Raw genomic sequence first — 426,644 nt, 5'->3', positions numbered from 1 at the left:
AGTACCAGCTGTATCAAAGAAATCAACAAACAAGAATGTTAACACTACTACTAAAAACTTCACGTTAAATAGGGTTTCAATGTCACCAAGGGGTTTTAACGCAACCATAAATGTAGAATCCACACTTGGAATTGCAGAAACAATCGCTGCTGGCGGTTCAATAATACCTGTAATCATTCCAACAACTGCAGTGATTACCATCCCTAAGAAAATACCGATACTGCGTAATTTAATAATAAGAATAACAGAAAGAATAATTCCGAATACTGCTAGTAATGTTGCACCAGTAAACGTTCCTAAAGTAACTAATGTAGCTGGACTATCTACAACAATCCCTGCACCTTGTAAACCTACGAACGTGATAAATAAACCAATACCTGCTGATACTGCATATTTAAGTTGTACTGGAATTGCATTAATAACTGTTTCACGAATTCCTGTTAAAGACAAAATGATAAAGATAATTCCAGAGAAGAAAACTCCAGTTAAACCAGTTTGCCATGGAATGCCATATGCGCCTACTACGGTAAAGGCGAAGAATGCATTTAGGCCCATACCAGGAGCAAGTGAGATTGGGAACTTAGCGAAAATCCCCATAATCAAAGAACCAACTGCTGCTGCTAACGCTGTAGCTACAAAAACTGCACCTTTATCCATCCCTGCATTTTCTAAAATACCTGGGTTAACAGCTAGAATATATGCCATTGCAAGGAAAGTTGTAATACCACCTATTATTTCGCGGCGATAATTAGTTCCCAATTCATCGAACATGAAATATTTTTTCATTTTCAAAAAATCCTCCGTGTGGTCGTCTTCAATATCGAAAACAAAAAAGACACGCTGACTACTCTACTAGTCGCATGTCTACGATAATTTCATCACAAATAGTGTGTGAAATAAATTAGGGTTTATACATCTTTATATAAACTCCAATCGTAGTCAAGTTATTTACGGTAACTTGGTAGAAACTCACGGGCCTTATTCCCGACATTATACGACGACTTATTTAATTTACATTCGTAATATATCATTTCATTTTTTAGATTTCAACCCCATTTCCGAACATTTTCATAAAATAAAATACGAAAGTTCGTGTAAAATTCTTATTTAATGTTCACATTCTAAAAAATCATCGCCAGAAAAGCAAAAGTACTGAACAATTATTAACCGATAGAAAGTAAAAAATCCCCCAGAATTCTTTCGAATTTTAGAGGATGCCCATCTTATGTCTGTCCTAATTCAACACTTTACTTTGCAAGAGCTGAATTCTTTTTTCTAATTTTTCTTTCCAATCTTCCGCTAATGCATCTACTGCTTGTATTTGTTGCATGGCAATAGCATCTTTGTTTTTAAAATATACTTCATTGCAATACAAAACGGATATACATGCAGGGTGCTTTTCTACTAATTCAACTTTTGAGTCTGCACAGATTGTTCCTTCTTCTAGTACGCGCGCAAGGAAGCCTGTATAGCCTGTCTCAATTAAACGTTTAAGTAATATGTTGGCCTCAGTATATCGATCAATCGTGCTACATGGAATACGCCCTTGTGTAATTTGGATGACAGCATCCCCAATTTTATAAATATCACCAATACAAACTTCTGCTTCCAACATATTCGTTACAGTTAAGTTTTCACCAAATGCAGCAGTAGGCAATGTTTTACCAAGTTCCTGTTCCCACTGTATGTAATGCTCCGCTGGATATAAACAAACAGCACGATCAGGGCCACCATGATGTTTTTTATCTGCCACATCATCCCCCTCGAAACCACGAGATGATAAATAAACTTCTTGTACTCGTTGCTTTTCAATCCCTGTAATCATCGAACGCCCTTTACTATCAAGTAATTCTTTCGGCATTCCAACTGCAAGTGTGTGAATCATCGGCATCTTTTGCTTCATTTAAATCACCCCTAATCTAAATAGTATCATTTCTTCCATTCATTTAGTTTACTACATACAGCGCTTTATCAGCAATTATTGCTTTATTTTACACTTTGAAGTTTTTGACTGAAGTTTCACTTTATAAACGAAAAAAACCCTAAAAACCTTTTATCAAGGTCTTTAGGGCATTTGTTTCTATTCCCACTCAATCGTTGCAGGTGGCTTAGATGTAATGTCATACACTACACGGTTAACATGTTTTACTTCGTTTACTAGGCGAACTGAGATTTTCTCTAGCACATCCCATGGAATACGTGCCCAGTCAGAAGTCATACCGTCGATAGATGTAACGGCACGGATACCGATTGCATAGTCATACGTACGAGCATCGCCCATTACGCCAACTGAACGGATATCAGGTAATACCGTGAAGTATTGCCAGATGTCACGATCAAGACCAGCATTTGCAATCTCTTCACGTAGGATATAATCAGATTCGCGAACGATTTCTAATTTTTCTTCTGTTACTTCTCCAAGTACACGGATACCTAATCCAGGACCTGGGAATGGTTGACGCCAAACGATTTTTTCGTCAAGACCAAGTTCTAAACCTAGCGCACGTACTTCATCTTTAAATAAAGTTTTCAGTGGCTCGATTAATTGGAATTGCATATCTTCTGGAAGACCACCAACGTTATGGTGTGATTTGATTGTTTGTGCAGTAGAAGTACCAGATTCAATAATATCCGTGTAAAGAGTTCCTTGTGCTAAGAAATCCATACCTTCAAGTTTTGATGCTTCTTCATCAAATACATAAATGAATTCATTACCGATAATTTTACGTTTTTTCTCAGGATCAGAAACACCAGCAAGTTTGTCCATGAAACGTTTACGTGCATCAATTTTAATAACATTCATGTCGAAGTCTTCTGTGAATGTTTTCATTACCTGTTCAACTTCACCTTTACGGTTTAAGTTATGGTCTACAAACATACATGTTAATTGATCGCCGATTGCTTTATGGATTAACACTGCCACAACTGAAGAGTCTACTCCACCAGAAAGTGCACATAATACTTTTTTATCGCCAACTGTTTCGCGAATTTTAGCGATTTCAATCTCAATGAAGTTTGCCATTGACCAATCGCCTTTTGCTTCACAAATATCGAATACGAATTGTCGTAATAAGTCATTACCATAAACAGAGTGACGTACTTCTGGATGGAATTGTACAGCATATAATTTACGTTCTACATTTGCCATTGCAGCAATTGGGCAAGATGCGCTTGTTGCGATAACTTCAAATCCAGCTGGAACTTCAGTTACATGGTCCCCATGACTCATCCATACGATTTGTTCAGCAGGTAACTCACCAAATAACTTGTTTGAAGTCGTTACTTGAATTTCAGCTTTACCATATTCACGCGTTTCAGCACCTTCAACTTTACCACCGTTTGTATGCGCCATTAGTTGCATACCGTAGCAAATACCTAAGATAGGTAAGCCTAAATCGAAAATAGCTGGATCCACATGGAAAGCATTCTCATCATAAACAGAGTTAGGGCCACCAGAAAAAATAATACCCGTTGCATTCATATCTTTAATTTCTTCCGCAGTTACCGTATGTGGATGTAATTCACTGAAAACACCAAATTCACGGATACGACGCGTAATTAATTGGTTAAATTGGCTACCGAAGTCCAGTACAACGATTTTTTCTTGCTCTTTTAATAAAGGGCTAGCTGTCAAAATTTCCACCTCTTCTACTATTTTTAAAGGATATTTTCATTTGTTCAAAGAAAAACGCGAAGAAAGTAAAATAACTTTCTACGCGTTCAAAAGCTCTAGAATCGTGATAAAGGCGAATGCGTAGCAAAGTAAAGTGATTTACTATACTTTTCACCTAACGAAAACATCCGCCTTCATAGAGAAATCATTTATGGTGATTTCGTAGAAACATCCGAACCCTATTATCGAACTTATATGAAAGCAATCCTTGCATTTAATTTTTTTCATTTTACTCTTTGTCTACGTTAAAATCAACTGATAGTGCGATTGATTAAATATTCCCAACTTTCTTTCAGCTTTATAAAATCAACGTCTTCTTTATCTTTCCCATAAACATGTTGCTCATATACTACTGTTAACTTTTGCATTTCATCTGTCTCAAGTGCTAAATCTACACGCTCTGCGAAAGCACGTAATGTTTCCCCATCTCTCCTGCGCAAGCCAATACGAGATAATTGCTTTAATAACACTTGATAAGAAGAATCAAAGTTTGACCAATCAGCTGCCTTTTTGCGATATGACCTTACATGCATTTTCGGGATCCACGTTTTCCTTTTCAAATATAAGGAAATACCAGTAATGATTAATAAAACAATGATGCCAATCCACACATAAGTATACTTTTTCAACCACGTCCACACAGCATCTAAGCTAAATGTTGCCGGAGACTGTACCTTTTCAGTTACCTCTTTTTGCTGTTTCTTCTGCTCAGGTTTTTGTTCTGGCTGTATTACTTCTTCCTGGTCAGATGTATCTAATGGCACATCATAATCTATGTTCACATTACCGGAAAATCCAATGGTAGGTTCAAATTCCATCCAACCAGCCCCTGGTATATATGCTTCAACCCAAGAGTGTGCATTGTCATTTGTGACTTGATATTCACGTAGTCCGTCTGTCATTGGTCCTGCTGTTCCAGGCGCAAAACCCTTAACCCATCTTGCCGGAATTCCTACAGAACGTAAGAGCACAACCATTGAAGTAGAGAAATTATCACAATACCCTACTTTTGTATCAAATAAAAATTGATCGACATAATCTTGATTTTCAGCAGGAATTGCAGCTTCCTTTTTATCATATCTAAAGCCATTTGTTCTAAAGTAACTTTCTACAGCTTTAATTTGATCGTATACCGAAGCTTTACCTTGCGTTATTTCAGACGCCAAGTCTCTTACACGCTGCGGAAGCTGATTTGGTAATTGTAAAAAACGATTAAACGAAGAATCTAATGTTTCAAGTGTAGAGGGATAGGACAATTGGAGCTGTTCCATACTATAAACTGGTTCACTATAAGATAATGAGTAGTTTGATAATGATTTTGATTCATCTACCTGCTGCTCTATCATCATCTTTTCAGTCTGCTCATCTTGAATAAATAACGTGGAGCCTTGTGCTGAAACAGATATCAAACCATATGTTTGAATTAAAAACGGCATTGGAATAGCAATATCTAGTTGGATGTGGCGTTCATTTTCAGATGGTCCTACTTGTAAAGAGGTTAAAATCGGTGTATCTGTCTCATAGACATTTTTCCCAAAGTTCCCCTCTGAAACAACCCAGCCTTTAGATGTATAGGTATCTTTCGTTTCGATGCGCCAATAATGACGATCACGAGAAGAGGCAGTAAAAATTAATGTATTATCTCCTTGAAAGGGACCACCCAACTGACTATCGTCTTGGCTATAACCAACTGATTTTTCACCAGCTCCATTTCCATCTTGTCCAGTAACTCCCTGGATAAATGGAACAGGATCTGCCCATGTTGGTCCAGTCTTTGGTAAAAAGAATGCAACAGAACTAACAAGTAATACTGACACAAGCATAGGAATAACAATTTTCCACTTCTCTATTGCAGTACTTGTTGTTTCCATTTGAAGCCATAGACGTTTAACAAAAAGTACACCTGTCATGATTAATCCAAGAACAACAACTTTTACAATTGCAGCTTTACCATCGTAGTCACTAAACGTATCTAAAGTGGCAATAAAGAATACTGTCATGGCAAAAAAGTAAAATATATTTTTTCGTACTGATACCCAATGGTGAATTAAATATACGAGCATCCAGATTAAAACAAGAAAGAGCACTGTCCTAAAAGCATCTGAAACTTGTCCAAAATCTCCTGATAGTATCGTTGCCATATTCCCTTTCCATTCAGACAATAAGAATGGTACAGTTTCTCGAGAAAGAACAGGACTTTTGCTATAAACAAAAACGATAAACCAAGTTATATAGCTAAACTTTACGAATCCCGATAACAACGGATGTACACGGAGTAAACTTAGCGCTAAGGACATCCCAATAAAAACAAGGAAGAGATTCATTCCACCAGTATTAGTTAATTGCATAATAGGAATGAGCCATTCTCGTAAAATGAAGAATACAATTATATACGCAATGGCCAATTCTATAAATTCCCCTAACGATTGCTTCACGGTTTTATCACCTCCGTGAATAAATGATAAAAATCTGTTGGGTCTACAAAGACAACTTGAATATGTTTATAACGCATCGTGTGCTCTGATTGCACAGGCGGCTGTTTTGCCACTACAAAACAAATACAGCTTTTTACTATATTCGCAAGAGTATGTAGCAACTCGTCAGAGACATCACTTGTCACATAAAGCAATGTTGCTACTTGCTTAAAGGCTTGTTGATCATAGAATCGGAATTTAACATTCTCAGCAGGTTTGATAGCAGCTAAATGATACATGACCTGATCTAACTGCTTTTCACCCTGTATAACCGGAAAAACTTTCGTCATTTCCCCAGCTGTAATAAAAGATAAATCACCACGCTCTTGTATAATCAGCTGGAGCATCGATGCAACTAATTCCACTTTTTCTTCAAACATTGAAGACCTTTTAGCGTCAAGCACTAACATTAACTCAGATGATTGCCAATCCTCGAATTCCTTAGATTGTAAGGTTTGTGTTCTCGCAAACGATTTCCAATGAATCCATGAAAATCGATCACCCGGAACATACTCTCTTAACCCAACAGCCATAGAAGTGTCCTTTACAATGGAATAAGGAGACATCATTGGACCAACATCATATTTCGTCTGAAGTGCTGCGTATTTCATCTCTCGTATTCTCGGATAAACTAAAATAGTTTGTTCCTTTTCCGCTACGACAACTTTTTTTGCCCAGCCAAAGAAATCATAGAAGATAACTGTAACTCCTAAGTAGCGATGCTCTCCACGAGGAACATTATCCAAATCATAATGCCAGCTAAACTTTTTTCTAAATCCAACAAACTTAATGGCATTTGAATTTTCTTTTTTAGCTTGTACCAACCCTTCACTATCGACAAGTTCCTCCATCATAATATAAGCAAAAGGGAAACTTGTTTTTCGTTCTATCGTAATATGCACCTTTGCTGATTGCCCACGTTCTATATGCGCTGGTTCAATTTTGCGTTCTACTAATAGAATATCTTCTCGAACAACAAAGAACATGAGTGCGTACACTAAAAATGGACTAACTGTAAAAAAAACAAACCAGCTAACAAATCCACCTTGGAACATAGCATAACAAAATGTTACGACCATCAAGAAAGTAATTAATAGGAAATGTTTACTTTTTTCTAATAAAACTTTCCATCGCTTCATTGTTCTGCAAACCTTTTTGTTGGCACTGGTGTTTTAGCAATAATACGATGGATAATTTCATCTGCTGTCACATTATCGTAGCGAGCATCTGGCTTTAGAACTAAACGATGGCTGAAAACAAACGGCACTAGGTATTGAACATCGTCAGGAGTAACATAGCTTCTTCCTTTCATAAATGCGTAAGCTTGAGAAGCTTTCATTAGCGCGATTGTTGCCCGTGGGCTCACCCCTAAATGTACATAGTTATTTTCCCTAGTTTGGGTAGCAAGTTCCACCATATAATTTTTTACTGAGTCTTCTACATACACACCTTGGACGAGCTCCTGTAGTTCTATTAATTGCGCTACGGATAACACCGCTTCAATTTTTTCAATTGGTTTACCATTCTCAGCTCTTCGCAAAATTTCAATTTCCTGTCCCCTAGATGGATAACCCATTTTTATCTTCAATAGAAATCGATCTAATTGCGCTTCTGGCAAAGGATAGGTACCTTCATGTTCAATCGGATTTTGTGTGGCCATAACAAAAAACGGCTGATTTATCATCAATGTTGTTCCGTCAATTGTAACAGAGGCCTCCTCCATACCCTCTAACAAGGCGGACTGTGTTTTTGGCGACGTACGGTTTATTTCATCCGCTAAGACAACATCCCCCATAATTGGTCCAGGACGAAATTCAAACTCCATAGTCTTTGGATTATAAATAGAAACACCAACTACATCTGATGGCAATAAATCTGGCGTAAATTGAATTCGCTTAAATTGTGCATCAAAAGATTTTGCAAGTGCTCGCACCATCATTGTCTTTCCGACCCCAGGAACATCTTCCAATAATACATGGCCCCTCGCTAATAATGCGACAATACCGAGCTCAGCAACCTCTCTTTTACCAATCATTACTTTTTCTATATTTTCCAAAACATCTTGTATTTGAGAATTCATAAATCAAAAAACCTCCCATTCCGTCAGACAATTGCGAGAATTGTACGATAACTTATCTAAGCATATCGAAATTTGGCTAGTAAAACAATTATCTGAAACTTCTACCTATAGCTATTAAAGAAGGCTTGTTTGAATGTCATCAAACAAGCCTAGTTCTTATTATATAACGTTCTTCACAATTAGAATGTTACAATTTTAATCTTTTTAACCATATTTTTCACAATTAGATTACAAAAAAAACTCCCCACATCAGAAAATGTAGGGAGAGCCATTTTTAAATAGATGAGCGGTAACTATTGAGTCTCTTCTTTTGCTTACTTAAACGACTTAGTTTTAAGGCTGTTTCATTTAATTCGTGACGTATTTGCAAATCACACGCACTATCCATATGAATAGGCGCAACATGTTGAAGTTGTCTCTGTTGAGTTGGTGTAGCCATTGTATTGTGCTTCTTCTCTTTATTTCTTTGCAAACTATGTCTAAATTGCTTTTGTGGATTCCCTCCAAAATTGTGGCTTAAATCACCAGCATGTAAATATTGAGTTTCCTGTCGAAAAACACTACTTGTCGTTGCACTTATTCTAGAAGTCCTCATAAAAAGTTACCCTCCTCTACATTTTATTATCCTTATAGGTAATTATATCGACATTATATGCTGTTAATGAACAGTATAGAACCAAATTAAATAAAAAAAGAGAGAAAAGAGCTATTTTTAAAAGTGATAACCACTTTTTCATAACCCTTTTCTCTCATCTTACTTCCAAAAATCATCAAATATCGTAATTGGCATATGACGTTTATGTTGAGAACGTAAATAATAGCCCTCTAATAGCTTGCGCGATTCTTCTGGAATTTCTTTACCCTCTAAATAATCATCAATTTGATCATACGTTACACCAAGCGCCACTTCATCTGGTAATGATGGTCGATTTTCCTCTAAATCTGCTGTTGGTACCTTTTTATAAAGATGCTCTGGACAATTTAGTTCTGCTAACAACTGTTTTCCTTGGCGTTTATTCAATCGAAAGATTGGCATTAAGTCTGCTCCGCCATCACCAAACTTTGTGTAAAAGCCTGTGATAGCTTCGGCAGCATGATCCGTCCCTAAGACAACTGCCCCATTCATTGCAGCAATTGAATACTGCACCTTCATACGTTCACGAGCTTTTTCGTTCCCTTTTACAAAGTCATTTAGCTCAACACCTGCATTTGCTAGGGCGATCACACTTGCATCTACAGCCTCTTTTATATTCACTGTGTACGTTTCCGTTGGTTTTATATAATCAATGGCATCTTGGCAATCTTGTTCATCTGCTTGCACGCCATATGGTAAACGAACGGCAAAAAATGAATACTTCATTTCTCCTGCCTCTGCATTTAATTCATCAATCGCCAACTGCGCTAGCTTCCCAGTTAAAGTTGAGTCTTGACCGCCAGAAATACCAAGAACAAACCCTTTCACAAAGTTATAACGTTTTGCATATTCCTTTAAAAAATCAATGGATTTACGTATTTCCTCCTGAACATTAATAGTAGGTAATACACGCAGCTCCTCAATAATTTTTTGCTGTAAAGTCATCGTACCGTTCACTCCTTCTTTTACATTAGCTTTACCATATTGTGTACTTCTTCAATATTTCGCATCTTATTATCCCAACATTTTTGACTGAGATCGACTGGATATTCTTCAGGATTCATCGCACGTTTATATTCATCCCACAGCAATTCTAAATTTTCAGCAGCATAGTCACGCATTGCCTCTAAAGTAGGATTTTGATAGTGGATTGTCCCATTTTCAATGACATGCTGATGAAGATTTTTCGCTTCAAAATTTGTGACAAACTTTGATACAAATGTATGGATTGGATGGAACATTTTAATGCGTTCCTCTGCTTGAGGATTTTCATCTTGCATCGTGATGTAATCCCCTTCTGCCTTCCCATTCTTTTTATCAATAATTCGGTAAACATTTTTTAGTCCAGGCGTTGATACTTTTTCAGCATTGGCCGAGATTTTAATTGTATCCTCTAGCTGCCCTTCACTATTTTCAATAGCAACCATTTTATAAACCGCACCTAATGCAGGTTGATCGTAAGCTGTAATAAGTTTTGTACCTATTCCCCAAACATCTACTTTTGCACCTTGAGCTTTTAAATTTAAGATTGTATATTCATCTAAATCGTTTGAAACAATGATTTTAGCATCTTGGAAGCCAGCAGCATCCAACATCCGACGAGCTTCTTTTGATAAAAACGCAATATCTCCACTATCTAAACGTATGCCAATAAAATTAATTTTGTCTCCTAGTTCTTTCGCAACTTTTATAGCGGTTGGCACCCCAGATTTCAACGTATTGTAAGTATCTACCAAAAACACACAATCTCGATGACGTTTAGCATAAGCATGGAATGCATCATAGTCATTTTTATAAGCTTGTACTAATGCATGCGCATGTGTACCTGAGACAGGAATATTAAAAAGTTTACCCGCTCGAACATTACTAGTGGAAGCAAAACCTCCGATAAACGCTGCACGCGTTCCCCAAATGGCCGCATCCATTTCCTGTGCACGCCTTGTTCCAAATTCCATAGCCACTTCATTTTTGATAATTTGCTTAATTCGACTCGCCTTTGTTGCAATTAATGTTTGGTAGTTAACAATATTAAGCAATGCTGTTTCAATTAGTTGAGCTTCCACTAACGGAGCTTCAATTCGAACAATTGGTTCATTAGCAAAAACAAGCTCTCCTTCTACCATGGAATACATATCCCCTGTGAATCGAACATTCTTCAAATAGTCAATAAAGTCCTCTTTATAGCCTACTTCCTCACGTAAATACGCAATATCGGATTCACTAAAATGAAAATCACGAAGATAATCAAGCATTCGCTCTAATCCAGCAAATACGGCATAACCATTACCAAAAGGTAATTTCCTAAAATATAATTCAAAAACCGCTTTCTTATTATGTATGCCATCCGCCCAGTAGGATTCTGCCATATTTATTTGATATAAGTCTGTGTGTAGCGCTAAGCTATCATCTGCATAGTTTGATCTCACATAAACCCCTTCTTCCGCTTTGATAATTAGTCCTAGTATACACTATATACCCAAATTCTTGCGCCTTACATTTCTTCTACCCGATGTCAGCTTTCCTAACATAAATAGTCAGAAAATTTAGAACTGTACACATTTTAGACACAAATTTTAGTACCGCTTTCATTCCCTTTATAAAAACCTTTTTTGAAAAATAGTTCGATACCAGAAATATATCATGTTATATAACATTACATGTATTCTAAAAAAACAATTGCACTGTTTTTCATACCGTTTTAACATGTAAATTAAATTTACGCAAGGAGCTGGTAGACATGAAAAAAATTGAAGCAATCATTCGGCCTGAAGTTTTTGGGGCAGTTCGGGACGGACTTGCACAGGAAGGAATTGCTGGTTTAAGTGTTTCTGAAATCGCTGGCTGCGGTCGTCAGCTCGGTAGAACAGGGCTATTTCGCGGCAATACGTATGAAATAGAATTTTCACCTAAATTAAAGTTAGAAATGATTGTAGACGATGGAAAAGTTGATGCCATCGTAGAGATTTTGTTGCATGAGGCAGCAACTGGCAAGGTTGGCGATGGAAAAATTTTCATTTATCCTGTAGAACAAGCAATTCGCATCCGAACAAAAGAAGTCGGTTCGGTTGCAGTAGAATAAAGGGGGCGATTAGATGGATGAAGTACTCTTATCTGTTAATTTAATTTGGGTGATGCTAGGCACAATTTTAGTATTCTTTATGCATGCAGGCTTTGCCATGGTTGAGGCAGGATTTACTCGTTCTAAAAATGCAGTCAATATTATCATGAAGAATTTCCTTACTATTTCAATCGGCGGCATCGTCTATTTTTTATGTGGCTACGCCATAATGTTTGGCGACACATTAGGTGGTATTTTCGGCACTAGCGGCTTCGCCTTAAATGGGGTCGACGATCTTTCTTTCTTTATTTTCCAAACTATGTTTGCCGCAACAGGAGCGACTATATTATCTGGTGCTGTTGCAGAACGTACGAATATTTTCGCTTATATCGGAGTTATTATACTCATGTCTTTATTTGTCTACCCTGTTGTAGGTCACTGGGTTTGGAGTGGTCAAGGCTGGTTAACAGATTTAGGCTTTATTGATTTTGCCGGATCTACGGTTGTTCACTTAACAGGGGCTGTCGCAGCATTTGTCGCAGCCGTTATGGTAGGACCACGACTTGGTAAATATGAAAATGGTCGGGTAAATGTTATTACAGGGCACAGTATTCCTTTAGGCGCTTTAGGCGTATTTCTACTTTGGTTTGGTTGGTTTGGTTTTAATGGGGCATCTACTTTAGCCGCAGATCCTGAACTAGTTCCCAATGTCATTGCCAATACATTCTTTGCCGCAGCAGCTGGCGTAGCTGCTACCGCATTCTATACGAAATTTCGTTACGGACATATTGATGGTTCCCTTACATTAAACGGTGCATTAGCAGGTCTTGTAGGGATTACAGCTGGTGCTGCAAATGTTAGTATTATAGGTTCCCTTATTATTGGCCTTGTAGCAGCTCCATTCCTTGTTGAAGGTGTACGTTTCCTAGAGTGGAAGCTAAAAGTAGATGATCCCGTTGGAGCAATTGCTGTTCATGGGATATGTGGGATTTGGGGAACACTAGCCGTTGGATTATTTGACATCGATGGTCAAGGCCTATTTTATGGTGGTGGATTTGGTCTGCTAGGTATCCAAGCAATCGGTATCATCGCAACCATTGCCTGGGTTAGCGTATCTGTGGCAGTTGGCCTTTTAATTATCAAAGCATTTATTCCATTACGCGTAACGGCTGAAGAAGAAATTGCTGGCTTAGATGTAATGGAACACGGTGCTCCAGCTTACGAATTCCAGGATATATTTAAAAGCTCCGCGGTTCGAGGGGAAACCTTCGCCCACCGTTTAACACACTTTGGTAAAACACAGCAAAACCATGTAAAAGAAGAACAACACGTATAACTAGGGAAATCTGCCGCCTTTTCTTAAAGTAATGGGGGCAGATTTCTATATATATTTGTCTATCGAAAGTTATCTCTTTTTTTGCTCGAGGTAGAGAGATGTGATCATACTTTTGCCGAAAGTGCTCTTAACCACTGTTAAAGTGATCATTTCTTTGCCGAAAGCGCTCCTAACCTCGGTCCAAGTGATCATTTCTTTGCCGAAAGCGCTCCTAACCTCGATCCAAGTGATCATTCCCACTATCGATTCACTTAAGCTTTCTCTAAATCAAGTAAAAACTTCTTCATCTCTAGGCCACTGCGAAAACCAGTTAATTGACCATTTTTGCCAATGACACGATGACACGGAATAATAGCTAGAATTGGATTTGCTCCAATTGCACTGCCTACAGCTCTCACCGCTTTCGGATTACCAATACGCTGTGCGATATTCCCATACGATGTCGTTGTTCCATAGGGTAATTCTTTAAGAGCATCCCAAACCGCTAATTGAAAAGGCGTTCCTTTTACATGAATGGGTAGGTCAAATTCAGTTAGTTCCTTGTTAAAAAAAGCTATTAGTTGTTCTTTATACGGTTGTAATTTTTCTCGGTTCTCTTCAAAATTGTATCCTTTAAATCGTTTTTTTGCCCACTCTTCAACCTCTTCAAATGAAGCATTGGGCGTTCCTATATAAACAATACCTATATCTGAAGCTAAAATATACATTTCTCCTTGTGCATACGTCACTGTATCAAAATACAATATTCCCATTTTCTAATCTCCCCAACTTTCTTTATTTAAACTGCAACTTCAGTCATTTCATGCTACAGTTATTTTACTGACTATAGCAAAGGAGTTTAATTGATGAACACGCTATACGAGCCTGCCATTCATTTTCAACAAGTTCACTTTTCAGTAAATGACAAATTGATATTAAAGTCAATTACTGGGTCTTTTCCTAAAGGCCAAATTACTACCCTTGTCGGTCCCTCTGGGGCGGGTAAAACAACTTTATTAAAATTATGTAATGGCCTTCTTTCTCCAACAAATGGACACATACTAATTGATAATCAGCCCATCTCTACCTATGAGCCTACAACCTTAAGAAGACATGTAGGTATTGCTTTACAGGCAGCTCCTATGATAACGGGCACTGTACTAGAAAATCTTGCAATCCCACGAACATTGCAAGGACAAAAACTATCACAACAGGAGGCCATCCAATTTTTAGAGGATGTCGGTTTAGATGAAAGCTTCCTCCACCAATCAGCCAGCGAATTATCGGGAGGCCAACGTCAAAAGGTCTCGATCGCAAGAACACTAATCAATCAGTCCTCTATTTTGTTATTAGATGAAATAACATCTGCACTGGATCGTCAATCAGTACAGGAAATTGAAAAGCTGATCGCTACAATAAATAAAAAATACAATGTTACGATGATTTGGATTACACATAATTTACAACAAGCATTAACAATTGGGCATTACACATGGGTCATGATGGATGGAGAATTAATCGAAACTGGTAAAAGCGCTTTACTCAAAGCCCCAACAAATCCACGCGTAGCAGAATTTGTACAGGGGGTAAGCAAATGACCTATACAGCTTTATTACTATCTTTGATTTTTGTATGTATCCCCCTTCTATTATCCAAAACATTAAAATTAGGACTTGAAAGAGATACACTTATCGCAACATTTCGCTCTATCGTTCAATTGCTTGCGGTCGGTTATATTTTAAAGTTTATCTTCGAGGCCAACAGCTATATCTATATTTTTCTCATGGTAGCTTTAATGATTATAGTCGCTACGTTAAATGCACGAAAAAAAGGAGCAGGCATTAAGGGGATCACCTGGAAAATAGCACTTACACTAGTGATGATCGAAATAGTGACACAAGGCGTTTTGCTTGGCTTTAAAATTGTTCCGGCAACTGCCCAATATATAATCCCTATTAGTGGCATGTTAATTGGTAATTCAATGGTGCTATCCATTTTATTTTTAAATCGATTCACTGCTGAAATTACTAGTCATAAGGATCAAATGGAATTGATTTTATCATTAGGAGGGTCACCAAAGCAGGCCATACATCGACAGCTGATCAATGCTATTAAGGCTAGTATGATTCCTACTATTGAAAGCCAAAAAACTATCGGTTTAGTACAGTTGCCAGGAATGATGAGCGGTCAAATTATTGGCGGAGCAGATCCAATCCAAGCCGTCCAATTTCAACTTTTAATTATTTTCGCTCTACTAACAACAGCTACATTATCCAGCATCATGATTGGCTTTTTAAGCTATCCTGCGTTATTTAATGAACGAATGCAATTACTTGAAATGAAATAATTGTTAGGCTGAATGTAATATAGTTTAAATAATTTATGTTATACTAAGAAAAAAATGCAGTTAGGAGAATGACCATGTTATTACGCGATTTTTTCATCCATTTATCTGAAAACCAACTATTAAATAGTGCTGCAAAGAAATATGGCCTAAAATTAGGAGCACAAAGTGTAGTAGCTGGTACAAATATTGAAGAAACCATTGCAAGCATCAAAGAACTAAATGCACATCATATTTCTTGTACAGTAGATAACCTAGGTGAATTTGTTGCAAATAAAGAAGAAGCTACTGCTGCAAAAGAAAAAATCCTTGCTGTAATCGAAGCTATTCATGAGAATGGTGTTGATGCACATATTTCATTAAAACCATCCCAATTAGGTTTAGATATTGATGTTGATTTTTGTTATGACAACCTGTATGAAATTGTAGAAAAAGCCGCTTCTTATGATATATTTGTTAACTTTGATATGGAAGACTATGGACGTCTGCAAACATCTTTTGATATGGTAGAAGAATTATCAAAAACATTTAATAATGTTGGAACAGTAATCCAGTCTTACTTTTACCGTGCAAAAGACGATATCGAAAAATTCAAAGACTACCGTTTACGCATTGTAAAAGGAGCTTATAAAGAGCCAGTAGAAGTAGCTTACCAAGATAAATTAGATATTGATTTAAACTTTATTGAGTTGATTGAATACCATTTACTTCATGGTAAATTTACATCTATTGCAACACATGATCATAATATCATTGCTCATGTTAAACGATTTGTTGCGGATCACAATATTCCGCTCGATAAATTTGAATTCCAAATGCTATACGGTTTCCGTACAGATATGCAAAAAGAGCTTGCAAAAGAAGGCTATAACTTCTGTGTATACGTTCCATTCGGCGAAGATTGGTACGGCTACTTTATGCGCCGTTTAGCTGAACGGCCTCAAAACCTTAACCTTGTAACAAAGCAAGTGTTTACGAAAAAAACGAATACAGTTCTTGCTGTAGCAGCAGGTGCATTCGTTCTTGGTCGTTTAACAAAACGCAAAAAATAATATAGAAAAAGAACCTTGCCGCACCATGCGATAAGGTTCCTTTTTTATTTGTTCCATCCTTTTTCTTTAAAGCGTGCAATAGCCTCAATACGATTACCGACATTTAGTTTTTCTAGAATCGTTGAAATATAATTACGAACCGTACCAGCGGATAAAAACAGCTCTGCGGCAATTTCCTTAGTAGTCTTGCCCTCCGCCACAAGTGTCAGTACCTGGCTTTCCCGTTCTGTTAAAGGATTTTCACTATCATCCTCATAGACAAAATCAACAAGTTCTGGCGCATAAATGCGTTTGCCGTCCATGATGGTACGGATTGCAGTAACTAGTTCCTCAATAGGACTATCCTTTAATAAGTAGCCCCTTACGCCCGCCTTTCTAGCACGCTCAAAGTATCCTGGCCTTGCAAATGTAGTTAAAATAATGACTTTACAATTTGATCCAGTGCTATGCATTTCTTCTGCTGCGTCTAGTCCAGTTTTAACTGGCATTTCAATATCCATAATACAAATATCAGGCTGATGCTCTTCCACAAGCATCAATGCTTCCTCACCATTTTTTGCTAAGCCAACGACCTCCATATCCTCCTCCATACTAAGTAAAGAGCGAAGAGCGCCTAATAGCATCCCCTGATCTTCAGCAATTACAATTCGTATCATGTCACATGCCTCTTTTCTATATGTTCTTCAAATTTTCTTTGACATTTTGATGTGTAATCGTCACTGGAATCGTAACCGTTAATGTAGTACCTTCAACACTTTCAATTTTAAAGGACCCATTAATAAACTCTAAGCGTTCCCGCATCCCATTTAATCCATTACCAGTTTTCCATGCTTGTTTTTTCGTTATTCCTTGTCCATTATCTCGGACTACTAAGTAAACTTCCTTAAAGTTTTGATGAAAAGCAATTTCGCATTTGGTTGCTCCACTATGTTTGACAACATTATTGACTGCCTCTTTTAAGCACATAGATAAAACGTTTTCTACAAGCGGTGGAACTTGCAATGCATTTTTATCGCCCTCAAAGATAAACTCCATTTCTGCCGCCTTTAATATTTGGGAAATACGCATGAGCTCATCTTCAAATTTCGCCGTGCGCATGTCCGAAACCAATTCACGTACCTCTTTTAAGGCGATACTAGCCGTCTGGCGTATATCCTTAATCTCAACTAAAGCTTGCTGTGGGTCACGTTCTATCAGCCTAGAGGCAAGATCACTTTTTAAACCAATCATAGACAATTTTTGACCCAGCGTATCATGTAAATCACGAGCTATCCGTTGACGTTCTTCAAAAACAATTAACTCAGCAATACGTTCATTCGCAGTCTCTAATTGACCTTCCAAGTTTTCACGCTTATTTTTGGAATAAATCGTTAATGGCAATAAGACAACAGCTAAAATGGTCAACACTACAAAGGGTAGCTGTGATAAAAATAAGTGGAGCTCAACAAAAAAGCCTGCTCCTGTAGAAATAACTGTAAACCCTATATGTAGACCATACATAATATAAAAGCCGACCGGTCTTCTTATGTTACCAATAAAAAAGGCTGTGAAAATAGATAGATATACATAACCATATAGAATGGTCATGACTATATTAATGACCATCTCGAAGCTAATCCACATATAAACTAAGCCGCTTTTCGAATTCATGGAAAATCGATAGAAAATAAAATAGAGCATTAAAAATGTAATACCTATTGATATTTCAATGTATGATGATTTTCTAAAAATAAAGAAAAACGGTAGGAAACAAAAAATAATCCATAAATATACGCTGAGCATTGGACTATTCGGAATAATACTATGCCATTTCCTCAACATAATCTCACGCTCTTTCCTACTTTTCCCTTATTATAACAAGAAAATTAATTTTATGCCTGTGCTTTGGATAAGACTCTTCCCTTTACATAAAACAGCCATCTCCCTTGCAGAGATGGCTGTTATCAACTAAGCGGCAATGCTGCCTCTTTCTTTGCGTTTTATAATTTCATTTACTTCTTTAAACGTAACAAATTTACCTTGATCTTCATCATATAGCTTGTAACGTAATGATTCTAAGCTTGTAGCTAAAGTAATCGTTGTCGCCATATGTAATGGCGGTGTTTCATTATGTGCTTTTTCAAGATTATAGTTAGGTACACGAGGGGCTAAGTGATGGACATGATGGAATCCGATATTCCCTGTAACCCATTGTAAAATTTTCGGTAATTTATAATACGAGCTACCCTCAACTGCGGCTTTCACATAATCCCACTCTGAGTTATGTTCAAAGTATGAATCTTCATATGTGTGCTGGATATAAAATAACCAAATTCCTAATGATCCGGCAATAAATAATGTAACACCTTGGACTAATAGAAATGCTTGCCAGCCCATAAAGAAAATTAAAGAGGCACACAATCCGACAATGACAATATTCGTTAACACCGTGTTGAAACGTTCCTTTTTCTTTGCATCCTTACGATTAAAGCGATTTAAGACAAGTACCATATATAAAGGCCCTAACCCAAACATAACAAATGGGTTTCGATAAAAACGATACCATAATCGTTGACCTTTTGAAGCTTGTAAATATTCCTCCACTGTCATCATATCAATATCACCAATACCACGCTTGTCTAGATTCGAGCTTGTTGCATGGTGAATTGTATGTTCACGTTTCCACTTTTCATATGGGAATGATGTTAGTACTCCCGTAAAAAATCCAACCCAGTCGTTTGCCTTTTTACTTTTGAAAAATGAACCATGTGTGCAATCGTGAAAGATAATAAAAGTTCTTACGACGAACCCAGCTGAAATGACACTTAAACCGACAGTTAGCCAAGTTGAAACATCCACTAACAAGTAACCTGCTACCCACAATGCAATTAACGGTACAATTGTATTTATCATTTGAAAAACACTTTTACGCGTATCTGATTTAGCAAATGGCGCTACATCTTGGCGTAACTTTTTCGTTTTTTCTTTAATTGTTGCCATCTTTTACTCCCTCGTTTCCTTTTCCTTATGACCTCATCATAAAATAAGAGTACAAGTGAGAACAGATGCAATCATCATAAAAAGGATATGACATTTGTCATACCCTTTATCATTTCGGTCCAACCAAATGGAGTTGATAAAACACAAGGTCTAGCCATTGTTCAAACTTATAACCTGCATTTCTGATTGTTCCTGCATATTCAAAGCCTAATTTTTCATGTGCCTTTATACTACCAATGTTTTCACCATCTATACCTGCTACAAGCGTTTTCACACCATTCTCTTGTGCAAATGCTATGAGCCTGTGCATAAGCTTTGTGGCAATCCCTTTTTGATAATGCTCTTTATGCACGTAAACAGAGTGCTCCATTGTATATTGGTAACCGGGATATGGACGGAATTGACTGTAGGTAGCAAAGCCAGCGATCATCCCATTTTCCTCGAAAACAAGCAAAGGATTTCCTAGTGCCTGCTGCTCCTTAAACCACTGTATTTTTTCATCCAAAGATTGTATTTCATATCGATAGACTGCCTTGCTTGTTAAAATAATATCATTATAGATGTCCAAAACTTCAGGTATATCTTGTTCTTCCATGAATCGAATCATGTTGCTCACTTCCTTAACGAAATTGGTCACACATTCAATGTTTAAAAATAATCATCAGCAGAATGTTATTATATTACACCCTTAAACATTAAAATAGCGAGCATCAGGATGAGCAAAAACAATCGCAGATACAGATGCTTCCGGCTCCATCATAAATCCTTCAGTTAAATGAACACCAATATCTTCAGGCTTTAATAAGCCAAACAGCTTCTCTTGATCTTCCAAGTTAGGGCAGGCAGGGTAACCGAATGAAAAACGTTGCCCTTGATATTTTGCTGCAAACCGATCTCTCATCGTGAAATCTGTCGCGTCAGGGAAGCCCCATTGGTCACGAATTTCTTGATGCATACGTTCAGCAAAGCCCTCTGCTAATTCTAGTGCAGTCGATTGTAGTGCATGGCTTTCGAGGAATTTACCGTCCTCTTTTAACTGGCGTGCTGTAGCCATCACTCCTTTTCCTGCAGTTACTACCATGAGTGCAATATAGTCCATTTCACCGCTTTCTACTGTTTTTAAGAAGTCAGCAAGACATAAAAATGGTTCTACCTGCTGGCGCGGGAAAGTAAAACGTTCAATTTCTGTTTTACTATCAGCAGGATCATAAACAACGACATCATCCCCATCCGCTTGGGCAGGGAAAAATTGATACAAACCTGAAGGCTTTAATAAATCACCTTTCAAATAATCATCTACTAATTCTTTTAGCTCTGTAGCTCTAGAATCTCCCGCTTCAAGCAGTTGATGAACTTGCCCTTTCAAGCCTAAATGATGTCCTAGCAATGTCCGCATATTAACATATGGATATAAATGTGATACAGCATATTCTTTTTTTACATGGCGACGTAAATCTGCTGGTAAATATACAGCTGCTTCTTTGACTGTTCGTGCAGGTTTTATCGTTACCTCTTTTACAGGACGAGCAGCTCGTTTTTCATCTGCCTCTAAACGTTTTTGGCGAGATTCTGCGATTTCAGCTAAGAAATTGGCACGTGTCCCCTCTCCCATTAAAAGATTGGCCTGCTCTAGGCCTTGCATTGCATCTTTTGAATAAATTACAGGACCATCATATTCATCTGCTATTTTTGTTTCAGTAAAGCGTCGAGAAAGTGCCGCTCCACCCACTAAAATAGGTACATCAATACCTGCCTCTTTGAAATCTTGAGCAGTAATGACCATCTGTTGCGCTGATTTTACTAACAAACCCGATAATCCGATAAAGTCTGGTTTTTCCTTGCGAATGGCTTCAATTAATTGGGCAGGGGTTACTTTAATGCCTAGATCTACAACCTTATAGCCATTATTACTTAATATAATATCCACAAGGTTCTTCCCAATATCGTGAACATCTCCTTTGACGGTAGCAAGTACCATTTTCCCTTTCCCAGCACTCTCTTCATTCTTCTCCATGAATTGCTCTAAATGGGCAACGGCAGCCTTCATCACACCCGCTGATTGTAAAACCTCTGCTACAATGAGTTGATTATCATTAAATAATCGACCTACCTCAGCCATACCTTCCATTAAAGGACCATTAATGATATCAAGAGGTGTCTCAAAGATTTCACGGGCTGCATCTAAATCCTCTATTAGTCCTTCCTTCGTACCCTCTAGAATATAGTAAGCTAAACGACCCTCAACCGTTTTTGGTATATCGGCTTCCGTTTTTTCCTTCTTTTTGTCACGATAGAAGTCTGTGAATACGGCTAAGGTTTCATCATTTGTATTAAACAGCAAGTCATTAGCTAGCTTTATTTCCTCTTCAGGAATGGAAGCATATCGCTCTAGCTTCTCTGTATTAACAATAGCGTAATCCAAACCAGCAATTGTACAATGATAGAGATACACAGCATTCAGTACTTCTCGGCCCACTGGCGGTAAGCCAAACGAGATATTACTTACACCTAGAACTGTTAATGTTTGCGGCATTTTTTCTTTGATTAGTCGAATCCCTTCAATGGTTTCGAGAGCAGATCCAATATACTGCTCATCTCCAGTTCCTACTGGGAACATCAATGGGTCAAAAATAATATCTTCTGGTGCAATACCCCATTTTTCAGTTAAAAGTTGATAGGAACGTTCAGCAATTTCAAGCTTACGATGACGATCAACCGCCATACCTTTTTCATCAATTGTACCAACAACTAATGACGCACCGTATTTTTTCACAAGTGGTAATACGGCATCAAATCGCTCCTCGCCATCTTCCAGATTAATAGAGTTAATGATGGCTTTCCCTTGCGAAAATTTTAGCGCCTCCTCGATGACTTTTTCATCTGTTGAGTCAATCACAAGAGGAACCTTCACTTTTTTCACAACCTCCTGCATAAAGCCACGCATATCTTCTAATTCATCACGATCTGGGTTTGCTAAACAAATATCAATAACATGGGCACCATTTTTAACTTGCGCACGTGCAATCTCTGCTGCTTCCTCAAACTTTCCATCAATGATTAAATTTTTAAATTTTCGGGAGCCGATAACATTCGTTCTTTCTCCAATAAATAATGGACGCATGGAATCGTCATACAATAATGGTTCGATACCAGATACCGCATGACCATGCGTTTTTTCTGGTAATTGTCGTGGTTTTTCACCTTTTAAAACTTCACGAATAGCTGCAATATGTGCTGGAGTTGTTCCACAGCAACCACCTACAATATTAAGCCAACCCTTTTCTGCAAAGCCTTTTAATTTTTGCGATAAAGATTCTGGCGATTCATGGTAACAGCCTTCTTCATCAGGTAAGCCAGCATTTGGATAACAACTTATATAGCCTGTTGAAAGCTCTGCTAATGAACGAATATGATCCGTCATAAACTCTGGTCCTGTCGCACAGTTTAAGCCAACTGATAATGGTTTAATATGCTCAATAGATATATAAAAGGCATCAATCGTTTGTCCTGCGAGTGTCGTACCCATCGGTTCAATTGTTCCTGAAATCATAACGGGAAGTTCCTTGCCAGTTGCCGCGAAAGCACGTGTTACCCCTAATGTGCCGGCTTTAACATTCAGCATATCCTGACTTGTTTCCAATAACAGCACATCTGCTCCTGCCTCAATTAAGGCCTTCGCTTGGATAAAGAAATTTTCCTCGAGCTCATCAAATGTAATACCGCCAGTTACGGATAATGTTTTTGTTGTTGGTCCCATAGCTCCAGCTACAAATCGCGGCCAATCCGATGTTGTAAATTTATCCACCGCTTGGCGAGCAATTTCAACTGCACGTTTATTAATCTCTTCCGCTTTTGCACCCAGATCGTATTCATTTAACACAAGAGGAGTTCCACCAAATGTATTCGTACAAATGATATCTGCGCCAGCCTCTAAATATTTAAGATGAATTTTCTCTATAACATCAGGTCTAGTAAGCACAAGATTTTCATTACACCCATCGAGCTCCTCTCCACCAAAATCATCTGCCGATAAGTTTTCATTTTGTAGCATTGTTCCCATTGCGCCATCAAGAATTAAAATACGTTTCTCTAATTGCTCTTCAATCAAGTGCTTAGCCATGTATACTTACTCCTTTTTTTTGTTCATCCAATTGCTCAATATATTTCATCAACTCTAGTGTCACATCATAGCGTAAAAAAGGTGTAATAAGGTAAATACCATTAAAATATTGCGCAGCCACCTCTACTAATTCCCTTGCAATGGCAATACCCTCAGCTGTTGCACGTTCTTTATCTTCACCACAAGCCTTCATTCTTGCTAAGGCATCTTCTGATAATTTGATGCCAGGCACCTCGTGGTGTAAAAACTCTGCACTTTTATAACTCGTAACGGGCATAATCCCAATATATATCGGTGCTTGTAGATGCTTTGTTGCCTCGTAAATTTCCACAATTTTTTCCTTCGTATACACTGGCTGTGAAATAAAATAATCTGCACCATGTTCGATTTTCTTTTCTAAACGTGCCACAGCACGGTCTAACACACGAACGTTTGGATTAAATGCAGCAGCCACTGAAAAATTTGCTTTTTTTCGAAGGGGTTTACCAGAGAAAGAGACCCCTTCATTTAACTGCTTAATTAATTGGATTAGCTCCATCGAGGAGACATCATAAACGCTTGTCGCACCTGGGAAGTCCCCAACTTTTGTTGGATCACCCGTAACAGCTAAGACATCATGAATTCCTAAAGCATTTAATCCCATTAAATGTGATTGCAGACCGATTAAATTACGATCTCGACATGTAATATGTGTTAGAGGACGTACGCCATGTGTATTCTTCAACAATGCTCCCATTGCAATATTGCTAATACGAGGAGAGGCTAGAGAATTGTCTGCCATCATGACTACATCTGCGCCAGCATCATACAATTGTTTTGCTCCTACAAGGAATCCATCAATTTCTAAATGTCTAGGTGTATCCAGTTCTACAATGACAGATCGTTCACGTTTTACTTTTTCATGAAGAGGCTCATACTTAGGAGGCTCTGCTTCTCGAACGACCTCAATCTTTTCAGGTTTCGCATGCTTTTCATGAACGGGTGATAACTCCTCTAAATATTTTTTTGCTGCCGCTATATGCTTTGGTGTCGTACCACAGCAGCCCCCAATCAAGCGTACCCCTTGATCACGTAGTTCTACTGCTGCTCGACCAAAATAATCAGCCTCCGATTCATAAACGACACGCCCATCTTCTAAGTCAAGAAGTGAAGCGTTCGGATAAGCTGACATAAATGCCTTTTCAGGAAGTTCTACGCCTTCAAATGCTTGTATTGTATGATGTGGGCCTAGCCGGCAATTGACACCAACGATATCTGCACCAAGTGTTTCTAGCTCATGCAAAACATTATTTAAAGACATTCCATTTTGTAAAACACCAGGCTCATGCATAGATACTTGTGCAATAATTGGTAACATTGTTTTTGCACGTAACATTTTTAATGTTGCAGTTAATTCTTCAAAATCATAATAGGTTTCAAGTAAGAGGCCATCTGGATTTCCTGCAAGTAAAACACTTGCTTGTTCCTCTACAGTCGCTAATATTTCCTCTAGTGTTGCATCACTTTTTCGGATACCACGAATACCTCCTATTGTCCCTAAAACAAATTGACCTCCATCTGCAGCTGCTCGCTTAGCAATTGTAATAGCTGCTTCATTAAATTGTTGAACGCGTGATTCTAATCCATAGCGAGCTAATTTGATGGCATTTGCACCGTACGTATTCGTTTGAATGATGTCAGCACCAGCCGCAATATATTCTCTATGAATCTTTTCAATTAACTCTGGTCTCTGCACATTCATTTCCTCATGGCAATATTCCAATCCATAGCCATAAAGAACTGTGCCTATTGCACCATCCGCCGTCAATACATGCGTGTTTAACTTCTCAAGCAATCCCATAAAACTAGCCTCTCTTCCTATGTCTCTGTATAATAAAAAGCCTTCTTTCATAAAAAAGAAGGCTTTAACGATTCAGCATTGTTGTTCCTTCTCATCTTCGACTCAACGGTCTTCTGGATTTAGCACCTGACAATAAGTTGGTTGCTGAAGCTTCAATGGGCCAGTCCCTCTGCTTCTCTTGATAAGAATTAAGTATGAATTTTTTAAATAATTAAAAGAATCATATCGTTTACTGACGAATGAGTCAAGAGTATTTCACGTAACAAAGTAATTTTTAACTTAAAATCTTAGAAACTGGATAGTTCCTCTGCAAGCTCCTCACCAATTTTTTTCCCATTTTGAATGCAAGCTCCGATACCTACACCAAAATATGAACAGCCTGCTATAGCTAAATTTGGATAGTTTTTGTTCAGTTCCTGAAGCAACCCTTGTAACGCTTCTCTGTGAGCTAAGTCGTATTTAGGCATTTGATCAATCCATTTTGTTACATTTACTACGGTTGGATCCTCTTCTATTCCCAAGCTCTTTCGAACATCCTCTAAAGCAACGGTTGCCAATTCTTCATCAGTCATGGCACGTAGTTGTTCATACGCTGGGTTAATACTCTTATAGAAGAGTCGTACAAGTAATTTATTGTCTCTCGATGTATGCTTCCATTTACGACTTGTCCAAGTTACTGCATTACAAGTAACGTTAGAATTATGAGAGACAATATAGCCCGTTCCATCTGCTGGCAATTTCGCGTCTGGTACATCGAAGCCTAAGTATATGGTAATGGCTGACGCAGTAGTAAATTGATTAAAATAACAGTTTAATGATTCGTCCTTCATGAGGCTTTGAACAGCTTCATTCGGTAGTGCAAGCACAACATAATCTGCTCCGATATTTTCACCATTTGCTAATGAAATTGTATAGCGGTCTTTCTGTTTTTGAACATGTAAAGTAGCGACACCCTTGATAATTTCAACATTGGTTAATGTTTGCTCAAGTCGATCGATTAAAGAAGTTAAACCATTTTTAAATGATATAAATTTTTTATTGGCAGCTTTAACAAATTGCTCACGGTTCGCATCAAAACCTTTAATGATACTTCCATAATCATTCTTATAATCAATTAAATACGGTAAAGTAGAAGCAATTGAAAGCTGATGTAAATCACCTGAATACACACCTGCTAGAACTGGTGCAATTTGGTTTTTTACTAGTTCCTCTCCTAAATAGTAGGTTAAGAACTCGCCAATTGAACTTTCCTTTGTAAAGCCTTTGTTTGGTAATGTCAAATCCTTTAATGCTTCCTGCTTTCCTTGCTCTGATATTAATGTGCTTTCCTCTAAGGATGCCAAGCTCATTGGAATACCAAATGTAGAATCAGCTGGAATAGCATGTAGTTCATTATTTGTGTAAATATAAGAAATGCCGGTTTCGTTATAAACTAGATTATCTTCAAAATCAAGCTCCTGCACTAGCTCCATAACACCTTTATGGCGAGCGACAATAGAATCAGCACCTGTTTCCATAATAAATCCTTCTTCATATGCCGAATGTAACTTACCACCTAGATATGTATTTTTCTCTACAAGTACTAGACGAACATCTAGATTATTCTCCTTCACTTGACGTTGTAAGTAATGCATTGTGCATAATCCTGTAATTCCGCCACCTAATACAACAACTGTTTTCATATAAACCGCCCCTATTATTAGTTCTTTCTACAGTATAAACCTATTTTCATTGAAAATTGCATTCAACCCTTTACAAATTTAGCAAAAATAGAGCTATCCCTTTAGGAGATAGCTCTAGCCAACATATATATTAATAGGTACTATAGTGTTAATTACGCCTAATACATTGTAGTAAATACTAACCGTCTATACTTTTAAATTTTGCGCAAAGGTCGCTAATTTTTCTGCCGAATTCGTTACTTCTGTAAATGATGTCCCTAACTCACCTAATATACCTACGATTGCTTGTATTTTTGTTGCCATGCAATCATTTTGTTCTTTTGCTTCAGTCATGGCATCTAGTATACTCGTAAACTGGCCTTCTGTTTGCAACATATTTTCCTCACCAGACGCTACTTCTCCTTGAATATTCGTCAAAGAATACTCTAATTTCTCAGTCCGTTCGCTTGTTTTTTTCAATAACAAAGCAACCGCTGTTACCGATTCTTTTGTTTGAATAGATAACTTTCGAACTTCGTCTGCTACTACACTAAATCCTTTTCCCGCCTCTCCAGCTCGAGCCGCTTCAATAGCTGCATTCAAAGCTAACAGATTAGTTTGATTCGCAATAGTAGTAACAACACTCATGATTGTCTCCATTTCTCTAGACATACCTGATAATTGTTCTATATTTTCTTCAATATCATGAAGTGAATGAATAATATTATGCATATTTTGTGATTGATTTTTTAAACGTTCCCGTCCTGCAAGTGCTTCATTTTCAGCTAAAGTCGATACATCAAGCGATTTTTTGGCCAATTTTTTAATCTCATCAGACTGCTTGCTGAGACAGCAAAAAGAATGATTGGTTTCCTGAGAGATTGTGGCAAGCTCTACAGAAGAACGTACAATTTGTTGTTCAATTGCGACTCTCTCATGCTCCATGCTTTCTTTCATTTCTTCAACAGTATTTTCAAAAGCTTCTAAGACGAGCTGTTGCTCAAAGTTACAAATTTTCGATATAGCTCTTATTGTATTGAACTGATCATAAGGATACTCTATATTTTTTTCAACTAAATCAATAAATGAAATAGATAAATCTTGGAATGCGCAAATATACCATTGTGTTCTTAGTCCAATGTGGACATGTACCTTCGCAATTTTTACACGCCTTAGATAGAACTCCTCATCAATTATTCCATTAAACATTTCGATAATATGCTTCTGTAACGTTACTTTAAGCTTTTCTACAGAACTATGTTGACTAATAATATCTACCAAATGATGCTCTGTTCCTATCATGTTATAAAAGCGGTTTACGATGTGATCTACATTGTCCATAACATATGGTTGGAAAGCCTTTAAATATTGTAAGTCTTGCTCCGTTAAGTTCAGCATTTCAATTTGCTTCGCCATTGATTGGCGATTAGACAAATCCATTTTCACTGTGTATTGCTGTAGATCCAATACCTTCGTCTTTCTCTGTTTTTGAAAAATCACACATCTTCCCTCTTTCATTCTGTTTACTTTCAGCAGGCCGAGAAACATCAAATACCTTTTAACATATTGATAGATTAATGAAAAAATACCTATCCATTACGTCTTGGCATAACCATATACATTTTTCCAAGTTTATTGAAAAAAACTTCCCTTTCAAACACTATGAATGACAAACAGTAGATTTTTGCATATGTACCTTTTCAAAATCACTCATATACCTTAATCATTTTATAATTTGCTGTCAATTTTTAACCACCCAATATTTTACATAAAATGTATAAAAAGTCCCTACAGTAAATTCACTTTAAAAAACAATTAAAAAGCTACCACACTATTAATTGGTAGCTTTTTTTACCCGATTTCTTGATTATTATGCTTATTTTTTTAAAATTTCTTCTGGCACCCTATAAATTTCACTATATTAATAATTTTTACCCTTATAACAACTAAAACTATATACTCACTAAAAGGTTTATTCATATACCAAAAGTTTCATGTTAATCAGATGTATAAATAATTCAAAGACACTATATTTTTTAACACAAAATTTACAAACTTTTAAGTTCCTGTAATATTTCCGAAGCTTCTTTAATGCCTGCATCTGCTGCAAGTCCATACCACTTGATGGCCTCTTTCAGATTTCTAGCTATCCCTTCACCTTTATTGTACATATGCCCTAGCTGTAACTTGGCCTCTGCATCCCCTTGAAGGGCAGCCTGTTTAAACCAATGAATGCCTTTTTCAATATTTCGTATACCTGCAAGCCCATTACTCCATATATACCCCAAATCATAAAAAGCATCTACATGATATTGTTCTGCAGCTCGTTCATACCAAAATAGTGCGCGGTTTACCTCCTTCGTTTGGCCTAGGCGTCCCTCTAAATAAATTCCACCAAGAAGATATTGTGCTTCTACATAACCGGCCTCTGCAGATTGTTTATAGGCATTGAATGCTGCCTCCATATCTACAGTCACGCCTAACCCCTGCTCATATATAATCCCTAGCGTAAACATGGCCTCTGGTACATTCTTTTTAGCAGCATAGTCAAACCATTTTTTTGCTAATGTATAATCCTTCGTTACTCCTTCACCATTAAAGTACATATCCGCTAAATTATTGGCAGCATCCGCATGTCCCTGCATTGACGCCTTTTCATAGTATAAAAAGGCCATCGAATGACTTTCTTCTACTCCAATTCCTTCAAAGTAAAAATTACCTAACATATATTGTGCATCGGCATTCCCTTGAGTCGCAGCTAACTCAAACCATTTCAATGATTTTTCGATCTGAAAATGATTACCTTCCCTAGCATTGTAATATTCACCTAGTTGATACTGTGCATCCGCGTCCTGTTCTTCAACCGCCTCTTTATATAGATCAATCATGACCTCATGATCCAAATCCTCTTCCTCTGAAATAGCAACTTGTTCATTATTTTGGTGGTGGAAGTACCATTCTATAATATCAAGCACGTCATCCACTACTTCTATACGATTTGCTAGCTTTTCTAGCGAGGAAATTTGCCAAACAAGTATATAGATTGACTGTGGTATGGCCTCACGCAACACATCGTCATACTCCGCTAACAATGTTAATACATTCTCCTGCACTGATTGGTATTGTTCTGATTGGACAATTTGTAAATGGCGTTGCTGCTGTTCTTTTAATAGCCTCCTCACTATTTGATACAATATTTTTTGCAAGGCTGCTAGGTTAACTTCAGCGAATGTAAGTAATTTTATATTTTGAGCAAACCATGAATTTTCTGTTTGTATCAGATTTTGTAGAGAATCAATTCGTTCTTTGTTTCGCTTAACTAACATTTGCTCGTACATTATTTTCCTCCCTTGCACGCTCTATCAATTACGTCCAAATTTTTTCGAACTTGCTCGAAAAGCTCACCTTCACAACTACCGCTTCACAATCAGAATAAAAATTGCTGAATCAAGCTAAAAAACTGCCTTACCACTATTATATGGAAGACAGTTGAATTTTGGTTACACATACGCTCTCAATAGCAAGCCTACGAATAGGGTGATGATTAAAAAGACTGTAATGTGTGCCCATTTATACATTTCTAATAAGCCAATAAATTCTCTTGTGAATGCGTTTGGAACATAGTAAAAGGCTGTCTTAGAACCAATTCCTTCCGCATCTAATTTTGCCTTTTTCGCATAAATACTTGCACGAAACACATGAAAATTATTCGTAACAAAAATAGAGCGATATTTTTCACCTTGTGCATGATGGTCCATTACCTTTTTCGAAAAGGACATATTTTGTTCTGTATTAGAGGATTGATCCTCTTTTAGAATCTTGTCAGGGGGAATTTGGTGAATATTAATTAAGTATTGTTTCATAGCAAATGCTTCCGATATCCTTTCATCATTCCCTTGCCCACCTGACACAATGATAAAAGGCCTTTCCCCATACTTTTTATATTGCTTCACCGCCTCATCTAAACGACTTGCTAAAAGAGGGGGCACTCTATCACCAATTAACCCTGAGCCCAGAGCAATTATATAGTTAGGTTCATAGCGTATCGGCGTATAATGATACAATATGGCATATGCTAGGACACTTGTGTATAAAAACATTGTATAGCCAAAAATCAAAAATGCATAGAAGAAAAGAATATGCCAAAGGACATTTTCAATTTCAATAAAAATGACGAAAACATACCATATCATCATCATAACAAAACTTAGCCCCAGAATGGCTAACATTAAATTACGTACTTTACGCCCTTCCTTTTCCAATAATACTTTACTATTGAAAAACATGGCGATTGATAAAATAAACATAATGCTAGGAAAGCTTGCTAATATAATAAATATCCCCATTTCTGAAATAATCCCCTGATCATTTGGCAGCAATAACGGATAATGGATCATAAGTAATCGAATAACATATACACCTATCAAACCAAGAGCTACCACATTGAGAAAGCGCCTTTTTTCTGTTAGGTACAACAGGAAAAATATTGAAATTAATATTATGAATGTTAGTAGCATCACTTCACCCCTTCCTATTACTTCATTTTTACAATCATTGTATCTGTCACTACTTGTTCAAATTTTTTGATAGAGCCCAATTATCTGAAGCGTTTGTTTTATTTTTTAATAAAGTTCATGTAATATTACTATATAAGAAATAGTTTATGACCAAACTCAAAATTATATTGGAGGAATGTAAGTAATGAAAAAAATTCTTGCCGCTCTTTTTGCAGCGACACTGATATTTTCAACGGTTGGTGCAACATTATTCATTTCAGATACACCAACGGCAGAAGCTAAATCCTATAAATCAGGTAAAAAAGGCTTCTCTAACAATAATAATAGCTCGAATATCCAGAAATCACAGGATACTTCTAAAGATCAAAACAATGCAACAACAAATAAATCTAATTCAACATCTACTAATAAAGTGGATACTACTAAAAAAGGTGGCTTTTTCTCAGGAGGTCTGATGAAAGGCTTAATGCTTGGGGGACTTGCTGGTTTATTATTCGGTAGTCTATTTAGTGGTATGGGGTTACTCGGAAATATTTTAGGTTTATTAATTAACGTAGCGGCAATTGTCGTTATTGTGATGCTTGTCATAAAAATTGTGAATATGTTTAAAGATAAAAAGCGTAAAGAGGAAGCACAATGGCACAAATAATTAATGAGCAAGATATTATTAATGCGATTTGTTTATCTCAGGCATATTATAAAAACATCCGCCCAGAAGATGTGCTAGTTGAATTAACATACGATGATGATACAGGCTTCGGTGCTGAGGTTGAAGTAAACGGTCAAATTGAGATGCTCAATACGGCAGCCATGATTGGCGCATTACGTGTTTGGATTAAAGACGTTCTACATGGTGACCCTTTCTCAACAGGAATTGAGCTAGTTTTAGACGATGAAGAAGGCATTATTGCCAAATTATCATAATAAAAATAGCAGTACAATGAATCCTTCATAAGATTCATCGTACTGCTATTTTACTTTTTCATCCGTTTCTTCACCTCTTCTTTTTCTTCTTCATTAAGAGAAAAATCGACTATTGAACGGCCAAGCATTAATAGCATGATAAACATGACTCCCGTACCAACAATTAAATAGATCATTGTGAAAACTTTAGAATATGCCGTAGTTGGATAGAGCCCTGTTTCTACGCCTGTTGGAATCAAACTGACAACTGCAAAATACATAGCGTCCAGCCAATACCATCCTTCAGTCCCCTTGTAAAACAATGTTCCTGAAAGAATGATTAAAAACAGTGTAGTAAATAATGAGATAAACTGTGGTCGCTTAAATGACCTCCACAATCCTTTCGCTAATCTTTTAGCAGATAATATAAATGAGAGCATCCCTAACCTCCTTTTTTCTAAACGTTCTATAACATAGTTAGACTATACGTTGTTTTTAACAAAAACGTCAAAAGGTAGAGGCAAATTACCTCTACCTTGTAAACTTTATTTAATCAATACATGACTAAGGTTTGTAAATATTTTCGCTGCTTGACCTCTCGTTGTGGCAGATTCCGGAGAGTATTTCCCCTGATTCCCTGTCACAATCCCTAATTCATATAACATAGAGACTGCACGTTTTGTTTCAGCATTATAGGAGGCTACATCTGAAAATGGCGATTCAGCTTTTGCAATATATGGCTGATTAAATTGTTGCTCATAGGCACGTTGAATCATTAATGCTAATTGGGCACGTGTAACAGACTGTCCAGGATTAAATTTCCCATCCGTTCCCTTTACGAGACCATGTACATATGCTGCTGCAATTTCAGACTGCATTGTAGCATCATAGTTTGCAATGTCCGTAAATGGTGCTTTTTCCGTTGTAGTTAAGCCCAAGCTTCTTACAAGAATAGCAGCAGCTTGAGCACGAGTTAGACTACTCTCAGGTCGAAATGTACCATCGGGATAACCATTCATAATACCGGTTTCTGCTACATTTTGAATATACTCTTTCGCCCAATGATTCTCTGTATCTGTGAAACTTATTGCTCCCCTTGTAGTAAACGTAACTGTAGGGTTTTGAACACTCTCATTTCCAGCTGCATCTATTGCTTTGATTGAAACACTGTAGGCAGTATTTTCTGTTAAATTTTCGAGCGTCATCTTAGTAGTATTCGCATTCAATGTACTGGCTAACTTACCATTCACATAAACATTGTAATTTGTCACACCTACATTATCCATTGCTTCTTGCCAGCTCACCTCTACCGTTGTCTTATCCTTCATATCTATTTGGATTGCCTTCGTTACATCCCATAGAGAACTTGTTTTAATGATTGGTAAAAATGCTTCATTGGCTACCGCAAAGTAACCCGCTTCGCTTAAATGAATGTTTTCTGGATTTGGTAGGTAGTTAGGAACATCCTTTGCCACAACATCATGTGTTGGTACAAAAATGGCCCCTGCTTTTTCAGCTGTTGTTTTGATTGTTGCATTTACTGTAGTCAATAACAGCTTAAATTGCTTTTGTAAGTTCTCACTATAGTAAGGGAAAGAATTATAATAGCCCATCACATATACTTCCGCATGTGGATTTAACTTTTTAATTTCAGCTAGAATCGAAGCTATATTAGATACAGCTTCTTTAGTTGCTTTTACGATAGCTACAGTATCAATCCCTGTAGTTTGCGACTCCTTTAAAAGAGGCAATAAATCATTTGCCCCAGCAGTTAATGTAATAATCTCTGCTTCTTTTATAGAAGCTCTTAATTTTACCTGCTCCTTTGTATAACCAAAACCTGTTACTGTCTTTTCTACATCGTTTTGTAGATCAGCTAAAACATTTTTGGTTGTGTAGCCAGACATAGCAAAGCCTTTATTATATGAAGCAAGAAAGCCATTTTGCTGTAGAGCCTGTGCAATAAAATCTGTGTAACCTAAACCTATTACACCTACCTCATTCATTCCATGTGCTAATGAGTCCCCCAGTGCTAAATAATCAGTCTGTATAACCCAACTCGGGGCTATGTAATCACTTTGTTCTTCTGCATTAGCTACTGCCGGTATGGTTAATTGCAATGCTAGTATACTTGCGGCCACATAACGAAATTTTTTTGATAATCGCATATACGCTCTCCTCCATTTAGAAAATAGTCATTGTTTTCACTATTTTACTAGAGGAGGGTTAAAAAAAGGTTAAAATATAACAATCTTTTTAAATTTTTTCATCTTGTATCTAATCTGTCTGAATCTTTCCATAGACACCACCACCACCAACCTCTATTGCTATTTGGCCTGTTCTTGCTAAATCAATTAAATGAGCAATTTTATGAGGTACTATTCGTTCAAGCTCTTCAATCGTTACATTATGCAGAATATCCATTTCTGTACCAAATGCTTCTATCAAACGTTCCATCATTTTCGGCCCAATACCTGGGATAAAATCAAGGGGAACCTGATGAATATAAGGTGGTCGATATCTTTCTTTCAAAAAATCCTCAGATAGCTCATGTATGCGTGTAGCGACCCCTTTTATGATTTGAGTACTTCCACAGACAGTACAAACCGTTACTTCGTTACTTAGCTGTTCACCACATTTGGCACAGACTGTCTGATGATATTTGCCAAGCAATGGGTTTAGGCCATAATTGGCAATTACTGCTCGACCTTGTTGTTCATGAAGGGCCATTTTTAGTTCTGTAAAATTAGCTTCCTCTAAGCGTAACTTTTGATACTCACGTGCCAATTTCCCAAGAGAATGGGCATCCGAATTACTAACAAACGTGTACGCCTGAAGTTCTTTAATGTGGCTCACCATGTCTGTATCTGAACTTAAGCCTAATTCAATCGCATCTATTAGTTGAGGATCAAAAACTTCCGTTAAACTGCGAAGAACCCCTTTGCCAAACAAACTTTTAAAAGGAGTAAATACATGTGCAGGTATAAAAAGCCCTCCCAATTCATGCACCCTTTGCTGCAAAGTTCGTCCATCACAATATATACGCTGTGAACTTAAGTGAATATTTTTCATATATTGGGACATCCATGTTGAAAAATGCTTCATGAGCTTAAGAGTAGGAAAGTAAGCAAGCACATGAATAGGACCATGGCAATATTGATCATAGATTTCTATTTCCGATCCCGGTATCAAAGTTGTGTCTTGAAAGCGTAATCCTCCTTCCTTCAGTTCCTTTAATTCACCTCGTTCGATCATGTCCATCATTTCTTCAATGACCTCAGGTGAATGACAATCAATAATACCAATCATATCTAATCCTTTTCTTGCACTCGCCATCTCTAAAATCCTAGCTAATGTTAGTGTTTTACTGCCAGTAATTTTCACAGCACGCCCCTTATAAGTACGCCCAATATGAATATGTAAATCTGCATAGAATTCTTTCATTTTCATGACTCCTTTAGCTTTTTTAAAACGAAAATACCTTACATCACTGCAAGGCATTTTCATTTATTATGATGGATGATTGTTGGTCGTGCTATTATTAGTCTCGTAAGCACCAGAACCAGGTGTTGGCATAGAAGAAGAATCATAAGCCACTAATGTCACACCAATCTTTTTTTCAAGTTCATTAATTTTTGCAAGTTGTTGTGGATCTAATTGAGCAAATTTTATATTATCCATTATCATCATCCTTTCAATCATAAAGTTCCCTGAAATCATGATAACTATGCAAATAATAATACATCCACTTGATTGCCATAAATCTTCGCTTTCACGCTAATAAACAATCGTCCCAAACTAATCTTTTAAGCTGACGAGTAGGAATGTTAATCCAAAGACTCATGTCCTGCAACAACTGAAGTCGTATTGTCTTTTTTAAGGTCTAGAGGGAAATGACTGACTATCAGTCATTTTTTGTTGACATTCATTTTCTTCTCCTGTAACATACTAATCAAGTAAGGCAAAAGTGAGGGATTGCATGTCAAAGGAAGAAAAGATTATTCAAGCTGCTATTGAAGTTTTTCGTGAAAAAGGAATTGAAAAAACAAAGGTTTCGGATATCGTCAAAGCTGCAGGGATTGCCCAAGGAACTTTTTATCTCTATTTCCCGTCTCGCCTTTCTGTTATGCCTGCTATTGCAAAACATATGGTTGAAAGAATTATTGTAACCTTAGAAGAAGGTATTTCTATTGATAAACCTTTTGAGCAACAACTAGAAGAGGTTGTTGAGATGATTTTCTTAATTACGAAAGAATATGGCGATATCGTTGCACTCATTTATGCGGGTATTGCTCAAACAGAGCATTTAAAAGAATGGGAAAATATTTACGCCCCTTATTATGCTTGGATGGGTAATTTTTTATTATCTGCTCAGCAACAAGGAATGATTCGTGATTCTATCAATCCATCACGTTCAGCAAAGCTTATTATTGGTCTCATAGAATCTGCTGCAGAACAAATTTATTTGTTTGATGATAGCAAAGATGAAACGATGAAGCTACTAAAGCTTGAGCTTCTAGACTTTTTATATCATGCACTTGGCCTACGTCACACATAAGTGGCGTTCTTCTTTACCTCGAAAATGACTGAATGTCAGTCATTAATATACTATATGGAAGGAAATTTTTTATGCAAAAAGAATGGGTTTATGTTGGACTAACAAGTTTATTTGAGTTGTTTTGGATATTTGGTTTTAATGTAGCTAACTCTTGGTGGCATTGGGTTATTATTGTGTCTATGATTGCTCTTGATTTTCACTTTTTATCAAAAGCATGTGAAAACTTACCTACTGGCACAGTCTACGCTATTTTTGCTGGAGCAGGTGCAATCGGTACTACATTAATGGATATTTTTATTTTCGATGGAGAATTTAATGCCATTAAAGGTATTTTTATGTTGATATTAGTATCAGGCGTTATCGGGTTAAAACTTGCAGATAGCTCATCAGCAGAGCATGAAGAACAGAAAGAGGTGAATGCATAATGGGTTGGATATATATAGTATTAGCAGCAATGTCAGAAATTATAGGTGTTGTAGGTTTACGCTTTTATAGTCAAAATAAAACCGTACGAAATTTATTAATATATATCGGTGGCTTTGGATTATCATTCGCCCTTTTATATGCATCATTCAATTATTTACAGTTAAGCATTGCCTATGTTGTTTGGGTTGGTATTGGTACTGTTGGCGCTGTGCTTGTAAATATCATTTTCTTTGGAGAATCAAAAAACCTAACACGTATTATAAGTATTATTGCTATTATCATTGGTGTTGCAGGTTTAAAAGCAGTCTCTTAATCGGACAATATTACAGGACGCCCCTCAGAGGCGTCCTTTTTAATCCACTTCTTGCTGTATCCAATCTTTTCCTTCTATTGTTCTTGTTACAATCATACTTGCCACAGTATCACCTGTAGCATTTACCATTGTAGCAGGAGGGTCTACTACTACTCCTATAGCAGAGATCATCGGTAAAGCTTGAACTGGTAGACCGTACAATGTGACTATAAGCATTTCTCCAATGAAACCTCCACCTGGAATACCACTCATCACAATACCTGATAGTAAGGCGACGCCAATTGCGGTTACAAAAGTACTGAATCCTGTAAAATCCATATTAAACACACCGAAAACAAACGCTATTTTCAATATGGCGGACAAGCATGAGCCATCCATATGAATGGTAGCACCAAGCGGTAATACGGTTTCACGAATATCCTTTGGCACTCCAATCTGTTTGGCAGCTGTTAGATTAACAGGCAGTGTTGCAAAGCTACTTCCTGTACCTAATGCTGTCACAGCAGGCGTTAAAATATTTTGCCAGAACTTTATAACTCCTACTTTTCCACCTGCAATAAAAGCGTATAAAGTAAAGCCGATTAAAAAATAAAGGATAGCAACAGGATAGTAGAGAATGATGGCTTTAGCATAATCCCCAAGCAATGCCGCTCCAAAATCCCCTATTAATGTTGCAAAATAAGCCATTAATCCAATTGGTGCATAGTACATCACTAGCTTGATGACCTTCATAAATACTTCCGAACCACTTATTAAAAAACGCGCAAACGGCTTACCTGCTTCTCCTGTTAATCCTGTGCCAAGCCCGATTAAGACAGCAAATAAAATAAGTGCTAGCATATTACTTCTGGATAATAAATTCATAAAATCAGGCACAGTGAAGGTGTTAACTAATTGTTCAGCAAAGCTTAAATCCTCTGTTGTTTCAGGGGATACAATCTGAACGGATACCTCAGCCCCAGGGGGATAAATAGTAACAGCAATTAACATGATAATGGCGGCAATAATGCCTGTTGCTATAAATACGAGCATCATTGAGCCCATAATTTTACCTAAACGTTTGAGGCTTTCCATACTAGCAACGGAGGATGCAATGGAGAAAAACACTAATGGCACAACAATCATAAATAATAAATTAATAAAAATATCACCAAAAGGCTTTAACACCGTAGCCTTCTCACCAAAAAGCAAGCCAATAATAACACCTAGAAGAATGGCAATTAATAAAAACATAGAAAACCGATAAGCCCTCAGTTTTCCCATCTTCACATCCCTTCAAGGATCATTTACACTTCAGTGATATTGCTTGTAAATTTTTTAAGCATGCTCCGAAGAACAATGTGACTTGCTAGACGCTATAAAAATTCGTATATCCCCTCTGCAATAAACTCCGCTGGGCCTCGCATCCAAACATGGTCATCGTCAGCCCATCGTATGTTTAAGTCACCTCCACTCAGATGAACAGTTATCTCTTCTCCCCTCTGACAAAAACCATTTAAAATAGCAGCTACTACTGCAGCACAAGCACCTGTTCCACACGCCTCCGTAACACCAGAACCTCGCTCCCAAACTCTAAATTGTAAGGCTTTTGAATGGATGACCTGTACAAATTCAACATTAACACGATTAGGAAATCTCACATCATTTTCTATAATGCCTCCTAGTGTTCTTAACGGCGCTTTTTCTATATCATCGATAAAAAATACCGCGTTTGGATTTCCTAAAAACAACGCTGTTAGGAACAAATTATGTGGAGGCACTGTAAATAATTCATTGATGACGAGCTTATTAGGGGTACCTAACATCGGTATATCTTTACGATACAATAAAGGTTTACCCATATCGACAATCACATCTATGACTGTATTATCCTGAACCACTACCTCTACGTACATAATGCCTGCTTTTGTTTCAATTGTAAAAAACTTTTGTCGCACAATTTGGCGTTCAAAAATATATTTTGCAACACAGCGAAGTCCGTTTCCACAGTTAGATCCCTCTGTACCATCCTTATTAAAAATGCGCATACCACAGTCAGCAATTTTAGAAGGTTGAATAATAATTAATCCATCCGAGCCAATGCCTGTATGGACATTTGCTATCTTTTTAGCTAATTCACAAAAGATATTGTCATTATAATCATACCTGAAAAGATCAAGATAAATATAGCTGTTGCCAATACCATGCATTTTCGTAAAGGCTATTTTCATACATTCACTCCTTGTAAAGGATGGTAGATGTATAGACTTTTAACTTTCTTATGATTGGTTAACCTTTTTGGCAAATTGCTCTGGAACATATGTAAGATAAGGCTTACCAGTTAGTGGATGTATTTGAATATCAGCAAAAACATGAAATACTTCCCGTAACAACGTTGGAGTAAGTACTTCTTCTGGCGTCCCATGACAAACTATTCGTCCATTCTGTAAAACGTAAATTTGATCACAGTACATTGCTGCGATATTTAAGTCATGTAAAGCCGCGACTACAGTTAAATGTAGAGTTTGAATTAAGTCCATAAGCTGGAGTTGATGCTGTATATCTAAATGATTCGTCGGCTCATCTAATATCAATACCTTAGCTTGTTGTGCCAGAGCACGTGCAACCATTACGCGCTTTTTCTCTCCACCGGAAAGAGAGCTAAAGCTTCGTTTCTCCAAATGTGAAATACCAGTTTGTAGAAGAGCATCTGCCACAATTCGGAAATCTTGTTCTTGATCAAGCTCCAATAGTTTTTTATGTGGCGTTCTTCCCATACTGACTAAATCATGTACTGTGAAGTCAAATAAAACAGGTGTTTCTTGACTAACAACGGCTAAATTTTTAGCAATCGATTTACTTGATTGCTTTAAAATATCTTGTTCGTTTAATAATACCGTACCACTTTCCGGTTTTAGCAGACGATACATATTTTTTAGCAATGTGGATTTGCCGCTACCATTAGGGCCAATGAGTCCAACAAGTTGTTTTTCTTTTATTTGAATACTTACTTCATGTAGTATACGCTCATCGTAAATGGAGAATGATAGCTGCTTTGCTTCTAATGTCATATAAGTTAGTCTCCTTCACCGAAAGAATAATTGTTACGACGGAGTAGCCAAATAAAAAATGGTCCTCCACAAAAGGCCGTTATAATACCAATTGGCATTTCTTGAGGTGCGATGATTATTCGGGCAAAAGCATCTGCCCACACTAAAAAGATTCCTCCAATTAAAGCACTAATAGGTATCACATATTTATAGTTTGACCCCACAATTAACCGAACGATATGTGGAATGATTAATCCCACAAATCCAATAGAGCCACTGACTGCGACAAGTACACCAGTTAACAACGAAACAAGTAAAATGAGCTGAATACGAAATTGCTGTAAATTAACCCCTAACGTTACAGCTGCCTCTTCCCCTAGTAATAATAAATTTAAATTTCGATAGTGTAGCCATAGTAGCCCAAATACGAGGAAGAATATGAAAGCCGGGATTACAATATTATTCCACTTGGCTCCAGCTAGACTCCCTAGCATCCAAAACATAACAGCCTTTAAAGCCCCTTCTTGTTTCGACATCATCAAAATGAAATTGGAAACGGCCGTTAAAATAAAGGACACAGCCATCCCCGCCAATAACAAGCGAAAAATTGAGACACGACCACCAACTCGTGATAAGAAAAATACGAGCGCAATGGCAAGTAATGACCCTAAAAATGCAGATACAGAAAGAGCATAGATTCCTAAAAATGAAAAGGCACCTAAAATAATTACTGAGGTCGCTCCAACAGCTGCACCTGACGAAATCCCTAATATATAAGGGTCAGCAATGGAATTTCTCACAAGTGCCTGAATTGCTGCCCCAGCAATAGCTAGACCAGCTCCAACAATAGCTGCGAGTAAAACACGTGGTGCTCTTATTTGCCAAATAATGATTTCCTGTGAGCGACTCCAGTCTTGCTCTATGCCATTTTGTATAATGGGGATTTTAGAAAGAATAACTTTCCATACATAGAAGGGTGTAACTGATACAGACCCAACCATAACGGCTATTGTCATAGAAACGATTAATACGAAGAAAAGTATTAAGGAAAAAAACATAAATTTTTTATTCATCCGTTTAAAGCTCCTACTAAGTATTGATGGATGAAGCAATAAAAAAAGGTATTCCATACGAAAATACGCATAGAAATACCCTAGATTAAACAAAGTCAGAAAATATCCAGCTATTGTCCGTAATTGCTTGCATCCTCGTGGGCATTACAGGTATTACTAATGGCAGGTCTCCTGGCTTCGAATCAGCATCCTATAATGGCCTTCCCATACTAACACAGTGGCAAAAAATATTATAAGACTCCTCGTTACAGTTGCGGGACAGCGTCGGACTTCCACCGACTTCCCTTTTAAGTGACATTCAAAAAATATCACACCAATAGTACTTAAAGTTATAAAATTGTGACGATTCTATCATACATTTTTATAATTAGTTAGTCTACACTATAATTGAGTTAACTTAAAACTATAATAAGGTTGACACAATTATATTCGTTTTTTACACTAGCAGTAAGAAGGTTTATAACGAGGTGAAATTTATGGCTACTGCTACACAACAGAGTCATCATAAATTAAGAACTATTGACATTACCTATATTGGGTTATTCTCAACACTTATGATGATAGGGGCTAATATTACCTCCTTTGCCCCATTTATGATGGTGGGTGGTGTACCGATTACACTACAAACGTTTTTTGCTATTTTAGCAGGACTGGTTCTTGGTAGCAGAAAGGGTGCGCTCGCCTGTACAGTTTATATGTGCATAGGATTAGCAGGAGCGCCTGTTTTTGCTCGTTTTGGTGGGGGAGTTGGACAAATTTTAAGCCCTACCTTTGGGTTTATTATTACATTTATTGGAGCAGCATTTGTTGCAGGACTAATTGTAGAACGAAGTGCAACAAAGAAAAGCTATATTGCGGCAGCGTTAATCGCAACTGCGCTTAATTATTTCCTAGGGACAAATTGGATGTATTTTGCCTACAAACTATGGGCAAGTGCACCAGAGGTCTTTTCATATAAACTAGCTTGGCTCTGGATGATCCCCCCACTACCAAAAGATTTTATCTTAGCGATTTTCGCTGGCATCTTCGCCTATCGATTACAAAAAACATTGAAAATCATGCCCATTCAATAAATAATTCCTCACATCTTTCTTGTTAGATGAAAGATGTGATTTGATTTTTGGTAGTAGATCATGTCCATTATTTCTGCACATTTATTTGCTACAGTATTAGCAAATAGTGAGGAGGATATGACATGATATTCAAACAAAAATGGTCAATGGCACTACTATCAGTATTAGCTTTACTTACTTTATCTGCTTGTACGGAGGATCAAACGAAGCCTGCGTCTACATCTAATCATACGACTGAAGAAATGGATCATTCGACAATGAACCATTCAAGTTCAGGCGAAGTACCAGCTACATTAAAAATTGCTGAAAATCCGAAGTTTCCTGTAGGAAGTACAGCTATTATTACGAACGGGCATATGGACGGTATGAAAGGTGCAGAAGCAGAAATAGTCGGGGCCTATGATACGACTGCTTATGTTATTTCCTATGAACCAACTACAGGTGAAGAACCTGTTAAAAATCATAAGTGGGTCATTCACGAAGAATTAATTGATCCCGAAGAAGCACCTCTGGCTCCTGGTACAGAAGTAAAAACGGATGCAGCGCATATGGAAGGTATGGAAAATGCGCTTGTCCATATTGAAGAGGCTGTACAAACAACTGTTTATATGGTGGATTACACTTCCACTTTAAATGGTGAGGCAGTAAAAAATCATAAATGGGTAACAGAAGAAGAGTTAACTTCAAAATAATTTAAACAACCTCTCCCAGTAGGTATGGTAGAGGTTGTTTTCTAGTTTTTATGTTCAAGTGTTGCGGACTTATGCCATTTATAACCGATACCCCATACTGTTTGTAAATAATCATCCGCAGGGAAGCCGCTTTTTCTTAATTTTTCTCGTAAATTACGCACATGTGAATCAATCGTACGATCTTCAATCATTACATTATATCCCCAAACTGTGTTGATAAGATGTTCTCTGGAAAATACTTTATTTTGATGATTTAAAAATAAGGCTAGCATGGAAAATTCCTTTGGTGTTAATGAGATTGCCTTTTGTTGAAAATAAAGTTCAAACGCTTCCTTATCTAATCGTAGCCCCTCAAAGCATATAACTTTTTCATCTATTTTCGCCCTTCTTAATACCGCATGTATACGCGCTAATAACTCTTCCTCATCAAAAGGCTTTAAAATATAATCATCAGCACCCATGTTTAAGCCTTTTACAATATCAGCATGCTCTCCTTTTGCCGTAAGCATAATAATAGGCACATCCCAAAACTTCCTAATTTCCTGGCAAGCTTGCCACCCATCCATCTCCGGCATCATAATATCCAACAGAACTAAATCCACATGCTCTTCTTCTAAATAATCGAGTCCTTCTAGAACGGACGACATGGCTCTACAATGAAAAGTAGGCTCTAAGTAAAGGGTCAATAAATCTAACATTCTTGGCTCATCGTCTATGCATAAAATAGTCTTCATTCGCTTCTACTCCCTTAAACAATAATTCAAAAGTAGTCCCTTTATTGATTTCACTGCTAACCTTCACTTTCCCCCCATGTGCCTCTACCAATTCCTTAACAATAGCAAGTCCTAGACCAGAGCCACCTAGAGCACGACTACGGGATTTTTCCACTCGATAAAACCGTTCGAAAATATAAGGTACATCCTCCGCTGGAATCCCTTTTCCTGTATCTTTCACAATGATGCTTATCACATCTTTGTTTTTTTTAACAGTGACTGAGGTGGTTTCTCCAGGTGCACAGTAGATTAACGCGTTATTTAATAGATTAAGGAGGATTTGCTCTAGTCTTGCTTCATCTGCCCATAGAAGTAAGCCTTTTTCACAATGTACATCGAAATATATACCTTTCTCTTGAAAAGCAGGATGTAATTTTTCTTCCATGCTTGTAATAAATGAATGTAGCTGGATACATTGTTTTTCAATTACAAATGAGTTTTCATCCATTTTCGCTAAATCAAATAAATCCTTGATGAGTCGAGAAAGTCTATTGGTTTCTTCTATTATAATGGCTAAATACTTTTGACGATCTTGCTCTATCAAATCCCGTTTGGCAAGAATGTCGGTATAGCCTTTAATAAATGTTAGTGGGGTGCGGAGCTCATGTGCAATGCTTGACAAAAACTCCTTACGCTCTTGCCTTAAATGATTTAAGTCATTAGACAACAGTTGGATGGCATTCGCTAAATCACCAAGTTCGTCTTTTGAATTCGTAGAAAGGTCGACTGTAAAATCACCTTTACTCATGTTCAATGTAGCCTCTTTCATCTGGATTAATGGTTTTGCAAGCTTTTTAGATAGCACGATAATCACCGCTATAGTGACAAGACCAGAAACAATGCCAACTATAAGAAAATGCTTATTTAAACGTTTCATTAAGGCGTGGATGGAATCTGTATGTTGAAACATAAAAACGTAGCCAATCGTTGTTTGCTGTTCTTTAATAGGACTGATAGTGGCAATAGCCTTAGCCTCTTGCCAGTTAGCTTGCAATACTCTTCCCTTATAAGGTATTTCCCCGTCTATCTTACTGAACATATCTCTAATTTCTGGATGGGGTTGCGATGAAGCTAGTATTTCTCCCTGATGATTAGTAACCACTACATCCGTACTTTCATCCGATTCCATAAGTACTATATGGGCCAAGGTTTCGTTATTAAAGTTCTGTTCTAATATTGTACGATGGGAGTTTCCCCTTGCTTGTAAGCTTGCTAATTCCTCTTCAACACGAGAATTAGTCAAGGAGGCATGTAAAAAAAACATCATAAATGTTTCGATACAAAATAATGTGATGAAAAAAATGATACCTAACTTCAGTGATAACTTTCTCATCTATAACCACCATTTTTCTTTTTCTTAAAAGTATAACGTGTAAATGTGAAAAATCCATGCAGAAGTAAAAAAAGCCCATAAGTATATTGAATACCTATGGGTCAGAATAATTTAAATGTATTTTTTTGCCCAGTTTAAGAAGTTATCAATGACAACGTCAAGGAATTTCACAGTGCCTTCATCTGTTAAATTGCCTTCTGCATCGAATTTAGTGTGAACAGCACCAATATAAACATCATTGCCACTTAGTAATGGTGAGTTAATACCAGGAGAGAATAAAATATCACGTAAATGTAATTGAGCTTTTACAGTACCTAAGTTCCCCATAGATGCGCCCATAATGATAGATGGCTTACCAATCATTACTTTATCTACACGAGACAACCAGTCAATGGCATTAACCATCACACCTGGAACTGTACCATTATATTCTGGTGTAACCCATAGCACAGCATCTGCTGCTTTTACTTTTGCTTTAAAATCAAGAACTTCTTGTGGTGCTTCATTTTCGATATCTTGATTGTACATTGGTAAATCCTTTAAGCTTAAAACTTCAAGCTCTAATTTTTCTGTATAACGCTTTTGAATAAAGTGAGCTAATTGCATGTTATAAGATTCTTTACGAATACTACCAACGATGGCTACTACTTTCATGATGTTTCCTCCTAAATGTACATTAAACTTAGTATTTGTATAGCTATTGTATTTTATACCACTTTAATAGTAAGTGGCAAATTCTTCAACTGGCTTTCGATAACCACGAAGACGACGACTACTTTCTTTTTCTTTCCCAATTGTGATCATTAGAGCTATTTCATGTGTTTCTGGTACATTAAATAGTTCACGCATTTTTTGATCATCAAAACCAATCATTGGACAAGTGTCCCAGCCGCGATTTTTTGCAGCTAGCATAAATAACATGGCAGACAAAGATGCATTACGAATTGCTTCATCTTTCATAAATGCATCCCCACGTTCTTCATAAAAGTTTGTATTTTCAGCTACTAGCTCATCTAATTCACAAGCTGTAATAATACCTAAATCAACCATACCTTGACTTAATTCAGCAGTATTTTTATACGCCTCTTTATCACCTAATACAAGTATTACCGCTGAAGCTGAATGTACTTTATATTGTCCATAGGCTGCTTCTCGAACCTTTTCTTTCATATCTTCATCCAACACCACTATATAATTAGCATGTTGTAAGTTAAATGCTGATGGAGCGAGCTTAACATCCTCCAAAATAGGACGTATGTCTTCCACAGTCATTTTGACGTCCTTGAGAAAATTATTAGCAGAGCGACGCTTATCAATCAGCTTGGAAAATTCCATTTTTAAACCCCCAATACAGTTATGTATTCATTCAGTAGAGAAACATCTCTCTACTGAATGGAATAGTATTACTCATATTCTTTATCGAACGTAATAGAGCTTCTTACAGTGTCAATTGGACGTACAAGTCCTTCAATCTGTGCGCGTTTAGGTTCTAAAAATGGTGGTAATGATAATTTTTCTCCTAGTGTTTCATATGGCTCGTCTCCCATAAATCCAGGACCGTCAGTAGCTAATTCAAATAAAATTTGCGGTGCAACTCGTGCGTACAATGATTCAAAGAAATGACGATTTACATAGCCAGATGTGTGGAAACCAAAGCTTTCAAAGCGTGCAGTCCATTCATCTAATACCGCACGATCTTCTACACGGAAGGCTGCATGGTGAACTGTGCCAAAACCTTGACGAGCAACTGGTAACACAGTGTTATGCTCAACAATTATTTGAGCGCCATTCCCTCCCTCACCTACTTCAAATAGGTGGAAGTCGCCTTCTTCAGCAATTTCTTTAAAGAGCATTACTTTTTCTAACATATCTTTAAAGTATTTAAAATTGGCCACACGGACGAATACTGGACCTAATCCTGTAATCGCATATTCAAGTGGAATAGGGCCATCTTGCCAAGGCGTACCAGAAGCAACACCTGTATTATGTTCATCAGAAATAAGCTGATAGTGCTGATCGTCAAAATCAACGAACGACAGAGTTTTCGCACCAAATTGTTCCTTAATACCAGTATGTTTTACATTTAAACGATCAAAGCGTTTAACCCAATAATCTAAAGCTGCATCCGTTGGTACACGGAAAGAAGTTTTTGAAATTTCATTTGTACCATGCACTCCTTTTGGAATGTTCGGGAAATCAAAGAATGTCATATCAGTTCCTGCACTACCTTTATCATCCGCAAAGAATAGATGATATGTTTGAATATCATCCTGATTCACTGTTTTCTTCACTAAACGCATTCCTAAAACAAATGTAAAGAATTTGTAATTCTCTTCAGCACTACTTGTGATAGCCGTTACATGGTGTACACCTTTTAAATGATTCATTTTCTATTCCTCCTATTTATCTCGATATCGAGATATATGTGTAAAAATTTTTTTATTGTTTTAAAGCATTTTTGCCAACCTTTTTAAGAGACAAAATCATTGTGTCCAGCTCTTGAGATTCCAATACTTCAAAAATCTCATTTATTTTTTGTTCATGCTTAGGGAAAATCTCTTCCATCAATGTCTGTCCCTCATACGTTAATAATACGTAAGTAACACGACGATCTTTTGGACACGACTTTCGATATACAAAGCCTTTTTGTTCGAGCTTATCAATCACATAGGTAATACTACTACTTGCAATTAATATTTTTTTACCAATTACTTGAATAGGTTGTTCTCCGCGATGGTACAAAAATTCAAGAACCGAAAACTCGGTTTGATTTAAATCATATTGAAGTAAATCTCTTTTAGTTGCATCCTGAATCGTTTGATATGCTCGGAACAAGACCGTAAATGCTTTTAAGTTACGATTGTTATCCTTCATACGACTCCCTCTTTTACTTCGAATTCAATTATCTTTAATTCGAGATAATAATAACACATTCATTTTTAATCGGCAACTATTTTCTTTCTTCATGTTTGTTATCTTCTTGTACGGGTAGAAGGTAGTTGTAACTTATAAAGGAGGATTCTAAATGAAAAAAGATGTAAATCAAAAACAACAGCAGCTAGAAGCATTCCGAGTAAGTGATAAAGGTCAACCTCTCACAACCAATCAAGGCTTGAAAATATCAGAAGATGAACATTCATTAAAAGCAGGTGAACGAGGACCTACTTTAATGGAAGATTTTCATTTTCGTGAAAAGATGACGCATTTTGATCATGAACGAATTCCTGAAAGAGTAGTACACGCACGTGGATCTGCAGCACACGGAATTTTTGAAACATATGAATGTGCAAGTGACATTACAAAGGCACAATTTTTAAACGGAAAAGGAACCAAAACACCTGTCTTTGTTCGTTTTTCTACTGTTGCAGGCTCAAGAGGCTCAGCAGATACTGTCCGTGATGCACGTGGCTTCGCTACAAAATTTTATACACAGGAAGGTAATTACGATTTAGTCGGCAATAATATTCCTGTATTTTTTATTCAGGACGCTATTAAATTCCCCGATTTTGTACACGCAGTAAAGCCTGAACCGAATAACGAAATTCCTCAAGCTCAAAGTGCCCATGATACATTTTGGGATTTCATTGCAAACAATCAGGAATCTGCTCATATGGTGATGTGGCATATGTCGGATAGATCCATTCCACGAAGTTACCGAATGATGGAGGGCTTTGGTGTGAATACCTACCGCTTCGTCAATAAAGAAGGAAAAGCGCATTTTGTTAAATTTCATTGGAAACCTAAACTTGGCGTTAAATCACTTGTCTGGGATGAGGCACAAATCATTGCCGGAAAAGATCCCGATTTCCATCGTAGAGATTTATGGGAATCAATAGAGCGTGGTCATTTTCCAGAGTGGGAGTTGGGTGTGCAGCTAATTCCTGTTGAAGATGAGTTTAAATTTAGTTTTGATATTCTCGATGCCACAAAAATATGGCCAGAAGAGGAAGTTCCAGTACGCATTCTTGGTAAGATGACATTAAATAAAAACGTTGATAATTTCTTTGCTGAAACAGAGCAAGCTGCATTCCATGTCGGACATGTTGTACCTGGTATTGATTTTTCAAACGACCCTTTATTACAAGGTCGCTTATTCTCTTATACAGATACGCAGTTAATAAGACTTGGAGGACCAAACTTCCATGAAATCCCTATTAATAAACCGATCTGTCCTTTCCATAATAATCAGCGTGATGGCTATGGCCGACAAACAATCAATGTTGGGCAAGTTAGCTATCATAAAAATTCCTTAGCTAGTAATACACCAAGCCCTGTCTCTGAAGCAGATGGAGGATACACACATTATCAGGAAAAAGTGGAAGGCCATAAAGTACGTGCACGTAGCGATAGTTTTAAAGACCATTTTTCACAAGCGAGATTATTCTGGCTTAGTATGACAGAAATTGAGAAAAAGCATATCATCAATGCCTTTAGCTTTGAATTAGGAAAAGTAAAGAATAAATCGATTCGAAAACAGGTTGTAGATATGTTTGCTCATGTCAGTTATACACTCGCAGCGTCTATCGCAGATAATATTGGTATTATTCCGCCAGTACAAAAAGAGGTACCCCCTATTACACAAACTTCACCTGCTGTTAGCCAGATCATCAATGCTGTTGAAAGTGCCCAAACTTCTAAAGTAGCGGTAATCGTTTCAGAAAACACGAATGAAAAATTAAATGATCTGATTGCTACTCTATTAAGTGAAAATATAGTAGTTGAACTTGTGAGTACTAAACAGGGCATAATAAATGGTTATGAAGTTCACGAAACATTTTCTACTACTTCTTCAGTGCTCTATGATGGTGTTTATGTTACGGGGACATTCCAAGATTCCTCACTACAAGTAAAATCAGAACAGTTCATTGAAGAGGCCTATCAACATTGTAAAACGATAGGCTTTACAGAAAATATTTCGTTTTTACAGCATATTGCCAATCAAAATGGTGTGACAAACAATCTAAACTCTTTTATTCATTTACTTGCAAAACATCGACATTGGGTACGCTAATCAAAAAGCCAGCTAACGTTTGTTAGCTGGCTCATATTATTTAATTCGTTTAAATTCCTTTTCATTGCCGTCAACAAACTCTACATCCACCTCAATGGATTGAAAGCTATCATCAATATTAAATACTTTGATTACTTGATCAATCACTTTATCATTAGGCGTTGTCGAATCAAAATTCAACTGCTTAAATAACGGCTCTAATTTTGTATAAGCCTCATCACCCTGCAGTTTTTCATTTTTTCGATCATCTTGTAACTTTGCCTCTATCCCTGTTTTCTTATCCTCATACTCTACCTCATAAGACTCCGTTGCAGAGTAATCAACATCTAATGAAAACTCAATAAAATTAAATGTCATTTGGTCTGTAGGTGTTTCACCAGTTTGTTGACTAGCATTCTGATCTGCTGGTGCATTAGCAGGTACATCCTTAACTTCATCCTTATTACAACCATAAAGAATGACAGTTACTAAAGAAACTGCTAATAAAAGTTTACATTTCATATAGACACTCCTTTCTTACATATTCTTCCCCGTTTCCTTTCAAACTAACCTAAAAAAGACATCCCCTTCAATTGAGGAGATGTCTTTGGATTTATTAATAGTAGAAGTTGCGATCACTTGTATTTTCTTGAATTGCTTTTGCTAAACGGACAGTTGAAACAGCAAGGTCTGCATAAGACACATTCTTAGTGGCATTAAAGTTATTTTGCTGTAAATCAATTAGTCCCATACCATTTGCTATGGCAATATGACCTGCATACGCTGGATCAATAGATGCCGCATCAGCAAAGTTTAGTTTGTAAATCTCCTTTAATTTCGCAACATTTTCTAATTGTAAAATTTTAACCGACCAAACTGCTAGCTCTTGGCGTGTTAATGTTTCATCAATTGCGAATTGATTTGCTGGTTGTAAAATTCCCATTCTTACTGCTTGTTCAACAGTTCCATATAATGGATGATTTTTATCGATATTGTTGAACGATTGCTTCTCTCCATCTCCGCCACCGTAATAACCATATGTTAACGATTTCAGTAAAATCTTTAATGCCTCACCCTTTGTTATAGCAGCATCCGCGTTAAAGTTTGCTAAATCTTTAACTTCTAACACATTTTGATTTAAAAGATAATTTAATTCATTGGCTGCTGTAGGGTGTGAAATCGTAGGCTTCTCTTTTGAGCTATCTACCTGATATAACCACTCACCAGTAATTGCATCAATTTGATTAACTACACTACCATTGAAGATAGGAGCATACACTAAATCATACTGTTGTTTATCTTCTGTATTTTGTTTTACATATTGTAGCTGTAATGTAAGTGCATTACTATATGCCTCTTTTGCTTTTTCATTTGGTATTGCTTGGCTAATAGACGGCCAGTTATTTATCTTTTGTTTATTAACATTCAATGAAAGTAGTGAACCATCAGAGTCAATACCTACACTTATTTCATCTCCAACAACTGCAATACCATTCACTATGCGTGGGAAGGAGAAGTAATATGTTTTACTATATTCATCAATTGCGGGCTCATCGATCGGCATTGAATACTCATGTAAATAAGAAGGAGACCATTGCTTTAAGTATTCAATCGCCTTCGATAATGCAGCATCCTTAGAAAGGACATTTGTTTTATCAGAATTTGTAAAGTCTCTCTTTAGATCGTGATACTGTACAATGTCGCCTGTGGCCTTATTAATTTCAAAAGTCGTACCAGAACCACCATTACTGTACATATACATATAATTTATTGAATAAATTGTCTCACCATTTTCATTTTCTCTTTCATCAACCATTTCAATATTGAGCTTCGCCTTGTCATCGTCAACTTTTAAGAAAGTTTTAGCAAATTCTTCAGCGTCTGCTACTGTCATACCACTTTTTCTTGGTGGTAACTGCTGTGAAGATATTTTTATGGCACTCTTCGTTTTTGGAACTTGTGTAGAAAAGCCATTCGTTGTTTGCCATTGCCCCGTTAAAGCATGTACACCATTAAATCCTGAAGCTGGCATATAGACAAGCTTCACATTACGTGTATCTGAAGAATAATCAACATAATAACGAAGTTCAACCGCTAAATTATCACGTACTTGTGAAACCATTTCTTCCTCATTCTTTTTCTCACTTACATTATCAAAAGATGCTTTATTTATAGATTCTGTATTACGATACATTCCTGTTATTTCTCCATTAGCAAGAACATCAATAGTAATACTTTGATCACCAATCAGCACATCATTATAAGTTGGTGAATAAGAGAATGAATACGTAATTGGTTGGGATAATGGTCGATTGAATCCCATGTTAATATAGTTTAATCCATCATTACGAAGTTTATAGTTCTCTGTATTTGCAAATTTTTTCAGGAAATCTTCTGCAATTTTTTTTGCTTCATTCTCTGAATATTTTGCGGGATACATTGCTTCTGTAATATTAGCTGGCTGGTAATAGAAATGCTCTAACTCTAAATCTTCTCCTTTAAATGTAAAGCCACCATAAATATCTTTACCATTCACTGTTTTATGGAAGTTTAAATCATAACGGACAGTTGTATCATCTCTATAGAAATGACCTCCCCCAGAATTAAAGTCGTTATCCGTTACAAAACTGAACTCATTAGGGAATAGTGCACGTAATTTTTTAATCAGCATGCTTTTTGTAACCTTTGTCTCTGATGCTGCAAGCTGAATTTCAATGCGCTCTGATGGTTCCTTCACATTTGCAGATGCTTGGGAAATTGGTGTAAGAACACCAACTGAAAATGCTGTAGCCGTTAAAATAATACCTAACTTTTTAAATTTACCCAAAATATCCCTCCTAAAATACTATTTACCATAATTATAATATACTTTACTATAATTAGAAATGCATTTGACAGTAAATTTCCACAAAGGAAACATATATTGGGTAATCCTTTGACTGTATCATTTCTTCACCACGTCAAAATTAGCACCTATTAATACCCAATTTTGTGGGAATGGTAATCCCAATTTCCAATAGCCAATACCACGAAGATTATACTGTTTGACAAGATTAAATTTAGCTTGAATAGATCTAGCATCCTCAAACCACACCACATGAGCTCTGCCTTGTTCATCATAGTATTCAAAAAATGGTGCTTGGGCACGCCAATCATACTGAATCGCAGCATTGTAACGTTTGGCAATTTCAATAGCTCTTTGCGGACTAAGCGCCTCTGCATTTGGTCCTCCCTGGACAAATGGTAATGTCCAGTCATAGCCATATAAATTTTGCCCTAGCATAATTTTATTTGCAGGCATTTCACTAATTGCATATTTTACAACTTCTTCTACTTCTGGGAGAGGTGAAACAGCCATTGGTGGGCCTGCCGAATATCCCCATTCATAGGTCATTAGTAAAACAAAGTCCACGATTTCTCCATGTGCCTTATAATCATGCGCCTCCGTCCATGGATTGCGCTCACCTGCACTTATTTTTGGTGCTAAGGCTGTAGATACTGTATATCCTTGTGCATGGAATTTTTCTACTGCCCTTCTTAAAAAATCGTTATAGGCTTGTCGTTGGTCACCTGGTAAATTTTCGAAATCAAAGTGAATGTCTTTAACGTCTCCAAGTTGTCTAGCTTCCGCAAGAATATTCTCAAAGAGTAAATCCTGAACAGCAGTACTTTGAAAAATATCTCTTGCTAATTCTCCGCTAAAACTAAAATTTTCCAGATTCGAAACGACCATAGCAAGAGATGCCCCAGTATCATTTGCAATTTTTGTCACACCTTGACTTGGTGGACTTTGTAGAGTACCGTCCCGTCTTGCCTCATAACTAAATAAAGCTAAATATGTTAAATAGGGACCCGCTTCTCTAGCTTGATTCAAGAGTGTTTCACTAACAGACGTTCCTCTTGGCTCTAAGTACGCTAATGTTTCTGCCCTTGTTTTTGGAGGTTGTGGAATATACAATCTCATTCCAACAGTTAATGGCTGATTCGGATTAATACCATTTACTTGAGCTAGTGTTACATAATTAATACCGAAGCGTTGTCCGATTGACCACAAACTATCCCCGGGCTGTACATAATAAAAGCTCCCGATAATCGGTATTACAAGAGCTTGCCCCACAACTAAACGATTTGGCTCTGGAATTTGATTGGCATCTACAATACTCTGTACCGTTGTCCCATATGCTTGCGCTATACCCCATATAGACTCACCAGCTCGTACAACATGTATTTGAATGGTTTTGCCTCCTTCTAGCTTGATAAAATCATACCTATAAAGCTTATGAATTCCGAAAAGAAAAGATGCCTTTCAACGATTTCACAAAAAACCATTGCTTCTTATACAAATGATTTTTAGGAAAATACATTTTGAATGTATATAACTTTAATGACTTTGCTTTATGTATTTCTGATAGGGTATTGGTAAGCTATCGGTTAGTTCGTATTTTATTTCATCATTCATTTTTTAATTTAGCCCATTGTTTCATATATTGAAGATTTCTTTTATGTCATATCTTCTACTTTTTCTTTGTTATTTTTATAATAAAGCGCAAAATGCTACACTCCACCATGTCATTAATCGTACAAATGTTCTATTTTCGATACTTCTTTGACAAAACTTCACCCCACTTTCTACCTTATCAGTACGTCTCTCCCTACTACTTTTCGTTACACTTTTCCCAAAATAATTTATACAACTAGCATCATATGCCTTATTCTTTTCAAGGTTATCACTCTTGTATAATGAAATTATTGTAAGGAGGTGTTAGATTGCGCTTATTTTACCAACAAAAAGTAATCGGTAAGAAATCTCGTAAGCTTCAAAAAATCCCATTCTCCATTGAGGAACCTGTTACAACTTTACAAGAATTACTCGTCCAGCTTGTGACACAGCAGGTACAACAGTATAACGATAAAAAGGTAGATACGCCGCTTCATCTTTATTTAACAGATCAACAAATAGAAGACGCAGCCCAGCATGGAAAAGTACATTTTGGAGAGAAAAAAAATGACACCTTACAGTCAGTTGACCAAGCTATCTCTACAATGCTTCAAGCCTTTCAAGATGAGCTTTTCTTAGTCCTTCATAATGAGGACTCACTCGATTCACTTACAACACCATTAACCTTACAGGAAGATGATGTTTTTACATTTATTAAACTAACAATGCTTGCAGGACGCATTTGGTAAGGAGAGGTTTTCCATGACACTTTCACATGAACAAAAAATGCATTTTCAAAATTTAATCGATTCCGCACCTGCCAGTTTACAGCCACTAGCAGCAGCATTACTAAAGTATATGGATAATAGAGATTATGACATTGAACAGCTTATCGCTACTCAGCAAAATCATACACTTGAAGAGCTATTTAGTGGACCTTTTTTTGAGGTGCTTTCGCTATTATCTTCACCGGAACGTGCACTGAAAATGAAGCAATTAGCTTTACGTTTTGATACTACGATGTTCCAAACTGGTATTTTACGTCGATCTTTCCGTTCTGCTCAACCAGTCCAAGATCATCTTTTTCAATGTTTACAATTAATAGAAGAAATGCTGACATTCGAGGAAATAAGTCTACAGGAGTTATTGGCAAACCATAGTCAATATGAGCATGGTTCCTATCCGAACTATAGCTCCTATGTCTTGAAAAATGACAATGTAAAAGTAATGGGCTTTCTTGTATTTGAGCAATTGCTTGCTGAAGAACTGTCATTAAATAATCCTTTGATTGAAGAGGCAGTCGAGAGTATTTTATTCGATGAGCATCATAGTACCTTTTTTGGCCATCCATTAATCCGTGGCATTTTCAAATCAAGCAATTGTCGTATGCATGAAGCAGTCGGTAAATTATTAGTAGCAGCTGCGCGTCAGGAAGGGCTACGACAAGTGATTGTGGAAAACATAGATCACGGAAACTTGGAAGCACAAGTAGCGATGATGAAACTTATTCAGGAACATCAATTAACTCGTTTCTCCTCAGTAATACGAGCAATCGATACATGGATGGGTCTTGGCTATAATAGCTTTGAAAATCAAAAAATAACAGAGGAAGTTTTGGCCTTAGCCATCCAAGCAATGGAAGAGGACAATTTCGTCGAGCAACTACTAAAAAGTGAACGAACAATCGATATTTATGTCGGGCTATGGGCCATCTCCACAAAGGATTATACAAAGCTAGATAGTATACTAACAGAACTTTTAAAACGCGATAAACATATCCAACTGACAACACTTGCATTCTTGAAAAACTTATCTAAAATCTCCTTTACTGCACCGTATGTTAAGGATTTAATGTTAACAACAAAGGATATTGAGTTATTTGCCTTTGCATGGGGTAATTTCCTTTATGCCAACCATTATATTAATAGCGAGTATGCAAGCGATAATGAATGGGATCAAATCCTTCAAGACTTTATGAATGAAAATACTCAACTACAAGGCATTGAATATCCCTTATTTGAGCAACTTGAATGGGCTAAAAATGAGATCACGAGAGATGGACTAACTATTACAGGTAAACCTTTATCCTTTGTGCAAGTCCATCTGTCCTTAGAGGATTTAATTTCAACACAAATTATTTTAGCCTATCATATCCAAGACGAGGCATTATTCCAGCGAATTATTGCACAAGCAGATTCGTACTCGCCATCAAGTAGAATTGGCTTACTGAATATTTATTGCCTTGACCCTATCACACTAGGTCAACGTGAATTTTTATTTAACTCTTTACGAGATCGAAGCTCCATCAATCGTTCCCTTGCGTTAAAGAAAATACATGCTTTAACACCAACTGAAGATGAAATTATCAGAATCGAAGATCTTTTAGCTAATAAATCAGGGGCTCTTCGCAAAGAGGCTATCTCTCTCTTGAAAGTTCAGCCACAGGACCATTTACTGCAAAGTGCTGAAAGACTAATAAAAGACAGCAAACAATTGAAAAGACTTGGAGGACTTGAATTATTATTAGAAGCCTCTAAGGAATATGACTTAGCAAGCGAACAAATTAGCGCTTTATGCACCTTATTACCAAAAGTAACCAAAAACGAACAAGTGCTATTAGAACAATTAATTACAAAGAATGTACCGGAGTATAACGAGAGCAATGGTTTTGGCTTATATACACCCCATCATCCTATTCAATACGATCGTATTACCGATGGTGCTATTCAGATGAGTGATGAAGAACCTTGGCAGCAGCTAGTTCCTTTCTATGTACAGACACCTAAACCATTTGAAAAGTTCTTACAATATGATATTGAAAACTTATTAACAAAGCTTGAAGAACTTATTGAAATACTTGATGATTACGCTGAATTGGAGTATGAAACATACCAATGGAATGACACGCCAATTGCTACTACATTAGGTCAAAGATATAGTGTCCTAGCATCTAAAACAGATAATAAACGACATGCTAGTCTTGATGTTTACCCTATTCCTGAGAACATTGTTCAATGGATAAAGACATCTATGTTTAGTAAAGAAGACTTAGCCTATTTTAATTTTTACAATGGTCTATCAGTATATCCTGCTGCTCGTGATCTTTCCAATGCAGCTCAAACTCTTATCAAACCTTTCTTCGATTATAAAGAAATCAAAAAACGTGTTGCACAATTTAATTCCTTGAAATATAACTATACACTGCAACAAATTTTTTCAGTTTTGTCACAGGACATTGACACTATTTCAGGAGAGATGGCGCTGCATAAGGAAGCACTCGCATTGCTAGAAAAGCATGCACCTGAATTTAACAGCTTTGAGCAGGCAATAGGTATCATGCTACAGCTATTCAACGAAATTCCTGCAGATCAGTGGCAACTTGATGTTAGAGATAAAGGTTATTATTACTATCGTTCTACATCAACCATTATTGATTTAGATGTTATAGAAGTATTTGTTGATCGATGTTGGTCTGATTACTCAACGTATGGCGAATTTGTCAAAATGTTAGCTATCAATGAAGAGCTAACAAAACGCATGAACAAAGAGAGCTATAGCCCAAATTTATACAATTTATCTATATTCCAATATTTAGAAGCTATGAAGACTGGCTTGTTAACTCGCGACCATTTATTCGAAGCAATCTTTACCAACACGCTCGCATCAGAAATTTTCAATGAACCAACTAAATTACTTGAACGTTATCAACCGTTATTTGAAGACTTAAACGATTTCCTTGCCATTCGTGAACAAGCAATCGATCGTATTTTAGCCATTGAGCTCAAACGTGGTGATACACCTACTGCTGTTACAAAGCTAGCGAGTAGTATTTCGTATTTTGAAGGAATCGATTATTTCTTCAAAATTCTCCAGGCCTTAGATGGAGAAAAACTTGCACGAGGCTATATTTGGCAAGCCGAAACAAAAAAGGATGTATTCTCGCGATTGTTAACTAGCTGCTACCCTAAAAAAGAAGAAACAGCACAGCAATTAAAAGAAGCATGGGAAAAAACAGAAATTTCTATAGAACGTTTAATTGAAGCCATGATGTATAACCAGCATTGGATTGACCTGGTTAGTGAAGTAATTGGTTGGAAAGGACTAAAGGAATCAGCTTGGTATTTTATCGCGCATACAACCGATTCTTTATCGGACTTTGCTAAAGATCAGATTGCCCTCTTCTCCAGCATAACAGCTGAAGATTTTCGTGATGGTGCATTCGATTTAGCCTGGTTCCAAAGTGCCTACCAAACACTCGGTGCAAAAAATTTCAAACTTGTCTATGATGCAGCAAAATATGCTTCAGAAGGAGCTAATCATCGTAGGGCACAGCTTTATGCAGATACTGCCATTGGTAAGCTTAGTCCAAAACCATTAATGCAAGAAATCCAAGACAAGCGTAATAAAGATAAACTACGCGCATTAGGCCTTATCCCACTAAAAAAATCAGATGATAAAGATGCCTTAACACGCTACCAATTTATTCAACAGTTTTTAAAGGAAAGTAAGCAATTTGGCGCTCAACGTCGCGCAAGTGAGGCACGGGCTGCAAGTATAGCAATGGAAAATTTAGCACGTAATGCAGGTGATGGAGAAGCTACTCGCTTCACATGGCGTATGGAGTTATCAGCCTTTGACGATATCAAGCATTTATTTAAAGCACAACAGATTGAGCAAATAACAGCTCATTTGCAAATTGAAGAAGATGCATCTGTTAGCATTATCGTTGAAAAAGATGGCAAACGTCTAAAAAGCATTCCTGCTGCATTAAAGAAGCATGCCGACATTGTAACCTTGCAAGAAGCTCGAAAAAGTTTACAAGAGCAGTATAAACGGGCAAGGCCAGCACTTGAGCAAGCAATGGAATTAGAAACAGTATTTTCAGCTAAGGAGCTCATCAATTTATTAGCCCATCCAATACTGGCTCCATTATTACAAAAGCTAATCTTTATCAGTGATGAGCATGTTGGAATGCTTACAGCTGACGGTTTACATTTAGTATCGAATGATACGATATCGCTTGCCCCAACATCTACTATCAAGATTGCTCACCCACATCATCTTCTTGAAAGTGGTCAATGGAGACAGTGGCAAGCTTATATGTTCGAACACAAAATACAACAACCATTTAAGCAAGTGTTCCGTGAGTTGTACCTTATCAATGCAGATGAAAAAGCACAAAAACAATCATTGCGTTATGCTGGACATCAAGTAAATCCATCCCAAACTGTAGCCTTGTTGAAAACAAGAGGCTGGCAAATTAGTTATGAAACAGGGCCAAGAAAAGTTTATTACAAGGAAAATATTGTAGCATCCTTGTATGCTCAAGCAGATTGGTTTACCCCAGCAGAAATTGAAGCCCCTGCAATTGAAGGGATATATTTCTATGATCGTTTAACTGGTAAAGATATCGTCTTAGATGACATTCCTGCAACGATATTCTCGGAAATCATGCGGGATCTTGACCTCGTTGTTAGCGTCGCTCATGTTGGTGGTGTAGACCCAGAAGCTAGCCATTCTACCGTTGAAATGCGCAGTATCATCGTAGAAGAATTGGCCAAATTATTAAAGCTAAACAACGTGGAAGTGAAAAAACAGCATGCCCTAATCGAAGGTAAACTAGCAAGCTATTCCTTGCATTTAGGTAGTGGCGTGGTACATCAAATAGGTGGATCAATGATACCGATAATTGCAGTACCATCGCAACATCGTGGTCGAATCTTCTTACCAATGGTGGATGACGATCCACGCACAGCTGAAATTATGTCAAAACTATTACTGTTAAGTGAAGATACAAAAATTAAAGATCCTGCCATACTAGCTCATATTCGGAGCTATGAACAAATGCTTTAACAAACATTAATTAAAACAGGTGACGATCTATATCAGTCACCTGTTTTTATTGTCCATTCGTTTTAATCATTTCAAATAGTAACGGTACATTCGTCCCTCGTTGTAATGAATGGCAGCCTTCCATCAAAAATGACCAACTTTTTTTTATTTTTTCCCTATAAGGAAGCTCTGCACTAACTGGGAGGTAAGCACCTAAATAGTCCTCAATTGTGCCAGACAGATTGTCGATAAACTCGTCTGCTTTTTGTATTTTTTCTGTTGGAATTTCATTGCGTTCATCCCATAGGACATGCTCTAAATTCGTAGAAAAATAAAATAATTGATAAGGTACTTTCATTCGATTAATGCTAAAGTGGTCATTGGCTATTAAAATTTTAGCATTCTTTGCTTTCATATCATTGCGTTGTTCAATTTGCTCTTTACGCTTTGCCGTTTTTACTAAAATAGCGTCCTCCGTATAAAACAGACTGTGCTCAATATTCTCATCCACTTTGACACATTCTGGTGCAATAAAGCAGCCATCTGCATCTGTAATATGAACGACAGCAGTTAAGTCATTTGCTAAAAACTTATATTTTTCAAGATAGCTCTGAATCACCCTTACAACACTGTTTTTAATATTCGGTATACGTTTATGAGCATCCCACTTTGTCAAAATATCTTCGCGTTGCACATCAAAACGTATGGTTGAATTAGCAAAATGAGCATCTAAATAATCCTCTAAAATGATTTGCTCTGTCTGTCCTTCCACAATGATCAACAATACCTTTTTAGTCATGCTGAACCCCCGCTTTACGAAAGGCACGTTTTATTTTAAATGTTTTAGTTTCTTTATAAACCTCTTCATCCTGTCCGCCAAGTTGGATAGCACGCAGATAGACGTCTCTAGCATTATTCACTTCTTTAATACCTTTAAGCTGGATATAGCGGTGATGTTCATTTGTCGTTGTGAACCATAAATTTTTAATAGCTAACACCTCTAACACACGTAGATTATGGGATGTAAAAATAAGTTGTCCTTTTCCACCCTCATCTATCACTGTTAACAACTCACCCAACAAATATTCAAAAACACCTGAATCTAACTCATCAATAACGACACAAGCATTCGGATTATTGTATACGGCAATCAAGACACTAAGAACAGAAATGATCTTTAATATCCCCTCTGATTCTGTTCGTAGTGGTAATTCCCGTTCCCCGCGCTGTGATAAAAACTCAAACCGTATTCCCGGCTCTCCATTATCCATCATTTGTTTTGTAATCACATTAATTTTAATGGTCAGTCCAGGAATAATAGCTGTTAAAACACGATTACTTTGCTCAATTACTTCACACAAGGCATAGAATGCATCCTCTGGCAATATAGCTGGTCCATTTAAATCATAAGGAATTAGACCCCTCGTTTTCTCTAAATGTATACTAAATGGCATGATACGTTCTTCAAATAATGGTGCAATATTATGATTATTAACAACATGTAAATCTCTACTAAAATCAACAGCAATATTTTGCATGAGCTCCATTTCTTGCTCTGAAAGTCGTTCCTGTAATAAAGGCTTTAAATCTTTATGGAATAAAAAAGACGTATAACGCTTTCTTGCTATCTGTTGAATAACGAGTAACTGAATACGTGCCTGTTCACTCAAATCTGTTAGTCTTAATTTACGGATTTGTACATCCTTCTCTTTCGCAGCAAATAAAACTTTTGAACGCTTCCCTTTAGCATTTTCTCGATAAGAGAGTCGTTCCAGCGTCGTATATAGTCGATGCTGATCCTCCTGTAGCTCTACATAATAATCCACAAAAAAAGTACCGTATTGGTTTTCAACTAAAAACTCAACATGAATGCTGGCTGTATGCTCCCCTGCTAAAATGAGTCGCTTCTCTTGTGAAGGTAACTTCCCTTCAGTAAACCAACCTGATAACAGTGTTTTCAATATACCGAATGCATCCACAATGGTTGTCTTTCCTGAGCCATTTTGTCCATAAAGCCCTACAACAGTTGCTTGAAAAAATGTCTCAAAATTTACTGCGAGTTTAATTTCCCCATGTCGTACATTACGAAGATTTTGTATGTTCATTTTTTTTATTTTAATGATTGCCATTTGCTAAACATCCTTTTAGCTTTTTTCCCTATTATAATGAAAATTGTTATATTTTATAACAAATTTGATTTAAACAACTTCTGGCCAAAAGCCTATAATAAAAATCGCTCTAGGCATATGTTAGAAAAAATGAAGAAAGGTGTGTTTAATTGGTTTATCCTAGATTAGCTCCAGAAGATTTCAACAGTCAATTTCGCCCTGGTATGAAAATATGGGTGACTCTCCCTACAGGCACTTACTCTGGTACATTAATTCGAACATTTGGAACTGGAGGAAGAACTGCAGAAATCCAACTTGATAATGGTCAAATAGTGACTGTTGATGTTAGTCAAATAACTGCAGCAGGTACAGGAACACCACCTGGAGGCTCCTACCCTCCACCATACCCTTATCCATACCCATCACCTTATCCACCACAACCTTACCCACCACGTCCGTATCCACAGCCATACCCATCACAACCTTATCCACCAATGCCATATCCACCGCAACCATATCCGCCACGTCCTGGGGGCCAATATCCTGGTTTTCCACCACCATTAATACCAGGACTTCCGAATATACTACCAGGTAACTTTGGTAATCCACGACCATAATAACAACTAGAAAGGCTATTTCTTTGTTTGCTGAATAAAGAAATAGCCTTTTTTCATTTTATCCCGATAATAAAAAAATATGGAAAACTATAATATTTCCAAGCACAAGCAATAATCAAATAAGTACAAAAGACCTATAACGAAATTAAAAAAAGGGATTACAGCCAATGTTTTTTATTCAAGTGAAATTGGCTCAGTTTTGAGCATACTTCTTTTTTGTACTAGAAATCACCCTACTTTTCGTAAAAATACATCCTACGATATGAAATAAATAGACAATTGAACTAAAAATTTATATTTATCTTTATTAAACCAACCTTTAAATAGGAAGTTTTCTGGGTTGTGAATCAATTTTTTTGGCAGTATAGTAGTTTAATGTTGGGGGATAAATAGATTATTTTGCATTTATACATATTTTGAGCGTACTTTAGCTTCTACGAATAACATCAGGCTCTAAGTATACAACACATTTACTGAATTATCCATTTATAGTTTTTGCATGAAATATTTGTTATACCATACTAGGAGGAAAAACATGAAAAAACGCAAGAAGCAACATATGTCCATAAGTAAAAAATTAACTGCGATAATGGTAAGTATTTTATTATTATTTGGATTAGTTACTTTAGGTCTTTCTTATTATATAGTACGAAACAGTAATTTAACAGACATGGATCAATCACTATCTGACAAAGGCATGATATTAGCAAAAACCATTGATATCGATACATTACGATCCATATTAGATAATCCATCAAAAAATAACTCTGATGCCCTTCGTTTAACAAGTGAAATGGATGCGATCAATGAAAACTCTGATAGTATTACCAATCTATATTTAATTACAGTTAATGGGGAGAATATTAATGCTCCTGTTCTTTCATCTAGTATATTGGAATTAGGAGCTGAGTATAATCAAGATATGATTGCCATGGGGCTATCTCCAGATTTCCTAGCAAGAATCAAAGAAATTTTTAATACAAAAAAAGCAACGGCTACTGACATTTATAGCGATGAATTTGGTAGTTACAAAACTGGTCTTACACCTATATTAGATGAGGATGGTAACATTTTAGCTGCTTATGCCATTGACTATGATGTATCCAGGGTAACTGCAAAAGCAATGTCTGAAGCACTCTGGACATTATTAGTAACTGTTATTTTCTTAATTGGTTCATCCATTGCTGTATACAGTCTTTTAAGAAAAAAATTAACACCTATTCAACAACTGTCCCTACAGTCTAAAAAAGTAGCAGAAGGTAATTTAGAGCTTGACCCACTACCAGTTACATCAGCGGATGAAATCGGAACACTTACACAAAACTTTAACTCTATGATTGAAACTTTAAAGAATGTTATTAAAAGCACAACAAATGTTTCTGCACGTGTTTCAAACACTGCTAATGTATTATCTGCCAATATGCAGGAAGCAACTGATTCTTACAATAATGTAGCTTCTTCTATGCAAGAAATTGCAAGTGGTGCTGACCTCCAAGTTCAAAAGGCAAAAGAAAGTACGATTACAATTGAAGAAATGAGTATAGGAATTCAACGTATTGCAATGACTTCCAACGAAATTTCGGAGTCCTCGATCTTAGCATCAGAGGAAGCTGAAAGAGGCAATGAATCGACAAATAAATCCGTCTCACAAATGAATGCTATTAGTAAAGCGGTTAATCAGTCTGCTGCTTCTGTCAAATTGCTTGGTGAGCATTCTAATAAGATCGAAGAAATTGTTGGGATTATTACAGGTATTGCTTCTCAGACCAATTTACTTGCATTGAATGCAGCTATTGAAGCAGCACGTGCTGGAGAAGCTGGTAGCGGCTTTGCAGTGGTAGCAGACGAAGTCCGTAAGCTTGCCGAACAATCTGAGGCATCTGCAAGAGAGATTTCTACCCTTATTTCTCATATCCAGCACGATACAAATGAATCGGTCAACATCATGATTCATGCTGTGGAAGAAGTAGATCATGGAATTGTCATGATCAATGATTCAGAAAAATCATTTAGTCAAATATTAACTTCCATTCATCATGTGACAGGTCAAATTCAAGAACTCTCTGCCACAATTGAGGAAATGGCAGCTGGTATGGAAGAAGTGACGTCCGCTGTAAAAGATATGGAAGAGTTCTCAATCAATTCTAAAGATAATACAAGAGCTGTAGCAGCAACGTCTGCTTCTCAGCTGAACACGGTACAGCGAGTTTCTGAAGAAGCTCAAGTCTTATCCGAGTTATCTGACGAATTATTAAATGTTGTTCATACTTTTGTAGTGAAATAAAAAACGAAAGGGCTGCTCTTATAAGGAGGTTGATGTCCATTAGCTCCCGCAGAGAATTCATTCTGTGGAACTAATACATCAAACACTCCTTCATAAGTGTCTGCCCTTTTCTAAAATAGGAGTTGTCATAATTGAATACTAAACATAATTTTGATGTACACCCATCGCATAATCATACGTACTCTTTTGAGCCACAAAGTTTTCCATCCGATCGTATTCAACTTTTAAATGAAGAAGATTTACGAGCATACAAAAAATTGAATCAAACAATAGCTGACTACGATAAAGATGCAACAATACCTGACGTATTTTATCAGGCTGCACAACAGTTTGCTGAACGAATTGCATTATCATATGAGGGTGGCAAATTGACATACCGTCAGCTAAATGAACAATCCAACCAAGTCGCTCATATGTTAGTTGCAAACGGTCTTCAAAAAGGAAATCATGTGGCAATTTTTATGGAGCGTAGTAAAGAAACTGTCATTAGCTTACTCGGTGTCCTAAAAGCAGGTGGAGTGTATGTTCCTATAGATCCAAGCTATCCAAAAGAACGTTGTCAATATCTATTAAACGATACAGGTGCTCCATATATCTTAACGAAAAGCGAATATAGAGCTTTATTGAACGATTTCATACATAGTGATTCTCAAAAACATACCGTGTTAACTGTAAGCCAATCAGAGAACGGCTATTCACAGGAAAATATTCATTGTGAATTACATCCATCTGATTTAGCTTATATCATTTATACATCTGGCTCAACAGGCAAACCAAAAGGTGTTTTGCTTAAGCATGGAGCTGTTATTAATTTAATTACAGATAATCAAAGAATCTACCATTCAACGGAAGATGATGTTTTTTCTCAATTTATCTCTTATAGTTTTGACCCTTCTGTCACAGAAACTTTTACTGCTTTCTTTTCAGGAGCAAGACTTCATATGCTAACAAGTGTAGAGCGTCTATCGATTGAAGCTTTTGCTGAAATGATTAGTCGTGAGCAAGTAACAACTGCCACTATACCAAATGCTTTCTTTACACAACTAGCGACACATTTACCTAAAGAATACCGAACAAAGCTAACTACTCTAAATTATTTATCTGTTGGTGGGGAAGCCCTACTGCCTGCTATTGTTCAAAAATGGCAGGAAAAATTCGGGCTATCTACAGAGATTATTAATGTGTATGGGCCAACTGAATGTACAGTACTGTCTTCCTATTTTAAAGTAAAGAGTCAGATAACAGACATGCAATCTAGCATCCCTATTGGTAGACCTGTCGCTAATTATGAGATGTATGTTGTAAATGCAGAGGAACAGCTTTGCCCTGTTCATGTAACAGGAGAGTTATGTATTGCAGGTGTTGGTTTAGCAGCAGGTTATTTACATCAGCCTGAGAAAACGGCTGAGGTCTTTGTTCCACATCTATTGAAACCAAACAAAAAAATGTATCGAACAGGTGATTTAGTTCGCCTATTGCCTAGCGGTAATATCGAATTTGTCGGACGTAAGGATTCACAAATCAAAGTAAGGGGCTTCCGTATTGAGCTTGGAGAAATTGAAACCGTATTAAGTAATCATCCAAGCATTCAAGAAGTCGTCATTATTGCAAAGAAAATGTCTGATGGTAATAATCATTTATTTGCCTACTATACGGTAGCAAGTGGTATGCAGCTTGACGAAGATATGTTAAGAGATTACTTAGCGAATCTTTTACCTGATTACATGGTGCCTGAGCGTTTTATGGAATTACCTGAAATGCCTCTATCTCCTACAGGAAAAATTGATCGAAAACAATTAGCCTCACTGGAAGTAACCTTATCAAGAAGCACTACATATATTGCACCAGAAAATGATACACAGCGTATGCTAGCTGGCGCATGGGAGTATGTGCTAGGTATCGAACCAATAGGTATTCACGATAATTTCTTCCACATTGGGGGACATTCTTTAAAAGTATTGGAAATTCTTGTACAAGTGAAAAAGCATATACCATTCTTAAAAATCCAGGACTTTTTCCAGTATCAAACAATTGCGGAGCTCGATCAATATATTCGTAGCTATCAGCCTGAAGCTGTTGATGTTCAGGAAAATGCAGCTCCAATTATTTTCAAGGATCTTATGGAACCAAGCCCGTTAGAAGTCTCACAAACTGCGAAACCATTGCCAATGACTTCCGTATTATTAACAGGGGCCACAGGTTATTTAGGTAGCCATGTATTATACGAGCTGTTAACTACAACTGCTGCACATATTTATTGTCTTATTCGACCAAGTGCTCATGTAACAATTGAAGAAAAGCTAATAGACAGTATGCAATTTTATTTTGGCAGTGCTTTTGCTGATCAGATAAAAGGCCGTATTACTGTTATCCAAGGCGACTTAGGAAAGCAACGCCTTCAATTATCTGATGCCGATGAACAAAAGATAATGGAAGAAATCACTACCATCATTCACTGTGGTGCAGATGTACGTCATTTCGGTGCGACTGACCACTTTAATAATGTGAATGTTAACGGTACTCGCTATTTGCTGGAAATAGCCAAAAAGAAACCAGGTGTACATTTCCATTACGTATCAACAATTGGTATTCCAGAGGAGTTAGCTGCCCTTCAATGGGGACCAAATGAAGAAAAAGGGAATTTTAATTACGACGTGAAATTGGATAATGTTTATACACAAAGTAAGCTAGAGGCAGAAAATCTTGTTCGAAATGCGGTTCAAGATGCAATTCCTGTTTCCATCTATCGTGTAGGTAATTTAAGCTGTCATTCTGAAACGGGAAAATTCCAACGTAATATCGATGATAACGCCTTTTACCGTTTGATTAAATCAATGCTTTATTTAGGTAAGACACCTACGGCACAATGGCATGTTGACTTTACCCCAATTAATTATGCAAGTCAGGCCCTCGTTTCTCTGGCAGCACAATCAGCGGTGAATGGTCATGTCTTCCACTTATGTAACCCTGTGTCGATTACTTATTTAGAATTAATCGACACTATTAAGGAACTCGGTTATGACTTAACAATTGTGTCTACTCAGGAATATACAAATTGGTTATTAAATGGTGAGCATTCGAAAGATGTACAGGAATTTTTATCATTAGCTATTGCACAGCTTGAAGGTGATGGAGCAAGTGACTCACCGTTTATCTTCAATTGCAAAAAAACTCTAGAATTTTTAGCTAATACGAAAATTGAATGTGCAGTACCAAATACAGCTTTTATTCAAAGAATGCTTCAATACGGCATTGATACAGGCTACTTCCCTGAACCACAACAAGTCAACATAAGATGACCCAACAGGATATACAACTATTTGCCACGCCTCTAGGGCCTCAGTTAACACCATCAGAATGGGATACTTTCAGCAAAGTACTCCCTTCTGATGTGAAAAAAAAGCTTAATCAATACAAGCATTGGCAGGACCGTCAAAGAGCATTACTAGGTAAGACTCTCATCAGATGGGCTCTTCTTCCATTTTTAGATGATGCCTTATTACACACGGCACAGGATGAACATGGTCGCCCTTATATTGCAGGCCATCCCCATTGGCAAGGTGATTTTAATCTTTCTCATTCTGGTGATTGGATTGTGTTAGCCGTAACACCTAGTGGGCGAGTAGGCATCGACGTTGAAGAAATAAAGCCTGTGAGTAAAGAGCTCATGCACTATGCACTTTCCAAGGCAGAGCAACAATTAGTCTCTCATCAGTCTCACCATGTTTTTTATGAGCTTTGGACTTTAAAAGAAGCATTCTTTAAAACAGGCCTATTGCCGAGTCGTTCACCCCATTTGCTGGATACGGTTGATATTAAAAGAACAAGAAAAGACCTTTCAACACAGTTATTTTATCTCGATCCACTACACCCTGTATCTATATGCTGGAACAACGTATCCTCCACTATAAAAACCACAAAGTTAAATAGAGAGCAGCTTCTACAGAGATAACAAAAAAGCTATCCCATCATGTCCTTTATTCGACTCTCAGGGATAGCTCTTTCAATATTATTTAAATAAGTCAGGATACATTTCCTTAGCTAAGGCTTCCATTCCATCAATTGTGTTATAGCCATAACCGAACATATAATTATAATCTACAATGTACATTTGTTTATTTTTAATAGCCTTCATGCTTGAAAGTTTAGGATTAGCATAAATTTCTTCACGTACTTTTGTTAAATCAGAGCCATCCCAGTTAGGAAGAATTAATACATCTGGATCTGCTGCTATTAGTGTTTCGACACTTACATCACCTGTTTCATCTTTAAAAATATTCTCTAGCTTAACCATTTTGAATGCATCATTAAAGAATGTTTCATCGTGTGCTGGAAAGACAAAAAGCTCTTTTGGATCATTTGTATGCAAATAAGCAAATGTTTTCTCTTCTTTAATGCTTTCTAATTTTGAAGAAATATTTTGTTGTCTCCCTTTTAGTTCTTTAATAAAGCTATCCGCCTTATCTTGCACATTAAAAATTTCACCAATATTTTTGATATCATTGTAAATAGAATCATATGTACCACCTGTTACCGACGACTCTAAAACAAATGTTTTAATGCCCATTTCATTAAGTGAATCTACTGTACCTACTCCCCATTCAGCATTATCAAATAAGCCTCCGCGGCCAAATACTAAATCAGGGTCTGTTCCTAATGTAACCTCTTTGCCAACATATTCATCGCTTAAAATAGTCAGTTTAGCGTATTCCCCTTCCACAGATTTATCTACTGCACCAAAGTTTGCTCCAACACCAACAATTTTATCGCCCAATCCTAAATGTAATAATAATTCTGCAGCTGGACGTGTATTTGCCATAATTCTTTCAGGTGCTTTATCGAATACTTGATCTTTCTTTTCCCATGTTGATCCACCCTCTGTTTTTGAAAAGTTTTCAACTGTCAGCGGATAATGATCTTTAGCCTGTGTTTCCTCAGCTATATTTTTGGATGTGTTACCGCAAGCTGTTAATGTAAATAGCGCCGCTAGTCCGATTCCTATTAGTAGTTTTTTCTTCATCTTACTCCTCCTATAGTCCATAAGCAAAACCTAATCCATTCGTCACTGGATTCGTAAACGTTTTACACTTTATATGATATAAAGCTTCTATTGTTTCTGGTGTTAAAACATCCTCTGGTACGCCATGTGCATAAACTTCGCCATCTTTAACTGCATAAAGATAATCACAGTAATGTGCTGCCATCTCTAAATCATGGAGCGCCGCTAATACACCAATGTTTAAACTTTTCACGCAGGATAGTATTTCAATTTGATAGCGAATATCTAAATGGTTTGTCGGTTCATCTAAAATCATAAATTGAGGCTGCTGAGCAATTGTTCTGGCTAAAATAACACGTTGTTTTTCACCTCCAGATAATGAAAGAAAACTACGTCCCTTATATGCTTGTAAATTCGTGCGTGTTAATGCCTCTTCCACAATGTCAAAATCCTTTTGATTATCTGACTCTAGCATTTTTTTATGAGGTGTTCTGCCTAACATCACCATTTGCTGTACCGTTAAATCAAAGTGCATTTCATTGAATTGCCCAACAACACCCAAGTGCTGTGATATCTTTTTTTCGGGACTTTTCAAAACATCTAAATCATCTAAAAAGACCATTCCTTTTTGTGGCACAAGGCTTTTATAAATACTTTTTAATAAAGTTGACTTTCCACATCCATTTGGTCCGATTAAACCCACAAATTGCTGCTTATTCACGTGAATCGATATGTTTTTTACAATTTCCTTTTTGCCAATCTTTACTTCTATTTCTTTTGCTACTAATTCCATTGCTCTACCCTCCGAAGTTGTAACCTTTTTTTACAATCATATAGATAAATAATGGTGACCCAATGACAGAAGTAATGATGCCAATCGGTAATTCAACATTTTGGATTAATGTACGAGACAGAATATCTGCCCAAATCATGAAAAGGCCTCCTAAGAGTAATGTCCCTAACATTAATCGTTTATGATCTGCTCCGAAAATACCTCTCGTAATATGGGGAATAATTAAGCCGACGAAGCCAATCATACCTGCATAAGCGACCATTGTTCCTGTAATTAAAGAAGTTAGAATCATATATAATTTACGATAAACACTTAAATTGATACCTAATGTAATAGCTGATTCATCCCCAAGTAGCATCGTATTAAGCACTCGATGCTGGAACAGAAATAAGGTAGCCCCGAGTACAATCACAATGGTTAAAATCGGTGTTTTGTCCCAACTGGCAGAAGCTAAACTCCCCATCGACCAAAATGTAACTGTTTTAATGCCCTCAGCATTATTCGCAAAAAAGATGATAAGACTCGAAAATGAACTACATAAGGCACCGATGACAACACCTGATAAAACGAGTTTTACCGATGTGGCTTTACCCCCTATGCTAGATAAGATAAGCACAGCCATAGAAGTTATCATCGCCCCAGCAAACGCACCAAAGGCCACACCAAACTGCGCTAACAATGCACTACTACCAAATCCAACCAAAATGGCAAAAGTTGCTCCCAGCGAAGCGCCTGAAGAAATACCAAGTATGTATGGATCAGCCAGAGGATTTTGCACAACTGCCTGCATAACAGTCCCACATAATGCAAGTCCAATCCCAATCAATAAGGCAAAAATTACTCGTGGCATTCTGACTTGTAAAATAATATTCAAGTAGGATTCACTATCCACATTGTCAAACGAGCCTAGCCTTCCATTGGTTATAGCATGAAGCAAAATATCCATTGATTGCTTAAAAGGAATACTAACCTGTCCTATTGATACAGAATAAACTGCAGAGACTATAATGGAGCCGATTAAAAGTAAAATAATAACATAATAAATAGTACCCATCCCTATTCTGTTAGCTTCCTGTTTATCCAAAATTTCACCTCTATCTATAAAATTAATCATTATTGATAACGATTATCATTATTAATATGTATTGTAAGTGATAATCTATTGAAAAACAACAGGAAAATTATTTTCATAGTTTTCAACATCATTCTTAATCGGTTCAATAGCAACGCTATTATGCTAGTAAAAAACCAGTTCCCAACTGAAGCATTGAGAACTGGTTTTACATCATATTTTGAGATATAATTTCCCACGGAAGAAAAGCAAAAAAATAGAAGCTCCTCAAAAGTTTTCACAACTAATGAGAAGCCTCTACTAATTCACTATGTTTAGCCTTACATACCTAACGAAAGGGGTAAGGTTCTTACATCATTCCCGGCATACCGCCCATACCGCTCATATCTGGCATTGCTGGTGCTGCTTCAGGGATATCAGCAACAACTGCTTCTGTTGTTAAGAATAATGCTGCAACAGATGCTGCGTTTTGTAGCGCTGAGCGAGTTACTTTCGCTGGGTCTACTACGCCTGCCTCTACCATGTTTACCCATTCGCCAGTAGCTGCATTGAAACCAATGCCCACTTCTTCACGTTTTAGGCGATCCACGATGATAGAGCCCTCTAGACCAGCGTTATTAGCAATTTGGCGAACTGGTTCTTCTAAAGCACGTAGAACAATTTTCACACCTGTAGCTACATCGCCTTCTACAGCTTCAGCTGCTTTTTCCACAGCACCATAGACGTTAAGAAGAGCTGTACCACCACCTGATACGATACCTTCTTCAACAGCAGCACGAGTAGAGTTAAGCGCATCTTCAATACGAAGTTTACGTTCTTTTAGCTCTGTTTCAGTTGCAGCACCAACTTTAATGACTGCTACACCACCTGCTAATTTTGCAAGACGTTCTTGTAATTTTTCTTTATCGAATTCTGAAGTTGTTTCAGCAAGTTGTGAACGGATTTGAGTAATACGTGCTTCAATTGCGTCTGCACCGCCTACACCTTCAACAATTGTTGTGTTATCTTTTGTCACAACAACTTTTGCTGCACGACCAAGTGAAGAAATATCAGCTGATTTTAGGTCTAAGCCTAATTCTTCTGTAATCACTTGCCCACCAGTTAAGATAGCGATATCTTCTAGCATTGCTTTACGACGATCACCGAAGCCAGGTGCTTTTACTGCTACAGCATTAAATGTACCACGAAGCTTGTTCACTACAAGTGTTGCAAGAGCTTCACCTTCAACATCTTCAGCAATAATTAACAGTGGACGACCTTGTTGTACCACTTGTTCTAATAATGGTAATACTTCTTGGATGTTTGTGATTTTTTTATCAGTAATTAAAATGTATGGGTTATCAAGAACCGCTTCCATTTTATCTGTGTCTGTTACCATATAGTGTGAAGCATAGCCACGGTCAAATTGCATACCTTCTACTACATCTAATTCTGTTGTGAAGCCTTTAGACTCCTCGATTGTAATAACACCATCGTTACCAACTCGCTCCATTGCTTCAGCAATAAGTTGTCCAACTTCATCATCAGCAGCCGAAATAGCAGCGACTTGTGCAATTTCTTCTTTATTGCTTACAGGACGAGAAATCGCGTGTAATTCTGTAAGTGCAGCAGCAACTGCTTTATCAATACCTTTACGGATACCTACAGGATTTGCACCAGCTGTTACATTTTTCAAGCCTTCACGAATAATTGCTTGTGCTAATACTGTTGCTGTAGTTGTACCATCACCCGCAATTTCGTTTGTTTTAGAAGCAACTTCTGCTACTAATTTTGCTCCCATGTTTTCATATGGGTTTTCTAGCTCGATTTCTTTTGCAATTGTAACACCATCATTTGTAATTAGTGGTGAACCGAATTTTTTTTCTAATACAACATTACGTCCTTTTGGTCCTAATGTTACTTTCACTGCATTCGCTAATTTATCTACACCTTGTAACATTAATGAACGAGCGTCTTCTGAGAATTTAATATCTTTTGCCATGTGAATTTACCCTCCTGAAATGGAATATTCGTTAAGCTTCTTCAATATATTTATATCAATTTCACCTTATTGTCACTTATGTTAAGAAACAATAGGCAATCACCTTACTTAAGGTGCTTTACATGTTCTTATTCAATAATTGCAAGGATATCGCTTTCGCGTAAAATTAGGTATTCATTACCTTCAAATTTAACTTCTGTACCAGAGTACTTAGAGAAAATAATGTGGTCGTCAACTTTAACGTCAAGCTCTACACGTTGTCCGTTCTCTAATACACGACCTGTCCCAACTGCTACTACTTTACCCTCTTGTGGTTTTTCTTTTGCAGAGTCAGGTAGTACAATACCGAATGCAGATTTTTCTTCTACCTCGATTAGTTCAATTACAATACGATCTCCTAGTGGTCTTAACAAGTGAAACAACCTCCTAATAATAAATAATTGTTTAAATTTATTAGCACTCTATCTCAATGAGTGCTAACACAATTATTATGATAATCAATCGCTCTTTTTTTTGCAAGTCAGAACTTCGAAAAATTTTGTTTTCTTTCCATATTCCTCTACAATAGAAAGGAAGCATATAAATGGAAAGGATTTTGATTGTGACTAATTCTCAAAAAATAACGAAACATAAAAAAACAGCGCTGTATGTTTTGCTGATTTATATTCTTATGCAGATTTCAAGCAGATGGCTGCTCTTACCGTTCCATAAGCTCGTTATGAAGATAACTGGTCTAGCTTCTGAACAAGCGGCCCCCATTACGCAAGGCTGGTATATTGCCCTTAGTTTTGCTGTTGCACTCATTTTGAGCTTAATCCTTACATCTCGTGATAAAGCCTTTTGGAATATTTATCAAGGAAAAAAGGAAACGATACCTCTCACGATTGTTTGGGGGATCATCGGCTTCTTCCTGGTGTTCTTTGGTCAAATGATTGGTGCCGCCATTGAAATGGCTGTTTTTGGTATCAAAGGAGGCTCCCAAAATACCGCAGATATCGTTGCTATAGCAAAAGGAGCTCCTATTGCTATATTAGCAATTGTTGTATTTGGGCCCATATTAGAAGAGTTTGTTTTCCGAAGAGTTATATTCGGTTCGCTTGTCCAAACAACAAATTTCTGGGTGGCCGCAATCGTAAGTGCTATATTCTTTGCGATTATCCATTTCGACTTCTCTCATATCTTGCTTTATACTATTTGTGGTTTAATCTTTGCCTTTTTGTATCACAAAACAAAACGTATTTGGACTTCTATTATTGCACACGTCATGCTCAATGGTTTTGTAACACTTGTACAATTCTATGCAGAACCATTGCAAAAGTTTCTTCAAGAACTAGAAAAAATGCAATAATTTTTTGTAAAGCTATGTAAATTTATTGAAAAAAGGAATTGTAACAAAAAAAAGCTCGATGCCTTTATTTTGGCATCGAGCTTTATTTATTACTGTTGATTGAATTCTTCTATTTGTCTTCTTTGCTGTTCAAGTGCCTCTTCAATCTGACGCTTTTGTTCAGCTTCCTGCTCTTCTTTTAATCGGATCTCCTCAGATTTAAGGTATTTTTTATAACCAATCCGAGAAATCATAATACTAATTTCATACAAAATAAACAAAGGTACCGAAACCATTAAATGTGACGCCAGCTCAGGCGGTGCAATGATAGCAGCACAGACGAATAAAGCAAAGTATGAATATTTACGGATACGTATTAACAAGTCAGGATTTAAAAGCCCAATTCGAGAAAAGAATAATACAACAATTGGTAACTGGAAAAGGAAACCAAACGGTATTGTGAGCTTAAACAAAAATGTAAAATACTCATGTATACCAATGGTTTGCTGTATGTCTAAATCATTTGATAAATTCATCATGAATTTTATGACATACGGGAATAGCAAAAAGTATGAAAAGGATAACCCTGCGATAAACAATAAAAATGAATACGGTATATAGCTTAAGGTTGCTCTTCGTTCTACCTCCCTTAGTCCAGGGCTAATAAACGACCATAATTGATACATTAACACAGGCGATGAAAGAATAAATGCTATTAAAAATACAATTTGGATATAAATTGCAAGCGGTGTTACTACGTCAAATGCATGGAGCTCTATATTATATTTTGCTCCAGTAGCTTGAAGGTATTTTACAAGCGGCTTTGCGACGAAAAAACCGCCAGCCATAGCTAGAACAAAGAAAACGGCAACAATGAACAGCCGTTTTCTTAATTCTTCTATATGCTCAATAACAGTTAGATCTTTTGGATTCATTCCTCAAACATCCTAACTTACTTATCTAGTTCTTTCTTTTTCTTATCATCATCATCTTCGTCTGCTAAACCTTTAGTAGCATTTTTGAATTCACGTAGTGTTGAACCAAATGCCTTACCAAGCTCTGGTAACTTTTTAGGACCAAAAATTAGTAACGCGACAACTCCGATAATAATGAGGCTCATAGGACCAATACCACCCATTACAGCCACCTCCTCTTTATATCCATCATTTTAACGCATAATTCGCCATTTTGCTAACTAATTATATGTGAAAGTTTTTCGTCACTCTCACAGTTTTTACCACCTTTTATTTACAATTTCTATTTGACAGAAACGGTGAACTACACTTAAAAAATATGTATAATTTTCACTCTTCCTGATTACGAATTAAATAAATAAGCGCTTGCAATTCTACCGATAAATCAATAGTTAAGAGTTGCATTCTATCAGGTACTGTTAACCGCTCTGGTGTAAAGTTCAAAATGCCCTTTGCATCCATTGCCGCTAAGCGATCTGCCATTTTTTGTGCAGAGCGTGGCGAAACGGTTAAAATGGCAAGCTCTGCGCCATACTCCGCATATTTCTCCTCCAATAAATCTGGATGAAAAACAGGAATATTGCTAATCATTTTGCCATCCTTAGGCGCTTTTGAATCAAAAGCTACGACAATATGGGTATTATGGTTTTTTTGAAAATTATATTTTAATAATGCACTGCCCAAATTCCCCACGCCAATTAACGCTACTTTTGTTGTTTCATGCTGATCAAGCGTTTGGCTAAAAAATTGTAATAGATGCTGCACATCGTAGCCATAGCCTTTCTTCCCTAGAGCACCAAAGTAAGAAAAATCACGGCGAATGGTTGCAGAATCTATTTTCATCGCTTCACTCAGTTCCTTTGACGATATACGTTCCATACCTTCTTGTGCAAAGTTTTGAATAAATCGATAGTACAGAGGAAGTCTTTTTGTAGTGGCTTGTGGAATTTTTAATTCTTGTTTCAAACTTTTTCCTCCTTACAATGTACCTCAGTCCATTTTACTTTATATAACTAATAATTTTAATACATTCATCCTGAACTATAACTAAATTTTTGCTTACCCTCGAGTATTTCTCTTTAGTTAACGGCGCTTTTACGCAGCTAACTAAAAAGAAATCGTTTCAATCTTACATGACTGCTAGGAATAAGTAAAGCACCGACATTGCACGTAGATCGTTCATCCATTAAACTAAGGTAGAATTGAGGTGTCAAGAATGATTGTTTTACAGGTCAATCAACTAACAAAATCCTTTCTTGCAGATGAAATTTTAAGTGGCGTTAAATTAGAAGTTCAACACCGTGATCGCGTTGCCTTAGTAGGGCGAAACGGTGCAGGTAAATCGACATTATTAAAAATAATCGCTGGACAAATGTCCTATGATTCAGGCGATATCATTATTCCAAAGGATATTCAGATTGGTTATTTAGAGCAGCATGCTGGATTAAATTCTACACTAACTATTTGGGATGAAATGATGACAATTTTCGAATCACTTTTAGCCCAAGAGCAAACACTACGCTCGCTCGAACAGCGAATGGCTGATCCTGCAGTATACGAAAATCCAACTGTCTATGCGAAAGTTATGTCTGAATACGATCAATTACAACATAATTTTAAGGATGCTGGTGGTTATCAATATGAGTCAGACATTCGCTCAGTACTTCATGGAATGCAGTTCTATCCAGAAGACTATGATAAACCAATTAGCTCACTATCCGGCGGACAGCGCACACGTTTAGCACTTGCTAAGCTCTTGCTTAGTAAACCTGATCTGTTAATTCTCGATGAGCCTACAAACCATTTAGATATCGAAACATTATCATGGTTGGAATCCTACTTAAAGAGCTATGAAGGCGCTATTTTAATTGTTTCCCATGACCGCTATTTCTTAGACCAAGTTGTTTCTATTGTCTATGAAGTATCCCGCCATCGTGTCACTAAATACACAGGTAATTATAGTGCTTATTTAGATGAAAAAGCTAAAAACTACGAACGAGATGTTAAGCTCTATGAACGTCAGCAAGACGAAAAGGCCAAGCTAGAGGATTTTATTCAAAAGAATATTGCTCGTGCCTCCACAACAAAAATGGCACAGAGTCGACGTAAAATGCTTGAACGAACTGAGTGGATGGATTCACCAGACGGTGATGAAAAATCTGCTAGTTTCGGTTTTACTATTGAAAGACAAAGTGGTAATGATGTTTTATCAGTTGATGATTTAACAATCGGCTATAATCTTCCTATTTCTAATGGCATCAACCTCCGAACTTTTCGCGAAGACCGGATAGCGCTTGTAGGTCCTAACGGGGTTGGTAAATCGACATTATTAAAAACAATTGTGAAAGACTTACCACCTATTTCAGGCGATATTCGCTATGGTACAAATGTACAAATTGGTTATTATGATCAAGAGCAAGCCAAGCTCTCAAGCAATAAAAGTGTCTTGAAAGAGCTATGGGATGAATGGCCGCTCATGAATGAAAAAGATGTTCGCACCGTATTGGGGCGTTTCCTTTTTAGTGGAGAAGATGTAGACAAAGTCGTATCCTCTTTATCTGGTGGAGAAAAAGCACGACTTGCTCTCGTTAAATTAATGTTGCAAAAGGCAAATTTTTTAATCTTGGATGAGCCTACAAACCACCTAGACTTAGATAGTAAAGAAGTGCTGGAAAATGCGTTAATCGATTATCCTGGCACGCTTCTATTTGTCTCACATGACCGCTACTTCATTAATCGGATTGCGACAAAAGTTGTTGAATTATCTGGAACTGGGTCATTTGAATATTTAGGTGACTATGATTATTATGTGGAGAAAAAACAGGAACTATTGGAGCTAGCTCAAATGAAGGCAGCTTCTCAACCACAAGTACAGCAAGACCTTCCTGATAAAACTTCCACCTCTAAAATTGATAAAGAAGCAAAAAAACGTGAACGTCAAATTAAACGTTCTATCGAAGATTTAGAAGGTAAAATGCAAGAAACAACAGCTATTGTTGAAAATCTAGAGGAAGCCCTTTGCAACCCTGCTATTTTCACTGACCATGAAAAAATTTCACAGCTACAAAATGAATTAGCCACTGCTAAAGAACAGCATGAGCTATTGGAATTAGAATGGCTTGAGTTGAATGAGGAATTAGAAAATATTAATATGTAATTTGATTTAAGCCATATGCCTTCACATATGGCTTTTTTCTTTACTCCTCTTTATTTTTCATATATATTGGTCAAGTGCTATTTTTCGACAAAAAATGCCCACAGTTTTATACACACTAAAAATCTAGTAATACCAACATATCAACAGAGTTTTCCACATTGTCCACAACCAAAATTTATTTTATCCACATATATTCACGTAAAAAGAGCTACTATATATTGAATAATCACAAGTTATGCACAAGTTATCAACATTTTGTGCATAAGTACGCGTGTTCGCTATTTAGTTCAGTACTTTACCTGTGGATAATTTTCTGAAAAATTTGTCAATTAAACTTAAATAGTACCTATTCTCTTAGCATCATTCTTATATTATCTACATATTTTCGACAATCAAAAAGAGATATCTAAAAAATAGATACCTCTTTCATCTCTACACCCAGGATTTTAATTCCATTCCTGGACGTCCATTCATCGTTAAATTTCCTCTAACGCCCGCTTCCAACATTGGCATAGCTGCAGCACCAATCATCGCCGCATTATCCGTACACAATTTAAGTGGTGGTACAAAAAACGGAATACCTTCCTTTGAAAATACAGCCTCTAATGAAGCACGCAAGCCTTTATTCGCGGCTACACCGCCTGCTGCAATGACCTGTTTCACTCGATATTGTCGAGCAGCTCGCAACGTTTTAGCAGTTAATACTTCTACAACACTTTCCTGGAAGCCTTTTGCAACAGCTGCGGGTGAAATGTCTTCACCTCTTTGATCCATATTATGTTTATAATTAATGACGGCTGATTTTAAGCCACTAAAACTAAAATCGTAAGAATCCTCTTCTAGCCATACCCTTGGAAATGGAACAGCCTCTTCGCCCTCATGAGCAAGCTGATCAATACGTGGGCCACCTGGGTAAGGTAAATTTAATACACGTGCCACTTTATCATAGGCTTCTCCAGCTGCATCATCTCGCGTTTCACCAATGACCTCGAAAGAACCATGTTCCTTCATATAGACAAGCTCTGTATGACCACCTGATACGACAAGTGCTAATAAGGGAAATTCCATTGGCTGAACGAGTGCATTTGCATAAATATGACCCGCAATATGATGTACACCAACAATCGGCAAGTTGTTTGCAAAAGCAAAAGCCTTAGCCGCATTAATGCCAATCAACAAGGCCCCTACTAGACCAGGACCCTCTGTAACAGCAACCGCATCTAAATCTTCTGGCTTTAACTTAGCTTGTGCTAATGCCTCTTCTATCACCATTGTAATTTGTTCGACATGATGACGTGAGGCAATTTCAGGTACAACGCCACCAAATCGCTTATGACTTTCTATTTGAGAAGCAACCACATTCGATACGATTTCATGTCCATTTCGAATGATTGCTGCTGCTGTTTCATCACAGCTCGATTCTATTGCTAATATCAATCCATTTTTCATTATAAATTCACCCACATGACAAGGGCATCCTCCCCGTTATCAGTATAATAGCCTTTACGTATGCCACCATCTTGGAACTGTAGCTTGCGATAAAGGTTTTGCGCAATGCTATTTGTCACACGTACCTCTAAAGTCATAACTTCCATTCCGTGTAAACGAGCTATTTGCATCGCCTCACGCATTAGCCCCTCGCCTATCCCTCGGCCACGTGCTGCTTCTATAACAGCTACATTTGTAATTTGGGCTGCATCTATAACCATCCACATGCCACAAAAACCAATAATAGTGTCATCTGCATCGATGGCTAATACATAGTGTGCATACTGATTTTCATGTACCTCATAGTAAAATGAATCTAGTGTCCATGGCACAGGAAAAGAAGCCACTTCAATTTCATAGACTGCAGGTACATCATCAGAGACCATTTTACGATAAGTTACAGTACTACTCATGTTCCTTCTCCTTCTGTTCTTTCAGCCAATTTGCCTCTGCTTCCGCAATACGTTTATATTGTGGGACAAAGTGATGGGTAGCTTCAACACTTGGAAGTTCCATTTTAGTCGCAACACGAATTACTTCCGCCGCTCGTGGCAAGTCAAGACTAAATGGTGCACGTACTGCTGTATCACCAAGAACTTCTACAATATTGTCCCAAAAAATATCTACATCTGTTCCCACAAACAAAATAGGTGCCTCTAATGCCTTCAAACGCTCTAATAAATCAGTGATATGTGTATGATAATCCTCGACAATAGCCTCTAATGCTTGGCCTTGATAAACGGCCGTATAGACATTGCCTCTTCTTGCGTCAAAAATTGGGCAAACCAACCCATTATATAAGGCGGCATTTGCAGCTAATGCCTTTAAACTAGATATCCCCACTAAAGGCTTCTGCAATGTCCATGCAAGGGTTTTGGCTAGCGTCACTCCTATACGGACACCTGTATAAGAACCTGGCCCTTCAGATACGGCAATTGCATCCAATTCGTTTGGTTTAATACCTACTCGAGCTAGTATCTCCTCAATAGCTGGCATCGCACCTGCTGAATGGGTTAATTTTATATTTTGTATCATTTCGGCCACCACTTTGCCATCCTTCACAACTGCAACAGAAAGCGGTGTATTCGCTGTTTCTATTCCTAACCAAATCATTTCATTAGCTCCTCACATAGTGCCTCATAGCGTTCCCCACGAGGTAATAATACAAAGCGTCGTTCATTTTCTCCGATTCGGTAAATCTCTATCGCCAAGCGATCCTGTGGCAAATCTTGTTCAATTAAATGTGCCCATTCGATCACTGATACCGCATCTCCATAAAACAATTCATCCCAACCAAGATCCTCATCACTTTCTGCTAACCGATAGACATCTAAATGATTAAAGGGTAACCTTCCCTCATACTGCTTAACAATCGTAAAAGTTGGGCTGTTGACTGTTCTTTTGACTCCAAGTCCCTTCGCTAAAGCTTTTGTAAATGTTGTCTTACCAGCGCCTAGATCCCCCTCTAATGTTATGGTGTCTTGCGCTTCTAGTAAATTTGCTAGCTTCACGGCAAAGCGTTCTGTATCATCAACTGAATTCATGATTATTTCATACATACTCTTTTTCCTCTCATCACTACATTACCTCTAGTTTACCTAAACTAGCGGAAATGTTCAAAGCATCCAATATGAATTATATCTTGCTGAAATGGTTCTAACTAAAGAAGCAATGTGTCTTGGCTTTGATATTGTGCTTGTAAGAAGGGTAACCATTGAATTAAAAAAACACGCCTTCTATTGTGAAGACGTGTCAACTATCTATCTATTGGAATGGCCTTTAACAGCAATAATCTCTTTATCAATTAGTTTATCATTCTTAAATTTCAATAAATAAGCCTGTGTCATCAGGATTTCATCATTCCACCGATATTCATTATTTTTGATCTTTTTACCTGCGCCGCCTACTGTTTCTACTACTTCAATATATGACATATCATTTTTTAATTTCTCAAATTCTGCTTCATTCATATTTTTTTGCCAGTGATACGCATTTGATTCTTCTATCTCTATAATAGGATCTCCACAGCCTACCATCAATATCATGGAACCAATAAGCAAAGGTAAATAAAGACGTTTAAAAGAATAGTCTTTGCTCATATTAACACCTCCGTAGCCAATCCGATTACTTCTAATGTTTACCCCTAATTTTTATTTTAGAAACATATCTAATTTTACCTTATAGAAACGCCATCATTTATCGGTAATTTTTACTATCTTTAGATAATATTAAATATATGCAATAAGTTTTATTTATTACACTTATAAAAAGCTTTTACAGCGATTAGACATCTTTCTAAGAGAATTTGATGAGCTATTTAGGACGTTAGATGTTATTTTTTATAAAATAACGGTAGGTTCGTCATGAGTCCTTCGCCGACTATAAAGCTTTAAGCCCCAATGTTGATACGCTATGAACTAGGTCCTCATGAAGTTTAACATTGACGCTTCCAGCATATTTGAAAAAGTCCACTTTGGAGGTGTATAACTGAATGAATATCCGATTGAACACAATAAAGCCCTTATGACTTTAACAATCATAAGGGCTATATATTTAATTATAAATGGCGGTCCCGACCGGGATCGAACCGGCGATCTCCTGCGTGACAGGCAGGCATGTTAACCGCTACACCACGGGACCTCTTTAAGACATTTATAAATATATCATAAAAAAATTAGATATGCAACAAATATTTTCATATTTTTTATTCAAAAATTATCTACGTATCTATTTTTTGTAGACTCTAAACATGATGCAAAATTTGCAGTATAGTTAACGTAAAGGGGGAAAATTATATGTCAAAATTAAACGAATTACGACAATCTTTACAAGGACAGGATATGGACGCAATTATTATTACAAACGCTCAGAATCGCCGTTATTTAACAGGGTTTACAGGCAGTGCAGGAACAGTTATCGTAACAAACACTCGCGCTCTCTTATTAGTAGACTTCCGCTATACACAACAGGCAAAGGATCAATGTAAAGCTTTTGAGGTTCTAGAAATTGATCGCAACCGTTTATATGAAACCATTCAGGAAATTTTTGAACAGGATTCAATTAAAACAGCAGGTTTTGAGCAACATCATGTTACATATCATAGTTATCAATTAATGAATAATAAATTGACAGCCACATTGAAGCCATTGTCTACTATTGTAGAAGATTTACGAAAGATTAAAACACCCGAAGAAATTGAAATAATAAAAAAAGCAGCATGGATTTCGGATGAGGCATTTAAATATATTTTAACTATCATTGAACCAGGCATTTCTGAACTTGATATTGCCCATGCATTAGAATCTCATATGCGAAAAAATGGTGCCACTGGGGCAGCCTTTGACATGATTATCGCTTCAGGTTATCGTTCAGCATTACCGCATGGTGTAGCGTCCTCTAAAGTAGTTGAGCAAGGTGATATGCTGATAATGGATTTTGGCGCTTATTTTCAAGGCTATCGTTCGGATATGACTAGAACGATTGCAATTGGGGAGCCATCAGACCACTTAAAGGAAGTATACCAAATCGTTTATGACTCTCTCCAACATGCCCTTTCCAAAATGAGAGCAGGTATTACAGGACGAGAGGCAGATAGCTATACTCGTGACTATATTACAGCAAAAGGTTATGGACATAATTATGGACATGGTGCAGGACATGGTATAGGATTAGATATCCATGAAAATATATTTATGTCTACGGTCTGTGAAGATATTCTAGAAGAGAATATGGTATTAACAGTTGAACCAGGTATTTATATACCCAATATAGGCGGCGTACGTATCGAGGATGACGTTATCATTAAGAAAGACGGTGTGGAAGTACTTACCCACTCTCCAAAGGAACTCATTATTTTATAAATAAACAATAACATCAAAGAATAATTACAAATGTAATTATTCTTTGATTTTTTAAATAAAAAAACAGCCAGCTCACAGCTGACTGCTTTCTTGCCTAGCGACGTCCTACTCTCACAGGGGGAAGCCCCCAACTACCATCGGCGCTAAAGAGCTTAACTTCCGTGTTCGGTATGGGAACGGGTGTGACCTCTTTGCCATCATCACTAGACTATGTTCGACCTTCAATACACGGCGTATTACTGCGTCAGCTGCTCTCGCTCAATCAGTCACGTACAGAAGTACGCTCCCTCAATCACTCGGTTGCTTCCTTGTTCTACTTGTGTCTTGAAGCTCTCTTTTTTGAAAGATTATTCTTTCAAAACTGGATAAACGGCGCATTGAATGCTTCAAACAATTTGGTTAAGTCCTCGATCGATTAGTATTCGTCAGCTCCATGTGTCACCACACTTCCACCTCGAACCTATCTACCTCATCGTCTTTGAGGGATCTTACTTACTTGCGTAATGGGAAATCTCATCTTGAGGGGGGCTTCATGCTTAGATGCTTTCAGCACTTATCCCGTCCACACATAGCTACCCAGCGATGCCTTTGGCAAGACAACTGGTACACCAGCGGTGTGTCCATCCCGGTCCTCTCGTACTAAGGACAGCTCCTCTCAAATTTCCTACGCCCACGACGGATAGGGACCGAACTGTCTCACGACGTTCTGAACCCAGCTCGCGTACCGCTTTAATGGGCGAACAGCCCAACCCTTGGGACCGACTACAGCCCCAGGATGCGATGAGCCGACATCGAGGTGCCAAACCTCCCCGTCGATGTGGACTCTTGGGGGAGATAAGCCTGTTATCCCCGGGGTAGCTTTTATCCGTTGAGCGATGGCCCTTCCATGCGGAACCACCGGATCACTAAGCCCGTCTTTCGACCCTGCTCGACTTGTAGGTCTCGCAGTCAAGCTCCCTTGTGCCTTTACACTCTACGAATGATTTCCAACCATTCTGAGGGAACCTTTGGGCGCCTCCGTTACCTTTTAGGAGGCGACCGCCCCAGTCAAACTGTCCGCCTGACACTGTCTCCTGCCCCGCTAAGGGGCATGGGTTAGAATTTCAATACAACCAGGGTAGTATCCCACCGACGCCTCCTTCGAAGCTGGCGCTCCGAGATCTCTGGCTCCTACCTATCCTGTACAAGTTGTACCAAAATTCAATATCAGGCTACAGTAAAGCTCCACGGGGTCTTTCCGTCCTGTCGCGGGTAACCTGCATCTTCACAGGTACTATAATTTCACCGAGTCTCTCGTTGAGACAGTGCCCAGATCGTTACGCCTTTCGTGCGGGTCGGAACTTACCCGACAAGGAATTTCGCTACCTTAGGACCGTTATAGTTACGGCCGCCGTTTACTGGGGCTTCAATTCGCAGCTTCGCTTGCGCTAACCACTCCTCTTAACCTTCCAGCACCGGGCAGGCGTCAGCCCCTATACGTCACCTTACGGTTTTGCAGAGACCTGTGTTTTTGCTAAACAGTCGCCTGGGCCTATTCACTGCGGCTCTCATGCGCTTGCACGCTCAAGAGCACCCCTTCTCCCGAAGTTACGGGGTCATTTTGCCGAGTTCCTTAACGAGAGTTCTCTCGCACACCTTAGGATTCTCTCCTCGACTACCTGTGTCGGTTTGCGGTACGGGCACCTCTCACCTCGATAGAGGCTTTTCTTGGCAGTGTGAAATCAGGAACTTCGTCCATACGGACTCGCCATCACAGCTCAACGTTACAGTGTGCGGATTTGCCTACACACACGCCTTACTGCTTGGACGCGCATAACCAACAGCGCGCTTACCCTATCCTACTGCGTCCCCCCATTTCTCAAACGGTGAGGAGGTGGTACAGGAATATCAACCTGTTGTCCATCGCCTACGCCTGTCGGCCTCGGCTTAGGTCCCGACTAACCCTGAGCGGACGAGCCTTCCTCAGGAAACCTTAGTCATACGGTGGACGGGATTCTCACCCGTCTTTCGCTACTCATACCGGCATTCTCACTTCTAAGCGCTCCACCAGTCCTTCCGGTCTGACTTCAACGCACTTAGAACGCTCTCCTACCACTGACATCGTAGATGTCAATCCACAGCTTCGGTGAATCGTTTAGCCCCGATACATTTTCGGCGCAGCGTCACTCGACCAGTGAGCTATTACGCACTCTTTAAATGATGGCTGCTTCTAAGCCAACATCCTGGTTGTCTGTGCAACGCCACATCCTTTTCCACTTAACGATTACTTTGGGACCTTAGCTGGTGGTCTGGGCTGTTTCCCTTTTGACTACGGATCTTATCACTCGCAGTCTGACTCCCGTGTATAAATATCTGGCATTCGGAGTTTGTCTGAATTCGGTAAACCGGGATGGCCCCCTAGTCCAAACAGTGCTCTACCTCCAGTATTCTCATCACGAGGCTAGCCCTAAAGCTATTTCGGAGAGAACCAGCTATCTCCAAGTTCGATTGGAATTTCTCCGCTACCCACACCTCATCCCCGCACTTTTCAACGTGCGTGGGTTCGGGCCTCCAGTAAGTGTTACCTTACCTTCACCCTGGACATGGGTAGATCACCTGGTTTCGGGTCTACGACCACGTACTATTTCGCCCTATTCAGACTCGCTTTCGCTGCGGCTCCGCCTTCTAAAGCTTAACCTCGCACGTAATCGTAACTCGCCGGTTCATTCTACAAAAGGCACGCTATCACCCATTAACGGGCTCTAACTACTTGTAGGCACACGGTTTCAGGATCTCTTTCACTCCCCTTCCGGGGTGCTTTTCACCTTTCCCTCACGGTACTGGTTCACTATCGGTCACTAGGTAGTATTTAGCCTTGGGAGATGGTCCTCCCGGATTCCGACGGAATTTCACGTGTTCCGCCGTACTCAGGATCCACTCAGGAGAGAACGAACTTTCGACTACAGGGCTTTTACCTGCTCTGGCGGACCTTTCCAAGTCGCTTCATCTAACTCGCTCTTTTGTAACTCCGTATAGAGTGTCCTACAACCCCAAGAGGCAAGCCTCTTGGTTTGGGCTCTTCCCGTTTCGCTCGCCGCTACTCAGGGAATCGATTTTTCTTTCTCTTCCTCCAGGTACTTAGATGTTTCAGTTCCCTGGGTCTGCCTTCAAGACGCTATGTATTCACGTCAAGATACTACGCGATTAAACGTAGTGGGTTCCCCCATTCGGAAATCTCCGGATCAAAGCTCACTTACAGCTCCCCGAAGCATATCGGTGTTAGTGCCGTCCTTCTTCGGCTCCTAGTGCCAAGGCATTCGCCGTGCGCCCTTAATAACTTAACCTACAGCTTTCAATACACATCGCATTTCGTTGTCAGCTTCACTCGTTCAATCAGTCACGTACTGAAGTACGCTCCTTCATTTACTCGATTGCTTCCTAGAACTGCTTGTGTCTTGAAACCTTACTAATGTTATTAAGCCTATAAAAAAACTTAAAAAATAAATGTGTTTGTTACAATTTCAATGTCGTTTTATCCAGTTTTCAAAGAACAAGTTTTGAAGTATTTCATTCGGAAGAATGAACCTTCAAAACTGAACGCAAAACGTAATCTTACAAACCCTAGGTTTGTATTCCGAAATAATCCTTAGAAAGGAGGTGATCCAGCCGCACCTTCCGATACGGCTACCTTGTTACGACTTCACCCCAATCATCTATCCCACCTTCGGCGGCTGGCTCCAAAAGGTTACCTCACCGACTTCGGGTGTTACAAACTCTCGTGGTGTGACGGGCGGTGTGTACAAGGCCCGGGAACGTATTCACCGCGGCATGCTGATCCGCGATTACTAGCGATTCCGGCTTCATGTAGGCGAGTTGCAGCCTACAATCCGAACTGAGAACGACTTTATCGGATTAGCTCCCTCTCGCGAGTTGGCAACCGTTTGTATCGTCCATTGTAGCACGTGTGTAGCCCAGGTCATAAGGGGCATGATGATTTGACGTCATCCCCACCTTCCTCCGGTTTGTCACCGGCAGTCACCTTAGAGTGCCCAACTAAATGATGGCAACTAAGATCAAGGGTTGCGCTCGTTGCGGGACTTAACCCAACATCTCACGACACGAGCTGACGACAACCATGCACCACCTGTCACCGTTGCCCCCGAAGGGGAAACTATATCTCTACAGTGGTCAACGGGATGTCAAGACCTGGTAAGGTTCTTCGCGTTGCTTCGAATTAAACCACATGCTCCACCGCTTGTGCGGGCCCCCGTCAATTCCTTTGAGTTTCAGTCTTGCGACCGTACTCCCCAGGCGGAGTGCTTAATGCGTTAGCTGCAGCACTAAGGGGCGGAAACCCCCTAACACTTAGCACTCATCGTTTACGGCGTGGACTACCAGGGTATCTAATCCTGTTTGCTCCCCACGCTTTCGCGCCTCAGCGTCAGTTACAGACCAGAAAGTCGCCTTCGCCACTGGTGTTCCTCCAAATCTCTACGCATTTCACCGCTACACTTGGAATTCCACTTTCCTCTTCTGCACTCAAGTCCCCCAGTTTCCAATGACCCTCCACGGTTGAGCCGTGGGCTTTCACATCAGACTTAAAGGACCGCCTGCGCGCGCTTTACGCCCAATAATTCCGGACAACGCTTGCCACCTACGTATTACCGCGGCTGCTGGCACGTAGTTAGCCGTGGCTTTCTAATAAGGTACCGTCAAGGTACAGCCAGTTACTACTGTACTTGTTCTTCCCTTACAACAGAGTTTTACGATCCGAAAACCTTCTTCACTCACGCGGCGTTGCTCCATCAGGCTTTCGCCCATTGTGGAAGATTCCCTACTGCTGCCTCCCGTAGGAGTCTGGGCCGTGTCTCAGTCCCAGTGTGGCCGATCACCCTCTCAGGTCGGCTACGCATCGTCGCCTTGGTGAGCCGTTACCTCACCAACTAGCTAATGCGCCGCGGGCCCATCTTATAGCGACAGCCGAAACCGTCTTTCAGTGTTCCACCATGAGGTGGAACAGATTATTCGGTATTAGCCCCGGTTTCCCGGAGTTATCCCAAACTATAAGGTAGGTTGCCCACGTGTTACTCACCCGTCCGCCGCTAACGTCAAAGGAGCAAGCTCCTTCTCTGTTCGCTCGACTTGCATGTATTAGGCACGCCGCCAGCGTTCGTCCTGAGCCAGGATCAAACTCTCCATAAAAGAAATTTGATTAGCTCAAATTGTTTTGCTGGCATCAATTTTGATGTCCAAAATTTTGTTTTGTTCACTAGCCGAAACTAGTTACTTAAAACTTTATTGATTACGTTTTGCTTGTTCAGTTTTCAAGGTTCATAACGTCGTCTTTCAGACAACTTCTTTATGTTATCACACAACCATTTGGTTGTCAACACTTTTTTTGGAGCGGGTGATGAGAATCGAACTCACGACATCAGCTTGGAAGGCTGAGGTTTTACCATTAAACTACACCCGCGTATTTATTGTTTAAAATTGGCGCGCCCGGCAGGAGTCGAACCCACAACCTTCTGATCCGTAGTCAGACGCTCTATCCAATTGAGCTACGGGCGCATATAAAATTAAATGACTTGGTGCGGCCGAGAGGACTTGAACCTCCACGGGGTTGCCCCCACTAGGCCCTCAACCTAGCGCGTCTGCCGTTCCGCCACGACCGCATTCGATTAGTAACTTTCTCATTATACTACGATAACCAAAAAAGTCAACCTTTTTTCTTAAAATAAGATGAGCCATGAAGGACTCGAACCTTCGACCCTCTGATTAAAAGTCAGATGCTCTACCAACTGAGCTAATGGCTCAAATTAAGAAATGAATGGCTGGGGTACTAGGATTCGAACCTAGGCATGACGGAATCAAAATCCGTTGCCTTACCGCTTGGCTATACCCCAATAAGTGGCGGTCCCGACCGGGATCGAACCGGCGATCTCCTGCGTGACAGGCAGGCATGTTAACCGCTACACCACGGGACCAAATTATTGTAATTTAAAATATAAAGAAAATGACCCCTACGGGATTCGAACCCGTGTTACCGCCGTGAAAGGGCGGTGTCTTAACCACTTGACCAAGGGGCCATGGCTCCGAAGGCAGGACTCGAACCTGCGACAACCTGATTAACAGTCAGGTGCTACTACCAACTGAGCTACTTCGGAATAATCATGTAATGTTGTCGTCGTTATCTTGTCGACTTTTACTATTATAGGGACAACTTAATAAAACGTCAACTGTTTTTTTATTTTTTTACTCTAATAGTTTTAATCTCCCCAAACACTTGCTACAACAATACTTTTCAACATTCATTTTTATTTTTCGAACATATAATTGTTGGCAATTGACACAAGTATAAGTATAACGACGACTATATTTGGTAGTTGATGCTTTAGGAGGTTGTAAAACTGAGCAAAATCGAGGTGCATTTACTTTTTTTAATAATGCCCGAAAGTCTTGATCTCGATGTTGATACCCTTTACCTTCTATATGTAAATGATAATGACATAGTTCATGCAGGACTATACCTTCAATTTCCTTAACGCCATATAGCTCAAAGGCTTTAGGATTAATTTCTATATTATGGGATTGTAAAAGATACCGCCCTCCTGTTGAACGTAATCTAGCGTTAAAGTAGGCTTGATGTTGAAATGGCTTTTGAAAACTTTCCAAGGATAAGCGACGAACAAGCTGTTGTAATTCCTCATTGTTCATAATGATCACCTCTAACAACAAGAATACCACACTGCGTAGTATAGACAGTGTGGTAAAAATTTATTACTTATTCTAATGTTTGATTTTTAGGCGGAAGCATTGTTAAAGAAATACGCCCTTTATTTACGTCTATTTGTTCAACCCAAACAGTGACAATATCACCTAAAGCTACAACTTCTAATGGATGTTTAATGCGCTTAGTTTGTAGTTTAGAAATATGCACAAGTCCGTCTTGTTTCACTCCAATATCAACAAATGCACCGAAATCTACTACATTTCGAACTGTCCCTTGGAGCTCCATCCCTATTTTTAAATCTTCCATTTTCAACACATCGGTTTTCAGCAATGGTTGTGGGAAGGCATCACGTGGGTCTCGGCTTGGTTTCATTAAAGTATCCACGATATCTTGAATGGTCACAACGCCTATGCCAAGAACTTCACTTAACTTGTCAATATCTAAAGCTGCAATTGCTGCTTCTGCCTTGGATGTTCCGAGCTCTTTTTTATCTATTTGTGCCTCAGCTAAAATTTGCTCAGCAAGTTTGTAGCTCTCAGGGTGAATTCCCGTCGCATCAAATGGATTTTTTGCTTCAGGAACACGCAAGAATCCAATAGCTTGTTCATAAGTTTTAGCACCAAGCCTTGGAATCTTCTTTAATTGTGCTCGTGTAGTAAATTGACCATTTTCCTCTCGCATCTTCACGATATTCTCAGCAACTGTTTTCGATAAACCAGAAACATATTGTAAGAGTGATGAGGAAGCTGTGTTAACATCAACCCCCACTTGGTTAACAGCTGTTTCTACTATAAATGTTAGCGATTCATTTAATTTTTTTTGAGAAACATCGTGTTGATATTGACCTACCCCTACTGCTTTTGGTTCAATTTTCACCAACTCTGATAAAGGATCCTGCAAACGGCGTGCAATGGAAACAGCACTGCGTTGCTCAACCTGTAAATCAGGAAATTCTGCACGTGCAATATCAGACGCCGAGTAGACAGACGCTCCCGCTTCATTGACAATAACATAAGCCACATCGGTCGTAATTTCACTTAATACGTCCGCAATAAATTGTTCCGTTTCTCTGGATGCTGTTCCGTTACCGATTGCAATTATACTTATTGGATACTTAGCTAAAATACCTTTCACCGTAGCTTTAGATTTTGCCACATCGGGCTTAGGGGGATGTGGATAAATAGCTGTTACCTCTAGCATTTTCCCAGTTTCATCTACAACCGCTAGCTTACAGCCTGTGCGGTAAGCCGGGTCAACTCCCAATACATATTTCCCTTTCATTGGTGGTTGCAGTAATAAATTTCGTAAATTTTCAGAGAAGATGTGAATAGCTTGAGCCTCCGCTTTTTCTGTAAGCTCATTTCGTAATTCCCTTTCAATAGAAGGCTGAATTAAACGCTTGTATGAATCTTCTATAGCTAGTTTAACTTCTGCAATAGCAGGAGATGAACCAGTGGCAGGTATCCATTCCTTCCACATAATCATTAATACTCGATCCACTGGTACATGGATTGAAACCTTTAAAACTTCTTCTTTCTCTCCTCTGTTGATGGCTAAAATACGGTGTGGAACGATACGACTAACAGGCTCTTCGTACTCGTAATACATTTCAAAAACATTTTTTTCATCGATTTCAGCATTTTTTACAGTTGTTACAAGGACTCCATCTTTCCATGAGTACGCACGGATTTTCTCACGAATTGCAGCATCATCAGCAAAACGTTCTGCTAAAATATCTCGAGCTCCCATTAGAGCTTCCTCTGTATTGGCAACTTGTTCATTATCTACAAAATCAACAGCTAATTGCTCTAATGTATCATTACTAAATGCTAATAGAAGGTCTGCCAGTGGTTCTAAGCCTTTTTCTTTCGCAACAGTTGCCTTTGTACGTCGTTTTTGCTTATACGGTCTGTATAAATCCTCCACGCGCTGTAAGACTGTTGCTGAAAGAATCGCCTTTTCTAATTCGGGCGTAAGTTTATCCTGTTCCTGAATTAAACGGATAACCTCCTCTTTCCGTTGTTCAAGTTGCTGTATGTAGTGATAACGATCCTCTACAGCTTTAATCTGCACTTCATCGAGAGATCCTGTTACTTCTTTACGATAACGCGCAATAAATGGTACCGTGTTTCCCTCTTCTAATAATTTTATAACAGCATCTACTTGCCCTGGTTTGACCGCTACATCTTTTGCAATGAGCTGTAACATTTGTTTTTGTTCCACATCATCACTACCCTTTTTCTTTTCATTTTACCATTACACTTTACTAAAAATGCAAAAAAATAGTCTACTCATATCTGTTTGAGTAGACTATTTTTTTGCATATTAACAAACCGATAGATAGATTAGAGCGAAACACTGCCACTCGCTAGAATAGCCTCTTGTAATTTCTTTATTGCTTTTCTTTGTATTCTTGATACATGCATTTGAGAAATTCCTAATCGTTCTCCAGCTTCTTTTTGACTAAGTTGCTCTAAATATGTAAGCTGAATAATCTGTTTTTCTCTCTCATTCAACACAACTAGCGCATCAGCAACGATCATTCGTTTATCAGTTATTTCGTAGCCGTCATCTTCTCTACCCAAAATATCGAATAACGTGACTGTACTACCATCTGAATCTGACTCTATCGAATGATCCATAGAAAGAGCTTGATAACTACGGCTCATTTCCATAGCTTCTAAAACTTCTTCTTCAGCAACCTCTAAGCGTTCTGCAATATCTTTAATAGAAGGAGAGCGCTGTAGTTCAATTGTCAGCGCCTCCACCGTTGATTTGATTCTCGGTCCTAGTTCTTTTATTCGTCTAGGCACGTGAACATCCCATGTTTTATCACGTAAAAATCGCTTAATTTCCCCAACTATCGTTGGCACCGCAAATGCCTCAAAACTACGACCAACATTCGGATCAAAACGTCTGATTGCACCTAATAAACCCAGCATCCCTACTTGAACAATATCATCATAGTAAGATTTACCATTCGAATATTTACGTGCTATTGATTCAACTAGATATCGATAATGAATCACTAAGTTTGTTTGTGCTTCATCATCCTCCGTTGACTGGTACAATTCAATCCACTTTAGTACATCTTCCTTGGATGAAGATTTATGTAGTGATTCTTTCGACATTTTTTTCCACCTGCTCCCTAGTGACATACTTTGTCATAAAGACAGTTACGCCACCATCGTTATTGATCATCACCTCATCCATCAAAGTTTCCATTAAATAAAGTCCTAAACCACCTTCTCTAAGCCCCGCAATACTTTCTTCAGGATGATATGGTCCAATCTTAGACTTGATCTCTTCGAAATTAAAGCTATTGCCATAATCCGCAATCATCATTTCCATTTTATTGTCGTATAGCGCACATCCAATGACAATTTCGCCTTCTTCATCTTCTTTATAAGCATGGTGAACAACATTCGTTACAGCTTCACTTGCTGCAATTTTTAAGTCTTCGATATCATCATAATTAAAACCGATCCTACTAGCTAAGCCCGAGACAGTTAATCGAATGACACTGACAAATTGCGGTTTAGCAGGAACTCTAATTTCAATATAGTCAAATTCCTTCATTATCTTAATTCCACCTTTTTATCAGTTTCGATATCCATCAAATCACTTAGTCCTGTAATTTCAAACAATCTTTTTAATCTATTTGATAAACCAACCAGCTTTACTTTGCCATTTTCACGTAACGCTCTTTTATAAAAGGCAACAAAAATCCCAAGACCTGTACTATCCATGTAATTTACCTTTGATAAATCAAGTTCAATCTCTAACCCTTCAGTTATCTTTACAGCTTCTAATTCCTCTCGTAATCCAGAAGCAGTAAATGTATCAATTTCACCTTCAACAAAACCAAATAATTTATGATCAATTTCTTTAAAATGTATTGTCACGTCCATATAGCACACCTCCACCATATTTGTTAGACTATTTTCTCTTCCCTGTTCAATTAAAACGTAAACCTATTTTTTTAAAATAACTACAGTAAAATCATCAGTTAGTTTAAAATTCTGCACTTTCTCTATTTCCTTATAAAGAATTTGGCACAATTGCTGAGCTGTTAAATGCTTATTCTCCTTAATTAAAGCAGTAATAACCTCTCGTGAATTTAAGCTTTCCTGTGCTCTAAATTCTGTTACTCCATCCGTCATCATAATTACTAAATCATTTTCTTCTAAAACGATTTCATGAAACGAATATGTTGTTTCTGGCAATACACCAAGTAATAAACCTTTAGCATCTAAGGAAATAAATTGATCTTCCTTAGCACTGTAATGCAACGCTGGCTCGTGACCTGCTGAGGCGTAGGCAAAGATATTTTGTTGTACATCTAAGCACCCATAAAACATGGAAACAAACATACTATCATCTACACCTTTTTCTATTACCCTATTAATAACTTCTAAAACATAGGAGGGATCTTTATATGCATATACCAATGTTTCAAGACCATACTTCACCATCGACATACATAAAGCCGCCGGCACTCCCTTTCCAACAACATCTGTTACAGCTACACTTAAATATTCGTCACCGTCATGAAAAAAATGGACATAGTCTCCATTCATTTTACGTATCGGAACCGAAATCATTCCTATATCAAAACTTTGTAGCTGTGGTACATGTGTTTTCAATTGAGTATTTTGAATGTTTGTTGCTATTTTCATTTCCATCTCATATTCTGCTTGTTTTTGCAGTAAGCTTTGGTGCTCTCTATGGGCCATGCCATAATGCACCATTACTTCAATAAGAAAATCATAGGCTGGTTGTGTTTCATTCATTTGATTAGGGAATATTTGTTCAACAGCATTTTTGTGAATACTAACAACATCCTCTGGAGATATATTTTTTTGAATTAACTGACGTGTGAAATTTTGAGCGATATATAAATTTCTTTCAGTTTGATTAACAATAAAATCTGATAATATTTTTCTATACTGTGCTTCTAATTGTTTCAATTTCTTCACGTCCTAACGCAACCATTTTTCCGCCCTTATTGTTGTACCTACCCCAACTACAGATTGAATATCTAAGCTGTCCATCAATCGCTTAACGCCCGGTAAACCAGCGCCTAGCCCTCCAGAAGTAGAATAGCCTTCTCCCATTACTTTTCGAACATCTTCAATACCTGGTCCTTGATCAGTTGCAATAACCACTATTTTCTTTTCAGTTTCCGTCTCAATTCTTTCAATCTCAATTCTACCAATACTCGCATATAAATATATATTTCTTGCTAATTCACTTACTGCTGTGGTGATGCGAGCCTGATCAACAGTGCCAAATCCAAGTGCTTTTGCTTCCTTGCGCCCCAGTTGTCTTGCTGCAACAATATCCCATTCTGTAATAATTTCAACCGAAGACTTACATGTCACTGCTGTCCCTCCATTTCCTTACGGAGTAATACTCTTACACTTTAGTTCGACCTGACTTCATATAAATTTAATAACCTCTATAGAATGGAATATTCTATGTAAAATTTCATATACCTTTTAAGAATTTTTTCAAAAATCTATTTTTATTACAAATCTTGAATATATCTTAAAACTTTTTGTATTATTTATCAATTACACCTTAGCGCTATTACTTCCGGATTTTTTCGAGCTTGATTGAAAAGTCCTACTACAATATTCGTACCTTTAGCTGGAGTATTTTTTAACCTTAGCAGTTCTATTGTTCTGAAAATGAACCATCAGGCACAATTAACTTTCATGTCTGTAGAGAGATAAAAGCAAATTTAAGTAAATTAGTAAGTTGAAATTATGGTAAAAAGGTACTGAGGATGTCGAACAAAAAAAGCATCGAGATTTAATTATCTCGATGCTTCTATACACATATGTATATCAAAATTTAACCAGACCTAAACTAATCATCAACGCCCCATCTACTTTTTCCATCACAGCATGATCAAGTTGCGTAATACGATCCGTCAATCTTGACTTATCAATTGTCCGCACTTGTTCTAGCAAAATAACCGAATCACGTTCAAAACCATACTTTTCAGCATTGATTTCAACGTGTGTCGGTAACTTTGCCTTTTGAATCTGTGCAGTGATAGCTGCGATGATGACAGTCGGACTAAATCGATTGCCAATATCATTTTGAATAATCAGCACCGGTCTAGTGCCTCCTTGCTCAGAACCTATTACCGGTGATAAGTCTGCAAAAAAAACGTCACCACGTTTTACATTCAAAGTGTCATCCCCCGCTAACGAGACGCTCCACCATATGCTGTGCTTCATATTCTGCATGCAAGCATTCACTCGCAATCATTAAATTAATATGAGACATTTCAACATATCCTTTTATCATAGCTTCCCGTATTTGATTTGGTTGCTCCTGCATTAAATTTTTGCGCGCCAAAATACGCACAAAAGATTCACCTTCAATTACTTCCTTTGTTTGTAGAAATAGTCTGTCTTGAACAGCAATTGTAGCTTCTCTTAACTTTTTCTCGTACACAGCAAGCACCTCCAACGGAACCATACACTTTTCATTACTTCCCATTCTATCATTGAAAGATATTGTTGAAAAGACATGAAATGACAAAATATCTGACAATTTGAAGTACAAATTGTAAAAATATGTTGGTTGTCGAAGGTATATGCTGAATAATTATCATTGCAATACGTTTCCAAATATGAGTCACTTAAAGTTTGAAATGAAACAAAGTTCTCCAGTTTGTTTGCTTGCTAAATTCAACTTTTTATGTCGGAACGTTACTCTTTACACTACATTGAAACTATTCAAGAGAATGATTACTATCTATAAGAGACTATTTCTTATGAAGATTAATTAAAAGTATATTCTAGGAACTCTTGCAGTTATAATGCATGGTACTTCATAATTAATTGTATCAAGTTTAGTTGCCCATTCATCAACAGAAATTACACTCTGCCCTTGTTGGCCAATGAGTGTTACCTTCTCACCTATAGCATATGCTTTTGGTAGTGCAACCATACATTGGTCCATACAAATTCGTCCGATAATCGGCATTCTTTGGCCATCAATTAATACCTCTTGTCCGCCCAACTTGCGAATAACACCATCCGCGTAACCAATCGGAATCGTTCCTATCCACATATCTGTTGGAGCAACATATGTAGCTCCATATCCAACCGAATCACCTGATTTGATTTGCTTCACATGAACAAGTTCACTTTCAAGCGCAAATGCAGGATGTAATGGAAATGGTAAATTGCTTTCCACGTAAGATGAAGGTGCTAATCCATACATAGAAATTCCATATCTAACAGCGTCATATTGTAAGTGTGAATCCTTTATAAAGGAGGCTGCTGTATTGGCTGCATGAACAAGTCTAGGCTTAAAAGGCATTTCGGATAAACATCTCTCAAATAACTGTACTTGCTGATTAAAGTAAGTTGTTTCTTCTTCATCTGCTGTTGCAAAATGTGTAAAAATTCCATCAATTTCCACGTTATCTATAGACTGTATTGTTTGATATAGGGCTAATAATTCTTGCTCTGAGCGAATGCCTATTCTCCCCATCCCGCTATCTACTTTTATATGTAGTCGTAAAGGAAGTGATTCGTTTGCTAACAGAGGAGCAGCTTGCTGAATCCAATCTTCTGCAAAGACTGTAAGAATTATACGCTGCTGTGCAGCATATGGCGCAAATGAAACTGGAGATGCTCCTAATACTAGTATGTCTGGTTCTTCAAAATGTGCTCGAATATGTAATGCCTCATCGGGCGTAGCAACCGCAAGAATTGTGGCACCAGCCTCAAGAGCTGCCCTTGCAACAGCTACATCTCCGTGACCGTATGCATTTGCCTTTACTACAGCAATTATTTGAACATTAGGTTGTAAAAACTCTTTTAAATTTTTAACGTTTTGTTGGATTGCTTTCAAATTTATCATTGCTTTGGTTGGTCGAAAATATTGCTGTGTCTTCATAAGAATACCCTCTTTATTTTTAATTAAAACATTATGTATTACATACATTTCATTTTTAGCTTGTCCAATAGTAAGAGAAATTATTTTATTATTTTCACTTTAAACAATGTGACTTAACAATTTCTAAACGGTGAAAACTACTTTCATATTGGCAATAAGCTACAGCCTTCATTTTTGAAAGCTGTAGCTAGAAAGTTACTACTTCATACTACTTATCGTCATGGATGTAGCAACTTCAATCATTTCTTCTCGTGTTAATTTGCTTGAAGCTACAAAGAATTCAACACCATCTTTTTCCCAACTAATCGATGTATCTGTAATAGCACCAATTGTAAAGCCTAGGTCAACAGGATCACCAGGTGATGCAACTGGCAACATTGCGCTTTCCTTCGTAACTGGTTGTTGCATAACTGTAAATGCCTTTTCACCATCGAATGTTAAGATAACTCTTTCCATTCCACCTTCCTGCACAACTTTCTCATTAGCCAACTGTGCCCAACTTAAGACAGGATAATGTGTTTGGAATTCTTGATATTCAACCTCTGCACCAACAGCTTCTTTGTCGTCTTGTTCTTCTTGCCCCTCTTTGTCAGTAGGTGTAGCTTGTTCACCTTTCGTGTTATCTTTATCTGTAAATTGCTCAACTGCATACTCTTTTGCAGCATGTTGTACACCTAGCTTAATTTTCTTAAAGTTAATGCGAATTTGTTCTTCTTTTACATCATTCATAATGACAACAGAAGTTGGCAATAGCGTTTTCTTATCTACTGTAATCACTTGATGAGGCATACTATTCTTATAGCTGTTTCTAGTAGCCGCTTCAAATATATATGCTTTTTCTTCCTCTTTCATGACAAGATTTTTATCTTCCGCTAAATCTTCTGCTAGAGCTCCAATTAAATAGGCTTGACTATTTTTCTTCGGCCAATCGCTTTGGAACTTATACATTTTGTTTAATGTCGGTGTTACAACAAAAACGCCATCAGCATTACGCACAATCATTTGTGAAACATCTTTCCCACTTTCCATTACCTCTACTCGATAGAAATCTGGTTTTGTATGCCATACTGTAACATCATAATTTCTTGGCTCTCCTCCAGATTTAATCTCCATCGTTGCATTTAACTCATAGCCATTAGTCTCTGCCCATTTACCATTCACTTTCTTCAACACTTTTTCCTGTGAGGCTGCACCACATGCCGACAGAAGTAATATCGTACAAAGTAAGACGAGCCATTTAACTATACGGTTGCCCACGCTTTCACCCTTTCTTCTTTCAAATCCACTACGACAATATATGAACCGTATTTGTCAGTTATGTCATTTGAAGAAAGAGCAATATATTTAAATTTCTAAGCCAACCTTTTAGACAAGTTAAACATTATTCTAATAAGATTACTTGAGCGGCTGCATATTGCTTGGAATGTGTAATACTAACAAATCCATTGACAAGCTCCCCTTTAAAATATAAAATCGGATTCCCTGCCTCCCCCTTTAATATCTCCATATCATGGAGCTTACATTGTTCCCCAAGGCCAGTTCCCATCGCTTTCGAAAATGCTTCTTTAGCAGCAAATCGTCCTGCCAAAAATTCTATTTTACGAGTTTCTGAATAGGCTTCAAATAAACTTTTTTCCTTATCGGTTAGAATACGGTCTTTAAATTTATTTGTACGTTTCATCGCTTTTGCAATACGGTCTATTTCTACAATGTCGAGACCAATTCCCTTAATCATATGACCTTCTCCTTTACCAATTTCCAACAAGGCATGTATAATAAATGTAAGTTGAGGTGGAGCCATGTTTAGTAGAACAGAAAATTTTAAGCAATACACAAAGTATTACCCTATTGTTTCAACGTTAATAGCAATTAATCTAATTCTCTATGTATTGTCTCTTTTACCCGGCATAGGAACACTTTTGTGGAATTTCGGAATCCAAGCAAATTTCCTGATTCAAAGTGGTGAATGGTGGCGTGTATTTTCTGCAATGTTTTTACATGCAGGATTTATGCATACGTTTTTTAATATGTTTTCATTATATCTCTTTGGACCAGAGCTAGAAAAAATCGCAGGCAAAGCACGCTTCATTACAATTTATTTAGTTTCAGGCATTGTAGGCAACATGGCAACCTATGTATTCTATGATAGTAGTTATACGAGTCTTGGTGCAAGTGGGGCTATTTTTGGTATTTTTGGTGCTTTTGGGGCATTGGTTTACTATACGCGTCGTACAATGCCAATGCTTCGTAAGCTCATTTTACCAATCATCGTCATCAGTGTCATTATGACTTTTCTTCAACCAAATGTGAATGTCTATGCACATTTAGGCGGTTTAGTAACAGGGTTCATTCTAGGACTTGTCTATTTACATCCGAAAAGAATCTTAAGCTGGCGTAAACAGAAAATGGCGGGTAGACCATAACATCTAAAAAGGAGCAGCTCATAACAGGCAGCTCCTTTTTTGTTACATAACTTCAGCTACAAAACTACTGTAGCTTCATTTGCCATCTTTATTTTTTTCCATTCCGCTGCTGTTATACCATAAACTACTTGATCCACATGATGATCATAAAGCCATTCCGCATCCCTTAGGCGCCCTTCCTCATGGAAGCCTAGCACCTTTGGAATTGTACGACTACGAATATTTCCTACAGCTACACGTACCTCAATACGATTTAACTTTAAATAGTAAAAAGCATAATCAATCAATGCTTTCATGGAATTCGTTACAAGTCCCTTACCCACAAATTCATTCCCTAACCAGTAGCCAATGCTTGTCCATTTATGCTGCCAGTTGATTTGATGATACCCTATCACACCCGCTAGCTTTCCATCATAGTATATCCCCCCGCCTGTATACCATTGTGATCAGCATATTGTTGCATAGCCCTTTTTACAAATCGCTCGGTATCTGTTACTGTTTTGACATCATCTACAAAAGGTAACCATTCACGTAATGTATCCCTTGAACGGTCAGTTAAGGCAAATAATTCATCTACATCACTTAAATCCAATAGCTTCAGATAAGCACTTTCATTAATAACATATTTAAACAAAGTCCCACCCCTTTTGTTTTATTTATTTTATTATAAACGCAGAAATAGTTTTTTGTATCTAAAAAAGCCAATCCTACCATAAAATTGTAAGAATTGGCTTTTTGTTAATTAATGTTCATACCACGTTAAGATCTTTTCCGCATCTTGTTGCTCAAGGCTTGATACACTTCCTTTTGTACCTGTTGCCCCTGACATTACTGTTGCTTTAATAGACATAACATTCTTTCGTTTTTGAAAGAACGATTGTGTACTTTCAATAGACTGTATTCGTTTTTTCTCCATGATCAATGTAATTCGACTAAATACTCGATACTGCATAGCTAGTTGTTTTCCATTAATTTGGAAACCCGCTGTTTTATGTTGCCATATACCAAGTAGTATCGTTAATGGGATTAATAGCAACGACAATAGTCCATATGGATAAAAGAAATAACTACATGCACCTATAACAGGGACTAACCAAATAAAATCAATACGATAAAAGAATGGTCTCGCATTTTTTGGTGATCGAATAAATGTTGGATTCCAATCCATATCTGGGAAAAGCTGATCTAATGTTTGCAAACAATCATGCTTCTTAATAAGTGGAAACAACGTAATTTTTTTATCATTTCCATCTTCACCGTTACCTCCAGCACTTTCTACAACCACCGTAGCAAATCCTGTTAATTGACGTAATGGATTTTCAACAATACGAATGGCTTGAATTCGATTCAATGGCAGCGTTATACGCTTTTTCTCTAAAAGACCTTTTGTGATAATCAGTTTATTATCTTCAATACGAACCGTGTAATCATAATAGTTAATCAATGTTATGACCACCGATACAACCCAAGCTACAATTAAAACCAACATTACCGTTAACGCTATTAAAAATGCACCGACTTTCACAAAGTCAGCTAACTCATGAAAAACTGTTTCATACGGTATAATATCGGAAAACTGTGAGGCAACAGCTGCAAGACCTGACAGTACCACGCCAATTCCACCAGATGTTGTTGCTAATACGAGTAAATCACGCATGGACATATGGTAAATCGTTGGAGTTGATCTAGCTTCCTCCATGATCTGTACTTGCTCTTGATCATCCCGTTGTAGAACTGTTTCATTTTTAGCGCGACGCATTTCTAATTCAATAACATCTGCTGCGGCTTTGCGAATGGCTGTTAGCTCGACCTCAGGTTTACCTCCCTTACTACCAGCCGTTTCTACTTGAACTTTCACTAAACCAAAAAGACGATGAAAAATACCCTCGTTGTAATTTAAGCTTTGAATGCGTTCAAATGGAATATAACGCTTCTTTTTAACAAATAACCCATATGTTACACGTAACTCCCCGTCTTCAAACCAGTAAACAAATGTCCGCCATTTTATAATTCCCCCAATGAGCGCAAGAAGGGCCGCGACTCCCCACACTCCGAAAAGTAAAATCGTATCAAAAAAATGGTCACTACGGAAGTTTAAAGAAAAATTAAAGCCGTTACTTACGATAATAATCACAATTGGTAATATCATACTTTTTAATGCTTTGACGCTCGTAATCACAGCAGATATTGGATGTAAACGATTAATCTCCTTAGACATCATCTTCAGCCACCCTTGCTAAATCAGAGATACGAGCACGAAGTAAATCTGCTTCACCCATTACAAGTGCTGGAATCGTATGTACAGTTGCTGCTGTTGAGATAGAAATATTACCTAAGTCGTATTTTTTTAAAATCGGCCCTTGTGTCGTATCAACATGTTGAACCCGAACCATTGGGATTAAAGTCCGTTTCACTACAAATAAACCATGTTGTACTTCAATTTCATGTTCTCGGACCTCATAACGCCATCGTTCCCATCTTATTTTTGGGAATAAAAATATGGATAATATGGCGCTTAGTATTACTACTGCACCAGCAACGAAATAAATAAATGATGGCCAATCAAAATAATAAGTACCGTAGCTTACTAGCCCCGCTATAATGAATAGCACCAATGTTTGTATGACTCCATATAAACGCCACACAGTTAGCCCTTTTCTGGATATTTGATGAATCGGTTGTGATCTCATAGTCGTTCCCCTCGCTTTCTTCATTAGGTATACGGATTTAGTTACCTTTTTGTTTCAACTATAGCCGAAAAAAACCTTACAGCCAATAAGACTGTAAGGTTTAACATAAAGATTACGTATATTTGATTAAGATTAGTCTTCGTGACGGCGTGGAGAACGAGAACGACCTTGTCCACCTTCACGACGTCCGCCTTCACGGCGACCACCTTCGCGACGGCTGTTGCGGCGATCTCCACTGCGAGCATTGTCACGACGTCCGCCATAGCTACGGTTACTGCGGCCACGGTCACCACCACCACGATTATTGCTAGAACGTTCACGTCGCATTGGTAATGGACGTTCTTCTGTGATTGTTACCGGTGTATCATCTGGCTCTTTCGTTAACGAGCGAAGAGCAGCTGCCACAACATCAATTGCTTCATGATTTTCAAGTAATTCCGCTGCAAATGTGCGGTAATCACCTAAATTATTATTAGCAATAAGACCTTCAAGTGTTTCTACAGCTAAACGTTGTTGACCTTCTAATGCTTCATCAGATGTTGGTGGACGAAGTGGTGTCATACGTTTTTTCGTTGTTTCTTCTACAATACGTAAGTAACCCATTTCACGTGGAGTAACAAATGTTACAGCAAGACCTGATTTACCCGCACGGCCAGTACGTCCGATTCGGTGAACATAAGATTCTGGATCTTGAGGGATATCAAAGTTGTAAACATGTGTTACACCAGAAATATCAAGTCCACGAGCTGCTACATCTGTCGCAACAAGAATATCAATTTTATTTTCTTTAAATTGACGTAATACAGAGATACGCTTCGCTTGACTTAAATCACCATGAATACCTTCAGCTAAATATCCACGAATTGATAGGGCCTGTGCAAGCTCATCTACACGACGTTTTGTACGACCAAAAATAATCGCAAGCTCTGGCTGGTGAACATTTAAAAGACGAGATAAAATATCGAACTTTTCACGTTCAGCTGACTTAACAAAATATTGATCAATATTGTCTACAGTCAATTCTTTCGCTTTAATTTTCACAATTTCTGGATCGCGCATAAATGTTTCTGCAATTTTACGGATTGCTGGTGGCATTGTTGCTGAGAACAATAATGTTTGACGCTCAGCAGGCACGTTTTCTAAGATCGAATTAATATCATCGATAAAGCCCATGTTTAACATTTCATCTGCTTCATCTAATACTAATGTTTGAACATCTTCTAATTTTAACGTACGACGATTAATATGATCAATAATACGTCCTGGCGTACCAACAATGATTTGAGGTCTATTTTTCAGTGCACGAATTTGACGGCCAATTTCTTGACCTCCGTAAACTGATAATAATTTTACGCGTTTGTCATAACCAATTTTATATAGCTCTTCAGAAACTTGAATAGCTAACTCACGAGTTGGTGCGATGACTAACGCTTGAATATTAGGGTTTTTTGGATTGATTTTTTCAATTAGTGGAATCCCGAAAGCGGCAGTTTTACCAGTACCAGTTTGTGCTTGACCTAATACGTCACGGCCTTCAATCGCAAAACGAATAGTACCTTCTTGGATTGGTGTTGCTTCTTCAAATCCCATACGCTTTACTGAGCGTAATGTAGATTCGCTAATATTTAATTCTGAAAAATTTGTCAAACTTCTCAATCTCCTTTTTTTCCTTTTAAGTTGACAAATGGTTACATTTTCAGATGAAGTTGTCGGCAAATTCGAGCCTGTGTAGTGGAACGTTTCCGTTACTTAAAAATTTTCTCTACATGATAGTTCATATAGAGCTCTCTTATATGAAAAGGAAAGCCCGGTCTTTACCGAGCGGTTCGATTCTGTCGTAATTATTCACTTTAGAATAAAACCGTTATGTTTCAAAAAAAAGTACTCTTCAACCAAATATGAAGAGTCTTCGCACAAAATGTATCCATTGCTTACACTAGTCTAACATGGCTTTAAATCGTATGCAACGATAACGCATGAGTCGTAATAATCTGACTACTTTACTCACCCTTTAAAAACATTAAAACTTGAGGAAACCATTCAGAACAATCTTCTTCAAAACATATATGATGCTTACCTTTATCAGAAAAATACAAGTTTTTTTCTTTAGAGGATAATTCATCAAAGAGAAATTGTGCCGTCTGGTAGGGTACTATTCCATCCATTTTCCCTTGCACGATATAAACTGGAATTTGAATATGCTGATAATAAGGTTCCACCATTTTAACCAATTTCATAAATTCTATTGTTGACGCTAATGGTACATTGTTAAACTTATGTTGATAGCGTAAAAAAAGTTCATTATTCGTTAAATTATGATGATAGGCTTCAGAAGCTAACATTTTGAAATCCTTTACCAATTGTTTAGGGCTTACATATTTAGCAGCGGCACTCAGCAATACGAGCTTTTTTACTCTATAGCGCTTGGCCAAATATAACGCGATAATCCCTCCCATCGAAAAACCAACAATTATGACCTCATCAACTTTTTTTGCTAATGACCGGAAGGCGAGTTCAGCATCCATTAACCAATGCCTTGCAGTAAACCCACTCATATGTAATTCTTCTCCATGGCCTGATAATGTAGGCTCTTCAACTAACCAATCTGTATGTGCCCGTAAGTATGCTGTGAATGGCTCCACCTCATAAGGACCACCTGAAAAACCATGTATACTTAGTACACCTACTGACAACATCCTCACCTCGTTTAACAAAGATAAACTATATGAATAAATCGGTGGGTTTGATCCCACCGATTCATTAATACTATAATGCAAATGCTTTTAAAACTGTCTCCAATTTCATACCACGTGAGCCTTTCAGTAAAACGATAGAGGATTCATTTGCTTGCTTTAGCTTTTCAATAATAGCCGAATAATCATCTTCTACATACAGTAACCGTTGTGCATCAAAGCGCTCTTTTAATACTTTATAAAGATGTGCCATACGAGGACCAAATAAACAGATATAATCTATTTCCTGCTCATTTATATGCTCCGCTAGTTCTTCATGAAAACTTTGTTCATTTGGCCCTAGCTCTAACATGTCTCCTAATACAAGCCATTTTTCAGGACGAATAGTTGAAGTAGCCATAAATTGAATAGCGGCTTTCACCGAGGTTGGAGCTGCATTATAGGCATCGTTTATAAAGAGAGCACCATTCGATCCCTGTACTTGTTGCATTCTCATGTCTGTTAACACTACATGCTCTAAGGATGTACGAATTTGTTCATTGCTTAAACCAAGCTTATGAGAAATTAGCATCGCCACTAGTGTATTTTTCACTTGATGCTTGCCAAGAACTGAAATAAAGAAATCACCCTCAATTATACCGTGCGTTGTGAAGTTACTTCCATCTGCATTGGCATGAATATTCTCAGCATATAAAAGATTACTTGGGTCTAATCCAAATGGCACTGACTGTAAGTGTGACTCCTTAGCTACTAACTCCTGTAACAGTGGTTCGTCTCCATCATAGAATAAAAGGCCATCTGGCTGCATTCCTTGAATAATTTCAAACTTCGCTTTCGCAATACCTGCTCGTGATCCTAAATCTTGCATATGGGCTTCACCGATATTTGTTATAACTGTCATATGAGGACGAGCAAGCTTAGATAAAAATTCAATTTCCCCAAAACCACTCATACCCATTTCAAGGACAGCTACATCAGTATCTTCATCGAGCTGTAAAACTGTAATTGGTAAACCTAATTGATTATTAAAGTTCCCAATAGTCTTTTGTACTTTAAAAAATGGAGCAAGTGTCCCTGCTAAAATATCCTTTGTTGATGTTTTACCATTTGACCCTGTTATGCCTATAAATGTTGCTTTATGTTCGTTACGATACGCACGTGCCATTTCCTGCAAAGCTAACTCTGGGTCATCCACAAATAATAAAGGGACCCCTTCTGGTGGATTTGGCTCGTCTTTTTGCCATAGAGAAGCTCCAGCACCTTTCTCAAATGCTTGATTCACAAACTGATGCCCATTTGAATGCTCTCCACGGAATGGTACAAATAAATCGCCCTGTTGAATTGTTCTTGTATCAATGGATATACCTGATACAACTGTGTCACCAAAAACTGACACATCCTCATTTAACCATGCAGCTAATTGTTTTAATGTTTTTTTCACAATAATCCCACTCAGTCTTTTTTATAGTGAAGCTGTTGTTTTTCTTCAAAACGTTCAATCGCTAAGGTAATTAGACGATCAATCAGCTCTGGATAACTCACATTTGTATGTTGCCATAATAAAGGATACATACTGACAGGTGTAAAACCTGGCATTGTATTTACTTCATTGATAAAAATGCTATTATCTGCTGTTACAAAAAAGTCAGCACGAACTAATCCACTACCATCTATTGCTTTAAATGCACGTTTCGCCAGTTCCTTTAAGCTAGATACTGTTTCCATCGGAAGCTCAGCAGGAATAATTAATGCTGTGGAGCCGTCCTTATATTTCGAATCATAATCATAAAATTCAGTAACTGGTTTAATCTCACCTGGAACAGAAACTTCAGGATAATCATTTCCTAACACGGCTAATTCAACCTCTCGAGCAGTGATTCCTTGCTCAACTACAATTTTACGATCATATTGTAAGGCAACGTCAATTGCTTTTACTAATTCTTCACGGTTTATTGCTTTGCTAATTCCAACACTTGATCCTAAGTTTGCTGGCTTTACAAACATCGGCCAATTTAATTTTTCTTCACAGCGTTCAATAATTACCTGTTGCTCATTCTTCCATTCGCTACGAATAAAATACGTATAGGGCACCTGCGGTAACCCAGCAATTTCAAATAATTGCTTCATTACCACTTTATCCATACCAGCAGAAGATGCTAAAACACCATTCCCTACATACGGTAGATTTAGAACCTCAAGTAAACCTTGCACCGTTCCATCTTCACCATTTGTACCGTGTAGTAATGGGAAAATAACATCAAACTGCACCATCTTGCCATGCTTATCAATTAAAAAATCAGTAATATTATTCTCTAAAATTGTGGTATCATCACCAAATTGTAATTCTTCAATTGTACTAACAGGTTTTTCTAAACGTTCACCACGTCGCCATTCCCCATCAGATGTAATGAAAATCGGATATACTTCATACTCCTCGAAATTCAAAGCTCCTGTAACTGCACGAGCTGTCGATAAGGACACCTCATGCTCCGCTGACTTTCCGCCGTATAATAAACCGATTCTTTTTTTCATTTTTGTGCCCTCCACATACTTCTTGAGTACTATTAGTTTATCATGAAACGTCTTGACAAATGACATAAAAATCTCACCGTAATTTTGACGGTGAGATTTGAGTGTACTTTTCAACGTTTATACCTTGGCCTCATTGCGTCTGGATTTTGTCCTGTCTATATCCACACTTCAAAATCTATCACATCTGCCAACAGTTTATCTTCATTTGATTCAGATATAAAAACATCTGCCTTTATTATGAAGATTAAATAATATAAATCAATTCATCATGCTCCGTTTTCAATATGGTATTTAAGTCATCCCAAACTTCATCGGGAAAGGAATATTCTGATAGGTTACGAACTTCTATCCCGTAAGCTGCTTTTGGTTTTTCAATCCTATACAAAGATAATAACGCTCCATCTTTAGCAAAGGATCGATAAGAACGTAAAAAGTCGGGCGATATGGATGGAATACTCGATTTGACCTTTCGACGCCAAAAACCAGTACTCCGCTCCTTTTCACGAATTAAACTATTAAAAACATTTGCAACTAGTAAATCCGAATCACTTAAGTGCCGGAAATAGATTTTAGTCATTTTTTCTAAATCTGAAGAATAATAAACGAATCTATTTTGTAATTTGTTAAAAAATGCAGACGTAATCGGTTCTTTTTTATGACTTATGTAGAGCAGTTCTCCTTGTTCCATCGGTGTTAGATGATCTAGCCTCTTTTCGTCCATAAAATCAACCCAACACAATTCCTTCGATTCTGCTGATTTTTTCACAAAACGAGGAACCTCTTCTTCCAGTACATACTCAAACTGTGTATGCATATTAAAAGAACCGTCTTCATAGGAATGTTTTAATAACAGTAAGTGATGCAGTGGTTCAAGCGCAGCCACAAATTGCGAGAATTTTAACCCGCTAAAAATGACAAATTTATCGACATCGTTCATGTGAACATAAATATGATACATAAAATCATCAGCTGACTTTAATTTTTTAGCCACAACCATCACCCCATTCTTCAATACATTATAAGACTAAACATCATTTTTTTGAAACATTTTATGTTAATTGTCGTCACAACTATATACGCAGGCATAAAAGTGTTTTTTGCGTTATAATAGGAATGTTAAACATGCATTTGCATACAAATTTAAGACTACTCATTGAGTACAAGTATTTGCTTAAAATTCCATTGACAATATTCAAAGCAAATTGCAAGCTTATCAGTAGATGAAGGTTATTTTTTCACCAATACCTAACTCCTATAAATTGCTCTCTTCTTTGAACAATTATAAACGAAATAGGAAGAAACGCATCACATTTACTCATACTGAGATACTATTTTAATTTAGGTGGCTTTTATGGAAAATAAACGAAATTTCGCAAATCGTTTTGACTGGACCCTTGCTTTTATTCTTTTCACTTTTCTAGTCATTAGTTTGTTAGCTATTGCATCTGCACAAACATCAGGTCAGTATGGCATTAATTACGTACCAAAACAAATGCAATGGTATATAATTGGTGCCGTAATTATTGGCATTGTGATGTTTTTTGAACCAGATCAATACAAAAAAATGTCATGGTATATGTATGGAGCAGGGATTGCCTTATTGGTACTGCTTATTTTTATGCCTGAAGGAGAAGGCCAAATCGGTGCACCCGTTAATGGTGCTAAAAGCTGGTATCACACACCGATTGGAAATATTCAGCCTTCTGAGTTTATGAAAACCTTTTACATTTTAGCACTAGCACGATTGATAAGTAAGCATCATGAAGTTTATTCATTAAGATCTTTAAAAACTGATTTTTTACTACTTGGTAAAATCGGTATCACATTAATCGTACCTTTAGGGATTATTTTAAAACAGCCTGACCTTGGTTCAGCTCTTGTATTCTTAGCGATTACTGCAGCTCTCATCATTGTAGCGGGTATCTCTTGGAAAATCATTCTTCCTACATTTTTAGGTGGCGTGCTAGCAGGTGGTTCACTATTGTGGATGGCACTTTACATGCAGGATTTCCTTGAGAAAACATTTGGCTTTAAAGCTTACCAGTTTGCTCGAATTTACTCCTGGCTAGATCCCTATTCCTATTCATCTAGTGATGGCTATCATTTAATTACATCGTTAAATGCCATTGGGTCAGGTGAAATTTTTGGTAAAGGTTTTCGAAATCGAGAAGTATATGTAGCAGAAAACCATACCGATTTTATTTTCACAGTAATTGGTGAGGAATGGGGTTTTATTGGAGCTAGTATTGTTATTTGTATTTTCTTCTTATTAATTTATCACTTAACAAAAACAACACTCTTATTAAAAGATCCATTTTCAACATATGTTTGTGCTGGTATTATTGCTATGATTACCTTCCACGTTTTCGAAAATATAGGAATGACAATTCAATTATTACCTATTACAGGTATTCCGCTTCCGTTTATTAGCTACGGAGGAAGTTCTTTAATGGGAAATGCTTTAGCTATTGGTCTTGTCTTTAGTATGCGGTTCCACTATCGCACATACATGTTTACAACACATGATGAAGATGAATAAACATATAGAAAAAGGGAAGTCTCTTACATGGAGACTTCCCTTTTTCTATTGTAAACGAGTTAAGCTTGAACTTGCGGTGTCTGCGTTGGTGGTGTGAGCACTTTTAAAAGTTCTAGTCGAGACTTTGTTACAGTGGCTGTTACACCCAACTTAGATAAATTCGAAACAATCTTTTTCAAATCTACTTCTTTCGTCATACATTCCACCTCAATCTTTCCTCGATTTTATATAACGTTTTATTTACAAAAAAGTTTCATTTTTCTAAGAGTAGATGTCTGACAAATTTATCATAGCACTTAACTTACATAAAATTTTTTTCAATTTTGTTACATTGTAAATTTTTTATACCCATCACTCTTTACTATCAAACATATTTAAACTGCCCGAAGTGGCTTTATTTTATTCACTGACTTGCTCTTTTGTTTTAAGCGGCACCTCTTTCCTACCGATTCATTACTCATTATCCAAAGATCTCCCTCCACATTCTTGTAATCGCAAGATTAAGAAGGTTAGAATATACATATTGAAATATCGTATGAAAGCAGGGAACTGTATGAAGAAGGCAATTTTATTATTGATGTCTGTTCAATTCCTCGTCTATCTTGGATTTGGCATTATTATTCCTGTCTTACCAGAGGTGATTGTACAGCAAAATTGGCATGATCTCCACGTTGGTGGATTATTAACTGTCTACTCACTTGCAAGTTTTTTCACAGCACCATTTTGGGGCATGCTATCCGATAAGGTAGGGCGTAAACATTTAATTTTAACAGGTCTTGTTGGATTTAGCCTTAGCTTTGTTATTTTTTCATTATTTATTGATAACCTGACTATTTTGTATGTCTCTCGTATTATTGGTGGTTTATTTTCAGGAGCATTATATACAGCAGTAACAGGATTTATCGCAGATATGTCCAGTGAAGAGGATCGTAATAAATATATGGGCTTTATGGGCATGTCCATTGGTCTTGGTTTTATTTTCGGTCCAGCAATCGGCGGTATGCTAGGACATTATAGCTTGCAATTACCGTTTATCGCTTCCGCAATATTAATTGCACTATTATTTATTTATGCAAGTTTCGTCTTAAAAGAACCAGAAAAACGAAAAGATTCGAATAAACGTGCTATTGTGCCAAAAGGCGCTGGTAAAATGCTACAATACCGAGTGCGTTATCTCTTTCTGTTTTCATTTTTAGTAACCTTTATGCTAGCAGGTGTTGAGGCTACATTCCAATTATTCCAAATCGAAAAAATTCACATTACACCATTGCAAATTGGTTATTTATTTATGTTTAGTGGCTTTGTTGATGCTGCAATTCAAGGTGGCGTCGTTCGGCGTATAAAAAACGGTAGCGAGACAACCTGGTTAATCGGCGCACAAATTGTAACAGCTATAGGAATGCTTTTATTCACACTAACTACTAACCTTTTTATGGCTGGCCTAGCCCTTTGTGTCTTTACAGCTGGTAATGCACTTGCTAGAACATGTGTGGTATCGCTCTCCTCTAAAGAATCTGGAGGACAATATGGTACTGCCGCAGGGCTCTCCTATTCAATGGATAACTTAGGTCGTATTCTCGGCCCACTCTTTTTCACTTGGCTATTTACAGTACAAGCTAGTCTTGGTTATTATACTTCGGCAGTGATTGCTATTTTGTCGATAAGTCTTATTTATATATATAAGGCATCAAAAAAATCATTGCGTTATGAATAGTTTTGACTTCTACAGCACATTTCGTATTGCTAAGTCATGATTACAATTCTATGCAAGTGCTTATGTTTAAACAAGATTATCATGCACAATGCTTTCTCCCCTCTCCTGTTCTGATAGGATGAAGAAAATAGCTAGCTGCTCTTATTTTTTAAATGGAGATATCAAGCTACTTCAAGCTAAAATGTGTTATCATTGGAGGTTGGTTTTGGATTAGGACTTGATTAAGGTGTTGGAGTATCTTTGATCAGTTTCCGAGCTACGCCATTTCCATATGATCTAGCCATTTCGTATCTTCTTTCCTCTTTTGAAGTAGGCTATACTAAAGTATGTTGTTAACAATAGTAAAGGCAGGTGTAGGAATGAGCATTTTTACAGATATACAATATTTAGTCCCTTTAACTTTATTTTTTAATATTTTATTAGCTATGACCATCATTTTTTTAGAACGTAAAGATGCTACCTCTACTTGGGCGTGGATTCTCGTACTATTTTTCCTGCCATTAGCTGGATTTATTTTGTACCTATTACTCGGAAGACAGTTACGAAGAAAACATTTATTCCGTTGGGAAGGACGTAAGGATATTGGGATAGACAACCTTATTACTTACCAAATGGAAGCCATTCGTGATGAAACATTTGAATTTCGCATTGCAAATGCCGAAAACTATCAAGAGATGATTTACATGCACCTCAGAACAAATAATGCGGTATTAACCCAGGACAACCATCTAGATATTTTTGACGATGGTGCCGATAAATTTGAACAACTCCTTAAAGATATTGAAGCAGCAAAAGATCATATTCACATTCAATATTATATCTTCCGCCTTGATAACTTAGGTACTCGTATCGTCAATGCACTAACTAAAAAAGCAAAGCAAGGTGTCAAGGTACGTCTTCTCTACGATGAGATGGGGTCACGTAATGTGAAAAAGCGCAATTTTAAGGAATTGCTTAATGCTGGTGGTGAAGTAGAAGTTTTCTTCCCCTCTATTTTGCCACTCCTTAATCCCCGCCTAAATTTTAGAAATCACCGAAAAATAGTTGTCATTGATGGCCGAATTGGCTATATTGGAGGCTTTAATGTAGGTGATGAATACCTAGGGTTACAGAAAAAGTTTGGTTACTGGAGAGACACTCACTTACGCATTGAGGGAAGTGCCGTACATCCTTTGCAAACACGTTTTTTACTTGATTGGAACCAAGCAAGTGCACAACAAAAAATGGGTTACTCTGATCGTTACTTCCCTGCGATTCCTAAAAAAGGAGACGTTGGCTTACAAATTGTTTCAAGCGGACCAGATTCGGACTGGGAACAAATTAAGATCGGTTATTTAAAACTCATTAACATGGCTCAAAAATATATATACATTCAGACACCTTATTTTATTCCCGATGTAAGTTTTTTAGATGCCATTAAAATTGCTACGTTATCTGGCATTGATGTACGTATTATGATTCCTAATAAACCTGACCACATGTTTGTTTATTGGGCGACTTATTCCTATGTAGGACAGTTATTACGTGCTGGAGCGAAAGTATACATTTATGAAAAAGGCTTTATCCATGCAAAAGCCATCATTATTGATGACGAGGCATCCTCTGTCGGAACAGCTAATATCGATGTACGAAGCTTCAGTCTTAATTTTGAAGTCAATGCCTTTATTTATGATGCCAATATATCGCACCAACTTGCAGAGCTGTTTGAAAAGGATATTTTTGATTGTACGGAATTAACATGGGAAATGTACAAAAACCGCTCAGCACTTATTAAATTTAAAGAATCCATTTCTCGTTTATTAACACCTATTTTATAAAATAGAAAAAGGAAGAGAGCTAGTTCTTATAGAACCACTCCTCTCCCTTTTTTTATTTAACGCCCAAATATTCTTCTAACGTAATATTTTGTTTTGCAATCTCTTTTGCAATATCTTTGCCCACATAGCGATAATGCCACGACTCATACATATAACCTGTGATGTTTTCTTTGTTTTGCGGGAATCGAAGAATAAAACCATAGTCTTGGGCATGAGCAAATAGCCATTGTCCTGCCGGTGTTTCTCCAAATTCTTCTGTCAGCCATAAATCTTCTTTTCCGCGCTCGCCTATATCGAACGCTAAACCTGTTTGGTGCTCCGAATAGCCTGGACGGGCACTATATCGATCTGCAGCTGCTTGTCCATCACGTTTAACATAGTTTTCATAAAGCGTTGTTTGATATTCAAATGATCGGTAACCACTAAATGCGACTAAATCAAACCCTTGTTGCTTGGCAGCAGCTAACATCTGATTTAGCGCTTGTCGTGCTTCTGGATTTTCCTCAGGTGCAAAAGTTGAAGGAAGCGGATAAATTTTATTCGCTAGCAGAACGCCCTTTATATAAGTTGGTTCAGTAGGTAATGTTTGATTTGGTAGATAGCCATTTTCATCAGGTTGTTGCTCTGGCTTTGCAGGTGTTTCTGGTTTTTCTTTAACTGGCTTCTCTGTTGCAGTAGAATCTTTCTCTGAATTATTTGTTTCTGTTGTTTTTGGTTGCTCATCCGCTGCATTATTAACTTGATTATTTTTATAGTTATAAACTACAAAAATAGCAACAATTAAAGCGATAGAAATGCAAGCACCAAGGATAAGCGGAAGACGATTGTTTTTCACTATTTATGCCCCTTTAATAATTATCAGGTATCCCAACGGATGATTTTTAAAAGGTTCATCCTGAAATACCGATTTTATTATATTACCTGTTTGATATAATCTCATTTTAGCACTGTTCACATTTTTAAGTGCAATTTTCCCACGCAAATCTTTACAGTTTAGTCTGTTAGAATAATGACAAATACTATTATAGAAGCTATGGCGAAAAAAATTGCCATATACTTCATCCATTTCGACTCTTTTACATAGCCCTGCTCTTCAAAACTCTTTGCTCTAAACCCGTTCGATAAGGTAAACATAATTGTCATTGCCAATACCGCAAAATTAAATTTCCCCATTATTATAAATACTAGTGCCGCAATACTAAAAATTGCAACAAAAATTGATGATAGCCACTTTCTGTTCATCTTGCTGTCCTCCTAAAAAAATCGAGGCAACAGAAGCGCCTCGACAACAATGAATTTATGATTTTGCTTTTTCGGGATGCTCCGAATAATATTTACGTCCAATATATGTTTGAATAATCAACAATGCACCACTGACAGACCAATATAGTGGTAGGGCCGCCATTGAAGACATCGAGATAAAGACAATCATAATTGGTGAAATATAAATAAACATTTTCATTTGAGCCTTTTGTTGTTCAGGTACAGTCCATAATGATACACGAGCTTGAACTAGATAAACAATCCCTGCAATAATGGTCATAACAATATCAGGTGAACCTAAGCTAAACCATAAAAACTCATGTGATTTTACATCTGTAGAATACAAAATCGAGAAATAAAGACCCATAATAATTGGCATTTGAATCAACATCGGTAAGCAACCCATATTGAGCGGATTAATGCCATGCTTTTGATACAGAGCCATCATTTCTTGTTGATATTGTGTTTGCTCTTCTTTCGTTTTAGCTTCTTTCATTTTTTTCTGAACAGCTTCCATTTCAGGTTTAAACGCATCCATTTTCGTTTTCATCAATTGTTGTTGACGATAGTTTTTCAACATAATCGGCATTAAGATTAAACGAATAAGAACTGTTATCGCAATGATTGCTAAACCATAGCTTCCTGAAAAAATATCATTCCCGAAAAATTCCAGTAAAAACTCCATAGGTTTTACAAAGATACTGTAGAAAAAACCTTCTTTGTTTTGCACAGCTTGACAGCCACTAAGAACAAAAACAGCCAGTCCAAGCATTGAAAATAGCTTCCAATTTTTCATTTTTCCACCTACTATTATTTATCAACTACTGTGAAGTATACCTTATAGGGTCTATCTTTATCAAATAGCAAGTGCTACTAATTCTCGTCACCATTCCATAAATTAATTCATAAAAAAGATGCGAGTTTTAGCTATGCTAATACGTTCGCACCTTTTCTTGTTCTATGCTCAATGTTTTAAACATTTAGTAATTCAGTCTCTGCCATTTCAAAACGGTAAAATTCATGATGTAGTTCATCTCTAAAATGCTTAGGCGTTACCCCAGTATATTTTTTGAAAATACGAGTAAAATAACTTTGATTACAAAAATGGAATTGATCGGAGATAGAAGTAATACTCTTGTTGGTATGTCGTAAGTAGTATTGTGATTCTTCTACACGTCGCACGTTTAAATACTCTACTAATGTAATGCCAACGTGTTCTCTAAAAATACGTGATAAGTGACTCGTACTTATATGAAAATTGTTAGCGATACTTTCCACTGTTAAATCATTTTCAAGCTCGTCATTTATATACATGATCACTTTGTTGACAGTTTGATGTCGGAAAGTCGGTTGTTTGCGATCTGCAATAAAGTAGACAAAGAAATCAATTAAATCATCAGCAAATTGTAAAAACTCTGCATCTTTCATTTGATTTTCTATCATATCGTTACAAGCAATATTAAAAGCAAAAGCTTTTTTCGAAGGCACTTGATTGTCCAGCAATTTACGGGCCACAATGGAGGACAAAACGGAAAAATAACTTCGAACAATTTTTATGACCTGCTTGCCAAAACGTATTGAAAGAATATCAATTAATTCATGCAAAGATTTTTTAGCTTTGGCAGATTCTAAATGGTAAATTTCAAAAATTAATTTCGACTCAATATTAAAAAATTCTTCGACACCGATATATTGATTAATATTATCGATTTCTTGGAAGTATCTTTTTGAAATCGTTTCTGACATAGAATGTTGATGTAGTTGCATAATCTTCCCCATCTTTCCTCAGAGTACACGAATTGCATGACAAAATTTGACACCAATCCTTACAAATTAAAAATAAGAAAATAGTATTTGTTAATTCAATATAAGAATTGAGTCCTATTTCACAATTTTTTATAAAAAATAACTCAAATATAACCCAACTAAAACACCAGATCTTAAAAAAATAGACTATACAGTGAATTTTACCATATTCTGCGAGTTCCTTTCAACCACATTTTAATTGCTACTCTAGTGCTAATTAATCACATAGGCATAGTAGAAACCTCGTAAACTTATCTCTAACAATTAAATTTTACCATATACCTATCAAAAAAAATTAGTCATTAAATAAATTAATTTACAAATTATACAAAACTTCTGACGTCATTCTAATGTGTCAATCGACATTTTTCTATTTTATTCCTAAATCTTCTCTATATAATTTATATGAATATGTAGTAAAATAGATGATAATACTATTTTTAAAAGTTTAGACGAGGTGTTTATAGTGGATCCAAAACAAATAGAAGAAATAATGGAGATTATTAAGGAATTCTTCCCTGAGAATACTTCCATTGCTATTTCTGATACCAATGAATATTTATATTACCAGCCAAGCAAAAAAGTTGATTTAAAAATTAAACCTGGTGACCCTATTAAAGAAGGTTCAGCCGCACACAAAGCACTAAGCTATGGTCAAAAAATTAGCTCTTACATCGAACCCGATGTATTCGGTGTCGCTTACTACGGAATGAGTATTCCATTAATGGAGGAAGGCGAAACAAAAGGAGCAATCACTGCTATCTTCCCGCAAAAACCATCAGCATTCTTAACAAACTACATTACAATCAAAATCGATGATTGCTGGTACCCAATTCAACATGATCAAGTTATTTATTTAGAAACACAACTCCGTAAAACATTTGTTAAAACAATGACTCGTGAAGGTTATCACCGTTTAAACCTAAGTGATTTAGAGCTATTTTTAGCACCTGATTCATTTATTCGTTGTCACCGCTCATATATCGTTAATATTGACTACATCGATGAAATTCAACCAGATTCACACTCAACGTTTTTATTAATTATGAAGGACGGTACTCGTATTCCTGTAAGCCAACGCTATGCAAGCTACTTCCGTCGTTCTTTAGGTTTCTAATTTCTATGTACAGCGAACAATTTGTAAATTGTTCGCTGTACTTTTTTACGAAAAAATTTAATTCCTTTTCTTTCCCCTCTTCCCTTTTTTACATCGTTTTTATGTTGATATCCTCTAAATTTATACAGCTCTACAATAAAACGTTTTCTCTGTCGAAAAATCATCTTAATGCTCGATTTTCCTTTTTTTACTCAATTTAATGCTAATTCTAAAGTTTTTGTGACAATTTGGTGATAGTATTATTCAAATGGTTGGAGTCATACTACAACTGAATAAACAGAAAATTCATAAAGGTTTTTTCTAGTTTTGTAATCGGTTTCCATCAAAATTATTTAGGGGAGGATTTTTTATGGATGCAAATGTTCAAAAACGCCTAGGTTTAAAAGAACTTGAGAGTAAAATTGTTACTGCAGAAGAAGCAGCAGCACTTATTTCTAACGGTGATGTAGTTGGTATGAGTGGTTTTACTCGTGCTGGGGACGCAAAAGTTGTGCCAATGGCATTAGTTGAGCGCGCAAAAAATGAAGAATTCAAAATTGATGTATATACAGGTGCATCATTAGGACCAGAAGTAGACAAGTACTTAGCAGAAGCTGGTGCAATTCGTAAACGTGGACCATTCCAAGGTGACGCGGGTATCCGTAATTTAATTAACTCAGGAGATGTGCTTTATGTAGATGCTCATCTTTCACACAATGCTGAGCTAGTGCGCCAAGGAATTATTGGACCAATTAAATATCTAATTCTTGAAGCAGTTGCTATTACTGAAGATGGATTTATCATTCCAACAAACTCTGTAGGTAACTCACCAATCTTCGCAGAATATGCTGAAAATATTATTATCGAGTTAAACATTTCTCATCCAGAAGCGTTAATCGGTATCCACGATATTTATGTACCTGGTGAACAAGGTAACCGTGAAGCTATCCCAATGACAGATGCTATGCAGCGCCTTGGTGATATTGGTATCAAAGTTGATCCAGCAAAAATTAAAGCAATTGTTATTTCTGAAGAGCCAGATGCGCCTTCATTAATCGTACCACCAGATGAAGAAACACAAACAATGGCAAACATTCTATTAGACTTCTTCCGTGATGAAATTAAAGCGGGTCGTTTAACAAAACAATTAATGCCACTACAATCTGGTGTAGGTTCTGTAGCAAATGCCGTATTAGACGGTTTTGCAGATTCAGAATTCGAAGATTTAGTTGTTGCATCTGAAGTACTACAAGATGCTGTATTTAACTTGATTGACGCAGGTAAAGTTAAATTTGCCGCTGCTACTTCAATTACACTTACTGAAGAATTGCAGAAAAAAGTATACGGCAATTTAGAAAAATATGCTGACAAAATCTGCTTACGTCCACAAGAAATTTCTAACCACCCAGAGCTTATCCGTCGTTTGGGATTAATCTCAATCAATACTGCTCTTGAGTTAGATATCTATGGTAACGTAAACTCAACACATGTATCTGGTACTCGTATGATGAACGGTATCGGTGGTTCAGGTGACTTCGCACGTAATGCACGTCTAGGTATTTTTGTCACAAAATCATATGCAAAAGGTGGAGCAATCTCTTCTATCGTGCCTATGGTTTCTCACGTTGACCACACTGAGCATGATGTAGATGTAATCGTAACTGAGCAAGGTATTGCTGACTTACGTGGTCTAGCTCCAAAAGAGCGTGTACCTTTAATTATCGAAAACTGTGCACACCCAGATTACAAAGAACAATTATGGGATTACTACAACCGTGCAGTTGAAGCAACTGGTAACCACCAAACACCTCATATTTTAGAAGAAGCACTTTCTTGGCATGTAAACCTTGCTAAAAACAAAACAATGAAAAAAGAAGTTGCAAAAGCTTAATCACTACTTTTTAGGACGTCTAATAAGTCAAACTTATTGGACGTTCTTTTTTATTGGAAAATGCTATAATAGGACCATATGAAACTACCTTGCTAAACTGCTCGATTTCATTGGAGGAACTATGAAAAAATTTATCTATGTCATTATTTTCTTTTCATTTTTCGATCTTTTTACCCAGTTGCCTGTTATGAGTACATACGCTGAATCTCTAGGTGCCTCTGCATTCCTAACAGGTCTTGCTGTAGGTATGTATTCGCTGTCCAACACTTTTGGTAATATCATTTCCGGATTTTTAACAGATCGTAAAGGACCTTTTATCATCCTTATAACAGGTCTTCTGACAACAGGTTTATCGCTAACACTATATAATTTAATAGAAGAACCAATTGCTCTTTTAATTGTACGTTTTATCCATGGACTTGTTGCAGGCTTTATAGTTCCAGCTGCCTTTACCTTTTTAGCAAACGCTACTGAACAAGAAAAAAGGGGAAAGGGCAGTGCTATTTCCGGCGCATTTGTAGGGATTGCAGCAATTATCGGCCCTGCATTTAGTGGTATATTAGCAAGTCGAACAAGCGTCCCATTCGTTTTCAATATCACGGCAAGCTCTATGCTTATGCTAGGTATTCTAGCGTTCTTTATGTTGAAAACAAAGCAGGTACAAAGAGAAAAAGCAGAACCCAGTACATATATTTCGATCAGTGTATTTTTTAATAACACGGGTACATTAAAAGCCTTTTTAGGCGCATTCTTCTTAATGTTTTCTCAAGGTGTTATTGCCTACCTACTCCCACTAAAAGTTCAATCTTTAGGATTTGACTCGCGTTTAAGTGGAACTTTAATGAGCACCTTTGGTATTATTGCTGTCCTAGTTTTTCTATTACCAACTAACCGTATATTTGATAAGGTCTCACCACTCAAAACATTGTCCTTTGGTATAGGTTTAATGGGAATAAGCCAATTATTAATTAGTCAGGCTGATTCTAGCTCTTTACTATATATGGCGATGGCTTGCTATGGAATCGGATTCGGTTTCCTATTCCCTTCAGTAAATTCCCTACTAATTGACTCCACAACTGCTGAAGTACGTGGAAAAGCATACGGCTATTTCTATGCATTTTTCTCCCTTGGCGTAGTGCTTGGCTCCTCTTTACTAGGTTGGCTGTCACTGGGCATTATTAGCGGCTTTATCTTTACGGGAATAGTATTACTAATCTTCGCGGGAGTCATCCTACTTCCACACAAAAGACCTTCTCACGCATAGATGAGAAGGTTTTTTCGTTATTTTTCTTTTTCTTGAATTTCTTCATTATAGAAATGGACACCTGTATGTCCTCCGCCTTCAGCTACCATTTCATTTGAGGCAATCTTTGTTGGTGAGGTGCCTGCCTCTGTTGCAACCTCTGTTGAAACACGCTCCGCAATATTGTCATGCATTTCAGGACCTGCTGTAAGAAATGACTCTAACTTGGCTTTCAAACCATTAAACATTGTTAAAGCTTTATCACGATTCTCTTTTTTACTAAAATAAGATGCTGCTAATCCTGCTAATCCTGCAATGACAACACCTGTTCCTTTTCGTTTTGCCATGATTTATTACCTCCTAAAAATATAGAAACTAGCTCTGTAGTATAGTTTTTCCCTATTCTTAAAAGAATAAACATTATTTTTTTATAACCTCTAGCATATATATCAATGTACAGCTAAACCTTGCCTTGTTATCTAGTAACCATTTCACTATTTCTATACTCTTCGTCTTGCCATGATGGGAGACAATTACACTTAGATTCTATTTATATCGAGTCTCTTACCATCATTTTTTTCATTCATCATAATTTTGTAACTACTTATGATTATAAAAGGCAAGTAAAGGGAATTAATGAATTAATACTAAAACAGGAGAGTGATTAGGATGAAAGATTTCGACTTAGCGTATGATTGGGTAGATATGGCATCATTAATAGGTGGAGCTGGCTTCTTAACTGTATTAATCTATAGTGTCATCTTACTGTAAGGAGCTGCTAAAATGATTTGCTCAAAAAATTAAAAGGCAATCCGCTTATCTCATAAGCAGATTGCTTTATTTTTTATTGTTTCACATCATTATATGCATCTGATTTTTCAAATGCTGCAACAACATAGGAACAAACAGCTTCCATTTTATAGCCTTTATCACGTGCATAGGATGCAGCCTGATCGAGTAATTGTTTAGCCACACCTTGTCCTCGGAGTTTATCTGATACATATGTGTGATCCATTACCATTACTTGACCATTTTGCTGCCATGTAATTTCTGCTAGTCTTTCCCCATCTTGCTCATTTAAAAATGCAAACTTATTTTCCGCTAGTTGTTGTAATTGGAATTCCATTTCTCACCACTCCTTTTATTCATAGTACCATAGCTTTTTATATTTTCACAAAACTTCCTAACTCTCCTAAACAAAAAAGAATCTGTGCACTCATTCTAGTATGTGAGTATTACAGATTCTTTTACTATTAAATCGTTAGTTAAACCAAGAAGAAATAGTATCTTTTAAATTAGCAAAGAAACTTTTCACACTTTCCCAGAATCCTTTATCTTCCATAAGGGAACCGAATTTTTCTTGAATGGTGTTACTAATATCATTTAATTGTTCGGACCATTTACTAAAATCAATATCTAGCTTACTGATTTTATCCATTAAATCCACTAGCAATTGACGATCCTTTTCACTTAAGTTGATTTCTAGCTTATTTAATTGCTCCTGGACGATTTTTTCAACGTCCTCTCGTGTTGCTGGCTTTAATTCAGCAATTTGCTTTTTAATTTCTGTCAATAATTCTGCAACCTTTGCATCATCTACCCCAGCCGATTCTGCAATGGATGTTGCTACTGATAATTCTTCATTTGCTACATCTGTACGATCAATATCAAGTGTTTCACCTGTTGTAACCTCATAAGCCTTGTAGATACCTACTAACGCTGAATGACCTGTAACAGCTTTCGGTGCAGCTACTTGTACTGTTGCATCTTGAATCCCTGCTGTTAGCATGGCATTCGCGTACATTTCTGAAGTAACTTGCGTTATATTGGATGGTGTTACAATCTCGATCACTAGACCTTTTCCTGCATCCCTACGTGTAATTTTAGCAGAAGAATACATACGAGAACTTGAATTACTATCTTTAATGTATTTAACCAGATCCTGACCTGACACAGTAATTTCTTCGATTTCAGGTTCTTCACTTACTTTTAATGATTTCTTTACTGACTCTTTTTCATCCTCAGATAAATTGGCTCCATACACAACAATAGGTACGCCTAGTTTTTCATCAATTGCTTTCGGAGGCGTATTATCAGATGCAAACCCCGTTGCTGGTGCCATCACTCCGAATACCAACATTGTAGCTGTTAGTATTTTAATCCATGTATTTTTCAAATCGTGTGACCCCTTTCGTTAAAACCTCGTAATTAGCCTGTATAATGTATGTCATTATACAATAATTAGTACGAAAAAAAGACGAGAAGGTTTCAAAGATGTTTCTCGTCGCTTTTCCACTTATATTCACTAAACTTCTTCTGTCCAGCCGTTTTCTTGCTTTACTTTACCTGCCTTCATGAGTGTTCCTAAGGCACGTTTGAATGCACCTTTACTCATGTTAAACATGTCTTGAATCTCTTCAGGAGATGATTTATCACCAAATGGCATTTTACCTCCCACACCTTGTAGATAATTCAATATTTGTTGTGCGTCATTTGAAAGACGCTCATGTTTTCTCGGTAAAAGAGATGCATTCATTGAACCATCTTCTTTTACATCGATAATACGAACAACGACATCTTGTCCTAGTCGAGGCTCTGCATTGCGCTCCGATTCATGAACAAAGATACGGTAAGGAATTTCTACACCTAGCAAAAATGAGCCCACTGGTAACAAGCGGTACGGACGTGCTAGGATATTTTTATTGTGCATATCTTCAAATGCACCTTCGTAAAGCTCCGAAATTTTTTCTTCCGTTGCTAAACGTCCAAATAACTCACCATTACGATCTGTACGCAATGTCATAAATAAATGATCGCCTGGTTCTGGCCATAACTCTTTTATAGCAGGTAGATCCTCTGCCTTTACTAAAACCTCACGTGATGTACCAATATCTACAAATGCGCCTTCACGCTCCACCACTTTCAAGACGCGCGCCCAGCCATATTCACCTTGTGTAAAAGACGGAATAGCAGTAGTAGCAGCTAAATCGCCACGGCGATCCACAAATAAAAATACTTCAAGGCGGTCACCTACAGTAAGTGGCTCTGTTACCTCTGAAGCATTTAAAGGTAGTTCTTCAACTCCATTTGTTAAAATCCATTTCGATGTTTGTTGCTCTAATACCGTTAACGTAACGACTTCACCCGATTTTAATTCGTTCATATTGACTTCCTTTCCTTCACACCATCATTTTAAAGATGGTGCTGTGTCTTAGATGCTTCCAATTTTTTCACGATGTCTGGATTCTCTTCCATTACTTGCACAAGATCTGCAATACGATCGATTGAATTCCAGCTTAAGTGATGCTCAATTCCCTCAACATCATCATAAATACGCTCTTCATCCACACCAATCATCCGTAAAAACTGCTCGAGCAATTCATGGCGCTGCACAAGACGCTTTCCAAGCTTTTCTCCTTTAGGCGTCAATGTCAGTCCACGGTACTTTTCATAAACTAAATAACCATCTTTATCTAATTTTTGAACCATTTTTGTAACAGAAGAAGGAAGAACAGATAATGCTTCAGCGATGTCAGACACACGTGCATATCCTTTGTTGGCAATTAATAAATATATTTGTTCGATATGGTCCTCCATACTTGGTGTTGGCATATCCTTTTCCCTCTCTTTCCTTTTCTTATCTCTAGTTTACTACAAGCTTGGCTTAAAAGTTAACTGAAAATACATATGCCAGAAAAACACTCGCTGTAAAACTTAAATAGAGCCCCTTCTATTAAGAAGTAGGCTCTACTTTGTGTCGAGGATACTTATTTACCACATGTAACGCATGAATAATCTCTTTGTTGATGCGCTCAATACTTTCAGGAGTATTCATTTCTTTAAATGCCTCATCTCTAGCTTCCATAGATGTAACATACTTACTTGGCAATGCGTTGAGTGTAAGTGCCACCGTGTCGAATTCACAGATTGTGCATTTACAAAATGTTTGATATTCTGGTCCTCGTAGTAAAAAGCTTACTAAACCACGCACAATTTCTTCTGTAACATTTACTAAAATAGGATCTGACATATTCAAACTTTCGCCTCATTTATATTTAATTGTTACATTACTCCTGAAACTATAATAGCCTTAATAAAAGTCTTTTTCAAGAATCACTAGTAGCATCTATTTACATATAATGTATAGTGTCAAAGTAAGGTTAATATCCTACTTATTTCTATTGATACATACCTTAATTACTACTTTTTTGCTCTTATTAGTCTTAATGAATTAAAGACCACTAATAACGTAGCACCCATATCAGCAAAAATGGCTATCCATAATGTTAACCATCCTGGGATGACAAGTAGTAACGCTATTAATTTTAAAGCTAGGGCAAATATAATATTCTCTTTAATGATCCGTAATGTTTTTCTGCTTAAGCCAATTGTGTAAGGCAGCTTTGTTAAATCGTCACCCATTAGGGCAATATCAGCTGTCTCAAGGGCAGCATCCGTTCCTGCGCCTCCCATGGCAATTCCTACATTCGCTGTGGCCAATGCTGGTGCATCGTTTACACCATCCCCGACCATTGCTACTGCACCAAACTGTGCACGTAAATCCTTAATCGCCATTAATTTTTCTTCTGGTAATAAACTAGCGCGCACATCTGTCATTTTTAATGTTGTAGCAATAGCTTGTGCAGTAGGCTCTGCATCACCTGTTAACATCACCATATGCTTTACTTTTAAGGCATTTAATTTATGCAAGACATCCTTACTTTCTTGACGCAATTGATCAGCAATTCCAATCAAGCCAATAAGTTGATCATTGGAAACAACTGCTACTACTGTTTTACCCTGATCTTGAAGTTTCTTAACCTTGTTTTCAATATTTTTATCAACAGAAGCTAATGTAGCCACCCATTTCAGGCTACCTACATATATTCTCTGGCTGTCTACAGTAGCATAGGCACCTTTGCCAGTTACTGATTGAAAATCTGTTGGTACTAGCTCTTGTAAGTTTTTATTATGCAAAGTATTTAAAATAGCTTTTGCTAAAGGATGCTGTGATTGTTTTTCTACCGCAGCCACTAATTGCAAAAGATAATCCTCGGACCGTTCATCCGTTGTCAAAATGTCTGTTACTGCAGGCTGCCCTTTAGTTAACGTCCCCGTTTTATCAAAGGCTACCGCTTCAATATGACCTAATTGTTCTAAATAAACACCGCCTTTAATAAGAACACCTTGCCTTGCAGCGTTTCCAATAGCAGTGACAATCGCAACCGGAGTAGAAACAACAAGTGCACATGGACATCCTACAACTAGCACGGCTAATCCTTGGTAAATCCAGTGTTGCCAATCCCCTACAAATAAAGGTGGAATTATAGCTACTAGAAAAGCAATGATCATAATGGCAGGTGTGTAATATTTAGCAAACCGATCAACAAATTGCTGTGAAGGAGCTTTTTCGGCCTGTGCTTCTTCAACAAGATGAATAATTTTAGCAATGGTTGTGTCCTCAACACGCTTTGTTACACGGACTTCTAGTGCACCTTCCTCATTCAATGTACCTGCAAAAACTTCATCATTTACCGTTTTATTAACTGGAATCGATTCGCCTGTAATGGCTGCTTGATTTACTGCCGATAAACCGCTAATGACAATGCCGTCCATCGCAATTTTTTGGCCTGGCTTAACAATTAGAATATCCCCTATTTGAATTTCTTCAGTAGGCAGTTCAATCTCATGGAAATGCTCACCGTGGGCTCTTTTAATAATCGCTGTTGGCGGAGCAATATCCATTAACTGACGGATTGATTGACGTGCTTTATCCATTGAATACGCCTCTAATGCTTCACTGACAGCAAATAAAAACACGACTACTGCCGCTTCTTCCCACTCACCAATAATGGCAGCTCCAATGATAGCGATGGTCATCAGAGTCTTCATATCAAATTCAAAACGTGCTAGATTTCGAAAGCCCGTTTTAAAAATACCCACACCGCCCACAAGGATAGCTAGGATAAACATTGTAATTGGAAGTGGGTTTGTTTCCCCACGCATATTAACTAATAAGTAGCCTAGAATAACAAAGAACAAAGAAATCCCTGCTAATACATTTTCCTTTTTACGGTAAAATGGTGTGGATTTTTCGAGTGTTCTTGCCACTGACTGAGTAACCTTAATGCCATCAAATGCGCCGGCTTCTTCAATTTGATTCACACTAATAGAGCCAACTACAGTTATTTTAGAAGCACCAAAATTGACTTGTGCATCTTGTACCTCAGGAATAGCCTTTACATTTTTCTCAAACTTTGCAGCACAACTCGCGCACGATAAATTTTGTAGCCTGTATTCTTGTTTAGTTGGTGTCGCTGCCATTCGCAATCCCCTCTTTCGCATGTTCATAGGCAATTGTTACGATTTGGTATACATGCTCATCCGCTAAAGAGTAATACACTTGCTTTCCTTTGCGGTGTGATTTTGCTAAATTATTGTCTTTTAGATAACGTAAATGATGTGATGCTGTTGCAACTGATGAACCAATAATAGAAGCAACATCACACACACATAACTCCTCTTCTACCTTTAAAGCATAGGCAATTTTAAGTCTAGTTTCATCAGATAAGGCTTTCAAAAACTTTGCTACACCCGATAAATCTGGCATTTGTTGCTGTACCCTTGTAACCGCTTCTTCGTTTACATGTGTCGTTTCACATATTTCCTTTGGCATTTTATCACCTCATTCAAATATTCGTTTGATTGTATTCAATGTAACATATTAATCCATCATATTCAAATGTGCATTTGAATGATAATGATTTATATCATTGTATTTTCTAGTCAATATAGAAAATTACAGAATCAAGAAAAAAAAGATTAGCGCACTTAATAAGTACGCTAATCTTTTATTACTGTGCCTTTAATTGCAATGTTTTACCTTTTATCTCTTCTTGTTTCACAAATGTTTGATGATATTCCCCTTTCGCCCAATCAAGTACCTGGTCTTGATACCAATCAGACTTTACATGTCCACTTTGACCTGGACCGACAATATGATAGGCGGAGCTTAGATCACCGACATCCACGACAAAGCGCCAAGATGCACCGTGATCCACATTACCAGCTAAATCATTGTCTGCTGCCTGCACCGTAACCTTGGAGCCGCCAATCGGTACCTTTTTAGCATTAAAATAGGCTGCAAGAATTGGGGACGCGCTCCCTAATGTGTGATCAAAAGTAAGCTGATGGAAATCCCCCCACTGCCACTTCGAAGCGTTTTTACCGAATTGATCCTCTAATTGGGCAACTGTGAGCTCGAGTGCCTTGAAAACTGCTTTATCCACGCCACCCTGTTCCTCTATCCAAATGCTTTTCTCCCCTGCATACGCTGTTCGTAAAAGCTGGTCTGTAATATTAAATTTCCCATACATAATGTTGTACATATCTTCTGGCATTTGATCTTTAAACAATACTTCTTGTAGCTTTATCATAAGTGTATGGAAGACGAGAGGTGCACCTGATTCTTTTGCATCCACCATGTCCCAATCCTCTAACATAGCAATAATCTCTGCATAATTACCATCCTGATCTTGAGCTTTTATAGAAGTTAATAAATTGGGTAAGAACTCTCTTGCATAAAGGTTATGTTGATCCATTTGTAAAGCCATCATATCCTCTACGGTGATAGAATCATTTGCCTCTAGCACTTCCTTAATTCTCTCGAAACGATACGGTTGAGCCCAGAAATCTGTGATGTGATATGGATAGTCTTCTCCTATTACTTGGTTATTTGCTGTTGCAATAAAGCCTTCTTTTGGATTCACCACAGTTGGTAGCTCCTCCCAAGGAATAAAGCCCTCCCAACCATATTCGCTAGAATCACCTGGAACAGGTAATTGACCATCCCCTTGCTTACGAATTGGTATTTGACCATTGGCTTTATAGGCTATAGTGCCATCCTTTGATGCAAAAACAAAGTTTTGAGCTGGCGCCTTAAAATCCTCTAGTGCTTTTTCAAAGTCACCCCAAGATTTCGCCTTATTAAAGCCAAGCACCGCTCTCAGTTCTGCTGTAGATTGAAGTGCCGTCCATTGCATTGAGAATTGTGCTGTTGGCTCTGTATCCTTGAATGCTAAATCTGTCATAATGGGCCCGTGACGAGTCACAACGACTTCAAAGTCTACCGTTTCTCCATCCTTCACCTTGATAGATTCATCACGTACCTCTGCTTGCTCCCACTTACCATCATATCGGAACTGTGTTGGATCATCCGGATTTGGTATTTCAATGTATAAGTCCTGAACATCAGGACCCACATTCGTAACACCCCATGCAATTTCATCATTATGGCCTAAAATAATACCTGGAATCCCTGCAAAAATAACACCACTAACATTTTGTTCCGGTGATTGGAGATGCATTTGATACCAAATAGATGGCGTGCTTAATCCTAGATGTGGATCATCTGCTAAAATCGGTGTTCCTGATTTTGTTTTATCACCAGCTACAACCCAGTTATTACTACCGTTAAACTCATTTGGTAACAAGTCTGCATTGAATTGCCCTGCCACTGCAACAGGATTTTTTATGTTAGCCTCGATGATAGATGAGGCATTTTTAGGATATTTGATAAATAATTCTTTCGCCTTTTCCTCTTCAAAGTTTTGTAAAGCCCAATGACGGAAGGCTAATGTATTCCAATTTCCTCCTAAGTCATAAGCCATATACTTACCAATTGTTAAGGAATCAACGACGGTCCACTCCTCTGGCTCATAACCCAACAAAGCAAATTCATAACTTAATGTATTTTTTTCCTTTGCCTGTGCAATAAATGCATTTACCCCTTCAGCATACCATTCGAGTACTTGCTTACTTTCTTCATCATAAGCTGCCAATGATTTTTCAGCTGCATCACGTAAACTAAATGTACGGAAATGTTTGTCCGAATTAACTGTTGCTTCCCCAATAATTTCAGACAATCGACCACTTGCCTGCCTTCTAGCTAAGTCCATTTGAAAAAGTCGATCTTGTGCTTGAACATAGCCTTGCGCACGATATAAGTCAGCATCTGTTTTTGCAAAGATATGCGGAACTCCCTTGTCATCCCTTGTAACTGTCACATCCTGATCAAGAATCTCCACAGCCAACTCACCATCAATTACAGGCTTAGATTTATTCATAAACCATGTAAATCCAATAAAAGCTACAATCACTACAGCTGCCAGTATGCCAGCCATAACAAGCAGCCACTTTTTCCATTTAAACTTTCTCTTCCCCATCTAATACCCCCTCTTTGCACTATATTCTTGTACTACCTTCCCAACCCCTTAAAACATAGCTTGATCAACAATTTTTTTACAAATTTCCGTATGTTATGTATGTAAAATAGTCCATAAATACAAAATTTTATATTTATTCGCTATTAGAATAGTATAAACAATAAGAATTATGAAGGCTACCGTGCAATGATATTTTCATATAGAAGCTATTTTGGGCGAGGGTTTCTATTGATGGGGCGTTGCCATGATCTTTGAGCGGTTTTTCTACCGGTTGAAGTGCTTTCCCTCATTCTTTGAGCGGAGTCTCCCCCGATTGGAGCGCTTTCCCTCATTCTTTGAGCGGTTTCTCCTCTGATTGGAGCACTTTCCCTCATTCTTTGAGCGGAGTCTCCCCCGATTGGAGTGCTTTCCCTCATTCTTTGAGCGGTTTCTCCTCTGATTGGAGCGCCTTCCAACCACCTTTGAGCGGTTTCTCACCCGGTTGGAGCGCCTTCCAACCATCTTTGAGCGGTTTCTCCTCTGATTGGAGCGCCTTCCAACCACCTTTGAGCGGTTTCTCCTCTGATTGGAGCGCCTTCCAACCACCTTTGAGCGGATTCTCCCCCGATTGGAGCGGTTTCTCCACTAGTTGGCGCGCTTTCTGACCACCTTTGAGCGGTTTCTCCACTAGTTGGAGCGCTTTCTGACCACCTTTGAGCGGTTTCTCCCCCGATTGGAGCACCTTCCCTCATTCTTTGACCAGAAGGTTATCCTCATTGGAGTGCTTTTCCATCTTCTTTTGAGCGATTTCCTCTGCATGTGGACCGAACTCTCTCCCTGATGGTAAGCCCCCAGCATATTAAGTCCCATTCTTGAGCGAATTCTTCATTCGAGTGTATGCAATCAAACACTCTTATGGCTTTCTAAAACGGCAAAAAAAAATCGTATTTTCTATAGAAAATACGATTTTTAAAACTAGAAATGTAATTGCAATTCAATTGGACAATGATCACTGCCCATAACATGAGGGTGAATCGTTGCTACGTCGATTTGTTCCTTCAGCTGATCAGACACAATAAAATAATCAATACGCCATCCAATATTACGTTCGCGTACTTTATTCATATAGGACCACCATGTGTAATGGTCAGTTTCTTCAGGATGCTTATATCGGAAGGAGTCGACAAAGCCACTAGCTAATAGCTCTGAGAATTTTTCACGTTCTTCATATGTAAATCCTGAGTTTCCTATGTTCGACTTTGCATTTTTTAAATCAATTTCCGTATGTGCTACATTGAGGTCACCACAATAGACTACGGGCTTCTTGCTATTGAGCTCCTGTAAATAGCAGGCTAAACGTTCTTCCCATTCTAACCGCAGTGGTAATCTTGCTAAGTCTCGTTGTGCATTAGGCGTATAAACATTTACTAAATAGAACGCTTCATATTCCAAGGTAATGATTCTACCTTCATCCTGAGAATCTTCATCTCCTACTCCATACTTAACAGACAATGGTGTGTGCTTGGTGAATATAGCTGTTCCAGAATAGCCTTTTTTCTGTGCATAATTCCAATACTGTTCATAGCCATCGAGAGGCAGTTCCACTTGTCCAGCTTGACATTTAGTTTCTTGAATACAAAAGAAATCCGCTTCTACCTGATTAAAAAACTCCAAAAAGCCTTTTCCTAAGCAAGCTCGTATTCCATTAACATTCCACGATATTAATTTCAATTCATCCTCACTCCTAAGAAAAACGCCCTCCGACTTCAGCGAAGGGCGTCATATTATAGATCATCACCAACAATTTTAACCTCTGTTTCTAACTCAATACCAAATTTCTCTTTCACGACACGTTGCACCATTTGGATTGTCTCAATATAGTCAGAAGCAGTGGCATTCCCTTTATTGACAATAAAGCCGGCATGCTTGGTAGAGACTTCTGCTCCACCTATCCCTTTACCTTGCAAGCCACTATCTTGTATAAGCTTACCTGCAAAATGACCAGGTGGGCGTTTGAAAACACTTCCAGCTGACGGATATTCTAAAGGCTGCTTTGATTCACGCTGGAATGTTAAATCAGCAATCTTCGCATCAATTTCCTCCTGCACTCCTACGGCTAATTGAAATTCAGAGGACAATACATAGTAGCCCTTTTTGGCAATGATGCTTTGACGATAACCAAGCTCTAGCTCATCTTTAGATAATATTAAAATGTCTCCTTCTTTCGTTAACACCTTAGACGAAATAATAATATCTTTAATTTCTCCGCCATATGCACCTGCGTTCATAGCCATTGCTCCTCCAATTGATCCAGGAATACCGCAGGCAAATTCAAAACCTGTTAAAGAAGCTTTTGCAGATAGCTTTGATACATCCTTGATCAGCGCGCCACTTTGTGCATAAACATGCTCACCGTTAATTCGAATTTCATCTAAGCGTGAAAACGTTACAACGATACCTCTATGACCGCCATCGCGAACAACCATATTAGATCCGTTACCTAACATTAATAAAGGAATATTATTTATATATGCATAGCGAATAACTGATGCTGCTTCTTCTTCTGATTCCGGAAGAACAAAAACATCTGCTTTGCCACCTAATTTTGTCATTGTGTATTGCTGTAATGATTCATCTAACTTAATATTGGCAGGATTAATGCTCTTTGCTAAATCCATCGCCCATTGTTCTTTTGACATGAGAGCTAATTCCTTTCTAACGTCCTTCTTACTCTACACCAGTATGGATTTAGAACCCCAATTTGACAAGTAAAATGAAGGGTATTTTTATCTCACATTACAAGACAGGTAAGACCTGTGCAGAGATGATGAATATTATAAAGAAAATTGACCATCATTCCAAGTGTCGTTTTTGGCACAAATATTACATTTCATGTTAAAGCCAACTACTTGCCCATGTTTCTATATTGCGAATCGCACCTTCTAGTGCACGACCTTTATCTGTTAATGAATACTCAACACGAACTGGCACCTCAGAATATACTTTTCGTTCAACAAGCCCCTCTTTTTCAAGCTCCTTTAAACGTTCTGATAACAAGCGTCCACTGACAGGTAATGCAGACTCAATTTCATTAAAACGCTGTGGCCCGTCTAGTAATTGATATAATATTAAACCCGTCCATCGTTTTCCAATTAAATCCATCGCTTTTGCTAAACGAGGACATAAAGTAGTCTCATTCATATTTTTCACCTCTATGTAACTATTGTAACGATTATTGCAGTAAATGTAAATTTGGAGTAACTTATTTACGTAAAATAATTAATTAACTTTTATATATTTAATTACAAAAAGTAACTTTATACATCAATATTGTCATTAATAGGGCAAAAGCGTAATAACACTGCTATTAATAAAATGCACACGTTGACAATTTTATGACTACCTCATATAAATTCATTTCGTATTATGTTCACAGATTACACTTTTTTCAAAGATAACACTTCCACAATTATGAAAAATTTATTGAATAAACCAATTACTTACTTTATCATCGTTGTAGAATGCTGTTTTAGGGGGTTTTTAAATGAAAAAATACACTATTGATTTCAGTCATTCAACAATTAGCTTTTCAGTGCGACATATGATGATTTCCCGAATTCATGGTACGTTTGAATCGTACAACGCTGACATAGTTGCCACCAATATTGAGCAAATGCAAGATACAAACATTTCTTTTACGATTGCTGTGGCTAGTGTCTCTACCAAAAATTATGACCGTGATGTCCATCTCGTGTCTCCTGACTTTTTTGATGCAGACGTCTATCCAAAAATAGTATTTACCTCTACATATATTGATAAACTAAGTGAAAAAAATTTTGCGATTCACGGAGATTTAACAATCAAAAACATAACGAAGCCTATCGTATTTACAACAGTATATACAGGGAAAGGTGTCAATCCATGGGCACAAGAAGTATTTGGCTTCCAAGCAAAAGCACAAATCGATCGTCGTGATTTTAATTTAGTCTACAATACGTTTTTAGAAACTGGCGGAGTATTAATCAGTGACGAAATAGACATTGTCATAGACCTTGAGCTAAACCCTCTTTAATGCTAGTTTCTACCTTAAATGAAAGGAAGAACACATTTGCTATGGTTTGAGCATGGTTTACCATTTGAGTCTGTTTATATTTCTATCATCTTTTTAATTGTTTTTGGCAGTATCGTTGGTCTAAAAATAACCATTCGCTGATTTTAACAGTACCTGCCAAGGTTGTTTCAAAACGTACTAATATACGCGGTGGCTCAAATAATACTGGGGCATATACCTCCTATTACGAATGGAGAGGTCTTGAACTAAAAGTGAACGGCTACGACTATGGTTAACTAGTTGAAGGCGATAGCGGAATGTTAACCTATCAAGGCACACGGTATCAAACTTTATTAGACATAAAAAGGAGAGTAACGAATAATTCGTACTCTCCTTTGCTTTACATTATTTAATTAAATATTTAGCAAAGCCTGATTCTGTATCTCCTAAAAATTCAATACCACTATCTGCAGGAATAAACTTTTGTGCGTCTTTTGCAGTTTGGTATATCACCTTTGTATTTGCCGGGAACGGTACAAATGACCAGTTATTATCCGCAGCAGGATTAATTGTTTTATTAGTCATAATATAATCAACAACAGCTTGACGATTTTCATAAGCATAGTTTGTTACATTGGAGCCGTCAGCATTTTTGAAAGTCGCCCCATATGAGCCACCAACACGGTAATTGTTTGTGATAATAATAAATTCTTGTTTTAAATCAATTGGCTTACCATTATATTGTACATTCTTAATACGATTTGCCTTTTCATCAGTAAGATTACCACGGCGATCATATTTAGCTGGTGATGTCACATCAATTTGATATGTTAAACCATCTAACACATCAAAATTATAAGAGCGTGCTTCTGAATCAATAATATTTTGTTCTTCTGTTTTATTCGGGTCAATTGTTGCAAAAATACCTGCAGCCATCTCTAGCCATTCAATCGCTTGAGCGCCTGTCACTTTAATAGTAGCAACAGTATTGTCATAGTGATAAATGTCGGCCATATTTTTAATAGCAAGTGGCCCTACAGGAATGTTTGTATAATCCAATGGGTTATTTCGAGATCCTGCTTTGAAAGGTGCACCAGCTGAAAGAATTGGTGTCTTTTCATCAGCAGTGCCCTTTAACTCTTGTTCAATAAACCATTTTTGAGCTTGTGTTACGATTTGAATAGAAGGATCATCTTGTACCATTGAGAAATAACTATGGATTGGCGCAGTTGTTTCTCCAACAGGCTGACGGATGTATGTTAATGTGCCTTCATGTGCTTCTTTTATAGCATCCAACACGGTTGTCGATGGTTGTAAGCCTTCTTGCTTGATCGATTGTAATGAACCTTTGCCATCTACCACAACCCACTCTGAGCCTTTTTGTTCCAATTTTAGATCAATGACACCAAGATGGCTACCATAGCTACCTGCCATTACAGTAGGAACACCATGAATTGTACCCTTTTCTTGATTAACATCTTTCAAATCCTTATAGTCACCAGGGAATGTTAAATGAGAGTGCCCTGTAATTAAAGCGTCGATGCCTTCGATTTCTGCAAGTTGGTAACCAACATTTTCAGCACCTTTTACATAAGTGTCCTCTCCAATACCTGAATGTGAAAGAACAACAATGATATCTGCTCCAGCCTTTTGCATTTCTGGTACTACCTCTTTAACTGCTTCGACTGGTTCTTGCATTTCAACTTTACCTGCTAAATGAATGGCATCCCATTCAACAATTTTGGTTGGGACAATGCCTGTTACACCAACTTTAAGCGTATGCTTCTTGCCTGTACTATCAACCACTTCTTTATCTAGAATAACATAAGGTGTATACATGCGTTCTTTTGTTTTTGCATCATAAGTATTAGCATTCACTACAGGATATTTTGCATCATTTAATACTTCATCTAAAAAGTCTAGACCATAGTTAAATTCATGGTTTCCTAATGTTCCACCATCATATTTCAATGCGTTAAGTGCTGCTATAGCTGGATGAATTTCACCCGGCTTTAAGACACTTTCTAATGCTTTATAAGAGCCAAGTGGTGTACCTTGAATTAAATCTCCATTATCGAATAGTAATGTGTTTGGATTTTTAGCGCGTGCTTGTTCAATTAATGTAGCTGTATTCGCTAAACCAACCTCAGATGACGGTGCATCAAGATAGTAATTGTAATTAGCTAAATTGGTATGGATATCTGTCGTTCCTAAAATTTGAAGGTCTACTGACACGCCAGTTGAAGGTGCTTTGTATTCTGCTACAAAGCGCTCTACAATACTCTCCATTTGCTCTTTCGTTACAAAATCGCGAGGGCGAATAGTATTATCCTCAAATGCTTGCAAAATATTTGCAGCGACAGCATTAGCTAAGTCTTGTTTATATGCCTCTGCTATTTGATCTGCATCCTTAAATTGCTCTAAAACAGAGAGGGAAGCGTTTTCACTAACTAGTCCACGAGCGGATATAACAAATGCTTGTTGACGAGTTAATTGATCGTCTGGACCAAATGTAGTAGCTGTTTTACCTTTAATAAGCTTTAATTGTACGGCCTTTTCTACATAGGGTGCTAAATCTTTAGAGACATCGGTAAATGGAAGAGAAGATCCATCTCCTAGCTCTACATCTAAACTTTTTACTAATTCTTTTACATAATCTGCACGTGTTACATCATTGGAAGCAGCATCAGCAGAGAGCCCAAATGGTATAAACGCGAATAGAACTAGTAACATCGCAAAGAAATTAGCTATTAATTTCTTGTTCATACAACAACCTCCTTAATAATCAAGTATTTTCCTACAAATCCTATTATATTAAACTAACTCTATTTTTTACTGAATAAAAAGTCCTAAATATATGTATTTTTAAAAGAATGGGTATTTACTTTTCTCCGAAATAATAGATTACTATCATTTTTATTTTTATAGTCACAATAGGATGTTAGTAAATGTAAATTCTAAATAATGAATTAATATCAATATGTCCGACCTCCATACCACACCATACATCTATTCACAAAATAAAAAAGTCCTCTCTAAAATGAGAGGACTTTTATTAAAAAATATTTTTTATGCATTTACAGTTTGTAGTGATTGCGCTACTTTTTTCACTTCTTCTAGGCCATTTGCAATAATTTCTTGTGCTTTATCTGGTGAAGCATTGTGACCTTCAATTATTACTTCTTCGATAATTTCCATACCGAATACGCCACCGACAACATTTTTAATGTAGTTTACTGACATTTCCATTGGTTGTGCTTCTGGTAATGAATAGTAGCCACCACGAGCGTTTAAAACAATCGCTTTTTTATCAGTCATTAAGCTAATTAATTCACCATTTTCGCCATATTTGAATGTGTATCCAGCTTGATATACATAATCGATAAATGTTTGTAATGGTGCTGGAATTGTTAAGTTCCAAAGTGGGAATGCAAATACAACTAAATCAGCAGCAGTTAATGCATCCATTGCTTTTTGTTTAGCAGCTAAAAGACGCGATTCGATGTCTGTTAACTCTCCACCATTTTGTACTTTACCGAATGCATTGAAAAGGTCTTGTCCAAAATAAGGCATATCCTCTGCAAATACGTCAAAAGTTGTAACGTTTACACCTTGTACATTTTCCATGAATGTATCATACATTTTTGTTGAAATACCGTCTGGACGGTTATTAGCTTTTACTACTAAAACGTTCATTATATAAATTCTCCCCTAAATTTCATGTTTTGATATCTCGAATTCAAGATATGTGTTTATCTTAAAAAATTTCACCTAAAAAGTCAATGTTCCTTCCCTCAGACTTTAGACTGAAATATTATGTTACGATTTTTTCGGTATTATAAGAGGTATTTAAACCCTCTTAAAAATTACAGCTATCATCTGTACATACACCAGTATCCCCTGAACCAGCCATCTTTAGCTTTGGTTGTAAGCCCTCTTCCTCGGCTACTTTACGCAAGGTTTCTTCGAATACCTCCTGTGGCTGTGCCCCTGAAATACCATATTTGCGGTTTAAAACAAAGAATGGTACCCCGCGAACGCCAAGCTGTAGACCCTCTTGAATATCCGCTTCCACTTCATTTTTATAATCATCATTTGCAATAACCTTAGCAACCTCATCACGTTGTAATCCAACCTGCTCAGCAATTTCTAATAAAACAGCTTCTTGACCTATGCGCTTTCCTTCAATAAAGTGACTGTGTAAAAGCGTCTCCACTAGTGCCGTAACATCTCCCTGTTGCTCAGCCCATTTTACAAGTCGATGTGCTTTTAGCGTATTCTCTTCCATCAAATTGCTAAAATCATAGTTTAAGCCTACTTCTTTCGCTCGTTCCGTTACGCCAAGTGTCATTTCTTTAGCCTTCTCTATAGACATTCCGTATTTCTTCGCTAAGGATTCATAAACAGTAGTATTCGAATCCACTGGAGTAGTAGGGTCTAGTTGATAACTTTTATAGACTAGTTCCACTTGCCCGCCATAGCCAGTATCTTCAATTGCCTTTTCTAATTGCTTTTTACCTATATAACAAAATGGACATACATAATCAGACCAAATTTCAATTTTCATTAAACTCACTCCTTTTGCTACATTGTAGCGGCAGAGCAAATCCCAAGGCAATATTTATGCTTCATTGCATAAATTTTCAAGCCTATCTACATACTGAAGTTAAAAACAATGTGAGGTTTATCTATGACACAATCTCTTTGGCTCGCTACTGCCGAGTCAGTATCACTCTCTTCACTTACTTCCTCTGTAACTTGTGATGTCTGTATTATCGGAGGAGGATTGACTGGTTTATATACAGCCTACACCTTAGCAAAAGCTGGTGTCGATGTGGTTCTACTTGAGGCAAATACCCATTTTGGACACGGTACAACTGGCCATTCCACAGGGAAATTAACAGCGCAGCACAGCATCGTGTATGCTAATCTTTTAGAAAAACTATCGGTCGAAGAAGCACAGCTCTACTATCAGCTTAATCAACAAGCCATCGATCAAGCCAGACAAATACTTCCGGAAAATAGTGTGCGGCAAGTAGATTCGCTATTATATTGTCAATCGAAAGAAGGGTATGCACAATTATTAAAAGAGTGGAATGCTTATAAGGTTTTAAATATTAAGTCAAAAATTACTTCTGACACTGAGCTACCCTTCCCTATTACAAAAGCCTTATGTATGTCACAACAGGCACAAATAAATCCTTTAGAGGTTAGTAATTTTCTTGCAAAAGAGGCACAGGCTATGGGCGCAAGACTATATTCAAATACCCGTGTACAGCAATTAAACATACCACAAAATAACTTACATACCGAAAAAAACATCTCGGTTCAATATAACAAGCTTATTTTGTGCTCGCATTATCCAATTGAGGCATTTAGAGGACTACACCTTTTCAAATTGTCTAATAGTCGTTCATACATGGTTGCTAGTAAGGTTTCAGAGACGATGCAAGGACAATATTTATCAGTTGACTTCCCTTCTCGTTCTATCCGAACAGCTACTATTAACAACGAACATTACTTAGTACTTGGCGGAGCGAATCATATTGCTGGGGAGACCGTAAATACAGAGCCTTATTATGAAGCAATATCCAATGAAATGAAGGAGCATTTTGAGCAGCAACCACTCTATCGATGGTCTGCTCAGGATATTGAAACACCAGATATTGTACCTTATGTAGGTAGAATAACAAACTCCTTGCCAAATGTGCTCATTGCCACTGGCTACCGAAAATGGGGTATATCAAATTCCTTTGTCGCTGGGGACATCCTATCCTCCCTTATTACCGGTGCAAGAAGTGAGGATGGAGCCATTGCCCTTTATTCACCATCACGTACAAAATTCGGTGCGCAATTCATGCAGATGCTCAAAGTAGGAGGTTTTGTCGCAAAGGAATATATAGCTGGTTATATGAAGAATGTCACAGCTCCGACCTGCACACATTTAGGTTGTAAAACGAAATGGAATGAAGCGGATGAAACATGGGACTGCCCATGCCACGGTTCTCGTTTTAATGCAAAAGGAGAGGTGCTAGAGGGCCCAGCAGTACAACCATTAAAACTAGATTAAAAAAAGAGGCTGTCTTTATAGACAACCTCTTTTATATTATTTTAAAGCTTCTGTTAATACAGGTACAATTTGTTTTTTACGAGACACAACACCCGGTAATACAACACGATTGTTGATAAGCTCAGCACCGAATCCTTTTGCAGCCACTTCAGCTACTTGTCCAATGGCAACAGCTGTTGAATCGTTATTTAAAATGTCAGTAACAACGAAGAAGAATAGATCTAAGCCGTTTTCTGCAACATTTTTATTTAATAAGATTTCTAACTCCTCTTGGCGATTAAGGACATCGTTAATATCAACTGCATTGACTTGAGCCACAACAGATTTGTACTCGCCAAATTGGAATTCTTTCGCATCTAATGATAATAGGTCTTCTAAAGATTTATCAGATAAATCAGCACCTGCTTTCAGCATCGCTAATCCATATTCTGCAGCATCCACCCCTGCAATTTGAGCTAGTTCCTCACCAGCTTTAACATCTTGTTCTGTGCAAGTTGGTGATTTAAAAAGTAATGTATCAGAAACGATTGCTGATAACATTAAACCAGCGATGTTTGCAGGTATTGCAACACCGTTTTCTTTGAAAATTTTGTTTAGAATTGTAGCCGTACAGCCGACAGGTTCAGCGCGATAATATAATGGATCAGCTGTTTGGAAGTTGGCAATACGGTGATGGTCGATTACTTCTGTAATTTGTACTTCTTCGATACCGTCTGCAGATTGCTGGAACTCATTGTGGTCAACAAGAATTACTTTGTCCGCTTCCCCTACTACAGATGTGATTAAACGAGGTGCCTCAAAACCAAATTTGTCTAATGCAAACTGAGTTTCATTATTAACATCTCCAAGACGCACTGCCTCAGCTTCCTCACCAATTTGTTGTTTTAAATAGGCATATACAATAGCAGATGTGATTGTGTCTGTATCTGGATTTTTATGTCCAAAAACTAATACTTTACTCATTGAATCAATTCCTCCTAAAATAGCACTTACATTTGTATTTTATTTTATCATACTTTATAGCCTTATAAGCGATAAAGTCAAACTTTGAATCCATTAATGACTCTGCAAAATAAGGGTCCAAATTCCCCAAAGCCGGTGTCCTATCTTGGACAGTTGTTTACTATCTGATCTCTCAAAAACTCTCTCAAAACCGGTACAATTTGTCTCAGACTACAATCGTTCTGTCTAAAATTTACTATAGAAAAATAATCCTAAACGTTTAAAAACTTACTTTTCGAATAGGATAGATAGATTATAACCCCCTTGACCTGTAATGTACAATTCAAAGGCGATTAAATCCTCTTATACTATTATCTATTTTTACCAGCCTTTTTTTAACATTCAATAGTAAAAATATATCTTTTTTTTAAAATATATAGTTTACATAGATATTTAGTTGTGTTTTCATATTTAAGTCATCATAATTTTATGCTATCATCAGATAGTCTATATTATTGGATATTCAGGAAATGGGGATTACGATGACAAAGAAGATGGAAAAAAAGTACATTCCTTTAGCAAACTATTTTGAAGTAGCTTTACAACAAGAAATCACTTTATCCTTTAGTGAGTTAGAAAACATTATGGGACAAGCACTACCAAACGCCGCCTACTTAAATAAAAGCTGGTGGAAAAAAACGAAGCCCCCTCTCTCACATTATTTATCATGGACAAATGCAGGTTATTATGTCATTGATGTTAAATTAGGTACTAGTGTCACTTTCTCTCGCACTCAAATGAAGACTACTGAAAACAATACTGCTAACAATGAGGAAAACCCTTCAGCATACATAATTAGAGGGATTGAAGCATCCGATGCTCGTTCATTCATTCATTTACAAGAGGAGATTTTCCAACAAACTGACTTCATGTATAATGTTCAAAATGAGCTAGACCTAACTGTTCAACAACTTCGTAAAAATTTAGCCTATTGGAAGCAACTAAAAAATCGTACAATTCTACTTTGTGTTTTAAATGGGATATTTGCAGGCTATGCTGTCGTACATGGGTATAAACAATCAAAAGTGAGACATGTTGCCTCTATTCGTTTAGCTGTGAAGGAAGAACATCAACAAAAGGGCATTGGCTCAGCACTAATGAAGGCTGTTGAAAATTGGTCTAAACAACGTGATATTTCTCGTTTAGAATTAACGGTTATGGAGCATAACAATGTGGCTCTACATCTTTTTACAAAGCTAGGATTCCAACAAGAAGGCATTCGACAAAATGCTATTAAATTAAATAATACTTATGTTAACGAATATTGCTTAAGTAAAATTCTATAATTCACTTTTCCTAGATGTCTAAATCATATTTGGACATCTTTTTTTAGTTTCTCAAAAAAATACGCATAGACTTGTGTGTTGTTACACACCATCTATGCGTTGTCTCCCTTAAAAAACCTGTTTCTCTCTAACAGCATCTAAAAACAGTACATTATTTTCCACTTGCTCATAGGATTGCTGATATTTTTCATACTGCCCCTTGTCCTGACTTATCATTTCCTCTATCAGTGCATGCAAGAAAGAAAATAACACAGGAGCGATGTCTAGCGAAGAATGATTTTTTGTGCCAAGAGCAAATAATGCACTAGCATATTCCCGAATAGGCGAAAATGCAGAACCTGTAATGGCAATAATCTTCACCTTTTTTATCTTGGCAATTTCAATAATTGTCTTAATATCTTTCATTTGTTTATCAAAAGATAGCACAATTAAAGTCGTATGTTCGCCCATGCTATTCATTTGATTAACTAGCTCCTCCGAGTCCAAACGAAGTTGCTTAATATTTGTACGTAACGTTTTTAATGTGTTTGAAAGCCAATTCGCCACAGATGCATGATGACAGGTACCTAGAATATAAATATTATCTGCTTCATGCATCCATTTTGAACTTTTTTGAATTTGTTGCTCGTTAATTAGCTGAATTGTTTCTTGAATATGTTGGCTATCTCGATGCATAATCTTACCAAAGTTAGAATTGGTCAGCTTTTTAGCAATATATGTAGGCTGTAGGTTAGTTCCTACACTTTGAGACATGATATCATTTCTTATTTCCTCTTGAAGTTCTACATACCCTGATAATTCCATGGCATAACAAAAACGAATCACTGTAGATTCACTTACATTAGCAAGTCTGCCAACCTCTGCAGCCCCATTAGCAATAACAGTAGTGGGATTATCCATTACAAATTGCGCTACTTTGCGTTGACCCTTTGACAGCCTTACAAACCTTTTCTTTATATCCTCATGAATACTCATTCCTAACAACCTTTCTTTCAATGACCTTATCACGAATGGGAGATTGTTTCCTACTGGCTCAAAATTCGATTAAAAATACAGTATCACGATTACAATTTGAATACAATGACTTTTCTGAAAAATCTTTATCGCATTAACCTGCTAATATAGCAATTTAGTTTATAATTTAACTTTTTTATTGATTTGTCATTTTAACAAATAATTTAGTTAAATTAAATAAAAATTAATAAATACTCATTTTTACTTCTTAAACTAGCGAATAAAGACAAAAATGTCCTGGATCCATTATTCAGATCCAGAACATTCAATTTCATGTCTATTCTAATTCAAGTTGCTTCGTTTCTTTCCCAAGGAAGATAACACCCACAACGCCAATAATGATTGCTCCACAGAAGATAGCAAAGATGAAACCTATGTCATACCCTGCTGTTAATAGAAAACCAACAAGCAATGGACCAAAAATACCACCTATTCTCCCTACTGCTGCCGCCATTCCCGCACCTGTTCCACGAATAATAGAAGGATACTGCTCCGGTGTATAAGCGTATAATGCTCCCCAAGCTCCTAAGTTAAAGAAAGATAAAAACATACCCGAAGTTAACAGCATGGCAAGAGTATCTGCATTCCCAAAAATTAATGCACTCACAGCGGTACCAATTAGATAAGAAACAAGGACAAATTTGCGTCCAAATTTTTCTATAAACCAAGCTGCTGTAAAGTATCCTGGTAATTGAGCTAATGTCATGATCAAAACATATTTAAAGCTTGTAATCATATCAAAGCCCTTTCCAACCATTACACTTGGAAGCCATAAAAACATACCATAATAGGAGAATACAACTGTAAACCATAAAATCCACAGCATCAATGTCGATTTAGCATACTTCTTCGACCAAACTTCTTTCATATTTTGGCTAATGCTTCTTTTTTTAGATTCTTCCTTCACAGTAAATTGAGGTGAATCAGGCAGATGCCAACGAAGATAAATAGCATAAAATGCTGGAAGCGCTGTTAGTATCAATGCCACTCGCCACCCCCATGTAGGAATGACAAAATACGAAATAAGCGCTGCAATTAACCATCCTGCTGCCCAAAAACTTTCTAGTAAAACAACTACTCGCCCTCTTTCTTTTGCTGCTACACTTTCAGATACTAATGTAGAGGCAACGGGCAATTCTCCACCTAGACCCATCCCAACTAAAAAGCGCAAAATTAAAAATGCAGTTAATGACGTAGTAAAAGCAGACAAACCACTTGCAACAGAAAAGAGAACAAGTGTCCACATAAAAATTTGTTTCCGTCCTACTTTATCAGCAAATACCCCAAAAAAGAGAGCCCCTACTGCCATCCCGATTGAATTAATACTACCAATCCAGCCAGATTGACTTGGTGTAAGTCCCCAATCTGCTGCTAACGCTGCAATGACGAAAGATAATATACCAACGTCCATTGCATCGAAGAGCCACCCTACCCCTGCAACACCCAAAAGCTTATTTCTTGAAATGGGTTGTTGAGGTCTATTTGTTACGGCTGTATTTATTGTCATCCTAATCACCTGTCTTTACACTTGACTTTACATTACAAGATTACTATACAGTTGTTTCAAGAAAGTGACAAGTAAAATTCAAATTACCGAATTGTTTCGACAATTAACGAAATGCTATTGAAATAATAGTGCAATTTGCGTTAAAATGTCTTTTATACAAAAACAACTGTTCTTTCTATAAGAACAAAAGGAGATCGTAACGTTATGTGGAAAGGCCTTATTGAAGAATATAAACAATTTTTACCCGTAACTGAAAATACACCCGCTTTAACTTTAAACGAAGGCAATACGCCTCTTATACATTTAGTGAATTTATCAAAGAAACTAGGTATTGAGCTTTATGGAAAAATTGAAGGTGCAAACCCGACTGGATCATTTAAAGACCGAGGAATGGTGTTTGCAGTTGCAAAAGCTATTGAGGACGGAAGTCAATGTGTTATTTGCGCTTCTACAGGAAACACTTCGGCTGCTGCCGCTGCATATGCAACACGTGCTGGTATTCAATCAATCGTTGTCATCCCTAAAGGGAAAGTTGCTCTTGGTAAACTAGCACAAGCAACCATGTATGGTGCAAAAATCATTGAAATAGATGGTAACTTTGATGATGCTCTTAATATCGTTCGCCAGGTGAGTGAAACAACTCCTGTTGCACTTGTAAATTCGGTAAATCCATATCGTATTGAGGGTCAAAAAACAGCATCCTTTGAAATTGTAGATGCCTTAGGTTCAGCACCAGATTATTTGTGTATTCCAGTTGGGAACGCAGGGAATATTACAGCATACTGGAAAGGCTTTAAAGAATATCATGCTGCAAAAGATTGTGGTCTACCAAAAATGTATGGCTTTGAGGCTGAAGGTGCCGCAGCAATCGTCAAAGGCGAACCGATTGCAAACCCAGAGACAGTAGCAACAGCCATTCGAATAGGTAATCCGGCTAGTTGGAAATTGGCAGAAGCAGCTCGCGATGAATCTGGTGGTATGATTGATTCGGTTACAGATGAAGAAATTGTAGCTGCCTATAAATTAATTGCAAGTACAGAAGGTATTTTTGTTGAGCCAGGTTCAGCTGCTTCTTTAGCAGGTGTTATTAAGTCCGTAGAAAGTGGAAAAATTCCACTGGGCGCTAAAGTTGTAACGATCTTTACAGGTAACGGGCTAAAAGATCCTGATACTGCAATGAATGTTTCTTCTGTCGAAGTTGTATCCCTCAAAAATGATGAAGAAGAAATTCGTGCATATATTGAGGGTGTACTATGAGTAAAACGTGGCAAATCTCAGTTCCTGGAAGCACAGCCAACTTAGGTCCCGGCTTTGATTCAATAGGACTCGGCTTGTCTCTTTACTTAAAACTTACCGTGACTTTACAAGATCATTGGGATATTATTCATCTTGATGATAATGGTCCTAAAGAGTTTGAGCTAGAAGAACACTTACTATACGTCATTGCTAAAAAAATCGCCCAACAATACGGTCAACAACTACCTGCTTGTCGTGTTGAAATGGCTAGTGAACTCCCGTTAGCACGTGGTCTCGGAAGTAGTGCAGCTGTTATTGTTGCGGGTATTGAGCTTGCTAACCAAGTATGTGAGCTTGATTTAACTACTCAAGATAAACTCAATCTATCCTCACAAATTGAGGGGCATCCAGATAACGCAACCGCTTCTGTTTTAGGGGGATTAACCATATCCTCTATGGACGATAACGGCCTAGTCGATACATTTCATATTAATGATATCGATGCATCCTTTGTTGTATATGTACCAGATGTTGAACTAAAAACGAGTGAGTCCCGTTCTGTTTTACCAGAACAATTGAATCGATCCTATACAGTCCGTGCTTCTGCAAATGCGAATATGTTAGCAGCTTCCTTAATGGCACGGGACTTCGAGCGTGCTGGTCGTTATATGGAAGCAGACTTATTCCATGAACCGTTTCGCGCAAAGCTTATTCCTGCGTATGCAGAAATTCGTACAGCTGCAAAAGCTAATGGTGCCTATGGAACAGCATTAAGCGGAGCGGGTCCAACAATGATTTCAATCATTCCCTCGGCTATTGCCTCTGACTTCGTTCATTTAATGAAAGAGCAATTCCCTGAACATCAGGTTATTTTGACAAAAGCCGATGAACATGGTGTACAAGTTAATAGATAATTGGAAGAAACGTCTACTATAATAGTAGGCGTTTTTTCTTGAAAGGAAGTATGGTTAAAACTAATATTATAGAAGTATAAGGTTAGACATTTATAGATTACTAGGAACTTATGTTTCTAAGGAGGAACTATCTTGCAACCAATAATATTCTGTGATTTCGATGGCACGATAACAGAAACTGATAATATCTTTTCACTTATGACTGAATTTGTACCCGAGGAATCTGAGAAAATTGCCAAAGCTATGATGGAGCAAACAATTTCCTTTAAAGATGGGCTTTCAGCTATGTTTCGTTTACTTTCTACTCAACAAAAGGATGATGTAATACAGTACCTTATGAATTCTGCGGTCATCCGTGAAGGCTTTGGCGAATTTGTTCGCTATGCCCAAGACAACAATATTCCATTTTATATTGTAAGTGGTGGGGTTGATTTTTTCATTAAACCTTTAGTTGAGAAATATGGGCCGTTTTCAGGTATTTACTGTAATAAAGCAGATTTTTCTGGTGATCAGATAGAGCTGATTTATCCAAATAGCTGTGACGAGGCATGTACTAAATTTAGCACGCAAGGTTGCGGCTGCTGCAAGCCTAGCGTTATGCGGAAGGTTGCTACAGAAGATCATTATAAAATTGTGATTGGTGATTCTTTATCTGATTTCGAGGCAGCCAAACTAGCCGATATAGTCCTTGCTAGAGACCACCTTATCCAGCGCTGTGAGGAGCTTCATGTTCCTTATAAACCTTTTACTACTTTCCATGATTGTTTACACATTGTCCAAGAACTTCTGGATTCAACAAACACTGTTCCCACTATTTAATGTGAGAATAAACAAGAGAGCCACTTTTACTAAGATGGCTCTCTTGTTTTCTACTTATTATGCTAATAACACTAAGCTAATGGCCATGACCGCCATTCCCCCTACTAAACCATACATCGACAAATGTGTTTCATCGTATCTTTGCGCTGCGGGTAATAATTCATCTAATGAAATAAAGACCATTATTCCAGCAACACCTGCAAAGACGATACCAAACATTACATCCGTTAAAAATGGCATAAGAAGCAAAAATGCTACTAATGCACCGACAGGCTCTGCTAATCCTGATAAAAAGGATAATTTAAAAGCCTTTCGACGATTACCCGTTGCAAAGAAAATTGGAACGGATACAGCAATGCCCTCTGGAATATTATGAATGGCTACCGCAATGGCAATGGCAATCCCAACATTCGGGTCATTAATAGCTGACATAAATGTGGCGATTCCCTCTGGGAAATTATGAATGCCAATAGCGAGAGCAGTAAATATCCCCATCTTCATCAAATGATCTTCATTGACCTTTGGTTTAATCGCATTCACATCTTCAACTAGCTTTACTTCATGAGGATTAGTCGCTTTAGGAATAAATTTATCGATCAAAGCAATAAATAACATCCCCCCAAAAAAACCGAGGATTGTCATCCAATAGCCATTTGTTGTGCCTAATGCATTGGTTAAAGCATCTTTAGCTTTAACAAAAATCTCTACTAGGGAAACATAGATCATGACCCCTGCTGAAAAACCTAATGCTAATGATAAAAATTTTGTATTTGTACGTGATGTAAAAAATGCTATTAAACTACCTACACCCGTTGCAAGCCCGGCAAAAAGAGTCAATCCCAATGCCAGTAAAACATTTCCGTCCATTCCCTTCTTCCTTTTCTCTTTTTCTTATTGTACTCATCTTAACGTAGAAGTTTCCTATACGCAATTCTTTTTTATAAGGTGAATATCATTCTTTACTAAGGCCCAATAGAACATAAAAAAGCAGTATCAATTCACACAAATATTGAATGATACTGCTTACATGTTTATTTATGATTCAATTGAAAGTTTCGTTTACGACGTTCATACCAAATGACACAGATGACAAACCATGTATAGCCCATACACCACCCAGCAAGCACATCTGTAGCAAAATGCCGGGCTCCAGCAATACGTGATAGTCCGATAAGTATCATAAGTATAATTGCTGCAAGCCATAAAAGGATTTTCCGGCTCTTACTATTATTTTCAGCTAAAAGATAAGCAGTTGTGAACAAGTACAAAATACCTGTCATAGCATGTCCAGATGGAAAGCTAAAGGATGTCAGTTGATCCTCCAGTTCTGGTCGTGGTCGTTGAACCCATTTCTTTAGTAATTGATTTAATACGTTGCCCGCAGCAAACGTTAACACAACAAATAGCATACCTCGATAATTTTTTACCTTCCATGCTAAATAAACGATTAACACTACTGCCACAATCACAACAAATTTGGGCTCCCCTATATAATGAAAGAACTCGATAAACCGATTACCTAAAAAAATATCTGCCACTTTCGCATCAAATGTATTCATAAACGGTTTTTGATAAGTTGCTCTTAAAACAATAAAGATAACTAATGTTAAAATTGCTAATGGATAAGCCCATTTTTTCATACTTTCACCTCTAAAACATTTATGCTATGTTCTTCACATCATAACACAAATACGTTCTTCCTAAGTGAAAATATAGGCTTTCGCATTAAGAAAGGTTTATATTCTTGTATTCTTGATAAATCATGATTGATTCTTCATCTGGTCTGTGAAAATAATCGGAAACTGCTAAGGCAACAATAAATAAAATGGCTACTATAGGTAGTATTTTTCTAAACATCCTAAACACTCCCTTATCCTTTTATTGTTCCAACTTTGGTTACTTGATTAATACCGGATCAAACAGCCAATCTGTAGGACCAAAGTTTGGATCTTTCTCTCCTCTTACTTCTCGAGAAATACCATTTTTTATAATAGCTTCTCTAAATCTTTTACTAAACAATGTCTTTCTATAAAGATATAATCCATCATGACTAAACTCAGCTGAGTAGAACACATCACCTTTTAAATCCTTTAAATCCTCATGATGATAAGTATCAGGGCCAGTGATTACTCCATTTAAACCACAGCTACATGGAGGCTGTTCAGTGGCAAAGTATAATTTCACTCTGTCCTTGCTACTTTCAGGTAGCATTTGTCTAGGAATGATTTGATAAGCTGGTTGTTTTCCTTCTTCAGGTCCTTGATGGATAACTTCCAAAAGCTCGTAGCCTTCTAGATTTTCCTTTTTCATTAATGATACCAGTTCCTCAGAGGCTACCCAATAACCATTTACATGGACCAAATGTCTATCCTTCATCTGCGTTGTATCAATTACTATTGGTGATAACTGCTCTTTATCCATAAGACCGCAACATTTACAATGGGTACTTAAAGAGAAGAGTGTCCCTTTGTCTTCTAAAAACATTTCTGGAGAATTCCCTGTTGAATTTAAAGTAAATAAAGGTGCCCTTTCATATTCGATATCTGAAAATTCAAAATAAAAACGTTCTCCTATTGACACAATACCAAATTCACGTTCTAAAGATTCATACAACGCTGTAACCTTCTCGTATGTTACATCTTCGTTGAGTGTAAAAATGGGATTAAACTTTGTTTTTAAATTTCTTTTTCTAATTTCAGGCGCACCAATAGCAATACCATGACGATTATAAACGTTAATAACTTGATCTTCACTAGTTTCATCTATGGAAAACAAATTTTCAAGTTCTACTTTCACAATACACGCCTACCTTTATAAAGTTTTATGGTGAAGTATATTGACTAGCTAGTAACATTCTACAATCTACTAACGTTACTTTATTCATAGATAGTCAGGCTGCTTTATTAATAAAATCATTTGTATATTACTTACTATAGCAAATCTACTTAACCACGGTTAAATTAAGCGTACCAGTTGTTATACCGTATTTTCAACTTCGGGTTTACGCCAATTTTTTGGCGTGATTCAGGTCAATTTTTGGCGTGATTTGGCGGATATAGAAAAACACCGCCACTTTTTTGGCGGTGTTTTCCTTATACTATAGGCTATTTTACATAGAATTTTGGATTTATTTTACTAAGTTAAGAGTTGGTTATTTATTTTCAATAAGTACCCTCTTTATTGAAAAATATACCAACAGTATAGCATAGTACGAAATTAGAGTAAATTCATTCTTTCAGCAAGATTCACAGCTTCTGTTCGTGAATCTACATTTAACAAAGAAAAAAGTTGAGTTAAATATCTCTCTGTTGTGCGCTGTGGAATATTGAGTTCAATAGCAATGGCTTTATTCGTATGCCCCTCCGCTATTAGTCTTAATATTTTCTTTTCTTTTTCATTTAAATGAATATCTTTAGCATCCTGCAGTTTAAATTTATCATCCAGAAAATCTAAGAAGTTTTTAGGTAAAACAATTTCACCATTTGCAATCGCTCTTACTGTTCTTAAAATTTGCTCCTTAGAGGCAGTTTTAGCTAAAATTCCTTCTATTTTTCTTTCTAAAATGAGTGGATAATAATCCGTGATATCATCTCCTGTATAGAGAATAACGGAAGCATTTGACTGAATGGCTTTAATATTACGAGCTAAGTTAATTCCATTTTCTAAAGGCATATTGATATCGATTAAATAGATATCATATGGCTTATTATTTATTCTTTGAATGACACAGGTAGCATCACTTTCAGTATCAATAATAATATCTTCATTGTCTTGAAATAAATTTTTAGTTCCTTCTAACACTATAGGGTGATCATCCACTATGAGCATCGTAATCATGTGTTTCACTCCCTTCTATCACAATTATTCTAATAGCCATTCCTCTGTTGACGTTTGAGTCAATATAAAATTGTCCATTAAATGCTTTCACACGCTCCTGCATACCTCGAATACCCATCGACTCTGCTACAATTATATCCTCCACGTTACATCCTACACCATCATCTATATATACAATTTCAAAGCCATCATTCTTTTCTTTTAAATGAATCTCAACTGAAGTTGCATAAGAGTGTTTTAAAGCATTATTCAGTAGCTCTTGAAACAATCGATAGATCATTAAATTCATACGCTCATCCTCTAAATAGAGACGATCAATCGTATAAATTAACAAAAAGTTAGCCCTCTCCTGAACTTTTCTTATTAATTTTTCCAATGCTGCGTTTAAACCTAGTGTGTCTAGTAACGGCGGCTTTAGATTTTCACAATAGGTACGTAATTCATGTAGAGAGGTAATCATTTGTTTATGAATCTCTGCCAGCTTTTCTTGCATATTCGTTGTATCTTTTGCATTAACTAGGACATCCACCTCTCGGGCTATATGGAGTTGTTCCTGTAAATTGGTGTCATGCAACTCTTGGGCTAGCAAATACTTTTCTTCTTCGAATCTCATCCATAATAGCTTATTCAGCCATGGTAATTGACCATCGTCAGCTTGCTTCATATGCTTTAGTTCCTCTAATAGTTCTTCTACCATCTTTGTATTTTCAATAAAATTATTTACATACAATAGGAGTAACTCAAGCCATAAAAGCTCTTCATCTTTTAAATGAATCGTATTATTATGCCCTAGCACTAAAGCTCTCTTATATCGTGCATCCTGATGAAGAAAGGCTACATAAACCTTGTCAACCTTTCTTATTTCTCCTAACCTTATTTCTTCCATTGTATCAGGATGGATCGTGAAATTTTCCTCAGCAACTGTCATGAATTCATTTGTTTCATAGTTATATGTTAGGACAAAAACATCTTCCAGCTCAAGGTGCATAGAAACCTCATAAGCAAATTTTTCTAAGAGCTCGTCAATTTTAATGGTCTTACCGATTTTATCCACAGCAGTATATAGTTGATGAATATAATCGCCCTTCGTCGAAAATAGTATCTTCCGTTTTCGATAATCGACCTTTTCTTTTATATAAAAAAGGATAACTAATGAGGAAAATGTAAAGAAAGCAACCCCTGATACAGCAGTCATTGTTAAATACTGACCAGCAATAAAATAAAGTCCCACAGTAAACCATACTGTAAAGATTAAAGAAAAAATAACGTAATAACGTAATCTTGTAATATGGTACTCAATATCAAATAACCTTTCTGCTAATTGTGTAAAGATAAAGCTAAAAGGGATAAGCAATAGAAATAATGAGCTAATCTCAGATGAAAGAATGTACGTATGAAAAAGTACTTTTGGGAGTGCATATAAAAATAGGAACGGTAGAAACGGTATTAAAATACTATTTAAGAAAATTTTCAACTGAGGTGAGCTATATTTGAAATAGCTTATTAATAAAATACTAAGGATAATCACAAGGAGAATTAGAAACATAGCTAATACAATATTTGAAAGAATATCGTTAGCAGTAGGGTAAATAGTGCCCATTAACCCTAGTATAAAAGCGAATATAGGAAGTATATAAAAGAGCCTGATATTATTGGTAAACATCCAATTTGTTTTCACAAATGAATAATAATTTCTTAAAAAATGTAATAAGACGACTAAACATAACAGCATACTACTACGATTTACAATAATTCCAATAGCATCTAACCTGCCAGAGACACCGCTACTTACATATGCTAATGAAACAGATAATACAAAAAGAATAAGTAAGTCTACTAACTTTGAATTCCTTTGTTTAAATTGTAAGTAGAACGCAACAAATAACGTTAGTAAATAATAACAAGCTGGTATGATTAATACATAGATAAACTGCTGAGGGATGTCCAAATGCTTAATATGTATATTAATTAAATCTCCATTGGGCTTCATTATGGTTAAATCATTGGCAGATAGTATTCTAGATTTATACCTTAGCTGATCAAAAGAGTCAATTGGACGCTTATCTACAGTTAAAATGGCATCGCCAATGGATAAATTTTGCCTATTAGCCCAGTCTTTATAATACAGTCTTGTTACTAGCCACTTTCCATCTTCTTTTTCTACCTCTATTTCAATATACGGCGCGCTATAATTCACATAATTTAAATACAGACCTATAATTAAATAGAGAATTATAGCAGGCCAAAACAATTTATTACGCAATGTTTTTAGTTCCAAATTTCACTTTCTGCATTCATATCACCGTTAAACGATTCTAAAATTGCTTTTTGTTCTGTAGATGAGACACCAATTAATGCGGCTTTTTGTTCCTTTAATAGTGCAACTAGGCTAGGATTTTGCTCTAAATACTGGATTACATTAATCATTTTAATCTCTCCTCATCTCAATAGTTTTTCTAGATACTCTCTACCTAGGTTATTTAAAGCTACATTTTCTAGATAATTCAGCGCTTTAAACTTGTAAATATTCTTTATCGTAATGGCATAACGTATTGCCCCACCATTTGTCAACTCGTTTTCTGTTGCTTTATTATCCAAAACTGTAACTATATCATCATTATAATAGCTGGCAACAGAATTTGAAACATCATTTTTCTTTGATAAGAGATAAATAATAGGCAAGGAGTATCTTTTATTTAGCAGGTCATTTTTAGGGCCCCATACTTTCAAACTTTGAATGTCATTTTTAATTTGTTGGATAATACCTATGTATTTCCCGTATTCCTCTACTTCTTTCGTAACTTCCCCCTTTGCAAGCACCTCGCCTATTAAACAACCCATCGCTGTTAAAGAGCCCGATTTCTGAGTAATCATTTGGACATAAGATTCCTCATCACGACAAATATTAAGTAAGTCTAATTGTTGACCACTAATGCTCATTAAGGCGTATTTCTCAAGTAGTCTTATAGCAGCGCTTTTATGCTCAAATGACGTTTCATTTATTGCTTTAGAGGCCATGATCAGCATTGCTAGGGCAACATTTAATGATAGCTCAGGTGTATTGTTCCAAATATAGTCTGAATCCTTATCTTGCAGATCATCGATAATATCAAAAGACAATATTAAAAGTTCAATTGCTGCAGCTACTTTATAGATATCTTCATTTATGCCATCCGAAAATGCTTCATAATGCAAAAAACATAACTTACCAAAAGAAAAACCTACGGCAGTTTTCTCTTCTAGAAAACTTTTTAACAGCAATTTAAGCTCATCACCAAGTAATGTTTCGTTTTCTATAAGAATGTCCAATGATTCATGAATACGTTCATCAAAACCGTTCAATAGTCCTCTCTCCCCTCCCGTTTATTACTAGATATTATATATATTAGTGGCAAATAATACTAGACAAAACAATTTTAAATACATTTAATACCATCAAATCCCACAAAAAGGTTATGTCCGCCAAAAAGTGGCGTTATTTACATAAAGCACGCCATTTTTTTGTTAATTAATGCTAAAAAAATGGCGGTGGAGAACCATGTCCCGCCATTAAAGTGGCGTAAACTCACCATTGAAATGGCGTTCTGATAGATGTTACGCTTATATTAATAAGATTTTGATAGATATAAAGTCAGAATCGATGTGAATAAATTGATACATATAAATTCTTTTGCACTGGGAGTGATTTAAAAATGAAAAATGGATTAAACGAATCGCTTTTAATACTTACGGCTACTTTTTCATGTAATATCTCTGTCTCAGCTGAAGAAATTACAATTAAACAGCCTACAACTGATCAACTACAGATTGAGCAAATAATTATTCAATCTGAGTTAAAAGCTTATCAAGAAACGTTAGCAACCTATAAAAACATTTCAACCTTTTCATGCCTTATTAGTGACACCCCTGGATTTGAGGATTGTTTCCAACAAAAAAGAGATCAGTATATGGAGCAGTACGGCATTATAAGAATATCGGATGAGAGCTTATCTAGTATGCCATCCATTCATCCATTTCCTTTTGGATTAAATATTGAATCTCCTTCTATTTATGTAACGCCACAATACACCATCATTAATGCTAGAGGACTAGAAACGAAGAAGACTATTCAAGAGTTGGATGGGCTCAATAATGCCAACATCTCAGGATTATCCATTAACGAAAGCTCTATTTCCTTTAATTTGGATTCAACATTTAGCGGATGGAGAAAAACATCGATCAAACATTAAAGTACAATTAACTAAGCAGTCATAATAATTGTGCTGACTGCTTTATATATAACAAAAAAGGTGTCTCAATTTACTTGAGACACCTTTAACGTATTAACCTTTTACGTAATAAACTTCTTGTCCGCTTTCAATGACGTATTCAGGTTTCGGTTTACCTGCGTTTGCCTTATGACCCGCAATGTGCTCGGGACTCTTTTCCCAGTTTTTCCATGCTTCTTCTGATTCCCAGCGAACCATAATTAGCACTTCTTCATCACCACGGCGAACTTTTTTTACAAGCACCTGCTTATCAATATAACCAGGTTGTTGTTCAAGTAATGACGGACCATCAGGTTTAGCGCCAAAACGTTCCACAACCTTATCCGAATTCCCTTCCGTTACAACGATACGTTTAATTTGTACAAACATATTAGTTAAACGCCTTTAATACATCATCAATTTTTTGTGTTTCAGATTGTAAGCCGCCACCTGATAGATACCAAATTTCTGGGTCTAGGTAGAATACTTTGCCGTTTTTCACAGCGTTTGTTGCACTAACGATTTCGTTTTCAATCGCAGCTTTTGTACCTGATTCACCATTTTCATTTACAACAGCGTCACGGTCAACTACAAATAAAATATCAGGATTTGTATCACGCACATATTCAAATGATGCGTTTGCACCATGTGTAGAAGCTTCAATTTTTTCATCAGCAGCTTTCACACCAAATACATCATGAATCACACCGAAACGTGAACCAGAGCCATAGGCTGATAAAGCACCTTCACTACCTAAAACAATTAATGCTTTCTCTTCTGAGGCAGTTGCTTTAGCTTTTACTTCTTCTACTTTTGCTTCATATGCAGCAATCGCATCTGCTGCTTCTTTTTCTTTACCAAAGATTTTACCAGCTAATTCTGTATTAGCTTCAAATGATTCTAAGAATTTTTTGTTATCTACACCAATATAGACTGTAGGCGCAATTTTAGATAATTCAGCGTAAGCAGCTGATGCACGACCAGAGATGAAAATAATGTCTGGGTTAATTTCAGATAGTTTTTCATAGTCAGGCTCAAATAAAGTACCAGCATTTACATAAGCGCTATCTTTAAATTTGCTTAAATATGATGGTAATGAATCTTGTACCACCGCAGTAGGCTTAACACCTAAAGCATCTAATGTATCTAGGAAACCATTATCAAAAACAACTACTTTTTCCGGCATCTTATCAAGTGTTACATCTTCAAATGTAGTCTTACCATCTTTTCCTTCAATTGTGCTACCTGGAATTGTTATTGGATATGCAGAAGAATCACTATTTTGCTCCTCTGCTGGTTTATCAGTTGAAGTACCTTTATCTTCTTCTTTTGCTTCGTCTTTTGAACCGCAAGCAGCTAATACTAATAACATCATTGCCATTAATACCGTAAGTAATTTCCATTTTTTCATTATGATATTTCTCCTTTAATTAATTTATTTGATAGTATTTTGATGGTTCGTCCATCTGTAACTATTTTCACGAATTAAAATAAACACAAATTCGACAGCCATTCTGTTCTTGAACAGGGATATCCATATCATAGATTTCCTTTAAAGCATGGGAGTTAATAATATCGTTTGTAGGACCATTTTTAACTACGCGTCCATCTTTTAATGCAACAATATGATCAGAGTATACAGAGGCAAAATTTATATCATGTAAAACAATAACCACCGTTTTCCCTAACTCATCAACAAGCTTTCGTAAAATCTTCATAATCTGTACGGAATGCTTCATATCTAAATTATTTAATGGTTCGTCAAGTAATATATATTCTGTATCCTGTGCAATTACCATTGCGATAAAAGCACGCTGACGTTGACCACCCGAAAGCTCATCTAAATAATTATGTTGAATCTCCTCTAAATTCATATAACGAATAGCTTCGTCAACTTTTTCCTCGTCTTCTGGTTTTAAGTTCCCTTTCGAATAAGGAAAACGGCCAAACGATACAAGTTCACGAATTGTTAGACGAACATTCATAAAGTTTGATTGCTTTAGGATCGATACCCGCTTCGCAAAATCATCTGATTTCCAGCGTCGTACATCTGCTTTATCGAGTAGTACTTCACCAGTATCTGCATTTAGTAAACGGCTCACCATTGAAAGTAGTGTAGACTTCCCTGCGCCATTCGGTCCAATAAATGAAGTGATTTTTCCTGAAACAATATCAACACTTACATCTTGAACGACAGGCTTTTTCCCAAAAAACTTTGTAATTTCTTTGACTTGAATCATCCTGCTGACCTACTTTCTTTTAATAATAAGTAGATGAAGTAGACCCCACCCACAAAATTAATAATGACGCTAAGTGTAGTACTGAAAGTAAATAGTCTTTCAACCATCCACTGTCCACCGACTAAAGCAATAATACTCATCACACAAGAACCAGCAATTAAGATGGAGTGCTTGTATGTTTTGAAATACTGATAAGATAAATTTGCTACGATTAAACCAAAGAATGTAATTGGCCCAACGAGTGCCGTTGATACAGCAATCAGGATGGAAGCTAAGATTAACATACGTTGAACCAACTTATCATAAGGTACGCCTAAGTTAATGGCTGTATCCCTTCCTAATGACATGACATCTAATTGGTTCATATGGCGCCAACCGTAAATAAACGTTAGTAAAATCACGACACCTGCTAGCCAAACTAAATCTGAGTTGACATTATTAAAGCTTGCAAACATTTTACTTTGTAAGCCTAAAAACTCATTTGGATCTATTAATACTTGGAAGAACGTTGTAATACTACCTAAAAACGTTCCGACAATCATACCCACAAGCAGTAAGAAATAAATTGGTCGCTTGCCTTCTTTAAACAATACTCTGTAAAAAATTAAAGCGAATATAATCATTGCTACAATAGCAAGTGAAAAATTGTAGTAAATATTAATTACCAATATCGACGTAGAGCCAAAGAAAAAGTAGATGAATGTTTGAATTAGCATGTATAGTGCATCTAATCCCATGACACTTGGCGTTAAAATACGGTTGTGTGTAATTGTTTGAAAAACGACAGTTGAATAGGCAATAGCTATACCTGTTAACGCCATCGCTACTACTTTTATGACACGACGTGGAAATGCATAATGGTAATTACCGTTTAACTCCCAAAATAAATATAGCAAAACAGCTATGACGGCAATACCTATTAAAATGAACATTCTTGTACGATTACGCATATGCTCTCCCCCTAAACAACATAAATAGGAAGATTGCACTTCCGATGACACCAACAGTCATACTAATTGGTATTTCATAAGGGAAAATCAAGACGCGTCCTAAAATATCGCAGAATAATAAGAATGACATACCAAGTAATGCTGTATGCGGCAATGTCTTTGCCAAATTATCACCTTTAAACAGTGAAATAATATTCGGAATGATCAAACCTAGGAATGGAATGACACCGACTGTTAACACCACTGTTGTAGAGATAAGAGCTACCAATACTAAGCCTAAGTTCACTACAAATTTGTAGGATAGACCAAGATTTTTAGCAAAATCCTCTCCCATTCCAGCCACTGTAAAACGGTTTGCGTAAATGTAAGCTAAAATCAGTACTGGTATACTTATGTATAACAGTTCATAACGGCCTTTCATGATTAATGAGAAATCTCCTTGTAACCATGCAGAAATGTTTTGGATAATATTCGCCTTGTACGCAAAGAACGTTGTAACAGAGGACAAAATATTTCCGTACATTAAGCCAATAAGCGGTATAAAAATCGCATCTTTAAACTTTATTCGATTTAATATTTGCATAAATAGTAATGTGCCGGCTAAAGCAAATATGAAAGCGAAGGAAATTTTTTGAAAATACGTGACGTTCGTAAAGAACATCATGGAAATCAAGACACCCAACCGAGTGGCATCTAACGTACCAGCTGTAGTTGGTGATACGAACTTATTCCTACTTAAGCTTTGCATAATTAAACCAGCAATACTCATACCTGCACCTGCTAGCAAAATTGCAACAAGTCTAGGTACTCGACTAATTAAAAATAGTCTTGTTTCTTCTGATTGGAAGTCTAATAGGTCACTAGGCTTTATATTAACTACTCCTATAAATAGCGACACAATAGACAACACAACAGTTGCTGTTAAAAGATATCTTATTTTCATAGTAATCCCCGGTAGATTTCATTTTTGTGTGTAACGCATTTATTCAATGAAAATGATTATCATTACTCACGATTCCCATTATAAGCATGATTTTATTATCAGTCAACCAACAATTGAGAATTATTCTCGTTTTATTGAGTATTAACTAAAAAACGTGTCTATTTAACGAAATATCAGTTATTTCGCTAATCTTTTCAACTAAAGCATTTCTCTATTTCTACATATTCTTCTCCAAGCAAAAAAGGTAATTGAGAACAAATTTATATCTCAATTACCTTTTTTATTGTAAACAATTTTCTTTGTTCCGCTTTTGAACCATGCTGAAATAATGAAAATAATTAATATTAAACCTACATAACCCATAACTGCATATAGTTTTGCTACCAATGTTGTGAATCCCACAAGACTCGCTAAAAACCCCAAGCCTCCAATAATAATAACGGCTACCCTAAAGCTACCTCTATTGGGCTTGATAAACCTTACCATGAAAGAATATAGCATCCCCACAGCAGTATTATAGATCATGCCTAAAAGAGAGAAAGTCATAAGCAAGCCCACAATAGGATGTATTTCATTAGCCAATGCAAGCATTGGAATATCTAATCCAACAATAATATTCATTTTTGCAAGAAGAGAGAAATTAATAAGTAATATTAAGGCTCCTAACAAGATACCACCTATTATACCTCCCATACCCGCTACCTTATCATTGCGTATAGAGCCACACATCACGGTTAACAATGAAAAACTAACCCCTACGTTAAATGACATATAGAGTAGGGCTGTAACCCACCAACTGTTCCCGCTTATTTGAGCTTGTTGAGCAATAACTGCCTGCTCTACAAAGGTGAGATCCATAGTTGCGATAGCATAAATAGCGATGATGGACACAATTGTTAATAGGTAAGGGGTGGCAAGAGCAATAATATTAATGATGTTTTTCACATCCAGCATAACGGTAGCTACTGTAAGGATAACCATGCAAATACTACCTAACCAAATAGGTAGTCCAAACATTTGCTGAAAGGTTGCACCCGCTCCCGCAAACATAATGACAGCAACTCCAAATAAAAAGAGCGATAATATTAAATCCAATAAAAAGCCAACAAAATTCCCTGAAATTTGATAAATCAAATCCTTATGAGAGGTTGTGTGCAGTCTTGAACTAACTTGTGCCACACACATTCCGACTATAGAGAAGCCAATCATCGCTAACAATGCACCATATATTCCTTTAAAGCCATAACTTGTAAAGTAGAGGACAATTTCCTGCCCTGACGCAAATCCTGCACCAACGATTATTCCTACATAGGCACCGCCGATTTGCAAGCTTTTTTTCAATCAGTTCTCTCCTCGTTTTTTCTTCTATTAGAGCATTGACAATCAAGGTTTACTTATAGACTTCCGTACATATTGTTAACTTATCAATGACAGCCATATTAGGCGCATAACCAATGCCAACTGATTGGGGTATCTCAATATAGCCATCTTTAACTATAACTTCAGGTTCAATTATATCTTCGAACCAATAATGACTAGATCCCGCCGTATCTCCAGGTAATATAAAATGACTTAGTGATGTTAAGGCAATATTGTGTGCTCGTCCGATACCTGCTTCCAACATGCCACCACACCAGACAGGAATGCCGTTTTCCTTACATAAATCATGGATTCGCTTCGCTTCCGTTAAACCACCTACTCGTCCAATTTTGATGTTGATTACACCACAGCTCCCAAGAGTAATCGCCCTTCTTGCATCTTCAAAAGAAGTAATACTTTCATCTAGACAAATAGGCGTTTTTATTTTTCGCTGTAATGTTGCATGATCGACAATATCATCAGGGGCTAGTGGTTGTTCAATCATTAATAATTGATAATCATCTAGTTGCTGCAACATGTTGATATCGTCTAATGTATAGGCAGAATTCGCATCTACCATCAAAGGTAAATCTGGTAGTTCAGCACGGATTGCTTGTACTACCTCGATATCATAACCAGGCTTAATTTTCACCTTCACTCTTTTGTAGCCTTTTTCAATATGGCCTTTTATCAACTTTATTAATTGAGCAGTAGAAGGTTGGATACCTACACTGACGCCGACCTCGATTCGTTGCTTATGACCACCTAATGCCTGTGCAAGTGATTGCTTTGTTTGTTGGGCATAAATGTCCCATACAGCCCCTTCTATCGAAGCCTTAGCCATACAATTACGACGAATAGGGGCAAACAACGACGTTACCTCATCAGGATGCCCAATCTCTTTATTTAACAAGATAGGTATTAAATAATCCTTGAGCATATGCCATGTCGTCTTTAAAGTCTCCTCTGTATACCAAGGTGCTACAAATGCTACCGTTTCTCCCCAACCTGTTATTCCTGATGCATCTTTTGCCTCTATTAATAACAGTTCTTTTTCATCCACTGTTCCAAAACTCGTTGTAAACGGAGCTTTCATTGGCATTTTAATGTGCCTTAAAATAATCTTTTCTAATCTCACAACATTCACTCCTCAGCCTTATTATAAGGCTAATAAGGAGCGTCTGACTAACAGATAGCTATGAACATATTCCTTGTGCTTCTTCACGCGTACAATGGCGTAATCTTGATTAAATAATGTAGTTAAGATTGTCCGTATTTTATAACGCCAGTCCTCAGCAAGTTTTGGACTCTCGACTTTCATCTTCTGTAAAGATTGAGGGATTGCTAATAGATAGGCATCATTGTAAAAAGATTGTTCCATCTGAAATTCATTTTCTATATCAAGTACTGGCAAACCATCTACGGTTAATGTCCACGGCACGATTTCCTGTGCTATTTCTTCTAACTCATCAAGGCTATCTGTCACCTGTTCACGTTCGATCCACCACTCAACGACCAACCTATCCGAAGGTAGTCCTTCATTAAAATCATCTTGGAGCGGGCCATAGTAATCATTTTCATATTGAAAGCTCGTAGCATTCAGTTTAAGAAATGCTAGATTAGCTAAGCCAGCTTCTAACGGCTCAATTAACCAGCGAACAAGCTGAAATCCATTCTCTTTTGCGTATTCTTGTTGTGCGTGCTTCAATAACTCACCTACACCTTGTTCACGATATGCCTTTTCAACACCAATCATGTGCGAATGTAAATACATTTCTCTATCTCGATAGCCAACGAAGCAATAATTAAAACCAATTAATTTTTCATCTAAATATGCCCCTAATACTAATCCGCCATTTTGAACAGCAGCTAATAATTGATGGGAGGGAATTGCTTGGCTGCCCCAAATTTCTGCATTCAATTTCTGTACTTCTGCAATTTCTATAGGTGTCACTACTTTGTGAATACGCACTTTCTCTAACATTATGCTGACGCCTCCTTTATATGCCTAGACTCCAATGCTAGCAAGACCGCTCTCGTCAGAATTTCAACTCCTGTGACAAGTCTTGCTTGTTTAAATTTCATTTTAGGATGATGCAAGCCTGGTGTAAGCCCACAGCCTAAGCCCAGCATCGTTGTTTTTAAATGTGGTCGTTGTACAGCATAGTGATGAAAATCCTCACCACCAGGCGTATGAACAGGCTTTCTTAAATTCGATAAACCAGCTGCTTGTATAATTGCTTGCTCCATAATATATTGAGCACTTGTATCGACCTCAGCAGCTACAATATTGGCAACAGTACGTAATTCAATTTGCACCTTATGCAATATTTTAGAGGAATCAATTACACGTTTAACCCCTTGAGCTAAATCATCCATTACATTGTTTTGTTGCGCGCGGATATCAATAGTGAATGAAGCATTGCCAGGGATAATATTGCCTGACTCTCCTCCAGCATGAAATTTGGTCATTTTAACAGACACAGGTACCATAGGATCTGTATGGATGGTTCGTAAATCTTCAATGATTGTTGCACCTACTTCAATTGCATTGACGCCCAGATGCGGCCTTGCAGCATGGGCATCCTCTCCAATAATCTCACCTTCTAGTAAGCGAGAAGCCCCGTGATATAAGGCAGCACAATAAGTACCATCCTCTAATTCATGAACAGGCCTTAAATGAACACCGAATAAATAATCTAAATCATCTATAACGCCTTCTTCTAAAACGGATAACGCCCCTGTCCCTTTTTCTTCAGCAGGTTGGAAAATAATACGAATTGTACCATTGAATGATTGCTTTAGTTCTTTTAGAAGTAATAACGTACCAATGGCCATCGTCATATGTCCATCATGTCCACAGGAATGATTCGCTCGAAAATGACCATCAACCTCCTGCCATAGTGCATCTATATCTGTTCGTAACCCCACTTTCGGATTTCCGTTGCCCACATCAACATATAGCCCTGTAGAATGCTTAAAGCGTATTGGTGAAAATCCTTCTTGTGTTAATAGCTCCACTATATAATTGGTTGTTTCTACTTCGTGCCAGCTAATTTCAGGATGAGCATGTAAGTATGTAAAAATCTCCATTAGCCTTGGCCTCAAATAATCTAACTCTTCTTTCATGGCTTCCAACCCCTTAAATTTTCTTATTATTAAAATTATTATAACGAAAATAATCATGTTCTACATAGAAACTTATACCCGCATTCAACAAAATAACTACTTATGATAATATATTTCATTCTAAAGCTCATAGATAGACATTTATTTAGACAGCAAAAAAAGATGCAAGCACAGTTACTAACTACTGTACTTACATCTTTTCTTTAGTTAATACCTTTCATCGCCTTTGAAATAACCGGTGAAAGAATTAATATTATAATTCCAATCACTATAGATAGTGATCCTAAGAAACCAAAGTATGTGAATTCGCTTACAACTTCGTAAACTCTTACTAATTGAGCATTAATAGCTTGTGCTGCTGCACTTGTTAAGAACCATAAAGACATTGTTTGTGCTGCAAAGGCTTGTGGTGCCAGTTTCGTTGTAGCTGATAAACCAACTGGTGATAATAATAGTTCACCAACAACTACTAGGAAGAATGACAGAACTAACCATAAAGGACTTACTAACATTTCTCCACCAGATAAGTGTGCTGGAATCATCATTACGATGAATGATAGACCCGCAAAGAACAATGCATATGAGAACTTGCGTGGTGTTGTCGGTTGCTTGTCCCCCCATTTAAGCCATAGCATAGCAAATAATGGAGCTAATGTTATGACAAATAACGGATTCAACGACTGGAACCATGAAGATTGAAGCTGAATACCACCAATACTTAACTGTGTACGCTCATCTGCATAGGTCGCTAAAATCGTTGCTCCTTGTTCTTGAATAGCCCAGAACATTACCGCTGATAAAAATAATGGAATGTAAGCGAGTAGACGAGATTTCTCATCCTTCGACGTCTTTTTACTGCGGTACATATAAATAAAGAACACCGTTGGGATAATCACACCAAGTGCTGTAATAATTAAACTAAATACATTCATTGTTAATGTACCCGTTTTAATACCAATAGCACCTAAAATGATAAGAAGTAATGCTACAATCCCGAATTGTGTAAAGACTTTTTTACGTTCTTCAGGCTTTAATGGATTATTTACTTGTAAGCCAGCTAAGCCTAAATATTTTTTCTCTGTTAATTTGTAGACAATTAAACCAACAAACATCCCAAGACCTGCTAAACCAAAGCCAAGGTGGAAACTATACTTTTGTCCAATTGTTCCGACAATAAATGGTGCAATGAATGCCCCCATGTTAATACCCATATAGAAAATAGAAAAACCTGCATCGCGACGACTATCTGTTTCAGCATAAATGTCCCCAACAATACTTGAAACGTTTGGTTTTAATAAACCTGTCCCCATAACGATAAATGCCATTGAGGCAAATAGCATGCTGACACCACCAGGCAATGCTAGCAGCAAGTGACCGATCATAATTAAGACACCACCATAAAAAATGGTTCTACGTGTCCCTAAAACTCGGTCGGCTATCCAGCCACCAATAATACCAGACATATAAACGAGTGAACCATAGATGGCCATAATTGAGTTCGCTGTTCCGCGGTCTAGACCTAATCCACCCTCATTCAATTCATAATACATAAAGAAGATGAGAATTGCCCGCATACCATAATACGAGAAGCGTTCCCAAAATTCTGTGAAAAATAAAGTAAAGAGCCCTTTAGGGTGTCCAACAAAGCCATTTTGAGGGACAGATTTTACAACTTCATCTTTACTAGACATACAATACCCTCTCCCGATTAAATTATTCTCTAAAAAACATCATTACCCTAATTTAAGGATAAAAAATCTTTGTTTCATCATACTAAAGCGTTTTTTAAACTTTAGCAAGAGTTTTAAAAAATGTTGAAAATTTATCATTTTTCAATAAATTCTGACTGATTGATAAAGAAATTATTAAATCCTTTGATATATCTAAGTTTTCTCACTCTTTAATTGTCGATAAACACCATAATAACATTTAATTATTCTAAAATATCTAAAATTCAGATTTATAACTTTATTTACAAATTTACACTATTGCGTCTAAGATTTTGATTACAGCTTTGTTCTAGATTCTACTATTCCCCCTAATGACAAAAAGCATGCCAAAATTTCTTTTGGCATGCTTGGTTTCATTTTATTTTACATATTGCTGGTACTTTGCATAATCAGATGCTTTTACTTCAAGGGATAATAATGTACCATCCTCTTCATAAGAAGTATTAAAAACAGAGGCATATTCATTTAAATAAGAAACAACATTCCCTTGATCATACGGTATTAACATATCACACGTTACATAGTGGGAGAAGATATGCTGACGAATCAATTGTAATAACTCCTCTAAACCAATCCCTTGTTTCGCTGATATCCAAATATTATCACCACTTACTACAGGGTAAGGAACATTTGCAATATCCGCCTTATTGTATACATAGATAGTTGGAATGTCTTCAACGCCAACTGCCTTCAATGTCTCATTTGTTACATCCATCATAAATGCATGCTCTGCATTTGAAACATCTACAACATGCAATAAAAGATCAGCATCTCGCGCCTCTTCTAATGTAGATCGGAATGCTTTTACCAGATGATGTGGTAATTTACTTACGAAACCTACTGTATCTGTAAGTAAAAACGTCTTTTTATCAGGTAATTCTATCTGACGAACAGAAGTTTCCAATGTAGCAAAAAGCATATCTTTTTCAAATACTTGTTTATGCTCTTCCTGCCCTATTTGTGTAAGTAACTGATTCATGATTGTTGATTTACCAGCATTTGTATATCCAACGATTGATACAACGGGAAGTGCATTTTTACGGCGTTGTTTACGTTGTGTCTCTCGTTGCTCTTTCACGTGTTCGAGATCCTTTTTAATTTTGACAATTTGATCTTCAATTTTCCTTCTATCCAGTTCAAGCTTCGTTTCACCAGCTCCACGGTTTTTAAAGCCGCCTCCAGTGCCACCACCCTGACGACTTAGAGAAGCATGTAGGCCTACTAAGCGAGGTAGCATGTATTGCAACTGAGCTAATTCCACCTGCATCTGTGCTTCTCTTGTTTTTGCTCGTCTTCCGAAAATATCCAAAATAAGCATCGTACGATCAATAACTTTCGTTGCTAAATCACGCTCTAAATTGCGGATTTGTGAAGGAGACAATTCATCATTAAAAATAACAAGATTTGCTTGTGCTTCTTCATAAAAACTTTTGATTTCCTCTATTTTACCTGTACCAACATAGTGTGAAGGTGTAACACGCTCTAAATTTTGTGTAACAATTCCTACCACTTCTACATGCAAAGCCTCGGCTAAATTTTGTAACTCTTCCATTGAATAATCAAAATGCTCGTCATTTCGTAAATTGACGCCAACAAGTATGGCCTTTTCAACTAATACATCAACTTCCTTAATTCTATCCATTAGAAACCTCCCACCAAAGCCTGGTGTCCCTACGACAAATTTTCTTCATCTTACCATAAAATACTCTTTTTCGTATTTGTGGACCATCCGTATTTTTTTAAAAAATGCGCCTCTCTAAAAGGCGCATTTTCATTACTTTCTTTCTTCTTTTAGTAATACTTCTGAGCGAGTAAATTCTTCTTCAATTTCTTTATTCGGCTTATATGTCAGCATACTAACAACAACCGCAACGATTAAACAAACAAAGAAACCAGGAACAATTTCATATAAAGCACTTGATAAAGCATCCACTTTACCCCAAATAAACGCAGTTGCGGCACCTGTTATCATTCCGCTTAGCGCTCCATAATTGGTTAATTTTCTCCAATATAAAGAAAGCAATATAACAGGTCCAAATGCTGCACCAAACCCTGCCCAAGCAAAACCAACTAGGCTTAAGATAGAGCTATCTGGATTCCACGCTAGGATACCGGCAATAATCGCTACTACTAATACCGCCATTCGTCCAACAAAAACATAATGTTTATCATCGGCTGTTTTGTTGAACAACGCTTTATATATATCCTCAACAAGTGCTGAAGAAGTGACGATTAGTTGTGATGAAATAGTACTCATAACAGCTGCCAAAATAGCCGCTAACATAATACCCGCAATAAATGGATGGAATAAAATTTGCCCAAGTACAATGAAAACAGTTTCGGCATCCTTTAACTCACCAGCGTTTTGCTCATAATAGGCAACACCTACTAAAGCTGTCCCAATGGCCCCGAATAAGCTTAACATCATCCAACCAATACCAATACGTCGAGCCTGCTTTGTTTCCTTTACTGAACTAATAGCCATAAAGCGTACAATAATATGTGGCTGTCCAAAATAGCCTAATCCCCAAGCAAGAGAAGAAATAATCCCTGCTGCTGTTGCAGTGGCTGGTAATAAATTTAAAAGATCTGGACTAACGGCTTTAATTGAAGAAATTGTATCCCCTAATCCACCCGTTACAAATAAACCAAATAGCGGTACAGTAATAAGTGCTAAAAACATAATAAGTCCTTGTAAAAAATCTGTATAACTAACCGCTAAAAATCCTCCAAATAGTGTATAGGCAACTACTACTGCCGAAACAATTAGTAATCCTGTGTGATATTCGTAACCAAATGAACTATCGAAGAATTTACCACCTGCTACCATTCCTGATGATACATAAAATGTAAAGAATATTAAGATAATAATACCTGACGCAATTCTTATTAGCTTCGTATTGTCACGTAGGCGGTTATCCAAATAACTTGGAATCGTAATGGAATCATTCGTAACCTGTGTGTAAACACGTAACCGTGGAGCAACAAGTAACCAGTTTAAATAAGCCCCTATTGTCAGTCCTATTGCAATCCAAGCCTCTACAAGTCCTGATACAAATATTGCACCTGGTAAACCCATTAGAAGCCATCCTGACATATCTGCGGCGCCTGCACTTAGCGCAGTTACTGCTGGACCTAAGGAACGACCTCCTAGCATATAGTCTGTTAAATTCGACGTTTTAGCAAATGCATACCAACCAATTGCTAGCATGGCTATCATATAAATAATAATCGCCAATAATTGATACATGTTATCCGTCATATTTTTCCTCCTTTGTTCAATCTTTAATTTTACTATCTATATTAAAGATACCACGATTATACAACACTACATATGATTACTCTAAATTTTCGTGAAATTTTTTCTGAATGCCAAAGTAGTCATTGTACATTATAAAATGTGATAAACTAGTGCCATCTATTACACAATAAAGTAGGCGAAAATGTATGACATTTGAAGAAATGAAAACTCTGCTCACTGAGCAAATTTTGCAGCAACAACTTGTGACTGCTACTATTAGTCAACCACGTATGAAATCGAATGAAATAAAACGTATAAAATTAAAGCCTTTACTATTAAAAAATCACTACCATATACAAATTGAATACCAATATGAACGCATTTTAAAACATGAGAATATTTTATTGGCTGACTTCCCTTCTAAGCTAGAAGCCATTTTTGAAGATTATCGACAAGCTCATATTGATTTCTTAGATGAAAAAGTACAAATCCAATTATCGAAAAAGAATAAAGTACTTTGGAAATCAGATAAATCAGCTTCACCGAAAGAGGTTAATTTAGCCCATAATCGGAAGAAAAACTACTTACTTTCAGATGATCAACCATATCCTTTTTTAATTCGACTAGGAGTTCAAACTGAGGATGGGAAAGTTAAAAAACAAAAATACGATAAGTTTAAACAAATTAACCGCTTCATTGAATTTATTGATGATGCTTTATCTTATTTACCTCAGAATCGACAAGTGCGTATTTTAGATTTTGGTTCAGGAAAATCTTACTTAACCTTTGCTTTGTATCATTATTTAAAAATCGAAAAGGGCTTAGATATTCGTGTTACTGGTTTAGATTTGAAAAAAGAGGTTATTGAAGAATGTTCAAGAATCGCACAGGATTTAGGTTATGACCAGCTTGAATTTCTGGTAGGAGATATTAATGATTATAATGAAGAATCGTCCGTGGATATGGTAGTGACCTTACACGCTTGCGATGTTGCCACAGATATGGCATTAGCACGCGCTGTAAAATGGGGAGCAAGTGTTATATTAAGCGTTCCTTGTTGTCAGCATGAGTTAAATCGTCAATTAAATACACCAGCTCTTGATATTATGTTGCAACATGGACTTGTCCGAGAGCGTTTTGCAGCACTGGCTACAGATGCTATTCGTGCAGAAATTTTAAACCTCGTTGGCTATGAGGCTCAACTTTTAGAATTTATTGACATGGAGAATACACCTAAAAACATTTTAATTAGAGCATATAAAACAGGTAAAAAACCTAGTGAAGAGCAGCGTACTAGCTATAATGCCTTTCTACAATTACTAAATGCCACACCATTTTTAGCAAATGAGCTAAAAGACTACTTATGAAAATCTTCTCAAATAAAAAGGCGCCCCAAACAATATTGGACGCCTTTTTATCTTTGTTTATCATTGAACCCACAGTGGCTGAGGGTGTTTCAAGTGTTTGTACACCCCGCCGATTTGTCGTAGATTAAAGCTCTTGTCGTAAAGCCTGAATAACATCAATCTTTGTAGCTTTCCGTGCTGGACGATAGCCTGAAATCATCGCTACCCCTATACTAATGGCAGCTGCAATAATGACTAGTTGCCACGGAATAAGAGAAAATGTAATATCATTTGTGGCAAAAGCATCCTCTCCTGTTGCTGCTTTAAGAATCAAGGGTAATGCTGCATTTGCCGCAAAGCTAATGGCATACGAGATGGCAACTGCAATAAGCGTCCCCAAAATACCAATAAACGTACTTTCCATTAAAAATAGTCTTTGGATAAGCTTCGGACTTGCACCAATAGCTTTTAACACACCAATTTCTCGAGTACGCTCTGTGACAGCCATTGTCATTGTATTAAAAATACCAATTGAAGCAATCAATACAGCAATTGTCCCTACAAAGATTAAGCCAATTTTTAAGACAAGGAAAAATACATTCATTTGATCTAATTGTTCAGTTACTGAATATACACTATAGCCTTTATCTTTTAATTTCTCTAAAATCGGCTTTACATTTTCTAAAGTATCAGCATAAATATTAAATTCTGAGTAAAACAACTCATCCTCTTTACTAGCACTATCAGTGGATAAATTTTCAACCAATACTGACTTTTGAGCTTTATCCATATGAATGGAATTATCAACCATCCAGTCATAAGAAGGCTTCTCCATCACACCAACAATTGTATAGCTCATTTTTGGCGAGTTTTCATTTGTGCCAGTCTGAGGCACTAAGGACAGCTCAATATTTTTATCAATCAACGACTCTTTATAGCCTTCTTCACTGCCATCATAGTAGGTTCCTTCTGCCTCAGCCTTTTTACTCTTTTCTTCGATAATATCGCGTTCTTTTTCATTCAATAATGTTTGAGCGAAGTGATAACCTACAACGATTTCATTTGGTTTTGTTGGATAACGACCTTCTGCAAGCTTACCATTTACCTGCTCAAAGTCCTGCATATCCGATAAAGTCAAAGTAGAGGCTGTCTCACGATCTCCTAAAAACGACTGTGCAGAAGCATTCACATTAATCGTTTCAAGTACTGTTTCCACATGGTCCAACTTTTTAATTTCTTGAACCTGTTCTTCGGTGAATTGATTATCTCCATATATTTGAATTTTCGTAACGGTTTCATTCGAAAGAATATCATTGCGTAGTGATTCCTGTAAACCAAAGCCAACCGAAGCTAGCACGATAAGGAACGCACAGCCCATTGTTGCTGCTAAAATTGTCATAAACACACGTAATTTATTTTTCTTGATATGCTGTGTTACAAAATCGATTTGGTCCTTAAATAACATTTTAAGCCTCCTCCTTTACGAGTTCGCCATCATACATACGGAGTCGTCTATGTGCGATAGAGGCTACTTCTTCATCGTGTGTAATAATGACAAAGGTTAGCCCCAATTCACGATTTAAACTTTGAATAAGCAATAATATATCTTGCTCTGTTTCTGAATCAAGACTTCCCGTTGGCTCATCAGCAAGCAATATTGGAGGGTTTGTAATAAGCGCTCGGGCAATGCTGACACGCTGTTGTTGCCCACCCGATAGTTCATTTGGATAATGGTCTGCTACTTCAGTCAAACCAACCTTGTCCATCAATTTCTTTACCTTTTCCTTACGTACAGCCTTACGTAAACCTTGTAGTTTTAAAGGCAATTCAATATTTTCGAAAGCAGATAAACCAGGCATCAATTGAAAGTTTTGAAAAATAAAGCCGAATTGGCGTAAACGAAATGCAGCACTTTCTGTTTCAGTCAGATTGGCAGTTTCCTTACCATTCACTCTAATAGATCCTTGTTCAGCTTTCATAAATCCAGCTAATACTTGCAATAAGGTCGATTTACCAGATCCACTTTTTCCCACAATAGCAACAATTTCTCCTTTATTGACCTCGAAGTTCACACCCTTCAATACTGGTACTTGTTTCTCCTTCCCCTTTTTTCCAATTAAAAATGTATGTTGTAAGTTTTCAACTTGAATCATTATAAATAATGCTCCTTTCTCCTTCATTTCCCATTGTAGAGAATAATTCTTAATAAAGAGGAAGGATAAAAATGAAGATATTCTTAAGAATAAGAAGAGAGTCCTTCAAAAATAAAACGTATTTACATTCCCTTTACAATTCAACATGCTAAATCAAATGTTTACACTATTTTTCTCTTATAAATCTGTATTAAACAGAGGAGAACTCTTCAAAAAACCTAGTATTAAAGGTAATTCTCTGTACTACAAAAAACAAATACAGTGGAGTCATCATTATTTTGTGAACGAATTGTATATTACAGCAATGTAAATTTTATTGTCGAATAGTAAATTTTTATGTAGATAAATTAAAGATTTTGTTATGATAGTAAAGTTTAGAGGTCGATTAATTTATTTATATCCAGGAGGATTCGATTTACATGCTTAACTCAAAAAAACAAGACCCTTTCTTTATTGCATTGCATAAAATTGCTGAAAATATGAGAGAGGCTGTACATTACGCAAATGATTTTCGTATTCACAGTGTAGCTGACCTTAAAGAGATTAGCATTACAATGAAAAATTACGAAACTGCTGGCGATAAGCTCATTCACGAACTGATCGTAATGTTAAACAAATCATTTATGACACCTATAGAACGTGAGGATATTTTAGAGTTTGCCATTCGTATGGATGATATTTTAGATGGCACAGAACATTGTATTGCACACTTTGAAATGTTTTCACTTACAGAGATTGATGAATCCATGCGCACTTTCCTAGGATATATCTCTAAGAGTGCTGATGAAATTGTCAAAGCGACTGAAGAGTTAAAGAAAAAGAATCTAATTGGCATGCGTCCACACGCCATTCTTATTAAAGACTATGAACGTGAATGTGATGAGGTACAGCGTACTTCCATCAAAAAACTGTTTTTAAACGAAAAAGATCCGATTCGTCTTATTAAATTTAAAGATATATATGAACAACTTGAAGATATCGCTGATCATTGTCAAAACGTAGCCAATACTATGGAAACAATTATCATGCGTAACGCATAATTAGGAGATGGGCAATTTACAATGAATACAATCATAATACTAACCATACTGGTCGTCATCTTTGCCCTTACATTTGACTTTATCAATGGCTTCCATGATACAGCAAATGCTATCGCAACTTCGGTTTCCACTCGGGCATTGCCACCTCGCACAGCGATCATTATGGCAGCGACTATGAACTTTATCGGTGCCATCACCTTCGTAGGAGTTGCTAAAGCTCTAACTAAAGACATTGTAGACCCGTTCTCTTTAAATGCCTTTGAAGGAGACACAACAGGTTCAGTTGTTATTTTAGCTGCATTAATTTCAGCTATTATTTGGAATTTATTGACTTGGTACTTTGGTATTCCATCTAGTTCTTCACATACGTTAATTGGTTCGATTGCAGGTGCTGCTATCGCATCAGCAGGCTTTAATGTGTTAAACTACGGCGGCTTTACTAAAATTATTATGGCATTAGTGCTATCCCCACTACTTGCCATTTGTGCTGGCTTTATCATGATGACACTTTTTAAATTATGGTTTAAAAATTTAAATTTATATCGAACAAATAAAGGTTTCCGAACAATGCAAATCTTCACCGCAGCCATTCAATCGTTTACTCACGGGACAAACGATGCACAGAAGGCAATGGGGATTATGACAATGGCGCTAATTGCTGGTGGCTTGCATACTGGAGATGAAATACCTTTCTGGGTACGTGCTGCAGCCGCTACAGCAATGGGTCTAGGTACATCTATTGGTGGATATAAAATCATTAAAACAGTTGGCGGTAAGATTATGAAAATTCGTCCAGTTAATGGTGTTGCGGCGGATTTAGCATCCGCTACAGTTATTTTTGGTGCTACGTTAATTCACTTACCAGTATCGACAACACATGTTATTTCTTCCTCTATTATGGGTGTTGGTTCTGCACAGCGCGTACGTGGTGTAAACTGGGGAATGGCTCGAAAAATTGTTACTACGTGGGTAATTACGATGCCAATTTCAGCAGTGATGGCATCCGTTATTTATTTCATATTATCATTATTCTTTTAACGAAAAAGGCTCCTATCCAATGGCTGGATGGGAGCCTTAACTTTGTCACACGACAAAAAGCGACACATCCATTACACTAATTGAAAAGGGGGATACATAAATAACTATGAAAACAATTTCGACATTTATTACAGCACATGCGAAAGCAATCGTAGCTATATGGCTTATTATTTTTCTAGCTATGGCTTATTTTGCTTTACAGCTTCCGGGTAAACTTCAAGGGGATGGCTTTTTTGTTGAAGGCGATCATACCTATGTTACAAATGAGCTAGCAGAAAACTTTGATTTGCCTTCTGATACGATTTTGATTGTCTTTGATCAAGCAAAAGATCAAAAAATTGAAGATACTTTAAAAAAACTCGATCGTATAAATGAAATACATTCAATTCAATCGCCTTTAGAAGATTCCTCTTTACGTAAAGATGACATTGCCTATGCGATGGTTCATTTAAAAAATGATGTTGAGAATCTTCCGGAGATTGTCGAGGAATTCCGTTCATTAATTGAAGGAGACGGCATTAGCATTACTGGAGGACCCGTTATTTCTGCTGACATTAATACAGCCAGCCAAAAAGATTTAGCGTCAGCTGAAGCCATTGGGTTACCAATTGCCATTGTTGTTCTTTTATTGGCTTTTGGTACAGTGATTGCTTCTATCCTACCCATTGTCATTGGTATTGTTACAGTCGTTACTGCCTTCGGAATAATGACATTACTTAGCGGCAGTGTGAATCTATCTATTTTCGTGTTAAATATTGTTCCAATGCTTGGGCTTGCTTTAAGTATTGATTTTGCCCTACTGTTTATCAATCGTTACCGAGAAGAGCGTGCACATACCTCTATTGGACAAGCTATTCAAACTGCTATACAGACAGCAGGACGTTCCATTATTTTCTCCGCAGTTTGTGTCATGATAGGTTTAGGCGCAATGATTGTTATTGATGTAGAGATTTTTCACAATATCGCTCTCGGGGGCACAATCGTCGTCCTATTAGCCGTTCTTTCTGGTCTAACATTACTCCCTGCCACAATGATGCTTTTAGGAGATAGACTTAATAAATGGCGTATATTGCGTGTTAAACCAGGTGGTGCGAACCGTTGGCGTGGCTTCGCTGGTTTTGTCATGAAACATCCAGTTGCGATTGTCATTTCAGCATTATTATTACTTGGTATTGGTATGCTCCCATTAAAGGACATCAAACTAGTGATTCCACAGGTTGACTCCTTACCAACCAAATATGAGGCACGTTCAGCATATGACCAATTAGATAAAACATTTGGACTCGGTGAATCATCTACTTTATATTTGTTAGCTGAACGCAAAGAAGGTTGGGAAGATAGTGAGGCACGAGAGCTTATTTATACTATTCAAGAAAAGCTATTAAAGGATCCGTTAGTCTTAGAGGTCTCTACAATATATACAGCCGCGAATATTCAAACACCTGAAGAATTATCAGCATCTTTAGCTATTCCACAGGTCGCGGAACAATTAAAACCTGTTATTCATACCTTTTCAAAGGATACACAACTATTTATCCCAATTACCATTGATGCAGCAGGTTCTTCCACTACTGCTCAAACGTTTGCACGAACATGGATGGAAAAAGATTTAAATGTAAGTTTTGCTCTTGGGGGGCCAGCTAAATTTAACCAAGAGATTTTCGATGAAATTGCTAGTAAAATTGTTTTGGCTATCGCCATTATCATCGTCTCTACATTCTTTATTTTAATGCTTGCATTCCGCTCAGTCTTAATTCCATTAAAGGCGATTATCATGAACATTATTGGTCTTTCATCTGCATTCGGTATACTCGTTTATATTTTCCAATATGGACATTTTGGTATTGAGGCAGGCTCAATTGTCTTGATTATTCCTGTCATTGTTTTCTGTCTCGTGTTTGGTTTAAGTATGGACTACGAAGTCTTTTTAATTTCTCGTATCCAAGAGGAATATTTAAAAGGGGCAGATAATACACGTGCAACCATTGATGGGCTGACATCTACTAGCCGTATTATTACATCGGCAGCGCTTATCATGATTGTTATCACAGGAGCATTTGCTTTTACGGACGTCATGCCTGTAAAACAAATTGGTGTAGGGATAGCCATTGCTGTTGCTATTGATGCGACAATTATTCGTCTAATGCTTGTACCTAGTCTCATGAAACTATTTGGCGATTGGAACTGGTGGCTACCATTTTCAAAGAAAAGTAAATAAACGAATTAAAATCCGCCTCTCCATAAAAAGAGGCGGATTTTTCAATTAAGCATAGATACTGTTATACCATTCTTTTGCTGCATGTACTTCAGGAATAGTAAGCTGATGTCCAAAATCAAACCATTTTGTCGTAACCTTAGCACCTGCTGAAGTTAACAGTGTTTCTAAATCCTCAGATTCTTGTGCAGTACACATCTGATCATTCGTACCAGCACCGATAAATACAGGAATAGAAGAAAGTTGCGGTAATTCAATTCCACGTCTTGGTACCATTGGATGATGTAAAATAGCTCCCGCTAATGCATCATCATAATGGAATAGCAAGCTTGCCGCAATATTAGCACCATTTGAATAACCTATCGCTACAATTCGTTGCCGATCAAAGCCATATTGCTGTGCTGCCTCCTGTAAAAATTCATATAGCTCCTTTGTACGAAAGATTAAATCCTCTATATCAAAGACACCTTCTGCTAGTCGACGGAAAAATCGCGGCATTCCATGTTCAAGTACATTTCCACGTACACTTAAAATATTAGCTGTTTCATCTATCTCTTTTGCCAGCCCAATTAGACTTTCTTCATTACCTCCCGTGCCATGTAACAACAATAACGTCGGTTTTGTTTCATCTGTCCCTTTATAAAAAATGTGTTGCACTGACAATCACCTCTCAATTATCTTGAATTCGAGATAATTGTAGCCTGTGGCAAAATTAAATTCAAGCTTTTTGACTTATTAATTTCTCGATTCTCTCGATTTGGTTGTTCTTCGTGATTTTTATAAAAATTAGTAATGGTATAAACTGAAAATAAACATGCTGCAATCACCACAACAATAACAATTCCCACTAATTTTTTCCCGTTCATTGATATTTATCCCCCGTATTTTTATTTCTTTGTACGAAAGCCCTCTTCTAGTAAATATTCCTTTGCTGCATCATACGTACCAAATGCCTCTTCAAGATTTTCCCCATGATATACATTCCAAGAACGTTGCTCAAAAGCAAGTTGCAATTGAGCACCTTCTCGGCTATGCCAAATCTCTATAATCGGCTCCTGCTCTTCTACTTCTTCTGATAAGTACTGAATCGAATCTTCAATAATTTCACGAAGCTGTTGCTCATCAAAATCACGAATATTCACTAATCCTTTTTCGTTAGCCACATGCTCATAGCGTAATAAATCCCCAACAAAGACAAATCCATTGCCATTGGGATGTAGCTTTTCAACTACAACTGTCTTTTCATAAAGACTGTCCATATAGTGATAATTTAAGCGTTTTAATGAAATTTCCTTTCTTGTTAGTTCAGTAAACGATTCAATAACCGCTTGTTTTTGTTCAAATGTTAGCATATAAAAAATGCTCCTTTTCTTTACAATCTATCTTACAGTATAACGTATTTTTCGTTTTTTTATCGTGACGTTTCTAAATCATTTTTGCCAATAAAAATAGGACAAGCTTATACTAACAGCCTATCCTATAAAAAATATCATGTCTGATTAAATATTTTTTCGCGTGCAAATTTTATTACTTGTGCAACATATAGTTCTCGATAAGGAACAAATTGTGCGTTACTAACTGGTCGGACAATATTCATGCGTTGACCATCTGGAAAATATTCGTAGCCTTCAATATTTAACGTCGTTGTTTCGCCTAAGAAAAATGCCTCTGCTTCATCAAGTCTTGCTCTCACTACACCAGAGACTTCTTCATACTGTAATACAAAGGAATCCCAATCATGTTGGAAGGGATATATGTAGACATGGCAAAATTCATTGTCGATCATATTTTCAGAAACAATACTACAAGAGGTCATGCCCATTTTCACTACTTCATGGACATCTATATCGAGACCCAGTTCTTCTTTTACTTCACGAATACCTGACTCAACTGTTTCAATAGCTAATAGATGCCCTGCTGCTGTAATATCAAGCAACCCTGGGTAATCCTTTTTCTGCGAGCTACGTACTTGAAAATAAATATAGTCTTCATTGACAAGCCAGCAATGAAATGTCTCATGCCAAAGCCCTTTTTCATGTACTTCTGCCCGTGTCGCTGTGCCAATTTGCTCATGCAGTTCGTTAAACACTTTTACAATTTCTTGTTCCATTTTTTCGGCTCCTATACTGACTTCGTCGCTTTTTTCTTAATCGCATTACGTTGATCATAAATATTAGATAAGATAACCTTTAGTACCGCGTAAAATGGTACAGCAATAATAATACCAATAAAGCCTGCAATATTACCCGCTGCTAAAATAATTGTAATAACGGTTAATGGGTGAATATCGAGTGATTTCCCCATGACATTTGGTGTAATAAAGTTGCTATCAATTTGCTGTGCAACAAGGGTTACAACAGATACCCAAACAACTAGAATAGGATCTTGAATAACTGCCACAATCAATGCTGGAGCAAAGGCTATCCAAGGCCCAATGAATGGGATCATATTCATAAAGAACGCAAAGATCACTAACAGTAACGAATATTCTAGTCCAATAATTAAATAACCGACATACATGATGAGTGCTAATAAAAAGCTAATCTGCAGTTGTCCCTGAATATAACTGCGTAATACATCATCAATTTCACTTAATGTCTTTTTTACCCATTGTTGACGCTCGCCACTGAAATATTTATAGATAGATGGGGCAAATTTTTCATGATCCTTTAGCATAAAAATAAAGAAGAATGGAATTAAAATAGCTAATAACGACACAGAAACAATGGATTGTAAAAAGGACACAAATCCCTTACTCGCTACTACTGCGATATCCTGTACAGAATTCGCCATTTTTTCAATAACATCATTTAATTGCTGTGGGAAATTATCTTTATTTTGCGTTACATAGTCTGTTAGTTGTTGGATGCTCGTACTAATACTCGTACTAATCATAGGGGCATTCTTCACTAATTTATTGACTTGCTCGGCAATCGGATTACCGATAATCCAGCCAAATATCCCCGCAATCGCTATTAACCCAAATACAATTGTCAATATACTTGCCCATCTAGGCATTCTCCGTTTTTCTAAAAATCTCTGAATCGGTTCAGTCACATAATATAGGACACCACCAAGTAATAAAGGCACAAAAATAGCTTTTAATATAATGACTAGTGGTGAAAAAATCCAATGAATCTCTATAAAATATTTAATGATTAGTAGTGTAAGTAATATCCCTACGCCTACTTGAAACCAAACTTTCCTCGTCACTTTCATTCACTTCCTTTTATCACAGTTACTGAAAATACTACTGATATATTAACCATTTCGCAAGTATCCTAGTATTTTTAGACAAAATAAAATTGTATGGAGATGATCAATTAAAAAATTCGCTCACTTCATGGAAGTGGAGCGAATTTATAGATTAATTAAAGTGAGGAGTCATCAACTGAATTTAAGTATGCCTCAATTTCCCCAATAACCGATTCAACACAGCCGTCCTCAAATGGCGAAATTAAGCCTGCCTCTTTTACTAGCTTTGTAAAGGACATAGATCCTCCTAAGCCGCATAAATGTATATAATCTTTCCAAGCAGCCTCAAATTCTTCACGTGAACGCTTCCAGAACTGGAAGGCGCAAATTTGGGCTAGCGTGTAATCAATATAATAGAACGGGCTCGCATAAATGTGACCCTGACGTTGCCAAACGCCCCCTGCTGCAAGATAGCTATTATCGTCATAGTTACGGTGTGGTAAATATGTTTCCTCGATTTTCTTCCATGCTGCCTTACGTTCAGCTGGTGTCATTGTAGGATTTTCATAAATAACATGTTGGAACTCATCTACTGCAACACCATATGGTAAGAATAGAAGACCGCTACTTAAATGTGTAAATTTATATTTCTCTGTATCTTCTTTAAAGAATAGTTCCATCCATGGCCACGTGAAAAACTCCATACTCATTGAGTGAATTTCACAAGATTCGTAGGTTGGCCACAAATATTCTGGTATGCCAATATTACGACTTGAATACACTTGGAAGGCATGTCCAGCCTCATGTGTTAACACATCAATGTCACCTGACGTTCCGTTAAAGTTCGAGAAAATAAATGGGGAATGATAGTTTTCAATAAATGTACAATAACCACCACTCTCTTTACCTTTCTTCGCTACAAGGTCCATTAATTCATGCTCAATCATGAAGTTGAAGAATTCTCCTGTTTCTGGTGATAACTCCTCATACATTTTCTTACCATTTGCTACGATCCACTCTGGATTACCCTTCGGTGTAGCATTGCCTGATAAGAAGTTTAATGCTTCATCATAGAATTTAAAATCTTCAATACCAATACGCTTTGCCTGGCGCTCATATAGCTTCGTTGCAACAGGTACGATTAAATCTCGAACCTGATCACGGAATTTTTTTACCATTTCAGCATTATAATCGATACGATTCATGCGAATATAACCTAGCTCTACATAGTTTTTGTAGCCTAGTTTAACAGCAATTTCATGACGCACCTTTACAAGCTCATCATATAAACGATCAAATTCTTCCTCATGTTCAGCAAAGAAGCCAAAACGAGCATCTGTCGCAGCCTTACGTGTTTCTCGTTCAGTTGATTCCGAAAATGGGCCAAGCTGAGCAAGTGTTAATGTCTCTCCATTAAATTCGATTTGTGCGGAAGCAACAAGCTTATTATATTCAGAAACAAGCTTATTTTCTTTTTGCATTAAATCAATCACTTCTGGGGAGAACCCTTTAATTTGATAGGTTGCTAGATCGAATAATTGCTGACCCCATTTTTCTTCTAATTGCTGACGGAACGGTGAAGCAATTAATGCTTTATAGTATTCTGTAGTTACTTCCTCTAGCTCTGGACCAACTTCATCGAAATAATCACGTTCTGCTTGATAAAATTCATCATTTGTATCAATAGAAGCACGAATATATACTAAGTTAGCCATTGTAGCAAAGTCATTACTAATTGTATTTAACTGTTCAATGATGCCACTTTGCTCGTCCATAGATTGTGCATTTTTAAATTGTTCGATGAGAGCTAATTGTTGCTCTTTCATAACTGCCACATTTGGACGGTTGTATTCATAGTCTTTAAACGTTTTCATTGAAGTCCCCTCTTTCTGGCCTATCCCCGTAATATTTCTATTATATGCCAAATGGAACCTATTAAGAAACAGTTATCTACACTGAGCAATAGTTTTTTACGAGGAAGCACTAGATAATTTTTCAACGAAGGACATAATTATTTAATAGCCTATAATATATGTTTTTAATAATGCGGCTCTTTCTCTTATTCTTAGTTTAGCTTCTACTGACTTAGGTGTTTTGGCCGCTACGACATCCACTTCAAAATTTAATGCTTCAGCTAGATATTTGGCACGTTTCAAATGAAAGTCATTAGAAACGATGGTGATTTTCTTTGTCTCTTTTGGTAATAGTTCTTTAGAAAATACTAAATTTTCATAAGTCGATGTAGATTGATCCTCTATGATAATTCTTGAAGCCTCAATACCTTTCTGTTCCAGATAATCTTTCATGACAGATGCCTCTGTTCGATCTTCATCAGGTCCTTGCCCACCTGACACAATAACCTTAACATGCGGATAGTTTGTTAAGTATTGTACCGCCACCTCTAATCTACTTTTTAACGACAGCGATGGTACACCACCAGGCTTTACTTTTGCTCCAAGTATAATCATATAATCAGCAGAGCCATTGGCATTTGGTTCAACTCCCTGCTCGATTTCTTTTCCCAACCAGATATAAAGAACAATGCCCATACCTACTAGAAGAATACATATACTTATCACCCATTTTTTCACAAATCACCCCTCCTTTACCTTTTATTAACGTGGATAAAGTAAAAAGGATGCTTGGTCAACAAGCATCCTGAAACATCATCTCAATATAAAGCGTTTAATGGACTCCTGTAATGCAGATATTTCATCAGTTAGATCATTAGATGATTCACTAACAAGCTGGATTGCTCGTTGTTGCTCATCTACAGACGCAGTGACCTCTTCAGATGCAGCAGCATTCTTTTCACTAATCAAGGCTATGCTTTCGATCGATTGCATCATATCATTCTTAGAGTTATTTAAATATTCTACACCCTCTGTCATATCTCCTATGAAGGCTATTATCTTTTCAACAGCCAATTTAATTTCTTTAAAGGACGTCTCTGTTACTATGACAGAATCATTTTGCTGACGCACAATCACATGTGTCTTCTGCATCTCATTGTTGACTAAGTTTGTTTCACTTTCAATACCCTTTAACGTCGTGCGTACAAGCTCAGTCGCTACAGCTGTTTGATCAGCAAGCTTTCGTACTTCCTCTGCAACAACTGCAAATCCTTTGCCCTGTTCACCAGCTCTAGCTGCTTCTATTGAAGCATTAAGAGCAAGTAGGTTCGTTTGATCTGAAATTTCGGTTATCGTCCCTACAATACCTTCAATTTCACGCACCTTGACAATTAGACTACTAAAAACAGACTGCATGTTCTGAATCAACGTTGAAGACTCATTGGATTTTACTTTCAAGCTATCTATATTAACAAGACCTTCTTCATTTGATTCCTTCATATGCTGGGATGCATCGAGCATTAATTCATTTTTTTCATGTAATCCTTCTATTAGACGCGCAAATTCTATAGCTGTTCGATTTGTATCTTCCGCATCAGATGCTTGCTGGACTGCGCCTTCCGATACTTCATTAATGGCTTTAACAATCTCATCTCCATACGCATTTGTTTCTTCAGCTACTGCTGATAGGTTCGCTGATGTTGATTGAATTTCTACTATCGCTTCCTCTACATCCGAAATAAGCGTTTTGAGCTGATCAACCATTTCATTAAAGCCTGCATTTAACTGTCCAATTTCATCTGAACGCTTTAAATGTTCAATGTCTACAGTTAAATTCCCCTTAGCTACTTCGAGCACACGCTTCGATAATTTTTGTACGGGCAATGCCAGATGTCTAGATACTAAAATAACAACAATGGTCCCTATAATAATGGCACCAATTAATGTTACAGCAATCACTATCAGTAAGGAATGTGCCCCTTGGTTAAAGTCTTGCATATACGTACCAGATGCAATAATCCATCCCCAATACGGATCTTTCTCAGAATAGATAATTTTATCAGCTAAAACATCCTGACCTGGAAGTTCAAACTCATATTCTGTAAAGCCACCACCATCAAGTGCCTTTTCTGTTACTTCTCGAATAAAATAATTACCACTACTATCTTGGTCATTCCATAGATTGTCTCCTTCTCTAGTAGGGTGTGTTGTTAAAGTACCCTTATCATCTAGCACATAAATATAGCCATATTCACCTAAATTACCAGGATAGTTAATTGGTCGCTTCCCTTCACTATCTTTAGGACCAAGTAAAGCTTCTCGTACTCGCTCTTGTGCTACTTCTAAAGGAATATCGCCCTTTTCAACACTCTCATTTGCGAGTTCAATCAATTGCAAAGCCGATTCAACACTATTGTATAGTACTTGCTCTCCAATCTCCTCCATTCCATTTTTCGCCTTACCGTAACTAACCATTCCAATAATCAAACTTGGAATAGTCAATAGTGCTAATGAAATAATAATTAGTTTCCCCTGTATCGAACGTAAAAATCTCATACTTTAGACCCCCCTATTTTCTTCGTTCAAATATATTAATTTATATTATGTTATGGTTTGATAGTTTTCACAATGGGTAAACGACAAATTATTTTCTAATTTCCCTTAATCTGGTTTAATTCTACATTTAATATGAAAAATGACACATTGATGGTAGTACTGTTTAATTTATGTAACAAAATAAAAAACTATTTTTCTACAAGCTCTACGCTCATAGAAAAATAGTTCAAATTAATCAATAGCTTGTATTTAAGAGCTCTTCAGTGCAGACATCCAAGCCTTTTTTATTTGCCTTATAACTTGTCCTTTTAAAGAAATCGAATTGTGCCCTATTTCAATAATAAAACTAAGATATGATACTTATCCAAATAACTAATCCGACTAAAGTAGCGAACAATGTTGGGATTGTAAGAATAATGCCGATTTTAAAATACTGCCCCCAGCTAATTTTAATGCCCTTTTGAGCCAATATATGAAGCCATAATAATGTCGCGAGTGAGCCAATCGGTGTCATTTTTGGTCCTAAATTGGTGCCAATGACATTTGCATAAATTAGACCTTCTTTCATCATACCTGTTGCGCTTGTTTCGGAAATAGCTAAAGCATCAATCATGACAGTGGGTAAATTGTTCATAATCGCTGATAAAATGGCTGCTACAAATCCCATAGTGATAGTGGCTACTATAAAGCCTTGCTGCACAGCTTGGTCTAGCAAACTTGCCAATAACCCCGTCATACCTACATTTTTCAAGCCATAGACAACCACATACATACCAATTGAGAAGAACACAATATTCCACGGAGCCCCTTTTATAACTCTCTTTGTATCAACAAACGTACTGCGTTGTGCTAACCATAAGAAAATTGCCGCAACACCGCATAAAATAAAGGATACAGGGATGTGCAAAACTTCACCAATCACGAACCCCACTAATAGAATAACAATCACATACCAAGCTATTGCAAATAGTTTCGGGTCTCGAATTGCCTGCTTAGGATGCTCAACTGCCTCCAGAGAATAATCTTGTGGAATGGATCGACGAAAAACAATGTACAGGACTACTATACTTGATATTAAAGAAAAGAAGTTAGGTACAACCATATGAATAGCATAATCTATAAAGCCGATCTCAAAGAAATCAGCTGATACGATATTTGTTAAATTACTAATAACAAAGGGTAAGGATGTGGTATCTGCAATAAAACCACTTGCAATGATAAATGGAAAAATCATTTTTTCCGTTAAGTTCAGCTTTCTCACCATTGCTAAAACAATGGGCGTTAATATTAAAGCTGCACCATCATTAGCAAATAAAGCCGATACAATAGCTCCTAAACAGGCAATATAAACGAATAAACGAATCCCGCTCCCCTTAGCAAGCCGTGCCATATGCAGAGCTGCCCATTCGAAAAAACCAATTTCATCTAATATAAGCGAAATTAAAATAATACCGATAAATGAAAGCGTGGCATTCCAAACAATCCCAGTTACCTCTAATACATCTTGCCAGGTGACTACGCCAATTAATAGCGCAATAGCTGCTCCTATACAGGCTGACCAGCCAATTGATAGTTTACGCGGCTGTACAATAACGAAAAATAATGTAACTAAAAATAAAATAATCGCTAAAGTAGTCTGCATATTTTCCTCCCTAATTAAAAACCAGTAGCCTTATAGCTACTGGTTTACTCATTTAGATTAGCGGTTTATTCACCTAAATCTGCATTGTGGAAGACGTTTTGTACATCTTCTAAATCTTCTAAAGCATCTATTAGTTTTTCAAACTTCACTACATCGTCACCAGTTAATGTTACTTCAGTTTGAGGTAGCATAGATAGTTCTGCTACTGTGAACTCTTCAACACCTGCAGCCTTTAATGCTTCTTGTGTAGCAAAGAATTGATCTGGCTCTGCATAAATAATAACTGCTTCATCTTCTTCTAGAATATCACGAGCATCAATATCTGTTTCCATTAAAATTTCTAGTACTTCATCAGCAGTTTTGCCCTCTAAACCAATTACTGCTGTTGAATCGAACATATAAGCTACAGAACCACTGACACCCATATTCCCATTATTTTTACCAAATGCTGCACGAACATCAGATGCTGTACGATTCACATTGTTTGTTAAAGCATCCACGATAATCATTGTGCCTGCTGGTCCAAAGCCTTCATAACGTAATTCGTCAAAGCTTTCATCACCGCCACCTTTTGCTTTATCGATGGCTTTTTCTATAATATGTTTTGGAACACTATATGTTTTAGCACGTTCAAGAACTACCTTAAGTGCACGGTTTGACTCTGGATCTGGTTCGCCTGATTTAGCTGCCACATAAATTTCTCGACCAAATTTGGCATAGACACGGCTTGTGCTTTGATCTTTAGACGCTTTCTTTTCTTTAATGTTATTCCACTTACGACCCATTGTTTCCACTCTCTTTCAAAAGATAATTTTATAAAAATAATAGATACACATTTGCATATCTGAAAATGGTAATTAAATACTTATCGTATCTTTACTCTGCAAATAATAACACAATGATTCTTACAAAGCTAGATATACCAATGTTTAAGCGAACTTTTTCTAAAGCAATAACTGTTAAAATTTGCGCTATTTAGTATCGCCTTACAACAACTCTTGTTTTATTTTTACGAGTAACGCCTGACATCCCTCACGTACTAAATCGTAGGTTTCTTGAAAATCTCCCGTATAGTAAGGATCAGGGACGTCCTTATGATGCTCTGTTAAATCTAAAAAACGAAATATCTTTGGTGAATGGGGATCACCTAACATCGTACGGATATTGCGAATATTACTTTCATCCATACCTATAATGTAAGCAAATTTTTCAACATCAGCTTGTTGCAATTGTCGACCACGCATTCCTGTAGTAGAAATGCCATACTCTTTAAGCTTATCTTGTGTACCACGATGAGGGGGCTCACCAACATGCCACGAACTCGTAGCAGCAGAATCCACTTCAATTTTATCATTCAAATGCTCTTTCTCTATTAAATCACGCATGACAGCTTCTGCCATTGGAGAGCGACAAATATTGCCTAAGCACACGAAAAGTACTCGAATCATTCTACTATCCTCCCACAATAAAACACTCAAAATCAAGTTGATTCTGAGTGCCACTTTATTTTATTTGACTGCAATTCGTTTCTGTAATTCTTCTGTTAAAGCAATCAGTTCATGTTCAAGGTGTTGTGTAAATTGTTCACGACCTTCTTTACCTTTACCTGTTACATAAAACGGCTCACCATAAATTAAATAGCCTTTGCCACGCTTCATTACATCTCCAGCATTGCGTGCACCAACATAAGCAGCAGGAACAATTTGCACCTTTGCCAGCTGTGCAATTGTAATCGCTCCTTGTTTTAAATCAGAGCCTTCTGCATTTCGAGTTCCAGATGGGAAAATCCCCACGATTTTGCCTTCCTTCAATAACTGTGAAGGAATTTTAATCACGCTTGGACCAGGATTATCACGGTCTACCGGAAAGGCATTTAAACGCTCAATAAGCCATCCAAGGCCTTTCATTTCAAATAATTGCTTCTTTGCCATAAAATGAATTTCCCGTGGATACATGGCTACACCAAGGTTTAAAATATCAACATAGCCTGTATGTGTACAAGCTATAATAAACCCACCGTCTTTTGGTAAGTTTTCTTCTCCATATACACGAGCCTTTGAGCCCATTAATTTCAATATTACTTTGACAACATTTGCTGCTAATTTATACACTGTTACATTCCTACCTTATTCAATAGTTATTCCCATTGTAATCGAAAAGACCAGTATACTGCAATTGCCTGCGACCATCTAAACCTTCCCCACTAGTAGATCTACATCGATTGTAATTGCATTTAATATGAGGTCTTTATCCTCTTTTTTATGCCAGCCCATTGGTGTCATTTCTAATAACGCGGGCACAAGATTCTCATCAAGTGGTAGAGTATAGGTAACACGTTCTTTGGTAACCTCATGAAAGCTATCTTGAAAACGTGCAACAATCTGCTCGTTAGAATAGGTTTCTTTGCTTGAATCTGCATATAATTGAGCACGCAGTTCCTGTAAGTATCCGCTTTGTGGCACAACCTTTACAATACAGCCATCAGGCGCAAGAAGCCGTTTAAACTCCTCATAATTGGCAGGTGATAAAATATTTAAAATTGCATCAAAGCTTGCTTTCGCAAACGGGCTTTTCGCCAAATCACCTACACACCAAATTTGTTGTGGATAATGACGAGCTGCAGCCATTATGCCTTCTTTTGCTATATCAATTCCTATACCTATTCCATACTTTTTGGCCTTCATAATTCGAGCTAAATGTGATCCTTCTCCACATCCAGTATCAAGCACTGTTTTTGCAGGCGCTACAATCTCACTGATTTTAGCTTCCACTACATCATAGATTCCGCTATCAATTACAGCCTTGCGGGATTCAAAAAGACTCTTACTATATTTAGAGGAGACGCTATTCGTTAGCATATTGACATAGCCTTGCTTGGCAATATCAAATGAATGGTTGGCAGAACAAACCAACCTCCCTTGCTCATAAACATACATCGATTGCTGACAAACCGGACAAGCAAAAAGATTAATCTGTTGATCCATTAATGCTGCCCCTATTGCACGTTTAGATAATGCACCCATTGCTATGCCTCCTTCTGTTCGTTAGGTGAAACGAGGGCAAATCGCTCCCATTTACGGCTCTTCCATCTAAAGTATACGATAATTGCCCGCAACCATTCATCTGCTGAAATGGCTAGCCAAATTCCAATCAAGCCCCAATCCAGTACAAAGACAAATAAATAACCCAATGGAAGACTCATGCAAACCATTGACAGAAATCCGATTTTCACAGGGAACCTCGCATCCCCTGAAGCACGTAACGAGTTAATGACAACAATATTCATCGTGCGGCCCGTCTCAAGTAAAATACTTAAAGCTAACACGGATGCTCCAATTGCTATAACGTTAGGGTTATCTGTAAAAACATGCATTAGCTGCTTGCGGAAAATCGTGACAAAAGCGACCATTATAATCGTAAAAACAAATGCCGCACGTACGCTAGTCCAAAGCTGATGATAAGCATCGTCCTTTTTCCCTGCACCTACATGACGACCAATAATGATTGCTGTTCCTGTACCAATAGCAATCGCAAATAAATAGGTAAACATTGAAATATTCATGGCGTATTGTCGTGCCGCTAATGTTTCTGCTCCTAAATATGTTGCATAATACAAGAAGATGATTTGACAAAACTGATAAAGAACCTGCTCAAATGCAGACGGTAGGCCAATGTTCAATATTTTTTTTACATATTCCTTAGAATACTCGAAATAATATTGAATCTTTATACGCACTTCCATGACCTGATATAACAACCAGAAAAATACGAGTACCGCTAAACCTCGACTAATAACAGAAGAAATAGCTGCACCTTTAACACCAAGCTCTGGTAAACCTAAATTCCCAAAAATAAGACCATAATTTAAAACCACGTGCAATATATTCATACCAAGTGATACGTACATTGTTTGCTTCGTCCAACCATGTACGCGGATAATTGCAGCTAAAGCATTGATAATAGCCTGAAGGAAAATAAAACTCCCGATGATTGCTAAATAGCTTTGCGCATAGTGGAGTACTTCTCCCTGTAAATTCATCATTGTCATTAAATGACCAGCAAAGAAGAAAAATAGAATACTCATCAAAAGCCCAACGGCCAAATTCATTGTAACAGCTAAAGCTGATATTTTTGCTGCTTCGAAGAACCGTCTTGAACCTAAGTATTGGGAAACTACAATGGATGCACCATTACCAACCACTTCAAGAATCAAGATAGCTATATGGATATATTGATTGGCTGCACCTACTCCTGATACAGCATTATCTGATAAAGCACTGAGCATAAAAGTATCAGCTAGTCCCATTAACATAAATAAAAATACTTCTAAGAAGATAGGCCACGTTAAATGGAATAGACTTAACTTATTTGTCTCTTTAATTGTGTCTGCCAATACTTTCACTTCTCCTATCTTTTTCTTGAAAATCTATTGTATCTTATCACAAATTTTCAGACTGTAAAGAGGTTTATGATAAGACAGCGCTTCCACACAAAAAATCCCCTTCACATAGCTTTGTGAAAGGGCTTTTCCTTACGTCAAACAGTAAGACTGTAATTGCTTACGTTTTTCAGCTGTTAGTCCAAATTCCTGTTCCATAAAGGCAGTCTTTGAGCCATAGAGATCATCCATAGCATCCAATGCTGCTTGTAAATAATCTTCACGAGCAGACATCAATGCATAAAATTGCTGTAATTCTTGTTCATTATACTGATGCTGAATAGCTTGAGCCATTTTTTCCACCATGGGTTGTAAGTGTATATTAGTGTCTAGGTAGTCTTCCATGATTGTTTCCTCTGGTACATCTAAAGCTAGTAAAATCAGGGCGCCTCCTATACCTGTTCTATCTTTTCCAACTGCACAATGGTGAACAAGACCTAAATTATCAGGATTTTGAATGGTTTTCATTAGCTCCTTAAATGAGGGATTATTAAAAGGCATTTGCGCATAAAAATTTCGGAACATTTCGGGGCTTACTACTTTATAAAAATCTTTACCACCAGCATTTGTGGGCATTTCAAAAGCGTGATTACCCTTTGCTGGTATTTGAATATATCGAGCATGTGAGAACACGGGGTTAGGATTATGCTGTGCTTCCTTGTTGTCACGGTAATCAAAAATAGTTTTAATACCTAACATTTCAAATCGCTCTTTATCTGCTGATGTCATTTTACCAAGTGCTGCAGAGCGGTAGAATAAACCCTTCTTTACAATACGTCCATCCCTTGTCTTATATCCCCCCATATCTCGGAAATTATAGACTGCCTCAAACGGAATAACCTGTGTATCTAACTGTTCCATTCACTACCCTCCCTAAATTATTAAGCATTCTTACCTTTATTCTATAGAACAAATTAAATTAATTCCAATTTTCACGCTAGGTAATAACTAACCATATAAAAATGGCTAGCCGTTAGATCAGCTAGCCTTGAATTGTTATTTAAATAACTCTGGATACACAGCTTTAGCTACTAATTCTACTGCTTCTCCAATACGTGGACCAGGACGATTAGAGATATCAGTATCAAGAGACTGTACAGCTTTATCTTGAATAGCTTTCACAGTATTCCAACCATCACGTGTCAAAATTTCCCCTATAGGATCTTCTGTATAGTTTACTGTTGTTAATATAACCTCTGGATTTTTCGCAATAACCTCTTCCTCAGACACTTGCGCCCAATTGTCTAAATCAGCAAAGACATTCTTAACATTGGCTGCATTTAATATTTCTTGCTGGAAAGTTCCAGCGCCTGCCGTATAAATATCTGGCTTAGGACTAATCTCTAAATAAACATTTTTCGGTGCTTTTACTTCTTTCACCTTTGTTTGTACTTCAGTAATTTTCGCTTTAATCTGTTCGTTTAATTCATTTCCTTTATCTTCAACACCCATTACAGCAGCTAGTTGTTCAATATCCCCATAAACATCATCAAATGATGTGGCAGATTCAATAACAAATACTTTCAGTCCCGCATCTTCTAATGGTTTCAATGCATCCTTAGTGCCAATTGTGTAAGCAATGACCACATCTGGCTTTAAGGCTATAATGCGTTCACTATCGAAATTCTGAGAATCAGATACTCGTTCGATTTTTTGTGCTGCTTCTGGATATGTGTCATACTCTGTTGCTCCTACGATTTTCTCACCAACACCTAGTGCAAATAAAATCTCCGTATTACTTGGTTGTAAGGAAACAATAGTTTTTGGTACTTCTTTAAATTCTACTTCTACACCACGATCATCTGTTACTTTGTAGGTTGTTTGTTCAGTTTGTTGCGTATCCTGTGAAGCCTCTTTATTTTTTGTATCTTCTGAGGTACCACAACCTGCTAAAACTAATATTAGTACTAGCACTGATAGCCATTGGAAATTAAATACTTTCTTCATTCTTACTCTCCCTTTTCTTTTTCATTGGATAGGATTTACTAATAAACGGTATTTCAGCTATACCTGCTTGGTGATTCATATAGACTGCCATGACAAAGCATACATTTGCTAACAAGCCTAAGTAGTCAAAAAGGATAGCTGGTACCTCTCGTTCCTCTGAAACCTTATGTAATGTACGATATGATTTTTTGGCTTCACTGCGGCAAAGATGTAAAGCAGCAGCAGCCTCTGTGCCCTGAGGTAAAACAAAACTTTGTATTTCTTCCTTCACATGACGAACATAAAAGTCATAGCGTTCGCTTAACCAAGAAAGATCTTCTTCTGTTACTGCTAGCTTTCCTCGGACTGAACCATTGACATGGTAAGCCATAGGTAATATAAGCAGCAAATCATCTACGACAACTTGTACATCCTCCTTTTTTACTGCAGCTAATGCAACCCCTAGATGTGTTGTGAGACTATCTGTTCGAATCTCATAATCAACCGTTGAAGCCTTCTCACGCATAAACGGATAACAAGAATAACGTGCATCCTTTTTCACTTGATGTACCCCCTTCCCATTTTGATAAATTCTTACATGAACGATAGCATAAAAAAACGCCGCTCCTTTAAGCAAAGGAACGACGAAAATAACATAATGATTGCCAATTACTATGACATTACCTATGTAATTTACCGTATATCCTCCTAGCTTCCGAAGAGTTGTTATACGTTCAAATAAAGGTCGGTCTCCTGGCTTGTACAGTTCATTAATGAATTTTAATGAGCTATAAAGAACCTTCCCATCTCCTTGGAGACAGTGGTATATCTTTATAATGGCTGTACTTACAGTTGCGGAAACAGCTTCGGTTTTTCACCGAATTCCCGATAGTGCTAGTTAGCACCTTTATTCTGCAAGAATATTTCATTTGTAAAGCAGTTTACCATATATTAATAGGAAAAAACAGTTGTACTCCAAATAGAAACTTTACATCTGTACAAAAAAACACCATCTCGCTACTTTGAACGGATGGCTGCCTTATATTTCTTTTTGTGTTTAACTTCGTGCTCTTCATCAATTAAGCGGTGTGCAATAGCTATTAATTTAGAGTCATTCGTTTGATCATAAAGCTTTTTAAAAGAAATAATAATATCATAGCGAATAAGAGAGGGATGCTTTTCATCCAAACATGTTTGAAATCTCTTAGCTAGATACGAGACAACTAAGTCTCTTTGTACTTGACCTGCTAATCCAATTTTCCAAATAGCTTGTAACGCGTTCCTCGCCGTGGCAAATCGCTCATCATACGTCACAGCCCAAATTTTCAAAAAATCCTCCAATACCCTTTCTTCTGGATCACTTTTTGCGGCTAAGGCACATAAAATTTGTGCAGCACGTGCACGAGCATGTCCATCTTTGTATGTAAGTGCTTGTACAAGCTGTTCCCATACTGCATATGTCCAATCTACGGGCTCCTGCATAATTTTCATTAGTTCCTCGTAAGATTCATATTGAATATCGTGGTCACGCTCTGTTAGATTACTAAAAAGTTGCAAAATCTCTTTTTCCATAATTTATCCCTACCTTTATTGATTCAGAACGTAATAAAATTTGATTTATGGTACACTTAACTTAATTTTTTCGCAAAGAAGGTGAGTTTATGAATAAATTTAATGCTAGGAAATTGATTTTTCGAGTAATTGTGATTCTATCCTTACTTGTAGCTGCCTATTTTATTATCCCTGTGTCCATGCCTTTACTATTTGCAGGTATAAGTGCATTTTTCTTAGAACCAATCGTCATGTTCTTTAAAAGGCGATGGAAGATGTCACGGAAAATAGCAGTTGCTTTTATATACATAGTGAGTGTTATGGTTATATCTATTATTTGCTATCTGTCCATTACACAAATCATGTCGCAAATAATTTTACTATCTAAGCAAGCTCCCTATTATATTTCCAAGCTATCAGATATGTGGCTCCATATGCAAGAAAATATCTCTAAATATACAGAAGACTTTCCACCAGAAGTAAGTGCTTCACTTCAAAAAACCACAATGGATTTCATAAAAAAAGTTGAAGAATTCTTTTTAAGCTTCTTTAATTATAGCAAAGTTTCAGCCTTCTTTTCAGAAATTCCAAGCCTATTTATCAGTCTTCTCGTTTATATGATTGCTCTATTCCTATTTATGCTTGATTTGCCTAAATTAAAGCAAATCACTTATAAATATTTAAAGCCCAACACTGCAAAGAAAATAAAGATTATCCTTAATCGTCTAAAGGATGCAACTTTCGGTTATATGAAGGCACACTTATTTGTAAGCTTTATTATTGGAGGCGTCACACTTATTGGACTTCTATTAATCCAGCCCAAATATGCCATAACAATGACGATTATTATTTGGTTAATAGATATTGTCCCTTTCCTAGGCTCTATCATTATTTTAGCTCCATGGGGACTTTATCATTTACTGATGGGTAACACAGCTATTGCTGTAAAATTATTCATCTTAGCTGCTATTTTACTTATTATTCGTCGAGTAGTCGAGCCTAAATTAATGGGAGACCATATCGGTTTATCTACATTGCCAACATTAATCGCCATGTTCATTGGTCTTCAGTTATTTGGTATTATCGGTTTACTTGTCGGTCCCTTTGTTATAATTTTCTTTATTGCATTGAAAGAGACAGGTGTCATTAAGTTAAACTTTAAAATTTAAAAATTTTTAAGCTAAATAAAAAAAGGTCATCTTTGTATTTTTTCTCTACAAAGATGACCTTTTTCTCATGTCAATCGTCTATTAGATAAAGAGGCTTGCTTATTGAATACGACCGAAGCCTACTAAGTATTGATTCCACCAATCAAGTGATTCAATTACGACACCGTTGTTTTGAGCATCGATCATTGTGTTGTTACCTAAGTAAATACCTACGTGCGCTACCCCAGACCCGTAGCTGAAGAATACTAAGTCACCAACTCGTGCTTCACTTGCTGAAATACGCTGTGTTGCTAAATATTGTTGTGATGCTGTACGAGGTAAAGAAACACCTGCTTGTTTGTAAGACCATTGTACAAGACCTGAGCAGTCAAAGCCTGTTGATGGGTTGCTACCACCCCAAACATAAGGACGACCTAGGAATTGCTTAGCAGTTGAAATAGCATCTCCTGATGATGCTGTACCAGCTCCAGAGCCAACAATAATTTTTTGTGGTTGACCACCACCAGTATTTTGAGTTGCTTGTACTACTGGCGTTGCTGCTTGAAGAGCACGTAAACGAGCTGCTTCTTCTTCAGCTGCTTTACGCTCCGCTTCTAAACGTTCTTCTTCTTGTTTCGTTGCAATTTGAGCTTTTAATGCAAGTGATTTCGCTTCGTTTTCAGCCTTTTTCACTTCCATTTCGCTTTCCTTTTGTTGAAGCTCTTGGAATTGTTTTTGAAGCTCTTTCTGCTTTTCATCTAATGTAGCTTTTTGTTGCACTAAGCTTGCTTTATCTGCTTCCTGTTGATCCACTAATTCTTGGTCAGCATCCATTAATGTTTTAACCGCTACGACACGGTCCATTAAATCTGCAAAGCTTTTTGCTTCAAGAACGACATTTAAATAAACGCCTACAGTGTTATCTTGTGCTTGATATGCAGCCATACGCTCACTTAAGATTTTAGAGCGTTGTTCAATACGTTTTTGTGTTTCAACAATACTAGCATCTACTTCTTTAATTTCAGCTTGTACTTGTTTAAATACTTTAACTTTTGCGTCGATCTCTTGTTGTAGCTTTGTTAATTCTTGCTCTAATTTCTTCACTTGTTTATCTATTTCAGCCTTTTTCTCGATCATTTGTTGAGAAGTTTCTTCGGCATGTACTTCTGTTGGTTGAATTGTATTAAATAATAAGCCGCCTGCTAGTGCCAATGCTAGCACCATCGACTTACGCCATTTATTGCGCTTTCCCACGTTACCTTCATTTCCCTTCATCTATCAATTTCGCTCTCGATATCCTATGTAATCACTTGAACGATTTCTATTTTAATTAATTGTTCTTATATTTATATTAGCCTTTTAAAGTTTAGCATTTCCGGCATAACTTTTATACTATTTCTCATCTATTTAATACATTAGTAAAACTCGAAATATTTCTGTAACATTAGATATAATGCGTATTTATTCTACAAATAACCAATTTAATCTACATAGCGATAAAAATAGCTTATTCGACATTAGACCTACGCATCGTTTTGTAATGTTTTTGTAATATTTCTCTACAATGTTTCAAAAAAAGATAGGGAAAAGATTCCCTATCTACTGTTTCATTGATCTTAGAGCTTGTATCGATAATCTTACTAATAAAATGGCACATAAAAATAAACCTAAATAGGCGGCAGTATTTAAGTAAACCGCATAAGAATCATGAATCAATTGCGAGATAGCTAAAAGCGCCACGGATATAATGCCAAAGGTGATCCCTACTAAAAGCAGCACAAAGCGAGAAAACAAATGTGTAATAAAACGAGCATTATGTTCATCTGAAAAAACATCATGATGTAAAATAATCTTCCCGCTTTCAACGCGTTGAATTAGCTGATCTACTCTTCTTGGCATTTTACGTAAAGTAGGTATAAGCATGGACAGTTCTTCCTGAAGTCGCTCTTTAGTAGCCATTGGTTCTTTAAATGGCTTTAAGAAAGAGGCACGCATATATGTAGCAGAAAAATCCTTTGCCTCGGTAAAAATATCAAAACGGGAATCAATTACTCGTAAAGTGCCATCCAGTGTCACTAAGGAACGAAGAGCCAACCCTACTGCAGGATAGAACGCTAAACCAAAGTCCCTTACTACTGTAAATAATGCATGAATTAATTCTTCAGTCGGTATACGATCAACATAGGAGATTTTTAGTAAAATTTGATCAATTGCTTGCTCCATCCTTGCACGGTCTGCGTGATCAGCATTTTCCACTAATAATGTTAAGCCATCATATAAAACGCTTGAATCATTAAGCTGAATGCCCATCAAGAATAGCTTCAAACCCTCCTGCTGTGTAGCGCCTAATCGCCCAACTGCACCAAAATCAAGCAGAACTGGTGTGCCATCTGTTTCATCGATGTGGATATTTCCTGGATGCGGGTCTGCATGGAAAATTCCAGAGAATAACATTTGTTCAAAAAATGAATATAATACTGTTCTTGCGAATTGCCTACGATCGATAGACAACCGTTTGAATTCAGCTGCCCCATCTGCTACGCTTTGCCCTCGAATATATTCCATCACAATGACATTCTCATTACTGTAGGCTGTGTATATTTTAGGTATTCGAACTTTATAGTCACTTTTCGCTAGAGCATTTTTGACCTGTAAAGTATTACGGACCTCAATATCTAAATGAATCTCCTCACGTAATCCATCCGCAAATCCACCAGCTAGCTCCCGAAAGCCTAATGACTCTGCCCAAGTTGATTTTGTTGAAAGCCAGTTGGCAAACTCCTCTAAAATTTCAAGATCATCACGCATGATTCCTTTTACTTCTGGACGCAAAAGCTTAACTACAACATCTTCATAATTTTTAAGTCGCGCCTTATGCACCTGACCAATAGAGGCAGCCGCAATGGGTTCCATTTGAAAATGGCTAAATATTTCATTCATTGGTTGTGGAAGTGAGCCTTCTAAAATTTGTGTAACTTGCTCCTCTGGTAAAGGCTTCACACGGTGCTGAAGTCTTTCTAGCTCATCTATAAAAATGGGCGAAAATAATTCCTTCCTCGTTGACAGTACTTGTCCAAATTTAATGAAAATCCCACCACATTGCTCTAATGTTGCTCTTAAGGCAATGGCAAGCTCTTTTTCATTTTCACGTTGCCTAGCATATTTAATCGTTTGCACAACACCGTTTGTGACAGCAATTTTTAGTACTTGCCTTAAACGTTTCTGTTGTCGCCAATAGCTACGCAGTCGAAATAACATGGATTTTTGGCCGTTTCGCCGGTCTCCTGTTGCTATACCACTTGGATCAAACAGTTCAAAAACTAAATAGAGTAACATAGAAATGAGTAGCATACTCCCAATCCAAATGAGCGTACTGACTTCTGTCACCGTTTGCATCATCGTTTCTGATAAAAAATCCGTATGGCGCAAATAAGAATACCAGTAAACAAAAGAGGTTAATGTCACACTAATAACAACCGATAGCACTCTACGAACAAAATTGATATTGGAGCCAATTAATCGTCCACTAACAATGTAAATCAAACCAGATACTATGATAATTTGGATCAAAAACTTCAAAAAAATCAACAGTGTCACCTCCTGCACCATTTCCATCTCTTACTACCGCTAGTATAGCAAATTTATGTACTAACTTTCTTTTACAAGGATCATAACTAATATTTTGTTATCTAAAATTGCCCATGAGCCGCTTAACTTAACAAATAGGAAAGGGACGCTGTCAGCCAGCATCCCTTCATTCATTAGTTAGTAGAAAGCACTTTTTCCCAATCAATTGTGCCATTTTTAATTTGTTCTCGTTTTTCTTTATTCATAATGTCATTTGGGCGCCCGCCTTTTGGCCAGTCTTTATCGTGGTTTGCCCATTCTGGTCGATCCTGCGATAAAATAAAAGCGGCTAAATCAGCAGCATCCTGATCTGTTAAAGTACCTGCTGCTCCGACTGGCATATTGTTTTGAATATAACCAGCCATTTTTGATATCCGCGCCATCCCTGCTCCATCATTGAAGGAATTATCTCCCCATAATGCAGGACCTGTATTTGCACCCGTACCAGAACCATCAGCAGCATGACAAGCTATACAGGACTGTCCATAAAGCTCCTCACCATTTGCAACATCTGGAATCGGAACATTCTTCATATCACTTGTACCAGCCCATTCACGTTTTGCTCCTATTGGTACACCTTCAGAAATATAAGCAAAATACGCTACCATGGCCTCCAATTCATCACTATTCATTTCAAATTTTTTACCATTCATACTACGAACCATACAGCCATTAATACGCTCTTCTATCGTCACAACATCACCAGAGCGTCCAATATATTGTGGATAATTTGCCATGACCCCTACTAACGACGATGCTTGCTCATCATAGCCTGCTCCTGCATGACAGCTTGTGCAAGATAATTGATTCCCCACATATTCATCTGCTGCAACATGTGTGTTATTCACTAGCTCATAGCCGTATAATATCGCCTCTTTCATAGGTCCATCCGGCACCTCTTCAATACTTGGTGGAGCATAGACCAACGACTGAGCAGCTGCTGTTGTTGGTATTTGTGTCTGCACTGTCTTTTCATCCTTGCCAGCATTTGACTCTACTGAAATTTTGTCGCTGACAATTGTTCCAACAAAGATTGAGCCTGCTAACAGTACTGTCCCTGCTACTCCTGCTACTATAGGTTTCATCTATAATACCCCCCTTTGTATCTTCCTTTTCATTTTAGCAACATAGCAATTATTTGGATGTGATTTTTCTCACACATACCTAAAACAGAACCATTAAGATGATAAAAATGGTTAAAATATACATTTGTTATTGTCCTACAACAAAGAAAACAAGACTTAATACCTCTTGCAGTATATAGCCATATCTGAATAAAAAAGTGTCGAGCACATCATGTACTCGACACTCATCTAGCCTTTTACAATTTACATACTCCATCGGCACATACAGACTCACCATTTCCCATTATCTTTATTATTGGTTGGATACCCGCTTTTTCCGCCGCTTGATGTAAAGTTTTTACAAAAACCTCATTTGGTTCAGCGCCTTTAATACCATATCTATTTTCAAACACAAAGAATGGTACACTTTGTACCCCCAGTTGTTGGGCATCATAGCGATCCTGTTCTAATGCTTCACTAAAGTCAGCCGATGTTATGATTTTCTTCGCTTCTTCTACATTTAAATTTAATTTCGCAATAACTTTTAATAAAAAATCGTCATCATTTACATCTTTACCCTCTTTAAAATAACCAGCCATTAATGCTTCTGTATAAGCCGTCGCTTTACCAAATTGCTGTGTCCACTTCGCTAAACGATGTGCTTTTTCAGTATGGGAAGTGGACATCTTAGCAAATTCATAATCCAAACCAACCTCCATTGCTCTCATAGCTATGCCCTTGACCATTTCTTTTACTTCTTCTAGCGTGATATCATATTTTTTAGCCATCGCCTCGTAAAAGGTTGGTGCATTCACTTTTGGTATATCTGGGTCTAATTGAAATGCTTTATATTCAATTTCCACTAGTCCTGTATAGCCTGCAATATCAATTGCCCGTTCTAGTTCTCGCTTGCCAATATAACAAAACGGACATGTGAAATCAGAAAAGACTTCAATTTTCAAAGCTATCCCCCCTTATAAAATGTCCATCCAAATTTTTATCGCTGTTGCTAATATAAGAACCGCTAAAATAACTTGTAGGAATTTCGTATTTAACTTCCCCCCTACTTTCGCACCAAGTGGAGCCGATATTAGACTAGATACAATTAAGATGAGCGCTGGAAGATATTCAACTTGTCCTGTCATTAATTTTCCAACGGTACCTCCTATTGAGGAAATAAAAGTAATAGCAAGGCTTGATGCAATGGTCATACGTGTTGGGATTGCTAAGACAACAAGCATTATTGGCACTAATAAAAAGCCACCAGCTGCCCCCACAATCCCTGAACCGATACCAACAATAAATGCTAATATGACTGCAAGTGGTTTATTAAAAGTAATCTCCTGCATCGATTTATCATCAATTTGCTTTTTCGGGATGAACATCATCACAGCTGCAATCAACGCAAGGATACCATAGACAATGTTAATACCGGACTCTGATAAAAATTTTGAACCAAAGCTCCCTACAAAGCTTCCTGTTAATATGGAGCTCCCCATATAGATTATAAGTGATTTATTTAAATATCCCCCTTTGCGATATACCCAAACTCCAGCAAGCGCAGCAAAAAGCACTTGAATCGCACTAATCCCTGACACCTCATGTGCAGAAAAGGCCGCAAAACCTAATAATGGCGGGATATATAGTAGCATCGGGAAATTAATGATAGCACCACCAATCCCCAACATCCCCGATACAAATGAACCAAGAAAACCAATAAGTAAAATGGTTAAGATCCATGCAATATCCATTTGTTTTTCCTTCTTTCTGACTGCAATCAATAAAGAGAAAGGAGGGTTGTTCTACTGTAATAGACAACCCTCAATCCGCTCTATGCTTTCTGAATTAAAAATGTAATGACGCCAGCCTCTTCGGAGTGGTCTAAAATGATATGACCCCCAGCTTTTGCCCAAGCAGGAATATCCGCTAAAGCTCCTTTATCTGTCACCTGAACTTCTAAAACTTCCCCTGCCTTTAAGGTGTCGATTGCTTTTTTTGTCTTCACAATAGGCATTGGACAAGACAGGCCTTTTGCATCTAGTTGTAAATTAGGTTTCATCATAATCTCCTTCGACTCGGCAAAGCTTGTAAGTGATTTTGCCGAGTCTTCTTGTTTTTTATCTTCATGAAGGAAGATCGCCTTCAATCCACGGAATTTACATGCTATAAGCATGCATGCGTACTCATTGCACTTTAGCATGCTCTATCGTACAGCACAGCGATTTGGTCCAATTTCCATTTCTGTTTGTTCATCTGGTGCAGGTGTTATTTTTCCCATATTGACCTGACGAATTTCTTGATAAGCATTCGGCTGTGGAGGCAGTTGATCGGTCACCACATGTCTAAATTCTTCTTCATCTTGTATATTCAAACCATGGTTTTGGGCAAACAAATCTCCTAAGCGTTTTGCCACGGTTCCATCTTCATTCAACTCATCAATAATCATAAAATGCGCTGGTAATACAATAAGTTCATCAGACAATTCGCGATAACGCTTGTAAAGCGTAACACGTAAATCTCCAACCCAATCATCAGCAAGTCCCGCTAAATCAGGACGTCCGATTGAATCAATAAATAAAATATCTCCTGTTAACAGATATTTGTTATCGACCACAAATGAAGTAGAACCAATTGTATGACCTGGAGAATAGATAGCTCCTACATCTATTTTAGATGCTCCGATTTGAACAGTTGTTCCATCAACTAATGGTGTATATTGAAAGACAACCTCTTCCGCATCTTTTGGTGGTAAATAGTAAGCTGCACCAGTTGCTTCTGCTATATGGCGACCACCTGAAATATGGTCTGCATGTAAATGTGTATCAAAAACATGTTTAATTTTAACGTTCTGTTGTTCTGCAAAGCTTGTGAATATATTCGTAAAACGAACAGCATCAATGATAGCAGCTTCTCCTTCAGATATGATCATATAAGAAAGACAGCCCTTTCCTAAACGGACAAACTGATAAAGCTCGCCACCACCTGTTAAATCGCCAACTTTAATCGGCTCTAGGTATTCACTCCAAGATTTCATACCTCCTGCTAAATAAGCAACATCTCGACCTGCTTCAGCTAGCATTTCCGCGATCATCAATGATGACCCCTCTTTTGCACAAACTACTAATACTTCTTTATCTGATGGGATTTCCGGTAAAATCTCCTCAATTCCATCTAACAGTTCAAAATACGGAATATTTAAGTACTCAAAGCGGCGACCATCAATTTTCCAATCTTCAAATGCATCCGCATTACGAACATCTAAAATAAACAATTCTTCATTGTTAATAACCTTTTTAGCAACTTGTGACGCATTCCACTTCTGAATTGACATACAGTTTACCCCCATAGGTATAATTTTAATGTTTTTTATAGCGGAGAGCTTTCTCCGCTCTCCGCCTTGAAGTACAAGTCTTTAGAAAGTTAGAGATGGCGCTGCATCTTTCGCAAATTCAAGGAATGTTACAGCTCCGCCAACCTCAATACCATCAATAAAATCTTCCGTCGATAAACCCATTACATCCATAGTCATTTGACAAGCAATAAATTTCACACCTAATTCCTGTGCCATTTCCACCAATTGAGGAATGGCCGGAACATTTGCTTTTGCAAAACCTTCCGCATAATGCTCTGCCCCAGCAGGCATTGGTAGCGCATGCATACCTTGCTTATGAATAAAATTCAATCCTTCAAATGTGAAGAAGATTGCTACCTCCTTTTCTGAAGCTGCCGCTGCCGTTGCGATATTAAACACCTTATAAGCATCAAATAAACCACCATTACTTGCAATAATTGCTACCTTGTTTGACATAATAAAATTCCTCCAATTTAAATGTTTTTTGTAAGTTCACCCTTCCAGGATGTCATTCCTGGTAAGACATTAAATACCTTTGTAAAACCATGTGAAGCAAGCTTCTGCGCAGCCATATCACTGCGTTTGCCGGTACGACAAATAATATAAATCTCCTGCTCTTTATCAAGCTCTGAAAGACGTGCCTCTAGTTCGCCCATTGGGATAGATTTTGCCCCTTCAATATGGCCAAAAGCGAATTCCGCTTCCTCACGTACATCAAGAATTAATCCTTCACGACTAGTGATTTGTTCTAGATCAATTGTTTGATCAAACGTTATGTCTTCTATTTGATCGTTGGTACATTTACGAATATAATGTTTCAGCACGCCATCCTCTTCTATAGTGCCTATATATTGGTGGCCTACAGTTTCAGCCCATGCCGCAATATCGGCTTTTGACCCTTTATCTGTCGCAGATACTTCTAAAATTTGACCATCCACTAAATCAACCATAGCTTTTTTTGTTTTCACAATCGGCATCGGGCAAGAAAGGCCCTTGGCATCTAGCTGAAAATCCCCCTTCATACTTTTCACAACCTCCATATACCATACCCGGTATTATTTTTAACAAAAAAATATAGATATTATCTATATTTGTACTTTACCCTCCCAAGCTAACATACCACCAGCCATATTCGATGCATCAAAGCCATTATCTTCTAATAGCTGGGTAGCACGACCACTACGGGCACCTGAACGACAAACCATAATATACGACTCATTTTTATTTAATTCATGCAGTCGAAATTCCAATAAACCAAGCGGTATATGCATAACATCTGGTATATGTCCAGCTTGTACCTCATCTACCTCTCGAACATCAATAAGGTTCAGCTTTTTCCCCTGATCTATCAAATGTTGTACTTCATTCGCCGTAATTTCCTTCATTCTATCTCCTCCTAGTAAGCACTCATACCACCTCGAACATTGGTAACACGTTCAAAGCCTTGCTTTTTCAATTGTTTACACGCCTGACTACTTCGCATACCACTTTGACAAATAACGATTACTTCTTTATCCTTTGGCAAATTGTCAAAGCTCGATCCAAGTGGCATGTTTTTAAATTGAGAGATATGCCGACCTTTATATTCAGCAGGTGTGCGTACATCGATAAATATCTTATCCTTATCATTCAGCATATTTTTTAATTGCGCTGTCGAGATTGACTGAACGCCCTTTGTTGGTTTCATTCGCCAAATAAAAAATACAGCGATTAACGCAATAATTATCCATATCTCCAAATGATCATTCCTCCTTCTTTATACGTTAAAGGGTATATAAATTTATCGGCTTTTCACAACTAGATCCATTGCCTCTTGGATGGCTAGATTCATTTTTTCTGCATCACCTTCGGCAGTCGATACACAATCCAATAAATTTTCACTTACAATAACACCGATCGTCCGATCAACCGCAGAACGCACGGCAGATAGCTGTGTGATCACATCCTTACAGCTTTGACCTTCTTCCATCATGCGTAAAATACCACGCAATTGACCTTCCATACGTTTCACACGATTTGCAGTGTTTGAGCCATATGCCATTCTGTTATGCCCCCTTCCAAAACGATTGATTGAACTTACTTACGAGATTCATATTATACCCCTATAGGTATATTGTCAACACGAAAGCTTCAACCTTTTTTCTTTAAGGACTGTAATCCGTCGTTTATATGCCTCTTTCTGGTCTCTTCACTTTTTTATTTCTACCCGTCACTATGCCCACAATAAAAAAACCCTGCTATGAGTTTTTTCTCATAACAGGGAATCCTCTTTTTATTTAGCTAATTGCATGGCTGGTCCGAAGAACTCATAGTGAATTTTCTCATCCTTCACGCCAATTTCCTGTAAATTTTTAATAACAGCTTCCATGAAGCCTACAGGTCCACATACATAAACATCCGCATTATCAGCTACTTTTTCTGCTAATAATTCTTTTGTGATAAGCTTGTCTTCATCAGAATATAAAGCTGTATATGAAGCATTTGGCAACGCATTTACTTTCTCCTTAATGTCATCGCTAAATGCCACAACTTTCTCATTACGAGCACATTGGATAAAGTTAACTTTATTTGTTGCATCTTCTTTTAAAGATTGTAGCATACTGTTTAAAGGTGTTACCCCAATACCACCACTCACAAATGTAATTGGTGCAGCAGTTTCCTCTAGAACAAATAAACCAGCTGGAGCACTTACATCTACTAAATCTCCAACTTGTAAGTTATCGTGAATAAAGTTAGAAACTTTACCATTTGGTGTATGATCGCTTTCGCGTTTTACTGAAATACGATAGCCATCTTCTGCACTTGCCTGTGAAAGTGTGTATTGACGATTCATTAAATACTCTTCGCCCGGCACTTTTACACGAATGCTAATGTATTGGCCTGGTTCATAAGTCGGTAATGGTGAACCATCTTCATTTACAAAATAAACAGATGTAACTAAGTCGCTTTCTACAACTTTTTTCGCCACTTTTAATGGTTTAAATAGGCGCCATCCACCATTATTTTCAGCCTTTTGGTATAACTCTTCTTCCACTTGAACGAAAATATCAGCTATAACGCCATAAGCCTCAGCCCATGCATTAATAATATCATCTGTTGCTGCGTCACCAAGTACTTCTTTAATTGCTTTTAATAGATGTTCTCCAACAATTGGGTAATGTTCAGGTAAAATGCCTAAACTACGGTGTTTATGTGCTATAAGCATTACAGCAGGTAAAATCGCTTCTAAGTTTTCAATATGAACAGCAGCAGCATAAACAGTGTTAGCTAATGCTGTTTGTTGACGGCCTTGTTCTTGATTCGTGTGATTAAAAATGTTCAGTAATTCTGGATGAGCTTGAAACATATTTTTGTAAAACGTCTTTGTAATTTCAACACCATGAACTTCTAATACAGGTACTGTTGCCTTAATAATTTTAATAGTTTCTTGTTTTAACATATCGCTTACCATCCTTTCGTGATTACAATATAACGCTTTCATTTCCTTAAAGCAATATATGAAATACATCTTTAACAAAATGGACATAATTAATGTATTTTAAATACATCTTTAAAAAACGTTTGAAAATATTATACTTCAATGTAAAAATGCTATAATAATTTTGAATTATAGAAAGTAGGGTGTTCTAATGCGCTTAACTTTATACACAGACTACTCTTTGCGTACACTTATTTATCTAGGTGCAAAGGAAGACGGCCAATTATCAACTATTCAAGAGATTTCAGATGCTTATAATATATCGAAAAACCACTTAATGAAGGTGACACATCAGCTTGGATTATTAGGCTATATTGAAACAATCCGTGGTCGTGGTGGCGGTATTCGCCTCGCTATCGATCCAAAAACTATTACTATTGGTGAAATTGTGCGTCATACAGAAGAGGATTTTCACCTTGTAGAATGTTTCGACAAAGAAAATAATCTATGTAAAATAGCCCCAGAATGTCAGCTAAAAGGTGTTCTGTACGAAGCTTTACAAGCCTATTTAAGTGTGCTAGATCGTTACACTTTAGATGATTTCCTACATTCTAAAGAAAAATTAATGGCTCTTCTGCTAGGTAAGTAAAAATACCCGCTCAACACTTGTTGGACGGGTATTTCTTTATGAAGATGCTTATAATTGCTTTGAAAAGAAAATCATATCTAAGGCACGAATGCCGTTTTCATAAATTGGTTCTGGGTATTTACGAAAGAAATCTTTTTCAATAGCCTCCATGCGGAAGCCTGCTTTTTGATAAAAGGCAATATTATCAATACTTGAATTTGCTGTTCCAACTAGAACGGTTTGATAGCCTTCCATCTGGCATATTTCAGTGAGTTGTCGTAATACTTCCTTACCTATTCCCTTCCCTTGATACGTTGGAATAATAGCAATATTCTTCAACTCAATTGTTGTATTAGATTGGGGAATTATTAAGGCTACCCCAGCTAGCACCTCGCCACACTTAATTTTATATAAGGTACCCTGATCTAGGTAGTCACGAACTACCTTTTCACTGTCATCCGCTAGTAAGAGCTGCGGTAAGAAGTCTTCACGTTTACCATCTACTTTCTCTAGCGATGTTCTGTAACGAACAAAATCCTCCCGTTCAAAGACATTTAACACACATGGTTGCTTTTCTTTTACCTCTAACCATGAATGCTCTTCTGGATATTCACTTTCAACTCCTAATCGAATAAAAGATAGCTTTTCCTGTGCCTTTTGTGAACGGATATTAACCTTCCTTGCACCTGCAAAAACACGTAATAAACCAAGTTCAAAAAAAGCAATATCTAAGATAGCTGTTTTGGCTTCAAGATTATAGCCCTTTCCCCAAAATGGGTAGCCAAGCCAAGACCCAATATGACAGCTCTTTTTTTGATGGTCTATAAACATTAATGATGTCACGCCAATTAGTTGCCCTTCCTCATTCAAGACAACACGAGGAACTGTTTTACCTTCTTCTTCATCCACACATTCACGTTTAATAAAATTAATTGTATCCTCTACCTTACCAGCAGGTAACCCAAGCGCATCTCGAACCTGTGGCATAGAAGACAATTCATGCATGGCTTCAGCATATTTAATATCATGCTTCACTAAAGTTACCGCCATCTACTATTCCCCTTTACTAACATTGTATTTTTTAACATTCTTTAAGAATATATTCATATCCCTGACCGTCAATTATATGATAGCTGCCAGGACACACCAAAACGATCCTGAATCCACGCAAACTTTTTAGAAAACCCATAATTATCAAGAGGCATTAATGCAAGTCCACCTTCTAATATGTGCGTAACTAAATAGCTTATTTCTTCCTCCGAATCACACTCTATAAAGATAGACGTGGATGGGGTAAATGTGAAATTGTGCTGGATAACACTATCATTCACCATTAATTTTAATCCCTTTAAATGGAGAACTGCCATCGCCACTTGCTGTGAATTTTCCGTATACGACAGACTGGCAACCTCTAAATCTGTAAACCATTGCTGATACTGTTCAATAGCTTCATTCGCTTGCCCTTGAAACATTAAAAATGTAGTTGCACTTTTCATCTATTTTTTTGCTCCTTCATAGTGAGTGATCCATTGTGCTGGGGTCATTTTTGAAACAAGCTCTCCTATTAAATCAAATGGAATATATTTTGTACTTGTAAAACGAATACAGCTTTTCCCCATGTTTAACTTCGTTGGTACTCTCTTCGCATATTCTTCCTGAAACCAAGAGAGCAATGCTGGATCTGCGTATATCCCCATATGGTATAGCGCAATATGACGTTTTTGGACTGCAAGGCTAATAAAAGGTAATGGGGTATTTGGTGTAACATGATAGCCATCTGGATAGGTTGTTAAAGGAACAACATAGCTAACCACGCCATATTGCATTGTTTGTTCAAATCCATCTGGTATATTCGTTGCAACAACATCTACAAGCTGGCTAAACGCAACACGCCATTTTTCTTCAACTTGCTCCATGTATATATTCTCCATACCTATTGCCTCACTTTATCATTTATTTTAAAATCTTTATTCATTTGCCTCAGCTTTTGCTTTGCGATATAACTCCTTGGTTTTGTAGCCTAATCCAATAATTTCGCGCATCTCTTGTAGGCGGGCTATTTGTGTATCCTGTTTTTTAGCACTATAAATATAACGCGCCCAGTCCTTTTGATAGCCTGGTGTTAGCTCATCATAAAATGCTAAATCATAAGGGTTGTCTGCAAGTGAATCACGTAATTGAGGAATCATGCTTTCATAATCACTTACACATTGACTACTTGCCGTCTTCTTTTTCCCTTTTCCTTTACCATCTCGCTTGATGCTTAAAATTGAAAATGTATCATCTAATGACATTAGGCTAGCAAATTTCAAATCACTACCAACGATGTACTTTTCGTCGTCAACTTGGATTGCTGGAAAAATTTCATCACGATGGATAAACTGTTCATATTTTTTATTCCCCTTTTTAGGATAAACAAAAAATAAGTAACCTTGTTCTTTTAGACGAGTACCTTTTAACACTTTTTGTAAATACGTTACCATCTCCTCCACAGAGAACACAAATGAAATAATGCGATCAAAAGGTGCTTCTCCTACCTGAGAAATCCCTTCTAATGGCAAATCTTGTGGGTGATTGACTATAGCAACTGATAATTCATCATTCAGTTTAAATTTTTTCTGCATAGCTTACATTCCTCTCCTACTGCTTCTTTATTTCAATTTTAGCATTTAACAAACTGCTCATACATTTACATCTTAGTTTTGATAGTATACTGAAATATTCAAAACTTGGGTATAAAAATATTTCAAGTTTTCCTCTAGTTAGAGATGAATGCTGATGCCCCCATAGGTGATATTTTTCGGAAAAAGAAAAAGAATCGAGATGGTACTTCTCGATTCCTTTTACTTACAGTCTAATCACTTGAAATAATCCCAAGGTTTAGTTTGTTACTTTATTTTAGCGGTAGCAATAATCCCTTTAATAATCGGAATAGCCGTCCCTATTATAATGACCGGTAAAAACCACCAGCCTATGGAATTGGCTTCACCAAGACCTATACGAACCATTTGAATCGAAATAAATGCGAATAAAATGAGACACAGGTTTTTTACTTCATTTAGTATTTTTCTGCTATTTAAATAAAATGCTTTTACATTATTTTCATTCAAACGTGCTGGATAATTATGCATATGTGGTACCTTTTCTAGAAGCCCCAATACAATCCATAAAAACAAACCAATGAATGGTAAAATAAATAGCTCTATTTTCGAACCCCAACGATCAACCTCACCTAAACCATTAAAATGACCAGGAATTTCGCTAGGTATTTTACCCCAGAGTAAAATAATATAAAGGATAGATACAATAAATGCACTACCACCAATATAGTCCCATATCTTTTCTGATTTAGTTTTTGGTAGTTTTAAAATTGGCCTATACATTTTTCCCACCTCTGTTCATTTCCTTTATTATTTCTACGTACAATTACGGTTTAAGTTTCAAAATTCACGAAAATTGACTTAGTATTCAATACATGCCATTAATTATCCCTATTATTAGCAGTATTATAGCCGAAAAATCTCCATTTTTTATTACTCTAATCATAATTTAATACTATCTTCAAACTATTAACTACTGTAAAAATACTCATAATACTTTGTAAAATCCATATAATCTGATATAAATGATATATATACATATTTCATTATTTTGTAACATTTCTACTAATTACTGAGAAAGGATATTTCAACTATGCGATTTACTATCTACAAGAAATTATTACTCGGTTTTTTTATAGTTATTTTAGTTCTTGTTACAACAATCGGCTTAAATATAAAACAGCTGGATTCAGTAAACAAAACATATCGATTATTACTGGAGGAGCAAACTACTAAATCTATAAGTATTCAGGAATTACGTGTAATAGCTAAACAAGAAATTGTAAGTATGCGAGGTTATTTACTTCTTGGAGACAAACAAAATTTACAAAGTAATCAAGATTCACGAGAGGAATTTAAGAAAAAATCTGAAGAGTTAATGGCCACTTTGGATTCAGAAGAATCTATTAAATTCCTAGAAGCTATTAACAAAAGCGAGCAAAACGTCCAACAATTTGCGGACCGAATGTTTTCTTTAAAAGCTGAAGGAGAAACAGAAAAGTATGAAAAGCTTGATAGTACTCAAGGTCGATTAATTATCAAACAGTTCGATGAACGTGTTGAAAACCTTTCTAATTATCAAAGTAAATATATTGAAGAAAAGATGGCTGCTACATCAAAACAAATCCAAGATATTAAATTCCAAATGATTCTTCTTGGGGTCTTCGCTGTTGTCATAAGTCTGATAATTGCTATGGTTGTAGGTAGTTTAATGTCTCGTCCTATCAATGGCATGGCTAAGGCAGCGAAAAGAATAGCTGAAGGTGATTTAACAGCCGAACAAATTCGCATTAAAAATCGCGATGAGGTTGGAGATTTAGCACTAGCATTTAATCAAATGGCTACAAACTTAAAGGAGTTAATTAAGAATGTACGTCAGAACACTGTGCAAGTTAGTGGCTCAGCAGCAGAATTAACAGCAAGTGCTGATCAAACTATACAGGCTACCGAACAAATCACTTCTTCTATTCAAGAGGTTGCTAGTGGCTCGGAGGCTCAGGGTAAAAATGCTACAGAAAGCTCTGAAGCAATGAAAAACATGACAAATGGTATACAACAATTAGCTTCTACAACAGCAGCTGTTTCTGAATTAGCAATGGAAACAAACTCAGAAGCTAAAAAAGGTAATGAATCATTACATCGTGTCATTTCCCAAATGACTACAATCAACACAGCCGTCCTAGAGTCTGCAAGTGTTGTTAAAAATTTAGATGGTCATTCTATTGAAATCGGCAATATTATTAGCATTATTACTGACATAGCAGAGCAAACAAATTTATTAGCCCTCAATGCTGCTATCGAAGCAGCCCGTGCAGGTGATCATGGGCGCGGCTTTGCTGTGGTTGCAGACGAAGTGAAAAAATTAGCTGAGCAATCAAAAAAATCTGCAGAGCAAATTGCTACTTTGATCTCCGAAATTCAGCAAGATACAAGCCGTGCTGTAGCTGTGATGGATACAGGTACCCAAGAAGTTCAAATTGGTATGCAAGTAGTAAAAGTGGCTGAAGAAGGCTTCGCCAAAATTGTTGAGCTTATTGAACAAGTATCCATGCAAATTCAAGAGGCCACAACCGTGTCTGAGGAAATGTCATCGAGCGCGGAGCAAATTTATGCTTCCTTTGATGAAATAGCAACGATTGCTCAAATGTCCTCATCCAATTTGCAAAATGTCGCTTCTGCCTCGGAAGAACAATTAGCTACAATTGAAGAGGTAGCAGCTTCTGCATCAACTCTTTCCAATATGGCAGAAGAACTTCATACGCAAGTCTCTCGCTTTAAATTAGATTAAAACAAGAAAAAGACTGCTCATTTTCTTTAGGTGTGTTGCCTATAGAAAATGAGTAGTTTTTTATTTACTTATTTGAATGCTTCTTTTATAAGAGCAATCAAATCCTTTATAGCTTTTTCCTCTTGTATTCTATAATTTTCACTATCAATTCGTAGCATCCCCTTTTCATTGATAGAAATATGATATGAACTGTTTTTGTGATAAATAATAAACATATATCCTTCGGTATAAGAAAAATGTGAGTTAGACCGTTTTACTTTTAAATCTTCTAGTGATTCGGTTAACGAGAGAAATAAAGGATTATCTTTATTAATGTTTATTATCTTGGTCGTTGATTCATTTAAGATACTAATTTTATGAACTTCTTCACCTAAATGATCTGTAGAAAGAAAATCCTTTATAAGGTATTTTGTTTTGTATACATTGTAAAAATTTAATAAGATCATTGCTATTAAAAATAATGCTAGAATACAAATAACTTTTTTCTTTATTGAAAACAGCTCCTTCAAATTATGTAAAACTACTTTTCTTCTATCCATAATGTTAATCCATAAATTTAATTATATACCATTAATTACTATATAAAATAGGCATTTGCACATACCATTGAATATCAAAATTTTATTAAATTGCCACGCCTTTTAGACAGAATTAAAAAAATTTTTAGAAAATTATTGACAGCGCATTAATATCCAAGTAATATTGCTTTCAATAACACATTGCAGGCCAAGATTGGAAATAGTAAAAGTGGTTGTGTACTTGTAGAGAGCCGATGGTTGGTGTAAATCGGTAGACACACATTTTGAACTCGTCCATGAGCTACTCCCTGAACATATTAGTAAGGGATGTCGGTTTCCCCCGTTAACAGGATAGACAGTGATAGCTGTCGATAAGAGGATATTTTCTGTAAAGAAAATGTCAATTAGAGTGGTACCGCGAGCATAAACTCGTCTCTATTTTTATAGAGACGGGTTTTTTTTATTTTTATTAAATCATTGGCCTAAGTGTAGATTTTAAACTGATTACTACAAAAGGAGTGTTTGAAAATGGGAAGAAAAATTTGGGTGTTTGATACAACTTTACGTGATGGCGAACAAGTGCCAGGAGCTAAACTAAATCTGTATGAAAAAGTTGAGATTGCCCAGCAACTAAAAAAATTAGGGGTCGATATTATCGAAGCTGGATTCCCTGCTTCCTCACAAGGTGATTTTGATGCCGTCAGAGCTGTTGCTGAAAAGGTTGGCAATACAAATGACATTATGATTACGGCATTAGCACGTGCTGTAAAGGCGGATATTGATGCCGTCTATAATGCTGTCAAATACGCTGAAAACCCAATGATTCATATGGTACTTGGTACATCTGATATTCATGTGGAGAAAAAATTCAGCAAATCAAAGGATCAAATTCTTCAAATTGGCGTTGATGCTGTGAAATACGCAAAAACACTATTACCACAAGTTCAATATTCAACAGAAGATGCATCTCGTTCAGATTTTGAATATCTATGGAAAACGATCGAAGCTGTTATGAGAGCTGGCGCAACTATGATTAACGTTCCTGATACAGTAGGCTTTGCAGAACCAGAGGAATTTGGAGAAATGATTTTTAAATTAAATGACCGTATGAAAAATTTAGATGACAGCGTTCTTTTAAGTGTTCATTGCCACAATGACCTTGGAATGGCAACGGCTAATACGCTTGCTGCCATTAAAAATGGTGCAGATAAAGTAGAGTGTACAATTAATGGTATTGGCGAACGTGCAGGTAATGCTGCATTAGAAGAAGTTGTCATGGCCCTAAAAACTCGTAGCTCTATTTATAATGCTGAAACACGCATCAATACAAAAGAGATTATCAATACCTCTCGTCTTGTTTCTAGCTTTATGGGCTTAGATGTTCAGGTCAATAAAGCCATTACAGGAGATAATGCATTTGCTCATTCTTCTGGTATCCATCAAGATGGGTTGCTAAAATCTCGTGATGCTTATGAAATTGTCCATCCCGAAGACGTAGGTCTTGATGATATGGAGCTAGTACTAACAGCTCGTTCTGGTCGTCATGCCGTAAAAAATGCTCTTGAAAAATTAGGGTTTTCTAATCTTTCAACAGATGAATTTGAAGGGATTTTTGAAGGCTTCTTAAAGCTAGCCGATGCAAAAAAAGAAGTATACGATCACGATTTATACGTTATTGTTGAAAGCTATTATGAAAAGCATGATGCCAACAATAAGAACGCTACACACTACAGTGACCAATTCTTTGATTTCGAAGATCTACAAGTCGTCAGCAATGCAAGCTTCCCTTCTGCAAGTGTTAAGATCTGTAAAGGTGGCGAGGTGTTTAAAGCAAGTGCAGTGGGCTCTGGCCCAATTGATGCTTTATATTCAGCCATTGCAGAAATTACAAACATTGATGTAAAGCTTGTGGAGTACAATATCAATAGTGTCTCACGAGGCAAAGAAGCTTTAGGTAAAGTAAAAATTACGATTGAGCATGCAGGTGAAAAGTATATTGCTAAAGCAGCAGATACAGATATATTAAAGGCAAGCGCCCTTGCCTATATTAATGCCATCAATAGCATTGTCGTGGCAAAATTAACACCTGTGATGAATTAAATAATAGAAAAGAGCAGTATGGCTTTAAGAGTCATACTGCTTTTTGATGCTAGAGACTGTCCCTCACTAATTTTTGATACTCCTCATCAATTCGCTCTACATCTAGACGTTCAAACAATGGCGTCACATCTTGAATGATTGCAGGCAGTTCCACTTGTTCATGCCACATCATATCATTGATGCCTAACATGTTTCTTATTTTCTCAGCCGAAAACGGTAGAAACGGATGTAGTAGCTGGCCTAGATTAGCAATAATATAGACGCAGGTTGCTAATGTATGATTGCCAGCCTTCACATTTTCTTTTACCTGTAGCCATGGCTGTTGTTCGTCAAAATAGCGATTAGCCCCTCGAATATACTCAAAAATAGTCTCTAACGCCTGTTTGAAATGACCAGCCTCTATAAGAGTACCAGCTTCATTAAATAGCTGAATCGTTTGTTTACGAATGTCGCTATCCACTTCCGCTTGTGGCACCTGACAAGAGAATGATTTCTCAATAAACTTCAATGTACGGTTCACAAAATTACCATAGGCTCCTAGTAGTTCACCGTTATGGCTATAAATAAATTCGCGCCATGAAAAATCAGTATCACGGTTTTCTGGCGCATTTATTGTTAAAAAGTAACGAATAGAATCCGCATCATAGCGACTTAGAATATAAGGTACCCACACAGCCCAATTTTGACTAGTAGATAATTTGCGTTTTTCTAATGTTAAATATTCATTCGATACGATATGTGTTGGTAAAGCCTTAGCTCCGATTCCCATTAAAATTGCAGGCCAAATAACCGTATGGAAAGGAATATTATCTTTACCATGGACATAATACGAAATGGTTTCTTCATTCCATAAGTCTTCTATTGCTATTTGATGCTCTTTTGCCCATTCTAGACTGGCTGTTAAATACCCTGCAACTGCTTCAATCCAAACATATATCTTTTTCCCCTCAAAGCCAGGCACTGGAACATCTATACCATTTGGTAAATCTCTTGTTACCGCTCGGTCAGGGACTCCCTCTGCCAAATAGCGCTCCGTCAATCCTATAGCATTATCCCGCCAACGCTTTTCTGCCTTCGCTTCCGCTAAATAAGACTCGAGCCTTCCTTGAAATTGACTAAAGGTAAAATAAAAATGTTTTGTCTCTCTAATCACTGGCTCATTCCCACAAATTTTGCAGCGCTTATCAATTAAATCTAGCGGATCTAAAATTTCTGAGCAGTTATCACACTGGTCACCTCTTGCCTTCGCACCACAATTCGGGCATATCCCTTCGACAAAACGATCCGGTAAAAATTGCTTATCTGTCTCACAGTAAGCCTGTTCAATTTTTTTCTTGTATAAGAAATTGTTAGCAAGCAGCTGTAAAAATAAAGCCTTAACCGATTCATGATGATGCTCTGCGTCCGTTCTTGTGTATAAATCATAAGTAAATCCTAAGTCATTGAAACATCTTGTAAATTCATCATGATAATGATTGGCAATAGCCTCTGTTGTAGTATTTTCTTGTGCTGCACGAATTGAAATAGGCGTGCCATTACAATCACTGCCCGATACATATAACACCTGCTCGCCTTTTTGTCGGTAATATCTAGCCAAAATATCACCTGGTAATAATGCGGCAACATGACCTAAATGCAAAGAGCCATTTGCATACGGCCAAGCTCCTCCAATAACAATTGTCATTCTAAATTGCTCCCCTCACATAAAAAATAGTAAAAAAAATCGCCCTAATCAAATCTGATTAGGACGAGTATACCCGTGTTACCACCTATATTTACAAATAGCTCACACTATTTGCCTCTATCAGTACGTCTCATTCAATAAATAAAAGATACTGCCGCTGTTGTAACGAGTGCCCATCTCGTCGTAATCTACTTGCTAAAAAGCTTTCGGTACGAAGCTCAAAGGTCATTTTCAAAAGGGGTCATTTACCTCATTTCCACCAACAGAGGCTCTCTACAAAATGCTAGTCCAATTTACTTTTCCTTTTCAATGCTTTTCTTATAGGATTGGCACTATTTTACTCTTTCTTGTGCGAGATTGCAATGATTGTCGTTATAGCAGCCCTTCACCAAAAGTTGAGGGAGGAATGTTTGTAGGTAATTAATCTAGCGTTATGTTTAATAATGCTGTTAAATCCTCTATGACAATATCGGCCTTCGCTAATTCGTTATCTTGCGCAAAGTCAAAACGAACGCCTATCGACAGTAGCTGATTGTCATGTGCAGCCTGAATATCAGAAGATCGATCTCCTACTACTGCTCCGATCTGTACTCCATTTTCAATTATTACCTTTTTGACCAAATCGGATTTATGACCACTTGCAATAGATTGAATGCTATATATTCCCTTTATAAAGCGTCCTAATTGATATGTTTCAACAATTGCCTGTAAATAGTCAACCTGCCCATTACTCGCTATGTATAACGGATAATTCTCTGACAATGCTGCAAGGGCTTGTTCAGCATGTGGATACAATGCCCCTTTACGATTACGTATTTGCTCAATCAACTTTACATGAAATAAGACATTACTCTCTTCACGTATTTCTACCGAATGCATAGGACATAATGTTTCCCAGACAACAGGTAATGGTACACCCATAATTTCTCGATACTTTTCTATCGGCGTTTCTCCCTGCCATAAGCCCTTTGAACGTAGTACATCAAATGTTGCATCAAGTGCAGGCTCTAAAATGAGATTGGTTTGAAATAATGTACCGTCCATATCAAAAATAAACGCTTTATTCATTGAATCACTCCTTGATTAATGATCAAAAAACTCCATATGCAGCTTTTCCTTCTTATAATAACTCAAACGGTCTTGCAAAGTTCCCGTATGAAATTCAAATTTATGGCCATCAGGGTCCGTAAAGTAAATCGATTTTTTATCCTTTTCGTCTCTTTCTCTACCTGCTAAAATATTAACCTTTAATTGCACTAATCTATCATACATTTGATCAAAGTCATCCTCAGAGATCGTAAAGGCAATATGTGTGTAGGAATGCTGGATATCATTGCGCGGTATATCCTTTTCTACATTAAGGGCAAGCCACAGCCCATTTACATCAAAATAGGCTGTAGTCTTCCCCTTTACTAATAGCTTAGCATCGAAAACATTTTCATAAAAAGCGATGGATTCCTCTAAATTAGAAACCGAAAATAGTAAATGATTGATATGTTGAACTGTCATAGAAGTGCTCCTAATGATTATTTATTTCTTTTTTTCAATCCCTTTGTAATTTGCTTCCACTTACGCTGTTCCTCAAGCTTTGCCTGGGCATTTGTTTTACGTTCGATTTAAGCCAATTCTCGTTGTAGCTTAAAGTAGCTCTGCAGACGATATTGGTCCAAATCACCATCTATAATAGCTTGCTGTACTGCACAATAAGGCTCTGTTTGATGGGTGCAATCACGATAGCGGCAAGCTGTTGCTAGTTCTTCAATATCTTGAAAGCTCGACGCCAAGCTATCACCTTGATCCCATAATTGAAGTTCTCGCATTCCTGGCGTATCAATCAAACAGCCTCCAGTAGGTAACATTACTAACTCTCGATGTGTCGTTGTATGACGTCCTTTAGCATCATCCTCACGAATACCCGCTACCTTCATCAGCATTTCTCCACATAATGCATTCGTTAATGTTGATTTACCTGCCCCTGAAGAGCCCAGTAACGCCCCCGTCACTCCTTCTTGAAATAATGCCTGAATCTCCATTAATCCTTCACCAGATAAAGCACTCGTTACAAAAATATCTACGCCAAATGCCACGGTCTCCACTTCTTGAACTAGGCTTGCAACATCCTCACATAAATCCGCTTTTGTCAGTACAATAACAGGCTTTGCACCTGAATCCCATGCGGCCACTAAATAGCGTTCCATACGTCGAATATTAAAATCCGCATTCAAGCTCATAACAAGTAATACAATATCGACATTCGATGCGACAATCTGCTCTTGAATTTCTTGACCTGCCACTTTACGTGAAAAGACAGACTTGCGCTGGAATAATTGATGAATGATCGCTCGTTCCTCACCTGGCATTTTCTCTACTAGTACCCAATCACCAACCGCAGGATAGTCCTCACGAGCTAAAGACGTATAGGCATAATGACCAGCAATTGTCGCTAGCCATTCTCCCTCTTCGGCCAACACACGATAAGAATGTTTATGTTCTAAGGTAACCCTTGCAGGCACACAGTTTTTCAGTTTTGGCTGTTTTTTCATTTCTATCATTTGCTCTTCAAAATAAGTTGTAAAACCTAATGTTGTTAATTTCAATTTAATTTCCTCCTAAACGTACATATCATGATGCCTTTTAGCGTAATTGCAATTGACACTTACACCATAGGCTATATCGCGGTTCAGCAATTTGGGACCACGATAAAAAAACCTTGTATCTGCAATTCGGCAGTTACAAGGTTTCACAGGCACGTTTAAAAGGTACACAAATACTCCGAGCTATAGCACGGTGTCATGTTGTATAGTTTAGGCGTGTGAAATTGAACAAACCGAATTGCAGTTCACTAAAAACAGATCTATTCATCATGTCACATCACCTACTTTCCATTTTGTTGTTATTAATATAGCTAAATTTTCAGAAATTGTCAATTCCAATTTTATAAGCATTTATTCCAATCCTCAACGCATAGAATGAACAAGACCACTAACTGCGAGGAGATGTTGGATTGCCTAAAATCATTTCTATTAGCACACATCAACCGCCCTACACATTACAGCAAGCAAATGCAGAGGAACTAACGAAAGAGCTTTTCTATGCAAAAATCCCAAAACTAGAGCGATATTTAAAGGTTTTTGAAAATGGTGGTATCGACACACGACATTTTTGTGTACCACCAGAATGGCATCGTACGAATCACTCTTTTGAGGAACGTAACGAATTATATATTGAATTAGCTACACAATATAGCGTGAACGTCATCCAAGCGTGTTTAGAAAATAACGCCTTTTTATTTTCCCCAATTTCTCCCGAAGAAATTGATGCCATTATTTTTGTTAGTAGTACGGGCATTTCAACACCTAGCATTGATGCGCGTGTTATGAACAAGCTTACCTTTTCAGATCGACTTAAACGTATTCCACTTTGGGGGCTTGGCTGCGCAGGTGGAGCAGCTGGAATTAGTAGAGCTTATGATTTTTGTAAAGCACATCCCCATGCGAAGGTGCTTGTTGTTTGTGTTGAGTTATGTAGCCTCACTTTTCAGCCAAATGATTATTCTAAAAGTAATTTAATCGGTGCATCACTTTTTGCAGATGGTGCCGCTTGTATTCTCATTTGCGGAGATGAAATAGCAATAGACACAAAAGTTCCGTCCCCTACTATTCTAGCTACAGGCTCTAAATGGATGCCAGATTCAGAAAGTGTCATGGGATGGGATGTTAAAAATAATGGGCTCCATGTCATCTTTCAAAAAAGTATTCCTGCCATTATCACCAATTGGCTAGGACCTTTCATTGAACAATTTTTAATGGAACAAGGAATGTACAGCGAACAACTTACTCATTTCATTGCTCATCCTGGAGGAAAAAAAGTATTACAAGCATATGAGGACACACTTTATCTTTCTTCCCAAAAAACCGACATTTCTCGGGAAATATTACGCCACCATGGCAACATGTCATCACCAACAGTGTTATATGTATTAGAGCAATTTATGCTACATGAAGGACAAGTGGAGGATACAGGTTTACTCGTCGCTCTTGGCCCTGGTTTTTGTGCAGAAGCTGTATTATTAAACTGGAGGGAGTAACATGATCTTCTATCTAATTTTAACTCTTGTCATTCTACAAAGACTGACAGAAGTAGTCATTGCCAAGCGCAATGAGAAGTGGATGCTTTCACAAGGAGCTTATGAAGAAGGTGCTTCTCACTACCCGTATATGGTTACTATGCATATTAGTTTTTTCTTGTTTTTAATTGTGGAAGTCGTTACAAATAACAATGGTCTCTCGCCCTTATTTCCATTATTTTTTATATTATTTATAGCTGTTCAGGCATTACGGATCTGGTGTATTCGCTCCTTAGGGACTTTTTGGAATACAAAAATCCTCATATTACCTGATGCTCAAGTTGTTCGTAAAGGTCCATATGAATATATGCGTCACCCAAATTATGCTGTCGTTTGTTTGGAAATTCTCCTTTTACCGATTATGTTTCAAGCTTACTTTACCGCGTTTTGCTTTACATTACTAAACATTACAATGCTCTCTGTACGAATCCCTATAGAAGAAAAGGCATTGCGAGATGCAACAAATTATAATAACGTATTCCAAAAGAAGATTTCGGAGTCTTAACCGAAATCTTCTTTTCTTATTAATGCCATTCCCAGTTAAACGGATCTTGTAGAAGCTCCCATGGGTTACGAAATTCTTCATCTGTTAATAAGCAGCTGTCTAACTGTTTGATAATCTCCTCTTTATCTAGATCAATACCAATCATAACAAGCTGAGTCAATCGATCTCCGAACTCCTCATCCCAATCCTCCAACACTTCTGGACTTTGTTGGAATACATCCTGTTGCTGAGTACTAGACAAAGCTGCTACCCAATATGAAACAGGTTCAATTTTTGCAGATGATCCTGCTTGTGATAGTAATAACGCAACATCCTGGTGTCTTGCACTCCAAATAATCCCCTTTGCTCGTACGATCGAGTCTGGCATTTGATCACACCACTCAACAAATCGCAAAGGATGGAATGGTCTTTTGCGTTTATAAGTAAACGAAGAAATCCCATATTCCTCTGTCTCTGGCGTATGATTCTCATGGCCCAGTTCTAACTCCTTTAACCAACCAGCTGATTCTGATACACGCTCAAAGTCAAAGCGACCTGTATTTAATATGTCAACTGGATCAAGAACACCGTTTGTTGTACGAATCAGTTTTGCTTCGGGCTGCAGCGCACGCAAAATACGTTCTAATCGTTCAAGCTCTTCCACAGATACTAAATCACACTTATTTACCACAAGGACATCACAAAATTCAATTTGATCAATAAGCAGGTCTGCAACATCACGCTCATCTAATTCGCCAACTGCTTCCTTCCGCTCCAACAAGCTTTCCCCTGACTGAAAATCATGCCAAAAGCGATGTGCATCTACAACCGTAACCATCGTATCCAATTGACAAAATTTCGTTAAATCAATTCCTAGCTCCTCGTCTAAGTAACTAAATGTTTGTGCCACGGGTATTGGCTCACTAATCCCTGTTGATTCGATCAATATATAATCAATATTACCAAGTTTAGCGAGACGTTCCACCTCCTGCAATAAATCCTCTCGTAATGTACAACAAATACAGCCATTGGATAGCTCCACAAATTTTTCTTCCGTTCGTGAAATACCGCTACCATTCGCAATAAGCCCAGCATCAATATTAATTTCACTCATATCATTGACGATAACAGCAACACGTAAATCTTTCTTATTCTGCAATACATGGTTCATCATCGTCGTTTTACCGGATCCTAAATACCCACTTAATACAGTAACAGGAATTCTCTTTGTCATGTTTACAACTCCCTAAATCGTAATTATTACTATTTACAATTTGTAATTTAAACATACAATATTGAAAAATGCAAAGCTTTTTATTACCTTCAAAAATAAACTTGACAATATTTAATCTTAAATACAATAATTAAATCGTAATCATTACTATTTAAAAGGAGGCCTATTTATGCGTGTACAAGTAACATTAGCCTGCACCGAAACAGGTGATAAAAACTATATAACAACTAAAAACAAACGTAATAACCCTGAAAGGTTGGAGCTAAAAAAGTACTCTCCTCGCTTAAAACGCAAGACACTACACAGAGAAACGAAGTAATTTGAAGAAAGTAACCGTTAGGGATTAAGGTTATCCTTCTTTTGAGCAGATTCCTTTAGATGGTTGATGCCTTCTTTGAGCGGGTTCATCTTCTTTTTGAGGGGTTATGACCTTTCTTTGAGCGGGTTCACCATCCTTTTGAGCGGTTATGCCCTACCTTTGAGCGGGTTCACCATCCTTTCGAGCGGTTATGCCCTACCTTTGAGCGGATTCTCCATCCTTTCGAGCGGTTATGGCCTACCTTTGAGCGGGTTCACCATCCTTCTGAGCGGTTATGCCCTACCTTTGAGCGGGTTCACCATCCTTTCGAGCGGTTATGCCCTACCTTTGAGCGGATTCTCCATCCTTTCGAGCGGCTATGACCTTTCTTTGAGCGGGTTCACCATCCTTTCGAGCGGTTATGCCCTACCTTTGAGCGGATTCTCCATACTTTCGAGCGGCTATGACCTTTCTTTGAGCGGGTTCACCATCCTTCTGAGCGGTTATGCCCTACCTTTGAGCGGGTTCACCATCCTTTCGAGCGGCTATGCCCTACCTTTGAGCGGGTTCACCTACCTTCTGAGCGGTTCGAGAACCGCATTGAGAGGATTCCATTCCAGAATAAAAATGACTGTTTCAAAAGTAAACATTTTGAAACAGTCTGTATAAATTCATAGCTATACCCGCTCTCTATTGATTTCTAATGCCAGCTCATTTAATTTTTGATCTAATTCATCGAGTATACGTAATCTGTAATCTATTTGCTCCTCCATATGAATGGACTTTTTCATTTCCTTATTCATATCATTAGTTTGTTTTTCCATTTCATTTGATAATCTTTCAATCTCTGAATTTTTCCTCTCCAACTCTTTTATCAAGTGTTGATGAAGGCTATCTGTTTCTATTTTGTCTCTATATGATTTTTCCAAGACCTCTATCATTTTTTCCATATGACTACCTGCTGCTGATGTAAAGTCGCTTAATTTTTTTTCAAGCCCTCCGACAATCGCTTTATAGTCAATATCAATTGTAGCTTCATTCGAAACTTTTTGGCTTTCCTTTAATAATTTATTTTCAGCCCGCAATTCAGCGATTTCCTTTAATAAAGACTCTATTGATGCAATTTGTTTTTTTCTTTGGACTTCTCGCTTTTGAATCTCTTCATCATATGCCTGCAGCTCCTTATCAAAGTCTCTCTTCAACTTTAAAAGCTCCATCGAAAGTTCTTTTCTAAGCCTTGTTAATTGTACATTCTCTCGTTCAAGTCGTAGTACCAATGCGTAATAATCACTGTCCCTTAGTCTTTTTACTTCATTTTTATACTTAGCTAACTCTGCCCTTAAAAAAATAATCATTTGTTGGAGCTGTATTGGATCATTGTTTTTCACAATATCATTTTCCATCGTCACACCCCTATCCCGAATAACTTTTTAACAAATCAACCACCTCTTCAAACTGTGCTTTACTATCCTCTAGTATTTCATCTAATTGCTTCATCAACTTTGCTTCTAGTTCTGGGATATCATTTTGTCCAGTATTTTTCTTTTCACCTGAGACCAAATAGGCCATTAATTGATGTAATGTACTTTTTTCAAGAAACGCAAAGCTATTATCTTGTTCATTACGCCGATTGAGTTGCTCCTTTAAAAGTTGTTGAGTTACACTACTGTACTCTTGCTTTTGATCATCCTTCATTGTCATCCTCCTGTGCTTGACCGATACCATTAAGGTTAATAGGATTTAAAACAACAACACCATCTGTTAGCTGATCGCAATATGTAAAGCCCATAATAGTGCCAGAATACGATAAATTATGGGACCATTTTATTTGAAAATTAGTAAATGAAATGGTTTCATTGGGCTCAATTGTTGTCTTCCCTACTGGTCTCAGCCAATACTCTTCTTTGCTTAACTTATCATTAAATCGTTCCCAATTAATTTGCCCTTGTGTCTTCAAATTTGGTGTGAAATTTTCATGAACATATCTCCCAGAAAAATAAAATGGAGAATCCTTAGGTACTGTTATGCACAAATAGGGGTTTGTAATGGCTGTACTACCGATGTTGCGAATATGATAGGAGCCTAAACATAAACTCTCTTGCTCAGGATTATAGGAAATATTGAATGAGGTTGTAAAATAACTAATGAGGCTAAACCTGTTTGGAATTGTCAACTCCCCAACCAACTGCTTAATTTCATGAACATAGGCGTTTGTTTGTTCTTTTAGTGCCAGTATCTTGTCTTCTATACGTTTTGTCACTTCGTACCTCCTTGTTGTTATTTACTTACAAAGCATCTCTTCAACTCTTAGAGAACCATATGACTCGCTAACACGACAAAATAAAAAAAGAGAGGATAACCCTCTCTTCATGATATGACTTTCTTCTATTTGTTAGCACCATTAACCCATAGGTGGGAAAATAACAGGGCATTGTTGTGGACGAACCGCAGTTGGACATGAGAATGGTAAGTCTGCTCTTGGTTCGCAGAAAGTTGCTAAGAATTCCACAGTAACTGGGAATGTAGATTGAATACTTTGACAAACAGCAACAGTAATTGTCAACGCAGAGAACGTAATTGCACCTGCAGCAGCTGTAAGTGTTCCAGTTGTACATACGAAGCAATCTAAATCTGTGTATAAGATTTCTACGTCTGTCCCTTTTGGTGCACATAATGTCACTTGTTCACAGCGAGAAACCGGAATATCAGCGCTTGTGAAAACAGCGCCTGTTGGTAAAGTAACGACAATCGTTAGAACAAAGTTCTTTTGAATATTTAAATGTTGCAAACAAACAGTTGATCCATCAATGGAGAATTGACGATTCTCACGGTTCAGGATCACAATTGGATTAGTAGCTGCTGGAATTACTCTACAAGTAACAATAGCACCAGTTAGATCAGTCGCTGCAGTTACGCCTGGGAATGTAATTGGCCCTGTAGGTGAAATATCGAATGACATTTCTTTTACAATCCAGTCATATACCTTGTCAACATTTATACAAATTAGTTCTTGCGCCTGGGATGGCATATGCTCTTGCATCCTTTTGACACCTCCATAAAATTTTTATCTTTCGTTTGTAGCATATGTTTTTCAGCTATAAGTGTATGGGCTAACAAATAGTTACATTGGATATTTATCAAAATCGACTAAGATCATTTTTACATACAGTTTTCTCTTTAATGGTACGAACAAAAATGTTGGAAGGACCGGTATATTTGTAACAGAAAGTCAGTATTTTTAATAAACTAATAATGGATTGAAAGGGGTGAACTACAATGGAAGAGTCAAAATTGTATACCACTCAAGAAATTGAAAATTTAAAGCAAAAAATCGATGCCTATAGAGAATCGTTAACTACATTAAAAAAGGGGACGTCAATTGAAGATTTTCTTTATATGAAGCAAGAGTTTGATGGGCTAAAAATGCAGATGGCTCATTTAGAAGGGATTACAGAAACATTAGATACTAAACAAAATTCGTATATAAAAGGCTATGATGAACAAATAAAGCTTCTATCACTACAGCTTGAGTCTCTGAATCATACGATTGAAGGAATGAATCAAGAGATTTTAGCGGTTTTAAACAAATTAGTAACTGCTGATACAACAACTATTCCTCCCTCCATTGAAATGCCTTCTCACACTTCGGCTGCGCTATTACCAAGACAACCTAGAATGACACAGACAGCAGATCAAACTACGATTACAACAGCACAACCATCTTATAGACTACTACAGAATTTTGCTGGTAAAGCTAAAAAGCACCAACTAAATGTAAATAATGGCGGCCCCTCTCCTCACCATGATATACAGGCAACTAAACCTGAAGAGCGGCATTTTAATCAGCAATATTTTCAATCAATCAATACGCACCCGAGCCAAATATATAATGGTTTATACAGAAACACGACAGTTGAATCCACCTTCCATTTTAAAAATGCCACGGATGCAAAGGAAGTTCCAGTAAGTGTTTATGATCCATTGCAGCAAACTTCTAGTGAAGAAAATATCGAGAATGAACATTTAGAATCTTCTATTGTTCTTGAAGCGGAAAGCACTAAAACGGAAACGTTAGATGCTCCTATCGAGGTTGTGAAAACAGAAAGTGAACATAACCGTCTTGAGATGCCAGAAGTATCTAATGAGTCGTTAGAACAAGCTATATTGGAGCTACCTAGCGAGGATATCAACCAAGTCATTTCAAAAAATGTAGAAATGCCTGTAAACACACATCACTCCCCTTCATTGGAAACAGAAGAATATGTTGAAGTATATCAAGCTGGAACAACGTTTGAGATTCATCCATCCCTCGAAGAAGCGAATAGGCAACCTGAACCTGTAATTAAGCCGATTGAGGAAGAAAATAAGCAACCCGAACCTGTAATTAGGCCGATTGAGGAAGAAAATAAGCAACCCGAACCTGTAAATGAACTGATCGAGGAAGAAAGTAAGCAGTCTGACCTTGTAAATAAGCCGATCGAAGAAGAAAATAAGAAGGGAAAGAACTCATTTTTCAATTTCTTTAAAAGATGGAGTTAAATTTATCCTTCTATAAAACATCCACTACGTATGAAAATTACATGGTGGATGTCTTTATGTTTCAAATAAAAGCTGACTTTCAGAAATCATTGAATTTATAGGTGAAGTAGATATTTGCCCTTACCCTCCTTTCCCATATGAATAGAATAATGAAGAAAGGGGGTGTAACAATGTGTTTAAATAATTCAATGTGTGGTTGCTCTGGTAATTGTCATGGTAATGGTGACTGTACTGCGCTTGGGCCATTTATCGGTATTGATGCGGCATGTATTACTCCACCAGTAGCTACAGGTGCGATTATCCCATTTTCTTCAGGGATAGTTCCTGTTGTTTTAGTATCGCTCGCTACTGGTTTAGTAGATACTGTAAGTCTTGTAGGATTCGGTACATCTGTTCCTGGTGTCTCTCTTGCTGGTGTTAATATTGATTTAACAGCTGCTGGTACTACAGAAGCGTTTACAGTTCCACGCCCAGGTACTATTACATCTATTTCTGCTACACTCGCGACAGTTGGTGCTTTAACTTTAACTGGAACAGCAACAGTCAGAGCACAAATTTACCGTGCAGTTCAAGGAAGTAATGTTTTCAGTCCAACTGCAGCGTTTGTTGATTTGCTACCAACTTTACCAGCTTTAGCAATAGCACCAGGTACAATTGTAAGCGGTAATGCAAACGTATCCGTGCCAGTAAGTACTGGTGATCGTTTACTAATGGTGTTCTCCGTTACTACATCAGGGGTTGTAGCTACTGTTACTGGTAACGCAAGTGCAGGAATCAATATTGTATAAGTGAATGTAAATAATTATTATTATAATCAGCATCCTTAAAAAGTGAAAAATCGTGAAATATTGTATAATAGGCGATTTGCAAAAAAATCGCCTATTTTTTATGCCCCCAAAGCAAACTGAATATGTGCCAAATGATGCTTACCATGCCAAGCATATAAACCGATTGCTTGCTCCAGTGTTGTCAGTCCTGAATCAGGATGATTGAATGCTCGTTGTAATTGCTCATCTTTTAAGTTACTTAGCAAGTAAACCCAACGTTCATGTAAATTTTCTATTAAATTATAAGAAGTTGCTACTGGCATTGCAGAATCTGGTAGCTGTGCCCATTCCGCTTCATTGTATGGTTTAATGGTTGGGACGTCCTCTGTTAGGGCTAGCTTAAAACGGATATAGCTATTCATGTGGCTGTCGGCAATATGATGGACTAGCTGTTTAACTGTCCAACCATTTTCTCGGTAGGTTTTTACCAATGCTTGCTCACTTGCTCCATTCAAGGCCTCTGCAAGCTGCATTGGTAATAAACGAATGTCGTCAATCCATTCTTTTACCTGCTGTGAAGTAACCTCTTTTGGTAATTGAAACTGTCCAATAGGATATTGTAGATCTGTCATATTGTTCTCCTCCGTATCAATTGTGTTTTCTATCCTTTTAACGGTAGTATTATAACTTACAAGAAGTACTTGCCAATTATTGACGATTATCATATATCAACGTATCAAAGTAATTCCCGTTCGTATACAGCAAGAGAGCCCATTCACCAGGCTTAGGGATTTTTACACTAGAGGGTGCATGAGCATCTGCTCCATTTACTGGCCCACCAAGCACAATGCTCCATCCATCTACTAAAATTGGCTGGATGGCCTTTGTTTCTTTATGATAACCTACAACCGTTAACTCTGTACTACCACTGTCATCCATTCCCCATAGATGCCACATCCACTTTTGTGTACTTAAGCTTGGCATATCAGCACCAATGACTCCCGATTTATTAGCATTACCAATGATGCCCCTATCGCCGAACTCAACTGCTTTACGACTCCAATCAATCGAGGAAAAATCACTTTCCTGTACAAAATCAGGTATACCCTCTGGCATTGTTATGTTCTCTTTATCTGCACAGCCTACTACGAGTAACAATAGAACACCTAACAGTACAAATCGTTTCATAACATCCCCCCCATTTCTTATAAACCGTTTTCTTTATTAAATTATTACAGATAATTCAGTAAATTAAAATGCTAAATGCCTAGAGATTTTTTAACAACAGCTACTAATGGCTTTAATGGATGGATAACTGATATAGCTGTTTGCTCTTCAAATTGTTGTGCGGCATCTACCATTGAAAGCTGCGCTACAGAGATCAACCTTTGTTCATCAGTTAATGAAAGCAGAGTCTGTAAAATGGCATCACTGTAGGCTTCCTTTTTTCCCTGCATAATGAGGTCAAATGTATGCTCAATGACTTTTGCCACGACAGTTACTGATTTTTCATGATGCTTAGCATATTGGTGAAGTCTAGCCATTGTTCCTTCAACGGTCATAGGATTTGTAAAAAGAATGGTTATAGGTTGTTGTACGTTACATATGCTTTCAAAATATAGCTCATCAATCTTTATTATGGGAATTGATGGATCGACAGTAGCATCATCCTGTAACAAGGCAATATAATTAGTACATGTTATTAAAATAGCATCCACATCACAGCTAGCTATCCATTCGATTTGTTCCTTAACCTTACGAGCTACATCACCCATTCCTTTTGATACTTGCTGCATGACTCCAGGATCTACAAAATGAAGCAATTCCATATCCTCATCATTTTGGAAAGTACGCTCTATGTACTCTATATTGGAATAATGGGCATGTAAACAGCCAATTCGTTTCTTCAAATACATTCCTCCTCATTGGAAAGCCTCTTTTCCATTGTTACCTTACCAGATTCCCTCCCATTTCTTCTTTTCTTACAGCATATCTTAATAATTGATCTAATGCACTGGAGTAAATTACTCCACCTCAATTCATCATAGAAAGATGACCTATTAAGCATACATATTCATAAAAATAACCGCATTATCAAAAGACAATGCAGTCTACCAATTTGTTTATTTATGCATAAAGCGTATGGCTCTACTCATAACAGTTGGTACAATTGAAGCATGATTTTCGTCTAAAGCCTCGTAAAACTCAACATTCATTATTTTTTCTAGTAACGTTGCCATTTGGCGCGCATCATCCACCATAAAGGTTTCAAGTTCACCTGCACTAATAAACAATGTTTCGTTCATTTCTTGATGCTCATTCAAAAATACTGACGCACATTGTACTAATTCATGCTCATTCCACCAAATTGAAGGGCTAATAGCTAGATAGCGTTGGAAGCTAGATTGATGGTGAAACAGTTGCCAAAGCGTAAAATAACCTCCTAAGGAATGACCAAATAAAGCTTCCTGTGCTTTATTCACAGGATATTGGGCCTCAATTGTCGGCTTCAGCTCTTCCTCTATAAAGCGGCTAAAATACACTGCTCCTCCTAACTTTTCATGACCCTTCCCTTTAAATCGTGCAGGATAAATATATGTCTCTGCTGGCGCCGTAAAATCATAAAATCTTCTTTCACGCATATCATCGCCATGTCCGATGCCTACAACAACAGCTGGTAGGACCCCCGTCTTTGGTGCATTACGACTTTGTAAACGTATCGCTTCCTTTACAAGATTAAAATAAGATGAGCCATCTAGTACATACAACACCGGAAAGCCTTCTTCTGGTGCTTCCTCACTTGGCACATAGATATTAATCGTGTACGTATAATCCGTTAATTTCGATGTTATTTGTTGTGTGGCATGCTCTATTTTAGTTCTCTTCATTTGTCACCCTCCTTTAAAATGTCATAGCCATAGCATACAGGTGTATTCGTTACTGGATCTTCCATAATGCGTGCATCAATATGAAATACTTTACGCATCACTTCTGCACTTACTATTTCCTGCGGCGTTCCGGTTTGTATAATAACACCTTTCTGCATCGCAATAAGATGATCTGAATATCTGGCAGCGTGGTTAATATCATGTAGAACCATGACAATTGTACAGTCGTGCTGCTCATTTAAGCTTTTGACTATATCCAGCACTTCTAGCTGATGTGCCATATCTAAATAGGTAGTAGGCTCGTCCAACAGTAAAATATTTGTTTCTTGTGCTAAAGCCATCGCTAACCAAACGCGCTGACGCTGACCTCCAGAAAGCTGTGCAAGCTCTCGATTACGATATTCCATCGTATTTGTGACAGTTAACGCCCACTCAATCATTTCCTCATCTTTATTTGTTAATCGATTGACATTGTTTCGATGTGGATAACGACCATAGGCAATTAACTCCTGCACCTTTAATTGACCAGGTGCAACAGGTGTTTGAGATAGAATAGCTAGTTTCTTTGCAATATCCTTGGTCGATAAATTTTGCATATTTTGCTCTTGCAAGTATACCGTGCCTTGCTGCTTTTTTAATATACGTCCAATTGTTTTAAGAAGGGTTGATTTACCACACCCATTTGGACCAATAATCGTTGTCACCTTGCCCTCTTCTATCGTTAAATTTAAGCCTTCAAATACACGAACCTGCTCATAACCGGAAGCTAAATTTTCCATTCTAAATGCAGTTTGCACATCATTTCCTCCTATGCCTTAGATTTCACAAGTAAATACAAAAAGTAGGGAATCCCAATAATGGAAACAACAATTCCAACAGCCAGTTCCGATGGTGCAAATACGGTTTTGCCAATAAAATCAGCTAAAATTAACAAGGCTGCACCAATCAATGCACTTACCGGCATGACAAAACGGTGTTGAATACCGACCAGCTGCTTCGCAATATGAGGAGCCATTAAACCTATGAAGCCAATACTTCCTGATACGGATACACAGGCACTAACAAGCCCAACACTAGCTAATAACAGCTTCATTTTCTCTTTTTCAACAGCGATTCCTAAACTTGTGATGCTATCCTCTTCAAGCTGAAAATAATCAAGTAAATGCGATTTTCTATACACATACATTCCTAAAACTAAGAGCCAAGGTAACATCGTTAGGGCAAAAATCCAATTCGCATTATAGATAGACCCTGCCATCCATATAGCTGCAGATTCAAAATCTTGAGCACTCATTTTTAAAGATAAGAATAATGACAAAGCACCAAACCCACTATTAATCGCTATCCCTGTTAAAATTAAACGCTGCATATCTAGATGACCATTTTTTAAAGCAAATGAGAAAATCAATATAGCAGCAATCGCACCACCGATAAAACCGAACAATGGCATCATTAAAATAGACAACCAGCTACTCATATCTGCACTCACTAGTTTTAATTGAAAGAAGAACATAAAAATTACGACCGCTGCACCAGCGCCAGCATTAATTCCTAAAATCCCAGGGTCCGCTAGTCCATTGCGTGTAATCCCCTGTAAGACAACCCCTGCCAAACCTAAGCCAATGCCGACTAGTCCGGCAATAACAATTCGAGGCAAGCGAAATTCAAAAATTACTAGATCAAATTTAGGATTTGGCTCAATCCGCAACAATGTTTTAATGACATCCATGACAGACATATCAAAAACACCATTTGTTATATGTAGATAGCTCGCAAGCAAAATTAATAAAATAAGCATTGATATAGTTAGAACAAAAATATTGGAGGTTTTTTTACGCACGTTTTTCACCTCCGTGCTTGCGAACTAAATATAAGAAGAAGGGTACGCCAACTAATGCTGTTAAGACTCCAATTGGCGTTTCAAATGGATAGTTAACATAGCGACTAAGGACATCACAAAGCGCTAAAAAGAAGGCACCAATAACAGCGGCACAAGGAATGATATAGCGATAATCTACTCCAACTAAGAAACGTGTAATATGTGGGATAACTAGCCCTACAAAGGCGATTTTTCCAACAAGAGCCACCGCTGTTCCAGTCAAGCATACTACTGCTAGCATACTAATAATTCGCACTGCTTTTGTTTTCTGCCCAAGTCCCATAGCTATATCTTCACCTAATGACGTAATAGTAATGGCTTTCGCAGATAATAAAGCCAGGACTAATCCTGTTAAACCAAACGGAATAGAAAGAATAAGCATATCCATGTCCACCATATGTACTTTTGTGTTATACCAAGCACTGACTGTTTGCGAGACTTGGAAATACATCGCAATGGCAGTAGCAATACTGCTTAAAAACGTACCAATGACCGTCCCAATAATCGCTAACCTTACTGGTGATAGGCCATTGCGAATTAATGAACCAAAACCAAAGACAATGCCGGCTCCCAATGCTGAACCAAGCATAGATAATAAAATCATTTGATAGTTTGGAAGTCCGGGGAAAAAGACGATAGCTAATGTTATGACAAAAGCGGAGCCGTCGTTAACGCCCATTAATGACGGTGAAGCTAAATAATTTCGTGTAATCCCCTGCATAACTGCTCCAGCTACTGCCAAAAAAGCTCCTACTAACAATACTGCGGCTACTCGGGGAATACGTCCTGTCCGTATAATTTGATGATCAACATTCGAAGGATCAAAAGCTGCCATCGCCTGCCATACTGTCATTGCACTAATATCCTTCGTGCCATACGTAATAGAAACAAGTGCCACAAGGGCAATAAGGAAAGGAAATACCGCTAATATTGAAAATGACACTATGTTTATTTTTTTCAACTTTTACACCTTTTTCTTTACCATTTTCACACCCAAACTGTTACTGAACAAAAGGCCGGTAATAGCCCGGTGACATCACCAAATCTACTACCAGCCTGCTATACTATTTAAGTAATTTTTCAGCTGCAGCATCTAAGAATTTTACCTTAGACCAAGCCGTACCACCTTGTGCTAATGGCTCAATTGCATTAACGAAAACCTGATTATTTTGCGCTGCCTTCAAGCTCATGAAAATCGGATTCTTTTGTAGATCCTCTAAAGCTTTTGGCGTATCCTTATTCTCTGAATCCTCGAATTGTAAGAAAATCGCATCTGGATTTACTTGAGCTAATGTTTCAAGTGATAGTTCAGCTTGCGCCTTAGCTGTAGTGACCACTTCTGGGACGGGTGCTCCTAAATCTTCATAGAGGACTGGATTTAAATAAACACCTGCTGGATAAATGTACATTACACCACCACGAACACGGATTATTAATACTTGCTTATCTGCTAATTGTTCCTTTGATTTCACTTGTGCATCAGCAACTTTAGCTTCATAGTCAGAGATGATTTTTTTAGCATCCTCTTCTTTACCAGCTAATTGTGCAAGTAATGTTAAATTTTCCTTCCAGTTTGTTGAAATATGTGAGTACGGAATCATTGTTTGAATTTTGTTCAGCTTTTCAGCCGTTTCCTCAGGGAATTTCGAAGTGCCAACGATGACATCAGGATTTAGATTAAGAATGGCTTCCGCATTTGGCTCCATTTTATTTCCTACAAGTGTAGTACCTTCAAAATCCGCTGCTAGATAAGCAGGAACTTTACCACCAACTTCTAGTACACCTACTGGCTTAATGCCGAGCATAGCAGCGTCTTCCATTGATTCTAGACTTGCAGCAACAATATTGTTAACTTGTGCTGGAAGCTCATATTTTTCACCTAAGTATGTAATTGTTTGTGTTTGTGCTTGTTCTGTCTGCGATTCTGTTGCGCTTGTCTCAGCTGTATTAGTTGTTGACGTAGACTCCTCCGCCTTATCTGTCCCACATGCGGCAAGTGACAGTGCTAAAAGTGCCGGAGCACACATTTTAAAATATTTATTCATAAAAATTCTCCCCTAACAATCTTTTATTGATAATGATAATCGTTTTCACAAACAAGTCAATACACAATTGATATTCATTATCATTTACGGATACTATCCTAACAAAGTAAAAAAAGATTGTGAATGGACGATTTCGAAAATGACATGGATTTTTGCCGATTTAAATAATAAAAAAACTGCTTCTTTTTTTATAAGAAACAGCATTTACACATAGTTAGCTTCTTCCATTTTTATCTTTCGATAAGCTGAAGGTGACAAACCAGTACATTTTTTAAAGACTCTACTAAAATAAAAGCAATCTACATACCCTACACATTCAGCAATTTCAGCTATAGGAATTTCAGCATATTCTAGTAAGTCCTTTGCGCGCCGTATACGATATTCCGTTATATAGGTGCTAGGATTCATACCTGTATGCTGCTCAAATAAATACGCAAAGCGACGCCGTTCAATTCCAAATTCTTTAGAAATATTTGACACCAAAATCTGCTCTGCATAATTCTCATGTATATACTCTAAGGCCTGTTCCATCCATTTACTAGCACTATCTAAAACCTTCATTTTTGCCGCTATAAGAATATTTTCTAGCAAATTCAAAAATAAAGTCTTGGACTTAAAAATAGCCATACTTCCTGGAAGTGAGTAGCTTTCTATTATTTGCTGGACGATGTTAATGATTTGCGTGTTAAAGCCTGTATTGATTGAAAAATGTTGCTCTGCTAATGGGAAAAGAGCAGATTCCTCTGTAGGTAGACTATAATGAATAACTGCATATTCCCAACCTTTGTGACTGGTAACCTTTACTTCTATCGGCATCTGGGAACCTGCATGGACAATCATTCCCGGCTCCATAACATAGGGAGTTCCTTTAAAGCTAAAGATGGCACTACCTGCAAGAGGTATAACTAAGCCACATTTTCCTGGCGCTGTTGTTCTTCCTGTATCTTCTTCACCGGGTTCCATTCTTTTAGTAAAAACATCCGTAAATTTTACAGAAGCATGTGCAAAGTAATCAATTAAATATTTGATATCCATATGCTAACTCCTAAACATGTATAACATTCTGAATCTGTGAAAAATGATGTAAATCATGATTGATTAACCCGATAAAATAGTCAACAATGATTATCTCTGATTGACCAATTGTAAATGTCTGCTGCCATTGCTCATCTGTAAATTGCTGAAGAACTTGTAATAGCTGACTCCTTGAGGTAATAAAATCCGTGATTGTTTGATCCATATGCTGTTCCCGACTTTTCTTGGCTGCACTCGTATTTAGCTTTTCAGCATCTGGTCCTTTAGGTAGACGTTCATCAACAAAGAAAAAAGGTATGCGTTGATTTAACACAAATTCATCCCAGGGGTGAAGATGTCCTATCACCTCTGCAACTGACCATTTCCCAGGTTCAATTGGCATACGCCATTGAACTTCAGATAGAGACCTAAAATCGCTTATCCAATCCATTGATTTTTTATAGTGGTTGATAACATAGGTTTTATCTCTTTGCAATAAAGCTCACCTCTTTACTGAAGATTAATTTCTAACTTTGGCCATCTTAAGTGCCACTGTTTAAGATGCATTCTTTGACGATAAATCTCATAATTATTTTCAAGGAAAAATGGCGTCGGCTCTACAATACCTGCTCCTAGATGTCTAACCCCATACGGTGCAGCAATCTCTAGTAAACCTTTTGATAATTTCACGCCAATAGCCGTTGGTATTTCAGGGAAATGAGCAATTCCATCAACAGCAGATTTGTACGGTTTACTTCCATTAAGGACGTGCATTCGTGCTTGATTTTTCACAGACCATGGCTCATTTGGAGATATCTGTTTGAGTTCCTGTTCATAGTGTTTTTCTATTTTTTCCGCTACCTTTTCTTTATCAAAATATATCACATCAATATCAGCAATCGGTGTTCTATCTTCTTTTTCATGAAGGACATCCCATACCTTTGAGCGAATGATCCCTGCACATACCCACCAATCTGGCAGCTGCAATGTTTCCACTGTAGATAAAATTTCCATCATCCAATCATCTGCCACTATTAGATTTTTTAGTTCTTCCTCCGTTTGTAGCAATCTCAAGTCGTCAGCCTCCAATTTAACTTTTACACCAAACTTTTAATCTTGTCGCTACCATTTCAGGTGCATCTCGGAATATATCATGTCCAGCTCCTACAATTGATTCAACATTTAAATGTCCTATTTTCATTTGTAAGTTCTGGATACAATTTTTTCTTATCGTATCTAACTCTGCAGGTACCGTTGCATGTATTAACAATATGGGGCATTTTACATTATTCTTTTATTGATTATCCAAGTGCATTTACATTCATTACTGAGCACCACTCAAATGTTCGTGTATTAACTTCCATTCATCGTCAACGAATGTAAAAATATTTGTTGCTCTACCGCTACCTGTTACAAATTTTCCGTTTAGATAGCCTTCATAGTGATATGTATAAAGACAGGTAGCTGTTTTTTCGTCAACTGTTATCCAGTTTACATCTGATGCCGAATAAACTTCTTCTTTGATTACATTCCACGCATGCTTAAAGTACGCCTCAATTTCTTCTGTAGTAGTGCATGTTTTATCAGAGAACCAATAAATTGCCTGAGGATGCAAGATTGCCTTTACTTGATTAAAATCATGTGTATTTGTTGCTTGTATATACCTTTCCAGTGCTTGTTGATGTGTCATCAGCTCTCCTCCTTTTTAACAATATTATCCTAAATTTTAATGATTGTCGTGTGACATTTTGCTGTTAAAGCCTATAATGAAGATAAAATATATTATGCGTAGTATTTAGGAGGATAGCTATGTTAGCTACTATTAAAAAGCACTCAGATTGTCATGTCGTAACGTACAAAAGACCGCTACCACATTCAATTGACACTGTTTGGAAGGCCATAACTACCAATGAAAACCTACAAAAGTGGATGAATAATCTTGAAATAATTGACCTACGTCAGCACGGTAAAATACATTTTAATATGAACGATGGAACAGATACCTATGAGGAAATTGCCATAACAGATTATGCTGAAAAACAAGTACTCGAATTTGAATGGGGTCAAGATCGCGTTAGATTTGAACTGTCACCTACAGACAATGGCTCATTATTACGATTAATTGAGACCCTACAAGAGCTAACCGACCACACGCCAAAGGATTTAGCAGGATGGCATATATGCCTTGACTTGTTATCAGATTTATTGAATGGTGTAGAACATCAAAGCTTCCCAATGGAAAACTGGCAGCAACGTTTTAACGAATACAAGAAGCTCATAGATGATGTAAGATCTTAAATTGCAAAAAACCTAGAGCAACTACTGCTCTAGGTTTTTATAGTGTTGAAAAACAATCATAGCATTATTACGAAAGGGAAAGTTCGTTTCAAATGGATGTTATCTTTTTAGCAAAGATTTATGTGCTCCCTACTCTTTTAATGTGTGAGCTTCTTACTACGATATGGTTGATTGGCGTTCCAGCGTTACTCCTAGGGGATTAGCGTCACAGATGAGACCCTGGAGCGAACGTTAGGGAGTGAAGCGGCTCATCGGACGCCCCCTGAAAGGGATGCTGGCGGAACAGAAATCAACGCCTCACCTTGCTAAACAATCTTTTTCTATTGATAAAAAGCTGTAGCAATTTCAAGAGCTTTTAACGGCTCTTTGATCGAATCGAGTGTGTAGACAAGCTTTTCATCCTGCCACACAATTAAATTACCAGATTGATATACATCCAGCTGAGCTAAACCATATTGCTTTGGAATAGGTAGCATATGATTTTCTAAATATTTTACTGCCTGCTTAGCAAGCTTAATACCTGCCTCTGGGTCGTCAGTGCGTGTATGTGTGGCGATGGCCCATCTCCCTTCATTCCAACCCGTCCATAACGAGCCAGCACCCGCATCTTGATAACCCGTTATATTGTAGCCAAGATCAACTTCGTGCCCTCCATTTTGACTAAAATTATCGAATGCGATTTGTGTACTAGCCCCTTCAGCACTTTTGTATTGCTTGACGAACAATCTACAGATGGCAGTCGCAGAATTCTTTAATCGAATATCATTAATTGGCATATTTTCTTTACTTTCATAAAAGATAATTTCAACATGGTCCCCTTCAGCACGTGTTGTGGCCGTTAAAAAAGCATCATCTGCAATCGGTAATGTTGTTGGCATTTTTATTGGTATATCCGAATGGATCTGATCCTTTATTTGTTGAAGAGATTCACCTTGTGACACAACTGTATCCCTATTGTCATTATTAGATTGTACGACGGGTTCATCGATCTCATTTTCTTGTGCTTGATGAATTTTTTCATGACCAGCACAAGCACCTATGATACTACTACTCAATAGTAAAATGAGAAATAGCCATCTTTTCATTGTGTTAACCTCCATCTAGTAATACCCTTTTTCGGCATTTTTCCCTGACAACGGTTAACTTAAACTTGTTTATCTATTTAAGCTTATTGATTTGCTGTGTCAGCTCATTAAACTTTTGGTCAAGCATTGCATAGTCTTTATCCTTTGCTGTAAGAAAACTCAATTTTCCTAACACCTCTTGCCTTTCCGTTTCAAGCTTTAAACGAAGAGCTACAAGATCATCCAACTGCTTTGGAGCCTCTTTACTCCATTTTTTCTCCATCTGTTGACCGCGAAGCTCCCAAACACTATTCGTTACTTTCTCTAAAAAATATCGATCATGTGATACGACAAGTATTGTCCCATTATATTGGGCAAGTGTGCGCTCCAATTGCTCACGCGAAGGTAAATCAAGATGATTCGTTGGCTCATCTAAAATCAGAACATTCCTATCCTCTAAAATATAGGCCATCAGTTTACACTTTACACGTTCTCCCATGCTCATTTTTCCTATAGTAGACGTCCAATGTGTCAGTGTAAACCCTAAATTCTTCATTAAATTGCGAACCTTGCCCCGCTCTTCAAATGTTTCTCTGTAAAAATATTGCTCTGGTGTCTGATCAATTGGTAAATCAAAAACTTCCTGCGTCAGATAGCCAATATTGGCAGCAGGAGATAGCCACACTTCACCCTCTGCTTCTAACTTGCCTAAAAGTACTTTTAAAAAGCTTGTTTTTCCACTTCCATTGTTTCCTATAATGGCGATTTTATCTCCAAATTGAGCAGTGATATTAACATCTTTAAATAACATGCGATCACCGAAACATAAAGATAAGTTCTTGGTCTCCAAAAGACGCTTACCGACACGCTGAGATGTTCCTAAAGAAAAACGAATGTCTGTATCTGGCTCCACAGCTTCAACTTTTGCCTTTGCAAGCTCAGCTTCTAATCGTTTTTTCTTAGATTTCACTTGCGAGTCTAGACGTTTTGCTTTCACACGATGATATTCCTTAAAGCCTTCTAGTTTTGTTGACTGTGCATGGCCCTTTTGCGACCATGATGTTAGCTCCTGCATTTGATCCTCAATACGCTCTATGTTTTTTTGCTGCTTTTCGTAGGCACGTTGTTGCGTTAATCTTCTATGCTCTCTTTCAGCCATATAACTTGTATAATTGCCATTATGTTCAATCAGACTCTTTTCCTCAATAGACCAGATTTTTGTAGCAACCTTATCTAAAAAATAACGATCATGTGAGACAACCATTATCGTTCCCTTATAGTTTTGTATTTGCCTTATCAAAAAAGCTGTACTTTGGTCATCTAAATGATTGGTTGGTTCATCAAGCAGTAAGAGTTGGGCATTCTGTGAAAAACCCTCTGCTAGACGCATTTTTAGCTTTTCACCACCACTTAAAGCTGTAAATGACACATTTGGCACCTGCCATTTAGCCAACAAATCTGCCTCTCCTGCTGTTACTTCTAGTTTGTCAAATTGGGCAAGCTCCTGCTCAACAAAGGCAATCTTGATATTCTGTATCCCTTGTATTACTCCCTTAGATGGCAAAACCTTTCCTTGTATTAACTGTAATAATGTTGATTTTCCAGCACCATTTCTACCAATAATTCCGATGACCTCACCTTGCTTCACTGTGCCTGTCATATGCTCAAATAGTAAGGTATCCTTTATTTCATAATGTACATCCTGTAATTTTAAAAGTTCCTTCATACTATCCATCCTCTCCAGTTGGAGGGACAAAAAAATCCCTCCAAGTATTTTGGAAGGATTAGTCTCTACAATATCATACACAAATAAGCTATTGAAATAGCTATGTTTGTCACTCCAGAATCTTTATGAAAAAGTTTTGGAGTAGCTAAATATTAGTATCTACTTACTAATATCAAGCAATTATTATGAAAAATGGGCAGACTAATCCTATTTTTGTTGTTCGCGAAATATAAAATTTCAAATACAAAAAATAAGATTAGTTATTCATTAGCCACCCATCTTCCCTTCTTCATTAGTTACCGTCAATTGTAACATCATTTTTGAAAAATAAAAATTCTTTTACTCTTTATTAATGCTTATCTAAAACATTCATACGAACGGATTTGGTTTCTGGAAATTGTTCGGAAATACCAGCCATATCTTCTACTCCAGCGGAAACCAGCTATAAATTCCCTTCCCACAACTGTTGGGAAAAACCAAAAGCTTCTACCGCTATTCATCCAAATATAAGTATTTCTAAATAAACAGGAACGTATACCACTTGCACCTACACGCGATGTAGGGATTGTTGGTGAAAAGCCTGGTGGGGTACTCATTGGCATTTGCCCTCCCGGAGGTGACCCAAAATTAGAAGGTCCAAATGATGTAGTTTCAAAATGATCATAATCTGCCCAGCCCGGTCTTCTAAAATTATCTTCTCTAAATGGATTATTGTACACACAAAACCCCCTTTTACATTATTCAATATATGTAAAAGGGCGATTAACCGTTGAGCCATTGCCTAACTAAGACAATTCGTTTCCTATTATTGTATAATAAACGGGATATTTTTCTAAAAGGAGTCCCTATGAAAAAAATACTTTTACTCTTCATTGCTATGCTTACAGCAATAAGCATTTGGTTTATGATTACTAAAAATCCTGCTTCATCCTCTTCAACTAGTATTCAAGCAAAACTTGCAGATGTAAAGGATTATAAATATTACTTAGATAAAGGCAATGATACCATTGGCGAGGATATGACTAAGTTAGATTTAGTTATTGTGGAACCCATCGAAATGCAGCAAAAATATATAGATAATGCTCAAAAGAACGGCACTTTAGTTTATGGATATATTAATGCAATGGAAGCAGATCAATGGAATACAGTCCTCTATCGCCAGCTAGAAGAAGATGATTTTTATCGAGACAAGCAAGGTGAAAAAATGTACTTCGCACAGTGGGATTCTTATTTAATGGATATGACTTCTTCGCATTATCAAGACATTTTGCTAACAGAAATAGAGAAGCAAATTGTTCAGAAAGGCTTAGACGGTGTGTTTTTAGATACTGTTGGTAATATCAATTCTTATTTACCTGAAGATGAACAAAAGTGGCAAAATGAAGCCATGTTATCTTTTATCCAACAAATTAAACAACGCCATCCCACTTTATCGGTTGCTCAAAATTGGGGATTTCAAACGCTAATAGATTATACCGCCCCCTATGTCGATTTTATTATGTGGGAAGACTTCTCATATCATGAGGTAGGGAATGATGAATGGTCTCTCGAAATGATGAAAAAACTTGTCCATCTACGAGAGGAATTTGGTACACAGGTTATGGCAATCGGCTTTACAGATGAATTAGAAAGCCGTGCATTGGCGAAGAAGTATAACTTTAAATTTTTTTATAGCCCGGCTGGTTCATACTATAATACCTGGCAATGAGCGTAGCATCCCTCTGAAAACACTTGTTTCGGGGGGATATTTTGTTTAAGAGCTCCTCTCGTGGGTAGACTAAAAGAAATTCAACGTGAGGTGATATGCTTGGGGATGACAGAGATGTATGAGGAAAAAAATCATAAACACGAAAATCGCTTTCACTATAAGCAACGCAATATGTGGACAGGTATACTATTCGGACTTGGGGTTGTTGCATTTATAGATGAGGTTATTTTCCATCAATTATTACATTGGCATCATTTCTATGATAAATCTACAGCTAATATTGGATTAGTGTCAGATGGTTTATTTCATGCCTTCAGCTTTTTTGCTACGATTGGCTCTGCTTTCCTATTGGCCGATTTACATCGAAGACATGGATTTTGGTTAAAAAGATGGCTTGGTGGTATTTTTCTCGGAGCTGGAGTCTTTCAGCTTTACGATGGGATCATTCAGCATAAATTTATGAAACTTCATCAAATTCGCTATCATGTCGATATTCTACCCTATGATCTAGTGTGGAATATATTAGCAGCTATATTAATTGTAATTGGCATCATTTTATTATTCCAAACAACTCAAAAAGCGCGTTAGGAGGGTTGCTCATTTTGCATTCTCATGAAGCTCACATCCAAAATTTTTTCACCTTTGGACAGCAAATATTAGCTTTTCCATTTTTTATAGCACTTATTTTCTATATCGTTGCTGTCATTGTTTCGAATCAACATAAAAAGCAATGGTCACATTATCGTACTAGCTGTTGGATAGTAGGATGTGTAAGTGCCCTTGTTACATTAATTGGCCCATTGGCTTCCCTTATTCATGTCAATTTTGTCGCACACATGATAGGTCATTTATTGCTTGGTATGCTTGCCCCACTACTTATGGTATTAGCAGCACCTATGACATTACTTTTAAGGACCTTACCAGTAAATACGGCACGTACTCTTTCTCGGATAATAAGAAGTCCTTATTTCCGTTTTGTTCGTCACCCGATAATTGCATCTACGCTAAATGTAGGTGGTCTATGGTTACTCTATACAACACCACTTTTCAACATGATGCACGAACATTTACTTTTATATATTTTTATTCATCTTCACATTTTTCTAGCAGGTTATGTGTTTACCATTGCTTTTATTTATATTGATCCCACTCCACATCCACACTCCTATGTCTTTCGATCCATTATATTATTAGTAGCATTAGCAGCTCACTCTATCCTAGCAAAATATATTTATGCGTATCCTCCTCAGCATGTAATAGCTACACAGGCAGAGCTAGGTGCCAAGATCATGTATTACGGTGGCGATGCAATTGAAATGATTATTGTTTATATCCTTTTTTATCATTGGTTTAAAAGCGCAAGAAATTTTAAGGCAGCTATTTCTTCTCATTCGAGCTACTCAAATGAACCTAGGTTTTAGTGATTGCTGAAATTAAGTTAAATAGGATTGGATAATGCGCCAGTCCTCTAGCTTTTCAGCAAAGGATTTTATATTTTTTCCTGGGATTGGACTTGTGGACGGCATTTTTTTGTAAGCTCGTCCTTCAAGCAGTTCTAGGCCAAGATGCTTTTTAAAAACTTCAAATGCCTTCCCTCCATTAAAAAGCACTAATTGGATGTTAGGATACTTTTCAAAAAGTGTTTGAAAATTATTCGGCTTTTCATTACGAATCGCTGCATCAAGACTACCTTCACGTTCACAGGTTTCAATCGTATCCCAAAGACCAATTGAATTGCTTTCTAATAATGCAATTCTTTTATCATATTCATCTGGAATATCTGTTTCCAATACTTCACCAATAATGGGCCAAAAGTGATTGCGTGGATTACCATAGTATTGCTGCTTTTCTAATGATTGCTTTCCAGGCATCGAGCCAACAATAAGCACCTTTGTTGATGAATTTACGACTGGTAATAATACATTTGTTATTTCATTTGACACAACAATCACTCCTTTTCTCTATTGTAGCGGAAAATCTGATCCAGCAAGTATATCTTGGCTTGATATGGATAACGGATGATGAGTAGGATGATTCTTTATATATGTCTGCACGATCTCGTAGCCTATACAGTAGCCTATCCACAAAGGAAGCTTTCCACCATATAAAAATGGCCTATGTTTTTCAACTCCTTGAAGTTTTAAATGAGGCAAAAAATAGGTCTTCCACAAAGCTAAAAGCTCTTCCAATTTGTAGTTCTTTAACCACGGTAATAGCCATTTTTCTCCGTATAATTCTTGCACCGCACATTCTGCTAATCCCTCTAAAATAAGAGAATCCAACAAAGTCATATCTCCAAGAGACTTTTTTAAGTTGTGTAAACGGCATACATGGTTATATTCATGGGCAAACAGCGCTTGAAGTTCTCTTGTTTCTATTTCACCAATAAATAAAAAAAGTGCTTGAGGATATGCAACACCGTTTTTATTGGTCATCGTTTGCTGCTGTGTGATTGGAAAAATATAAATAGGTACTGCTGGACCATTCCATTTTTGTTGTAAATAAATAAATTCCTGTTCCACACAATCCCAAACATTGTTTTTCTTTAATTTCTCTAATTGAACTACCTCATTTGGAAGAAAAAGCCCCTGTTGCTGTAATGAAAATTGTATTTCTTCTGGCAATCCATCTTGAAATATCTCTCCTAAACGCTCACAAAGAATGGAACACTGTAAGCTATTTAGTTCTTTTTTTCTTGCCAATTTCCTTGCACTTATAAATTCCTCCAGCCACTTATCTGTTGACACGACTGCCATGTCATCACCTCTATATAGCATATGTTGGAATAGACAATCGGCTAGTGATAAATGCATCAAACCGCATATATTAGCTTGTAATGACATCGAAAGGAGGGATATGTGTGAATCCATCTGATGCTTATAATCTCTGCTGTAAATATCATGGAAAACGTGTAAGGATTTCGGATTCATCTGGTAGAGTACATGTTGGGGAAATCACAAGGGTAGACAGAAGACAGGTATGGATTCTACCTGATAGAAGATACAGTGGTTATGGTTTAGGATTTTGGGGATTCGGGGGATATAGAGGTGCCGGTTTTGGCTATGGAATAGCTTTAGGAACAATATTAGGTATTGCACTAGCTCCAATTATTTTCTTCTAAATCAAACTATGAAAAATAAGCCATTTCAAACCTAGTTGAGATGGCTTATTTTTCGTTATTGAATTTGCTCTTGTTGCTGTTTACTTTCAATCAACTCGGATATTGTGACAAATGAATAGCCTTGTTTTTTTAATGCGGGTATTATTTCTTCTAGTGCCTTAATCGTTTGCGAACGGTTCCCGCCACCATCATGAAATAAAATGACATCTCCAGGTCTTGTTCCCTTCATCACCTTTTGCACTATTTTCTTGACACCAGGCTCCTTCCAATCTTGAGTATCCTGATGCCAAGACCACATTACGACCTTGTAGCCGTCCTTAACAGCAGCATTTATCATAGCATCCGTATAATTTCCACCAACGGGACGGAATAAAACTGGGGAAAAACCAGTAATACTATAAATCGTGTCATTCGTTTGTTGAAGCTCTTCTTGCAATTTTTTGATGGAAACTTTAAATGGATGTGTATACGTATGATTTGCTAATTCATGCCCTTCTGTATAAGAACGTAAAACAAGCTCTGGATACTTCTCTGCATTTTTTCCAATAATAAAAAAGGTTGCTTTAGCATCATATTTAGCTAGTAAGTCAAGCACTGCAGCCGTGTATTTTGGATGTGGGCCATCGTCAAAGGTAAGGGCAACAATTTTATCTTCTGTATTGATATCCCATACAACTTTACCTGTCTCTTCATAATAAGGGCGCCCCTTATCTGCATAGCCTTTCATTCCTAAAAATCCCGAGATGATTAAAAAGCAAACTGTTAGAAGCAGTACATAATTACGTGTCATAGCATCACCTCCCAAGTCCAACATTCAGAACTCCGTCAACTTACTATTTACGAATTACAGTGAATTATACTTCCAAAAGGACTGACGGTTTTCTCCTTTAATTATTTCAAAAAAACATTATGAACTACATAAAATTTCGAACAATATGTGAAAGGTTATGAATAGACCTTTATTTTTTTATGATCTAATGTAAAATAAAATCATCATTGATATATAACAGATTCACAAATAAATTAAATGTTATGCAACACAATAAAGGAGATGACATATATGTGGGTTATTACGGTTTTTGAAAAAAATACGTATCGCATGTTTGAATACAGTACTAAAAGTGAGGCAACAATTGCTTTAAATAATTTTAAGCAAACCGCTTTACTTTCTTATACAAAATAAAGGTAAAGGAATCTATTCATTACGAGTAGATTTTTTTTGGTTTTTTCCATATAACTAATTGATTAGTTTAGTTGTCACCTTCTTTCACATTTTTTTAATAGAAATGTTGAACACCTTACTCACCATCACCATATGTATATAGAGAAAAGGAGTGATTTTGATGGTGACAATTGAACCTATTATGATTAAAGGGCATTTCTTCACAGCAGTAGTTGTTCAATTACCTAAAACAACGCTACTGACCATTTCCAATAATACGGGCTATATTATGTGTGGAGCATTAGATGTTGGTCTTTTAAATAGTCGCTTAGTTGATCGAAAAATTGTTGCTGGTCGTGCAGTTGGGGTGAAGACAATTGATGAGCTTTTAACAGCTCCATTAGAATCGGTAACATATGAAGCAGAGCAGCTTGGTATTACAGAAGGAATGTCTGGCGTAGAAGCACTTTTAAAAATGATTTAACATACTAAAAGCGTCAGTTCTAGAGTAACTAGACGCTTTTTCTTACTACTTCTTGAATAAGCAATTTCCCCCTTCCCCATACTGTGGGACAAAGGGAGTGTATCATTATGAATAATCGGAAACATTTTAAGATACATGTAACATTACTTGCTATCGTCCTGATTGTCTTCGTCTGGTCTGTCATTAAGCCATCCTCCTACTTAGATTGGCTAGCAGAAGTAAGCCCTGGCATTGTGGCGATTATTGTTGTTGTTTGTATCTATAATAAATTTCGCTTCACAACATTTTCTTACTTTATCATTGCCCTACTTTCAATCCTTACTTTTATAGGTGGGCATTATACCTATTCGGAAGTCCCCCTTTTTAACTGGATAAAAGAAGAGTTTCATTTACAACGTAATCACTATGATCGCTTTGGCCATTTTTTAAAAGGTTTATTAGCTATTGTTATAAGAGAAATACTACTTAGAAAGACTACGCTTACTAAAGGAGCTTGGTTAACAGGCATAACAATTAGTATTTTGCTTGCAATTGCTGCATTTTATGAAATCATCGAATGGTTAAGCACAAGAGTCTCGAAGGGCAGTAAAGGGGCAAAAGACTTTTTAGGAATGCAGGGAGATCGCTGGGATGCTCAATGGGACATGTTTTTAGCCTTGCTAGGAACAATTTTAACCTTATTATTATTTACAAAGCTCCATAATAAATTATTAAAAAAACTAGACAAGTCATAAACTTTTTTGCATAGCTTATACTATAAAGCTCACGAAGGGTGGTATTGTATGTACTATGCACAGGTCAATCAACAAGCAACCCATACATCGCGTGTTATGACTGTAACTGGCAACGGACAGGTAAAGGCTACGCCCACTTCTGCTCAACTACAAATTGAAGTTCAAACACAAGGGGATAATGTCCAGGTGCCACAACAGGAGAATGCGATCATTATGAATCAAGTCATTCAATCACTCGTAGCGCTTGGTATTCCAAGAGAACAAATTCAAACAACAAGTTATACAATTACACCGCTATATCAGTTTGAAGATGGCAAGCAAATTTTTAATGGCTATGAAGTGATTAATGCCGTTACTGTCAACGTAACGAATATAGACGATCTTGGCTTAATCATTGATACTGCCATAGAGCATGGGGCAAATCGTATTGCCAACATTCAGTTCAATATTGACCATACAGATGCTTACTATCAGCAAGCATTAAGAGTAGCCCTTCAAAATGCTCTTTTGAAGGCAAAAACGATTGCGGAAACCATGCATCTTCCTTTACAACCTCTCCCAATTGAAATTGTCGAGGAGCAGGTTAACACACCTATCCTTTATCGTTCTATGGTTGATGCCTCTGGAAATACACCTATCGCACAAGGGCAAGTAGCAATCCAAGCTACTGTTCGCGTAACATATCAATACTAACAAATAGAGCCTTCTGCTTGTGGAGATGAAGGCTCTTTTATTATTTTAAAAAAATATTTTTCTCAATATGAAATTCATTTTGATGTGTTTTAATCACCACATCAAAATACTGACTATACGGATGCATAAATAACTCATATTGAATACGTCGTTCATTATGTGACTGCTTTAAATAATTGAGTTCTGTTCCTCTTTCGTTTACATCACGTCCAGATCTTCTCATTAGTTCTGTAGCTTCATCTGTATAAAAGTAAATTTTTAAGTCAAATAACTCCGGATTTATAAACGCTACACTCATACCTTCAACAATCGTAATTGGCCTTTTGGAAGAAACGAAAGAACTTTTCATATAATGTGTATCGATGGTCCATAAATCTAGTCCTTCTTTTATCATCTGAACATCTCTTTCCAATGAAGGTAGATGATGTGCAGCAGGATGACAAGCAGTCATTTTAAAACGATGATCCTGATGTTGATATGTATAATCAATGATTGCCTGTTTGCGTATATCTGAACTCACAATATACGGATCCGTATTCATATAATTCACTTCATCTCGATTTAAAGCATTTATTAATTTATGGGCAAACGTTGTTTTTCCTGCAGCTCCATGCCCTGAAATGCCAATGATTATCCTTTTATCAGCTAACGTAATCCATGTTAAAATATCTTTTAAAATGGTCTCCATTATACACTCCTTCTTTTATATAGAACAATTTCTCTGAAATCATACTAAAAGGTATGATAAGACACTCCTACCATACCACCTTGTATTTAAAAATCCGGATTCCATACTCGCTCTATTCTGACATTGCTATGCTTTTTACTTAATCGAAAAACATCTGGATTGCTTAAATTTTTCCAGCTTTGAAAATCAACGTCCTTATCATAATACTTCAATAACAATGCAATGATATTGCCATGACTTACGATTACTGTACTCGCAACATTTCGAGCAAATGCTTCTTCTACAACATTTACAATTCGATTCATCGCTTCTTTACTAGATTCGCCACCATCAAATGTTAAATCCAAATCGATAAATGTTGCCTGTAATTTTTCATACCAATCCGGTAAATCTCTAGTACTTAAAAGTCGCTCTGAAAGTCTTTCCTCAATTTCTATCGTAATATTATCCTTCGTACTTAGTGGTTCTATGGATTGAATTGCTCTTAAAAAAGGGCTAGAAAGAATTCGATCAATTTTTATATCCTTGAAAAAATCTACTAAACTTTCCGCCTGCTTTTTTCCCTCCTGCGTTAAAGAGGCATCTTCAGATTGCCCTTCTGCTAGACAATGTCTAATGACGTAAATCTCCCCCATAAAAGCCCCCTTTATTTGTATTTATTTAACATTTATTATACCTGCTTTACTGACTAGTTCCAACTTATTTGACGACTCTCCAATTGTCCCACTCATTGAATTTCCACTCACATCTTTTTTGTTTAAACCTTTTAAATCAACAGTAATGTCTGCTGAATCACTCGAAGCTGAAAGCTTTAATGATTGTGGGTTATTTTTATAAGAAATCGTAATATCTCCTGAGCCAGTTTCGATTAATAATGATTTTTCTTCATCTATCTCTTTCAAAACAACCTCACCGCTAGATGAAGTAATTTTCGTCTTTGTGCTAGAAACGTTAGTAATGTAGCTATCACCATTCGTAGCACTTATTAATAATTCTTCCAAAGAGCTATCTAAAATATTTATTTCCCCATCCTTCGATATAAGTTCTCCTTTATTGGCTGCAAGCCCCTTCATTATAGTTGAGCCTGATTCACTTGATATTGTCATGACCTCAGTTGCTAAATGATTAATACGAAGATCCCCATAACTATTTCTTATTGCAATTAATTTAACTGAATTCTTTGGTATAGCAATGTGAATAGTTCCTTTTTCGCCAATACTAATATTTTTTAGAATACCTACTTCTTTATCTCTTTGAAATACACTTATTTTTTGACCATCTTCTTTTATTTCCACAGGGTCACTTTGTTTCTTTTGCTTATTTCCTTTAATATTAATTTTCAGTTCCTCTGAATCTATATTTTCTAATACAATATTCCACGACTCATTGTCTATTTCTAGTATTTGAATTTGCTGTCCATCAAAAGACTTTTGTTTTTCATAGCTTTGCTCCCCATTTAGTTTCAAGACAACTAATAGTCCACCTACTAGAATAAAAAATAGTAGAGTCGTTACAATGGTTTTTTTCATCAAATCTCCTCATTTCACGTTAGATCCACTTTATCAACTTTGCGGTAGGATAGATAACCTACAAAAAACCCTACTAAACACAACATAATTGGCACAGCAATGATTTGAAATAAACTAGAGGAGGTAGAGCCATCAGAAACTGTTGCGTTAATGACAAATCCAATGAATACAGCTGATGTAATGGTTGAGGCGGTTGATTTTTTTCGCATACCAAAGTACAACGGTATTAAGCTTACGCCAGCTGTCATAAAAGCACTTAGTAGCAGCGAAGGAACTGTCTCAAGCATTTCTTTTAAGTCAGTAGATTCCCCAAAAAGACCCAATGTCGGATTTAAAAAATAAATAAGTAAATTGATAACGATTGTTGCACTTATGATGCTTACAAAACAAAAGCTAAAGACGAGAAGAAGCTTAGCCACTATAATTTTTTTTCTTTTCAATGGATATGAAAATAATAATTGAACTGTTTTATTTTTATATTCATCGATAACTAGACGTGCAAGAATAACACTCGAAAAAATAATAAAGACAATTCTAATTAAAATGTTCGTTAACGACATAAATTCTGTGTAATTCTGAAACTCACTATCCCCCTCAGACCCCATCGCCATTAATGTAACAGCTACAAAAATACCTATTATACTAATGATTAAGCCATTAAAATAACCCGCCATCCGATTCTTTTTCCACTCTAGCCTTAGTAGTTTAAGCATGTTGACTTCCCCCATTAATCAGTTTTAAAAAATACTCTTCTAAATGCTGTTGTTGCTTTTCAATACTATGAACGACGATGCCATTAACAATGAGTTCTTTATTAATTTGAGATGATGAATTATTTTCATCAAATATACGCACCCTCTGTTGACTCGCGATTTCATAGTTTCGAATGTTCAAACTCTCCAGGACATTCGTTGTTTTCTTTAAATCGTCCACCGTGATTTCAAGATATTCCATTGTTTCTTTTCGAATATCATCCATCCTGACTTCTTTTAGTAATTTTCCATGCTGAAGAATGCCTACTGTATCCGCGATAGATTCAATCTCTGATACAATATGACTCGAGATTAAAATTGTGATGCCATACTCTTCTTTTAGTAGCACTAGCAATTCACGCACCTCTTTAATGCCAATCGGGTCAAGACCATTAATCGGTTCATCTAAAATTAAAATCTCTGGCTTGGTAACAATGGCACGCGCAATCCCTAATCTTTGCTTCATTCCCAAGGAAAATTCACTAATCTTTTTATTTTCAACACCTTGCAGGCCAACTATTTTGAGAGCTTCGTCAGCTGCCTTTTTTTCATAAATGCCCATATATTCGCAATGTAGTTCTAAATTCTCCTTTGCTGACAGCCTTTCATAGAATTCGGGGTACTCAATAATGCTTCCTATTTTGCTTAAATATTGATAGGAAGTCCTCGTAACAGGTTGATTAAAAACTTTAATGTCACCAGATGTAGGTTTTATTAAATTTAAAATCATTTTCATAATGGTCGTTTTCCCCGCTCCATTCGGACCTAAGAAACCATAAATCTCTCCTGGCCGAATATTCATATTGACACTAGAGATGGTCTCTACTCCTTTAAAACTTTTATTTAATTGTTTAATTTCAATAACAGATTCCACAGTTTTAGCTCCTCACCATTTTGTTTTCGTTACTTTAAGCTTAATAAAGGAAAGTAAAAATAAAGTAAACACAATGGAAAATGACCGTAATATTTTTACTGAATGAGGATTTCAAAACTAGAAGCTGTTATGATGAAAAGGAAAAGAGGGATAAAAGTGGAAACGGCAAATATCTTAATCGTGGATGATGAATTGGGCATTTTAAAATTATTAGATATTACACTACGGAAAGAGAACTTTATAAATATTGAGACTTCTTCTACGGGTAAAGGAACTCTACAGCTTGTTAAGGACAATGATTACGATGTCATTCTGCTGGATATTATGCTACCTGATATTAGTGGCTTTGAGTTATGTACGGAAATACGTAAGTATACCAACACACCTATAATTTTTGTCAGCGCTCGGTCAACAGATTTTGATAAATTAACTGGTTTAGGTATTGGCGGCGACGATTATATAACAAAACCATTTAATCCTTTAGAGGTTGTAGCTAGAATAAAAGTTATTCTTCGACGTCAAAAAATGTATGAGGCTGCTCAGCAACAACAAAGTATTAAGTACGATTTTGGTTATTTTGCCTTTAATCCGGAGTCGGCGACGCTGAAAGTAGATCATCAAATTGTTGAATGCACCGCTAAAGAACTGGAGCTTCTGCACTTCTTCTGTAAAAACCCAAATCGTATTTATACAACTTCTCAACTTTACGAATTTGTCTGGGGAAATGATGTTTATGGTGAGGAGAAGACTGTTACCATTCATATTTCGAAATTACGAAAAAAACTTGGGGATGATACGCGTAAACCTAAAATAATCGTTAATCTGCGAGGCATTGGCTATAAATTTATCCCACCAAAAGAGGGATTATTATGCGAATAAATACTCGATTTACACTACATCTCGCTTTGGGGATCATACTGTGGATACTTTTTAGCGGCATTTGCATTTTAATCGGGCTTGAAGGTATTCTTCCAATCTTTAAGCACACTGTTAGTGAAGATTATGAGAATTTGCTGGTACTATGGATTTTTTGCTTTAGCACGTTAATTTGCATTGCTGTATTTGGCTGGTATTTTGGAGGTCCGCTCGGTTTTATCATGACTTGGATTCAGCAGCTTTCACAGGAAAACTACATAAAACCAAATGGACTTTCTAAGATTTATAACCGGAAAGGCAAACTTCGTATGCGCTTTATGCTATACCAAGAGGTACTAGAACATCTACAATCCTTATCAGCAAAACTCAAGGCTGCCGAAATAGAAAGAGCCCAAGTGGAACAAGCAAAACAAGAATGGATAGCTGGTATATCTCATGATTTGAAAACACCACTTACCTATATTACAGGCTACTCTACACTATTATTAAACGATCAATATGAATGGTCGAAGGAAGAAGCACATAGTTTTATTCAGGAAATTGCTGATAAAGGAAAACATATGGAGGAGTTAATTCAAGATTTAAGTCTCGTTATTCAGTTAAATAATACAAATGGAAAACTACCCCTTCACAAAACAAAACATGATATTGTTGAATTTACAAAAAGAATTGTTGCTAACATAAGCAATTATCCACAAGCAGAAAAATATATATTGCATTTTCAAGCAGATAAAAATTCTATAAACATTGATTTTGACACTAAATACATGCAGCGGATATTGCAAAATATTTTAATGAACTCGATTATCCACAACCCTCAGAACACTGATATTTATACACATATTTTTGATAGCGATCAATTTGTTGAAATTCACATTGTGGATAACGGAGTTGGTATGTCTCCCGAGATGACAGAGAATATATTCCAACAGTATTATCGTGGGACAACTACAGATACCTCTTCTGAAGGCACTGGATTAGGCATGGCAATTGTTTATAACCTTGTTCAAGCACATAGTGGCACTATTTCTGTAGAAAGCGAGCTTGCTAAAGGGACTACATTCACCATTAGACTTCCGAAAAGATAACATAACACTAGCATTTATTTCTAAAGAACATCATTCATGAAACCTTATTGTAGCTCATATAATTAGACATCATAAATTGGTTCAATAAGGAGGATTCAATGCAATCTGAAAAATTGCGACTAAGGAAGATCCAGCGTCTTGCATATGAAATCATGGATGAGATGCACAAAGAGAAACATCGCACTGAAATGCACAAATTAATTCCGATTATTGATAATTTGTCGCGGGCAATTGGAGATTTAACAGATTCTGTTGGTAAATACTCGTTGGATTATGTAGAAGAAAAAGTAAAAAATGCGCATGCACTTTTATTTAACAAAGAAAAAGTGGATATTTATTAATAAAGACAGGGATAAAGGGTAATCATATTCATGATTACCCTTTAGTCATTAATGCGTTTCAGGTTCGAATGTTTTACAGTCTGTTTCCTCACTGTTGGAAGCATGTTGTCCCTTCTGGCTGACAACATAAATTTTTTCTGCAGTACATTTGTTTCCAGAATCCCAAAATGTACAGTTATTGACTTCACAAAGAATTTCTTGTGCCATCGTTTCACACCTCCTCTTTATTAGCTTTAACAAATTAGAGGTAAACGATACGTTATTAATCAAAGTCAATCACTGGTGAAGCTTGAATAACAAAGCATCAAAATCAATCCATGCTAAAGTCTAAATTAGCTGGTTGTTTAGGTAATCGTTCCTGTGAAAGCATGTTAGTTGAAGGTACCTTGTCGTCGACTTCCTCAAAGCGGAAACCATCTGCCCATACCTTACCCGAGCCAATCAATAACACACCAAAATAAATGGAATCACCTTCTTCAGGCACATCTAACACAATAGAATAGTGATTCCATTCGGTAGTCCCTTTTACAGACCGTTGATCCATATTGTCAAATTGAATCGTATCACCCGTAGCATTGTCAATGCGCATCCATGCACCACATTTGGCAGCATCTACAGTCTTTAAATAGCATGACATTTTCAAGCGCTTGCCTTTAAATTCAGCTGCTTGAAAGCCCTGCATCATCGTAGCGAATTGTCCATTATTCGCTGAAGCGGTTGAAGAATACAATACTCCCGAACGAGTTCCTGAATGAAATACCTTGTCATCTGTATGAAATTGATATAACTCAGGATTCCCACCGCTCAACATCCAACCCTTAACCTGTTCATTTGATACCACTAATTTTTCCTCCTCCGTCATGCTTAATGATTGCATCATTTTTCGATACTTCCCTGGCGGCAAAGCGTAAATTTCTTTAAAAGCTCGTGTAAAAGCTTCTTGTGATTGAAACTGAAGTGTAAATGCAATTGTTAATATCGATGCATTGGAGTACATTAAATAACTTGCCGCCAAAGCTAGTCGGCGTATACGAATATACTCACCAATTGTTAATCCAGTTTCTTGTTTGAAAATGCGACTTAGATGATATTTCGAATAGCCAGCAGTATGAGGAAGGTGCTCAAGTGTCATTTCTTCCGTCAACTGCTCCTCAATAAAGGCAATGGTCCTTTGCGTTGCCTGACTATACTCCATGTTACTCACCTCATCTTCATCATACTGGAGAAGGAAAAAGCTTTTTTGATAAAGGTTGCTAATTTTTTTAATCGATTATTTTGGTTGGCGTTGCTTCTTGTACAACAATAAGACCATCATAAGCTTCAACAGGTGTCATTTTAATGGTATACAGCATTTGTGTTAGCTTATACCATGGACGAAAATCGTCACCGACATTGCCCATTCTTTGGCTTTTAGAAAGAATACTTGCTAATTCCTCTGATTGACTAGCATGTTCAAAATCTACATAAAAAATAGTATCGTTAACCTCACTAAAAGCATCTACTAAAGCATTATGATGTTCAATCGTGTATTCCTTTCGTTCACCAGACCCATTTTGTGCTTGGAATGTATTTTTTACAAAGTCTGTACCAATCGCAAAATATTGATCTTTATATTGCTCGTTTAAATATTGTCCCATCGATTGATATCCTGCCATCGTCGCAGAGGTTTTCTCAATATGACCATTATGTGCTGACATGAATACTTTATCATGCCCTTTCGTGGCTTCATATTCAACAATCCATTGTAAATTTTCAGCTAAATATTCATCTCGTAAATTCATATAGTTTCCATCATTCAAAAATAATTGCGTTCGCTGCTTCATTATTTGAGCATATTGTGCCGCAAAGGAGAAAGCATCCTTCGATGACTTTTTCTCATATGCCTCTCTATTCGATTGTAAATCTTCAATGATTGTATCAATCGTTTTATCCAGTTCTGTTAGCTGATTATTCGATAATTCTCTCATCGTTTTGTTTGAAATATGTTTTAGCTCGGCCTTAAATTTCTCAGCATTCCCCGCATGTACATCTGTATAATAATCTAGCAATCCCTTTTTGCTATAATCATAGCGTTGCATATCATTACCATAGAAATAAATTTTATCTTGTTCTTCGACTGCCAGATTATAGTCGTGCATCCACTGCACTAATTCTACCATTTGTTCGGTTTGGTAGATGCCATAATCTAAAGCTTTTATAGCTTCCTCCGCCGTACCAATACCCTTTAAAATAAATTGGTTAATTTGCTGGGCACCTCCAAAATCCCCTTCTAAAACAAAGACTTGGACATGTTCATTTTTGATCATCGCTTCAAACAGATCTTTTTTTAATGTTTGAAATTCAATATTTCCGTGTGTTGCTTCCCCAAAACCAATAATTTTCACATCATCAGGAATAGAAATATTTTCTATTTCACTAATGTATTGCGAGGCATCTGTTACTGCCTCTCCCTGTCCACACCCTGCTAAAGCAATAAGTAGCAAAGATGCAGTGAATAATCGTAAACTTCGTTTAATCATTGTCATGTCAATACTCCCTTAAGGTTAAATCGCTTTTCGTTGGAAATAGTAATATCCGCCGAGGAAAAATAGGATGAATCCCCCACCTATAACTGTTAGTAATTGCTCCCAAGGCACAAAAAATACATCGTCTGTATTGCCACCTATATACATCATTGAAAATGGTTGTGCCCAAGGATAATATGGACCAATTCGCTCAGAATTTACCGCTAAAATAGAAGGTAACGTAAATATGACATTGACAGCAAAGGGAGCAGCAAAGCTTTTAAACATAATGGACATCCACAATTGTAAGGCTACTAGGGGTAATGTTGCCACCCAGCCTCCTGCAATACTTTTCCACACGATCTCTATTGGAAAGGGATCCGTGTAGCCCTTCAGCATACCTACAGCATAGATAGATCCTAAATACAATAATTGCATAGCCAAAACAAGCAGCATAACCAATACATATTTCGCGACAAATACTTTCCCTCTTGTTACAGGCAGTGCTAAAAGCTGCTTCCATCCACCTGACTGATGCTCATATCTACAAATGATACTTGCAAAAACGCCAGTAATAAGAGGTAAAAATAATAATGCATATGTTAAATTCATTGAGAATAAGGAAATAAACCATTCATTGATTTGAACCCCTGACATAGTATTCTCTAGATTGGCTGATAGTCCAATAAACAAACCTATTATTGGTCCTGCGAAAATAATCGGCACCATTTTTGATTTACGTAACTTAAACCATTCGGCTCGAAGTAGAGCAATCATTATTTCACGTCCCTTCTTGCAAAATCAATCATCCCAACAATATATAGTAAAATACCAATTCCTACGCCTAATAACACATTGATGATTGGCTCATCCCATTGGTTCATTAATGATGGCCATTTCCATATCATCCAATCTGGTAAAACAAATGAAGAATAGGCAAATATCACTCCGAAAATACCTACTGTAATAGGAATCCCTTGATTGTGGCTAACACTCGCAATCCAAAGCTGGAGCGCCAATATAGGCAATGCTGCTAGCGCAGGAAAATAACTAAATTTGGCAACCTCTAAGTAAGGTACAGGTGCTCCTAAGTTTAAAAACAGCCCATAACTAAGCGTAAAAATCATCAGTACTGTGGAAGCCAAAAATAGTAATAGGGCCAACACTGTAAATTTAGATAAATACACGGATAATTTTGAAACAGGTAAGGCAATCAGCTGCTTCCAAGCATTTGTCTCATTTTCAATACTCGCCATGAATGAAGTTAGAATAGCAATGCCCAGCACAATGGCAAGCGGTGTAAAGGAATGGATGTTTAATAAGTAATAGCCCCAATCGTCCTCACTTTGTTGTAATAAATAATCTTTCCTTACTCCGTAATTAACCATTTGTAGGGCGACTACACCCAATGGTCCTAAAAGCGTTAAAAACCATAATCCTTTACGTTTGATCTTCAAGAAATCAGCAGTTAACAATTTACCTATCATATCGCCTGCTCTCCCATCGTCATTTGCAGGAAGATTTCCTCCAATGAGCGTTTCTCTTCCTCTACACGGAATACAGAAATGCCCTCCTGAACAAGGACTTGGACAATATGAGCTACTTTTTCATCCGAGCATTCCTCTAAGAAAATAACGCCATTTTGATAATCTGCCTTAATGCCATTTGCCAGTAAACAGCGCCATCCCTTTTCACTATTATTTACTTTAAATAGTACCTTTGGCTGAGCGAATCTCCGCATCTCCTCAATGGAATCTTGGAATATCAATTTCCCCTTAGATACTATACCTACTTGTGTAGCCATTTGATCGATCTCTGATAATAAATGACTGGAAATTATAATCGTCATGCCGTATTCCTTCGGTAGTCGTTTAATTAAATTACGAATTTCAATAATGCCTGAAGGGTCGAGACCATTAGTAGGTTCATCTAGAATGAGTAATTCAGGATTATGTAGTAGTGAAGCTGCTATTCCAAGACGTTGCTTCATACCTAGCGAAAAGCCCTTAACCTTCTTATTGGCAGCCTCTTTCAAACGAACAATTTCTAGAACCTCATCTATTCGAGATTTAGGCACACCTAAAATTTTTCTTAGCGCCTCCAAATTCTCATAGGCTGTTAAATGTGGATAATACGAAGGATTTTCTACTAACGAGCCGACATTAGCTAAGATTTGGATACGCTCCTTTGTAATATCCTTTTGGAAGATTTTTATTGTCCCTGAGGATGGCTTCATTAAACCAAGAAGCATACGAATCGTTGTTGTTTTTCCTGCCCCATTCGGTCCTAAAAATCCATATATTTCGCCTTTTCGTATTTGCAAGTTCAAATTTGCTACAGCTTGCTCTTTTCCAAAGCGTTTTGATAAGTTTTGTGTTTGTACGATATATTCCATTGTCCTCACCTCTTTCATTATCATAAGAATAGAAGTTTAAAAATAGGTAAGGGCCAAGTTTAAATTTTGTTTAAAAATGTCTACCATCATCAAATGCCAAGCTTTCACTACACTAAAAATAAAAATCTGCGAGCCTTTACTTCCCAAGCTTCGCAGATTGCATAACATTTTTGATTATAATTTTTGTGCCAGATTGACTAGAAGTTATTTCCCACTCTAAATCCATACCCTTTACCATAATATCGACAATAGATAGACCAATCCCTGCTCCTTTTGCATTGGATTCATTTTTCATCCCTTGACCATGATCCTCAATAATAAATGCTTTATAGCTATCCGTGGATTTTGTTTTCACACTTATATATTTACCACTGTAAGCGTGACGTAGCACATTTTGAAAGATATTATCAAATATTCGCCCTAGCCATAATGGATCAACACTCCACTCATTGGATTCAAATGCTTGCAGTTCAATATCGATAGTAAATCCTTCTCGTTCAAAAACTGGGTACCAGGTTGTTAAATGTTCCCGCACAAACCGAATAACATTGATGTTTTTCGGTTCGAATTTATATTTGCTTGCCATTAGCAATGTGTACGACATTAAGTTTTCAATTAAAGCATCAATATTCACAATGGATGCTTCCATTGCTTTTAAAGCCTGTATACCTTCCTCTGACAATGCTTCTTTGCTAATTGTATAAGATTGAGCCCTTACTTTTGTTAAAGGTGTTCGCAAATCATGTGATAAATTGGCGATCAGCTCTCTTCTTAGTTGTTCTTCCTTCTGCTGACGCTGTTTACTATCTCTTAGCTCACAAACCATTCTGTTAAAACTATGCTCTAATTGTCCAATTTCGTCCCGCTTTTTCACCTGTATTTCAATAGGTAAACCGTCAACATCACGAATTTCCATAGCCTCTTGTAGATGTAATAGTCTTTTTCGAATTCCCTTGAAAAATAAAAATGAAACGGCAATAAAAAATAGGATAACGGCTACAACACCAAAAAATAAGAAGCTACCGTAGTTATCATAAATCTTTATAAGTGGGGGCTTAAAGACATCCCTTGAAATCTCTAACACAATAAAGCCATTTGACACATCATCACCTAAGAAAGCAATTACAGTAAATGGATCACTTCCATAGCGCTCTTTAATAAATTTGGTTGTAAATGCAGGTGTCCATATTTTAGGAAGCTCATCCTGAACATTCATGGTAGTCAGTAAATTTCCCTTTTCACTTACCCAGAACATTGAAGCTGTAGGATATTGCTTTTGCCATTTTTGAAAAAGCTGTTCAATGGTAGCTTCTGATGCATTGTTTATACTTTTTGCTTGTGTATGCCATTGTTCCTCAATATCACTTTCCAGAAGAGCTTCACTTGAAAAGTCTCCAGATCCTGTCTTTGAAATGCCTAACATGAAAGTAGCAACACCGAGATAGGAAATTTGAACAATCGATATAGCTAATACAATAATGAGCATATATTTCGCTAATAATGAACGGAAAAATTTCATAGTTTCACCCTATAGCCAATTCCTCTAATTGTTTCGATAATCTGGGGTTTTGCAGGATTAATTTCTATCTTTTCTCTTAAATATCGAATATGAACCATCAATGTTTTATCACCTTCAATGTAACTCTCACCCCAAACACCCTCATAGAGTTGTTCCTTCGTTAAAATTTGATTTAGATGACGAATAAAATACTGCAATAAATAAAATTGTTTGCCAGTGAGAAGAATTTCTTCTTCATTTAATGTATTAATAATTCGCATATCTTTTGTATAAATTTTAAGATGCTGCAATGCCAATACATCATCGTTTTTTTGATATCTTCTTAGTAATACCTCTAATCTTGCTACTAGTTCATCAGGATGGAATGGCTTTGTTAAATAATCATCAGCAAAATTAAGCCCTTCAATTTTATCCTCAACGGCTGTTCGAGCAGATAGCATCAAAATAGGTAAATCTTTATTCTCTCGTTTTATTCTTTTGCCAATCGAAAAACCATCTAACCCGGGTAGCATGACATCCAATATAGCAAGATCTTTTGAAGCAATGTGTTGTTCAAGACCTTCGCCAGACTCTAGCCATGTTACCTCATAGCCTCTTTCCGTTAACTCCTTGCTAACCCATTGTCCTATTTCTTTCTCATCTTCTATGTACAATATATGAATCAATGTTCATCCTCCTTCTTGTTGATAATCAAAAGCTATATTAAAATACCATATTTTGCAATATGAAGTTAACTAGAAATTAAAAACAATATTATTGCATACATGGTTATTATAGGATAAACGCTATTTATTTTCTTAGGAAATTTGAAAAATGTCTATTAATTGAGTAGATATAAAAAAGCGCAACTATTAATAGCTTTGTGTAAGTTGCGTTTTAAAGGTAGATATTATTATCTGTAATTGCTTTCTCATCTGCTCTAAATACAATTAGAAACTTCACACGTAGGTGCTAGAATATGCTAACATGACACTAACTATATGAAAAACATTAAAAAAATTTGTTTTACTTAGGTTTTACGTATAATAAAGGGGTGTGACTTAATTGGATATTCGACAACTAAGATATTTTATAGCGATTGTGGAGGAAAGGAAGATTTCTGCTGCTGCTGAAAGACTGCATATTTCTCAGCCACCATTAAGCCAACATCTAAAAACAATGGAAGAAGAGCTTGGTTCAAAATTGGTAGAGAGAAGCGGCAAGTACTTTGAAGTGACGGAGGCTGGGAAGACCTTATATAAATATGCATTGCAGGTTGCTCAATTAATGGACGAGGCGGAAGCAGAGGTCAAGGATGTAGGGCTAGGCATTCATGGACGATTAACATTAGGCATCAATACATTTTCAGTTGTTGAGTTACCCCAATTATTACATCAATTCCAACAACAATTTCCTAAGGTAACTTATAAAATTCAACAAAATGAATCCTCTTATCTCTGTAAGCTTGTAAGAGATCGTGTAGTAGAACTAGCGATCATTCGTTTGCCCTTAGAATTAGATGATTTCTCTGTCCTTCATATGTACACAGAACCGTTTTATTTTATACAATCCAAGAAGTTTAAGTTGTTAGAACATGAGGTGACTTTGGCCGAAATTCAAAATTGGCCGATTTTATTACCGAGTACAGAAGGGTTAGGAGTTCACTATTCAATTTTAGAAGCATTTTCCCGCTTCCAATTACAGTCCCATATCGTCGGGGAATGTTCAGATACTGCGCTTTTAATGAATTTAATCGAATCAGGTTTTAGCTCCTCCATCGTACCTGAAACCATTCTAAAGCAATTTGAAGACCTACCGCTTCATGCCTACAAAATCCCAACTACAGAGTTATCCACTTCCGTAGGACTTGTATGGATGAAGAATCATTATTTATCTAAAGCTGCACAAAACTTTGTGAATTTAATGAGGGAACATTATTGTTAAGCAGTCAATGCAAAGAGCACACTAACGTTTCTAGTGAGCTCTCTTTTTGAATCATTATTGAATAATTAGCATATCATTTTCATCAAATTTCCACATATCACCATAAGCTACTTCCCAATAGTAACCGTTTGGATCTTGGAAGTAGCCACTATAACCGCCCCAAAATACTGTTTCTGGCTCTTTTACAATAGACGCTCCAGCTTTTTTAGCTAATGCAAATACGCGGTCCACCTCTTCTTTTGATTTACCATTGTAAGCAAGGGTGATACCTCCAAAGCCGGGGCTAAGTTCTGGTGGGTTTGCTTCATTGATATCGTTTACAAGACGTTCAATTGGAAATAGTGATATTTTAGTTCCCCCATTATTAAAGAACATTACATCTGGATTTGTTTCTTCTCCATACACTACTACTTCAAAGCCAAGTCCCTCTCGGTAAAAGGTAAGTGACTCCACCATATTTTTAACGCCTAATGTGATTAAGTTTAAACGATTCATTTTCCAATCCCCTTTTTAAAGTAGTATTACTATTTAAATTCTCTATCCAACAAATTTTTCCTTTTAATTCGGGAAGAAAGTCATTTGGTTGCATCAGCACAGAGATAATCATAATCTATTCATTTTTTTGGATTTCACTATGGATTACCCTTCATTTCTTTATATCCTCCTGATTTCACCTGTAATTTTAAATTGCAAAAAGTACTATTAAAAAACTTTTATCTCTCTAACCATTGGCATCACACAAAAGTTACCTCGACGTTTCTATGAAACAAAAATGTACGTACTTTTTTTTCTTCTTGTGGGGCATCATAATGAAAAAGCAATCAAGCAAACACACAATTGGAGGAATAATAATGATTACTCATTTACAAGATACAATCACATTAAATAACGGCCTACAAATGCCTGGTATGGGTTTAGGCGTTTTTCAAGTAGAAAATGACGCTACTGCAGAAATGGTTAAAAATGCGATCGAGGTTGGCTATCGAAGCATCGATACTGCTGCTATTTATGGAAATGAAGCAGGTGTAGGAGAAGGTATTAAACAAGCTCTAGCATCAACTGGCTTACGTCGTGAAGATTTATTTATTACATCAAAAGTATGGAACGATGGCTTAAGCTATGATGAAACAATTGCAGCATATGAAGAGAGCCTAAAAAAATTAGGATTAGATTATTTAGATCTTTATTTAATTCATTGGCCTGGTAAAGATAAATATGCTGAATCGTGGAAAGCACTTGAAGACCTATATGAACAAGGCAAGATCAAAGCAATCGGTGTATGTAACTTTACTGTGGCACACTTGGAAAACTTATTATCATTTGCTCGTATTAAACCTGTTTTGAACCAAGTGGAATTCCACCCACGCTTACAACAAGTGGAGCTTCGTTCATTCTGTGACAAGCACCAAATTCAACTTGAAGCATGGGCACCTTTAATGCAAGGTGGTCTTCTTGAAGATGAAACGATTTCAAAAATTGCAACAAAATACGGAAAATCAAATGCTCAAGTTATTTTACGCTGGGATGTACAAAATGGAGTGATTACAATTCCAAAATCAGTACGTAGAGAGCGTATGATGCAAAACGCTGATATCTTTGACTTTACTTTAACAGACGAAGAAATGGCATTAATCAATGAGATGAATCGTGAACAACGTGTTGGTCCAAATCCAGATGAATTTGACTTTGCTCTATAAGCATTAAAAAGAGGAAAGAGACTGTCTTGTATGTGACAGTCTCTTTCTCCCTCATTATGATGTTTGCTGCATAGCGATATCTTCATCGCGTTGTTTTAACAGAACATCTTCACCTTTATCCTTTAGTAATTCAACATGCTTTTCGCCCCAAGTGCAAAGCATATTCAAAATAGGCTCCATCCCTTGTCCATAGGAAGTCAATGAATATTCCACTTTAGGCGGTACTTGATTGAAGACCTTGCGATGGATTAAACCAGCTTGCTCTAACTCTCTTAATTGACTTGTAAGCATTTTTTGGGAAATGCCTGGAATCAATCGTCGAAATTCATTTGTTCGAATTTCACCATGGTGGTTCAAATGGCAAAGAATGACCGGTTTCCATTTACCACCAATAACTTCAAGCGTAGCTTCAACACCTATATTATAAATTTTTTGCATTGTAAACCCCCGTAATATTCAAAAGTAACTAAAAGTACTCTACACAACTTTTAGGCATGCATGAATATTACTACACATACTAAAAAAAATCAAAGGAGATATTAGTAAAATGTCACAATCAAAAAAGCCAAATGCAAAATTGACATTGCTAGCACTTGCAATCAGTGCATTTGGTATAGGGTCCACTGAATTTATCAGTGTTGGACTTTTACCATTAATTACAGATGATTTTGGTATATCTTTAAGCACTGCCGGTTTAACCGTTTCTATATACGCACTAGGTGTCACTGTTGGTGCTCCATTATTAACAGCCTTAACATCTCGTCTTAGTCGAAAAACAGTTTTATTGCTTGTTATGACCATTTTTATAGCGGGGAATTTAACTGCAGCTATCGCACCAATTTTTTCTATACTGATAATAGGTCGTATTATTTCAGCATTAGCTCATGGTGTGTTTATGTCGATCGCCTCTGTTATAGCAGCTGATGTAGTTGAACCAAATAAACGAGCAAGCGCGATTGCCTTTATGTTTACAGGCTTAACGCTAGCTACTGTGACCGGTGTTCCACTTGGTACATTTATTGGACAAGTAACAGACTGGCGTATGTCGTTCATTTTTATCGTCATTATAGGCATTATCGGTTTAATTAGTAATGCTTTACTAGTACCTAACCAATTATCAAAAGGTAATCCTATTTCTTTACGTGATATTGGCAAAGTATTAGGCAATATTCGCATGTTATTAATCCTTTTCATTACAGCTATTGGATATGGTGGGGCCTTTGTAGTCTATACGTATGTTTCACCTATTTTAGAGCAATATATGGGCTATTCCCCACATGCAGTAGTAATTATATTAGTTGTCTATGGTATTTGCGTTGCTATTGGTAATACATTAGGAGGCCATTTTGCTAACCAAAATCCGCTACGTTCCATCTTTATAATTTTTGTTGGACTTGCCTTAGCGTTACTTGGTATTGGCTTCACTCTTGAATCACCGATTATCGGTTTAGTCATGGTACTGACAATGGGATTATTTATGTTCATGAATGTCCCAGGATTACAGTTATATGCTGTTCTACTGTCTGAAAAATATGTGCCGTCAGCTATTTCTATGGCTTCAGCATTAAACATTTCTGCTTTTAACATTGGTATATTTTTAGGATCCTATATTGGAGGTTTTATTATTCGCCATCAATCATTAGCACATACGCCTCTTTATGGATTCCTAATGGTTATGCTAGCAGCGATTGTTACATTATTATGGTTGCTTTTCGATAATAAAAAACAATAATATTGTTAGTCCGTTTATCTAGCATTTACTTGATATTTTGGTAATTTAACATCGGTATATATACAATATTGATAAAAAGGAAGCTCCCTGTGGCTTCCTTTTTGTGTTATAAGTAAGACAAGAATGGAGTTACACCTAAATTCGCTTGAATACATAAGATAAGATATCAGCTATAGGATAGGAGGAATTCCATTGTATTACAATCCTTATCCGTATTTCGTTCATCCCTATCATTACTCAGCGCCACCAATTGCCAACCACCTTGCTGTAAGATCCTTTCCCCAACATCTTGCAATGCCGACCAACAATCCCTTTCCACCTGTTGATACACATAAATTAAAATCATCGGTTACACGGATAAAGGCAATTATGCAGCAAGCCCAATTACTGACGGATAAAATTGAAAGCTCCCAGCAATTTGCCCATGATTTAATGAATGCAGCACAACTTTCAAATAAAGCAGAAGTGGAGAAATTAATTTCATCCACAGGTATTACGATGAAATTCGAAACGAACTATACACCTGATAGTTTTAGAATACGTCTAATTGATAATGGCTGTTGTGGTGTCATATTGAATTTAAATTGGTGAAAAAAACCCTAACCTTGTATCCCTATTGAACTTGTAAACTATAGAAAACTATGATAAAGTGTTTGTATTATTATTTCTGAAAATTCTTATATTTTTCTTATCAAGAGAGACGGAGGGATTGGCCCGATGAAGTCTCAGCAACCAGCTCAACAGTATGGTGCTAATTCCAATTGGCCTAATTCCAAAGCCTTGAAGATGAGAAGATGAACTACCGTTGTTTATTCAGGAGTCCTCTTCTATAGGGGGCTCTTTTTTTACTACTATTTTAAGAAAGCAGGGAAAACGATGCCTAATGAATTATTACAAGCATTACAATTATTAAAATCTAAACAATGGGTCGATTTAACACATACATTCGGCCCTAACTCACCCCATTTTTTCATGTTCGAAGATGCAAAATTTGAAACATTATTCTCTCACGATGATGGGTTCTTTGCACAACAGTTCACTTTCCCTGGTCAATATGGTACGCATATCGACCCACCCATTCATTTTGTGCGAGACACACGGTACCTTGAAGAGCTCGATTTAAAAGAGCTTGTTCTTCCCCTTGTTGTCATTGATAAGTCCGAAGAAGCTGCTAGCAATCATGATTTTTCTTTAAGTGTTCAAGATATACTTGAGTTTGAAGCACAGCACGGAAAAATTGAGGCAGGTACCTTTGTAGCGCTACGTACCGATTGGAGTAAACGTTGGCCAGATAAGGAAGCATTCAGCAATAAAGATGCGGAAGGGTATAACCATATTCCAGGTTGGGGCTTAGAGGCTTTACAATTTTTACTGACGGAACGTAAAGTTAGTGCGATTGGTCACGAAACATTCGATACTGATTCAGCAGCTGATTTTCGTAAAAATGGCAAACTAGATGGTGAATACTTTGTGCTCGAACAAGACACTTATCAAATTGAGTTAATGACTAATTTAGACAAGCTACCTGCAACAGGTGCAATTATTTTTAATATTGTACCTAAACCAGAAAAAGCATCTGGATTCCCTGTTCGCTCCTTTGCTATTTTGCCATAACTTAAAAGTCGGTATAGAGATACCGACTTTTATTTTTGTACATTTCTTTTTTTGAATATAAAGTAAACGACGAACATTAATAGAACAAATAATAGGATGAGATACATACTATAATGGGATAAGTAGTAACCAACAAACCGCCATTTCTCTCCAAGCATTTTCCCTAACGTTATAAATGTGAATGTCCAGATAAATGCTCCTGTATAGGCAAAGAACGCAAACTTTTTATATGGATAATTATTAATAGCCGCAATATACGCTGTTATGTGGCGGACACCAGGGATAAAATAGCCTATTAACAATAAGATAGGTCCAATTTTGGCAAACATTTTTTTCGTAAAATCAATTTTTTGTTCAGTTATATGAATTTTTGGCCCATACTTTTGTAGTAATGGTAAGCCAAATCGATAACCAATATAGTAGCTTAAAGTAATACCTCCAACTGCGCCAATCATGGCACTTACTAATGCAGGGATATGTTCAAGGCTTTCCCGATAAACACTATAACCTACATATGTTAAGAAAACCTCATCAGGAAGTGGCAATCCAACTATACCTCCAATTAGGATTACGATAATGCCAAAATACCCGTAATGTTCAATTAGAGATTGCACGTGATGTGCCATAAACTATCCCACCTAAAAATTTTTTAACTATAAAATATACAGGTTTCATTATAATCAAACTGCGGAAAACAGAAGAAGCAACTTGAAGATTGTTTTAAATTATTTGAAGCTGACGCAAAGCAAAGTCAATACCGCCCTCGGTAGATTTCTTTGTAACAAAATCAGCAACGTTTTTCAAAGCTAAGCTGCCATTTCCCATAGCAATTCCTAATCCTACCAGCTCCAGCATATCCATATCATTATCCCCATCTCCAAAAGCAATGGCATTTTTAGAATCAATGTTAAAATAATCTAGTACTGCTTGAACAGCTATTGACTTGGAAACATCCTGCTGTAGTACATTCACAATATAAGGATGCCATCGCTGCCATAATATATTCGGAAATTGACTAACATATCTTTTTTCTCCCTGTTCATCTGTATATAGACACATGAGAAAAACTTCCTCATTCGTAATTTTTTCATTTATAACCGGAAAATCTCCCAAAGACAATGTTTCCTGCATAGCATGTAAAGCAGCTGGACTTTGTATGCTATTCATCGCTAGCTGCTCTGTAAAAAATGTTAAGCTATGCTGTTGTTCCATTGCAAAAGCCTCAACATTTTGGACAATCTCTTTAGCAATAGGCGTTTTATGTAGGACAAGATCATGATGTTTCACATATGCACCATTTGCCGTAATAAAGGTCTCTATCCCCAACTCTTCCAACTCACGGCACATGGATAAAGGTCTTCCTGTAGCTGCTACAAGGTGAATTCCCTTATTCTTTAATAAATCAATTGCCTGCTTTGTACTTTCTTCTACACAGCCATCCTCATAATTGATGAGTGTGCCGTCTACATCAAAAAACACTATTTTATAGTTCAACTTGAATCATCCTCCAAAACAATACTTTTGAACCACACAAAAAAAATCCCTTTAACGATTACTAATAAAATATTTGTACGTATTTCGACAAACTTTCAACCATCTATATAACTTACATTAACAGCACCGATAAATACTATTAAAGGAACAGTTCTAGTGACAATTAATAAATAATGTAATGATTATTTTTATTTTAATAATTCTAAAGGAGTATACCAAAGAACACAGAATTGTTAAAATAAAAGATAATCATTTAAATATATTGAACGATACTTTTTAACGAATAGATAGAACAAAAGAAATAATTTTCTAAAGCAGGCAAAGGAGTTGATTCTTATGGCATTTAACATTTATTACTACGAAAGTAGTGTAGATTGCAAATTTTGCAAAAGGCATTTTACAACATATAAAGTACGCCCTAATCGATATAAAATCATCGAGGAACAAACAGATTTCATGCCTGTTTATGATGGCCTAAATCCTTTGCTGTATGAGGTCGCTGTATGCCCACATTGTGGCTACGCCTACCACAAATCTATGACAAGGACTTATGGACCGTTCATGCAGCTCATTGATGAACTATACATTAAAGAGCTCCAAAAACCCATGGACATCTGCCAGGAACGTACAATCGATGATGCCATAATCAGTTTTAAGCTTGCTTATTTAGTATCCCGTGCTTCAATGGAAGAATCTCTCTTAATGGCGAATTTCGCATTAAAAATAGGTTGGCTATATCGTTTAAAAAACGATGAAGTATCCGAAAAACGCTACCTTTTTGCAGCAAGAGACTTTTATAGTAAATCCTTTGCATCCAATCAGGAGGGTGGAGAGAGAATTCAGTTTTTACATGCTGAACTAAGCCTCCGACTTGGTGATATGGCGGAAGCCCAAAAAGGCTTCTCTCGCTTAATCGCTGATAGAAATGTCTCGCCAAAATATCGAAAGCTTGCCCGTAATCGTTGGGAAAATTATAAATATGACGAACAACCTATAACAGTTAATGAAACTATTAATTAATGGGACGAGGAGAGGACTTGTAATGTTGCTATTTCATAAGAGAATAGATGTGAGAGAAGAGGATATATTTTCAGAGTTGCATCACTTTCTATTAAGGAAAAATAATCGCTACTTAACAAATGATGAGGTTGTCACTTTAACAGGAGTGTCCTCTGAGCTGCTTTTCAAATGGGTAAAAGCAGGAAAGTTAAAAAAATCAATTTTCCCTAATTTAGGTGCACCTTGTGAACGTTGTGGACAAATTACACAGGCTAAAATTTGTGTGAGCTGCTCCTCCTCCATTGTTGGTACGTTAAAACAAGAAGAAAAAGACCGCGCATGGTTCAATCAAATCCAACGTAACCATGTTAGAGCTAGTACGTACCATTATAAATAGCAATCGAACATCTTCATTAATCGAAGATGTTTTTTCTTTTTAACTGACCCTACCAAATTTAAACAAAATTTAAACTAACTCTTCCTAAGCTTTAAACTAAGCTCTCTATAATTAGTATCAACATAAAGAGAAGGACTGATTATCAATGAAGAAGGCTAGGAAGCATAAAGTTTTATTAAGTTTTGCACTGGCAAGTTTAATGACATTGAACGGCGTAGCAAGTGTCTCTGCAGCTGTTCCTGCAAAAGAGCAACAGGTCAATATAGAAAACAAATCTACAGTTAAACAGGCTAGGACCTCTAATGAAACATTACTTGATTGGAAAAAGTGGGTGAACGATCATGCTTACAGTTTGTCATCCATCCAACCTGAAGTATCGAGTGGAACGAAAATCCCTTCTAATCAATTTGAGGATTTGGAGATGCTTAAGCCGTTATTACACGATAAACGTATTGTTTTTCTAGGAGAGAGCTCTCATGGTGTGGCACAATTCAATCATGTTAAAACACGTTTAATACAATTTTTGCATCAGGAAATGGGCTATAATGTTCTTGCCTTTGAAAGTGGTATGGGTAATGTGATGAACGCCCAAGGGCAAATTGACAAACAAGCAGCTCTACAAACAATGAAGAATTCTATTTTTGGAGTTTGGTGGACGAAAGAAACATTGCCTCTGTTTGACTATGCAAAATCAACTCAAGCAACAGAACAACCACTTATACTTACTGGCTTCGATATTCAACAGCAAGGGGCATTTACGAACGGCGATTGGCTCCAGAATCCTAAGTTAGCTCAACAATTTAGTGAAGCTGAGAAACAACTAGCTGAATGGAGCTCCGGGAAAGATTTAAAGGGCTATCAGCAAGTAAAAGCTACAATCATAGATGTGTATAAACAAGTAAAGTCTCAAATTCAATTGAAAGAAAAAGAATTACAAGCGGCTTATCCAAACGAGTCTCATATTGTCAAACTAATGGAACGTACTGTAACAGATCGCATTCGCTTAGCAGACGAATATGTGGAACTAACGATCCAGTCCAATATTGATATTGAACAAAATAATATTGAAACATTTTTAAAAACAATGGAATGGCGTGATCAATCGATGATGGAGAACTTACTTTGGTTAGCTGAGGAGGTTTATCCAACAGAAAAGTTCATCGTATGGGCACATAACGACCATATTCGTAAGGCACAATCGGAAGTAATGGGTTCCCCTTATCCAGTCAAATTAATGGGGGAACGTTTACCAGAAATCTACAAGAAATATAGCTATGTATTAGGTCTATATATGACTAGCGGAGAGACAGCAAATAATATGGGTGAACCGATGGCTGTTTTACCTCCTATCAAGGGATCTATTGAGGATATACTGTCTTCAACTAGTAAACCTTACACATTCATTGATTTGCGCAACCGCCAGAATGAACGAGGCAACTCATGGATGTTCGAGCCCCGCTTATCTTACAGTTGGGGTATGATACAGGAAAGCTTAGTTCCTCGCGATCAATACGATGGTATACTTTTAATTGATAAGGTGAATAAGCCAACTTATGTGAAATAATTTCATATATTAAAATAGCAAACTAGGCTTCCTAGTTTGCTATTCCTTTAAGTATCCATTGATATAGTATCCCATTCTTCATCTTGATAGCCCATCATCCAGAATAAGCCTCTACGTCTTTCCATCACAACACTTTCATTTAACGATAAAGGAGCTACTTGTCCATTTATTCGACTATCTACACAAGCCCAATGTAATCTGTAGATCTTATCTGCTTCATCTAATATCTCTTCCTTACTGCGCAATACTGTTTGCTTATAAAATTGTTCAAATGTTTCACAACGAGAAACGACCTGTATAGCATATTCACAATCACATACGTCGTCAGGGAAATCTAGCTCTTCCACAAGCCCTAATGCCCAAATGAGTGTCCAATAGGCTTCATACTGCCATGAAATATTGACAGCATCTTGAGGACTGGGATGCTGAGTCTCAAGAAAGAATTTTTCATGCTCTGTTAAAGATTCTTGCACCTCATATGTACGTAACATATTAGTGAAGAATTCTCTAGACTCTTCAATATTTCCATTTTGTGCTACATCACAGGCAAATTGAATAACAATCAACAGGGAAACTGCCCTTTTTGCAATTTCTTCTTGGCTCTTAAAGCGGCAACCTTCTAATGGTGGCAGTTGGGGTAGAGAAGTTGCATATGGGATTTCTTTGTCTGTTAAAAAGGCAATCGTTCTGTTTTTTCGTGTTTCCCCCTGCTCTGATGTCACTTCCTGACTTCTTATCTTCCTTGCACAGGCTTGAGGTCTAAAATTTGCAGGACCTGACTCCCCATTAGAATAAACAATAACGCTACCACTCTGATCCAGTAAAGTGCCATCCGGTAGAAAACCTACACCACCTATGCTTGCTAGCAGTCTTGTAAATAGTTGCATATGGTTTTCCGTTATCTCTTTATCCATTTCGATTGCAATGACTGTATTGAATACAGATATTTGTATCATAACCTGTTCTTTTAAATCTTCATCCTGAAAAGGAATTCTATCGTAATACCCCATCATCCCCGGGATGTTTTGAGTGAAATAATCTGGATTAGTATCTTCAAATAAAACGGTAATAGAACATCTGGATTTTTTGAAAAGCCCTTTGGATTTTACTAAATATCCACTATCACCTCGTTCAATGGTAAAGCCTTTTGCAAATACCTCTGCTATTTTGTCTTGAATATCATCCACATCATTTTTAGACGCAAATATTGTAAAATGATTCAAACTACTCTCTCCTTTGTTGCATAAAGCTTGCCAGTTTCCAATTATCCAAATGATTAAGAACTTGGCTAAACAACTGTCTATTTTTACGAAGAACCTCATGCTCATGCCAATAGGTCAGCAATGGCCGCCATTTTCCCTCGTCAACAATTGTCGTTGGGATTTTGCCTTGCTGCATCATATGCCAAATAGCTCTGATTGAGGTAATCCTCTCTGCCTCACTACCACTCAACCATTCAAGTAATATATCAGCACTAGGCTGTGACTCTGCCAACAGCATATCCCAACCATCGATTGGAAATGCCACATATGGCCTCATCCATTCTATGATGGTTGGATTGTGTAAATGATGTAATCGATGTAAGGCAGTATAAGCATTAATCTTATCCTTTTCCATATCAGATAAAATGAATGCTAAGCCTTCATCTGCTGGCAAACAATGTGCCGTTAAATAATCACGCAACCAGTTGGGAATATCGCTTTTCTCTTGCCAAAGCTCTCTTACCCAATTTTCAGCCTCTTTTGAACATACCTTTATTAGCACTTCACTCCATGCCTTTTGATCTGATGGAGATAGCGCCCGCATAATTTTATGTTGGAGAGCCTGATACACCTTCTCTTTATCAAAATGCAAGAAGGCTTCCTGCACTTGAGCTTCCTTTACGCCATGCATGGAAACATAATGAAGTAACGATTCTAGACTAGCTTTAGCCAATTGTAAATTAGAGCTTAAAAATTGCTTTAGCCATGTTAGCCATATTTGTGAGCTTGTCAGATGAATATCCAAACCATTTTCGCTACAAAATTGTCGGTGTTGCCCACAATCTACCCCAATACATCCTAAAGCTGTCATACTGTCAACATATGTATGAAAGCTGTCGGCAAGGAAATCAAATTCATCCTCTTCATGACTCCAATACCAAATCGATTCATCCTCTAGCTTGATAAGAAGCGCATCCCCATTACCTGCAGTAAAAAATTGTACGTATTGTTGTTCAAGATTTTTATCATCCCCGCCAAAGTATGGGAAATCTAAGTCTTTCAAGCTCCAGCCAAACTCACCTGATGGCGTATCAATCAGTTCGTTTGGCAAGATAGCCTCATCTGGCAACGACCAATAGATACTCACTTGTTGTGAGCTGGTTTGCATTGCTTGACGGAACTTCTTAGGAAGTTGTATACCAAGCCTTGACTCTACCTTGCGTAAATCTTGTTCACTAGCGACAGGTTGTACTTCAATTGGATGTACAAAGGCACCTTGTTGCTTCAGCTGTTTCATCAAAAAATTCCAACGCTCAATCCACATTGTTGCTCATCTCCACATCGTGCTCAAATTTCCGTCTTTTTTATTTCTATCGTCAGGAAATCATTTACTAATGAGGTTAATTTTTAATTTAACTACAAAATACTCTTATTTTACTGACATCAAAGCATCCAAGTATGATAAATTACTCAACCAATTTAGTTCGTTCTTCTTAAGCTGTGTTTACTTAATTTTTTTACCTCCATCATAATCTTTGTCACATATTCTTCCTCTCGATTTTTAATAACGGCATCATAAATATATTCCTCATAAACGTATTGACCTAATTCATAGCCCTTTTCATGCATGACATTAAATAATCGTGTATATGTCTCTCCAAGCTTCGCAGAAGGTCCTACATGATAACCAATAACAAATTCACCCTCAATTGCTTTAAAATAAGGATGTCCTTCTCTTGGATTAGGTTGTTCAATATATAGATAGCTATAATTATCGTAATTTCCAGCTAAAACCTGCTCTCTCCTTGTCATTCCACCGATTGGATAACCTGTATCCAATTGAGAACGATCTAACTCCTCGATAAAATCCGATACAGCCTTTACAAACTGCTCTTCTGTAGAATCTTCGATATTTTTACTTAGATATAGTGTTTCTTCAGGAAAATATTCAATTGTAATATCGTCAAAGTTAAGGTGAAGTGCTTCCTCGTTTGTTTTAATTTTGACATCAATGATATTTTCAATCATTTCTAGCTCTCGACGTTTCTTTGCTACGATTTCCTTTTGCTGATGCATTAATTCTAAAAAATTTTCTGGGGATTTCTCCGCCATATATTGCTGAATATCCTTTAATGACATACCAACTGCCTTTAATAATTCAATGACACCAAAAAAATCATATTGTGCAAGTGAATAATAACGATAATCTTTACTATCTTTCATGATGGGAGATAACAAACCAATTTGATCATAATAAATTAATGTTTGTTTATTAACCTTACATATTTTGGCAAATTCACCCGTTGTAAAATATTTTACATTTTTATTAAGCATTTTTTGAGTTTCCTCCCTTGACTATATAGTTACTATATACTTTAAATTGTACCTATTCACAATAAAAATAGAAAGGTTTTGACATTATGTTCACGGAGATTCGTGACATTACAGCTTTTAACAAGCAAGAAATATTAGCATTACGTATCGCTGATAATCAGCAACATTTTATTGAATCAACAGACCAATGCTTAGCAGAGGCAGAATTGGATCAACGCTTTGCCCCCTTAGGTCTGTATAAAGATAACATCGCAATCGGCTTCGCTATGTATGGTCTATTCCCCCACGAAGATCACAGTCAGCGTGTATGGCTAGATCGCTATTTAATTGATGAACGCTATCAACAGCAAGGATTAGGTAAACATTTTTTACAGCAACTTATTCAATACTTAGCGGTAAAGTTCAACTGTCGCCAAATCTATTTAAGTGTGTATGAAAATAACGCTGTAGCCATTCAACTATATAAACAATTTGGTTTTATGTTTAATGGTGAACTAGATGACAAAGGAGAAAAAGTAATGGTGCTGGAGGTATATGGACATGACAACCATTAATCCAATTGAAACAAGACCACTAAAACCATTGTTTTTATCGTACTTATTTCCAGCAATGATTGGTATGCTGTTGATGTCTGTTAATATTTTGGTGGATGGTATTTTCGTTAGTCATGGCGTGGGACCATCAGCATTAGCAGGGGTTAATATTGCCGTCCCCATTTTCTCAATTTTGCTATCGATTTCTCTGTGGATCGGTATGGGAGGAGCTACACTTTACTCGATTTCTCTTGGGGAGGGGAATAAACAACGAGCCCACCAACTCTTTACATTGGCGTTCACTACGATGCTAATGGTCGTGATCACGATTATTGGACTTCTTGCGTTCAATCTAAAGGAGATTTCCTATATATTTGGAGCAAGCGACGTTACATTTCCATATGTGCAACAATACCTACACGTCATTTTACTCTTTGGTGTGTTTTACACGATTGAAAATCTATTAAGTATTTTCATTCGAAACGATGGTAACCCGAGACTTGCTATGCTTGGCTTAATAACGACGTCAGTATTAAATATTATCTTAAATTATGTCTTTATCTTTGTACTAAATTATGGTGTCACAGGCTGTGCCTTAGCAACAGCCATAGCTACTATTATAGGTACGTCTGTACTATGTCTCCATTTTTCCCGCCCACAATCTGAATTAAAGTTTGTCCCTTCATTTTTTAATCTGTCAGATTTAAGAAAAATTTTTGCTATTGGACTACCTAGCTTTATCGTAGAAGCTTCGGTAGCTGTTATCGTTATTTTATATAATGTGACCTTCTTACACTATTTAGGGGCAAATGGCGTTACAGCCTATGCCATGGTCAACTATATCCATACTGTATTATTAACAATTTTCCTTGGGATCGGTATGGCCCTTCAACCATTAGTTAGTTATCATCATGGGGCAAGATTAATAGAAAGATTAGTAGCATTATTAAAAATCGGCTTAGCTACTGCTTTTATTTTAGGGTTAACGACAGCACTTATTGCCATGTTATTCCCTTCGCAGTTAATGGCATTATTCGGAGATAGCTCATTTGAAATTCGTAGCATGGCTGCTCAAGGCTTTATTCACTTTGCCATTGGCTATGTATTTTTAGGTATTAATATGGTGCTCGCAGAATTCTTTCAATCTATAGAGAAAATTCGAATTGCTACAACCATTATGTTACTACGTAGTATTATTTTATTTATACCGACACTTATCCTATTGCCTAAATTCCTTGGCCCACAGGCAATATGGTGGACCTTTCCAGTAGCGGAGGGAATTACAGCCTGCCTTATTTACTGGTACATTAAGAAAAATCCACGGACGATTTCAACTTCCGAAATGCTTTAATAGAAAGAGACCTCACGAGATCTCTTTCTGTTTCTCTTAACAAAATTGCATTTTCAGAGTACCCTTCCCATCTTCCACTACAACTTCACCTACTGCTCCATTAACTAAAATTAATTGGGGTGGTACATGGCCAATATCTACATCAGACTTGTTGATCTTTTATCAATTTAAATCCCCCCTTGAACATTAAATAAGGAACCATCTTGTATATGTGGATGATTCCTTTGTTAGATCTATTCTATTTGTTTCTCATTGGGTACCACTACTGCTTTCTTGTGAGGATCTTCCGAGGATGTTACCCCCAGAATATCAAGAAGGAACATAAATAGTGGAATACCTATAATCAATCCCCATACACCAAGGAAATGCTCTGAGAAGAGAATGACCATGAATGTGTAGAAAATCGGTAAATCAGTCTTTGCGGACATTAGCTTTGGATTTAAAAAATAGGCTTCAATAGCATGTAATACCATGACAATCACTAATATATAGACAATATACATCAAACCACCGATACTATAGGCAATAATACTTAGTGGAATTAATGAAATGATGACACCTGCAACTGGTACTAAGCCTAAAATGAAGAGCATGATACCAAGGGCAATCAAATGTGGGAAGCCCATAATAGAAAGGGCAATTACTGATAGCACACAGTTAACCGCTGCAATAATGAACTGTGCCTCAATTACTTTACCAAATGAGCGAATGAATATTCTTGAGAAATAATGAAGTTCATCATAAAGTGGTCCAACCTTACTATCCTTAAACTTTGCTGTGAACTCAATAATGCGCTTCTTTTCTAACAGAATGAACAAACTCAATATAAGTGAAATCAATATTTGCATAATGATTTTACCAATATTCGTAATATTTTTAAGAGTTAAATCTACACCTTGCTCTAAATATTTCCCAAGTTCAATTTTCTCAAAGGTAGGAGCTAAGTACCTAGCAATTTCATTATCATCTGGATCGAGATTAAAGCTCGCAATTAGATCAAAAAGCTGTGTAATTTGTTGGGTCACAATCGGCAAATATTTGTATATCACTGCAACTATACCTGCAACAAGTAAAAGGTATAACGTTACCGTAACAGCTTTTTCATTCATCGGTACATATTTTTTAATACCCTTCGTCGTCTTCGTAGTAAGCTGATTCATCAAATAGGTAATAATAAACGTTAGCAGAATTAGATTGATCATACTACGCATTAAATATAAGGCAATAGCAATACCAACTAGAATTATAAAACGTTTAAATCCATTACTCCGAAAGAAATTAGTCATTTATTCACTCCTTCTACAAAACGGCCTCGCTGTTTCTGCTACCTAGGGCTACACTATCAACTAAACACAATAAAAAATTGAATTATAACAATACGCATCATTCTTATGTAAAAATTTCCCTCTTATTAATTAAGTATAGCCAGCTACCTTCAAAATAAGACGAAATTTATGTTTCTAAAGAAGTGTCTATATAAAACCTAAGGCGTGGGTGAATTGTATGTCTTGTCAAATTAAAATGTCAATACTTTTATCCTTTGTGAAAGCTTTATCAGCGTATAAGCCTACATTCTATGAATCTATTATAACCCTTTATAACAGCATATCCAATTTGTATGTTCTTTTATAATGGTATTTGTAAGAATCTTTTAATTACCGATACCTTATGTTAACTTGATTAAAAGTACAATTTAGAAAAAGATAGGACTGATTCCATGAAAATTTCAAGAAACCCTGAGAATATTCATCAACCCGTCGCTCCTTATGTCCATCAAATCGAAGTCACTGGTCCACATAGATGGTTAACCTTATCTGGACAAATTGGCATGCAACCAGATGGAACTATACCTGAAGACGCGGTAGCTCAATTGAAGTTAGCGCTAGAAAATATTAGAAAAAATTTAGAAAATGCTAATATGGAGGTTCGTGATATTACAAAGCTCGTATTTTATTTAGTAGGAGATATGGAAGCTAGTCAACGAAAGGAAATAATAGGTGATTTTTTGGGAGATCATCTACCTTGCATGACATTAATTTACGTAGTAGCACTGGCTACTCCTTCCTTAAAGGTTGAGATAGACACATGGGCTTGTAAGGAATTATAAAATCATTCTATGTTAGATTTTAATAAAGTGTGCAGTTTTATGTATTCCCCCAAGTACCCCTTTACCACTCCTAAAGGGGCACCGCTTCTTCTGCCATTCCTTCATACATTGTTTTATTTAAGTAATGTAAGAGTCGTTGCAATTGCATTGTCAACAAATGATCTTTGGGGCTGTGATTTCAGCATGACCGTTAACCCTATTAACGCAACAATTAAAGCTTGTGCTAATGATTTGGCATCTGTGTCAGCATCCAACTCACCAGTCTGGATTCCTCGTTCTATCGTCTCTTGAAAAATGACAGCTAAATAAAGTTGATGCTCTCTAGTCAAGATTTCAAATCTTTCATCATGAGGTGCCAGTTCTACCATTGTATTTATACAAAAACACCCCTTACTAATATCACCTGTATATTCTCCAGCAATTACATCTTCGAAAAAAATAGTAAATGCCTTTTTTACAGATGAATGACTTTGAAGTCTTGCTCGTATATCAGCCGCTCGAGATGTCGTATATTTACGAAGTGCTGCTTCAAATAGCTCCCTTTTATCCCCAAAGGTTGAATAAATACTAGGACGCTGAATCTCCATTCTAGCAGTAAGATCACTTAAAGAAGTCGCTTCATATCCCTTTTCCCAGAATAATTGCATAGCAGCTTCTAATACCTTTTCCTCATCAAATTCACGGGTTCTTGCCATTCAAATTTCACCTCCGTTATTTAAGGATTCGAGAGTAGGTCTTATATTTTTAAATACCAAACAGTATGTATTTATTGTATTACCTATTGTTATTATTGTCAATTTCCACTTTATAAATCAAACCATTTATACATTATTTTTAACAAACCTTGACATGATAAATACAACTAAGATATATTTACCAATAATTATATTATACCGAACGGTATGTTATGATGACAATTCATTATGAAAGGAGAATATACAGCGTGGACTATAATCCAAAACCACAAAAAGATGCACCCTCTTTAAGTCAACAACCTACGATGTCTCAAGCTGTAACATTATTATTTGCAACCGCCTGCGGAATGTCTGTCGCCAATATTTATTTTGCACAGCCGTTGCTTGATCAACTAGCTCTAGAGTTTGCTATTGATCATTCGATTATTGGTTTGATTATTACTATCACGCAAATTTTTTATGGTCTAGGCTTACTACTTCTAGTGCCACTTGGAGATTTACTAAACCAACGACGCTTGATTATTGGTCAAATGCTATTATCCACCGTGGCTTTGTTTATAGTCGGTACTGCCTCCTATATTGTAGTGCTATTCGCTGGTATGGCCCTAGTTGGTTTACTTGCCGTTGTGACACAGACACTGGTGGCATTTGCAGCAACCATGGCTTCTTCTACAAATCGTGGTCGTGTCGTTGGCATTGTCACAAGTGGCATCGTCATAGGTATACTGCTTGCTCGAACCTTTGCTGGTCTATTAACAGATCTTGCAGGCTGGCGTTCTGTCTATCTTGTCTCTGCCACCCTCATGCTTTTAATGGTCAGTCTGTTTCTCAAAGTGTTACCAAGAGTAGAGCGTGAAGTAAAATCACTATCTTATTGGCAGCTAATTAGCTCCGTGTTTACGCTGTTTATTCAAGAAAGAACATTACGTATTCGCTCTGTTGTAGCCATGCTAATTTTTGCTGATTTCAGTATTTTGTGGACGCCACTTGTTCTGCCACTTAGTGCGCCACCATTAGCTCTTTCACACAGTGTCATTGGAGCATTTGGCCTTGTTGGAGTGGCTGGTGCTTTAGCGGCTGCAAAGGCAGGGAAATTAGCAGATCAAGGTTTTGGACAAAAAACGACAGGTATTGCTTTAATGCTTTTACTCATTTCATGGTTGTTTATCAACTATTTAGAACAGTCGTTATGGGCATTAATTGTAGGTATCGTGTTGCTTGATTTGGCTGTACAGGCAGTTCATGTCACAAACCAGGCGATGATTCTTCCATTGCTTAGCGAAGCCCGCAGCCGTCTTACCGCTGGCTATATGGTGTTCTATTCTATCGGAAGCGCTGGCGGTTCAATCGCTTCTACACAGACGTATGCACTCTTCGGCTGGAAAGGCGTTTGCTTGCTTGGAGCTTCTATTAGCACGATCGCCCTCCTTTTTTGGGTAACGACAAAACGATTTACAAATTATTAATTTGATTAGGAGATATACAAAATGGAAATAGGAATTACTTCTTTCGTAGAAACAAAACCAGACATTCACAGTGGTGAAGTAATTAGTCATGCCCAGCGTTTACGTGAAGTAGTAGAAGAGATGATTCTTGCAGATCAAGTAGGATTAGATGTCTTTGGCATTGGCGAGCATCATCGAGAAGATTATGCCGCATCCTCTCCAGCAATGGTGCTATCTGCTGCTGCTTCTCAAACGAAAAACATTCGACTCACAAGTGCCGTAACTGTCCTTTCTTCGGCTGATCCTGTGCGTGTCTTTCAGGATTTTTCCACATTGGATGGACTATCGAATGGACGTGCAGAAATCATGGCAGGTCGTGGTTCCTTTATCGAATCCTTCCCCTTATTTGGCTACGATTTACATGATTACGATGAACTATTTGAGGAACATTTAGACTTACTACTTAACATTCGACAGTCCGAGAAAGTAGTTTGGGAAGGTAGACATCGACCAGCAATCAATAATTTAGGTGTGTATCCTAGACCAGTTCAGGAGTCTCTTCCAATCTGGGTGGCTAGCGGAGGAAATCAACAATCTGCTATGCGTGCTGGCCTTTTAGGATTACCGCTTATGCTAGCCATTATTGGTGGCAGCCCAATGCAGTTTGCACCGATTGTACAGCTGTATAAAAAGGCCGCGCTTCATGCAGGTCATGATTTATCAAAACTTCAAGTAGGTTCTCATTCAATAGGTTTTGTTGGGCCGAATAGGGAATGGGCAGCAGACACATTTTTCCCATCAACAATGGCTGGTATGAATAAATTAGGCAAAGAAAGAGGATGGCCTTATTATGATCGTTCTAGTTATGATGCTGCACGAAGTTTTGACGGAGCATTATATGTCGGAGATCCAGATACTGTTGCTGAAAAAATTATTCACCTTCGTAAACACGTCGGAATTACACGCTTTATGCTATACGTGCCATTAAGTACAATGCCACATGATCAAGTCATGCAAGCTATAGAACTACTTGGAACAGAAGTTGCCCCTCGTGTACGTGAGGAAGTCGCCAAATGGGAAGCTGAAATGGCTCTAGAAGGAGAGCCATTTCTTTAAGACTTCATTATTCAACAGGAGGAGTTTATTTATGACCATTATTAACCGAGTCTTACCAGAATTAAGGCAGGCTTACACAGAATTTCCTGGCTTTCGATTGGAGGAGGATTTAACTTGGAGTCGAAGTCTCCTGTCCCATCCACCTTCGAAAAGATCAGAACATGTACTTACTAGCAACCGGATGATTCCTAGAGATGACGGGAGCGAAATGTTGGTTAAAATCTATGAACCAGCTAAACGGAAGCAGGATAAACTTCCAGCTATGCTTTGGATACACGGTGGTGGCTTTGTCATGGGACACCCTGATATGGATGATGTTTTATGCGAACGCTTTGTTCAAGCAGCTAACTGCGTTGTCGTATCCATCGATTACCGACTGGCACCTGAACATCCTTATCCAGCAGCAATTGAAGATTGTTATGCTGGATTAGTTTGGATGACTAATAAGGAGCAATCACTTGGTATCGATGTCAGACGGGTGGCAATTGCTGGTGCAAGCGGTGGTGGAGGATTAACAGTAGCACTAGCATTAATGGCTCGCGATAAAGGAGGACCATCAATTATATTCCAGATGCCACTGTATCCGATGCTTGATAACCGAAACGAAACACATTCTAGCTATGAGATCATTGATGATCATGCAACATGGAATAGAACAAATAATATGACTGCCTGGCGTATGTATTTAGGAGAGGAAGAGAACATTAATGCCCTTTCTCCGTATGCAGTCCCTTCAAGAGCCGAAAACTTAGCAGGATTACCGCCAACCTATATATGTATTGGTCAACTTGATTTATTTCGTGATGAAACCCTTGATTATGTAACACGTCTTGCACAGGCAGGAGTTGAGGTTGAATTCCACCTCTACCCTGGCAGTTACCATTGTTTTGAGGTCTTTGTGCCAGAAGCGAAAATAAGTCAGCTGGCTATTCAGAACTATTTAGATGCCATGGCACGCGCACTCAATATTTGATTAGTCATTTCGCCTTCTAATCACCCATGAATCAAGAGATATAAAAATGCGAAAATGTTGATAACACAACATTTTCGCATTTATTTGTTCATCTATTGTGGACGTTCTATCGAGAAAATCTCGCCAACTTTAGCATAGTTTGATCCCGCAAGCCTGCTAACAGCATTTAGTTTTCTTGGATCGATTCTTCCTTCATGATAAATTGCTTCATCTATATGAAATTGAACAACTTCTCCAATAAATAAATCTCCTGTCTGTTCCTCCCCATTCATCAAAGGAACGGATTGTACTAGGCGACACTCCATACGAATCTTTGCTTCTCGAATGCCAGGAACGGCAATTTGTTGACTATCGACTAATGTAAAATTTGTTCGTGCAAGTTCGCTTTCTGTAACAGGCAATGAAGCTGCTGTTTCATTCACCTGCTCTACATTATCTTCATCGACAATATGAACTACAAATTGTTGCTGATGATGGATATGTCGAGCTGTGTCCTTTAAACGTCCATTTGGTCTTTGGATCGCTAAAGAAATCATCGGTGGATTGGATGACACGATATTAAAGTAACTAAATGGTGCTCCATTGATAACCCCTTGCTCTGACTTCGTCGTTACAAACGCGATTGGTCTTGGAATAATACTTCCAATCAATAACTTATAGTTTTCGCGCTCTGAATTATTCTTAGGATCAATCAAAATCAAGCGACTCACCCCTCTTAATCAAGCTCACGCACTTTAATCGGGATTAATGTTCTTTCTAATTGCTCTCGATGCTGCTCATACTGAGGTGGCAACATTAATTGGCTACCCATTGTTTCTGGTGTTTCATCATGAGCAAATCCAGGAGGATCTGTAGCGATTTCAAATAAAATTTCGCCAGGTTCACGGAAATAAATCGCATTAAAATAATTACGATCTTTTACTTCCGTTACATGTTGTCCATGATTCATAACATACTCTTGCCATTCTAAATGATCCGTATTATCTTGAGCTCTCCACGCAATATGGTGAACTGTCCCTACACCCATTTGACCACGTTGACCTGCAACTGTTTTTAAATCTACTGTATTGCCGATCTCTGCACTAGATTTATATCGAGTATAGTCACCTTCTGTCGCTACTTTTTCAAAACCCATTACCTCTGTTAAAACTTTTGCCGTTTCTTCAGGGTGGCTTGAATATAGAATAGCTCCACCAAAGCCTTTAATGGCAACTTCAGGTGTGACTTCACTAAATGTCCATTCATTTAATTCACCTTCAGCACGTGCAACGAGTTCAATATGCAGACCATGCGGATCATCGAATTGAATGACTTGCTCACCAAAACGTTCAGCTTTTTGGAAAGGAACAGAGAACTTCGCTAAGCGATTCACCCAAAATGGTAGTGCCCCTTCTGGTACAACATACGTTGTGACACCGACCTGACCGTCACCAATACGTCCTTGATAAGCATTAGCCCAAGGGAAGAATGTAATGATTGTTCCCGGTTTCCCACCTTTATCACCGAAATATAAATGATATGTGCCTGGATCATCAAAGTTTACTGTTTGTTTTACTAAACGTAAGCCTAACACTCCTGCATAAAAATCAATATTTTCTTGCGGATGTCCTACGATCGCTGTGATATGGTGAATACCTGCTGTATGTTTTTTCATGTTAACAAGCCCCTTCATGACTAATTTATCTTACCTTTACTGTGCCCAATTACAACCTACCTCAAACTATATAAGCTTAGCGAATTGTATATAGCGCTTTAGACCAAGGGATTAATTGATCTAACATTTGATTTACTGAATCTGTTTGTACTTCTTTTGGTTTAAAGTCTGTTCCATTTTCAAAATCTGTGAATAATGATAGTGCTGGGTGAACACGTACATCTGCGATTAAAAGCTCGCCCATAATGCCACGTAAATGTTCTGCTGCACGAGCACCGCCAACAGAACCATAAGATACGATTCCAGCTGCTTTGTTATTCCACTCTACACGTAAATAATCTAGTGCATTTTTTAATGCTCCTGTAATAGAGTGATTGTATTCTTGTACGATGAATACAAAACCATCTTGTTTAGCAATAATTTCTGACCAACCTTGTGCTCCTGAAGCATCTTGTCCTGGTTCGCCTAATAAAGGTAATTTATAATCAGCAATATCAATTACTGTATAATTTGCGTCACCGCGTTGATCTGCAATTTCCTTTACCCATTGTGCTACTTGAGGGCTTACTCGCCCCTCACGAGTTGATCCAATAATAATACCAATATTTAATTCTGCCATTGTTTGTTCCTCCTCTTTTTTTGAACTAAATAATTTATTCAAAAAACCCATAATTGTACCTCCTTGCGAGAACTAAAGGTTTGAATTCATTTATCTTGAATTTATATATCTTGAATTCGAGATAATAATAACACGATATTTTATTAAACGTCAACACCTTTCTTTTTTAATTTTAAAAGGCAGAGAAATTTAGCTCTCTGCCTTACTTAAAATCTTATCCACTTGTGATTTTAAATAACTATATTGGTCATCATTCGTATCTTGAAAAGCCTCTGCTCTATTTGAATCGATATCTTGATAGTCAATTATGTATGAAAACTGTTCCTTCGTAAAATCCATTCTTTCCCCATTAATTACATTATAAAAGTGCCAACCTTCATCAAGAAATGTCTTCTTTATGTCGCCACCAAGGATATTCTGTACAACTAAAGAAGTGACTCCACATTGTCCTTTTGCAGGGTTATCTAAACTCCATTTAGAACTAGAATGAATCGACCAAGATTTTCTTAAGACACTTAATAACTCGTTGTTCATGTCAAAGCGCTCCTTACAAATATTTAAAATGGTACTTCATCTATTTTAATGGGTGTAGTTTCTCCTAAAACCCAATCATCTTTAATGGCACCATACAAAATACTATCTGTCACTGTACCATCTTCGTTTTCCCACGCATTTCTCAAATAGCCTTCTTTCACAAAACCAGCTTTACTAAAGCACTTGCGCATGCCAATATTATCAACCCTTGTATAGCCTTCAATACGGACCTTACCTTTTTCGCCAAATAAATAATCTTGTAGCCAACGTAGTGCTTGGACACCGTATCCTTTCCCTCTACATTTTGCATCTAAACGAATATCAAAAAGAGGGATAGTATCGCCTATATCATGAATAATCATAACCCCTATTTTTTCTTCATTTTCAAGTAACCAATATGTTTCACGATCGTCTTTAAAAAAGCCCTTTGCATACGCTGCTCGAACAGACTCTGCTTTTACATGCTGATCCGTGTGATAAAACCATTCATTTTGTGTTAAAAAATGTACTAATGCATCAATTTCATCTACAAATAATTTGATGTCCATCACTATCTCCTTCTTTAATAAATGTCGTCACATATATCAGAAAAGATAAAATTAGTTTTTGTATGTGCATATGGTTGTAATTCATCAATAAATTGTTCTACATCAGAAAAAGATTGAAAATGGGCTTTTAATAAAAAACAAGCTTCACCAGATATTCGATAACAAAAATCCATATTTGTATAAGCCTTAATATAATCTTTAAAATCCGCATAGCGATTATTTTTGATTGTTGCTTCGATTATAGCTTCAATTGGAAAACCTAATGCCTTTTGATTTATATCTAGTGTATACCTCTTAATAACTTCTTGTTCCTCTAATTGCTTTACTCTTTCACGCACAGCTGGTGCAGATAAATGTACCCTTCTCCCTAATTCACTGATGGAAATCCGACTATCCTTTTTCAACTCTTTTAGTATCATTTCGTTAATGAAATCCATTTTGGAAATATCCCTTCTTTTTAAAAGAAAATAATAACATCTTCCTTCGAATGTGTATGTCAACTTCGTTATTCACATTTTACACTAATTAAAGGAGGGATGTTTATGACACTAATTCATTTACACGACAAAGGCTTAACGCCATTTCAACAACTTTTAGGCTATAACGAGGGCATACAGTTGCACTGGCAACAGTTGGGCGAGGTACTCGAAAAGGATGGGCATTTATCTGCTCTATTAAAAGAAGAGGTTCGCAAAACATTGGCTCAAAAAAATGGTTGTCAATATTGTAAGGCAAAGGGAAAACCCGATCCACAGCATTATGATGAGAAAACAGCGATATGTACAGGGTTTGCCGAAGCCTTCCTAGCCTCAAAAGGCCATACAGCTCCTAATGTCACGGCTGTTTTAAAAGACTATTTAACAGAGGCAGAAATTAGTGAGCTGCTAGCATTTATTTGCTTTACAACAGCACAGCAATATTTTGGCGCTCTCATGCAATTAAAATAAAACTGAACTAGGGTATTTCCCTAGTTCCTATCAGTTTATTTTTAGCATTCTATCATAAAAACTCTATTAGTTTGTTCAACTGCCCTAACTGTCACTTTTGCCATTCTATCATTCTGCTGCCATCGCATCTGCCTTTGTTATGTGAACAGTTCCAAATGGATGATTTGGTGGTGCATAAATCGAATAAAGCTTTAGCGGTTTATTGCCTGTATTCGTAAGATTATGCCAAGTTCCTGCAGGTACCATGATAGCCGTATCTTCTGAGACATATCGTTGATCATTTAAGTAATCCTTTGTAGGACCCATTTGTACTACTCCATGTCCCTCCTCAATACATATAAATTGATCGACATGAGGATGAACTTCTAAGCCTATATCTTCACCTATATTGAGACTCATCACCGTTACTTGTAGGTTTTTACCTGTCCACAATGCTGTGCGATAATTTTTGTTTTGCTTTGTTACCTCTTCAATGTCTACAATGAATGGCTCAGGCCCATAGTCAGTTCTTACAATCTTTCTTTCCCCTTGCTCTATTTGATTTGGATAGGTCCAATAAACCGGATGGTAGCCATAATAATACATTTGGTTATTTCCATAATAAGGGTGATACATTCAACTCAATCCTCTCACGCATAATAACATTAGTTTATGCAGTTGAATGAAAGAAGGTACACCTATAAAAAGAGTGGGCGAAGTTGTCATGTATGAGAGACTGGTCAAAAAGCTATCTATCTAGTAGTACTGCGATAAAATGGGTTCCTGAACAAGGAGTTGAAGATGATTGGAAACGAGATGCCGAAGCAGAGCTTGGATTTAGCTTGCACGATCCTACTGCTGGTGTACTATGAGTTCCCGGCTAAAGGCAACTTACGACTCAGACAACTCCTTTTTTAAACGCATCCGAAAGCCCTCATCTGTAAGAAATTTCATTTGAAAACTATTCATACTATTAGATAATTTCAGTTGTTCCATCGTATTTAAGTCGTTAGCAAAAAAGGCGATTTCCGTTTGATTCCCTTTTTTATCTTCCGCGTAGGCAGCTAAAGTTAACACAAAAGCTGTCGATCCCCCCTTTTGGCCTGCATGTTTGAGCCATTCTTGATTTTTGGGGTTAAGCATCAACTGCTCCATTACAGGATCTAAGTACTTATGTACATCTTCACTAAAATAATTTTTACTATTCAATTTTTCTAAAATAGAGATGTAATTGTCTGTGGAAGCCCTTATTAAACGATCAGACCATACCTTTTGAAAATCCATATTGAGCATTTTTAGTGCCTTTGCTTTCTCTTCTTTTGTTAAAGGGTGCTCTACCCAATTCTCGTGAATAGTCAATGCCCTTTCTCGATATTCAGTCATATCCATATCTCTTAAAGCTGTTAATGTTTCTTTTTTCGTTAAACTCTTTTCTTCCATTAATTGAGTGGGAATATAGATAGCACTTACGATTGGATATAAGGGCTCATGCTCTTTTACAGCGAGTTGTGTAAGAACATCATTTACATATTGAAGACCGAGTATATGCATTAAGTAATCCGTATTCGCATTGGAACTATACGCAATCATACCGTTTGCTACCTCGCTCAAAGGGACACTTTCCATACCCTGAAGGTCTAATTGTGCTAACCATGCTTCATGTGCACCGCCATCTGTTTTAGGAATATAAAATGGCTCTAATTCCTTTAGATCGACCTGTTGCTGAGGATTAATACGACCATCTGCTGCCTGTTGCGCATAAGCGATGGCTATGATTATTTTAACCGTACTTGCAAGCGGTAACGGTTCCTTTGTATTGAGCTCCACCCAATGTTGTTGATTGTATTGAATTGCTACAGAAACATTTTTATCCTCTTTATGTTCCTTGATAAATTGCACAATATATTCAGGATCATCCTTCTTAATTTCCTTCTGAAACTTCCAAAAGACAATGCCTAGTACTGATACTGCACAAACTAAAACACTGCCAATCACCCAAATCAATGTTCTCACATTCTCCCCCCATCACTCTGCTTCTTCCAGCAACCATCGCTGTAGACGATTGATTATTTAAGCGTAACGCTATTTTCTGTGCTTATTTCTTCTGGTGGCATCACTCCCACAAGGATACAAATAGAAGCTCTTGTTTGATTCAAGGCAAACTCCATCGCTGTTAGCCGTTGTCATACCCTTCCTCCTCAATGAATTAACGAAGCTCTTAAAGTACTAATTCCATTCTCTACATATCCTTTGAGGCATGTTAACGTATAAACCCAGCCCTCTTTTTGACCCATCATTTTTACCACAATTTCTGGGTCATGTGCATTAAATCCTGACTCCACTACAGTAATAATCGTTTCCTTTTCTGACTCTTCAAGGGTAATGGTAACCATTGTCACTTCTCCTTGCTCTTCGCCCCAAACAAACACAATTTTTTTACTGGCCTCCAATTCCAGTACGGTGATGACACCCTCGAACTGATATTCATCATATTTAAGCGTAATTCTTTTACCCACTCCCCATCTTTCAGAGCTGCTAGAGAACCAATAGTTCCCGATCTCAGTGGGAGAAATAATGGCTTCAAATACTTTATGGGCTGGCTGATTAATTTTTAATTTTGTCGTCACACTCGTATTGATCATCGTCATCATCCCTTTTTATAATGTCTATCTTACACCTTCGCCAAATTTTCCCTTTTACCTCCTTCAAAATAAAAATTCAATAAAAAAGATGCGATTCTCCTAATAGAAGAATCGCACTTTTTATTTAAAATATCTTTTTATTTTCTATTACAAACTGGACATCCGCTACATTTTTGATGAACTTTTTATCATGCGTGACAAAGATGATTGTTCCTTCATAGGCAGCCATAAATTGCTCAAGCGCTTCTAATGCATGAATATCTAAGAAATTAGTCGGCTCATCCAATAGTAAAATATTATAGTTTCCCAAAAATAGCTGACAGAGCTGGAGGCGTATGGCTTCTCCACCACTTAAAAACTTTACGACTTTTTGTATATCGGTTCCTATAAACTGCATGGAATGAAGCACACTTCGTAATAGGCCTTCATCATATTCAGAGCGATTTTCCAAAAATTGCAGAACGGTCTCCTCGCTTTTAAATTGATAGCTCATCTGTAGGAAATGACCTACCTTAGCCTTAGGGGAGATGGTTAATCCTTCACCATTATTAGCGATATGTCGTAGTAAGGTACTTTTACCACAACCGTTACTACCTGTAAGCGCAATTTTTTTACCCAATGGTATTTGAAAGCTTACATTATCCAATAGTACCTTTTCCTGAACGTGTAAACAGAGCTGCTCGGCCATAATCGGAAATTTATTGTGTAGTTTTAAAGGCTTCGGTTGCCGGAAAACTATTTTTCTCTCTCCCTGTACAGCCTCTACTTTCCGGAGCTTTTCTATTCGATGCTCGATGGCTTTAGCTGCACGCTGCACAGATTTTTGACTTGTGCCTTTGGACTTTGTCATAAACATACGATTCGGTTTTGCGTTAGCCTCTCTTTTCGACATACTACCTGCTTGAGCAATTTTTTCAGCTTTTTTCAGCTTTTCATCAACAGCTTTTTCAAGTCTGCTTTTTTCTTTCAAGTATTGGTCATATGCTTGACTTTGCTGATCTCGTTCTAATTGCTTTTGGTAAGCATAATCACTGTAATTGCCCGCATAAATTGTGATCTTACCATTTTCAACTTCCCATATGGTTGTAACCAGATCATCTAGTACAGCACGATCGTGACTTATTAGTATAAGTGCCCCATAATAATAGCGCAATTCATCAAGTAGAAACGAAATACCCTTTTGATCCAAATGTGTTGTTGGCTCATCAATGAGCAAAGCTTCCTCATAAATAGAAAATAATTGTGCTAGCTTTAATCGTGTTTGCTCTCCACCACTAAGCTGGTCAGATTGCTTGGGTACGGCAAGTTTGCCCAATAAGGCTGGATCTGGTTTAGTGGATGTCGGTGCTTCCACTTGTTCAAAATACCCGAAATGAACATGGCTTTTTATCCTCCCGTTTGTTAGTCGAATCTTCCCAGCAAGTAATTTCATTAATGTACTTTTACCAGCACCATTTTTACCAACGATTCCTATTCGGTCAAATTGATGCACAGCTAATTTTTCTATATTCAATATCTCTTGATCTAAATAAGTCACGACTACATTCTCTAATTCAAAGCAAACCTTTTCCATGTTGCTACCTCCCGAAATTTAATTTTCGTATCGATAGCTATGGTATCGATACGAGCTTCTATTAAAAGCTCGTATCAAAAGAATAATAGACTGTACATTACATTTCCCTCCCTATATTCAATAAAAAAACACAGACTTGGTTTTGTCTGTGTTGAAAAGTAAAAGAGATATAGTGTAGATTTATTCTCACTAAAAAAGAAGCCCTTGCTTCCCTTTTCTTATACATATGAAGATGATTAAAAAAGGACAGACTATCCCGTTTACTCTGATTTCACAAACAGAGTTTTTGACCCTATTTAGTTATTGGTTCAACATTGGGAAACGTAGTCTCATAGCATGTGTCATTTTTTAATAATCCTCCTTGAATTGTTACGATTATTATAAATTCTATCTACAATATGTCAAGTTTCAATATTCCCTCTAAAGACAAACTAATTATTGTCGATATATCACAAATGAACATTCTAAAAAGTATATCATTTAGAGAAAACCTGATATAGTATGGAATTTAAGAAAAAAATAAACTTCGATATGGTGGTGTTATGTGAATGAAAAAATACGTTATTGATATTTTTATGATTATGCTTGGAGCTTTGCTTTTTGCCCTAGCGGTTAACTTATTTGTTATTCCGAATGATTTGGGTGAGGGTGGCGTAACAGGCTTAACAATTATAGCTTACTATTTGTTCGGATGGTCGCCAAGTATTGTCAGCTTTGTTATGAACGCAGTTTTACTGATCATCGGCTATAAATTTTTAAATAGGCAAACGACAATCTACACAATTATTGCGGTCTCCTTCCACTCGCTGTTCTTACATTTAACAGAATCTTGGTCTATTTCCTCAGATGAAATTATCGTCAATACGATTTTTGGTGGCGTTTTTGCCGGAGTCGGCATTGGCTTGATTATAAGAGTTGGTGGTACAACGGCAGGCTCTACGATTTTAGCTAGAATTACTAACAAATATCTTGGTTGGAGTATTAGCTATGGACTTCTATTCTTTGATTTAATTGTCGCTTTTTCATCTTACTTTATTATTGGGGCAGAGGCGTTAATGCTAACGATTATTATGCTCTATATCGGCACAAAGGTGATGGAGTTTGTCATTGAGGGGGTTAACCCTAAAAAGGCTGTTACAATTATCTCCAAAAAACCTGAAGAAATTGCTGGACAGGTGACTGCTTATATGAATCGTGGTGTTACAGTTCTTGCAGGCCATGGCTATTATACAAAGGAACAAAAGGAAATCCTGTATATTGTGATTAGTAAGCAAGAAGTTGTAAAGCTCAAAAAAATTGTCAAAGAGGTCGACAAAGACGCCTTTATTGCCATTCATGATGTAAGAGACGTTTTTGGAGAAGGTTTTATTGAATTAGCAAAATCTTAAAAAAGTCAAAAACACCTTTTGTTCGCAAAAACAAAAGGTGTTTTCTCTATTTTATCCATTTCTCTTAATCTGTAAGGAGCTTTCAATAATGCTATCCAATAATGCTGAATAGCTAATTCCAGCAGCCTGTGCACTTTTTGGTAGTAAGCTATTTGGTGTCATTCCAGGGAGTGTATTAACCTCCAGCACATAAGGAACGCCATCCTTAACCAACATATCCACTCTAGCATAAACGCTACATTTTAATGCCTTGTAACTAATCATAGCAGCCTTTGCTACTCGTTCATGAATAGCAGGCGGAAGTTCTATTGGCTCCTCTATCGTGGAAGCATCATCATATTTCGCCTTATAATCAAAAAATACTGCCGTATGTTTGATTGATAGGACAGGTAATAGCTCCTCATTCAGTATCCCGCATGTAATCTCGTCTCCGATCAAATACTCCTCGATAATAATTTCGTTATTCGATTTAAATACGTCCGTAACAGCAGCTAATAAGGCACTCCGATCGTGAACGATGTGAACACCTACACTTGAGCCATCCGCATTCGGTTTAACAACAAGTGGATAGCCCATAAGCTCTATATTCTGTAAAGGAAGCTCCTCGCCCTTAACAAAGTGCAGCCAATTAGGTGTAGCAACCCCTTCATAGCGTAGTATTTTTTTAGTCATATTTTTATCCATACACAAACTACTAGCTAACAGACCGCTCCCGGTATAAGGGATATCCAATGCTTCTAATACACCTTGAATCGTACCGTCCTCTCCAAACTTACCGTGTAGTGCCAGCAACGCCACATCAATGTCACGAACCTTATCTATTACCTCTTTGTTGTCATCCAACGTAATGGCAACAACATCGTATTTGTGCTTATCTAATTGAGCGACCATTTCCTTACCAGTCATAATCGAAACTTGCTTTTCGGAGGAAGTGCCACCCATGATTACGCCAACCTTCATTTTCTCAACCCCTCATGTCATTTTTCAATGTATCACCGATGATTTGAATTCCACGAATTATATCCTCGTCTGATAATCGAGAAAATCCTAAACGAAATGTATTATTACCTCTTCCATTTGTGAAAAATACATCTCCCGGATAAAACACGACACCCTTGTTATAGCATTTCTCCAATAGTATCCGTGCATCTACACCCTCTTCTAGCTCTATAAAAAGATGGAGGCCCCCATCACCTGTTATTCTGCTAAAGGGAATATATTGCATACAAGCTTGACGAGCAAGCTCATATTTTTTCTTATAAACAGACCTTGCCTTCTTTAAATATTTTTCAAAATAGCCATCCTGCAAATATTGGTATAACACCGCCTGATCTAATGTCGATGTATGAATCGTTCGAGCTCTTTTCATGCTCTCTAAATAACTGATTAATTCTTTATCTGCTAAAATCCAGCCAACACGTAGGCCTGGAAATAGGATTTTAGAGAAGCTGCCAATATAGACAATGTTATTACCTGATCCGCTAAAGGCTATCAGTGGTGCCAAATGAGAACCTGTGTACCTTAATTCTTCGTTAAAGCCATCCTCTACAATGGGGATTTGGTATTTTGAAAAGAGCTGGAAAATAGCATTCCTTTTTTCAGAAGAAGTGACGATTCCAGTTGGATTATGATAGGACGGGATGAAATAGGCAAAATCAAATTGCTTTTCCGCTAAGTCTTGTTCCACCTGACCTATATCAACCCCATCATCACTCATATCGATCCCATGAATGTCTAATCCATGCATACGGAAAAGCTTCAATGCTGCATGATGCGTAGGGTTTTCACATAGAACACGCCCTGACTTTTTGGCGAAAGAGGACAATAATATATCTAGCCCCTCCGTAAAACCATTAGTAATCATAATATCTTTATTAGAAATATCTACACCCTTCATTTCCATATAACCAAGAAGGTAATCAATTAAAGGTTTATATCCCTTTGCATAGCCATAATTTAAAACAATATCTCCTTCAATGGACATTCTTGTGAGGAATGCCCTTTTGAAGTTTTCAACATCAAAAAGCTTTTCTTCTGGGGCTATACTAATAAAAGAAATCATGCCCTTTTGCCAGTGTATATCTTGTCTTATTAAATCAATTTCATCTGCTAATAAAGTCGTATCATTTAACCTCTTCTTCCAATCCATTTCAATAATAGACGATGTTTTTAATGTAGTAACCTTTCCAACAAAATGCCCTTTGCCCTTCACTGCATAGATAATGCCATCTTGCTCTAATTCGGCATATGCGTTCAACACTGTATTTCTACTGACTGTTAATAACTTACTAAGTTCACGGGTAGATGGAAGCTTTTGATGTTCCAATAGATGTCCCTTGACAATCATATCTTGAACATATTTCTTTAATTGCACATAAACAGGACCTTCATCTAAAACCTTAAAATCATTAAACAACTTCCTAACCCCCTTGCTTCATTTTTGCATATCCATCGTTTATCTAAAAGGTCCACACATTATGTAATTTCCTGTTAGAGTGGTTGCTCTTCCTTTTATCATATTTCAATTGTATAAAAAGAAAACTCCTATTTTGAGAAATATCTTCAAAACAGGAGTTCCACTTATTATTCCAAAATACTTTTAAACTTCTACACTTTTATTTGCTCTTGCTCTTTATCAGGACATACTAAAGACACGATAACCCCAACAATTAAACAAATAAAGAATGTCGCTGCCTTAGCCGAAACAATGGCCTCCATAGGAGAGAGAGACCATGCAATTGCACTAATGAAACCTACAACAATTGTGGCAATGACCCCAATACCTGAAACACGTTTCCAGAAAAAGATTAAAAGAATGACAACAGAAAATGTATTACCAATCCCTGCCCATGCAAAGGAAACTAAATTATAAATGACTGAGCCTGATTTAAGTGAAATAATAATACCTACAATCCCACTAATCACTGCAACTAGACGAGAAAGGTGAACTAGTTTTTTACTAGAAACATTCCAACGTAATGTCTTGTGGATAATATCCTCACTTATAGACGTTGTAATCACTAATAATTGTGATGATGCTGTGGACATAATTGCTGCTAAAATACCTGCAACAATAATTCCCGCAACCCACGGTGGTAAGATTTCAAATACCATATGAGGTAAAATCATCTCTGGGTCTTCTATAGAGCCTTGTTTATACAAAGTGGATGCGAAAATAGCTGATAAGAAAGCACCTACATATACAATGAGCGTCCAAATGATGGCCATATTACGTCCTGTAATGCGCTCTTTTTCAGTTGTAATAGCCATAAAACGAGAGCTTAATTGAGGTTGTCCGCCTAGCCAACCAAAGAACCATGACAGATTTGTAAATAGCATAGCTCCTAAAGCAAGTCCATTTAAGCCGCCCACCCAGCTATCCGCACCATTGCCCATATTCGCAAGCTCTGTTGAAATGCTTAAACCCTGATGTTGGATTTCCATATAAGCCGCGATAGGGACAATAATAAATGAGATGAGCATTAAAAAACTTTGGATTGTATCTGTCCACACAACAGACATAAATCCTCCCATACATGAATAGGCAATTATTATTGCACCAATAATAATTGTACCCCAAGTAATGTTTAATCCTGAGAAGGAGTAAATCGTTTTGCCCATCCCTGAAAATTGAGCAGCTAAATAACAAACAAAGAATAACACCATAACCGCAGAAGCTAGCCAACGAATAATGTCAGCATGCTTTGGAAATTTGACAGCAATATAGTCTGTTAAACTATTCACCTTATATTTTTGTTGCTCAGTCATAAAACGTTTTGATAAAAATAACCATGAAGCAACTACCCCTAAGAGCATGCCAGATAAAATCCAAATGCCAGAAAGTCCTGCTACATAAATAAAGCCAATTGCCCCTAAAAACATGTAGGCTGACTCCCCAGTAGCTCGTTCTGAAAAGGCTAGCGCCCAGCCAGGTAGTTTATTGCCCCCTAGAAAGTAATCATTATGTGATAAATCTTTTTTGCTAAAGTAAATCCCAACTCCAAGCATTGCGAGTAAATAGATAAATATCTCAACATAAACAATCGTATGCATAATCCAAACGTCCTCCATCTGATTAAAGTAAACAATCCCAATTGGTTTTATCAGATAATAGTTCGGGTTATTTTAATTGTCAATAACTAAATTTGTAAAAAGGATGCAAAGTATTTCGATATTTCTACAAACTTTAAAGCCCCCGGAGAAAGATGAACACTGTGTTTGTATGCAATTCCAACCTGTCGAATATATGCTTGAGAAAATTTTTTTCTAATCAAACTACTTGGCGCATGTAGTAAGAGAGAATTCGGAACAATGGAAATACCTAAATTTTCATTAACCATTGTTAAAATGACCTGATCGACCGATAATTCATATACCACATTCGGGTGGATTTTATGTTTGGCTAAAACCCTTGATACATCTCGGTCAATAGTACGTTTAGGCATAATCCAACGTTCATCCTGTAATTGCTCAATGTTAAGTTCACTCTCTTTTGCTAATGGATGCTCCTTCGCCATGATGCAGACAAGTTCATCATCAAAAATCGCGTCAAATACAAGATGTTTAGAATGTGGTTGTACTAAAAATCCAATATCTACTACCCCATTATGTAACCAATCCTCTATTTGGTCATAATCCCCTTCCAACAAACGAATGTGTAAATCCGGATGATGCTGTTCAAAGTACGCTAAAACCTTTGGCAGTAAGACAAGTGAAACACTTGGTAGAATACCAACGGATAACGTACCACCAATTAGGTTTTTTAATTTAGCGACTGAGGTTTCTAGTTGCTGCTGTTGCTGCAATATCTTTGAGATATGCTCATAAATAATCTTTCCCTCACTCGTTAAAACAATATTGTTACGGTTTCGAATAATTAGTGACAAACCAAATTCTGCCTCTAAATTACTAATCGTGTGACTGATTGAAGACTGTGTAAGATTTAGCTTTAATCCTGTCTCTGTAAAATTCCCCGTATTGATCAGCGTATGGAAAGCAATATATTGTGCCAATGTTGCCATATTACCGCCATCTCCTTTTATGATTTTTTTTCATAATAAATTGTGTAAATATTCATTTGATTTCATTTACTAGCCACCTCTATAATAAAAATAAAATCCAAGTAAATCAATAAGATTTGTATTGAGGGGGCTCATACTAATGGCAGGGGAAAAATTAATGATGAAGGCTTTATCCATGGACGTAATTACGGCAAAAATGTTTACAGAGTTACATCTCTCCATTACAGAGCAATATGGGGAGTATGGTCGTGAATTAATACAAAAAGGTTTAGAGGCATTTGGTTTAAAGGACGCTGAAGCCATGGCTAAGAAGGCAACAGCAGAAGGCGAAAATCATACTTTCTTTGAATATTTACCATCGATCGTGGAAGGTGAAGAGAAATTTGCGGATTTAACAACGTTCGCCCGTTTTTCAAAAATGTTTGCACAAATTGCTAAGCCAGTTGTAGATGAGTTTGGTGAAGCGGGTGAACAGGTCATCATGCGCGCAGTCGAACGTTTCGGCCATAAACGGGGCCAAGGTATTGCTCAACGTGCACGCACAAACGGCCTAGAAAATTCAGTGGATAACTATTTAACAAACTATGATATGGGCCGTAGTGATTTATTTGAAATTGAAACCGTCTATAAAGAAAATGAGGTAGAACAAACATTTACTCACTGCCCACTAGGTCAACAATGGGCTGATGATGGTATGGGCAAATACGGCATTTTATATTGCAAAGTGATCGACCCCTCTATTGCCAAAGGGTACAATAAAAATTTAGAGGTGGTTCATGACCAATTTGTCTTGCGTGAAGGTCAATGCCACTTCCAATTCCAAATGAAAGAGTGATTGTCATGATTAATGGAGATAGACTCTTACAGCATCTTCAAGACTTAAGCCAAATTGGCCGTAATGAAGCAACAGGTGGTATTAATCGTTTCTCGTTCACGCCGGAAGAAAAGCAAGCCATTGAGTTAGTCACAACTTATATGGAACAAGCAGGAATGCGTGTAACAGTCGATGCAGTTGGAAACCTTATTGGAACTTATGGTGAGGGTAATGAAACCATAATGCTAGGCTCTCATATTGATACAGTACCAGAAGGCGGTAAATATGATGGTGCATTAGGTGTGCTAGCGGCAATTGAAGTGGTACATACTATGCACGAGCAACAGTTACTACCTTCAAAAAAAATTCAAGTTGTCGCCTTTAAAGATGAGGAAGGTACGAGATTTGGCTTTGGTCTACTTGGCAGTAGCGCAATGGCTGGCCTATTAACAGAGGAACAATTACAGCATAAAGATGAAGTTGGCATCTCCATTGAAGAGGCAATGAAGGAATTCAACTTGACTCCTTATCCTTTAATAAATGCACAACGTAATGACATTACAGCTTATTTAGAAATGCATATTGAGCAAGGAAAAGTATTAGAGAATGAAGATCTACCCGTCGGTGTTGTAACAGGCATAGCAGCCCCATTATGGCTAGAGGTAACCGTAACAGGTGTCAGCGAACACGCTGGTGCAACACCTATGCCGCTTCGTCAGGATGCGCTAACTGCAGCAAGTGAAATGATTTTAACTATTGAGCAGCTATTAAATGACACAACTGAATCTGTCGCAACTGTCGGCAAGTTGACTGTCTCTCCAAATGGCACAAACGTTATTCCTGGCAAGGTCACATTCTCGATTGATCTACGGGATATTGACGAAAATAAAGTAAGTACATTAGAGGCTGCCATATTGCAACAACTGCAACTGATTGCTAAACGAAGACATGTCACATTGACTTCTAAAGTGTTACAGCGCATTAAACCTGCAAAAACAAATACAGCGCTACAACAACAATTAGCTACAAGCATTGAAAAACAGGGAATACGTCCTTACTCTCTCATCAGTGGTGCTGGGCATGACGCCATGAATATCGCGGAAATTGCACCGATTGGGATGTTATTCGTCCGTTCAAAGGACGGTATTAGTCACAATCCTTTAGAATACAGTTCAGATGAAGATATTATTGTAGCAACTAATATTTTTTATGATACCGTTGTCGAGCTTGCTAGATAGACTATTTATAATAGAAGAAAGCCATTCTCTATATTGTTGAGAATGGCTTTTATAGTAAGTCTTCAACTTTTGCCCTAGCAATAATTTTTTGAATGAACGGCCCTTTTTTCTTGGTATAGGTTTGGCGATCATACTGAAAGTGATTAGCAAGCTGTTCTTTTAACGTTTCATATTCTTTCGCTGCTTGAGGATTTATTCGGAGATAATCTCGGAACAGGCATTTATCATTCCACTCTTTACTGTTATATTCACATACATGTAAATGACATGTTCCTTGGCCCCATAACCCTTTTCTAAAAAATCTTCTATCCATTAGCTCTAGTTTCGGAACGTATTCATAGTCAATATTACTTAGCGCCTCTATTAATTCTGGCACCTCCTCTATACTTTTGACGCCTAGTAGAATATCAATAATGGGCTTGGCCTTCAAACCTTTGATAGATGTGCTACCGATGTGCTCAATCCCTAATAATGCATGTCCAATAACTTTTTGAATTCTTCTTTTCTCATATAAAAATTGTTCTTCCCAATTCAAGTCATACTCTGACAATACCACTTTAATTTTTCTCATCTTTGTTTACCTAGCTATTTCTTTTTTAAATAATCCTACAATAAATCCATCTAATCCGAAATATAGATCATCCGTAGACCTAGATAACATTTTTCTTATTTCTATCTCCTCTAAAAAGTGAAATATTTCTTTTAATTGATTTTGTGTATAGCCAAGTCCTCCCTCTAAACTTCGTTTTAAATATACTTCTTCATCCGTCATGGCAGAACCGCCATATGCACCATTTTCCTCAAACGAGCATAAAGCAAAGTAGCCACCTGGTTTTAATAATTTATCAATCATATCTATATAACTAACACGACGATGTGGCGCTATATGATGAAAACATCCTGAATCATAAATAAAGTCAAAACTATTCTGTTCATAATCCAACTCAAAAATATTAGCGCAGACGAATTCTATATTGACATTTTCTTCATTCATTCTTCTTTGAGCCCATTTCAGTGCGTTATCGGATATGTCCACTCCAACCACGGAACATCCATTTTTAGCTAAATAAATAGCATTTCGTCCAGCACCACAGCCAATTTCCAACACTTTACCAGGATTAATCATATTCTTCTCAAAGTAGTGTACAAGATTTTCGTCAGGCTTATTCACAAAGAAAGGAATATTTTGAAATGTATCATAAAAGTCATTCCAGAAATGTTGGGGCTCACGCAACAAACCGTCTAATAAAACAAGCAAATCTTCATTGGATTTAATTAACATTCCATACCTCCCAATCTTCCCTTTACAACATTAATTATATGGGAATTGCTAAATACAATACCAGCTTCAAAATACCCGAAATATCCCATGTACAATAAGTAGAGAAAATATGATTTTCTCTACTATTTATTAGTATCACCTAATCCTTCTTTCATCCGGATTCAACTTTTCTAATAGCTTATAAATCATATCTTCATAACTGTGGGCTTCTTTATAGGCCCGCTCAACTATCTGCCCCCTCTTAAAACCCAATCAAAATTGAAAACCTTTATTTTTCTTTTTTAAAACGTCCAGACAAATGGTGATGAGCAATTTTATAAAGCCAAGAGAAAAAGAGACCGTATAAGAAAATTGATGAATTAAATTCGGAGAAATTAATTTAGTGGTCACGATTAAAAGATTTTGCCATTTTCATCACAGTAAAATTCAATGGTAAACCTCTTCTCGTATTGTATTGTATTTAGCTCAAATATCCCCTCTATTTGAATACTAAATGTTCGCCCATCGTCAATTAACGCTGTTTTATAGGAGATTTGCTTCCACGTTCCTGATTGCGTTTTTATTAGGCTTGTAGAAACATTTTCAACAGAAGAAAACAGTTGGCGTTTGTGGGATGCATCATATTGCGTTTCAAAATCCCCTGTTACTTCAACAGTTCTTAAAATATCAGGGAAGTACATATAGGTTTTTTTAGTAGTACTACCATCGTCATTGGTAATTACAGGTTCTGGTGTAATCAGGTAGTTATTAATTCTTTCGCGTTCTGTGGCTAAATGTTGTTTTACCCAAGATTGAACATTCTTTTCAAATTCTTCAGGTGAAATCCAATATTCATCTTCGAAATCCTCCATTGGTCCAACAGCAATGTTTAAACCTGATTTCAGCGCCATAGCCTCCTCTATAATTTTTACATATTGCGCATAGTACTGTTTTTTTATTTCTTCTGTTAGAGGTGGAAGTGGCTTTATAGCAGTACTTTCTACTAATTGAGACTCATCACGCGTATCTGTAGTAGCTAAGGGAGAATCTATTGTAGTTTTCTCTACTGTTTGAAGAGTAGGTAAGAGACTAATTCCAATTAGGACAACTGCAAAAATAGAAACCACCAAAGGTTTCCACTGATATTTATAATTAGGAGATTGGTTTATTTTAGCCAAAATATCTGCTCTATCTTTCTTTGTAAATTTAATAGACGTAGGTATTGATTTCTCCAGTTCATTTTTAATACTCATATTCTAAATTACCCTCCTCTATCGTTATTTTTGCTAATTTCCGCCCTCTAGCTAACCTGGTCTTAACTGTGTTGGGAGAGCATTTTAACACTTCAGCCATTTCTGCTATTGATAATTCAACATAATAGTGGAGCCAAATTACTTCTCGATATTTGATGGGTAAAGAATTCACTATTTGCCCTATAGACTGATTTTGCTCTTGGCGTAAAACATCCATTTCAATAGAGTCTCTCTTTAACCAATTTTTCACTCTTTCTGTCACTTCAAATTTTTTATAATGCCAGCTTTTTAAGTAATTTTGACATTCATTCACTGCTATTCGATATAAATATGTTTTAATAGTAGAACGTCCTTCAAAGACATCAAGGCTTTTATAAAATTTAATAAAAACTTCTTGTAAAAGATCCTCCGTCTTCTGAATTTCTTTTACATATGTATAAATTAATCTTTTTAAATAATCCCCATGTTGATCCATTACTTCATAAAGCAATTTTTCTTTGTCATCAGTTGTCATAATAAACCCTCCCTTCTTATAAAGTTAGACAAAGCTGGAAATGAACTGGTTTCATTTTACCAAAAGGAATTTTTCTACTTATAAGTATGCTATAGTGTAGTTATGGTAAAATTTCTAGAAATTAGAAAGGAGCTAGGAAATGGAGGAAATTTTAACGATTACGAATTTAACGAAGAGTTATGGGAACAAGGAAATCTTAAAGGGGATTGACCTTCATGTATCTAGAGGAGAAATTATTGGCTATATTGGCCCAAATGGCGCTGGGAAAAGTACAACTGTAAAATTAATTTTAGGGCTTGAGGGCGATTATGGCGGAGAAATCAAGCTTTTTGGAAAAACCATAGAGCAGGATCAAATTGATTATAAGCGGAAAATCGGGTATGTTCCTGAAATTGCGGATGTTTATGATAACTTAACAGGCTATGAATATCTAACCTTTATTGGGCAGCTGTATGGACTAGAGCTCGGGGAGGCAGCTGACAAATCAAAATTGCTAATGGAACTGTTTGGTGTGGGTGAAGCGTATCATTCTAGAATTTCTTCTTATTCAAAGGGTATGCGACAAAAACTACTAATCATTGCAAGCGTCATACATAATCCAGACCTACTATTTTTAGATGAACCGATTAACGGCTTAGACGCAAACAGTGTCATGATATTTAAAGAAATCTTAACTCAGCTAGCGACCCAGGGAAAAACCATATTCTACTCATCTCATATTATGGATGTCGTTGAAAAAATCAGTAGTCGTATCATCCTGCTGTATGATGGGAAAATTGCTGCGGACGGAACATTTGCCCAATTACAAGCTGATAACATGGAAGGAACGCTGGAAAGAATTTTTAACCAGTTAACTGGATTCCATGAACATCAGGAGATTGGAGAAAAGTTTGTCTCCATCGTACAAGGAGTGCCATTATGACGGATTTTAAAACACTTCAATTGCTTGATATATTTCGATGGCTTTTTGTAAAAATGGGCATTGATTATGACATGATGAGAAAAATTCTACAACTTAAACTAACGATGGATGAGCGTAAAGTACCCACACTATTTCAACAGAATAAAAAGAAAGACGATCAAAAATTTGGATATATTAAGTCTCTATGGATTTATGTCTTATTCGGACTTATACTCATCCCACTTATGGGATTTGGTCAAAACTTTCTTTTTCAAATGAGTATTGCCTTTGCAATGATTATATTTTTAATTATGACTTCTTTAATTTCTGACTTTTCTTCTGTGCTCTTAGATGTGCGAGATAAAAGTATACTTTCGACGAAGCCGATTTCTGCTAGAACTATTAATGCCGCAAAATTTATGCATATTTTTATTTATTTATCCTATTTAACAATGGCCTTAACAGCTATCCCCCTTGTTATCAGCCTCTTTACGCAAGGAATTGTATTTTTTATTTTAACAGGTTTTGAAATCATACTCATTAATTTATTTATCGTGGCGTTAACTGCCATTTTATATATCGTTATCTTACGTTTCTTTGATGGCGAAAAGTTGAAGGATATGATTAACTATGTACAAATTGCACTATCTCTGATGCTCATTATTGGTTATCAAGTGCTGATTCGATCATTTGAATTTGTTAACTTAGATATGGTCGTTTCGTTTCATTGGTGGAGCCTCTTCCTCATCCCGATGTGGTTCGCCGCTCCGTATGAATTAATACTTCATGGTGACACATCCTTATTAACAGTAATCTACAGTATCTTAGCAGTGATTATTCCTATCATCTCTATTTGGTTATATATCAAACTCATCCCAACGTTTGAACGCAATCTTCAAAAACTACTAAGTACAAGTAAATCTAAAAAAGAGAAGAACAATAGACTCAAATCATTGTTATTATCTCTTATTTGTAGAACACATGAAGAACGAGCCTTCTATCGTTTTTCCACTCTGATGATGAGGCAAGAGCGAGAGTTTAAGCTCAAAGTCTATCCTTCTTTAGGTTTTTCATTTATTATCCCATTTATTTTTATCTTTACCTTTAGCAGATCTGAGGAGATTGACTACTCGAGCAGTATGGGCTACTTAACGATTTATTTTAGTATGCTAATTATTCCTTCTGCAGTGCTTTTCCTTGGTCATTCTGCTAAATATAAGGCCGCTTGGATCTATAAAACACTTCCGATTAAAGATTATATAGGTTTACAAAAAGGTAGCTTAAAGGCCTTTTTAATTAAATTGTATATACCTATATATATCGTACTAAGTATTGTATTTTGCTATATTTACGGCGTTCGAATTATCCCAGATTTGTTAGTGGTTTTAGTAACAAGCTGGCTATATACGGTCTTCTGTTTTGTTATGATGAGCAACAAAATACCCTTTACCAGACCCTATGATGAAATTGGAGATGCTCAAGGCTGGAAAACAATGTTGTTGTTTATCCCTTTAGCTATGCTGGCAGGTTTACACTTTTTAATCGCTAGTCAGGTTACTTTCGGATCCACTGTTTATTTCATTATGCTTTTCTTTATCAATATGGTGATATGGAAAGTTGCTTTTAAATCTTCTTTGTAATTAAAAAACGGCTGGATTCCCTTTATTCAATGGGATTAGCCGTTTTTTCTTCTTAAAACTATCCGTTTAGCAAGTTTTTTAGTTCACTTAAAACAGAATCTACTTGAATTTCGTTTGTTACATAAAATTCTTTGTATGCATGTTCTACACTTTTCTTTAGCTGATAATCTTTTTGTGAGTTAAGAACATCCTTAAAAGTTTGAACGGTTCGCAAAATAGAGGTATCACGCCTCGCTTCATTCATTCTAGATTCCAGTATTTCTATAGGTAAATCAAATTTGACAATGATGATGTGAAATCCGCTATTATTAAACCTTTGTATAAGACGGTTTCTATTAAATTCGTTTAAATTAGAATTACATAACACAATATGAAACTTCGTATGATCTACCGCATATTGTACGAGTGTTTCTGTTAATTTATATTTAATCGTATTTTCCCCATTATTCGGGATTAGCTTAGAATAAGAATCATATAAAAATTGTGCTTGTTGATCTTGATCTATCACAATACAATTTTGGCACATCTGCTCTAAACTTCGTGCAAATGTAGATTTACCACTGTGTGTCTTACCAATAGTCAGCACACAAAATCTAGTCATGGTAACACCCCATTCACTTTTTTAGTACCTCATTGAAAGTTTTAAAAAGCTTTCCGCTCATAAATACGTATCGATAGCAACCATGAGCTAATAAATAAAAGAACAGTAATGATTGTGGCAAAAAGGTATAGTTGTAGTTCCTGTACAGTCATAAAATTTTGCACTAGGGTTCTTAACCTATCATTAAAGTTAGGAACAAAATAATTTATTACGACCATATACATTCCAACTAAAGCAATACAAATAATAGTTAGATACTTGGTTTTGAATTTATAGGATATCGGTAAAATAAATGATATGGCAATCATAACGAGACCCATATTAAGTAATATTTCTTTCCACAATATTAATACCACTGTTCCATTTAAAAGATAATTGGCTAAATACGTATAGCATATGAATAATCCTGTAAAAATTAACGCTCCAATATATTTTGAACTAACAATTTCTTTTCGTGTATAGGGTAATGAATTAAGTAAGATGTTGGCATTATCTTTTTCATCACTAGAGAAAGCATTTAAAATAAAAACAACACTATAAACAAATACTATAAATACCGGAGAAACATTAACCAGTAAATAAAGTAGAATAGTAGCTATGTAGATGATGAGCGTGTTTTTTTGGATTAAGATATCCTTTAGAATAAGATTCAGCATATTACCACCCCTTCTTTGTATAATACATAATATCTTCAAGCGTGGGTTTTTCTACAACAACGGTATCACCAAATATAGTTTTAATACGATGTTTCTCATTCGCTAACGCTTCAAATCCGCTGTTTGTTTTGCGAATGGACACGAACTCCTGCTCCGTTTCACGATCTAATAGATCAAGTGTCCCTTTGACGACGGCATAATCCTCTTCAATCTTATAAAACTCCTTCGTAAATATATGCTCACCTTGGTGAATAAAGGTTATATAGTCTGCAATGCGATCTAAATCTGTTGTAATATGTGTTGAGAAAAATATAGTTTTTTCTTCATCTTGCATTAATTCATGTAAAATATTTAGAAGCTCTCTGCGAAAAATAGGGTCAAGACCTGACGTTGGCTCATCCATAATAATTAATTCCGCATGGTGAGCTAAGGCAATCGCTAATGATGCCTTCATCTTCATCCCCTTTGAGAAGGTTTTCATATTTTTGTTCAGAGGTAACTCAAACTGTTCAATATACTGCTGAAATGCCTTGTCATCCCAGTTTTTATAAGCTGGTTTAATGATTCTTTTCATATCCTTTAATGTGATATTTTCATAAAAAATATTCTCATCATAGACAAAACCGATTCGCTCTTTTATTTCTTTTTCGTGTTTCTTATAACTCTTACCGAAAATAGAAATGGTCCCACTATCCTGCTGTAATAAGTTCATAATCATTTTAATCGTTGTCGATTTTCCTGCACCATTTCCTCCTATAAACCCTGTGACAAAACCTTTCTTAACGTTAATCGAAAGATCTTTTATTTGAAAACCTTTAAAAGATTTTTGTATATGTTGTAATTCAATAACACTTTCCATCACTCATCCTCCGTATACAATAAAGTAAGCATTTCCTTTAACTCAACTAAGCTAATATCCATTTCCTTCGCATTTTGAATCGCCACTAATAACTTTTCCTCAATAGCCTTCATTTTTCTTTCCTTCATGATTTCTGTATTTTGTTCAGAGATAAACGAACCTTTTCCAACAATAGAGTAAATAAAGCCGTTTTTTTCAAGCTCTTCATAAGCTCGTTTCGTTGTAATGACACTAATTTCTAAATCCTTTGCTAGCTGGCGCATGGAAGGTAATGGCTGCCCCTCTTGTAATTCACCTGTTAAGATCGATTTTTTAATCTGCGCATATATTTGTTCATAAATAGGCTCTTTTGAACTGTTTGAAATAATAATTTGCATGCAATTACCTCTTCGTGAAATATTGTATATATACTTTATATACAATATATACACATTAAAACAGATTTGCAACTATAATTTACTTTGATTTAGCAATTTTGTGTAACTATCCCCATTACGCGACCAAGACCCACAATAGGGATATAGTTACCGTGAGAGAAAAAAATAGAGCATATAGCCAAATTAATGACTATATGCTCTCAGTTTTTAAAATATAAATTTTTAACGAATTGATCCAGCCATATATGGACAGTCGCTTCAGGAGATGTAATGAAGCGATACAAAAATTCAAACAAGTGCTTTGATTATTGCTTCGATTTCGTGTCGTCTTTTTCTCGCCATTTTTTAGGGTTGAGGTAACTTTTAAATTTGTTAGCTACTTCCTTCCCAACAAGTAGAGCACCTAGCCAAAACATGATTTCAGCTACAATAATACTTCCTGGAATAAGCCCAGCCTTTACTTTTGTAGGTATGGGTGTGAATGGTGTAATGATTGGGACTAACCATAGCGAAAGAGAAAAAATAATAACGCCTATACCAAGCTTATAGGTAAAGGATTTTTTGTTTTCAGTAGAGGGCATAACATGAATCTCCTCATTTAATTTAAAATAGTTCTATTTTACAAACTATAAATATAATAATATAGCTTGGAGAAATCCTTAGCTTTTAGGGCTTCTCTTTCAATAAAGAATTGCATTGTACCTGAATCTAATATCATGGCATAGGTCTTTTTATCATTACCTTCCATATCTAATTGAAACAGCAATTCGGCATGGCTATTATGTTCATCAAAACTATTTTTATCCATGAACGCATAGCCCCCTATCTTTGTGCCACTACTATCCGTTTTATCAAAATACTTACCATACTCAGGATCCTCCATTGGTAATTCATAGTGAACTGAACGTGGATCAGTATAAGGTACTAACTCCTCCTGTAAAGTAGCTTTTAATGCATAAGGGCCACCAAAGATGATCGGTTCACATAGCTCATACTCCTCTTCTTCTTCAGAAAAAGGCTCAATATCAACGGAGGTTTCAATTTCCTCATAGTACCTACAATAATAGCCATCCTCATAAAGACCATAATCCTCATCTGCCAATACAAAAAACTGCAAAAGACCATGCTGTGGGTAATTTTCTAGCTTAGGTAGCTGTGAAAAATTAAGCTGTGCCAAAAACATATAAGGTGTTCCACTCTCATGGATGGGGAATTCATCACCCGGCTTACAATAAGGTTGACCACCTAGTTTACTGTCCGTGTATGTAACCGGCTCTTCTACTGCTTGCAAGACAATCGCTTTTTTCAAAGAATGTTCCATTTCAAATTTCCTTTCTTCCTCATACTAAGAGGTAAATCAAACTAATAATCGTGTGCAATTCTAATGTAACTTATTTAATTATACATGTGCGGTAACTCTATAAAAATAAAATCCCACTCATTTGAAGTATCCAAATAAGTGGGATTGGTAAGCCTTTTATTTCAAAGATTGTAGTGGCACACGTAGCTCTGCATCTGGGTGGTTCGTAGTATATTTCCAAACATATATATCAAGATCTTTACCTTTGAAATTCTTATACTCATCTATATTCTTATTATTATTATCACCGAGAAATCCTACTGTGAGAGGCATCCCATAATTTCGATCTTTATGGTCTAGGTAATAAGTTTGACTGACACCACCAAACGTTGGATCAGAGCTAAAGGATTCAACGTAAAGGTTATTGTCCTTCTTATAATACGTCCATGTAATTGGAAACTCCCCAATCGTAGATGTTTTAATTTGAGGTTTCTCTGATATGTCAGTCAAACGAATCGGTTTATGATCGCCATCTTCTACATCCACTCGGTGTTTGGCTACTAAGGTTATAGATTGTTTCGCCAACATCGACACATCAACCCCCGTCATTTCAAAGCGAAGTTCTACTTTATAGGGATCATTTTCTACATCCCATCTTCCTCCATCTAATAGTACTCCTCCAATATCCAGTTGATAATCCATATAAGGTTGATGAGCATATCTCTCTTCACTTGTCAGAATTAATCGAACTTGTGTTGGTGTAACTTTCATTTCATGAATTTTTGTTCCACCAGGGACATTTTCTAAAGGAATATTTACCACTTTTCTAAATGATCCTTTTTTCAGTTGCTCTTTGGTCAGATTCATCTCAATACTCCAAGTATCCTCTGCAACACCTAAAGTATGTTCATACGCCAGTTGAAAATTTGACCCTTTGGTTTTTAAGCTATCTTTAGTAAAAATTTGTTGACTCAAGTATTCATCTGTTGCTCCAGGAGTACCAAAAACAGGTGTTTCCGCTTCTTGTATAGGTTGATTCTTATCATCTAAAGCCTTGATACGTACCCACTTGTTCTTCATTTTAGCGTCTGTAAACGTAACGGCTGATTGAAGGAGTATTTTCCCCTCTGGTTGTTCAAAAGCTTGTATAGTTACATTATCAATTCCATCCTTTTGAATAGTGAAAACCTGCGTATTAGTATCATTAGGATTATAGTTAATTGACTTCTCTTCATTACCAATCGAATGAATATTTTTCATCGAGAAATTAATATTGGACTTCTGGTCATCAGCAACCCAGTCTGTCTCAAAATATCCTTGGAAGAGGCCGAGATCTTCATTCCAAAGATGTGCATAATTTCCTTTAATAAAATCTCCGTTAGAGTCTGTAAGACCAATTTGATCAAAACTAACATCCTTTCCTTTCCAAGAGGCGTCAGGTTTTAAACTATACAAAAGGAAGGTTCTGTTTTCATCAATAAACACCGTATGTACGGTTAGCATAAACCCACTCTTCGTAACAGATTGTTCAACTTTTTGGCCTAAGCCCTGTTCTAAAGCAGACTGAATTCCCTCTCTATACGAAAGTATGTTAGACCAGTCATAATTCAATGCTGCATAGACAGGGGTAGCCATTAGAGCCACAGCTAGGCCCGCTATTAAAGCAAATTTCTTCCTTCTACGAGGTCGAAGTTCGATTGGTTCTTCTAAAGTCTTTAACTCATCTTTCTGGATACTGCTCCACATTTGATCAAAATCAGGATACTGTACATTATTGGTTGTCTTCATCTTGCTTTTAAGCTTCTTCTCAATGCGTTCCAAATTGATTCTCTCCCTTCAACCAAAGGTTTTGATTTTGCTCCAGTTCTTTTCGCATGATTTTCAATGCTTTATGAAGCCTAGATTTTACTGTGCCTACTGGGATCTTTAATGTTTCTGCAATTTCTGCTAGCGATAATTCTCCGATATAGCGGAGAGTGATAACAGCCATCAGCTTTTCTGGTAGCTGCTTTAGAAGATCTTCCCACTCCTCCTCTGCTGCTTTTTCCAGTACAATGGTGTCGACAGATTTAACTGATGCCGTAGTCTGTTCGTGGAGCAATTGAATCTGACTCTGTTTTTTCAGGTGAGATTGCTTTCTTTTTAGTAGATTTAAGCATTGATTCATTGCAATACGCATAATCCAAGCTCTTATGTGTTCAACGCTTTTCCAATCCTGACGAAAGACGATGACAAAGACATCATGGCAAAGATCTTCTGCATCTTGGGTGTTCCGTAGCATGTAATAACAAGTACGGTATACATCTTTGTTGTATGAATCGAATAATTCACGTTCAGTCAATTTATGGCACTCCTTTCTGCTTGTTCTAACTTATAAACAAATGACTATTAAGAAAGGTTCATTTTTTTAGATTTTTCTATGTAATTTAATTATAAAAAGCCACCATAACATGAAGCATGTTGAAAATAAAAAAGCAGATGGCCATATAGAAATCCTGATAGGACATCTAAACCATCTGATCAATGATATCTTACCCTTATGGGAAGTCGATGTTTTATTTCTTTATTTCCAACAATACAGTACTACACTTCGCCATTTTTACGTGCTGCCATTTCATCTTTCATTTCATCTTTCAACGCTTCTATCGATTGTTTACGACGCTCATTTTTTTCTTTTACCATTTTACTTTGCATAGGATCTGCAAACTCCATACTAATTTCTGCTTCATGAAGTTTTTCTTCGGTATTTTTAATAATACCCTGAATTCGTTCAACATTATTGGATCGATCATCTGGTTTTCGTTGTCTTGAATTAGCCATGTTAACCTCCTAAAATTTTGACATAACATTATTCTGGGTTGTTTTTTTGATTATATGAGTGCTAACTTTTACTAAGAGAAATTCTCTTTAACATGACTAATACTAGCTAAAATTAGAGTGGTCCTACTTCAGACAATCTCTTCTTTCAAACCCTCATATGCTGATTTTGAATGCATAAATACATATAAAATAAGCGAGATAAAAATAGCGACCGCACCAAATACGATACAAACCATTTGTAGCGAAAACCATTCGGCTAGCAATCCTAAAGCTAAAGTAAAACCAATTTGCAGTACATTTATTACCATTGTTGAAACACTGCCAAACCGCCCCATGATAGCTGTTGGAACACTTAATTGATAAAATGTACTATAGCCTGCATTACAAAATGACATACATATCCCTAAGGCAATAAAACTAATAATTGCTAATGTAACATTCGGTGATGAGTAAAATAATGTGTAGCAGATCATTGTCAGGAGCAGACCATAAACAATATATTGTCTTGTCGAAAACTTTTTAGCATATCGTGCAGCCATTGCTCCTCCAATAATGGCACCAATTCCTGCAATACTGACAATTACACCATATAGACCATCTGAAGCTTGTAAGTTCTGTTTAATAAATGTAGCTTCTTGTGAGTCTAATGCAAAAGCAATCATTAAAGCACCTTGAAAATAGAGAAAAACTTTTGCAAAAGCGCCCTCTTTTTTTGTAAATGAATAGACAACACCATAATCCTCTTTTAGCATTTGCCAAGTAATGCGCTGTCGATGCATGTTCTGATGATCTTCTACTGCTGGAAGCTTAAAAATCGAGAAAGCACAGACAAAGAACGTCAAGGCGTTAAACCAAATCGCAACAGATACACTGGATATTGCAATAATAAACCCAGCCAATGCAGGTCCAATTAAAAACGAGCCAGAGCTAAACATTCCTAAAATTGCATTAAAGGATTGTTTATCTTCGTCTGGAATATATTTTGAAATATAATAGGTACTACTCGGTCCAAAAAAGCTACTTACTATATTAGATAAAAATAATACGCAATAAATAAGCCAAATCGAGGATGTAAACGGTAACAATAAAATCAATATGCCACGAACAATATCACTATAAATCATCAATTTTTGTTTATTGGATCGATCAATAATAGAACCTGCAAAAAAGCTCGTTATAATACGCGCAATTGGCCCCACAATAAAGATACTAGCCATAGCTGCTGGGGACTCTGTTAAGTGCCAAACTAATAAATTAAGGGCAACTAAATTCACCCAATTTCCCAAATATGAGAAACCAAAGCCAAACAGAATGAGACGATACTTCCTAATGGTGCTCATAAGTCTCCTTTCTATCATCCAAGAATGAATTATTGGTCTTTTTTTACATAAAAGTATTCCTTTAGATAATCATATCTATCTATGAATTACAGTGCAACTAAAACAAGCAACCCTAGCTAAATGCATAGCTTTGGGTTGCTTGTTTAGTTTGTTGAATCTCGCTGAATTAAAATCGGTTTAAAGCGATATAATTTTTGTTCATCAGCTAGTGGTTCTTTTTTGATTTTTGCTAGGAGCAACGAAGCCGCCTTCTGAGCCATTGGTAAAATGGGCTGCTTCAAGGTTGTAATGGAAGGTGTTAAAAAATTTGCATATGGTACATCATCAACAGCGATTACTTGTACATTATTTGGCACATGTAAGTTTCTTTTTTTAATATAAAGCATTAATTCCTGAAAAATACGATCATTTGCCGCAATAATTCCCTTTGGTGGTTGTTCCAATGTAAATAATTGATTGAATATCTCTGTCATCTCAGCTGGCTCACCATTTTTTATATAGCGTTCATCAATCAACAGATTCCTATTTCTGAGCGCTTGTCGAAATCCTTCTAAACGTTCTACACGAGGAGTAATCGGTAAGGCTAAAGAAGTAGTGATAATGGCTAATGGTTGTTTTTGGAACGTCTCTACCGCCATATCCATTGCAGAAAAATTATCAAGCAACACAGCAGGAATATCTACTCCCTCAATAAATCGGTCAATAAAAACGATTGGCATTGCTTGTTGATGAAGTCTTATATAGAGATTTTTATTTTCTCCCGTTGGAAAAACGATTAAGCCATCCACCTGTTTTTCTAGTAAGGTTTCGATATGCTTTTTCTCTTTTTTAGGGTTATCCGCCGAGTTACATACAATCATATGGAAGCCTTCTTTATCGAACTCTGCTTCCAATGCATTAATAATTTTTGTTGAAAAGTCATGGATTATATTCGCTACTATAATACCTATCGTAAAGGTGGATTTCTGTTTTAAGCTACGAGCCATTAAATTTGGACGATATTGCAAAGTTTCAATAGCTTCTTCAATTTTCTTACGGGTCTCTACACTCATATATTCATATCGCTTATTTAAAAATTGAGAGACGGTACTATTTGAAACATTTGCATATTGCGCAACATCGGCAATTGTTGTTTTTTTCACTAAAATCAATCTCCTACCTATAAATATGAAAACTCTCCTTGGTATTATGTAGCATAGCATACTTTACTAGTTAAATTAACTATTCAAATAGTTATACACTTGTTCAGGTAAATCAATGCCCTTTTCCATTGTTTCCGCACTTCGTTTCTGTTCAATTTCGCCTGGTACCAGTACTTGATCAAAATTTGGTGCCGTTGGAGCATCATGTAATTCATTAATCATTTGTGAGATATTTGCTTTGAATTGATCAATATCTCCAAAAATATTTGGATCTAATACATATAAATATTGTCCTAGATTACGCTTTTGTTCGTAATCACCATACATTTTTGAAATATGTGGACCAAAAGCTGCACTTGCTAAAATTCCGGAGAGAACATCTACTACAAGTGCCATACCATATCCTTTTGCCCCTGCAAACGGTGTTAAAGATTTTACTTGATGAGGATCTGTAGTTGGCGCCCCTTGTACGTCAACTCCCCATGTATTAGGGATTGTCTCTCCTTTTTCACGTGCATATAAAATTTTCCCGAGGGCCACATTACTTGTTGCCATATCCAAAATGATTGGTTTATCGTCTGTTGGAAAACCGTAAGCTATCGGATTCGTGCCAAAATAAGGCTCTTTTCCTCCAAAAGGGACAACTGCTGAGTCGGTTTGAGAGCACATGATAGCAATTAAATTTTCGCTCGTAGCCTGTTCAAGGAAATAGCCGAGTGCCCCACAATGGCTGCTTTCTTGAATAATCGTTGTACATGAGCCATGTTCCTTTGCTATTTTAATCGTTTCATCCATTGCTTCCTTACAAATAACATGTCCAAAACCATTATCCCCCTTAAATAGAAGGTGATTTGTGCCACGCTTTTCAACTGAAAAATTTGGGTTTTTCGTTATGCCCCCTGCCTTTAAACGTGTTATATAATGTTCCACACGCATAACGCCATGAGAACTGACACCACGTAAATCTGCATAAATCAAAACATCTGCTACTTGCGCCGCAGTTTCAGCGTCAACACCATGAGCTGTGAATTTTTGAGCAACTAATTCTTTTAATGCTGATACAGAAATATTCATTGAAAGTCCTCCCCATTATTTAAAATAAATTTGCGCTTTGTTCGTGTTATATTGTTTTGCCTCAAAGTAAGAAATCGCTTCGTCAAATGCAATATTTTTCGTAACATAGCCTTGCTTTATCGCTCCTGACTGCATATAGTTCATCACTGTCTCAAAATCTTCTAAAGTAGCATTTCTACTACTCTTTAACGTTAATTCCTTTGAATGAAATTCAGGATCATTAAATGTAATGGTCTTCTTCATTAAACCAATAAATACTAATGTGCCGCTATTTTCTACGTATTGGAATGAAGATTCCATTGATTGTTGATTACCTGTTGCATCAAAGACAACTGTAGGAAGTTCACCATTAAATTTTTCATGTAACTGCGCCATTATGTCATGGCTACCAACAATCACACCATCCGCTTCCGACCATGCCTGTCCTTCTTTTAAACGTTCTTCGTTCAAATCCATTAATACTGTTTTTGCACCGCGTAACTTAGCAAAACGTGCTGCTCCTAATCCAATTGGCCCTGCACCGATAACAAGTACCGTATCATTTTCTGTTAGTTCCGAACGACGTACTGCATGGGCACCAATAGCTAATGGTTCCACAATGGCTAATTGGTCACCTGATACAGCATTATCTGTAATGACAATACTGTCATCAACTACGATATATTCGCCCATACCACCATCCATATGTACACCTAATACTTTCAAAGATTTACAGCAGTTTGTTTGACCTCGACGACATGCAACACACTCTCCACAATGAATGTATGGAATAACTGTTGCACGATCTCCTACGTGGATGTCCTTAACTGCTTCACCGACTTCCTCCACGATAGCAGCTAGTTCATGGCCTAACACTCGTGGATAACTAAAGAATGGCTGTTCACCTGCAAAAGCATGTGTATCTGTTCCACACACGCCAATATGTGTGATTTTTAATAGAACATCATGACTTTTTTTAATAATTGGCTTGTCTACCTCACGTTCCACCATTTGAAATGGTTCATTAATGATCAATTGTCGCATGCTATTTCCTCCAATAATCTATGAATTGTGGATAATTGCTGAATAACCTTAGTTGCATCACACTGGAAATGTTGTTCAATAAATTGTTGCATTGGCTCTGTTTGACCTTGTTCAAAATGTTTATGGATTTCAGTCAGTATTTCAATAATCTGATCCGATTCACGCATGGAAAAGCGTCTTGGATTCATTGCATAGATTCCTAACGCTAAAGCTTGATAGTATATTTCTGTTTCGGCGTATGGTGCAATTCGCGTTTGCCACTTTGATAACTCATTTAATTGAATATCATATAGCTGATGCTCAATAAATGGATTTAAAAAACGTTCAAAAACATCTTGCTGATAGTGTTCATCCACTTGAAATCGTTTGGTAAAATCGTGTGTTACTTTTTCAATAAAAGCTCGAACACCTGTGTTAGAAAATGCATCTCTTACAGTTGTATATTGAAAAACTTTCCCAAATGCTGAAAGCAAAATATGACTACCATTTAAAATGGCAACTTTGCGTTTCCGATACATGTCTAAATCATCAAATACAAAAGGTAAATCATTATTTGTTGGCCAATGTTTAAACGGCTCTTTCTGATCAATTACAAAAAGGAAATAGGGTTCACAAACTGTATAAAGGGCATCTTCACCGTGATAATCTTGTGGATAACCTGTTACAATACGGTCTACTAGTGTATTACAAAAAGTTAAAGTAGCAAGCCATTCATTAAATGCTGTAGGCAGGTTCCAGTCTTTAGCATGCTGTAGGCAAATAATTTTTAGGGTAGAACCATTCTGTTCTATTAATTCCAGAGGCACAATGGCCAGTTGTTTTTCACCTTGAAAATGATTGAAATATTGTTCTAGGAAGACTGTTAACTTTGCTGCATAGCTTGTTGGACAGGCAGTTGGATAAGGGATATTTTCGTAATAAATTCCGGCCTCTGTTGTATTTGACACAATCATTTCAAGTGTTTCTGACTGCGCATATTGCAAAAATGAATGCCAGTTCACATATGGATGAATAGTATCTTGAATAACCTTAACGGTGGTTTCTTCTTCTACAACCTCACCATTTTTTAACCCTCGTTCCATCACAGTGAATTGCAACTGTTGTTCTTCTAGTTGTTTGACCGTTTTTCCTCTTGCTGTCGCTGCAACTGAAACGATACTGCAAGGAACTTGAAGTTTTTCAACCGCTAGGTCAAAAAAGCCTCTAATAAAATTCCCATCACCTATTTGCATAATTTTAATAGGATGCTTCATGTCATTTTCTCTCCTACATCGTCACGCCATCTTTAAAAATGGCGATTTCTTTGAAACCATACTTCTCATTATTCGTTTGTACTTCACCTGAAGCTAACGCTAATATATACTCCATAAATCCATCGACTACTTCATCCATAGGCTTACCATCCACTAACTGCCCTGCGTTAAAGTCAATCCAATTTTTTTTGCGTTCATAAAGTGGAGTATTTGTTGAAATTTTAACTGTAGGTGTAGGTCCTCCAAACGGTGTTCCCCTACCTGTTGAGAAAAGAACAATTTGGCAGCCTGTTGCGGCAAGTGCTGTTGTTGATACAAGATCATTTCCTGGGCCATTTAGTAGATGTAGCCCCTTTGTTGACATACGGTCGCCGTAATCAAGCACCTCTTTTATTTCTTGGAATCCACCTTTTTGAATACAGCCAAGTGACTTTTCTTCCAATGTTGTTATTCCACCCGCTTTGTTTCCTGGAGAGGGATTTTCATATACAGGTTGATTATATTTCATAAAATACTGTTTAAAATCATTTACTAAATGCACAATATCCTCGAAAACAGCGGCATCTTTTGCACGTTCCATTAAAATCTGTTCAGCACCAAACATTTCTGGAACTTCCGTTAACACCGTTGATCCACCTGCTGAGATTAATTGGTCAGAGAATAGGCCAATCATCGGATTAGCTGTAATGCCAGAGAAACCATCACTACCACCACATTTCAAACCAATTTTCAGTTCTGAAATAGGTAATGCTTGTCTTTTAAATGTCGTCACATAGTCAAAGGCCTTTTCCAGCAATTGTTGCCCCTCTTCCATTTCATCTGCTGACTCTTGAACATTTAAAAAGGCTACGCGTTGTTCGTCATAATGCCCGACTGTTTTCTTAAATAACTCAATATAATTGTTCTCACATCCTAGCCCTAATACAATGACCGCCCCTGCATTAGGGTGGTGAACCAAATTAGCTAAAATTTTTTGTGTATACGTTAAATCATCACCCAGTTGTGAGCAACCATATGGATGGGCGAAATGCTGTACACCATCAAAATTGTCAGCCTTTAATAATTGATTGCCTAACTTCGCCAAATTTTCAGCTACCTTGTTAATACAACCAACCGTATTAATAATCCAGATTTCATTCCGCACGCCAACCTGACCATCTGTTCTACGATAGCCCTTAAACGTGCGCTGTACATGACGAGGCTCTGCTATGGGATGTGTTTTGGGTTTAAATTCATAGCTTAATTCTCCTGATAAATTGGTTTTCATATTATGTGAGTGAACCCAACTACCTAATGGGATTTCTTCTGTCGCATGACCAATTGGAAAACCATATTTTGTGATATGTGTATCTTTAGAAAGAGTTGTGATGGCAATCTTATGCCCACGTTGTACTGGTTGCTGTAACGTTATTTCTATCCCATCCAATGGAAGTAAAAAGCCTTGAGGAAGATCACTCAAGGCTATGACAATATTGTCCATCGGATGGATTTTAATAACTGACTGATTGTTCATTTGAATCCATCCTTTCTATTTCTAAGCTATTTCTTTATGAACTATTGGTGTAACAAATTTAATAACTGCTAATGAAGCGATGACTGCTAAGCCACCTGCAAGTAGGAAAGCAGCTGAGAACGTTCCTGTTTTATCTACTAGGAAACCTGTTAAAGTTGGTCCAATAATCCCCGCCGTGTTTGCAAGAAAATGCATAAATCCACCAACAGATCCAACATACTTAGATTCCACCACATCATTAATAATGGCCCAGTAAATAGCCCCTGTTAAATATAAGAAGAAAACGGAAGTGGCAACAAGCGCAACAGCACTAATTGTTGTTGTTACAATACCTGCACAGCCAATAGAGACAGCAGCTAAGAATAAGCATGTAACTAGCACGACTTTACGAGAGAATAAAACACCCTTACGCATAAAGCGTTTATAAATGAAATCTGATACAATCCCACTCAATGCTAAACCTAGGAATCCTAAAATCCATGGGATAACTGTTACGATACTCATATCTTTAACAGCCATGCCACGAGCTTCCACTAAGTAGCTTGGGAACCAAGTCAAGAAAAAGAACAGAATATAGTTATAGGCAAAAAATGAGAAGGCTGTAAATAATACTGTAGGCTGTTTTAAATAATAAGACAGGCCACGACTATGATTGATATCTTCTGCTGCAATTTCTAATTGTGCCATTGATTCTACACTGTCTTCTTTGTTCGGCTTTTCTTTTACTACTTTAAACCATACAATTGCCCAAATAAATCCAAGGATCATGATCGCAATAAATGAATACTTCCAGCCATATGCTAATGCTATATAACCAACAATTGGACCAGCGATCGCACCACCGAGTGGCGTACCACTATTGGCTAGCCCTACTACAGAGGCACGTTTATCCGCTGGGAACCAGTTATTCACCATTTTATTTATGGTTGAGGATAGTGGCCCTTCCGCCATACCAAATACAATACGAACAATAATTAATGAAGCAAACCCTACTACTAATACCATTGCTCCACTGAATAAAGACCATACAATCATTGCTACAAATAGCGTTAACTTGGCACCAAATTTATCGGAAGCCATTCCACCTAAGAAATTGAAAATGGCATACCCAACAGAGAAGCTACTAAAGATAATCCCTAATTGTGTTGACGTTAGATGAATATCTTCTTGAATAAATGGTGCTGCAATTGATAATGCTGAACGGTCTAAATAGTTAATGACACCAGCTAAAAATAGCATGACAATAACAACCGTTTTGCCATCTCCAAAAATACCTTGTTGTTTCATATCATTCACCCCTAAATTTGAAATAAATCCCCTCTGTTAAACGCCGGAGTAAGCCATAAATCCACCATCAACAGGAATCGTTACGCCAGTGACAAATGCTGAGTATGTATCATCAGCTAAAAATAATAATGTTCCTAATAAATCTTGTGGTTTTCCAAAACGCTTTTGTGGTGTAGATGTAATAATTTTTTCTGAACGGGTTGTTAGTGATCCATCTTCAGTCAGCAATAAATTACGGTTTTGTTCAGTAATAAAAAATCCAGGTGCGATGGCATTAACTCGTAGACCTGCTTCTGCAAAATGCACAGCCATCCATTGCGTAAAGTTATTAATCGCTGCTTTTGCCGCGCTATATGCAGGCACTTTTGTCATAGGGGCATAGGAACTCATGGATGAAATATTAATAATCGTCCCCTTCGTTTTCAGCAATGCTTCTCCAAAAACTTGAGAAGCTATAAACGTACCTGTAAAATTATTCGAGAATACGCTTTCAAAACCGTTTGCCGTTAATTCAAAGAAATTGGGTGTAATTGATTCTTCTTTATATACTTCATCAGCCGTAATAGCATCTGGATGATTGCCACCCGCTCCGTTAATAAGAACATCAATTTGACCATAACGCTGTAAAATTGCTTGTCTCGCTGCTATTAATGATTCTTTGTTTAAAACATCCACAGTAAAATTAATAGCTTCTCCACCATTTTCTTTAATCGATTGGACGACTGCTTCTCCTTTTTGTGCTGTACGATTTAAAATGGCAACTCGCATACCTTGCCTAGCCAATTCCCTTGCCATCTCTGAGCAAAGAACACCACTACCACCTGTTACAACGGCAACTTTATTTTGTAATGCTTCATGCACCTTTCTCACCTACTTTTAAAATAACTTTACGTACTTCATTTGGGTTTTTTTCTATATATTCAAAGGCTTCTTTTGCTTCATGTAATGAGAAAGTATGTGTAATTAAACCTTGTTGCTGTAGCTTCCCAGCATCAACAAGCTTCACTACGTTTTCAAATTGGAATGTTTGTAAACGTGATCCTTTTATCGATAATTCCTTTTTCGTGATTGGTAGGGGGGCAAGCTCAATGGCTTCCTCTCCAAAGCTAAGAACTACCACTCTTCCAGCAACTGAAACAGCATCGATCGATTGCTTAAATGTTAGTGGAATACATACCGCATCAATAGATACATTGACACCTACTCCATCTGTCCATTGATTAACAGCCTCTAATAAATCTTGTTCCTTTACATTGACAACTTCATCCGCTCCAAGTTCTTTTGCGTATGAAAGCTTAGCTGGATCCAAATCAGAAATCATTACACGAGCATCCATTAATTTAGCCATCTTTAAAATACAAATGCCAATCGGTCCTGCACCTTGAATTAATAGGGTTTCACCTTTCTGTAGTTCACCACGATATACGGCTTGTGCGCCAATTGTGTAAGGTTCGATTAAGACAGCCTCTTCAAAAGGTGTGTGATCTGCTACTTTATGCAATTGCTTTTCTGCAACTACAAAACGCTCACGCATACCTCCATCTTCATGAACACCAAAAACAGAAAGCTGTTCACAGACGTTTGGTTGTCCTTTACGGCAAGCGTAGCACTCACCACAATAACGAATTGGTTCGACAACAACTTTGTCACCCACTTTTAATCCTTGTACCTCTTCGCCAACCTCTAATACACGTCCAATAACTTCATGCCCAGGTATACGAGGTAATGTCGCTAATGGATTCGAACCATGATAAATATGCATATCTGAGCCACATATTCCAACATATGCTGTTTGTACAAGCACGTCTGTTGAATTTGTTATCACTGGTTCTGCTACATCAATTAAAGCCATTTCAAAAGGTTTCATTACTTGTAGTGCTTTCATACATGTCACCTATTTCTTTAGATTTTCATAAGCATCCCAAAGACCATTTAAATACATAATGCCAAGTGCACGATCATATAAGCCGTAGCCTGGACGACATTGTTCGCCCCAAATATGACGACCATGATCTGGACGAACATAGCCTTCATAGTTTTGGTCATTTAATGTACGGACAATATTTTTAATATCGATTGAGCCATCCGATGTAAAATGCGATGTTTCAAAGAAACTACCATTTTCCTTGATTTTCACATTACGGATATGGGCAAACGGAGCACGATGTGCGTATTTTTCAGCGATTGCTACCATATCATTTTGTGGGTCTGCTCCCATTGAACCTGAGCAAAACGTAAAACCATTCGCATTTGAATCAGATATTTTAATTAATTTTTCATAGCTTTCTGATCCTGTAATAATGCGCGGTAAGCCAAAGATTGAATACGGTGGATCATCGGGATGAATCGCCATTTGAATACCTACTTCTTCTGCAACTGGTAAAATAGCTTGTAAGAAGTAAGCTAAGTTATCCCAAAGTTTAACTTCATCAACTTCTTTGTACTGCTCAAATAATTCTGAAAGTCGAGCTAATCGTTCTGGTTCCCATCCTGGAAGGGTTAAATCCGAAGAAGCACTTACTTCATTCACCAGTTCTTGTGGATCTAAATTCATTACCTTCTCCTTGTCGAAGTAGAGAGCCGTTGAGCCATCTTCTAATGGATGGAATAAGTCTGTACGTGTCCAATCAAATACTGGCATGAAATTATAGCAAATAACTTTAACACCCACTTCACCAAGGTTCCGAATAGATTGTTTATAGTTCTCAATATATTGATCACGTGTTGGCAATCCTAGTTTAATATCTTCATGGACATTGACACTTTCTACGACATCTGTATGGAATCCAAAAGACTGAATATAATCAACTTCATCTTGAATAGCTTCTTTAGACCATACTTCCCCTGCTGGTAGGTGATGGAGTGCCCAAACAATCCCCTTTACATTAGGTATTTGCTTCACATCTTCTAGTTTCACTGTATCATTGCCACGACCATACCATCTAAAAGTCATATTCATACTTGTTACCTCCTAGTTTGATAGATTTTCCATATAAGCTTTTGCTTGAGCTACAACACCTTCATAGCCATCTGTTGCAAATGCTTTATTTAAATCACTTCCAATACCAACCGCTACCGCACCAGCATCTAACCATTTATTCATATTAGTTAAACCCACACCGCCTGTAGGCATAATTGTGATATTTGGGAGAGGGCCTTTAACAGTTTTAATAAAGCTTGGTTCATATTGATTTCCCGGGAATAATTTTATAATGTCACTACCACCTTCAAGGGCTGTCACCATCTCTGTAATAGTCATACACCCAGGTAAATACGGTATGCTATAACGATTACAAAGCTTCGCAATCGCAGCATTATAGCTAGGACTAACCACAAATTTTGCACCGTTTAATATGGCGTGACGTGCAGTCTCAACATCCAATACTGTGCCAGCTCCAATTATTGCATCACAATCGCGTAATGCTTTAAAGGTTTCTTCAACAAAAGGTGTTGTATACGTTATTTCAATTGCTCGAATGCCACCTGTAATGGCACCTTTTGAAATTTCCGTCGCTTCTTCGGGTGAACGTCCCCGAATAACAGCGACAACTTTTGCATCTGACAACGCTTTCAAAATTTCAATTTTTTGCACTCCTGACAACCCCTAACGTTCAATTAATTTTTCGTCGCCGATAAATTGTCTTAACTCTTGCAATGATGGAAGACCCTCATTATCTCCTTTAATCGTTGCTACCAATGCACCTGCGCCATTGGCTAAACGGAGACGTTCTTCGATATCATCACCATTTAAATAGCTATAGACATAGGCCGCATCAAATGCATCCCCTGCTCCAACTGTGTCAATAGCACGAATAGTAAAAGCCTCTCGATCATACTGCTCAGTGGCTGTATAAACCGTTGCACCTTGCTCACCTTTTTTTACAATAATTTCATCTATTTTATAACTCTCTTGAACGTCCTTAACTGTTCGCCCTTCAAATAAAAGTTCAAATTCATCCTGTCCTGTTAGCAGAAGATTGATAGATGGGTACACTTTTTCATAAACCTCTCTGGCATCTTCTATAGACCATAGTTTTAAACGTAAATTTGGATCAAAGGATATAGGAATACTTTTTGCCTGTGCTAAGGCAATTAATTTCAATGCAACTTGAATGTTATGTTCACATACTGCTAAATACACTCCGCTAATATGTAATAAATCCACATCATCAAGTACTGACTCATCTATACGATTTTCTGTCAGCTCAAGTAAAGGTGATGGGTTACGGTAATAAAACGATTTACCTGCCCCGTCTTCCCGAATTTCTTTAAAGTAGATAGACGTTGGAATATGGGGTGTTCGTAAAACATGTGATACATCGATTCCTTCACCACGCGCAAAGTTATAAATTAACTTGCCAAATTCATCGTCTCCAATACAACTAATCCATTTTGCTCCCATATCTAAACGTGTAACACCTATTGCAAAATTTAATTCTGCACCACCAACAGCTCGCTCAAAGGAAGGAACGAAACGTAGAGGACCTGTCTTAGATGGATTAAAAACGACCATTGCATCCCCAATCGTTGCAATTCGTTTATTTCTCAATATGTTCATCCCCTTCACAAGTAAAACGTTTTAGTAAAACGTTTTACTAATATTATCATGATTTTTTTAGTGTTGCAACAATAATCCGACTATTTAGATTGTTGGAAATAAAATACTATTTACTAGGCATGCATAAAAAAAACTCGCAAAAGTTAGAAAGTAATCTAACTTTTACGAGAAAAATTCACTTTTAATAAGACGGCTTTACATCATCCACGTCTTACTCTAAATGATATTAAATACTTTTACCCGCTTATTTTGTAACTTAGCATTTAATAAATAGATACCAATACTAGGACGATGACAACATGTCATCTTCTCTGTTTATTAACGTAACGATTATTGAACAAATTTAGGATTTAATATACCTAATCCACTTCCTACAATTTCAAATTTCACTTTTGTAGCTCCCTCTAAATTAATATTTACCTTCACCTTGTCTTTTATTGAGCCACTATCGTAAATCAATTTATTATCCGCATAAATCTTCAAGGACCCTATACCTGAAGAACCAGCTACTAACTTTTTAACTGGCGCCAAATATGTTTCGAATCCTTTATAATTTCCGTTAGCTAAATATTCAACGGTATGATCTTGTACAGCTCCTCCGCCATGATAACCACCAAGCTGATAGGATTGTTCAAACTTCTCTCCTGTACTAATAACGACAGTGCTTGGATTGTGGAAGAAGTGGTCTTCCTCACTTCCAATAGGCTTTACATCTTTTAAAGAGATAAATTTTGGAACATCACCAATATAAACTGATTTAGTTTTCCCATCCCATGTCACCTTTTCTCCTAAAGACTCAGCAACAAAGCGCATTGGAACATATGTAGTGCCTTGATAGATAAATCCAGATTGACCTTCAGGGGGTACTTTTTCAACTTTATCTACATAATAACTAATCTTATCCTGAACTACTTCGATCTTTTTCGTAATGCTAGCCGCTTCAGATGTTGAGAAGTACGTAAAAGTCAAACCTCCTAATAGAAAAAACCCTAAATAACTTGTTATAATCAATAGCTTTTTCATAAAAACACTCCTTTGCATAAGTTATACATAACTATTTCTTGATTAGTTGAAAACCCACCCACATTATCTTAGAAATATAAACACCTTTTGATTAATTGGCTTACTATATTAAACGTTTTACTATTTTAAAAGGTTACATCTTTATATAAAAAATAATAAATTATGGAAATTGATCTAATAAAAAAATCATTTCACTACTAAGAAAAATAGAGGTAAATGATTTTATTTTCTACTAAGCTACGATCGGTATAGATTAATTTTGGATAGTCCCAAAACCTCTATCCACCCTAAAACTAGTTAAGGAGCCCTTTATTATATTCAATCCATTTTTCCATTTCTCTTTCAACTGCTCTATTTTGCCACTCAAACCAAATACCTGAACATTCGCTACAATGGCTGTCTACCCCAATTTTGTTATGCATATCTTTACAGGTAAATATAGTTTTTTTACGACAGCTAAAACAATAGATTTCCTTCTCTTTATAAAATTCCATAACTAGTTCCTTTCAATTTTTTTATATTTATATCCGGTTCTAAAATTATCTATTCAAAACTAATGCAATAATTCTAAAAAGGGTGAGGATGACTGATTGTACATATTAAAAACTAATAAAAACGCTCAGATTACACTCTGGGCGTTTTTAGATTGAAATGTTTAATTATGTTGATTATCCAAATAAAAACAGATTGATTTGCCGATTCTGTTTTTATGGATAAGAGATATTGCGTAACGATAATTCATTAAAGAGGAAAAATTCCTAATACTACACAAACAATAATCATGACAATTGTAGAGCCGAATGTCCACTTTAAGAAGATACGTTGTAATGTGCCGAAATCTTCTCCAACCATACCGACTAATAAATAAGTAGATGGAACAAGTGGACTTAAAAGGTGGACTGGCATCCCCAAAAGGGAAGCCCTACCGATTAAGGCTGGATCAATGCCATATACTGCTCCTGCCTTAGCAAGTAGCGGCAGTACTCCATAATAAAAGGCATCATTTGACATAAAGAATGTAAATGGTGCACTAAGGATCGCTGTAACAACAGCAAAATGTGAACCCATAGCATCTGGAATATAATCAATAACTGAGTTTGCCATCGCATCTACCATTGATGTACCTGAAAGAATTCCTGTAAAAATCCCTGCTGCAAAAACCATTGAAACAACAGATAATGCATTGTCAGCATAATTCGCAATACGTTCCTTTTGATCTTTTAATTTTGGATAGTTTACAGTAATCGCAATCGCAAAACCAAGCATGAATAATGTAACCGGTGGTAATAACTCCATAATTAATGCTACTAAAAGGACGATTGTTAGAGCATAATTAAAGACAATTAATTTTGGACGTTTTAAATGGTCATCTTCTACTGTTGCAGCAAGCTGAGCTGTAGCTTCAAAATCATATTCTATAACGCCAATTCGCTTTCTTTCTTCTCTTCCAAACATAAATGCCATAAACAGAACAAAGATAGCGCCGCCAATCATTGCAGGAATTACGGGTGTAAAAACCTCTGACATTTCAAGATTCAAAGCTGTCATAACCCTTGCCGTTGGTCCCCCCCAAGGTAGAAGATTCATTACACCTGAAGCTGAAACGGCAATACCAGCTAATACAATTGGTCGCATGCCAATTCTTTTATAAAGCGGCAGAAATGCAGAAATAGTAATCATGTATGTTGTCGTACCATCACCATCTAAAGAAATCAAAAGAGCTAAAACTGCTGTTCCAATGGCAATTTTTACAGGATCACCTTTTACTAACCTTAGAATTGTTTTAATGATTGGATCAAATACACCAGCATCAATCAAAATACCAAAGAATAGAATTGCAAATAAAATCATAATCCCTGTTGGAGCGACACTTTTAATTCCATCCAACATCATCGGACCCATTTCACTTCCGAATCCACCTATAACTGCAAACGTAATTGGAACTACAATTAATGCAATCATTGCTGTAAGACGTCCCGTCATAATCAAAATCATAAATACTAATATCATTAAAAAGCCTAAAATTGCTAGCATAATTCTCCCCCCAATTGCTCTACTAAATTATTTACCAATTCGATAAATAACTAATTTTTCGAATATTTACCCTATAATAAAATAATTTCGATCAAATGTAATCGTTTACAAATTAATGTTTATTAATTTCTTTTTATCTATTTCGTACATTTTGTTCACGGTAAATTTAAGATTTACGCCACCTAATGTCTTCCCTAACACAAAACAAAAAAGGCTAACCTAGGACTATGCATGATCTCTCTACCACATGTATGAAATGGTAGAAAGACAAAAACATAGGTCTCATAAGTCAACCTTGTAAGTCATATCTGAATATAATAAAGAAGAAAAAACCATTAATTTTCCATTAAAATATTAAAGAGTAGCTCTTCTTAATAAATTTCTAATAATTTCTCATATTTCTTATTTTCCTCATCAAGAAATTTTGAGGTTTCACTACTGTTCATATAAAAATCTTCCCACATATATTTCTTTAAAGTTTGTTTCCATTCTTCAGTTCTTACCATTTTTGCAAATGTCATCTCCCAAAATTCGATTTCCCTTTTTGACATATTAGGCGGTCCCATAATGCCGCGCCAATGTTTAAAAACTAAATCAATTCCTTCTTCTGTCCATGTAGGAATTTCGGGAAGCTCCTTTAATCGTTTCTCTGATGAAATGACGAGCAGTTGCACCTGATTCAAATCATAATATTTTTTAGCCTCGGATAAAGTCATCGTTGCAACATCTATTTGCTTTTTTAATAATGCATCCACTACTTGATTGCTATTTTCATATACAAAAAAATCTAGTTTTTCAGGTTCTACTTTTGCCTGTTTACTCGCTAATACAAAAGAAATCTGATCATCATTGCCTAATCTCGGGGAGACACCTATTTTATATGCTTGAGGTGATTCTTTCAGCTTCTCCATTAAATTTTTTGCACTTTTTATTTCTGAATCCTTTGAAACAATGACAACATCCCATTCAGTAGCTAGGGTGGCAATCGGTGTAAAATCTTTATAAGTTAACTTACTTTGTCCCAATAAATGATTGGTAATGAGTAGGCTTGAATTCATTGCCAGCACATGATCTTTTTGCTGCTTTGTATATTTCCATCCTAGCTCTCCACCAGCACCTATTTTATTCAGTACATGAATGTCTTCGTCAACCAAATTGTTATTCACTAAAATGTCCCGTATAGCTCTTGCTGTTTTGTCCCAACCTCCACCTATAGAGCTTGGAGCAATGATTGTTACTGTATCTGTTATAGCTTCTTGCCCATCATCTTGTGAACAACCACAGCAAAGTATGACAATAAGCGTGAAAATACTCATTATTTTTCTCATTGTTCATTCCTTGTCCATATTATTGATCGAACCTTGTTATCCTTTATAGTAATATTTCCTCTCAGGCCTACCGACGACTCCATATTCATGTTTTGCCGTACAAACATCAATTGAAACGAGAAACTCTAAATACCTTCTTGCAGTGGTACGTGATGCTCCAATTTGTTCACCCATTTCCTCAATGGAAATACCGCCTTTTAGTTCTTTCATTACTTTTTTCACTTTGTCCAAAGTATGACGATCTACACCTGAAGGTAAATCTTTTTGATTGACGGAGGTTTGATTAGCTACCCCAAAATATCGATCAATCAATACTTGGTTCACCTCATCACTATGGCTTAGTAGTCTTTTCTTCTTTTTATATTCTTCAACTGCTTCAACAAACTTCTCCAAGGTCACTGGCTTCAATAAATAATTACTAACACCATATCTCACAGCCGCTTCAAGCATTATTTTTTCTGTTGCAGCAGTCACCATAATAATATCAATTGAAGGATAATTTTCTCGAATCTTTGATAACAAATTTGTTCCAAGATCATCAGGCATATAGATATCTAAAAAAAGCAAATCAACTTCGTAATTCTCTAGTATTTCCATTGTTTCCTTTGCATTCAGTGCCTTCTGAACGACCTTTACATCTGGTACCTTTTGCAAAAACTGTTCTTGTACTTGTGCAATTCGAAAATCATCTTCCGCTATGACAACCTTAATCATTTTTCTCCTCTCCTTCTTTTATCTCGCTTTGCTGGTATATAAACACCAACCCGTTTAACGTCTTAGATGGGAGTAAACCCTTAATTTCAACATCAGTGGAGCTCTAGAAAATTCCACTGAGTAAGTTTCATTTTATCCCTTAATTTTTTTCGGAAGGAATACCGTGAAAATGGCCCCTCCTTCTTTGTCATTATTTACTTCTACTGTTCCACCTAAAGAATCTACAATTTGTTTAACATTAAATAAGCCGTACCCTCTGTTTTTACCTTTAGATGAGCTGTGTAAATCAAATATAGAATCTAACACGTCTTCAGCAATCCCCTTTCCGTTATCTGCTACTTCAATAATGATATCATTCCCAATTCCTGTAATTGAAAAGATCACCTTTCGCTCTTCTTGGTTGACTACTGCATCAAAAGCATTATCAATAAGGTTTCCAATGATTGTAACGATATCAGTGATTCCAATATGACTTGGTAAGAGGTCTACATAACTATCTGGATCAATTTCAAAAGTAACTTTCTTTTCCGATGCTTTGCCTAGTTTCCCTAATAGTATAGCTTGAACATTTATATCATGAATTTGATTAAAAAGTATACGGTTCTGTTGCTGATGATTAGTTGACTCCTTTTGTATAAATTCAAATGCATCTTGGTATCTCTCTAATTGAATTAACCCTGATAATAAGTAAAGTTTATTAGCGTACTCATGAGTTTGGGCACGAAGTCCCTCTGAATATTCGCGAACCTCCGTGATCGTATCAATAAGCTTTTTCAGCTCTGTTTTATCTCGGAAACTAGAAACTACACCCACAATCTGTTCATTTTCAATGATTGGAATAAAGTTAAAAATAAATACTTTATCATTTATTATTATCTCTACATTATGAATTGGCTTACCCTTCTGCAGGACATAGTCGATATTAATGGATGGTAATACAAATTTAATATGTTGGCCAATCGAGGAATCATCAATAAAGTTCAACATTGACCTTGCAGAATGATTAATTAAAGTTAAGAATCCATTATGATCTATTGCTATGATCCCTTCCTTGACCGATAACAAAATGGCGCTTCTTTCCCTATATAATGACGATATTTCATGCGGTTCCAGGCCCATAGTATCTTTTCTAATACTTTTGGTTAAAAAAATACCACCAATGATTCCTAAAATTAAAACAATTAAAGATGCAATGAGAATAGACTTAACACGCTTGTAAATATTTTGATAGATGTCTTTTTCCGCGTATTCAACTGCTACGGTTCCAATTACACGAGTGTACTCTCCATTGTCTGCAATGATAGGAACCTTCCCTATTAAAACAGAACCACTCTCGCGTTCCACTTCAAAATTATTAGAGCCACCAAATATTAATCCATGATTATTTGTATGGTCAAAACTCTTCTTACCGACCTGACTTGGGTTTCTATGCGAATAAATAATCTTCTCTCGATCTTCAATAATAATATTTTCCGCATTTACCTGATCTATTACCTGATCAGCAATTGGACGAAAACTTAGCTCTAAATCGCTTTTCCCAATAGATTCTTTAAGTTCCGGCATGAGAGAAATAGTCATAGCCGATTGCAATGCTAATTGTTTTACTTGCGTCCTAGCATCAACATATTGCAAGTAAGCAAATACGCTTGCAAGAAGACATACAATAAAAAGGATCAGGGTGCTAATTAGTCCCAATATTTTTGTTTGTAATGGAATCTTATTTTTCTTCAATGTATTTTTTCCTTTTCGACTAGTGTACTTCATTTATTATTGTTAATTTTCACCTCACTATAGTTAAAAATATGCCACTCCAATTATTTAAAAAGCGAAAACTTTTTTCATGTCGTTGCTAGGAAATATAAAGACAAAGCTATGTAATCTGACTGCTTTTTTGAATAGGAAGAATCTATAAAAACTTACTAAATATCATAAGAAAGGCTAGTTTGAATCAAACTTAATTTCTTGATTATACTATAGTTCAAAGGAATAGTTGAATAGCCTTCAACCAAATCAGTTGAAGGCTTTATATACCATTAAATGACAGAGGACTTTTGAGAGGAAAACATAAATTATAATTATTGCAGAAGTTTTTAATCTTTATAAAAAACCTTGGTACAGTAACAACTACTCTGTACCAAGGTTTAAAGGACAAATAAAATTATATAATGTGACAGTATTAGTTATTACTCACTGTTAAGTTAAAAAAAGGTCTTATACTTTCAAACGCTAAAAGACGCATTTTTAAATTCTTTTTATTGGATAAGATATCCACATAAGTGTTGCAAAAAAGTTGTATACTTAGGAATTAATAAAAATCCTCAATATAGGACATAAAGCTCCTTTATTGTGGGTTTTGCTTTTAATTTTCATTATCATTGGAAGGAAAGTGTGTTTCTCGATTATTTATAATAATTGTGTATGGCTCGATCCTTTTAATTTTATAGTTGATTTGTTGCCCAACAATTGCACACGATTGTTGAATATAAAAATACACGAAAATTAGATTGTCATCATCTATGTTGGGGAAAATCCATATTTGTGTATCATTAACGCTTCTTTACTTCCTGTTGTTAAACATACCTACAGTCTTGTTGCTATTGTAAAGATCTAACATTTCTTTTGATGTATGACACTTAGAAAATCTCCCTTCATATTGAAACTCATCTACATCCAAAGAACTCTCAGTTCAAGTCTGATTCTGTAACAGCAGGGGCTAGAACCTTTTGCCTGCATTTTTGAACCTTTACTTTTTAACTCCTAAGCTAGAAGTCAAATATGGTTTTTTTCAAATTAATAAACCTGATTTTTTAGTAGAGTATATTCCGTGTATACAAAACGATGGATTTATGTACAAATTTCTAATGAGAAAAAAATACCTTACTCCTTTTAGGAATAAGGCAAAAAAATTTCAATGTTTTTTATTTGTTTTTAAGTTCATTTTTTATATCTTTTAATAACTCAATTATCTCTGAATTTTTATCATTCATTTTTTCTATTTTTTTTTCTATTGTGCTACTCGTGAAAAAAATAATTAATAATATTGCTATTAAAACTATAATGTCCATAATTTATCTCCCTTACGGCTAATTCATATTAAATATAAAAAGACAAAACCTAAATAATTGATTTTGTCTTTTAATATTTAAAAAATTATTGCCATTCTAGTCTAGCATAAATACTTGAGTTTGTTGCATATACTGCAAGATCTCTTGTAACTGTGTACAAACCTGTTTTATGAGAAGCCTTGAATTTCCAAGCAGTTCTAGCTGGTTTTGAACTAGTTGCCGTTGGATTAGTAGCTTTTTGATCCAATGTTAACCAATCGTATAAAACCATATCAACATATAGGTCTCTAGGATCTGTTATTGTAGTTTGTCCACCCTGTACACGAGTTACTGTTGTTTTATATGAAATAGTCCATATTAAATCATTGTATTTTACTGTAACAGTACATGTATTATATCCAGAACCTGAAGAACAACTGTTGCTCACAGGTACTTCAGAATACCCATATGGTGTAATTAAATTTTCTTCTTCCATTTGTAAAGCAATTCTCGAACCGTCATCAAAAACTATGATATTTGTTTCGCCATCTGGTAGTAAAACAAGCTCATGTTCTTTTTCTTTAATTTTTTCAGGGTTTTGTGAATCTAATAGCTCCCCATTTAATACTTTTTGAATTAGCTTTTCTCCTGTTACTTCATCAATACCTAGTGATATGTAATTTTCTCTCAATTTTTCAATCTCTGTGTCGTTTAAAACTACTTCACTTGCATTAGATGTACCGACATTCAATAGAAAAATAAACGCAAAAGAAAAAATTACTGAAAAAAACCTTTTAGTATTCATTTTCCATTTCCTCCTCTATTTGGTTTACGATATTAGTGTAACATAATAAACGCAAAAGTATATGCATTGCAAGTAAATTGGTAATTAACTACCAATATAACCGAAATATTATTATTTAAATATATGTTCCGGTCTAAAAGTATTGATTTAATTCTGGGAAAATAGACTGATAAACAGTGTTTTTATATGCGCTTATTGTTCAGCAGCAATGCATCAATAGTTTGTTTTGAACTCTAATTAATCTAAAAGGCACTTTCCACGTTTCCAGGAAAGCGCCCTATTATTGAAATACTATTACATGATGTCCTCAAAATGTTCAGTAACATAATTTTTTAATTAAACCTTTTTAAATTTTAACCATACTATCCTTACATTGTAATTATGGGTATTATGGGTGGAAATCCAAAAGATGAACCATTGCATTATGGTGAAGTATTTAGTGTTTGGTCGGGTTTAGTTGTGAACAACTATGGTATAATTTCTGGCTATCAAACATTTTACAATCATGCTGGAGATGAAGACCTTAAGAAAATTATTGAAGATATTATTGAACTTTGTAGAGATGAGTAAAACAATTAGAAAAAATTCTAAAAACTAATGGTATTGCTCTACCTCCTGCTTCACCCGAACGACCTGTTGCAAGGATGGAAGATATTCCTCCTGGAGCAAAATTTAATGATCCTGAAATAAGTGCTGCACTTACAGCCGACCTTGCTACAGGATTAGTTGCATGCAGTCAAGGAATGGGAACATCTACTCGAGAAGATATTGCACTAATGTATAGTCAATTTCATACAGCAAAAGCTCAAATCGGTGCAAAACTACTTCGTCTAAATAAAAATAAAGGTTGGTTAGTTCCACCACCATTACATGTAGATTATCCAGAAAAATAATATTTTTACCTGACAAACCGTCTCCCCAGTATCAAACTGGGGTTTTTGTTATCAATAAAATGTACAAGAACCATTAATCTGTACAAATTATTTTTGAATGTACCCAACGTACTTAAATACATACTTATTAAGACGAAAAGGAAAACAATGATTCTACATCTTTTTCTTTGCATATATTAGTGTTACTTCTTATTTAGAGAAATGCGCCCGATTGTGGAAGAGGACAAATCTCTCCTGTAGGAGGATATATAGGGGATATTCAAATCATCTATATATTAAAAGAAAAAATGTATCAAGTAAAATCAATTAAATTTATACCTCATGAGTGTTCTCGAAACTTTACTGACTATTCTACTGATTTGCTAAGTTAATGGAGGTAAAACCTTCCAAATATTGGTTTGATAACATAATATAAATGAAAATGATTTTATTCCACAATCTGGCCCGTTTGAAGAATAACAAAAATGAGATTTTAATTATTGGCTAGAATATAAAAGAAAATCTCAAAGCTATAAAACTTTAAAGAACCTATTCATAAACACTAAAAAACCTCTTGCCAATATTTTATTGGCAAGAGGTTTCTTTATCAGACTTTTTTACGTATTATCAATCTTTTACCCTTATTATCAGTCTTTTTTACGTATTATCAATCTTTTTTTCAAGTCTACAAATACTGAAGAGTTTCAATAAAGTTGTATACTAACAAATGTTCAAACCCGCATTCTTGTGTCTTTCTTATCTTTAAAATGACAATAAAGTCGTATACTTATTTTCATCAAATTAACTTATTTTGCAATAAACTGTTACAAAAAAGTTGTATACCAATACGAAAATTATGTACTTACATTATAGTTTAAATATGTTTCTTCACAGCTTTATTCTATAAGAATTTGTTATTATGGATAGTTACTAAATCCTCTATATATTTTAGTAATTTTTCTCGTTTCTCTATATTAATTCTAATATAGTTTTTAAGATTAGCTGCTTCAATAACCATATTTTTTGTTACAATCTCGTCTTTATATTTGGTATCCATAACAATTTTTATTCTTCTATGCCGAAAATCCTCAACCGTCTCTATATTCGAATTGATATACTTAGTAGTAAGTGGGTATTTTCCACTGAACAAACTATAACTTGCTTTGACATCAAGTAAATTTATTATCCCTGTCCTACTTTTCCTAACCAATCTCTTTAAATTTCCTTCATGTTCTGACCAACTATCTATTATTAATTTTGCTTTGCTTAGTAATTCTTTATCTCTCTCTAAGTAATCTATTTTTTCTCTATTACCAGTACTCCTCAAGTAAGGAGAATTGCGAATTAACCATTCTTTATCATATTGTAAAAGCCATCCGTATATTTTAGTATATGCTTTACCTAAGTCAGAGCGTGAATATTCTGGATTTTCTTTTCGGATTTTTAGAAATTCCTCTTTGTAGTACTCCGTTTTTAATTTTTGTTTGTTCATTAATCCTTCTTTGTTTTTTAATTGAACTGAAGAAAGATGCCCCCTATTCTTAATCCTTATTACTGTATCCCTAGATATATTTGCTAATTCCGCTATTTTGTTCAGTGTTAGATCTTGTTTAAGTAATTCATTAAAATTAAGTTCCCATACTCGGCCTCGCTTTACTATTCTTCTATGGAAATCCCTTATATCAAAAGGAGATTTTTCCCCTTCCTTAATTATGTACTCAAAACCGCAATTACACTTTATGATACCTTGAATTTTCCTATCTGAATTATTTACTCTAACATTCACATTTTTTATATTCTCTTTTAAATAATTCTTGCAAAACGGGTTCATACAAACCCAAGGTCCTTCACCAAAAGGTTTAAATGAGTTCTCCTTTTCAAAATAATTTTTGGCTGATCCACTTAATAATCTCATTAATAATAAGTGTCTTATCGGATGTAACGACCTATTTTCTTCAATATTTATTAAACTAGGAACCCAAGAAAACTTGTCACTTATCTTGAAAAATGAATCTAATAACTCTAGAAAATCTGTTGGATAATATTCAATTATTAACTTTTGTAAGTATTCTCTTCGCTTTTTAATGGGATATGCAAACCCTTTCTTACCTAATAAATCTACATATTTGCTAATATAATACTCTTCAGAAAACGATTTGTAATTCATTCTAATAATGTATTCAACGTCCTCTGCTAGATCGATCAAATATTTCATTAGTTCCTCACTATAGCTCCTAAGTGGTTCTCTAATATCTTCAATTGTTGGAATTAAATAATTTATAAAGCCCATCTCGGATATTTTTAACGAATACTCTAATAACGGAGTCTTATGCCTAGTACAAACAAAAATCCCTGGAATTTGATGAATCCTGTTCCAAAATCCTTCACCATTTGACTTAAGCTGTTCCTTTAAGCATTCTGCACAATAATATAAATATTTCTTGTTTTTTACATTGTATTTACTGTAACTAAATAAAAAAATATATAAATTTTTAAAATCACTTTTATAAATTTTCTCATTCCATTCTTCACTTTTAAAGGGTTTTACAAACGGTATCACTGTATGCTGGTTAATAAAATACTCTTTAGTAAATTCTTTCGAGAATATATTGATTTGGGATACTAAATGAGCGAGTCCCATTGGTAATTCTAAATTAATATTTACCTTCTTTCCAAATAGTTCTTTATTTGTATGTTTTCTACTCAAGTTACCTACATGAATGTGATAACGAGCTATTATACTGTAATATAGTTCATCTTCATATGGCGTTGGAAAATAACCTATCATATCCTTACTCCTCTTATTTATTACAATGTTTTTTCAGTAAAGCTTTTTTCATAAGTAAAAACGCTACCTAAAGTATATTTCAATTAGTAATGATGTCTGTCATCCCAAATCTGTTCCATAAGTTTGTCCATCCCATTTCCCTTAGTATTTTAAAAAGACTGCTAGCTTTCACTAACAGTCAATTAATTAAACTTTATAGAATTCTCCACATTAGACTTACCTATTTTACATTTGTATTAGGTATGTTGTTTTTCTTATCCCAAATAATATATATGGTGAATGCTATAGGTCCAGTTAAAAAAACACAAATCAACCATATTAAATAACATTGCTTACTAAACTTATTTTCCAGATATTCATGTGTAATATATGATAACATTAAGATAATTAATATATATACTCCCACTATAAATAACTGATTTAACAAAACATATCCCCCCAATTAGCAACATGTATTTGATTGATTGACAAGATTAATACTACATACGCCTGTTTCTGGTAATTCTAATTCAACACGTTTCGACGCTTCTTCATCTCCTGATAAATAAGCTGTTATTGAACGAACCTGTTCGTAGCCGGTTGCCATTAAAAATGTTGGTGCGCGTCCATAACTTTTAGCTCCGACTATATAGAAGTCCTTTTCAGGTTGGCGTAGTATTTCTTCACCATGCGCTCTGACTGTGCCACAACTATGCTCATTAGGATCAATTAGTGGCGCTAATGCTTGCACACTTTCTGTTGCTGTATCAATAGATAAACGCAGTTCATTGTTCATGGTAAAATCAGGTCGATTTCCTGCATTAACAATAAGTTCATCGAATCCTGTAAGTACTTTTTGTTCTCCATTAATAGTACCTACAATATGGATATTCTCTTCTTTTTTCACCTGTGAAATATAGAAAGGTGTTACTACCTCAATCTTTCCTGTATCTACTAATTCATGGATGCGAATACCGAGTGCGCCACGTGCTGCCAACGCATCTTTTTCCTCCCCGCCATAGGCTTCTTCTACAGATCTTTTACGCATAATCCACACAAGCTTTGTTGAAGGATTATCTTTTTGTAATTCAGCCAAAGCTAATAAGGTATTGATCGCTGAATGACCACCACCAATGACAGCAACCTTCTTATTTGCATATCTCTTAGGATTCGTATTTATATCTGGAATACCATACTCAATGTGATCTGCTAATACTTTCTCATTTTTCAGCCAAACACCTGTAGAATTTGCTGGGTTTGGGTTCCCCCATGTACCCGTTGCATCGATAACTGCTTTTGCCTCAATAATATCGATGTCATCCTCTTTTTCAACATATATATTAAAGAACTGATTTAATCGATTTTTTGATTTCATTTTATCATTTAATTGTCTTGAAATACCTACTACTTTTGAGTTCAATCGGATACTAGGTTTTATTTGTGTTAACTCTGCCAAAGGTTTTAAATAAAGATCAATTAACTCATGCCCTGTAGGTATTGTTTCTAAGTTAGGTTCTACCCAATCAGACCCCTCTAATAATGATTTAGCAGCTCTATTGATGTTATAACGCCATGGAGAAAATAATGTGACATGCCCCCAAGTACGAATATTGTGTGCTATTTCATTGCCAGCTTCAAGTAAAATAAATGACTGGTTTTGCTCTACTAAATGAGCAGCAGTAGCTAACCCGATAGGACCTGCACCAATTATGACAATCGGTAAATTCTTATTGGAATTATTAACAGTCTCTTGGACTTCAATGTCCTGAACAGGAGTACAACAAGATTGATTTTGATTGATTACTTTTAGTGTTTTCATATAAACTTCTCCTCTTTTTTCTTTATATAAGCATTCCCTTATATAAAATATATTTTTTACGTCTAGCAGTAAGCTAGACGTAATTTATTTAAGCTTTTGTGATAGTTATGAACACACTTCCATTTCACACATGATTTTATCAATTTCTTTTATAGCTTTTTCAAATTGCAACCATGTAGAAGTGCCGTAACGATCCATATCTCCTTTAAAGAAGAAATCAAAAGCAAACTCTTTAGCCTGTATCAATGTGTATTCTCTACTATTCATTATTAACTTTAAATAAGCGATAAAATAATCTTTAGTTAATTCGCTAGCATGGTTTACTGTCATTATTGCATCCTCCATTCAACGGATTGAATAATTGCTACGACAGACAGTATATTTAGGATCACTTGTTAGCAAGATGTCGGTGAGTATCCAACTAATACTAAACCTAGCTCACCATTCTCTTCTTCTGCATGGATCGTAACATCTGTTAATTGCGGTGCAATATCAGGATGAATTGCGACTTCGATACCTTCAATTGTTTGAATTGCATCTTCTTCTGCTGGTGCTTCTAAGCCTACACCTAAATTAACCCCACAGCAGCCTGCAATACCAAAGAAACGAAGCGTTTTAACCTCTGAATCAGCTAATACCTGTTCTAAATAATTTTTACCTTCTAGACTCATTTTCATTTGATTTTCTCTCCTTTTAATTCATGTAAGCCTTGTGTTCCAACCGGTGGCGTTTTTACCCATGGAATGGCCACAAATTGATTATTGCTGATGGATCTAACTTCTTTTAGCCATTTCGTTTCAGCTTGTTGTTTTTGAATTAATGTTGGACTTGTTGTATAGATAGATGAAAACGTTTGATTAACAACCCACCAATCAACAGATAATCCAGCACGGTGTAAATCTTCTTGTAAGCGCGAAGCTTCATAAACAGGTGTTGCTTCAGGAAGAGTTACAATGGCAACACTCGTATAAGAGGCATCACGCAACCTTGGTAACAGGTTAGAAACAGCTGGAGGAATATCCCCTTGTGAACGGCTTATTTCCCGATGATAAGCTTCTGTTGCGTCTAGTAAAAGCAACGTATGCCCTGTTGGTGCGGTATCAATAATAATGACTTCATCTTGATGATTTTCTACAACGTTAGCAAATGCTTTGAATACAGCTATTTCCTCTGTACAAGGAGAAGCCAAATCCTCTTTCACAAATGCTAAACCTTCCTCATTCATCGTTTCACTTGCCTTTGCAAGCACTTCTGCTTCATAGTTTGCCACTTCTGCTTTTGGATCAATACGACTGATCGTTAAATTATTAACGTTGTCATCTCCGAATGTCCAATCGAGGTGTGCGGCGGGATCTGTTGTAGTTAAATGTACATGAGTATCCTCTTCTGCTAATCGTAATGCAATATAAGAAGCCACAGTTGTTTTTCCAACCCCACCTTTCCCCATCGTAAAAATGAGTTTCGGTTTACGTTCTAAATAATCTGCAATCATTTCTTCTATCTCAGGAATCTTAGTTTCTTCATTTGATTCATCTGCATGTATAACTTCTTTGTCAGTCATCCATGCTTGCATACGCTCAATACTTGATAATGAGTACGGTACAAAAGGTAAGTAGAAATGCTCAAATTGATTTAGTTCTTCAGGAATTCTTGCTATTGCATCAGCTTGACGCGCAATGAAAGCCTCTTCGATATCATCAGTAGAATTGGCATTGCTCATATATCCATTAATTAGTAGAGTCTGATTTTGAATGCCTATTTCAAACAATTCGTGAGAAGCACGTGCAGCTTCCTTTAAAGGATTTTCTTCTGGGCGTGTCACTAACATTAACGTTGTTTGATTAGCATTCTTTAAACGTTCAACTGCCTCTTTATAGACTTCACGTTGTGGTTCTAGCCCTTTTAAAGGACCTAAACATGAAGTGCCAGTCGTGTTATCGTCTAGAAACGTAGACCATGCAGAAGGCAACTGTAATAATCGTAACGTATGCCCTGTAGGGGCTGTATCAAACACCACAGTGTCAAAATTCCCAATCACTGAAGTATCAGTCAATAGTGAAGCAAATTCATTAAAGGCAGCAATTTCTACTGTGCAAGCACCAGAAAGTTGTTCCTCCATATTTTGTAATACCACTTCAGGTAGTTTTCCACGGTACGGACCAACCATTTGCTCTTTGTAATGTTGTGCTGCCTGTTCAGGGTCCAAATTTATCGCAAATAAATTGTCTATGCCTTCAATTTTTGTTGGACTATTAGAAAGCGTTTGGCCAAAAATATCTTGTAAGTTGGATGCGGGGTCTGTACTAATTAAAAGTACCTTTTTCCCTTCCCTTGCAATGGCTATTGATAGGCTACAAGCAACCGATGTTTTCCCAACGCCCCCTTTCCCCGTGAAAAACAGGAATGGGGTGTCAGGGAAATGAATTCTTGTAAAGCGTTCCATCTTACGCATCTCCTTTTAGTGACAAGCGTACTTTTGGCTTTTGTAGTAATTCGTCTTCTGAAAGTCCTGACCACTGTGAAAATTGTTCATTTGTTGGATAGATTCCTTTGCAAAGTAATTCTCCATCCACAAACGTTGCAGGTAAGGCATCCATTCCTTCTGACACTAATAGTTGATTGATTGCTTCGTTTTCTACAAAAGCATTTGGCTCGTTTGTAAGATTAAATCTTTCAGCTTCTATGTTTGTTTTCTTTAAATTATTCATAATAAATGACATTCGCAATAATTCTGGGTCTATAGAAGGTCCACATAAGCCTGTAGAACAGCACATTGCTGGCTCATAGATATGAATTTTTTTCAATTTATTTCAGCTCCTCAGCTACAAATTGTTCAATGCGTTTACCAATTGCATCACGAACATTTTGGAATACAGCCCACTTCTCTTCATCAGTACCTGTCGCTTTCGCTGGATCTTCAAATCCCCAATGCTCACGACGAACGTGAGGAGGTGTCATTGGGCATTTATCAGCTGCATCCCCACATAAAGTGACAACTAATGTTGCATTGTTTAATGTCTCAAAATCAATTAAATCGGATGTATGATTTGAAATATCAACCCCTACCTCCGCCATCGCTTTAGTAGCATTCGGATTTACGCCATGTGCTTCAATACCAGCACTTTTAACTGTCCAATTGGTAGGTAGTAATTTCTTTGCCCATCCTTCAGCCATCTGACTTCGACATGAGTTTCCTGTACATAAGAAATAAAGTGTATTTGTCATAGTAATTGCTCCTTATAATTTAATGGTTTTAAAGTATTTTTTCTGCCAACGTAAGGCAACCCATACAAGTCCAATGAGGACTGGTACTTCCACTAGTGGTCCAATAACAGCGGCAAATGCCACGCCACTATGCAAGCCAAACACACCCACTGCAACAGCAATTGCTAACTCGAAGTTGTTGCTTGCAGCTGTAAAAGAAAGAGCTGCTGTGACAGGATAAGATGCACCTACTTTACGGGAAGAGAAGAATGACACAGCAAACATGATCACAAAGTAAATAAATAATGGAATAGCAATTCGCACTACATCAAGTGGCAGTTCTACTAATTGCTCACCCTTTAAAGCAAACATCAACACAATCGTGAACAGCAGTGCAATTAAAGTAAGTGGTGAAATTTTCGGTAAGAACTTTTCTTCATACCACTGTTTTCCTTTTGCTTTAATTCCTATCCATCGTGTGAGGAATCCTGCTGCAAATGGTATCCCTAAGTAAATTAGAACGCTCTTTGTAATCTCCCACATAGAAATGGATACATTGAAATTCTCTAAACCAAACCAACCAGGTAATACATTTAAGAAAAAGTAAGCAAAAATTGAATACGTCACAATTTGAAAAATGGAGTTAAAGGCAACTAAACCAGCTACATATTCACGATCTCCACGCGCTAAATCATTCCACACAATCACCATGGCAATACATCGAGCTAAGCCAATCATAATGAGTCCAGCCATATATTCTGGGTAATCTTGTAAGAAGATAATCGCTAAAAAGAACATGAGGAACGGGCCGAGTAACCAGTTTTGTAAAAGTGATAGTAATAGCACTTTCCAATCCTTAAACACTCGCCACATTTCTTCATACTTTACTTTCGCTAATGGTGGATACATCATGACAATTAACCCTATAGCAATCGGTATGGACGTTGTTCCAATAGACATGGACTCTAACGCTTCCCCAACATTAGGCATGGTGATACTTAATACAACACCTATTCCCATCGCAACGAATATCCAAAGGGTAAGGTAACGATCTAGAAAAGAAAGCTGTTTTGTTAAAGATTCATTACTCATTTATATTTCCCCCTACATGGCAGCAATCGGTTTCACAATTGCACCCCTTTAAAGGCTGAATTTGTTCTAAAATGCCCTTCATCAGTGGCGTTTGATTCTCTACTAAACGGTAATGTTTCCAAGTCCCTACTTTCCGTTCCGTAATAATGCCTGCCTCCTTTAATTTTCGTAGATGTTGACTAACGGCTGGTTGTGATATTCCTAGCACATCCACAAAATCACATACACATACCTCCCCGTTTTTCATGCATGCAAGTAATTTAATGCGATTCAAATCCGCTGCTGCTTTTAGTTGTTTTTCAATTAGTGTGTTTTCCATTTATCTGCACTCCTTATATAACTGTTTTCTTATATATTATTTTAAATAAAATCACCTCGTAAGAAGGTGACATAATCAGTATATAACTATATTCTTATATTATGATTTAATGTTTTGAATTGCAACAGATATTTACCCATTTTAAAAAAATTTTTATACTTTGTAAAAAGCGTACGTTCAGTTACCTAAACGTACGCTTTAAAAGATAATGATAAAGATTAATTTATCTCCATTAATTTTTCTTTAGTAACGAGTTATGGAGAAGGTGTACAACACAAATTTGATTTAGCCATAGCTTTATTTAAGAGTTCAATTGAACGTAAAACAGTTTCTTTTTCGAAGTCATTCAAATGTGAAAAAACTTCATTTAAATAATTGTTTATCATTTCATCAATTGTAGTAGCGAGAAATGTACCCTCCACAGTTAATGACAAAATGTACACTCTTTTATCTGATGTTAGAGGAGTTTTTTTGACAAGATTCATCTTAATAAGAGTTTGAATCTGTCTACTAAATGTAGTAATATCCATACCTATTGCCTCTGCTATTTGTTGCATAGAAGGATTATTTTGTTTGTCGATCTCATATAGAATATGGCTCTGTATTGGTGTGATGTCAATTGATCCTACAGTACAACATGTTTTATTTAGTAGAGCAAACTTTTGAGTTAAAACTTGAAAAAGTTCACGTTTATTTTCCATTTAATCATCTCCTATAAAGACATATATATTATTTATTTGCAAAATACAACTAAAATATATTTAACTTTTTTTGAAGATGTTTTTCCTACTTCAAAAGTTTCTACTTTTCATGTGGTGAAGTAACTTTTTCACAACATACTCGGCATCTTCTCCCACACCTCTTAAAGTTGCAGATGCAAATGATCGTTGTCCTTCTAGTCCCACAAAATATAATCCAGGGATACTGCTAATACCTGCCTTTTGTAAAGGCATTCCTTCCCCATCTAATGCACCAAGTAATTTCATATAGGGTAAATGTGGTCTGTATCCTGTGGCATAGATAATGGTATCTACAGGCTCCCTTTCTCCGTCCGGCCAAATAACTCCATCTTCATAAAAAGAAGTAAACATTAAACGTTGTTCCGGACTCCCCTTACTAATTCGATCTTTATATCCTCCTATATCATTCACAGCATTTGATCTGGGTGCCGTTTTTCCAAAGCGCCAGAAAGGAAAGGTATCAAAACCAAATACCTTCAACCAATAGTGTATGTCCCGTCCAAGTAGACGTTGTTTTACAAATTTTATTGGCTGTCGTACTGAAAGAGTAGTTTGGCTAACCTTAGACAATTCAACAGCAATTTGCACAGCCGAATTACCTCCTCCGATTACGATTACCCTTTGGTTGTGATATGGCTGTGGATTTCGATATTCTGAAGAGTGAAGTGTTTTCCCTTGAAAGACTTCTCTTCCTTGAATGTTAGGAATAAAAGGATTATTAAATGAGCCTGTAGCATTTATGATTGTTCTAACTTGAAATTTATCGCCTGTGACAGTTCGAACAATAAAACCTATGTTATTTTTCTCAATCATATCTACTCTCTGATTAATTAAAACAGGTAATTGGAACTTTTTTTTATAATCTTGTAAGTATCGAATAACTTCATCCCTTTTCGGATAGAGATTCTGGTTTCCAGGAAACTTCATGCCGGGCATAGAGGAAAACCCTGCTGGAGAAAACAATTTAAGACTGTCATAATAATTTGGCCAAGAACCCCCGATCTGATTACTTTCTTCTAATATTAAAAATCGTAGACCTTTTTTCAGTAAATGATAGCCTGCTGCAAGTCCAGCCTGCCCTCCCCCAATAACGATTGTATCAAGAATCCCTTTCATTTTTTATCCCCCTTCATTATTTGCATTTTGCAAATATAAATTCATTAAAAATAATAGCTGTAATTAATAAAACTAAGTAAAACACAAAAATATTCTATCCTTAATAAATATATATAGCAATTTTATTTGCAATTTGCAACTATTATTCAAACTAATAATTATTATATTCAATAGCTAACCTCTAATTTAATGATCTACATTTCTTTTTCCATACATATCCAAAAAAATTAACTTTTTTCAAGCTTAGGCTTTTGCATATACTTTTCTGGTCAAAAATAATAAATTGCATTAAATAAATAAAACATTCAAATAACTGTTTGACTATTTGAATGTTTAAGTTTATTATAAAAACAATCAAATAATCGTTTGAACGTTTGAATGATAACTGGAGGAAAATATATGAAAGAAATATGTGAAATCACCTGTATTCATGAGGATAAAGTAAACTATGTTCAAGACAAGTTAAAAGAAAAAAAATCAATGGATGTTGCTAAAGTTTTTAAAGCACTTTCGGATGATACACGTGTAAAAATTGCCTATGCGCTAACACTAGAAGATGAATTATGTGTTTGCGATATCGCTAATATTATTGGGTCAACAACAGCAACTGCGTCGCACCATTTGCGTTTACTACGAAATTTAGGATTAGCTGAATATCGTAAAGAAGGGAAATTGGTTTATTACGCTATTCATGACCCATATTTTAAGAATTTAATCAGTGTTGCATTTGAAGAACATAAAGAAGGTGAAATTAATGACTGAGGAAAAACAGGTATTCCGCGTGAACGGTTTCTCTTGTGCCAACTGTGCAAGTAAATTTGAACGTAATGTAAAAGAAATACCTGGTGTTCAAGATGCAAAGGTGAACTTTGGGGCATCTAAAATATCAGTTACAGGCGATGCGACCGTGGAGGAGTTAGAAAAGGCTGGAGCTTTCGAAAACTTAAAAGTAACGCCAGAAAAACAAAAACGTGTTACTCCACCCCAAACAGATACTACCTATAGAATTGAAGGCTTCTCGTGTGCAAACTGTGCAGGTAAATTTGAACGTAATGTAAAAGAGCTTCCAGGGGTTCAAGATGCAAAAGTAAACTTCGGTGCTTCTAAAATTTCCGTAACTGGCGAAACAACTATTGCGGAACTTGAAAAAGCTGGAGCTTTTGAAAATTTAAAAGTATCAATGGATACACCTTCATACAGATCTAAAGCTCCATCTTCTGACAATAGTGAGGGGCAAGTTGAAAAGAAAGTACCATTTTACAAAAAACATAGCACACTTTTATACGCAAGCTTATTTATCGTATTCGGTTATCTATCTCAATACGTAAACGGTGAAGAAAATCTTATTACCTCCCTATTATTTATAGCTTCAATTGTAATCGGTGGTTTCAATCTATTCAAAGTTGGTTTCAAAAATTTAACTCGCTTTGATTTTGACATGAAAACATTAATGACGGTAGCTGTCATTGGTGCTGCATTTATAGGAGAATGGGCAGAAGCATCCATAGTTGTTATCCTATTCGCTATTAGTGAAGCTTTAGAGCGTTATTCAATGGATAAAGCACGTCAATCAATTCGCTCATTAATGGATATTGCACCAAAAGAAGCTTTAATTCGTCGAAATGGTCAAGAAATCATGGTACACGTAGATGATATAGAGATTGGCGATATTATGATTGTTATACCTGGGCAAAAAATTGCAATGGATGGCATCGTGGTTAGCGGTCTTTCTGCAGTCAACCAAGCAGCTATTACAGGGGAATCAGTACCAGTTTCAAAAACAGTAGATGATGAGGTATTCGCTGGAACACTAAATGAAGAGGGTTTATTAGAAGTTAAAATTACAAAATACGTTGAAGATACAACGATTTCAAAAATTATACATCTAGTTGAAGAAGCTCAAGGTGAACGCGCTCCTTCACAAGCATTTGTTGATAAATTTGCGAAATATTATACACCAATTATCATGGTCATTGCAGGGCTTGTAGTAATTGTTCCCCCACTGTTCTTCGATGGTAGTTGGGAAACTTGGGTTTATCAAGGTTTATCAGTACTTGTAGTTGGATGTCCATGTGCGCTTGTTATTTCAACACCAATTTCAATTGTTTCAGCTATAGGTAATGCTGCTAAAAAAGGGGTTTTAATTAAAGGTGGCATTTATTTAGAGGAAATGGGTTCGCTTAAGGCAATTGCTTTTGATAAAACAGGTACGCTTACAAAAGGTGTTCCAGTGGTTACAAACTTTGATGTAATGAATACCCAAAAAGATTCAAAAAAGATTCTAGCCATAATTACGGCTTTAGAATATCGATCTCAGCACCCTTTAGCTTCTGCGATTATTAAAAGAGCCGAAGAAGAAAATGTTTCATTCAAAAATATCAACGTTGATGCTTTCGCAGCCATTACTGGCAAAGGAATAAAAGGTGAAGTAGATGGTACTTTGTATTACATCGGTAGCCCAAAATTGTTCCAAGAGTTAAATGTACCTATTCCAGAGAATTTAGAAGGAAACATCCTTAAGTTACAAAATGAAGGCAAAACTGCCATGATATTAGGAACTGAAAAAGAGATTCAAGCAATCATTGCCGTAGCTGATGAGGTACGTGAATCTAGCCAAGAAATTATTGAGAAATTGCATAACATGGGTGTTAAGAAAACAATCATGTTAACTGGTGATAATAAAGGGACTGCGAATGCAATTGGTCATCATGTAGGGGTTTCTGAAATTCAAGCTGAATTAATGCCTGAAGACAAACTTTCCTATATAAAACAACTTCGAAAAGACTATGGCAATGTTGCGATGGTCGGTGATGGTGTCAACGATGCTCCTGCTTTAGCAGCTTCTACAGTCGGTATCGCCATGGGTGGTGCTGGTACAGACACTGCATTAGAGACTGCAGATGTTGCTTTAATGGCAGATGATCTACGGAAATTACCGTTTACAATAAAGCTAAGTCGTAAGGCCTTAAATATTATCAAGGCAAATATAGCATTTGCCATTTTAATTAAACTAGCTGCATTACTATTAGTTATTCCAGGTTGGCTAACACTTTGGATTGCCATTGTCTCAGATATGGGAGCAACATTGTTAGTAGCATTAAACAGCTTACGTTTAATGCGTGTTAAAGAATGAATTAACGCACTTTATTCAATAGATGGGCTTTTTATATGAAAGTCCATCTTTTTATTTCTAGTACTTTACTTTCTTAAAATAGCACTTAATTCATTATAGAAAGAAGAGATAAAAATGGAACTGGTAAATGTTTTTTCATTGATTCTGTTTGCTTTGTTTTTATTTTCCTATTCATTAAAGCTAGTTATTCTAAATAAGAAATCAGGGATAAAAGCAAATGTGTTAGGAAAAGGAAATAAGGGGACATCCGTCGATTCTTCCGAAATGTTTGTTAAAATTTCAACTTTCGTATGGGGAATTGCATGGCTTTTAGAGTCAATATTTGATAATTCGATTGATAATATTTTACCTAAACTATTCACCAATGAGGTTATGCATTACTTTGGATTAATGACAATTACCATTGGTTTACTGTTTTTTATTTTATCAATGATAACAATGAAAACCTCTTGGAGAGTTGGTATAGATAAAGAAACAAAAACCTCGCTAATCACCAATGGTTTATACAAATATAGTCGAAATCCTGCATTTGTTGGATTCAATTTAATGTTTATAGGTCTATTTTTGACATTCCCTAACTTAGTTACATTAATTATTTGTTTACTAAATATAGTTTCAATTCATAACCTTATTCTTCAAGAAGAAAAACACTTAGAGAATATGCTTAAAGTAGAATATCTCTCGTATAAGAATAAAACCCCACGATACTTATTTTTTAAATCTACATAAGTAAAGAAATTTTAAAGGTGAAACTAAAACAAAGCACAGACTCTTAATGGCTGTGCTTTGTTTCGTTGTTATCCATTATTCAACTATTATCTTTCCAAAATACATATTCATTCCACAATGAAACGTATATATACCCGGTTTTTCTGGTGTGAATTCGACCAAGTTATCACCTTTATCAAGATCTTTTTCTATTTGGAAATCCTCTATTATTAAGTATGATAAGCATCCACCTGAAAAACTCTTTTGAAAATGAAGTTGAACTGGGATTCCAGCTTTTACTTTTACATTCTCAGGTGTATATCCAAATGGCTCTACCATTATGACGGCTTCCTGATAACCGTCTTTTTGCTCTGCTTTTACTTCATTTATTTTTGTAGAAGAATCGTCTGAAACCGGAGTTGTATCACCCAAAAGATCTCTGAAGTAATGAGAAATGGGTTTAAAGAATACAACAGAAACAACTAATAATACGGCAATTACACAAAAAATAACTTTACTCCATTTATTTTTATTTGATATTACCGTTATTGTATCTGTTCCCTTAACTTCTTGTCTAATTAATTTCAATATAAGAATCATGACAATGATAAAAATTGCATCCACAAATATCATCATAACGACAGGATCTTGAGAAAAAACCATTACCCCCAACATTGCACCCATCATGCCGCCCATGATACCTGCTAATAGTCCATCTAATGAAGCCAATAAACTAAAGGGACGCCCAATAACATATCCAATTATCATGCCAAAAAGTACTGAGGAGATTACTGGGACAGTCATTTTCCCTACTAATATTACTCCTAATATGGTTCCTACTACTATGCTAGCCATCATAGAAACAGCCATTGCAATCATCATAGCAGTCATTTCTGATAAGAACGATTTGGCACGATAGGTAGAAAAAATGACGTAACCGGTTAACAAAAAAATAATACTAAAACTAAATATATATATCATAAACAAATTCCCTTCTATCCTATCCAAGCATTTAAAGTTTCGAATAATCCTGACAATATAAAGAAGATTGCAGAAATATTCCTTGATACATTATGGAATGAATACAAAGTCTTCTTCATTGGATTTAATAACCGTTCACTAATAGTCAGTAGTATCACATATAAAATGAGTGGCATTGCTGTTCCAATTGCAAAAAAAATGGGACCTATCAAATTAAATTCTCCATTTCCTGTCGGCAATAACAAGACAAAAAATAACCAAAACAACGTAGGACAGAATAAAAAACCCATAGCCAACCCAAAAGAAAGAGATGTATTTTTCAATTTCAATCCTTTTTGGACTTTTTGGAAGATACGTTGTGATGCAGAGGAATGTACTGAAATATTTCCAAGGAGAGCTAATCCAATTAGAATAAGAGTAAGGCCAAATAATTTACGGAAAAACATTGTTCCAATGAAAGGAATATCAGCAACTGTACTACCGATGAATACAGACATTATGCCTAACAATATGTACACTAAAGATTTGCCTGTAATATAACTCCCTACATTCAACCACCTTTTATTTTTTTCAGTCTCATATGTAATCAAAGCAACAGCAGTAGAATTAGATGTAAGTTGACATGGTGCAGTTGCCCCAACCAACCCTAATAAGAAAGCCTTCATTCCCCATACATCTAGTTTTAGTGCTAATGTATAAATTGGTTCTGCTACTAAATTGGCTAACTGACTTAACCACACATGTATCTGAAGAAGTACCTCATTCATTTAAATTCCCCTCTTCAACTGTTCTTACAGGACAATTTAAGGTGTTGAGGAAATGATTTCATTATTTCGGAAAATGTAAGGACTTTACCTCCGAATCCTTTTACAAAGTTCTCTGCATATTCTTTAGTCTCAAATACCAACACTTGTGGGTAACAACAACGAATATGGACAGTAGTGTCTAAAACAAACCAAGCTAGATGAGCGCTAATCGTTGTCCCTGTTAAAAAATCGGTACAAATTGCTTGTGCTACCTCATCACCTAACTGTCGATGCCGCAGTATTCCACAATGGCTGCAACAAGCATTTTCACGTTCTCCATTTAAAAGAATTATCCTGTAAACCAATCGATCATCACACTTACGATGACAATACACACACTCGTCTTCCTCAACACGATGTATAGATTGATCCCTTATAAGTGTAATCCCACCATATGTCTTCATAATAAGCCCTTCTTCAATCAGAGGTTTTATATCTCGATGTATTGTCATCTCTGATACCTCAAGTGTTTGACTTAATTCTGAGATTTTCAAATTGTGTCTATATAGAATCATGTCACGTATAAGTTGTTGTCTCTCTGAAAGCATAGTTTCCTCCTGAATGTTATAACTTAACAAGATATAACATCATTTTATTACAGCAATTAGAATAATCAATATAAACCTCGGGATATTTTGTTACATAGTTATGTCAATTATCTATAAAATCTTCTGTAGATGCTCCCCCCACATGAATATGAGAGGTTGCATAGTATGTATTGAACTAAAAAACAGAAGCACAGTAGTTTCAATTACTGTGCTTCTGTTGCTAAATAGAAGAATAAATATTGCTTTGATTACAAACTTGTTCACTGTTCAAGTTCTTCTAGTCAATATGATTTGCACAGCATGCAACGTCTTTTTCCAGACAAAAAGTCATCTCATTATGAGCATTGGTGGATGGTTAATGATAGTAATGGGTGTGCTACTCTATTTTGACATGATGACAAAAATTATTGCTTGGTTTACTCCCTTCTTTGGTGGATTCACAGGATTTTAATTTTTCGATTTCAAAGATGAACAACACCATTATGACTACAACAAAAAAAGCCGTGTTTTCAGCTATGAACACGGCTTTTTGGTATCATTCTTTATATCAGAATTTTTGCTTCGCACTTATTATCTGCCTTTTTATTTCTATCTCTAACCCAGAATAAAATCTTTCACTGATTCCTGCTTTTCGCATTATTTTCCAAACTTCAAGTTCTTCATCTTTTAATTGATCTATAGCCCAACTAATACGCCTCTTTTGAAAATTGGTCGTATTTTCTTTAACACTCTCAATATACTTCATCGTATTGGGCAGTTTATTTACTCTTTTTTCTAACAACGATTTATTATTAATCATTTTACCTATACTGCTTACGGTTATTCTAACTGGTTTTTCTTTAGCACTTATATCTTCCACTGCTTTTTTTACCATGCCCAAGATGTGAAGGTCTCTCTGTACCCAATCAACTCTTTTATTAGTAACCCTATTTACTTTAACAACTGGGGAATGTTCCTTTAACCATTCCTTATCATTTCTATAAATTCGCATATAAAGTGATGGGTCTTTTTTTCTAAGTTCTGTTCTTGATAATATGGGGTATTGGTTAATTAAATCAAGCCATTTTTGCTTCAAATCACTTTTAATATGATTTTCCTTGTTCATAGGCTTACTATTTCTTTGCTTAGAATACTTAATAATTGTTTTGGTGTCGACTTTTAATATTTTTGAGCATGCTTTATAACTCAACTGTTCTATTTCAACCAATTGATGGAGTTTGCTCAACCAAGTATCACCTAACATCTTAATACGCCCTATATTTGTTTTATCCTCTTCTGTTTTATCTGGCCCCTTACGAGAATAAACAAAGCCACAGGCACAGGAGAAGGTTCCTACCGGCCTTTTAGTATCATAGCAACGAGTAACCTTTAAATTAGTTATTACAGGCTGTAGAAAGTGTTCTGCCGCAGGATTCAAACATAGATATGGCTCTTCACCAAATGGACTATATCGTTTATTTGCATACTGTTCAATTGTATCAACCGATTCACCTAAAAAATAAATGAACAGTAAATGCCGTACAGGATGAAAAGACTTTCGATGTTTTCTTGTTATTGCCCTTAACCAACACTGTCCTTCTACACCACTTGGAAATGATTGCATCAATATTAAAAAATCGACCTTAAACTTCTTAATAAAGTCTTCTTCTAATCGCCTTTGGTCGATTGTGCCGTTTGATTTTACATACCCTTCGCGATCCAATAGGTAATGATAAATCTCTAATAAATTTAACTGATCAAATTTATAATCCTTTTGATTTAAGTTGCTACTTTCTACAGCAAAATGACGTAGCAAATCAAAGTTTACTTTTGAAACATCACTTTTATTGCCCTTCTCTAAACTGTTTTCAATGTTTGAATAAAAATACGAAGAGTTTCCTTGCCTAATTAAGATTGAACTGTCTACAAGCAAGACAGAATGCTTTAAACAAATAAATACACTTGGTAATTGGTGATATGTCCGCCAATATGTTTCTCCATTCACTTGAATATCTTCTTCAAAGCAGTTAGGACAATAGCGAAAATACATAGGCTCTTTTACTGTCCCAGCCATTTGACCTGTTGAATAATGCAAGGAAGTATTGCCACAGCCATATAACATTTTATTTCGAACACTCTGTTTTATTTCTTTTGAAGTAAAATTTGTATAGTAGTTATACAATGTATGATAATTTATCCATTCATCAATACTCGAATTTAAAAAAGGATTTACTTTTTCTAATAATATCTCTAAATCAGTAGGTAAATCAGGAATAATATATGCTTTCTTTTTTCCAAACAAATCTAAAGTTGAATGTTTATTACTTAAATTCCCTGAACGTTTATGGTATCTAGCCAACACACTATATAATAGTTCATCTTTATAAATTGAAGGAAAAAATGCTAACATCTATTTTATTTACACACCCTTACATTATTAAGTCATCTAAAGGATTTTTAATATATCCTTCTTCACATAATGCCTCATAAGCAGAGCGTTTATTCTTCTTTCCTATATCAACTATTGATTGAAGTTTATTTACTGAAATATTGCCTTTCGCTTCATTTTTCTTTTCTTTCTTTCCCTCAATGTATTGGAGTGATAGAGTCATTAGTTGTGGAATTGTTGACTCAGGTGAATTTTTCAGTGCATATTTAGCAGCGTTTTCAGCAATTTTTTCTGAAACATCTAAATTAATTAAGGATAGGATTAATTTTTCTAGTATTGGAAGTTCTTTATTTGTACGATCTTGTGCCATCTTTTCTTTTTTCGCCTGAACCCTGGCCTTAAGGTCTAATACTGGCAATCTATTTAGAATATAATCTTCAATATCCATTGGAACAATATCTTCGTATTTTGCAATGTCGCTTTGATTTCCGGATTTAAGAGCCTCCAACATAGGTTGAAGAAGTTTCAAATCTTCTTTCACTACCTTTTGTATAAGTTTAGGGGTTATTTTTTCAAGGCCAGAATTGATTGCCCTCGCTTGTGCGAGTAAATACAACTTAACAGCAACATCCACAATTCCTTGGCTCTCTTCGTAAATCGTGTTTAATAATTCTTCTGTCAGTTCCGTATATTCATTCGTCCACTGATAATCCCACATACTTGTGATTAATACTTCCCAATCATCATCTTGTTTCATTTGCTGCCATACCATGTCGCCTTGGCCACTGCTTCTACGTGCTTGTCTGAAATCCTTTTGTAATAATGCCTTGGCTTTCATGGTTCCAATAAACATTACTGGTACTCCTATTTCATTCACTAGCGTTACAAAAAAATTCATCATCATTTCTGATGCAGCACCTGATGCAGATAACGAGTGCTGAACCTCATCAATGATTAGAGCGCCTATTGAGTGTAAACGAGCGACTTGCCCCATACGAGTTACCATTGAACTAACTGAATTTGATGGCTTACCATACTTTTCAAAATAATTAGTACCTGTCAACGAATCAACTTTTTTGAAAAAGTCCATACAAAGAGTTTTTAATGATCCATCATGTGGACAATCCAATTTTAACCATACAATTTGAATCAAATTGATTGGATTTTGATGCAATATTACTTGCGGATAAAGAGATAGTACCCTTTCTATCGCAGATGTTTTACCTATTCCTGGATATCCCATTAAAGTGAAACTTGAAGCAGAAGAACGTATATCTGGCGGTAATCCAATTTCCTCTTTATTAACAAGCTTGTTGTGTAAATCAAGTAATGCTTGAACATGTTTTTTATGTAATGGATTTCGATTAACATATCCATACCTAATGAAACCTGAAAAACGCTGTTCTAGATTTAAGGTTTGATTTATAGGCTGATAAAATCTTGATAATCTTAGTAAAGCATGGTAACGATGATGACTTGATAAATTTCTTTCACTATTATGAAACATAGGTATAAAGCTAAGTTGATCAAACGCTTCTTCTTTAGAGAGTATCGGAGGTAACGCTTCAATAAGGGGATTCCCTTTATAATCAATTATTTCTTGTTCACGATACTCTGCCAATAGAACTTCAATACCACTCTCTAATTCAATTGTCTTCCCATTTTTCATTCCTTCTTCTTCCTTCTTTGCTTTTTAAATAATTCCATTATCGTAGATGTTTCAGTTTTTTCATCTTTCTGCTCAGAAGGTGCAAAAGAAATAATGTTTTTATCATTATCAATCTCAGTTACACCTATTTGAAATGCCTCATACTCTCTTCGTAAACTTTTTTCAACTTCCCGATTTTCTCTAATATTTTTTATTTTTTCCGTTTTAGTGATTTTATTATTTTCATCTTGATTTGGTGTCTTAATTGCCTCATCCACTATTCCTTCAATTTTAGAATAAAAATTAATTTCTTCTTGTAACAAACTATGACTTTCAATTTTATATGTGTTTTGTTCAATCATTAATAATTGTTCAATTTCTTCAAGTACTTTATTTTTGTATCTCTCCTGATGATCTAAAAGGAAGCAACTTTCAAAAAGTGATTTATCATTAATGTGCAGATAAATAATGTCCATGTTTCGAGGATTGTATGAAATATCAACTGTCCAACTTTTCTTTGTTCTAGCTTGTACAAACCAAGATTCCTTTATAGCTGTTTCACAGCTAAATAACCTATTTTTAAACTTTATTCCCTTTGAGGTTACTGTAGCTGTATCTCGTGGCAATAAGTAAAACTTTATAGTATTAGGATGTTCCTTCCTTAGCTTACCTGCTCTATTTTTAATGCCCCAATTCCAGAGTTTAAGAGGAGTCGGTTTTACATTTTCCCGTATCATCTGCTCATCTCTTAGATAATCCTTCATATAGTGATTTTTGTTATAAAATAAAACAAAATTGATTAGAATTTTTGTATATTGATCTATAGTTAACTTAGCTTCTAAACGATAATCACTAGCCCCACGTTCCCTAAAATCACTCTGTATGTAACCTGGTAAGAACGGCTTTATTTTACTTTGTGAAGTATCGAACAATTTTTCCACAATTCCCTTCCAATCTGGTCGAAAAGCAGGATTATTCTCCACTACCAAATCCAACCCTTCAATTAAACTATTCACGTTATATCCCTCCAACTCACCTCTATCCCCTAGAATAATTTCAGGAAGATGCGCAGATGGCCACATTTCATTTGAAATTTCTATACCATATCTACTGCAATATTCCTTTTTATCTGATGCTGCATTTGCTATTGCCATCATCATTCCTGCCCAAGAAGGACCTTCAAATCCGATATACATTCCTGTAATCATATGTGTATATACGTCCACCACAAAATATATAATTGGTTTACCTACAATATAATCAGAATTAAAACTAGATACCAGATACACATTACCAATAGTCGCATCTATTTGATATCGTGATCCTGGCCCCATGACTTCATAAGTTGAAGATCCTAATATTGCTCGATGATCTCGTTCAAATTTTTTCTCACCTTCTCGACTTACTATTTTTTGTTCAATACCAAATTCTTTGTTGTGCCAATATCTAAATTGTCTTAATGAAGGAATTTTATTTTCATCCTGTATTACTATATATTTTGTTCCGTTTTCGTAACGAACTTCATCTGCATAGAACTCCTTTATCATCATTTTATATGCGAATGACAATGAGTTTCTCTTGCTTGTAAAATAGTACCTTTTAATCGATTTACGAAATATTTCCCTTGTTTCATCGGTTACATTTATTCCTACACTGTTAGTGGTTCTAGGTTTTCCCCTTTTCAAAGTACCACTTTTTTTATTTCTTCCCTTACCTCCAGAGTTACTATAATCCGGAAGCAAACTATTCATAGTTTTTCCTCTCTGCCAGTACTTTCTCAAATATTTATAAGCAGTCATTTTTGTACATACTTTATTATTTACAAGTTCATTTATTAGCTGCCCACGTTCTTTTTTCTTATAAATTGAAGGTTCATCATTCACTAAGTTTTTGATAATTGCCCACGCTGTGTCTCTCTTTTGTTTCATTCCCTCAGGTAAATTAATGTGGTTAATTAGTATGTTTGTGTGATCAGATTCGAATTTGGAGTATGAATTTTCTATAAATCCTTGATGTATATCTTTAACTTTTAAAAGGAATGGTAAGGCATTGGAATCTTCTATATCAATTGCATATGTAACGATGTTACTTTCATCAATCCAAAGTAGACGATATACTTTATTACACGTCAAGTCTTTAATTAATTCATTAACTGATATTGTAATCAATGTTATCCTCCTTAGAAACATTCATAATAATTTGATCTAAAGTTAGATTGCTTGGGTTAATTTTCTTACTCATATCAATCGAAATATATTTTCGAGCTATAAAATGTTTTATATAACTTAAAGATGAGCCTGTTTCTAAGTTATAATCCTCATCAAATTTATTACAAACTACTAATAAACTCTCTTCGCTATCTTTTTTTAAAATCAATAAATGCAATAATAAAGTAGAATAGCTTATATCTTCTTCTGCTAAATAATAAGATTTATGTATCCATAGAATATTGTTTGCTAGTTGTTTAGGAATTTCCTTTTCAGTTATGACCCCCCAACTTATTCCTTGTATCTCCCAATACTCTCGTTCAATTTCAAACTTTTCAATTACTCGTTTATCTTCAAGTTGTTCACTTGGTTTTACAGTTCTAGCGATATATTTTCTTTCAGAGTTTTTTACTACTGTTATAAAGAAATCTGTTGTCATATCTATCGGTATACCTGAACTATTATCTTTAGAGTGCTTAATTCCTTTCTCTTCAGCTATACGAATAGTTGTTTCAACATTTAAAGGAAACTGTTCTCTTATGTCTACCACTGTATCTTCCCAATCTAATAAGAGAAAAAAGTCTCTTTCCAAGTTAGACAACAATTCATGCTGTCTCTTCGCGGTCCACCCTATTAATCGAGAAGCATTTCCTTGTGACGATATATCTTGTATTTTAATCCAAGGTATATAATTTGATAGTTCCCCTTGACCTCGTCCTTCTTTAATATAGTCATTTCTTTTTTTCTCAGACCAACCGTATTTCCTTTTAGACATGTAAAGCACCGCCTCGTCGACATAATTATGGTTCAAAAAAATAATTTCTAAAATTATTATAACTTTTTGACTTACTTGTAGTTTAATTTATTCCATTTTATAAAAGTATTTATATTACAATCGTTTACACATAAAAAACGTCCTTTAAAGAGTGGACGTTTGCTAATTTTAGTAAGAAAAATACTATACTTTCTTCGATTCACATTATGTTTTTAACAGCCCTTGATTATATACAATCCACTTCTCCAATTCTCTTTCTACCGCTCGATTTTGCCATTCAAACCAAATCCCAATACACTCACTACAATGACTGTCAACACCGATTTTATTATGCAAATCCTTACATGTAAAAATGGTCTTTTTACGACACTTATAACAGTAGATTTCAATCTCTTTATAAAATTCCATAAATATTACCTTTCATTTTATTTATATTCATTTCCATTAAAGGGACAAAAAATACATAAAATCATTAAGGTATTCTTTTGTATTAACTAAATAAAAATGTTGTTAAGTTGTTAAAAATTTCAATTGAAATTTTAGAAAAAAGATTGAGTATTTCTATAGGGTAGGTTATTTAATATGAACCACGACCAATAACCCTAGATATAAGAGTTATGTAATAGAAACCAATAAAAAAACCTCCATGGTATTTGGAGGTTTTAATAATCTATTTATATTTAATTTACTTCAACTTGCCCCATCATACCATTTTCTTCATGTTCAAGGACATGGCAGTGGAACATGTATATGCCCTTATTATTAAACTTCACTGCTAATTTAACTGTTTGACCAGCTTCAATTGAGACAGTATCCTTCCACCCTTTTAAATTTAAAGGAGGTTCTTGACCATCAATCGACACGATTTTAAATTGAGTGCCATGTATGTGGAAAGGATGTGTCATACCACCCATCATATCAGGTTTATTATAAATTTCCCAAATTTCAGTCTCACCCTGCTTTTGAGTGAAATCAATGCGATTCATATCAAACTGGTTTCCATTTATAGAAACCATTGTCCCCATACCAAATAGTTCAAGCTTCTTAGAAACTGGTAAATTTTTCTCTTCTTCAGTAACACTAAAATCATTTAATTTTTCTGAAATTTTACTTGTACTTGTAGTCTTTTGTTCAATTTTAAATGGTAAAAGGGTAGTACCTTCATCATTTATTAATGCTATATCAGTCTTGTCATCCATTTTTGAAAAGTCCACTATTACCTCTGCTCGCTCACCTGGTGTTAAGGTAATTTCTTTCATATCAGTTGGTTGATTTAAGAAACCACCATCAGTAGCAATTTGTTGGAATGTATCTCCGGTATTCAATTTAAAAGTATAATTACGAGCATTAGAACCGTTTAATAAACGAAGTCTTACTTTTTCTTTACCAACTGTAAGTTTAGGATTCAACGTACCATTAATTAATAAAGTATCTCCAATTGTACCATCTTCATTAAGGACTGCTTGATAATTTAATTGCTTTTCTTCAGTAAATTGTCTATCTTGGAATACTAATGGAAAATCATTCACACCATATTCATTTGGTACATTGATTTCTTGTGAGTTTTCATCATCTATATAAATTAAACCAGCTAAACCTTTATATACTTGCTCTGCTGTAGCACCTTCTGGATGTGGATGGAACCACAGCGTAGATGCTCCCTGATTAACTGTAAAATTTACATCTTCTGTTACACCTGGCTCTAGGACTTGATGTGGGCCGCCATCACCATTTCCAGGGATTTCTAATCCATGCCAGTGAAATGTTGTTGGTTCAGATAAATCATTTTTAGTTCTAAACGTTACCGTTTGATCTTTATTAATACGAATGATTGGCCCTAAAAAGGAACCATTATATCCATATGTCTCTGTTTTAGTTCCCTTAAAGATTTCTGTTGTTCCTTGTTGAGCAGTAATATCAACAATTCCATTTTTAGGTTCAATAATAGGTGGGAGCGCAAGCTCATTTTCCCCATTTGAATTATTTAATGCTAATGGATTGTTATGACTCGCATGACCATTTTCCATGCTACTATCTTTATTATCCATACCCTCCATGTTTTTCATTTCTTCATCACTCATATTGGAATGGTCCATACCAGACATATTAGAATGGTCCATATTTGAATTATTATTAGATTCCGAATTACCCGCACTACATCCTCCAATTATAATAGCGCCTACTAATAATGAAGTAATCAAAAGTTTAGATTTCATTATGTTTCCTCCTTTTATTCTTTACATAGGCACTATAACAAATAAATATGGAGAATTTATGGATTTGAAATTAAATGAGACAAATATTAACCACTCTATCTAAGAAAACTTTGAATAACTTTTTTTATTTCTTAACTTTCCAAATCAAAATGATAATTGAAATTAATAAGATACTTATTACAATTTTCCATATTAAATTTACTTGCATAAAACCATATACTGCACCTGCTTCAAAGATTAAAGCTGGTATTTTTCCAATCGTACTAGCAAGCGTAAATGTGCCTAAAGACACCTTAGAAAATGCACTAGTAAAAGTCACAAGACCTGATGACATAAAAGGTAAAATCCTTAAACTGACAATTATCCAAAATGCATCAGAACCTTCCAACTCCTTTAATTTTAAAAGTTTAGGGTGCAATACGAACGGTCTTTTCCATTTATTGATTCCTTTTCTATATAAAATAAAGCTAATAACTGCACCAATTGATTCACCGATAATAGAAATCAGCAAACCGTTGAATACTCCAAAAAACACAAGGTTAGTGGCTGTAACAAAAACACTTGGTAGTACACCTATAATACTAACCAAAGTATTTATCATTAAACTAACCAAAATTGCAAATAATCCAGATTGTTCTAGTAAATGAAGTAATTTTTCTTCCATGATTAAACGCTATCTTTTTTAACCTATTACTTGCATATAATGAACTATTGTTAATAAACAACAACTGCCTGTTCGCCTAATGCTTCATAACTATTAAAAAATGCTCCCTTATCCAATGTTATAATTCCCTTACGTGGATCCATTACTTCCACAGTAGTATCTCCCACAGATAATAGTACCATTGTATGTAAATTTTGATACATTTGATGGTATTCACCTGTTTCTTCAATAATCCATCCCCCTTTAACCTTTGGTGGTGAGAGGTCCAATGTTACCCATGTAATAACTGGTATTCCCTGTCTAATATAATTTGTTATTTCTTTTATTGTTCTTCCACTAATATTTTTTGCTTGTAAATCTAACTTTCTCTCTGTGATAAAATTATTAGCTGCTTTGACAATTGGTTCGGCAAAAACATATGTACCCGTTTCTAGATTACTTGGCTCGCCGCCATATGCTTGATTAGGATTTGGCCCATACTTTTTTTTCATTTTGTATTCAAAAGATTGTTTAGGTAAATAATTTTGATCCATTTCTAATTTAGATGTTTCTGCACCATAGTAATTAAGTACTGCTGTAAGAGTAGTTATTTCACACCCATTTGGTAGTTCAGGATTTTGTAGAATTACAGGTACTCCAAATCCTTTATTATGATTTACTGCATATGTTTGAACCAATATGGATTGTGTAGATGACGTATACGTAAATTTTTTTTCTGTTAAATACATCCCTGTTGTAAAATTGTCTGGACTCCCTACTTTTACTGTATAAGTTTCATTTGGTTGTAAATTATAAAATTCTGCCTCACCTTTATCCAAACTAATTGTTGAATCTATTTCTTTCCCTTCTTCATCGAGTAATTCCACATATAGATCATTAAGTGGATCTCCACTAAAATATTCAACTGTTAAAACTGCTATTTTATTTGAATTGATATTTTCGTTTGTACAACCCTTTAAAAAAACTACTAATACTCCCAAAGTGAAGATAATTCCTCTCTTTCTAATTTCCCACGCCTCCTCAGTTATTGTTATATTATTAAAAATGAATATAACGAATAATTATGGAGAAATTATGGATTAAAATTAAAGGATATTATAGAATTTCTAAAACTAAAAAAGATGTCCAATTTGTCAAAATTGACTCGTCGAACATCTTTAAGTATTTAATTTTTATGGAGAAGATAATTCACTTTCCGTTAGCCATTTATGATTTTTTATTTTTTCACCATTAGTAGAAGTGTAGTCAACCACATACACAGTAGTTTCTTCTGCGGAATCAATTTTTGCAGTTACCCCTTCCATACCCTCCATATGATTAGCATTTATAATAACCTGTGTTCCTGGTTCAAATGGCTCTGAACCAGCACCTTCTATTTCTTCTTGAATGACCCACTTATGATTTGTTACTCGATTTCCACCATTTGTAGGAGCGTAAGATATAGTATAGACTATTGTATCGTATGCCCCTACAATTGTTGCTTCAGCTCCATCCATGCCTTTCATGTGATCTGCATGAATTATTGCTTTTGTCCCAACTCCAAACTTAGGATTTTCAGCTTCTTTTAAACCTTCAGGAAGTTCATTTGAACTAGGATTCATTTCAGAATGGTCCATACCTTCCATATCTTTCTCGGCCATTTCATTTGTCTGCATTTCTTGTTGACTTTCTTTCTTATTTGTATTTCCTGTACATGCAGAAAGCATTAATGCAGCAACTATAGTAACAAGACTCATTATAATTTTTTTCTCCATCATAGTCCTCCTACTCGCAGGCTTGAATTTTTGTATTCCCAATCATCATAAATTTACTTTAGGGATATTTCATACGAGTTTTTCTTTATTTAGAATCACCAAGAAAATTTAATATATACATTTTAAAGATACCTTCCTTATTCATTTTTAAAACCTGGATTGTCAAAAATGTTGAAACAGCAAAAGGGGTAAGGAGCTTTTTTTAAATTAATTCATATAATGAGATTAACCAATTTTTTAAGGAGTAGATAACCATTGATAACGAAGCTTTTAAAACATTTTCTGATTCTCAATTATTAATTGAATCTATTGAAAAACTAGGTGATGAATTATTTGCATTAACTGTGGAAATTGCATTGAATGTCTTAAAGACTGTAAGTAGTGAAGATGGCCAATTTACAAGCGATTTTTCTTCGCCATCAAGTTACTTGCAACAACAGATAGATTATTTGATTTCTGAATTAAAAATGGTAAACGAAATTATACAAAGTAATGAAAACGAAGCAAAATAATATTTGTGATTGTATCCATATGCTTCAAAATTAATACCCTACTTTTATTTGAGACTAAACATTTTTTATTTCACCGTCATCTTATTTATCAAAAAATAGAGCTTATCTAAATATATAGATATACCTTATGCCCTGTTAATAATAACTGGGCATTTTCAAATAAGTATCATTGTATTTAATTTGACAACTCCATTTGTATATCAATTACAAAATCAAAGCTAATTACTTAATTATAAACTTGCCAACCATACCAAGCTCCTTATGTCCTGGAATAGTACAAACAAATTGATATTCTCCTGTATTAATGGGAGTAAAACTCATTTTTTCTGTATTTTTAGGCCCAACATGGAGATGAATCATATTCTCCTCCTTTTTGTGATGTACATGATTATTACTACTAATAGTATTTGATGTTGGTATTGTAACTTCAATATCATGTTCTATATTATCTTTATTAATTAATTCTAATGAAACCGGTTGATTCTTCTCCAAAATTACTTCAGAGGGCGAATACTTCATATTTTCTGTTTCTATAGAAATAATCTTAATCTCTTTCTTTTCTAATTTATTTTGAGCGTTCGAGTGTAGATTATGATCCACTAAAGAAGAGTCTTTAATAAAGTTTATTTGTTTTTCGGCAAAAGGAATGCCCCCAAAAAAGTAGAAGAGTATAAAAACCGAAAAGAAGAAGGGTGTTAAAAAGCCCATTTGACTTTGGAATGTTTTTTGACTTTTACTTGGAAGTAGCGCAAATAAAAAAATAGTGAAAATTGATAGCAACAGAAAAATTCTTATTAATACAATGGATTGCCCGCCATCCACCATTTCACCTAACATTGCCCCCATCATACCAGCCATTAAACCTGCCATTAAACCTTCTAACATAGGTAATAATCCAAAGTTGCAACCACTTAAAAAGCCAATGCTTGCACCGAGAATAATTGAAATAATCGTTGAGTAAAACAAGTTCCCTTGAAAGGTAACTCCAAAAAGTATTCCTAATGTTAGCCCTACATTCATACTAAAAAACATTGAAATAGTCATACCTTGCATAGGCTTAATAGTCTTTTTCATAATTCTTGAAACCATTATGACAATTAACAATAAAAACATTAGTGATACTAAGACAAACATTTGATAAAATCCCACATATCCATCCTTTAACAATTTAATTAGCCTGTCTAAAATACACACCGTATACCTTATATAGGTATGCTCGAAAGAGAGTATTTATTTTATTATTACTTGATTTAAGTTTTATTTATCTTCAAGTAACATCACCTAGTTATTATTGCAGTGAGATTACACCGAGTATATTAAGTCACCAATTTTAATATTCTGCACAAATCAGTAATATAAATGAAAAATTTAGTATCTCTATTCCATGCTATTCTTACTTTAATCAAAAAAGCGATTGCTTTTCGAAAGGAGTAAGTTTAGTGAAAAAGAGATGGTTACTACCGGTTTTTGCGTCATTTGTAATTTTTTCAGGAATAGGTATGAATGATGCTGAAGCAGCATCAGTTACTGATTTGACGAGTACAGCGAAAGATTATATAGGAGCTCCTTATAAATATGGTGGGAATGATATTAATACAGGTGTAGATTGTTCAGCATATACAAAGTTTATATTTTCTAAGTTAGGTATTTCTTTAGAGCGCACATCTAAAGACCAATATCAGCAAGGTACTTCTGTTTCTAAAGATAGTTTAAAAGCAGGTGACCTCGTATTTTTTAATACTTCAGGCAACGGCATATCTCACGTTGGAATATACATAGAGAATGGTAATTTTATATCAGCTACTCCAAGTTCGGGTGTTAGAATTGATAAATTAAACGATCCTTACTATTGGGGTTCTCGTTATATAGGTGCAAAACGTATTGCAAACTTTACTACAAATGAAATAGCTCAAGCAGAAGTTAAAGGTGAAGAGATAGACTTTTCCATTTATGCCTCACGTGGAGCAGTAGCCATACAGCTTGCTAAAGCTTTAGCATTAGATACAAGTGATACAAACTCAAGTTTCCCTGATGTTAAATCATCTTCTGAACAAGCTGGAGCTATAGTAGCACTAAAAAAACTTGGAATTTTTAATGGAGATAGTAATGGTAAATTTAACCCAAATTCACCGATTACTCGCGGTCAATTAGCAAAGGTTTTAGTTGAAGCATTTGATTTAGAACAACAAGGAGAACCAAAGAATTTTACAGATGTAACGAGTACTCATTGGGCCAAAAATTTTATAGCAGTTCTTTCATCAAATAAGATTACGCAAGGTAAAGGTGATGGCACATTTGGCGTAAACGACAAAGTAACATTAAATCAATTAAATATCTTTATAGAACGATTAACTCGATAAATTTTGTTCGAGGACTTAAATTAAAAATGGCGGCTCATTTATTCAGAGCCGCCATTATAACCTTCCCAGAACTTCTTAGAGTAAAACTAATTTATTAACTCTTCTTTTCCTATCCGTTTTAAAAATTTGAAAAACGTTTCTCGTTTTTTTCCATTCTGTGAATATACATTTATAATCTTTTCTATTTTATCGTACAATTCATCTGGTGTTAGATTCTCTTGCAACAAAGATCCCACCTCTGCATCTTTCCCTTTTGCTTTTCCTCCAACATATAAATTGTAATGGTCTTTAATTTTCATAATCCCTATATCACTTAACATTGGTTCACCGCAACCAACAGGGCAACCTGTGTATGCAACTTTAAGAGTGAATGGTACAGCTTTTCCTGCTATACGATTATTTATTTCTTTTGCTACTGGCATCCCCTCTTCTTCTTCTCCTTTGCAAAAATTACATGTTCTCAAACTCTTTACAAAGTTGCCAACTGGATAACAAGATAAATTAACACGGTTGAATTCTTCAATTATTTCTTCTTTTTTATTTTCCGGAATTTCTAGATAGAGTTGTTGGAAGGTTGTTAACTCAAGCTGTGCGTCGTCTTCCATATATTTGGTGATCGTTAAAAGTTGTTTAGAATTTAGTTTTGCCCCAAATTCTATTCCCCCATTAACGGCAATTTTAATTTTTTTATCTTCATTACTCATACCAATTTTCCTCCATACTTTCCCAAACAATTAATTTATTTTGCTCTTTACCTACCTAAGGATGGTTTATCTGATGAAAATAGTAAGTTAAATTATGTCAGTTAAACTATTGCGTATTTCTTTATAAGTAAACCCAATAGAGTAAAGTTTACAATTGAATTAAAGGGTTATTTATTATCTAATTTTACTCTTTGTAAGCGTAATGCATTTAAAACTACAGATACAGAACTAAATGCCATCGCCGCACCTGCTACCCATGGAGCAAGTAGACCTATTGCAGCAATAGGAATACCCAAAGTATTGTAGGCAAATGCCCAAAATAGGTTTTGCTTAATATTCCGCATTGTTTTTCGACTCATTAAAATAGCATCTGCAATACTATTTAAATCGCCACGAATTAACGTAATATCAGCAGCTTCCATGGCAACATCCGTTCCTGTACCAATGGCCATACCGATATTTGCTGTGGCCAATGCCGGAGCATCATTAATACCATCTCCCACCATCGCTACATTTTTCCCTTGTGCTTGTAGCTTTTTCACCTCGTCTGCTTTACCTTCAGGCAATACTTCAGCGATAACTTGATTCACGCCTACTTCTGTTCCTATCGCTTGAGCTGTACGTTCATTATCACCAGTCATCATAATGACTGTAATGCCCATATTCTGTAGTCGGTGGATTGCCTCTTTTGACGTATCTTTAACTGTATCAGCAACAGCTACTAAGCCTGCATACTGACCATTAATGGCAGCAAGCATTGCTGTTTTACCGTTTCGCTCTAACTGCTCCATTGTTGGTAAAATATTATCAATATTGATTCCGTATTGTTGCATTAATTTTCGTGTACCAATGACAACTCCTTGACCTGACACAGTTGCCTGCACACCATAACCTGGAATAGCCTCAAAAAATTGAACTTCTCCTAATGCTATGCCACGTTTTTCTATGCCCTGTACTATAGCTTCTGCTAACGGATGCTCTGACTGTTTTTCAGCAGCCCCAATTAATGATAAAAAACGAGCTTCCTCCTGCTCTGAATCTAAAAGAACGTCTGTAAGAACAGGCTTACCATGTGTTACTGTACCTGTTTTATCTACAACCACTGTATCAATACTTTGTGTTTGTTCTAAATGTTCTCCACCTTTAAATAAAATACCAAATTCAGCTGCACGACCTGAACCTGCCATTATGGAGGTTGGCGTTGCTAACCCAAGCGCACAAGGGCAAGCGATTACAAGTACTGCAATTAAGACCTCTAAAGCTGGTGTAAATTCTCCTGGGCGAACCCAAATGATCCAAACTAAAAATGTGACAATTGCAATGCCAACAACAATTGGTACAAAAACCCCCGAAATTTGATCTGCTAAGCGTTGAATTGGTGCTTTTGATCCTTGAGCATCCTCAACCACTTTAATGATTTGTGCTAACGCTGTGTCACGACCAACCTTTGTCGCTGTCATTTTAATAAATCCATTTTTATTAATCGTCGATCCAAATAATTGATCGCCTTGCTTTTTATCAACTGGTAAACTTTCACCTGTAAGCATTGATTCATCAACAGCTGTTGTTCCCTCTATTACCTCACCATCTACAGGTATCTTTTCACCTGGTTTCACTAGAATAACATCGCCAATGATAACTTCTTCTAAAGGAACCTCTTTTTCTACACCGTCACGTACAACAATAGCGGTTTTAGCTTGAAGTCCCATTAGTTTTTTTATGGCTTCAGATGAGCGTCCTTTTGCTTTGGCTTCAAATAATTTACCTAATAATATTAATGTAATTAATACAGCACTCGTTTCAAAATAAAGATTTGGACCATGATGCGACCCTATCGTCACAATCGCTTGATAAACACTATAGAAATAAGCTGCTGATGTCCCCATGACCACAAGTACGTCCATATTAGCACTACCATTACGTAAAGCTTTATATGCCCCTACATAGAATTGCTTACCAACAATAAATTGCACAGGAGTAGCCAATACCATTTGGATCCACGGATTCATTAGAAATTCTGGGACATATAAAAATGATGTAAAGGAAAAATGTCCAACCATCGTCCAAAGCAGCGGTAAAGAAAGAATAGCCGATAAAATAAATTTTCGTTGTTGCTGTTTAATGGCCTTTTCTCGATGGTCCACTGTTTCCTGTTCATCAGCCTTTTGATGAGCCCCATAGCCCAATTTCTCCACCTTCGCAATGATGTCTACGATTGACACTTCAGATGGATTAAACTCAATCATTGCTTTTTCCAGGGCTAAGTTAACATTGGCAGAAGAGATACCACTTAACTTATTTAACCCTTTTTCAATGCGAGTTGCACAAGCTGCACATGTCATACCTGTAATATCAAGTTCCGCCTTTTGTTTAACAACCCCATAACCAAGTGCTTCTATTTTTTTTTCGAAATCTTCTTCACTTAATTTTGCTGGATTGTACTTAATAGATGATTTTTCAAGCGCTAAATTAACAGTCGCTTGTTCCACACCATCCATTTTATTTAAACCTTTTTCTATACGAGTTGCACAAGCTGCACAGGTCATTCCTGTGATCTGAATGCTCGCTTCTTTTAATGTATTACTCATGATGCTGTTCACCTTCCTCATACCCAATAGGGGTATATATTTTTGAAAACAAGAGAGTGCATTTATGCACTCTCAAAAATATTATTTTACCTCATATCCCTGTTCTTCTATTGTTTCCTTAATTTTCTCAAGCGATACTTGGGATTCATTAAACGATACTTCAACTTGTGCATCTTTTAAATTCACGTTTACTTGATCAACACCTTCTAATTTCCCTAAACTTTTTTCAACAGTATTTACACAATGACCACATGACATTCCAGTTACCTTTAAGATTCTATTTTCCATAAAAATCCCTCTCTTTTGAAATATTTTTATAAAATGTAAAAGGGTATTAATAATTTTTTTATATTTCCTTTTAACTTTCGAATTGTGATTTTAACTTATATTGGCTTCATCACTTTTAATGCAGTTTATCATTATCAAACAAGCTTTCTTTAAACGATAAATTTGTAATTACATCATCACCGTAAATTATCAACCTCCTCTAAACACACATTCATGTTACCATACCCCAGTTAGGTATGTAAAGTGGTGTTTTAATTTACTATATGCGTCACTAATTATGCAGTATATGTTAAATATCACGTTTATTTAACATTCAAACACTGTGACTTAATTAAATTTTTTAGCAGTCCATCAAAAAACTCTGCTCCTAAATAAGCAGAGTTTAAAACATTTTCGCGTTAGAAGAATTACTTTTATTTATCATTGATTCTTCATTTATAAAATCAAATCTTCTACACAGCCATTTTTTTACATACTTCAGCGCATCGGTAACATGTTTCTGCACATTCTTGGCAATGTTTATGATGTTCATGTTTTTTACAAACATCACCACATGCCTGACAAATCTCAGCACATAATTGACAAATTTGCTTTACGAATGGACTACCAGACTGCATCGATTTAGCAGAAAATGCACAAATATCGGCACATTCTCTAAGGGTACGAATGCACTCCGCTAACATTTTAACATCATCTTCTTCTAGACATTCATGATAACATTTATTACATTCCTTCATACACTCTAGACAAGCTTTAATACATTCTTCATAGCTCATTTTCAATTTTAAATACCTCCTGTTAATTTAGTCTGTCTTATTATAACCACTCCTATTTACTATATACCCCATTCAATCATAACTAATCTTCCCTATTGATATTAAACGGGTCTTCGGAATATATAGTGGAATTACTTTCTTAATAGTTTAAAAACAACTGGTGTTTAAATCGGATTTTCTGGTGGGATGTTAGGATAATCAATAGTATTATATAAAAGTATCAATCACATACGAGTGATACTTTGGGAAAAAAATAAAATAGTCCAATTTACTTGACCGTGTACTATGGTACACGGTTTATAATATTCATGGGGTGAAATAAGATGATTTATCGCATTAGTGAGTTTGCAGATAAATGTGGAGTTAATAAAGAAACGATCAGATATTACGAGCGAAAAAATTTATTACAAGAACCTCACCGAACGGAAGCTGGTTATCGGATATATTCATATGATGACGTTAAGCGTGTTGGGTTTATTAAACGAATACAGGAACTTGGTTTTTCTTTAAGCGAGATTTATAAATTACTTGGTGTTGTAGATAAAGATGAAGTTCGTTGTCAAGATATGTTCGAATTTGTTTCTAAAAAACAAAAGGAAGTGCAAAAACAAATAGAGGATTTAAAACGAATTGAAACTATGTTAGACGACTTAAAACAACGATGTCCAGATGAAAAGCAATTACATTCGTGTCCAATAATAGAAACATTAACATGAGAGATTAATTAACGAAAGGAGCTTTTTTATGAATAAATTTAAGGTAAACATTTCAGGAATGACTTGTACGGGTTGTGAAAAACACGTAGAATCAGCACTTGAAAAGATAGGTGCTAAAAATATTGAGTCTAGTTATCGTCGTGGTGAAGCAGTATTTGAACTGCCCGATGATATTGAGGTTGAAAGTGCAATAAAGGCGATTGATGAAGCAAATTACCAAGCCGGAGAAATTGAAGAAGTATCATCACTAGAAAACGTGGCGTTAATTAATGAAGACAATTATGACCTTCTTATTATTGGTTCTGGTGCTGCTGCCTTTTCTTCGGCAATTAAAGCTATAGAATACGGTGCAAAAGTTGGAATGATTGAGCGTGGAACGGTTGGGGGAACCTGTGTGAATATTGGCTGTGTTCCGTCAAAAACTCTTCTTAGGGCAGGGGAAATCAATCATTTATCAAAAGACAATCCGTTTATAGGTTTACAAACATCCGCTGGAGAAGTGGATTTAGCTAGTTTAATCACGCAAAAGGATAAATTGGTGAGCGAACTTCGGAATCAAAAATATATGGATTTAATTGATGAATATAATTTTGATTTAATTAAAGGTGAAGCAAAATTCGTTGATGCTAGTACGGTTGAGGTCAATGGGGCAAAGTTATCTGCAAAACGCTTTTTAATTGCAACAGGTGCATCGCCTTCGTTGCCCCAAATTTCAGGACTTGAAAAAATGGACTATTTAACTAGTACAACACTTCTTGAGTTAAAGAAAATACCAAAACGATTAACTGTAATTGGTTCAGGATACATTGGAATGGAGCTTGGACAACTATTTCATCATTTAGGTTCAGAAATAACGCTTATGCAAAGAAGTGAGCGACTTTTAAAGGAGTATGATCCTGAGATTTCAGAGTCAGTTGAAAAAGCGTTAATTGAACAGGGTATAAACCTTGTCAAAGGGGCAACTTTTGAGCGTGTTGAACAAAGTGGAGAGATAAAAAGGGTTTACGTAACAGTAAATGGCAGTAGAGAAGTCATTGAATCAGATCAGTTACTTGTTGCCACTGGAAGAAAACCAAATACGGATTCTTTAAATTTAAGTGCAGCAGGTGTTGAAACTGGAAAAAATAATGAAATCCTGATCAATGATTTTGGTCAAACAAGTAATGAAAAGATTTATGCAGCAGGAGATGTGACTTTAGGACCACAATTTGTATATGTAGCAGCCTATGAAGGTGGAATTATTACTGATAATGCTATTGGTGGATTAAACAAAAAAATAGATTTATCGGTAGTTCCTGCTGTTACGTTTACGAATCCGACGGTTGCAACGGTTGGTTTAACAGAAGAACAAGCAAAAGAGAAAGGGTATGATGTGAAGACATCTGTATTACCTTTAGATGCTGTTCCAAGAGCAATTGTAAACCGTGAAACAACCGGTGTATTTAAACTAGTAGCAGATGCAGAAACACTAAAAGTATTAGGGGTTCATATTGTATCTGAGAATGCAGGAGATGTCATCTATGCAGCATCATTAGCTGTTAAATTTGGCTTAACGATAGAAGATTTAACAGAAACCCTAGCACCATATTTAACAATGGCTGAAGGGCTAAAATTAGCTGCACTTACGTTCGATAAAGATATTTCGAAATTATCTTGTTGTGCAGGCTAAGGGAACTTTTTTACAACTCCCTATTCAAGTGAACCAGCTAATGCTTTAAGGGATTTTCTAAGTGCATTTGTGGTCACAAAAATAATTTAACACTGATGATTTCGACATCAAATCTATAATTGATACCTTAACACCGCAGAGTAATAAAGGATGAATAATATGTCAGACTTATTATCCCTACCAGACATTAAAACAATAGAACCGCCACAAGAAAATGAAACCGATATGATGTTTAAAGTTGAAGCAGTCGGACCACCTGAACGTTGTCCTGAATGTGGTTTTGACAAGTTGTACAAACACAGTTCAAGAAATCAACTAATTATGGATTTGCCCATTCGTTTAAAGCGAGTGGGCTTACAATTGAACCGTAGACGATACAAGTGTCGTGAATGCGGATCTACCTTCTGGGAACGCCTAATATCTGTAGATGAAAAGCGTAGTATGACCAAAAGGCTTTTAAAGTCCATTCAAGAGCAATCCATGTCTAAGACCTTTGTAGAAGTCGCAGAAAGCGTTGGTGTTGACGAGAAAACCATTAGGAACGTTTTTAAGGACTATGTGGCACTCAAAGAACGTGAATACCAGTTTGAAACTCCTAAGTGGCTTGGGATAGACGAGATACATATTATCCGTAGACCTCGGCTTGTATTGACTAATATTGAACGCAGGACTATTTATGACATCAAGCCTAACCGTAACAAGGAAACAGTCATCCAACGTCTTTCAGAAATCAGTGACAGGACTTACATTGAGTACGTCACAATGGATATGTGGAAGCCCTACAAAGACGCAGTGAACACTATCCTTCCACACGCTAAAGTTGTCGTAGATAAGTTTCATGTAGTTAGAATGGCTAATCAAGCCTTAGATAACGTCAGAAAGTCTTTGAAAGCCCATATGAGCCAAAAAGAAAGACGTACCCTTATGCGTGAAAGGTTTATCCTTCTAAAGCGTAAACACGATCTAAATGAACGTGAATCATTCCTCTTAGATACTTGGTTAGGTAATCTTCCTGCTTTAAAAGAAGCCTATGAACTCAAAGAAGAGTTTTACTGGATATGGGATACTCCTGATCCAGATGAAGGTCATCTTCGTTATAGTCAATGGAGACACCGTTGTATGTCCAGCAACTCTAAAGACGCATATAAAGACCTCGTGAGAGCCGTAGACAACTGGCATGTCGAAATATTCAACTACTTTGATAAAAGGCTCACTAATGCTTATACGGAGTCAATTAACAGCATTATTAGGCAGGTAGAGCGAATGGGTAGAGGTTACTCGTTTGATGCCTTACGAGCCAAAATCCTTTTCAATGAGAAGCTCCATAAAAAGCGTAAGCCACGATTTAATTCAAGTGCTTTCAATAAAGCTATGTTATACGATACTTTCAATTGGTATGAAGTGAATGATCACGACATTACAGACAACTTTGGTGTCGATTTTTCCACACTTATTAAGAATTTGGAGAAGGGTGATTTATAAGCCCTTTTCCACCATAAAATCCGAATACCCTATTAAACTAAGAGAAGCTTCATGAGACCTATCATCATACTAATTATGATTCCCATTCCTATGATTGAATAACTAATTACTTTTAAGTCATCTTTTTTTTGCAATCGACAGTATTTTTTATAACTAACTTCTCCATTTGCGAACATAAGACCAAATTGATCAGGTTTAATTGAATAAAATACACCATTCTCGTCTTCTAAAATTAGTTTTGTTATAAGGTTCTCCCCGTTCGATTTTTGATTATGAGTATTGCTTCTCGAGCCTTCAATCCTCACCACTTTGTATATGGAGTTCCCCAAAATCTTTTCTGTTATATGAAAAGCTTGATCTTCTATAAAGTTGTTATTTATACACACTTATATCCCCCCTCTGTTCACTAAGCTTCTGATATACTATATGTAAAATTTAATATATAGTTTTAACTAATCAGGAAATTGGAATCTTTTTTTTACAATATAATAAAAATTCGTCAAATTATATTTGACGAATTTTTTGCTTCATCTTTACTTATTCGATTTTGAGCAATTGTGCATTTATTGCACATATAATCGTACTTAAGGACATGACAGCAGCTCCAATTGCAGGTGTAATAACAATACCTACACTATATAAAACGCCTGCAGCTAGTGGAATTGCAAGAATGTTATAACCAGCTGCCCACCCTAAATTTTGGACCATTTTTTTATGACTAGCTTTCGATAGCTTTAATGTATTCAGAATGTCCTCTGGATTGCTGTTTACCAGTACTACATCTGCAGTTTCAATGGCCACATCTGTGCCTGCACCGATCGCAATACCTAAATCTGATTCAGCCAGTGCAGGCGCATCATTAACACCGTCACCAACCATTGCAACTTTCGAATTTTCTTCTTTTAGTCCTTTCACCTTATTAGCTTTTTCATGGGGTAATACTTCAGCAATAACTTTCGTCATGCCTAGTTTTTCACCAACATATTTTGCTACACGCACGTTATCACCTGTCATCATAACGGTTTCAATACCTAAATCACTCAATTCTTTTATAACCTTATAAGAGGAATCCCTTATTATGTCTGCTAAAGCAATCATGCCTAAAAATACATTATCCTTTAATATAAAAATAACGGTTTTACCTTGTTGTGCAAGTTTTTCGTAAGTACTTTCATCGAAGCTAATATTTTTTTCTTTTAAAACATTTGGACTAACAATTGCAATTTCAGACCCGTTAACATTAGCCACTAACCCTTTACCTGTTAAATTTTTAAAACCTTTTACTTCAGATACTTTTATATTTTGCTTCTTACCCTCTTTTACAATTCCCTTTGCTATTGGATGTTCAGATTGAATTTCTACAGAGTAAGCAAGCTTTAATAATTCTTTTTCGCTAACCCCTGTAACTGGATGAATATCCGTTATACCAAAATTACCTTCAGTTAAGGTACCAGTTTTATCAAACACAATTCTATTGATTTTAAATGCGTTTTCAAATGAAGTACGATTCCTAATTAATAAACCCTTCTTAGCAGCAATAGATGTAGAACGTGATGTTACTAAAGGAGTAGCTAGACCTAAAGCATGAGGACAAGCAATTATTAAAACTGTCACCATTCTTTCTAATGCAAAATCAAAGTCATCTGTTGACCACCAATAAACCAGTGTGATAATACCTGCAACAATAGCGACATAGAATAACCATTTAGCGGCTGTATCAGCAAATCCTTGAGCTTTTGATTTAGTTTTTTCTGCATCGCTTACTAATTGGATTACTTGTGCAAGATAAGTGTCACTGCCTGTTTTACTAACATTTATTTTTAGTACACCCTCTCCATTAATTGAACCCCCAATGGCCTCCATACCTACCTTTTTTTCAATAGGAATTGATTCCCCAGTTAACATCGATTCATCAACTGTAGAGTGTCCTTCAAAAACTATTCCATCAATGGGAATTTTCTCGCCTGGTTTTACTAGTATTTGATCACCTGGTTTTAAATCTTCAACAGATACTTCAATAAGGTTGCCTGATGCATCTAACTTATGAGCTTCTTTAGGCATTAATTTAATTAACTCTTCTAATGCTTTTGAAGCACCCATTATTGATCTCATTTCGATCCAATGTCCAAGAAGCATAATAACAATTAAGGTTGCTAATTCAAAAAAGAAGTCACTTCCTTCAATGAAAAATGCTGTTAGTGAACTATAGACATAAGCTGTTACGATAGCAAGAGTAATTAATAGCATCATCCCAGGAGTTCTATTTTTCAATTCACTCCATGCTCCAAGTAAAAATGGTTTTCCTCCATAGAAAAAGACTATTGTTGAAAGTAAGAATAGTAATAATGTGTCACCAGCAAAATTTACTTTATATCCAAGAAGCATCTGAATCATCATGGATAAATATGATATTGGAATCGTTAATACTAAAGATACCCAAAACCTTTTCTTAAAATCAGAAATCGAATGACCATGGTGTTTGTTGTTACCCTCGCTTTGATTATGTTGATGATGATTGTGTTCATTATTTTTCTTATTGTTAGGGCTGTAATTTTCATGAACATCTTGCATATGATTTGTTATTGGTTCATGCGAAACATTATGATTGTGGATGTGGTCTCTTTTTTCTTTTCTCTCCATCAAATATCACTCCTCTAAATATAAATCAGATGTGTACTATTTTTTTAGTGAATGTTCCCTCATTTTTCTTGAATTCATTTCTCCTAGGTTTCCTAGAAAAAATATTTCTTATTTAATCTTAATTTACCCCAAAGTTATGCAAAAATTATGAATTGTAATTTGAATAAAATTATTATTTAACAAAAAAAGAATGAGGATAAAAATGTACCTCATTCTTTGTCTTAATTTATATTAATTTCTTCTTTCGAATAAACTTTAAATAGATGAATAGGACGAAAATAAACATTACGCTAAATTTTGTGTACACCGATGCATCCTGATTTAAATTCGAGTCCTCTGTGTCTTTATGAGTTACATTTTTATTTATTTTACTATTGGCATTTTCTAACTGAAAAGATGCGATAGTATCCTGATTTTGATTTAATAGCTCTAAATGACCCTTTCCAGAGATTCTTTGACTAACTGTTTCATGTTGTAAAACTATATAATCGAGTTTTTCTTTGGTCTTAAAGGACATTTCATCAATTTTATATATTTTTCCCATCGGAATATTCCTAGACTCAAAATTCTCAAATGCATAATCAAGAAGTTCTATTGTATCGTTATAGGCCATGTCTTCTGTTTGCGCTTTAAGCGTTACGACAATAACCGATATATCGTTTCTTGTTGCTGTTGTTATAAGAGTTATTCCTGATTCATCAACATATCCAGTCTTTCCACCCGTTATTCCTTCATAAGGTCGCTCTCTCATTAATTTATGATGACTATAAAGAGTAGTATCCCACGATTTGCCATCCCAATTAAGTTCCTTTAGACCAAAAATTTTACGAAACTCCTTATTTTGCATTGCGTATTTCGTAATTTTTGCTAAATCTTGTGCAGTAGTTTTATGATCTGGATCATATAGTCCATGGGGATTTACAAAGTTCGTATTTTGTATTCCAATATTCTCTAAATATTTATTTATACTAGTCGAAAACTGTTTTACAGACCCATCCAAATGCTCAGCAATAGCAATACCTGCATCATTACCAGAATTCACAAGTAAGCCTTGAATAAGCTTTCTTAGATTAACCTTTTCTCCTTCTTCTAAAAAAACCCTAGTTCCTTCAACTTCTCTAGCATTTTTACTAATTGTGACAATGTCTTCTAGGTTCCCTTTTTCAATTGCATATATTGCAGTTGCTATCTTTGTTAAGCTAGCAGGAGCCATCTTCTGATTTGGATTTTTTTCATATAAAATTCGCCCCGTTTTTTCATCTATTAATATAGCAGCTTCACTGCTAATCAAAGGAGATTCGACCTTCATTGCGCCATGAACTCTATAAACAAAATTTGAACCTAGTATTAAGAAGATTACTACTAAAATCGCAACCTTTTTTATTAAATGTGTTTCCATATTATTATTCTCCTCATAGTAATCTACACATGTATCTTAGAAAAAATATGTGGAGAAAATATGGAGAACAAGTTACGTAATCTAAACTTAACACTTGTAACAATAGTGATTTCTATTAATGTTTGAAAAGCAATGTACTTTTATTTGTTTCTAAATTATTTATATTTACATTCCCCAATAAGTAATTGTGTCAAAAATTCCAATAATAAAAAGAGTAACTCCGGCTATTTTTTGAATAAACCTACCTACTTTAATACTTTTCTTCATTACTAATCCCTTAATATCAAAGTACCATATAAAAAATAAGATGATGACAAGAGGTATTGATGTTGCCAATCCAAATATTGCAGGTAACACTAATCCATATGAAGTCGACATAACGGTTGGCATTAGCCATACAAAATAGAGTACAAACATTGTTGGACAGAATGCAATTGCAAAACTAGCTCCTAGAAAAAAGGAACCAATATAACCTTCTTTTAGTATAGTAGGAACGTTCTTTGAAATTCGATTTAATATTCTTAACTTTATTGTCCCCATTAACACAAGTCCGGTAAGTATTAATAGAGGACCAATCAATTTTCGGAAAACCGGAAAGAAATTAATTATTTTGTTTTCAAATGTTTGTCCAAATGCCCACGCCAACAAACCAATTGCACTATATACTATGACTTTACCCATAATAAACGAAACGATCTCTCTCCAATTACTACCTAATTGGATAGTACGATTACCATATAACGTAATAGCGCTAATATTTCCAGTCAGTTGACATGGAGCAAATGCACCTATCAACCCAAGGAGGATAGATATAATGATTGGGGAATGCTCATATGAATTTAAGAATACAGAAACTGGTTCACTTATGGTTTGACTAATTTGAGACATCAAATTATACATCTCAATCACCCTTCAATAACCTTATTTTATTTTTAATTCCCCTTCTGAAGCTAATTTATCCCACGATTCCCCTTCGTTCTTAGAAAGATAGAAGTTAAGATTATTTGTTACAAAAGTAATTTCTTCTCGATTAGTAGGATTAGAAGCGATATAAATAATTGGGTCTTGCATTATCTCGTTTGGGAGTTGTATATTTTTTTCTTCTTTACTATCCAATGAGAATGATCTAAGGGAAACAGAATTTGAGTCATAGTTTGTATAGTAACCCCCATTCTCATTTAAAGTTACGTATGTAACCATTTGAGTAGACTTAAGTAATTTAAAGTTAACTCCATAGTCATTCGAAACAAAGATTCCATCTTTACTACCAATTGCAACTATTTCTTTTTTGGAAGGGTGAGCTGATAAATTAGAAACAAACTCGGAATTAAAGCCATTCATAGCTGATTCAGTCCAAGACTTCCCTTCATCAATTGAATAATGCAATCCACCACTCATATTCTCTGTAGGTGTTTCATTAATGACATAGATTGTATTCGAATCATAACCAGCTGCAAGATAATGAAAATCAATTTCGCCGTAAAAGGCTAATTGTTCTAGATTTGCTCCTTCATCTGTACTTTTTATAACTCCTAAAGGGTTTTTAAGGTTTGAGCCTTCCTCAGGATGTCCACTTGAATAGAAGCCATCTTTGACCGCCTGAAAGCCCATATAGTCATGTTTTTGGCTGTTCGCTTCTTCCCAACCCTTTACACCATATTTATACAATCCTCTATGTGTTGCAATTACAAAATCACTTTTACCATTTATATATCCCAAACCATGTATATGTTCAATTTTTGGGTTATCCACTTCTTCAAATGAATAACTATCTTTTTCTTTTGAATTACAAGCACTTAAAACTAAAACAATAACTAATAGACCTAACCAAATTTTGTAATTTTTCATACTTTTCTCCTTTTAACTCCATTTATACCCTATTCCCCAAACCGTTTTAAGGAACTCATCGGTAGGAAAGTCAGATTTACTTAATTTTTCTCTTAGATTTCTTATATGTGAATCAACAGTCCGCGTATCTGTATCTGTTTCATATTCCCATGCAGCATGCAGTAATTCCTCTCTTGTAAATGTCTTAGAAGGTCGAGATATTAATGCTTTTATAATTAAAAATTCTTTTAAAGTAAGTTGCACACTTGAATTTTGGTAGTGTAGAGAATATGTTTCTTTATCTAAAACAAAATCTTTAAAAGTGATATTTTCATTATCCTTTTCAAATCCGACAATTCTACGCAAAACAGCATTGATTCTTGCTATTAACTCTCTTTCATCGAATGGCTTGGATATATAGTCATCTGCACCTAATAAAAGTCCCTTAGCTAAATCAGATTTATCAGCTCTTGCAGTTAGCATTATAATGGGTACTTTTGAAAATTCACGAATAGATTCACAAACATCCCATCCATCCATTTCAGGCATCATAACATCTAATAAAACGAGATCGATATTTTCTTTCTTAATTCTCTCTATTGCCTTTATTCCGCTCTTTTCTTTAATACAGGTATATCCATGTGGAATTAAAAATAATTCGACTAAATCGAGCATTCTTTCTTCATCATCCACAATCAAAATTGTCTGCATATTTAACCTCCATGTGTTATATGATCACCGTAAATGTACTTCCTTCTCCAAGTTTACTTTTGACTTCAATGGTACCATTGTGTGCTTCTACTAATTCCTTCACAACAGCAAGTCCAATTCCTGAACCACCATATGCACGAGAACGTGATTTCTCAACACGATATAGCTTCTCAAAAATGAAGTCAATTTCTTCTTGTGGAATGCCAATACCTGTATCAATAACCTCAATTCTTGTTTTCCCTTCATTTTTACAAGCCTTTAATGTTACCTCTGTATTTTCCTTTGAATATTTCAAAGCATTATCCAATAGGTTTATGACAATTTGCTCTAAACGTAATGGGTCAGCATATATTTGAAAATCTTCAGTGCAAACAAAGTTCAACTTAATATTCTTGAGATCATATGAAGGAGCAACAAGTTTACATATTGCTTCGAAAAAATATCGAGCAGAGAAAGATTCTTTCATGACAGTAAATGTGTTTTCGTCCATTCTAGCCAAGTCTAATAAATTTTTTACCAATTCCTTCATTCTATTGGACTCTTCAACAATAATTTCAAGATACTGTTCTCTTTGTTTCTTACTTAGACTCTCTCTCATCGCTACTTTTGAATATCCAATTAAATATGTCAACGGTGTACTTAATTCATGAGCCACTGACGCCAGAAATTCATTCCGGTCTGTTTTTAAACGTTCTAAATCATTGGCTAATTTCTGAATTGAACTTGCTAACTCACCAAGCTCGTTTTTACTTTTAATTGCAAGCTTTACATTAAACTCACCTTTGCTTAATTTCTCTGTTGCCTCTTTCATCCGTATTAAAGGTCTTGTTATAACTTTTGACAGAACCGCGTAAACAATAAAAAGTACAATAAAACTTGTAGCACCTGCCATACCAAAATGTTCAGTTAATTCATGAACCATCTTATTAAGAGAACCAGTACTTTGTAGCATTAAAACGTATCCAGATTGATTTGTATTTGAGATATAAGGATGCACACTCATAATATAAGGGGATTCTTTCCAGTTAGAAGTCAATAATTCATCTGTTTCTACGTCTACGTTCTTTATTAAAGAAACTATTTGTCCACTTAAAGATTCACTAATATCTGAACTACCAATGATATTTCCTTTATTATCGGTAATGATCACCGCACGATCTTTACTTTTTTCCATCAAAACGATATGTTTTATTGTAGTTTCAGAAAAATTTTCAATTAAAACATCTCTATGATTAGCACCATTCGCCAATAATGTATAATATTCTTCTTCAACTCTCGAATTAATTATATTTCGATGAAGATAAAACATAAGAAATAAATCCATTATTAGCACTACAATAAAAAAACACGATGCTAATTTTGTAGAGATTTTGTTCACTAATTTTTTCACCTCTCTTATTAGTCTAAAAAATTATTACTTAGTCTGGTAAAATTTGTTCCATGTAACTCTTTATATCCTGTTCTTTCATTTCTCCAGTGATTATTTTTTCTATTTTACCCTCTGAATTAATAAGAATAGTCGTTGGTAATGGATTTATATTATATGCTTCCATTACACTTTTGTTTTTGTCAATTAATACCGGAAAAGTTAAACCTTTTCGGTCAATATAATTTTGAACCACGAAGTCGGATTCTGCTATATTTATAGCTAATACCTGTATACCTTTTTCTTTATATTCCTTATAATATCTATCTATAATTGGGAATTCCCTTTCACAGGGTTTGCACCAAGTCCCCCAAAAGTTTAAAAAGACACCTTGTCCTTTGTATTCCTCCAAATTATGTTTATCACCATACATATCAACTAGAGTAAAATTTGGAGCATTATCCCCTATTTGTAATACTTCATTTTTTTCTTTAGTTAAAGTTGTATATACTGTAAATAATATTGCCCCAAATAATACAATTAATATAATTGAACGCATAAGAAATCGTCTCTTTTTTTTATCCATAATTAAGTTTGGTTCCTTCCCCTCTTATATGATATAAAACTAAAAGCCAGTAAATCCTCCAAAAATAGGTGTTAAAAACGCAATAATTTTAGTCATCATATCAAAGTACAATAAAACCCCCATCAGAATCATTATTGCACCACCTATTTTCATAAACAGTCCATTTTTTCTTTGAAGAAACTTCATTTTTCCAATAAATAAGGACATTATTAGGAAAGGTATAGAGAAACCTAGCACATAAAATAACATGTACAACATTCCTTGCCCGGGGTTAGACACTCCTAAAGCTATTACTCCGGCAAGAATTGGTCCAGTACAAGGTGTCCATCCAGCTGCAAAACCCATACCAATAAGTACTGAGCCAAAATATCCTTTGGGCCTTTTTTTAAAACTAATCTTTTTTTCCGATTGTAAAATATCGAATTTAAAGAAACCTAGAATAACTAATCCAAAAAAGACCATGAAAATTGCTCCAAATTGCCTTAGTAACTCTTTATACTGAATAAAAATCTTTCCGATAAAAGAAGTTGAGAAACCTAATGCCATAAAAATAATAGAAAAACCAAGTAAAAAAAGCAGGGTATGTATTAAAGACTTTCGTCTTAAGATCCCTTTCTCTTCTTTTAGTTCATTAAAGGATATTCCTGTTATATAAGATAGAAAAGCAGGATACAATGGTAATGAACAAGGTGATACAAATGATAATAATCCAGCCCCAAATGCAAGTATTAAATTTAATTGTTCTAACAAATACTCTCACGCAACCTTTCTACAGAACATTTAAAAATAAAGTATAGACTATAAATGTGGAGAATATATGCATATGTTGATACATATCAAAATTAAGAAGTTTATTTTTGATACCTTTCTACAACTCATTAATTAATAGCAATTTTTTTTTAAAAAAAGTTTTAATTCCTGCTCTAAGGATTATAATTCAACGGTAATAATGACAAAACAAAACCCTGGCACAGTAGACAATGTACCAAGGTTATTTTAATGTACCTACTTTATATATATATAGTTAGAAAAATGAAAGGTTTGAAAGCCATTTTGAAAAAACAAAAACCCTGATACAGCATCATACTGTATCAAGGTTTATCTTATTTATATACAATAATATAGTTAGAATCACTCATAGAAATTGTTTGAATATCCAGTATACAACTTTTTTGTCCAGTATAAGACTTTATTGTAAAGTATACAACTATTTTGTCTAGTATAGAACTTTATTGTAACTGAACAAATACAACTTTTTTAACATAAAACCTTACTCAACAGTCACTGATTTTGCTAAGTTACGTGGTTTATCCACATCACAGCGGCGATGTAGAGCAGCATAGTAACTAATTAATTGTAGTGGCACTACAGACACAAGTGGTGTTAGTAATTCGTGTACATGTGGTATTACTAGACGGTCACCATCTTCGTCAATGCCAGCCATTGCGATAATACATGGATATGCCCCACGAGCCACTACTTCTTTAACATTACCTCGGATGTTTAGCCCGACGGATGCTTGTGTGACAAGAGCAAACACTGGAGTACCTTCTTCGATTAAGGCAATTGTTCCGTGCTTTAGTTCTCCACCAGCAAAGCCTTCTGCTTGGATGTAAGAGATTTCTTTTAGTTTTAATGCCCCTTCAAGGCTTACATAGAAGTCCATATTACGGCCAATGAAGAATGCGTTCCGTGCGATTTTTAAGTAGTCTTCTGCAATATCTTCTAACACGTCTTTTGAATCAATGATTGTTTGGATGCCATTTGCAGCAATCGCAAGCTCTTGTTTTAAATCAAATTCTAAGCCTTTGCCATTTGCCTTTGCCGTTACATAGGCTGCTAAAGCAAGAACCGCTACCTGTGCAACATAAGCTTTTGTAGAAGCTACTGCAATTTCCGGACCTGCATGTAATAACAATGTATGATCTGCTTCACGTGATAGTGTGGAGCCAGGTACATTTGTAATTGTTAGTGTTGGGTAACCAAGCTCTTTAATTTTCACAAGCACTTGACGGCTGTCTGCTGTTTCACCTGATTGTGTTATAAAGATAAATAATGGTCTTTCTGAAAGTAATGGCATATTATAGCCGAATTCACTAGAAATATGAACCTCTACTGGAATACCCGCCATTTTTTCGAAATATTGCTTACCAATTAATCCTGCATGGTAGCTTGTGCCTGCTGCGATAATATATAAACGATCTGCAGCTCGTAATGCCTCTAAAATCTCTGCGTCAATCGTTAAATCGCCATTGTCCCCTTCATATGCTTGGATAATTTTACGAATAACTGTAGGCTGCTCATCCATTTCTTTAAGCATATAGTGAGGATATGTCCCTTTTTCAATATCACTCATATCAAGCTCAGCTGTATATGGCGCACGCTCTACTACAGAACCATCTAATTTTGTAATTTCAACACTTGCTTTGTGTACGATAACTACCTCTTTATCGTGAAGCTCTACGTATTGATCTGTTACTTGTAGCATCGCCATTGCATCTGAAGCTACAACATTGAAGCCTTCACCAATTCCAACTAGAAGTGGCGATTTATTTTTCGCTACAAAGATCGTATCTGCCGCTTCTGCATCTAATAGTGCAAGTGCATATGAACCATGTAATAGAGATAGAGTTTTACGGAAAGCATCAGCTGTGCTCAAACCTTCTTTCACAAATAACTCTACTAATTGGACGATAACCTCTGTATCTGTATCAGATTTCATTGGAATGCCTTTTAAATATGTTTTTTGTAATAAATGATAGTTTTCAATAACGCCATTATGCACAAGTGTAAAGCGTCCTGATGCACTTTGATGTGGGTGAGCATTTAAACGATTTGGCACACCATGTGTTGCCCAACGAGTATGACCAATACCAATTTTTGCTGCAACTTCCTCATCTACCGCTTCACGTAAGTCGGCAATACGTCCTTTTTCTTTAAAAACCGTTACGCCTTCTTCATTGCGAACTGCAATACCCGCTGAGTCATAGCCACGGTATTCTAGTTTTTCTAAGCCCTTTAATAAGATTTCCTTTGCATCTGATTCCCCAATATATCCTACAATTCCACACATAATTTTTCTTCCTCCGATAATGTCAATTTAATGCAATGACAAATTAGACCTCATCTTATCAAACTTTTTTGAATGGACAAGCTATACTTTATTTTTATAAAAAATAAAGCCTCCTGTACATGCAAACAAATTACTGATTCAGCCATTCTGAACCGAGCTCTTTCGATATGTGAAGTTTCTTCTATTTATCTTTTGCTTTTAACTATACCTTTTTCATTTTCTGTACATTCAATCACTTAAATGCTTTCAAAATGAAAAATGACAATCGGGTATGTCGATCGGGAGGCATCCGCCGAATTTTCGATAATCCTCCACCTCGTCTGCTGAAGATCTATTCGTCCGATTTCTTCAGCTCAGGCGCTATAATTGTTTTCCGATTTTACGCTTTCTTCCCCTCCTTATGCGCTCGTTAAAGAACAAGGTCGGACCTCATCTTCAACTTCTCCATCATACTCAATCATATGCTATCCGTCAAATTTTCGTTATAAAAAAGACCTATTCATAATGCTTTTTCGTGACAATTATGTAAACAAAATAATATTAGCTATCATAAAAGAGTTACCAATTGATATGATCAAATAACATATGAATTCATTTACAGGTCAACGCCAGAGCCATAAAAAAGCACAAGCAACTTCATGCTTGTGCCCGCTTTTTATTTACTACCCAATAATTTAACGATTTCTCTATTAAAGGCTGGGAGGTCATCTGGTGTTCTACTTGTTACAAGCTGCTTTTGACAAACAAAGACTTCTTCATCATGGAATATTGCCCCAGCATTTTCTAAATCTACTTGAATGGATTTATAGCCTGTTGCATCACGACCATTTAAAGTCTTAGCTGTAATGAGCAGTTGTGGTCCATGACAAATGGCAAAGGTAGGCTTCATATCATCCATAAAGGATTTAACAAATGCCACTACACGATCATCCGCGCGTAATATATCAGGAGAAAAACCACCAGGGATAAAGAGAGCATCGAATTCTATAGCTTTTACTTCATCAATGCCTTTATCGATTTTTACGGTCGCTCCATGTTTCCCCTTTACTTCCTTACCTGCTTCCGTATCAATTGTTACTAGCTGATGTCCAGCCGCTTCTAAAGCTTCTTTAGGACTTGTAAATTCAATGTCCTCGAACATATCCGTAATAACTGTAGCAATTTTAGCCATATCAATAAAACACTCCTTGTTATTGTGACTCCTTATTACTGTTCCCCATCTCACTTATTTAAAACATTTTTACAAATAAGAAAAACCCGATCTCCTGTAAATGGAAATCGAGTTTCTAATTAACACTATTCTGTTAAACCCATTTCTTGACGTACAACGTCCGCAATACGCTCAACAAAATGCTCACAATCATTTTCTGTTGCAGCTTCCACCATAACACGTACTAGTGGCTCTGTACCTGAAGGACGTACTAAGACACGACCATTGCCTGCCATTTCAGCTTCTACATCTGCAATTACAGCTGCAACCTTCGTATTATCCGTCACAGCATGCTTGTCTGTTACGCGAACATTAACAAGACGCTGAGGGAATATTTTCATGTCAGCAGCAAGTTCTGAAAGCTTTTTACCTGTCGCTTTCATAATATTAACAAGCTGAATTCCTGTAAGTAAACCATCACCTGTTGTATTAAAATCTAGAAAAACGATATGTCCTGATTGTTCGCCACCTAAATTGTAATCATTGGCACGCATTTCCTCGACAACATAACGATCTCCTACAGCTGTCTGTACACTTTGCATATCATTGTCTGCTACAGCTTTGTAGAAGCCCATGTTGCTCATTACTGTTGAAACAATTGTTTGCTTCTTCAAACGTCCAACCGCATTTAAATGCTTACCAATGATAAACATAATCTGGTCCCCATCAACAATTTTACCGTTTTCATCTACAGCAATTAAACGGTCGCCATCACCATCAAATGCTAAACCTACATCTGCATTTTTATCTAAAACAAATTTAGCTAATCCCTCTGGATGTGTTGAGCCTACACCATCATTAATATTTAAGCCAGTTGGGGAAGCACCCATTGTAGAAATGTCAGCTTCTAGATCCGCAAATAGATGTGTAGCCAATGATGATGTTGCACCATGTGCACAATCTAGTGCGACATGGATACCATCAAATTCTTCATCCACTGTTTGCTTTAAGTATTGAATATATTTTTGACCACCTTCGAAGTAATCACTTACAGAACCTAATTCTGCGCCGATTGGACGTGGTAATGTATCCTCTTGAGCGTCCAGTAGTACTTCAATTTCCTCTTCTTGTGCATCAGTTAGCTTAAAGCCATCCGGACCAAAAAATTTAATGCCATTATCAGCAACTGGGTTATGTGAAGCTGAAATCATGACGCCTGCATCTGCGCTCATAATACGAGTAAGATATGCCACACCTGGCGTTGAAATAATACCCAGACGCATTACCTCTACTCCAATTGATAAAAGACCAGCAACAAGTGCACCTTCAAGCATTTCACCTGAAATACGTGTGTCACGACCAATTAAAACCTTTGGACGGTCAGTTGCATCCTTTGTTAAAACATAGCCACCTATACGACCAAGTTTAAATGCAAATTCCGGTGTTAATTCACTATTCGCGACGCCACGGACGCCATCTGTTCCAAAATATTTACCCATTCTACTTATTCTCTCCTTCAATGCAAGACTGTGCCTAATGAATAAATTCATTAGATACTTGTCCGCCTACTTTTGGAAAAGTCTGTTTTGTTCATTCATTGGTAATTATTAACATTCCTATCAGCCAGTTTGTTTGGTGAAAGAATAATTCCTACTCACCAAAACAAACTCCGATTGGATTTTTGATTTAGAATCAAAATAAAATTATAGTCACATATTGTTTAAGAATCAATATCTTCCGTTTCCTCAGTTGGCGTATTTTTATCAGTAGTAGTGTTATCATCAACCTCATCAGTTTCTTCAGTTGGAGGTGGCGGTAACTGTGGCGTTTCCTCTGTAGAAGCTGGTGTTTTCGGTTGTTCCTCTTTCTCTACCTTTGTAATATCTGCCTTCACTTTTATTTTTTTGTCAGATATTTTTGTTACACCATCTGGTAATTTTACATCAAATTCAAATGTTTTGGACTCTGTAATTTTTGACAGGTCAACTGTAATTGGTATTTCAGTTAAACCATCAATAATTGATTTTCTACCAAATACTTTAATCATTTTCGGTGTAAATGTTAATGAATTAATCGTAATGTCTTGTGCCGCTTGCCCTGTTTCCCTGAGCACAACAGGTATCTCTCGACTATATTCTTCGATATCTACTTGAACCTTAACTGTTTCAGGTTCAATTGTCACATCTAACTTATTTAAATCTCGATCTAATACTTTTACTGCTGCCTCCTGTGAAAATGACTGAGTAAGACCTTGTTCACCTGTAACAGTAGCTTTTACATAGCTTATGCTTTCAATAGCACTTTTTGCACCCGTCACGTAAACGGTAGGAGGATTGGCTGTCATATCTTTTAATATATAACCTTCTTGGATGAGACGCTTATTCATTTCAGGGTCAACACGGAATTCCTGTGTGACCTTTTCCTCAATATTCACATGAACTGTTGCAGGGTCTAATGTAACCTTTAACTTATCAGAAATATTTTCGTATTTTAGCTTTACATCATGCTCTCCAATCAATAAATTGCTTAAATCAACAAATATAGAAAAGTCTTTTGCGGCTTTTGCTTTTAAAACCAGAGGCATTGGACCTTCAATGGTAACATCGACTGTTTCAGGTAAGCCTGATACAATAAGATTTTCATTATCGTAATAAACATCTACTGGAACATCACGAATGACATCTGTTTGTTCGTTCGTTGTTGTTTTACTTATTGGAGATAGCTCAGTACGAACTGAGAAAAAAAGCAAAAATGCTAAAAATAGCGCGATGATTCTTAATACCCAAGGGCTATCCATCATTTTATCCATTCTTTTTCCCCCTCCAAGTCAACTTAGAGGCTGCATTAGATTCCTGTGCTGAACCGAACCACATTTTGCGTAACAGTGTTTCGAACTCCTCTAGAGAAAGATTGCGATGGAGATTACCGTTTAATGTAAGACTAATTGCACCCGTTTCCTCTGATACAACAATTGTAATAGCATCTGTAACTTCACTTAAACCAAGTGCAGCACGGTGACGTGTCCCTAGCTCTTTTGAAATAAACGGACTTTCAGAAAGTGGTAAATAACATGCTGCTGCCGTAACTTTATCTTTTTGCATAATAACCGCTCCATCATGTAGCGGCGTATTAGGTATAAAGATATTAATGAGAAGTTCTGACGAAATTTCAGCATTTAGTCCTATACCTGTTTCAATATATTCATTAAGACCCGTTTCTTTTTCTATAGAAATTAACGCACCAATTCGTCTTTTAGCCATATAACTAACAGACTTCTTCATAGCCTCAATGAGTCTTGTTTGTTCTTCTTCTTCTTGACTAGATGAACGTTGGAATAGCTTTCCTCGGCCAATTTGTTCTAGACCACGTCTGATTTCAGGTTGGAATATGATAATAATCGCTAAGAAACCAAACTCAATGACCTGTTGTAACATCCAGCCTAGTGTTTGTAACCCTAAAAGGTCTGTTGCAATTCGTGCAATAATAATGACGAAAATTCCCTTAAGTAATTGGACAGCCTTTGTACCTTTAATGAGGGTTAAGACTTTATAAACAACGTACCAAACGAGCAGTACATCAATGAAGTTAATAACAATATTCACAGGAGTTAAATCCGTGAAATGTTCGATAATTTGCACGTGGCATCCCCCACTTTTCATTGCGAATCCATACACATTCAAGTATATCACATTCTTAACAAATGTAACTTTTTTCAAATAAAAAGTCTACTCTAAAGAGTAGACCTTTCAGCCTCTCACGTGCACTATTTTTTAGGACGTATAGAGTGTTATTTAGTTTCTTCTTTTTCCTCAAATGTCATGGCCGTCTTTACAGAATTTTTAATCGTATACCAAAGCCATTCAAATACTTCGTCAATTTCCTCAATTCTTCCGGAAACTACCGCTGAAGATGCCATATATTTCCCGTTAATTACTGTGACGTTGCCATCAACTTCACCTTCAACAATCAAATCGCCGTTTTTCACAACAATATCACCCTTCACCACTTCTCCTTCAGGTACAATCACCGTTTGACCATCCACAACTAAATTTGGTTGTTTGGTTACGGAGAAATGCTGATCATCCATGAAGCTACCTAATAATGTAGCACTCATAAATAAGCAAAATACTGCTGCTGCCACAAAAAACGGATGCCGGCGTATCCATTTTTGTATACCTACTCGACTTTTTGGCTTAGGTAAACGAGCCATTACTGCTGCTTCAAAATCCGGAGGCGCTGTAATATGGGAAGCACTCTTCACAAAGGCGATTGTTTCACTCAATTCTTGCATCAACTGTTTACAATCATTACATGTATGCAAGTGTTGTTTCAACTCTTGCTCATGCTCACGACTAATGTCACCGTCTAAATAATCATGCATATAGTCTATAATATGCTCTGGACAAGTATTCATGACGCTCCCCCTCCTACAGATTGTTTAACTGTTTACGTAATGCCTCACGTCCGCGGTGAATCCTTGTTTTCACCGTTCCAAGCGGCATATCTAAAATCTCGCTAATCTCTTGCAACGATAACTCTTCTATATACTTCAATACTATAACTGAACGGTATTTATCCGGCAAACGTCCAATTTCATATTGAATGCGATCTTGCAGCTCCATTTGCTCTAACTGCTCCTCTGGTAGCTGGTCGTCTGCTGCGATTTGCGAATACATATCAAGCCCTTCTGTACCAGCTACTTCTGCATCTAAATAATAATCCGGTTTCTTTTTTCGAATACGGTCAATGCAGAGGTTTGTCGCTATGCGATAAAGCCACGTCGAAAACTTTCTTTTCTGATCAAATGTATGCAAGTTCATATAAGCACGCACAAAAGCCTCTTGAGCAATGTCTTCGGACTCTTGTTTGTTGCCTAACATTCGATAGCATACTTGGTACAGTTTGTGCTGATAGAGACTCACAATATCGGCAAATGCGTTTTGATCGCCTTTAAGCACTTGTTTTATTCTCTTATTTACTAACGCATCCATCGTGTTGACTTCTCCACCTTTACAACTGTCTTATACTATACGACCCATCGATAAGAAAAGTTTCGTTTTAATTTAATTATAGCAAAAGATTTTTATGCAATGTGGCAACAGGCAATTTTTTGTAAAATTTTCTTTAAACTAGTGTTTCTCCAAATAATGATCCCATTAATGCAACAGCTACATTTGCCGTTGTATTCTTCTCATCTAAAATTGGATTTACTTCTACAAACTCCGCTGATGTTACCATCCCAGATTCCTGTAGCATCTCCATTGCTAAATGACTTTCACGATACGTAATTCCTCCTGGAACAGGCGTACCAACCCCTGGAGTATATAGCGGATCTAATCCATCTAAATCAAGAGATAAATGTAAACCATCAACATTACGCTCTTTTAAATAAGCGAGTGCATCTTCCATGACACGCGTCATTCCAAGTCGGTCAATCTCATGCATTGTATAAACTTTGATGCCTTGCTCTTTAATCAAATCACGCTCACCAGGATCTACTGAACGAGCTCCGATAATAATAACGTTCTCTGGTTTAATTTTTGGAGCATAGTTGCGAATTTGGACTAAACGTTCGTGACCTAGTCCGATACTAACCGCTAATGGCATACCATGGATATTACCTGAAGGTGTTGTCTCAGGTGTATTTAAATCCGCATGAGCGTCATACCAAATAACACCAAGGTTTTTATAATGCTCACCTAGTCCCGCTAATGTCCCAATCGCAATACTGTGATCTCCACCAAATACAAGCGGGAACTTTTTCTGTTCCACTACTTCATGCACACTATTAGCTAAAGCAGTACTAACCTCCACTACTTCCTCTAAATTAAGTAATTTTTCATCTACTGCGGCATCCGCTTGCTTTTGGCTAACACGAATATCCCCTTGATCTTGTACTTCGTGTCCAATAGCTTCTAAACGTTCTACAACCCCCGCATAACGGATAGCACTAGGTCCCATATCTACACCACGACGTGCTTGTCCGTAATCTGTTGGTACTCCAATAATAGAAATATTAAGTTTATTCATGTTTTTATACCCCCTAAAAGTTATAAGATTATTGTAAAGCCTACATACCACTTGGCTCAACTCGACAAAAATATGCATATTTATTCAAATTTAGAGAACATAAAAAAATCTCCTACTGTTTTCAGTAAGAGATTAGTTATCAGTAATTAATATAACACTTTTGAATGTATTTTATTCTAAAAAAGTGAGCCATGAAGGACTCGAACCTTCGACCCTCTGATTAAAAGTCAGATGCTCTACCAACTGAGCTAATGGCTCATAAAAGAAAAATGGCTGGGGTACTAGGATTCGAACCTAGGCATGACGGAATCAAAATCCGTTGCCTTACCGCTTGGCTATACCCCAATCATTTATAAAACTGGTGGAGGGGGACGGATTCGAACCGCCGAACCCTAAGGAGCGGATTTACAGTCCGCCGCGTTTAGCCACTTCGCTACCCCTCCGGAATAACACAATAATGGTGGAGGATGACGGGCTCGAACCGCCGACCCTCTGCTTGTAAGGCAGATGCTCTCCCAGCTGAGCTAATCCTCCATAGAAACAGGTGTTATGTCACAGTTTATTTTCTTTTTAAAGCCTATGTTTTAATGGTGACCCCTACGGGATTCGAACCCGTGTTACCGCCGTGAAAGGGCGGTGTCTTAACCACTTGACCAAGGGGCCATTCTTATGTCTTAAACAGGACAAGACTTATAATAACATCTTTTCCTAATTGTTGCAACACTTTTCTACAAAAAAATTTTTATGTACAACAGAATCTTAAAAATGGACAAAAAAATGGCTCCGAAGGCAGGACTCGAACCTGCGACAACCTGATTAACAGTCAGGTGCTACTACCAACTGAGCTACTTCGGAACAATACTATTCAATTCGGTTTTAAATAACCTCTTAAGTACATTTCTTATTATAGCAAGCATTCTAAATAATGCAACACATTTGGTGAAAATTTTTATATTTTTTTGTCGAAGGATGCTTACAGATTAATTCAATGCATAATAGTTCTCTATTATATCTAATATTTCTATTTTACGTACTAAATATTCTTGCTGTATATTATTGTAATTGTTAAAATAAAAATAGTTTTATGAATTTTCTATCAAATTTCCTGGGGGAGGAATGTTCTTATGGTATCAAATGATTTAATTGCACCTGAGTTTTATAACATCACAGAGGAATTAGAAAAGTTTTCGCAGGATAGTGATCGTCAAGCAATACGTTGGTTAAATACACAAGAAGAGAGAAGAACAGTTTCATATGTTGAACTTGTCCAAAAAATGAACCAATACGCCAATGCGTTTACGAAGATAGGGCTTCAAAAAGGGGATCGCGTTTTAGTTATTATACCTCGCCTACCAGAAGCCTATTTCGTTTTTCTTGGCTGCTTAAAGGCTGGCATTGTTCCTATTTCATGTTCAGAAATGCTACGTGCAAGTGACTTGGAATATCGTATGGAACATTCTTCTGCTAGTGCCGTTATTGCCTATGAGGCATTTACTGGTGAGGTTGATCAAATAGCTTCTACTGTAGACGCATTAAATAACAAATTAGTTATCGGTAGTGCAAAAGAAGAATGGACTTCTTTAGATGAATTAGCAAGTACACAGCCAACTACATTTACAGCTGTAGCAACAAAACGTGATGATATGGCATTCCTTTCGTATACTTCAGGGACAACCGGTAAACCTAAAGGTGTTGTTCATTCACATGGCTGGGGATATGCACATATTCGAACAGCTGCTTCAAAATGGCTTTGCGTTCGTGAAGGTGATTTAGTTTGGGCAACTGCAGCCCCGGGATGGCAAAAATGGATTTGGAGTCCTTTCTTATCCACAATCATGCTTGGTGCCACAGCATTCGTTTATCATGGTGGGTTTGATGCAAAGACATACCTTCAATTAATGCAAGAGGAAAAAATTAATGTCCTATGTTGTACACCGACTGAATATCGTATCATGGCGAAAATTGATAATCTACAAGACTATAATCTTTCCTCTCTCCGTAGTGCCGTTTCTGCTGGTGAACCATTAAATCGTCCAGTCATCGAAACTTTCATGAAGCATTTTGGACTTAAAGTACGAGATGGTTACGGGCAGACAGAAAATACATTATTAATTGGTACACTTGAAAACACTGAATTACGTCCAGGATCAATGGGTGTTCCAACACCAGGTAATATTGTACGTATTATCGACAATGAAGGTAATGAAGCACCGGTTGGCGAGGTTGGTGATATTGCCGTTCACAAATCCTCCCCTGCTCTATTTAAAGAATATTACAAGGAGCCTGAACGTACTCAAGCAGCATTCCGTGGTGATTGGTATATTACTGGTGATCAGGCAAAATGCGATGAGGATGGTTACTTCTGGTTTGAAGGTCGTGGAGATGACATTATTATTTCATCTGGTTATACCATCGGACCATTCGAGGTAGAGGATGCCTTAAACAAACATGAAGCTGTACAAGAGTGTGCAGTTGTTGCCGCGCCAGATGAAATTAGAGGGCATATTGTAAAGGCCTTTATTATTTTACGAGACGGCTTCAAGGCCCGTGATGAAGAAGAGTTAATAAAGGAGCTACAAGAGCATGTAAAAACGTTAACAGCGCCTTATAAATACCCTCGAAGTATCGTCTTTATTGATGAGTTACCGAAAACAACATCCGGGAAGATTCGCCGTATTGAACTTCGAGCTTCTACTGTTCATACGCATTCATAACAACATATTGAAAATAAAAAGGCGCTCCTATTAAGGAACGCCTTTCTTACTATATACAATTTTTTTATCAGCATAAATAAAAAAAGCCACTACTGAGTGTATCAGCAGCGACTTTTTGCGCCTAGCGACGTCCTACTCTCACAGGGGGAAGCCCCCAACTACCATCGGCGCTAAAGAGCTTAACTTCCGTGTTCGGTATGGGAACGGGTGTGACCTCTTTGCCATCATCACTAGACTATGTTCGACCTTCAATACACGGCGTATTACTCCGTCAGCTGCTCTCGCTCAATCAGTCACGTACATTAGTACGCTCCCTCAATCACTCGGTTGCTTCCTTGTTCTACTTGTGTCTTGAAGCTCTCATTTTTATTGTTGAAAGTATTGTTCTTTCAAAACTGGATAAACGGCGCATTGAATGCTTCAAACAATTTGGTTAAGTCCTCGATCGATTAGTATTCGTCAGCTCCATGTGTCACCACACTTCCACCTCGAACCTATCTACCTCATCGTCTTTGAGGGATCTTACTTACTTGCGTAATGGGAAATCTCATCTTGAGGGGGGCTTCATGCTTAGATGCTTTCAGCACTTATCCCGTCCACACATAGCTACCCAGCGATGCCTTTGGCAAGACAACTGGTACACCAGCGGTGTGTCCATCCCGGTCCTCTCGTACTAAGGACAGCTCCTCTCAAATTTCCTACGCCCACGACGGATAGGGACCGAACTGTCTCACGACGTTCTGAACCCAGCTCGCGTACCGCTTTAATGGGCGAACAGCCCAACCCTTGGGACCGACTACAGCCCCAGGATGCGATGAGCCGACATCGAGGTGCCAAACCTCCCCGTCGATGTGGACTCTTGGGGGAGATAAGCCTGTTATCCCCGGGGTAGCTTTTATCCGTTGAGCGATGGCCCTTCCATGCGGAACCACCGGATCACTAAGCCCGTCTTTCGACCCTGCTCGACTTGTAGGTCTCGCAGTCAAGCTCCCTTGTGCCTTTACACTCTACGAATGATTTCCAACCATTCTGAGGGAACCTTTGGGCGCCTCCGTTACCTTTTAGGAGGCGACCGCCCCAGTCAAACTGTCCGCCTGACACTGTCTCCTGCCCCGCTAAGGGGCATGGGTTAGAATTTCAATACAACCAGGGTAGTATCCCACCGACGCCTCCTTCGAAGCTGGCGCTCCGAGATCTCTGGCTCCTACCTATCCTGTACAAGTTGTACCAAAATTCAATATCAGGCTACAGTAAAGCTCCACGGGGTCTTTCCGTCCTGTCGCGGGTAACCTGCATCTTCACAGGTACTATAATTTCACCGAGTCTCTCGTTGAGACAGTGCCCAGATCGTTACGCCTTTCGTGCGGGTCGGAACTTACCCGACAAGGAATTTCGCTACCTTAGGACCGTTATAGTTACGGCCGCCGTTTACTGGGGCTTCAATTCGCAGCTTCGCTTGCGCTAACCACTCCTCTTAACCTTCCAGCACCGGGCAGGCGTCAGCCCCTATACGTCACCTTACGGTTTTGCAGAGACCTGTGTTTTTGCTAAACAGTCGCCTGGGCCTATTCACTGCGGCTCTCATGCGCTTGCACGCTCAAGAGCACCCCTTCTCCCGAAGTTACGGGGTCATTTTGCCGAGTTCCTTAACGAGAGTTCTCTCGCACACCTTAGGATTCTCTCCTCGACTACCTGTGTCGGTTTGCGGTACGGGCACCTCTCACCTCGATAGAGGCTTTTCTTGGCAGTGTGAAATCAGGAACTTCGTCCATACGGACTCGCCATCACAGCTCAACGTTACAGTGTGCGGATTTGCCTACACACACGCCTTACTGCTTGGACGCGCATAACCAACAGCGCGCTTACCCTATCCTACTGCGTCCCCCCATTTCTCAAACGGTGAGGAGGTGGTACAGGAATATCAACCTGTTGTCCATCGCCTACGCCTGTCGGCCTCGGCTTAGGTCCCGACTAACCCTGAGCGGACGAGCCTTCCTCAGGAAACCTTAGTCATACGGTGGACGGGATTCTCACCCGTCTTTCGCTACTCATACCGGCATTCTCACTTCTAAGCGCTCCACCAGTCCTTCCGGTCTGACTTCAACGCACTTAGAACGCTCTCCTACCACTGACATCGTAGATGTCAATCCACAGCTTCGGTGAATCGTTTAGCCCCGATACATTTTCGGCGCAGCGTCACTCGACCAGTGAGCTATTACGCACTCTTTAAATGATGGCTGCTTCTAAGCCAACATCCTGGTTGTCTGTGCAACGCCACATCCTTTTCCACTTAACGATTACTTTGGGACCTTAGCTGGTGGTCTGGGCTGTTTCCCTTTTGACTACGGATCTTATCACTCGCAGTCTGACTCCCGTGTATAAATATCTGGCATTCGGAGTTTGTCTGAATTCGGTAAACCGGGATGGCCCCCTAGTCCAAACAGTGCTCTACCTCCAGTATTCTCATCACGAGGCTAGCCCTAAAGCTATTTCGGAGAGAACCAGCTATCTCCAAGTTCGATTGGAATTTCTCCGCTACCCACACCTCATCCCCGCACTTTTCAACGTGCGTGGGTTCGGGCCTCCAGTAAGTGTTACCTTACCTTCACCCTGGACATGGGTAGATCACCTGGTTTCGGGTCTACGACCACGTACTATTTCGCCCTATTCAGACTCGCTTTCGCTGCGGCTCCGCCTTCTAAAGCTTAACCTTGCACGTAATCGTAACTCGCCGGTTCATTCTACAAAAGGCACGCTATCACCCATTAACGGGCTCTAACTACTTGTAGGCACACGGTTTCAGGATCTCTTTCACTCCCCTCCCGGGGTGCTTTTCACCTTTCCCTCACGGTACTGGTTCACTATCGGTCACTAGGTAGTATTTAGCCTTGGGAGATGGTCCTCCCGGATTCCGACGGAATTTCACGTGTTCCGCCGTACTCAGGATCCACTCAGGAGAGAACGAACTTTCGACTACAGGGCTTTTACCTGCTCTGGCGGACCTTTCCAAGTCGCTTCATCTAACTCGCTCTTTTGTAACTCCGTATAGAGTGTCCTACAACCCCAAGAGGCAAGCCTCTTGGTTTGGGCTCTTCCCGTTTCGCTCGCCGCTACTCAGGGAATCGATTTTTCTTTCTCTTCCTCCAGGTACTTAGATGTTTCAGTTCCCTGGGTCTGCCTTCAAGACGCTATGTATTCACGTCAAGATACTACGCGATTAAACGTAGTGGGTTCCCCCATTCGGAAATCTCCGGATCAAAGCTCACTTACAGCTCCCCGAAGCATATCGGTGTTAGTGCCGTCCTTCTTCGGCTCCTAGTGCCAAGGCATTCGCCGTGCGCCCTTAATAACTTAACCTACAGCTTTCAATACACATCGCATTTCGTTGTCAGCTTCACTCGTTCAATCAGTTACGTACTGAAGTACGCTCCTTCATTCACTCGATTGCTTCCTAGAACTGCTCGTGTCTTGAAACCTTACTAATGTTATTAAGCCTATAAAAAACTTAAAAAATAAATGTGTTTGTTACAATTTCAATGTCGTTTTATCCAGTTTTCAAAGAACAAAGTTACTGCCTGCTTCTACTTCTTCGCAGCTTTGCGACGAAAGCGTAGCGACAGGAGCACATATTTGAAGTATTTCATTCGGAAGAATGAACCTTCAAAACTGAACGCAAAACGTAATCTTACAAACCCTAGGTTTGTATTCCGAAATAATCCTTAGAAAGGAGGTGATCCAGCCGCACCTTCCGATACGGCTACCTTGTTACGACTTCACCCCAATCATCTATCCCACCTTCGGCGGCTGGCTCCAAAAGGTTACCTCACCGACTTCGGGTGTTACAAACTCTCGTGGTGTGACGGGCGGTGTGTACAAGGCCCGGGAACGTATTCACCGCGGCATGCTGATCCGCGATTACTAGCGATTCCGGCTTCATGTAGGCGAGTTGCAGCCTACAATCCGAACTGAGAACGACTTTATCGGATTAGCTCCCTCTCGCGAGTTGGCAACCGTTTGTATCGTCCATTGTAGCACGTGTGTAGCCCAGGTCATAAGGGGCATGATGATTTGACGTCATCCCCACCTTCCTCCGGTTTGTCACCGGCAGTCACCTTAGAGTGCCCAACTAAATGATGGCAACTAAGATCAAGGGTTGCGCTCGTTGCGGGACTTAACCCAACATCTCACGACACGAGCTGACGACAACCATGCACCACCTGTCACCGTTGCCCCCGAAGGGGAAACTATATCTCTACAGTGGTCAACGGGATGTCAAGACCTGGTAAGGTTCTTCGCGTTGCTTCGAATTAAACCACATGCTCCACCGCTTGTGCGGGCCCCCGTCAATTCCTTTGAGTTTCAGTCTTGCGACCGTACTCCCCAGGCGGAGTGCTTAATGCGTTAGCTGCAGCACTAAGGGGCGGAAACCCCCTAACACTTAGCACTCATCGTTTACGGCGTGGACTACCAGGGTATCTAATCCTGTTTGCTCCCCACGCTTTCGCGCCTCAGCGTCAGTTACAGACCAGAAAGTCGCCTTCGCCACTGGTGTTCCTCCAAATCTCTACGCATTTCACCGCTACACTTGGAATTCCACTTTCCTCTTCTGCACTCAAGTCCCCCAGTTTCCAATGACCCTCCACGGTTGAGCCGTGGGCTTTCACATCAGACTTAAAGGACCGCCTGCGCGCGCTTTACGCCCAATAATTCCGGACAACGCTTGCCACCTACGTATTACCGCGGCTGCTGGCACGTAGTTAGCCGTGGCTTTCTAATAAGGTACCGTCAAGGTACAGCCAGTTACTACTGTACTTGTTCTCCCCTTACAACAGAGTTTTACGATCCGAAAACCTTCTTCACTCACGCGGCGTTGCTCCATCAGGCTTTCGCCCATTGTGGAAGATTCCCTACTGCTGCCTCCCGTAGGAGTCTGGGCCGTGTCTCAGTCCCAGTGTGGCCGATCACCCTCTCAGGTCGGCTACGCATCGTCGCCTTGGTGAGCCGTTACCTCACCAACTAGCTAATGCGCCGCGGGCCCATCCTATAGCGACAGCCGAAACCGTCTTTCAGTGTTCCACCATGAGGTGGAACAGATTATTCGGTATTAGCCCCGGTTTCCCGGAGTTATCCCAAACTATAAGGTAGGTTGCCCACGTGTTACTCACCCGTCCGCCGCTAACGTCAAAGGAGCAAGCTCCTTCTCTGTTCGCTCGACTTGCATGTATTAGGCACGCCGCCAGCGTTCGTCCTGAGCCAGGATCAAACTCTCCATAAAAGAAATTTGATTAGCTCAAATTGTTTTGCTGGCATCAATTTTGATGTCCAAAATTTTGTTTTGTTCACTAGCCGAAACTAGTTACTTAAAACTTTATTGATTACGTTTTGCTTGTTCAGTTTTCAAGGTTCATGTTGTTGATTTCTCTGTCACCTCTTGGCGACTTATACATAATAACATCGATTATTCATGAAAGTCAACAGTAAATCATAAGTTTTTTTAAAGAGATTCATTTTTTCTTTAAAATTTTAGAAACGGGGTTATTATTATGGTCCGCAAAACGTTGATTTCACTGCTTTTTATCGTAACTCTCTTTGTTTTTCTAAAGCCTATAAATTCAACGATGATTTCTGTATTTAATATTGCTAATGCACCAGTAGTAGTCACGAAAGGACATTATGGTACGTCTCTTATTGTTGAGATTTCATTCTCAGATGACTCTCTATTAGAATGGCTCCAAACGGTAAAAGAACCTTATCCACTTTTACTTTTAGATACAGATTGGATTAAGCGTTCCCCCGAACATATAAAAATCATACATGAACGAAAATTACCTACGGGGTTGCTTGGCCCAGAAGATTCAACAGATGAACCAGTAGACATTGCTCTCATAGAAAAAGAAATTAATACCTATGAAAAATATTTGAAGGAAAAACCACTGTGGTTCGCTACTCGGAATCATCAATATTCACAGGACCTGCAAAAATCTCTGTTTCAGCAACAAATGAATTTATTGTCACCTTCTCTTATTTGGCAAGGTGAGAAGACTCCAAAATTGCAAAAAGGCGATTTTGTATTTTTCCCGCTCCATCAAAACAATAAAATACCTTTTAAAGATCTAAATAAACTTATACAACAAAATAAGTTTATGTCAATTGAAGAAAATATATTTGGCTATAAGGTTCAAACAAAAAAATCCCCATAAAAAATTGCCTCCATTAGTAGAGGCAATTTTTCTTATGCATTTTTTGCTTGTTGACGACGTGCTTTGCGACGTGCTTCTAATTTTTGACGATCTTCATCGGATTTTGCATTATATTTTGGTAATACTAATAATTGATACGCATTAACAGCCAAAAGCGGGAATAATAATAGCGCAACATATTCATTAATGTTTTCATCACGACCCATTAATGCAATAGTCCATTCCAATGTTGTAATAACAATCATAAAGAAAAGTGCAGAAATTAATACATGTTTTTTCCCTGTTAATTTTACTTTTTGGACCGCTGTCGCTAATGCTCCAAAAATGAGAACGATCAATAATCCCGTATAAAATAACCAGCTTTGCCCATCCTTCACACCCGGTACGAAACGGAAGAAGATAATATCAAAAATAGTAATTGCAATTATTAATAGCTGTACCCAATTCCATAATGTCAGTGTTCTAAAAATATTTACACCTACTTGATGAAGTGTTAAATAAGCAAAAAAACCTGCCTGTGCAATAACACTCATTGTAAATCCTAAGAAAACCATCCATAAAAGACCGGCAAAAAACTCGCCCCATTGACCATTTACTATGTAGGGTTGGAAGAATTCCCAGCGAATAAATAAACTAAAAACTCCGTTGACTACACCACCAACGAGCATTGCAAAGAAGAAAAACTTTGCCCAATTTCGTATCGTCACAACTAAAAGTCCCCCAATTTCTCAATATATCTGTCCTTATTTTATCAATGCATTGTTAAAAAAGCTAATTCTCATCCTATCCAATACATAAAGTCATCAGAAATGTGAACAATAATTGAAAGAGTCTATCTAGAGAAAGGACTGATTGTCGATGCGAAAATTCATCTTATTATTGATTTTAATGCTTTTTCTTTCTGCCTGTGCACAAGATAAAACCTCTACCATGTCCTATGATGAAATAAAAAAAATCATGATCGACTCTTTACAAACAGAGGATGGTAAGAAGGCATTGCGACAGCTTTTAGAAGAGCCAAGTTTCCGTGAGCTTTTGATTTTAGAGCATGATGAAGTGAAAAAGGCTACAGAAGAAACATTACTTTCCAAGGAAGCAGAAGACTTTTGGAAGAAAACCTTTGAAGATCCAAAATTTAAAGAAACTGTTGCGAAAAGCATGCAAAAACAGCAACAGGATATTATGAAGGAATTAATAAAAGATCCTACTTTCCAAAAGGATATGGAGGCTTTTTTCGGGCAACCTGATATGCAGAAGCAGTTAGAAACCATCCTAAAATCATCCAATATGCGCAAGCAAATGGAGGAAGTCGTGAAGGATACAATCGAAAGCCCTTTAATGCAATCTAAATGGCAAGAACTTATTAAAAAGAGTGGCGGCGGCGAAACGGGTTCATCTGGAAGTGGCGATAAGAAGGAAGCAAGTGGCGATAGTGGTGGCGGTACGGATAAGGAGCAAAAAGGCACTGAATAACCAGAATAGCAATATAAAAACCGGATTTTCCCCAAAGTGGAGATTATCCGGTTTTTTATTTATTTACTTAATTTCTCAATGACTTTCGTTGCGATATCTAAATAAATTTGACCTGTTGAATGGTTTTCAGCATAAACAGAAGGAGCAAAATCTTCATCCGTCCAATCAGGTTGCCCAAGTGGGATTTGTCCAAGTAGCTCTGTACGTAGCTCTTCAGCTAGCTTAGGACCACCGCCTTGACCAAAGACAAATTCTCGCTCGCCTGATTTAGATTCAAACCAAGCCATATTTTCAATAACACCTAAAATTTCATGGTCTGTTTGCAGAGCCATAGCGCCTGCACGAGCTGCAACAAATGCAGCTGTTGGATGTGGTGTTGTAACAACGATTTCTTTTGATGACGGTAACATTTGATGAATATCTAATGCTACATCACCTGTTCCCGGTGGCAAATCTAATAGTAAATAATCAAGCTCTCCCCATTCAACATCGCGGAAGAATTGATCTAATACTTTACCTAACATTGGCCCACGCCATACGATAGGTGCATTGTTTTCCACAAAGAAGCCCATAGAAATCATTTTTACACCAAAGCGATCTACTGGGTATATACGATTGTCTACTACCTTAGGCATATCTGTAACACCCATCATATCTGGCACACTAAATCCATAAATATCTGCATCAATTAAGCCCACTTTTTTACCTAAACGGGCTAAAGCAACAGCTAAGTTAACAGATACAGTAGACTTACCTACACCACCTTTACCAGAAGCAATAGAAATTACTTGAACTGTGCTTAATGGTGATAAAATATCCTGAGCTTCTGATTCTGTAGCTGTGCCACGGAAGCTTTGTAATTTTTCTGCTGATAATTCTTCAAAGCGAATACCGACTGTGTTTGCACCCGCTTCTTTTAAAACCTCAACAATTTTCATTTGAAGCTGTAATTGTTCTGGTGTGTTTAATTTAGCGATCGCAACTTTTACACTGACATGATTTTTTTCTTCTTTAATTGCTACGTTTGTAATACCATCTGTTTCTGCAAGCGATTTATGTAAAAATGGATCTTGTAGTTGTCCCAGTATTTCTCGTACTTGTTGTTCAGTAATCACGGCGAACACTCCCCTTATCTTGTCTCATTGTTAGTATATCATAATGATTTGATTTACGTTGTAGATGTTGCTCTACTCAATTTTAGCTAATAAATACTCTTCTATACCTTCAACTATAGCATCTGCCATTTTTTCTTGGTAATTCTTATCTATTAATAGTGCACGTTCCTCATCATTACTAATAAATCCAGTTTCCACTAATGCTGCAGGTACTTCCGCTTTCTTCAGTAAATAGATTTGTTTAATAGACAACGCTTCTCGATCGGTGTTTTTTAAGTTATTACGAATGGATTGCTGAATACTTTTAGCTAATATCTCACCATCAGCATGTCCTTCCTTATGATAAAATACTTGGGCACCACGCCATTTTGTTTCCGGTATGGCATTTGCATGAATAGTAATAAACACATCTGGTTTTTCTTTTTCCACAATATCCTTTCTTAAAAAGATATCCTGCTTTTTCCGTTCTCTTAATGTCCCATATTTTTCTGATGGCGCATGCTCATCAATAACATCTCCATTTTTTGTACGTGTCATTACGACTGTTGCGCCTTTCTTCTTTAATTGCTTCTCTACATGCTGAGCAATTGCAAGTGTAATATCCTTTTCAATTACTTCGCCCTTTGAAGCTCCTCCATCCTCCCCACCATGCCCTGCATCAATGACAATTTTAATGCCACCAAGTGGGTCTGGTAAAAAGAAGTTACGGTCCGAAGCATTTGTTTCATATGCCACGACCACTATACTCATTAGCATAATTACTCCTAGTGCAAGCCAGCGCTTCACCCATATCCACCACCCTTTTACATATAGTGTACGAAATTAGTGGATGAACTATGCCAGAAAGAAAAAAAAACTCCCAAGTATTGAACTTGAGAGTTTTAGTTTCTTCTATATTAAAGGGAGGAAGAACAATTTTATTGCATTGTAAATTCTGGCTCGAATTCACCTTCGTATGGCTCATGCTCTACAAATACCGTTACATCATTACCATCTTTATCTTTACCTGTTCGTTTGTACGTAAACTTCTTATCATTCATTTCAGTAATTTCAAGTGCGACACCATATTTATTGTCACCAAGAGAAACGTGAGCTCTTATTTTATTATCATGGATGACATCAAAGTAGCCATAGTCTCCACGACTTTCACCCGTTTCAGGATTGAAAAATTCATATTTATTTGTATCAGCATCATATTTTGCAATGCTGATGAAATTTGAATTGAATTCTGTTACATCATGACCCGCTTCATCTAAAACAACAGTTCCATGCCATAGTGTGTTTGCTAAAATTTTGTCTCCATCAATGTTTGTAACAATATCACCAGTTGATGCATCTAGTGTTTTATCCGAATCTGTAAATGCCAAATCTTTTTCTTTATAAGGTATATGTTCCACAAATACTTCTACATCATTCCCAGCAGCATCCTTCCCCATTCGTTTATAAGTAAAGATACTATCGTTTAACTCAATAATCTCTACAACTGCTTGATAGTTCTTGGATTCAGAAATTAAAATCCTTTGTTTCCCATCATTTGTAATAAAGAATGTTCCTTTATCGTCACGACTTTCACCTGTAGCAGCATCAAAAAATTCATAGTGACCTGTTGTAACATCATACTTTGCTAAACCGATGAAATTTGAGTTCTCCGCGGTTAAATCATTTTGATCCTTATCGTATACTTTTGTACCTTGCCAGTTTGTACTGCTTAGAATATTGGCCATTTCTTGACCCTTCGTTAATTGCTCCTGCGCTTGGTCATTCGTTGGATTTTCTGATGTAGCACCTTCTGTTTTTACTTCCTCACTATTCGTAGTGTTGCCTTTTGCAGGCTCCTTATCTTGACATGCTGCAAGTAGTGCCATTGCTGCAACAGAAATTATTAAGAACTTTTTCATAGCTAGTTACCTCCACTGTTTATATTTTTGAGTTATGTCAAACTCATTATGAAAAAACGAAAGGTTTCTTATACCTTCAAAACTATATTAAAACGGAATGTTAAACTTCCTCTAAATAATTTCTTAAAAAAGCATAAACTTATGCGAAAATATTTTTAATAATTTTAAATGGGGCAACTGACTTATCAAACAAGTTCTACGTTATCATCGTTGTACAACTGTCCTTGTCTATTATATGAAAAAGCTAAGCCATGCATATTTTTTAAATATTATTCATGTAAAATGCTCCATGTTACCATATTTTTATAAGACGGTTAATGATGCTATAGCACGAAATCAGTTCTGCTAGTAACATTTAGCTGCTTTATTGTGGAGATATAATGAAAGAAGGTGGAGGAAATGGATGATCAATTGATTATTAACGCGGCGAACGGTAATACGGAGATAGTATTATCGCTTCTGCAAAATGGAGTGAATATCAATACCACCGATCAAATTGGAAGAACAGCTGTCTTAGCTGCAACCTATAATAATCAGGTGGATACTGTGAGGGTACTTATTGAGCATGGCGCTGATATTAATAGTAGAGATAATAATCTTGAGAATGTACTTTTACATGCAGGTGCATCAGGCTACCTTGAAATAGTAAAGCTTGCTATAGCAGCAGGAGCTGATACAAAGCTAACGAATCGCTTTGGGGGAGTAGCTATCATACCAGCTTCAGAACGTGGACATGTAGAAGTAGTTCGTGAGCTACTTAATCATTCAGATATTGATGTTAATCACATTAATCATTTACATTGGACAGCCCTATTAGAAGCAGTCATATTAGGTAATGGCGGTGAGAAACATCAGGAAGTCGTACAATTATTGGTCGATTATGGTGCTGATTTAAATATTGGCGATAGAGACGGTATTACACCGTTGCAGCATGCGAAAAAATTAGGTTTTCATGAAATCGTAAGTATTTTAAAAAACGCAGAATCTGAGCGCTCTTCTAATAGCTAACATAAGGAGGATTTTTCATGATTCAAGAAACAGATTTAAAGCATCTAAAGAGATGTATTGAACTTGCCCAAAATGCGCTAGATGCTGGTGATGAGCCATTCGGTTCGATTCTTGTGGCTGCTAATGGCGAGGTGCTAGCAGAAGATCAAAATCATGTATCTGGTGGTGACCATACACAGCACCCCGAATTTGCATTGGCACGTTGGGCAGCTAAAAATATGAGTCCCGAGGAAAGAAGTACGGCAACAGTTTACACTTCAGGCGAACATTGCCCAATGTGCGCTGCGGCTCATGGCTGGGTGGGGTTAGGAAGAATTGTTTATGCTAGCTCCTCTAAACAATTAGCACAATGGCTAAAAGATATGGAGATATCTTCTGCATCCCGTGTTCGTAATCTATCCATACAAGAAGTAATTCAAGATACTATCGTAGAAGGCCCGGTGGCAGAACTAGCTGAACAGGTGCATCAACTACATCGTCAGTTTCATAAAAAATAATACTAAGCAATCTTTGGGATCACTCCAAAGATTGCTCTTTTATATTGCTTCCTAACAAAAAAACTCTTTCCACAAAAGTAGAAAGAGTTTTTGTATAAACGCTGATATTAACGTTTTGAGAACTGAGGTGCACGACGAGCGCCGCGTAGACCTGGTTTTTTACGTTCTTTCATGCGTGAATCACGAGTAAGTAATCCAGCTGATTTTAATGCAGCACGGAAATCTGGGTCTACTTGAAGTAGAGCACGAGCGATACCGTGACGAACAGCACCAGCTTGACCAGTGTATCCACCACCGTTAACGTTTACGTGGATATCATAGCTTCCTGTAGTTTCAGTAGCTACTAATGGTTGTTTAATTACTTCACGTAATGCAGCGAATGGTACGTATTCTTCGATTTCACGTTTGTTGATAACAATTTTACCTGTACCTGGTACTAAACGTACGCGAGCTACAGAGCTTTTACGGCGACCAGTGCCGATGTATTGAACTTGTGCCAAAGTAATATCCTCCTCTTAATTTATATTATCCGCGAAGCTCGTATGCTTCTGGTTTTTGTGCAGCATGTGGATGCTCTGTTCCTGTGTAAACATTAAGTTTAGTGAACATTTTGCGACCTAAAGAGTTTTTAGGAAGCATTCCTTTAACTGCTAATTCGATCATTCGTGTTGGGTACTTGTCTAGCATTTCACCAGCTGTACGAGTTTTTAAACCACCAGCGAATTGAGTGTGGTGACGGTAAAGTTTACCTTCTAATTTGTTACCAGTTAAATGGATTTTGTCAGCGTTGATGATGATTACGTGATCACCTGTGTCAACGTTTGGTGTGAATGTTGGTTTATGTTTACCACGTAAGATTGCAGCTACTTCAGAAGCTAAACGTCCAAGAGTTTGGCCTTCTGCATCAACTACTAACCATTTACGGTCTACTTCGTGACCTTTAGCCATGAATGTTGTACGCATGTATATATCCTCCTAATCGATTCGATTACCGTTATTTTTCATTAAACTACACTATAAGTTTCGGGGCTTATTTGTGGTGGTAATGAAAATACCATCTGTTATCATATAATGAATGACTTCTAAAGTCAAGCAATTTCATTAAACACCTGGTGATGTTGTTCAGAATTTCAGAACCCCACTAATAGAACACCTTTTCTAAGTATAACCCTTGTGGTGGCGCGGTTTTTCCGGCTTTATCACGATCTTCAGAAGCGACTACAAGTGCCAAGTTGTCTATTGTACGACGACCTACACCAACCTCCCAAAGTGTACCTGCAATAATACGCACCATATTATATAAAAAGCCATTACCTTCAATCACCATATGAAGCTCTTCTCCATGCCATTCAAATTGCAGAGTCTTAACCGTGCGTACCTTATCCTTCACACTTGTATTCGCTGCACAAAAGCACGAAAAGTCATGTGTACCGATTATAGCCTTTGCTGCCTCCTGCATTGCCTCAACATTAGGCTTAACCCCATTTGTCTCAACCGTGTAATGTCTGCGGAATGGGCTTTGAATAAGCTCACAAGACCATATATAGCGGTATCTTTTCCCTACAACGCTGTAGCGTGCATGAAAGTCATTTGCCACTTCCTCTACCGATAATACACGAATATCTCTAGGTAGCTGTACATTCAATGCCTTGTGGTACTTTTCTGTTGGAATGGAGAGTGGTGTATCAAAATGCAATGTTTGCCCTGTTGCATGAACTCTAGCATCTGTACGCCCACTTGCAGTTACTTTAATCTTTTCCCCTTTATGCATAATAGCTAGTACTCGCTCCAGTTCAGCCTGCACTGTACGTTCCCCAGGCTGTACTTGATAGCCTGAGAAATGCGTTCCATCATAGCTGATAATTACTTTTAATCGTCGCATAAAGCTTACTCCTTTTAACTTCTATAGAAGAATAGCAATACGCCTATTGCTACTAATAGCACAAGCGCAAATGTGTCGCCCATATCCCATTTTAGTCTACGATATCTAGTACGACCTTCACCACCACGATAGCCTCTTACCTCCATCGCTGTTGCTAAGTCCTCAGCTCGCTTAAAGGCACTGACAAAGAGAGGTACAAGCAATGGTACGACAGCTTTTATTCTATCTTTTATCGGTCCAGAGGATAGGTCTGAACCTCGTGCCATTTGTGCTTTCATAATCTTATCTGTTTCATCCATTAAGGTCGGAATAAAACGCAATGAGATAGACATCATTAAAGCCAATTCATGTACTGGTACCTTCAATGCTTTTAATGGATTTAGAAGCACCTCAATACCATCTGTAATAGAAATAGGTGATGTTGTTAATGTTAAAATCGACGTCATAAAGACTAATACTAGAAATCGTATAGAAATATAGATCCCTCGTCTAATTCCTTCATCATAAATGGTAATGAACTTTGATTCAAAAATAGGAACGCCTTCTTTTGTCATAAATATATGAAGAAGGAATGTGAAGGCCATCAGAAAGATAACAGGCTTTAATCCATTAATTAAAAAATATAGGCGAATCCGTGATATTAAAACTACCAATAGTGTAAATGCCAGTAACATAGCGTATGTCACTGTATTATTCGCCAAAAAGACAATAATAATAAACGCAAAGACGAAAATGAGCTTAGACCTTGGATCCAGTTTATGCACAGGTGAATCACCAGGGAGGAAGCGTCCAAATATCATTTTTTCCATCATGGCTCTCCACGCTCCTCTCTTAGGCCTTGAGCAATTTCAGCTGCAAGCTCCTCCTCTGTTAAGCAAACCTTAGAGAAGGAACGTCCTATCATATGCTCAACCCTCTGCTGAAAGCGAACAATACGTGGTGGCTCTAAGCGGAAACTCTTTAATGTTTCTACATCTTTAAAAATATCCCGTGGTGTTCCACTTAAGACATTCTTACCTTCATGCATAATCACAATATTATCCGCATATCGTGCCGCATCCTCCATACTATGTGTTACTAAAATTGTTGTGAGATGTCGTTCTTGATGAAGCTGATAAAACATATCCATAATTTCTTTTTGACCTCGTGGATCAAGACCAGCCGTAGGTTCATCTAATACAATAACCTCTGGGTCCATTGCTAAAACACCTGCAATCGCCACTCGACGCATTTGACCGCCTGATAAATCGAATGGGGATTTCTCAAGTACGTTGTCAGGTAAACCAACTAAGCTAACAAGTTCCCTTGCACGAGCTTCTGCTTCCTCCTCTGATACTCCAAAGTTCATAGGGCCAAACATAATATCCTTTAAAACCGTTTCTTCAAATAATTGATGCTCTGGAAACTGAAAGACAATACCGACCTTTTGACGTACAGCTTTTAAATCCTTTGCTTTTTTACCAGCTACAATAATGCGATCCCCAATATGTACTTCTCCTGAAGTAGGTCTTAGAAGTGCGTTAAAATGCTGAAGAATAGTCGATTTACCAGAACCAGTATGGCCAATAATCGCTTGATAAGTATGGGAGGGGATATCAAAATCTACATCGAAAAGAGCCCGCTTTTCAAAAGGCGTCCCCTGCGAATAGGCATAGCTTACTTGTTGAAGTTTGATGTCCATAAATCATTCACCAACTCTTCTTCTGTCATATGTTGTCCCATTAACGGAACACCTTCCTTTTGCAATAGCTTTGATAACTTCAAGGCAAATGGTAAATCCAGTCCGAATTCAACTAGCGTGTCCCCGAGTGCAAAGATTTCAGCAGGTGTACCTTCTGCAAATTTCTTGCCATCATTCATAAAAAGAACACGATTTGCTAGCATCGCCTCTTCTAAATCATGTGTAATCGATATAACTGTTAATCCTGTTTCCGCACGTAAGGTCTGGACAGTTTGCAACACCTCTGCACGCCCCTGTGGATCTAACATAGATGTAGCCTCATCTAAAATAAGAAGCTTTGGCTTTAATGCAAGTGCTCCAGAGATGGCAACACGCTGTTTTTGCCCTCCTGATAGATGATGCGGTTCATGGTCTAAAAACTGGCTCATTTTTACTTGCTCCAGTGCTGCATGGACACGCTTTACCATATCCTCAAAAGGTACACCGTTATTTTCGAGTGCAAATGCTACATCATCTTGCACGGTTGCGCCGACAAATTGATTGTCAGGGTTTTGAAATACCATTCCCATTAAAGAGCGGGACTCCCAAAGGTTATCTTCACTTAAAGGCTCACGTAATATACGTACATCTCCTTGTTGAGGAAATAATAAACCATTCATCAACTTAGCGATTGTGGATTTACCAGATCCATTATGACCTACTATGGCAATCCATTCACCTTCTTCAACTGCAAAGCTAACGTTTTCGACAGCATTACGGCTAGCTTGATCTTCTGGCGTATATGAAAAAGTCACATTATTTAAAGATAAAATTTCAGGCATATCTAGTACTCCTCTCTCCATGCTCTGCTCTACTAACTAACTTACACTTTTTTATGTATGAATTCTACTACATTCCGTATGTCGATAAAAGAAAAATACTACAATAACAAGTCAAACTAATAATAGGGTAATGGATAACAAAATAAAATCCATATATTAAAAAAAGCACCACAAATTGGCGCTGTCTTTAATAATAAAAAAGCGCGCACCTCATTCGATAGAAATGCGCTAGTCGTTACATTTACAAGAAATACGGGTGCTCAAGCCCTTATTTCTCCTGAATGAGGTGCGGAGAGCTAAACGAGACGCCACACCACATAGAGTGTCCGCTCATCATAACGCTCAGCTTAATTATTTGTCGTATAAATCATTTATAAAGAAAGAGGGTGGTGATTCCCACCCTCTTCACCACAAGTTTTCTCTTATGATTAAACTAGTTCAATCACAACAACAGGTGCACCGTCACCACGACGAGGACCTACTTTAAGAATACGAGTGTAACCACCTTGACGCTCTGCATAACGTGGTGCAACATCATCAAATAACTTTTGAAGTGCAAATGATGTTGTTTCGTTACCTTCAGCATCAGTCGTTGTTACTAGTTCACGACGGATGAATGCAGCAGCTTGACGGCGTGCGTGTAAATCTCCGCGTTTACCTAAAGTAATCATTTTTTCAACAGCTTTACGTACTTCTTTAGCGCGAGCCTCAGTAGTTTCGATACGCTCGTTAATGATTAAATCAGTAGCTAAGTCACGTAACATCGCTTTACGTTGAGAACTTGTACGACCAAGTTTTCTGTAACCCATGGATGTTTCCCTCCTTTATAGAAAAAAATCTGATCTTGTTAGTTGTTTTAAATCGCTTAGTCTTCTTTGCGTAATCCTAAACCAAGCTCTTCTAACTTCGCTTTTACTTCTTCTAGTGACTTACGTCCAAGGTTACGAACTTTCATCATATCGTCTTCTGATTTATTCGCAAGTTCTAGTACTGTATTAATACCAGCGCGTTTTAAACAGTTGTAAGAACGAACAGAAAGATCAAGCTCTTCGATAGTCATCTCTAAAACTTTTTCTTTTTGATCTTCTTCTTTTTCGACCATGATTTCAGCAGTTTGTGCCTCATCCGTCATGCCAACGAAGATGTTAAGATGCTCGGTTAAAATTTTTGCTCCGAGCGAAATCGCCTCTTTCGGACCGATGCTGCCATCTGTCCACACATCAAGAGAAAGTTTGTCGTAGTCAGAAGACTGACCAACACGAGTATTTTCCACTTGGAAATTGACGCGTGATACTGGAGTGTAAATAGAGTCGATCGGGATCACGCCGATAGGAAGATCCTCACGTTTGTTTTGATCAGCAGGAGTGTAACCACGGCCACGTTGTGCATACATACGCATACGTAAATGACCGTTTTTAGCGATTGTTGCAATATATAGATCTGGGTTTAAAATTTCTACGTCACTGTCATGTGTAATGTCAGCAGCCGTAACTGTACCATCGCCTTTTACATCAATCTCAATAACTTTTTCTTCGTCAGAGTAGATTTTAAGAGCTAGTTTTTTCACGTTCAAAATGATTGAAGCTACATCTTCTACTACGCCTTCTACAGTTGAGAATTCGTGAAGAACACCATCAATTTGAATTGAAGTGACAGCAGCTCCTGGTAATGAAGACAGAAGGATACGACGTAAAGAATTACCCAAAGTGTTTCCATATCCGCGTTCAAGCGGTTCTACAACAAACTTTCCATATTTGGAATCTTCGCTGATCTCCACCGTTTCAATCTTTGGTTTTTCAATTTCGATCATTTTATTTACCCTCCTTCAAAACATCGAATGTATAGGTTCTTTCCATCATAGATTCGATCGTCAATGACGTATCGTTTATTATCTGCACAAGACAGTCTGTACAAAAAATGATGTTCTCATACAATATGAGACGCACCCATTACACGCGACGACGTTTTGGCGGACGGCAACCATTATGAGGAACTGGAGTAACGTCTTTAATAGCAGTTACTTCTAAACCAGCAGCTTGAAGTGCACGAATAGCAGCTTCACGACCAGCACCAGGACCTTTAACAGTTACTTCCAACGTTTTCAGACCATGTTCAAGGGATGTTTTAGCAGCAGTTTCTGCAGCCATTTGAGCAGCGAATGGTGTAGATTTACGTGAACCACGGAAACCAAGAGCACCAGCACTTGACCAAGATACAGCGTTACCTTGCATATCTGTAATCGTTACGATTGTATTGTTAAATGTAGAACGAATGTGTGCAATACCAGATTCGATATTCTTTTTCACACGACGTTTACGAGTTTGTTGTTTACGAGCCATGTTAAGAAGGAACCTCCTTTACCAATTATTTTTTCTTGTTCGCAACTGTTTTACGAGGACCTTTACGCGTACGCGCATTGTTCTTCGTATTTTGACCACGAACAGGTAAGCCACGACGGTGACGGATACCACGGAATGAACCGATTTCCATCAGACGTTTAATGTTTAATGAAGTTTCGCGACGTAAGTCACCTTCAAGTTTGTAAGAATCTAATTGTTCACGGATTTTGTTTAACTCATCTTCAGTTAAGTCGCGTACGCGTGTATCTTCTGAAATACCTGCATCAGCTAGTACTTTCTGAGCTGTAGTTTTACCAATACCGAAAATGTACGTTAATGAAATTACCACGCGTTTGTCGCGAGGAATATCAACACCAGCAATACGTGCCATGTACGTTGTGCACCTCCTTTAGAATTAACCTTGTTTTTGTTTATGTTTAGGATTTTCACAGATTACCATTACTTTACCGCGTCGGCGAATTACTTTACATTTTTCGCAGATCGGTTTCACAGATGGTCTCACTTTCATCTAACCTAACCTCCTTAGTAGTCCGGAGCGCAAAAGATTATTTAAAACGGTATGTGATACGACCGCGAGTTAAATCATAAGGAGATAACTCGATAGTAACCTTATCTCCAGGTAGAATACGGATAAAGTGCATACGAATCTTACCAGATACGTGTGCTAGAATCACATGTCCATTTTCTAATTCTACCTTAAACATCGCGTTTGGCAAAGTCTCAACAACTGTCCCTTCGACTTCAATTACATCATCTTTCGCCATCTACTCTGTCTCCTCTCTATATGCAAATTAAAGTTCTCATCGTTACATCAAACGGATATCTGCTGCAACTATAGAAGCAACCTCGTTTCAACATATGTTTGGATTGTATGAGAGATGTTTGAAAGACGCTCGTCTGGTTTCGCTTCACACAATCCACGGAATATACAGAACCAGTAAGGGCACTGAATCTCCCATGTTTACACGAATACCGGAATGTCTTGGATGAGATATTCATACCCGTTACACAGATGCTTCCACGAAACCCATTATACTCCTCCAAAAGGTATGTTGCACTTTTTGGTAGAAATATATACCGGGCACAATATGCTTTTGCAACTCTCAAAAAAATTATGTTTCGTTGTTGCTCCCGCATGCCTCCCGCGGAAGCAGTATTCTGCGCCCGGAGCCGGGTATCAGCTGCGGCTGCCCTGTAAAAGAGCATCAAGATCAGCAAACACTTTGTTAATATCTTGCTGTCCATCTATATTAGTTAACACACCTTTTGCTTTATAGAAATCAAGTAAAGGTTGTGCTTGTTTCATATTTACTTCCAGACGGTTCGCAACCGTTTCAGGATTATCATCTGCACGTGTATAAAGCTCGCCACCATCTTTATCACATTTTCCTTCCTCAGCTGGAGGGTTGAAAATTAAATGATAAGAAGTACCACAAGTTTTACAAATACGTCGACCTGATAGACGAGCGATTAACTCATCTTTTTCAACTTGAATGTTAATTGTATGCTCAATCGCTTTATTTAGATCAGCAAGGATGCTATCTAAAGCTTCAGCTTGAGGAACAGTACGTGGGAATCCATCAAGTAAGAATCCCTTTTCACAGTCAGGTTTAGCCAGTCGCTCACGAACAATACCAATCGTTACTTCATCTGGTACAAGTGCACCTTGATCAATAAACGATTTAGCTTGTAAGCCTAGTTCAGTACCTTCTTTGATTGCAGCACGGAACATATCGCCTGTAGAAATATGAGGAATTGCGTACTTCTCAACAATTTTATCTGCCTGTGTGCCTTTACCAGCACCTGGCAGACCCATTAAAACGATATTCATTAGGAAATATTCCTCCCACAAAAGGTTTGCTGATTTAAGGAAACGATGGAACGTTCCCTAAAAACCAACATTACTTCATAAAGCCTTTGTAGTGACGTTTAACAAGTTGAGATTCTAGCTGCTTCATCGTTTCCAGCGCTACGCCGACTACGATAATAATACTAGTACCACCGATCTGCACTGAAGCAGGTAAATTCATAAAGTTTATGAATATAATCGGCATTACAGAAATAACAGTTAAGAAAATCGCGCCGACAAATGTCAGTCGATATAACACGCTTGTTAAATACGTTTGAGTGTTTTCACCAGGACGAATACCCGGAATATAAGCACCTTGTTTTTTCAAGTTATCTGCCACATTTTCTGGATTCACTTGTACGAATGCATAGAAATATGTGAACGCGATGATTAATGCAACATAAATAATCATCCCAACAGGTTTTGTATAATCAAAAGTGTTATTAATGAATGTTGTTACATTATTTTCACCGAAGAACGGAACTATCGTACGAGGTGTCATCAGAAACGCCGAAGCAAAGATTACAGGAATAACCCCTGCAGCATTTACTTTTAACGGTAAATGCGTTTGTTGACCACCCGTCTGTTGGTTACGCCCAGTAACTCGTTTTGCATATTGAATTGGAATTTTACGAAGTGCTTGTTGCACGTAAATAACTCCAACAACAACTGCTAATAAAACTAATACAAGCAACGCAAGGATGATGATGTTGATAAATAATTTATCTCCTGCACCCTCGATTTGCTGTGCAAAGATTTGGTTAATTCCTGTAGGCAATGCTGCAACGATACCTGCGAAAATGACAACAGAAATACCATTACCAACACCATGAGCAGTAATTTGCTCAGCAAGCCATACTAGGAATGCTGTACCCGCTGTCAATACTATAGCAATTGTAACATACGTTAGAACGCCTTCTTCTTTAATCAATGATCCACCGTACATTCTGTTAAAACCGAATGACATTGCGAATGATTGGATAAAAGCAAGAATAATAGTAAAGTAGCGAGTGAATTGTGCAAGCTTACGTCTTCCGACTTCACCTTGCTTTGCCCACTCAGCAAATTTCGGTACTACGTCCATTTGCAATAACTGAACAATGATTGAGGCTGTGATGTAAGGCATAATCCCCATCGCAAAGATGGAGAAGTTCTTTAAAGCACCACCGCCAAAAGTATTGAGGAAACCAACGAGGTTAAACTCATCAGTTGCCTTTAATACATTAGCGTCAACGTTAGGTACCGGAACAAATGTTCCAATACGGAAAACGATTAACATTAAAAGAGTGAAAATGATTTTATTTCTTATATCTCGAACACGCATAAAGTTAGAGATTGTCTGAAACATTAAATCACCTCAGTAGTTCCGCCGGCATTCTCAATTGCTTCTTTAGCTGAAGCTGAGAATTTATGAGCCTTAACAGTAAGCTTTTTATTAAGAGTTCCGTTGCCAAGAACTTTAATTCCAGCTTTTTCGTTACTCACTAGACCAGTTTCAAGTAATAATGCAGCAGTTACCTCTGCACCGTCTTCGAAACGGTTTAAAGCATCAAGGTTAACGATCGCGTATTCTTTACGGTTGATGTTCGTAAAGCCACGTTTAGGTAAACGACGGAATAATGGGTTTTGACCGCCCTCAAAGCCTGGGCGTACACCGCCACCAGAACGAGCGTTTTGACCTTTATGACCTTTACCTGCTGTTTTACCGTTACCAGAACCGATACCACGACCAACGCGATTGCGTTGCTTACGAGAACCTTCTGCTGGTTTTAACTCATGCAGTTTCATAGTGGGTGGCACCTCCTTGTTCAATAATTGAAAATTAAATTTCTTTTACAGTAACTAAGTGAGCTACTTTATCAAGCATACCGCGAGTAGCTGCGTTATCAGCTTTCTCTACAGTTTGGTGTAATTTACGTAAACCTAAAGCTTCAACAGTTTTGCGTTGTGCAGGTTTAGTACCAATCACAGATTTAGTAAGGGTGATTTCTAATTTGTTAGCCATTATCTTTCCCCCCTTATCCTAATAGTTCTTCCACTGATTTACCACGTAATTTAGCTACGTCCTCTACGCGTTTTAATTCAGTTAAACCTTGAATTGTAGCACGCACCATGTTAATTGGTGTGTTAGATCCAAGTGATTTTGAAAGAATATCAGTAATACCAGCAAGTTCTAGTACGGCACGTACTGGACCACCAGCGATAACTCCTGTACCAGGAGCAGCAGGTTTGATTAGGATTTCTCCTGCACCAAAGCGACCTTGCACTAAGTGTGGAGTTGTTCCACCTACGCGTGGCACTTCGATTAAGTTTTTCTTCGCATCTTCAACAGCTTTGCGGATAGCATCTGGCACCTCTTGAGCTTTACCAGTACCGAAACCAACATGACCGTTTCTATCGCCAACTACAACTAATGCTGTGAAGCGGAAGCGACGTCCACCTTTAACAACTTTAGCAACACGGTTAATAGTAACTACGCGTTCTTCAAGTTCTCCAAGTTTGTTTGCGTCAATACGACTCATGAAATGTGTCCCTCCTTCTTATTAAAATTCTAAACCGTTCTCACGTGCAGCTTCAGCTAAAGCTTTAACGCGTCCATGATATAAGTAACCACCACGGTCAAATACTACAGCAGTAATATTTTTTTCCGTAGCGCGTTTTGCGATTGTTTCACCGACTTTAGTTGCTGCGTCAACATTGCTACCAGCACCTTCGAAACCTTTTTCTTGAGAAGATGCGCTAACAATTGTTACGCCTGCTACGTCATCGATAAGTTGCGCGTAAATGTTCTTGTTAGAACGGAATACGTTTAAGCGTGGACGCTCAGCAGTACCCGAAATTTTAGAACGTACACGAGCATGACGTTTTTTACGAACCTGATTTTTATCTTGTTTCGTAATCACAAGGGTCACTCCTTTCTAATGCTTAAGCAGCATTATTTACCTGTTTTACCTTCTTTACGACGTACATATTCGCCTTCATAACGAATACCTTTACCTTTATAAGGCTCTGGTGGACGAACGTCACGGATGTTAGATGCAAGAGCACCAACGCGTTCTTTGCTGATACCTTTAACGATGATTTTAGTGTTAGAAGGAACTTCAATTTCAAGACCATCTTCAGGTGTGAACTCTACTGGATGAGAGTAACCAACGTTAAGTACAAGTTTTTTACCTTGTAATTGCGCACGGTAACCAACACCGATAAGTTCTAAAGCTTTTTCGAAACCTGCAGAAACACCAGTAACCATGTTCGCAAGAAGCGCACGAGTAGTACCGTGGTTTGTGCGGTGTTCTTTTGATTCAGAAGGACGAGATACAGTGATTACGTTACCTTCTTGCTCAATTTTCATATCTTGGTGGAAAGAACGAACAAGTTCGCCTTTAGGACCTTTAACAGTAACAGTGTT

General features: G+C 36.8%; 409 protein-coding genes, 15 tRNA genes, 6 rRNA genes, 6 pseudogenes, 6 riboswitches and 2 other annotated features (2 of these 444 only partly in view). Of the genes and pseudogenes, 97 read left to right on the top strand and 339 right to left on the bottom strand.

Annotated features, from left to right (window positions below; translation table 11 throughout):
* The 9 genes from ABC382_RS18300 to ABC382_RS18260 all read right to left on the bottom strand — a co-directional run.
* Positions 1 to 786, bottom strand: partial view of an NCS2 family permease gene (locus ABC382_RS18300; protein WP_274794603.1) — the 5' portion only. Its footprint begins 516 nt before the window's first position; only the first 786 of its 1,302 coding nucleotides appear in the window; the start codon lies at positions 784 to 786; its stop codon lies off the left edge, out of view.
* 130 nt (positions 787 to 916) lie between these two features.
* Positions 917 to 1,018: riboswitch (purine riboswitch) on the bottom strand.
* A 216-nt stretch (positions 1,019 to 1,234) separates the two neighbouring features.
* The gene (locus tag ABC382_RS18295) at positions 1,235 to 1,903 is read right to left on the bottom strand and encodes an MOSC domain-containing protein (RefSeq protein WP_322611876.1); all 669 of its coding nucleotides are present in this window, start codon (positions 1,901 to 1,903) and stop codon (positions 1,235 to 1,237) included.
* Between the two features lie 177 nt (positions 1,904 to 2,080).
* Positions 2,081 to 3,634, bottom strand: a complete 1,554-nt coding sequence (guaA, locus tag ABC382_RS18290; RefSeq protein ID WP_274794605.1) for a glutamine-hydrolyzing GMP synthase — start codon at positions 3,632 to 3,634, stop codon at positions 2,081 to 2,083.
* Positions 3,635 to 3,790: 156 nt separating this feature from the next.
* Positions 3,791 to 3,892, bottom strand: a riboswitch (purine riboswitch).
* A 32-nt stretch (positions 3,893 to 3,924) separates the two neighbouring features.
* Entirely contained in the window at positions 3,925 to 6,108 is a 2,184-nt protein-coding gene (locus ABC382_RS18285) for a DUF4129 domain-containing transglutaminase family protein (protein WP_274794606.1), read from the bottom strand.
* The gene (locus tag ABC382_RS18280; RefSeq protein WP_412927006.1) at positions 6,105 to 7,286 is read right to left on the bottom strand and encodes a DUF58 domain-containing protein; all 1,182 of its coding nucleotides are present in this window, start codon (positions 7,284 to 7,286) and stop codon (positions 6,105 to 6,107) included. The genes ABC382_RS18285 and ABC382_RS18280 overlap by 4 nt, the downstream gene beginning before the upstream one ends.
* Complete coding sequence (locus ABC382_RS18275) at positions 7,283 to 8,227, bottom strand: AAA family ATPase (protein ID WP_322611878.1); 945 nt, start codon at positions 8,225 to 8,227, stop codon at positions 7,283 to 7,285. Before ABC382_RS18275 ends, ABC382_RS18280 begins: the two co-directional genes overlap by 4 nt.
* Positions 8,228 to 8,501: 274 nt before the next feature.
* The gene (locus tag ABC382_RS18270; RefSeq protein ID WP_274794609.1) at positions 8,502 to 8,822 is read right to left on the bottom strand and encodes an NAD synthetase; all 321 of its coding nucleotides are present in this window, start codon (positions 8,820 to 8,822) and stop codon (positions 8,502 to 8,504) included.
* A 159-nt stretch (positions 8,823 to 8,981) separates the two neighbouring features.
* The gene (nadE, locus tag ABC382_RS18265; RefSeq protein ID WP_322611879.1) at positions 8,982 to 9,806 is read right to left on the bottom strand and encodes an NAD(+) synthase; all 825 of its coding nucleotides are present in this window, start codon (positions 9,804 to 9,806) and stop codon (positions 8,982 to 8,984) included.
* Between the two features lie 20 nt (positions 9,807 to 9,826).
* Entirely contained in the window at positions 9,827 to 11,287 is a 1,461-nt protein-coding gene (locus tag ABC382_RS18260; protein WP_322611880.1) for a nicotinate phosphoribosyltransferase, read from the bottom strand.
* 311 nt (positions 11,288 to 11,598) lie between these two features.
* On the opposite strand from ABC382_RS18260, the gene ABC382_RS18255 reads away from it, so the two are divergent.
* A complete protein-coding gene (locus ABC382_RS18255) occupies positions 11,599 to 11,940 on the top strand; it encodes a P-II family nitrogen regulator (protein WP_274794612.1) in 342 nt (113 codons plus the stop codon).
* Between the two features lie 13 nt (positions 11,941 to 11,953).
* Positions 11,954 to 13,255, top strand: a complete 1,302-nt coding sequence (locus tag ABC382_RS18250; RefSeq protein ID WP_322611881.1) for an ammonium transporter — start codon at positions 11,954 to 11,956, stop codon at positions 13,253 to 13,255.
* 251 nt (positions 13,256 to 13,506) lie between these two features.
* Here the strand turns inward: ABC382_RS18250 and ABC382_RS18245 are convergent, their stop codons facing one another.
* Positions 13,507 to 14,007: a methylated-DNA--[protein]-cysteine S-methyltransferase gene (locus ABC382_RS18245; protein WP_322611882.1), complete on the bottom strand. Its 501-nt coding sequence runs from the start codon at positions 14,005 to 14,007 to the stop codon at positions 13,507 to 13,509.
* Between the two features lie 93 nt (positions 14,008 to 14,100).
* Between ABC382_RS18245 and ABC382_RS18240 the strand changes: the two genes are divergently transcribed.
* The 3 genes from ABC382_RS18240 (at position 14,101) to ABC382_RS18230 (ending at position 16,630) form a co-directional block, all read left to right on the top strand.
* The gene (locus ABC382_RS18240; protein ID WP_322611883.1) at positions 14,101 to 14,832 is read left to right on the top strand and encodes an ABC transporter ATP-binding protein; all 732 of its coding nucleotides are present in this window, start codon (positions 14,101 to 14,103) and stop codon (positions 14,830 to 14,832) included.
* The gene (locus ABC382_RS18235; RefSeq protein WP_274794616.1) at positions 14,829 to 15,581 is read left to right on the top strand and encodes an ABC transporter permease; all 753 of its coding nucleotides are present in this window, start codon (positions 14,829 to 14,831) and stop codon (positions 15,579 to 15,581) included. The genes ABC382_RS18240 and ABC382_RS18235 overlap by 4 nt, the downstream gene beginning before the upstream one ends.
* Before the next feature lie 74 nt (positions 15,582 to 15,655).
* Positions 15,656 to 16,630, top strand: coding sequence for a proline dehydrogenase family protein (locus tag ABC382_RS18230; protein ID WP_274794617.1), 975 nt, complete (start codon positions 15,656 to 15,658; stop codon positions 16,628 to 16,630).
* A 44-nt stretch (positions 16,631 to 16,674) separates the two neighbouring features.
* Here the strand turns inward: ABC382_RS18230 and ABC382_RS18225 are convergent, their stop codons facing one another.
* The 10 genes from ABC382_RS18225 to ABC382_RS18180 form a co-directional block, all read right to left on the bottom strand.
* A complete protein-coding gene (locus ABC382_RS18225) occupies positions 16,675 to 17,286 on the bottom strand; it encodes a response regulator transcription factor (protein ID WP_274794618.1) in 612 nt (203 codons plus the stop codon).
* Between the two features lie 16 nt (positions 17,287 to 17,302).
* Positions 17,303 to 18,451 (bottom strand): sensor histidine kinase, encoded by a 1,149-nt coding sequence (locus tag ABC382_RS18220; RefSeq protein ID WP_429978485.1) that lies wholly within the window; start codon positions 18,449 to 18,451, stop codon positions 17,303 to 17,305.
* Between the two features lie 126 nt (positions 18,452 to 18,577).
* A complete protein-coding gene (desA, locus tag ABC382_RS18215; RefSeq protein WP_322611884.1) occupies positions 18,578 to 19,609 on the bottom strand; it encodes a Delta(5) desaturase DesA in 1,032 nt (343 codons plus the stop codon).
* Positions 19,610 to 19,718: 109 nt separating this feature from the next.
* Positions 19,719 to 20,216, bottom strand: a complete 498-nt coding sequence (locus ABC382_RS18210; RefSeq protein WP_312507153.1) for a GNAT family N-acetyltransferase — start codon at positions 20,214 to 20,216, stop codon at positions 19,719 to 19,721.
* Between the two features lie 81 nt (positions 20,217 to 20,297).
* A complete protein-coding gene (gene metH, locus ABC382_RS18205; protein WP_322611885.1) occupies positions 20,298 to 23,729 on the bottom strand; it encodes a methionine synthase in 3,432 nt (1,143 codons plus the stop codon).
* Positions 23,722 to 25,569, bottom strand: a complete 1,848-nt coding sequence (locus ABC382_RS18200; RefSeq protein WP_322611886.1) for a bifunctional homocysteine S-methyltransferase/methylenetetrahydrofolate reductase — start codon at positions 25,567 to 25,569, stop codon at positions 23,722 to 23,724. The genes metH and ABC382_RS18200 overlap by 8 nt, the downstream gene beginning before the upstream one ends.
* A gap of 88 nt (positions 25,570 to 25,657) precedes the next feature.
* A riboswitch (SAM riboswitch) is annotated at positions 25,658 to 25,757 on the bottom strand.
* A gap of 99 nt (positions 25,758 to 25,856) precedes the next feature.
* Positions 25,857 to 27,251, bottom strand: coding sequence for a protoporphyrinogen oxidase (locus ABC382_RS18195; RefSeq protein WP_412927005.1), 1,395 nt, complete (start codon positions 27,249 to 27,251; stop codon positions 25,857 to 25,859).
* Positions 27,252 to 27,437: 186 nt separating this feature from the next.
* On the bottom strand, positions 27,438 to 28,730 hold the full coding sequence (locus ABC382_RS18190) for a globin-coupled sensor protein (protein ID WP_322606705.1): 1,293 nt from the start codon (positions 28,728 to 28,730) through the stop codon (positions 27,438 to 27,440).
* 548 nt (positions 28,731 to 29,278) lie between these two features.
* Positions 29,279 to 30,568 (bottom strand): SEL1-like repeat protein, encoded by a 1,290-nt coding sequence (locus ABC382_RS18185; protein ID WP_274794625.1) that lies wholly within the window; start codon positions 30,566 to 30,568, stop codon positions 29,279 to 29,281.
* A 162-nt stretch (positions 30,569 to 30,730) separates the two neighbouring features.
* Positions 30,731 to 31,747 (bottom strand): YdcF family protein, encoded by a 1,017-nt coding sequence (locus ABC382_RS18180; RefSeq protein ID WP_274794626.1) that lies wholly within the window; start codon positions 31,745 to 31,747, stop codon positions 30,731 to 30,733.
* A gap of 184 nt (positions 31,748 to 31,931) precedes the next feature.
* On the opposite strand from ABC382_RS18180, the gene ABC382_RS18175 reads away from it, so the two are divergent.
* Positions 31,932 to 32,396: a hypothetical protein gene (locus tag ABC382_RS18175; protein ID WP_274794627.1), complete on the top strand. Its 465-nt coding sequence runs from the start codon at positions 31,932 to 31,934 to the stop codon at positions 32,394 to 32,396.
* Positions 32,384 to 32,671: a DUF2653 family protein gene (locus ABC382_RS18170; RefSeq protein ID WP_274794628.1), complete on the top strand. Its 288-nt coding sequence runs from the start codon at positions 32,384 to 32,386 to the stop codon at positions 32,669 to 32,671. Before ABC382_RS18175 ends, ABC382_RS18170 begins: the two co-directional genes overlap by 13 nt.
* Before the next feature lie 50 nt (positions 32,672 to 32,721).
* Here the strand turns inward: ABC382_RS18170 and ABC382_RS18165 are convergent, their stop codons facing one another.
* From ABC382_RS18165 to ABC382_RS18150, 4 genes are all read right to left on the bottom strand, one after another.
* Positions 32,722 to 33,090, bottom strand: a complete 369-nt coding sequence (locus ABC382_RS18165; RefSeq protein ID WP_274794629.1) for an ion channel — start codon at positions 33,088 to 33,090, stop codon at positions 32,722 to 32,724.
* Positions 33,091 to 33,195: 105 nt separating this feature from the next.
* Positions 33,196 to 34,818 (bottom strand): S-layer homology domain-containing protein, encoded by a 1,623-nt coding sequence (locus ABC382_RS18160; protein WP_312507148.1) that lies wholly within the window; start codon positions 34,816 to 34,818, stop codon positions 33,196 to 33,198.
* Positions 34,819 to 34,927: 109 nt separating this feature from the next.
* On the bottom strand, positions 34,928 to 36,094 hold the full coding sequence (locus ABC382_RS18155; protein WP_412927004.1) for an endonuclease Q family protein: 1,167 nt from the start codon (positions 36,092 to 36,094) through the stop codon (positions 34,928 to 34,930).
* 66 nt (positions 36,095 to 36,160) lie between these two features.
* Positions 36,161 to 36,331 (bottom strand): hypothetical protein, encoded by a 171-nt coding sequence (locus ABC382_RS18150; RefSeq protein WP_274797398.1) that lies wholly within the window; start codon positions 36,329 to 36,331, stop codon positions 36,161 to 36,163.
* Positions 36,332 to 36,629: 298 nt separating this feature from the next.
* Between ABC382_RS18150 and ABC382_RS18145 the strand changes: the two genes are divergently transcribed.
* The 3 genes from ABC382_RS18145 to ABC382_RS18135 all read left to right on the top strand — a co-directional run bounded on the left by ABC382_RS18145 (position 36,630) and on the right by ABC382_RS18135 (position 37,947).
* Positions 36,630 to 37,208 (top strand): TetR/AcrR family transcriptional regulator, encoded by a 579-nt coding sequence (locus ABC382_RS18145; RefSeq protein ID WP_412927003.1) that lies wholly within the window; start codon positions 36,630 to 36,632, stop codon positions 37,206 to 37,208.
* Between the two features lie 71 nt (positions 37,209 to 37,279).
* On the top strand, positions 37,280 to 37,633 hold the full coding sequence (locus ABC382_RS18140; RefSeq protein ID WP_312507147.1) for a DMT family transporter: 354 nt from the start codon (positions 37,280 to 37,282) through the stop codon (positions 37,631 to 37,633).
* Positions 37,633 to 37,947, top strand: coding sequence for a DMT family transporter (locus ABC382_RS18135; RefSeq protein WP_274794634.1), 315 nt, complete (start codon positions 37,633 to 37,635; stop codon positions 37,945 to 37,947). Before ABC382_RS18140 ends, ABC382_RS18135 begins: the two co-directional genes overlap by 1 nt.
* A 39-nt stretch (positions 37,948 to 37,986) precedes the next feature.
* Here the strand turns inward: ABC382_RS18135 and ABC382_RS18130 are convergent, their stop codons facing one another.
* The 4 genes from ABC382_RS18130 to ABC382_RS18115 all read right to left on the bottom strand — a co-directional run bounded on the left by ABC382_RS18130 (position 37,987) and on the right by ABC382_RS18115 (position 42,049).
* Entirely contained in the window at positions 37,987 to 39,210 is a 1,224-nt protein-coding gene (locus ABC382_RS18130) for a dicarboxylate/amino acid:cation symporter (RefSeq protein ID WP_274794635.1), read from the bottom strand.
* Between the two features lie 92 nt (positions 39,211 to 39,302).
* Entirely contained in the window at positions 39,303 to 40,157 is an 855-nt protein-coding gene (gene dapF, locus ABC382_RS18125) for a diaminopimelate epimerase (RefSeq protein WP_274794636.1), read from the bottom strand.
* Between the two features lie 48 nt (positions 40,158 to 40,205).
* Positions 40,206 to 40,997 carry a heme ABC transporter ATP-binding protein gene (locus ABC382_RS18120; RefSeq protein ID WP_274794637.1) on the bottom strand — a complete coding sequence of 264 codons (792 nt, stop codon included), beginning with the start codon at positions 40,995 to 40,997 and terminating at the stop codon, positions 40,206 to 40,208.
* A 5-nt stretch (positions 40,998 to 41,002) separates the two neighbouring features.
* Entirely contained in the window at positions 41,003 to 42,049 is a 1,047-nt protein-coding gene (locus ABC382_RS18115) for a FecCD family ABC transporter permease (RefSeq protein ID WP_312507145.1), read from the bottom strand.
* 144 nt (positions 42,050 to 42,193) lie between these two features.
* Positions 42,194 to 42,382, bottom strand: a riboswitch (cobalamin riboswitch).
* Between the two features lie 143 nt (positions 42,383 to 42,525).
* Between ABC382_RS18115 and ABC382_RS18110 the strand changes: the two genes are divergently transcribed.
* Complete coding sequence (locus tag ABC382_RS18110) at positions 42,526 to 43,122, top strand: biotin transporter BioY (protein ID WP_312507144.1); 597 nt, start codon at positions 42,526 to 42,528, stop codon at positions 43,120 to 43,122.
* A 122-nt stretch (positions 43,123 to 43,244) separates the two neighbouring features.
* A complete protein-coding gene (locus tag ABC382_RS18105; RefSeq protein ID WP_274794640.1) occupies positions 43,245 to 43,814 on the top strand; it encodes a YdhK family protein in 570 nt (189 codons plus the stop codon).
* A 41-nt stretch (positions 43,815 to 43,855) separates the two neighbouring features.
* On the opposite strand, the gene ABC382_RS18100 is transcribed toward ABC382_RS18105, so the two are convergent.
* From ABC382_RS18100 to ABC382_RS18075, 6 genes are all read right to left on the bottom strand, one after another.
* Positions 43,856 to 44,548: a response regulator transcription factor gene (locus tag ABC382_RS18100; RefSeq protein ID WP_322611890.1), complete on the bottom strand. Its 693-nt coding sequence runs from the start codon at positions 44,546 to 44,548 to the stop codon at positions 43,856 to 43,858.
* Complete coding sequence (locus ABC382_RS18095) at positions 44,520 to 45,920, bottom strand: HAMP domain-containing sensor histidine kinase (RefSeq protein WP_274794642.1); 1,401 nt, start codon at positions 45,918 to 45,920, stop codon at positions 44,520 to 44,522. The genes ABC382_RS18100 and ABC382_RS18095 overlap by 29 nt, the downstream gene beginning before the upstream one ends.
* Positions 45,921 to 46,031: 111 nt before the next feature.
* Positions 46,032 to 46,574: an NADPH-dependent FMN reductase gene (locus ABC382_RS18090; protein WP_274794643.1), complete on the bottom strand. Its 543-nt coding sequence runs from the start codon at positions 46,572 to 46,574 to the stop codon at positions 46,032 to 46,034.
* Between the two features lie 63 nt (positions 46,575 to 46,637).
* Complete coding sequence (locus ABC382_RS18085) at positions 46,638 to 47,255, bottom strand: nitroreductase family protein (RefSeq protein WP_274794644.1); 618 nt, start codon at positions 47,253 to 47,255, stop codon at positions 46,638 to 46,640.
* Positions 47,256 to 47,323: 68 nt separating this feature from the next.
* The gene (locus tag ABC382_RS18080) at positions 47,324 to 48,307 is read right to left on the bottom strand and encodes a ring-cleaving dioxygenase (protein WP_274794645.1); all 984 of its coding nucleotides are present in this window, start codon (positions 48,305 to 48,307) and stop codon (positions 47,324 to 47,326) included.
* 52 nt (positions 48,308 to 48,359) lie between these two features.
* Entirely contained in the window at positions 48,360 to 48,794 is a 435-nt protein-coding gene (locus ABC382_RS18075; protein ID WP_274794646.1) for a MarR family winged helix-turn-helix transcriptional regulator, read from the bottom strand.
* 151 nt (positions 48,795 to 48,945) lie between these two features.
* Here ABC382_RS18075 and ABC382_RS18070 point away from each other — a divergent pair, with 151 nt between their 5' ends.
* Positions 48,946 to 50,931, top strand: coding sequence for a catalase (locus tag ABC382_RS18070; protein ID WP_274794647.1), 1,986 nt, complete (start codon positions 48,946 to 48,948; stop codon positions 50,929 to 50,931).
* Positions 50,932 to 50,967: 36 nt separating this feature from the next.
* Here ABC382_RS18070 and ABC382_RS18065 read toward each other — a convergent pair whose 3' ends face one another.
* The 3 genes from ABC382_RS18065 to ABC382_RS18055 form a co-directional block, all read right to left on the bottom strand.
* Positions 50,968 to 51,432, bottom strand: coding sequence for a YusW family protein (locus ABC382_RS18065; RefSeq protein ID WP_312507140.1), 465 nt, complete (start codon positions 51,430 to 51,432; stop codon positions 50,968 to 50,970).
* A gap of 94 nt (positions 51,433 to 51,526) precedes the next feature.
* Positions 51,527 to 53,737 (bottom strand): YcdB/YcdC domain-containing protein, encoded by a 2,211-nt coding sequence (locus ABC382_RS18060; RefSeq protein ID WP_274794650.1) that lies wholly within the window; start codon positions 53,735 to 53,737, stop codon positions 51,527 to 51,529.
* 117 nt (positions 53,738 to 53,854) lie between these two features.
* Positions 53,855 to 55,027, bottom strand: coding sequence for a glycosyl hydrolase family 18 protein (locus ABC382_RS18055; protein ID WP_409264036.1), 1,173 nt, complete (start codon positions 55,025 to 55,027; stop codon positions 53,855 to 53,857).
* Positions 55,028 to 55,677: 650 nt separating this feature from the next.
* Between ABC382_RS18055 and ABC382_RS18050 the strand changes: the two genes are divergently transcribed.
* On the top strand, positions 55,678 to 56,097 hold the full coding sequence (locus ABC382_RS18050) for a hypothetical protein (RefSeq protein WP_274794651.1): 420 nt from the start codon (positions 55,678 to 55,680) through the stop codon (positions 56,095 to 56,097).
* 13 nt (positions 56,098 to 56,110) lie between these two features.
* Positions 56,111 to 61,201: a DUF4132 domain-containing protein gene (locus tag ABC382_RS18045; protein ID WP_322611891.1), complete on the top strand. Its 5,091-nt coding sequence runs from the start codon at positions 56,111 to 56,113 to the stop codon at positions 61,199 to 61,201.
* Positions 61,202 to 61,247: 46 nt separating this feature from the next.
* Here the strand turns inward: ABC382_RS18045 and ABC382_RS18040 are convergent, their stop codons facing one another.
* A complete protein-coding gene (locus ABC382_RS18040) occupies positions 61,248 to 61,979 on the bottom strand; it encodes a hypothetical protein (protein WP_312507136.1) in 732 nt (243 codons plus the stop codon).
* Positions 61,972 to 63,309: an AAA family ATPase gene (locus tag ABC382_RS18035; RefSeq protein ID WP_312507135.1), complete on the bottom strand. Its 1,338-nt coding sequence runs from the start codon at positions 63,307 to 63,309 to the stop codon at positions 61,972 to 61,974. The genes ABC382_RS18040 and ABC382_RS18035 overlap by 8 nt, the downstream gene beginning before the upstream one ends.
* Positions 63,310 to 63,458: 149 nt before the next feature.
* Here ABC382_RS18035 and ABC382_RS18030 point away from each other — a divergent pair, with 149 nt between their 5' ends.
* The 4 genes from ABC382_RS18030 (at position 63,459) to ABC382_RS18015 (ending at position 70,141) form a co-directional block, all read left to right on the top strand.
* Positions 63,459 to 63,905 (top strand): hypothetical protein, encoded by a 447-nt coding sequence (locus ABC382_RS18030; RefSeq protein WP_274794655.1) that lies wholly within the window; start codon positions 63,459 to 63,461, stop codon positions 63,903 to 63,905.
* A gap of 535 nt (positions 63,906 to 64,440) precedes the next feature.
* Positions 64,441 to 66,189, top strand: coding sequence for a methyl-accepting chemotaxis protein (locus tag ABC382_RS18025; RefSeq protein ID WP_274794656.1), 1,749 nt, complete (start codon positions 64,441 to 64,443; stop codon positions 66,187 to 66,189).
* 131 nt (positions 66,190 to 66,320) lie between these two features.
* Positions 66,321 to 69,488, top strand: a complete 3,168-nt coding sequence (locus ABC382_RS18020) for a non-ribosomal peptide synthetase family protein (RefSeq protein ID WP_322611892.1) — start codon at positions 66,321 to 66,323, stop codon at positions 69,486 to 69,488.
* Positions 69,485 to 70,141: a 4'-phosphopantetheinyl transferase family protein gene (locus ABC382_RS18015; protein ID WP_322611893.1), complete on the top strand. Its 657-nt coding sequence runs from the start codon at positions 69,485 to 69,487 to the stop codon at positions 70,139 to 70,141. The genes ABC382_RS18020 and ABC382_RS18015 overlap by 4 nt, the downstream gene beginning before the upstream one ends.
* Positions 70,142 to 70,198: 57 nt before the next feature.
* Here the strand turns inward: ABC382_RS18015 and ABC382_RS18010 are convergent, their stop codons facing one another.
* The 5 genes from ABC382_RS18010 to groES form a co-directional block, all read right to left on the bottom strand.
* Entirely contained in the window at positions 70,199 to 71,209 is a 1,011-nt protein-coding gene (locus ABC382_RS18010) for an ABC transporter substrate-binding protein (protein WP_322611894.1), read from the bottom strand.
* 10 nt (positions 71,210 to 71,219) lie between these two features.
* The gene (locus ABC382_RS18005) at positions 71,220 to 71,981 is read right to left on the bottom strand and encodes an ABC transporter ATP-binding protein (protein ID WP_312507132.1); all 762 of its coding nucleotides are present in this window, start codon (positions 71,979 to 71,981) and stop codon (positions 71,220 to 71,222) included.
* Positions 71,982 to 71,985: 4 nt separating this feature from the next.
* Positions 71,986 to 73,035 carry a FecCD family ABC transporter permease gene (locus ABC382_RS18000; RefSeq protein ID WP_409264037.1) on the bottom strand — a complete coding sequence of 350 codons (1,050 nt, stop codon included), beginning with the start codon at positions 73,033 to 73,035 and terminating at the stop codon, positions 71,986 to 71,988.
* A gap of 367 nt (positions 73,036 to 73,402) precedes the next feature.
* Complete coding sequence (gene groL / locus ABC382_RS17995) at positions 73,403 to 75,034, bottom strand: chaperonin GroEL (RefSeq protein ID WP_322606721.1); 1,632 nt, start codon at positions 75,032 to 75,034, stop codon at positions 73,403 to 73,405.
* Positions 75,035 to 75,162: 128 nt separating this feature from the next.
* Entirely contained in the window at positions 75,163 to 75,447 is a 285-nt protein-coding gene (groES, locus tag ABC382_RS17990) for a co-chaperone GroES (RefSeq protein WP_054612084.1), read from the bottom strand.
* A 170-nt stretch (positions 75,448 to 75,617) separates the two neighbouring features.
* Here groES and ABC382_RS17985 point away from each other — a divergent pair, with 170 nt between their 5' ends.
* The gene (locus ABC382_RS17985; protein ID WP_322611896.1) at positions 75,618 to 76,382 is read left to right on the top strand and encodes a CPBP family intramembrane glutamic endopeptidase; all 765 of its coding nucleotides are present in this window, start codon (positions 75,618 to 75,620) and stop codon (positions 76,380 to 76,382) included.
* A gap of 89 nt (positions 76,383 to 76,471) precedes the next feature.
* Here the strand turns inward: ABC382_RS17985 and tatC are convergent, their stop codons facing one another.
* The 3 genes from tatC to ABC382_RS17970 all read right to left on the bottom strand — a co-directional run bounded on the left by tatC (position 76,472) and on the right by ABC382_RS17970 (position 78,301).
* On the bottom strand, positions 76,472 to 77,296 hold the full coding sequence (gene tatC / locus ABC382_RS17980; RefSeq protein ID WP_274794665.1) for a twin-arginine translocase subunit TatC: 825 nt from the start codon (positions 77,294 to 77,296) through the stop codon (positions 76,472 to 76,474).
* A gap of 17 nt (positions 77,297 to 77,313) precedes the next feature.
* Entirely contained in the window at positions 77,314 to 77,499 is a 186-nt protein-coding gene (locus ABC382_RS17975) for a twin-arginine translocase TatA/TatE family subunit (RefSeq protein ID WP_008176991.1), read from the bottom strand.
* Between the two features lie 166 nt (positions 77,500 to 77,665).
* Positions 77,666 to 78,301, bottom strand: coding sequence for a redox-sensing transcriptional repressor Rex (locus tag ABC382_RS17970; protein WP_274794666.1), 636 nt, complete (start codon positions 78,299 to 78,301; stop codon positions 77,666 to 77,668).
* Positions 78,302 to 78,551: 250 nt separating this feature from the next.
* On the opposite strand from ABC382_RS17970, the gene ABC382_RS17965 reads away from it, so the two are divergent.
* A complete protein-coding gene (locus ABC382_RS17965) occupies positions 78,552 to 80,492 on the top strand; it encodes an ABC transporter ATP-binding protein (RefSeq protein WP_322611897.1) in 1,941 nt (646 codons plus the stop codon).
* Between the two features lie 432 nt (positions 80,493 to 80,924).
* On the opposite strand, the gene tsaD is transcribed toward ABC382_RS17965, so the two are convergent.
* The 6 genes from tsaD to ABC382_RS17935 all read right to left on the bottom strand — a co-directional run bounded on the left by tsaD (position 80,925) and on the right by ABC382_RS17935 (position 84,620).
* A complete protein-coding gene (tsaD, locus tag ABC382_RS17960; RefSeq protein ID WP_274794668.1) occupies positions 80,925 to 81,941 on the bottom strand; it encodes a tRNA (adenosine(37)-N6)-threonylcarbamoyltransferase complex transferase subunit TsaD in 1,017 nt (338 codons plus the stop codon).
* Positions 81,941 to 82,393 carry a ribosomal protein S18-alanine N-acetyltransferase gene (rimI, locus tag ABC382_RS17955; RefSeq protein ID WP_274794669.1) on the bottom strand — a complete coding sequence of 151 codons (453 nt, stop codon included), beginning with the start codon at positions 82,391 to 82,393 and terminating at the stop codon, positions 81,941 to 81,943. Before rimI ends, tsaD begins: the two co-directional genes overlap by 1 nt.
* The gene (gene tsaB, locus ABC382_RS17950; RefSeq protein ID WP_274794670.1) at positions 82,386 to 83,093 is read right to left on the bottom strand and encodes a tRNA (adenosine(37)-N6)-threonylcarbamoyltransferase complex dimerization subunit type 1 TsaB; all 708 of its coding nucleotides are present in this window, start codon (positions 83,091 to 83,093) and stop codon (positions 82,386 to 82,388) included. Before tsaB ends, rimI begins: the two co-directional genes overlap by 8 nt.
* Entirely contained in the window at positions 83,090 to 83,539 is a 450-nt protein-coding gene (tsaE, locus tag ABC382_RS17945; RefSeq protein WP_274794671.1) for a tRNA (adenosine(37)-N6)-threonylcarbamoyltransferase complex ATPase subunit type 1 TsaE, read from the bottom strand. Before tsaE ends, tsaB begins: the two co-directional genes overlap by 4 nt.
* A 201-nt stretch (positions 83,540 to 83,740) precedes the next feature.
* On the bottom strand, positions 83,741 to 84,079 hold the full coding sequence (locus ABC382_RS17940) for a hypothetical protein (RefSeq protein ID WP_274794672.1): 339 nt from the start codon (positions 84,077 to 84,079) through the stop codon (positions 83,741 to 83,743).
* 465 nt (positions 84,080 to 84,544) lie between these two features.
* A tRNA-Asp gene (locus tag ABC382_RS17935) sits at positions 84,545 to 84,620 on the bottom strand.
* 155 nt (positions 84,621 to 84,775) lie between these two features.
* Here ABC382_RS17935 and ABC382_RS17930 point away from each other — a divergent pair.
* Positions 84,776 to 85,840 (top strand): M24 family metallopeptidase, encoded by a 1,065-nt coding sequence (locus ABC382_RS17930; RefSeq protein WP_322611898.1) that lies wholly within the window; start codon positions 84,776 to 84,778, stop codon positions 85,838 to 85,840.
* Positions 85,841 to 85,932: 92 nt separating this feature from the next.
* On the opposite strand, the gene rrf (ABC382_RS17925) is transcribed toward ABC382_RS17930, so the two are convergent.
* The 23 genes from rrf (ABC382_RS17925) to acpS all read right to left on the bottom strand — a co-directional run bounded on the left by rrf (ABC382_RS17925) (position 85,933) and on the right by acpS (position 102,210).
* Positions 85,933 to 86,048: ribosomal RNA gene (gene rrf, locus ABC382_RS17925) — 5S ribosomal RNA — on the bottom strand.
* A 187-nt stretch (positions 86,049 to 86,235) separates the two neighbouring features.
* A 23S ribosomal RNA gene (locus tag ABC382_RS17920) occupies positions 86,236 to 89,163 on the bottom strand.
* Positions 89,164 to 89,469: 306 nt separating this feature from the next.
* Positions 89,470 to 91,021 (bottom strand): 16S ribosomal RNA (locus ABC382_RS17915).
* The 16S, 23S and 5S rRNA genes sit together here with 8 tRNA genes alongside, the layout of an rRNA operon.
* Positions 91,022 to 91,218: 197 nt before the next feature.
* Positions 91,219 to 91,292: transfer RNA gene (locus ABC382_RS17910), tRNA-Gly, on the bottom strand.
* An 18-nt stretch (positions 91,293 to 91,310) separates the two neighbouring features.
* Positions 91,311 to 91,387, bottom strand: a tRNA-Arg gene (locus tag ABC382_RS17905).
* 18 nt (positions 91,388 to 91,405) lie between these two features.
* Positions 91,406 to 91,491, bottom strand: a tRNA-Leu gene (locus tag ABC382_RS17900).
* 68 nt (positions 91,492 to 91,559) lie between these two features.
* Positions 91,560 to 91,632 (bottom strand) — tRNA-Lys (locus ABC382_RS17895).
* A gap of 15 nt (positions 91,633 to 91,647) precedes the next feature.
* A tRNA-Gln gene (locus ABC382_RS17890) sits at positions 91,648 to 91,722 on the bottom strand.
* A gap of 5 nt (positions 91,723 to 91,727) precedes the next feature.
* Positions 91,728 to 91,803: transfer RNA gene (locus ABC382_RS17885), tRNA-Asp, on the bottom strand.
* Positions 91,804 to 91,833: 30 nt separating this feature from the next.
* A tRNA-Glu gene (locus ABC382_RS17880) sits at positions 91,834 to 91,905 on the bottom strand.
* 1 nt (position 91,906) lies between these two features.
* Positions 91,907 to 91,983 (bottom strand) — tRNA-Asn (locus ABC382_RS17875).
* Positions 91,984 to 92,071: 88 nt separating this feature from the next.
* Entirely contained in the window at positions 92,072 to 92,533 is a 462-nt protein-coding gene (locus ABC382_RS17870) for a SprT family protein (RefSeq protein ID WP_274794674.1), read from the bottom strand.
* Between the two features lie 67 nt (positions 92,534 to 92,600).
* Positions 92,601 to 94,772, bottom strand: a complete 2,172-nt coding sequence (locus ABC382_RS17865) for a Tex family protein (RefSeq protein WP_274794675.1) — start codon at positions 94,770 to 94,772, stop codon at positions 92,601 to 92,603.
* Between the two features lie 122 nt (positions 94,773 to 94,894).
* Entirely contained in the window at positions 94,895 to 95,680 is a 786-nt protein-coding gene (gene sigB / locus ABC382_RS17860) for an RNA polymerase sigma factor SigB (protein ID WP_274794676.1), read from the bottom strand.
* Positions 95,658 to 96,128 (bottom strand): anti-sigma B factor RsbW, encoded by a 471-nt coding sequence (gene rsbW / locus ABC382_RS17855; protein WP_274794677.1) that lies wholly within the window; start codon positions 96,126 to 96,128, stop codon positions 95,658 to 95,660. Before rsbW ends, sigB begins: the two co-directional genes overlap by 23 nt.
* A complete protein-coding gene (locus ABC382_RS17850; protein ID WP_322610598.1) occupies positions 96,128 to 96,460 on the bottom strand; it encodes an STAS domain-containing protein in 333 nt (110 codons plus the stop codon). The genes rsbW and ABC382_RS17850 overlap by 1 nt, the downstream gene beginning before the upstream one ends.
* A 63-nt stretch (positions 96,461 to 96,523) precedes the next feature.
* Positions 96,524 to 97,474: a PP2C family protein-serine/threonine phosphatase gene (locus ABC382_RS17845; protein ID WP_274797385.1), complete on the bottom strand. Its 951-nt coding sequence runs from the start codon at positions 97,472 to 97,474 to the stop codon at positions 96,524 to 96,526.
* 57 nt (positions 97,475 to 97,531) lie between these two features.
* A complete protein-coding gene (locus ABC382_RS17840; protein WP_274794678.1) occupies positions 97,532 to 97,933 on the bottom strand; it encodes an anti-sigma regulatory factor in 402 nt (133 codons plus the stop codon).
* A 468-nt stretch (positions 97,934 to 98,401) separates the two neighbouring features.
* Complete coding sequence (locus ABC382_RS17835; protein WP_004232054.1) at positions 98,402 to 98,752, bottom strand: type II toxin-antitoxin system PemK/MazF family toxin; 351 nt, start codon at positions 98,750 to 98,752, stop codon at positions 98,402 to 98,404.
* A 4-nt stretch (positions 98,753 to 98,756) separates the two neighbouring features.
* On the bottom strand, positions 98,757 to 99,020 hold the full coding sequence (locus ABC382_RS17830) for a hypothetical protein (protein WP_004232053.1): 264 nt from the start codon (positions 99,018 to 99,020) through the stop codon (positions 98,757 to 98,759).
* 333 nt (positions 99,021 to 99,353) lie between these two features.
* Positions 99,354 to 100,475 carry an alanine racemase gene (gene alr / locus ABC382_RS17825; RefSeq protein WP_312506960.1) on the bottom strand — a complete coding sequence of 374 codons (1,122 nt, stop codon included), beginning with the start codon at positions 100,473 to 100,475 and terminating at the stop codon, positions 99,354 to 99,356.
* A gap of 198 nt (positions 100,476 to 100,673) precedes the next feature.
* Positions 100,674 to 101,732 carry a LolA family protein gene (locus ABC382_RS17820; protein ID WP_274794680.1) on the bottom strand — a complete coding sequence of 353 codons (1,059 nt, stop codon included), beginning with the start codon at positions 101,730 to 101,732 and terminating at the stop codon, positions 100,674 to 100,676.
* 124 nt (positions 101,733 to 101,856) lie between these two features.
* Positions 101,857 to 102,210, bottom strand: coding sequence for a holo-ACP synthase (acpS, locus tag ABC382_RS17815; RefSeq protein ID WP_312506961.1), 354 nt, complete (start codon positions 102,208 to 102,210; stop codon positions 101,857 to 101,859).
* A 64-nt stretch (positions 102,211 to 102,274) separates the two neighbouring features.
* On the opposite strand from acpS, the gene ABC382_RS17810 reads away from it, so the two are divergent.
* On the top strand, positions 102,275 to 102,898 hold the full coding sequence (locus ABC382_RS17810) for a rhomboid family intramembrane serine protease (protein ID WP_274794683.1): 624 nt from the start codon (positions 102,275 to 102,277) through the stop codon (positions 102,896 to 102,898).
* Between the two features lie 56 nt (positions 102,899 to 102,954).
* Here the strand turns inward: ABC382_RS17810 and ABC382_RS17805 are convergent.
* The 8 genes and pseudogenes from ABC382_RS17805 to ABC382_RS17770 form a co-directional block, all read right to left on the bottom strand.
* Positions 102,955 to 103,532: pseudogene (locus ABC382_RS17805) on the bottom strand (GNAT family N-acetyltransferase).
* Between the two features lie 108 nt (positions 103,533 to 103,640).
* Positions 103,641 to 105,116 carry a PH domain-containing protein gene (locus ABC382_RS17800; RefSeq protein ID WP_322610599.1) on the bottom strand — a complete coding sequence of 492 codons (1,476 nt, stop codon included), beginning with the start codon at positions 105,114 to 105,116 and terminating at the stop codon, positions 103,641 to 103,643.
* Positions 105,109 to 105,588: a PH domain-containing protein gene (locus ABC382_RS17795; RefSeq protein ID WP_274794685.1), complete on the bottom strand. Its 480-nt coding sequence runs from the start codon at positions 105,586 to 105,588 to the stop codon at positions 105,109 to 105,111. The genes ABC382_RS17800 and ABC382_RS17795 overlap by 8 nt, the downstream gene beginning before the upstream one ends.
* 132 nt (positions 105,589 to 105,720) lie before the next feature.
* The gene (gene cshA / locus ABC382_RS17790; RefSeq protein ID WP_412927001.1) at positions 105,721 to 107,235 is read right to left on the bottom strand and encodes a degradosome RNA helicase CshA; all 1,515 of its coding nucleotides are present in this window, start codon (positions 107,233 to 107,235) and stop codon (positions 105,721 to 105,723) included.
* A 353-nt stretch (positions 107,236 to 107,588) separates the two neighbouring features.
* Positions 107,589 to 108,281, bottom strand: a complete 693-nt coding sequence (locus tag ABC382_RS17785) for an alpha/beta hydrolase (protein WP_274797387.1) — start codon at positions 108,279 to 108,281, stop codon at positions 107,589 to 107,591.
* A 73-nt stretch (positions 108,282 to 108,354) separates the two neighbouring features.
* On the bottom strand, positions 108,355 to 109,722 hold the full coding sequence (locus tag ABC382_RS17780) for a UDP-N-acetylmuramoyl-tripeptide--D-alanyl-D-alanine ligase (protein ID WP_312506963.1): 1,368 nt from the start codon (positions 109,720 to 109,722) through the stop codon (positions 108,355 to 108,357).
* Positions 109,723 to 109,733: 11 nt separating this feature from the next.
* Positions 109,734 to 110,813, bottom strand: a complete 1,080-nt coding sequence (locus ABC382_RS17775) for a D-alanine--D-alanine ligase (protein WP_312506964.1) — start codon at positions 110,811 to 110,813, stop codon at positions 109,734 to 109,736.
* A gap of 244 nt (positions 110,814 to 111,057) precedes the next feature.
* Positions 111,058 to 111,810, bottom strand: a complete 753-nt coding sequence (locus tag ABC382_RS17770; RefSeq protein WP_274794689.1) for a hypothetical protein — start codon at positions 111,808 to 111,810, stop codon at positions 111,058 to 111,060.
* 354 nt (positions 111,811 to 112,164) lie between these two features.
* On the opposite strand from ABC382_RS17770, the gene ABC382_RS17765 reads away from it, so the two are divergent.
* Positions 112,165 to 113,352: an FtsW/RodA/SpoVE family cell cycle protein gene (locus ABC382_RS17765; RefSeq protein ID WP_274794690.1), complete on the top strand. Its 1,188-nt coding sequence runs from the start codon at positions 112,165 to 112,167 to the stop codon at positions 113,350 to 113,352.
* 59 nt (positions 113,353 to 113,411) lie between these two features.
* Here ABC382_RS17765 and ABC382_RS17760 read toward each other — a convergent pair whose 3' ends face one another.
* The gene (locus tag ABC382_RS17760) at positions 113,412 to 113,549 is read right to left on the bottom strand and encodes an Lmo0850 family protein (protein ID WP_004232019.1); all 138 of its coding nucleotides are present in this window, start codon (positions 113,547 to 113,549) and stop codon (positions 113,412 to 113,414) included.
* Between the two features lie 356 nt (positions 113,550 to 113,905).
* Between ABC382_RS17760 and ABC382_RS17755 the strand changes: the two genes are divergently transcribed.
* Together ABC382_RS17755 and cls are read left to right on the top strand one after the other, a co-directional pair.
* Positions 113,906 to 115,066 (top strand): MFS transporter, encoded by a 1,161-nt coding sequence (locus ABC382_RS17755; protein ID WP_274794691.1) that lies wholly within the window; start codon positions 113,906 to 113,908, stop codon positions 115,064 to 115,066.
* Positions 115,067 to 115,425: 359 nt separating this feature from the next.
* On the top strand, positions 115,426 to 116,883 hold the full coding sequence (cls, locus tag ABC382_RS17750) for a cardiolipin synthase (protein WP_274797388.1): 1,458 nt from the start codon (positions 115,426 to 115,428) through the stop codon (positions 116,881 to 116,883).
* Positions 116,884 to 116,935: 52 nt separating this feature from the next.
* Here the strand turns inward: cls and ABC382_RS17745 are convergent, their stop codons facing one another.
* The 4 genes from ABC382_RS17745 to ABC382_RS17730 all read right to left on the bottom strand — a co-directional run bounded on the left by ABC382_RS17745 (position 116,936) and on the right by ABC382_RS17730 (position 119,913).
* Positions 116,936 to 117,718: a M15 family metallopeptidase gene (locus tag ABC382_RS17745; RefSeq protein WP_322610596.1), complete on the bottom strand. Its 783-nt coding sequence runs from the start codon at positions 117,716 to 117,718 to the stop codon at positions 116,936 to 116,938.
* Positions 117,719 to 117,876: 158 nt separating this feature from the next.
* Positions 117,877 to 118,125 carry a hypothetical protein gene (locus ABC382_RS17740; protein ID WP_274794693.1) on the bottom strand — a complete coding sequence of 83 codons (249 nt, stop codon included), beginning with the start codon at positions 118,123 to 118,125 and terminating at the stop codon, positions 117,877 to 117,879.
* A gap of 55 nt (positions 118,126 to 118,180) precedes the next feature.
* On the bottom strand, positions 118,181 to 118,942 hold the full coding sequence (gene yidC / locus ABC382_RS17735; RefSeq protein ID WP_274794694.1) for a membrane protein insertase YidC: 762 nt from the start codon (positions 118,940 to 118,942) through the stop codon (positions 118,181 to 118,183).
* A 176-nt stretch (positions 118,943 to 119,118) separates the two neighbouring features.
* The gene (locus ABC382_RS17730; protein WP_274794695.1) at positions 119,119 to 119,913 is read right to left on the bottom strand and encodes a helix-turn-helix transcriptional regulator; all 795 of its coding nucleotides are present in this window, start codon (positions 119,911 to 119,913) and stop codon (positions 119,119 to 119,121) included.
* A 505-nt stretch (positions 119,914 to 120,418) separates the two neighbouring features.
* On the opposite strand from ABC382_RS17730, the gene ABC382_RS17725 reads away from it, so the two are divergent.
* The 3 genes from ABC382_RS17725 to ABC382_RS17715 all read left to right on the top strand — a co-directional run bounded on the left by ABC382_RS17725 (position 120,419) and on the right by ABC382_RS17715 (position 124,203).
* A complete protein-coding gene (locus tag ABC382_RS17725) occupies positions 120,419 to 121,069 on the top strand; it encodes a LytTR family DNA-binding domain-containing protein (protein ID WP_274794696.1) in 651 nt (216 codons plus the stop codon).
* A gap of 349 nt (positions 121,070 to 121,418) precedes the next feature.
* Positions 121,419 to 122,939, top strand: coding sequence for a succinyl-CoA:acetate CoA-transferase ScpC (gene scpC / locus ABC382_RS17720; protein ID WP_274794697.1), 1,521 nt, complete (start codon positions 121,419 to 121,421; stop codon positions 122,937 to 122,939).
* A 121-nt stretch (positions 122,940 to 123,060) separates the two neighbouring features.
* Positions 123,061 to 124,203, top strand: coding sequence for an MFS transporter (locus ABC382_RS17715; RefSeq protein WP_274794698.1), 1,143 nt, complete (start codon positions 123,061 to 123,063; stop codon positions 124,201 to 124,203).
* 17 nt (positions 124,204 to 124,220) lie between these two features.
* Here the strand turns inward: ABC382_RS17715 and ABC382_RS17710 are convergent, their stop codons facing one another.
* The 13 genes from ABC382_RS17710 to ABC382_RS17650 all read right to left on the bottom strand — a co-directional run bounded on the left by ABC382_RS17710 (position 124,221) and on the right by ABC382_RS17650 (position 136,586).
* Positions 124,221 to 124,529: a hypothetical protein gene (locus tag ABC382_RS17710; RefSeq protein WP_274794699.1), complete on the bottom strand. Its 309-nt coding sequence runs from the start codon at positions 124,527 to 124,529 to the stop codon at positions 124,221 to 124,223.
* Between the two features lie 497 nt (positions 124,530 to 125,026).
* Entirely contained in the window at positions 125,027 to 125,308 is a 282-nt protein-coding gene (locus tag ABC382_RS17705; RefSeq protein ID WP_274794700.1) for a GNAT family N-acetyltransferase, read from the bottom strand.
* A gap of 135 nt (positions 125,309 to 125,443) precedes the next feature.
* Complete coding sequence (locus ABC382_RS17700) at positions 125,444 to 126,358, bottom strand: DUF1002 domain-containing protein (RefSeq protein ID WP_274794701.1); 915 nt, start codon at positions 126,356 to 126,358, stop codon at positions 125,444 to 125,446.
* A 129-nt stretch (positions 126,359 to 126,487) separates the two neighbouring features.
* Positions 126,488 to 127,345, bottom strand: a complete 858-nt coding sequence (locus ABC382_RS17695; RefSeq protein ID WP_274794702.1) for a CvfB family protein — start codon at positions 127,343 to 127,345, stop codon at positions 126,488 to 126,490.
* Positions 127,346 to 127,374: 29 nt separating this feature from the next.
* A complete protein-coding gene (mntR, locus tag ABC382_RS17690; protein WP_274794703.1) occupies positions 127,375 to 127,794 on the bottom strand; it encodes a transcriptional regulator MntR in 420 nt (139 codons plus the stop codon).
* Between the two features lie 121 nt (positions 127,795 to 127,915).
* Complete coding sequence (locus tag ABC382_RS17685) at positions 127,916 to 128,212, bottom strand: late competence development ComFB family protein (RefSeq protein WP_396631763.1); 297 nt, start codon at positions 128,210 to 128,212, stop codon at positions 127,916 to 127,918.
* 170 nt (positions 128,213 to 128,382) lie between these two features.
* A complete protein-coding gene (locus ABC382_RS17680) occupies positions 128,383 to 130,506 on the bottom strand; it encodes a heavy metal translocating P-type ATPase (protein WP_322610595.1) in 2,124 nt (707 codons plus the stop codon).
* A complete protein-coding gene (locus tag ABC382_RS17675; RefSeq protein WP_274794706.1) occupies positions 130,487 to 130,858 on the bottom strand; it encodes an ArsR/SmtB family transcription factor in 372 nt (123 codons plus the stop codon). The genes ABC382_RS17680 and ABC382_RS17675 overlap by 20 nt, the downstream gene beginning before the upstream one ends.
* A gap of 178 nt (positions 130,859 to 131,036) precedes the next feature.
* Positions 131,037 to 133,406: a penicillin acylase family protein gene (locus tag ABC382_RS17670; protein ID WP_274794707.1), complete on the bottom strand. Its 2,370-nt coding sequence runs from the start codon at positions 133,404 to 133,406 to the stop codon at positions 131,037 to 131,039.
* 412 nt (positions 133,407 to 133,818) lie between these two features.
* Positions 133,819 to 134,127 (bottom strand): hypothetical protein, encoded by a 309-nt coding sequence (locus ABC382_RS17665; RefSeq protein ID WP_322610594.1) that lies wholly within the window; start codon positions 134,125 to 134,127, stop codon positions 133,819 to 133,821.
* Positions 134,128 to 134,360: 233 nt separating this feature from the next.
* Positions 134,361 to 135,116 carry an exodeoxyribonuclease III gene (locus ABC382_RS17660; protein WP_322610593.1) on the bottom strand — a complete coding sequence of 252 codons (756 nt, stop codon included), beginning with the start codon at positions 135,114 to 135,116 and terminating at the stop codon, positions 134,361 to 134,363.
* Positions 135,117 to 135,169: 53 nt separating this feature from the next.
* Complete coding sequence (gene murB, locus ABC382_RS17655; RefSeq protein ID WP_312506969.1) at positions 135,170 to 136,084, bottom strand: UDP-N-acetylmuramate dehydrogenase; 915 nt, start codon at positions 136,082 to 136,084, stop codon at positions 135,170 to 135,172.
* A gap of 196 nt (positions 136,085 to 136,280) precedes the next feature.
* On the bottom strand, positions 136,281 to 136,586 hold the full coding sequence (locus ABC382_RS17650; RefSeq protein ID WP_036119224.1) for a winged helix-turn-helix transcriptional regulator: 306 nt from the start codon (positions 136,584 to 136,586) through the stop codon (positions 136,281 to 136,283).
* Between the two features lie 343 nt (positions 136,587 to 136,929).
* On the opposite strand from ABC382_RS17650, the gene ABC382_RS17645 reads away from it, so the two are divergent.
* On the top strand, positions 136,930 to 137,457 hold the full coding sequence (locus tag ABC382_RS17645; protein ID WP_312506970.1) for a YceI family protein: 528 nt from the start codon (positions 136,930 to 136,932) through the stop codon (positions 137,455 to 137,457).
* A 384-nt stretch (positions 137,458 to 137,841) separates the two neighbouring features.
* Here ABC382_RS17645 and ABC382_RS17640 read toward each other — a convergent pair whose 3' ends face one another.
* From ABC382_RS17640 to ABC382_RS17630, 3 genes are all read right to left on the bottom strand, one after another.
* Positions 137,842 to 140,202 (bottom strand): bifunctional 2',3'-cyclic-nucleotide 2'-phosphodiesterase/3'-nucleotidase, encoded by a 2,361-nt coding sequence (locus ABC382_RS17640; RefSeq protein WP_322610592.1) that lies wholly within the window; start codon positions 140,200 to 140,202, stop codon positions 137,842 to 137,844.
* Positions 140,203 to 140,505: 303 nt separating this feature from the next.
* A complete protein-coding gene (locus tag ABC382_RS17635; protein ID WP_274794713.1) occupies positions 140,506 to 141,132 on the bottom strand; it encodes an FMN-dependent NADH-azoreductase in 627 nt (208 codons plus the stop codon).
* Between the two features lie 163 nt (positions 141,133 to 141,295).
* Positions 141,296 to 142,003: a DsbA family oxidoreductase gene (locus tag ABC382_RS17630; protein WP_274794714.1), complete on the bottom strand. Its 708-nt coding sequence runs from the start codon at positions 142,001 to 142,003 to the stop codon at positions 141,296 to 141,298.
* A gap of 123 nt (positions 142,004 to 142,126) precedes the next feature.
* On the opposite strand from ABC382_RS17630, the gene ABC382_RS17625 reads away from it, so the two are divergent.
* The gene (locus ABC382_RS17625) at positions 142,127 to 143,506 is read left to right on the top strand and encodes an FAD-dependent oxidoreductase (RefSeq protein ID WP_274794715.1); all 1,380 of its coding nucleotides are present in this window, start codon (positions 142,127 to 142,129) and stop codon (positions 143,504 to 143,506) included.
* A 36-nt stretch (positions 143,507 to 143,542) separates the two neighbouring features.
* Here the strand turns inward: ABC382_RS17625 and ABC382_RS17620 are convergent, their stop codons facing one another.
* Positions 143,543 to 144,469, bottom strand: a complete 927-nt coding sequence (locus tag ABC382_RS17620; RefSeq protein ID WP_274794716.1) for a manganese-dependent inorganic pyrophosphatase — start codon at positions 144,467 to 144,469, stop codon at positions 143,543 to 143,545.
* Positions 144,470 to 144,990: 521 nt separating this feature from the next.
* Here ABC382_RS17620 and ABC382_RS17615 point away from each other — a divergent pair.
* Positions 144,991 to 145,794: a GNAT family N-acetyltransferase gene (locus ABC382_RS17615; protein ID WP_274794717.1), complete on the top strand. Its 804-nt coding sequence runs from the start codon at positions 144,991 to 144,993 to the stop codon at positions 145,792 to 145,794.
* Between the two features lie 108 nt (positions 145,795 to 145,902).
* Here the strand turns inward: ABC382_RS17615 and ABC382_RS17610 are convergent, their stop codons facing one another.
* Together ABC382_RS17610 and ABC382_RS17605 are read right to left on the bottom strand one after the other, a co-directional pair.
* Positions 145,903 to 146,769: a MurR/RpiR family transcriptional regulator gene (locus ABC382_RS17610; RefSeq protein WP_274794718.1), complete on the bottom strand. Its 867-nt coding sequence runs from the start codon at positions 146,767 to 146,769 to the stop codon at positions 145,903 to 145,905.
* A 316-nt stretch (positions 146,770 to 147,085) separates the two neighbouring features.
* Positions 147,086 to 148,315, bottom strand: a complete 1,230-nt coding sequence (locus ABC382_RS17605; protein WP_274794719.1) for an MFS transporter — start codon at positions 148,313 to 148,315, stop codon at positions 147,086 to 147,088.
* Between the two features lie 204 nt (positions 148,316 to 148,519).
* Here ABC382_RS17605 and thrC point away from each other — a divergent pair, with 204 nt between their 5' ends.
* The 3 genes from thrC (at position 148,520) to ABC382_RS17590 (ending at position 151,284) form a co-directional block, all read left to right on the top strand.
* Positions 148,520 to 149,572 (top strand): threonine synthase, encoded by a 1,053-nt coding sequence (gene thrC, locus ABC382_RS17600; protein ID WP_274794720.1) that lies wholly within the window; start codon positions 148,520 to 148,522, stop codon positions 149,570 to 149,572.
* On the top strand, positions 149,569 to 150,465 hold the full coding sequence (gene thrB, locus ABC382_RS17595) for a homoserine kinase (RefSeq protein WP_274794721.1): 897 nt from the start codon (positions 149,569 to 149,571) through the stop codon (positions 150,463 to 150,465). Before thrC ends, thrB begins: the two co-directional genes overlap by 4 nt.
* A gap of 132 nt (positions 150,466 to 150,597) precedes the next feature.
* Entirely contained in the window at positions 150,598 to 151,284 is a 687-nt protein-coding gene (locus tag ABC382_RS17590; RefSeq protein ID WP_312506976.1) for a 2-hydroxy-3-keto-5-methylthiopentenyl-1-phosphate phosphatase, read from the top strand.
* 57 nt (positions 151,285 to 151,341) lie between these two features.
* On the opposite strand, the gene zupT is transcribed toward ABC382_RS17590, so the two are convergent.
* The 8 genes from zupT to ABC382_RS17550 all read right to left on the bottom strand — a co-directional run bounded on the left by zupT (position 151,342) and on the right by ABC382_RS17550 (position 158,463).
* A complete protein-coding gene (gene zupT, locus ABC382_RS17585) occupies positions 151,342 to 152,151 on the bottom strand; it encodes a zinc transporter ZupT (RefSeq protein WP_274794723.1) in 810 nt (269 codons plus the stop codon).
* Positions 152,152 to 152,315: 164 nt separating this feature from the next.
* Complete coding sequence (locus tag ABC382_RS17580; protein WP_274794724.1) at positions 152,316 to 152,924, bottom strand: phosphatase PAP2 family protein; 609 nt, start codon at positions 152,922 to 152,924, stop codon at positions 152,316 to 152,318.
* Positions 152,925 to 153,009: 85 nt separating this feature from the next.
* Positions 153,010 to 153,141: a hypothetical protein gene (locus ABC382_RS17575; RefSeq protein WP_322610591.1), complete on the bottom strand. Its 132-nt coding sequence runs from the start codon at positions 153,139 to 153,141 to the stop codon at positions 153,010 to 153,012.
* A gap of 39 nt (positions 153,142 to 153,180) precedes the next feature.
* The gene (locus ABC382_RS17570) at positions 153,181 to 154,080 is read right to left on the bottom strand and encodes a hypothetical protein (RefSeq protein WP_312506978.1); all 900 of its coding nucleotides are present in this window, start codon (positions 154,078 to 154,080) and stop codon (positions 153,181 to 153,183) included.
* A gap of 420 nt (positions 154,081 to 154,500) precedes the next feature.
* On the bottom strand, positions 154,501 to 155,121 hold the full coding sequence (locus tag ABC382_RS17565) for a response regulator transcription factor (protein WP_274794728.1): 621 nt from the start codon (positions 155,119 to 155,121) through the stop codon (positions 154,501 to 154,503).
* Complete coding sequence (locus ABC382_RS17560; RefSeq protein WP_412927000.1) at positions 155,096 to 157,399, bottom strand: sensor histidine kinase; 2,304 nt, start codon at positions 157,397 to 157,399, stop codon at positions 155,096 to 155,098. Before ABC382_RS17560 ends, ABC382_RS17565 begins: the two co-directional genes overlap by 26 nt.
* Entirely contained in the window at positions 157,390 to 157,548 is a 159-nt protein-coding gene (gene comX / locus ABC382_RS17555) for a competence pheromone ComX (RefSeq protein ID WP_274794730.1), read from the bottom strand. Before comX ends, ABC382_RS17560 begins: the two co-directional genes overlap by 10 nt.
* Positions 157,549 to 157,560: 12 nt before the next feature.
* A complete protein-coding gene (locus ABC382_RS17550) occupies positions 157,561 to 158,463 on the bottom strand; it encodes a polyprenyl synthetase family protein (RefSeq protein WP_312506980.1) in 903 nt (300 codons plus the stop codon).
* A gap of 350 nt (positions 158,464 to 158,813) precedes the next feature.
* Between ABC382_RS17550 and ABC382_RS17545 the strand changes: the two genes are divergently transcribed.
* Complete coding sequence (locus ABC382_RS17545) at positions 158,814 to 159,350, top strand: hypothetical protein (protein ID WP_274794733.1); 537 nt, start codon at positions 158,814 to 158,816, stop codon at positions 159,348 to 159,350.
* Between the two features lie 93 nt (positions 159,351 to 159,443).
* Here the strand turns inward: ABC382_RS17545 and ABC382_RS17540 are convergent, their stop codons facing one another.
* The 12 genes from ABC382_RS17540 to putP form a co-directional block, all read right to left on the bottom strand.
* Positions 159,444 to 159,758 carry an antibiotic biosynthesis monooxygenase family protein gene (locus tag ABC382_RS17540; RefSeq protein ID WP_274794734.1) on the bottom strand — a complete coding sequence of 105 codons (315 nt, stop codon included), beginning with the start codon at positions 159,756 to 159,758 and terminating at the stop codon, positions 159,444 to 159,446.
* Between the two features lies 1 nt (position 159,759).
* A complete protein-coding gene (locus tag ABC382_RS17535) occupies positions 159,760 to 160,779 on the bottom strand; it encodes a siderophore ABC transporter substrate-binding protein (protein WP_412926999.1) in 1,020 nt (339 codons plus the stop codon).
* A 67-nt stretch (positions 160,780 to 160,846) separates the two neighbouring features.
* A complete protein-coding gene (locus ABC382_RS17530) occupies positions 160,847 to 161,608 on the bottom strand; it encodes an iron ABC transporter ATP-binding protein (RefSeq protein WP_312506982.1) in 762 nt (253 codons plus the stop codon).
* Complete coding sequence (locus ABC382_RS17525) at positions 161,605 to 162,558, bottom strand: iron chelate uptake ABC transporter family permease subunit (RefSeq protein WP_274794738.1); 954 nt, start codon at positions 162,556 to 162,558, stop codon at positions 161,605 to 161,607. The genes ABC382_RS17530 and ABC382_RS17525 overlap by 4 nt, the downstream gene beginning before the upstream one ends.
* Entirely contained in the window at positions 162,551 to 163,501 is a 951-nt protein-coding gene (locus ABC382_RS17520) for an ABC transporter permease (RefSeq protein WP_412926998.1), read from the bottom strand. The genes ABC382_RS17525 and ABC382_RS17520 overlap by 8 nt, the downstream gene beginning before the upstream one ends.
* 267 nt (positions 163,502 to 163,768) lie before the next feature.
* Entirely contained in the window at positions 163,769 to 164,842 is a 1,074-nt protein-coding gene (locus ABC382_RS17515) for a YkvI family membrane protein (protein WP_412926997.1), read from the bottom strand.
* A 49-nt stretch (positions 164,843 to 164,891) separates the two neighbouring features.
* On the bottom strand, positions 164,892 to 165,998 hold the full coding sequence (menC, locus tag ABC382_RS17510; protein ID WP_274794741.1) for an o-succinylbenzoate synthase: 1,107 nt from the start codon (positions 165,996 to 165,998) through the stop codon (positions 164,892 to 164,894).
* A gap of 21 nt (positions 165,999 to 166,019) precedes the next feature.
* Entirely contained in the window at positions 166,020 to 166,844 is an 825-nt protein-coding gene (locus tag ABC382_RS17505) for a GNAT family N-acetyltransferase (protein WP_274794742.1), read from the bottom strand.
* Positions 166,844 to 167,989 (bottom strand): M20 peptidase aminoacylase family protein, encoded by a 1,146-nt coding sequence (locus ABC382_RS17500; RefSeq protein ID WP_313470159.1) that lies wholly within the window; start codon positions 167,987 to 167,989, stop codon positions 166,844 to 166,846. The genes ABC382_RS17505 and ABC382_RS17500 overlap by 1 nt, the downstream gene beginning before the upstream one ends.
* A gap of 203 nt (positions 167,990 to 168,192) precedes the next feature.
* The gene (locus ABC382_RS17495; protein WP_412926996.1) at positions 168,193 to 169,680 is read right to left on the bottom strand and encodes a peptide MFS transporter; all 1,488 of its coding nucleotides are present in this window, start codon (positions 169,678 to 169,680) and stop codon (positions 168,193 to 168,195) included.
* Positions 169,681 to 170,077: 397 nt separating this feature from the next.
* Positions 170,078 to 171,361 (bottom strand): GTPase HflX, encoded by a 1,284-nt coding sequence (hflX, locus tag ABC382_RS17490; protein ID WP_341387008.1) that lies wholly within the window; start codon positions 171,359 to 171,361, stop codon positions 170,078 to 170,080.
* A 132-nt stretch (positions 171,362 to 171,493) separates the two neighbouring features.
* Positions 171,494 to 172,981, bottom strand: coding sequence for a sodium/proline symporter PutP (gene putP, locus ABC382_RS17485; RefSeq protein WP_274794746.1), 1,488 nt, complete (start codon positions 172,979 to 172,981; stop codon positions 171,494 to 171,496).
* Between the two features lie 185 nt (positions 172,982 to 173,166).
* Between putP and ABC382_RS17480 the strand changes: the two genes are divergently transcribed.
* Positions 173,167 to 174,327 carry a class I SAM-dependent methyltransferase gene (locus ABC382_RS17480; protein WP_312506987.1) on the top strand — a complete coding sequence of 387 codons (1,161 nt, stop codon included), beginning with the start codon at positions 173,167 to 173,169 and terminating at the stop codon, positions 174,325 to 174,327.
* A 124-nt stretch (positions 174,328 to 174,451) separates the two neighbouring features.
* Here ABC382_RS17480 and ABC382_RS17475 read toward each other — a convergent pair whose 3' ends face one another.
* Together ABC382_RS17475 and ABC382_RS17470 are read right to left on the bottom strand one after the other, a co-directional pair.
* The gene (locus ABC382_RS17475) at positions 174,452 to 175,771 is read right to left on the bottom strand and encodes an ABC transporter permease (protein WP_312506988.1); all 1,320 of its coding nucleotides are present in this window, start codon (positions 175,769 to 175,771) and stop codon (positions 174,452 to 174,454) included.
* A 1-nt stretch (position 175,772) separates the two neighbouring features.
* A complete protein-coding gene (locus tag ABC382_RS17470; protein WP_407135279.1) occupies positions 175,773 to 176,459 on the bottom strand; it encodes an ABC transporter ATP-binding protein in 687 nt (228 codons plus the stop codon).
* Positions 176,460 to 176,878: 419 nt separating this feature from the next.
* On the opposite strand from ABC382_RS17470, the gene ABC382_RS17465 reads away from it, so the two are divergent.
* From ABC382_RS17465 to ABC382_RS17455, 3 genes are all read left to right on the top strand, one after another.
* Positions 176,879 to 177,499, top strand: coding sequence for a DUF47 domain-containing protein (locus ABC382_RS17465; protein WP_274794750.1), 621 nt, complete (start codon positions 176,879 to 176,881; stop codon positions 177,497 to 177,499).
* Positions 177,500 to 177,520: 21 nt separating this feature from the next.
* Positions 177,521 to 178,537, top strand: a complete 1,017-nt coding sequence (locus ABC382_RS17460) for an inorganic phosphate transporter (RefSeq protein ID WP_274794751.1) — start codon at positions 177,521 to 177,523, stop codon at positions 178,535 to 178,537.
* Between the two features lie 106 nt (positions 178,538 to 178,643).
* Complete coding sequence (locus ABC382_RS17455; protein WP_412926994.1) at positions 178,644 to 180,755, top strand: MMPL family transporter; 2,112 nt, start codon at positions 178,644 to 178,646, stop codon at positions 180,753 to 180,755.
* A gap of 45 nt (positions 180,756 to 180,800) precedes the next feature.
* On the opposite strand, the gene ABC382_RS17450 is transcribed toward ABC382_RS17455, so the two are convergent.
* The 18 genes from ABC382_RS17450 to ABC382_RS17365 form a co-directional block, all read right to left on the bottom strand.
* Complete coding sequence (locus ABC382_RS17450; protein ID WP_274794753.1) at positions 180,801 to 181,409, bottom strand: alpha/beta hydrolase; 609 nt, start codon at positions 181,407 to 181,409, stop codon at positions 180,801 to 180,803.
* Positions 181,410 to 181,426: 17 nt separating this feature from the next.
* Positions 181,427 to 181,618: a hypothetical protein gene (locus ABC382_RS17445; RefSeq protein WP_004231917.1), complete on the bottom strand. Its 192-nt coding sequence runs from the start codon at positions 181,616 to 181,618 to the stop codon at positions 181,427 to 181,429.
* A gap of 21 nt (positions 181,619 to 181,639) precedes the next feature.
* Positions 181,640 to 182,104, bottom strand: a complete 465-nt coding sequence (locus ABC382_RS17440) for a hypothetical protein (RefSeq protein ID WP_274794754.1) — start codon at positions 182,102 to 182,104, stop codon at positions 181,640 to 181,642.
* A gap of 137 nt (positions 182,105 to 182,241) precedes the next feature.
* Positions 182,242 to 182,862 carry an NUDIX hydrolase gene (locus ABC382_RS17435; protein WP_312506991.1) on the bottom strand — a complete coding sequence of 207 codons (621 nt, stop codon included), beginning with the start codon at positions 182,860 to 182,862 and terminating at the stop codon, positions 182,242 to 182,244.
* Positions 182,863 to 182,873: 11 nt separating this feature from the next.
* Positions 182,874 to 183,971 (bottom strand): AI-2E family transporter, encoded by a 1,098-nt coding sequence (locus ABC382_RS17430; RefSeq protein WP_322610582.1) that lies wholly within the window; start codon positions 183,969 to 183,971, stop codon positions 182,874 to 182,876.
* Between the two features lie 152 nt (positions 183,972 to 184,123).
* Positions 184,124 to 185,821, bottom strand: a complete 1,698-nt coding sequence (locus ABC382_RS17425; RefSeq protein WP_274794757.1) for a M3 family oligoendopeptidase — start codon at positions 185,819 to 185,821, stop codon at positions 184,124 to 184,126.
* A 141-nt stretch (positions 185,822 to 185,962) separates the two neighbouring features.
* Positions 185,963 to 186,538: a YdcF family protein gene (locus ABC382_RS17420; RefSeq protein WP_274794758.1), complete on the bottom strand. Its 576-nt coding sequence runs from the start codon at positions 186,536 to 186,538 to the stop codon at positions 185,963 to 185,965.
* A 75-nt stretch (positions 186,539 to 186,613) separates the two neighbouring features.
* A complete protein-coding gene (locus tag ABC382_RS17415) occupies positions 186,614 to 188,356 on the bottom strand; it encodes a methyl-accepting chemotaxis protein (protein ID WP_274794759.1) in 1,743 nt (580 codons plus the stop codon).
* A 346-nt stretch (positions 188,357 to 188,702) separates the two neighbouring features.
* Positions 188,703 to 189,998: an arsenic transporter gene (locus tag ABC382_RS17410; protein WP_412926991.1), complete on the bottom strand. Its 1,296-nt coding sequence runs from the start codon at positions 189,996 to 189,998 to the stop codon at positions 188,703 to 188,705.
* A gap of 65 nt (positions 189,999 to 190,063) precedes the next feature.
* Positions 190,064 to 190,783: a YebC/PmpR family DNA-binding transcriptional regulator gene (locus tag ABC382_RS17405; protein WP_412926990.1), complete on the bottom strand. Its 720-nt coding sequence runs from the start codon at positions 190,781 to 190,783 to the stop codon at positions 190,064 to 190,066.
* A 201-nt stretch (positions 190,784 to 190,984) separates the two neighbouring features.
* The gene (locus tag ABC382_RS17400) at positions 190,985 to 191,446 is read right to left on the bottom strand and encodes a low molecular weight protein-tyrosine-phosphatase (protein ID WP_274794762.1); all 462 of its coding nucleotides are present in this window, start codon (positions 191,444 to 191,446) and stop codon (positions 190,985 to 190,987) included.
* A 60-nt stretch (positions 191,447 to 191,506) separates the two neighbouring features.
* Positions 191,507 to 192,109: a lysophospholipid acyltransferase family protein gene (locus ABC382_RS17395; protein WP_274794763.1), complete on the bottom strand. Its 603-nt coding sequence runs from the start codon at positions 192,107 to 192,109 to the stop codon at positions 191,507 to 191,509.
* A 78-nt stretch (positions 192,110 to 192,187) separates the two neighbouring features.
* The gene (locus ABC382_RS17390) at positions 192,188 to 193,021 is read right to left on the bottom strand and encodes a putative RNA methyltransferase (protein ID WP_274794764.1); all 834 of its coding nucleotides are present in this window, start codon (positions 193,019 to 193,021) and stop codon (positions 192,188 to 192,190) included.
* A 2-nt stretch (positions 193,022 to 193,023) separates the two neighbouring features.
* Complete coding sequence (locus tag ABC382_RS17385; RefSeq protein WP_407135292.1) at positions 193,024 to 194,391, bottom strand: MATE family efflux transporter; 1,368 nt, start codon at positions 194,389 to 194,391, stop codon at positions 193,024 to 193,026.
* Between the two features lie 138 nt (positions 194,392 to 194,529).
* Entirely contained in the window at positions 194,530 to 195,297 is a 768-nt protein-coding gene (locus ABC382_RS17380; protein WP_274794767.1) for a tyrosine-protein phosphatase, read from the bottom strand.
* A 135-nt stretch (positions 195,298 to 195,432) separates the two neighbouring features.
* Positions 195,433 to 196,383 (bottom strand): ABC transporter substrate-binding protein, encoded by a 951-nt coding sequence (locus ABC382_RS17375; protein ID WP_412926982.1) that lies wholly within the window; start codon positions 196,381 to 196,383, stop codon positions 195,433 to 195,435.
* Complete coding sequence (locus tag ABC382_RS17370; protein WP_274794769.1) at positions 196,367 to 196,924, bottom strand: hypothetical protein; 558 nt, start codon at positions 196,922 to 196,924, stop codon at positions 196,367 to 196,369. The genes ABC382_RS17375 and ABC382_RS17370 overlap by 17 nt, the downstream gene beginning before the upstream one ends.
* Before the next feature lie 164 nt (positions 196,925 to 197,088).
* Positions 197,089 to 197,286: riboswitch (cobalamin riboswitch) on the bottom strand.
* Between the two features lie 93 nt (positions 197,287 to 197,379).
* Positions 197,380 to 197,934: a hypothetical protein gene (locus ABC382_RS17365; RefSeq protein ID WP_274794770.1), complete on the bottom strand. Its 555-nt coding sequence runs from the start codon at positions 197,932 to 197,934 to the stop codon at positions 197,380 to 197,382.
* A gap of 89 nt (positions 197,935 to 198,023) precedes the next feature.
* Between ABC382_RS17365 and ytvI the strand changes: the two genes are divergently transcribed.
* On the top strand, positions 198,024 to 199,082 hold the full coding sequence (ytvI, locus tag ABC382_RS17360) for a sporulation integral membrane protein YtvI (RefSeq protein ID WP_274794771.1): 1,059 nt from the start codon (positions 198,024 to 198,026) through the stop codon (positions 199,080 to 199,082).
* A gap of 99 nt (positions 199,083 to 199,181) precedes the next feature.
* On the opposite strand, the gene ABC382_RS17355 is transcribed toward ytvI, so the two are convergent.
* The 13 genes from ABC382_RS17355 to hmpA form a co-directional block, all read right to left on the bottom strand.
* Positions 199,182 to 200,336 carry a C40 family peptidase gene (locus ABC382_RS17355; RefSeq protein WP_274794772.1) on the bottom strand — a complete coding sequence of 385 codons (1,155 nt, stop codon included), beginning with the start codon at positions 200,334 to 200,336 and terminating at the stop codon, positions 199,182 to 199,184.
* Positions 200,337 to 200,660: 324 nt separating this feature from the next.
* Positions 200,661 to 202,649: an ABC1 kinase family protein gene (locus ABC382_RS17350; protein WP_412926981.1), complete on the bottom strand. Its 1,989-nt coding sequence runs from the start codon at positions 202,647 to 202,649 to the stop codon at positions 200,661 to 200,663.
* 173 nt (positions 202,650 to 202,822) lie between these two features.
* The gene (locus ABC382_RS17345; protein ID WP_274794774.1) at positions 202,823 to 203,773 is read right to left on the bottom strand and encodes a c-type cytochrome; all 951 of its coding nucleotides are present in this window, start codon (positions 203,771 to 203,773) and stop codon (positions 202,823 to 202,825) included.
* A 236-nt stretch (positions 203,774 to 204,009) separates the two neighbouring features.
* A complete protein-coding gene (locus ABC382_RS17340; protein ID WP_341387020.1) occupies positions 204,010 to 204,714 on the bottom strand; it encodes a DsbA family oxidoreductase in 705 nt (234 codons plus the stop codon).
* Between the two features lie 12 nt (positions 204,715 to 204,726).
* A complete protein-coding gene (locus tag ABC382_RS17335; protein WP_312506998.1) occupies positions 204,727 to 205,503 on the bottom strand; it encodes a sulfite exporter TauE/SafE family protein in 777 nt (258 codons plus the stop codon).
* Positions 205,504 to 205,583: 80 nt separating this feature from the next.
* The gene (locus ABC382_RS17330) at positions 205,584 to 205,811 is read right to left on the bottom strand and encodes a sulfurtransferase TusA family protein (protein ID WP_396631765.1); all 228 of its coding nucleotides are present in this window, start codon (positions 205,809 to 205,811) and stop codon (positions 205,584 to 205,586) included.
* 144 nt (positions 205,812 to 205,955) lie between these two features.
* Positions 205,956 to 207,083: an MBL fold metallo-hydrolase gene (locus tag ABC382_RS17325; protein ID WP_274794777.1), complete on the bottom strand. Its 1,128-nt coding sequence runs from the start codon at positions 207,081 to 207,083 to the stop codon at positions 205,956 to 205,958.
* Between the two features lie 81 nt (positions 207,084 to 207,164).
* Positions 207,165 to 207,560 (bottom strand): DsrE/DsrF/DrsH-like family protein, encoded by a 396-nt coding sequence (locus tag ABC382_RS17320; RefSeq protein ID WP_312506999.1) that lies wholly within the window; start codon positions 207,558 to 207,560, stop codon positions 207,165 to 207,167.
* Between the two features lie 17 nt (positions 207,561 to 207,577).
* A complete protein-coding gene (locus ABC382_RS17315) occupies positions 207,578 to 208,126 on the bottom strand; it encodes a sulfurtransferase TusA family protein (protein ID WP_412926980.1) in 549 nt (182 codons plus the stop codon).
* Between the two features lie 63 nt (positions 208,127 to 208,189).
* Complete coding sequence (locus ABC382_RS17310; protein ID WP_274794780.1) at positions 208,190 to 208,489, bottom strand: rhodanese-like domain-containing protein; 300 nt, start codon at positions 208,487 to 208,489, stop codon at positions 208,190 to 208,192.
* A gap of 11 nt (positions 208,490 to 208,500) precedes the next feature.
* On the bottom strand, positions 208,501 to 208,842 hold the full coding sequence (locus tag ABC382_RS17305) for a rhodanese-like domain-containing protein (RefSeq protein ID WP_274794781.1): 342 nt from the start codon (positions 208,840 to 208,842) through the stop codon (positions 208,501 to 208,503).
* A gap of 42 nt (positions 208,843 to 208,884) precedes the next feature.
* Positions 208,885 to 209,145 (bottom strand): metal-sensitive transcriptional regulator, encoded by a 261-nt coding sequence (locus ABC382_RS17300; protein WP_274794782.1) that lies wholly within the window; start codon positions 209,143 to 209,145, stop codon positions 208,885 to 208,887.
* A 231-nt stretch (positions 209,146 to 209,376) separates the two neighbouring features.
* Positions 209,377 to 210,543: an NO-inducible flavohemoprotein gene (hmpA, locus tag ABC382_RS17295; protein ID WP_274794783.1), complete on the bottom strand. Its 1,167-nt coding sequence runs from the start codon at positions 210,541 to 210,543 to the stop codon at positions 209,377 to 209,379.
* Between the two features lie 190 nt (positions 210,544 to 210,733).
* On the opposite strand from hmpA, the gene ABC382_RS17290 reads away from it, so the two are divergent.
* Positions 210,734 to 211,171 carry an Rrf2 family transcriptional regulator gene (locus tag ABC382_RS17290; RefSeq protein ID WP_155593299.1) on the top strand — a complete coding sequence of 146 codons (438 nt, stop codon included), beginning with the start codon at positions 210,734 to 210,736 and terminating at the stop codon, positions 211,169 to 211,171.
* A gap of 48 nt (positions 211,172 to 211,219) precedes the next feature.
* On the opposite strand, the gene ABC382_RS17285 is transcribed toward ABC382_RS17290, so the two are convergent.
* From ABC382_RS17285 to ABC382_RS17265, 5 genes are all read right to left on the bottom strand, one after another.
* The gene (locus tag ABC382_RS17285; protein ID WP_274794785.1) at positions 211,220 to 212,200 is read right to left on the bottom strand and encodes a GNAT family N-acetyltransferase; all 981 of its coding nucleotides are present in this window, start codon (positions 212,198 to 212,200) and stop codon (positions 211,220 to 211,222) included.
* A gap of 68 nt (positions 212,201 to 212,268) precedes the next feature.
* Positions 212,269 to 212,646 (bottom strand): VOC family protein, encoded by a 378-nt coding sequence (locus tag ABC382_RS17280; RefSeq protein WP_274794786.1) that lies wholly within the window; start codon positions 212,644 to 212,646, stop codon positions 212,269 to 212,271.
* Entirely contained in the window at positions 212,647 to 213,066 is a 420-nt protein-coding gene (locus ABC382_RS17275; RefSeq protein ID WP_322610574.1) for a DUF1801 domain-containing protein, read from the bottom strand.
* Positions 213,067 to 213,117: 51 nt separating this feature from the next.
* Positions 213,118 to 213,774: a YdeI/OmpD-associated family protein gene (locus ABC382_RS17270; protein WP_322610573.1), complete on the bottom strand. Its 657-nt coding sequence runs from the start codon at positions 213,772 to 213,774 to the stop codon at positions 213,118 to 213,120.
* A gap of 264 nt (positions 213,775 to 214,038) precedes the next feature.
* Entirely contained in the window at positions 214,039 to 214,533 is a 495-nt protein-coding gene (locus ABC382_RS17265) for a DUF1648 domain-containing protein (RefSeq protein WP_312507003.1), read from the bottom strand.
* 310 nt (positions 214,534 to 214,843) lie between these two features.
* On the opposite strand from ABC382_RS17265, the gene ABC382_RS17260 reads away from it, so the two are divergent.
* A complete protein-coding gene (locus tag ABC382_RS17260) occupies positions 214,844 to 216,538 on the top strand; it encodes a methyl-accepting chemotaxis protein (RefSeq protein WP_274794790.1) in 1,695 nt (564 codons plus the stop codon).
* 68 nt (positions 216,539 to 216,606) lie between these two features.
* On the opposite strand, the gene ABC382_RS17255 is transcribed toward ABC382_RS17260, so the two are convergent.
* On the bottom strand, positions 216,607 to 217,077 hold the full coding sequence (locus ABC382_RS17255) for a hypothetical protein (RefSeq protein ID WP_312507004.1): 471 nt from the start codon (positions 217,075 to 217,077) through the stop codon (positions 216,607 to 216,609).
* Positions 217,078 to 217,257: 180 nt separating this feature from the next.
* Positions 217,258 to 217,496, top strand: a binding site (T-box leader).
* A gap of 88 nt (positions 217,497 to 217,584) precedes the next feature.
* Here ABC382_RS17255 and ABC382_RS17250 point away from each other — a divergent pair.
* Positions 217,585 to 219,156 (top strand): 2-isopropylmalate synthase, encoded by a 1,572-nt coding sequence (locus ABC382_RS17250; RefSeq protein ID WP_274794792.1) that lies wholly within the window; start codon positions 217,585 to 217,587, stop codon positions 219,154 to 219,156.
* A gap of 49 nt (positions 219,157 to 219,205) precedes the next feature.
* Here ABC382_RS17250 and metG read toward each other — a convergent pair whose 3' ends face one another.
* From metG to rsgA, 4 genes and pseudogenes are all read right to left on the bottom strand, one after another.
* Positions 219,206 to 220,840 (bottom strand): methionine--tRNA ligase, encoded by a 1,635-nt coding sequence (metG, locus tag ABC382_RS17245; protein WP_312507006.1) that lies wholly within the window; start codon positions 220,838 to 220,840, stop codon positions 219,206 to 219,208.
* Positions 220,841 to 220,896: 56 nt separating this feature from the next.
* Positions 220,897 to 221,159: a binding site (T-box leader), on the bottom strand.
* A gap of 101 nt (positions 221,160 to 221,260) precedes the next feature.
* Positions 221,261 to 221,908 (bottom strand): HAD hydrolase-like protein, encoded by a 648-nt coding sequence (locus ABC382_RS17240; RefSeq protein WP_312507007.1) that lies wholly within the window; start codon positions 221,906 to 221,908, stop codon positions 221,261 to 221,263.
* Positions 221,909 to 221,923: 15 nt separating this feature from the next.
* The gene (gene fosM / locus ABC382_RS17235; RefSeq protein WP_312507008.1) at positions 221,924 to 222,349 is read right to left on the bottom strand and encodes a FosM family fosfomycin resistance protein; all 426 of its coding nucleotides are present in this window, start codon (positions 222,347 to 222,349) and stop codon (positions 221,924 to 221,926) included.
* A gap of 17 nt (positions 222,350 to 222,366) precedes the next feature.
* Positions 222,367 to 223,437, bottom strand: a pseudogene (gene rsgA, locus ABC382_RS17230) (ribosome small subunit-dependent GTPase A).
* A gap of 407 nt (positions 223,438 to 223,844) precedes the next feature.
* Here rsgA and ABC382_RS17225 point away from each other — a divergent pair.
* Together ABC382_RS17225 and ABC382_RS17220 are read left to right on the top strand one after the other, a co-directional pair.
* On the top strand, positions 223,845 to 224,927 hold the full coding sequence (locus tag ABC382_RS17225; protein ID WP_312507010.1) for a type III polyketide synthase: 1,083 nt from the start codon (positions 223,845 to 223,847) through the stop codon (positions 224,925 to 224,927).
* A gap of 1 nt (position 224,928) precedes the next feature.
* Positions 224,929 to 225,471, top strand: coding sequence for an isoprenylcysteine carboxyl methyltransferase family protein (locus tag ABC382_RS17220; RefSeq protein WP_274794798.1), 543 nt, complete (start codon positions 224,929 to 224,931; stop codon positions 225,469 to 225,471).
* A gap of 19 nt (positions 225,472 to 225,490) precedes the next feature.
* On the opposite strand, the gene ABC382_RS17215 is transcribed toward ABC382_RS17220, so the two are convergent.
* Positions 225,491 to 226,684 (bottom strand): GTP-binding protein, encoded by a 1,194-nt coding sequence (locus tag ABC382_RS17215; protein WP_312507011.1) that lies wholly within the window; start codon positions 226,682 to 226,684, stop codon positions 225,491 to 225,493.
* Between the two features lie 169 nt (positions 226,685 to 226,853).
* Between ABC382_RS17215 and rpmG the strand changes: the two genes are divergently transcribed.
* Both rpmG and ABC382_RS17205 read left to right on the top strand, forming a co-directional pair.
* The gene (gene rpmG / locus ABC382_RS17210; protein ID WP_274794800.1) at positions 226,854 to 227,003 is read left to right on the top strand and encodes a 50S ribosomal protein L33; all 150 of its coding nucleotides are present in this window, start codon (positions 226,854 to 226,856) and stop codon (positions 227,001 to 227,003) included.
* A 75-nt stretch (positions 227,004 to 227,078) separates the two neighbouring features.
* Positions 227,079 to 227,651 (top strand): hypothetical protein, encoded by a 573-nt coding sequence (locus ABC382_RS17205; RefSeq protein ID WP_412926979.1) that lies wholly within the window; start codon positions 227,079 to 227,081, stop codon positions 227,649 to 227,651.
* An 8-nt stretch (positions 227,652 to 227,659) separates the two neighbouring features.
* Here the strand turns inward: ABC382_RS17205 and ABC382_RS17200 are convergent, their stop codons facing one another.
* The 4 genes from ABC382_RS17200 to ABC382_RS17185 form a co-directional block, all read right to left on the bottom strand.
* Entirely contained in the window at positions 227,660 to 228,385 is a 726-nt protein-coding gene (locus tag ABC382_RS17200; RefSeq protein WP_322610571.1) for a hypothetical protein, read from the bottom strand.
* A gap of 10 nt (positions 228,386 to 228,395) precedes the next feature.
* Complete coding sequence (locus ABC382_RS17195; RefSeq protein WP_322610570.1) at positions 228,396 to 228,677, bottom strand: hypothetical protein; 282 nt, start codon at positions 228,675 to 228,677, stop codon at positions 228,396 to 228,398.
* Complete coding sequence (locus ABC382_RS17190) at positions 228,667 to 229,242, bottom strand: hypothetical protein (protein ID WP_322610569.1); 576 nt, start codon at positions 229,240 to 229,242, stop codon at positions 228,667 to 228,669. Before ABC382_RS17190 ends, ABC382_RS17195 begins: the two co-directional genes overlap by 11 nt.
* A 141-nt stretch (positions 229,243 to 229,383) precedes the next feature.
* Positions 229,384 to 230,022, bottom strand: coding sequence for a BMQ_0737 family morphogenetic spore coat protein (locus ABC382_RS17185; RefSeq protein ID WP_322610568.1), 639 nt, complete (start codon positions 230,020 to 230,022; stop codon positions 229,384 to 229,386).
* Positions 230,023 to 230,258: 236 nt separating this feature from the next.
* Here ABC382_RS17185 and ABC382_RS17180 point away from each other — a divergent pair, with 236 nt between their 5' ends.
* The gene (locus tag ABC382_RS17180) at positions 230,259 to 231,521 is read left to right on the top strand and encodes a hypothetical protein (protein WP_322610567.1); all 1,263 of its coding nucleotides are present in this window, start codon (positions 230,259 to 230,261) and stop codon (positions 231,519 to 231,521) included.
* A gap of 170 nt (positions 231,522 to 231,691) precedes the next feature.
* The gene (locus ABC382_RS17175; protein WP_322610566.1) at positions 231,692 to 232,309 is read left to right on the top strand and encodes an exosporium glycoprotein BclB-related protein; all 618 of its coding nucleotides are present in this window, start codon (positions 231,692 to 231,694) and stop codon (positions 232,307 to 232,309) included.
* A gap of 98 nt (positions 232,310 to 232,407) precedes the next feature.
* On the opposite strand, the gene ABC382_RS17170 is transcribed toward ABC382_RS17175, so the two are convergent.
* The 12 genes from ABC382_RS17170 to ABC382_RS17115 form a co-directional block, all read right to left on the bottom strand.
* A complete protein-coding gene (locus tag ABC382_RS17170; RefSeq protein ID WP_322610565.1) occupies positions 232,408 to 232,920 on the bottom strand; it encodes a YfiT family bacillithiol transferase in 513 nt (170 codons plus the stop codon).
* Between the two features lie 76 nt (positions 232,921 to 232,996).
* On the bottom strand, positions 232,997 to 233,476 hold the full coding sequence (locus ABC382_RS17165; protein ID WP_412926978.1) for a DUF4871 domain-containing protein: 480 nt from the start codon (positions 233,474 to 233,476) through the stop codon (positions 232,997 to 232,999).
* Between the two features lie 71 nt (positions 233,477 to 233,547).
* Positions 233,548 to 234,204: a hypothetical protein gene (locus tag ABC382_RS17160; RefSeq protein WP_322610563.1), complete on the bottom strand. Its 657-nt coding sequence runs from the start codon at positions 234,202 to 234,204 to the stop codon at positions 233,548 to 233,550.
* 207 nt (positions 234,205 to 234,411) lie between these two features.
* A complete protein-coding gene (locus tag ABC382_RS17155; RefSeq protein ID WP_322605283.1) occupies positions 234,412 to 235,176 on the bottom strand; it encodes an alpha/beta hydrolase in 765 nt (254 codons plus the stop codon).
* Positions 235,173 to 235,955: an ABC transporter ATP-binding protein gene (locus ABC382_RS17150; RefSeq protein ID WP_274797390.1), complete on the bottom strand. Its 783-nt coding sequence runs from the start codon at positions 235,953 to 235,955 to the stop codon at positions 235,173 to 235,175. The genes ABC382_RS17155 and ABC382_RS17150 overlap by 4 nt, the downstream gene beginning before the upstream one ends.
* A gap of 29 nt (positions 235,956 to 235,984) precedes the next feature.
* Positions 235,985 to 236,974, bottom strand: coding sequence for a FecCD family ABC transporter permease (locus ABC382_RS17145; protein WP_409264009.1), 990 nt, complete (start codon positions 236,972 to 236,974; stop codon positions 235,985 to 235,987).
* Positions 236,975 to 237,008: 34 nt separating this feature from the next.
* On the bottom strand, positions 237,009 to 238,016 hold the full coding sequence (locus ABC382_RS17140; protein ID WP_274794811.1) for a FecCD family ABC transporter permease: 1,008 nt from the start codon (positions 238,014 to 238,016) through the stop codon (positions 237,009 to 237,011).
* A gap of 103 nt (positions 238,017 to 238,119) precedes the next feature.
* The gene (locus ABC382_RS17135; protein WP_322605280.1) at positions 238,120 to 239,100 is read right to left on the bottom strand and encodes an ABC transporter substrate-binding protein; all 981 of its coding nucleotides are present in this window, start codon (positions 239,098 to 239,100) and stop codon (positions 238,120 to 238,122) included.
* A gap of 204 nt (positions 239,101 to 239,304) precedes the next feature.
* Positions 239,305 to 240,135, bottom strand: coding sequence for an AraC family transcriptional regulator (locus tag ABC382_RS17130; protein ID WP_322605279.1), 831 nt, complete (start codon positions 240,133 to 240,135; stop codon positions 239,305 to 239,307).
* A gap of 10 nt (positions 240,136 to 240,145) precedes the next feature.
* Positions 240,146 to 240,610 carry a DinB family protein gene (locus ABC382_RS17125; RefSeq protein WP_322605278.1) on the bottom strand — a complete coding sequence of 155 codons (465 nt, stop codon included), beginning with the start codon at positions 240,608 to 240,610 and terminating at the stop codon, positions 240,146 to 240,148.
* A 14-nt stretch (positions 240,611 to 240,624) separates the two neighbouring features.
* On the bottom strand, positions 240,625 to 241,188 hold the full coding sequence (locus ABC382_RS17120; RefSeq protein WP_322605277.1) for a nucleotidyltransferase family protein: 564 nt from the start codon (positions 241,186 to 241,188) through the stop codon (positions 240,625 to 240,627).
* 250 nt (positions 241,189 to 241,438) lie between these two features.
* Positions 241,439 to 241,804, bottom strand: coding sequence for a YybH family protein (locus tag ABC382_RS17115; RefSeq protein WP_274794816.1), 366 nt, complete (start codon positions 241,802 to 241,804; stop codon positions 241,439 to 241,441).
* Positions 241,805 to 241,923: 119 nt separating this feature from the next.
* On the opposite strand from ABC382_RS17115, the gene ABC382_RS17110 reads away from it, so the two are divergent.
* On the top strand, positions 241,924 to 242,412 hold the full coding sequence (locus ABC382_RS17110; RefSeq protein ID WP_322610562.1) for an SRPBCC family protein: 489 nt from the start codon (positions 241,924 to 241,926) through the stop codon (positions 242,410 to 242,412).
* A 320-nt stretch (positions 242,413 to 242,732) separates the two neighbouring features.
* On the opposite strand, the gene ABC382_RS17105 is transcribed toward ABC382_RS17110, so the two are convergent.
* The 3 genes from ABC382_RS17105 to ABC382_RS17095 form a co-directional block, all read right to left on the bottom strand.
* On the bottom strand, positions 242,733 to 243,497 hold the full coding sequence (locus ABC382_RS17105; RefSeq protein ID WP_322605274.1) for a hypothetical protein: 765 nt from the start codon (positions 243,495 to 243,497) through the stop codon (positions 242,733 to 242,735).
* A 73-nt stretch (positions 243,498 to 243,570) separates the two neighbouring features.
* Entirely contained in the window at positions 243,571 to 245,202 is a 1,632-nt protein-coding gene (abc-f, locus tag ABC382_RS17100) for a ribosomal protection-like ABC-F family protein (RefSeq protein WP_322610561.1), read from the bottom strand.
* A 356-nt stretch (positions 245,203 to 245,558) separates the two neighbouring features.
* Positions 245,559 to 245,921, bottom strand: a complete 363-nt coding sequence (locus ABC382_RS17095; protein WP_322605272.1) for a hypothetical protein — start codon at positions 245,919 to 245,921, stop codon at positions 245,559 to 245,561.
* A gap of 128 nt (positions 245,922 to 246,049) precedes the next feature.
* Between ABC382_RS17095 and ABC382_RS17090 the strand changes: the two genes are divergently transcribed.
* From ABC382_RS17090 to ABC382_RS17080, 3 genes are all read left to right on the top strand, one after another.
* Positions 246,050 to 246,910 carry an endo alpha-1,4 polygalactosaminidase gene (locus tag ABC382_RS17090; protein WP_322605271.1) on the top strand — a complete coding sequence of 287 codons (861 nt, stop codon included), beginning with the start codon at positions 246,050 to 246,052 and terminating at the stop codon, positions 246,908 to 246,910.
* Between the two features lie 114 nt (positions 246,911 to 247,024).
* Positions 247,025 to 247,498 carry a DUF2243 domain-containing protein gene (locus tag ABC382_RS17085; protein ID WP_274797392.1) on the top strand — a complete coding sequence of 158 codons (474 nt, stop codon included), beginning with the start codon at positions 247,025 to 247,027 and terminating at the stop codon, positions 247,496 to 247,498.
* Positions 247,499 to 247,512: 14 nt separating this feature from the next.
* On the top strand, positions 247,513 to 248,331 hold the full coding sequence (locus ABC382_RS17080; RefSeq protein ID WP_322605270.1) for a cytochrome c oxidase assembly protein: 819 nt from the start codon (positions 247,513 to 247,515) through the stop codon (positions 248,329 to 248,331).
* A gap of 12 nt (positions 248,332 to 248,343) precedes the next feature.
* Here the strand turns inward: ABC382_RS17080 and ABC382_RS17075 are convergent, their stop codons facing one another.
* Together ABC382_RS17075 and ABC382_RS17070 are read right to left on the bottom strand one after the other, a co-directional pair.
* Positions 248,344 to 248,853, bottom strand: coding sequence for a DNA-deoxyinosine glycosylase (locus ABC382_RS17075; RefSeq protein WP_322605269.1), 510 nt, complete (start codon positions 248,851 to 248,853; stop codon positions 248,344 to 248,346).
* A gap of 18 nt (positions 248,854 to 248,871) precedes the next feature.
* The gene (locus tag ABC382_RS17070) at positions 248,872 to 249,666 is read right to left on the bottom strand and encodes a DUF2268 domain-containing putative Zn-dependent protease (protein WP_274794824.1); all 795 of its coding nucleotides are present in this window, start codon (positions 249,664 to 249,666) and stop codon (positions 248,872 to 248,874) included.
* A gap of 104 nt (positions 249,667 to 249,770) precedes the next feature.
* Here ABC382_RS17070 and ABC382_RS17065 point away from each other — a divergent pair, with 104 nt between their 5' ends.
* Positions 249,771 to 250,031 (top strand): hypothetical protein, encoded by a 261-nt coding sequence (locus tag ABC382_RS17065; RefSeq protein WP_274794825.1) that lies wholly within the window; start codon positions 249,771 to 249,773, stop codon positions 250,029 to 250,031.
* A 55-nt stretch (positions 250,032 to 250,086) separates the two neighbouring features.
* On the opposite strand, the gene ABC382_RS17060 is transcribed toward ABC382_RS17065, so the two are convergent.
* Complete coding sequence (locus ABC382_RS17060; RefSeq protein ID WP_274794826.1) at positions 250,087 to 250,821, bottom strand: polysaccharide deacetylase family protein; 735 nt, start codon at positions 250,819 to 250,821, stop codon at positions 250,087 to 250,089.
* A 270-nt stretch (positions 250,822 to 251,091) separates the two neighbouring features.
* On the opposite strand from ABC382_RS17060, the gene ABC382_RS17055 reads away from it, so the two are divergent.
* The 4 genes from ABC382_RS17055 to ABC382_RS17040 all read left to right on the top strand — a co-directional run bounded on the left by ABC382_RS17055 (position 251,092) and on the right by ABC382_RS17040 (position 253,104).
* The gene (locus ABC382_RS17055) at positions 251,092 to 251,214 is read left to right on the top strand and encodes a hypothetical protein (RefSeq protein WP_274794827.1); all 123 of its coding nucleotides are present in this window, start codon (positions 251,092 to 251,094) and stop codon (positions 251,212 to 251,214) included.
* Between the two features lie 160 nt (positions 251,215 to 251,374).
* Entirely contained in the window at positions 251,375 to 251,677 is a 303-nt protein-coding gene (locus ABC382_RS17050; RefSeq protein ID WP_274794828.1) for a YunC family protein, read from the top strand.
* A gap of 107 nt (positions 251,678 to 251,784) precedes the next feature.
* Entirely contained in the window at positions 251,785 to 252,411 is a 627-nt protein-coding gene (locus ABC382_RS17045; protein ID WP_312506551.1) for a DUF2238 domain-containing protein, read from the top strand.
* A 48-nt stretch (positions 252,412 to 252,459) separates the two neighbouring features.
* On the top strand, positions 252,460 to 253,104 hold the full coding sequence (locus tag ABC382_RS17040) for an SIMPL domain-containing protein (RefSeq protein WP_274794830.1): 645 nt from the start codon (positions 252,460 to 252,462) through the stop codon (positions 253,102 to 253,104).
* Between the two features lie 40 nt (positions 253,105 to 253,144).
* On the opposite strand, the gene ABC382_RS17035 is transcribed toward ABC382_RS17040, so the two are convergent.
* The 5 genes from ABC382_RS17035 to ABC382_RS17015 form a co-directional block, all read right to left on the bottom strand.
* Positions 253,145 to 253,792 carry a uridine kinase family protein gene (locus tag ABC382_RS17035; RefSeq protein ID WP_322605267.1) on the bottom strand — a complete coding sequence of 216 codons (648 nt, stop codon included), beginning with the start codon at positions 253,790 to 253,792 and terminating at the stop codon, positions 253,145 to 253,147.
* A gap of 86 nt (positions 253,793 to 253,878) precedes the next feature.
* Positions 253,879 to 254,427, bottom strand: a complete 549-nt coding sequence (locus ABC382_RS17030) for a histidine phosphatase family protein (RefSeq protein WP_274794832.1) — start codon at positions 254,425 to 254,427, stop codon at positions 253,879 to 253,881.
* Between the two features lie 21 nt (positions 254,428 to 254,448).
* On the bottom strand, positions 254,449 to 255,321 hold the full coding sequence (locus ABC382_RS17025; protein ID WP_322610559.1) for a DUF4097 family beta strand repeat-containing protein: 873 nt from the start codon (positions 255,319 to 255,321) through the stop codon (positions 254,449 to 254,451).
* Between the two features lie 14 nt (positions 255,322 to 255,335).
* Entirely contained in the window at positions 255,336 to 256,034 is a 699-nt protein-coding gene (locus tag ABC382_RS17020; protein WP_322610558.1) for an ABC transporter permease, read from the bottom strand.
* Positions 256,027 to 256,947, bottom strand: a complete 921-nt coding sequence (locus ABC382_RS17015) for an ABC transporter ATP-binding protein (protein ID WP_322610557.1) — start codon at positions 256,945 to 256,947, stop codon at positions 256,027 to 256,029. Before ABC382_RS17015 ends, ABC382_RS17020 begins: the two co-directional genes overlap by 8 nt.
* A gap of 156 nt (positions 256,948 to 257,103) precedes the next feature.
* Between ABC382_RS17015 and ABC382_RS17010 the strand changes: the two genes are divergently transcribed.
* The 3 genes from ABC382_RS17010 to ABC382_RS17000 all read left to right on the top strand — a co-directional run bounded on the left by ABC382_RS17010 (position 257,104) and on the right by ABC382_RS17000 (position 259,252).
* A complete protein-coding gene (locus ABC382_RS17010; protein WP_274794836.1) occupies positions 257,104 to 257,826 on the top strand; it encodes a response regulator transcription factor in 723 nt (240 codons plus the stop codon).
* The gene (locus ABC382_RS17005; RefSeq protein ID WP_312506555.1) at positions 257,817 to 258,911 is read left to right on the top strand and encodes a sensor histidine kinase; all 1,095 of its coding nucleotides are present in this window, start codon (positions 257,817 to 257,819) and stop codon (positions 258,909 to 258,911) included. Before ABC382_RS17010 ends, ABC382_RS17005 begins: the two co-directional genes overlap by 10 nt.
* A gap of 98 nt (positions 258,912 to 259,009) precedes the next feature.
* The gene (locus ABC382_RS17000; protein ID WP_004231701.1) at positions 259,010 to 259,252 is read left to right on the top strand and encodes a hypothetical protein; all 243 of its coding nucleotides are present in this window, start codon (positions 259,010 to 259,012) and stop codon (positions 259,250 to 259,252) included.
* A 48-nt stretch (positions 259,253 to 259,300) separates the two neighbouring features.
* Here the strand turns inward: ABC382_RS17000 and ABC382_RS16995 are convergent, their stop codons facing one another.
* The 8 genes from ABC382_RS16995 to ABC382_RS16960 form a co-directional block, all read right to left on the bottom strand.
* Positions 259,301 to 259,459: a DUF1540 domain-containing protein gene (locus ABC382_RS16995; protein WP_004231699.1), complete on the bottom strand. Its 159-nt coding sequence runs from the start codon at positions 259,457 to 259,459 to the stop codon at positions 259,301 to 259,303.
* A 103-nt stretch (positions 259,460 to 259,562) separates the two neighbouring features.
* Positions 259,563 to 260,447: a helix-turn-helix domain-containing protein gene (locus tag ABC382_RS16990; RefSeq protein WP_312506556.1), complete on the bottom strand. Its 885-nt coding sequence runs from the start codon at positions 260,445 to 260,447 to the stop codon at positions 259,563 to 259,565.
* 67 nt (positions 260,448 to 260,514) lie between these two features.
* Positions 260,515 to 261,777: an erythromycin esterase family protein gene (locus ABC382_RS16985; protein ID WP_312506557.1), complete on the bottom strand. Its 1,263-nt coding sequence runs from the start codon at positions 261,775 to 261,777 to the stop codon at positions 260,515 to 260,517.
* 18 nt (positions 261,778 to 261,795) lie between these two features.
* On the bottom strand, positions 261,796 to 262,533 hold the full coding sequence (locus ABC382_RS16980) for an ABC transporter permease (protein WP_322605262.1): 738 nt from the start codon (positions 262,531 to 262,533) through the stop codon (positions 261,796 to 261,798).
* Positions 262,533 to 263,243, bottom strand: coding sequence for an ABC transporter permease (locus ABC382_RS16975; RefSeq protein ID WP_274794840.1), 711 nt, complete (start codon positions 263,241 to 263,243; stop codon positions 262,533 to 262,535). Before ABC382_RS16975 ends, ABC382_RS16980 begins: the two co-directional genes overlap by 1 nt.
* A complete protein-coding gene (locus ABC382_RS16970; RefSeq protein WP_312506559.1) occupies positions 263,240 to 264,151 on the bottom strand; it encodes an ABC transporter ATP-binding protein in 912 nt (303 codons plus the stop codon). Before ABC382_RS16970 ends, ABC382_RS16975 begins: the two co-directional genes overlap by 4 nt.
* A 136-nt stretch (positions 264,152 to 264,287) precedes the next feature.
* Positions 264,288 to 265,670, bottom strand: a complete 1,383-nt coding sequence (locus tag ABC382_RS16965) for a sensor histidine kinase (RefSeq protein WP_312506560.1) — start codon at positions 265,668 to 265,670, stop codon at positions 264,288 to 264,290.
* A complete protein-coding gene (locus ABC382_RS16960; protein ID WP_274794843.1) occupies positions 265,667 to 266,335 on the bottom strand; it encodes a response regulator transcription factor in 669 nt (222 codons plus the stop codon). Before ABC382_RS16960 ends, ABC382_RS16965 begins: the two co-directional genes overlap by 4 nt.
* A gap of 379 nt (positions 266,336 to 266,714) precedes the next feature.
* On the opposite strand from ABC382_RS16960, the gene ABC382_RS16955 reads away from it, so the two are divergent.
* Positions 266,715 to 267,593: a LysR family transcriptional regulator gene (locus tag ABC382_RS16955; RefSeq protein ID WP_274794844.1), complete on the top strand. Its 879-nt coding sequence runs from the start codon at positions 266,715 to 266,717 to the stop codon at positions 267,591 to 267,593.
* Positions 267,594 to 267,647: 54 nt separating this feature from the next.
* On the opposite strand, the gene ABC382_RS16950 is transcribed toward ABC382_RS16955, so the two are convergent.
* The gene (locus ABC382_RS16950; protein ID WP_274794845.1) at positions 267,648 to 268,088 is read right to left on the bottom strand and encodes a VOC family protein; all 441 of its coding nucleotides are present in this window, start codon (positions 268,086 to 268,088) and stop codon (positions 267,648 to 267,650) included.
* A 356-nt stretch (positions 268,089 to 268,444) separates the two neighbouring features.
* Between ABC382_RS16950 and ABC382_RS16945 the strand changes: the two genes are divergently transcribed.
* The gene (locus tag ABC382_RS16945) at positions 268,445 to 269,290 is read left to right on the top strand and encodes an aldo/keto reductase (protein WP_274794846.1); all 846 of its coding nucleotides are present in this window, start codon (positions 268,445 to 268,447) and stop codon (positions 269,288 to 269,290) included.
* A gap of 54 nt (positions 269,291 to 269,344) precedes the next feature.
* Here ABC382_RS16945 and ABC382_RS16940 read toward each other — a convergent pair whose 3' ends face one another.
* Positions 269,345 to 269,728 (bottom strand): winged helix-turn-helix transcriptional regulator, encoded by a 384-nt coding sequence (locus ABC382_RS16940; protein WP_274794847.1) that lies wholly within the window; start codon positions 269,726 to 269,728, stop codon positions 269,345 to 269,347.
* A 109-nt stretch (positions 269,729 to 269,837) separates the two neighbouring features.
* Between ABC382_RS16940 and ABC382_RS16935 the strand changes: the two genes are divergently transcribed.
* The 3 genes from ABC382_RS16935 to ABC382_RS16925 all read left to right on the top strand — a co-directional run bounded on the left by ABC382_RS16935 (position 269,838) and on the right by ABC382_RS16925 (position 272,636).
* Positions 269,838 to 271,022, top strand: coding sequence for an MFS transporter (locus tag ABC382_RS16935; protein ID WP_274794848.1), 1,185 nt, complete (start codon positions 269,838 to 269,840; stop codon positions 271,020 to 271,022).
* Between the two features lie 192 nt (positions 271,023 to 271,214).
* Positions 271,215 to 271,613 (top strand): YuzC family spore coat inner layer protein, encoded by a 399-nt coding sequence (locus tag ABC382_RS16930; RefSeq protein ID WP_274794850.1) that lies wholly within the window; start codon positions 271,215 to 271,217, stop codon positions 271,611 to 271,613.
* A gap of 94 nt (positions 271,614 to 271,707) precedes the next feature.
* Positions 271,708 to 271,815, top strand: a riboswitch (SAM riboswitch).
* A gap of 83 nt (positions 271,816 to 271,898) precedes the next feature.
* Positions 271,899 to 272,636, top strand: coding sequence for a cyclase family protein (locus ABC382_RS16925; protein WP_274794851.1), 738 nt, complete (start codon positions 271,899 to 271,901; stop codon positions 272,634 to 272,636).
* Between the two features lie 29 nt (positions 272,637 to 272,665).
* Here the strand turns inward: ABC382_RS16925 and ABC382_RS16920 are convergent, their stop codons facing one another.
* Positions 272,666 to 273,262, bottom strand: a complete 597-nt coding sequence (locus tag ABC382_RS16920; RefSeq protein ID WP_274794852.1) for a DedA family protein — start codon at positions 273,260 to 273,262, stop codon at positions 272,666 to 272,668.
* 94 nt (positions 273,263 to 273,356) lie between these two features.
* Positions 273,357 to 274,130 (bottom strand): Cof-type HAD-IIB family hydrolase, encoded by a 774-nt coding sequence (locus tag ABC382_RS16915; RefSeq protein ID WP_274794853.1) that lies wholly within the window; start codon positions 274,128 to 274,130, stop codon positions 273,357 to 273,359.
* Between the two features lie 336 nt (positions 274,131 to 274,466).
* On the opposite strand from ABC382_RS16915, the gene ABC382_RS16910 reads away from it, so the two are divergent.
* The 3 genes from ABC382_RS16910 (at position 274,467) to ABC382_RS16900 (ending at position 277,090) form a co-directional block, all read left to right on the top strand.
* Positions 274,467 to 275,150 carry a DUF2225 domain-containing protein gene (locus ABC382_RS16910; protein WP_322610556.1) on the top strand — a complete coding sequence of 228 codons (684 nt, stop codon included), beginning with the start codon at positions 274,467 to 274,469 and terminating at the stop codon, positions 275,148 to 275,150.
* Between the two features lie 22 nt (positions 275,151 to 275,172).
* Positions 275,173 to 275,526, top strand: a complete 354-nt coding sequence (locus ABC382_RS16905; RefSeq protein ID WP_274794855.1) for a hypothetical protein — start codon at positions 275,173 to 275,175, stop codon at positions 275,524 to 275,526.
* A gap of 145 nt (positions 275,527 to 275,671) precedes the next feature.
* Positions 275,672 to 277,090 carry an erythromycin esterase family protein gene (locus ABC382_RS16900; protein ID WP_322610555.1) on the top strand — a complete coding sequence of 473 codons (1,419 nt, stop codon included), beginning with the start codon at positions 275,672 to 275,674 and terminating at the stop codon, positions 277,088 to 277,090.
* Between the two features lie 47 nt (positions 277,091 to 277,137).
* Here ABC382_RS16900 and ABC382_RS16895 read toward each other — a convergent pair whose 3' ends face one another.
* The 3 genes from ABC382_RS16895 to ABC382_RS16885 form a co-directional block, all read right to left on the bottom strand.
* Positions 277,138 to 278,313 carry a DUF4272 domain-containing protein gene (locus tag ABC382_RS16895; protein WP_274794857.1) on the bottom strand — a complete coding sequence of 392 codons (1,176 nt, stop codon included), beginning with the start codon at positions 278,311 to 278,313 and terminating at the stop codon, positions 277,138 to 277,140.
* A gap of 1 nt (position 278,314) precedes the next feature.
* Positions 278,315 to 279,616: an SMI1/KNR4 family protein gene (locus ABC382_RS16890; RefSeq protein ID WP_322610554.1), complete on the bottom strand. Its 1,302-nt coding sequence runs from the start codon at positions 279,614 to 279,616 to the stop codon at positions 278,315 to 278,317.
* A gap of 155 nt (positions 279,617 to 279,771) precedes the next feature.
* Positions 279,772 to 280,626: a MerR family transcriptional regulator gene (locus ABC382_RS16885; protein WP_274794859.1), complete on the bottom strand. Its 855-nt coding sequence runs from the start codon at positions 280,624 to 280,626 to the stop codon at positions 279,772 to 279,774.
* Between the two features lie 86 nt (positions 280,627 to 280,712).
* On the opposite strand from ABC382_RS16885, the gene ABC382_RS16880 reads away from it, so the two are divergent.
* On the top strand, positions 280,713 to 281,180 hold the full coding sequence (locus tag ABC382_RS16880; RefSeq protein WP_322610553.1) for a GNAT family N-acetyltransferase: 468 nt from the start codon (positions 280,713 to 280,715) through the stop codon (positions 281,178 to 281,180).
* Positions 281,167 to 282,510: an MATE family efflux transporter gene (locus ABC382_RS16875; protein WP_322610552.1), complete on the top strand. Its 1,344-nt coding sequence runs from the start codon at positions 281,167 to 281,169 to the stop codon at positions 282,508 to 282,510. The genes ABC382_RS16880 and ABC382_RS16875 overlap by 14 nt, the downstream gene beginning before the upstream one ends.
* Positions 282,511 to 282,743: 233 nt before the next feature.
* Here the strand turns inward: ABC382_RS16875 and ABC382_RS16870 are convergent, their stop codons facing one another.
* Positions 282,744 to 283,796 carry an AI-2E family transporter gene (locus ABC382_RS16870; protein ID WP_274794862.1) on the bottom strand — a complete coding sequence of 351 codons (1,053 nt, stop codon included), beginning with the start codon at positions 283,794 to 283,796 and terminating at the stop codon, positions 282,744 to 282,746.
* 431 nt (positions 283,797 to 284,227) lie between these two features.
* Between ABC382_RS16870 and ABC382_RS16865 the strand changes: the two genes are divergently transcribed.
* Complete coding sequence (locus ABC382_RS16865; RefSeq protein WP_312506564.1) at positions 284,228 to 284,617, top strand: RidA family protein; 390 nt, start codon at positions 284,228 to 284,230, stop codon at positions 284,615 to 284,617.
* Positions 284,618 to 284,730: 113 nt separating this feature from the next.
* On the opposite strand, the gene ABC382_RS16860 is transcribed toward ABC382_RS16865, so the two are convergent.
* Positions 284,731 to 285,312 carry a TetR/AcrR family transcriptional regulator gene (locus tag ABC382_RS16860; RefSeq protein ID WP_274794864.1) on the bottom strand — a complete coding sequence of 194 codons (582 nt, stop codon included), beginning with the start codon at positions 285,310 to 285,312 and terminating at the stop codon, positions 284,731 to 284,733.
* Between the two features lie 305 nt (positions 285,313 to 285,617).
* On the opposite strand from ABC382_RS16860, the gene ABC382_RS16855 reads away from it, so the two are divergent.
* From ABC382_RS16855 to ABC382_RS16845, 3 genes are read left to right on the top strand one after another with little or no spacing between them, the layout of a single operon-like run.
* Entirely contained in the window at positions 285,618 to 286,778 is a 1,161-nt protein-coding gene (locus ABC382_RS16855) for an MFS transporter (RefSeq protein ID WP_274797393.1), read from the top strand.
* 21 nt (positions 286,779 to 286,799) lie between these two features.
* A complete protein-coding gene (locus tag ABC382_RS16850) occupies positions 286,800 to 287,873 on the top strand; it encodes an LLM class flavin-dependent oxidoreductase (RefSeq protein ID WP_274794865.1) in 1,074 nt (357 codons plus the stop codon).
* Between the two features lie 31 nt (positions 287,874 to 287,904).
* The gene (locus tag ABC382_RS16845) at positions 287,905 to 288,846 is read left to right on the top strand and encodes an alpha/beta hydrolase (RefSeq protein WP_274794866.1); all 942 of its coding nucleotides are present in this window, start codon (positions 287,905 to 287,907) and stop codon (positions 288,844 to 288,846) included.
* A gap of 92 nt (positions 288,847 to 288,938) precedes the next feature.
* Here the strand turns inward: ABC382_RS16845 and ABC382_RS16840 are convergent, their stop codons facing one another.
* From ABC382_RS16840 to ABC382_RS16815, 6 genes are all read right to left on the bottom strand, one after another.
* A complete protein-coding gene (locus ABC382_RS16840; RefSeq protein ID WP_312506566.1) occupies positions 288,939 to 289,547 on the bottom strand; it encodes a flavin reductase family protein in 609 nt (202 codons plus the stop codon).
* Between the two features lie 14 nt (positions 289,548 to 289,561).
* Complete coding sequence (locus ABC382_RS16835; protein WP_312506567.1) at positions 289,562 to 290,500, bottom strand: ring-cleaving dioxygenase; 939 nt, start codon at positions 290,498 to 290,500, stop codon at positions 289,562 to 289,564.
* 76 nt (positions 290,501 to 290,576) lie between these two features.
* Positions 290,577 to 291,170 carry an NADPH-dependent FMN reductase gene (locus ABC382_RS16830; protein WP_274794869.1) on the bottom strand — a complete coding sequence of 198 codons (594 nt, stop codon included), beginning with the start codon at positions 291,168 to 291,170 and terminating at the stop codon, positions 290,577 to 290,579.
* A gap of 138 nt (positions 291,171 to 291,308) precedes the next feature.
* Positions 291,309 to 291,653: a YunG family protein gene (locus ABC382_RS16825; protein ID WP_274794870.1), complete on the bottom strand. Its 345-nt coding sequence runs from the start codon at positions 291,651 to 291,653 to the stop codon at positions 291,309 to 291,311.
* A 23-nt stretch (positions 291,654 to 291,676) separates the two neighbouring features.
* On the bottom strand, positions 291,677 to 292,201 hold the full coding sequence (locus ABC382_RS16820) for a GNAT family N-acetyltransferase (RefSeq protein WP_312506568.1): 525 nt from the start codon (positions 292,199 to 292,201) through the stop codon (positions 291,677 to 291,679).
* A gap of 14 nt (positions 292,202 to 292,215) precedes the next feature.
* On the bottom strand, positions 292,216 to 292,638 hold the full coding sequence (locus tag ABC382_RS16815) for an Lrp/AsnC family transcriptional regulator (RefSeq protein WP_274794872.1): 423 nt from the start codon (positions 292,636 to 292,638) through the stop codon (positions 292,216 to 292,218).
* Positions 292,639 to 292,743: 105 nt separating this feature from the next.
* Here ABC382_RS16815 and ABC382_RS16810 point away from each other — a divergent pair, with 105 nt between their 5' ends.
* Positions 292,744 to 293,148 (top strand): carboxymuconolactone decarboxylase family protein, encoded by a 405-nt coding sequence (locus ABC382_RS16810; protein ID WP_312506569.1) that lies wholly within the window; start codon positions 292,744 to 292,746, stop codon positions 293,146 to 293,148.
* A 108-nt stretch (positions 293,149 to 293,256) separates the two neighbouring features.
* Here ABC382_RS16810 and ABC382_RS16805 read toward each other — a convergent pair whose 3' ends face one another.
* Positions 293,257 to 293,763, bottom strand: coding sequence for a cupin domain-containing protein (locus ABC382_RS16805; protein WP_274794874.1), 507 nt, complete (start codon positions 293,761 to 293,763; stop codon positions 293,257 to 293,259).
* Between the two features lie 92 nt (positions 293,764 to 293,855).
* On the opposite strand from ABC382_RS16805, the gene ABC382_RS16800 reads away from it, so the two are divergent.
* Positions 293,856 to 293,999: a hypothetical protein gene (locus ABC382_RS16800; protein ID WP_322605251.1), complete on the top strand. Its 144-nt coding sequence runs from the start codon at positions 293,856 to 293,858 to the stop codon at positions 293,997 to 293,999.
* 19 nt (positions 294,000 to 294,018) lie between these two features.
* Here the strand turns inward: ABC382_RS16800 and ABC382_RS16795 are convergent, their stop codons facing one another.
* From ABC382_RS16795 to ABC382_RS16780, 4 genes are all read right to left on the bottom strand, one after another.
* The gene (locus ABC382_RS16795; RefSeq protein ID WP_322610550.1) at positions 294,019 to 295,140 is read right to left on the bottom strand and encodes a serine hydrolase; all 1,122 of its coding nucleotides are present in this window, start codon (positions 295,138 to 295,140) and stop codon (positions 294,019 to 294,021) included.
* A gap of 185 nt (positions 295,141 to 295,325) precedes the next feature.
* Positions 295,326 to 295,769 carry an SRPBCC domain-containing protein gene (locus ABC382_RS16790; protein WP_322610549.1) on the bottom strand — a complete coding sequence of 148 codons (444 nt, stop codon included), beginning with the start codon at positions 295,767 to 295,769 and terminating at the stop codon, positions 295,326 to 295,328.
* 124 nt (positions 295,770 to 295,893) lie between these two features.
* A complete protein-coding gene (locus tag ABC382_RS16785) occupies positions 295,894 to 297,342 on the bottom strand; it encodes an Msr family ABC-F type ribosomal protection protein (protein ID WP_312506571.1) in 1,449 nt (482 codons plus the stop codon).
* A 300-nt stretch (positions 297,343 to 297,642) separates the two neighbouring features.
* Complete coding sequence (locus tag ABC382_RS16780; RefSeq protein WP_112118014.1) at positions 297,643 to 297,687, bottom strand: erythromycin resistance leader peptide; 45 nt, start codon at positions 297,685 to 297,687, stop codon at positions 297,643 to 297,645.
* A gap of 203 nt (positions 297,688 to 297,890) precedes the next feature.
* Here ABC382_RS16780 and ABC382_RS16775 point away from each other — a divergent pair, with 203 nt between their 5' ends.
* Entirely contained in the window at positions 297,891 to 298,730 is an 840-nt protein-coding gene (locus tag ABC382_RS16775) for a YitT family protein (RefSeq protein WP_274794879.1), read from the top strand.
* Between the two features lie 51 nt (positions 298,731 to 298,781).
* Here the strand turns inward: ABC382_RS16775 and ABC382_RS16770 are convergent, their stop codons facing one another.
* From ABC382_RS16770 to ABC382_RS16755, 4 genes are all read right to left on the bottom strand, one after another.
* Positions 298,782 to 299,690: a D-alanine--D-alanine ligase gene (locus tag ABC382_RS16770; protein WP_322610548.1), complete on the bottom strand. Its 909-nt coding sequence runs from the start codon at positions 299,688 to 299,690 to the stop codon at positions 298,782 to 298,784.
* A 4-nt stretch (positions 299,691 to 299,694) separates the two neighbouring features.
* Positions 299,695 to 301,146 carry a MocR-like pyridoxine biosynthesis transcription factor PdxR gene (gene pdxR, locus ABC382_RS16765; protein WP_274794881.1) on the bottom strand — a complete coding sequence of 484 codons (1,452 nt, stop codon included), beginning with the start codon at positions 301,144 to 301,146 and terminating at the stop codon, positions 299,695 to 299,697.
* A gap of 191 nt (positions 301,147 to 301,337) precedes the next feature.
* The gene (locus ABC382_RS16760; RefSeq protein ID WP_274794882.1) at positions 301,338 to 302,783 is read right to left on the bottom strand and encodes a sodium/proline symporter; all 1,446 of its coding nucleotides are present in this window, start codon (positions 302,781 to 302,783) and stop codon (positions 301,338 to 301,340) included.
* An 86-nt stretch (positions 302,784 to 302,869) separates the two neighbouring features.
* Entirely contained in the window at positions 302,870 to 303,751 is an 882-nt protein-coding gene (locus ABC382_RS16755; protein WP_274794883.1) for a LysR family transcriptional regulator, read from the bottom strand.
* Positions 303,752 to 303,890: 139 nt separating this feature from the next.
* Here ABC382_RS16755 and ABC382_RS16750 point away from each other — a divergent pair, with 139 nt between their 5' ends.
* Positions 303,891 to 304,586, top strand: a complete 696-nt coding sequence (locus ABC382_RS16750) for an L-2-amino-thiazoline-4-carboxylic acid hydrolase (protein ID WP_322610547.1) — start codon at positions 303,891 to 303,893, stop codon at positions 304,584 to 304,586.
* Between the two features lie 5 nt (positions 304,587 to 304,591).
* Entirely contained in the window at positions 304,592 to 305,803 is a 1,212-nt protein-coding gene (locus ABC382_RS16745) for a Zn-dependent hydrolase (RefSeq protein WP_274794885.1), read from the top strand.
* A 49-nt stretch (positions 305,804 to 305,852) separates the two neighbouring features.
* On the opposite strand, the gene ABC382_RS16740 is transcribed toward ABC382_RS16745, so the two are convergent.
* The 4 genes from ABC382_RS16740 to ABC382_RS16725 form a co-directional block, all read right to left on the bottom strand.
* Complete coding sequence (locus ABC382_RS16740; protein ID WP_274794886.1) at positions 305,853 to 306,374, bottom strand: GrpB family protein; 522 nt, start codon at positions 306,372 to 306,374, stop codon at positions 305,853 to 305,855.
* A gap of 6 nt (positions 306,375 to 306,380) precedes the next feature.
* On the bottom strand, positions 306,381 to 307,085 hold the full coding sequence (locus tag ABC382_RS16735) for a class I SAM-dependent methyltransferase (RefSeq protein WP_322610546.1): 705 nt from the start codon (positions 307,083 to 307,085) through the stop codon (positions 306,381 to 306,383).
* A gap of 392 nt (positions 307,086 to 307,477) precedes the next feature.
* On the bottom strand, positions 307,478 to 308,317 hold the full coding sequence (locus tag ABC382_RS16730; RefSeq protein WP_322610545.1) for a hypothetical protein: 840 nt from the start codon (positions 308,315 to 308,317) through the stop codon (positions 307,478 to 307,480).
* Positions 308,307 to 308,831: a sigma-70 family RNA polymerase sigma factor gene (locus tag ABC382_RS16725; protein ID WP_322610544.1), complete on the bottom strand. Its 525-nt coding sequence runs from the start codon at positions 308,829 to 308,831 to the stop codon at positions 308,307 to 308,309. Before ABC382_RS16725 ends, ABC382_RS16730 begins: the two co-directional genes overlap by 11 nt.
* Positions 308,832 to 308,970: 139 nt before the next feature.
* On the opposite strand from ABC382_RS16725, the gene ABC382_RS16720 reads away from it, so the two are divergent.
* Positions 308,971 to 309,753, top strand: coding sequence for an ABC transporter ATP-binding protein (locus ABC382_RS16720; RefSeq protein WP_322610543.1), 783 nt, complete (start codon positions 308,971 to 308,973; stop codon positions 309,751 to 309,753).
* Positions 309,750 to 311,372 (top strand): hypothetical protein, encoded by a 1,623-nt coding sequence (locus tag ABC382_RS16715; protein WP_412926977.1) that lies wholly within the window; start codon positions 309,750 to 309,752, stop codon positions 311,370 to 311,372. The genes ABC382_RS16720 and ABC382_RS16715 overlap by 4 nt, the downstream gene beginning before the upstream one ends.
* A gap of 58 nt (positions 311,373 to 311,430) precedes the next feature.
* Here the strand turns inward: ABC382_RS16715 and ABC382_RS16710 are convergent, their stop codons facing one another.
* The 28 genes from ABC382_RS16710 to ABC382_RS16575 form a co-directional block, all read right to left on the bottom strand.
* Positions 311,431 to 311,973 (bottom strand): AAA family ATPase, encoded by a 543-nt coding sequence (locus ABC382_RS16710; protein WP_322610541.1) that lies wholly within the window; start codon positions 311,971 to 311,973, stop codon positions 311,431 to 311,433.
* A 41-nt stretch (positions 311,974 to 312,014) separates the two neighbouring features.
* A complete protein-coding gene (locus ABC382_RS16705; RefSeq protein WP_274794893.1) occupies positions 312,015 to 312,629 on the bottom strand; it encodes an ABC-2 transporter permease in 615 nt (204 codons plus the stop codon).
* Between the two features lies 1 nt (position 312,630).
* The gene (locus ABC382_RS16700) at positions 312,631 to 313,488 is read right to left on the bottom strand and encodes an ABC transporter ATP-binding protein (RefSeq protein ID WP_322610540.1); all 858 of its coding nucleotides are present in this window, start codon (positions 313,486 to 313,488) and stop codon (positions 312,631 to 312,633) included.
* Positions 313,488 to 313,865: a GntR family transcriptional regulator gene (locus tag ABC382_RS16695; RefSeq protein ID WP_322610539.1), complete on the bottom strand. Its 378-nt coding sequence runs from the start codon at positions 313,863 to 313,865 to the stop codon at positions 313,488 to 313,490. The genes ABC382_RS16700 and ABC382_RS16695 overlap by 1 nt, the downstream gene beginning before the upstream one ends.
* Before the next feature lie 305 nt (positions 313,866 to 314,170).
* On the bottom strand, positions 314,171 to 314,446 hold the full coding sequence (locus tag ABC382_RS16690) for a transporter suffix domain-containing protein (protein WP_274794896.1): 276 nt from the start codon (positions 314,444 to 314,446) through the stop codon (positions 314,171 to 314,173).
* A gap of 38 nt (positions 314,447 to 314,484) precedes the next feature.
* Complete coding sequence (locus tag ABC382_RS16685) at positions 314,485 to 315,186, bottom strand: YwqG family protein (RefSeq protein WP_312506575.1); 702 nt, start codon at positions 315,184 to 315,186, stop codon at positions 314,485 to 314,487.
* Between the two features lie 156 nt (positions 315,187 to 315,342).
* Entirely contained in the window at positions 315,343 to 316,986 is a 1,644-nt protein-coding gene (locus ABC382_RS16680; RefSeq protein WP_322610538.1) for a DUF4179 domain-containing protein, read from the bottom strand.
* Positions 316,973 to 317,506, bottom strand: coding sequence for an RNA polymerase sigma factor (locus ABC382_RS16675; RefSeq protein ID WP_274794899.1), 534 nt, complete (start codon positions 317,504 to 317,506; stop codon positions 316,973 to 316,975). Before ABC382_RS16675 ends, ABC382_RS16680 begins: the two co-directional genes overlap by 14 nt.
* Before the next feature lie 242 nt (positions 317,507 to 317,748).
* A complete protein-coding gene (gene tlp / locus ABC382_RS16670) occupies positions 317,749 to 317,985 on the bottom strand; it encodes a small acid-soluble spore protein Tlp (protein ID WP_274794900.1) in 237 nt (78 codons plus the stop codon).
* A 128-nt stretch (positions 317,986 to 318,113) separates the two neighbouring features.
* Positions 318,114 to 319,325 (bottom strand): MFS transporter, encoded by a 1,212-nt coding sequence (locus ABC382_RS16665; protein ID WP_274794901.1) that lies wholly within the window; start codon positions 319,323 to 319,325, stop codon positions 318,114 to 318,116.
* Positions 319,326 to 319,468: 143 nt separating this feature from the next.
* Positions 319,469 to 320,467, bottom strand: coding sequence for a LacI family DNA-binding transcriptional regulator (locus ABC382_RS16660; RefSeq protein WP_274794902.1), 999 nt, complete (start codon positions 320,465 to 320,467; stop codon positions 319,469 to 319,471).
* A 75-nt stretch (positions 320,468 to 320,542) separates the two neighbouring features.
* Positions 320,543 to 321,541, bottom strand: coding sequence for an ureidoglycolate dehydrogenase (gene allD, locus ABC382_RS16655; RefSeq protein ID WP_274794903.1), 999 nt, complete (start codon positions 321,539 to 321,541; stop codon positions 320,543 to 320,545).
* A 15-nt stretch (positions 321,542 to 321,556) separates the two neighbouring features.
* On the bottom strand, positions 321,557 to 322,564 hold the full coding sequence (locus ABC382_RS16650) for a zinc-binding alcohol dehydrogenase family protein (RefSeq protein WP_312506577.1): 1,008 nt from the start codon (positions 322,562 to 322,564) through the stop codon (positions 321,557 to 321,559).
* Positions 322,552 to 323,817: a mannitol dehydrogenase family protein gene (locus tag ABC382_RS16645; protein ID WP_412926976.1), complete on the bottom strand. Its 1,266-nt coding sequence runs from the start codon at positions 323,815 to 323,817 to the stop codon at positions 322,552 to 322,554. Before ABC382_RS16645 ends, ABC382_RS16650 begins: the two co-directional genes overlap by 13 nt.
* 13 nt (positions 323,818 to 323,830) lie before the next feature.
* Positions 323,831 to 325,330 carry a UxaA family hydrolase gene (locus tag ABC382_RS16640; RefSeq protein WP_274794907.1) on the bottom strand — a complete coding sequence of 500 codons (1,500 nt, stop codon included), beginning with the start codon at positions 325,328 to 325,330 and terminating at the stop codon, positions 323,831 to 323,833.
* A gap of 21 nt (positions 325,331 to 325,351) precedes the next feature.
* Positions 325,352 to 326,617 (bottom strand): MFS transporter, encoded by a 1,266-nt coding sequence (locus ABC382_RS16635; protein ID WP_322610537.1) that lies wholly within the window; start codon positions 326,615 to 326,617, stop codon positions 325,352 to 325,354.
* 36 nt (positions 326,618 to 326,653) lie between these two features.
* The gene (locus ABC382_RS16630) at positions 326,654 to 327,487 is read right to left on the bottom strand and encodes an SDR family oxidoreductase (RefSeq protein WP_322610536.1); all 834 of its coding nucleotides are present in this window, start codon (positions 327,485 to 327,487) and stop codon (positions 326,654 to 326,656) included.
* A complete protein-coding gene (locus ABC382_RS16625; RefSeq protein ID WP_322610535.1) occupies positions 327,471 to 328,502 on the bottom strand; it encodes a zinc-binding alcohol dehydrogenase family protein in 1,032 nt (343 codons plus the stop codon). The genes ABC382_RS16630 and ABC382_RS16625 overlap by 17 nt, the downstream gene beginning before the upstream one ends.
* 9 nt (positions 328,503 to 328,511) lie before the next feature.
* Positions 328,512 to 329,576: a mannonate dehydratase gene (gene uxuA, locus ABC382_RS16620; protein WP_274794911.1), complete on the bottom strand. Its 1,065-nt coding sequence runs from the start codon at positions 329,574 to 329,576 to the stop codon at positions 328,512 to 328,514.
* 12 nt (positions 329,577 to 329,588) lie between these two features.
* On the bottom strand, positions 329,589 to 330,209 hold the full coding sequence (locus ABC382_RS16615) for a bifunctional 2-keto-4-hydroxyglutarate aldolase/2-keto-3-deoxy-6-phosphogluconate aldolase (RefSeq protein ID WP_274794912.1): 621 nt from the start codon (positions 330,207 to 330,209) through the stop codon (positions 329,589 to 329,591).
* A 12-nt stretch (positions 330,210 to 330,221) separates the two neighbouring features.
* Positions 330,222 to 331,175 carry a sugar kinase gene (locus ABC382_RS16610; protein WP_312506580.1) on the bottom strand — a complete coding sequence of 318 codons (954 nt, stop codon included), beginning with the start codon at positions 331,173 to 331,175 and terminating at the stop codon, positions 330,222 to 330,224.
* A gap of 330 nt (positions 331,176 to 331,505) precedes the next feature.
* Positions 331,506 to 332,198, bottom strand: coding sequence for a stalk domain-containing protein (locus tag ABC382_RS16605; protein ID WP_274794914.1), 693 nt, complete (start codon positions 332,196 to 332,198; stop codon positions 331,506 to 331,508).
* Between the two features lie 741 nt (positions 332,199 to 332,939).
* Complete coding sequence (locus ABC382_RS16600) at positions 332,940 to 334,232, bottom strand: CitMHS family transporter (protein WP_322610534.1); 1,293 nt, start codon at positions 334,230 to 334,232, stop codon at positions 332,940 to 332,942.
* Between the two features lie 371 nt (positions 334,233 to 334,603).
* A complete protein-coding gene (locus ABC382_RS16595) occupies positions 334,604 to 335,548 on the bottom strand; it encodes a tripartite tricarboxylate transporter substrate binding protein (protein WP_322610533.1) in 945 nt (314 codons plus the stop codon).
* A gap of 48 nt (positions 335,549 to 335,596) precedes the next feature.
* On the bottom strand, positions 335,597 to 336,274 hold the full coding sequence (locus tag ABC382_RS16590; RefSeq protein ID WP_274794917.1) for a response regulator: 678 nt from the start codon (positions 336,272 to 336,274) through the stop codon (positions 335,597 to 335,599).
* A gap of 132 nt (positions 336,275 to 336,406) precedes the next feature.
* Entirely contained in the window at positions 336,407 to 338,005 is a 1,599-nt protein-coding gene (locus tag ABC382_RS16585; protein WP_322610532.1) for a sensor histidine kinase, read from the bottom strand.
* A 1,187-nt stretch (positions 338,006 to 339,192) separates the two neighbouring features.
* Positions 339,193 to 339,339, bottom strand: a complete 147-nt coding sequence (locus ABC382_RS16580; protein WP_169745643.1) for a hypothetical protein — start codon at positions 339,337 to 339,339, stop codon at positions 339,193 to 339,195.
* Between the two features lie 85 nt (positions 339,340 to 339,424).
* On the bottom strand, positions 339,425 to 340,123 hold the full coding sequence (locus ABC382_RS16575; protein WP_407135430.1) for a hypothetical protein: 699 nt from the start codon (positions 340,121 to 340,123) through the stop codon (positions 339,425 to 339,427).
* A 381-nt stretch (positions 340,124 to 340,504) separates the two neighbouring features.
* Between ABC382_RS16575 and ABC382_RS16570 the strand changes: the two are divergent.
* Positions 340,505 to 341,016 (top strand): annotated as a pseudogene (locus ABC382_RS16570) (DUF3231 family protein).
* 880 nt (positions 341,017 to 341,896) lie between these two features.
* Here ABC382_RS16570 and ABC382_RS16565 read toward each other — a convergent pair.
* From ABC382_RS16565 to ABC382_RS16515, 11 genes are all read right to left on the bottom strand, one after another.
* Positions 341,897 to 343,783 (bottom strand): TnsD family Tn7-like transposition protein, encoded by a 1,887-nt coding sequence (locus ABC382_RS16565; protein ID WP_009370511.1) that lies wholly within the window; start codon positions 343,781 to 343,783, stop codon positions 341,897 to 341,899.
* Positions 343,784 to 344,225: 442 nt separating this feature from the next.
* Entirely contained in the window at positions 344,226 to 345,581 is a 1,356-nt protein-coding gene (locus ABC382_RS16560; protein ID WP_009370513.1) for an FAD-dependent oxidoreductase, read from the bottom strand.
* Positions 345,582 to 345,686: 105 nt separating this feature from the next.
* Positions 345,687 to 345,911 carry a hypothetical protein gene (locus ABC382_RS16555; protein ID WP_009370514.1) on the bottom strand — a complete coding sequence of 75 codons (225 nt, stop codon included), beginning with the start codon at positions 345,909 to 345,911 and terminating at the stop codon, positions 345,687 to 345,689.
* 65 nt (positions 345,912 to 345,976) lie between these two features.
* Complete coding sequence (locus tag ABC382_RS16550; RefSeq protein WP_009370515.1) at positions 345,977 to 346,258, bottom strand: HesB-like domain-containing protein; 282 nt, start codon at positions 346,256 to 346,258, stop codon at positions 345,977 to 345,979.
* Positions 346,255 to 348,024, bottom strand: a complete 1,770-nt coding sequence (gene arsA, locus ABC382_RS16545) for an arsenical pump-driving ATPase (protein ID WP_009370516.1) — start codon at positions 348,022 to 348,024, stop codon at positions 346,255 to 346,257. Before arsA ends, ABC382_RS16550 begins: the two co-directional genes overlap by 4 nt.
* 1 nt (position 348,025) lies before the next feature.
* Entirely contained in the window at positions 348,026 to 348,385 is a 360-nt protein-coding gene (gene arsD, locus ABC382_RS16540; protein WP_009370518.1) for an arsenite efflux transporter metallochaperone ArsD, read from the bottom strand.
* Position 348,386: 1 nt separating this feature from the next.
* The gene (arsC, locus tag ABC382_RS16535; RefSeq protein ID WP_016993624.1) at positions 348,387 to 348,806 is read right to left on the bottom strand and encodes an arsenate reductase (thioredoxin); all 420 of its coding nucleotides are present in this window, start codon (positions 348,804 to 348,806) and stop codon (positions 348,387 to 348,389) included.
* A 12-nt stretch (positions 348,807 to 348,818) separates the two neighbouring features.
* Positions 348,819 to 349,877 (bottom strand): ACR3 family arsenite efflux transporter, encoded by a 1,059-nt coding sequence (arsB, locus tag ABC382_RS16530; protein WP_016993623.1) that lies wholly within the window; start codon positions 349,875 to 349,877, stop codon positions 348,819 to 348,821.
* Complete coding sequence (locus tag ABC382_RS16525) at positions 349,870 to 350,196, bottom strand: ArsR/SmtB family transcription factor (protein WP_036079775.1); 327 nt, start codon at positions 350,194 to 350,196, stop codon at positions 349,870 to 349,872. The genes arsB and ABC382_RS16525 overlap by 8 nt, the downstream gene beginning before the upstream one ends.
* Before the next feature lie 254 nt (positions 350,197 to 350,450).
* Positions 350,451 to 350,897 (bottom strand): MarR family winged helix-turn-helix transcriptional regulator, encoded by a 447-nt coding sequence (locus ABC382_RS16520; RefSeq protein ID WP_009374034.1) that lies wholly within the window; start codon positions 350,895 to 350,897, stop codon positions 350,451 to 350,453.
* A gap of 90 nt (positions 350,898 to 350,987) precedes the next feature.
* Entirely contained in the window at positions 350,988 to 352,052 is a 1,065-nt protein-coding gene (locus ABC382_RS16515) for a flavin-containing monooxygenase (RefSeq protein ID WP_009374035.1), read from the bottom strand.
* 399 nt (positions 352,053 to 352,451) lie between these two features.
* Here ABC382_RS16515 and ABC382_RS16510 point away from each other — a divergent pair, with 399 nt between their 5' ends.
* The 3 genes from ABC382_RS16510 to ABC382_RS16500 all read left to right on the top strand — a co-directional run bounded on the left by ABC382_RS16510 (position 352,452) and on the right by ABC382_RS16500 (position 355,914).
* Positions 352,452 to 352,814: an ArsR/SmtB family transcription factor gene (locus tag ABC382_RS16510; protein WP_009374036.1), complete on the top strand. Its 363-nt coding sequence runs from the start codon at positions 352,452 to 352,454 to the stop codon at positions 352,812 to 352,814.
* Positions 352,807 to 355,185, top strand: coding sequence for a heavy metal translocating P-type ATPase (locus ABC382_RS16505; protein WP_009374038.1), 2,379 nt, complete (start codon positions 352,807 to 352,809; stop codon positions 355,183 to 355,185). The genes ABC382_RS16510 and ABC382_RS16505 overlap by 8 nt, the downstream gene beginning before the upstream one ends.
* 114 nt (positions 355,186 to 355,299) lie before the next feature.
* Positions 355,300 to 355,914: a methyltransferase family protein gene (locus ABC382_RS16500; RefSeq protein WP_009374040.1), complete on the top strand. Its 615-nt coding sequence runs from the start codon at positions 355,300 to 355,302 to the stop codon at positions 355,912 to 355,914.
* Between the two features lie 75 nt (positions 355,915 to 355,989).
* Here the strand turns inward: ABC382_RS16500 and ABC382_RS16495 are convergent, their stop codons facing one another.
* From ABC382_RS16495 to ABC382_RS16485, 3 genes are read right to left on the bottom strand one after another with little or no spacing between them, the layout of a single operon-like run.
* Positions 355,990 to 356,874, bottom strand: coding sequence for a cupredoxin domain-containing protein (locus tag ABC382_RS16495; RefSeq protein ID WP_009374041.1), 885 nt, complete (start codon positions 356,872 to 356,874; stop codon positions 355,990 to 355,992).
* 14 nt (positions 356,875 to 356,888) lie between these two features.
* Entirely contained in the window at positions 356,889 to 357,641 is a 753-nt protein-coding gene (locus ABC382_RS16490; RefSeq protein ID WP_009374042.1) for an urease accessory protein UreH domain-containing protein, read from the bottom strand.
* Positions 357,642 to 357,655: 14 nt separating this feature from the next.
* On the bottom strand, positions 357,656 to 358,228 hold the full coding sequence (locus tag ABC382_RS16485) for a DeoR family transcriptional regulator (RefSeq protein ID WP_009374044.1): 573 nt from the start codon (positions 358,226 to 358,228) through the stop codon (positions 357,656 to 357,658).
* A gap of 337 nt (positions 358,229 to 358,565) precedes the next feature.
* Here ABC382_RS16485 and ABC382_RS16480 point away from each other — a divergent pair.
* Positions 358,566 to 358,679: pseudogene (locus ABC382_RS16480) on the top strand (cytochrome c biogenesis protein CcdA); the annotation flags it as partial.
* A 96-nt stretch (positions 358,680 to 358,775) separates the two neighbouring features.
* On the opposite strand, the gene ABC382_RS16475 reads toward ABC382_RS16480, so the two are convergent.
* The 9 genes from ABC382_RS16475 to ABC382_RS16435 form a co-directional block, all read right to left on the bottom strand.
* The gene (locus ABC382_RS16475) at positions 358,776 to 360,617 is read right to left on the bottom strand and encodes a TnsD family Tn7-like transposition protein (RefSeq protein WP_036079778.1); all 1,842 of its coding nucleotides are present in this window, start codon (positions 360,615 to 360,617) and stop codon (positions 358,776 to 358,778) included.
* A gap of 19 nt (positions 360,618 to 360,636) precedes the next feature.
* Complete coding sequence (locus ABC382_RS16470) at positions 360,637 to 362,265, bottom strand: ATP-binding protein (protein ID WP_036079781.1); 1,629 nt, start codon at positions 362,263 to 362,265, stop codon at positions 360,637 to 360,639.
* Positions 362,262 to 364,412, bottom strand: a complete 2,151-nt coding sequence (locus ABC382_RS16465) for a Mu transposase C-terminal domain-containing protein (protein ID WP_412926975.1) — start codon at positions 364,410 to 364,412, stop codon at positions 362,262 to 362,264. The genes ABC382_RS16470 and ABC382_RS16465 overlap by 4 nt, the downstream gene beginning before the upstream one ends.
* On the bottom strand, positions 364,393 to 365,226 hold the full coding sequence (locus ABC382_RS16460) for a heteromeric transposase endonuclease subunit TnsA (protein WP_009374053.1): 834 nt from the start codon (positions 365,224 to 365,226) through the stop codon (positions 364,393 to 364,395). Before ABC382_RS16460 ends, ABC382_RS16465 begins: the two co-directional genes overlap by 20 nt.
* A gap of 680 nt (positions 365,227 to 365,906) precedes the next feature.
* The gene (locus tag ABC382_RS16455) at positions 365,907 to 367,442 is read right to left on the bottom strand and encodes a multicopper oxidase family protein (protein WP_009374058.1); all 1,536 of its coding nucleotides are present in this window, start codon (positions 367,440 to 367,442) and stop codon (positions 365,907 to 365,909) included.
* 124 nt (positions 367,443 to 367,566) lie between these two features.
* A complete protein-coding gene (locus ABC382_RS16450; RefSeq protein ID WP_009374061.1) occupies positions 367,567 to 368,106 on the bottom strand; it encodes a TVP38/TMEM64 family protein in 540 nt (179 codons plus the stop codon).
* Between the two features lie 50 nt (positions 368,107 to 368,156).
* Complete coding sequence (locus ABC382_RS16445) at positions 368,157 to 369,086, bottom strand: C39 family peptidase (RefSeq protein WP_009374070.1); 930 nt, start codon at positions 369,084 to 369,086, stop codon at positions 368,157 to 368,159.
* A gap of 192 nt (positions 369,087 to 369,278) precedes the next feature.
* Positions 369,279 to 369,860: a YdhK family protein gene (locus tag ABC382_RS16440; protein WP_009374071.1), complete on the bottom strand. Its 582-nt coding sequence runs from the start codon at positions 369,858 to 369,860 to the stop codon at positions 369,279 to 369,281.
* A 734-nt stretch (positions 369,861 to 370,594) separates the two neighbouring features.
* Positions 370,595 to 371,521: a cupredoxin domain-containing protein gene (locus tag ABC382_RS16435; RefSeq protein WP_051145745.1), complete on the bottom strand. Its 927-nt coding sequence runs from the start codon at positions 371,519 to 371,521 to the stop codon at positions 370,595 to 370,597.
* 290 nt (positions 371,522 to 371,811) lie between these two features.
* Between ABC382_RS16435 and ABC382_RS16430 the strand changes: the two genes are divergently transcribed.
* Positions 371,812 to 372,732, top strand: coding sequence for a C40 family peptidase (locus ABC382_RS16430; RefSeq protein ID WP_009374075.1), 921 nt, complete (start codon positions 371,812 to 371,814; stop codon positions 372,730 to 372,732).
* 86 nt (positions 372,733 to 372,818) lie between these two features.
* On the opposite strand, the gene ABC382_RS16425 is transcribed toward ABC382_RS16430, so the two are convergent.
* The 4 genes from ABC382_RS16425 to ABC382_RS16410 all read right to left on the bottom strand — a co-directional run bounded on the left by ABC382_RS16425 (position 372,819) and on the right by ABC382_RS16410 (position 377,094).
* On the bottom strand, positions 372,819 to 373,436 hold the full coding sequence (locus ABC382_RS16425; RefSeq protein ID WP_009374077.1) for an NAD(P)/FAD-dependent oxidoreductase: 618 nt from the start codon (positions 373,434 to 373,436) through the stop codon (positions 372,819 to 372,821).
* A 167-nt stretch (positions 373,437 to 373,603) separates the two neighbouring features.
* Positions 373,604 to 376,024, bottom strand: coding sequence for a heavy metal translocating P-type ATPase (locus tag ABC382_RS16420; protein ID WP_009374078.1), 2,421 nt, complete (start codon positions 376,022 to 376,024; stop codon positions 373,604 to 373,606).
* A gap of 81 nt (positions 376,025 to 376,105) precedes the next feature.
* On the bottom strand, positions 376,106 to 376,312 hold the full coding sequence (gene copZ, locus ABC382_RS16415) for a copper chaperone CopZ (RefSeq protein ID WP_009374080.1): 207 nt from the start codon (positions 376,310 to 376,312) through the stop codon (positions 376,106 to 376,108).
* Positions 376,313 to 376,764: 452 nt separating this feature from the next.
* A complete protein-coding gene (locus tag ABC382_RS16410; RefSeq protein ID WP_009374082.1) occupies positions 376,765 to 377,094 on the bottom strand; it encodes a four-helix bundle copper-binding protein in 330 nt (109 codons plus the stop codon).
* A 317-nt stretch (positions 377,095 to 377,411) separates the two neighbouring features.
* Here ABC382_RS16410 and merR point away from each other — a divergent pair, with 317 nt between their 5' ends.
* The 3 genes from merR (at position 377,412) to ABC382_RS16395 (ending at position 380,955) form a co-directional block, all read left to right on the top strand.
* A complete protein-coding gene (merR, locus tag ABC382_RS16405) occupies positions 377,412 to 377,804 on the top strand; it encodes a mercury resistance transcriptional regulator MerR (RefSeq protein ID WP_001863748.1) in 393 nt (130 codons plus the stop codon).
* Positions 377,805 to 377,832: 28 nt separating this feature from the next.
* Positions 377,833 to 379,473: a mercury(II) reductase gene (gene merA / locus ABC382_RS16400; protein ID WP_002440486.1), complete on the top strand. Its 1,641-nt coding sequence runs from the start codon at positions 377,833 to 377,835 to the stop codon at positions 379,471 to 379,473.
* Between the two features lie 159 nt (positions 379,474 to 379,632).
* Positions 379,633 to 380,955, top strand: a complete 1,323-nt coding sequence (locus ABC382_RS16395; RefSeq protein ID WP_009374086.1) for an ISL3 family transposase — start codon at positions 379,633 to 379,635, stop codon at positions 380,953 to 380,955.
* Between the two features lie 537 nt (positions 380,956 to 381,492).
* Here the strand turns inward: ABC382_RS16395 and ABC382_RS16390 are convergent.
* The 22 genes from ABC382_RS16390 to ABC382_RS16285 form a co-directional block, all read right to left on the bottom strand.
* Positions 381,493 to 383,595: a copper-translocating P-type ATPase gene (locus ABC382_RS16390; RefSeq protein ID WP_009374088.1), complete on the bottom strand. Its 2,103-nt coding sequence runs from the start codon at positions 383,593 to 383,595 to the stop codon at positions 381,493 to 381,495.
* A 226-nt stretch (positions 383,596 to 383,821) separates the two neighbouring features.
* The gene (locus ABC382_RS16385; RefSeq protein WP_009374089.1) at positions 383,822 to 384,994 is read right to left on the bottom strand and encodes a D-alanyl-D-alanine carboxypeptidase family protein; all 1,173 of its coding nucleotides are present in this window, start codon (positions 384,992 to 384,994) and stop codon (positions 383,822 to 383,824) included.
* 165 nt (positions 384,995 to 385,159) lie between these two features.
* Complete coding sequence (locus ABC382_RS16380; RefSeq protein WP_009374090.1) at positions 385,160 to 385,894, bottom strand: urease accessory protein UreH domain-containing protein; 735 nt, start codon at positions 385,892 to 385,894, stop codon at positions 385,160 to 385,162.
* Between the two features lie 21 nt (positions 385,895 to 385,915).
* Positions 385,916 to 386,842 carry a F510_1955 family glycosylhydrolase gene (locus ABC382_RS16375; RefSeq protein WP_009374091.1) on the bottom strand — a complete coding sequence of 309 codons (927 nt, stop codon included), beginning with the start codon at positions 386,840 to 386,842 and terminating at the stop codon, positions 385,916 to 385,918.
* 12 nt (positions 386,843 to 386,854) lie between these two features.
* Positions 386,855 to 387,532 carry a response regulator transcription factor gene (locus ABC382_RS16370; RefSeq protein ID WP_009374092.1) on the bottom strand — a complete coding sequence of 226 codons (678 nt, stop codon included), beginning with the start codon at positions 387,530 to 387,532 and terminating at the stop codon, positions 386,855 to 386,857.
* 16 nt (positions 387,533 to 387,548) lie between these two features.
* Complete coding sequence (locus ABC382_RS16365; protein WP_232735614.1) at positions 387,549 to 388,856, bottom strand: sensor histidine kinase; 1,308 nt, start codon at positions 388,854 to 388,856, stop codon at positions 387,549 to 387,551.
* A 94-nt stretch (positions 388,857 to 388,950) separates the two neighbouring features.
* Entirely contained in the window at positions 388,951 to 389,484 is a 534-nt protein-coding gene (gene resA, locus ABC382_RS16360) for a thiol-disulfide oxidoreductase ResA (protein WP_036075026.1), read from the bottom strand.
* A 39-nt stretch (positions 389,485 to 389,523) separates the two neighbouring features.
* Entirely contained in the window at positions 389,524 to 390,234 is a 711-nt protein-coding gene (locus ABC382_RS16355; protein ID WP_009374095.1) for a cytochrome c biogenesis CcdA family protein, read from the bottom strand.
* Positions 390,235 to 390,754: 520 nt separating this feature from the next.
* A complete protein-coding gene (glmS, locus tag ABC382_RS16350; RefSeq protein ID WP_322610530.1) occupies positions 390,755 to 392,557 on the bottom strand; it encodes a glutamine--fructose-6-phosphate transaminase (isomerizing) in 1,803 nt (600 codons plus the stop codon).
* A 655-nt stretch (positions 392,558 to 393,212) separates the two neighbouring features.
* Positions 393,213 to 393,728: a type 1 glutamine amidotransferase domain-containing protein gene (locus ABC382_RS16345; RefSeq protein WP_274794927.1), complete on the bottom strand. Its 516-nt coding sequence runs from the start codon at positions 393,726 to 393,728 to the stop codon at positions 393,213 to 393,215.
* Positions 393,729 to 393,853: 125 nt separating this feature from the next.
* Entirely contained in the window at positions 393,854 to 395,206 is a 1,353-nt protein-coding gene (glmM, locus tag ABC382_RS16340; protein WP_274794929.1) for a phosphoglucosamine mutase, read from the bottom strand.
* Positions 395,207 to 395,427: 221 nt separating this feature from the next.
* On the bottom strand, positions 395,428 to 396,516 hold the full coding sequence (locus ABC382_RS16335; RefSeq protein WP_412926962.1) for a CdaR family protein: 1,089 nt from the start codon (positions 396,514 to 396,516) through the stop codon (positions 395,428 to 395,430).
* Positions 396,509 to 397,345 (bottom strand): diadenylate cyclase CdaA, encoded by an 837-nt coding sequence (gene cdaA / locus ABC382_RS16330; protein WP_274794931.1) that lies wholly within the window; start codon positions 397,343 to 397,345, stop codon positions 396,509 to 396,511. Before cdaA ends, ABC382_RS16335 begins: the two co-directional genes overlap by 8 nt.
* Positions 397,346 to 397,494: 149 nt before the next feature.
* Entirely contained in the window at positions 397,495 to 398,121 is a 627-nt protein-coding gene (locus tag ABC382_RS16325; protein ID WP_322610529.1) for an anti-sigma factor family protein, read from the bottom strand.
* Between the two features lie 13 nt (positions 398,122 to 398,134).
* Positions 398,135 to 398,698 carry an RNA polymerase sigma factor SigW gene (sigW, locus tag ABC382_RS16320; RefSeq protein WP_004225410.1) on the bottom strand — a complete coding sequence of 188 codons (564 nt, stop codon included), beginning with the start codon at positions 398,696 to 398,698 and terminating at the stop codon, positions 398,135 to 398,137.
* A gap of 133 nt (positions 398,699 to 398,831) precedes the next feature.
* Positions 398,832 to 399,737: an arginase gene (gene rocF / locus ABC382_RS16315; RefSeq protein WP_274794933.1), complete on the bottom strand. Its 906-nt coding sequence runs from the start codon at positions 399,735 to 399,737 to the stop codon at positions 398,832 to 398,834.
* A 185-nt stretch (positions 399,738 to 399,922) separates the two neighbouring features.
* Positions 399,923 to 399,995, bottom strand: a tRNA-Lys gene (locus ABC382_RS16310).
* A 12-nt stretch (positions 399,996 to 400,007) separates the two neighbouring features.
* A tRNA-Gln gene (locus ABC382_RS16305) sits at positions 400,008 to 400,082 on the bottom strand.
* A 14-nt stretch (positions 400,083 to 400,096) separates the two neighbouring features.
* Positions 400,097 to 400,180, bottom strand: a tRNA-Tyr gene (locus tag ABC382_RS16300).
* Positions 400,181 to 400,195: 15 nt separating this feature from the next.
* Positions 400,196 to 400,271 (bottom strand) — tRNA-Val (locus tag ABC382_RS16295).
* Between the two features lie 54 nt (positions 400,272 to 400,325).
* Positions 400,326 to 400,400, bottom strand: a tRNA-Glu gene (locus ABC382_RS16290).
* A 115-nt stretch (positions 400,401 to 400,515) separates the two neighbouring features.
* Positions 400,516 to 400,592, bottom strand: a tRNA-Asn gene (locus tag ABC382_RS16285).
* 269 nt (positions 400,593 to 400,861) lie between these two features.
* Here ABC382_RS16285 and mbcS point away from each other — a divergent pair.
* The gene (gene mbcS, locus ABC382_RS16280; protein WP_322610528.1) at positions 400,862 to 402,451 is read left to right on the top strand and encodes an acyl-CoA synthetase MbcS; all 1,590 of its coding nucleotides are present in this window, start codon (positions 400,862 to 400,864) and stop codon (positions 402,449 to 402,451) included.
* A 119-nt stretch (positions 402,452 to 402,570) separates the two neighbouring features.
* Here mbcS and rrf (ABC382_RS16275) read toward each other — a convergent pair.
* The 3 genes from rrf (ABC382_RS16275) to ABC382_RS16265 all read right to left on the bottom strand — a co-directional run bounded on the left by rrf (ABC382_RS16275) (position 402,571) and on the right by ABC382_RS16265 (position 407,726).
* A 5S ribosomal RNA gene (rrf, locus tag ABC382_RS16275) occupies positions 402,571 to 402,686 on the bottom strand.
* 194 nt (positions 402,687 to 402,880) lie between these two features.
* Positions 402,881 to 405,808 (bottom strand): 23S ribosomal RNA (locus tag ABC382_RS16270).
* A 366-nt stretch (positions 405,809 to 406,174) separates the two neighbouring features.
* Positions 406,175 to 407,726, bottom strand: a 16S ribosomal RNA gene (locus tag ABC382_RS16265).
* A gap of 268 nt (positions 407,727 to 407,994) precedes the next feature.
* Between ABC382_RS16265 and ABC382_RS16260 the strand changes: the two genes are divergently transcribed.
* On the top strand, positions 407,995 to 408,651 hold the full coding sequence (locus tag ABC382_RS16260; protein WP_274794935.1) for a hypothetical protein: 657 nt from the start codon (positions 407,995 to 407,997) through the stop codon (positions 408,649 to 408,651).
* A 32-nt stretch (positions 408,652 to 408,683) separates the two neighbouring features.
* Here the strand turns inward: ABC382_RS16260 and ABC382_RS16255 are convergent, their stop codons facing one another.
* Positions 408,684 to 409,358 carry a KinB-signaling pathway activation protein gene (locus ABC382_RS16255; protein WP_322611853.1) on the bottom strand — a complete coding sequence of 225 codons (675 nt, stop codon included), beginning with the start codon at positions 409,356 to 409,358 and terminating at the stop codon, positions 408,684 to 408,686.
* A 151-nt stretch (positions 409,359 to 409,509) separates the two neighbouring features.
* Here ABC382_RS16255 and gerD point away from each other — a divergent pair, with 151 nt between their 5' ends.
* Positions 409,510 to 410,124: a spore germination lipoprotein GerD gene (gene gerD / locus ABC382_RS16250; RefSeq protein ID WP_274794937.1), complete on the top strand. Its 615-nt coding sequence runs from the start codon at positions 409,510 to 409,512 to the stop codon at positions 410,122 to 410,124.
* Positions 410,125 to 410,183: 59 nt separating this feature from the next.
* On the opposite strand, the gene ABC382_RS16245 is transcribed toward gerD, so the two are convergent.
* The 3 genes and pseudogenes from ABC382_RS16245 to ABC382_RS16235 all read right to left on the bottom strand — a co-directional run.
* Positions 410,184 to 411,239, bottom strand: a complete 1,056-nt coding sequence (locus ABC382_RS16245; protein WP_274794938.1) for a P-loop NTPase — start codon at positions 411,237 to 411,239, stop codon at positions 410,184 to 410,186.
* A 72-nt stretch (positions 411,240 to 411,311) separates the two neighbouring features.
* Positions 411,312 to 412,025, bottom strand: coding sequence for an N-acetylmuramoyl-L-alanine amidase (locus ABC382_RS16240; protein ID WP_274794939.1), 714 nt, complete (start codon positions 412,023 to 412,025; stop codon positions 411,312 to 411,314).
* A 131-nt stretch (positions 412,026 to 412,156) separates the two neighbouring features.
* Positions 412,157 to 412,984, bottom strand: a pseudogene (locus ABC382_RS16235) (DUF4822 domain-containing protein); the annotation flags it as partial.
* Between the two features lie 552 nt (positions 412,985 to 413,536).
* On the opposite strand from ABC382_RS16235, the gene ABC382_RS16230 reads away from it, so the two are divergent.
* Complete coding sequence (locus tag ABC382_RS16230) at positions 413,537 to 414,145, top strand: ankyrin repeat domain-containing protein (RefSeq protein WP_312506412.1); 609 nt, start codon at positions 413,537 to 413,539, stop codon at positions 414,143 to 414,145.
* A gap of 17 nt (positions 414,146 to 414,162) precedes the next feature.
* Positions 414,163 to 414,642: a nucleoside deaminase gene (locus tag ABC382_RS16225; protein ID WP_274794942.1), complete on the top strand. Its 480-nt coding sequence runs from the start codon at positions 414,163 to 414,165 to the stop codon at positions 414,640 to 414,642.
* A 107-nt stretch (positions 414,643 to 414,749) separates the two neighbouring features.
* Here the strand turns inward: ABC382_RS16225 and rpsI are convergent, their stop codons facing one another.
* From rpsI to rplF, 20 genes and pseudogenes are all read right to left on the bottom strand, one after another.
* The gene (gene rpsI, locus ABC382_RS16220; RefSeq protein WP_004233744.1) at positions 414,750 to 415,142 is read right to left on the bottom strand and encodes a 30S ribosomal protein S9; all 393 of its coding nucleotides are present in this window, start codon (positions 415,140 to 415,142) and stop codon (positions 414,750 to 414,752) included.
* Between the two features lie 25 nt (positions 415,143 to 415,167).
* Entirely contained in the window at positions 415,168 to 415,605 is a 438-nt protein-coding gene (rplM, locus tag ABC382_RS16215; protein WP_004233742.1) for a 50S ribosomal protein L13, read from the bottom strand.
* A gap of 178 nt (positions 415,606 to 415,783) precedes the next feature.
* The gene (truA, locus tag ABC382_RS16210) at positions 415,784 to 416,524 is read right to left on the bottom strand and encodes a tRNA pseudouridine(38-40) synthase TruA (protein ID WP_274794943.1); all 741 of its coding nucleotides are present in this window, start codon (positions 416,522 to 416,524) and stop codon (positions 415,784 to 415,786) included.
* 14 nt (positions 416,525 to 416,538) lie between these two features.
* The gene (locus tag ABC382_RS16205; RefSeq protein ID WP_274794944.1) at positions 416,539 to 417,336 is read right to left on the bottom strand and encodes an energy-coupling factor transporter transmembrane component T family protein; all 798 of its coding nucleotides are present in this window, start codon (positions 417,334 to 417,336) and stop codon (positions 416,539 to 416,541) included.
* The gene (locus ABC382_RS16200; protein ID WP_322605798.1) at positions 417,333 to 418,205 is read right to left on the bottom strand and encodes an energy-coupling factor ABC transporter ATP-binding protein; all 873 of its coding nucleotides are present in this window, start codon (positions 418,203 to 418,205) and stop codon (positions 417,333 to 417,335) included. The genes ABC382_RS16205 and ABC382_RS16200 overlap by 4 nt, the downstream gene beginning before the upstream one ends.
* On the bottom strand, positions 418,181 to 419,026 hold the full coding sequence (locus ABC382_RS16195; RefSeq protein ID WP_322611855.1) for an energy-coupling factor ABC transporter ATP-binding protein: 846 nt from the start codon (positions 419,024 to 419,026) through the stop codon (positions 418,181 to 418,183). The genes ABC382_RS16200 and ABC382_RS16195 overlap by 25 nt, the downstream gene beginning before the upstream one ends.
* Before the next feature lie 428 nt (positions 419,027 to 419,454).
* Complete coding sequence (gene rplQ / locus ABC382_RS16190; RefSeq protein ID WP_012296051.1) at positions 419,455 to 419,835, bottom strand: 50S ribosomal protein L17; 381 nt, start codon at positions 419,833 to 419,835, stop codon at positions 419,455 to 419,457.
* A 56-nt stretch (positions 419,836 to 419,891) separates the two neighbouring features.
* Positions 419,892 to 420,836, bottom strand: a complete 945-nt coding sequence (locus ABC382_RS16185) for a DNA-directed RNA polymerase subunit alpha (protein ID WP_004233733.1) — start codon at positions 420,834 to 420,836, stop codon at positions 419,892 to 419,894.
* Positions 420,837 to 420,975: 139 nt separating this feature from the next.
* The gene (gene rpsK / locus ABC382_RS16180) at positions 420,976 to 421,365 is read right to left on the bottom strand and encodes a 30S ribosomal protein S11 (RefSeq protein ID WP_004233731.1); all 390 of its coding nucleotides are present in this window, start codon (positions 421,363 to 421,365) and stop codon (positions 420,976 to 420,978) included.
* Between the two features lie 25 nt (positions 421,366 to 421,390).
* On the bottom strand, positions 421,391 to 421,756 hold the full coding sequence (gene rpsM / locus ABC382_RS16175; protein WP_004233729.1) for a 30S ribosomal protein S13: 366 nt from the start codon (positions 421,754 to 421,756) through the stop codon (positions 421,391 to 421,393).
* A gap of 24 nt (positions 421,757 to 421,780) precedes the next feature.
* A complete protein-coding gene (rpmJ, locus tag ABC382_RS16170; RefSeq protein ID WP_000868344.1) occupies positions 421,781 to 421,894 on the bottom strand; it encodes a 50S ribosomal protein L36 in 114 nt (37 codons plus the stop codon).
* A 37-nt stretch (positions 421,895 to 421,931) separates the two neighbouring features.
* Positions 421,932 to 422,150 carry a translation initiation factor IF-1 gene (gene infA / locus ABC382_RS16165; protein WP_004233690.1) on the bottom strand — a complete coding sequence of 73 codons (219 nt, stop codon included), beginning with the start codon at positions 422,148 to 422,150 and terminating at the stop codon, positions 421,932 to 421,934.
* A gap of 86 nt (positions 422,151 to 422,236) precedes the next feature.
* Positions 422,237 to 422,314, bottom strand: a pseudogene (locus ABC382_RS16160) (type I methionyl aminopeptidase); the annotation flags it as partial.
* Positions 422,315 to 422,563: 249 nt separating this feature from the next.
* Positions 422,564 to 423,217, bottom strand: a complete 654-nt coding sequence (locus ABC382_RS16155) for an adenylate kinase (protein ID WP_274794947.1) — start codon at positions 423,215 to 423,217, stop codon at positions 422,564 to 422,566.
* A gap of 70 nt (positions 423,218 to 423,287) precedes the next feature.
* Positions 423,288 to 424,583: a preprotein translocase subunit SecY gene (secY, locus tag ABC382_RS16150; RefSeq protein WP_274794948.1), complete on the bottom strand. Its 1,296-nt coding sequence runs from the start codon at positions 424,581 to 424,583 to the stop codon at positions 423,288 to 423,290.
* Positions 424,583 to 425,023 (bottom strand): 50S ribosomal protein L15, encoded by a 441-nt coding sequence (rplO, locus tag ABC382_RS16145; RefSeq protein WP_004233670.1) that lies wholly within the window; start codon positions 425,021 to 425,023, stop codon positions 424,583 to 424,585. Before rplO ends, secY begins: the two co-directional genes overlap by 1 nt.
* A gap of 34 nt (positions 425,024 to 425,057) precedes the next feature.
* The gene (gene rpmD, locus ABC382_RS16140) at positions 425,058 to 425,240 is read right to left on the bottom strand and encodes a 50S ribosomal protein L30 (protein WP_004233668.1); all 183 of its coding nucleotides are present in this window, start codon (positions 425,238 to 425,240) and stop codon (positions 425,058 to 425,060) included.
* A 13-nt stretch (positions 425,241 to 425,253) separates the two neighbouring features.
* Entirely contained in the window at positions 425,254 to 425,757 is a 504-nt protein-coding gene (rpsE, locus tag ABC382_RS16135) for a 30S ribosomal protein S5 (RefSeq protein ID WP_004233664.1), read from the bottom strand.
* A 21-nt stretch (positions 425,758 to 425,778) separates the two neighbouring features.
* The gene (gene rplR, locus ABC382_RS16130) at positions 425,779 to 426,138 is read right to left on the bottom strand and encodes a 50S ribosomal protein L18 (protein WP_274794949.1); all 360 of its coding nucleotides are present in this window, start codon (positions 426,136 to 426,138) and stop codon (positions 425,779 to 425,781) included.
* Positions 426,139 to 426,170: 32 nt separating this feature from the next.
* On the bottom strand, positions 426,171 to 426,644 hold the 3' portion of the coding sequence (gene rplF, locus ABC382_RS16125; RefSeq protein WP_274794950.1) for a 50S ribosomal protein L6. Its footprint extends 66 nt past the window's final position; 474 of the gene's 540 nt are visible here — the last part of the coding sequence; its start codon lies beyond the right edge, outside the window; its stop codon occupies positions 426,171 to 426,173.

This window comes from Lysinibacillus phoenicis (assembly GCF_047238325.1).
Lineage (GTDB): Bacteria > Bacillota > Bacilli > Bacillales_A > Planococcaceae > Lysinibacillus > Lysinibacillus irui.
Note: the sequence above shows the minus strand (reverse complement) of the source record. Positions and strands in the feature narration are given on the sequence as shown.

Excerpts from the sequence above, each read along its gene's own strand:
- ABC382_RS17390 (WP_274794764.1), bottom strand. The coding sequence starts at position 193,021 with ATGGGTGCATTATCTAAACGTGCAATAGGGGCAGCATTAATGGATCAA.
- ABC382_RS16500 (WP_009374040.1), top strand. The coding sequence starts at position 355,300 with ATGGAACTGGTAAATGTTTTTTCATTGATTCTGTTTGCTTTGTTTTTA.
- ABC382_RS16695 (WP_322610539.1), bottom strand. The coding sequence starts at position 313,865 with ATGCAAATTATTATTTCAAACAGTTCAAAAGAGCCTATTTATGAACAA.
- ABC382_RS16335 (WP_412926962.1), bottom strand. The coding sequence starts at position 396,516 with ATGGATAAAATGATGGATAGCCCTTGGGTATTAAGAATCATCGCGCTA.
- ABC382_RS18240 (WP_322611883.1), top strand. The coding sequence starts at position 14,101 with ATGAACACGCTATACGAGCCTGCCATTCATTTTCAACAAGTTCACTTT.
- glmM (WP_274794929.1), bottom strand. The coding sequence starts at position 395,206 with ATGGGTAAATATTTTGGAACAGATGGCGTCCGTGGCGTCGCGAATAGT.
- ABC382_RS18045 (WP_322611891.1), top strand. The coding sequence starts at position 56,111 with ATGACACTTTCACATGAACAAAAAATGCATTTTCAAAATTTAATCGAT.
- ABC382_RS16390 (WP_009374088.1), bottom strand. The coding sequence starts at position 383,595 with ATGGAGAGAAAAGAAAAAAGAGACCACATCCACAATCATAATGTTTCG.
- ABC382_RS18145 (WP_412927003.1), top strand. The coding sequence starts at position 36,630 with ATGTCAAAGGAAGAAAAGATTATTCAAGCTGCTATTGAAGTTTTTCGT.
- ABC382_RS18230 (WP_274794617.1), top strand. The coding sequence starts at position 15,656 with ATGTTATTACGCGATTTTTTCATCCATTTATCTGAAAACCAACTATTA.
- ABC382_RS16700 (WP_322610540.1), bottom strand. The coding sequence starts at position 313,488 with ATGGAAAGTGTTATTGAATTACAACATATACAAAAATCTTTTAAAGGT.
- rplM (WP_004233742.1), bottom strand. The coding sequence starts at position 415,605 with ATGCGTACAACATTCATGGCTAAAGGTCACGAAGTAGACCGTAAATGG.
- ABC382_RS17315 (WP_412926980.1), bottom strand. The coding sequence starts at position 208,126 with ATGAAGGGGGATTTTCAGCTAGATGCCAAGGGCCTTTCTTGCCCGATG.
- ABC382_RS17500 (WP_313470159.1), bottom strand. The coding sequence starts at position 167,989 with ATGAAAGAAGAGTTAGATTATTTGAGGCCAAGGCTAATGGAGATTTTT.
- hflX (WP_341387008.1), bottom strand. The coding sequence starts at position 171,361 with ATGGATAGAATTAAGGAAGTTGATGTATTAGTTGAAAAGGCCATACTT.
- ABC382_RS17005 (WP_312506555.1), top strand. The coding sequence starts at position 257,817 with ATGCGAATAAATACTCGATTTACACTACATCTCGCTTTGGGGATCATA.
- ABC382_RS16980 (WP_322605262.1), bottom strand. The coding sequence starts at position 262,533 with ATGATTGCTCTACTTCGAGCCGAATGGTTTAAGTTACGTAAATCAAAA.
- ABC382_RS16935 (WP_274794848.1), top strand. The coding sequence starts at position 269,838 with ATGTCACAATCAAAAAAGCCAAATGCAAAATTGACATTGCTAGCACTT.
- ABC382_RS16910 (WP_322610556.1), top strand. The coding sequence starts at position 274,467 with ATGGCATTTAACATTTATTACTACGAAAGTAGTGTAGATTGCAAATTT.
- ABC382_RS17185 (WP_322610568.1), bottom strand. The coding sequence starts at position 230,022 with ATGCAAGAGCATATGCCATCCCAGGCGCAAGAACTAATTTGTATAAAT.
- ABC382_RS16975 (WP_274794840.1), bottom strand. The coding sequence starts at position 263,243 with ATGATAGGTAAATTGTTAACTGCTGATTTCTTGAAGATCAAACGTAAA.
- ABC382_RS17975 (WP_008176991.1), bottom strand. The coding sequence starts at position 77,499 with ATGGGTGGTATTGGTCCTATGAGCCTCATTATTATCGGAGTTGTCGCG.
- ABC382_RS18120 (WP_274794637.1), bottom strand. The coding sequence starts at position 40,997 with ATGACATTAGAAGCAAAGCAGCTATCATTCTCCATTTACGATGAGCGT.
- ABC382_RS16420 (WP_009374078.1), bottom strand. The coding sequence starts at position 376,024 with ATGAGTAATACATTAAAAGAAGCGAGCATTCAGATCACAGGAATGACC.
- ABC382_RS17170 (WP_322610565.1), bottom strand. The coding sequence starts at position 232,920 with ATGACAGATCTACAATATCCTATTGGACAGTTTCAATTACCAAAAGAG.
- ABC382_RS16750 (WP_322610547.1), top strand. The coding sequence starts at position 303,891 with ATGGCAGGGGAAAAATTAATGATGAAGGCTTTATCCATGGACGTAATT.
- ABC382_RS17050 (WP_274794828.1), top strand. The coding sequence starts at position 251,375 with ATGGTGACAATTGAACCTATTATGATTAAAGGGCATTTCTTCACAGCA.
- ABC382_RS17475 (WP_312506988.1), bottom strand. The coding sequence starts at position 175,771 with ATGTTATTTAAGGACCAAATCGATTTTGTAACACAGCATATCAAGAAA.
- rpsM (WP_004233729.1), bottom strand. The coding sequence starts at position 421,756 with ATGGCACGTATTGCTGGTGTTGATATTCCTCGCGACAAACGCGTGGTA.
- nadE (WP_322611879.1), bottom strand. The coding sequence starts at position 9,806 with ATGACTTTACAGCAAAAAATTATTGAGGAGCTGCGTGTATTACCTACT.
- mbcS (WP_322610528.1), top strand. The coding sequence starts at position 400,862 with ATGGTATCAAATGATTTAATTGCACCTGAGTTTTATAACATCACAGAG.
- ABC382_RS17775 (WP_312506964.1), bottom strand. The coding sequence starts at position 110,813 with ATGAAAAAAAGAATCGGTTTATTATACGGCGGAAAGTCAGCGGAGCAT.
- ABC382_RS16970 (WP_312506559.1), bottom strand. The coding sequence starts at position 264,151 with ATGGAATATATCGTACAAACACAAAACTTATCAAAACGCTTTGGAAAA.
- ABC382_RS17110 (WP_322610562.1), top strand. The coding sequence starts at position 241,924 with ATGTTAGCTACTATTAAAAAGCACTCAGATTGTCATGTCGTAACGTAC.
- ABC382_RS17445 (WP_004231917.1), bottom strand. The coding sequence starts at position 181,618 with ATGAACGGGAAAAAATTAGTGGGAATTGTTATTGTTGTGGTGATTGCA.
- ABC382_RS17565 (WP_274794728.1), bottom strand. The coding sequence starts at position 155,121 with ATGATTACGATGCTCATAGTGGATGATCACCCTATAGTGTTAGAAGGA.
- ABC382_RS17985 (WP_322611896.1), top strand. The coding sequence starts at position 75,618 with ATGGAAAGGATTTTGATTGTGACTAATTCTCAAAAAATAACGAAACAT.
- ABC382_RS17540 (WP_274794734.1), bottom strand. The coding sequence starts at position 159,758 with ATGTTTGTACAAATTAAACGTATCGTTGTAACGGAAGGGAATTCGGAT.
- ABC382_RS17265 (WP_312507003.1), bottom strand. The coding sequence starts at position 214,533 with ATGTATAGGCCAATTTTAAAACTACCAAAAACTAAATCAGAAAAGATA.
- ABC382_RS16725 (WP_322610544.1), bottom strand. The coding sequence starts at position 308,831 with ATGACAACTGATGACAAAGAAAAATTGCTTTATGAAGTAATGGATCAA.
- ABC382_RS17285 (WP_274794785.1), bottom strand. The coding sequence starts at position 212,200 with ATGGCGGTAACTTTAGTGAAGCATGATATTAAATATGCTGAAGCCATG.
- ABC382_RS16785 (WP_312506571.1), bottom strand. The coding sequence starts at position 297,342 with ATGGAAAAGGTTTGCTTTGAATTAGAGAATGTAGTCGTGACTTATTTA.
- gerD (WP_274794937.1), top strand. The coding sequence starts at position 409,510 with ATGCGAAAATTCATCTTATTATTGATTTTAATGCTTTTTCTTTCTGCC.
- ABC382_RS16380 (WP_009374090.1), bottom strand. The coding sequence starts at position 385,894 with ATGTATAATTTGATGTCTCAAATTAGTCAAACCATAAGTGAACCAGTT.
- ABC382_RS16810 (WP_312506569.1), top strand. The coding sequence starts at position 292,744 with ATGACACTAATTCATTTACACGACAAAGGCTTAACGCCATTTCAACAA.
- ABC382_RS16720 (WP_322610543.1), top strand. The coding sequence starts at position 308,971 with ATGGAGGAAATTTTAACGATTACGAATTTAACGAAGAGTTATGGGAAC.
- ABC382_RS16745 (WP_274794885.1), top strand. The coding sequence starts at position 304,592 with ATGATTAATGGAGATAGACTCTTACAGCATCTTCAAGACTTAAGCCAA.
- rimI (WP_274794669.1), bottom strand. The coding sequence starts at position 82,393 with ATGAGTAGTACTGTAACTTATCGTAAAATGGTCTCTGATGATGTACCT.
- ABC382_RS18210 (WP_312507153.1), bottom strand. The coding sequence starts at position 20,216 with ATGATTCGATTCATGGAAGAACAAGATATACCTGAAGTTTTGGACATC.
- tsaE (WP_274794671.1), bottom strand. The coding sequence starts at position 83,539 with ATGTATGAAATAATCATGAATTCAGTTGATGATACAGAACGCTTTGCC.
- allD (WP_274794903.1), bottom strand. The coding sequence starts at position 321,541 with ATGAATATTTCTGTATCAGCATTAAAAGAATTAGTTGCTCAAAAATTC.
- ABC382_RS18000 (WP_409264037.1), bottom strand. The coding sequence starts at position 73,035 with ATGGGTACTATTTATTATGTTATTATTTTACTTTTAATCGGCTCCATT.
- ABC382_RS16225 (WP_274794942.1), top strand. The coding sequence starts at position 414,163 with ATGATTCAAGAAACAGATTTAAAGCATCTAAAGAGATGTATTGAACTT.
- ABC382_RS17150 (WP_274797390.1), bottom strand. The coding sequence starts at position 235,955 with ATGGAAAATTTAGCTTCCGGTTATGAGCAGGTTCGTGTATTTGAAGGC.
- ABC382_RS17045 (WP_312506551.1), top strand. The coding sequence starts at position 251,785 with ATGAATAATCGGAAACATTTTAAGATACATGTAACATTACTTGCTATC.
- ABC382_RS16460 (WP_009374053.1), bottom strand. The coding sequence starts at position 365,226 with ATGTCTAAAAGGAAATACGGTTGGTCTGAGAAAAAAAGAAATGACTAT.
- zupT (WP_274794723.1), bottom strand. The coding sequence starts at position 152,151 with ATGGACGGAAATGTTTTACTGGCATTGGGATTGACTCTTTTTGCCGGG.
- ABC382_RS18005 (WP_312507132.1), bottom strand. The coding sequence starts at position 71,981 with ATGGAATTAGTAGCAAAAGAAATAGAAGTAAAGATTGGCAAAAAGGAA.
- ABC382_RS16920 (WP_274794852.1), bottom strand. The coding sequence starts at position 273,262 with ATGGCACATCACGTGCAATCTCTAATTGAACATTACGGGTATTTTGGC.
- ABC382_RS16805 (WP_274794874.1), bottom strand. The coding sequence starts at position 293,763 with ATGTATCACCCTTATTATGGAAATAACCAAATGTATTATTATGGCTAC.
- ABC382_RS16640 (WP_274794907.1), bottom strand. The coding sequence starts at position 325,330 with ATGAACAATCAGTCAGTTATTAAAATCCATCCGATGGACAATATTGTC.
- ABC382_RS16525 (WP_036079775.1), bottom strand. The coding sequence starts at position 350,196 with ATGGAAAACACACTAATTGAAAAACAACTAAAAGCAGCAGCGGATTTG.
- ABC382_RS17200 (WP_322610571.1), bottom strand. The coding sequence starts at position 228,385 with ATGGAAAATGATATTGTGAAAAACAATGATCCAATACAGCTCCAACAA.
- ABC382_RS18135 (WP_274794634.1), top strand. The coding sequence starts at position 37,633 with ATGGGTTGGATATATATAGTATTAGCAGCAATGTCAGAAATTATAGGT.
- ABC382_RS16505 (WP_009374038.1), top strand. The coding sequence starts at position 352,807 with ATGACTGAGGAAAAACAGGTATTCCGCGTGAACGGTTTCTCTTGTGCC.
- ABC382_RS17040 (WP_274794830.1), top strand. The coding sequence starts at position 252,460 with ATGTACTATGCACAGGTCAATCAACAAGCAACCCATACATCGCGTGTT.
- arsA (WP_009370516.1), bottom strand. The coding sequence starts at position 348,024 with ATGGAACGCTTTACAAGAATTCATTTCCCTGACACCCCATTCCTGTTT.
- ABC382_RS16365 (WP_232735614.1), bottom strand. The coding sequence starts at position 388,856 with ATGGATTTATTTCTTATGTTTTATCTTCATCGAAATATAATTAATTCG.
- ABC382_RS17470 (WP_407135279.1), bottom strand. The coding sequence starts at position 176,459 with ATGATTCAAGTTGAAAACTTACAACATACATTTTTAATTGGAAAAAAG.
- ABC382_RS17330 (WP_396631765.1), bottom strand. The coding sequence starts at position 205,811 with ATGAAACCTAATTTACAACTAGATGCAAAAGGCCTGTCTTGTCCAATG.
- ABC382_RS17300 (WP_274794782.1), bottom strand. The coding sequence starts at position 209,145 with ATGGCATATGGCTCAAACACTGCAAATCGTGTGAAACGTATGGAAGGT.
- ABC382_RS18040 (WP_312507136.1), bottom strand. The coding sequence starts at position 61,979 with ATGACTAAAAAGGTATTGTTGATCATTGTGGAAGGACAGACAGAGCAA.
- ABC382_RS18270 (WP_274794609.1), bottom strand. The coding sequence starts at position 8,822 with ATGAGGACTTCTAGAATAAGTGCAACGACAAGTAGTGTTTTTCGACAG.
- uxuA (WP_274794911.1), bottom strand. The coding sequence starts at position 329,576 with ATGAATATGACTTTTAGATGGTATGGTCGTGGCAATGATACAGTGAAA.
- ABC382_RS16520 (WP_009374034.1), bottom strand. The coding sequence starts at position 350,897 with ATGGAAAATAAACGTGAACTTTTTCAAGTTTTAACTCAAAAGTTTGCT.
- ABC382_RS17405 (WP_412926990.1), bottom strand. The coding sequence starts at position 190,783 with ATGGGTCGTAAGTGGAATAACATTAAAGAAAAGAAAGCGTCTAAAGAT.
- ABC382_RS16855 (WP_274797393.1), top strand. The coding sequence starts at position 285,618 with ATGTCTCAAGCTGTAACATTATTATTTGCAACCGCCTGCGGAATGTCT.
- ABC382_RS17260 (WP_274794790.1), top strand. The coding sequence starts at position 214,844 with ATGCGATTTACTATCTACAAGAAATTATTACTCGGTTTTTTTATAGTT.
- ABC382_RS17020 (WP_322610558.1), bottom strand. The coding sequence starts at position 256,034 with ATGCTTAAACTACTAAGGCTAGAGTGGAAAAAGAATCGGATGGCGGGT.
- ABC382_RS16880 (WP_322610553.1), top strand. The coding sequence starts at position 280,713 with ATGTTCACGGAGATTCGTGACATTACAGCTTTTAACAAGCAAGAAATA.
- ABC382_RS17695 (WP_274794702.1), bottom strand. The coding sequence starts at position 127,345 with ATGAACGAATTAAAATCGGGTGAAGTCGTTACGTTAACGGTATTAGAG.
- ABC382_RS17615 (WP_274794717.1), top strand. The coding sequence starts at position 144,991 with ATGACAAAGAAGATGGAAAAAAAGTACATTCCTTTAGCAAACTATTTT.
- ABC382_RS16205 (WP_274794944.1), bottom strand. The coding sequence starts at position 417,336 with ATGATGGAAAAAATGATATTTGGACGCTTCCTCCCTGGTGATTCACCT.
- ABC382_RS16610 (WP_312506580.1), bottom strand. The coding sequence starts at position 331,175 with ATGAACATATTGAGAAATAAACGAATTGCAACGATTGGGGATGCAATG.
- ABC382_RS17310 (WP_274794780.1), bottom strand. The coding sequence starts at position 208,489 with ATGAAGGAAATTACGGCGAATGAAGTACAACATTTGATAGATCAGGGG.
- groL (WP_322606721.1), bottom strand. The coding sequence starts at position 75,034 with ATGGCAAAAGATATTAAATTCTCAGAAGACGCTCGTTCATTAATGTTA.
- ABC382_RS17430 (WP_322610582.1), bottom strand. The coding sequence starts at position 183,971 with ATGAAAGTGACGAGGAAAGTTTGGTTTCAAGTAGGCGTAGGGATATTA.
- ABC382_RS17130 (WP_322605279.1), bottom strand. The coding sequence starts at position 240,135 with ATGGATATCAAATATTTAATTGATTACTTTGCACATGCTTCTGTAAAA.
- ABC382_RS17060 (WP_274794826.1), bottom strand. The coding sequence starts at position 250,821 with ATGACACGTAATTATGTACTGCTTCTAACAGTTTGCTTTTTAATCATC.
- truA (WP_274794943.1), bottom strand. The coding sequence starts at position 416,524 with ATGCGACGATTAAAAGTAATTATCAGCTATGATGGAACGCATTTCTCA.
- ABC382_RS17620 (WP_274794716.1), bottom strand. The coding sequence starts at position 144,469 with ATGAGTAAAGTATTAGTTTTTGGACATAAAAATCCAGATACAGACACA.
- ABC382_RS16230 (WP_312506412.1), top strand. The coding sequence starts at position 413,537 with ATGGATGATCAATTGATTATTAACGCGGCGAACGGTAATACGGAGATA.
- ABC382_RS17220 (WP_274794798.1), top strand. The coding sequence starts at position 224,929 with ATGATCTTCTATCTAATTTTAACTCTTGTCATTCTACAAAGACTGACA.
- ABC382_RS16470 (WP_036079781.1), bottom strand. The coding sequence starts at position 362,265 with ATGAAAAATGGGAAGACAATTGAATTAGAGAGTGGTATTGAAGTTCTA.
- cls (WP_274797388.1), top strand. The coding sequence starts at position 115,426 with ATGAGCATTTTTACAGATATACAATATTTAGTCCCTTTAACTTTATTT.
- ABC382_RS16690 (WP_274794896.1), bottom strand. The coding sequence starts at position 314,446 with ATGCCCTCTACTGAAAACAAAAAATCCTTTACCTATAAGCTTGGTATA.
- rpmD (WP_004233668.1), bottom strand. The coding sequence starts at position 425,240 with ATGGCTAACAAATTAGAAATCACCCTTACTAAATCTGTGATTGGTACT.
- ABC382_RS16890 (WP_322610554.1), bottom strand. The coding sequence starts at position 279,616 with ATGTGGATTGAGCGTTGGAATTTTTTGATGAAACAGCTGAAGCAACAA.
- tsaB (WP_274794670.1), bottom strand. The coding sequence starts at position 83,093 with ATGATTTGGTTAGGAATAGAAACAGCGAATACACCGCTTTCTGTTGCA.
- ABC382_RS17155 (WP_322605283.1), bottom strand. The coding sequence starts at position 235,176 with ATGAAGAGAACTAAAATAGAGCATGCCACACAACAAATAACATCGAAA.
- ABC382_RS17365 (WP_274794770.1), bottom strand. The coding sequence starts at position 197,934 with ATGGAAAAAGAGATTTTGCAACTTTTTAGTAATCTAACAGAGCGTGAC.
- ABC382_RS16820 (WP_312506568.1), bottom strand. The coding sequence starts at position 292,201 with ATGGACATCAAATTATTTGTAGATGAAATTGATGCATTAGTACATTTT.
- ABC382_RS16635 (WP_322610537.1), bottom strand. The coding sequence starts at position 326,617 with ATGAAACAACAAGGTATTTTTGGAGATGGCAAAACGGTTGTTATTGTC.
- ABC382_RS17480 (WP_312506987.1), top strand. The coding sequence starts at position 173,167 with ATGACATTTGAAGAAATGAAAACTCTGCTCACTGAGCAAATTTTGCAG.
- ABC382_RS16900 (WP_322610555.1), top strand. The coding sequence starts at position 275,672 with ATGAAGAAGGCTAGGAAGCATAAAGTTTTATTAAGTTTTGCACTGGCA.
- ABC382_RS17165 (WP_412926978.1), bottom strand. The coding sequence starts at position 233,476 with ATGAAACGATTTGTACTGTTAGGTGTTCTATTGTTACTCGTAGTAGGC.
- ABC382_RS18075 (WP_274794646.1), bottom strand. The coding sequence starts at position 48,794 with ATGAAGGATAACAATCGTAACTTAAAAGCATTTACGGTCTTGTTCCGA.
- ABC382_RS18085 (WP_274794644.1), bottom strand. The coding sequence starts at position 47,255 with ATGGAATTTTCCAAGCTGATTGATAAGCGTCGCTCTGCTAATAATTTT.
- ABC382_RS16995 (WP_004231699.1), bottom strand. The coding sequence starts at position 259,459 with ATGGCACAAGAAATTCTTTGTGAAGTCAATAACTGTACATTTTGGGAT.
- ABC382_RS16865 (WP_312506564.1), top strand. The coding sequence starts at position 284,228 with ATGAAAATTTCAAGAAACCCTGAGAATATTCATCAACCCGTCGCTCCT.
- desA (WP_322611884.1), bottom strand. The coding sequence starts at position 19,609 with ATGGCAACAATTAAAGAAAAAACGAAAAAGTTACGCCAAGATGTAGCG.
- ABC382_RS16395 (WP_009374086.1), top strand. The coding sequence starts at position 379,633 with ATGTCAGACTTATTATCCCTACCAGACATTAAAACAATAGAACCGCCA.
- ABC382_RS17795 (WP_274794685.1), bottom strand. The coding sequence starts at position 105,588 with ATGAGATCACAACCGATTCATCAAATATCCAGAAAAGGGCTAACTGTG.
- ABC382_RS17755 (WP_274794691.1), top strand. The coding sequence starts at position 113,906 with ATGAAGAAGGCAATTTTATTATTGATGTCTGTTCAATTCCTCGTCTAT.
- ABC382_RS16770 (WP_322610548.1), bottom strand. The coding sequence starts at position 299,690 with ATGAAGGTTGGCGTAATCATGGGTGGCACTTCCTCCGAAAAGCAAGTT.
- ABC382_RS17135 (WP_322605280.1), bottom strand. The coding sequence starts at position 239,100 with ATGAATAAATATTTTAAAATGTGTGCTCCGGCACTTTTAGCACTGTCA.
- ABC382_RS17760 (WP_004232019.1), bottom strand. The coding sequence starts at position 113,549 with ATGACGAAAGAAGTAGATTTGAAAAAGATTGTTTCGAATTTATCTAAG.
- ABC382_RS16490 (WP_009374042.1), bottom strand. The coding sequence starts at position 357,641 with ATGAATGAGGTACTTCTTCAGATACATGTGTGGTTAAGTCAGTTAGCC.
- ABC382_RS16715 (WP_412926977.1), top strand. The coding sequence starts at position 309,750 with ATGACGGATTTTAAAACACTTCAATTGCTTGATATATTTCGATGGCTT.
- ABC382_RS17525 (WP_274794738.1), bottom strand. The coding sequence starts at position 162,558 with ATGCGTAATCGTACAAGAATGTTCATTTTAATAGGTATTGCCGTCATA.
- rplQ (WP_012296051.1), bottom strand. The coding sequence starts at position 419,835 with ATGGGTTACAGAAAACTTGGTCGTACAAGTTCTCAACGTAAAGCGATG.
- arsB (WP_016993623.1), bottom strand. The coding sequence starts at position 349,877 with ATGAGTAATGAATCTTTAACAAAACAGCTTTCTTTTCTAGATCGTTAC.
- ABC382_RS17495 (WP_412926996.1), bottom strand. The coding sequence starts at position 169,680 with ATGTCTAGTAAAGATGAAGTTGTAAAATCTGTCCCTCAAAATGGCTTT.
- ABC382_RS16800 (WP_322605251.1), top strand. The coding sequence starts at position 293,856 with ATGAGAGACTGGTCAAAAAGCTATCTATCTAGTAGTACTGCGATAAAA.
- ytvI (WP_274794771.1), top strand. The coding sequence starts at position 198,024 with ATGAATAAATTTAATGCTAGGAAATTGATTTTTCGAGTAATTGTGATT.
- ABC382_RS16515 (WP_009374035.1), bottom strand. The coding sequence starts at position 352,052 with ATGAAAGGGATTCTTGATACAATCGTTATTGGGGGAGGGCAGGCTGGA.
- ABC382_RS18065 (WP_312507140.1), bottom strand. The coding sequence starts at position 51,432 with ATGAAATGTAAACTTTTATTAGCAGTTTCTTTAGTAACTGTCATTCTT.
- ABC382_RS18295 (WP_322611876.1), bottom strand. The coding sequence starts at position 1,903 with ATGAAGCAAAAGATGCCGATGATTCACACACTTGCAGTTGGAATGCCG.
- ABC382_RS17545 (WP_274794733.1), top strand. The coding sequence starts at position 158,814 with ATGAAAAATGGATTAAACGAATCGCTTTTAATACTTACGGCTACTTTT.
- ABC382_RS17145 (WP_409264009.1), bottom strand. The coding sequence starts at position 236,974 with ATGCTTATTTTATTAATTTTGCTTGCGAGCTATCTACATATAACAAAT.
- ABC382_RS17380 (WP_274794767.1), bottom strand. The coding sequence starts at position 195,297 with ATGGAACAGTTAGATACACAGGTTATTCCGTTTGAGGCAGTCTATAAT.
- ABC382_RS16325 (WP_322610529.1), bottom strand. The coding sequence starts at position 398,121 with ATGAATACTTGTCCAGAGCATATTATAGACTATATGCATGATTATTTA.
- ABC382_RS16375 (WP_009374091.1), bottom strand. The coding sequence starts at position 386,842 with ATGAAAAATTACAAAATTTGGTTAGGTCTATTAGTTATTGTTTTAGTT.
- ABC382_RS17250 (WP_274794792.1), top strand. The coding sequence starts at position 217,585 with ATGGGAAGAAAAATTTGGGTGTTTGATACAACTTTACGTGATGGCGAA.
- ABC382_RS17345 (WP_274794774.1), bottom strand. The coding sequence starts at position 203,773 with ATGAAACCTATAGTAGCAGGAGTAGCAGGGACAGTACTGTTAGCAGGC.
- ABC382_RS16775 (WP_274794879.1), top strand. The coding sequence starts at position 297,891 with ATGAAAAAATACGTTATTGATATTTTTATGATTATGCTTGGAGCTTTG.
- ABC382_RS17535 (WP_412926999.1), bottom strand. The coding sequence starts at position 160,779 with ATGAAAAAATGGAAATTACTTACGGTATTAATGGCAATGATGTTATTA.
- tsaD (WP_274794668.1), bottom strand. The coding sequence starts at position 81,941 with ATGAAAAATGGATTGATATTAGCAATAGAATCGAGCTGTGATGAAACA.
- ABC382_RS18160 (WP_312507148.1), bottom strand. The coding sequence starts at position 34,818 with ATGCGATTATCAAAAAAATTTCGTTATGTGGCCGCAAGTATACTAGCA.
- rocF (WP_274794933.1), bottom strand. The coding sequence starts at position 399,737 with ATGAATAAACTTAATATTTCTATTATTGGAGTACCAACAGATTACGGA.
- ABC382_RS16940 (WP_274794847.1), bottom strand. The coding sequence starts at position 269,728 with ATGCAAAAAATTTATAATATAGGTGTTGAAGCTACGCTTGAAGTTATT.
- ABC382_RS17335 (WP_312506998.1), bottom strand. The coding sequence starts at position 205,503 with ATGGATATTGCATGGATCTTAACCATTTTACTTATTGGTTTTCTTGGT.
- ABC382_RS16195 (WP_322611855.1), bottom strand. The coding sequence starts at position 419,026 with ATGCCTGAAATTTTATCTTTAAATAATGTGACTTTTTCATATACGCCA.
- ABC382_RS17435 (WP_312506991.1), bottom strand. The coding sequence starts at position 182,862 with ATGGAACAAGAAATTGTAAAAGTGTTTAACGAACTGCATGAGCAAATT.
- ABC382_RS16645 (WP_412926976.1), bottom strand. The coding sequence starts at position 323,817 with ATGAAGCATCCTATTAAAATTATGCAAATAGGTGATGGGAATTTTATT.
- ABC382_RS16595 (WP_322610533.1), bottom strand. The coding sequence starts at position 335,548 with ATGAGTATTTTCACGCTTATTGTCATACTTTGCTGTGGTTGTTCACAA.
- ABC382_RS16825 (WP_274794870.1), bottom strand. The coding sequence starts at position 291,653 with ATGAACAACGAGTTATTAAGTGTCTTAAGAAAATCTTGGTCGATTCAT.
- ABC382_RS16425 (WP_009374077.1), bottom strand. The coding sequence starts at position 373,436 with ATGAGTAATGAAGATAAAAAAATTAAAATTGCCGTTAATGGGGGAATA.
- ABC382_RS16625 (WP_322610535.1), bottom strand. The coding sequence starts at position 328,502 with ATGAAAGCACTACAAGTAATGAAACCTTTTGAAATGGCTTTAATTGAT.
- ABC382_RS17575 (WP_322610591.1), bottom strand. The coding sequence starts at position 153,141 with ATGTTTAGAAAAATACTACCTATAGTAGCCATTTTATTTATTGTTGCC.
- ABC382_RS16200 (WP_322605798.1), bottom strand. The coding sequence starts at position 418,205 with ATGGACATCAAACTTCAACAAGTAAGCTATGCCTATTCGCAGGGGACG.
- ABC382_RS18110 (WP_312507144.1), top strand. The coding sequence starts at position 42,526 with ATGGCTACTGCTACACAACAGAGTCATCATAAATTAAGAACTATTGAC.
- ABC382_RS17035 (WP_322605267.1), bottom strand. The coding sequence starts at position 253,792 with ATGGAGACCATTTTAAAAGATATTTTAACATGGATTACGTTAGCTGAT.
- ABC382_RS18130 (WP_274794635.1), bottom strand. The coding sequence starts at position 39,210 with ATGGGAAAACTGAGGGCTTATCGGTTTTCTATGTTTTTATTAATTGCC.
- ABC382_RS18150 (WP_274797398.1), bottom strand. The coding sequence starts at position 36,331 with ATGGATAATATAAAATTTGCTCAATTAGATCCACAACAACTTGCAAAA.
- ABC382_RS17800 (WP_322610599.1), bottom strand. The coding sequence starts at position 105,116 with ATGTCTAAGGAGATTAATCGTTTACATCCAATATCTGCTGTGATTACG.
- ABC382_RS16605 (WP_274794914.1), bottom strand. The coding sequence starts at position 332,198 with ATGAAAAAGCTATTGATTATAACAAGTTATTTAGGGTTTTTTCTATTA.
- ABC382_RS17290 (WP_155593299.1), top strand. The coding sequence starts at position 210,734 with ATGCGCTTAACTTTATACACAGACTACTCTTTGCGTACACTTATTTAT.
- ABC382_RS17325 (WP_274794777.1), bottom strand. The coding sequence starts at position 207,083 with ATGTCAATTCAGAAGTGGAATGCGTCACAAGTTGCTAAAAAGGTTATT.
- ABC382_RS17645 (WP_312506970.1), top strand. The coding sequence starts at position 136,930 with ATGAAAAAATACACTATTGATTTCAGTCATTCAACAATTAGCTTTTCA.
- ABC382_RS16850 (WP_274794865.1), top strand. The coding sequence starts at position 286,800 with ATGGAAATAGGAATTACTTCTTTCGTAGAAACAAAACCAGACATTCAC.
- ABC382_RS16580 (WP_169745643.1), bottom strand. The coding sequence starts at position 339,339 with ATGGACATTATAGTTTTAATAGCAATATTATTAATTATTTTTTTCACG.
- ABC382_RS16735 (WP_322610546.1), bottom strand. The coding sequence starts at position 307,085 with ATGTTAATTAAATCCAATGAAGATTTGCTTGTTTTATTAGACGGTTTG.
- ABC382_RS17440 (WP_274794754.1), bottom strand. The coding sequence starts at position 182,104 with ATGCTAACATTTGAACAAAAACAAGCGGTTATTGAATCGTTTACTGAA.
- ABC382_RS18220 (WP_429978485.1), bottom strand. The coding sequence starts at position 18,451 with ATGTTGAGGAAATGGCATAGTATTATTCCGAATAGTCCAATGCTCAGC.
- ABC382_RS17355 (WP_274794772.1), bottom strand. The coding sequence starts at position 200,336 with ATGAAGGGAAATGAAGGTAACGTGGGAAAGCGCAATAAATGGCGTAAG.
- ABC382_RS16685 (WP_312506575.1), bottom strand. The coding sequence starts at position 315,186 with ATGGAACATTCTTTGAAAAAAGCGATTGTCTTGCAAGCAGTAGAAGAG.
- ABC382_RS16475 (WP_036079778.1), bottom strand. The coding sequence starts at position 360,617 with ATGTTAGCATTTTTTCCTTCAATTTATAAAGATGAACTATTATATAGT.
- ABC382_RS17275 (WP_322610574.1), bottom strand. The coding sequence starts at position 213,066 with ATGGAGCAAGTTGAAGAAAAATGGCGTGTTGCGTTTAGCCAGCTTGTA.
- ABC382_RS17705 (WP_274794700.1), bottom strand. The coding sequence starts at position 125,308 with ATGGAATTCCAATTACAACAACTAGCGGAAAATAAGTTTGCATTTTTA.
- ABC382_RS17610 (WP_274794718.1), bottom strand. The coding sequence starts at position 146,769 with ATGAGTATTCATGAGGATATAAAGAAAAGGTTTGTAAGGCTGTCAAAG.
- ABC382_RS16965 (WP_312506560.1), bottom strand. The coding sequence starts at position 265,670 with ATGAAATTTTTCCGTTCATTATTAGCGAAATATATGCTCATTATTGTA.
- ABC382_RS17070 (WP_274794824.1), bottom strand. The coding sequence starts at position 249,666 with ATGGCAGTCGTGTCAACAGATAAGTGGCTGGAGGAATTTATAAGTGCA.
- ABC382_RS17090 (WP_322605271.1), top strand. The coding sequence starts at position 246,050 with ATGAAAAAAATACTTTTACTCTTCATTGCTATGCTTACAGCAATAAGC.
- dapF (WP_274794636.1), bottom strand. The coding sequence starts at position 40,157 with ATGAAAATAGCCTTTACGAAAATGCATGGTATTGGCAACAGCTATATT.
- ABC382_RS16665 (WP_274794901.1), bottom strand. The coding sequence starts at position 319,325 with ATGAGCACCATTAGGAAGTATCGTCTCATTCTGTTTGGCTTTGGTTTC.
- ABC382_RS18095 (WP_274794642.1), bottom strand. The coding sequence starts at position 45,920 with ATGAGAAAGTTATCACTGAAGTTAGGTATCATTTTTTTCATCACATTA.
- ABC382_RS18225 (WP_274794618.1), bottom strand. The coding sequence starts at position 17,286 with ATGATACGAATTGTAATTGCTGAAGATCAGGGGATGCTATTAGGCGCT.
- arsC (WP_016993624.1), bottom strand. The coding sequence starts at position 348,806 with ATGACAAATACACTTTATTTCTTATGTACAGGAAACTCATGTCGAAGT.
- ABC382_RS17770 (WP_274794689.1), bottom strand. The coding sequence starts at position 111,810 with ATGGTTGTGGCTAAAAAATTAAAGTCAGCTGATGATTTTATGTATCAT.
- ABC382_RS18235 (WP_274794616.1), top strand. The coding sequence starts at position 14,829 with ATGACCTATACAGCTTTATTACTATCTTTGATTTTTGTATGTATCCCC.
- ABC382_RS18090 (WP_274794643.1), bottom strand. The coding sequence starts at position 46,574 with ATGAAAGTAGTAGCCATCGTTGGTAGTATTCGTAAAGAATCTTATAAC.
- ABC382_RS18280 (WP_412927006.1), bottom strand. The coding sequence starts at position 7,286 with ATGAAGCGATGGAAAGTTTTATTAGAAAAAAGTAAACATTTCCTATTA.
- ABC382_RS17105 (WP_322605274.1), bottom strand. The coding sequence starts at position 243,497 with ATGAAAAGATGGCTATTTCTCATTTTACTATTGAGTAGTAGTATCATA.
- ABC382_RS17375 (WP_412926982.1), bottom strand. The coding sequence starts at position 196,383 with ATGAAGAAAGTATTTAATTTCCAATGGCTATCAGTGCTAGTACTAATA.
- copZ (WP_009374080.1), bottom strand. The coding sequence starts at position 376,312 with ATGGAAAATAGAATCTTAAAGGTAACTGGAATGTCATGTGGTCATTGT.
- ABC382_RS17680 (WP_322610595.1), bottom strand. The coding sequence starts at position 130,506 with ATGGCAGCGACACCAACTAAACAAGAATACAGGCTACAAAATTTATCG.
- metH (WP_322611885.1), bottom strand. The coding sequence starts at position 23,729 with ATGGCTAAGCACTTGATTGAAGAGCAATTAGAGAAACGTATTTTAATT.
- ABC382_RS17730 (WP_274794695.1), bottom strand. The coding sequence starts at position 119,913 with ATGCAACTACATCAACATTCTATGTCAGAAACGATTTCAAAAAGATAC.
- rpmJ (WP_000868344.1), bottom strand. The coding sequence starts at position 421,894 with ATGAAAGTGAGACCATCTGTGAAACCGATCTGCGAAAAATGTAAAGTA.
- ABC382_RS16560 (WP_009370513.1), bottom strand. The coding sequence starts at position 345,581 with ATGAAAACACTAAAAGTAATCAATCAAAATCAATCTTGTTGTACTCCT.
- sigW (WP_004225410.1), bottom strand. The coding sequence starts at position 398,698 with ATGGATGCGTTAGTAAATAAGAGAATAAAACAAGTGCTTAAAGGCGAT.
- ABC382_RS16440 (WP_009374071.1), bottom strand. The coding sequence starts at position 369,860 with ATGGAGAAAAAAATTATAATGAGTCTTGTTACTATAGTTGCTGCATTA.
- sigB (WP_274794676.1), bottom strand. The coding sequence starts at position 95,680 with ATGTCGAAAGAATCACTACATAAATCTTCATCCAAGGAAGATGTACTA.
- ABC382_RS16950 (WP_274794845.1), bottom strand. The coding sequence starts at position 268,088 with ATGAATCGTTTAAACTTAATCACATTAGGCGTTAAAAATATGGTGGAG.
- ABC382_RS16990 (WP_312506556.1), bottom strand. The coding sequence starts at position 260,447 with ATGGAGTATAGTCAGGCAACGCAAAGGACCATTGCCTTTATTGAGGAG.
- ABC382_RS17415 (WP_274794759.1), bottom strand. The coding sequence starts at position 188,356 with ATGAGATTTTTACGTTCGATACAGGGGAAACTAATTATTATTTCATTA.
- yidC (WP_274794694.1), bottom strand. The coding sequence starts at position 118,942 with ATGAAAAATTGGAAGCTATTTTCAATGCTTGGACTGGCTGTTTTTGTT.
- ABC382_RS17410 (WP_412926991.1), bottom strand. The coding sequence starts at position 189,998 with ATGCAGACTACTTTAGCGATTATTTTATTTTTAGTTACATTATTTTTC.
- ABC382_RS17400 (WP_274794762.1), bottom strand. The coding sequence starts at position 191,446 with ATGATTCGAGTACTTTTCGTGTGCTTAGGCAATATTTGTCGCTCTCCA.
- ABC382_RS16985 (WP_312506557.1), bottom strand. The coding sequence starts at position 261,777 with ATGACAATGATTAAACGAAGTTTACGATTATTCACTGCATCTTTGCTA.
- ABC382_RS17460 (WP_274794751.1), top strand. The coding sequence starts at position 177,521 with ATGAATACAATCATAATACTAACCATACTGGTCGTCATCTTTGCCCTT.
- ABC382_RS18195 (WP_412927005.1), bottom strand. The coding sequence starts at position 27,251 with ATGAAAACAGTTGTTGTATTAGGTGGCGGAATTACAGGATTATGCACA.
- ABC382_RS17195 (WP_322610570.1), bottom strand. The coding sequence starts at position 228,677 with ATGAAGGATGATCAAAAGCAAGAGTACAGTAGTGTAACTCAACAACTT.
- ABC382_RS16385 (WP_009374089.1), bottom strand. The coding sequence starts at position 384,994 with ATGGAAACACATTTAATAAAAAAGGTTGCGATTTTAGTAGTAATCTTC.
- ABC382_RS16455 (WP_009374058.1), bottom strand. The coding sequence starts at position 367,442 with ATGAAATCTAAACTTTTGATTACTTCATTATTAGTAGGCGCTATTATA.
- comX (WP_274794730.1), bottom strand. The coding sequence starts at position 157,548 with ATGATTAATGTAATCCAGTATTTAGAGCAAAATCCTAGCCTAGTTGCA.
- ABC382_RS17930 (WP_322611898.1), top strand. The coding sequence starts at position 84,776 with ATGTCAAAATTAAACGAATTACGACAATCTTTACAAGGACAGGATATG.
- ABC382_RS17240 (WP_312507007.1), bottom strand. The coding sequence starts at position 221,908 with ATGAATAAAGCGTTTATTTTTGATATGGACGGTACATTATTTCAAACC.
- ABC382_RS18080 (WP_274794645.1), bottom strand. The coding sequence starts at position 48,307 with ATGAATCATTTAAAAGGTGTACACCATGTAACGGCTATCACAAGTAGT.
- resA (WP_036075026.1), bottom strand. The coding sequence starts at position 389,484 with ATGGATAAAAAAAAGAGACGATTTCTTATGCGTTCAATTATATTAATT.
- ABC382_RS17455 (WP_412926994.1), top strand. The coding sequence starts at position 178,644 with ATGAAAACAATTTCGACATTTATTACAGCACATGCGAAAGCAATCGTA.
- metG (WP_312507006.1), bottom strand. The coding sequence starts at position 220,840 with ATGACAATTGTTATTGGAGGAGCTTGGCCGTATGCAAATGGCTCTTTG.
- ABC382_RS18250 (WP_322611881.1), top strand. The coding sequence starts at position 11,954 with ATGGATGAAGTACTCTTATCTGTTAATTTAATTTGGGTGATGCTAGGC.
- ABC382_RS17675 (WP_274794706.1), bottom strand. The coding sequence starts at position 130,858 with ATGCCAAAGGAAATATGTGAAACGACACATGTAAACGAAGAAGCGGTT.
- ABC382_RS17685 (WP_396631763.1), bottom strand. The coding sequence starts at position 128,212 with ATGTCAGATCCTATTTTAGTAAATGTTACAGAAGAAATTGTGCGTGGT.
- ABC382_RS17580 (WP_274794724.1), bottom strand. The coding sequence starts at position 152,924 with ATGAAAAAATGGGCTTATCCATTAGCAATTTTAACATTAGTTATCTTT.
- hmpA (WP_274794783.1), bottom strand. The coding sequence starts at position 210,543 with ATGTTAAAACAAGAAACTATTAAAATTATTAAGGCAACAGTACCTGTA.
- ABC382_RS17030 (WP_274794832.1), bottom strand. The coding sequence starts at position 254,427 with ATGGGGGAGATTTACGTCATTAGACATTGTCTAGCAGAAGGGCAATCT.
- ABC382_RS18175 (WP_274794627.1), top strand. The coding sequence starts at position 31,932 with ATGAAAAAAATTCTTGCCGCTCTTTTTGCAGCGACACTGATATTTTCA.
- ABC382_RS17280 (WP_274794786.1), bottom strand. The coding sequence starts at position 212,646 with ATGAAAAGTGCAACTACATTTTTAATGTTTCAAGGGCAAGCGAATGAA.
- ABC382_RS17025 (WP_322610559.1), bottom strand. The coding sequence starts at position 255,321 with ATGAAAAAAACCATTGTAACGACTCTACTATTTTTTATTCTAGTAGGT.
- ABC382_RS16790 (WP_322610549.1), bottom strand. The coding sequence starts at position 295,769 with ATGATCAATACGAGTGTGACGACAAAATTAAAAATTAATCAGCCAGCC.
- ABC382_RS16185 (WP_004233733.1), bottom strand. The coding sequence starts at position 420,836 with ATGATCGAAATTGAAAAACCAAAGATTGAAACGGTGGAGATCAGCGAA.
- ABC382_RS16555 (WP_009370514.1), bottom strand. The coding sequence starts at position 345,911 with ATGACAGTAAACCATGCTAGCGAATTAACTAAAGATTATTTTATCGCT.
- ABC382_RS17425 (WP_274794757.1), bottom strand. The coding sequence starts at position 185,821 with ATGAAAACGTTTAAAGACTATGAATACAACCGTCCAAATGTGGCAGTT.
- ABC382_RS16450 (WP_009374061.1), bottom strand. The coding sequence starts at position 368,106 with ATGGAAGAAAAATTACTTCATTTACTAGAACAATCTGGATTATTTGCA.
- ABC382_RS16510 (WP_009374036.1), top strand. The coding sequence starts at position 352,452 with ATGAAAGAAATATGTGAAATCACCTGTATTCATGAGGATAAAGTAAAC.
- ABC382_RS16260 (WP_274794935.1), top strand. The coding sequence starts at position 407,995 with ATGGTCCGCAAAACGTTGATTTCACTGCTTTTTATCGTAACTCTCTTT.
- mntR (WP_274794703.1), bottom strand. The coding sequence starts at position 127,794 with ATGCCAACACCAAGTATGGAGGACCATATCGAACAAATATATTTATTA.
- ABC382_RS18275 (WP_322611878.1), bottom strand. The coding sequence starts at position 8,227 with ATGAATTCTCAAATACAAGATGTTTTGGAAAATATAGAAAAAGTAATG.
- ABC382_RS16600 (WP_322610534.1), bottom strand. The coding sequence starts at position 334,232 with ATGCTAGCAATTTTAGGCTTTTTAATGATATTAGTATTTATGATTTTG.
- ABC382_RS16590 (WP_274794917.1), bottom strand. The coding sequence starts at position 336,274 with ATGATTAAGGTTGTCATAGCGGAAGATGATTTTCGAATTGCACAAGTA.
- scpC (WP_274794697.1), top strand. The coding sequence starts at position 121,419 with ATGGATGCAAATGTTCAAAAACGCCTAGGTTTAAAAGAACTTGAGAGT.
- ABC382_RS16835 (WP_312506567.1), bottom strand. The coding sequence starts at position 290,500 with ATGAAAAAACATACAGCAGGTATTCACCATATCACAGCGATCGTAGGA.
- ABC382_RS18115 (WP_312507145.1), bottom strand. The coding sequence starts at position 42,049 with ATGAATAAAAAATTTATGTTTTTTTCCTTAATACTTTTCTTCGTATTA.
- infA (WP_004233690.1), bottom strand. The coding sequence starts at position 422,150 with ATGGCGAAAGATGATGTAATTGAAGTCGAAGGGACAGTTGTTGAGACT.
- ABC382_RS18180 (WP_274794626.1), bottom strand. The coding sequence starts at position 31,747 with ATGCTACTAACATTCATAATATTAATTTCAATATTTTTCCTGTTGTAC.
- ABC382_RS17530 (WP_312506982.1), bottom strand. The coding sequence starts at position 161,608 with ATGATTCAAGTCAAAGAAATTACAAAGTTTTTTGGGAAAAAGCCTGTC.
- ABC382_RS17085 (WP_274797392.1), top strand. The coding sequence starts at position 247,025 with ATGTATGAGGAAAAAAATCATAAACACGAAAATCGCTTTCACTATAAG.
- ABC382_RS18070 (WP_274794647.1), top strand. The coding sequence starts at position 48,946 with ATGAAAAAAGATGTAAATCAAAAACAACAGCAGCTAGAAGCATTCCGA.
- ABC382_RS17270 (WP_322610573.1), bottom strand. The coding sequence starts at position 213,774 with ATGCAGAAAAAATTTAAACTGAATGATGAATTATCAGTTGCTATAGTC.
- ABC382_RS16925 (WP_274794851.1), top strand. The coding sequence starts at position 271,899 with ATGCCTAATGAATTATTACAAGCATTACAATTATTAAAATCTAAACAA.
- abc-f (WP_322610561.1), bottom strand. The coding sequence starts at position 245,202 with ATGAAGGAACTTTTAAAATTACAGGATGTACATTATGAAATAAAGGAT.
- glmS (WP_322610530.1), bottom strand. The coding sequence starts at position 392,557 with ATGTGTGGAATTGTAGGATATATTGGGGAATCAGATGCAAAGGAAATC.
- rsbW (WP_274794677.1), bottom strand. The coding sequence starts at position 96,128 with ATGAAGGAATTTGACTATATTGAAATTAGAGTTCCTGCTAAACCGCAA.
- ABC382_RS16830 (WP_274794869.1), bottom strand. The coding sequence starts at position 291,170 with ATGGGTTTTTTGAATAAATTATTTAGTTCAAAAAAAGAGGAGGAACAA.
- ABC382_RS17055 (WP_274794827.1), top strand. The coding sequence starts at position 251,092 with ATGTGGGTTATTACGGTTTTTGAAAAAAATACGTATCGCATGTTTGAA.
- ABC382_RS17320 (WP_312506999.1), bottom strand. The coding sequence starts at position 207,560 with ATGTCAAACAAGGTAGCAATTATTGCAAGTAATGGTGGTTTATTTGAT.
- fosM (WP_312507008.1), bottom strand. The coding sequence starts at position 222,349 with ATGACAGTTCAACATATCAATCATTTACTATTTTCGGTTTCTAATTTA.
- ABC382_RS16760 (WP_274794882.1), bottom strand. The coding sequence starts at position 302,783 with ATGCATACGATTGTTTATGTTGAGATATTTATCTATTTACTCGCAATG.
- ABC382_RS16815 (WP_274794872.1), bottom strand. The coding sequence starts at position 292,638 with ATGGATTTCATTAACGAAATGATACTAAAAGAGTTGAAAAAGGATAGT.
- ABC382_RS17850 (WP_322610598.1), bottom strand. The coding sequence starts at position 96,460 with ATGGACGTGACAATACATTTTAAAGAAATTGATCATAAATTATTTGGT.
- ABC382_RS18200 (WP_322611886.1), bottom strand. The coding sequence starts at position 25,569 with ATGGGATTGCTTGAGAAGTTAAACACGCATGTATTGACGGCGGATGGT.
- ABC382_RS16905 (WP_274794855.1), top strand. The coding sequence starts at position 275,173 with ATGTTGCTATTTCATAAGAGAATAGATGTGAGAGAAGAGGATATATTT.
- ABC382_RS16730 (WP_322610545.1), bottom strand. The coding sequence starts at position 308,317 with ATGAGTATTAAAAATGAACTGGAGAAATCAATACCTACGTCTATTAAA.
- rpmG (WP_274794800.1), top strand. The coding sequence starts at position 226,854 with ATGCGTGTACAAGTAACATTAGCCTGCACCGAAACAGGTGATAAAAAC.
- thrC (WP_274794720.1), top strand. The coding sequence starts at position 148,520 with ATGTGGAAAGGCCTTATTGAAGAATATAAACAATTTTTACCCGTAACT.
- thrB (WP_274794721.1), top strand. The coding sequence starts at position 149,569 with ATGAGTAAAACGTGGCAAATCTCAGTTCCTGGAAGCACAGCCAACTTA.
- ABC382_RS16870 (WP_274794862.1), bottom strand. The coding sequence starts at position 283,796 with ATGACTAATTTCTTTCGGAGTAATGGATTTAAACGTTTTATAATTCTA.
- ABC382_RS16345 (WP_274794927.1), bottom strand. The coding sequence starts at position 393,728 with ATGGCTAAAATTGCTACAGTTATTACGGATATGTTCGAGGACATTGAA.
- ABC382_RS17160 (WP_322610563.1), bottom strand. The coding sequence starts at position 234,204 with ATGTATTTGAAGAAACGAATTGGCTGTTTACATGCCCATTATTCCAAT.
- ABC382_RS17175 (WP_322610566.1), top strand. The coding sequence starts at position 231,692 with ATGTGTTTAAATAATTCAATGTGTGGTTGCTCTGGTAATTGTCATGGT.
- ABC382_RS16755 (WP_274794883.1), bottom strand. The coding sequence starts at position 303,751 with ATGGCAACATTGGCACAATATATTGCTTTCCATACGCTGATCAATACG.
- ABC382_RS16155 (WP_274794947.1), bottom strand. The coding sequence starts at position 423,217 with ATGAATATCGTTTTAATGGGTCTGCCAGGTGCTGGTAAAGGCACACAG.
- ABC382_RS16565 (WP_009370511.1), bottom strand. The coding sequence starts at position 343,783 with ATGATAGGTTATTTTCCAACGCCATATGAAGATGAACTATATTACAGT.
- putP (WP_274794746.1), bottom strand. The coding sequence starts at position 172,981 with ATGACGGATAACATGTATCAATTATTGGCGATTATTATTTATATGATA.
- ABC382_RS16885 (WP_274794859.1), bottom strand. The coding sequence starts at position 280,626 with ATGCTTAATAAAAATGTAAAATATTTTACAACGGGTGAATTTGCCAAA.
- ABC382_RS18025 (WP_274794656.1), top strand. The coding sequence starts at position 64,441 with ATGAAAAAACGCAAGAAGCAACATATGTCCATAAGTAAAAAATTAACT.
- ABC382_RS18245 (WP_322611882.1), bottom strand. The coding sequence starts at position 14,007 with ATGGGAATATTGTATTTTGATACAGTGACGTATGCACAAGGAGAAATG.
- ABC382_RS18100 (WP_322611890.1), bottom strand. The coding sequence starts at position 44,548 with ATGAAGACTATTTTATGCATAGACGATGAGCCAAGAATGTTAGATTTA.
- ABC382_RS16650 (WP_312506577.1), bottom strand. The coding sequence starts at position 322,564 with ATGCGACAATTGATCATTAATGAACCATTTCAAATGGTGGAACGTGAG.
- alr (WP_312506960.1), bottom strand. The coding sequence starts at position 100,475 with ATGAAGACACAGCAATATTTTCGACCAACCAAAGCAATGATAAATTTG.
- ABC382_RS17520 (WP_412926998.1), bottom strand. The coding sequence starts at position 163,501 with ATGAAAATAAGATATCTTTTAACAGCAACTGTTGTGTTGTCTATTGTG.
- ABC382_RS16550 (WP_009370515.1), bottom strand. The coding sequence starts at position 346,258 with ATGAAAATGAGTCTAGAAGGTAAAAATTATTTAGAACAGGTATTAGCT.
- ABC382_RS16495 (WP_009374041.1), bottom strand. The coding sequence starts at position 356,874 with ATGATATATATATTTAGTTTTAGTATTATTTTTTTGTTAACCGGTTAC.
- ABC382_RS18165 (WP_274794629.1), bottom strand. The coding sequence starts at position 33,090 with ATGCTCTCATTTATATTATCTGCTAAAAGATTAGCGAAAGGATTGTGG.
- rplO (WP_004233670.1), bottom strand. The coding sequence starts at position 425,023 with ATGAAACTGCATGAGTTAAAACCAGCAGAAGGTTCTCGTAAGCAACGC.
- ABC382_RS16740 (WP_274794886.1), bottom strand. The coding sequence starts at position 306,374 with ATGAGAAAAATTAAAGTGGTATTGTCAGAGTATGACTTGAATTGGGAA.
- ABC382_RS17870 (WP_274794674.1), bottom strand. The coding sequence starts at position 92,533 with ATGAACAATGAGGAATTACAACAGCTTGTTCGTCGCTTATCCTTGGAA.
- ABC382_RS17465 (WP_274794750.1), top strand. The coding sequence starts at position 176,879 with ATGCTTAACTCAAAAAAACAAGACCCTTTCTTTATTGCATTGCATAAA.
- ABC382_RS18010 (WP_322611894.1), bottom strand. The coding sequence starts at position 71,209 with ATGAAGAAAAAACTACTAATAGGAATCGGACTAGCGGCGCTATTTACA.
- ABC382_RS17940 (WP_274794672.1), bottom strand. The coding sequence starts at position 84,079 with ATGAGCAAAGACTATTCTTTTAAACGTCTTTATTTACCTTTGCTTATT.
- ABC382_RS16485 (WP_009374044.1), bottom strand. The coding sequence starts at position 358,228 with ATGCTTTCAGAGAGACAACAACTTATACGTGACATGATTCTATATAGA.
- ABC382_RS18140 (WP_312507147.1), top strand. The coding sequence starts at position 37,280 with ATGCAAAAAGAATGGGTTTATGTTGGACTAACAAGTTTATTTGAGTTG.
- ABC382_RS17180 (WP_322610567.1), top strand. The coding sequence starts at position 230,259 with ATGGAAGAGTCAAAATTGTATACCACTCAAGAAATTGAAAATTTAAAG.
- rpsE (WP_004233664.1), bottom strand. The coding sequence starts at position 425,757 with ATGAGTCGTATTGACGCAAACAAACTTGGAGAACTTGAAGAACGCGTA.
- ABC382_RS16945 (WP_274794846.1), top strand. The coding sequence starts at position 268,445 with ATGATTACTCATTTACAAGATACAATCACATTAAATAACGGCCTACAA.
- ABC382_RS16845 (WP_274794866.1), top strand. The coding sequence starts at position 287,905 with ATGACCATTATTAACCGAGTCTTACCAGAATTAAGGCAGGCTTACACA.
- ABC382_RS16575 (WP_407135430.1), bottom strand. The coding sequence starts at position 340,123 with ATGAATACTAAAAGGTTTTTTTCAGTAATTTTTTCTTTTGCGTTTATT.
- ABC382_RS17000 (WP_004231701.1), top strand. The coding sequence starts at position 259,010 with ATGCAATCTGAAAAATTGCGACTAAGGAAGATCCAGCGTCTTGCATAT.
- merR (WP_001863748.1), top strand. The coding sequence starts at position 377,412 with ATGATTTATCGCATTAGTGAGTTTGCAGATAAATGTGGAGTTAATAAA.
- ABC382_RS18015 (WP_322611893.1), top strand. The coding sequence starts at position 69,485 with ATGACCCAACAGGATATACAACTATTTGCCACGCCTCTAGGGCCTCAG.
- ABC382_RS17215 (WP_312507011.1), bottom strand. The coding sequence starts at position 226,684 with ATGACAAAGAGAATTCCTGTTACTGTATTAAGTGGGTATTTAGGATCC.
- ABC382_RS17650 (WP_036119224.1), bottom strand. The coding sequence starts at position 136,586 with ATGAATGAGACTACTTTATGTCCTCGTTTAGCAAAAGCGATGGATTTA.
- ABC382_RS16370 (WP_009374092.1), bottom strand. The coding sequence starts at position 387,532 with ATGCAGACAATTTTGATTGTGGATGATGAAGAAAGAATGCTCGATTTA.
- ABC382_RS16875 (WP_322610552.1), top strand. The coding sequence starts at position 281,167 with ATGACAACCATTAATCCAATTGAAACAAGACCACTAAAACCATTGTTT.
- ABC382_RS17670 (WP_274794707.1), bottom strand. The coding sequence starts at position 133,406 with ATGGGGAAGAGAAAGTTTAAATGGAAAAAGTGGCTGCTTGTTATGGCT.
- tlp (WP_274794900.1), bottom strand. The coding sequence starts at position 317,985 with ATGGCTAATTCAAGACAACGAAAACCAGATGATCGATCCAATAATGTT.
- ABC382_RS17810 (WP_274794683.1), top strand. The coding sequence starts at position 102,275 with ATGTTTAGTAGAACAGAAAATTTTAAGCAATACACAAAGTATTACCCT.
- ABC382_RS16860 (WP_274794864.1), bottom strand. The coding sequence starts at position 285,312 with ATGGCAAGAACCCGTGAATTTGATGAGGAAAAGGTATTAGAAGCTGCT.
- ABC382_RS17740 (WP_274794693.1), bottom strand. The coding sequence starts at position 118,125 with ATGAACAGAAAGTGGCTATCATCAATTTTTGTTGCAATTTTTAGTATT.
- ABC382_RS17505 (WP_274794742.1), bottom strand. The coding sequence starts at position 166,844 with ATGTTAGAGAAAGTGCGTATTCACAAAGTAGTGACACCTATAGAAATT.
- ABC382_RS17605 (WP_274794719.1), bottom strand. The coding sequence starts at position 148,315 with ATGACAATAAATACAGCCGTAACAAATAGACCTCAACAACCCATTTCA.
- ABC382_RS18170 (WP_274794628.1), top strand. The coding sequence starts at position 32,384 with ATGGCACAAATAATTAATGAGCAAGATATTATTAATGCGATTTGTTTA.
- ABC382_RS17255 (WP_312507004.1), bottom strand. The coding sequence starts at position 217,077 with ATGGATAGAAGAAAAGTAGTTTTACATAATTTGAAGGAGCTGTTTTCA.
- merA (WP_002440486.1), top strand. The coding sequence starts at position 377,833 with ATGAATAAATTTAAGGTAAACATTTCAGGAATGACTTGTACGGGTTGT.
- ABC382_RS17640 (WP_322610592.1), bottom strand. The coding sequence starts at position 140,202 with ATGAACAAGAAATTAATAGCTAATTTCTTTGCGATGTTACTAGTTCTA.
- ABC382_RS18105 (WP_274794640.1), top strand. The coding sequence starts at position 43,245 with ATGATATTCAAACAAAAATGGTCAATGGCACTACTATCAGTATTAGCT.
- ABC382_RS18185 (WP_274794625.1), bottom strand. The coding sequence starts at position 30,568 with ATGTACGAGCAAATGTTAGTTAAGCGAAACAAAGAACGAATTGATTCT.
- acpS (WP_312506961.1), bottom strand. The coding sequence starts at position 102,210 with ATGATTAAGGGAATTGGTCTCGACATTGTAGAAATAGACCGTATTGCA.
- ABC382_RS16710 (WP_322610541.1), bottom strand. The coding sequence starts at position 311,973 with ATGACTAGATTTTGTGTGCTGACTATTGGTAAGACACACAGTGGTAAA.
- ABC382_RS17765 (WP_274794690.1), top strand. The coding sequence starts at position 112,165 with ATGGAAAATAAACGAAATTTCGCAAATCGTTTTGACTGGACCCTTGCT.
- ABC382_RS17625 (WP_274794715.1), top strand. The coding sequence starts at position 142,127 with ATGACACAATCTCTTTGGCTCGCTACTGCCGAGTCAGTATCACTCTCT.
- ABC382_RS17630 (WP_274794714.1), bottom strand. The coding sequence starts at position 142,003 with ATGAAAATTGAAATTTGGTCTGATTATGTATGTCCATTTTGTTATATA.
- tatC (WP_274794665.1), bottom strand. The coding sequence starts at position 77,296 with ATGAATCCAAAAGATCTAACTGTTATTGAGCATATAGAAGAATTAAGA.
- ABC382_RS16705 (WP_274794893.1), bottom strand. The coding sequence starts at position 312,629 with ATGCTGAATCTTATTCTAAAGGATATCTTAATCCAAAAAAACACGCTC.
- ABC382_RS18155 (WP_412927004.1), bottom strand. The coding sequence starts at position 36,094 with ATGAAAGAATTCTATGCAGATTTACATATTCATATTGGGCGTACTTAT.
- ABC382_RS18255 (WP_274794612.1), top strand. The coding sequence starts at position 11,599 with ATGAAAAAAATTGAAGCAATCATTCGGCCTGAAGTTTTTGGGGCAGTT.
- ABC382_RS17715 (WP_274794698.1), top strand. The coding sequence starts at position 123,061 with ATGAAAAAATTTATCTATGTCATTATTTTCTTTTCATTTTTCGATCTT.
- murB (WP_312506969.1), bottom strand. The coding sequence starts at position 136,084 with ATGTCAAAAGAACAATGGGCGATGGATTTAGCAAAGAGCATTAATCCT.
- ABC382_RS17965 (WP_322611897.1), top strand. The coding sequence starts at position 78,552 with ATGATTGTTTTACAGGTCAATCAACTAACAAAATCCTTTCTTGCAGAT.
- ABC382_RS18035 (WP_312507135.1), bottom strand. The coding sequence starts at position 63,309 with ATGGCAATCATTAAAATAAAAAAAATGAACATACAAAATCTTCGTAAT.
- rpsK (WP_004233731.1), bottom strand. The coding sequence starts at position 421,365 with ATGGCTCGTAAACAACAAACTCGTAAACGTCGTGTGAAAAAGAATATC.
- ABC382_RS17635 (WP_274794713.1), bottom strand. The coding sequence starts at position 141,132 with ATGAACGTTTTAGTAGTAAAAGCTAATAACCGTCCAGACGGTATTTCA.
- ABC382_RS17710 (WP_274794699.1), bottom strand. The coding sequence starts at position 124,529 with ATGGCAAAACGAAAAGGAACAGGTGTTGTCATTGCAGGATTAGCAGGA.
- ABC382_RS17115 (WP_274794816.1), bottom strand. The coding sequence starts at position 241,804 with ATGACACATCAACAAGCACTGGAAAGGTATATACAAGCAACAAATACA.
- secY (WP_274794948.1), bottom strand. The coding sequence starts at position 424,583 with ATGTTTCAGACAATCTCTAACTTTATGCGTGTTCGAGATATAAGAAAT.